A 406,860-nucleotide genomic window follows, 5' to 3' on the forward strand; every position below is an offset into this window, starting at 1 on the left:
ATGGCAGGACGTGATCCGCAAACCGCAGACATGAGGGGCGCTCTGCGATAACCGGCGCGGTGTGCGCCTGATAGCCCCAAGCAGTTGTTAAGTATCAACAAAAGGAAATACTATCATGGCTAGCATCACGACATCCGACGGCACGCAGCTCTTCTACAAGGACTGGGGACCCAAAGACGCCCAGCCTGTCATGTTCCATCATGGCTGGCCTCTGAGCGCCGATGACTGGGACAACCAGATGCTGTTCTTCCTGTCTGAGGGCTACCGGGTCATCGCGCACGACCGGCGCGGACATGGCCGCTCTGACCAGACCGACACGGGTAACGATATGGACACCTATGCCGCCGATGTCGCGGCGATCACCGAGGCGCTGGATCTGCGCGATGCGATCCATATCGGACACTCGACCGGCGGGGGCGAGGTCGCGCGCTATGTGGCCCGCGCCAAGGCCGGACGCGTCGCCAAGGCCATCCTGATCGGCGCGATTCCTCCCGTCATGGTGCAGTCGGCATCGAACCCTGACGGTGTTCCGATGGAGGTGTTTGACGGTATGCGCTCCGCACTGGCGGCAAACCGCGCCCAGTTCTTCCTCGACATACCCAGCGGCCCCTTCTTCGGCTTCAACCGTGAAGGCGCGACGGTCAGCCAGGGCATGATCGACAATTGGTGGCGTCAGGGCATGGCGGGCGGTGCAAAGGCCCACTATGACTGTATCGCCGTCTTCTCCGAGACCGACTTCACCGAAGACCTGAAGGCCATCAATCTTCCCGTCCTGCTGATACATGGCGAGGACGATCAGATCGTGCCGATCGCGAACTCCGCCCACAAGGCGATCAAGCTTCTCAAGCATGGCACGCTGAAGACCTATCCGGGTCTGTCGCACGCCCCGTTCGCCACGCACCCGGACATCATCAACGCAGACATGCTCGCGTTTGCCCGCCCGGCCTGACGAAGCGGACATCCTGGTCACGCCGGAGGGCCGGTCTTTGCCAGCCGAATGACCAGAGGCTTGGGGGATGTTGCATCGTAGCCGGCAATCATCCCCCGCACCCTTCGCCAGCATTACAGCAGGAGAGAAACTCCCATGAAGATCGCTCGGATCAACCCGCCGGAGCTGCCGAACACGGAAGAGATCGGATACTCCCAGATCTCGGTCGTCGAACCTGGCCGCATGGCATACATTTCAGGACAGGTCGCGGTGCCGCCGGACGGTGCGCCGGTTCCGGCCAGCCTTGCAGACCAGATGAAGATCGTTGCCCGGAATGCGCGGGCGGCGCTGGAGGCGCTTGGCGCCAGCGCGAAGGATATCGTCATTGCGCGCTGCCTCGTCGCGGACCTTACGCCCGAACGGCTTGAACAGCTCATGCCTTCGCTGCTGGAACTCTTCGACGGCGCTCGTCCCAGCCTCACCGGATATGGAGTGGCTGCCCTCGCCGCACCAGAGTTTCAGGTCGAGCTGGAAATGACCGTTCGCCTGCCAGACTGACCTGCCCCCCTGAATAGCCTATGCGTCCCAGCGTCGCCCTGGGACATCGCCCAGCACAAAGGACCATGAAATGCCCACGCTCTACTACGCTCCCGGCGCATGCTCGCTGGCACCCCATATCGTTCTGGAATGGATCGGCGCGCCTTATGAGGCCGTCAGGGTCAAGCACGGATCTGAAGAATTGCTGGCGGTGAACCCTGCCGGCGCCGTGCCGACGCTCCGCGAGGATGATGGCTGGCTTCTCACGCAGGCTGGCGCGATCCTTGACTATCTGGCAAACAAGCACCCGGAGGCCGGGCTTTCCGGTGGCGACAGCCTGCGCGCCAGGGCCGAGGCGCATCGCTGGTCGGCTTTTCTGACGTCGGATGTTCATGCCGCCTTCTGGCCGGTCTTCATGCCCTTCCGCTACACGGCCGATGAGGGCAAGGAGGCGCGGCGCGCGGTTGTCGAGGCAGGGCACAAGCTGGTCGCCAAGCAGTTCGACATACTGAACACTCACCTCGACGGGCGCGAGCACATGCTGGATGGCGGCCGCTCGGTGATCGACGCTTACGCGTTTCCGATGATCCGCTGGGCGCAAAAGATGCTGCCCGGTGGGCTTGAGCCCTACGCAAACGTGCAGGCGCTCCATGACGGGCTGGCTGCTGACCCCGCCGTGCAGAGGATTCTCGCCAGAGAGGCGGGCAAGTAGCTTTCATGGCGCCCGTGGCTTCAGCTCAGGCCAATAATCTCAAGCAGGTAGGAATCCAGCTCCGCCTCGGTCATGTCGCAAGCGGCCAGCATCATGCGCTCGGCATCTGTGCCCACCGCCACCCTGCTCGCCGGGGCATCCCCATGCGCGATGTCGATAATGCGCGCCGCTGCGCTGGCCGCATCCATGCCGGCCGCCTGTATGGCCTCAAGCCGTCCGGACGCGGTACGAAAAGCCTTGCCATAGAGCTTGCGATACTGCCGGGGCAGGGCCGCACTATCCGGCGAAATCCTCTCGTCATTTTTCAATGCGCCGAGCCGGACGAGGGTGACGTCAATGCCGAACGGTTTCAGCTCGGTGCGGTACAGGGCTGAAAACGCTTCGATGGCCGCTCCCGACGCGCCTGATGGCCCGTCGAAGGCAAGCGGCACGCGCCCGGCCCAGCCAGTTATCTGCACGATGCGGCCGCGCGCGCTGCGCAGGGCTGGCAGATAGGCGTTAATTACTGCCAGCGCCCCGAAGACATTCATCTCGAAAACCCGACGGAGGGCGTCCTGCGCCAGCGCCTCTACCGGTCCGCGCGCGTACTCGCCCGCAGTGCTTACAAGGAGATCCAGACCTGCCGGGCCGAGCGCGTCGGCCACGCCGCAGGCCCAGGCGTCCACAGCAACGGCGCTGGTCCTGTCGCAGACCATCAGGCTGACGCGCCCGGCGGAAGCTTCCTTGAGCTCCTGCGCCTCTTCCAGGGACGCGGCCGTCCCGAAAATGATATAGCCCCGCGAGGCAAGCCCGAGCGCGATCTCGCGCCCGAGCCCTGCCCCGGCGCCCGTGACGACGCCGGAGCGGCCCGGGCGCGAAGAGGCCGGTTTCATCTGGTGCCTGCTCACTAGCTGGCGGCGTCAGGCACCGGCGTGTTGAGCAGCTGTTGCTCCCACAGAAAGGCGATGCCGCTCCCGGCAAGGTGCTCGATCACCACATCGACGAGCCCACCAGCGGTTTCAGCCCGCGCCCAGTCGCGCTGCCACTCCGAGGCCAGCGCCACCCAGGTCATCATGTTGATGCCCGCTGCGATCATGCGCTGGATGGCCACCTGATGGCCCTCGACCGAAATACCACCGGACGCGTCGGTGATGACCGTCACGTCCCAGCCTTCGCCTGCCGCCTGGATCGCGGGCATCGCAACGCAGATTTCGGTCCACAGCCCTGCGATGACCAGTTGCTTGCGCCCGGTCGCCTTGACCGCATCGACAACCTTGGGGTCCTCCCAGGTGTTGATGAAGGTGCGGTCAATCACTGTCTGGCCGGGAAACACGTCCGTGATCTGGGGAAAGATGCGCCCGCCGCGATCTTCAACGACGCTGGTCAGGATCACCGGTACGCCGAAGACCTTGGCGGCCTTCGCCAGCCCTGCGGCATTGTTCACCACCATGTGCGGATCGTGGCTGTTCAGGTTGGCGAGCTGGTAGGGCTGGTGGTCTATCATCACCAGCACTGAATCTTCCGGGCGGAGAAGTGAAGAAAGTCCGTTTCTGAAAGTCATGACAATATCCTTTGCTGTCACAACGCGTGGGACTGTCCTTCGAAGACACATTGCGGGCCCACATCGTCTGCAGCCAGTATCGTCATGGGTGGAGTTGGCGCGGTAGCGCCTTCCGGCGGCTAGCTGTGTCGCGAAAAGAGGAACACGGCCCCGGCAAAGCGCCTGACCGTGCGCCTCAGCCGGGCGTGCCGGCAACGTCGGGTGCCTTTGCAAAGCACTCGATGAGCATCTCGGTGAGGACCCGGACCTTCCTGGAAGGATGCTGGCCGGGAGGCCGGACGACGAAAATTCCGGCTTCGCGGATGGGATAGCGCGTCATCACAGGCACGAGCGCGCCCGATACCAGGTGTTCCTGGATCAGCGCATCGGGAAGATAGGCAATACCCACAGAGGCCAGCGCCGCAGCGACCAGCGCCGTTCCGTTATCGGCCTTGAACCGCCCCTGGGGGCGAACCGGCACCACCTGGTCGTCATCCATGAACTGCCAGGTTTCCGTGCCCTGCATGACAGCCTCATGGCTGGCAATATCGGCCGGAGTCTCAGGCGCGCCGTAAGTCTCGATATATTCCGGGGTCGCGACCAGCTTGCCGTAGATCGGTCCGACGCGTCTGGCGATCAGGTTTGAATCGGCGAGATGGCCGACCCGGATGGCGCAATCAAACCCTTCTGAAATGATGTCCACGAAGCGGTCACCATAGGAGGTGTGGATATGCAGGCTGGGATGGCGCCGCGCCATGTCTGCCAGCACCGGCGCAAAATGGGTGGGGCCAAAAGAGAGCGGCGCGGCGACACGCAGCCGGCCGCGAAGCTCGCCGGCGGGCAGGATCGTCTCTCTGGCCGCATCCATCTCGGCGCACACGCGCGCTGCATGCTCGCGGAAGGTGGTGCCCGCTTCGGTCAGGGCTGCGCCGCGGGTGGAGCGCGCCAGCAGTAGCACGCCGAGTTCCGCTTCAATCCGGGCCAGCCTGCGGCTGACGATGGACTTGGATACGCCGAGGCGCAGCGCAGCTGCGGAAACGCCTCCCGCATCAGCCACTTCGACAAATGTGCGCAATTCTTCAATGTCCAAATCTGCGTTCCTCGTATGGCAACGCAGTTGCCCGTCTGACCGTACTATCGCAGCAAATCCGGCAACGGCAATAGCGTGTTTGCGAGGCAGGCTGCCGGAGCCTTCAATGCCCGCAACCCGTGTGCCGCTGTCAGGGCTTTTAGGCGCTGTATAGCTGGCCCGTTCACAATAGTGCGTGTTCCAGCAAGCTCCGGAAAGCGGATATGGTCTGCGTGACGGCGCCGGACGATATGCAGCGTTCGTCGTCTGTTTCGACATGATGGAACCGGTGAGTGCCAAAAACGCCCGCAACCGGCGCGTAGCCTGCCTCGATCACGTTCCTCAACTCGCCCGCAGACAGGTTTTCGCTGGAATATGGCGCTTCCAGACCGGCCAGTCCGGTAAAGGCCTCGCGTGCTGCGGGTACAAGATGCGGGCTGACCACCAGATAGCGCTGGGAATCGGTACCCGGCAGCGGCCAGCTCTCGTTGGTGCCCTCATGCCAGTCCCGCGCAGCCAGATTGGCCCCTAGATGCAGCCAGAACGCGGTTTCCTGCGGGGTTGGCGCAACGGCGTGAAGCAGCTCTTCTGCGCCAAGATATTGATATTCATGGCCGCTATTGCAGACAAAGGCGAGGTCATAGTCCGGCGCGCCCTGCACCGTCCAGCGCGCAAAATGCAGCCAGGCGGCAATACCGCCACCGCGCTCCCCTGCACAGGTGAACCAGCCGGAACGCGGCGTCGAGACCACCAGCCATCGCCCACGCCCGCGATCTAGCCTTCCCACAAGATTGAAGGCCCGTCTACGCCCGCCCCGCCCGGTGACGATCAGGGTCACGGCGCGGCCCTCCATGGCGGCAGCGAGAAACGGGGCCGCATCCTGCGGTGCCAGTAGGGCGACGGGCCGGGAATACAGCGGTTCGCGGCCATGCGTGTTCAGCGCGATGATCTTGCCGCTGGGCCCGTTCGTGATGATGACCACGGCAGCTGCCCCGCCCTCGAAGGCAGCCGCGACAGGCTGCGCAACGCCTGGCCAGAACATGGACGACCAGCGGCCAAAGGCCAGATCAACCAGCGCTATCGCGCCGTCCAGGGGACGGTCTGAACGCCCGTGTGCGTCCACCCGGACAACCGGCGCGGTAATCCCGCCGGCGGGTGTGGTCTGGACAATCGGCACCGGCCATACAGTCGTGGACGTGCTGCCGGTTCTCAGTTCAGCCTGCGCGGCTTCGAAAAAGGGCACGTCGAAATATTGCCGGTCCGTCTGGAGACCTGCCGCCCGCAGCTCGCCCTCCAGCCAGACGCCGCACGCATCGTCTCCGGCTCCGCCGGACTGCTTGTTTCCAAGGCTGATATAGCGATCAAGATCGCGCGCGGTCTGATCGTCATGGGGCCGCGCCTGTGCCATCGCACCAGCGCCGAGTGCCAGCGGAGCCGTGGCCGATGCCGCCAGAAATCCGCGCCGGGTCGCGCCGCCGGCCGAATATACCGCATGGGTCATTGATCTCTCTCCTCCCCTGTTTTGGCCAAAATCTAGCAGTGACAAGCGGTCAATAGCAACATTCACACGCGAGTGAGTGAATGTTGACTCAACCCGAAACCCATGGTTCTCTTTTCTCCAGCGTCGGCACCCATGATCGGCGCAGTGGGAGGGAAACCAATGAAGGCTTTACTATTCGCGTCGGCGAGCGTCGGCGCCCTCATCATGGCTGCGCCTGTATCTGCGCAGACCGATTCCAGCCAACCAGCAGAAGAACGCGTGGCCCAAGCCCGCGATATCATCACCGTCACAGCAACACGCCGTGAGGAAAGTCTTCAGGACGTTCCCTTGAGCATCACCACCTTCTCGCAGGACGAGCTCGATGCGCGTGGTATTGTCGGCTACGAAGGTCTGGCGTTTGAAACCCCCGGCGTTGTGCTGAACCGCGCCAGCGCCAACTTCAACAATTTCACCGCGCGCGGCATCGCCACCAACGGCTATAATGCCAATCTGCAAAGCGCCGTGGCGATCTATGTCGATGAACTGCCGATCTCGTCGAACGGCAATTCAACCATCCTCGATCCCAGCCTCTACGATGTGGAGCGCATCGAGTTCCTGCGCGGCCCGCAAGGCACGCTGTTCGGGTCCGGTTCGCTGGCTGGCGCACTGCGCATCATCACCCACGCACCCAACCCTAACGCGTTCGAGTTCTCGGCTCTGGCCGATATCGGTGTGACCGGATCGGACTCGCTGCGCCAACGCTACAACGCCATGGTCAACATTCCGCTTGTGGAGGATCAGTTGGCGCTGCGCATTGTCGGCCATGTGCGTGATGAAGAAGGCTATATCGATAATATCGGCACCGGCATCGACAATGCCAACGCATTGGAATCGTGGGGCGGCGGGCCACACTGCTCTGGCAACCGACTGACCGGATGTCGATCCAGCTGCGGGTGTCGCACGAGGATAGCAATCCCCAGGATTCCTCGATTGTGAACCCGACGCTGGGCCGCGATAAGCGGATATCCGACCGGCCGGACCGGTTCGCTGGTGTGATGACCAACTACAACGCCACAGTGCGCTATCAGTTCGAGGGTGCAGAGCTGGTCAGTTCGTCAACCTGGTCGGAATACGAGGCCCAGTTTTATGTGGACCTGGCCGGCACGTTCGGCGAGCTGACCCGCCCCATCCCGTTTGCTCTGGATGCCGATGGTTGGGACGAGACCTTCGTTCAGGAGATCCGGCTGGTCTCGGACGCGGGCGGGCGTTTCGACTGGGTGATTGGCGGCTTCTATTTTCACCGTCAGCGCGACGTGGACTATAATTACCGCTCGTCACAGCCCTTCCTCGATGCGCTGGGGATGAGCGTCAGCTTGCCCGATGAATACTACCAGCGCTTCCAGAGCTATTTCATCTCCGAGGAACAGGCGCTGTTCGGTGAGCTGACCTATCGCTTTACCGAGGATTTCTGGGTGACGGGTGGTCTGCGCTATGGCAGCACCGAGACCCAGGGCTTCACGCGCGCCGGCGGATACAACTCCAACTACCTGACCAACGCCCTGTTCGGAATTCCTGGGCCGCTGACCATCACGCCCGTTCCAGCCGCAACCGGCGTTCCCGCAACCCAGGAAGGCCCATCCTACCGTTTCAGCGCCTCGTGGCGGCCGGTGCCGAACATTACCACTTACGCGGCCGTGGCGACCGGCTTCCGCACGCCAATCGTCAACGCCAGGGCAGGCGCGGTGAGTGCGCTTGACCCCAACGACATCATCATCCCCGATGGGGCCGATTCCAATGATCTCGTCAGCTATGAGGCAGGCATCAAGGGTAGCTGGTTCAATAACCGCCTGTTTGCCAACCTCGCCGTCTATCACATCAACTGGAACGATATTCAGGTGCAGGCCAACCGGGTGTCGGACTCTGTCCAGTTTGCCACCAATATCGGCGGCGCGCGCAGCCAGGGCATTGAGTTCGAGCTCATGGCCCGCGCTACCGACAACCTCACGATCTCCCTCAACGGGTCGCTGAACGAGGCCAAGGTGACGTCACTGACGCCTGAAGAGGCGGCCATATCGGGGGCCGTGGAAGGCGCGCGCCTCGCGGGCCCGCGCTTCCAGGCATCCATGCTGGTCAACTACAATTTCGATCTGATGGCCAATGCCGAGGGCAATGCCTCGCTTGCAGTCTATCATGTGGGCTCGTTCCCCGGCTCCTTCCCGAACGTGCCAGGCCAGCCCGGTGTCGTCAGCCCGACCTTTGGTTACACGGAGGCTCATACGGTCGCCAACGCCACTATCGCCGCTGCCTTCGAGCGGTTCACGGTCGGGGCCTATGTCGAGAACATTTTCGACGACGACTCCATCAACTATGTCCACCCCGAAGCCTTTATCTCCAACCGCTTCGGCGTCGTACGTCCGCGCACGATCGGCGTCCGCGTCGGGTATAGCTTCTGATGGTGGTGTCCAATCCGGCGGCAGCTCCGGGCGCGCAAGCTGCGCGCCCGGGCGCCTATGCCTGGGCCGTGCTGGCGGCTTTGTGCTTTGTGTACGTGCTGAACTTCCTCGACCGTCAGCTTCTCTCCATACTTGCCAAGCCCATTCAGGACGAGCTGGGTATCTCTGACGGCCAGATTGGTCTCATCAGCGGGCTCTATTTCGCGATGTTCTACTGCATCCTCGCCATTCCGGTGGGGTTGCTGGCGGACCGGACCAACCGGGTGAAGGTGCTCGCCTTTTCATGCGGCCTGTGGAGTGCGGCGACAGCCGCCTGCGGTCTCGCGGCGAACTACCCCCAGCTGGCCGCAGCACGCATGGCGGTAGGGGTTGGCGAGGCAGGCGGCGTGCCGCCTTCCTACGCCATCATTTCGGACTATTTCCCGCCCGGCATGCGCGGCACCGCGCTCAGCCTGTTCAATCTTGGCCCGCCCATCGGCATGGCGCTGGGCATCGCCTTTGGCGCATCCATTGCCGCGGCCTATTCTTGGCGACTGGCGTTCATCTGGATCGGCGTGATTGGCGTTCTCACAGCCGTTTTCATCTGGTTCTGGATGCGCGAACCCAAGCGCGGCGGTCTGGATGCCAAGCCGGCCTCTGCAGACGAGCCCGTCGCAACGCTGGTTGATGCCACCGACACCCCTCCCGCGGCCGATACCGCAGCCGTACCGGCAAAATCTCCCTTCTGGGGGACGGTGCGCCTGTTCTTCACCGACCCGGTGCTCTTGCGGGTATCGATCGCCTGTGCCGCGACCCAGTTCATGACCTATGCCGTACTGAACTTCACCGTGCTGTTCCTGATGCGCGAAAAAGGCATGGAACTCGGCGATGTCGCTATCTGGTACGCCATCGTGATCCTTCTGGGTGTCGGCGGGGGCATGTTCGTCTCCGGCCGGCTGATCGACAGATGGGGGCCGCGCAACAAGACGGCCTATGCCTGGCTGCCCGCTATAGGGCTGGCGCTGGCGGTGCCGTTCTTTGCTGCTTTCGTGTGGGCGCCGAGCTGGGAGCTGGCACTGGTCTTCCTGCTGATCCCGACCGGCCTGAACTATTTCTACCTGTCGCCCTCAGTGGCGCTGGTGCAGGAAGAGGTGCGGCCCGATCAGCGCGTGGTGGCTGGCGCACTCCTGCTGCTGGTGATGAACCTTGTCGGCCTGGGCTTCGGCCCGACCTATCTGGGCTTCATGAGCGATTTCTTCGCCCGGACCAATCCGGAAAACTCGCTCCAGCTCGCCTTCTACACGCTGATCCCGGTCTATTTCGTCGCCATCGCCATGTTCTTCTGGCTGGCGCGCGCGCTCAAGCGTTCCGGCAAGGAGGCCGCAGCATGACGGGCAGAATCCTTCTCGCGCTGGCAGGGGCGGTTTCGCTGTCCCTGCCAGCCATTGCCTGCGCCAGAACGCCTGCGCAGGTGGATACGCCTGCTGGCACCCTGCAGGGTACCAGCGAGGCCGGCATCACCGTGTTCCGGGGCATTCCCTATGCCGAAGCGCCCACCGGCGAGCGCCGCTGGCAAGCGCCAGTGCCTGCCACGGACTGGGAGGGCGTGCGGGACGCCACGGCGTTCGGCCCGGTCTGCCACCAGCCGCCTTCACGGCCCGGCAGCATCTATGCCGAGGAGCGTGCAGAGATGAGCGAGGACTGCCTCTCGCTCAATGTCTGGGCGCCTGAAAATGCCGAAAACGCGCCTGTGTTCGTCTGGATACATGGCGGATCGCTGATTGGCGGTGCGGGCAGCGATAGCATGTATGACGGCGCCCGGCTGGCCGCTGAAGGTCTGGTCGTTGTCACGATCAACTACCGGGTTGGCATTCTCGGCTTCCTCGCTCACCCCGAACTCAGCGCGGAATCGCCGGACAATATCTCGGGCAATTATGGCCTGCTCGACCAGATCGAGGCCTTGCGCTGGGTAAACCGGAATATCGCCGCCTTTGGCGGTGATCCGGCCAACGTAACGATAGCGGGCGAGTCTGCCGGTGCGCTCTCGGTCATGTATCTGATGGGCGCGCCCGCAGCCCATGGCCTGTTTGCCCGCGCCATCGCCCAGAGCGGATACATGGTCTCCGCGCACACGCTGCGCGGCAATCCGCATGGCGTGCCGTCAGCGGAGGAGATGGGCGTGTGGCTTGCCGGTCAGACCGGCCATGAAAACCTCGCCGCCTTGCGCGCTGCCGATCCGCAGGACCTGACCATGGCCTCGGCCATGACCGGGTATTTCCCCTTCCCGGCGATTGATGGCCATGTCCTGCCCGATCAGCTTGTCGATCAGTTCGACCGGGGCGAGCAGGCACAGGTACCGATCCTTGCCGGGTTCAATGAGGGCGAGATCCGCTCTCTGCGTTTCCTGCTGCCTGAAGCGCCGGAAACTGGCGAGACCTACACCGCAGAGATAGAGGCGCGCTATGGCGAGCTGGCACCAGCCTTTCTGGAGCTTTATCCCGCCGGCGATCTGGAAGAGAGCCTGCTGGCGATCACGCGTGACGCCATGTATGGCTGGACGGCGATGCGCCTCGTGCGCAGCCAGAACGCGGCCGGTCACGCCTCCTATCTCTACTATTTCAACCACAGCTACCCGGCAGCCGATGAGATGGACCTGCATGCCTTCCATGCTGCGGAAATTCCGTATGCGTTCGGCACGCTGGACCGCACACCGCCCTACTGGCCTGCGATCCCGGAAACCGCACGGGAGACAGCGCTCTCCGATGCCATGGTTGGATACTGGGTGTCCTTTGCCCGCGATGGCGTACCGGTAGCCGAGGGCTTCCCCGCCTGGTCTGCTTACGGTGACACGCAAGCCTATATGGAGTTTGCCGGAGAGCCGCGCCCGGGCGCCGGTCTGATGCCGGGCATGTTCGAGCTTCACGAGGACGTCGTTTGCCGCAGACGCGCGGCAGGCATCGCCTGGAACTGGAATATCGGGATCATCTCCCCGCCTTTGCCTGCAGGAGCGCCCGAATGCCGGTAATGCATGGAGCGATGCAGGACTTCACCCTCACGCTCGACAAATTCCTTGACCATGCGGCCAGCTGGCACCCCGGCACTGAGCTGGTAACGGCAGGTGATAACGGCATCGAGACCCGTACCGGTTATGCCGCTGTGCGTCAGCGCAGTGTGAAGACCTCGCACGTGCTTGCCGGTCTGGGCGTACAGCCCGCAGAGTGCGTAGCCACGCTGGCCTGGAATACGCAGGCCCATGTCGAGGTCTGGTACGCCATCATGGGCATGGGGGCGGTCTGCCACACCCTGAACCCGCGCCTGACCGCTGCTCAGCTCGCCGATATGGCGGCCCAGTCCCAGGCGCGCGTGCTGATAACCAGCGTGGACCTTCTGCCGCTGGCCCGCGAGCTGGCGGCCAAGGCACCGGCTATCGAGCACCTTCTCGTCATTGATGCAGGCGAAATTCCCGCTGGTCCCGGCCTGAAACCCTCGCCGCTTGAACCCATGCTGGCTTCGGCGTCAGATGAGGAAATCTGGGGCGGGTTTGAGGAAACCGCGCCATGCGGGCTGTGTTTCACCTCTGGCACCACAGGCGCGCCCAAGGGCGTCACCTACACCCACCGCGCCAGCTTCCTGCACACGCTGCGCCAGCTGCAGGCTGATACGATGGGCATATCGAAGACGGACAGCGTTCTGGTGGCCGTGCCCATGTTCCACGCGAACGCATGGGGGCTCACCTTCGCCCTGCCTGCGGTAGGCGCAAAAATGGTGCTGCCGGGTCGGCATCTCGACCGGGCCCGGCTGGCTGCTCTCATCAATGCCGAAAAGGTGACTGTGGCGGTCGGCATCGCGACCGTCTGGCTAGGCGTTGTGGAGCATCTGGAAGCGACCGGCGGACAGACGCCCAGCCTGAAACGGGTAGTGGTTGGCGGTGCGCCGCTGGCCCCTGCCCTGATGGCCCGGTTCGAGCAGGTGCTGGGCGTGACCATCCAGACCAGCTGGGGCATGACCGAGCTGTCGCCGGCGGGCACGTTTGCCCGGCCTGATGACCCGGACAGGTCTGCAGAGAAATCCGGCAGACCCGCTATCGGCGTCGACCTGCTTATCACCGATGCTGATGGCAATCCCCTGCCACAGCAGCGTGGAAGTGAAGGCCATCTCCACGTACGCGGCGCAGCCGTGGTTGCGCGCTATTTCGGGCAGGATAAATCAGCCCTCAACGCGGATGGCTGGTTCTCAACCGGAGACCTCGCCCGCATCGACGAGGGCGGTAATCTCATCATCACGGGGCGCGCCAAGGATCTCATCAAATCCGGCGGCGAGTGGATCAATCCGGCAGAGATCGAGGCGGTGGTCAGCCAGCATCCGGGCGTATCGCTGGCAGCCGTTATCGGGCGGAGTGACCCAAAATGGGGAGAACGCCCTATACTGCTGGTTCAGACGCGTGAGGCAGATTCGCTCAGCGATGAGGCTCTATTGGAGCCTCTACGCAGCCGGGTGGCTCCGTGGTGGATTCCCGATGCGGTTATCCGTATTGAAAACATGCCCTTGGCACCCACGGGCAAAATCGACAAGCAGCGTTTGAGAGCGGATTATGGCAGCAACTAGACCGGACACCGAAACCATGCCCGCAAAGGCCGCCGCCCCTGGCGCAACAAAAAAACCGCGCAAGCCGTCCGTGAAGGAGCAGCAGCGTGCCGAAAAGATGGAGCAGATCCTCGACGCGGCAGAGCGCCTGTTTGCCCTGCACGGCCTCTATAACGTCACGCTGAAAGACATCGCCACCGATATCGGCGTGCACCACACCCTGCTGAACTACTACTTCTCCGACAAGGACAAGCTGTTTGACGCAGTGGTCGCGCGCCGGGCCCGCGAAACCAGCGGGCGGCGTATGCAGGCCATGGACGCCCATGAGACCGAAACAGGCGGAAATCCAACGGTAGAGGGTTCCCTGCGCGCCTTCCTCGATACTGATCTCGATCTCTACAGCCAGGGCGGTGAAAGCTGGAAATATTACGGCATGATCGGTGGTCAGCTGTCCAATACCCCGTATGGCGCCGAGTTGATGGATCAGAACTTCGATCCGGTTGTCCTGCGTCTCATCGCGTTACTGCGCAAGGCCATTCCCGGCAGTACCGACGAGGATCTGTTCTGGGGCTATCACTTTGTTACCGGCGCCCTGATGCTGACCCTGTCGCGTACCGGCCGGATCGACCGGCTTTCGGGCGGGGTCTGCAGCTCCGACGATTTCGAGTCCGTGAAGGACCGGATGGCGCGCTTCATGGCCGCAGGTTTCCGGGAAATCTGCGAGGAGCGTGCACAGGAGCGCGCGCACTCGCCCGCCGACGGAAGCTGACGCGCAAGCGGGCAATAACAGGAGAGTCTCCATGCTCACCCGCCGCAGCCTGATGGCCAGCGCCGCCGCCCTTGCGGCAGGCAGCATTGTCCCGGCTGTCGCCAGCAATACTTTAGCGCCAGTGATAAACCTGCTTGAGGAACTCGTTGGGTCAGGCCAGCTCCCCTTTGCCGGCATCCGTATTGCCCGTCATAGCGAAATACTCGCGCAGGCGCATGTCTCCGGGGTGGAAACAATCGGGCCGGAGAGCCTTTACCGCGTCTATTCGATGACCAAGCCGGTCGTGGCCGCAGGCGCGGCCCTTCTGGTCGAAGATGGCCAGCTGACACTGGAAACGCCTGTCGCCGATATCGTGCCGGAACTGGCAGGGCTCACAGTACTCACCGACACCTCCGGCGGCACCGAACCGGCCCGCCCGATGACGCTCGCCCACCTTCTCACCCACACATGCGGACTGGCCAATAGCTGGGGCAATGCCCGGACGGCGCCACTCTACAGGCAAGCCGGGCTCGTTGCGGGCGCGTGGATGTATGATCCGGACATGGGCGGGCTTGAGGGATTTGCGCAAAGGCTTGGCCGCCTGCCGCTGGAGCATCAGCCGGGCACGCACTGGATCTATGGCTATGGCCTCGACATTGCGGGACTTGTCATCGAACGGGTCAGCGGTGAGCGGCTGGGCGCATTTTTGCGCCGCCGGATATTCTCGCCGCTCGGCATGTCATCTACCGGCTTCTACGTGCCTGCTGAACATTCATCACGGCTCACCGGTCTCTACACTGGCGCTGACGGCGTCGTGGAGCGCGTTGCCGCACAGCAGGAGAGGCTGCCGTTGATCGAGCCTTATGCTGACGGCGGTAGCGCTGGCCTCATCACGTCGCTTGAAGACTATGGCCGCTTTGCCGGCATGCTGGCCAATGGCGGTGTGGCGGCGGGTATCCGGGTGATGAGCGAGGCATCGGCCCAGATGATGATGACGCCTTACGGCCCGCAGGAGGCCATCACACCGGCCCTGCAGCGCTTTGGCCTTGGCGGTGAGCCCCGTCAGGCGCTTGGCGGCGTCACATGGCTGGAAGACCATGCAGGGCCAGGGTCTGCTGGAGAATATGCCTGGGGCGGGGCGGCCGGCACAGCCTTCTGGGCAACGCGCTCCAGCGGCCTCTCGGTCGTGCTGATGACGCAGCTGATGGCGCCGGGCGGTACTGTTGCGCGTGAACGCTTCAAGCCCCTGATTTATCGCGCACTTGCGGAGCTGCCGTAAACCCTGCCGGCCGCGCCTTCCCGCAGGCGGATATAGGGCAATCGAAGTTCTTCGGTAAATCGCGACCGGATAGGCAATGGCGCACGGAGGAGGGAGATGGCGAGACCGTTGGTCCTGCGGCCAGATTACGCAAACACTAAGTTGGCACCATTCCAAGTCAGTAATTGCGATCCTTGGGTTAATATAATGGGTATACAGAAGCATGGGTTTAATATCACGCATAACGCGCATCGCGATGCCTATACCTAAATCCTGTGGTGTAGCCAGCCATCACCGTGATCGAAGCCTGAAAACCCGCCTGGCGGCTGAGCAGAGTTGGGGAGCTGGGCAGATCGAGGCGAGTACTCTCGTCAGGAGTGGACAAAGACGAGGCCACCTTGCCCTCAAAACCCGTGTTGAATGGAGAACAGGCGAGTATTAGCCAGAGGCACCTCACCAGGACCGTGCCTCGCCGCGCATCAGCAAACCCTTGAGGATCTGCGCAAGATCAACCCCCTGCTTTGGAGCAATCATCAGGAATGGTGCCCGTTCGGCGCGCGGCGCGCTGACAAGTGTTTGAATCGTAGCCAGAGCATCGCGCCGCACCCAGATGCCCGCTGAGGCAGCGTTTTCCGGTTCGACCCGCCACACCGCCATGGCCGCTTTAGTGACCAGTGCGATGGGCTGCGTCTCCATCAAGACGGGCAGGTGCGCCGGATCGGCATTCACAATCACGGTGCGGCTGGCAGCCTCTCCAAGGGCTCGCGCTACCGGCAGGGCGTGCAGGATAACGGGACCGGCGGGCAAATTTGCCTCGTGCGCTAGCGGACACAAGACAACCGGAAATCCGGACGTCTGCGACATCTCTGCCGCCAGCCGGTCATAGGCATGGCGCCCGACCAGAAATGGCATGTCTGCAGGGTAGGCCAGCGAGGCTTTCATCCGTTCTGGCTAGAACGTGACCGGAGCGATGTCGATGATTATATCCCAGCCCGATTCGATCATCTCGTCTGGCGCGATGCCATAGCGCCGCAGGAATTCCTCGCCCGAGAGGTTTGAGTGGAAGAACGAGCCGCCCACCGCCTGCCGCGCCGTTTCCCGCGAGATCGGCTTGGTCAGACGGACGTCGGTAACGCGGTATCCGGCCTGGTTCAGCGCACTTTCGGCATAGCGCACCGAATGGGTGTGGCGCAGGAAATCGCTTATATTTTCTTCCCCATACACCCGCCGCATCCAGGCGAGCTCCAGCGCCGTGTTGGCGTTATAGACCTCGCTCATCTTGACGCTGACAAGGGCGGGGTCGCCAAAGCCTATGCCCAGCTCCTGCATCGCACGCACATTCATGTAGGTTGCCATCGGCGTGCGCCCGAGATCGGGCAGGGAATGCACATCCAGCCCCGTCAAATAGCGTGGGGCGGTGCGGGCCATCGCGTATTCCATGATGAGCTGTCTGCCACCGTCCTCCAGCGCCAGGACGGAGCGTTCGAACGTCGCGACATCGCGCCCGTTGACCTGTGCTACCAGCGATACCGACTGCCTGTCCGGGGCATCGGGGAAGAAGTCACCGTAATTGGTCCGGCGCGGTTCAGGGATATGGATGCCGGCCGGGTCAGGCTGGCCGGGTCTCAGCTGATCGAAGAAGCCGGGGACCGGATGGCGGATGCGCCGGGTTTCACGCGCCACTTCGGCTGCCAGTTCCTCGACGCTGTCATAGGGCAGGCGGATCAGGGCCGCCCGCCCGGCCTCGGTAGCCGAAATCTCGGCCATCAGCGCGGGGTGGGACTGGGCGAAGCGGCGCACATCCTCGCGCGCCGACAATCTGCGCAGGAAGGCATAGGTGTTCTCGTCTAGAGCGCGCGCCCATGAAGGCCGGGCACCAGCCGAACCTGCCTCCGCCAGAGCCTCGCGCGCCAGCGACAGGGCCGTGCGCTCGGTCTGGTCAAGTGCCGCCTCGCCAAGCCCTGACGCCGTCCGGCGGGCAGCTGCGACAGTCGCCACCAGATCAACCGCATCGGCGCGGGGGCGTGCCCGTGCATCCGACAATCCTGATACTACCGCAGGCTGGCTGCGGCGGGTATTGGTGATCACCTGCTCGACCTCCCGGCCCACCAGGCCGTGGCGCTGCATCGCGCGGCGCAACGCGTCGATACCGGTGGCATCCGTCAGCGCTTCGAAACCGGCGCCGGGATTGGTGCGGACGGTTGTTTCAACGAAATCGCTGAACGTGCCCATCCGGCCGAGCGCATCGAAGAAGTCGAAGCCGGAGGCGGCATATGTGCCGATCCACTGGCGCAGGCGCACCATGTCCATGCCGCTCAAGGCCACCGCGTCCGGCCCTTCATTGAGCGCGCGGGTGATATAGCCGAGCAGTTCCACAGCATCGGGCTCGGGCACGATGACATAGCCGAGACGCTGCACGGCGGCGTATTCAAGATCACGCACAAGGGCGAGGCGCGCCGTTACCGGATTGAAGATGTCGGTGCGGCCCGCGAGTATCTGTTCGATCTCGGCAAAACTCAGACCTGCGCGCTGGGCTTCGCGCGCAGCCTCGGAAAGCAGCGACTGCGCCATATAGTGGCTGACATCGCTCTCCAGCCGCGCGATCTGGCCGGAGCTAAGCTCACCGCCAGCGGCGAAAACGGTTTCTGCTTCGGCCTGTGCGGCCCGGTAGGCGTCCACCGCCTGCTGGTTGCGCTGGGCAAACTCGGCGACGGTGCGCGGCGGCTCTGGCGTCGGGGCGCTGGCAGCCGATGCTCCGCCTGTCCCTTCCGCGACGGTATCTCCGCCACGACCGCCGAACACGCCAGGGTCGGGGGCCACTTCGGCCGGATCGAGCAGCCGCGAGGGATTGGCCGGATTGCGCAAGGCGGCAGCATCGATATTGACCGGCGCGGCGAGCTGCTGGCCGTCGGGATAGGCGGCATCGAAGGTACGCGCATCAATGGCGGGTGGCTCGGCTAAACCTGACGCGCGAGGAGCTGCTGTGATCCGCGCCTCGGCCGGTACGCTGCCCAGCAATTCGCGCCCGCGATTGACCGCAGCGTTCTGCCCGGCCGTCCGGCGGCCTGATGCGATCAGCTCGCCGGTATGCGTCACATAACGCGATGAGGTTCCAAACCGGCGCAGGACGGTGAAGTTAGCCGCGATATCAAGATTGCCTAGCGCGGCGGTCAGGGTCTCCTGATACAGCTCGGTGAAAATATCGGCGAAGCCCGGCTCGTTCTCGATAGCCTCCTCCAGCCGCATGGTGCCGATGGACAGGGCGGCTGCTCTGGCAAAGCGCACCTCATCAGCGGCTGTCCTGACGTTGGAGGCCTGTGCCACGGCGACCATACCGGCAGAGGCCGCATCGGTGGCAAGTGCTAGTGCCGACCCGGCCTGTCCCAGAACGGCGGCCGAATAGGCGAACGCGCCGATAGCGCCGCCCGCTTCCACACCGCCCAGCAGCCCCAGCCCTGCGCTGGCCAGCCCGCCTGCTGCGCCCGCAATGCCGGTGGCCAGCGACGTCGCTGTAATGATCGCCCGGGTGTCATCAGAGGAATAAGCCTGCTGGGCCTGAAGCGCGCTGGCAAACACCGGCACGCCAAGAAGCCAGGCCCGTGCTGCCCTATCCGGCTTGGCGTAATCGCCAGGTGCCAGCGATGTCGGCTGGAAGGTGACGAGGCGGCCGAGCGCGTATTGATAGACGCCGTCAAACCCGCGGCCGGTCAATTCGATCAGGCGCTGCTCATCGCCGCACGGCCTGACTGCTCGCGCCAGCTGGAGCGCGCGCCGGGTCTCGGCCAGATAAGCGGCGAGCGCCTCGCGCGTGGCCTGCTCCCGCCATGCCGCCAGCCCTGCCGCATCGAGGCCGAAACGGCCCTGCAGGAAAGCATCGTCGGCAAAGGTGAAGCTGAAATCTAGGCGCGAGCCATCCGGTCCGGAAATCTCCAGCTGCCCCAGCGGATGGAGGTTGTCCGCGGCGATGGCCGGGCCTGTCTCTGCACGGAAGCTGGCGATGGCGGCCGGGGTGCGGATGGCCGCCAGAGCCCGCTCCTGCGCGGTCATCATCTCAATGAAGGTGTCGCGCAGGATCAGCATGGCGGCATGATCGCCCACCCGCATCTCCAGCTGCCGCCGTTCACCCTGCAGGATTATCGTGTTGGTGAAGGCCCGCGCCACGCGCCGGGCCGAGGCTTCGAAATCGACTGGCACCTCGAACTCGAGATTGGCGCAAGCCATGGCCTGTGCCACGGCTGGGGTCCAGCCCAGCGCCGAACCCGCATCCGGCCCGAGTGTCCAGGCCGTCACTTCGCCGGGTGAGGCGGCAACGCGCACTTCGGCGAAGGCGGGCGTGACGCGATAATCGTCCGGGGTCGCCAGAACGCCGCGCACGAGATCGCCCGTGCTGACCGGTATCCGGTAGCCCGGCTCCACGCCCGGTATCGTGCCCGCATCCGCTGCACTGGCTCCGGCAGTCACTAGCGCGACAGGCGGGGAGCGATAGGTGCGCACAGGCCGTATCGTGCCCGGATCAATCCCGGCCTCGCGCGCGACTGCCCGGCGCAGCGCCAGATCGTCTTCGTCCTCGTCGGTCAGTGCCAGCCGGACAGCGGTGATATCGCGCCAGCCGTCAAACAGATGGGGCTGGTTGTTCACCCACACCTGAAAGCGCAACGTCTCGACCGGAATATCGACCGTGGTGCGCACTTCCAGATAGAGAAGGTCGGGCGCGAAGGCGAAGCTCACCGGCTCGCTGAGCGCTGTCGCGTCGCCGCCACCGGGCAGCGGCCGCGCAAAGGCAAACTGGCCGGTCATATTGCCATAGCGCAACACCCACGAACCGGCAGCGCCATTGAGAGTAAAGTCATGGGCTCCGGGCAGGGCACCGGGTTCCAGTTCCGCGCGCAGCAGGATGAAATCCATCTGCCGCAGCTCGGTCATCAGCTGCACCATGCGTGCCTGATCTGTAGCGGTCAGCGCGCCCGACGGGCTGCTCGCAAGAAGCTGCTGGCGCAGGCCGGATTCGATCTGGCTCCACGCGGCATCCAGCAGTGGCCGCAGCGCCGGATTGTCGTCAAACCGATAGGGTTTGGCGTGGACATAATAGCTGATCGCTTCGCTGGCGCTCTCCAGCCGGACCGGCTCACCCACCTCTACCGGCAGGTCTTCGCCCAGCACCAGTATGTAACGCGTGGCAGTATCGGGGTGCAAAACGCCGGTGCCATCTCCGGACCAGGGGTAGGGAAAGCGCGGCGCACCGGAGGTCAGCAGCCCATGCTGGTCGGCATTGACCACCGCCATGTGGATGACCGGTTCCGGCCGCGTCCAGATTTCCGGGCCACGCTGGACGGCAAGGCCGGTCCCGTCGTCGAGATAGGAGAACTCGCCCAGCCGGCCGGAGCCGCTGTCATCGCGCCCGGTTTCGGGATGCACGCGCTGCTCCCACTCGCCGGACAGCGCGCCATGCGAAATGGCAAGATCAAGCTCCACCGTATCGCGCGGCGGGGCCTCCGGCTCCAGCAGTTCCACGTCCGCTTCGGCGTCACGAAGCGTCAGCGTCACGCCGCCCGGTCCGGGCCGGTCAAGCGGGTGGCCTTCGCCGACACGCAATACCTCGCCCGACATTGGCTGCATGTAGGCGGATGGGGCGGCTGGCGAGCTGCCTTCCAGCGTGACGCGCAACCGGTTGCCCGAACGGCTGAGCGAAGTCGAACGCAGCGTGTGGCGCTCGCCGGTCACCGGATGGGTCAGCCGGACGGTAACCTGGCTTTCGTCCTCTGACACAATGGCCCGGCCGCTGATGCGGCCTAGCAACCGGTCGGGATATTGCACAATCCAGCTGCCGGAAAGTTCACCGGAGTCGGCAGCTTCGCCGGCAGCGATGACGCTTTCGGGTTGTTCGGGCGGCGTGGCGTCATCCTGGCCGCCCGTGAGCAGGAGGAACGCGGCCGCGGCAGTGACGGCCAGGATGCCCGCTCCGGCGATGCCGGCGGGGACGAGCGGGATGGGCGGGAGGCGCAAGCGGTTGGTCTCGCTCATGGGCTTCGCTCCGCGCTGCGCCCGTCTGCGTGGGCAAAAACGAGCGGCCCGCTGCGATAGAGTAGAGGGTCATCCTCTGTGCGTTCGACAACCACGTCGGTGCGCCCGAACGGTGTCTCCACGGCCACTCGGTAGGTCTCCAGCGGCTGGGCCGTTTCAAATACGGCCTCGATATGGACCGGGTGGCCGTAATGGATGCTGGCAACAGGTTCATACCGGGGTTCTGTCAATTCCGGTCCCAGCCCATCCTCGTCCACCGTCGGACGGACCGGCTCATCGGGGAAAACGGCAATGGCGAGGCGAAGCAGGGGCGTGGGATCTTCGGGCGCGTCGGCTCCGCTGATCTCCAGTCCGCCACTATCCTCTGGCGGCCCGATGATGAGCCCGCATTCGGCCAGTCTGATCCCGCCCCAGGCGGGCATGTTGTGAACGCCGTTGGCAGGCCGGGCGACGGCCAGGCCGTCGGTCTGGCCCCGTTCATGTTGCAGCGGCAACAAAAGCTCGGAGTGAGGCTCCAGCTCCCCGGCAGCCTCGACGATAATGAAGAGCGGATTGTGAAATATCCTCCGGTCCCATTCGATCCGGTTTTCGCGAAAGGGACTGTCGAATGCACGGATGCAATCGCGCAGCCGTTCAATTTCGGCAAGCGCTCGCGTGTTCCTGTTCACGAAGGCGGTGTACCGGGTCTGGCTCTCGCGTTGTGCCTCGCGCAGGAGATCCTGCAAGGCGATGGGCGTGAGCTCGGGAGCAGCATAATGGACGCGCGGTGTGGCGTTCCACACCTCCAGAAGCTGGGCGTAAAGTGGCTCCTGTAACCGCCCCAGGCTCTGGGCATAGGCGTCGCGCCGGGCAAGGGCAGTTGCGTGCAGCACCGGCCATTCGCGGTAGATCGCCGCCTCATAGGTCCGCCAGCTATCGCGCGCTTCGGTCATGTAGTCCTGCATCGCCGTCAGCGCCTCACGCATCGCCGGATGCAGGACATATTCATTGTCGGCGTTCAGTCCGGCCGCGAGAAAGTCAGGGTCATCGTCCGAAAACCTTCGCGGATCGCCGTGCGTGCGCAGGCCGATGGTGAAAATCGAGATCGAACTTTCGCGGCTGCCTATGGAGCGGGACAACGCTTCGAGCATTGAAATGTAAGGCGAATAGACCGCGTTTTGAACCCGCAGACGGTTGGGCAGTTCGCCAGGCTGGACCACTTCGCTGTTATCAACCATGACACGCTGGTCCAGCTTGTCCTCAAACCAGTCGCGCTCGCCGTAACTGGACAGAATCCAGTCGTGCGGCTGGTCCAGCGTATGACAGATGATGTCGTTGCGGTCGTTCCATTGGTTGTTGGGGTGAAACAGGCAGTTTTCAGGGCGCACGCCCGGCTGCCGGTCAGCCCAATATCGCGCACAGGCATCAATGGTATGCGCGGCGACCTGATGAGGAACCATGTTCTCGAAGCAATGAACAACATCCTGTTTGAGATTGAGATAATCGGCGCGTCTTGTTCCGCCGAGGATGGAGGGAATGTGGACGGGCGGGCCACTATCCGATCTGCTGGCGGTCGGCAGATTGTCAAGCGCCACGTAGCGGGACCGGCGCTCTGCGCCCTCGGCATTGAACGCCTCCTCGAGGAGGCGTTCCGGTCGGCGGGCATCAAACAATTCGGTATCAAAGCGCGCCTGCCGGTCCCTGATCTCCGCGGCAAAATCATTGACCAGCTCGACCAGCGCCATCACCTGGTCCCTGTCTTCGGGGGTGAGATTGGCGATGACCGGATCGGGCCGGGCGCGTGCCCGCAAAACAGCATCAAGCTGTTCCTCAGCTTCCCGCCGCATGGCCTCCATTTCAGGGCTGTATATCTGGTCCAGGACGTCTTGCAGGGACGGGGCGTTTGCCGGTGCTGCACCGCCTGGCGGTACATAAAGGTCCGGGATTTCCGGCGGCGTAAATGTGCCGAAATCGGGTTCGGGCGCTGCGGCCGCAGCCGGGACCTCGTCCGGTTGCACAGGCTGATCGACGCGTACCATGCTCTCGTCCAGCTCGCCGGCTTCGATCACATCCAGCAGTATGAGCACGCGGTTCGCGGTAAGCCTGAAATTGTCAAAAGCCTCGATGGCCACGGCTAGCGAGACGTAGACAGCCCCTTCCGGCCGGTCGAGCCGGGCAGACAGAAACCGCACGTCCTGGGGCTGGGTGAAAGCGAACTCGACGGTCCGTCCGAAACGGCGCATATCCTCGCGTGGCAGAAGCGCCGAGCGGATGATGGCAGAGCCTGCCCTGGCCGGGTCTGGTCCCATGCCGCATTCCCGGCCCCGGCAGGTGAACAGCTCCTGGAACCCCAACTCAGTCAGAGAGGCCGCATAATTGCGAACCACATCCAGCGTCGAGCGCCCTTCGGGAGCGACATACAGAAGCCGCGTCCACGCCCCTTCCACCGTCTGATAGTCCGTCAGCGTGGGCTCAAAGCTGGTATGCGGGCCGGTCGCGATGTCAAACTCGTCGAACGCGCTGGCATGGTGGGCTATAATGACAGAGCCGTCATAGCGCGCGATCAGCGGATGATCTGCCCCGCCGGCTGCGTCCTGCCTGGCCAGCGCCAGGGATGCCCCGAAAACGACGGCAAGCGTGGCCAGCAAGCTTCGCAACCAAGGCGAAAGAACATCCCGGACAAGCAAGGCGGCGCGCTCCTGCATGGGCCGCGTACAGCGGCAGGCAACGCCGCAAAGCATGCCCTGTCACCGCATTTCGTCGTCATCCATTTGGATGAGGCATTTCCGAATCTTTCGTCACGGCCCCAAGAAAGACCAACGTGGTACGAACAATGTCGGCCTGGCTGTGAACGCCGAGCTTTTCGCGTAGGCGTGCCGCATGCGTACGCACCGTGTTGATCGTCACGCCGCGCTCAGCGGCTATATCCTGAAGGCTCGCACCGCCCGTCAGCGCCAGTGCCACCGCCAGTTCGGACGGCGTAAGCCCGTAAAGGGCAGCGAACTCCAGCCTGTCGGCTTCCCCGGCTTGACCGGTTCCGGCCAGAGCCAGATCAACTGTCATGGCGACGAACACGGCCGTCATGTCTCCCCGATTGGCCCAGGCATGGGCTGTATGGCGCTGGATGACAGTGTCAAACGGTTTCAGGACCACCTCATCGTCTGACAGGATGAGGGTGAGTTCACCTTGCAGGACGGTGATATAATCAATCGTATCGGTGCGGTGCATGCCAGGATGGCGGTGCGTGTCGACGCGCACCGTGTCCGTGCCGTCAAACACGGTGGCGTAGTAGGCATCAAGCTGTTCCCGGGTTACATGAGGCCGGTCGGGCGGCACGATGATGAACTGGAAGGTGGTCGCGCCCCTGGGCGGTGCCAGCGGCAGTCCCGCGATTTCCTGGTGGGGCGGGTCGCGCAAGGCGTCGGCATTGCGCCTTGTAAACCAGTGCACCGCCCGGAAATCGGACGGCAGGATATGCGAATCCCTCAGGACACGGGACTTGCCGTGCTCATCGGCGGCGGTGACGATCCGCCTGAACTTGCGGTCGGCCATACGCTCCCCCAGGCGATACGTGTCTGGCTGGGGCGCAGGAGGTCTGCCGGAGGAAGAGTCCTGCACGAGGGATACCCATGCACTGATTTTGGGGCCATGTCAGTTGGAAACGGCGCGCCTGCACCTGGCAACCGGTTAATGTGCCAGCAGAGGCGTAAGAGGGGGTAACCGGAGAGGCGATTTGGCGCAAACCGGTTCGAAAGCCGTTTAAGCAACAGGAGAGGAGCCAGCCCGACTGGTATAACTCGTTCAAAAATGGCGCACCCGACAAGATTCGAACTTGTGACCTCTGCCTTCGGAGGGCAGCGCTCTATCCAGCTGAGCTACGGGTGCGTTGCCCCGCTCTCTTACAGGGCCGCGCGGGACTATTCAATGGACTGACGCCGCGCAAAAACCTGTCCGGCGTGCCCGGCTGCAGAGCAGCCATGACGGCCGCAGCGTGACGGGCAGGCTTCGCGCTTCCATGCTCAGGCGCGACCGCTTATATCGACGATATCATGGGTTCAGCAGAGTTCATCTTGCTTGCGGCGGCGGGCCTCGTCCTGCTCGCCATTGCGGGGGCTGCCGCAACGCGGCAGGCCGGGGCTCCGCTATTGCTGATCTTCCTGGTTATCGGCATGCTGGCGGGCGAGGAAGGCCCTGGCGGTATCGCCTTCCATGCCCATGATACAGCCTATCTTTTCGGATCGCTGGCGCTGGCGCTTATCCTGTTTGATGGCGGGCTGGGAACCAAGCTGCGCCGCCTGCGCAGCGTGTTGCGGCCCGCGCTCAGCCTTGCCACGCTGGGGGTCATCATCACTGCGGGCATCACCGCCCTCGCGGCCAGATACCTGTTCGGGCTGGGCTGGGTCGAGGCCGCCCTGATGGGCGCCATCGTGTTGTCCACTGACGCGGCCGCTGTGCTGATGCTGATCGCCGGCAAGGATATCAAGGCCCGCCCGCGCGTGGCGACCACGCTGGAGGCCGAATCCGGTTTCAACGATCCCATGGCGGTGATCCTTGTGGTCGCCTTCGTGGCGTGGCTGACGGGGCAGGGCATTCCCGATCCGCTTATCGCCACCCTCTCCATTGTCTGGGCCATACTGGCGGGCGGCGCGCTGGGCTGGTTTGGCGGGCGCGCAATTGCCTATGTCGAGCGCAAGATCGGCCTGCCCATCGGGCTTTATCCGATCTTTGCGTCCGCAGCGGCGGTGTTTCTGTTTGCGTTTGCCGAAGTGGTTGGCGGCTCTGGCTTCCTGGCTGCCTATCTCGCTGGCGTGGCCATGGCCTCCGCGCCCAAGCGCCGGGCAGCAGAAGCCACGGCGCGCTTTTCCGACGGGCTGGCCTGGATCGCCCAGATCGGCCTGTTCCTGATGCTGGGCCTGCTGGTCACGCCCAGCCACGCAGCTGAAGTGGCCTTGCCCGCGCTGGGACTCGCTTTCGTGCTGATCCTCATTGCCCGTCCGGTGGCTGTGCTTGTCTGCCTGGCGCCGGAGCGCTTCCGCATCAATGAGCGCGCCTTTATCGGCTGGATGGGCCTGCGCGGGGCGGTGCCGATCTTTCTTGGCGCCTTTCCGGTGCTGGCAGGGGTGGAGAACGCGAACCTCTATTTCTCCGCTGCCTTTGCCGTCGTCATTGCCTCGCTGGTTATTCAGGGCTGGACCGCAGGCCCGGTAGCACGCCTGTTCCAGGTCGCGCCGCCCTTGGCGCGGGGCGGCAATCTTGCCAATGCCGGCATGATCGCGGCCGTTGCGGTCGGCTTCACGCTGGCAAGCGCATTGGTGTCGTTTGGCGCCAACGAGCGCGATACCGGGCGCGAGGCGATTGCGCCGCTTAACATGCGTGAGCTTCTGGCCGCGCTGGGGCCTGAGGGTGGTCCGCGCGCGGTGCGCCTTGAAAGCTTCCCCTCAGACTGGGACCAGATGGACCCGGCCCATCGCCGCGACACCTTCGCCCGCGTAGCGGCAGGTCTCGTCGCAGCGCAGAATGAGCGCATCATGGAGGAGCGCGAGCAATTGCTTGTCATGCGCGCGCAGGAGGATGCCGGCATCCCGTTGAGCCTGCCCCAGCAGGCGCGGCGCGACACGCTCGCAAGGCGCTATGGCGGCCGCTATGACGATCTCGATGATCTGCTGGCCCGCGTCGATATCGTGCCGCCCTCGCTGGGGGCTGCCCAGGCGGCGCTGGCGACCGGCTGGGGTTCCAGCAGTCCGGCGCTGGCGCGCAATACGCTATATGGCCGCTCGGCGCGCGATGGCCGCTTCCCCAGCCTGACCGCAGCGGCGACCGACTATGTGGATGTGCTCAACACCCATCGCGACTTTGCCGCTTTCCGCACCGAGCGGGCAGCCCTGCGGGCGAATGGGCAGAGCCCTACAGGACCAGCCCTGGTCGGTTTCGTCGGGCCATATGCTGAAAGCGGGGACGCCTATGCTGCCCAGGTGCGTGCCGTGTTGAACAGTGCCGGCCTGGCACGGTTTGATCCGGGTCAGGACAACCGCTTTACCGAAGAGAGCTAGCTGCCCGCATCGCTGGCACGGCGCTAGGAGATGTCCGCATCGTCCTCGCTGCGGCGTGCGCCCCGGCCCCTGCCAAAGCCCAGCCCGGCCATATAGCGGTCGCCATGCCCGGCTTCGGCGTCTTTTGGATAAAACTCCGCGCCCATCATCCAGCGATAGGCCACGAGTGCGGTCACGAAGGCGGCAAGTGCGAGCACTACCAGAACAACCCATCCCGCCAAAGACACCGGCTGGATCTGGAAGATCACTATAAACGCCAGCCCCAGACCGATAGCGCACAGGCTCGCAGCGCCGACTGACTTGAAAAAACGCATCATCACCGGTTCTCCCGGATGGCTTGGACCCTCATCGCAGCGCAGCGATCAGCGCGCCGCCTTGGCCTCCTGTGCCCCACCTTGCCCGCTATTATACGTCAGGGCGAGGAAAACATCCTCCAGGTCGGGTTCTTCGGTTCTCAGATCACGGATACGCTGGCCGCTTTCATTGAAGCGGGCGATGAGATCGCCCACCGATGTCTGTCCGGCCCGGTAGGTGATGGTCAGCGCGCCATCGCGCAAATCCGCATCTAGATCCTCAAACCCGGCGGGAATGGCCGAAAGTGCCGATTCCGCTTCGATAATCAGGGTCTTGCGGTCCAGACGGCGCAAGAGGCTGTGCTTGGGTTCGCACGCCACGACACGGCCCTGATCGATGATGGCGATCTCGTCGCACAGCTCTTGCGCCTCTTCGAGATAATGCGTGGTCAGCACGATGGTGACGCCCAGCCCGTTCAGCTTGACCACATACTCCCAGAGCTGGCGGCGCAGCTCGATATCCACGCCCGCTGTCGGTTCATCGAGCACCAGAACGGGCGGGTTATGCACCAGCGCCTTGGCGATCAGCAGGCGGCGCTTCATGCCGCCCGATAGCTGGCGCACATAGGCATTGCGCTTTTCGGCAAGGCCCATCACGTCGAGCAATTCATCGGAGCGCCGCTCGCCCTTGGGGACGCCATAAAACCCGGCCATCAGCTCCAGCGTCTCAAAGGGCGTGAAGAACACGTCCATATTGATTTCCTGCGGCACGACGCCGATCGAGGCGCGCGCCTGACGCGCGGCTGTGGTGATGTCGTGGCCCCAGATGCTGGCCGTGCCGCCGGTCTTGTTGGTCAGCCCGGCGAGGATATTGATGAAGGTGGACTTGCCTGCGCCATTAGGCCCCAGCAGCCCGAAGATCGAGCCGCGGCGCACTTTCAGGTCAATGCCGGTGAGCGCCTGCTTGGGCTCGCGCTTTTTCGACCCGGCATAAGTCTTTTCAAGGCCCTCGGCGATGATGGCATAATCGGGCAGGTTGGGCTGGGTCATGTCGCGCGGGCCTTGATGTGTGAGCCATGCACGCTGGCGCCGATTGACGCAGCCAGCGGCTAAAACTAAAGCAGGGTGGAACTTAAGAGGCTTGCACACCGGCGTCCATGGCCGGTCAGCAACCCTTGCACAGCGCGTTTCCTGCGAAGGACTGATACCGATGGCCCGTACCCGCGAAAAGTCTGCCAAGCCGACGGCTCCCAAGGCACCCGTGGCCGCGTTCCCGCCGCCGGAAATGATCGAGGTCTCCACCAGGCGCGTCATGTGCGATGGCGGTGGCGGTGCGCTCGGCCATCCGCGCGTCTGGTACGATATGGGCGACGAGAATTTCGTCGATTGCCTCTATTGCGACCGCCGCTTCGTGCTGAAAGCCGGATCGGACGGCCATTAGTCCAGTCCGGGCGGTTGCCCTGACAACATCAATCCGGCTTAACTGCTCTCCGAAAAGCGCCCGCAAGCGGCGCAGAGGTTTGCGGGAGGCATAGTATGGCGAAGGGCTGGACCGCCCGGCGGATAGGTCTTGTCACCGGGATCACGCTGGCGGTCATCGTTCAGCTCATCCCCGTGCCCGAAGGCGTCTCGCGCGAAGCCTGGGTCTGCCTGTCGCTGGCCCTGATGATGGCCAGCTGGTGGGCCACCGAAGCCATTCCGATTGCGGCAACGGCGCTGGTACCGGTCGCGCTCTTCCCCTTTCTTGGCATTGTCAGCGTACGCGAGGCGGCGGTGCCCTACGCTGACCCCATCGTGCTCCTGCTGCTCGGCGGGTTCATCATCGCGCTGGGCATCGAGAAGTGGAATCTCCATGCCCGCATCGCGCTCAATGTCGTGGCGTGGTTCGGCTCGCGCCCCTCGCTCATGCTGCTGGGCTTCATGATCGCCTCGGGCGTGCTGTCCATGTGGATTTCCAACACGGCGACCACGCTGATGATGATCCCCATCGCGTTGAAAGTGGCCGAGGCCGTCCAGAAAGAAGGCGTGGACACGAAGATGTTCGCGCCTGCCCTTGCGCTCGCCATCGCCTATTCGGCCTCGATTGGCGGGCTGGCAACGCCGGTCGGCACGCCCTCCAACCTCATCGCCATGGGCTATCTGGAACGCACCACGGAGCGCATTATCAGCTTTCCTGAATGGATGATGGTGGGCCTGCCAGCCGCCGCCCTCATCATTCCGGCAGCCTGGATCATCCTCACTCGCTTTGCTTTCAAGGTGCCGTCACGTGCCGGCAGCGGGGAAGGCCATGCCCTTATCCTTGCCGAGCGCGCCGCGCTGGGGCGCATGACCACGCCGGAGAAGCGCGTGGCGCTGGCCTTTGGCACGGTGGCGCTGCTCTGGATGGGCCGGGAGCTGCCGGGCGTGCTGATCGGGCTTCCCGATATCAGCTTTGGCTGGAACCCGCTTCTGTCGTGGATTGCCTCGGCCATCGGCCTGCCCGTGACGCCTACCCTTTCCGACATGCAGATCGCCATGGCGGGGGCGCTGGCCATGTTCCTGATCCCGGCAGGCGGCAAGGAGAATGGCGGCAAGGCGCTGATGGACTGGGAGACCACCCAGCGCCTGCCCTGGGGCGTGCTGATCCTGTTCGGCGGCGGGCTGTCACTTGCCTATGCAATGGATGCGACGGGGCTTTCAGGCTGGATTGGCTCTCATCTCGCCATCGTGGCGGCCCTTCCGCTGCCCATCGTGGTGCTGATCCTCGCCTTCATGGTCGTCTTCCTGACCGAGCTGACCTCCAACGTGGCTACCACCACCGCCTTCCTGCCCGTGCTGGGCGGCGTTGCGGCGGCGGCCAATGTACCGCCTGAGCATCTCATCCTGCCGGTGGCACTGGCCGCGAGCTGTTCCTTCATGCTGCCGGTAGCGACCGCGCCCAATGCCGTGGTCTATGCCAGCGGGGCGGTCACCATGGGCCAGATGATCAAGGCAGGCTTCCGGATCAACATCGTGGCCGCACCGATCATCGCCATGCTCGCCAGCTTCCTGGCACCCATGGTCTTTCCGGCCTGATCACTCGCCGACGAGCTTTTTCAGGTCATCGAGATAGGCCATCCACGCCTTGCGCCCGGCATCGGTCAGGGACGCATCAGTGCGCGGCTTGCGGTCCACAAAACGTTTGGTGATGGCGACATATCCGGCGTCCTCCAGCTTTCTAAGGTGGGTGGACAGATTTCCATCGGTGGCGCCGGTGCGCTCTTTCAGTTCGCCAAAGCTCGCTGCCTCGACCCCGGACAGATAGGCCATCAGGCCCAGCCGCATCCGCCCGTGAATGACATCATCGAGATCGGAGGAGTTGAAGTCCGCCATCGCCCTACACCACGTCCCGCGGCTCTCTTGCCATCAGGAAGAAGCCCGGAATGAACGTGCCCAGCAGCATACCGGCCGAGGCGACCAGATAGACCCAGGGCGTCATCACCAGCGCAGTGCCGAAGAAGGCGGCGGCCAGCGTGATGATGGCAGGCACCAGAAGCAGCCGCTCGCGCGACAGCAGCGCATCCACCATCCAGCCTGTCCCGTAGGCGAGAAACGCTATCGGCAGCATGGTGTTGATAAGCGCACCCGGCACCAGACCCGTCAGCATGCCGGCCACCAGCCCTGCAAAATAAAGGCCGATACATCCGCCCAGCACCGGCCATAATACCTGTTGTACCCGGTTACCCATCGAGCCCGCTCCCGGCTTGTTGCGCACGGACCAGCCAAGTATCGCACTGCCGATGGAGCCCAGCACCATATAGCCCAGCCAGAGCGGCCACAGCGCTTGCGCGCCGAAATCCAGCGTGCCGGTAATGATCAGCCAGTGAGCAAACGCCACCGCGCCCGTCAGCCCGCCCCACCAGACCATGAAGCGACCGCCCAGCAGGGGCGCCTTCGCGCCGGCCTCGGCCATTTCTCGCAGATAGGCGAGGTCTGCGCGGGCGGCGGTCTTGCGGTCGGTATTCATGGGCGCGGCTCCTTCACACGGCGAATGCGCTGATTCGGATCAGCTCGCGCTTTAATGGCACAATTCAAACTACTTTGCAACACAAAGTTTATGAGAGGGAGACGACAGGAAGATCGGAAGGGGGATAAGGGCGGGAAATTGTTTCGCTGCGCGCAGGGCTGGGCTGCCTTCCCCTTCGTCATTCCGGGCGAGCTTGAGGCGAGACCCGGAACCCAGCTTTTTCCAGAAGCTCTGGGTTCCGGATAAGCGCTGGCGCGCTTTCCGGAATGACGAAGGGAGCAGCAGCAAAGCGCTATCCGCCCGCCGCCCGCCTCGCCCGTGGATGCGTAGCCGCATGGACCGACAAAAGGCGCGCAGTATCCACCTCGGCATAGATCTGGGTTGTCGAAAGCGAGGCGTGACCCAGCAATTCCTGTATCGCGCGCAAATCCCCGCCCCCGGCCAGCAGATGCGTGGCAAAAGCGTGGCGCAGGGCGTGGGGCGTAGCGGTGGAGGGCAGGCCCAGAGCGCCGCGCATGCACTCGACACAGCGCTGCACCGCGCGCGCATTCAGCGCCCCGCCGCGTGCGCCCTTAAAGAGCGGCTGGTCTGCAGCCAGCGGATAGGGGCAGAGCGTCACATACGCCTCTACGGCCTGCCGCACAGGCTCCAGCACCGGCACCAGCCGCGTGCGCCCGCCCTTGCCCGTGATACGCAAGGCATCAGCCAGCGGATAATCGCGGCCCATAAGCGAAAGCGCTTCTGATACGCGCAGCCCCGCCCCGTAGAGCAGGGCCAGCACAGCTGTATCGCGTGCGCCGTGCCAGGCTTCGGCGCGGGCAGTTCCAGCATCGTCCAGCATGGCCTTTGCGGCCGCTTCGCTGACCGGCCTTGGCAGGCGGCGCGGCGCGCGCGGCGCCTCGACCAGTGCCAGCGCGGCATTGTCGATCCCGTGCCGGGTGCGGATAAAGGCGTAGAAGCTGCGTACGGCAGAGAGGGCACGTTGCAGGGTGCGCGGGCCTGCCCCGTCCCTGCGCCGGTCAGCCAGCCAGGCGCGCCAGTCCGTGCCTGTCAGGGTGGAAAGGTCTTTTGAGGTGACGGCCCGGCCCTTGTGAGCGGTCAGAAAGGCGAGCCACTGGCCGAGATCACGCTCATAGGCTTTCACCGTATGGGCGCTATAGCGCCGCCCGCCCTCAATATGCGCGAGGAAACCGGCCACAAGGGCCATCGGGGCAGCGCCTTGCGTCATCTCGGCAGAAGGGCCTCCAGCCGGCGTTCGAGAATACGGGCGAGGAAATGGGCCAGATCGGCGGCATCGCTGGGCCGGAAGGCATCGCGCCGGGCGGAGCCAAGGCACACAACGCCAGAAAAGCCGCGGCCCTCCAGCGCGATAACGGCTTCGCTCGCCACCCGGCTGGCCTGTACACCGTAAATCGGCCCGGAAAGGCGCGGATCTGGCGCGCCAAGGCGTTCGGACGCGTCGCCCAGCATGGCCGCTTTCAGGCCCGGCGCGGCGGGCAGTATGGCGATCGCGCGCGGCAGGGCGGTGATGCCTTCAAGGCAGACACGCACAGCCTCAAGACCCAGCGTGGTCGCTGTATGGCCTGCAAGGCGGCGGTCCAGCGCGGCCAGTGTCGGCTCGTCCATCAGGCCCATCACCGCGGCATGCGCGCTCGCCTGAGCAGCGAGATTGCCACGCAGCATATGCTGCAAATCTTCATTGGCCGCCTTCAGCAGGGTGATTTCGCTCTGCAGGCGCGCGCGGGCCGCCGCATTGAGATCGGCGACATTCGCATCACTACGCACCCCCAGCAGCGCATTCATCAGCTCGCCATCAGCCAGCACGCGCGACGGGTCGGCCAGTATCGCGCTGCGCCAGTCCGGCGTGTCCTCTGTGTTGCGGGTTGCGGGCATAGCGTTGCTGCGCATGCGTTTCATGCCGATCATTATCCATCCATCCTGTTGCCGGCCCCTCTTGGCGGGGGCGCTTGTCTATGCAGGCACTTTTGCATGAGACCGGTTCCAGATGCGTTAACTCACCTGCACGAAATGCGCGGCGCCGCTAAGGTGCGTGCATGAACGCGAATCGAGACCCGTCCACCCCTCAGATCGCTACCGTCCTGCTGCCCCTGCCCTTGCCGGAGGCGTTCGACTACGCCGTGCCGGAAGGCATGACGGTCAGCGAAGGCGATCATGTTGTGGTGCCGCTGGGCAAACGGCTCAGCCATGGCGTCGTCTGGGGGGTGCGCGACGGGACAGGCGGCAACCGGCCCTTGAAGCCTGTTGCCGAGCGCCTCGATGCGCCGCCCTTTACCGCCGCCATGCGCGATTTTGTGGACTGGACGGCGCGCTATCTGGCCGAAAACCCCGGCCTCGTCCTGCAGGCCACATTGCGCAGCCGGGGCGGGCTTGGTCCGTCACCCACCGAGACGCTCTACCACCCTACGGGCCAGACGCCGGACCGGATGACACCGGCGCGTCAGGCTGTACTGGATGCGGCTGCCGAAGAACCGGCCAGCGGGGCAGAGCTCGCCCGGCGCGCAGGCGTATCGCCCGGCGTGGTGAAGGGGCTCGCCGATGCTGCCGCGCTGCGCGCTGAAGCACGCGATGTCGACCAGCCTTTTCCTGCGCCTGACCCTTATCGCGATGGCCTTACCCTGAATGACGGGCAGGAAGCGGCCGCCAGCCAGCTGCGCCGTCTCGTCGCGGCTGGCGGCTTTCAAGCGGCGCTTCTTGATGGCGTGACGGGGTCCGGCAAGACCGAAGTCTATCTGGAAGCCATCGCCGAGCTCTTGCGCCGCGAACCAGACGCGCAAGTGCTGGTGCTGCTGCCGGAGATTGCCCTGACACAGGCCGTCACCGCCCGGTTTGAAGAGCGTTTCGGCGTCTCGCCTGCGCTCTGGCATTCGGCCATCGGGCCAACAGAGCGCCGCCGGGCCTGGCGCGAGATCACGGCGGGGCGAGCACGGCTGATTGCAGGGGCGCGCTCGGCCATCTTCCTGCCCTACCGCAATCTGCGCCTGATCGTGGTCGATGAGGAACATGACCCGACCTACAAGCAGGATGAGGGCCTGACCTATCACGCCCGCGATCTCGCCGTGGCGCGCGCCAAGATCGAAGGTGCCGTGGCGATCCTCGCCAGCGCCACGCCCAGCCTTGAAACCCTCGTCAATGCGCGCGCGGGCCGCTACGGCCATATCCGGCTGGCGGCGCGGGCGGGCTCTGCCGTCTTGCCGCAGATCGAGACGATTGATCTGCGCGAGCATCCGCCAGAGCAAGGCCACTGGCTCTCCCCGCCTTTGACCGCCGCCATGGCCGAAACGATCGCGCGCGGCGAGCAGGTACTGCTCTATCTCAACCGGCGTGGCTATGCGCCGCTCGTCCTGTGCCGGGCCTGCGGTCACAAGATGAAAAGCCCGGACACCGACCGCTGGCTGGTCGAGCACCGCTATACCGGGCGGCTCATCTGCCACACGACCGGATTCTCCATGCCCAAGCCGCGCGCCTGCCCGGAATGCGGCGCGATTGATTCGCTCACAAGCGTCGGCCCCGGCGTGGAGCGTGTGGCGGAAGAAGCCGCCTTGCGCTTTCCCGATGCGCGCGTGGAGGTCTTCTCCTCAGACAGTGCCGCCGGGCCCAATGGCGTGCGCGAGCTGATTGCCCGCATGGAGGCTGGCGAGATCGATATTCTGGTCGGCACCCAGATTGCCGCCAAGGGCCATAACTTCCCAAAACTGACGCTGGTGGGTGTGGTCGATGCCGATCTGGGCCTCAAAGGCGGTGATCTGCGCGCGGGCGAGCGCACCTATCAGACTTTGGTGCAGGTAGCGGGCCGGGCCGGGCGCGCCGACCGTCCGGGCCGGGCGCTGCTGCAGACCCATGAACCGCAGCACGAAGCCATTCAGGCGCTGCTGGCCGGAGACCGGGACAGCTTCCTCGATCTGGAAGCCATGATGCGCGAGCAGCTCGGCCTGCCCCCTTTCGGGCGTCTGGCGGCTCTGGTGATGTCCGGCACCGATGAACGCCTGCTGGTGGAGACGGCTAAAATCGCCGCTGCAGCCGCGCCACTGAGCGATGATGTGAAACTGTTCGGGCCAGCCGAACCGCCGCTGGCGGTCGTGCGCGGGCGCTACCGGCGGCGCTTTCTGGTGCAGGCACAGCGCAATGTGGATGTATCCGCCTTTATGGCGACCTGGATGGCGCGCTTCAAACTCCCCTCATCGATCCGCGCCCGTGTCGATATCGAGCCGTACTCGTTTTTGTGAGACGGCATAAGCGCGACATAATCTGACACTTTGTGTATCATTCCTGTCAGATTATGGAGGCAGGCATGCATATCTCGCTCACCGAAACGCTCGAAAAATGGGTCCGCGAGAAGGTGGAAAGCGGGCTTTATTCCAATGCCAGCGAGGTGATCCGCGAGGCCCTGCGCGAACGCATCCGCGCTGAACGCACCGAAGCAGAGGATATCGAAGCCTTGCGCGCCCAGATCGATGTCGGCCTGCAACAGGCCGAGCGCGGGGATCTGCTGGACTGGACCATGGCCGATATCAAGTCCCGCTTGCGCGAAGAGCGTAATGGCTAGGTGGCGCCTCTCTCCCGAAGCGGGGGAAGACCTGCTGGAGATTGGCCGTTATACGACGCAGGAATGGGGAGAGGCGCAAAGCGAGCGCTATCTCGATCGCCTCGATGACGCTTTCAACCGGCTGGCGGGCATGCCCGGCCTTGGCCGTCTGCGCGGCGATGTCCGGCCCGGCGTGTTCAGCTTTCCGGCCGGCCACCATGTCGTCTGGTACCGGCAGGCGGCTTCCGGCATCGAGATATTACGCGTCCTGCACACCCGTCAGAGCAGCCACGCCGCGTTTTCGTGACTTTCCGCCTGCGCCGTTTGCGCGCGGGCAGGTTGCCGCCCTCAAACCCTTGTGCTAGGTGGGCGCCGGACTGAACGGGACTGTCCTTGCACGGCCAAGGCGGTCTTTTGAAAAACCTCAATATCTCAAGTGCTTGGGCCTGATCTGCCGACCAGACCCGATTTGGCGCTAACCACAGAGAAGAGAGCGGGCGAAAAACGGTGACCACCGCCGGTAACGCAATTTCAAACGAAGCCGCGCAGCGCTATGCGCGCGCGCTGTTCGATCTGGCCCTTGAATCCAAGGCGCTGGCCAAGGCTGAAGCCGACATGGCGTCTCTGGCCGAGGCTTTTGCCGAATCGGGCGAGTTCGCCCGCGCGGTGGCCAGCCCAATGCACAGGGCCGAGGACAAGGTGAAGGCGCTGGCCGCGCTGGCCAAGGCGCTCAAACTGTCGCCGCTGGGTACGAAGTTTATCGGCGTCGTGGCGCGCAATGGCCGCGCCGGCGACCTGCCGGCCATGACGGCGGCCTTCGCCGCACTGGCTGCCGCCCATCGCGGCGCCGTTACAGCAGATATTGCCAGCGCTGATGCGCTGACCGCCACGCAGCTCAAAGAGCTGACGACGGCACTGAAAACCGCCCTCGGGCGGGAGGTTGAGGTTCGCGCCGAGATTCGGCCCGAACTCATTGGCGGGCTCACTGTGAAGGTGGGTTCGCGCATGTTCGATTCTTCACTCCGGACCAAGCTGGACGGCGTGAAACAGGCGATGAAAGAGGCTTGAGAACCGCCATGGACATCCGGGCAGCTGAGATTTCTGCGATCCTGAAGGATCAGATCAAGAATTACGGTGCGGAAGCGGACGTCTCAGACGTCGGCCAGGTGCTCTCCGTCGGTGACGGTATTGCGCGCGTATACGGCCTCGACGAGGTGCGCGCCGGTGAGCTGGTGGAATTCCCCGGCGGTATCAAGGGCATGGCCCTGAACCTGGAAAGCGACAATGTCGGCTGCGTGATCTTCGGCGACGACCGGGGCATCAAGGAAGGCGACACCGTCAAGCGTCTGGGTTCCATCGTTGACACGCCGGTCGGCAAGGGCCTTCTGGGCCGCGTCGTCAACGCGCTGGGCGAGCCGATCGATGGCAAGGGGCCGATCAAGGACGTCGCCGAGCGCCGCCGGGTGGACGTGAAAGCGCCGGGCATCCTGCCGCGTAAATCCGTGCACGAGCCGATGGCAACGGGCATCAAGGCCATTGACGCCATGATCCCGGTTGGCCGTGGCCAGCGCGAGCTGATCATTGGCGACCGTCAGACCGGCAAGACCGCAATCGCGCTCGACACCATTTTGAACCAGAAGCAGATCAATGAAGGCGATGACGAGAGCAAGAAGCTCTACTGCGTCTATGTCGCCATCGGCCAGAAGCGCTCCACCGTCGCCCAGATCGTGAAGACGCTCGAAGAGAACGGCGCGATGGAATACTCTATCGTTGTTGCCGCCACGGCCTCCGATCCGGCACCGATGCAGTTCCTCGCGCCCTTCACCGCCTGCGCCATGGGCGAGTATTTCCGCGATAACGGCATGCACGCCCTCATCGTGTATGATGACCTGTCCAAGCAGGCCGTTGCTTACCGCCAGATGTCGCTGCTGCTGCGCCGCCCGCCGGGCCGCGAAGCTTATCCTGGTGACGTGTTCTACCTGCATTCGCGCCTCCTGGAGCGCGCCGCGAAGCTCAATGAGAACCACGGTTCGGGCTCGCTTACCGCGCTGCCGATCATCGAGACGCAGGCCAATGACGTGTCGGCCTACATCCCGACCAATGTGATCTCGATCACGGACGGCCAGATCTTCCTGGAAACGACCCTCTTCTATCAGGGTATCCGCCCGGCGGTGAACGTCGGCCTGTCGGTCAGCCGCGTGGGTTCTGCCGCGCAGACCAAGGCCATGAAGCAGGTTGCCGGCAAGATGAAGGGCGAGCTTGCCCAGTATCGCGAGATGGCCGCCTTCGCCCAGTTCGGCTCCGATCTCGATGCCGCCACCCAGCGCCTGCTGGCCCGTGGTGAGCGCCTGACCGAGCTTCTCAAGCAGCCGCAATTCTCGCCGCTCTCCATGGAAGAGCAGGTCTGCGTGATCTTCGCCGGTACGCGCGGCTATCTCGACAGAATCGCGACCGGTGATATCGGCCGCTTTGAGGCCGAACTGCTTCAGCACCTGCACGCTGACAAGGCCAAGCTGCTCGACGCCATCCGGTCCGATCAGAAGCTGTCTGATGCGTCCGAAGCCGAGCTGGTCAAGACGCTCGAAGCGTTCGTCACCCGGTTCGCGGGCTAGGGTGCAGGGCAAGGGCTGACCGAGGCATAATCGATGGCGAGCTTGAAAGAACTGCGCAGCCGGATTTCCTCCGTGAAATCCACGCAGAAGATCACCAAGGCCATGCAGATGGTGGCCGCAGCCAAGCTGCGCCGCGCGCAGGACAGCGCGCAGGCAGCGCGCCCCTATGCGCAGAAAATGGCGCAGGTCATGGCCAATCTCGCCAATGGCGTTGTGGCCGGGCCGGAAACGCCGCGCCTGCTTACCGGCACGGGCAAATCCGAAACGGTGCTCCTGCTGGTGCTCAGCGCGGATCGCGGCCTGTGCGGCGGTTTCAACACCAATATCGCGCGTCTGGCGCGCGAGCGCGTGGCCACGCTTGTCGGCGAAGGCAAGGACGTGAAGATCGTCACGGTCGGCAAGAAGGGGTTTGACGCCCTCAAGCGCCTGCACCGTGACCGGATCGTCAGCGCAATTGAGCTGAAAGACGCAGCCAGCCCGGCAGCCCTCGCTGCGCGTGTCGGCGACGAGCTGCGCAAGCTTTTCGAGGCTGGCGGGTTTGATGTGTGTGAGCTGGTCTCTTCGGAGTTCATCTCTGTCATCAGCCAGAAGCCCAAGGCACGCACGCTGATCCCGGCACGCGAAGCCATTGATCCTGATGCGCCCGGCCCTGACCTCAAGGGTGCCATCTACGAGTACGAACCTGATGAGGAGGCCATTCTGGCCGCTCTTCTGCCGCGCTATGTCGACACCGTCATTCTTTCGGCCCTGCTGGAGAATGCGGCTGGCGAGATGGGCGCGCGGATGGCCGCAATGGACAACGCCACGCGCAATGCCGGCGAGCTCATCAACAAGCTGAACCTGCAATACAACCGTACCCGCCAGGCCAAGATCACCACCGAGCTTACGGAGATCATCTCCGGGGCCGAGGCGGTCTAGGGCAGCGGACCACACATATTAGAGAACGCCTCCTGCAAAGCGCAGGGGATTGGTAAAAGAGGCTGAGACGATCATGAGCAATCTCAAGGGCCGTATCGCACAGGTGACAGGCGCTGTTGTCGACGTGAAGTTCGAAGGCGGTCTGCCCCCCATCCTGAACGCGCTGGAAACCATGAATGGTGACCAGAAGCTGGTTCTGGAAGTGGCCCAGCACCTCGGCGAGAGCATGGTGCGCACCATCGCGATGGATGCCACGGAAGGTCTGCAGCGCGGCGGTGAAGTGACCGATCTGGGTTCGCCGATCACTGTGCCGGTCGGTCCGGGTACGCTCGGCCGCATCCTCAACGTCACCGGCGAGCCGATCGACGAGGCGGGCGATGTCGTGTTCGAAAAGCGCGCGCCGATCCACCGTCCGGCCCCGGAATTTGACGAGCAGTCCACCGAAGCGGAAATCCTGCCCACCGGCATCAAGGTCATCGACCTGCTCTGCCCCTACGCCAAGGGCGGCAAGATCGGCCTGTTCGGCGGCGCGGGCGTCGGCAAGACCGTGCTCATCCAGGAACTGATCAACAATATCGCCAAGCTGTTCGGCGGCTACTCCGTGTTTGCCGGCGTTGGCGAGCGCACCCGTGAAGGTAACGACCTTTACTGGGAGATGATCGAGTCCGGCGTGAACAAGGATCCGAAGGAAAACAACGGCTCCACCGAAGGTTCGCGCTGCGCCCTCGTGTTCGGCCAGATGAACGAGCCTCCCGGTGCGCGTGCCCGCGTGGCGCTCTCCGGCCTCGCGCAGGCGGAATATTTCCGCGATGAAGAGGGCAAGGACGTGCTCTTCTTCGTCGATAACATTTTCCGCTTTACCCAAGCTGGCGCCGAAGTGTCCGCGCTTCTGGGCCGTATCCCCTCGGCGGTGGGCTACCAGCCGACGCTGGCCACCGACATGGGTGCCCTGCAGGAGCGCATCACCTCGACCAATAAGGGCTCGATCACCTCTGTGCAGGCCGTTTACGTGCCGGCCGACGACCTGACCGACCCGGCCCCGGCCACGACCTTCTCCCACCTTGATGCAACGACGGTGCTCAACCGCGCCATCTCGGAAAAAGGCATCTACCCGGCCGTGGACCCGCTCGATTCCACCTCGCGCATTCTTGAGCCGCGCATTGTGGGTGAAGAGCACTATCAGACCGCCCGCCGCGTGCAGGAAATCCTTCAGCGCTACAAGGCTCTGCAGGACATCATCGCGATCCTGGGCATGGACGAGCTGTCTGAAGAAGACAAGCTGACCGTGGCCCGCGCCCGCAAGATCGAGCGCTTCCTCAGCCAGCCCTTCGACGTCGCCGAAGTGTTCACCGGCTCGCCGGGCATTCAGGTGCCGGTCGAGGAGACGGTCAAAGGCTTCAAGGCGATCTGCGATGGTGAGTATGACCATCTGCCGGAGCCGGCTTTCTACATGGTCGGCACCATTGAGGACGCCGTGAAGAAGGCGCAGAAACTGGCCGCCGAGGCGGCGTAGGCGTAACATGGCCGCAGGTCGCCCCATGCTGCGGATCGAGGACTGCGTCAATGACGTATGTCCCTGGTCGGGCAAGCCGGTGAGCGCAGATTCGCTCACCCTCTATCGCGGGGCGGTCGTCGGCTTCTGCAATCCCGGCTGCCGGGACAAGTTTGAAGCGGCAAGTAGCGCGTTCGACAGCGCGCTGGCTGCAAGGGACGAAGACAATGGCTGACAAGCTGCAATTCGACCTCGTTTCGCCTGAAGCACGCGTGTTCTCTGGCGAGGTGGATATGGTGGTTGTACCCGGCGCCGAAGGCGATTTCGGCGTGCTGGCGGGTCATGCACCCTTCATGGCCACGATCCGCACCGGCACGATCGACGTGCATGCCGAAAGCGGCGTCACCCGCATCTTCATCCATGGCGGATTTGCCGAAGTGACCCCGCAGGGCCTGACCATTCTGGCCGAGGAAACGGCCGAGCTCGCCACGCTCGATGCGGCCGATATCCGTCAGAAGCTGGAGGCCGCCCGCCTGCGCGCCAAGGATGCGGCTGACGATAGCGCGCGCGATCAGGCTGAAGCCGAGATCGCCAAGCTCGAGGCGATGCAGTCGGCTATGGAACTGGCCCACTAGGGCTTTTTTAGCAGCCTCTCAGCTTCTTGTGGCGACAGTATCCTTGCTGCCGGAAATGCTGGTGACTTCGTCAATCGCCTAAAATTCTGATCGCTCGTGACGAAGATATCGCGCTGGTGATACTCGTGAGCCCAGTATGCTTGGGCGTCTAGAATTCTATTGCGCCAATTTCGGTAAGATTTTGAACTGGTGTCATCTATATCAAGCCGTTCGGCATTAGCCCAGTCAGACCAGCTGTAGGTTGATGTTGGAAACAACACACTAAATATCTCTTCCTCCCGGCGGGCATCACCGGCACCCGCCCAAAGGCCATGGTGCCAAAAGCCCATGTCCCATCGAAGCAGGGGAGGCAGAATTTCGATGTGACCGAAGCCCAATCGATCCATCCGCGACCTAAAAGTTTCGAAGTCTGTGAGGTAGGTTCCGCTCTGTTGTCGTTCAGATGCGCTCGACGCGACGATGGCGACGTCAGCAGTTCTCAGCTTCGCTGATCGAACAAGATGTTCGATCGACGGTGCGCACGGTCTACTTTCGTCGACTTCGATGAGGCAATTGGTATCAAGTGTAAACTTAATCATTTGGGTATTGTTGTTGACCCAGTATGTTAGGCAAACGGCGCAAATGCCTTCGCCACTTCCACATACACCGCCCGCTTCCACGGAATGATGAGCTCTGGCACGCGCTCCAGCCTTTCCCAGCGGAAAGCTTCAAATTCCTGTGGCGGCACGGCGGTCAGATCGAAGTCGGCATCCGTGCCCAGAAAGCGGAAGGCAAACCAGCGCTGACGCTGGCCCTTCCAGTTCTTCTTGCGCAGCGCCAGCACTTCGGGCGGGAAGTCATAGGCCAGCCAGTGCTCGATACCGCCCAACAGCTCAACCTGATCGCCGCGGATTCCGGTTTCCTCGTATAGTTCACGATAAGCGGCGGCTTGCGGGTCTTCCCCGGCATCCATGCCCCCTTGCGGCCACTGCCAGATCCATTGCCCTGTTTCGCGGTAACGGCGGCCAACCCAGGTCAGCCCGTCCCGGTTGAACAGGACAATACCGGCATTGGGCCGGTAAGCGGCAAGCGCCGCCGGATCCTGCAGGGTGCTCATGTATCCTGCCCGGCGCGGTCCTCGCGGACATTGGCCACATGGGAGGCCGGTGCAAGCTGATAGCCGCGCCGCTCAAGGCCCTCTGCCCAGCTCTGCAGCGCCGAAACCGTGACCGGGTAGGCAAAGCCGGAGCCTAAGGAATGCCCGTTCTGGATGGCCAGCGCCTCCAGCTCCAGAAGCCTGGCATCTATCGCGCGCGCGCTGGGGTCAGCGTCAATCACCCGCTCGGCCAGCGTCAGCGTGGTGCCCGCCCGCGCGGCAGCGGCCGAGGCTGCGCCGGGGCGTCCGGCACCGTCATGGAAGATGGTCAGTCCGCGCCGGCCCGCCTCGCGGTAGATGCGCGCCAGCGCTGCCTCCGAACCGGAAAGGCGTGCGCCGAGATAGTTGGTAACGCCGAAATAGCCTGAAGAGCGTGAGAGCAGCCAGTGAAGGCGGCGCATATTCTCCGCTTCGCTGGCATCGGCCAGCAGGGTATGCGGGCCGGGATCATTATTGGGATAGTCGAACGGCTCCATGGGCAGTTCGATCATCACTTCGTGGCCGGCCGCGCGCGCCCGGTTCATCCAGCTTTGCAGATCACGCGCATAAGGCACAAAGGACAGGGTTATTTCCGGCGGCAGCGAGTCTATGGCTGCCTGCGTCAGGGATTCGCTTACCCCCAGCCCGCCGACAATCACCGCAATGACGGGCGTGCCAGGTTCTCCCTCAAATGGGCGTGCATAGGCCGTAGAGGGGCGCCGTCCATCGGCTGCGATAATGGGCAATGGCCCGCCCGGACCGTCTTCATAGAGGCCAGCATGGGGAACATTGGACACGCGCTGCAGCGCCAGTGCGCGCGCCGCATTGCTGCCCGGAGGCGGTTCCACCTCGCCGCCCAGCACGTCCTGCGTTTCGCGCACGCCAGGAAGGCTGAAACTCTCGTCCTCTTCGCCTTCGGCGAATATGGCCGGGCTTGCCGCCGGAACCTCGGCTACCTCGATAACCTCGTCTTCACCGGTGGGCCTGTCCAGCACTGCGCGCGCGGCTGTTCCGGTTTCAGGTGCAGGCGCGAAAAAGACGATGGCCGCAAACACCAGCCCGGCGCCCGCAAACAGGCAGGCAGCCGCGATAAGCGGATTGCGCAAAGGCGGCGTGTCGGATGTCTGGCGGGCGGGCATGGTGTCCGGTTTTGCCTGAACAGGTGAAGGCGTACTGACGAGCAGAACTCATCGGCACGCTGACATGCAAGACCATTCAATGCGCCGGGGTAAGGAAAGGTTAATGTCCGCGCAAGCCGGCAAGGCCGGTGCGGGTTTTACCGGCCCCCGCTCCCTGCGCGCGCTTCGCGCCGCTCCATCATGCTCGACAATTGCTCGATGGCGCGGTGAAGCTGGTAATCCTCATCTGCCGGCCAGTCTTCGGGCGGATACTCCATATCCTCGCGTTCGCGCCGTTCGGTCCCGCTCTCATGGGTCAGGGCATTGCGCAGATTGGCTTCGCTGAACCGGTTTGTCTCGCCTTCGCGCGGGCGGCGGAAGGCCACGGCGATATCCGGCTCCAGGCCGGTCGCCTGAATGGAGGTGCCAGAGGGCGTGTAATAGCGCGCCGTGGTCAGGCGCAGCGCCCCGTCGCGTCCGCCCCGCAGCGGAATGACGGTCTGCATGGACCCTTTGCCAAAGCTGTTGGTCCCCATCAGCACGCCGCGTTCCCGGTCGCGTATGGCGCCCGCGACAATCTCCGAGGCGCTGGCAGAGCCGGCATTGATAAGCACCACTATGGGCGCCCCGTCGAGAACATCGCCCGGGCGGGCATTGAAGCGATAGGTGTTGCGCGCATCGCGGCCGCGGGTGGAAACAACTTCCCCGCCACTCAGGAACAGGTCGGACACCGACACGGACTGATCGAGTAGACCGCCCGGATTGGACCGCAGGTCCAGAACCAGACCCGGCAGCGGGCCACCATAGGCTTCGCTCAGATCGTTGAGGGCCCGCATGGTGGCCTCGGTCGTATGTTCGTTGAATGTGGTGATACGCAAATAGGGGGTATTGTTGGCTTCCATGCGGTAGATCACCGAGCGCACTTCAATAATGGCGCGTACGATCGTTACGTCGAACGGCTCCACCCCGTCGCGCGCGATGGTAATCGTGACAGGTTCACCGGCCGGTCCGCGCATCCGCTCCACCGCCACATCAATACCCACGCCGATCATGGACTCGCCATCAACGGCGATGATGCGGTCCTCCGGCTCGATCCCGGCCCTGTCTGCAGGTGTTTCAGCGATGGGCGAGACGACGGTGACAAAGTCGTCACGCAGCGTCACCTCGATGCCCAGCCCGCCATATTCGCCCCGGGTGGACACTTGCATGTCCTGAAACGCATCGGCGTTGAGATAGGCCGAATGGGGATCGAGCGAGCCGAGCATGCCGTTAATGGCCGCCTCGATCAGCTCGACCTGGTCCGGGTCGCTGACATAGTCGGACTCGATCCGGCTCAATATGTCACCGAACAGTTCCAGTTGCCGGAAGGTCGCGTCCCGGCTCCGCTCTTCGCCCTGCGCCGAAACGGCCAAAGCCGCTGCGCCTATGCCAAAGGCGATGGCCGAAGCGATAATGTGCAAGCGCATGAATTCGTCCTGTCTGTCAGCGGACCCGATACTCGGCTCTTAGCCAATTTTCGGGGTTTTCGGCGGCTCCGGTACCCCGTCTTACTTCATAATATAGTCTCGGCGGCGGAATTTCACGCTCCGGCATGAGTCCGATCGGTTCTCCCGCCAGCACACTTTGCCCTTCCTCAGCATAAAGCAGGCCAATTCCGCCAAGAATAAGGGTGTAGCCGTCTGTCGTGTTTATCATCACCACCGCTTCAAAGCTCTGGAAGGGTCCGGCAAAAACCACCATTCCGTCAAACGGCGCTGACACCTGACCGCCGCTGCGTGCTTCCAGCCACAGCCCGTCGCGCCGGATTCCGTCCGGCCCAGGCTCGCCGGCCCGGCTGGCAATGCGTCCTTCTGCAGGCGGGCGCAGGCGTCCGCGCATATCGCCAAATCCCGGTCCGGAGGCCGCCGCCTCGACCGGCAGCGCCGAGAGCAGTGTCTCACCTTCCAGCATCGCGACATCCGCCATCATGGCGGCGCGCCGCTCACGCAAAGGTGATAGCCGGGGCGAGATATCGGCCAGCTGTGTGATCTCCTCCCAGAGCTGGCGCAGGGAGCGGGCCTCGGCGGCGATCCGGGCGGCCTGGCTGGCCAGATCACCCGCTTCGCGCCTTAGCGCCGTTTCAGCCTGACGCCGCTCCGCAATCAGCGCCTCCACCTGCGCCCGCACCGCCGCCAGCGCATCGCGGGCCGCCTCGACCGTCTCGCGCTGCCCGGACAGCTCTTCGCGCAGACGCGCCAGCGCCTCGATATCGCTGCGCAGCGCACTTGCGCGGCGCTCCAGCTCTGGGGCGATGGCGGCAAGAAGGCCGGCTGCGCGCGCTGCCTCGCTGGCATCATCAGGGCTGACGGCCAGCGCAGGCGGCGCGTTCATCTCCAATCTCTGCAAGGCGGCCAGCACGTCAGTCAGGCTTTGCCTCTCGCGGGCCAGCCGGGTGCGCAGCGCGTCCTCCTCCGCCTCCAGCTCGGCCAGCCGCGCCTCGGCGGCGTCCGCATCCGCCTCGCGGGCCTGTACCCGTGAGCCGGCTTCCACAAGGCGTGCCTGCAATTGCGCGATTTCCTGGCGCAGGGCATCGGCCTCTGCCTCGCGCGCTTCGCTGATGGCACGCGTCTCGCGGGCCGTTTCCTCCATCGCCTCGATCTCCTGGGGATCAGGCGGCGTCTGCAACAGGGCGATGGCAAGGAGGAGCGCGCTCATTGTGCCGGCCTTCAGTCCCGGTGATAGGGCGCGCCGGACAATAATGCGCTGGCCCGGTAAATCTGTTCTGCCAGCATGACGCGCACCAGCTTGTGCGGCCAGACCATGTGTCCCAAGGACAAAAGCCGCACACCGCCGGGCAGGAGGCTGTGGTCAAACCCGTCTGCGCCGCCGATGAGAAACTGCATCTCGCGCGCACCCTGATCGCGCTCGCGCCCGATCATCTGTGAAAACTCACGCGAATCCATCTGCTTGCCCCGTTCGTCCAGCGCGATGACCGGGCCGGACGTCAGGCCCTCCACAAGCGCGCGGGTTTCGGCAGCTGCGCCGGCCAAGGTGCGCGTGTCGAACTCGCGTTCATTGACCGGGCCAAGGCCGGTAGCGCGTCCATGATGATTGGCGCGCTCGATATAGCTGTCGACAAGCGTGCGCTCCGGCCCCGGCCGGATGCGGGAAATGGCGCGGATCTCGATGCGCAAGGCTGGCTCAGGCCGCCGTTTCCGGCGCCCCGTCCCACATCTTTTCCAGATCGTAGAAGCTGCGCACTTCCGGGCGGAAGAGGTGGATGATCACATCCCCGGCATCAATCAGTACCCAGTCGGCGGCCTGCAGGCCCTCGACCTTCACATTGCCGTGTCCGCCCTCTTTGAGCGCACGCATCAAATGGTCGGCCAGCGCGCCGACATGACGGTTTGACCGCCCGCTCGCGATGACCACGAAGTCGGTGACGGGCGATTTGCCGGTCAGGTCTATGGATACGATGTCCTCTGCCTTGTCGTCGTCGAGTGTTTTGACGACGAGGGCCTCGAGAGCTTCACTTTGCTCCCGGCCGCCTTTCAGGCTTACCGGGGCGGGCGCAGTATCATTGCGTTGGCGTTCGACGGGCAGTGCCGGAGCTCCTGTTGTTTGGGCGGGACCAGTAAAATCAGTCTAGCACGCTTCGCCCGCTGGTTCGAGCCAGTGGATGGAAAAGGGTTCACGCGCCGAAACCCAGGCCTTGCGCGAGCGCAGACCCGCCTTGGCAGCCAGGTCTTGGAAGGTTTCCAGCGTGAACTTGTGGGAGTTTTCCATGTGGATGGTTTCGTCCTTGCGGATCACGAAGCGCTCCCCGCCGACCGTGAAATGCATGTCACGCCTGGCTACCAGATACATCTCCACACGTGAGCGGTAGGGGTTCCAGAGTGCCCGGTACTGCAGGCCATCAGCATCGATATCGCCGTCCAGCTCGCGATTGATCCGGGCGATGAGATTGAGGTTGAAAGCCGCCGTTACCCCGGCCTCATCATCATAGGCCGCCTCCAGCGCTTCGGAGGCTTTGCGCATGTCCGCCCCGATCAGCAGCGCATCGCCCTCGCGCAGCCAGCCGCGCAGGGTCTTCAAGAGGGCGAGTGCATCAATCAGCTCGAAATTGCCAATCGTCGAGCCGGGAAAGAATACCAGCCGCCGGCCCGCATGGGCCTTGGCCGATAGCGGCAGGGCCGCCACATCAAGGCTCTGGGTGAAATCATGGCACAGCGCGCCAATCTCCAGCGACGGATAATCAGCAGCCAGCGCCTCGCACGCGCTTCGCACATGGTCGCCGGATATATCCATGCCGACATAGGCGCTGGGGCTATCGAGCGCATCGAGCAGCGTACGGATTTTCACGCTGGACCCGGCACCGGGCTCCAGCACCAGCGCGCCTTCGCCCGCCAGTTCACGCAGTTCCGGACCGATAGTGCGCATCAGCTCCAGCTCGGTGCCGGTGACATAGTATTCGGGCTGCTCGGTGATCGCGTCGAACAGGCGCGAGCCTTCCTCGTCATAATAGTATTTGGGTGGAAGCGCCTTTTGCGGCTTTGACAGGCCAGCCAGAATATCGGCGCGGAAATCGGCCGCCGGTGGATGCATGTCCTCAAAGAAGGACAGGCCGCCTGTCTGGCTGGGCATCTTGCGGGGCTCGGTCATGGAAGGTCTGGGGGTCGCTTCGTACGAGGGCTGCTACCGCCCCCGGCGCAGGAGCGAGGACGCCTCAGCATGTAATGGCGCGGTGATATATGTCCACCCCGGCGCGCCCTGTTTCACGAGCGCGCGCGCCGCCACCGGCTGAACACGTGCGCCCGCCAGATGGCGCGCGGCCCGCCCGAGGCGCCATTTGAGCGGTGTGCCGCCCCGCGCGATCACGCAGATCGGCACGCGCGCGGCAATCTCGCGCCAATCACTCCAGCGGTGAAAGCTGCCAAGCCCGTCCGCGCCCATGATCCAGACAAAGCGGACCTGCGGATGCCGCTTTGTCAGATGACGGATGATATCGATCGTGTAGCGGGTGCCCAGCCGGTCCTCGATCGTGCTGACGACATGGCCCGGCTCCGGGATCAGCGCCGAAACGGCGTCTGCCCGCGCTTGCAGTCTGGCAGGCGCATCGGCTTTGAGCGGGTTATGGGGCGCGACCAGCCACCATACCGCATCAAGGCCCAGCCGCTTTCTGGCCGTCAGGGCGACATGGCGGTGACCGGCATGGGGCGGATCGAAACTGCCTCCGTACAGCCCCACCGTCATGCCCGGCGCAAGCATCTCCGCCTTGCCGGCAGCAAAGCGGGCTGTGGCGGGCCGCTGGCTCATGGCGTCCAGCTATCCTCCTCGCCGCCGCGCGCCAGGCGCTCTGCCTCGGCCTTGTCGGCGGCGCGCTGGCCCTCAATGGCTGCCTCGATCCGGTAAAGCAGCGGACGCATGTTCTCGCCCGTGACGGCTGACACGACCGCGATCTCGCCCTCTGCCCGGTCCGCGAGCTGAGCCTTCAGCTCTTCAAGCCGTTCAGGGCTGACGGTTTCCATCTTGGAGAGAACCAGAATCTCCGATTTCTCCGTCAGGCCGCCGCCATAGGCTGCCAGCTCGCCGCGTACCACATCATAGGCCGCCACCGGGTCTTCCCCGCCCGCATCGACCAGATGGACCAGCGTCGCGCAGCGCTCGATATGGCCAAGGAAACGATCGCCAATCCCGGCGCCCTCATGGGCGCCCTCGATCAGGCCGGGAATGTCAGCGAGCACAAAGCGCTTGCCCTCGCCCGTGTCCACGACGCCCAGATTGGGGTGCAGCGTGGTGAAGGGATAGGCGGCAATTTTCGGATTGGCCCGGCTGCAGGCCGAGAGGAAGGTGGACTTGCCCGCATTGGGCAGGCCGATCAGCCCGGCATCGGCGATCAGTTTAAGGCGCAGCCACAGCCAGCGCTCCTCGCCCTCCTCGCCGGGCTGGGCATGGCGCGGGGCCTGCTGGCGCGATGTCTTGAAATGGGCATTGCCCTTGCCGCCGCGCCCGCCGCGCGCCAGCAACACCTTCATGCCCTCCTCGGTGAGGTCGGCCAGCACTTCCTCATTATTCTCGTCGAGAATCTGGGTGCCTACCGGCACTTTCAGGATGATGTCCTCGCCATCAGCGCCGGTGCGGTTCGCGCCCGCGCCATTAATGCCGCGCTGGGCCTTGAAATGCTGCTTGTAGCGGTAGTCGATGAGCGTATTGAGCCCGTCCACGGCCTCGGCCCAGACATCGCCGCCCTTGCCGCCATCCCCGCCATCCGGCCCGCCAAACTCGACATATTTCTCCCGGCGGAACGACACACATCCCGGTCCGCCATAGCCTGACGCGATAAAGACTTTGACCTGATCAAGAAACTTCATGGGGTATGTGCAATCTGCAATGAGGGGGCAAGGGCCCGGTTATAGCGTGGGAAGGGCGGCGCGCACCATGCGCGGGCAGGGGGCCGATGCCATGCGGCCCGATGAGAACGCAATCGGCACCTCGCCGGTATAGACAAAGCCGCATTTCTCCAGAATGCGGCCCGATGCCGGATTGTCGGCATAGTGGCCTGCGACAATGGGGGCAATGCCTGCCAGGTCGGCCGCGTTCAGCAATAGCTGCGCTGCTTCACTGGCATAGCCCTGGCTCCAATAGGGTTCGCCCAGCCAGTAACCGAACTCCCATGCCCCATCTTTACGCGGATGCAGGCCGATCATGCCCATGCCCGCGCGATCGGCCTTGCGGATGATGGCGCGCACCCGGTCTCCCCGATTGGCCTCTGCCGCCTGGCAGGTGAGCACGTAAAGTTCGGCGCCCAGAGGCGGATTGGGATAGGGGATGCGCCCGGTCATGTCGGTAACCTTGCGGTTGGTCGTGCCTTGGGCGATCCAGCCCGCATCCTCGAGCGTCAGCATGCGCAGGCTCAGCCGTTCGCTCTCCAGCGGCCGTGTCCAGTCGGGTCTTGCGTTATCGGCATGCATGGCCGTCTCCGCACGCTGGCCGGGAAAGGGTCCGGCACAACGAAAAAGAGGAGCGGGATGATCCCGCTCCCCTTTCAGAGTTTTGCAGCTTTCGCCGCCCGGGATCACCTTTTCTTTAAAGAAGGGCGATCCGGCATGAAGCTTTCGGAAAAACCCTATTCGGCGGCGTCGCTAAGCGGGGCGACCGATACGTACATGCGGTCGTCCTTCTTGCGGCGGAATTCCACCTTGCCTTCGGTAAGGGCGAAAAGGGTGTGATCCTTGCCCATGCCGACATTGGCGCCGGGATAGTATTTCGTGCCGCGCTGGCGAATGATGATATTGCCCGGAATCACGGCCTGACCGCCGGCCTTCTTGACGCCAAGGCGCCGGCCTTCACTGTCGCGTCCGTTGCGGGATGAACCGCCTGCCTTCTTGTGAGCCATGGTTCGCTCTCCTCAGATATTGTCTGCTATCGAAACGGCGCGGGGGCTTAGCCCTTCGCCAGTTCCTTGGCTTGTTTCACCCACTCGCCGCTTTCCGCTTTCGCCTTTACGCCGGCGATTTCAGCGTCCAGCGCGTCCAGATCAGCAGCCTTCCAGGCGGCGACCTGCGCAAAGCTGGTCACGCCCGCCTCGTTCAGCTTCTTGGCATAGGCCGGGCCCACACCATTGAGCTGGGTCAGATCGTCATGGCTGGCAGCCTTGGCTTTCGGTGCGGCTTTGGCGGCGGCTTTTCAGCCTTCGCGGCAGCTTTGGGCGCAGCAGCCTTCGGAGCGGCCTTGGCAGGCGCGTCCTCAGATTTTGCCGCCGGCTTGGCTTTCGCCTTGGCAGCCGTTTTCGGCTTGGCGCCCGGCAGCACGATCTCGGAGATCGCTACGAACGCTTCCCACTGGCGGTGGCCTTTGGTGCGGCGATAGTTCTGGCGGCGGCGTTTCTTGAAGACGATGACCTTCTCGCCCTTGCGCACGTCCACCAGCTCACCGATCACCTGCGCGCCGTCTATCAGCGGGCTGCCCACGGTCACGCCGTTTTCACCGCCCAGCATGAGGACTTCGCCAAACACGACCTGATCGCCGGCTTCGCCGTCAATTTTTTCAACGACGAGGCGGTCGCCTTCGGCAACCTTGTACTGCTTCCCGCCGGTCTTGATTACCGCATACATCTCTCAATCACCTTTTCTACGGCCAGATCTCCCCAAGCCATTGGGAAGCCTTGCCCTTTTTCTTCGCCAGCTTCTTTGCAAGATGGCGTTGTCACAACAAAGCGCCCGCACTCATGGCCTGAGGCGGGCATCAGAGGCGCGCACTTACACGCAATAGGCGCCTTGAGTCAATCGTGGCGGGGCGTGCACGGGCCTTTGCAGGCAGTGCGAATGACCGCGCCGCACGACGTGGCCACCGCCGGTTTCATCTGCACATTACCCGCTTGCGGGGGGAGAGGCTTGCCGCTAGTTTCCGCCGCTTCGCGGAGAGGTGCCGGAGTGGTCGAACGGGGCGGTCTCGAAAACCGTTGTGCCTTTACGGGTACCGAGGGTTCGAATCCCTCCCTCTCCGCCAGATTTCCGCAAAAACCACACCCGCAAATAATTGATTGTAATCACAATTTATGGAAATTAACTTTTCCACTCGATTTGCATTGCTTCGATGTGCTACACATTTTGCTGCACAATTTGCGGGGCAGAGCGATGAATATCACCCGGCGTGGGAGCACGTTTTATCTCGTCCGGCGGGTACCGAGACGCTATCAGCGGGTCGAAAAGCGCGCCACGATCTGGATAAGCCTGCACACCGATTCTGAAAGCGAGGCGCAGCGCAAGGCTCCGGCCGCTTGGAGCCTGATGGAAGCTGCTTGGGAAGCGCGGCTTGCTGGAGACAGCGATGATGCCGAGCGCCGCTATGAGGCGGCCCGCGATCTCGCGGCCATGCGCGGCTTTCATTATCTGCCAGCGCAGAAGGTGGCAGCCTTGCCCCGTGAGGAACGCCTGCAACGCATGGAAGCTGTCCTGCGCGATGGCGAACCGGACCGGGTTGAAGCATCGGCCCTTCTTGGCGGCGTTGAACAGCCTGCCATCACGGTCAGCCGCGCGCTGGAACTGTTCTGGACGCTCGCGAGGGACCGCACTCTTGGAAAGAGTGAGGATCAGCTGCGCCGCTGGAAGAACCCGCGCATAAAGGCGGTCCGCAATTTTCTTCAGGTGGTGGGCGACAAGGCGATCAGCGAGATCACGCCCGATGATGTGCTCGAATTCCGCCAATGGTGGATCGACCGGATTGAAGCCGAAGGGCTGACCGCCAACAGCGCCAACAAGGATTTCACGCATCTGGCCGATATGCTGAAAACCGTGAACCGGATGAAGCGGCTGGGTCTGGTTCTGCCCTTTACCGATGTCGCCCTGAAAGAGGGCGAGAAACGCACGCGCCCGCCCTTCTCGGTGGGCTGGATCAGGACGCGGCTGATGGCTCCCGGTGCGCTGGATGGGCTGAACACCCAAGCGCGCTGCCTGGTGCTGGGCATGATCAATACCGGCTACCGGCCAAGCGAGGCGGCGGGGCTTTTAGCCGAGCATATCCGGCTCGATACCGATATTCCCCATATCTCGATCGAGCCGGCCGGGCGTCAGCTGAAAAACGCCACCAGCAAACGCGTCATTCCGCTGGCCGGGATTTCGCTGGAGGCGTTCCGGGCCTGTCCTGACGGATTTCCGGCTTATCGCGGCAAGGACAAGATCAGCGCGACCGTGAACAAATATCTGCGCGAGAATGGCCTTCTGGAAACGCCCGCACACAGTCTTTACGGCCTGCGTCACAGCTTCGAGGACCGCATGATCTCTGCGCACGTGGATGAGCGCGTGCGCCGTGATCTTTTCGGGCATGCCTATAACCGCGAACGCTATGGCAAGGGGGCTGATCTGAAGCATCTTCACAAGGTCGTTTCCAGTGTCGCCTTGTAGGCGCGCTCAAGCGCTTCCAGCTCCTCCAGATCCCGCTCAAAGGCGCGGAATATCGGCAGATAGACCGGATCCTCGCGCACCAGCTTTGCTGCCGCGATATGAGCGCGCCGCACACGGGCAAGTTCGCTCAAACCCTGCGCCGGTAAAGCCCCTCGCCCCTTCCCGGTCTGGCCGGAGTGTTGCGGCGCCGAACGGGCAGGCTTGGCCCCTGGCGGGGCGCAAGTGCGGTTCATATCCCGCCCTCCGGCCTGACCCTTTGTCCCGCAGGACGCACGCTAAATCCGGGAGGGATTTGAGGCCCAATGCCGATGCGTTCGGCGGGCATGCGCACATTGCTTCTGTCATGGCGTGCGACGGCAAATTCGCGGTTCGAACCAAGCGCGGTATTCAGCCGCGCCATGTTCACTGACATCCAGTTCTGCTGGTCGACCGGGTTGGCGTGCTGAGTGATCAGATAGAAGGCTGTGCCCATCGTAGTGATGACGCAGAGCACGGCCATAAGGCGCACGATCTGGAGCGACATGCGCGCCGTATGGATGAAGACCTGACCGCCGCGCAGCCATGAGGAATGGGCAGCATTGCTTCCAAGAGAGGTGTCGTGCCTTCTCATTATGCGCCCTCCCCGTCGATCCATTTTTCAGGATTGAGGGCGCTGATCGCGGTACACAATTCGAGCGGCGTGAGGACGTTATCGGCGCCCATTCTCACGGCCGCCTGGACCACATCTTTCTTGTGAGAATCGGGCCAGTTTTCGACCTGGGCGGCGATGAGTGCGAAGCTCAGCCAGCGCAAGGTTTTGAGCATTTCCCGGCGTTCGGATGCGCCCTTGAGATGCTCGCGAATAGCGGTTCGGATCAGCTCTGGCCGGGAATTGGCCAGCCCTGACTGAACGCCATAATCAAGCTGCTGAAGAAGATCCGCATCGATACGGAAGCGCACTCTGGGCGCGCTATCGAGGTCGGGGAGATTAGTCATATTGCCACCCTTACTGGTTATGTAAGGACAGCGGGACTTGAGACAGCTTCATTCAAGCATAGGGATAGCCGGGACGCAACTCGTCGAGCGGCAAGACACAGCCGCTGAGAGGGGGAGGGCCGCGTGCGGCCCTGGGGGAGGCCGGGACCGGCCCATGTGGGGGCCGCCAGCGGCCTAACCTAAGCCATTGAATTTACTGAAGTACAGAAAAACGTCCCATTCGGACCTTAAGGCGTTGTCGCCTTGGCCCTGAAGTCGCGTATCGCATATGTCCATGTAATAACAGTTCCTTTTCGTCTTGCGCAGCAAGACGGCACGGCGTGCATACTGTGTGATAAAAAACCAATGCGCTGATGCGCGGGCGGCGCAGCCGCCCGTACCGGCTAACAGTCGCAAAGGGGAACGGGGCCACATCGTCAGAACTGTTGTCGCGATATTGCCGGTGGCGAAGACTGGATCGGTACGCATGGCGACCAACCTCTCCGTCTGGACGGGAGAGGATCACACCCCTCATAGGGATGTGAACACGTCAGCGTTCTATCGGTGCGGATCGCGGCGGGCCGAAATGGGCGCTCATGTCGCGTGCGCGCGTTCACCCGGTGCCGCGAAAAAACCGCTCCGGGTAAGCGGAAGAAAACCGTCGCGCACCATGCCCAAAAACGAAGCCCAAACGGCCCACGAGCTGGCCCGAAAAACATCCCCGCCAAAGTGGATTTGCCGGAGAGAATGGACGCAAAAAACTAGTCCCCGGCGATCAGCGCACCTCACAGCGCCATACGGCCCTGCGCGTCGATACCGGTGGGCTTACGCCGCCACTTCCCGGGAAGGCGTTGGCAAGGCACAGCGGGTTCACAAAAGGCTGGGGATGGGATAGACTGAGGGAGTGGGGATTGAGCTTTCGCCCGACCCCCGTTTCTCTAGAACGCGATGAGAGAGACCCGGAGTCTAACTTGCCAGCTAGTCCGGGTCTTTTTCATTGGAAAAGACGCCGCCGGATTGGCGTCAATCCGGCCATCAGCGGCAGCGGCATACAAAACCAGTTCGCAGCATATCGCCGCCGTAAGGGACGTACGCTGAGCGCGCATCCCGGTGCGCTGGGGAACAGAATTTGATTGCGCTCTTAACGCCCTCACCTCCCCACATGCTTTGGAAGCAGGCTTAGGGTAGCATCGGCACGGATCCGATGACATGGTCTCGAAATGTGGGCAGATGCTGAAACCGATGTCGATTATCTGAACTACTCCGAAATTGCGGAGCTGGTCACCGAACTTATCACGGACCCCGATCTTCTACCCATCTCGCTGGGCGTTTTCGGCGGATGGGGTACAGGCAAATCCAGCACATTAAATCTAGTGGAGGCGCAGCTCGCAGCTGCCGACTCGCCCCCCATCATCGTCAAGTTCGATGCTTGGCTCTATCAAGATTTCGATGATGCCCGCGCGGCATTGATGTCAGTGATTGCTCGCTCGCTTTATGCGGCAGCACCAGAAACCCTAAAGGACAAGGCCGTAGGCCTCATTAAACGGGTCAACAAGCTCAGACTTCTGGGTTTGGCCGCAGAAGTTGGCGCGCTCGCCTTCGGCGCACCGGCCTTTGGCGTTGCGGCACGAGGCGTCGAGGCTCTGGGAGATGTCGCCAAAGGTAAAGCAGACGCCAAAGATATCGAAGCTATCCGCACCGCGGCCGAAGATGTACGGGAGCGTCTGACGGAGCTCGTCGGACCAAAGTCTGATCGGACACCGCCTGATGAAATTGATGCCTTCCGAAAGGAGTTCGGGGATCTATTGGGTGCCCTGGACCGTCAGCTAGTGGTCTTCATCGATAATCTAGACCGATGTCTACCCACCAACGCCATACATACACTGGAGGCGGTACGGCTATTTCTCTTCATTCCACGCACGGCCTTTGTCGTCGCGGCTGATGAAGATATGATCCGGCACGCGGTGGCCCAGCACTTCAGTAATCCAGCCAAGCGGCATGTCTCCGACTATCTGGACAAACTGATCCAGGTCCCAGTACGCGTTCCTCGGGTAGGGGTGCAGGAGGTCAGAGCCTACCTATTCATGCTCTATGCAAGCCGATCCAAGGTCGAACCAGAGAAACTAGAGAGCCTGCGGCAAGCTCTGATCGGCAACTTGCAACGAACTTGGCAATCCGACGAGCAAATAACAGTCGATTCTGCTCTGAGCAGGCTCAGCCGAAGTGGCGATGAGGAATTGCAGCAGGCATTCAGCATGGCCGACCGAATGGCGCCGTTGCTGGCAAAGGCTGCACGAGTATCAGGCAATCCGCGCATCGTTAAACGGCTCCTAAACGTAGTTCGGATGCGGTCCTCAATCGCGCGGCGGCGATCCATGCCGTTGGACGACGCCGTTATCGCAAAACTCGCTTTGTTCGAGCGATGCACGGACGAGGCCGCATCCCTAGCGCTTCATACGCTGATCAATCAGGCTGAGGGAGGCAAGCCAGATGCGCTACGCCGCATCGAACAAAACCAGCCGGTATCCGCGACCGATACGTTGCCGGAAGCTTGGACTAACCATCTACCGTTTATAAAAGATTGGGCGATCCTTGAGCCGCGCCTGTCGGGCGTCGACTTACGTCCGGCAGTTTACCTCGCGCGTGAGACCGTGCCCGTCCAGATCGCGACTTCTTCGGCATCTGCCGCGCTAATAGCGGCCGTCGACATTCTTTTGAAGGTTGCGACGATAGCATCACCTGCTGCAAAGGAGGCTTTGGACGCGGTCCCAGCCATAGAACATGTAGCTCTCATGGAAGCGGTCATTGCTGAGATGCGCAAGAATTCGGATTGGGCCAAGGCTCGATCCGACTTCCGCGGGGCGACCTTGATTGCATCTCGCTCACCAGAGGCGGGATTCCTTTTGGCGAGATTTATTCGTTCGCTACAATTGTCCCGGTTGCCACCTTGGATGTCGACGATGCTCAAAGATGCCGACTGGTGGAAAAATACCGCGAAGTAGGGAGTGAACATGGGGACATCTTCATCGAGAGGCGGGCGGTCAAGTGATCGACCATTGGTTCCAGCCCATGCCGACGCTAATCCCGATCAGCCATTGCCGCAGCCCGAAGGCCAGCGCTTTCGTGGATTCCGGACAGAGTTTGGTCGCGCAGTAGCAGGAGCGGGCCTGGGCTCGTTCAACTCCGCACTCGGAAAGTACGCACGGAACGCGACAGGCGGTGTCAGCGTTGGGCCCCGGCGCTTTGGACCAGCATATACCGCTGGTGGTACGTTGATCGACGTTCTGGGGCAGCTGGCGACAACCGGCACAGCTGAGATAAACGGGACCGATCTCTCAGCGTTACTGGGCCAGCCTCTCCAGCAATGCGCTGAAACCATTGCCGAGCTCCTCGCACCTGAAAACGCCGATAGAGACCTCATCCGAACGGCGATGCTCGCCGCGATTATCGAGGCTCTCCCTGATGTTGAGTTTTTTGAGCCGACCGCACTTTCGCCTGATCAAATCATTGCACTACTTGTGGAGTTTCACGCCCAAGTTCTCTTCCAAGAAATAACCAATGATGCAGGAGACGCGTGGAATAAGTCCGAAAGCCCGGAACGAACTATCGAAGCCGAGTCCGAGTTCCTTGATCTCATTCGGGCCGCAGTAGATCGTCACCTCGCGCCGGCTCTCGCGGATGGACTGGCACATGCCTCCCGGCTCGAGGTCGAGGCACTACAGCGCCGAGCCATGGACGATATCTGGACCGAGTGGTCTACCCAACAATGACTCGTATTATTTGTCATGTGGACGCAAACGCGATCCCACTGGTCGATGTCCCAGGCACTGTCTATGTCCATCTCTACGGGAGCCAGCCAGTTCGTGCTGGGACCGGCTCGATCGGGAACCAGGCAAGAGATGCTTTGATGCGCTTGGGTGCTGCGCCCCGCACTGCCGCCGTCGATCTGCTCTCTATCGCCTTAGCGGTCACCGCAGCTGACACCTTTATCAGACGCGCAGATGCGGACGATAGCTGGGCCCGAGATATTGAGCTTCATGTTCCATTGATCCGACCGCAGCAATGGAAGCCATTCACAAATGACCTCGAGCGCATGCTGGGGTTTCTTACCGGCGACATGTGGCGGCTCGAGCTGAAAGACGGCGGTCAACGAGCGCCTACTCGGCTTGATATCAAGGATCGGAGGGCCCAAGCGAACATATCAAAAGTCGATTTCGTCTCTCTGTTCTCCGGCGGGCTAGACAGCGGGATCGCAACACTGGCAGCGATGAGCGCCGGAGAGCGGCCCCTTCTCGTCAGTCATGCCTATCGCGGCGATGCGACCTACCAGGATGCAGTGGCAAAGCTTCTTCCCGCAAAGCCCGAGCGGCTTATCGTCAATGTCCACCCTCAGATTGACACGGAACACGAAGACAGCATGCGCGCCCGCAGCTTTATCTTTTTGGCGCTCGGCGTCTTAGCTGCCGATACCGTTAGCGAATTCAAAGGCAAAATGATCGACCTGCGTGTCCCTGAAAACGGGCTTATCGCGTTAAACCCGCCCCTTACGCGTCGCCGAATTGGCAGCCTCAGCACGCGCACGACGCACCCACATTATCTGTCGAAATTCCAGCAAATAATTAACAGAGTCGACCTCCGGGCGAACATCATCAATCCGTTCGAGGCCATGACGAAGGGCGAGATGGCCAAGAACATGGTAGCGGTTCCCGGATTCGAGTCCTTCGCTTCCGCGACCGTGTCCTGTGGAAAGTGGAAACGGAAAAAACAGCAATGTGGTCGATGCGTGCCTTGTCTGATCCGACGCTCATCTTTATACGCGGCGAATGTCGATGACAAAACCGAATACACCTTTCCAGATCTCCATGCCGTTCTGGCGGATGAGGAAAATAGGGATGACCTACTTTCCATGATGACCGCTATAACCCGGGCACAGAACAACAATCTATCGCGCTGGGTGGCGCAGAGCGGACCAATGCCGGAAGATATCGCCCGCCGCAACGTCCTAGAGGACGTGGTCCGACGAGGGTTGGCGGAGGTCGCAGCTTTCTTGCGAGATACAGGACTGAAAGTTTGATCGACTTCCATTGCCATCTCGATCTTTACCCTGACCCGGAACTTGCAGCGGAGGATGCAGGGCGAGCGCGAATTTTTGTGCTCTCGGTAACCACAACTCCAAGGGCATGGCGCAAAACCTCTGAACTTGCTCGCCCTTACCCCCGAATTCGCACTGCGCTAGGACTGCATCCGGAGCTCGCGCACGAGCGTTTCGAGGAGCTTCCATTGTTTGAGGCGCTAGCTCGCGAAACGCGGTATTTCGGTGAGATCGGACTGGACGGAAGCTCAAAGTACCGAAGTATGCAACATCGTCAGGTTCAAGTCTTTGAGACGATTCTGAAAACGGCGACCCAAGCAGGCGGACGCATCATGTCCATTCACAGTCGCAACGCAGCTGCGGAAGTTCTTCAGTCTCTCAAGAAGCACGGTGACGCTGGCATTCCGGTTCTACATTGGTTCAGCGGCACGTCATCCGAGTTGGAGACCGCTATCCGCCGAGGATGCTGGTTCAGCGTTGGTCCAGCAATGCTTCGCTCCAAAAAGGGGCGGGAACTGGCGTTGCGTATGCCCAAGCATCACGTGCTAACCGAAACCGATGGCCCCTTCGCCAGAGACAAGAGTCGCCCATTACAGCCGGTGGACTCCTGGGCTGCAGTTTCTGAACTCACTTCAATATGGCGCGTGACTGATGAGGTGGTGCAGGCTCAATTGGCGTCCAACCTACGCCGTTTGACGGCGCAGATTGCTGAGCCCTAACTTTCCTGTCTATGCTTTCTGTGCTGGTCCGTATGCCTTCTCCGAGATAAGTCCACGCTACTATAAGTTTAAAAACAAAAGCGAAACAATGAGGCCGACGGAGTCCCGTGAACCTGGACCATTGAATGGTAGAGTCCATTGAAAAGAGGGTGGATTATACGTGACCCAGCCCCGTGAATTCCGGCCATTGAATGGTAGAGTCCATCGAAAAGAGGATGGACCATGCGCAAGAGCCGTTATTCGGAGGAGCAGATCATCGGCATGCTCAGGGAGCACGATGCTGGTGTGAGCACGAAGGAGGTCTGCCGCAAGTACGGCATCTCCGACGCGACGTTTTACAAATACAAGGCGAAGTTCGGCGGCATGACAGTATCCGATGCCCAGCGCCTAAAGTCGCTGGAGCTGGAGAACAACCGGCTGAAGCGGCTTCTGGCCGATGCGATGCTGGACAATGCGGCCCTGAAGGACCTCGCCTCAAAAAACTTCTGACGCCCGACGTCAAGCGCCAGGCCGTGCACCACATGGTGACCAGGCACGGGCTGAGCGAGCGTCGGGCGTGTGCCCTTGCAGAACTTGATCGCTCCACGTTCCAGTATCAGAAGCGTTCTGGTGGTGATGACGCCTTGCGAGCTCGCTTGCGCGATCTGGCAGGCGAGCGCCGCCGGTTCGGCTATCGTCGGCTTGGCATCCTGCTGGAACGGGAGGGTCTTTATGCGAACCACAAGAAGGTCTACCGGCTCTACCGGGAAGAAGGGCTGGCGGTCCGTCGGCGGCGTGGCCGCAAGCGGTCGGTTGGAACCCGTCGCCCGATACTGTTGCCTGCGGCGGCGAACCATCGCTGGAGCCTCGACTTCGTCTCCGACGCTCTAATCGACGGGCGGCGCTTCCGGACGCTATGCGTGGTCGACGACTTCACGCGAGAGGCCTTAGCCGTCGTGGTCGATACCTCGCTGTCAGGCGTGCGCGTGGCCCGTGAGCTTGATCGTCTGATCGAGCGGCGAGGAAAGCCGCGCATGATCGTCAGCGACAATGGCACCGAACTGACCAGTCACGCGATCCTGCGATGGCAGAAGGACAGCGGTGTGGAGTGGCATTACATCGCACCCGGAAAGCCCACCCAGAACGCGTTCGTGGAAAGCTTCAATGGCCGGTTCAGGGACGAGTGCCTGAACGAACACCTGTTCTCCTCGCTCGGCGAAGCGCGCGACCTGATCGAGGCATGGAGGATCGACTACAACACCGAGAGACCGCACACCGCACTCGGCGGGCTCGCACCTTGTGTCTACGCCGAGCGAACACGTCACCCCCGGCCCGGTTCGCTTGAGCTACGCGCAAGCGCCGCTCACCGGGCCTTGACCAACCACATCAACCCAGAAAGAAAGGCGAACAGACTCTACTAACTCACGGCCCGGATCACGGGGCTGGGTCAATCTGCATGAGACGTGCAAGTCCCAGGAACTCGATCAGCTCCTGCTCGGCCGAGAGTCCGCGGTGCGACGCAATAAGCTGAACGCTCGCCCCGAAACTGGGCAACGAGAATTTTCTGGTTACCTCTTCGCCCCGTCCGGCCAAAATCCCAACCCGGTCAACTGCCCCGTCAGAATCAATCATGTGTAGCAATTCGTCTCTCACGCAACCCTTGAAGCTTATTTTGCATCTTATGCGAGCATATGACAGGAAAACACGCGACAGGTAAAGGGCTGCACCTTGGCCATCCCGTCATGCAAAGGGGCTTACGGAGTAGCGCTTGAGCGTCCATGCTGGCTGGGCAGGTTTCGCCGCGTCTGGTTTTAGGGGGGCAACCTGTCTTGAGGGGGTGGTGGTTTGCTCATCATTGCTGCCAGCCTGCTGCTGATTGCGGCCCTGCTTGCGCTTTCGATCATAGACGTCCGGCATTTGCGCCTGCCCGATATGTTGACGCTTCCACTGACCGGCGCCGGGCTGATAATGACTGTCCTGCTGGGCTGGCCGTTAACGGATCATCTCATTGGCGCCGTGGCAGGCTTCACGTTCTTTGCAGGGCTGACTTACACCTATCGGCTAGCGACTGGGCGGACGGTTCTGGGTTTAGGTGATGCCAAGTTGCTGGCCGCTGGCGGTGCGTGGTGCGGCTGGTTCATGCTCCCCTTGATTGTTGCTCTTGCGTCCCTGTCTGGCCTTGCCTTTGCCGCAGCCAGCACGGTCCTTACCCGCCGCCCGTTTTCTCGCCGCTCTCTGATTCCGTTTGGTCCGTTTCTGGCGGTGGGCATTTTTCTGACATGGCTGGTCCTGATCGGGGTCGAGGGTGATGTCGCAGGTTTCCGGCGCTTGCTTTTATATGGAGACTTGCAATGATTTCTGCTGCTTGGCGGAAAGTTGGCCCCAGGCATAAATTTTAATTTGACCTGTCCGTCAGGTTGCAAGACGCTTTGATGCATTCAGTTATGGGGGCGTGATTGATGATTTTTCCCTGCCTTTCACCTTTGGTGCTGGCTGTTTCTGTGGCTGTCTCGGCGCAGTCTGGCGGAACCACCACGGAAACCTACACCTATGACGCGCGTGGCCAGCTGGTCGATGTCCAGCGTAGCGGCGGCGTCAATCACGGCATCCGCACCGAATACACGTACGATGCCGCTCTCAACCGGATACGCAAGAAGGTGACCGGAGCCTAGCGGGCTCCGTTTTTTTTGTGCCTGGGCGCGCGGGCGTATGTCCGCTGGTTCAATTTCAGATTGGGTTTGTTTTCAGATTTAAAGCGGGGATTGCGGGAATGGGGCTGCTTGCTGCGGGATTTTTCACACGGACGTTTTCTACGTTTCGAGCGATGCCACGCCTGGCCAGTTTGATGGCTGCCATCGCCTCCTTCCTTTTTGCTGCAGAGGCTGTGCAGGCCCAGATCTTGCCGGAGGAGGGTCATGCCTTTCCGCTGGTCAACCCGGCCTTTGACGATAATGGCGTGGATATGGCCACCGGCCTGTTACAGGCCGCGATTCCGGTCATATCCATTGGCGACCCTGATGCCGGGGGGCTGAGCTATACGCAGATATTCACCGGCAATGACTGGCGTCACAGCCTGATGGGATCGGTCAGGGTGAGCGGCACGCAATACACGATCAGCCTGGGTGGCGGTGCCGAGATTTTCACCAAGTCGGGCAGTACTTTCACCCCGAACAGGCCGAGCGGCACGACGCTGACATATAGCAGCTCGACGGGGATCTATACCTACACGCTGAGTGACGGCACGGTGGTGGAGTACGACGAGGCCAATCTGGGTGATGCCAGCGGTGTCGCTCTCATCCAGGCCAATATCGTCTCGGTGACACGCCCCAATGGCAGCCGGATGGATTATCACTACCGCAGCGTCACGGTATTCGAGCAGATTGCCTCCTGGCCGGAACCGGTCATCATCCCTTACACGTATTTCCGCCTGCAGTCGGTGACGACCAATCGTGGCTATCAGTTGCACGTGCACTACCAGCGCGATTCCCATCCGGGCGGGAACCTCACTCAGACCATGCCGGAATGGTGGAATGCCACCGGGGTCACCCTGTTTAACCTGACGCAGGATTATTGTGAGCCGGCGGCGGCCTTTTCCTCATGCAGCTTTTCACAGACCTGGCCGGAGCTGACCTTCCAGAATGTCAGCTCCACCGAGCGTACCTATACCGATACGCTCGGCCGGGTGACGCGTATCACGCGCGCGGGCAACGGGAATGTCACCCGCATCCGCCACCCTGGCAGTACAAGCGACGATGTGATCATCAGCTATGCATCGGGCCGGGTCTCCTCGGTCAACCAGAACGGTCTCGTCACGAGTTACACCTATGCTGATGCTGGCGGCCAGCGCACCACGACGATGACGAGCCCTCTGGGGCATACGCAGGTGGTGGTGTCGAACCTCTCGACGGGTCTTCCGGTATCGAGCACGAACGGGACGGGCCATACGACGAGCTTTCTTCATGATAGCCATGGCCGGGTGACGCGGGTCACCTACCCGGAAGGCAATCAGGTACGCTACACCTATGACGCGCGCGGCAATGTCACCGAGGTGCGCCGCGTCGCCAAGCCGGGCACGGGCCTTCCCGATCTGGTGACGAGCGCGGGCTATCCGTCCTCCTGCTCCAACCCTGTGATCTGCAACCGGCCCTTATGGACCGAGGATGCGGCCGGCAACCGGACCGATTATACCTACAACACGGCCCATGGCGGGGTGCTGACAGTGACCGCGCCAGCGCCATCAGGTTCGGGCGCGCGTCCACAGACGCGTTATACCTACGCCTCGCTGTATGCGTTTTATAAGAACTCCACAGGCAATATCGCACAAGCGCCATCTCCTGTGTGGCACCTGACGCAGGTCTCCACCTGTTCCAGCGGCACCTCGCCCTCGTGTGTAGGCACGGCAAACGAGACGCGCACCACGATCAGCTATGGCTCGGCCGGGGTCGCCAATAACCGCCTGCCGGTCTCGACCACGGTGGCGGCAGGTAATGGCACGCCCTCATCGACCGTGACGCAGAGCTATAATGTGGTCGGCGATGTGGTCTGGAGCCAGCCAGCCGTGGGCGGGTCTGCGGCGCGGGTGCACTATCATTACGATGCGTTGCGCCGGCCTGTGGGGGTGATCGGGCCGGACCCTGATGGCGGCGGGCCTCTTTTACGCCGGGCTGCGCGTATCGGCTATACGACAGCCGGCCAGGAGGCGTTCGTCGAGCGCGGCACGGTGACGGGTACGGGTCTCTCGCATCTCAATGCTATGAGCGTGCTGGAGCGCCAGGAGACCGAGTATGATGCGCTTTACCGGCCTGTCATCGCCCGCCTGAAATCCGGCTCCACCACGCTGGCTCTCCAACAGGTGAGCTATGATGCTGACGGCCGTCTGCAATGCTCGGCGGTGCGCATGAACCCGGCCCAGTTCGCCTCGCCCCCGTCTGATGCGTGTGTGCCAGGCACGCCCGGCGCCCATGGCCCTGACCGGATCACCCACCGCACCTATACCGCCGCCAATCAGATCAGCATCGTGCGCAATGGCTATGGCACCTCCGAGGCGGGGATCGATGCGCGTTACAACTACCGGGCCAACGGGCATGTCGCCTATGTGCGCGACGGGGCGAGCAACCGCACCACCTATGTCCGCGACGGCCATGACCGGCTCTCCCAGATCCGCTACCCCCAGGAGACCGTGGGCGCCAATGCCAGCAACAACGCTGACCGCGAGCAGTTCACCTATGATGCGGCAGGCCGCCTTGTCACCCACCGGCGCCGCTCGGGCCACAACATCACCTACACCTATGATAATCTGAACCGGATCACGGCGAGGAACACCCCGTCCGGCCAGGCCAATGCCTCCTACACTTACGATCTTCTGGGCCGGGTGACGCAAGTCTCCCAGACCGGGGGGCACACGCTCTCCTATACCCATGATGCGCTGGGCCGGAACCTCACCGCTGTCACCCCGCAGGGGACGATTCTCTATCAATACGATGCGGCCGGACGCCGGACCCGGATGGACTGGCCGGACGGGCTCTATGTCACCTATAGCTATGACACGGTGGGGGCCCTCACCCATATCCGGGAGAACGGGGCCACATCCGGCATCGGGGTGCTGGCGGCCTACGCCTACGATAATCTCGGCCGGGTGACCTCCATCACGCGCGGGAATGGCGTGGTGACCGGGTTCGATTATGATGCAGCCGGGCGTCTGACCGAGCTCACCCAGGATATGGCCGGTACGGCGAACGACCAGACCCTCTCCTTCACCTGGAATGCGGCCGGCCAGATCGCCAGCCGCACCATGGCGAACGATATCTACGCCTTTACCGGCCACACCAACCAGGATGTCACCCTCACCGTCGATGGCCTCAACCGCTTCCTCTCCGGCGGGGGTGTCACCTATGATTACGATGATCGCGGCAACATGACGGCTGATGGCGTGCGCGCCTATGCCTATGACTTCGACAACCGGCTCACATCCGTCACCGGCGGCGGCACCGGAGACGTCTCCCTCACCTACGACCCGGCAGGCCGCCTCTATCAGACAGCCCAGGTGTCAGGCGCGACGACGCGCTTCCTCTATGATGGCGCGAACCTGATCGGGGAGTACAACGCCTCGAACGCCCTCCTCAGGCGCTACGTGCAGGGGCCGGGGCTGGATGCGCCTCTGGTGCGCTATGACGGCACCGGCACCAGTAACCGGCGCTGGCTCATCACAGACGAGCGCGGCTCGGTCGTCGCCGAGACCAACGCCTCGGGCGCGGCCGTCCAGATCAACACCTATGACGAGTACGGCATGCCGGGATCGGGCAACACGTCCCGGTTCGGCTATACAGGCCAGATGTGGATCGCCGAAATCGGCCTCTACCACTACCGCAACCGGGTCTATAACCCTAACCTGGGACGGTTCATGCAGACCGACCCCATCGGACAAGCAGGCGGCATAAACCTCTACGCATACGTCAGCAACGACCCCATAAACTACACAGACCCGTGGGGGCTGCAGAAGAACCCGATAGAGGTTATAAAAGTCACAGGAGAACGGTGGGGCGGCTGGGCCGGCTGGGCTGGCTTCGTGTCCTGGGGCGGCAGAAGTGATGGCGGCAACTTCTTCGGCGGCGCTGAGAATAACTGGGCACTGGGTGGTGGAGGACAAGACGGACAGGAGGGGGAGTGCGCCTCGGGCTCATCGGCATTTGTTGGACCTGTTCCAGCGCCTGCAAGAGCCGCCGCAGCTCGCCCCTCATTGGGTATGAGCTTAACCGGTGTAGCGCGGCTTTTTGCTCCACTTGCAATCTTGGAGATATTACAGCCGGGGGCACGAAATGATCCGCATATCCCTATCTATCGCGCTGTCAGCGGAGCAGAGCTTACAAACATATATTCGACAAATCCTGCGGCTTTCCGATCCACCCCCGGAATGATGGAGGGTAAAGAATTCTTCCTTAGCCTAGGCGGAGCTCAACAGTTCGCGAGCATTCCCGAAATGGGTGTAGAAGCAATCGTAATGACCCGCATTCGTCCCACGACGATGGCCCAGGGAGATCGCTTCGGACTTCCTTCGGGTGAATCTGCGGGAGCAACGGCAATATATTTCTCAGACGCAGCTCTTCCAGCTGTAAATCGGGATGCTGCGCAGAGTGGAATTCAGGTGGTTCAATCATGTCAGAGATAGATCGTGAAGAATGGCTCCAGTTATTTGTAAACGTCACAGTGAGTGTAAAATCCCTTAGTGAGATAGGCTGGGGGGAATGGTCTGGCCTTCAAGAGGGAGCACATATAGCCTTCTATGTAGATGGAATTCATTATGATTTTGCGGTAATCGAATGCAAAGAGCGGATACCACCAGGAGCGAGCGGTCCTGCTGTATTTTTAACACTAAGCGATGCATTGCTCGAGACCGGGGTGCAAATTGGTTCACTTGTTGAACTCCGACGGGGAAGTGTAGTTCTTGGACATGCACATATTGATGGCTTAGCGCGTGTATGGGTCGTAAGAGATCGAATGGCAGAGAAGGGATATCGTTTTTCCCGCGGCCCCATTCCTGTATAGTGCAGCTGCAGGCTGGCGCACGCGCATGGCCTGGCCGGACGGGCTCTATGTGACCTACAGCTATGATACGGCAGGCGCCCTCACCCACATAAGGGAAAACGGGGCCAGTTCGGGCATCGGCGTGCTGGCAAGCTATACTCACGATAATCTTGGCCGGGTGACCTCGCTGACGCGCGGCAATGGCGTGGTGACCGGGTTCGATTATGATGCGGCGAGCCGTCTGACCGAGCTCACCCAGGATCTGGCCGGTACGGCCAACGACCAGACGCTCGCCTTCACCTATAATGCCGCCGGCCAGATCGGGCTTCTTGCTTGATGCCCGTCCTCGGCGCTGACGCGCCTGCGGGCGAGGCCAGCCGCACCATGGCCAATGACATCTATGCCTTTACCGGGCACACCAACCAGGATGTCACCCTCACCGTCGATGGCCTCAACCGCTTCCTCTCCGGCGGGGGCGTCAGTTACGATTACGATGATCGCGGCAATATGACCGCTGATGGCGTGCGCGCCTATGCCTATGACTTCGACAACCGGCTCACATCCGTCACCGGCGGCGGCACCGGAGACGTCTCCCTCACCTACGATCCGGCAGGCCGCCTCTATCAGACAGCCCAGGTGTCAGGCGCGACGACGCGCTTCCTCTATGACGGGGCGAACCTGATCGGGGAGTATGACGCCTCCAACACCCTGCTGCGCCGCTACGTGCAGGGGCCGGGCCTCGATGCGCCGCTGGTGCGCTATGACGGCACCGGCACCAGTAACCGCCGCTGGCTGATCACCGACGAGCGCGGCTCGGTCGTCGCCGAAACGAACGCCTCGGGCGCGGCCGTCCAGATCAACACCTATGACGAGTACGGCATGCCGGGATCGGGCAACACGTCCCGGTTCGGCTATACAGGCCAGATGTGGATCGCCGAAATCGGCCTCTACCACTACCGCAACCGGGTCTATAACCCTAACCTGGGACGGTTCATGCAGACCGACCCCATCGGACAAGCAGGCGGCATAAACCTCTACGCATACGTCTCAAACGATCCGGTGAACTATACCGATCCGTGGGGGCTGAGCCGGGAATGTATCACCAGTTTCTCGGACAAGAATGGAAGCGGCCGCCTTTCCGTGCCTTGCGTGCGGGGAAGCGGCGGGCTGCGTGACGGTCCGAAATCAGGCATGCGTGCAGGCGGCACAGGGTTCTTTAGCGGACATGCAGAGCCACGAGACCCCCTCGTCCTCACACCCATCGCCCTACAAAACGCAGATGGACAGGAGGGGGAGTTGGAGTGCGGGCGCCATGCGCAAACCGGACAGCATTTCTCCCGTTTCGCTGGTGACGTGGTCGGAAGATCAGGGTCCACTGCTGGAGACTGGTTGCGGAGCATGATCCAAAGCGGAGCCGCTCGCACGCTATCAGATTTCAGTCAGAGCATTGGGCGGGAGCTGGTTTGGGCATACTATGTGGACGGTGGGAATGTCCTAATGGGGCCCGCAGTGGTGCAATTTGAGGGACGCGCTTTTATCTCTGCCGCTCGCAATGCATTACCCCCGGGCGCTATGGCAATAGGATACGGGCATACACATGGCTCAAATTTGAGAGCGAGTCCCATGGGTGGTGGCCCTTCCACGCAAGATATCAACTATCCGTTGCCCCATGTTCTCATTGATAATACTTTACAGACTTACTATCGAGACTCTTCCCAAGCGGGGAACCGACACGATTGGCGACCAGGTCCAAGGTTATCAGGCGGATTAAGGTGTAGAGGTGCAAATGAATAACGCTATTTATTGGATCGTATTGGCTCTGATTGCTGATGAACCTGCAATTCAACGGAACCTAGACAATTTTCGAGACATGCACCAATCCATGGCAACATTTGCCTATGAGGCGGGGCGCACGTCCTATATTTTTGGCCCTTTTGCGAATGATATATTTAATTGCGCTGAGCGCGCGCGCGAAATTTCACCGAACATTGGAGAGATTGTTAACTATGGGGTAAAAATAACTCAAAGAGCAAATACTATAACTTACGATTATAATCCACTTTATTATATAGAAGAGCTACATGGGCCATATGAATATGTACGAGCATTTAGTTGCACTAGATACACACATAATGATAGTTTAATTATTTATATGGATAATTGATTTATAAATCGTGACCCAGCCCCGTGAATTCCGGCCATTGAATGGTAGAGTCCATCGAAAAGAGGATGGACCATGCGCAAGAGCCGTTATTCGGAGGAGCAGATCATCGGCATGCTCAGGGAGCACGATGCTGGTGTGAGCACGAAGGAGGTCTGCCGCAAGTACGGCATCTCCGACGCGACGTTTTACAAATACAAGGCGAAGTTCGGCGGCATGACAGTATCCGATGCCCAGCGCCTAAAGTCGCTGGAGCTGGAGAACAACCGGCTGAAGCGGCTTCTGGCCGATGCGATGCTGGACAATGCGGCCCTGAAGGACCTCGCCTCAAAAAACTTCTGACGCCCGACGTCAAGCGCCAGGCCGTGCACCACATGGTGACCAGGCACGGGCTGAGCGAGCGTCGGGCGTGTGCCCTTGCAGAACTTGATCGCTCCACGTTCCAGTATCAGAAGCGTTCTGGTGGTGATGACGCCTTGCGAGCTCGCTTGCGCGATCTGGCAGGCGAGCGCCGCCGGTTCGGCTATCGTCGGCTTGGCATCCTGCTGGAACGGGAGGGTCTTTATGCGAACCACAAGAAGGTCTACCGGCTCTACCGGGAAGAAGGGCTGGCGGTCCGTCGGCGGCGTGGCCGCAAGCGGTCGGTTGGAACCCGTCGCCCGATACTGTTGCCTGCGGCGGCGAACCATCGCTGGAGCCTCGACTTCGTCTCCGACGCTCTAATCGACGGGCGGCGCTTCCGGACGCTATGCGTGGTCGACGACTTCACGCGAGAGGCCTTAGCCGTCGTGGTCGATACCTCGCTGTCAGGCGTGCGCGTGGCCCGTGAGCTTGATCGTCTGATCGAGCGGCGAGGAAAGCCGCGCATGATCGTCAGCGACAATGGCACCGAACTGACCAGTCACGCGATCCTGCGATGGCAGAAGGACAGCGGTGTGGAGTGGCATTACATCGCACCCGGAAAGCCCACCCAGAACGCGTTCGTGGAAAGCTTCAATGGCCGGTTCAGGGACGAGTGCCTGAACGAACACCTGTTCTCCTCGCTCGGCGAAGCGCGCGACCTGATCGAGGCATGGAGGATCGACTACAACACCGAGAGACCGCACACCGCACTCGGCGGGCTCGCACCTTGTGTCTACGCCGAGCGAACACGTCACCCCCGGCCCGGTTCGCTTGAGCTACGCGCAAGCGCCGCTCACCGGGCCTTGACCAACCACATCAACCCAGAAAGAAAGGCGAACAGACTCTACTAACTCACGGCCCGGATCACGGGGCTGGGTCACGGGCTCTCAGCCGACGAGGCAGAATGCCTCGCAGGGCATTTTACCTTGCTGTCCTCAAGCACCTCTGTTGATCCTGCTATTGCCGCTCATCCGGCCTTTCGGGGCCAGGCATCCGCCCCGGACTATCCGTCACACGCCGTACGCTGGACCTTCACCGCGAGCGAGCAACATGCCCCGCACGACGTGCGATCTGACCTGAGACCCTCGGGTCCCTCACTTATTTCGAGAGTCTGATCCTTTCATAGTGCATGGTTTGAGGGCTGGCGAGCGCGCCGGGAGCGATGTCCCCCGCGAGCTCTAGCGACCGGCGCGCTGCGGGCGTGAGCCCGCCCAGCGATGAGTGAGGCCGGTGATGGTTGTAGTCGTGGCGCCAGCGGGCCAGCACCCGGCGGGCATGGGCGAGGCTGTCGAAGACCTCCTCGTTGAGGCATTCGTCACGAAGCCTGCCATTGAAGCTCTCCACGAAGCCGTTCTGCTGGGGCTTGCCCGGCGCGATGTAGTGCCAGGCGATACCGGTCTGGTTCTGCCATTCCAGGACCGCCCGGCTGGTCAGTTCGGTCCCGTTGTCCGACACGATGGTGTCAGGCCTGCCGTATAGCCGGATGCAGCGCTCCAGCTCGCGCACGACCCTTGCGCCAGACAGCGACGTGTCCGCCACAAGGGCGAGACATTCACGCGTATAGTCGTCGATCACGCACAGCATGCGGAACCGGCGTCCGACGCCGAACACATCAGACACGAAGTCGAGGCTCCAGCGCTTTGAAGGCGCGTCCGGTGCCAGCATGGGTTCGCGTGTGCCGGTGGCACGCTTGCGGCCCCTGCGGCGCTTCACCGACAGGCCTTCCTCCTTGTAGAGACGCCGGAGCTTCTTCTGGTTCATCACGATCCCCTCACGCTCAAGCATCAGCCCGATACGCCGATAGCCGAACCGGCGGCGTACGGCCGCGATCTCGCGCATGCGCGAGCGCGCCTCCGGATTATCCGGGACGGCCTCACGCCTGACGGTCTTCGGATCGACGCTGACCAGTCGGCAGGCCCGGCGCTGGGAGATGTCGTAGGTCTCGATCACCCGTCGCGCCGCAGCCCGTTTTGCCTGGGGCGTCGTCAGCTCTTTCCCAGCAGGTCTTTCAGGATCGACACATCCAGCATGCTGTCGGCCAGAAGCTTCTTCAGCCGGGCATTCTCGGCCTCAAGTGTCTTCAGCTTGCGTGCGTCCGACACGTCCAGACCGCCGAACTTCGCCTTCCATTTGTAGAATGTTGCCGTGCTGACGCCGTGGCGTCGGCAGACATCCACCGTTGCCATGCCGCTCTCCTGCTCAGCCAGGATCGCGATGATCTGTTCCTCGGTGAACCTGCTCTTGCGCATAGTCTGCCTCCTTGTGACAGACTCTCCATTCAAATGCGGGACCAAACGGGTCTCAGGTCAGATCCACCATCCTGCTTACATCGGCGCCGGACACCCCAGTGCTGGTGTACGAGTGGCTGGACATTGCGTCTGCGGATAGGGGGCGGTGCTTTGGAGATTAGGCATTCCTCGACCGGCAGGGATCCATCGACCGTCACCATCACATCCTGGTTGGTATGGCCGATAAAGCCACAGATATCGTTGGTCATGGTGCGCATGTTAATCTTGCGGAATCCTGCTAATTCGCACCTGATCATCTCCAAAAAGCGAGAGTCCCTCCACGTTCGGAATTAGAGACACGCCGAGCTTATCCAATTCGGACGAAACCGGATCACGAAACCAAAATAACTTGATCAACTCAAATGCTTCGCGCTCTGTCATCAGCATTAGCTCATTTTTACTTTGTAGCGCAATGTTTCCTTCAACTCTTCGTGCAGAAAGAGCGGAGTTCGCTCCAACCCCAAAATAACTTAGCTCCACTTCATATTGCTGATCAGCAACAAACTTTTGGAATCCGATAAAAACTTCACTTAAAATAAATTCTTCTATATGCAAAATAGATCTTCCTTTGCTCACAATGCTGTCGCCATATATAAATATTTGACTAGAATATATGTGAATCTTGTCGTTCTCGTGCAAATGCACAGAGGCCGAGCTTAATGTTGTTTTCATTTTCATCGGGGTCAATTCCATCGGGGGTAACCAGGGTGCATAGTAACTACACTGAACCGTCCATTTCCCATTTCTCCCAAAACTAATGTCGCAGCATAAGTGCGCTCTCCGTAACTCTGTCCGATCGGGTAGGTAAAATGTGTCACCCAAATAGTTCGACCCCGAGACACCCATGGCCCGTAATATATAAAGCCAGAATTCTGATTATTGACGATCGCCGCCGCAAGCAAAGCAACAACGTGTTCGTCAGAGTTTGTCTGCAGTAGGGCAGGGTGAAATGTACTGATCGCAGTGCCACCATCTCCGTGCCTTTCTGTGATATGGCCCACATTGCCAGAAAACAAAACTATATGCTCAACGCCATGCTCTCTCAACATCGAGTTAATGGGTATTGATACTATAATTTCATTTTGCATCCATCCAATATCCCGCAGGAAGAACGATTGGTTGTGATGTGATGCAAGATTCTGGGAACTTCGCTGCCCGGGAACCGTGCATGTATCGTTGTTGAGCGGTCCGCTGCATTGGAAGGACGCTCCATGATTTTCGCCATTTCCGCCGCCTAACCAGCCTCGCCCTATTGAACCTGTTCCATAGAACTTATCGCATATGCCGATGCATTCGGTTCCAAGCCTTGAGCAGTCGAACCCCGCATCGCGGCTTATGTTCGACCCCGTGCACATTTTCGAGAGCCCCCAGGGATCGGTGTAATTGATCGGATCGTTGCTGACGTATGCGTAGAGGTTTATGCCGCCTGCTTGTCCGATGGGGTCGGTCTGCATGAACCGTCCCAGGTTAGGGTTATAGACCCGGTTGCGGTAGTGGTAGAGGCCGATTTCGGCGATCCACATCTGGCCTGTATAGCCGAACCGGGACGTGTTGCCCGATCCCGGCATGCCGTACTCGTCATAGGTGTTGATCTGGACGGCCGCGCCCGAGGCGTTGGTCTCGGCGACGACCGAGCCGCGCTCGTCTGTGATGAGCCAGCGCCGGTTACTGGTGCCGGTGCCGTCATAGCGCACCAGAGGCGCATCCAGCCCCGGCCCCTGCACGTAGCGCCTGAGGAGGGCGTTCGAGGCGTTGTACTCCCCGATCAGGTTCGCGCCATCGTAGAGGAAGCGCGTCGTCGCGCCCGAAACTTGCGCTGTCTGATAGAGCCGCCCGGCCGGATCGTAGGTGAGGGAGACGTCTCCGGTGCCGCCGCCGGTCACGGATGTGAGCCGGTTGTCGAAGTCATAGGCATAGGCGCGCACGCCATCAGCGGTCATATTGCCGCGATCATCGTAATCGTAGGTGACGCCCCCGCCGGAGAGGAAGCGGTTAAGGCCATCGACGGTGATGGTGACATCCTGGTTGGCATGGCCGGTAAAGGCGTAGATATCGTTCGCCATGGTGCGCGAGGCGATCTGGCCGGCGGCGTTATAGGTGAAGGCGAGGGTCTGGTCGTTCGCCGTGCCCGCGAGGTCCTGCGTCAGCTCGGAGAGGCGCCCGGCCGCATCATAATCGAACCCGGTCACCACGCCATTGCCGCGCGTCAGAGACGTGACCCGGCCAAGATTGTCGTAAGCGTAGGCCGCCAGCACCCCGATGCCGGATGTGGCCCCGTTCTCCCGGATATGGGTGAGGGCCCCCACCGTGTCATAGCTATAGGTGACATAGAGCCCGTCCGGCCAGTCCATCCGGGTCCGGGGGAGGCCGCGTGGTGGCTGCATTATATGGGAACTGGGCCCCGTGAAAAACGATAGCCTTTTTCGGTCGATCGATCACGCACGATCCATACTCGGGCGATGCTATTGATACGTGCATGGCCGAGAACCGCAGCCCCCCCTCTCAGTTCAATAACAGAGCCAATTTTTACACCAGTATCGAGTATTGCATCGCTTAACGTTAAAAAATCAGCTTCTCCTTGCTCGCCAGGCCTTACCGGGGCCACGCATTCATGCACTACAAAATCATAATGGATCCCATCGACATAGAAGGCCATGCGCATGCCTTCTTGAACTCCCAACCATTGAGTCCACCCGATGTCTTTCAACGTTCTCAGTTGCACATGGACATTCATGAGTAGTTTCAGTTGCTCGACCTTATTTATCTCTGACATGATTGAACCACCTGAATCCCGCTCTGTGCGGCATCGCGATTTAGGGCTGGTAGCGCCGCAGCGGGGAAGGATACCGCGGCTGCTCCCGCAGATTCGCCAGACGGCAAACCTAGGGCCTCGCCTTGGGCCATCGTTGTTGGACGAATGCGGGTCATGACGATTGCATCCGCACCGGAATCGACGTTGCTGGCGTATTGCTGGGCTCCGCCGAGGCTGAGAAAGAATTGTTTGGCCTCCAACATCCCAGGCGCGAGCTGGAAAGAGGCAGGCGTGGTTGAGTATATGTTGGTGAGTTCTGCTCCGCTGACAGCGCGATAGATAGGGATATGCGGATCATTTCGTGCCCCCGGCTGCAACATCTCCAAGATTGCAAGTGGAGCAAAAAGCCGCGCTACACCGGTTAAGCTCATACCCAATGAGGGGCGAGCTGCGGCGGCTCTTGCAGGCGCTGGAACAGGTCCAACAAATGCCGATGAGCCCGAGGCGCACTCCCCCTCCTGTCCGTCTTGTCCTCCACCACCCAGTGCCCAGTTATTCTCAGCGCCGCCGAAGAAGTTGCCGCCATCACTTCTGCCGCCCCAGGACACGAAGCCAGCCCAGCCGGCCCAGCCGCCCCACCGTTCTCCTGTGACTTTTATAACCTCTATCGGGTTCTTCTGCAGCCCCCACGGGTCTGTGTAGTTTATGGGGTCGTTGCTGACGTATGCGTAGAGGTTTATGCCGCCTGCTTGTCCGATGGGGTCGGTCTGCATGAACCGTCCCAGGTTAGGGTTATAGACCCGGTTGCGGTAGTGGTAGAGGCCGATTTCGGCGATCCACATCTGGCCTGTATAGCCGAACCGGGACGTGTTGCCCGATCCCGGCATGCCGTACTCGTCATAGGTGTTGATCTGGACGGCCGCGCCCGAGGCGTTCGTTTCGGCGACGACCGAGCCGCGCTCGTCGGTGATCAGCCAGCGGCGGTTACTGGTGCCGGTGCCGTCATAGCGCACCAGCGGCGCATCGAGGCCCGGCCCCTGCACGTAGCGGCGCAGCAGGGTGTTGGAGGCGTCATACTCCCCGATCAGGTTCGCCCCGTCATAGAGGAAGCGCGTCGTCGCGCCTGACACCTGGGCTGTCTGATAGAGGCGGCCTGCCGGATCGTAGGTGAGGGAGACGTCTCCGGTGCCGCCGCCGGTGACGGATGTGAGCCGGTTGTCGAAGTCATAGGCATAGGCGCGCACGCCATCAGCGGTCATATTGCCCCGGTCATCGTAATCGTAACTGACGCCCCCGCCGGAGAGGAAGCGGTTGAGCCCATCGACGGTGAGGGTGACATCCTGGTTGGCATGGCCGGTAAAGGCGTAGATATCGTTCGCCATGGTGCGGCTGGCGATCTGGCCGGCCGCATTCCAGGTGAAGGAGAGGGTCTGGTCGTTCGCCGTACCGGCCATATCCTGGGTGAGCTCGGTCAGACGGCTCGCCGCATCATAATCGAACCCGGTCACCACGCCATTCCCGCGCGTGATGGAGGTCACCCGGCCGAGATTGTCGTAGGCGTAGGCCGCCAGCACCCCGATGCCCGATGAGGCCCCGTTCTCCCGGATATGGGTCAGCGCCCCTGCCGTATCGTAGCTGTAGGTCACATAGAGCCCGTCCGGCCAGTCCATCCGGGTCCGGCGGCCTGCGGCGTCATATTGATAGCTGACCGTGCCTTGCGGGGTGACAGCGGTGAGGTTCCGGCCCAGCGCATCATGGGTATAGGAGAGCGTGTGCCCCCCGGTCTGGGAGATTTGCGTCACCCGGCCCAGAAGATCGTAAGTGTAGGAGGCATTGGCCTGGCCGGACGGGGTGTTCCTCGCCGTGATCCGGTTCAGATTATCATAGGTGTAGGTGATGTTGTGGCCCGAGCGGCGCCGGTGGGTGACAAGGCGGCCTGCCGCATCATAGGTGAACTGCTCGCGGTCAGCGCTGTTGCTGGCATTGGCGCCCACGGTCTCGACCGGATAACGGATCTGGGAGAGCCGGTCATGGCCGTCGCGCACATAGGTGGTGCGGTTGTTGGCTCCGTCGCGCACATAGGCGACATGCCCGTTGGCCCGATAGTTGTAACGCGCATCGATCCCCGCCTCGGAGGTGCCATAGCCATTGCGCACGATGCTGATCTGGTTGGCGGCGGTATAGGTGCGGTGGGTGATCCGGTCAGGGCCGTGGGCGCCGGGCGTGCCTGGCACACACGCATCAGACGGGGGCGAGGCGAACTGGGCCGGGTTCATGCGCAGCGCCGAGCATTGCAGACGGCCGTCAGCATCATAGCTCACCTGTTGGAGAGCCAGCGTGGTGGAGCCGGATTTCAGGCGGGCGATGACAGGCCGGTAAAGCGCATCATACTCGGTCTCCTGGCGCTCCAGCACGCTCATGGCATTGAGATGCGAGAGACCCGTACCCGTCACCGTGCCGCGCTCGACGAACGCCTCCTGGCCCGCTGTCGTATAGCCGATGCGCGCAGCCCGGCGTAAAAGAGGCCCGCCGCCATCAGGGTCCGGCCCGATCACCCCCACAGGCCGGCGCAAGCCATCGTAATGATAATAGGTGCGCGCCGCAGACCCGCCCACGGCTGGCTGGCTCCAGACCACATCGCCGACGGCATCGTGCGCCCATCGCTCGACCGAGGCCAGAGAGCCATCCCCCGCTGCAGTGTGTGTGGAGATAGGCAGGCGGTTATTGGCCACCCCTGTCTGACCGTACCCGATCGTGGTGCGCGTCTCGTTTGCCGTGCCTACACACGAGGGCGAGGTGCCGCTGGAACAGGTGGAGACCTGCGTCAGGTGCCACACAGGAGATGGCGCTTGTGCGATATTGCCTGTGGAGTTCTTATAAAACGCATACAGCGAGGCGTAGGTATAACGCGTCTGTGGACGCGCGCCCGAACCTGATGGCGCTGGCGCGGTCACTGTCAGCACCCCGCCATGACTGGTGTTGTAGGTATAGTCGGTCCGGTTGCCGGCCGCATCCTCGGTCCATAAGGGCCGGTTGCAGATCACAGGGTTGGAACACGAGGACGGATAGCCCGCGCTCGTCACCAGATCGGGAAGGCCCGTGCCCGGCTTGGCGACGCGGCGCACCTCGGTGACATTGCCGCGCGCGTCATAGGTGTAGCGTACCTGATTGCCTTCCGGGTAGGTGACCCGCGTCACCCGGCCATGGCCATCATGAAGAAAGCTCGTCGTATGGCCCGTCCCGTTCGTGCTCGAGACCGGAAGACCCGTCGAGAGGTTCGACACCACCACCTGCGTATGCCCCAGAGGGCTCGTCATCGTCGTGGTGCGCTGGCCGCCAGCATCAGCATAGGTGTAACTCGTGACGAGACCGTTCTGGTTGACCGAGGAGACCCGGCCCGATGCATAGCTGATGATCACATCGTCGCTTGTACTGCCAGGGTGGCGGATGCGGGTGACATTCCCGTTGCCCGCGCGCGTGATGCGCGTCACCCGGCCGAGCGTATCGGTATAGGTACGCTCGGTGGAGCTGACATTCTGGAATGTCAGCTCCGGCCAGGTCTGTGAAAAGCTGCATGAGGAAAAGGCCGCCGTCGGCTCACAATAATCCTGCGTCAGGTTAAACAGGGTGACCCCGGTGGCATTCCACCATTCCGGCATGGTCTGAGTGAGGTTCCCGCCCGGATGGGAATCGCGCTGGTAGTGCACGTGCAACTGATAGCCACGATTGGTCGTCACCGACTGCAGGCGGAAATACGTGTAAGGGATGATGACCGGTTCCGGCCAGGAGGCAATCTGCTCGAATACCGTGACGCTGCGGTAGTGATAATCCATCCGGCTGCCATTGGGGCGTGTCACCGAGACGATATTGGCCTGGATGAGAGCGACACCGCTGGCATCACCCAGATTGGCCTCGTCGTACTCCACCACCGTGCCGTCACTCAGCGTGTAGGTATAGATCCCCGTCGAGCTGCTATATGTCAGCGTCGTGCCGCTCGGCCTGTTCGGGGTGAAAGTACTGCCCGACTTGGTGAAAATCTCGGCACCGCCACCCAGGCTGATCGTGTATTGCGTGCCGCTCACCCTGACCGATCCCATCAGGCTGTGACGCCAGTCATTGCCGGTGAATATCTGCGTATAGCTCAGCCCCCCGGCATCAGGGTCGCCAATGGATATGACCGGAATCGCGGCCTGTAACAGGCCGGTGGCCATATCCACGCCATTATCGTCAAAGGCCGGGTTGACCAGCGGAAAGGCATGACCCTCCTCCGGCAAGATCTGGGCCTGCACAGCCTCTGCAGCAAAAAGGAAGGAGGCGATGGCAGCCATCAAACTGGCCAGGCGTGGCATCGCTCGAAACGTAGAAAACGTCCGTGTGAAAAATCCCGCAGCAAGCAGCCCCATTCCCGCAATCCCCGCTTTAAATCTGAAAACAAACCCAATCTGAAATTGAACCAGCGGACATACGCCCGCGCGCCCAGGCACAAAAAAAACGGAGCCCGCTAGGCTCCGGTCACCTTCTTGCGTATCCGGTTGAGAGCGGCATCGTACGTGTATTCGGTGCGGATGCCGTGATTGACGCCGCCGCTACGCTGGACATCGACCAGCTGGCCACGCGCGTCATAGGTGTAGGTTTCCGTGGTGGTTCCGCCAGACTGCGCCGAGACAGCCACAGAAACAGCCAGCACCAAAGGTGAAAGGCAGGGAAAAATCATCAATCACGCCCCCATAACTGAATGCATCAAAGCGTCTTGCAACCTGACGGACAGGTCAAATTAAAATTTATGCCTGGGGCCAACTTTCCGCCAAGCAGCAGAAATCATTGCAAGTCTCCATATAAAAGCAAGCGCCGGAAACCTGCGACATCACCCTCGACCCCGATCAGGACCAGCCATGTCAGAAAAATGCCCACCGCCAGAAACGGACCAAACGGAATCAGAGAGCGGCGAGAAAACGGGCGGCGGGTAAGGACCGTGCTGGCTGCGGCAAAGGCAAGGCCAGACAGGGACGCAAGAGCAACAATCAAGGGGAGCATGAACCAGCCGCACCACGCACCGCCAGCGGCCAGCAACTTGGCATCACCTAAACCCAGAACCGTCCGCCCAGTCGCTAGCCGATAGGTGTAAGTCAGCCCTGCAAAGAACGTGAAGCCTGCCACGGCGCCAATGAGATGATCCGTTAACGGCCAGCCCAGCAGGACAGTCATTATCAGCCCGGCGCCGGTCAGTGGAAGCGTCAACATATCGGGCAGGCGCAAATGCCGGACGTCTATGATCGAAAGCGCAAGCAGGGCCGCAATCAGCAGCAGGCTGGCAGCAATGATGAGCAAACCACCACCCCCTCAAGACAGGTTGCCCCCCTAAAACCAGACGCGGCGAAACCTGCCCAGCCAGCATGGACGCTCAAGCGCTACTCCGTAAGCCCCTTTGCATGACGGGATGGCCTAAGCTCACTGACGTTCCGATGTGGCGGAGATACGGACTCTGGCGACGACAAGAGCCCGCCTGCAGCGAAGAGTTGGCGCTGCTGGCGAGCTTACCGATGGCTCTGGTCTTGCCGGGGAAGCTAGACCAGATAGAGTGCCATCAGTTCCGGCTGCTGTTTTACCAGCGTGACCAGCTCTTCCTGTTCGGGTGTGAGCGCGTCCTTTGCGGCCATGACATCAGGGCGGCCCGGTTCAGCCATTCGAGCGGGTCGCGCCCTTCCACCCAGCCGACATTGGGTAGGTGGACTGATAGCCGAGCAGGCGCTGCAGCTTCTCCGGCATCTGCGCAGCTACCTCCCAGGGGATGGAGAGGTAGAAGTTTTCCGTCTGGCGCAGCCAGCCAAGATTATAGCTGATTACCGCGCCGGTCCGGTTCTCGCCGGAGGTGTTGGCCCCTCCGCCATGCAGGGTCGATCCCAGGAAGATAAGCACATCACCAGGGTCCATCTCCGCTCGCCGGACGTCATCTGGATCAGGCAGGCGGTCCTTGTCCCATTTATGACTGCCGGGAATGACCCGTGTCGCACCGTTCGCGGCGGTGAAGGGTGACAGCGCCCAGATGGCGTTCATCATCACGCACTTTTTATGTGCCGGTGTAACCGGTCCCGGAGGTCCGCCTAGCAACAATGCATTGAGCACACGCAAGATGCGGTAATTTGGGCAGCAGACCCTGCGTCGCAGGAAAACAGCGATCTCCATATGGAGGCGATTGCCCGTTTACCTCAGCACAGGAAACGGTGAAACGTCTCTGCATGGCCTGCAGCACTGCATCACTTGTTTCCGGTCGTATGGGTAACGCAAATAAGGCCGTGAAATCTGCTGCACAACCTGCTATACATTTTGCTGCACAATACGAAAACTGCGCTTTCTAATATGTTGAATTTTATTGTTTTTTATGGGCTTTCTGACCAATATGGCGCACTCCCTCTCCGCCAGTTCCTTCAATGTACGACCCGGAGACATAGGTAACGGATTGTACCTAAGACATGGGTGACACCCGCGTGCCGAACGGGTTGTCGATAGTCTGCAGGGTTTTCTGTTCCAGGTCGATATATCCCAGATCGTAGGTCATGAAGCTGACGAGCCAGATGCCGTCGTCGACTTCCTTGATTCCGAGTTTCTGGCCGGCGAGCACGGTTGAGATGTTGATCTTCTTGCGGTGCATGCAGATGCGCCCGCATGCGGTGACCAGAATGTCCTTGTCGTGGAGGGGGTAGTCGATCTCCTGCAGTCCCTGCCATGGCCTTGAGGCGGGCGTGTAGAGTTCGCCCGGCGTCTTCATGGCGATGGCTTCGTGCGGGCGTTCTGTATTGAACTCGCTGACGAATGCGTCGAACCGGGCCTGCTGCTGAAGGGCGTTCATGCCCGGCGGGCGGGCAGTTTCCTGCTTCAGGGTCCGGTGCATGCGCTCGTGGCGGCCGTTCTGCTGGGGATGGCCGGGCCTGATGCGCTCGATGGCGATGCCGAGCCTGAGCCAGAGCACGGACAGCCGCGACAGGTTGTAGAGCCCGTTGGGGCTGGCGAAGGGCAGGCCGTTATCGCTTCTGATGGCGGCTGGCAGGCCGCGCTCCCTGAACACGCTCACGAAGGTCTCGATGACGGGCCGCTCCTTGGTACTCTCAAGGGCTTCGCAAACCAGGATCATGCGCGAGGCCTGGTCGGTGACGGTCAGGGGGTAACAATAGCGCCCGTCGCCCAGCTTGAACTCACCCTTGAAGTCGGCGCACCACAGATCGTTGGGCTCAAAGGCCTGCGACAGCGCCGTGCCCACGGCCTTGTTGGCCGTGCGCCGCTTGCGCGACCGGCTGACCAGGCCGTGCCGGTCAAGCACCGCATGGACGGTGCTCCTGGCCGGGATGCGCACATCACCGGCCAGCTTGCGCACCAGCAACTCGCGGATCTTCCTGGCGCCCCAGTGAGGCTTCTCGCGCTTGGCTTCCACGATCAGCCGCTCGATCTGGTCAGGCAGCTGGTTGGCGTAGCGCACCGGGCGGCGCGAGCGGTCGCACAGCGCCTCCAGACCCTCTTGCCTGTAGCGGCCCCATATCTTGTAGCCGGTCTTGCGCGAGATGCCGAACTGGCGGCAGACCTCGCTCATGCTCTCGCCATCCAGAAGACGGCCGACAAACCGAACACGCTCATCCATTACCGAACACTCCTTCCACGGCATCTCCACCTCCAGCCCAAAGCCAAAAGTGTGACCCATGTGTCCGGTACGTTCCGTCACCTATCTCTCAGGTCGCTCACAAAACAAGTCCATGCAGCCCGGCGCGCGATGGCCTCGCTAGCTCACGGACTCGCGCTTCTCGCCGATATGGACGAGGCTCTCCACATCGATGCGTTCATCTCCGCCGCACACGCCGATGATCAGGGCTTCATCGCATCCTTCGCCCACCAGGTAGGCATGGCCCATCGAGCTGTCGAGATAGAAGGATTCCCACTTCTCCAGCACGACCGGGTCGTAAAACTCGGTATGCACCTCCACACGGCCTTCCAGCACGAAGATGAACTCTTCCCCGCCATGGCGGATCAGCTCGCCAAACTCCTCCACCGAGCGTGCCCGCACTTTGGTGAAGATCGGGATCATGCTCTTCTTGCGCAGCTCGGTACACAGATAGAAATAGTCGTAATTGTCCGTTTCGACGCGCATGCCGGTATCCAGCGTGCCCTTGGCACGCCGCCCGGTAACCGCGCCTGCCGGCGCGCCATTGTCCGGGCTGGGGGCGCTGAACAGGTCCGATAGCGGGATATCCAGCCTCTGGCTGAGCTGCAACAGCTTGTCATAGGTCAGCGTCAGCCGGTCGTGCTCGATCTTGGACAGGGTCGAGAGCGGAATGCCCGAGCGCTGGCTCATCTCCTTCAGGGTCCAGCCATTGCGCTGGCGTATGGCGCGCACGACCTGGCCCAGCGTCGTGCTGGCTTCGGTAGCGGTGTTATTCATCGCACATTCCTGACTATGCCCTGACCGAAAATAGCCAAAACCGGCCCGTTCGGAAAACCACTTTCCATTCGGGACTTGGCACAGGCTAGCCGCGTTGCATGGCCGCCGCCAAGCCCACAACGCTTCCAGGCGTCACGAGCCTGCAGAACGCGGTGTTGTCCTGATCAGAAAATTTTGTTGACAATTCTCCTATTGGGATCGACCCTGTTCCGGATAGACCTGATCTGGTGTGCGCTTCATCCGCGATGGGGCGGGCCTGTCAGGCCGGCAACCATGAACGCAAAGTTCAGGAGGGGAGACTAACCATGATCAGGAAATCGCTTCGCGCGGGGCTTCTGGGCACGGCCGCCATGGCCATGTGCGCACCGGCACTCGCATTTGAGGACGCATCCCAGGAAGGCAGCCAGCCGGTTGCCACCTCGCAGGTGCGTGACGTCATCATCATCACCGCGCAGAAGCGCGAGGAAGCCATCACCGACATTCCGGTGTCGATCAGCGTGGTCTCTGGCGAGCGGCTGGTCAATTCCGGTGCGGGCTCGCTGGTCGATTTTGCGGCCTATGTGCCCGGCGTGAATGTCGGCAGCGGGGGCAGCCCGGGCCAGACATCGATCACCCTTCGCGGGATCGCCCCTATCGGGGCCGGGGCGACGGTCAGCACGCACATCGACAACTCGCCGCTGGGCGGCAGTTCGAACTACTCGCGCTCACCGGCCTTTGCGCTCGACCTGTTCCCCAACGATATCGAGCGGGTGGAAATCCTGCGCGGTCCGCAAGGCACGCTCTACGGCGCCAGTGCCATGGGCGGGCTGCTGCGCTATGTCACGCGCACACCCGATCCGTCCGGATTTTCCGTGCAGATGGCTGGCGAGATGTTCTCACTGGCTGATGCCAGCTCGCTGGGCTACGGCGCGCGCGGGCGGGTGAATGTGCCACTCGCTGACAATGCCGCGTTCAGCGCCAGCCTCTTCACGCGTGAAACGCCGGGTTATGTCGATAACACCTTTACCGGTGAGAACGATCAGAACGAGCTGACCCAGACCGGCGGGCGCGTTGCGCTCTTCCTTGAGCCGGCGTCCAATTTCACCATCAATCTCTCGGCGATGTTCCAGGACATCGACTCGGCCAATAACGGTCAGGTCTATCTCGACCCGGTGACGCTGGAGACGATTGATGGTCCGCGTACGACCCGCAACATCATCGCCGAGCCGTTTGCGAAGCGTGAGCGCTACTACGCCGCGCGGCTGAACTGGGATCTCGGCTTTGCAGACTTCGCCTCGATCACCAGCTTCTCGAACACCCAGAACCGTCAGGACACGGACGCTTCACGGATTTTTGGTACCATTTTCCCGCTTCTGACGGGCGGCGCGGTGCCTGAAGGGCTGTCCGAGTTCAACCTGTTCCTCGATCTTGAGAAGTATACGCAGGAATTCCGCCTCACATCGGCTGGCGACGGCCGTTGGCAATGGCTGATCGGCGCGTTCTACACCAACGAGGAAAGCGAAAACCGGCAATTTGTGTCCGCCACCGACATGGCAGGCAACATCATTCCCGGACTGCACCCCGCAGCCGTGGTCAGCCTTCCCTCTTCCTATGAAGAGTATGCGGTGTTCGGAAACGCCAGCTTTGATCTGACCGACCGACTGACGATCGGGTTCGGGGGGCGGCTGGCGCGTAACGAGCAGGATTTTGCGCAGATATCAGACGGTGCCCTGGTGGGCGGTGCCACCAACTTCACCGGTGAATCGTCCGAAGACGTCTTCACCTACATGCTCAATGCAACGTTCGACCTGACCGACCAGACCATGCTCTATGGCCGGATCGCCAGCGGCTACCGGCCGGGTGGTCCCAACGTGGCTCTGCTGGGCATGCCCCCACAGGTCGATGCTGACCGGCTGGTGAACTATGAGGTCGGGGTGAAGTCCGACTTCTGGGACGGGCGTGCGCTCATCGAAGCCACAGCCTACTGGATCGAGTGGGAAGATATTCAGCTGTCCAGCGTTATCGGCGGCGTCGGCGGCCTTATCAATGGCGACACCGCCCGCAGCCGCGGCATCGAGTTCCAGGCAGTGGTCGCACCGACCGACGGGCTTCGCCTTGGTTTCAATGCTGGTCTTACCGATGCCGAGCTGACAGCAGACGCGCCTGACCTGTCCGGCGTTGATGGCGACCGTCTGCCCGGCGTGCCCCGCTACAACTACGCGCTGACGGCGGACTATGACTGGACGTTGCAGAACGGCTGGGATGCGCGCGTTGGCGGCGGCGTCCGCTGGGTCGGAGACCGCAATGTCTCCTACCCCGCGAGCGCGACCTATATGGTGCTCGACAGCTACCACTCCGTGGATGTCAACGCGGAAGTCTCCAACGGCGCCTGGTCGCTGCGCGGTTATGTGCGCAATCTGACCGACGAGGACGTGTATGTCAGCGGCACGCGTATGACCAATGCGCTGGGCGCTCCGGTGTTCGTCATGGCTACATTGCTCCAGCCGCGTACAGTCGGCCTTGTGCTGAGTGTCAGCCGCTAGATCCAGACGGGAAGGAAAAGTGATGATGAAGAACTCGATGCGGGGCGCGCTCGCCGCGTTGCTTGCCAGCTTTGGCCTGGCGGCGGCTTCTGCCCAGGTGCCTGACCTCGACCCGCGCGAAGACGAGCAGGCCGAGCTGCCGGTATTGCCAGAACAGGAAACGGTACCGGTAGCCGCATCGGGTCTCATCGACCGGGCCGATCTGGAAAGCTGGCTGGATGGCTTCATGCCCTACGCGTTGGCCCAAGGCGACATTGCCGGTGCCGTCGTAACGGTGGTGGCAGACGGGGAAATCCTCCTGTCGCGCGGGTTTGGCTATGCGGATGTTGCAACCCGCACGCCGATTGATCCTGAAACCACGCTCTTCCGCCCCGGCTCTGTATCCAAGCTGGTCACCTGGACGGCTGTCATGCAGCTGGTCGAGAGCGGGCAGATCGATCTGGATGCCGACATCAACACCTATCTCGACTTTGAAGTGACCGGCGTTGAGCGCCCGATCACCATGCGCCATCTGCTTACCCATACACCGGGCTGGGGCGAGCAGGTGCGTGCCCTCATCATGGAAGATCCCGAGCGGTTCCAGCCGCTGGACGAATATGTCCGCAATAATATTCCGGCGGCCGTCTACCCGGCCGGCGAAATGCCTGCCTATTCCAACTATGGCACGGCGTTGGCGGGTTATGTCGTCGCGCGGGTGTCCGGGCAGAGCTTTGATGATTATGTCGACGAGCACATTCTTGCGCCGCTGGGCATGGAGTATTCTACGCTCCGCCAGCCTTTGCCCGACCATCTCGAGGGCCTGATGTCCTCGGGTTATATGCGGGCCTCTGACGGCGAGGGGCGTGATTTCGAGATTGTGACGCCTGCCCCGGCCGGCTCCATGTCGGCCAGCGGTAATGACATGGCTCGCTTCATGATCGCCCATCTCAATAATGGCGAAGGGCTGTTCTCGCCGGAAACGGCCGAGCTGATGTACACCAGCGAGGACCGCAAGCTGCCTGGCGTCAACGCGATGCTGCTTGGCTTCTACCAGCAGAACCGCAACGGCCACCGTATTATCGGTCATGGCGGGGATACGACCCTCTTCCACTCCAATCTTCACCTCTATCTCGATCATGGCGTCGGGCTGTACATCTCGATGAACAGCACAGGACGGGGCGGGGCTACGGGGCGTATCCGGCAGGCGCTCTTCGAGCAGTTCACCGACCGTTACTTCCCGGTGGAGCTGGAAGAGCTGCCGACGCTGGAAACGGCCGAGGAACATGGCCGGATGCTGGTCGGCAACTACGTGATTTCGCGCCGCGCCCACCAGAACTTCGTGGCGGCAACGGCTTTGCTCAGCCAGCCCAGCGTGACCATGAATGATGACCATGAAATCAGCCTGTCTATCCTCACCGACGCGTCGGGCACACCACTGCGTTTCCGCGAGGTGGAGCCCTTCGTCTGGCAGCAGGTGAACGGGGTCGAGCGCCTGTCCGCCCGCCTGAACGATAATGGCGAGGTGGAGATGTTCTCCGCCGCCTTCTTCTCGCCCTTCATGATGTTCACGCCGGTGGAGTGGTGGCGCAACGGGACGTTACTGATGCCGCTGGCGGGCATTGCGGCCGGGGCGCTGCTTCTTACCGTGCTCTTCTGGCCGGTACGCGCGATTGTGCGCTGGCGGTTCAAGAAGCCCTTCGCGCTCTCCGGACGTCAGGCGATGGCTTATCGCCTGTCCAATCTCGGTGCGCTGCTGCCTCTGTTACACGCGGGCGGCTGGCTCTGGCTTGTCACGCACATGATGTCGGAACTCAGCCGCCTTGATGGCCGCATGGACGGCATGATCGTTCTCATGCAGTTCCTGTCGGTCCTGCCGGTTGCGGCTCTGCTCATCGCCCTGTGGAACACGTTCATTGTGTGGAGCGGCGGCGCGAGCTGGTTTGCCAAGCTCTGGAGCCTCGTGCTGGTCCTATCCACGCTGGTGATGATCTGGTTCCTGGCCGCCGGCGGATTCTTCAGTTTCGGTCTGACCTACTAGGAAGGGGCGCATCAAGCATGTCTGCAACAACTGCGCTTTCCCTGTCGGTCCGCGTTGAGCCGGTTCGCCTGAAAACACCGTTCCGGATTACCGGACACGTGATGGACAAGGTTGATCTGGTGGTGTGCACCGTGTCCCGCCGCGGCCTAACGGGCCGGGGCGAGGCCACCGGGGTCTATTATCACGCCGAGACGGGAGCCAGCATGCTGGCTCAGATCGAGGCGGTACGCGGACAGATCGAGGCGGGGGTCACGCGTGAGGCGCTGCAGGACCTACTGCCGCCCGGCGGTGCCCGCAACGCTGTGGACTGTGCCTTGTGGGATCTGGAAGCGCGCGAGACGGGAAAGCCGGCCTGGCAACTGGCCGGTCTGGCGAAAACCTCGCCTCTGCTCACCACCTTCACGCTGGGCGCTGACAGCCCGGAGGCGATGGGCATCAAGGCGGCGGGGCTGACATACGCAAAGGCGCTCAAGCTCAAGCTGATCGGGGATGGTCAGGATGCAGAGCGTGTGCGGGCCGTGCGCGCCGCTGCGCCTGAAGTCTGGATCGGGGTGGACGCCAATCAGGCGTTTGACCGGGCCGGTACCGAAGCGCTTCTGCCCTGCCTGATCGACGAGAAGGTGAGCCTTCTGGAGCAGCCCTGTGCCATCGGCGCGGATGAAACGCTGGCAGGGCTGAACTCGCCCATTCCGCTGGCGGCTGACGAGAGCGCGCAGACCAGCGCCGATATCGCCCGGCTCGTGCCCATCTACGACATTATCAATATCAAGCTCGACAAGTCTGGCGGTCTCACCGAAGGGCTGAAAATGGCGTATCTGGCGCGCGAGCATGGCCTTGGCGTGATGGTAGGCAATATGGTCGGGACCTCGCTCTCATGCGGGCCAGCGGCCATAGTCGGCCAGCTATGCGATGTAGTGGACCTTGATGGTCCCTGGCATCTGTCCGCCGACCGCGATCCGCCTGCGCGTTATGAAAACGGCCATCTTGTATGCCCGCCTGAAGGGTGGGGTCTGCCGGAAAGGAAAGCGGCCTGATGAGTGTTCTCTCCCTTCCCCGCCCCTACCTGCTCTTTCTGGGCGATGTCACGGACCTGTCCTACGCCAAGACGGCAGCGGGTCTGCGCGACTGGGTGCCGGATCAGTGTGTGGCCGAATGGTCCTTGCCGGGAAACCCCTTACGGCTTGGTCTTCCGGTCATGGCACCGGCAGAGGCGGCTCGCGCAGGTGCCCGCTCGCTGGTGATCGGCGCGGCGACAATGGGCGGGGCGATCCGCCCGGCCTGGGTGCCAGCGCTGGTCGAAGCCATGGAAGCCGGTCTCGACATTATTTCCGGCATGCACGCCCCGCTGGCCGGCGTTCCGGAGCTGAAGGAAGCGGCCGCGCGCCTGGGCCGTCAGCTGATCGATGTCCGGCGCCCGCCCGCCGGCTTGCCGCTCGGCACGGGCCGCAAGCGCACCGGCAAGCGCCTGCTGACCGTCGGGACAGACTGCGCGCTGGGCAAGAAATACACCGCGCTGGCCCTCACCCAGGCGTTCACGCGCGCCGGAGCCAGGGCAACCTTCCGCGCCACCGGCCAGACCGGTATTCTCATCGCGGGCGGCGGCGTGCCGATGGACGCGGTGGTCAGTGACTTTCTGGCCGGGGCCGCCGAGGCTTTGTCACCCGATGCGCCAGCCGATCACTGGGATATTGTCGAAGGGCAGGGCTCGCTCTTTCATCCCTCCTATGCCGGTGTATCGCTGGGTCTCCTGCATGGCAGCCAGCCCGATGTGCTGGTGATCTGCCACGAGTTCGGCCGTAAACGGATTATCGGTATCGACGCCCACTATCCCATCCCCTCCATTGAGGAGGTGATCGAGCTCAACCTGATGCATGCGCGCCGGGTAAATCCCGATGTGCGCGTCGGCGGGATCAGCCTCAATACCTCGAAACTCTCCGAGGACGAGGCGCGCCGCGCCATCGAGACGGAGGCGCGGCGCACGGGCCTTCCCTGCGCCGATCCGATCCGCGGCGGCGCAGCCTTCGACCGGCTTGTCGAGGCTTGCCTGGAACCCGAAGCAGCCCTCGCCCAATGAGCGTGAGCCCCAGCCTCTTTCAGCGCCTGATCCTGCCCGGCCTTGCCTTCAAGGCGGTGGTGATTGGCGGGGGCTATGCCACGGGGCGTGAGCTGGTGGAGTATTTCATGCCATCCGGCCCGGTGGGCGGATTGCTGGGGCTGGCGCTGGTCACGGCACTGTGGAGCGGTATCTGCGCGCTGACCTTCGTCTTCGCGCACGCTACGCGCAGCGGCAATTATCTCGCCTTCTTCCAGGCGTTGCTCGGGCCCTTCTGGCCGCTTTTCGAGATTGCCTATCTGCTCTTCCTCTTCCTGATCCTCGCCGTGTTCGGCGCGGCAGCAGGCGAGATCGGGGCGGCGCTTTTCGGCCTGCCTAACCTGGTGGGTTCGGCGGCGCTCGCGCTCTCCATCCTCCTCTTTGCCGCTCTTGGCCAGGAGAGCGTGGAGCGGCTTTTCAAATACGCCTCGCTCTTCCTCTATCTGGTCTATCTCGTCTTCGTGGTGATGTGCTTCACGCAATTTGGCGGGGATATCCTCGCAGGGCTTGATGCCGGTATTCCGGCGACGGGCTGGGTGTCGGGCGGTGTCACCTATGCGGGCTATAACGTGGTCGGCGCGGTGGTGATCCTGCCCATGCTGCGACATCTGACTAGCCGCAAGGACGCAATTATTGCCGGCGCGCTTGCCGGACCTTTGGCCGCGCTTCCCGCGCTTCTCTTCTTCGCCTGCATGATCGCTTTCTACCCGGAGATTTCAGGCGCGGCCCTGCCTTCAAACTATATCCTCGAACGCCTCGGCTCGCCGGTCTTCCAGATGGCGTTCCAGTTCATGGTGTTTGTGGCCCTGGTGGAAACCAGCGTCAGTGCAGTCCATGCCGTCAATGAACGGATATCGGCTGTGCGGCCCCGCGCCATCGGGATACGCACCCGTCTTGCGGTCACCTCCGTCATACTGCTCGCGGCCATGGTGGTCGCAGACCGGTTCGGCCTGATCGCCCTGATTGCCAACGGCTACCGCATGTTGGCGTTCGCGATCATCGCCGTCTTCGTCCTGCCGCTCCTGACACTCGGCGTCTGGAAGCTGATGCGTATGCGCAAGGAGGCCGGCGCATGAGACATGTCCTGATAGCTGCCGTGCTGGGCACCGCCCTCTGCACGGGGCCGCAGACCGGTGTCAGCCATGCCGCCTTGCTGGAAGAGAGCGAAACCGCCGCGATAGAGGCGCGCATTGCCGCGCTGGCGCAGATCGCGGGCGGGCGTGTGGGCGTGATGGCGTTCAGCCTCGAGAGCGGACTGGCGGCGGGCCACAACGCCGATGAAGCCTTTCCCATGGCCAGCACGTTCAAGATTGCGGTAGCTGCAGCGGTGCTGGCGCGGGTGGACGCAGGCGAGCTGCCGCTGGACACGATGGTGGATATCCCGCAGGAGCGCTATGTGCTCTCCGATGTGATCGCCAACCGGCTGATCCATCCCGGCGTGGCGCTGTCGGTCGCCAATCTGATCGAGCTCAACATCACCGAGAGTGACAATACCGCCGCCGACATGCTGACCGAGCTGGCTGGCGGGCCGCAGGCGGTGACGCAGTGGCTGCGCGCGCAAGGGATTGAGGACCAGCGCGTGGACCGGGATACGGCAGGGCTGATCCGTGATTTCTTCGCCCTGCCCGATGGCCCGCTCGTCCGTACTGTGCCGGCAGCTCTGGAGGCGGACCCGCAGATATTCCAGCGCGGCCAGCAGCCCAATCCCGATTTTGATGCCGATCCGCGCGACACTTCCAGCCCGCGCGCCATGGCCCGCCTGATCGCGCGTATCGCGCAAGGCGAGGCGCTCAGCGAAGCCAGTACCGAGTTTCTGCTCGCCTCCATGGGGCGCACGCGCACCGGGGCAGGACGGCTGAGAGGCCTGCTTCCCGGCGGTACGCAAATTGCCCACAAGACCGGCACGATCGGGGGCACGGTCAATGATGCCGGGCTCATCACCCTGCCGGACGGACGGCGTATCGTGGTGGTGGTATTCGTCAAGGAAAGTGCTGCGCCGATTGCCGAACGCGAGCGCGCGATTGCAGAAATCACCCGCACCCTGCATGACTGGTTCCTCGTCCGGTAGGATAGAGAAGCCGCTCTCCGATAGCCGCCACGCCTTGGCAACAGGCTTCATATTGCAGGTCTCCACTATTAGGCTGTGCATTATAGAGCCGTCGCGGGAGGGGCGGATTAGTTCCGCGCGTGCCCTTTCAATTGAGGAACTTGCCGGGATTTTAGCGGGGACAGGGGCATGAAATCGGCATCCCTCGCGGCGATCATGGGACTGTTCGTGATTACCGGCTGCACTGCCGAAGAGGAGCGTGCGCCAGACTGGGTGGAGACACCGGAAATGGAGGCGGCGCGGCTCCTTCACGAGGCAGCGTGGGCGAACTGGCGTGACCCTCACGCACTTTACGATGCAGCCTGGCAAGGCAATCTTGACGCTATTGATTGCGAAATAGCCAGCGACGAATGGCGCTTTGCCGCCTCTACCGGCTATGAGCATGTGGATTATTACCGGCTTCAAACAGGCTACCGGCGATGGCAGGTTAGCGGGGAGCGCGATGAGCGCGCGCCTGCGGCTGCCCGGCGCATGCCGCGCTTCGAGGTGGCAGGCGAGGTGGCCTATCACAGCTACCGCCTGCGCAAGGCCAGCAACCCCGATGAGCCGCTATTGCCCCACGATCCGTGCTGGGAGCTGAACGATATCCAGCTTGAACTGGTCCGGGTGGCGATCCCCGATGAGGAGAGCGCCCCCTGCCTCGTAGGCTGGGGAATTGAGGAGTAACCCCTACTCAGCCCCGCTCGCCACGGTTCCCCGGACCGGGCGGCCGGGCAGGACGGAGGTGTCAATCTCGCCCCCATTGACCAGCACCGTGCCGTTCACGATCACATAGTCAAAGCCGACGCTCGCCTGTGCGGGCCGCTCGAACGTCGCCTGGTCGGCAACGGTCTCGGGGTCAAACACCACGATATCGGCGTCCATGCCGGCCTGCAGGCGGCCCTTGCGGCGCATTTGCGGTACGGCGCCAGAAAGGATGCGGGCCGGGTAGAAGCTCGCCTTGGCGACGGCTTCCGGCCAGTCGATTACCCCGCGCTCACGCGCATAGATGCGAAGGAAGCGGCCATAAGTGCCGGCGCTGCGCGGGTGGGAGTGTGCATCCTCCGGGATCGGCCAGATACCGCCTTCCAGGCGCTCGCTGCCGACGGACCACGGTCCGCCATCAGAGGCGATCGCCCCGCCGGGGAAGAGGATGGAGCGGTCCAGATATGCCTGATGCTCCGGGCGCTCATCGGGATTGAGGAAGTGGACGACAATGCCGGTGCCGGGCGCATTTTCCTGCAGGTCGTGGAAGCGCGCCTCGTCCAGCGGCACGCCCTGCACGGTGAAGTCGGAATATTCGATCCCGCCCATGCGCTCGCGCCAGTCCGGCCCGCGGAACATCGCCGCGCCAATACCGGTTGCGCCCGCACCATAGGGGTAGGCTTCCACCGTGATGTTTATCCCGCGCGCCTGGGCTCCCTCGATCATCTCCGCGATGCGGTCAATGTCGGACAGGCTGATCGAGTTGAGATGGCTGATATGCATGTGGGCGCCGGTGGCGGCGGCCACCGCCACCATTTCCTGGAAGCCCTCGAACGAGCTTTGTGGCTCGATGGCGCTCAGGAACCGCGCATGGGTGAAGGTGGGTACATCGCGCGCGGCGGCCAGTGCGTTGACAGCGTGATACTCGCCCCGGCTGATCCCGGGCGCATAGCCCAGCAGGATGCCGATTCCCAGCCCGCCTTCCTCCAGCCCGGTATTGATATGGCGCAGGATTGCCGACAGGCGCTCGTCATCAGCAAGCTCCGTCTGCCAGCGGGGATCGCCGATATAGCGGAAGAACCAGTAGGTGTCGGCGTCGGGATCGACATCCATGACCGCAGCGATGCGCGCATGCGCCCAGCTCGCCGCCGCGCCGTAATTGATCGGACGGCCTTCCTCTTCGGCGCGCGCGTAGAAATCGGCCACGGGCAGGACACCCGATTCCAGTTCCAGCGTGGTTGTAACTCCGTCCAGCGCCTGCATGCGCCCGGACGGCGTGTTCTGGCCATGGCCGTGCAGATCGATAAAGCCCGGCGCAACGATGCGGCCCGTAGCGTCGATCGTGCGCGTGCCTTCAAGCGGGGTTTCGGAGATGATCGCGATCTCGTCGCCCCGGATGCCGACATGGCGGATCGCATCGAGGCCCGTTTCCGGATCAATGACCCGGCCATTATTCACGGCCACGTCATAATCCTGCGCGAACGCGGCCGGGCTGAAGGCCAGAGCGCCCGCCAGCGCAAGCTTTGCGATGATACCGGTCATGCCATTCTCCCCGTTTTCATTTTTTGACGCATTTCTCTTATCAGAGAAAATTGGCTCTGTCAGGTTTGTTTGCGCAGGCGCTGGCGGGAACCCGATCCTGCCGGGCGCGTTTTCGGCGTATGAAACAACCGATTGTGATTATCACCTATGCGCGCAGCCTGATGGCGCTGACGATCGCTGAATCCTGCCGCGATCTGGCAGGGCGCATCGTGGCGGCGGACAGCGTGGACATGACCCCGCTCGGCTTTTCCAGGCACTGCGACGAAGCGATTGTTACCGCTGATTGCCGCAGCGACCCGGAAGGGTTCGTCAACAGCATGGTCGAGGCGTGTGCCCGCTATGCCGGAGAGACCGTGATTATCATGCCGGTGTTTGAGGAAATGGAATTGCTGGCGCGCGAGCGTCACCGCTTCCCGGCGCAGGTCACCATCGCTGCCCCTGACGCTGCTGCGATTGGCAAGGTCACGCCAAAGCACAGGCTGGCTGATACTGTTTCCGGTACGGATATCCCCGCCCCCGCGACCGAGATCATCGGGGATGGAAAGTCCGGGCTTAAGGAGCCGGAAGGTTTCACCTATCCCTTCCTCGTCAAACCGTCTGAAGGCGCCGGCGGCCGCGGTATCAGCAAGGTGGAATCCCGCGAGGAGTTGAAAGACTACGAGGCGGGCCTTCGCGAAAAGGATATCATCCTGGCCCAGTCCCTGGCACCGGGTGAGGACTATTGTATCTCGGCACTCTGCCGGAAGGGCGAACTCGTGATCTGTTCGGCCTACACCAATCTGGAGCAATTCCCCAAGGAGCACGGCGCGGGCGTGGTGCGCGAAACGGTTGATGCCGCCCCCTTTGTGGACGCCGTGCGCCAGATCGCCCGCGAAACCGCCTGGGACGGGATTTTCGAGGCCGACTTCATGTGGACCGGCAACCAGGACGACACGCCCCTTCTCATCGAGATCAATGCCCGCTTCTGGGCGGGTGTGCGTCATTCCAAGCTGTCTGGCGTGGACTATCCCCGCCTGTTGCTGGAACAGACCCTGTTTGGCCGTATCCAGTCAGATCCCGGAGCGCCGGAAATCGGTCACCGCTCGAAAGTGCCGATGATCTGGGTGCCCTCTGCGGTATCGGAGGCGTTCTCGGAAACCGAATATGCCGAAAAGCTGTCCGACGCGTGGGAGCATCTGCAGGCATCAGATGGCAATCTTCTTGAGAGGGTCGGGCGCTTTCTCGGCACGCTGGGCCGCGCGAAGTCGGCTGGCGAAGCGATAGACGATATCATGTTCCGCCTGACCGACCGGTCAGACCTAGATATTGATCTGATGGCTGAAGATGACCCGCGCTCGGCCCTGGGGGTCCTGTTTATCGCCTCCCATCTGGCGCGCTTTGGCAAGCTGCCGCCGGAAATCTCCTACAAGCCCATGGATTAGCGAATTTTGAGACCTGTCATCGGATATATCGGCGCGCCGCGCGGCGACCGGCTGGTCGGCATGCTGACCGCGTTCATCATCCGCATTTCGGGTGGCAGGCCAGCCCGCCTGTGCAAGCCACCCGCTTCGGGGCCAAGCAGGATTGATGGCCTCATCCTTCTGGGCGGGCTCGACATCCACCCCAGCCAGTATAATGCGGAAATGGAGGTTGAAAGCCGGTTTGACCTTGAGCGTGACGAGCTGGAGCTCGCCTGGCTGGACATCGCCTTTGCGCGCGCCATACCCGTTATGGGCATTTGCCGCGGCCTTCAGATGCTCAACGTCAAGGCAGGCGGAGATCTGCACCAGCGGCTCGATCCCGAAGTGACGAAGAACTGGCCGAGCGGCCCGCTCGGCTACGCCCTGTTCCGCAAGCCTGTCGAGGTGTTGCCGGGCTCATTCCTTGCCAGCGTGTTCGGACAGGGCACGCTGCGCGTAAACAGCCTGCACCGCCGCGCCGTGCGCGCCGTCGCGCCCGGCTTTGAGGCAACGGCGTGCGGCGCAGACGGCGGCATACAGGCGATTGAGGCACAGGACGGAGCCTTGCGCCTCGGCGTGCAGTTTCATCCCGAATTGCTGCCTCACCGGCGCGATATGCGCCGCCTGTTCCGGCTTTTTGTGGAGGCTTGCCGGTCAGCTGTCCCAGTTCTTGCTGACCGGGAATGAGACGGTCGCTTCATACCCGCCAAGCGCGCTGACCCGCGTGGTGAACTGGCCGCCCAGCTGCTGGGCAAAGGCATGCATCAGCGATGAGCCAGTCCCTGTTCCTGCTTGCGGGGATGCGCCATTGCCATTGTCGCCGATGGCAATTTCGCACCGATCGTCATCATTGCAGATCAGGCGTACGACGATCCTGCCGGAATCCCGTCCCGCGAAGGCATGCTTGAAGGCGTTTGTAACCGCCTCGGTCACGAACAGGGCCATGGGCGCAGCCTGGTCGGGGCTGAGCGCCAGCTCCTCACATTCGATCTCCACGCTGATATTGCTGTCATGGCCGCCCAATACTTCGGCGAGGTTATGGATCAGATCCTTCAGGAAGGGGGCAATTTCGATAAAGCGCAGATCATCGGTTTCGTAGAGGCTGCGGTGGACGAGGGCGAGCGCGTTGATCCGCCGTCTGGCATCCATCAGCGCCTCTGCCGCTGCCGGATCGCTTATCCGGCCCGACTGCAGGTTTAGAAGGCTTACAATGACCTGAAGATTGTTCTTCACGCGGTGATGGATTTCGCGAAGCAGGCCGGAGCGCTGATCGACGGCTTCGGCCAGCTCGGTGCGCTGCTCATCCAGCGAGGCGGCCATCTGCTCCATGACGGCGGCGAGCCTTGCCACTTCGCGAGGCGCCTTGCGTGCGCGCTGGGGAACAAGGTCGAGGCGTCCGGCGGCGTAAAGCTGCGCAATACGCTGCAGATAGGTCAGCCAGCGCAGAATGAAGTAGTCCACCGCCATCCATACGCACACCAGCACCAGCAATGTCATCAGGGCAGGGATGGCAAACGTGCTGATGACGCTGATCCCGCTCCAGTTTTCAAACACGCGCGCAGGCGCGGCGATTGCGACGCCCAGCCTTTCCGGGAGCAGTGACGCGACGATCACCTCATAGCCTGAGCGTACGCCTGTGCCTTGCGCGCGGATAGCTTCGCCCGGCCGTGCCTGTTCCAGGAGTGTACCCACAGCGACGTCCTCAAACAGGTCGTCATTGACGGCGCTGCCTTCGAGCTTTAGCGCGCCCTGCCGGCTTATCAGGGCGATCTGGGCGTCTGCGCTGAGCCGTTCGCGCCGCACAAGGCGCGCGGCTGCATTCATATCGGTTGCCACCGCAACCACTCCGGCAAAGATGTCGGTTTCCGAGCCGTCAACGCCCGGGGCCGCGCGCAGGCGCCGCACGGTCAGCACAACCTGACGCTGGGACATGGCACCGAAAACCACATCGCTGTGGGTTCGGTCGGCACCGTCGCGCAATGCCTGGAACCAGTCGCGCGAATTGTAATTCCGCTCGTCACTGGCGGGCGGTACGGCGGAGCAGACAAGTTCGCCTTGCGCATCCAGTACCGCGATATTCGAGACCGTTATGTCGGCCTGTGTCATATGCCGGAGTGTCCGCTCGCATGCGGCCGGGTCATCCATCAGGGCGAAAGACCAGGATGCAATGGCACCTGCCTTGCCATCAGCGCGCGAGAAGGCGGCTGTTATGGCTTCCGAGGCGGTAAGCGCAGCGGCGTGCAGGCGGTCTATTTCACGTTCGCGTTGCTGCTCATACTCCATGAGGCCCTGCACACTCGACAGGACGAGCAGGGGCATGAGTGCCAGAACCAGCACGGCCAGCAGCTGGACGCGCAGCCCCCTGCGCGATCCGTTTTCCAGAGCTTCCGATAACCCCGCGAGCAAGTGCGTCAGGCCCCCGAAGTGAGGGATTTCACCTCTGCCATGATGAGCTCTGCCGACTGGGAGGGTTTGACGTCGTCGCCGGCCGAGCGCTGCCTGGGGCCGGACTCCAGAATGGCGGCAAGAGCGGCCCTTGCCCGGCTGACCCGGCTTTTCACCGTGCCTATGGCACAGCCGCATATGCTGGCGGCCTCTTCATAGGAAAACCCGCCAGCGCCGACCAGAATGATCGCTTCGCGCTGATCGTCAGGAAGCTCCAGCAGCGCACGGCGCGTCTCGTCCAGCTCCATGACACCGTTCATGGATGACGGTCCCGTCAGCGTTCTGTCCGCCTGCTCCTGGTCCCACGCCACCTGCCGCCAGCTGCGGCGGCAATCGGAATAGAACTGGTTGCGCATGATGGTGAATATCCAGGCGCGGAAGTTGGACCCGGCGCGGAAGCGCTTGCGCGCGTTCCAGGCTTTCATCAGCGCGTCCTGGGTGAGATCGTCCGCCGCGCTGTCATCGCCGGTCAGTGACCGGGCAAAGGCGCGCATATAGGGGATGGCTTCAGCCATCTCCCGCTTGAACTCTCCAGCCGGCAGGGGCTCGGCAGGCGCGTCCGCAGCCATATCGCATTCCGGGCCAGCCATGTGTCAGCCCTCATTTCTGCGGGAGCCGCTACCCGGCGGAGTGCCGGGCTGCTCCTCCAGCTCATCGAGAGCGGCCAGCATCTGCTCAAAATCGTCCGGAACGCCCTGGCGGACGACATCGTCGTATACCGCCTGCAGGCGCGCACCAATGACACGCTGACGGCTCTTGACCGCCTGCGCATCCGGTTTGTCATCAGACTTGTTCATTGCACTCATACTTGCTCTTTGCGGCTGCGCTACGCGGCGGGTAGCCGCCCCTCCATCGCATATTGACCATCATAGCGTATTGTTTCTTTCGAGGCAGACAACGCGCCGGTGAGGAACCTGTTCCGCCGTTCCGCTGCATTTGTCAGCGCGCACGGAACCGGTTCTGCAGAACACGCGTTATTGTAAGAGTTTCGTCCGGAGGAGACTGATGAGTTTTTCAAATGCTATCCGCCCGCATCTTCCCTATTTGCGGCGTTATGCCCGTATTCTGACCGGGTCGCAGGCGAGCGGGGACGCCTATGTGCGCGCCTGTCTGGAAGCCGTTCTGGCCAACCCGCAGGGTTTTGACCGCGATCAAAGCCCCAAGATTGCACTCTATCAGCTTTTCCACGCCACTTGGGACAGTTCCGGAGGAGCGGATCCGGCATCGAGCCTCGACCGGCGTCTGTCGGAGATTACCCCGCTGCACCGTCAGGTGATGCTGCTGACCTCAGTAGAGGGGTTCAGTGTCGAGGACGCGGCCACAATCATGCGTATCAGCACGGCGCAGGCCGAAAGCGCCCTTCTCAGTGCGCAAAAAGAGCTCGAACAGGGGCTGGCGACATCGGTGCTCATCATTGAGGACGAGCCGATCATTGCGCTTGATCTGGCTACCGTGGTCGAGCGTCTGGGCCACAGGGTCTGTGACACGGCCCGCACACGCGCCGAGGCGGTACAAAAGGCCGCCGAGCACCGCCCGGGCCTTGTGCTTGCCGATATTCAGCTGGCGGACAATTCTTCGGGCATCGACGCGGTGCGCGACATCCTTTCCGGACAGGATGTCCCGGTGATCTTCATTACCGCCTATCCTGAGCGCCTGCTGACCGGGGAGCGTCCCGAGCCGACCTATCTCATCACCAAACCCTTCATGCCGGAAACGGTGGCCGCGACCATCAGTCAGGCCCTGTTCTTCGCTGCGGAGCCGGCTGAGGCATCCTGAGCTGGAAGGAACACGACCATGTTTGGCTGGGCACTGCTTTTCCTCGTCATCGCCATCATATGCGCGGTTCTGGGCTTCATGACGCTCGCCGGCGCGGCCGCGACAATTGCGCAAGTGCTGTTTGTCATTGCGCTGGGCCTGGCCGTTCTGTCTGCCATCATTCAGGCATTCCGGGGACGCCCGCCGGTGTAACTTGGCCTAATTCTGAAGGGAAAGTCATGCCGGGCGGGTCCGCTATGGTTCCCGGCAATAGCTTTCTCAGCGCGCCGCCTATGGCCGCGCCTGCCAGAAAAACGCGCCTTGCAGGTGACAGTTCCGTTGAAAACTGACGCAGGCCATGGATCGATCTGGCAAGTCCGGTGTTAAATACGAAAGAATGAGAGTCCGGACTGATTGCACTTGCGCTGCATACGGTTGATTTTCGCCTGCGCCATCATATCTGCAAATTCTCATCGCCGGCCCCGGTGGCGTGTCCGGATTTTCATGTATTACTGATTTGAGGAGAGATTTTGCATGTGCGGTATAGCCGGTGAATTGCGCTTTGATGGACAGCCTGCGGACATTTCAGCCCTGCAGACGGTAACCGGCAGGATGACGCCGCGCGGGCCGGATGCTGGCGGGCTCTATGTTCAGGGGGCGGCCGCTTTGGGCCACAGGCGGCTCAAGATCATCGACCTTACCGACGCCGCGCAGCAGCCCATGGTGGATTCTCAGCTCGGCCTGTCGGCCGTGTTCAATGGCTGTATCTATAATCACAAGGAGCTGCGCGCCGAGCTCGAGGCAAAAGGCTACCGCTTCTTCTCTGATGGCGACACGGAGGTTTTGCTCAAAGGCTATCATGCCTGGGGCGAGGATTTCGTTCAGCGCCTCAACGGCATGTTCGCCTTCACAATCGTCGAGCGCGATTCCGGCCGTGTACTGATCGGGCGTGACCGGCTGGGCATCAAGCCGCTCTATTACAGCGAGACCAAAGGGGCGTTCCGCTTCGCGTCGAGCCTTCCTGCGCTTCTCGCATTCGGGGATATCGATACATCGATCGATCCGCAGGCAATCAATTTCTACTTCTCCTTCCACGCCGTGGTTCCCGCCCCTTGGACCATATTGAAGGGCGTGCGAAAGCTGCCGCCTGCCACGCTCCTGCGTATCGAGCCGGACGGAACCCGCTCCGAGCGCAGATTCTGGACGCTTCCCTTCGGCCCGCGTGATGACGAGGCAGGACTGTCCCGCGGCGAATGGAAGGAGCGTGTCGCTGATGCGATGCGTCTGGCGGTAAAGCGCCGCCTGGTCGCTGATGTGCCGGTTGGTGTGCTGCTGTCGGGCGGTCTTGATAGCTCACTTATCGTCGGCCTTCTGGCCGAGGCCGGGCAGACCGGGCTGAAAACATTCTCGATAGGCTTTGAAAGCGTCGGCGAGGAAGCGGGCGACGAATTTCAGTATTCGGACATAATCGCGAAACGCTTCGAGACCGATCACCATCAGATCCGTATCGACACCGCGCGCGCCCTGCCGGCGCTTGAGCGTGCCATCGGCGCGATGAGCGAGCCTATGACCAGCCATGACTGCGTGGGCTTCTTCCTGCTGTCCGAAGAGGTTTCCAAACACGTCAAGGTCGTCCAGTCCGGGCAGGGCGCAGACGAGATATTCGCTGGCTATCACTGGTATCCGCCCATGCTGGATGCCAACGACGCGGTGGAAACCTATGCCAAGGCGTTCTTCGACCGCGATAGCGCCGAAATGGGCGAGCTGTTACACGAAGGCTGGGCCGATGGGGATTTCGCCCGCAAATTTGTCGCCCAGCACTTTGCGCAAGCCGGTGCGGAGCGCCCGATCGACAAGGCGCTGCGGATCGATACCGAAATCATGCTGATCGACGATCCGGTCAAGCGGGTGGACAATATGACCATGGCCTTTGGCCTGGAAGCGCGCGTACCCTTCCTTGACTATGAGGTGGTGGAGCTGGCTGCGCGTGTGCCGGCCGAGCTGAAGATCGCCGAAGGCGGCAAGGGTATTCTCAAAGATGTGGGCCGTGATGTGATACCATCGGAAGTTATCGACCGGCCCAAGGGCTATTTCCCTGTTCCGGCGCTGAAATATCTGCGCGGCCCCTATCTGGAGCGTGTCCGCGATGCGGTCACATCGGACAGTTTTCGTGCGCGCGGTATCGTAAAGGACGGCTATGTCGGCCGGCTGCTCGATGATCCCGAGGCACACATCACCCCGTTGCGCGGATCAAAGCTTTACCAGATCGGCCTGCTGGCCATGTGGCTTGAAGCGCATAATGTGTAATCAGGGACAGATCGGAGGCGGCCAATGAGCCAGCCACGCAAGTCCGGCAAGCGAAATCCGATGGGCCACCGGCTCAAGCGCATGCGCGATCAGTCAATGCGTGCCGCTATTCCGGGTGCTGATGATGCCGCGGCTCCCTCTTTGCCCGCCAATGTGGTGGTCGATTGCGGCTGGGGCCGCCTTGCCTTCGCGCAGACGTTCGAAACGGCCGACGATCTGGTCGATGTTCTGCGCAGTGAGGAGAGCACCAAGCGCGATATCGCCTTCTACATCCGCGATCCCCATGTTGTGCTGGCGGCGGCGCCGCAGGAAATTTTCCTCGACCCTTCGCATACCTATCGTCTCGATCTGGCGACCTATCGCGCCCGCAAGACACCTTTGCGCGGATACTTTGTGCGGCGGCTGTGTTCGGAGGCCGATGCCAAGGCCGTCAACCGCATCTACCGCGCACGCGGCATGGTGCCCGTTGATCCGGAATTTTTCTGGCGGCAACGCGACAGCCGCACACTCACCTTTCTCGTGGTCGAGCACGATGAGACAGGCGAGATCCTGGGCGCCGTGACGGGTGTGGATCATGCCCGTGCGTTCGATGATCCGGCGCACGGATCGTCGCTCTGGTGCCTTGCGGTAGACCCCCGCGCCAGCCAGCCGGGGATTGGCGAGGCGCTGGCCCGCCGGCTGGCCGAGCTTTTTCAGGCGCGCGGCGCATCCTATCTGGATCTGTCCGTACTCCACGATAATGAGTCGGCCATCGCGCTTTATGAAAAGCTCGGCTTCAAGCGCATCCCGGTTTTCACCCTGAAGCGCAAGAACACGATCAACGAAAAGCTCTTCATCGGCCCGCCGCCTGAGGAGCAGCTGAACCCCTATGCGCGCATTATCGTCGATGAGGCGCGCAGGCGGGGGATTGGCGTCGAGGTGCTTGATGCCGAAGGCGGCTTTTTCAAGCTGAGCTGGGGTGGGCGTGCAGTGGTCTGCCGGGAATCGCTTTCCGAGTTGACGACCGCCATCGCCATGAGCCGGTGTGACGACAAGGCCGTGACGCGCAGATTGATGGAAGCGGCTGGCGTGCCTGTGCCTCGCCAGCTCAGTGCCAGCGCCAGCAAGGCCGAGCGCGCGGCATTTCTGGAGGCGTGCGGCTCTGTTGTTGTCAAGCCCTCGCGCGGCGAACAGGGCCGCGGTGTGGTCGTCGGCATTGAAACCCTTGAGGATATGGACGCCGCGCTGGAGCAGGCCGCCCGTTTGAACCCCGATGTGCTCATCGAGGAATGTGTGCAGGGCGATGATCTGCGTGTCGTCGTCATCAATGACGAGGTGGTAGCCGCTGCCTTGCGCAAGCCGCCGGAGATTCTGGGGGATGGCGAGCGAACCATCCGTCAACTGATAGAGCGTCTGTCGCGCCGCCGCGCCGCCGCGACGCAAGACGAATCGCGCATCCCCCTCGATGATGAAACGGCGCGCTGCGTCAGGGCTGGCGGCTATGATCTCGATGACGTTCTGCCGCGCGGCGATCATCTGCGCGTGCGCCGCACGGCCAATCTGCATACGGGCGGCACGCTGCACGATGTCACAGCCGAGCTGAGCCCGGCCATTGCCGCCAGCGCTCTCAAAGCAGCCAGAGCCATTGATATTCCGGTTGCCGGGATGGATTTTATCGTGACCGCTCCGTCCGAGGATTATCATGTTTTCATCGAGGCCAATGAAAGACCGGGGCTGGCCAATCACGAACCCCAGCCGACGGCTGAACGCTTTGTCGACCTTCTCTTTCCTCTATCGGCGGCCCGCCCGGACTGACAGAAAGCTGACGCGATGCCCCTGATCGACGACACCTATATTGCAAGCTTTCTCAAGACCTTGCTCGAAACGCCCAGCCCCACAGGCTATACCGACGCCGTGACGCGCGTGTGCTGCGCTGAGCTGGACCGTCTGGGCGTCAGCTATGAGATCACACGGCGCGGCGCGATCCGGGCGAAACTGCAGGGCGGGCGCCGCCAGCCCGCCCGCGCCCTGATCGCCCATGTCGACACGCTGGGCGCACAGGTCAAATTCCTTAAAGATAATGGCCGCATGGAACTGGTCCCTATCGGGCACTGGTCGTCGCGCTTTGCCGAAGGCGCGCGCTGCACGGTCTTTACCGCCGAGCACGGGGCGTTCCGGGGTACGATCCTGCCCCTGAAGGCGTCCGGACACACCTTCAACGATGAGGTGGATACACAGCCTGTCGCCTGGAGCCAGGTCGAGCTGCGCCCCGATATAGTCGCCGAAAGCGCTGGCGATCTGGCCGTGACCGGCTTCAATATCGGAGACTTCGTGGCCATTGATCCGCAGCCGGAGTTTCTCGACAACGGTTTCGTGGTATCGCGTCATCTTGATGACAAGGCCGGTGTCGCGGCCATGTTTGCCGCCATCAAGGCGCTGGTCGAAGGCGAGGTGAAACTCGCTGTCGATACCTATTTTCTGATTTCGGTCACCGAAGAGGTGGGCCATGGCGCCAGCTCGGTTCTGACCCACGATATCGCCTCCATGATCACGATCGATAACGGCACAACCGCGCCCGGTCAGAATAGCCGCGAGTTTGGCGTGACCATCGCCATGGCAGACCAGACCGGGCCGTTCGATTATCACCTGACCCAGAAACTTCTACGGCTGGCGCGCGATGAGGGGATCGAGCATCAGCGCGATATTTTCCGTTATTACCGGTCGGACTCGGCGGCCGCCATCGAGGCGGGCGCGGATGTACGCACCGCACTCGTCACATTCGGGATTGATGCCAGCCACGGCTATGAACGCATTCACATGCACGCGCTGCATTCGGTGGCCCGCCTGATCCACGCCTATGCCGCGTCGCGCGTGGAGATCCGGCGCGATGCCGAACCCCTCACAGACTCGCTCAAAGGCTTTACCGGACTGCCCATGGAACCGGCCGATGAGGAAAGCTGGGACGGGCGTGACGATGCGCCAGAGCGCCCCTCCGACGGCAGTAAAAGCTAGCCGGCCGCTGGCCCAAACATCCGGCCCGCGCTGCTGCGGCGTATCATCTGGTTGAGCGGACTTGCGTTGCGGCAAAAACTGCTAAGACTATTGTCGCACTGCAGCATGAACCGGATACCGCCCCATGAAAGATGATCCCGCCCGCGCCGATGAGCCTGCGCCTGCCGATAGCCAGGACGTTCAGGGTCTGGCTGACGGCCTTGCCCGGCTTTTGCGTGTCGAGGAAATCGATACCGATCTTTATCGCGGCCCGCGCAATCCCGGCGGCAAGGGGCGGGTGTTTGGCGGCCAGGTGGTCGGTCAGGCATTGATGGCTGCGGCCGGCTCGGTTGACGAGGAGCGCTCGATCCACTCGCTTCACGCCTATTTCATGCGCGCGGGCAATGAGGATTATCCCATCATCTTCCGCGTGGAGCGCGATTTTGATGGCGGCAGTTTCTCCACCCGCCGCGTCATCGCCATGCAGAAGGGCCAGCCCATCCTGAACATGGCGGCCTCCTTCCAGCGCGCCGAAGAAGGCTTGTCTCACGCCGATATAATGCCCGATGTGCCGGGTCCCGAAGAGCTCAAAAGCGAAGCTGAACTTGCTGAAGAACAGCGCGGCAGCCTGCCGGACGGCTTCTATCAGATGGTGACGCGGCCCCGCCCGATCGAGCTGCGCCCTGTCGGCCCGTGGTCGCCGGGCAAACCGCCCAGGCTGGAACCGGTGCGCCATATCTGGTTCCGGGTGCGCGGTGATCTGGGCAGCGATCCCCTGCTGCATCGCGCAGCGCTGGCCTATGCCTCCGACATGGCTCTGCTGGGTACGTCGATGCAGCCGCATGGTGTCAGCTGGGTCTCGCCCGGCCTGCAGTCAGCGAGCCTGGATCACGCGGTCTGGTTTCACAGCGATGTACGCATGGATGAGTGGCTGCTTTATTCCACGGACAGCCCGTGGGCGGGTTCAGGCCGGGGCTATAATCGCGGACGGCTCTTTACGCAGGATGGCAGGCTGGTCGCCTCCACGGCGCAGGAAGGTCTGATCCGGATACGGAAGAAATAGAGCGAGGGCTATGCCTTCAACGCCGCAAACCACGGTTCCAGCCGGTAAATCGCCTCTTTTACCTGCGGCGTGGATACCGCAAAGCTGAGGCGCATGAAGCGGTGCCCGTTGACCGGGTCAAAATCCAGGCCCGGGGCGGCCGCTACGAACGTCTCGCGCAGCAGGCGCTCGCAAAACGCCATCGAATTATCTGTCAGATGGCCGATATCGGCCCAGATATAGAAGGCGCCGTCTGGCGGAGCGATGGAGGTCAGGCCCATGCGTGGCAGCGCTTCGAGCAAAGCTTCGCGATTGGTCCGGTAGGTCTCGACATGGGCATTAAGCTCGCTCTCACAGTCCATGGCCGTCAGCGCGGCGTGCTGGCTTAGCGAGGGCGGGGTCAGGAAGAGATTGCCGCGATAGGCGCGCACCAGCTCCGCCTTGTCGGCTGGCGCGATGACCCAGCCCAGCCGCCACCCCACCATGGAGTAGTATTTGGAGAAGCTGTTGACGATGAAGGCCGTGTTGTCGAACCGCGCGATGCTGGCCGCGGGCATGCCATAGGAAAGCCCGTGATAAATCTCGTCGGAGATGATCCGTATGCCGCGTTCCCGGCAGACCTCGGCAATCGCTTCCAGTTCTTCAGGGGGCAGTATCGTGCCGGTAGGATTGGCGGGGCTGGCGATGACGATGCCGGCAGGCGCTGGGTCCAGCGCCTCGATCATCTGCGCGCTCAGCTGGAAACGGGTTTCCGGCCCGCAATCAATCTCGACCGGAACCAGATGCACGGCTCGCGCCGTATTGCGGTAAGCGACATAGCCCGGCCGTGCCATGACGATGCGGTCACCGGGCTCAAAGCCGGCCAGCATGGATAGCAGGAGGGCAGGCGACGCGCCGGCGGTCAGGATGACCCGGTCCGGCGCAATCTCCACGCCATAACGCTCCTGGTAGTGACGGCTGATACGTTCGCGCAAACGTGCGCTTTCCCAGTACCCCATGGCATCGCCATCCAGCACGGCATGCGCGGTCTGGATGGCGGCCTGCGGCGCGCCGGTCGAGGGTTGGCCGAATTCCATGTGGATGACGGGCTTTCCCTCGGCTTTCAGCCGGTGGGCAAGCTCTGAAATGGCGATGGCTTTGAAGGGTTCGATGCGTGTGTTCATGCGACCTGTCTAGCCGCCAAACAGCCCCCGCAAAAGCCCTGTTGCGCGGCTGACCGGATCACGCCGGATGGAGCGCTCTTCCTCGCCGACATAGTGGAATATGCCGTCCAGCGCGCGGGTAACGGCAAAGTCGGTCAGCTGGCCGCGCAAATTGGCGGCGGGCGACCCACCGCCCCCGCCAAACAGCCCGCCCAGCCCTGAGCGCTGATTGAGCAGGCCGGACGCACTGTCGAGCGCGCTATAGGCACCCGACGCGGTCAGCGTCTCCTCCATGGGCGGACGCAAAAGCCCGGTCAGCGGCGTTTCGGTGCGGCCCCTTAAGTACTGCGTGGCGGCTGTATCCGGCCCACGGATAATCGAGGTCGCGTCCTGGATCGTCAGGGAACGGATGGCATCAACAACCAGACGCCGGGCGGGCGGCATGGCCTGTTCCGCCGCGCGGTTCATCCGCATCTCCACATCGTCCAGTGGCCCGGCAAGGCCCACGGGCTGCAGGCGCTGCTGTACGCTGCGCATCGTGCCGGGCAGAGGTATGCGCACCACCGGATCGCCAAAGAAGCCATCGCGCTGGCCCAGCCGCGTCGTGGCCGCCTGCGTAGCAGTTGTCAGCAGTTGCCGGATGGCCGCGTTGCTATCGCCTTGCGCAAAGCCCGCAGGTGTTATGGTGAAAGCCAGCCCTGTGGCCAGAAATGTACGGCGGTCCATCGGCATTCCTCCCTCGCCCTGTAAAGGTCAGGATAGTGACTATACGCCGATGAACAGGAGCTGACAGAAAAACCGGTGCCTACTCGGCTGCGATTTTCTCCGTGGCGGACCCGCCTGTATCGCGGTGGCGCAGCGCCCGGCCAAGCTTGGTTGTGCCGTGGGCCTTGGTGAAGCCGTCTTTCGTCCAGACCAGCCCGCCACCGACCAGCACATGCGTCACTACACCGTCAGAGCGGTTCACCAGCTGCTCGTGCTCGAACACGTCGCGATGGACGAATTTCAGCCCGGCATCGGAATCGTAGGCTTTAAGGGCTTCAGGGTCGATAATGGCGATATCGGCCACATCGCCGGTTTCGATCCGGCCCGCCTCAATGCCGATAAAATCCGCCGGATCGCGCGTCAGGCGCTTCACCTGCGCGGCAACGCGTTCCATGCCATCGGCCTGCGCCAGCTGCAGGCAACGCAGATTGCCGTCATAGAAGGCCATATTGGTCAGGTGCGCACCGGAATCGTTGAAGCCGGGGAATATCTGCGGATCGGTCAGCAGCTTCTTCACCACCTCCATGTCCCGATTGGCCGAGATCGTCCACCAGCGCAGATCGGTATCGTAAAGCTGGAACAGGCCGATGATGAAATACGGCTCGCCCACATCCGGCGAGGTCGCCATCAGCGGCAGGGCATCAAACGCCGCGCGCTCTTCTTCTGAGCGAATAACGTCCGGCATGCCAAAGCTGACCTGATAGCGCTTGAACACATCCTCGAAGGTCTCGCCCACCCAGTCGGCCGGGCAGCCCGAATGGAACACCATCTGGGCAAGGTCGCGGTCAAACGCCATCTGTTCGGCGCGCATCTTGCGCTTGAAACCGGCGAGCCCCCCCTGCTTGCCGTGCATCCACATGGCCGCAAAGCGCGCCTGATAGTCCGGGTCGGCGAGGATGCGCTGGCGCGCCTCGCGGTCTTCAAGATCGGGCTCGTTCAGTTCGCGCAGTTCCGGGATTTCCTCGGCCAGCGGATTGACCGGCCCGTCCCAGTAAAGCCGGAAGGGGGCGGCGAGCGCCTGAAAGCGAAAATGCCCCTTGAAGAGGGTCGAGTTCAAAAGCCGGGTGAGGATTTTGGCGAGCTTTACGAGGTTTCGGTTTGCCGCCACGTCCATGGCGGCGACGGCGGTGACTTTGAGCGGTTTGCCGTGGACGCGCCCGCTGGTCAGCAGGAAATTGCGGAACACTTCTGCCGGATTGTCCTTGGGCGGAGTGGCCTGCCAGAGCCGGTCCCAGCGGCGCAGGATGGCCGTCAGGCGTTTGAGCTCCTTATAGCTGCCGAACTGGGAGGGGATTTTGGTCTTGCGATTGGGGTCTTCGGCCAGGAAGTGGAAGGGCAGCGCGTCGGTGGAAAAGCCGACATAGCCCTCGCCCATCGCGGTCTCCAGCAACGCCTCCATCCGCTGAAGCTCGTCTTCGCGCGGATCTCGGCTGACGCTTTCCCGCAATCCCATCACCTCGGCGCGCAGCATGGAGTGCGGCACCATCGGGATGACATTGATGCCGAGTTCGAGCGTATCGAGATGGTCGAGATACTCCGCCGTCGTCGCCCATGTCGCGAGGTCCGCGGCCTTGCGCAATACAGGTTTGGGCATGTTCTCCACGCGCGCAAAGCAATCGACGATCGGGTCCTCGCCATTGCGGCGCTGATGGCCAAAGCAGATGCCAAGCGAGCAGTTGGACATGAGCACGGTCGTGGTGCCGTGACGCACCGCTTCGGGCAGGCCGGGATCCAGCTCCACCTCAAGGTCGAAATGGGTATGGATGTCGAGCAGCCCCGGCATCACCCACAGCCCCTCCGCCTCGATCACGTCTTTCGCCTTGGCCGGATCAAGCCCGGTGCCGCGCGCGGCGATCCGGCCGTCCTTAATGGCGATATCGCCGGTCATGGGCATGGTGCCGGTCCCGTCAATGACGAGGCCGCCCTGGATCAGTGTGTCCCATTCGCGTCTGGCGGCCATCAGGGCCTCCCTTGTTTCATTGCTCTAAAGAGTATGCGGCATGCGGTGGAAATCCAGGAAGGCGGCCAGCACCGCGTCTGGCGCTTCCACCTGCGGGTAGTGGCCGATGCCCTCAAGGATCACCGTGTCGGGGTTCGGTACCAGCTCGCGATAGCGCGCTACCATGTGTGCGCCCGACACCGGATCAGCCCCGCCATCAATGACGCGCAAGGGGATTTGCGCTGCCTGCAGCGCGCCGACCCAGCGTTCGCGGTTCTCGCGCCGTTCGGCGATATAACGGATCAGCTTGTGGCCGATGGCCGGCATACCGCCATTGGCCGTCACCAGCGCCCAGAACTCCTTCAGCGCCGCATTATCGGGCTGCGTGTCGGGGCCGAACACCTCTGAGAAGCCCTTGCGGAAACGCTTTTCCGTCATCAGGCGCGAGACCAGAAAGCCGATCGGCGAATGCAGGAGCTTCTGGTTGAAAGTGGCATGGTGGGTCTCCGGGAAGAGCCCGCCATTCAGGAACACTACCGATTGAAGCTTAGGCGTTCCGCCTTCGCTTCCATTGTGCCGGGCGAGCAATTCCTGCGCGACCGTATCGCCATAATCATGCGCCAGCACATGGCACTCGGCGATGCCCAGCGCCGCGCACAGGCCGGCATGCAGGTCGGCCTGATCGCGGATGGAATACTCATATTCAGGCGGCTTCGCTGAAAAGCCGAACCCGATCATGTCCGGCGCCAGCAGGCGAAAACGGGCGCTCAAGGGTTCCCACATATCCACCCAGTCCCAGCTGGCGGTGGGAAAGCCGTGAATGAGCATCAGGACCGGCTTTGACGCGTCGGCCCAGTCGCCGCCCTGCCAGAAGGCGATTGTCTGCCCGCGCCAGTCAAAGCGCTGCGCGGCCTTGCGCCAGTCTTCAAGGCTCGGCCTTGCGGCCATGCTGTCTCCTCCCGGCATGCTTTTCCTATGAGACTAGTGTTCACTGACAGCTCACTCAACCGGTTTTGACCGATTGCAGCGCACGGGAAGATTGGGAAAGGTGGAGCGGGACACACAGAAGGATGGACGCCAGTGCGCGCCGACAGGGATGTCATCATTATCGGTGCGGGTCTGGCCGGTCTCATGCTCGCCGAACGCCTCGCACTGTCTTCCCAGCGCCAGCTGCGCGTGGAGGTGTTCGAACAGGCGCCGAGCCTCACAACCGCGCGGCGCAGCTGGAGCTGGTATGAGGCGGGTCGGCCCCGCACGGCGTTTGACAAGACCTGGACCCGCTGGGAGATGAGCGCGGCCAATCTGGCGGTTGCCCGCCCGTTCGCGGATGGCCGCTACGGCCTCTTGCGGGGTGAGGCGCTGGCCGGGCGGGCCTTGCAGGCGATAGAAACGAGCCCGTCTGTCCGCCTGCGCCTGTCGGCAAGCGTTAGCGCCATAAGGTCCGCACCCGGCGGGGCTGTTGTCGAGACAAGTCAGGGGGAACTCAGCGCACGGATGGTGATCGATACCCGTCCGGGCGGGGCCGAGCTGCTCGACCGGGCGCGCTGGGTGCGCACTGGCATCAGGGCCGAAGTGCGTACCGGCTCGGCCTGCTTTGATCAGGACACCGCCACGCTGGTTCACCGCCTGCGCCGGGAGGATGGCGCGCTGACATTCGAGACCGTCCTGCCGCTGGCCGCCGACCATGCCATTATCGAAGCTGTACGCATCGCCCGCTCAGGCGATGAGCGCCGGCCGGCCTTTGACCGGGCGGTGGAGCGGATCACCGGCGGTGTGGCCGCTGACATCGGCATACGCATGCGCAGCGCAAGTCCGCTGGGTCTCTCCGACCGGTGGCCTGTGAGCGCCCGTGCCGTGCGTATCGCGGCTAGCCGCGGGGCCGGGCTTGCCCTTGCCGGGGCAACGGGGCGTGATGCCCAGCGTGGACAGGTATGGGCAGTCCAGGCTTTCGACGCGCTGGAGCGCGGCCGCGCATTGCCCGGCCTGCCCGCGCAGCCCTTGCTTGCCCGGCTTTCCTCCTATCTGCTGTTCAGGCGGCTTGCGGCCCGTCCTTCACGGCTGATCGCCATGGCAGAGCGGTCGCCGGGCGATTCGATCGTGCGCCTGGTGGGCGGAACGGCGTCACTGGCCGATGCCGCGCCCCTGCTCTGGGTGAACCGCTAGGAGCTGACGAACGGGAAGGATGTCACCGCGCCGTCGGACGCTGATGACACCAGCGCTGCGTATTTGGCATAGGCACCGGACGGATAGCGCGGCGCTGGCGGCGTGAAGCCGCTCTTCATGCGCGTATCCAGATCGGCGTCGGTATCAATACGCTGGGCATCGACATCAATCCTGATCCGGTCACCATCCTTTACAAAGGCGATGGGGCCGCCCCGCGCCGCCTCCGGCGCAACATGACCGACCATGAAGCCGTAAGTGGCGCCGGAAAACCGGCCATCCGTAATCAGTGCCACATCATCGCCAAGCCCCGCGCCCTGAATGGCGGCCGTGACCGCCAGCATTTCGCGCATGCCCGGCCCCCCGGCGGGGCCTTCATAGCGGATGACGACCACATCGCCTTTCTGGATTTTCCCGGCCTGGACAGCTTCAAAACAGGCATCCTCGCTGTCGAACACACGCGCCGGCCCTTCAAAGGACAGACGGTCATGGCCTGCCAGCTTGGCAACACAGCCCTGCGGTGCCAGATCACCATAGAGAATGCCGAACCCGCCGCGCGATTTGAGCGGTTTCTCCGCAGACAGAATAACGTCCTGCCCTTTGGCTTCCTCTGCGCCGGCAACCAGCCCGAACAGGGCGTCGCCGGTGATGGTGGGCGCGTCGGCGATGAGCCCGGCCTCCTTCAGCCGCCGGCCCAGCAGGGGCGAGCCGCCAGCCGCCGCCATGTCGGGCGCCATATAGCGCCCGCCCGGCTTCAGATCGGCGATCACCGGTGTTGAGCGGGAAATGGCATCGAAATCATCAATGCCAAACGCGGACGGTTCCAGCCCTGCCTCGCGCGCTATCGCCACCAGATGCAGGACCGCGTTGGTAGACCCTGCGGTGGCGCTGACGGCCGCCGCAGCATTCTTCAGCGATTGCGGGGTGACGAACTGCCTGGCATTGCGCCCTTCGCGGAACGCTTCGACGACCAGCTCCCCGGCGCGCCGCGCGGCATCGGGCTTTCTGGGATCGGTGGCCGGAATATCATTCAGCCCCATGGGCGACAGGCCCAGGAAGGTCAGCGCCAGCGCCATCGTGTTGGCGGTGAACTGTCCGCCGCACGCGCCCGCGCCCGGACAGGCTTGCCGTTCCACCTCGCCCAGCTCCGCCTCGCTGATCTTGCCCGCAGCGCACGCGCCGACGGCCTCGAACACGTCCTGAATGGTAACCGCCTTGCCGTGCAGTTTTCCCGGCATGATCGACCCGCCATAGAGAATGACGCTTGGCAGGTCGAGACGCGCTGCCGCCATGGCTGCAGCCGGAATTGTCTTGTCGCATCCGGCCAGAAACAGCACCGCATCGAGACAATGTCCGCGTACGGCAAGTTCAGCCGAATCTGCCACGCATTCGCGGCTCATCAGGCTGGCACGCATGCCTTCAGTACCCATTGCGATGCCGTCAGTGACCACAATCGTATTGAAGTCCACCGGCGTTCCGCCTGCAGCGATAATGCCCTCGCGCGCGTGGTCGGCCAGCGTATTGAGGTGCATGTTGCACGGCGTGACACTCGTCCAGGTGTTGACGATGGCGATCATCGGCTTTGCCATCGCGGCGTTGTCATAACCGGCTGCGCGCAGCATGGCTCTGGCCGGTGCACGGCTCGGCCCTTCGATGAGGGTGCGCGAGGGAGAAGTCGGGCGTGTGGTCATTTATGCGTATCCTGCAGACACTCTCGAAGAACGAAACGTACCGGCCAGCGCCCGCGACAGGGCGTTCATGTCCGCTGCCAGCTCGTCCATATGTGACGGGCGGTCAAGGACGGCCTTTAGCGGTGCGCTGGGGTCGATGGATTGCCCGATAAGGGGCTCCACCACATCGGCAAACTTGTAAGGGTGAGCTGTAGCCGCCGCTATCCAGACACGCTGCTCGCGCGCGGCCTCCGGCAGGCGGTGCCAAGCTTCCGCGGCAATGGCCGAATGCGGGCACCACACATATCCGGTGCGCTCGAAATCCGCGATTATCCGGGCGCGGATCGCATCATCATCTACCCGTTCCACGCTGATCGCGCGCTGGTCTGATGCCAGATGATCGAGGCGCTCGAAATTGCTCGGCGTGCCGATATCCATCGCATTGGCCAGTGTCGCAACCGATGGCCGAGGCCGGTACACGCCTGTCTGGTTCCATTCGTGCAAGGTGGCATTGGCGTTGGTGGCAATCACCACCGGCCCGATGGGAAGACCCATGGAGCGGGCATAGAGCGCCGCCAGACCATGGCCCAGATTGCCGCTGGGAATGATCAGGCCGGGCAGGGTGCCGCTTGTCCGCCAGACTTTCAGCGCCGCATCAGCCAGATACACCATCTGGGGCAGCAGCCGCACGATATTGATCGAGTTGGCCGAGGTCAGCCGGAAGCGGCGTGTGAGCTCCTCATCGGCGAACGCGTTCTTGACCAGGGCCTGACAGGCATCGAAATCACCGCTCACCCGAAATGCCCGCACGGGCGCATTCCAGCAGGTCAGCTGATGTTCCTGGAAGGGAGATACACGCCCCTTGGGGTACAGTACCGCCAGCTGTACGCCCTTGCGGCCCTCCGCCGCCTGCGCAGCGGCCCCGCCGGTATCGCCCGATGTCGCAACAAGCACCGTAAACGGATCATCTTCGTCGGCGAGGCAGTCCAGAGCGCCCATCAGGAAGCGCGTGCCGAAATCCTTGAAAGCGCCTGTAGGCCCATGAAACAGCTCAAGCGCGCGCAGGCCCGGCCTTGCCGGATCAGGAATGGTCAGCGGCACCGGAAAGTCGAAAGCATTCGCGCACAGGGCTGGCAGATCAGCTTGCAGCGCATCGCCCTCGAAGAACGGGCCAAGAAGCTGCGTAGCAAGCTCAGCGAGTGTGAGGCCGGGCTGGACATCGTCGGAACTGATGCGGGGCAGGGTCTGCGGAATGAAGAGTGCGCCGCCGGGCGCGCTCCCCCGGCAGATGGCCTCGCTCAGGCTGGCTGACTGGCCGCCGCGCGTGGAGACATATCTCACCCCACCACCTCCGGCAGCGGTTCCAGTCTCGCCCCGCGGGAATTTATCGGCGCGTGATAGGCGTGTGCGGACTGGCCCTCTCTGGCGAAGGCGGCGCACATGGCAGCTTCGACGGCGGCGTGGTCTGCCTCGGAGCACCATGCAAATATCGACGGTCCGGACCCGGAGAATGAGCAGCCTAGCGCGCCTGCCTGCAAGGCGGCGGTCTTCACGGCCGGAAGCGCTGGCAGAAGATATCGCCGCTGCGGTTCAACCAGCACATCGTCCAGCCCGGCGCGGATCAGATCATGCTCATTGGCGGCGCAGCCAGCCACAAAGGCCGCCAGCCGCCGCGAGTGCTCGACAACCGTCTCCATAGCGACAGCAGGGCGCAATATCCCGCGTGCGGCGCGTGTCTCAATCTCCGCATCAGGATGAACGACGATCGAGACCAGGCCCGATGGTGCCGGTATGCGGCGCACCTGACTAGCCTCCAGCCGCGCAGCGATCACCAGCCCGCCAAGCAGGCTTGCCATCACATTGTCCCAGGGCGGCGGATCGGAGGATACCCGCTCGCCTTCAAGGGCGAACATCAAGAGCTCGGCTTGCGCGAACGGCGTTTCCAGAAGGGCATTGACGGCCACTGCCGCCGCGACCGCCGATGCGGCTGAGCCGCCCATGCCCGCGCTCAACGGCACGCCCTTCTCAATATCCAGCCGTACCCCGAAACGGGCACCCGCCGCGTCGAGCAGGGCCTTTGCAGCCGCCAATGCGGTATTGCGCTCAGCAGAGCCTGGCAGGCTTTTCACCCGGCCGGAAACCGCGCCGAGGCGCACGCCGGGTTCTGCCTCACGGTGGGCGGTGACCACGTCCTGTAGCGTGTCAAACGCCTGGCCCAGAATATCAAATCCCGGTCCCACATTGCCTATGCTGGCCGGTGCACTCGCTCTGGCGATGTCCTTCATCGCGCGCATCCTCTCCTTGCCGCCCATCGGTCAGGCCCTCAGCAATGCAGGGGCTCTGGACGGTTCCGACGCGGCGAATTCCATCTTCTCAGGCTCCGACAGTCCGCGGTGAATGTCCATGATGTCTGCAAACACGGCTGCAGCCGTCGGCCAGCGCCCCGCGCCCTTGCCACACAGGGTTTGCACGCTGTGATCGGCGCAGGTGAGGATGAAGCGGTTCTCCTCGTTGCGCGCGCCCGCCAGAGGGTGCTGTGCCGGCACTGCACGCACCCGCACTTCGGCTTTCACCTGCCCGTCGGCCGACAACTCGCAAACGCCGATCTGCTTGAAGACCAGCCCGTCTGCGCGTGCCGCCTTCACCGCCGCCGGGTCGGCCTGCGCAAGCGAATCCTTGGGTATACCGGCCGGGTCGACAGCCTTTCCGAACGCGGCCCGGATCAGCAGGGACAGCTTGTCGGCGGCGTCATGCCCGTCCACATCGGCGGCCGGATCGGCTTCGGCAAATCCCAGGCGCTGCGCCTCTTTCACTGCATCGTCGAACGCGTCCCCGGCGGCCAGCCGGTCCAGCAGGAAGTTCGCCGTGCCGTTCATCACGCCCTCGATCCGCACCGGACCATTATGTCCCCCACGCTGTTCCAGCGCTTCGAGAATGGGCGTGCCGCCACCCACCGCCGCGCTGAAAGCGAGCCGGGCCGCTCCCTCGCGCGTTGCGGCGTGAAGCGCGTCATAATGGCGGGCGAGAGCCGCCTTGTTGGCGGTGACAACATGCGCGCCGCCGCTCAGCGCACGGGCCATGATTTCTGCCGGGTGGTCCGCGCCGCCCAGCAGCTCGACCACCAGATCCGGCTTGCCGGAAAGCGCGAGGCCAAGCTCATCGGTAAAGCGCACGCCGTCCTGATGGGCACGGGCTTCCGGGCGGCGTACCAGAACCGGGTTCAGTTCAAACAGGTCCGGGCGGGAGCGCAGATGTGCCAGCACTCCCGCACCCACCGCGCCGCAGCCCAGCAGAGCGACACGCAGGCGCCGCACGGGCCGCGCTGGTGCCTTGCGGGCCGGAGCCGCGCAGATTCGGGTGGCCTCACCGGCGCCCATGGCCGCGATCTCGATGACGAGATTGGCGGCCTTCGCCGCGGCGATGGCCTTGGGCTGTATCAGGCCCGCGCTGACATCGGCGGCAGCGTCATAGTCCAGCTCTGCATAGCGTTCTGCCTGCGGGTTCTCGGCCGGATCTTCTGCGTAGACGCCATCAACATCCTTGATCAGCCGCACGCGCGCCGCGCCGCATCGCGCCGCAAAGAAAACCGCCGTCAGGTCCGTACCGCCCCGCCCCAGCGTGACCGCGCCAAACCGGGCGTGCACCGCAGTAAAGCCCGGCACGGCCAGCACTTCGTGACAAGACAGGGCCTCGGCGACTGCCGCATTGTCCAGACCGCACAGATTGGCGTCCAGCGGATCGCCTTCAGCTTCCAGTCCGATTTCGTGTGGATCAAGAACAGCCGTCCGCACGCCCACCCGTCCCAGCGCCAGACCCATGAGGGCGGCAGAGCGCAGCTCGCCCACCCGTGCAAGGCGCGCCATCATCGCGGCATGGGGCGTGGCGCCGTTTCCGCCGACAAGCTCGCCTTGCGCCAGCAGGGCATCGGTTTCGCCGGCAAGCGCGGAAACCACCGCAATGACTTTTTCGCCCCGGCGGACATGCCGGAACACTTCCTGGGCGGCGGCGTCGTAATCGGCGTCGCACTGCAGGACCGAGCTGCCGAATTTGAGCACGCAAAGCGGCGGCGCGCCGGATTTCATGGATTGGGGTTTCATGGCGGTTTCCTGTCTCGTGCTGGTAGTCGGGCTGGGTTCAAGGCATGAAAAAACCCGCTCGCCGGGTGGGGAGCGGGTCGGTTTGGTGTGGTGAGGTTTATCTGCCTCGTCAGACCATATCCGCTCCGCCCCCGGTACCGCCGGTGGTGGTGATGATGGTCGTGATAATGGTCATGTGCGGGGCAGACAGAACGCCGCCATCACGGGTTTCAAACCCGTGCGAGGCATTCGTGCTGAAGGCGCTCATCGCCTGCATCTGTCTGGCCCTTTATCCGTGGCAACCCGCATTGCTGCGGCTGCTAACTGTCGACGAGCTTCGATGCAAAACGCACATCGCGTCAAACAGAAATTTTGCCTGGCGAGTGATGTTTGCGGCGTTTCGCATGATAACTATCAGAAATTATTGGATAAAAAATTTAACATACCACCGGAGAAATTTTCTCTTGCACTTTTGTTGCGCTTGCCTCACGGTTTTCGCAGATGCGAGACACGTTTGTTTCGCACCGTCGCAGCAGCCTGATCGGGGCTGCAGGGGAAACAGGTATGAGCCGCCGCGCCATTGCCATGGCTGACCGCGCAGAGCGCGAGACCCGGACACGGATGATTGCCGTGACCGGTCTCATTACGCTCGTACTTGTGATTGTACTTACCATTCCCATACCGGGAGCGGTTGTCCCTGCCTGACGGTCCGAAAAAGACCTGAAATGCAAGAACCCCCGCTCCCACCCGGAAGCGGGGGTTTTCTTTTGCGCCAAGCGCACACCAAGGAGACCTCGAGAATGCAAGCCCGGATTTACACAGACAACGATGCCAACCCGTCCGCGATAAAGCCGGGGCCGGTGGCCATTATCGGTTATGGCAGTCAGGGCCGCGCCCATGCGCGAAACTTGCGCGACAGCGGCCATGACGTGATCGTTGGCGCGCGTGCTGGTGGCCGGGCGGCGGCTACGGCGAAGGGTGATGGCTTTACGGTGGTTAGCCCGGCGGAGGCCGCAAATGCCGCCTCGCTGATCGCGCTTTTAACCCCCGACATGTCCCACGCCGAGGTCTACACGCATGATATTGCGCCCAATATGAGCGCTGGCGACGCGCTGCTGGTCGCGCACGGATTTTCCATCCATTACGGCCAGATCCAGCCTGCGAAAGACGTGGATGTCATCCTGGTTGCCCCCAAGGGGCCGGGCGATCTGGTGCGCCGCGAGTTTGAGCGTGGTGCGGGTGTGCCGAGCCTGTTTGCCGTCTGGCAGGATGCGTCCGGCAAGGCGCGTGACAAGGCGCTGGCCTATTGCGCAGGCAATGGCGGCACGGCCGGCGGCGCCATCGAGACCACATTTGCCGAGGAAACCGAAACCGATCTGTTCGGCGAACAGGCCGTCCTGTGCGGCGGAGCGAGCGAGCTGGTCATTGCCGGCTATGAGACGCTGGTGGAAGCCGGATATCAGCCTGAAATCGCCTATTTCGAGTGCCTGCATGAGCTGAAACTGATCGTCGACCTCATGTATGAGGGCGGCCTCGCCAAGATGCACAGCTTCGTGTCGGAGACCGCCAAATATGGCGATCTGGTCTCAGGGCCGCGCGTCATCAATGCCGAGACCAGAGAGCGCATGCGCGAGGTGCTGCGCGATATCCAGACCGGCAGCTTTGCCCGTGACTGGGTGCTGGAAAATCAGGCGGGCAAGCCGCGCTACGCAGCCTTGCTGCGCGAGGATCTCGATCAGCCGATCGAGCATACCGGCGAGCGCCTGCGTGCGCGCATGGGCTGGCTGCAGCCCGGCGCGAATGCCGGTCAGGCGTAAAGGGCAGGAACCGGATCATGACGCCCGCATCGCCCCCCAAACTGGATACAAGGCCGGACACGCGTTCGGGTGCCCAGCTTGTCATTGACGCGCTGGAGCATGAGGGCGTGAGCCATGTCTTTGGCTATCCGGGCGGCGCGATCATGCCGGTCTATGACGCGCTGACGGCCTCCAGCCTGACGCATATACTGGTCCGCCATGAGCAGGCTGCAGCGCTGGCCGCTGATGCCTGGGCGCGGGTGACGGGCAGGCCGGGCGTATGTCTGGCGACTTCCGGTCCCGGAGCCACCAATCTGGTCACCGGGCTGGCCAATGCCTTCATGGATTGCGTGCCGGTTGTGGCTATTACGGGCCAGGTGGCGACGCCTCTGATGGGTACTGACGCCTTCCAGGAAATCGATACGTTCGGCATCACCCTGCCGGTCGTGAAGCATTCCTGGCTGGTGCGCGATGCGGCCGATATCCCTGACATATTTGCCGAGGCTTTCCGCTTTGCCCGTTCAGGCAGGCCCGGCCCGGTGCTCATCGATCTTCCCAAGGACGTAACGCAGGCAAGCGGCATTTCCCCCCGCTCGCATGCCTGCCGGACGGCGGCGCGGGCCGTGTTTCCCCTCGATGCGAAGGCGTTGGCGGCTGCTGACCGTCTTATCGCTTCGGCCCGTCGCCCCGTCCTCTATTTTGGTGGCGGTATCGCGCTGGGCAAAGCAGAAGACGCGCTGCGCGCCTTCTTCCAGCGTTCGCGCATTCCCGCCGTGGCAACCCTGAAAGGGCTGGGCGCGCTGCCCACTGACTGGCCGGGATTCCTCGGCATGCTGGGCATGCACGGCACGCGAGCCGCCAACATGGCGGTCAATGATTGCGATCTGCTGATCTGTGTCGGCGCGCGCTTTGATGACCGGGCCACCGGCCGGCTGGACACGTTCGCCGCCAATGCCCGCGTTGTGCATATCGATGGCGATGCAGCGGAAATCTCCAAGCTGCGTGAAGCGGATGTGGCGCTGGCTGGCGATGTCGCCGGCATATTGTCGGCCCTCTCCGGCCAGACGGGCGGGATTGATGGCTGGCGGCGCACCTGCGAGGAGAATGCCGAGCGCTGGGCTTTCCGCTATGACGCGCCGGGCTCGGGCGTCTATGCGCCTGCCTTGCTCAAACAGATTTCCGAAGCGGCCGGAGAAAAATTCATCGCCACCTGCGATGTCGGCCAGCACCAGATGTGGGTGGCCCAGCATTGCCGCTTCTCGCGCCCGCAGGCCCACCTGACCAGCGCCGGGCTCGGCACGATGGGCTATGGTCTGCCTGCGGGTATCGGCGCGGCGCTGGCCGAGCCGGACGCGACGGTCGTCACGATCAGTGGCGACGGCTCGATCATGATGAATATTCAGGAGCTGGCGACCCTGCGCCGCTACCGCATCCCGCTGAAAATCGTCCTCATCGACAACGCCCAGCTCGGCATGGTCCGGCAGTGGCAGGAGCTGTTCTACGAGGAGAATTTCTCCGAGGTCGATCTCTGGGACAATCCCGACTTTGCCGAGCTCGCACGAGCTTTTGGCATCGAGGCGTTCACGCTGGACCGCCGGGCCGATGTGCCGGGCGCCGTGGAGCGCCTTCTGTCCACGCGCGGGCCGGTCCTGTGCCACGTGCGCATCGACCCGCGTGAGAATGTCTGGCCGCTTGTGCCGCCGGGCAAAGCCAATTCCGACATGATGGAGGCATAAGCCATGACCACACAGATCGATATCGATTTCCTGCCCGCCGAAGGGGCCGTGGTGCGTCTTATCGGCCTTGTAGAACGCCGTGGCTATGAGCTCGATGCGGTAAACTATGCGCCCGCCACCGGGGCACACACGCTCAGCATGACCGTGCGCGCACGCCCCGGCCTGCGCCGGATCGAGACGCTGAAAGCCCAGATCGCGCGCGTTTACGGCGTCGTGTCGGTGAACGAGATAACGGCCGCGCCCAGACTGGAAGCAGCATCATGACCCGGCAGATCATCATATTCGATACCAGCCTGCGCGATGGCGAACAGGCACCCGGCTTTTCGATGAACGAGACCGGCAAGCTGGCCATGGCCAGAGCGCTGGCGGCTTTGAAAGTTGATGTCATCGAGGCTGGATTTGCGGCCGCCTCGCCCGGTGATGCACGTGCTATTGCCCGCATCGCCGCCGAGATTGAGGGCCCGCGCATATGCTCGCTGGCGCGGGCCTCGAAAGCCGATATTGATGCGGCGGCAGAGGCGCTGAAAGCTGCGCCGAAAAAGCGTATCCATGTCTTTCTAGGCACCAGCCAGATCCACCGGGAATTCAAGCTGAAAATGACCCCGGCGGAGATACTCTCTGCCATCTCCGACATGGTCGCCCATGCGCGCACATATTGCGACGATGTGGAGTTTTCCGCCGAAGACGCGATCCGTACAGAGCCGGGCTTCCTCGTTGAGGCCCTGTCCACCGCAGCCGCGGCAGGGGCTAGCACGCTCAACGTACCCGACACGGTCGGCTACGCCACGCCGGACGAGATCTATGATCTCTTCCGTATGCTGGGCAAAAAGGTCAGCCGGAATGACGACGTTATCTTCTCGGCCCATTGTCACAACGATCTGGGTCTGGCGGTTGCCAATTCGCTGGCAGCGATCCGGGGCGGGGCGCGTCAGGTGGAGTGCACCGTCAACGGTATTGGCGAGCGGGCTGGCAACGCTGCGCTGGAAGATATCGTGATGGCCATCCGTACACGGCGCGATGCCATGGGTGTCAGCACAGGCATCAACACGCCGGAAATCATGTCGGCCAGCCGCACCCTGTCGCGCATCACCTCCACCCACCCGCCGCGTAACAAGGCGATTGTGGGAGCCAACGCGTTCGCCCATGAGGCCGGCATTCACCAGCATGGCATGCTGATGAACCGCGAGACCTACGAGATCATGAAGCCCGAAGATGTGGGCTGGCCATCCAGCTCGCTGGTACTGGGCAAGCATTCGGGCAAGCACGCGCTGGCGGCCCGCGCCGCCGAGCTGGGCTTCAAGCTGGATGACGAGGCGTTTGCGCGCGCCTTTGCCGAGTTCAAGCGGGTCGCTGACGAGATCGGTACGGTCGATACAGCCCATCTCGCGGCCATATTGTCGCGCAGCGAAGGCGTGTCCGATGACGAGCTGTGGACGCTGTCGCGCGTGGAAATCCGCGCGCCGCTGGCCTCCAATGCCGAGCCGGTTGCCCGCGTGGAGCTGGATCATCCGCGCCGGGGCCGGGTGACCGATGTCGCCGCAGCGCCCGGCGCCATGGACGCGGCCTTTCTGGCTGTAAGCGATATCATCGGTGTCGCGGCCAGCGTTGAGTCCATCGATATGCGCTACATCGCGGCTGAAGCCGAAGATGCAGGCAACAAGGCCCAGATCGCCGATGTGCTGATCGAAATGTCAGTGTCGAGCAGCGGCGAAAGTTTTACCGGGCGCGCGCGCAATCGCGATATCCTGCCTGCATGCGTGGGCGCGTATATCGACGCGCTGTGCAATGCCAGCGCCGTCGCCCGCCATCGCGCGGGCAATGGCTCCGATCATCCAGCGGCCAATGGTGTCGCAGCAGAATAGGAATACGCCGATGAGCATTCAGGAAGTCGAACACATCTGGCACAACGGCCAGCTTATACGCTGGCAGGATGCCAAGGTGCATGTGCTCACCCACGCCCTGCACTATGGCACCTCGCTGTTTGAGGGTATCCGCGTCTACGACACGCCGGACGGGCCGATGGGTTTCCGCGTGCATGACCACATGCAGCGCCTGGTGGATTCGGCCAAGATCTACGGCATTTCGCTCGACTATGACGCCGAAGCGCTGACCAGAGCCTGTCTGGAAACCGTGGCCGCCAATAATCTGCGTTCGGCCTATATCCGTCCTGTGGCGTTCCTGGGCTATGGTTCGATCGGTGTTGCACCGCTGACCCTGCCGCCGGTCGAGATTTACATGGCCGCCTTCCCCTGGGGGGCCTATCTCGGAGACGAGGGCCGCACAAAAGGTGTGGATGTCTGCGTCTCCTCCTGGAACCGGCTTGCGCCCAACACGGCCCCGACCGGTGCCAAGGCGGGCGGCAATTATCTTTCCAGCTTCCTTATCTCGCGCGAAGCCAAGCTGAACGGCTTTGCCGAGGGCATTGGTCTTGATACGGAAGGACGCCTCTCCGAAGGCGCGGGCGAGAATATTTTCGCGGTAAAGGATGGCCGCATCCTCACCCCGCCGGCGGCCTCGTCCATCCTGCAGGGCATTACCCGCGACAGCATCATCAAGCTGGCAAAGGCCGAAGGCATTGAAGTTGTCGAGCAAGCCTTGCCGCGCGAAATTCTCTACCTCGCCGACGAGATTTTCTTCACCGGCACGGCGGTCGAGCTGACCCCGGTGCGCTCGGTCGACCGCAAGCCCACCCGTGCAGGCGGCCCCGGCGAGATCACCAAATGCCTGCAGGACCGTTTCTTCGGCCTGTTTGAGGGGCGCACGCCCGACCGCTGGAACTGGCTGGAGCCGGTCCCGGCCACCACTACTGACAAGGAAGCCGATAATGGAACGCGCATCGCCGTCTGAACCGCGCACGCTGTTCGACAAGCTGTGGGACAGTCATATCGTTATGCCGGAAAGCCCCGAGGCACCGGCCATGCTCTATGTTGACCTTCACCTTGTGCATGAGGTGACGAGCCCGCAGGCTTTCGCGATGCTGGACGAGCGGGGGCTGAAGGTGCGTGCGCCGCAGCGTACCTTCGCCACGCTCGACCATTCCACACCCACCACGCCGCGCAGGAAAGGCCAGCGCCCGGCCTATATCAGCCCGGCTGCCAAGAACCAGGTGGAGCGTCTGGAGGAAAACTGCGCCCGCCACGGCATTCCGCTGGCGGGCTGGGGCAGTTCAGACCGGGGTATTGTCCATGTGATGGGGCCGGAGCTGGGCCTGACCCAGCCCGGCATGACGATTGTCTGCGGTGACAGCCACACCTCCACCCATGGCGCGTTTGGCGCTCTGGCCTTTGGCATCGGCACGACGGAGGTCGCCCACGTGCTGGCCACCCAGACCGTGCTCCAGCGCAAGCCGAAGACGATGAAAGTCCATGTCGATGGCCGCCTGCCCTATGGGGTGGGTGCCAAGGATCTGATCCTTGCCATCATTGCAAAGCTCGGCGCGGGCGGCGCATCGGGCCACGTCATCGAGTATTGCGGCCCGGCCATCGAGGCGCTCTCCATGGAAGGGCGCATGACGGTCTGCAACATGTCGATCGAAGCGGGCGCGCGCGCCGGTCTGATCGCGCCTGATGAGGTGACGTTCGCCTGGCTGTCAGGCCGCGAGTATGCGCCCAAGGGGGCGGCCTTCGAGGCGGCCCGACTGAAATGGAAGCAATTGCGCAGCGATCCCGGTGCCAGCTTTGACCGCGAGGTGCGTCTCGATGCCAGCCGCCTTGCCCCGATGGTCACCTGGGGCGCATCCCCGCACATGGCTGCGCCCGTGGACGCGATGGTTCCGGCTCCGGGAACGGCCGACGATGTGAAAGCGCTCGCATGGATGGGCTTTACCCCCGGCGAAACCCTGATGGGCGAGGCGGTTCACACCGTCTTTGTCGGCTCGTGCACCAATGCGCGCCTGTCCGATCTGCGCGAGGCCGCCTTCATCATGGCTGGACGCCATGTGAAGCCCGGCGTGCGCATGCTGGTTGTTCCGGGCTCAGAGCGCGTGCGCAAGGCAGCAGAGGCCGAAGGCCTCGACGCCATCTTCCGCACCGCAGGGGCTGAATGGCGCGAACCCGGCTGCTCGATGTGTATCGCCATGAATGGCGATAGCGGCAGGCCGGGGGAGCTGGTCGTCTCGACCTCCAACCGCAACTTTGCCGGCCGTCAAGGGCCCGGCGTGCGCACGGTGCTGGCAAGCCCGGCGACCGCTGCGGCTGCGGCTGTCGCTGGTGCGATTACCGATCCGCGAAAAATGATGGAGATGTGTGGTGCAGCGTGAACCGATAAGTGAAATCCGCTCGCGCAGCTTTGCCTTGCATGAGCACAATATCGATACTGACCAGATCATCCCGGCCCGCTTCCTGACCACCACGGAGCGCGGCGCGCTGGCCGATGCCTGCTTTCGCGACTGGCGTTTCGACGCCGACGGCAATGTGACAGACCATCCGCTCAACGTTGTCGAGACGGCCACCCATTCTGTCCTCATCGCGGGGGATAATTTCGGCTGTGGCTCCTCGCGCGAGCATGCGCCCTGGGCCTTGCGGGACTTTGGTGTGCGCGCCGTCATCACCACGCGTGCGGGCGATATCTTCAAGGCCAATGCGGCCAATAACGGGCTGGTCGTGGCCGAGATTGATGCCGAGGCGCACGCAGCGCTTCTGGAGCGAACCGGCGAGGAAGTAGTTGTCAGCCTTCCCGATATGAGCGTTACCAGCGGCAATGTGCGCGCCGGTTTCACGCTGGAGCCGTTTGCGCGCACCTGCCTGATTGAAGGCCATGATGCGCTCGGCTTCCTCCTTGCGCGCGAGGATGCCATTACCCGCTTCGAGCAGGCCAGCGCGGCCTGAGACAGGCGCTGCCCGTTAGGGCTTTGCCAGAAACGCTGGAGCCTAGTAGAAGCGGCGGTTCATCCGCCGCTTCGCCTGTTTTCAAGGAAGGTTGCCCGCCCGTGTCCGACACCTACGATTTCACCGCGATTGAAACCAAATGGCGCCAGCTCTGGGCTGAGCGGGACACCTATCGCACGCCAGACCCGAAGCCGGGCGACAAGACCTTCTACGTGCTCGACATGTTTCCCTACCCGTCGGGGTCCGGCCTGCATGTCGGCCATCCGGTGGGCTATCTCGCGACCGATATCGTGGCGCGCTACAAGCGCATGGCGGGCTTCAACGTGCTCCACCCGATGGGTTGGGACAGTTTTGGCCTGCCCGCCGAGCAGCACGCGATAAAGACCGGTGAACACCCGGAAGTCTCCACCGCGAAGAATATAAAGACCTTCCGCCGCCAGATGGATCTGCTGGGTCTGGGCTATGACTGGAATCGCGAGATCGCGACGTCAAAGCCGGACTATTACAAATGGACGCAGTTCATCTTTGTGCAGATGTACGAGGCGTGGTTCGACAAGGACCAGAACAAGGCCCGCCCTATTCGCGAACTGCCCATCCCTGATGATGTGAAGGCGGCGGGCAAGCTCGCCATTCAGGAATATCAGGATGCGCACCGTCTGGTCTATTTCGACGATGCGCTAGTCAACTGGTGCGCCGAGCTCGGCACCATCCTCTCCAATGAAGAGGTGTTTGACGGCAAGTCCGAGCAGGGTTTTGACGTGGTGCGCGTGCCGATCCGCCAGGTGAAGATGCGCATTACAGCCTATACGGAGCGTTTGCTGGCGGGCCTTGAAGGGCTGGACTGGCCCGAAGGCATCAAGGACAGCCAGCGCAACTGGATCGGCCGGTCTGAAGGCGTGGAAATCCGCTTTGCGATTGATGGTTCAGGCGAAACCGTCACCACGTTTACAACGCGCGCCGATACGCTCGCGGGCGTCACCTTCCTGGCGCTGGCGCCGGAACATAAGCTGGTGGCAAGTCTGGTGCCTGCCAGCCACCGCGCGGATGTGGATGCCTATTGCGAAGCGGCCGCGCGCAAATCCGATCTCGACCGCACGGTGGATGCAGAGAAAACGGGCGTGCCTTCAGGTCTTTACGCCATCAACCCGGTAACGGGCGCGAAGGTGCAGATCTTCGTCGCGGACTACGTGCTGCCTGATTACGGCACTGGCGCGGTGATGGGCGTGCCAGCCCATGACGAGCGCGACTTTGCCTTCGCGAAGAAGTATGGCCTGCCTGTCGTGCCGGTTATTGATCCGGGTGCGGATGTCCCTGAGCGTCAGGCCGTGCTGAAGGGCGAAGCCTGCTGGACCGAAGACGGTATCATGCTCGACCCGCCAGCCGGGACCGAGGCCGGCCTCTACAGCGCAGGCCAGCGCTGGCGCGACGCGCGCGAGGCGGTTGCCGACTTCCTTGAAAACCGCGATCTCGGCAGGCGCGTTGTCAGCTATAATCTGCGTGACTGGATATTCTCCCGTCAGCGCTATTGGGGCGAGCCGATCCCGATCATCCATTGGGAAGACGGCACGCGCACCAGCCTTGATGTGTCAGAGCTGCCGCTGACCCTGCCCCATGTCGATGACTACAAGCCGACAAGCTATGACGCGCCGGCGCTGGCGCGCGCGCCCGGCTGGGTGGAGGTCACCGACCCGAAAACCGGCATGAAGGGACGGCGCGAGCTGAACACCATGCCGCAATGGGCCGGCTCGTGCTGGTATCCGCTGCGCTTCATGGATCCGAAGAACCAAAATGCGCTGGTTGATCCGTCCAAGGAGAAAGCATGGGGGGCGGTTGATCTCTATGTAGGCGGCGCCGAGCACGCGACGCTGCACCTGCTCTATGCGCGCTTCTGGTATCTGGCCTTGCATGATCTCGGCATCATCTCGACGGCCGAGCCGTTCAGCAAGCTCGTCAATCAGGGCATGCTGACCTCCTTTGCCTACCAGAATGCGCGCGGCGTGATCCTGCCCGTCGACGAGGTGGAGGAGCGCGGCGAAGGCGAGTTTGTCCACGTCCCGACAGGTGATCGCGTTGAGCGCATTGGCGCGAAAATGTCGAAATCCCTGCGCAATGTGGTGACGCCTGACGATGTGGTGGCGCAGTACGGATCGGACGCCTTCCGGGTCTGCCTGATGTTCATGGGACCTGTGGAGGGCGGGCGCGTCTGGGAAACCGAGAAGGCCGCAGCGTCGCTCAAATTCCTGCGCCGGGTCTGGAATTACGCCCTGTCCGGCATCGCCGCTCCGGCTGCAGAAGAAGCATCTGCCGTCACCATCGCCACCGGCAAGCTGGTCGAGGCGGTGACGGAGGATCTGGAGAATCTCCGCCTCAACACCGCCATTGCCGAACTGATGAAATTCCTCAACGCGGCAGAGGGCCAGCCTGTCACCAGGGACGGACTTTTGACCTTCCTGCGTGTGCTGGCGCCTTTCGCGCCACACATGGCCGAGGAGCTATGGGAGCGCGCCGGGCAGACGGGCAGTGTCTTCCATGCTGACTGGCCAAAGGCTGATGCCGACATGCTGCGCGCCGCTGTCGAGACTATCGAGATCGTGGTGCAGGAGGGCGGCAAGAAGCGCGGCTCTGTGCATCTTGCTCCGCAGACGGACGATGCAGCCGTGCGCGCGGCATCCATCGCCATGCTGAAGGAGACGGGCCGCGATGTTGCAGGGCTCGATCCGGCCCGCATCATCGTGGTGCGCGACAAGAAGACCGGCTGGGTGCGGCTGGTGAACATTCCTAAAACCGGATAGCGCCAGAATGCGCTTGCAGGAGCGCGCGCGCACGCTCTACCCTCATTCGCGAACTGAAAATCGGGGAGGGTTTCATGCGGCATATATGGCTGGGTGTGTTGGGCGCATTGGCGGTATCGGCCTGTACAGGCAGCGCAGAGCAGCGCCCGCCCGAACCGCTGGAGGCAACCCTTCGCACGGTGGAGCAGGGCGAGCTGATCGGCTTCCAGCATTCGCCCGGCGCGTGGGCCTGGCGCGGTGTGCCGTTTGCCGCCGCGCCTGAAGGCGATCTGCGCTGGCGCGCGCCGCGTCCTGCCCCTGCCTTCAATGGCCGCTTCGAGGCCCTGGACCATCCTGAGCCCTGCCCGCAATTTACCAGCGCCCTTCAGGCATCATCGGGCGTCACACCCGGCCAGCTCGTTGGCAGCGAGGACTGCCTGCGCCTCGACGTCTATGCGCCCGAAGGCGCAAGCGCGGATAATGCTGACCGTCCGGTCATGGTCTGGATTCATGGCGGGGCCAATGTCTGGGGCTTTGCCGGACAGTATGACGGCGCGCAGCTGGCAAAAGACCAGGATGTGGTCGTGGTGGCGATCCAGTATCGGCTGGGTCCGCTGGGCTTCTTCGCGCATGACGCCATCCGCAATGATGCCGCCGATCCACGCGACGCGGCGGCCAATTTCGCGCTTCTGGACCAGATCGCGGCGCTGGAATGGGTACGGGAGAACGCGGCCCGGTTCGGCGGCGATGCCGGCAATGTAACCATTTTTGGCGAGAGCGCAGGCGGACATAATGTGGCCGGCCTGCTGGCCTCGCCGCTGGCGTCGGGCCTGTTTCACCGGGCCATCATCCAGTCGGGCAGCTTTGACAGTGTCAGCTGGGAAGCGGCCGCCGGGGCCGAACCCGGCCAGTCCAATACATCAGACGAGATCGCGCTTCGCATCGCGGGTGACGGCTATAATGCCGCCGCCTTGCGCAGCGCTGATCTGGAGACCGTCTTCAACGCCTATCGCGGGGAGGATGGCGCGCCCTTCCTCAACCTGCCGCGCATGATCGAGGACGGGGTGACGATCCCGCGCGATGGTCTCGCCAACGCCTTTGCCTCACCCGACACGTTCAACGCGGTTCCGGTCATCACCGGCACCAACCGGGACGAGATGAAGCTGTTCAATCTCTTCAGCGCTGATCTGGTGAAGCGCTATTTCGGCGTCATCCTTATCAGCCGGGACGCAGCCTTCTATGACGCCATCTCGGACTATCAGAGCCGGGTATGGCGCATCCTCGCGGTGGACCAGTCTGCGAGCCTCATGCAGTCCGGCGGACATGGCGATGTCTGGGCTTACCGGTTTGACTGGGACGAGCAGGGCCGGGCGCTTTTCGTGATGGACTTGTCCCATCTTCTGGGCGCAGCCCACGCCATCGAGATACCGTTCGTCTTCAACCATTTCGACTTTTTCGGCCGCCTCGATGGGGCGATGTTCAACAACAATAACGCCAGCGGGCGCGAAGCGCTGGCCGCCGCCATGGGCGCGTACTGGGCCGAGTTTGCCCGCACGGGCGAGCCGGGCACGGGCGGACCCACTAACCTGCCCTATTGGGAGCGCTGGGATGAGGGCGGTGTCCTGATGCGCTTTGACAGCCCGGACGACAACGGACAGGAGCGCATCGCGGGTACGGACAGTTTTGAACGGCTCGAAGCCGATCTCGCTGCCGACACCCGCTTCGATGACGCCCAGCGCTGCATGATTTTCGAGGCGATGGCGGCCTGGCGGCCGCGTGGCAGTCTTGATGCGATGGGCCAGCGCCTGGGGTGCGGCTGACCTTTGAGCCTCTTGCCAGAATGAAGTGAACAGTGTTCACTTTTCTTCAGGCCGAGGGTTCGGAGACAATGCGTCATGGCGGATAATCAAGCGCAGAGCGTGGACGTGCTGATCGTCGGGGCCGGGATTTCCGGCATTGGCGCGGCCTGGCATCTCCAGCACCGCGCACCCGGCCAGAGCTATGCCATTATAGAGGCCCGCGCGCAGATTGGCGGCACCTGGGATCTCTTCCGCTATCCCGGCATACGCTCCGACTCTGACATGTACACGTTCGGCTATAATTTCCGCCCCTGGGTGGACGGCAAGGTGTTTGCCGACGGGCCGAGCATTCGCCGCTATGTGACCGATACCGCGCGTGAGGCCGGGATTGACTGGCATATCCGCTTTGACACGCGCGTCATATCGGCGAGCTGGGATAGCGGGACAGCCCGCTGGACGGTGGCGATGGAAGGGCCGGAAGGCCGCCAGGCGCTCACCGCCCGTTTCCTGATGATCTGTTCGGGCTATTACCGCTACGAGCAGGGCCATATGCCCGAATTTGAGGGGCTGGCGGACTTTGCTGGCGAAATCATCCACCCGCAGAAATGGCCTGAAGGCCATGACTATGCGGGCAAGCGCGTGGTGATTATCGGCTCTGGCGCAACGGCGGTGACGCTGGTGCCAGCCATGGCGGAGAAAGCCGCACATGTGACCATGCTGCAGCGCTCGCCGAGCTATATCGCAGCCCGTCCCTCACGCGACGCTGTGGCCGACGCCTTGCGAAAGGTGTTGCCCGGACGGCTCGCCTACACGCTCTCGCGGGTGAAGAATATTGCGCTATCCATGTTCTTCTTCCAGCTGTCGCGCGTTTGGCCGGACTTTGTGAAGCGCGGCGTCATCAAGGCGATACGCGCAGAGCTGGGCGAGGATTTCGATGTCGAGCGCCACTTCTCGCCCCGCTATAATCCGTGGGACCAGCGCTTCTGCCTCGCCCCCGATGGCGATTTCTTCGCGGCCCTTAAGGGCGGCAAGGCCAGCATCGTCACCGATCATATCGAACGCTTCGAAAAGGGCGGCATCCGCCTGAAATCCGGCGAGCTGATCGAGGCTGATCTCATCGTCCCGGCGACGGGGCTGGAAATGCAGGTCGGTGGCGGCATGGATATCAGCGTGGATGGCGAGAGCGTGGTACCTGCCAACAAGATCACCTATCGCGGCATGATGCTCTCCGGTGTTCCCAACGCCGCTCTGGCGTTCGGCTATACCAATGCTTCATGGACGCTGAAGATCGATCTCACGGCTGAGCGGGTCTGCCGCCTGCTGAACCACATGGAGCGGCAGGGCCATGATTACTGCGTGCCGGTACCGCCAACGGATATCGAGCTGGCGCCGCTGCTCGATTTCTCGTCCGGCTATGTCCAGCGCGCCCTGCCACACCTGCCCCGGCAGGGGACCAAAGCGCCCTGGCGCACCTATCAGAACTATGTGCAGGACATGCTGACCATCCGCTATGGCCGCCTCGAAGACGGGCATTTGCGCTTCCGCAAGGCAAAAGGCACCGCCAGCGCAGCAGAGCCGGTTGCCCGCGCTGCCGAATGATCAGTCCAGCCGCTCCACGGGCGGCATCGTCCACTCACCGTCCAGCACGGCCTCCTGCGGCCAGTAGAGGCGGGCGAGCAGGGTGAAATTGCCACTCTGCGGTGCGGGGAGCCAGTTCGCCTCACGGCCCTCTTCTGGCGGTCCGGAATGAATGTCTAGCGTGATGCTGCCATCCTCATCGGCCACCAGCGCGTCCCGGCTCGTCAGTGCGTAGCGGTTCGCCTCATTGGCGATGAAATATCCGTCGGCGTCATAGAGCGTGACCGACCAGAATCCGTTGACCGGGGGCATGGTCTCGGCTTCAAACCGGATCTGATAGCGCTGCCCGCCCTGCAAGGGCTCGCCAGATGAATCGGTGCTGGCAGAGGGATAAACAGCGTCTTCAGGCAGGTTCGCGCCAAGGCCATAGAGCGCTACCCCGGCCCGGTAGGCATGATCGCTCCCATAGCGGCCAATATGGTCATCGGGAACAACCCACCCTGCGGCCCGCGACGGCCCTTCCGCCAGACGTTCGCGCGCTGCCGCTACGCCGCGCAGCACCACCTGCATGGCCAGTATGCCGTATTCGGACCAGTCGGCACTTTCGCCGGGGCCAGCGCCGAGCGCGCGCATCCGGGCCAGCGCCTCGCGATCGGTTTCGGCAGGGGGATTGTCCACCATTAGCTGGCCGAGCCGGTCGAAGAAGTCCGGCGCATCCATTTCGGCCACCCTGGCTGGCGGCGCAGGTAGCGCTGATGCGGACGCTGGCCGCTCCAGCGTCACACCATGGCCTCCCGGCATGGCGCGATACGGGTAGAGCCGTAATCCGTCCTGCAGCCGGTGCACGGCTGGCAGATCATCCGGTCCGCTGATCTCGATCCGGCCCAGAAGCCAGACCATACGGGTTGGCGAGCGGTAAAGCGTCATGCCTTCCGGCGCGCTGCCCTCAAAGTCTGGCCCGGCAATCAGTATGCTGACACTGCCATCGCCCAGCGTGCGCACACCCGGATCGGCAAAGACATTGGTCCACGCATCCATGCCCTGAAACAGCCAGTAGCGGCCGTCCATGGCCGGGATGTCCAGCTGCATGGGAGTGCTGCCCAGCTCCAGCCAGGCCAGCGAATACAGCGTATCGACATTGGGGCGCACCACGGCCGTAAACCCCGCCTCCGGCAGGCTGCGTATATGCGCCAGCCGGTTGGGCGGCAGCCCGCCCCGCTCGATCACATCGCGCCGGGTCTCATCCATCAGCACCAGCGGATAGCCGTAAATATAGGAATGTCCGGCGGCCTGCCCCAGCTCCTGCAGGGTCAGCTCAAACGGGTTGCGGGTCGACCATACCCAGCCCATCGCCAGCCCGCCGACAAGGGCGCTGACGATAATGGTGGCCATCAATATCCGGCGGCGTCTGCGGTAAAAGGCCAAACGCATTCCTCCAGCCTGCCCAAGGGCAAGCATCGCGCGCTACGGCAGGGCAGCGCAAGGGCGCTGACAGGCCAACCGCTTTGCGTTATCGCACACACCATCATGGCGCCACCGCTTCTCACTTTGCAGGATATAAGCCTGAGCTTCGGGGTCACGCCCCTGCTCACGGGCGCGGAGCTGATCGTCGCGCCCGGTGAGCGCATCTGCCTTGTCGGGCGGAACGGCTCTGGCAAATCCTCCCTGATGAAGATCGCAGCCGGGCTGATCGAGGCAGATGCAGGCGAGCGCTTCCTCCATCCGGGCGCGACGGTGCGCTACCTGCCGCAGGAGCCGGATCTGTCCGGATTCGAGACCGCACTGGCCTATGTCGAGGCCGGGCTGACGCCGGGCGATGATCCCTGGCGCGCGCGTATGCTGCTCGAAGCGCTGGGGCTGACCGGCGAGGAAAGCCCGGCCCGCCTGTCAGGCGGTGAGGCGCGCCGGGCGGCGCTGGCCCGTACGCTGGCACCTGAACCCGACATTCTCTTTCTCGACGAGCCGACCAACCATCTCGATCTGCCGGCTATCGAGTGGCTGGAGGAGGAGCTCTCGCGCACGAAAAGCGCGCTTGTACTCATCAGCCACGACCGGCGCTTTCTGGAAAACCTCTCCCGCGCCACCGTCTGGCTGGACCGGGGCATCGCCCGGCGGCTCGACAAGGGCTTTGCCCATTTCGAGGACTGGCGCGACGAGGTGCTGGCCGCAGAAGAGCTCGAACAGCACAAGCTCGCCCGCCAGATCGCGCGCGAGGAAGACTGGATGCGCTATGGCGTTACCGCCCGGCGCAAGCGCAATGTCCGCCGCGTGGACGAGCTCAAGGCCCTGAAAGCCCGCTATCGCAGCCATTCCGGCCCGCAAGGTGTAGCCAATCTGGAAGCCTCTGATGCCGAGCAATCCGGCAAGCGCGTTGTCGAGGCAAAGAACATCTCCAAGCGTTTCGGTGACCGTGTGGTGGTGCACGATGCCTCCATCCGTATCCAGCGCGGCGAGCGCATCGGCTTTGTCGGCCCCAATGGCGCGGGCAAGACCACGCTTCTCAACATGCTGGTGGGCAATCTCGAACCCGATACCGGCACTGTGCAGCTGGGTGTGGGCCTGCAGATCGCCCAGCTGGACCAGAAGCGCGCGCAGCTCAAACCCCACTGGACACTCGCCGAGGCGCTGACCGGCGGGGGCGGCGACCATGTCGAGATCAACGGCCAGACGCGCCATATCGCCAGCTGGATGAAGGATTTCCTGTTCCGCCCCGAACAGGCGCGCACGCCGGTCCATGTCTTGTCCGGAGGCGAGCGCGCCCGCATCATGCTGGCCCGCGCGCTGGCCCTGCCCGGCAATGTCATGGTGCTCGACGAGCCGACCAATGATCTTGATCTGGAAACGCTCGATTTGTTGCAGGACCTGATTGCCGATTATGCCGGCACCGTGCTGCTGGTCAGCCATGACCGCGATTTCCTTGATCGCACGGTGAACCGCGTTATCGCCTATGAAGGCGATGGGAACTGGCAGGTCTATGCGGGCGGCTATTCCGACATGGTGGTCCAGCGCGGTGAGGGCGTGCGCGCGCGCAGCCAGCAGGAAACTGTGCAAAAGCAGACGGCCGCACCAGCCTCTGCGAAATCACCGGCCTCAGCGCCGCCACAGCAGCGCGCCAAGCTCTCCTTCAAGGACAAGCATGCGCTTGAAACCCTGCCCGGCGAGATCGAGGCTCTGGGGAGTAAAATCGCCAAGCTGGAAGCCGAGCTGGCCGATCCGGCGCTGTTCTCACGCAATCCGGAGCGCTTTCATGCCGCCAGCGGCGAACTGGCGAAGGCCAGCGAAGAGCGCGAAGCCAAGGAAGAGCGCTGGCTGGAGCTGGAAATGCTGCGCGAGGAGCTGGAGGCCGGGCGCTAGCCCTCCTCATTGCGCAATGCTGCGCCTGCGATATGGTGTCCCGGATTATCGGGTCTGAAGGATAATGTGCCGTGGCTGCGTCCGCATCCGAGCTGATTTCCGGTGCGCGCCGCGCCGTCGTGAAAATCGGTTCCTCCCTTCTCATTGATGCGCATACGGGCGGCCCGGACACGGCCCGTTTCGAGGCGATTGGCGGAGCGCTGGCGCGCTGGCGTGCGCGCGGCATCGAAACCGTGCTGGTATCCTCCGGCGCTGTGGCGCTGGGCCGCAAGCGGCTGAACCTGCCCGCCGGCAAGCTGGCGCTCGACCAGAAACAGGCGGCCGCAGCCGCAGGCCAGACCGCCCTGATGATGGCGTGGAATGCCGCGCTGGAACCCCATGGCATGCCCGCCGCGCAGGCGCTTCTTACCTTTGATGACATGGAAAGCCGACGCCGCTGGCTCAATGCCCGCGCCACGCTGGATGCGCTGCTCGCCGCCGGCGCACTGCCCGTCATCAACGAGAATGATACGGTCGCCACCGCCGAGCTGCGCTATGGCGATAATGACCGGCTGGCCGCGCGCGTGGCGCAGATGTGCGATGGCGACCTGCTGGTCTTGTTGTCGGACGTGGACGGGCTTTACAGCGCTGATCCGTCCCGTGTTCCCGGCGCGCAGCTGATTGCCCATGTGGCCGCCATCACGCCGGAGATCGAGGCGCTGGGCGGGGAGCCGGGCAGGGCCGGTACCGGTACCGGCGGCATGGCCTCCAAGATTGCGGCTGCGCGCATCGCAGCGCGGGCCGGCATTGCCACCATCATCGCAGCCGGCGCCGAAGATGATCCGCTGGACAGGCTGAGCAGAGGCGCGCCGCACACGGTCTTTGCGCCGGAGACCTCGCGCACCAATGCCCGGCGCAACTGGATTTCCGGTGCGATAGCTCCGCGCGGAAAACTGCATCTCGATGACGGCGCAGCGCGCGCCGTGCGGTCCGGCAAGAGCCTGCTGCCTGCCGGGATTGCGCGGGTAGAAGGCGAGTTCTCGCGCGGCGAAACAGTGGCGCTGGCGGGCGGTGATGGCGCGGTGCTCGCCAAGGGAATTTCCGCCTACGGAGCAGAGGAATTGCGCCGGATTGCCGGCCTGCGATCCGCCGATATCGAAGCGGTGCTGGGCTATCGCCGGGGCGTGGCGGCCATCCATGTCAACGATCTGGTGCTGGAGGATCAGGGATGAGCAAATATCAGCCTGATTGGGCAAGCCGCGCGGGCGCAGAGCTTCGTGCCGCCGCACGCGCGCTGGCAGACACAAGCGCGGACAGGCGCACCGCCGCGCTTGCCGCCATGGCCGATGCGCTGCAGGCAGCTTCGAAAAGTGTGCTGGCTGCCAATGCGGATGATGTGGCCCGCGCTCAAAGCAATGACACCAGCGGTGCCATGCTGGACCGGCTGCGCCTCGATCCACAGCGGCTTGATGGCATTGTGGAGGGTATCCGCGCCGTCGCCCGTCACCCCGACCCGATAGGGCGCGAGATCACGCGCTGGACACGGCCCAACGGCCTTGTGATGTCGCAAGTGCGTGTCCCCATCGGCGCGATTGGCGTCATCTTTGAAAGCCGCCCCAACGTGGCGGCGGATGCGGCGGCCCTGTGCGTGCGCTCGGGCAATGCGGTGGTGCTGCGCGGCGGATCGGACGCGGCCTCCAGCGTGGCGGCGATTTTGGATGCTCTGCGAGGCGGCTTGCGCGAAGCGGGCCTGCCGCAAGCCATCATCATCGCGCCGCCGTCCACCGACCGCGCCTATGTCGGTGACATGCTGGCCGGGATGGATGGCGCGCTGGATCTCGTCATTCCGCGCGGCGGCAAGGCGCTGGTCAAACGTGTGCAGGAAGAGGCGAGGGTGCCGGTGCTCGGCCATCTCGATGGGCTCTGCCACGTCTATGTGGACGGCGCAGCGGACGCGGACATGGCCGAACGCCTGGTAGTGAACTCCAAGATGCGCCGCACCGGCGTGTGCAATGCGGCTGAATGCGTGCTGATCGACCGGCAGGCTGGCGAAGCGATGGTGACGCGCCTCGTATCGGCACTACAGGCAGCCGGGTGCGAAGTGCGTGGTGACGCAGCGGTGCAGGCGCTCGCCCCGTCTGTCACGCCCGCGAGCCCGGAAGATTTCGACACCGAATATCTCGATGCCATCGTCTCCATGGCGGTGGTGGACGGGGTAGAGGGCGCGCTGGCTCATATCGCCCGCCATGGCTCTGGCCATACCGAGGCGATCATCACCGGCGACGAGACGTCAGCGCACACCTTCCTCGCCCGCGTGGATGCCGGCGTTGTCATGCACAATGCCTCGACCGGATTTTCAGACGGCGGCGAGTTCGGCTTCGGCGCAGAGATAGGCATTGCCACGGGCCGCATCCATGCACGCGGACCAGTGGGCGCCGATCAGCTCACCAGCTGGAAATACCAGGTGTTTGGCACGGGGCAGACAAGACCCTAGAGCGCAATCCGAAAAGTGGGCACCGGTTTTCGGAAAAATTGCGCTCAAGATAAAAAGTTAGAGCGTGCGGCCTGACACAAGTCAGGTCAGACAAGACCCTAACGCGCCTCCAGCCCCAGCGTCTCGAACATCTGCGCATCGCGCGTCAAAGACGGGTTGGGCGTGGTCAGCAACTCCTCGCCGACGAAAATCGATCCGGCACCGGCCAGGATGCACAGCGCCTGCAGCTCCCGGCTCATCCCTTCGCGGCCCGCAGACAGGCGCACAACCGAGAGCGGCATGATGATCCGGGCGGTGGCGATGGCGCGCACGAAATCAAGCCCGTCCAGCGGAGCCGACCCGGATAGCGGCGTGCCGGACACTGGCACCAGATGATTGATCGGCACGCTTTCGGGGTGCGGGTCCAGCCGGGCCAGCTCGGTCAGAAGGCCAATACGGTCCTCCGCCCCTTCGCCCATGCCGATAATGCCGCCGCAGCACACCTTGATGCCCGCGCCGCGCACCCGGTCCAGCGTCTCTATCCGGTCCTCCCAGGTGCGGGTGGTGATGATCTTTTCGTAGTATTCCGGCGAGGTATCGAGATTGTGGTTGTAATAGTCGAGCCCGGCCTCTTTCAGCCGTTCGGCCTGCCCCTTTCCGAGCATGCCAAGCGTCATGCAGGTCTCAAGGCCGAGCGCTTTTACCCCCTCGATCATCTCGCAGATTTTCGGCTCGTCGCGTGTCTTTAGTGAGCGCCAGGCCGCGCCCATGCAAAAGCGTGTCGCGCCGCCTGCCTTGGCCGCGCGCGCCTTTTCCAGCACGGTATCCGTGTCCATCAGCCTGGAGGCTTTAAGCCCTGTGTCGAACTTGGCAGACTGGTTGCAATACCCGCAATCTTCGGGGCAGCCGCCCGTCTTGATGGAGAGAAGCTGGCTCTTCTGCACCTCGCCTGCCCGGTGGTGGAGGCGGTGGATCTCGCCCGCCGCATGCATCAGATCGGCAAACGGCGCATCATGGATCGCCTTGACCTCTTCGCGGGACCAGTCAGAACGGGGCGTGCCGGAAGCGCGAATCGTGTCGGGCAGTGAAAGCGTCATGATGTTAAACAAGTCCTCAGCTGATAAGGCCGGTACCCTAGGCGAGGGGCACCGTAGCCCTCAAGTGCGCTGGGCGGCAGAACTCGCCGGATTCTTCCGCCCCTTCTGGCACTGGCTCTTTATTGCGGCGTTTCTCGTCACCTGCGTTTTTGCATTATGGCCCGGATACGCCAACCCGCCTGCGGCGCTTGGATGGCATGTCGTCAACCATCTCATGGCCTTTGTGGTGCTGACCATGCTGGCCCGTGCGGCCTGGCCACAGCTACGCCGGATATGGCTGTTTCTCATTCTTCTGGCCTATGGCGGGCTGATTGAGCTGCTGCAATCCCTGCCTTTCATCAACCGCTCAATGTCGCTCTATGACTGGGCGGTAGATGCGGTGGGCATCGTGCTGGGGCTGGTTCTGGTCTGGATCGCAGGCTGGATTGCCGGCGAGCCCTGGTGAGCAGCCCGCGCCCGCCCCACACGCCCTGGCGCGATGGCCCGCCACGCTTTGCTGTCGGCCTCAAGCCCATTGCTCCTGACACCTGGCTGGTCCCGGATACAGAAGCAGACAGCCTGCCAGAGCGCCGGGCGCTGCTGGCAGACTTCGCCCTGACGAGTTTCGAAGCGTCCGGCGCTGGCCCCGCTGCGCGTGAAGCGGCACTGCTGGCCACCGGCCATCTGCATGACGCCGGCATGGACGCGCCCGAGCCGGAGGAGGGGCCGCCCGCCCTATGGCAGCTCGCCCATCATGTCAGCGATGATCTGGTGGTGATGATGCCGGGCAGGGCTGGCTGGTATGTGGGCGCGGCCGTGCTTACCTCGCCCACCTTCTTCTCCCTGCCTCATGCGGCGGGAAAGACGCTGCACGCACTCCACCAGCCCGTCCCCGGCGGGGACCAGCTGGCCACCCGCATTGCCCGCGTGTTCGACCATGTCCGGCCCGGACAGGTGCTCGAACGCTTCAACTGGACCCTGCAGGCGGGTGATGACCGTTTCACGCCGGACGGCGCCCCCTTGCGCGCACGCGCGCTGGCGGCCAAGCCGGGCGAGGCCGAAGCCCTGCTGCATGTGCGGGTGGAACGCCAGACGATCACGAAACTCGAAGACAGCGGCGCGGTCCTTTTCACCATCCGCATCTGCCTTGATCCGGTGGCGGCGCTGGACGCAAAAGAAAAGGCCGCCCTGGGAGCGGCCTGGCACGGTGCGGATGACGCCGCACGCGGCTACAAGAAATGGGCAGTGCTGGACCATCTGGTGGCCGCAGCACTGCCCGCTCCCTGAATTACCCGGCGGGTTCTTCGCTTTTCCCGCTCTCCGGCTTGGCAGAAGCCACCGGCTTGCCGTCCGGCCCTTTGGCCGTATCGCCAAACCAGGCCGGAGGCACGACGCCGTTCTTGTCGAAGTCGCGCGTGTACTTGACCACCATCCCCGACAGCAACAGCAGTGCCAGCAGGTTGGGCAGCGCCATGGCCGAGTTGGCGATATCGCCCAGGCGCCAGACGAAGTCATTGGCCTGGATCGCGCCGGTGAACACCATGGCCACCCACACGAAGCGGAACGGCTTGGCGGCCCAGTCGCCCACCAGATAGGTGGCCGATTGTTCGGCATAGTACGACCAGCCGATCAGCGTGGTGAAAGCAAACAGCGCGAGCGCCAGTCCGATCACCCAGCCGCCGACCACCGGCAGGCCCTGCCCGAATGCCGCTGACGTGATGCCGACATCCTGAAGTTCGCCGATCGACATCCAGGCGTATTCGACGAAGCCGCCGCCCTCGGTCGGGTACTGGCCGGCGACCACCAGGATCACCAGCGCCGTCATGGTGCAGATGATGATGGTGTCGATGAAGGTGCCCAGCATCGCCATCTCGCCCTGACGGATCGGGTTCTTGGTCTGGGCTGCGGCGTGGGCGATAGGCAGGGAGCCCTGACCAGCCTCGTTGGAGAACAGGCCGCGCGCGACGCCAAAACGCACCGCCTCCATCACCGCATAGCCTGCCAGCCCGCCTACGGCCGGTCCAAATCCGAAGGCGTACTCGAATATCTGCATGAAGGCGCCCGGCACATGTTCAATGTGCAGGACAAGGACAAAGGCCGCGACCAGCACATAGGCCGCCGCCATGAACGGCACCATGATCCCGGCGACGCGTCCGATGGACTTGATGCCGCCAATAATCACCAGGAAGACAAAAAACGCGATCAGCGCGCCCGGTATCCAGGCCGCCACCACCAGGCGCAGCGTGTCGGCGGTGAGTGCGCCGGGCGCTGCCTCGGCGGCCATGGCCGCATCAGGGTCAATCACCTGGCCGGTTTCGGCGGTTGCCGCCGCTGCAGCGGCCTCTGCTGCGTCTGCGGCTGCGGCGGCGCGTGCACCGCGGGCCCGCCCGCTTGCGTCCAGCTCGATAATGCCCCCGGCGTCCACGATGCGCCGCGCCTCGCAGGCCGACATGCCGATATTGGCCGTGGGCTGCAAAAGCTGGCAGGGCAGGATGCGCGCGATATTGTTTTCGGTGCCCGTCTGAACGCCGTTGGTGATGGAGTTGGACTGGATCATGTTGCCAGTGGCGAGCGCGGAGAACAGCGCGCCGATGCAGAACACCACCGCCAGCCAGCCCCAGCCTTTGCCCAAGCCGTTCTTGATGTAGTACATCGGCCCGCCATGGAAGTGTCCGTCGGCGTGCTTTTCACGGAAACGCACGGCCAGCGAGCCTTCCGCGTAGGACAGCGCCATGCCGAACAGGGCGGTGATCCACATCCAGAAGATCGCGCCGGGACCACCCAGCGAGATGGCCGTGGCCACCCCGGCCAGATTGCCGGTGCCGACCTGACCGGAAAGCGCGGTGGACAGTGCCTGCCATGGTGTGATGTCACCAGCGCTGTCATCGCCCTTGCGTCCGCCCCACAGCCGGGAGAACGCGCCGCCCAGGGTCAGGACCGGGCGGAAGCCCAGACGGATCATCAGGAAAAGGCCAATCCCGAGCAGGACCACCACCATGGGACCCATGGGGACAATCTGCTCGTCACCCCAGTATCCGCCCCACAGGAAATCAGCCGCCATGAACACAAGATCGACGAGATTTGTCCCGCCCGCTGGCGCTTGCTCAACTGCCATAATGTCGCTCCCCACAAATTTGGTGGGTGCAGCTTAGGCACCTGCCGGGCAAACGCAAACGCCTTTGTGACATTGACAATCAGCCAGGCCGCATGCGGGCTGGAGCAGGCCCGGTTCAGCCCGGTTCAGCCCGGTTCATGGCCATGGCTTGCGGCGCCGCGCGGTGGCTACGGCGTGCCGCCCGGCTGATAGGGCGTGATGGCAAACACGCCCCAGGGCCACAGATCATCATTCATGTCGGCCAGATCGCTCTGGTTGAGGCGCGGCCAGACCAGCATGACAGGGCCAAGCCCGCCCGTGGCCAGCGGGTCGCCATCCGCACGCAGGGCAAGGATGGGCTCATGGCGGGCGATAAGCGCGGCAGGCACCTCGGCCTCATACCCGTCAAAGGCGGTAAGGCGCACACTCGCCCCCTCCAGCCCTGCATGGCGCAACACTTCGGACAGGCGCGGGCCATCGAAGACGCGCGGCGCACTGCCGACGGGGAAATCGGCCCGTATCTGGCGCCAGCTCATCGCCGTCAGTTCCGGCCGGGTAAATCCGCGCGCGCCCTGCACCTCGATGCCGTAAATGGCATAGAGGCCCTCATAGGTGACAGGACGGCTGCCACGATGGGCGCTGTCGACCCCGGTGATGACCAGCACAACCGGGCCGGTGCGCGATATCGCGTCCGGGTCAACCGGGTTCTGGCCGCAGCCTGGAAGCGTCAGCCCTGTTATCAGAAGCATGAGGCCAGCCAGCCCTGTCAGTCCGGCACGCCAGCATTGCGCAACAGTAAAACCTGACATCGCGTCTCCCCTTTTTGGTGCGTATGGCGCGGCGCTGACCACTACCATGCGCGAGTATGTTGCTGATGACCAGCCAGCCCTAACGCTGACCGGCCAGAAAGCCGGACGCCAGACGCTCAGCAAACCAGTCATGTGCATGGGCCGCGCCTTGCGCGTCGTGGCGCACGCGCGGATCAAATGGCTCGTCGGGCGCATCGAAGGCGTGGGTCAGTCCCGCCAGAACCTGCCAGTCGATCTGCGCGCCCGTTTCCAGCTGCGCCTCGAACAGATCACCGCAGGCGCGCGGATCGGCAATCACATCATTGCCCGCCAGCAGGGCATGGACGGGCGGATAGGCCGGCACATCATGGCCGCGCGCCCGGTTGAGAAAGCCGCACCACGGATAGACCAGCATGACCGAGCGCACGCCTTCCAGCGCATTGCCGGGCAGGGCCTCCATCCCGGCAGGCGGCGCACCCTCATGGGCAAGCGTCAGCGTATCCAGCAAGGTCCAGCCGCCATGGCTCCAGCCGATCAGGGCAAGCCGGGACGCATCAATCTGCGGCAGGCTGCGCGCATATGCGAGAGCTGCCATGACATCGCCCGCGCGCGCATCACCGCGAAGGCGCGCCGCGCTGCACACCGTCAGGCGCGCACCCATGCGGCCAATCCCGCGTGCGCCATGGGAATCCACGATCAGCGCCGCAATACCGGCTTGATTGGCAATCGCCGCATAGTCCTGCTGGACGGAGATCACCCCGCCACAGCCTGAAAACATCAGCACGGCGGGGACAGGCTCCGAGGCGCCCTGAGGCATCTGAACGCTGATATGCGGCTCCAGCATGGCGATACGCTGTTCGAGCGTATCAGGCGCATTGCTGCACGCCGTCAGCCCACTGGCGGTGAGCGCCAGAATGGCGGCCCGCCAGAGCATCAGTGCCGGAAATGGCGCATGCCGGTGAAGACCATGGCAAGGCCCGCCTCATTGGCCGCCTTTATCACCTCGTCATCGCGGATCGAGCCGCCCGGCTGGATGATGGCCGTGGCACCTGCCTCGATGGCCGCATTCAGCCCGTCGGCAAACGGGAAGAAGGCATCCGAGGCGCACACAGAGCCGCGTGTGCGCGGTTCATCCCAGCCATTTTCCTGTGCGGCCAGCTCTGCCTTGCGCGCCGCCAGCACCGCCGCATCCAGCCGGCTCGTCTGGCCCATGCCGATGCCGGACGTGGTGCCGCCCTTGGCATAGACGATGGCGTTGGACTTCACATGCTTGACCACCCGCCAGGCGAACAGCAAATCGGCCAGCTCGGCTTCGCTCGGCGCCCGCTCGGTGACGGTTTTGAGATCCCTGGCCAGCACATGGCCGGTATCGCGCGCCTGGACCAGCAGGCCCCCCGCCACCGATTTGACCATCCATGCGGCCTGTGCCGGGTTCGCCATGCCGCCCGTGACCAGCACGCGGACATTCTTCTTCGCGGCGAGGATTTCCATCGCTGCATCATCGGCTTCCGGCGCGATCACCACTTCGGTGAAGTGTGAGGCGATGAGATCAGCCGTATCGGCGTCCAGCTTGCGGTTAAGCGCGACAATACCGCCAAACGCGCTCACCGGATCGGCAGCAAACGCGCGGTCATAGGCGGTGGCGAGCTTGTCGGCGGCGCTGACCCCGCACGGATTGGCGTGCTTGACGATGACGCAGGCTGCCTGCTCTTCGGCATCAAACTCGCTGACCAGCTCAAACGCGGCGTCTGCGTCTGCGAGATTGTTGTAGGACAGCTCCTTGCCCTGCAGCTGCTTTGCCGAAACGATGCCGGGGCGGGGCGCAGGGCTGGCATAGAGGGCTGCGCTCTGGTGCGGGTTCTCGCCATAGCGCAGTCCTTGCGACAGCGTGCCGCCAATGGCGAAAAAGCGGTTGTCCGGCTCGTTTGTTTCCTCGGCCAGCCGCTCGGCAATCGCACTGTCATAGGCGGCGGTACGGGCAAAGGCTTTTGCGGCCAGATGGCGGCGCAGGGCGAGCGTTGTCTGCCCCTCATGCTTTTCCATTTCGCCAATGACTTTTTCCAGATCGTCGCCTTCCACGCACACCGTGACATGGACGTGGTTCTTGGCGGCAGCGCGGATCATGGCCGGGCCGCCGACATCGATCTTGGCGATGCAGCCCTCAATGTCCGCGCCGGAGGCGACCGCATCCTCGAACGGGTAGAGATTGACCATGAGAAGGTCGATGGCCGGGATGCCATGCTCGTCCATCGAGGCCAGATCATCCTCCCGGTCACGCCTTGCCAGCAACCCGCCATGAATGCGCGGATGCAGGGTTTTCACCCGGCCATCCATCATTTCAGGGTACCCGGTCACTTCGGCGGCGTCGCGCGCCTCCAGCCCGGATTCGCGCAATGTTGCCAGCGTGCCGCCAGTGGAGATCAGCTCGACGCCCATCTCTGACAGCTTGCGGGCGCGGGCCACCAGGCCGGTCTTGTCCGATACCGAGATCAGCGCGCGGCGTACCGGCGCAAGGAATTCATCCGACATGAGGGGAATGCTCCATACAAATCTGGCGTCTGGCTATCACGCCCCGCCGACGCGACCAAGGCGCTGGAACGCCCATCTTACACGGTTTGGCGGCCGCTCGCCTCCCCCATACGATTCTGCCTCGCCGGAGATGACCAGCTGGGTCGAGCGCACAGGGCTGGGGCCACTGGCGAGATAAACCGAGCGTTCCAGCCGGACAGGGCCGCCATCGGTGCGGAAACGCCAGCCATCGCCATTGGGCAGGACCAGAAGCGCGCTTAAGGAATCGCGCGAAAGAGACGCCTTCACGCCGGGATGCAGCTGGAAGCGGATGGCAAAGCTCAGAAGCTTTTCCGGATCATCGGGCGGGCCGTCCTCAACGGGGCGGTAAATGCCGTCCTCGCCGCGCAGATCGCCGCCATCCACGGCCAGGAAGAGCCGCCGGCGTATGCCGACCCCGAACTTGGCCCGGTAGCCATCATGGCTGGATTCCAGCCAGACGCCGACATCTTCCTCATTGCGGCGCGCACGCACCGGATCAGGCCCGGTCTCGAACCGGTCGCCCAGCAGATTGCGCTTCCAGCCCGGACGGATAAGGCGCGCCAAGGAGGTTTCCTCCAGCGTCAGCGCAGAGTGAGCCGCTGTGGCCCGCACCGCCTCGCGCCAGGCCGGCGGCTGGTCATCATTCCAGCCGCAATTGACGATCAGGCGGCCACCGGGCGGCGCAAATTCGAACGATAGCGCGCTGGCATGGGCGTTCACCCCGTGCACGCCTTTTGCCGGCCCTGCCGCATCCAGAATGACGACAGAGCCGCCCGCCTCGGCGCGGTGATAGCCCGAATGGGGCGCGACGTTGAAAGGTTTCACCTTTTCGCGCCCGCGCATCGCGGTTTCAATCAGCCGGGTCGATCCCTCGCCCCCGCCATGGAAGCTGGCAAGCCCTTTGGGGCCCATGCGGAAGAAGCGCACCGCGCCCGCCAGCCGGTCCATCGCCCGGCTGATTTCGGTATCGAGCGTCAGCCCCTGCGCGTTGGCCAGCGCATCCAGCTGCACCAGGGCGGCCAGGATGCGCGCGCTGGTCAGTGGCGTGCGGCTGACATGCCCGCCATCAGGCAGGACTTGCGATTTGAGATCGGCCGCCAGCTGGCGTTCGCCGGCCTGGCGTGTGCGCTGGCCCAGCTCCAGGCTGATGGAAGCTGCCGTCAGGGCGATGGCAGCGTCTATCCGCTCGGCGCTGGCCGGCAGCAGGGGCAGGGCGCGCCGCAGCCGGGCGGATTGCCGGACAAGGCTTTTCAGCCGGGTATCGCGGGCGCTGCGGTCATCACCGCCATCCAGCAGCGGCAGGACCTGCAGCCAGATACGCACCCGGCGCGCCAGTATGGCCGGGCTCCACGCAAAACTGTTCCAGCGGCCAAACCATGAAAGCCAGTCATCAATCAGGGTGAGGGCCGTATCTGTGGGATCGTCCTCGCGCACCGCCAACAGGTCGGGCAGCCACTCAAAGCTGTGCAGGCGTGCGGCAAAGGCCCGCGACGGCGCGGGCAGCGCCCACACGCTCTCGCCAGCCGGTACGCTGAGCGTCTCGCCGCCCAGCGTGAACCGGCCTGCCAGCAGCGCTGCGCCGCGCGTGGCATCTCCGCCGGCAACCGGTTCGAGAGGATGGATGGTGCGCTTGCCCGACCCCCCTCCCAGAGACAGCATGCGGTAGGGCGGCAGGAAATTGGCAAAATCGGAAAGTTCGCGGCGCATCGCGCCAAGGGCGGCCTGCCCGATATCGCGGCTGGTGACGAGAGAGCCCATGGGCGCTGTGTCAGCCTCCGCGCAAGGCGTGGATATTGGCCGCGTAGCGGTCCGGCCCGCCGGTGAACACGGCAGAACCGGCCACCAGCGCATCCGCGCCCGCCTCGACGCATTGCCGGGCGGTCTGCGGGTTCACCCCGCCATCGACCTCTATCAGGGTGGACGAACCGGCTGCGTCTATCATCGCGCGCAGCGCCTCGATCTTCTTCAGCTGGCTGGTGATGAAGCTCTGCCCGCCAAAGCCCGGATTGACGCTCATCACCAGCACCAGATCCAGCTCCTCGATCACGGGGGCGAGCACATCAGCGGGCGTTGCCGGATTGAGCGCCGCACCGGCCTTCACGCCGTGCGACTTGATGGTCTGGATGGTGCGGTGGAAATGCGGCCCGGCTTCCGGGTGCGCGGTTATCATGTCCGCGCCTGCATCGGCAAACTGGGCGATGTAAGGATCAACCGGCGAGATCATCAGATGCACGTCGAACGGCTTTTTCGACCAGCTGCGCAGCGCCTTTACCACGGCCGGGCCAATGGTGAGATTCGGCACGAAATGCCCGTCCATCACATCGACATGGATCCAGTCGGCCCCGGCCTCGTCGACAGCCTTCACCTCCTCGCCCAGCCGGGCGAAGTCCGCAGAGAGGATGGAGGGTGAAATCTTGACTGTGCGCGCCATGGTAACGGGCATATCAGCGCCCCCCGGCAAGGGCAAGCTGGCGCGGCCAGTAAGGGTTAGGGCTGCCCCACCAGCCGCGCGATGAAGAAGCCGTCCAGCCTGCCTGTCTCCGCCCACATATCGGGCCGCGTGCGCACATCGCCGTCGGGCGTGAGAGCATCGCCAAGACCGGGCAATTCATCGGCGCTTACGGGTTCGCGGCGGGCTTCGGGCGTGCGGGCCAGGAAGGCAGCGATCTGGTCTTCGCCCTCTTCCGGCTCCAGCGAGCAGGTGCAGTAGATCAGCCGCCCGCCGGGCCTCAGCATGGCAAACGCATTGTCGAGCAGCTGGGCCTGCAGGGCGGCAAGGCTGGCGATGTCGGCTTCGCTCTTGCTCCATGCCACATCCGGGCGGCGGCGCAGCGTGCCGGTCGCGCTGCATGGCGCGTCCAGCAATACGGCGTCGAGTTTCTCATCGGGCTGCCAGCTGGTGGCGTCGGCGGTGATGATCTGCGCCTTCAGCCCGGTGCGGGCAAGGTTCTGGCTGACGCGCTTCAGGCGCGCTTCTGACCGGTCAACCGCGATGACATCCGCCCCGGCTGCGGCCAGTTGCAGCGTCTTGCCGCCCGGCGCCGCGCAGATATCGGCGATGCGCTCACCCGCCTTCGGGGCCAGCAGCTTTACCGGCAGCGCGGCGGCTGCGTCCTGCGCCCACCAGTTTCCGGCCTCGAAACCCGGCAGGGCGGTGACATCGCCAATCCCCTCTTTGCGTATCGTGCCGGTGGGGAGCAACTCGCCGCCGATTTCGCTCGCAAAGCTGGCAGCATCGAAACCGGGCTTCACGGAGAGGTCCAGCGGCGGGGCACCGGCTCTGGCCAGCGCCATCGCGCGGGCCGTGTCCTCGCCGTAAATCTCGCACCATCGCGCGCGCAGCCAGTCCGGCAGATCGATGAGCGGATCAGCGGCAATAAACGCCTCCGCACCCCGTTCTGACACCCGGCGCAGCACGGCGTTCACCAGCCCTTTCAGGCGGCGGCCCTCTTCGGCGGCACCTGTAATCCTCACCCAGCCATCCACCACCGCGTGCGGCGGCGTCATCAGCACCAATAGCTCGGCGGATGCCAGCGTGAGCACGGCCCGGCCAAACACCTCGCGTGGACGCAAGGGCTTGTCGAGGAAGCTGTTGTAGGCCGCTTCCAGCGTGCCCCGGCGGCGGATGGCGGCAGAGAGGATGGCTCTGGCAAAGGCGCGGTCGCGCGCCTCCATGGCCTTGTAACCGGGTTGAGCGGAGAGCGCGCTATCGAGCGCCGCGCCATCGGCCTCCATACTCAGAAAGGCTTTCAGCGCCGCCTCACGGGCGGTCAGGGGGCGGGGTCTGGGGCGAGCGGCGGCGTTCGGCCGGCGTTTGGCTGTCATGCGCCCGGCGGCACTTCGGTGCCCTGTCTCAGCCAGCCTGTCAGGGCGTAGCGATAACCAGGCGCGAACGGTGCCACGACGCTAACCGCATGCTGGGCAGGTACGCTGAAGAGGGCCAGCGTGTTAAATCCCGGAACAAAGGCTTCGTCGACATGGCCCTGGGCGTTCAGGAATTGAAGCTGCCCGCCGAAATCAGCGCGCCAGCCGGGTGTCAGGTTGATGACATAGGCGGCCAGCCGGTTCTTGCCGTCCACATCATCATCATGGGTTGTGAGATAGTGGCCCGGCCCGAACGCGGTCGCCTGGCTGTCAGTGTAGCTGATAGCGCTATGCCCGGTGATCGCGCGCGCCAGCTCCAGAAAGTCCGGGCTGCGCACGATGCCCAGCGCTTGGCGCAGCACCGGATCATCCAGCCTGTCCTGCATGCCCAGATCATAAAGCGGATAATTGCGGAACAGGTACTGGAAGCCCTGCCGCGCCTGCAGCCCTGCCGTCTCGACGAACTGGGCATATTTCGCCTTGTCGAGTGCTTCCATGGCGCTGGCTTCGAACGCCCGGTGCTGGCCGCCAATACAGCTTACCAGGTGCCAGCCGGTCCAGCTGTGCAGGCGCTGATAAAGGGCGTTCGCGGTCTCGGCGGGCAGCAGATCAGGCACGAGCACCCTGCCATCCTTCGCAAATTTCTCCGCGAGCTGAGCAATATCATCACGTGGTGTCAGACGAGGCTCGGCCGCGCCGGCACCAGGTCCCGCGCTGGTCATGGCCGCCCCTGCCTTGATTGGCTGTTCACGCTTCAAGCCCCCGCCTCTCTCTCCAGACGGCGCTTTTCGCTGGCGCGCTGTTTCACGCTTTCAGAGCGCAGCTGCCCGCAAGCGGCCAGGATGTCGCGACCGCGCGGCGTGCGGATCGGGCTGGCATAACCGGCCTTGTTCACGATGTCGGCAAAGCGCTCGATCGTCGCCCAGTCAGAGCACTCGTAAGGCGAACCCGGCCACGGGTTGAACGGGATGAGGTTGATCTTGGAGGGTATGCCCTGCAGCAGGCGTACCAGCGCCTTGGCTTCGCCGGGCGAGTCGTTCACGCCCTTGAGCATCACATATTCGAACGTCACCCGCTTGGAGTTGGAAAGCTCCGGATAGGCGCGGATCGCGTCCATCAGCTCGGCAATCGGGTATTTCCTGTTCAGCGGCACCAGCTCGTCGCGAAGCGCGTCATTGGTGGCGTGCAGGGAGATTGCGAGCATGGTGTTGGTGCGCGCGCCCAGCTCCTCGATTTTCGGCACCACGCCGGACGTGGAGACCGTGATGCGCCGGCGGCCAATGCCGATGCCCTCGCCATCTGAAATCACATCAATCGCATCAGCGACATGATCGAGATTATAGAGCGGTTCGCCCATGCCCATGAACACCACATTGGTGATCTGGCGGTCTTCCAGCCGGCTCGGCCATTCGGCCAGATCATCCTTGGCGATCAGCACCTGCTGGACGATCTCGGCAGCGGTGAGATTGCGCACCAGCGCCTGTGTGCCGGTATGGCAGAACGTACAGTTGAGCGTGCAGCCGACCTGGCTGGACACACACAGCGCGCCCGACCGGCCAACGCCCGGAATGAACACGGTCTCGCATTCCACGCCCGGTGACAGCTCGATCAGGTATTTGCGCGTGCCATCGACGCTCACCCGGCGATCGGTTATGCGCGGCCGGGCAAGGGTGAAATGCTCTGGCAGGCGCTCTCGCAGCTCCTTGGAGATGTCCGTCATCGCGGCAAAATCGGTGATGCCGTACTGATAGACCCAGCGCCAGATCTGGCCTGAGCGCATCTTCGCCTTTGTCTCCTCGACCAGCCCGGTGGCGATGAGACAATCGCGAATCTGGCCCCGCGTCATCCCGGCCAGGGATGGCGTGACGGCGGGCCGCTTTGCGGCGGAAAGATCAAGGCTCGTGCTCATGGCCGCGCGATATACGTCAATCGCGGCCAAATTGCGAGGGCGCGCCTGATTGACACGGTTCTCGAAGGGCTTCGCCCGCGCTAGGCTTTTCTAGACGCCATCATCAGCACCCGGTTGATTCATGAAACTTCTCTGCCATCCCCTCGCCGCGCAGGCCCCCACCATCCGTGCCGCTTCCGGCCGCCGCCAGTGGATGGATGACACGCCCGAAAGCTTTGCCTATCGCTGCCTGCCGCTGGCGGTGGCCAACCAGCATGGCTGGGAGGTGTTCACGCCCTCTGGTCTCACCGCGCGCTGGAATGGCGGGCAGCGCGTGGAGGATGTCGAGGTGATCCTCGATGATCCGCTGACCATGCACCAGCCGGGCAGCGCGATGACAAATTTCGGCTCCGGCATACTCACCTTCGAGATGAGTTTCCTGCTGCGCACACCGCCGGGCTGGAACATCTGGGTCACCGGCCCGGTCAATGGTGTGAAGGACGGCATCGCGCCGCTGTCGGGTGTGATCGAGACCGACTGGAGCCCCTATTCCTTCACCATGAACTGGCGCTTTACACGGCCCGGTGAAGTGCGCTTCGAGGCCGGCGAGGCGGTCGCCCATTTCTTCCCCGTGCGCCGGGATCTATTTGACCGGATCACGCCGGAATTGCGCGCCATTCAGTCCGATCCGAAAACACTGCAGCAGCTCAATACCTGGCGCGAAAGCCGCGAGGATTTCGCCGGCGGCTGAAAACCGGCGACAAGGCGGCGGCGGAAGAAAAATGGCAGAAGGGCTATTATCGCGGCCTGATGCCGGATGGCAAAAAAGGCCCCAGCGATCACAAGACGAAAGTGCGCGTCGAGGAGTTCAAACCGGCCGCGCCAAAGCCGGGGAAGGGGCGGTAGGGCGGGTCATTGCCAGAGCAGCGCAAGCGGCGCTATTTTAGCGCTAAAACCGCAGTTGCTTATCGGCTCAAGGAGAATAAGTTGATTTTCAAATTTTTCTTGATGTTTATATTTGTAGCGCTCTCGGCGACCGCTATGGAAGATGCGAGTGCTTATAAGTTTCAGGGCAATAATTGCAATTTTGTTGTTATACTTAATGAGGAGTCTGAGCGGGTTCGTTTTGCTTCATTTCTTCGGTTGGCATTTGGCGATGAGATTTGGATCGTCAATGATTTTGATGCTTCCGACTTCCGGGCAGTCAGTTTGACGCCAACTTCTGGCTGCTCAAACAGCACAGGGTCAATAATTTCAGACCGGGTTAACGACATTCTTTGGAGGTATAGTGATGTTGAAATATTGTCTGACTCTGAATCGGAGTATTTTTTTCCAAGTAGAAGCTGCACGAGCAGCCTGCACGCTCGATATCATTTGAATGAATTGCAAATTTCAACCGTAATATCAAGCTTCGAAAGGATAGGCGTAGATATTGCAGTCAGCCATTCAAGTGATTCGGATATAGTATTTAATGTTCAAGATGTATGCGGACACAGCGGTATAGGATTAGCGGAAATTCTTGATGATATCGTGTGGACGCTCCAACACGAAATCGGACCGAAATCACGCCGGTAATGTCAGCGATAGTCGATAGTGAACAACGAAAACTGTTTATTGAGGCAGATGTACGCCTTCGGACACTTCAGGAGATGGGCTGGACCCAGTGGCTCGGCGTTCAGCCGGGCGGGCGCTTGGCCATCTATGTGGATGGCATTCACTATGACTTTGTGGTGGACGAGTGCGAGCCGCGAATACCGCCGGGAGAGCAAGGCAAAGCAGAGCTTATCACGCTAAGCGAGGCGCTGCTAGAAACGGACACTCGTGTCGGCTCTGTTGTCGAACTGAAAGGTGGAGCAACGCTTCTCGGTCACGCTCGAATTGACAGCATGGCAAGGGTCTGGATTGAGCGGGACCGGAACAACGAAAAAGGCTACCGCATTTCCAGAGGTCCAGTGCCGTTGTAATCGGTTCACGCGGTTCTGGGCATGAACAGCCATGGCCGGAATCGCTCGACTAACGCAGCCGCGTTTTCTTTTTCTTCTTGCTTGCGCCGCGCGCGGTCAGGACCAGCACGGCGGTGAAACCGGCTGCAAAGAGCAGGCCGACCACACCGCCGGCTATCCAGCTGCCCATCAGCACGCCGAACAGGAAGGCAAGGATGAGGCCCGTGCCCACGGGCAATACCATCACCCTTAAAGGCGGCAGTCTGGGCTTATTGCGTGAGGCCGGTGATGTCACGATAGAAGGTCCATGTCATGCGTTCTGTGGTGATGAAACCCCAGTTCCACGCATCATGGAAGTCGCTTAGCGGATTTTGTTCCTGAATGGCGGCGAGGTCATGGCCTTGCTCCACCAGCGCGGCCACGCGCGCGCGGCCCTCGATCAGCATGTCACGGCTGGCGATCAGGTCATCGCGGGATGAAAGCGGCCCGTGGCCTGCGATGAAGCGGGTCTCGTCATCGCTAAAGCCGATAATCTCGTCCAGCGCCGCGACGAAGCCTTCCACCGAGCCGCCGGCATCCAGATCAATGAAGGGATAGCGCCCGGAAAACAATAGATCGCCCATATGGATGATATTGGCGTCAGCGATATTGACGATGATGTCGCCATCGGTGTGCGCATTGGCAAAGTGCAGAACCTCGCCCGTCACGCCAAAGCGGCTCAGCATCATCGCCTCGCTGACGAGGATATCGGGCAGGAAGGCCTCATCCAGCGCCGCGGGCGTATTGCCGGTCAGCTGATTCAGCACCGGGTTGGCGAGGCGCTCGGCCACATTGCGGTGGGCGAGGATACCGGCCCCCAGCGCCGCGAAATGCGCATTGCCCAGCACGTGGTCGCCATGGAAATGCGTATTGATGACAAGGGTCGGTGCCCGCCCGCCGCTGGCTTCGAGTACCGCAGCCTCCAGATCATTGAGGAAAGGCGGCATCTGGGTGTCGATCATGATCAGATGATCGCCCGCATCAATAAGGCCGACATTGCCCGCCCGGTCATTGGCGATCATGTAGATGCCGTCTTCCAGCTCGGTCGTCTCAAAGCCGTTCTGGGCCATGGCTCCGGCAGCGAGCGCCAGGCTCGTGGCAATGGCGGTGGTTAAGGTGCGCAGCATGAGGTGTCTCCCTTTTCCTGTGTCAGCCAGCATACATGGTGCGGCAAAAACCGGTGCCAAGCTTAACCTCGAATTCACCACCGCGCGCCAGTTTCTTCTCCCTGATGACCCGCTCCGCTTTTGCCCCCTTTCTGCTTGCTATGACCGCCGCTCTGGCGGCGGGTGCGCCTGCCTGGGCGCAGACATGTGATACGCCGTCGGGCCAGCCCGTGCCGCGCTTCGTGACGCTGAAATTCAGTGAGGTGCGCGGGCGCATCGGCCCCTCGACCAGCCATGCGGTGCGCTGGGAATATCGCCGTCAGGGCCTGCCTGTAGAGATCGTGGCGGAAACCTCCGACTGGCGGCGTGTGCGCGATCCGCTGGGCGAGGAAAGCTGGATGCACCGGCGCACCCTGTCTGGCCGCCGCGCGGTCCATGTGGTCCAGGAGACCGGGCTGCACACGCGTCCGGATGTCGAATCGCCCGAAACGGCGCGGGCCGAACCCGGCGCGATTTTGTGGCTGGAGCGCTGCCGTTCAGGCTGGTGCCGCCTTGAATCCGACGGTGTGCGCGGCTGGGTGATTGCGGCCTATCTGTGGGGTGCCTACGCCCATGAACAGGCCGCCACGCCAGACCCGGACGCCCCGGCCGGCCCGCCCTGCAATGGCGCGCGCAGCGCGGCACAGGAGATTGCGGAGGCGCAGGACGTTTCCGGTCTCTAGATATTGTCCGGCTGCATCGGGGGGAGACAGGGGGCGCTGCCCCGGTCTAGATTGCCTCCAATCCAAAAAAGGGCAGGGTCCGTGCAGGACCGCCCTTCAAGTCCCCTGGCCGTGCCGGCGCGCTAGCGTGCGCCTTGCAAGGCGCGGCCCATCAGGCAGAGACACGCATGTCACAATACCCTTCAAGCTTTAATTATGATGGTCTGATCGAGTGCGGTAAGGGCCAGCTTTTCGGCCCCGGTAACGCCCAGCTTCCCCTGCCGCCCATGTTGATGGCTGACCGCATCACGCATATTTCCGGTGAGGGCGGCCAGTTCGGCAAGGGTCAGGTCGTCGCCGAGCTCGATATCAACCCCGATCTCTGGTTCTTCGCCTGCCATTTCGAAGGTGATCCGGTGATGCCGGGCTGCCTTGGCCTTGATGCGATGTGGCAGCTTGTGGGCTTTTTCCTCGGCTGGTCGGGCGCGCCGGGCAAGGGCCGGGCACTGGGTGTCGGCGAGGTGAAATTCACCGGCCAGGTCACCCCGGACGTGAAGAATGTGCGTTACGTGATTGATCTCAAGCGCGTCATTATGCGCAAGCTTGTGCTGGGGCTTGCCGATGGCGTGGTCGAGGCCGACGGGAAGGTGATCTACACCGCAACCGATCTGCGCGTGGGTCTGTTCAAGCCCGAAGACATGAGCAAACCAGGAGTGCCTGCATGAGACGGGTCGTCGTCACCGGAATAGGCATTGTCTCGTCCATTGGCGAGGACAAGGACAAGGTTTCAAAGGCGTTGCAGGCCGGTAAATCCGGCGTGATTGCTGCGCCTGAATATACCGAGCTGAACTTCAAGTGTCAGGTCCATGCCCGCCCGCCCGTTGCTGCCGCAGACCATGTCGACAAGCGCGCCATGCGCTTCATGGGCGAAGGTGCAGGCTGGGCCTATATGTCGATGGAGCAGGCCATCGCCGATGCGGGTCTTGAGCCGGGCGATGTCTCCAATCCGCGCACCGGCCTGATCGTCGGCACGGGTGGCCCCTCCACCGAAGCCATCGTCACCGCCGCTGACATCACGCGTGAGAAGGGTCCGCGCCGGATCGGCCCGTTTGCTGTGCCCAAGGCCATGGCCTCCACCGGCTCCGCAACGCTGGCCACCCCCTTCCAGATCAAGGGCCTCAATTATTCCATCAGCTCGGCCTGCACCACCTCGCTGCACTGCATCGGCGCAGCGGCCGAACAGATCCAGTGGGGCAAGCAGGATGTGATGTTTGCCGGTGGCGGCGAGGAATTGCACTGGTCGCTGTCGAACCTGTTTGATGCCATGGGCGCGATGAGCTCGGGCTATAATGACACGCCTGAACGCGCGAGCCGCGCCTTTGACAAGGACCGCGACGGCTTCGTCATCGCGGGTGGTGCCGGCATTCTGGTGCTGGAAGAATATGAGCGGGCGAAAGCGCGCGGCGCGACAATCTATGCCGAGATTGTCGGCTATGGCGCCACCTCTGACGGCCATGACATGGTCCAGCCCTCCGGCGAGGGTGCGATCCGCTGCATGCAGAACGCCATTGCCGAGGCCGGTGGCCGCACTATCGACTATATCAACCCGCATGCCACCTCCACGCCCGTCGGCGATATCAAGGAGATGGGCGCGCTGCGCGAGCTGTTCGGCGATCACGTGCCGGCCCTGTCGGCCACCAAATCGATGACCGGCCACTCTCTCGGCGCAGCCGGTGTGCAGGAGGCGATCTACTGCCTCTTGATGATGCGCGACGGCTTCATCGCCCCGTCCATCAATATCGACAATCTCGATCCCGAGTTTGACGGCCTGCCCATCGTGACCAAAACCACCAAGGCCGAGATCACCACCGCCCTGTCGAACTCGTTCGGCTTTGGCGGCACCAATGGCACGGTGATCTTCTCGAAGTTGTAGGGGATCTTTTGCTGCCGCAGCCCATCCGGGCTGCGATGTTCCGCGAAAAGTCGCGGGCGCGCATTCGCGCTTGCGGCGCTGCGCGCCGGGCAGTCCACCCCATTTCGTCATTCCAGAAAGCGCTTTAGCGCTTATCTGGAACCCAGTGATTGAAAAATACTGGGTTCCGGCGTGCGCCGGAATGACGAGGTGTGTGGGTTGCGACCCGGCAAAAATCCCACTTTTCCACCGCCAAGCTCATCACATTGTCACGCCAGCCGCACACTAGGGGTGGACGTTAGGGATGGCTTAACCACAATATCTAGATGTTGAGGGAGAGGCGCGATCTGATTCACGCATGTGGCGCGGCAAACACGCGCCTTGCCTGAATCAGCATCTCGCCCAACCATCGCCCCGGCACGCGCCAGACAAGAGGATTTGCATTCGCCATGAGCACCGGCCCCATCATCTCCAGCGACCGCCCCGGCCTGCTGACGCCCAGCTTTGCCTACAAGCCGTTCCGCTATCCGTGGGCCTATGAGTACTGGAAGCGCCAGCAGCAGGTGCACTGGCTGCCCGAAGAAGTGCCGCTGGGCGAGGACTGCAAGGACTGGGCGACCAAGCTCACCGATGGCGAGCGCAGCCTGCTCACCCAGATTTTCCGCTTCTTCACCCAGTCTGATGTGGAGGTGGGCGCCAACTACATGGAAAACTACATGCCGCTCTTCAAGCCGGTTGAAGTGCGCATGATGCTGGCCTCCTTCTCCAACATGGAGACGGTCCACATTGCGGCCTATGCGCTGCTGCTTGAGACCATCGGCATGCCCGACACTGAATTCTCCGCCTTCATGGAGTATCAGGAGATGTCGGCCAAGCACGATTATCTCGGCAAGTTCGGCGTGGAGACCGACCGCGACATCCTCACCTCCATGGCGGTGTTTGGCGGCTTCACCGAGGGGCTGCAGCTGTTTGCCAGCTTTGCCATGCTGATGAACTTCCCGCGCTTCAACAAGATGAAGGGGATGGGCCAGATCGTGTCCTGGTCGGTGCGCGATGAGTTGCTGCACTGCGAGGGCATGATGAAAATGTTCCACACCTTCGCCGAGGAAACCGGCGCCTATACCCAGTCCGTCAAGGACGACATTATCGATTGCTGCAAGACGGTCATCGGCCTGGAAGACAAGTTCATTGAGCTGGCCTTCGAGGCCGGCGAGGTGGAGGGCATGACGCCGGACGATATCAAGAAATATATCCGCTATATCGCCGACTGGCGCCTGCAGCAGCTCAAGCTCCCGCCCGTCTATGGCGCGAAGGAACATCCGCTGCCCTGGCTCACCGAGATCCTCAACGGGGTGGAGCACGCCAACTTCTTCGAGGCCCGCGCCACCGAATACTCCAAGGGCGCGACCAAGGGCGACTGGCACGGCGATGAAGGCGTGTGGTCGAACTTCGACCAGTGGGTCTCGAAAAAGCGCACCCTGCCGACACAGGCCGAACTGGCCGAGTAGGGGCTTATGGCTCATCCGCACATGCGGGGGATGAAAAGGGGCAGGGCAACCTGCCCCTTTTTGCTGGCCGGGCTTATCGCCGGGTTATGGTCCCGCCTCGTCGTTCCCGCGCAGGCGGGAACCCAGAGCCGCTTGTCACTGCCTTCGCCCCATGATCTCTGGATTCCCGCCTGCGGGGGAATGACGAGGTAGAGAGGCAAAGGGATCAATAGGTGAGTGTCTCGAACAAATCATTCCAGCGGGGATTGGTTTCCTCGATGAGGCGCAGCTTCCACGCGCGGTTCCATTTCTTGATCTGCTTTTCACGCAATATGGCCGCGTCCATGGTCGCGTGATGTTCAAACCAGACGAGGCGAAGAACGCCATACTTTTCCGCAAAACGTGACCCATGGCCCTCACGGTGCTCCCAGATACGCCGCACCAGATCGCTGGTTACGCCGCAATAGAGTGTTCCGTTGCGGTCACTCGTCATCAGATAGACACAAGGCTGAAAGGGCCGGTCGCGCATACAGGCAGAGTGTAGACTTCACTACCCGCCCGCAACCCGCAACTCGTCACCCCCACGCAGGTGGGGGTCCAGAAATCGAAGGGCGAAGGCAGTGCCAAATGGCTCTGGGCCCCCGTCTTCACGGGGGCGACGCGGTGGAGACGCAAGAGATACTGTGATCAGCGCAGGCTTGCCCGGAATGCCGAAGAGACGGAGGATAAATCCCCACTTATCCCCCTCCTGTGAACTTGCCGCATAATAGCCAGCGTTCATCTCCGGCAAGACGGCGGTCCGGAATGCGTCCCGGCCGGGAGATGAAGCGGTGACCTGAGACGGGGTGCGCCCTGATGTCTGGCCAATGCCGGGCATCGACGCGGGGTTCATCCTCAGGTTCAGGCGGCCGGCAGAGCGGAAAACCGTAGCGGGCACGGTCTGTCTCACCCTTGTGGAACGGCTTGATGGTCCTTCGCTGGACAGGCTGACCCTCGGGAGGGCTTATCCGGGGTCACGGAGGCTACGGCTATAGAGCAGCGTAAGGTATCCGCCCCGGCTGAAGAAACACCTGCGTGCGGGCGGCCTTGAGAGGGCCCGTTTGAACGTTCGCGATTGGCTTTCCCAAAGCCGCCCGCGCCATCCGTCCCTTACCCTCGCCCGAGAAAGGGTGGGGATGAAGGTGCTGGGAGAGGCATTGTACCGGCGATGGGCACTAAATGGCCCCTCTCGTCATGCCCGCGCAGGCGGGCATCCAGAGATCATGGGGCTCAGACGGTTGCCAGTGGCTCTGGGTTCCCGTCTTCACGGGAACGACGAATAGATTTTGACCGGGAGGGAAAGGGTCACTCCTTCTCCAGATATATCTCCCCACCCTTCCTTTTAAATTCCTCGGCCTTCTCCGCCATGCCCTGTTCGGCCTCGTCCTTCGAGACGGGGGCTGATGCCCCCTCCTCAGGATGAGGGGCGTTGGGGCTGCGCGCCGTGCCGAACTGGTCGCGAATATCCTGCGTGATCTTCATCGAACAGAATTTCGGCCCGCACATGGAGCAGAAATGGGCCACCTTATGGGCCTCTTTGGGCAGGGTCTGGTCGTGGAAATCGCGCGCGGTGTCAGGATCGAGGGAGAGGTTGAACTGGTCCTCCCAGCGGAACTCGAAGCGGGCGCGGCTTAGCGCATCATCGCGCAGCTTCGCCGCCGGGTGGCCCTTGGCGAGATCCGCCGCGTGGGCGGCGATCTTGTAAGTGATGACGCCGGTCTTCACGTCATCGCGGTCTGGCAGGCCGAGATGCTCCTTCGGCGTGACATAGCAGAGCATGGCGGTGCCGAACCAGCCGATCATGGCCGCGCCAATGCCGCTCGTGATGTGGTCATAGCCCGGCGCAATATCGGTGGTGAGCGGCCCCAGCGTGTAGAAGGGCGCCTCGCCGCACACCTCCAGCTGCTTTTCCATATTCACCTTGATCTTGTGCATGGGCACATGGCCCGGCCCCTCGATCATCACCTGGCAGCCGCGCTCCCAGGCGATCTTGGTCAGCTCGCCCAGCGTTTCCAGTTCGGCAAACTGCGCGCGGTCATTGGCGTCCGCGATGGACCCCGGTCGCAGGCCATCACCCAGCGAGAATGACACGTCATAGGCGCGCATGATCTCGCAGATTTCCTCAAAGCGCTCATAGAGGAAGCTCTCCTTGTGGTGGGAGAGGCACCACTTGGCCATGATCGAGCCGCCGCGGCTGACGATGCCCGTCACCCGGTTGGCCGTGAGCGGCACAAAGGGAAGCCGCACCCCGGCATGGATGGTGAAATAGTCCACGCCCTGCTCTGCCTGCTCGATGAGGGTGTCGGCGAAGATGTCGAAATTGAGATCCTCCGCGATGCCGCCCACCTTCTCCAGCGCCTGATAGATCGGCACCGTGCCGATGGGGACGGGCGAATTGCGCAATATCCATTCGCGCGTGTTGTGGATGTTTTTCCCTGTGGAGAGGTCCATCACCGTGTCCCCGCCCCAGCGGATCGCCCAGACCATCTTGTCCACCTCTTCCTCCACGGAAGAGGCGACGGCCGAATTGCCGATATTGGCGTTGATCTTCACCAGGAAATTGCGCCCGATCACCATGGGCTCCAGCTCGCCATGGTTGATGTTCGCGGGGATGATCGCCCGGCCGCGCGCAATCTCGCTGCGCACAAATTCCGGCGTCACGAACTGGGGCACCTCCGCGCCAAAGCCCTCCCCGTCGGCATGGCGTTCGGCAGCGCCCGAAAGTGCCCGCGCCCGGCCGATATTTTCGCGCTCGGCGGCGTAGATCATCTCCTCGGTGATGATGCCGGCCTTGGCAAACTCCATCTGCGTGACCGGGCCAGTGCCGGTACCGCGAAGGGGTTTGTGGCGCACAGGGAAGGCTCTAGCGAGATACTTGCCCGTCGCTCCGCCATTATCGAGCGGGGAGAGCGGGCGGCCCTCATATTCCTCCACATGTCCCCTGGCCTTCACCCACTCGATGCGGGTGCGCGGCAGGCCCTTTTCCACATCGATGCTGGCGGCAGGATCGGTATAGGGGCCGGAGCAGTCATAAACGCGCACGGGCGGCTCCATCGCGGTGGGGTGCAGCTCGATCTCGCGATGCGGCACGGCCAGATGCGGCGCAGCCTCGGGATGGGAATACACCCTGCGCGAACCGGCCAGCGGGCCGGTGGTGACTTTCGGGGTCGGGAATTCGGACTGGCTGACGGGCTTGTTCATGAGGGGCGTCCTAAGGCTTGGGTGATTGTGCGTTCGGCGGTGTCGATATCGGCGAGGTCGTAGAGGATCAGCGGGTCATCATCCTCATCGTGGCCATGGAGATAGAGCTGCAGACTGCCGCGTTCGCGCACAACCGCTTTCAGCGCGCCGGGCAGAACGTGGGCACGCCAGTCGGAGGCTGCATCCCAAGCAATAAGGCGCTGATTGGTCAGGACGTAGTGGTACTCTGACCGGGCGCGTTCGCGGTGCGCCCTCACCGCACCAATGGCGATCCAGACCGCCATCGCCACAAAGGCAATGGTGAATGCGCCAACTGCAAGGCGGGGAAGCAGATCAGTCACGATCAGCAGCCAGAGGCAAAGGGCGAGGCTGGTAAAGACGAGGATGATGGTGGGCAGCAAATAGTCTGCAACCCGCTTCGCAACACTGGCGTGACGCCGCGTTCCCGGCCCGGCAGGGCGGTCCTGCCAGATCACGGTCTCGCCTTCGAGAAGGATATCGTTCAGATCACTCATCGCCTGCTCCATCCCGACGCCGGCATGACCCGGATCCGGTCCTGAGGGTGCTGTCTCAGCCCCGTGACCATCACGGGGCGCCCCTTGGAACTTATGTTTCCCACCATGGTGGAAACGAAACTGCGGCGCAAGGGGAGGGGCGTGGGATGTTGTGATCGAAGCGCCTCTAACCTGAAACGCGTGTCATGGCCCGGCTTGCCTGCGCCCGCGCAGGCGTGGGTCCCGGACCGCTACGCGGCCGGAGGATGACAACGGTGAAACCTCACCCCACCAGAAAGGGCCGTCCGCAGCGTACATCGCGCAGGTAAAGCTCTGACTCGGCTATGGTCAGGCCCAGATCAACGAGCAAGCCATCCACGATCGCCAGAGAGCCATTGAGCGCGCCGGACAGCGGCAGGCCGAGGCCCAGAAGGTTCACCTGAGCGCCCAGGCCCGAACGGATGATTTCGGGCCGTCCGCTCTCTACATGTTCGCGCGTCAGCACCGCCTCCACCTCGCGCCCGGAGGAGAGATCAACCCTTAGAAGCGATCCCAGGAGGCCCAGCGCGCCGCTGATCCTCGCTTTGGCGGGCGAGGTGGTGACGGCAAAGCGCGCCTCGGCCCGCCCGTCGGGATGGCAGGTGAGCGAGACAAGGCGCGCGCTGGCGGTGGCATCTTCTATCTGGACGGTGAGGCGGCCCAGCCCTGCGCCCACACTGACATCCAGGCCGAGCTGGCGGGTATGGGCCTCAGCCCCCTCCAGCCCTGCGCCATGGACGGAGGCAGTTTGCGGCGGCTGGCCAATGTCAAGCTCGATACTGGCGAGCGGAGCGTTTACCGTCAGGCCCACCTGCCGTCCACCCTGCGCTGCGAGCGCGCTGGCCATCACCAGATCAGCCAGGCCGATATCGGCTCCGCTAGCGAGGCCGGCATGGGTCATGCCGGGATCAAGGCTGAGGATATCGCCAATGCGCACTTGCCGGGCCGCATGGGAGGACTGGCGGGCAAGCACATCGAGAATGGCGGGCGCGTCGCTGCCCATGGCCTGCACCGCGGCGTTCAGCGCGTCGCCCAGCCTGACCCGGCTATCGAGCAGGGTTTCATAGCTTGCCGCCATCAGCCCGGTCTCCAGCCGGAGCGCGTCCAGAAAGCCCGGGACCGAGATGCGCGCATCGGCCAGCGCCCGGTAATCCATCACCGTGATGGCACCTGAATAGCCCGTCAGCGCGGCCAGCACGGCGCCGGAATACCCGCCCTCCAGCCGCACAAGGCGCGAGGCTATCGCAAAGCTGACCGTGTCCTGCCGGGCGGCTGTGGCCTCAGCGCGGGCACGCCATGAGCGGTCATTGACGCGCAGGTTCGAAGTGTTGGCCGAGCGCAGTTCCACATGGGCGGCGTTATAGGGCGCGATACCGGCCCGGAAGCGGTCAGCGGGCGCGCGCTCCGGATCGCTCTGGTAAAGGCCCGGCTCCACCAGAATGTCGAAATTGCCAGGGTCGAAACCCTGATCGGACAGGACCGCGCGGGCGCGGGTAAGTGAATAGTCCTGATCCCTCACCGCGATCAGGGCAATGAGGTCTGCCGTCGCCTGCAGCTCGCGCTTGTGCAGATGGTCAAGAATTTGAATGAGGGTCAGCACCAGCAGCAGCGCGCCTGCGGCAATGCCGCTGGCCATGAGCGGGGCCGCCGCACCGGATGTGTCTTTCAGGAAGCGCATCATCATGCCAGTCCCCCGTCACGGATGACCTGGCGATAAATGACCTGGTCGGTGGGCAGGGGCAGCAGGCCCCGGAAAACATAGGCCGGGTGCGCGCTGGCATCATAGCGCACCACGATCTCGGTGAAGCCTGCGCGCGGTATTTCCACCGCCACGCTGGCGCGGTCGGGATCAAGCAGGAAATAGCGCGGCAGCGTGTCGGCGACATGGCGCTCGACGATTGATACGCGTTCGTCCGCTGACAGGCCCGCGATGGATGAGCGCGCGGCTTCAGCGGTCAGCTGCTGCAGGCTGATATGGGTGGAAAACAGAAGCCCGTAGGCGATGGTGCCTGCCAGCAGCAGGATCATCAGCGGGGCCAGAAGCGCGAACTCCACCGCCGAGACGGCGCGGGCATCGCGCAGGAAAGTGCTGCCCTTCGAGGCAGCCACGAGCAGGATTCGCATCACGCACCTCCTTATTGCAGGAGCATTGCAATGCAACCTGCAGGCGTAGAGATATGCGAAACGGATTAATACAACTTATACGAGAGTAGTTAATTTGCCCGGGCGGGGTTCAGGCGCGTGGCCAGCGCTCCCAGCCGCCAGACGATCCAGGCGGCGGCCCAGACATTGCCCAGCACTGGCAGGGGCAGGATGAAGGCCAGGGCGACCAGCTTGTTGCGCTCAAACAGCCAGATGATGACGGCCAGAAAGACAAAGCCGAGATACAGATCGATAAGGGCGACGACGCCCCACGGATCGGCGATCATCTCGGAAAAGCTGGCGCCGATACTGGCGCTCTGCGAGGCCCATATAATGCTGGCCAGAAGCGCGATGCCGCCCAAGGCCAGAAAAACGCGAAGCAGGGTCATGGCGGGCTCCGTTACCGGTGAGGATGTCCCTCACCGATACGAAGCCCGGCCCCTGCCGGTTCAGCTGCCTGCGTTGTCCGGCGTAGTTTGCACCGGCATGGGCTTGTCGGCAGGCGCGCGGAAACGCTCCTCGTCCAGCTCGCCCTCCCACTTGGCCACCGCGACCGAGACGGCGGCATCGCCGGTGACGTTCAGCGCGGTGCGCGCCATGTCCATGACCCGGTCCACCGGCAGGATGAAGCCGACAATGATGGCAATCTGCTCTGGCGGCACGTTGAACGTGCTCAGCACGATCGCCAGCAGGAACAGGCCCGCGCTGGGGATACCGGCCGCCCCGATGGAGGCGATGGCGGCGGTAAAGGCGATCATGAAGTAATGGGTCAGTGTCAGCTCATAGCCAAATGCCTGCGCCGTGAAGAGGGCGAGAATACCGAGATAAAGCGATGTGCCGTCCATATTGATCGTTGCGCCGAGCGGCAGGACGGAACCGGCTACAGAGCGCTTCACGCCGAGATTGTCGACCACATTGGTGATGGTGACGGGCAGGGTCGCTGAAGAGGAGGCAGTGGAGTAGGCGACGGCCTGTGCATCGACAATGCCGCGCAGGAAGTTCAGGAGCGGCAGGCGCAGCACGAATTTTATCAGCCCGCCATAGACCAGAATGGCATGGGTGAAGAGTCCCAGATAGACGGTAAGGATGAGCAGCCCGATAGAGGCAAACGCTTCCAGACCCTGGCTGACCGTGGTGTAGGCGACGAGCGCGAACACGCCGAACGGAGCCACTTCCATCACCATATGGGTGACTTTCAGTACGACATCGGAGGCCGAGTTGAACAGCTCGCCCACTGGCTTGCCCGCCTTTCCGGCCATCAGAATGCCGATACCCAGCAGGACGGCAAAGAAGATCACGGCCAGCACATCGCCGTCGGCCAGCGCGGCAACGGGGTTATCCGGCACGATGGACAGAAGGCGGCTGGCGAGCCCTTCGGCTTCGGTGGAGACCGGTACAGCGTCCGCCCCGCCCAGATCCGCGCCCGCGCCGGGGCGGAAGAGAAGGCCGAAGATGATGCCGATAATGTTGGCAAAGAAGGTGGTGGCAAAATAGAGCGCGAGCGTCTTGCCGCCAATAGGGCCGAGGCGCTTGGGATCACCCAGCGCATAGACACCTGCCACCAGCGTGGTCAGGATCAGCGGCACGATGAGCATGCGGATGAGGCGGATGAAGAGATCGCCGACCGGGCGGATATAGCTCTCGATCAGGCTGGTGGCCGCTTCCGCGCCCATCATCTGGGACATCAGCGCGCCAAAACCGATGCCAAGCACCAGAGCGCCCAGCACGCGCTTCCACAATGCCGTTCCAAACCACCAGCTCATAGACGCCTGCCCCGCTTCTGCCGAATTGCACGCAGCCTAAGCGCCGTTCGCGCAGCGTCAATCAGGCGATGCGGCGGGAAATGCGGGAAAAACCGGCTTACTGGGGGGATTCGCGGCGGCGCGTCAGGGTGTCAAAGCCCTTGATGAACGCGATGCGCGCCATCAGGAAGGCCCAGATGCTGCCGATGATGAGCAATAGCGGCCCATGCGGCTCTCCTGCCCAGATGCGCGAGATCAGCACAATGGCGAGCGCGAAAATCATATGCCGGCCGACATGGCGCCAGGTCAGGTCGCGATAGCGCGAGGCACGGCGCATGGTGCGCGCTGAAAACCAGCGCCATGCACTGCCCGCACGCCCGGCATCGTGCCGGTCGCGCTCTGGGGCGGTCTGCCCGATATGGTGGATCGTATCAGCCATAAGATCAGGATACGGAACTTAATCGCGTTCGTCAACCGGAATCAAATTGCTGATTTTTCGTTGTTAAAATCCTTTGCGACGGTTCTGTGACTGTCATGGTTTTTAACAAAGTATGAGCGGGTAAGGTGAGCGCAAGCGAAAACCCCGCCACGGACGCTCCGCAGCGGGGTTTCAAAAGCGCCGTGTGAAGGGCGCGCTGACGGTGCGAGAACTAGGCTGCAGCGGCGGCTTCGGCTTGAATCACGCTGGCGGCGGCATTGACTACCGAGGCGATGCGCACGGCGGTCTGGATCTGGTCGGCACTGATGCCATGCTTTTTCAGCTCGGCCTCATGCGCGTCGATGCACATGCCGCAGCCATTAATGGCGGAGACGGCCAGCGACCACAGCTCGAAATCGGCTTTGTCGACGCCCGGATTGGCGATGACATTCATGCGCAGGCGCGCGGGCAGGGTCTTGTAGTCCTTGGCGGAAGCGAGATGCACGAAGCGGTAATAGACATTGTTCATGCCCATCACGGCGGCGGCGGCCTTGGCGGCGTTCACCGCTTCTGTTGAAAGCTTGCCGTCGACTTCGCCGCCGATGGCACGGATCAGCGCCGCATTGCCCGTGACCCAGGCCGAGGCCAGGAAGCAGCCATATTTCTTCTGGTCGTCCAGCGCGGTCTCGCGCGCCAGTGAGGACAGGTTCAGCCGGATATCCTTGGCGTAGTCGGGAATATGCTCTTTGAGGCTCTCAAGGCTCATGGGGAAGGCTCCGAGTTGGTATGTCGCAGATATGAAAACGGGCCGCGCCGGGAGGAGTGACGCGGCCCGCTTTGCAGGGCTCTAAAGGGGTAAAACCCTTTAGGCCGCTTTGAGTGTCTCGCCGCCGACCGCGCGGTTGCACGGGCACAGCTCGTCGGTCTGCAGCGCGTCGAGCACGCGCAGCGTGTCTTCCGGATTGCGGCCTACATTGAGATTGGTCGCATAGACGTGCTGGATCGTGTTCTCATCGTCCACGATGAAGGTGTAGCGGTAGGCCACGCCTTCGGGCGAACGGATGCCGAGCTGATCCACGAGCGAGCCGGTCGTGTCGGCAAACTGCCACTGGTTCAGCTTGTTGAGGTCGGCATGCTCGCGGCGCCAGGCCAGCTTGCAGAACTCATTGTCGGTGGAGCCGGTCAGGACCACGGCGTCACGGTCGGCAAATTCGTCATTCAGCTTGGCGAAGGCGACAATCTCGGTCGGGCACACGAAGGTGAAATCCTTCGGGTAGAAGACGATCACCTTCCACTTGCCGGGGAAGCTGGCCTGGGTCAGCGTTTCGAACGCGGACTCGCCATTTTCCTCGTGATGGTTGAAGCCCGGCTTTACGCCCGTGATTTCAAATTCGGGAAGTTTCTGGCCGATACCCAGCATGATCGTCTCCTGTCTGACTTGATAAGAATGGCAACGCCGCGTGGGCGGCGTTTGCTGCTGCAGCAAGTGCTATGCTGCGCGCGCGAAGGCAAATCGATTGTCTCTGGATCAGCGATAGGCTATCTCGATAGCCATGAGTGCAAATCTTCCCACACTGCGGCAGCTGCAATTTCTTATCGTGCTGGCCGAGCACGGCAATTTCAGCCGCGCCGCCGAGGCGGCCCACGTTACCCAGCCCACCCTGTCAGCCGGCATCAAGGAGCTGGAGCTGAGCCTTGGCACCACTCTGGTGGAGCGCGGCGCAAGGGGGGCAAGCCTGACGCCTGCAGGAGAAGCGGCTGCGGCACGCGCGCGCACCATCCTCACCGAGGCGGAAGATCTGGTTCACGCCGCCCGCGCGGCTGGCGAGCCGCTGGCCGGGCAGTTCCGCCTCGGCGTGATCCCGACCATTGCGCCCTTCCTCCTGCCGCGCGTACTGCCAGCCCTGCGTGAGGAGTTTGGCCAGCTGGAGCTGTTCCTGCGCGAGGATCTGACACCGCGCCTCGTCGATGCCCTCAAAGAGCGCCGGCTTGATGCGGCTCTGATCGCGCTGCCTTACGAGGCAGCGGGGATCGAGACGCGCTCCATCGCCATGGACGAGTTCCTGTTTGCCTGTGCGCCGGACCACAAGCTGGCGGATGCCAGTCCGCTCAGTCCGGCCATGCTGGCCGATGAATCCCTGCTCCTGCTGGAAGATGGCCATTGCCTGCGCGACCATGCGCTCAGCGTATGTTCGGCCAGCCATTCTGCTGCCGGTCCCGGTTCAGGCCGCGCGGATGCGGCGCGGTCGGACTTTGCTGCCACCAGCCTGCATACGCTGGTGCAGATGGTCAGGAGCGGGCTTGGCGCGACCCTCCTGCCGCGCCTGGCGGTCGATGGCGGGGTGGCAGACGGGCTCGGCCTTGTCATCAAGCCGTTTGATCCCCCCGTAGCGGGGCGCGAGATCGGCATGGCCTGGCGGCGCGGGTCGGCACGCGCGGACGAGGCTGCGAAACTGTCAGAGGCGGTCAAGGCGGCGCTGGCTCCTCGCTAGTCTTCATCACCTCGCAACAAAGCTGTGCGTAGCTGACGGCGGCATGCCGTCCGGGGAGATTTAACGCCATGAGCCTGATGTTGCTGGTCCTGATCGCGATTGTGCAGGGCCTGACCGAGTTTCTGCCCGTCTCGTCCTCTGCGCATCTGATCCTTGCCCCTCTGGCCTTCGGGGTAGAGCCGCAAAGCGTGCTCATCGATGTGATGGCGCATATCGGCTCGCTGCTGGCGGTCTTTGTCTATTTCAGGAAGGAGATCTGGGAGGTCATCACGGGCGTCTTCGCCTGGTTTGCCGGCCGGATGACGCCGGGCGGGCGGCTGGCGCTGCTGGTGGTGATCGCCACCCCGCCGGTGATGCTAGCAGGCGCGGTGCTCTATTTTACCGGCTGGATGGATCTGGTGCGCTCGCCTGCCGTGATCGCGGCTGCCACGCTGGTCTTCGCCCTGCCGCTCTGGCTGGCTGACAGATATGGCCCGCGCGTGAAAACCGTGGAGACGCTCACCTACAAGGATGCTGCCGTGATCGGCCTTGCCCAGGCGGTAGCGATGATCCCCGGCTCCAGCCGCTCCGGCCTGATGATGACGGCGGCGCGCATGCTGGGGGCGGAGCGCTCTGCCGCCGCGCGCTTTGCCATGCTCTCCAGCATTCCCGTCATTGCCGCTTTCGGCCTGCAATCGGGCATTGATCTGGCGCGCGGTGAAGATCCCGGTGCCAGCCTCTCTGACGGGCTGATCGCGGCCGGGCTGTCATTCGCGGCGAGCCTCATCGCCATCCACCTGCTTTTGAAGCTGGTCGACCGGTTCGGCTTTCTGCCCTTCGTGATCTACCGCATCGCGCTGGCATGCGTGATTCTGGCGGTAATCATCTGGGTGGTGTGAAGGGAAAAAACCCTACTCCGCAGCCGCGAACTGTCCGCCGCGGCGGAAGCGGTAGAGATAGCCCGGTACGACCGATTCCACCGAGGCCGGGCTGATGCCCAGATCAGACAGGCCCGGCGCGCCTTCGGCTGCGACATTGTCGGTTTTCAGCAGCGTCACCTGATCGCGCGTCAGCACGATGGGCACGAAGGGCAGCGCGCCTGCGATCTCTCCGGCAAACCCGACACCGTAAGCGGCAAGCCAGGGCAGCGGCACCAGCAAGCGCGGGCGCTGGATGGTCGCCAGCATGTATTCCATCAATTGCTTGAAGCTGTAACTGGCAGGGCCGCCAAGCTCGTAGGTCTTGCCTTGAGCCTGCGGGTTTTCCAGTGCGGCCAGCACCGCCGCGCCGACATCCCCGGCCCAGACCGGCTGGAGCAGCGTCTTGCCGCCGCCGATCAGCGGCAGGGCAGGCGTATAAAGCGCCATCTGGGCGAAGCGGTTGAAGAAGCTGTCCTCGGCCCCGAACACGATGGAAGGACGCAGGATCGTGGCGGTGGGAATAGCGTCCATCACCGCTTTTTCGCCGGCGGCCTTGGTCTGTGCATAGGCTGACTTGCTGTCTGCGTCCGCGCCGATGGCCGAAATCTGCACAAAGCGGGTAATGCCCGCTGCTTTTGCGGCCTCGGCAATGTTCTGCGCGCCCTGTGCCTGCACCGAGCGGAAGGTCTGGCGGCCGGACTGCGCCAGAATACCGGTCAGGTTGATGACCGCGCTCGCGCCTTCAACCGCGCGCTCGATCGAGACTTTGTTGCGAACATTGGCCTGGACGAGCTGTATCTGGCCGACCGAGCCCATGGGTTTGAGGTCAATGGCGGTATGGGGCAGGCGCGTGGCGACGCGCACCCGGTAACCGGCCCTGACCAGCGCGCGCACCGCATAGCGCCCGATAAAGCCCGATCCGCCAAACACCGTGATCATTTCGTCGCGCAGCATGTTGGTCTCTCCCGGCGAGCCTTGAAAATGTGTCTGCGGGCGCCTGTTCCCGCGAACGCATGCGTGTTGGTAGCGGATAGACCAAATTTGTGGCCCGTTGGCAACGCCGCACAAGGCGCGTTGACAGCGCCCGCGCCCGCATTTATCACCGCGCCTCCGACGCCCCAGAAACATGCCCAGGTGGCGGAATTGGTAGACGCGCTGGCTTCAGGTGCCAGTTCCCGCAAGGGAGTGGAAGTTCGAGTCTTCTCCTGGGCACCATCTGGTTTCATGGATGGCGACACACAAAAACGGCCCCTCGCGAGGGGGCCGTTTTGCGTTTCGGGGGTGTGACGCTGCGCGCCTAGCGCTGCAGGAGCCAGGCGCGGGCTTGCGTCTCGCAGGCAAAGGGCTGCAGCTTGACAGCGAAGGCGCGCGCCGTGCTTTCCATGATCATGTAGGGGCGTGTGCGCTCACCGTGGGAGACATGGGCGCAGCGGCGCGGCGAAAGCTCTTCCATGATATGTTCGATGGCCGCCACCAGATCGGCGATCTCGTAGGCGACTGAGCTGTCCTTGCTCTCGATCAGCACGCCATCGACGCGCTTGTCCTGCCCGGCGGCAGCGAGCCGATCTGCGGCGCGGCGCAACACGTCACCGGTCAGTTCGCCGCGCAGGCGAAGCGTGAGAATGCCGTGGATGTCCGTTTCGATGCGGACCTGGTCCACATCGGGTGTGTTGTTGTCGAGAGGCATGGGGAGGCGGCCTTATGGCTCTTGCTGGCAGGTCAGTGACGTCGGGATAAGCATGACTAGCCGCAGAATGTTGCCAAATCATGGCACATCTTGCGCATGGCGCCCTTGCAGATATGCAAGGCTTGGGAAGGCTGGAAGCAGGCCCTAGAACCGGTAGCGCAGATTGAGCGCGACCAGGGGGAAGGAATCGTACTTGTCCAGATCGCGCCGTGCGCGCTCCACCTGCAAGTCCAGATCAGCCAGGAAGGCCGGATCATCGGCCAGCAGCCCCGTCACCTCATAGCTGATGCTGGGAGTGCCCTGCCTGTAGACGCCAGCCTCCAGCGATACCTCGACCGGCCCGTTCCAGGGCCGGCCGGCCAGGCCCGCGCCGGCAAACCAGGCATTGGGCGCAAACTGGGCCTCGCCGGTCAGCCGTCCGACTTCGGCAGCGGGATAGATATTGTCGCCGATCTGGTAGTCGCTGGCGGGCTGGGCGTTGTAAACGGCCTTGTTGAAATTGTACCGGGCACCGGCAGTGAGAAAGAAAACCCGCCGGAAGGGGAAAAAGTCGATCCCCGCGCCAACGCTCGCCAGACGCAGCGAGAAATCGCTGGCAATATCGGCGACTGTCTGGTCGTTGGAATAGACGAGCCCTGCTGCGTGAGCGCGCACCTGCAGATAGTCATTGATCCGGTAGCCGCCCTCCAGCCCGACGCCGAGCGTGCCGGCGCGGACACCGGCAAAGGCGCGCCGGTCAGCATCTGTGGATGCGGTGAAAGCCCCTGAACCGGCGAACGCAGGATCGCCCTGCATGCTTGCCGCGCCAAGCGCGGCAGCGAGTGTGACGGATATGGACATGATGATCTCAGGCTAGCGGCGGCGTGCTGGTGTTTCAACCTGCCGGTGTCCAGAATGGTTCCCCGGGCGCAGGCCGTTGATTGACGCCGGGTGTGTGCGCGGCCCATAGGAAAGGTTACACGCGCCGAGCCAAGAAGGGGTTTCACGTCCATGACCATCCATTTCCACAAGGTCGACCTTCCCGCCGGGCTGGATCTGGGCAAGCGTGTCGCCATCGACACCGAAACGCTTGGCCTGTCGCTGGTACGCGACCCGCTATGTCTGGTGCAGCTGTCTGCTGGCGACGGGGATGCGCATATCGTCCAGCTTGACCGTACTTCCTATGATTGCCCGAACCTGAAAGCACTGCTGGCCGATGAAGGCGTAGAGAAAATCCTGCACTTTGCCCGCTTCGACGTGGCGATGATCGCGCGTGATCTCGGGGTCACGCTGCGGCCGGTGTTCTGCACCAAGATCGCTTCCAAGCTGGCACGCACCTATACCGACCGCCACGGGCTGAAGGATGTGGCGCGCGAGATTGCGGGCGTGGAGCTGTCCAAACAGCAGCAAAGCTCCGACTGGGGTGCGGGCGATATCAGCGAGGCGCAGCTGAAATATGCCGCTGACGATGTGCTCTACCTGCACCAGATCCGCGACGGACTTGAGGCCATGCTGATCCGTGAGGGGCGCCTGGAGATGGCGAGGGCCTGTTTCAGCTTCCTGCCGACGCGCGCGGCGCTGGATCTGGCCGGATGGGCCGACGCTGATATTTTCGCTCACAGCTAGGGCGCAGTTGCCCGCAGACGGTGCACCCTGCCTTGAAAAGGACGTGGCAAGGGTCCACAAAGCCTTGCGGGGACAGATTTTCAGGCGTTCAGGATGCATTCGCTGACATTTGCTGCAGCAGAGCCATCGGCAAGCCGGGCCGTCGCGGCCGCGCGGATGCGCGCGCGTGTCGTGCGTAATGTGCGCATTGTCCTGATTGTGCTCATCGGCGCGCTGGCCGCCAATCTGGTGGCGCAATCGGTATTGACGGGCAATCGTGAACCGGCCAGCCGGCCCGCAATGACCGGAGATGGCGAGCGTATCATCAATCCGCGCTTTACCGGACGCGATGCTCACGGGCGCCCCTATGTGCTGACGGCGGATTCGGCGGTGCGCCGCATGGTCGGGCTGGGCAATCTGACCGATCTGGAGAATCCGCGCATCGACTACATGCTGCTGATTGGCGGGTCGCGCCGTCCTGATGCGTCGGAAGTGTTGTCGCGCCTGGGTGTCTATGATGATGCCACGCGCACCTTGCGCATGACCGATACGGTGCGCTTTTCCACCCGTTCAGGCTATGAATTCCGCACTGAAGGCGCATCGATAGATCTGGACGAAGGCGTGGTATACGGCGAGGAACCGGTACAGGGGCGCGCGCCCTGGGGCGGTGTGCAGGCTTACGGGTTTGAGCTGTATGAGGATGGCCGGCGTTTGCGCTTTACCGGAGGCGTGGTGACGCGCTTTTATGTCGGTGACGGCGCGCCTGCGCCCGAGGAGGAAGAATGAGGCTCTTGATTGCCGTTACCGCGCTGGCCTCGGCCATGGCTGCTGCCAGCGTGCTGTCCGCTGCGGCTCTCGCCCGCCAGGAGGTTCCAGATTTTCTGGATATCAGTTCTGATGATCAGGAAATCCTCGATCAGCAGGACCGTGTCCGCTTTATCGGCAATGTAAACGCGGTGCGCGGCGATACGCGCCTGCGCGCCGACGAGGCCGAGGCCACACTGGCCCGTAACCCCGAGACCGGGCAGCGCCGCATTGAGCGTATTACCGCGCGCGGCGATGTCTTCTATGTCACGCCAACCGAGACCGCACGTGGTGACACTGGCGTCTACACGGTGTCCGACGAAATTGTCGTACTGACCGGCGCGGTGGTGCTGACACAAGGGTGCAATGTCTCGACCGGTCAGGAATTGCGCATAAACCTGCAGACGGGCGTGTCGCGCCTGACGGGGGGCAATGGCCGGGTGCGCAGCCTGTTCTTCTCCCAGGATGGAGACCGTCCGGCCAATAGCGAAAACTGCCCGGCTCCGCCCGTTCCCGGCCCTGCGCCGCGCGGCTATAGCAGCGAATTTCCGGCGGAAGAGCCGGCTGCGCCTTCGGCGAACTAAGCCTTCTGTCCACGCAGGTCTGCGGGCCGGTTGTGCGCGCGGCTGCGCTTTGGCAGCCATCCGGTCTTGTCAGGAGGGTGCAAGCCCTTGCAAGGATGGGGCCAGTTGCGTGCGCTTCACCAAATATTAGGTCTGTGCCCGTAACCCTGACTATCGGGATTTTGAGGGTGGTGCCGGGAATGACCATGCCAGACAGCAGCGCTGAGGGCCTCCATGTCGATTCGATCGGCAAGGCGTTCGGCAGGCGTGTCGTGGTCAAATCGGTGTCGCTCAATGTTCATCGCGGCGAGGTCGTCGGGCTTCTCGGTCCGAACGGCGCGGGCAAGACCACCTGCTTTTACATGATTACCGGGCTTATCCCGGCCGATCATGGGCGGATCGTGCTGGACGGAGAGGACATAACAGCCTTTCCCATGTTCCAGCGCGCCCGGCTCGGCATCGGGTATCTGCCGCAGGAAGCCTCCATCTTCCGCGGCATGAGCGTGTATGAAAACGTGACCGCGACCGCCGAGATAGCCGAGAAGGACAGGTCTGCCTGCAAGAAGCTGGTCGATGATCTGCTTGAGGAGCTGGGCGTCGATCATTTGCGTGATAGCCCCGCCATGGCGCTGTCAGGCGGCGAACGGCGCCGGGTGGAAATTGCGCGCGCACTGGCAACGCGTCCCGGTTTCATCCTGCTTGATGAGCCGTTCGCGGGTATTGATCCGCTGGCCATTGCCGATATCCGCGATCTGATCCTGTTTCTCAAACAACGCGGTATCGGCATTCTCATCACCGATCACAATGTGCGCGAGACGCTGCAGATCACGGACCGCGCCGCGATCATCCATGACGGGGAAGTACTGTTCGAAGGCAAGCCGGACGCCGTCCGGGCCGACCCTTCCGTGCGCCGCGTCTATCTCGGCGACAGCTTCCAGTAGGGCGGGGACAGATGGCGAAGCTTGGACAAAGGCTGGAGGCGCGGCAGGGGCAGGGTCTGGTGATGACCCCGCAGCTCCAGCAGGCCATCAAGCTGCTGCAGCTGAACAATATCGAGCTGGCCGAGTTCGTGGAAGAAGAGCTGGAGCGCAATCCGCTTCTGGAGCGTGATGAGCGCCCGGAACCGGGCGGTGAGGATGAACGCGCGCCCGCCGAGGCCACCGCTGATCCGCATGGCGAGCTTAGCTTTGATGCGCCGTCCTCTGCCGCCGATGAGGCGCTCGATGCCGACCGGGAGGCGATGTATGCCGACAGCGCGCCGGACATGGCAGGCGCGCGCGATACGGGCGGCGCAGTGGACTGGTCGCGCGCCGGAAAGGGCGGCGGCGGGTTTGACGGCGAGGATTTTGACGCGGCCGCCCATGCCAGCCGGGACAAGACCCTGCGCGAGCATCTGCATGACCAGCTGGCCGATCTGGCGCTGACCAGCGCTGACCGCATGATCGCGGCCCATCTGATCGATCTGGCCGATGATGATGGCTATGTGCGCGCCGATCTGGCCGAAACGGCCGAGCGGCTGGGTGTCACCCAGTCCGAGGTGGAGGCCATTCTGGCGCGCCTGCAGGAGTTTGAGCCGGCTGGCGTGATGGCGCGCGGGCTGCAGGAATGCCTGGCGATACAGCTGGCCGAACGCGACCGTCTGGACCCGGCCATGGCAGCGCTCGTCGATAATCTGCCGCTGCTGGCCAAGCATGATTATGCGGGCCTGCGCGGGCTTTGTGAGGTCGATCAGGAAGACCTTGAAGACATGATTGCCGAGCTGAAGCGTCTGACGCCCAAGCCCGGCCTCGCCTTTGGCTCTGACAGCACGCGCGCGGTGGAACCCGATGTCTATGTGCGTGAGCGCCCCGATGGCAGCTGGGCGGTGGAGCTCAATACCGACACGCTGCCGCGCGTGCTGATGAATAACCGCTATGCGGCCCAGATTGCCGGCAGCGCCCGCTCGGCAGAGGAAAAGACTTTCATCACCGAATGCACGCAGAATGCGTCCTGGCTGGTCAAAAGCCTTGATCAGCGTGCACGCACCATCCTGAAAGTGGCCAGCGAGATTGTCCGCCAGCAGGACGCTTTCCTGGCCAAGGGCGTGGCCTGGCTGCGGCCCTTGAACCTGAAGACGGTGGCCGATGCGGTCGGCATGCACGAAAGCACGGTCAGCCGCGTGACCTCGAACAAGTATGTGGCCACGCCGCGCGGCCTGTTCGAGCTGAAATATTTCTTCACCTCATCCATAGCCTCTGCCGATGGCGGGGAGGCGTATTCGGCCGAGGCGGTGCGCTACCGGATCAAGGCCATAATCCAGGCCGAAACCGTCAACGAGATCATGAGCGATGATGCCATTGTCGACCGGCTTCTGGCCGATGGTATCGAGATTGCCCGGCGCACCGTGGCCAAATACCGCGAGGCGATGAATATCCCGTCCTCGGTGCAGCGCCGCCGGATGATGAAGCGCTAGGGTCCCAATCCTGATCGCGCACGCACCCTAGGATATTGGTAACCGCAAACCTGTCCGTTGCGTCATTAACCAGTTATCTGCATTGACGCCCCCGCCCGGCTTGCTACCGTCACTGTGTCCGGTAGGAAACCGGGCATTCGGCCACGCGTTGCATCAAGCGCCAGGGGCCTTTTTGAAAAAAGGCTCCTGCAGCCAGCGCAACGCGCCAGCAGCAGATGGAGCTGACATGCACATCCAGTTTGTTTCCAAAGGTATCGACGTTTCTCCCGCCCTTCGCGAACGCATCGAGGGCAAGGTTGAGGAAGGCACGGCGAAGTATTTCAGCCGTCCGGGCGAGGCGTTTGTCACCGCCGCCAAGGAAGGGTTCGGGTTTCGCGTGGAGTGCGCCCTGCACCTGCCGTCTGGTGCTTTCCTGCAGGCCACAGGCGAAGGGGCCGATGCCTATGCCGCTGCGGAAGTTGCGGTCGAACATCTGGAAAAACGTCTGCGCCGCTACAAGCGCCGCCTGAAGGACCACCACGCCGAAAACAAGATGGAGCTGCCCGCCGAGGAAACACCCATTGTCGTCTTCAGGGGCAATGGGCGTGCCGTGACGCTCGACGAGGATGACGCCGATCTTGATGATGGCGGCGCTACGGGCGGCAGCGAGCCGGTCATCGTGGCAGAGACAGTCGGCGAGCTGCGTACACTTACCGTCTCCATGGCTGTGCACGAGATGGATGTGCTCGATACGCCCTTCATGCTGTTCCGGAATGCGGCAAGCGGATCGCTCAATGTGGTCTACAGGCGCCCTGATGGTCATGTGGGGTGGATTGATCCGGCCCGAGAGGCTAAAGACGGCGCCGTTCGCTGAACGGGGGCTTTTCGCCCCGCCGACAAGCAAAGGCGTGACATGGCATTGTCAGACCTGATTCCGCCCGGAGGGGCGGTGGCAGACCTGCCCGGTACCAGCCGCAAGCAGGTGCTCCAGTCATTGTGTGATCTGGCGCAGCGCACGCTGCATGTGCCGGCGCGCAAGGTGCTGGACGCTGTGATGGAACGCGAGAAGCTCGGCTCGACAGGCGTGGGCGATGGTGTCGCCATTCCCCATGCCCGGACCGGTGATGTGGACCGGGTGTGCGGTGTGTTTGCGCGCCTTAAAACCCCGGTAGATTTCGACGCCATGGATGGCCGTCACGCCGATCTGGTCTTTCTGCTGCTGGCACCGGAGGATTCCGGGGCGGAGCATCTTAAAGCCCTGGCCCGTGTGGCGCGCATGTTCCGGCGCGAGGATGTGCGCACCGCGCTGCGCGCTGCGCCGGATTCAGCTGCCGTGAACGCCATTCTGTCGGGCATGGCCCATACCGACGCGGCGTAGGCGCGCTAGCGCGTCATGCCCGCTTCGATCCGGCCATCGGCGTGAAGAATCGCGTGCTTCATGCCTTGCGAGTTGTACTGCGCGCTGACATGGCCTTTTGAATCGACCGCGATGATCCCGCCATCGCCGCCCAGCTCCGCAATATCGTCCAGCACGCCCTTGACCGCCTCATCGAGATTTGAGCCGAGATAACGCATGCGCGCCGAGACATCGGCGGCGGCGTTGGCGCGCATGAAGAACTCGCCCTGCCCGGTGCAGGAGACGGCCACGCGCGCATCAGCCCAGGTGCCGGACCCGATAATGGGCGTGTCACCGACCCGGCCCCAGCGCTTGCGAAGCGTGCCGCCGGTGGAGGTGGCCCCGCACAGAGCCCCGTGCGCGTCCAGCACCACACAGCCCACCGTTCCGGTTGCGATCTCACGGCCATCGGGCACGGCGGCGGGCTGATAATAGTTTTCCGGATCGGTGATCTCTTCAATGGCGTGCGCACGCGCGATTTCGGCGGCGCCAGCGCCCGCGATCAGCACATGGGGCGTTGCCTCCATGACCACGCGTGCGGCTGTAATGGGCGAAATGAAGCCCTCCAGCGCCGCGACAGCGCCTGCCTTGCGTGTGGGGCCTTCCATGATGGAGGCGTCCAGCTCGTAGCGCCCGGCCGTGTTCGGCGATGCGCCGCGCCCGGCCACATAGAGGGCGCTTTCCTCCATGGCGCGTACCAGCTTCACGGCGATATCCACCGCCTGCTCGCCCGCGCCCAGCAGCGCCTTGCCCTCTTCGGCCAGGTCGCGCAGATGGGCGACTTCGCGTTCATAGGAACGCTCGGCGAGCACACCGGCTCCGCCATGCAGGACGAGGGCGGTCGGGCGGTTCATGGGCGTAGCTCCATCTGGCGGGAAATGACGAGGTGAGGCTCATAGCATCCCCGCGCTTCCCTCAGAAGCGCCAAGGCGCTATTTCGTCTGGGAAAGCGTGGTGCATCTGCACATCGCTCATGCAGCGGCAAAAACCATTTCAAGCGGGAGAGAGTTCATGCAGTTCAAGGGCGCAAGCGCGGTTATCACGGGCGGGGCATCGGGTCTGGGCGAGGGCACGGCCCGGCGTCTGGCCGCCGAAGGGTGCAAGGTCGCGATCTTCGATCTCAATGCCGAGCGCGGCGAAGCACTGGCCAAGGAGCTGGGCGGCGTGTTCGCGCAAGTCAATGTCGCCGATGTGGACAGCGTGAAGGCCGGCTTTGAAAAGGCGCGCGCGGCCAATGGCCAGGAGCGCATCCTGGTGAACTGCGCCGGGATTGGCTGGGCTGAGAAGACCGCCCGCCGCTCCTCCTCCGGCGATATTGTCGGCCACCAGCTCGACAAGTTCGCGCTCGTTATCAACATCAACCTCATCGGCTCGTTCAATTGCGCCGTGCTGGCCGCTGAAGGCATGCTCACCCTTGATCCTGATGCGTCGGGCCGCGGCGTGATCGTCAATACGGCCTCGGTGGCTGCGCAGGACGGCCAGATCGGCCAGGTGGCCTATTCCGCCTCCAAGGGCGGCATTTACGGCATGACGCTGCCCATGGCGCGTGACCTGGCCCGCGAAGGCATCCGGGTGAACACCATCCTGCCGGGCTTCTTCGAGACCCCGATCTACCAGCAGATGCCGCCGGAAGTGAAAGTGAACCTCGCCAGCCATCTCCAGTTCCCGCAGCGCTTCGGCACGCCGGCCGAATATGCCGATCTCGTCGCCTTCATGGTCGGCAATGATTACATCAATGCCGAATGCGTGCGTCTTGATGCCGGCGCGCGCATGCCCCCGAAATAGGGTTCGCTGTTTCTGGCGCTGGGCCTTCAACGTTTCGTCGTTCCCGCGCAGGCGGGAACCCAGAGCAGTCTGCGAAGCTTTCGCGCTTCAGCTCTGGACCCCCACCTCCGTGGGGGTGACGAGTGTTGAGTGGAGCGCCGCCGCCCGCTTTTTTCTGCAATTCATTCTCAAAAGCTATTGGCAGCGCCCCGCGCGTCCTGTAGGTGAGACTTATTCTCAGTTTCACCAGACGTCAGGGACGACGCCAACCATGCGCACGCTTCTTCTCGCCAGCACTGCCGTGCTGGCTCTTGCCGCCAATGCCGCCGCTGAAAACTCCAGCGATGCCGATCTCAATGTCGAGACCATCACCATTATCGGGCTGAAGGGCGATGCCCGCGACGTCGCCGGTTCGGCCACCTTGCTGTCCAGCGAAGTGCTGCAGGTACAGGACTACACCGATATCAATCGCGTACTGCGCCAGGTGCCGGGGGTGAACATCCAGGAAGAGGACGGGTATGGCCTGCGGCCCAATATCGGTCTGCGTGGCACGGGGATCGACCGGTCGGCCAATATCGTCCTGATGGAGGATGGCATTCTGGCGGCGCCCGCGCCCTATTCGGCGGCTGCGGCGTATTACTCTCCCTATGTCGGCCGGATGGCCGGGGTCGAGATCGTCAAGGGTGCAGCCGGGGTCCGCTATGGTCCGCGCACACAAGGTGGCTCGATCAATTTCCTCTCCACGCCGGTGCCGGAAAGCTGGTCGGGGCGTCTCGCCATCACGGCCGGTGAAGAAGAGGCACGCCGCATCCACGCCTATGCCGGTGGCATGACCGAAGTCGCTCAAGGCGTGCGTCTGGGCGGTCTGGCCGAGGCTTATACGGACAGCGCGGATGGCTTCAAGACCATCGATTTCAATGAAGACCGCTCCACGGGCTTCGATCTGACAGACTTTGGCGCCCGCCTGCGCGCCGAGTTCGATGGCACGGGGGTGACCCATGCTGTGGAGCTGCGCTACCAGACCTCTGATGAGACATCCGACGAGACCTATATGGGTCTCACGGATGCCGATTTCGCGGCTGACCCCTACCGCCGCTATGCCGCCAGCGCCAATGACCAGATCAATGTTGATCAGTCGCGCTGGGTGCTGCGCTATGACGCGGCCTTCGACAATGGCCTTGCCTTCACGGCGCTGGGCTATCGCAACGAGGTGGCGCGCAACTGGTTCAAGGTGGAAGGCGTCAATGCCGGAGCCGGGCGCCGCTCGCTGGGCGCAGTGCTCTCCGATCCGGTCACCTATTCGGCGGAATACGCCATCCTGACCGGTCAGCCGGGCCTGGTCTCCATCGATGGCGCGGTCATCAGCCGCAATAATAACCGTGCCTACGTGGCCGAAGGCGTACAGGCCGAGCTGGCGGGCGATGCGGCCCTGCTGGGTGCGAACCATCGCTGGCGGGTAGGCGTGCGCGCGCACCGCGATAGCGAAGACCGGTTCCAGAACGAGGTCTTCTACCGCATGGACAATTCGCAGCTGGTGCAAACCGGCGCGCAAGCGCCCGGCGAGCATGATAACCGCGTCAGTGAAGCCGAAGCGCTGGCCATCTTCGTGCAGGACGAGATCAGCTTCGGCGCACTTACCCTGGTGCCGGGTCTGCGCTATGAGCGCATTGAAGGCACGCAGACCCGCTGGGCCGCCACCGACCAGGCCCGCACCGGTGCCACAACGGTTACCGGCAGCACGACCGATGTGTTCATTCCAGGTCTTGGTGTCCGCTATCAGCTCAATGACGCCGTGACGCTTTTTGGCGGCGTGCATCGCGGCTTCTCACCATCTTCACCGTCCTCCAGCAGTGATCCGGAAGATGCGGTGAACTGGGAGGCGGGCGTGCGCTGGACGGGCGGATCTGCCTTTGTGGAGGCGATTGGCTTCTTCAACGACTATTCCAACCTGATCGGCACGTGCACGGCCTCCACCGGCGGCGGCTGCACAATCGGCGCGCAGTTTGATGGCGGCGATGTGGACGTGCGGGGCGTGGAGCTGTCGGGCGGGTTCGATCTGGCGGCACTTGGTGGCTGGAGCGGCGTGTCGGTGCCGCTGCGCGGCGCCTACACCTGGACCGATGCCGAGTTCCAGACCGCATTCGCCTCCGGCTATAGCCCATGGGGCAATGTGCAGGCAGGCGACAAGCTGCCCTATTTGCCAGAGCATCAATGGTTTGCCTCTGTCGGGCTGGAGCATGGCCGGTTCGGCAGCCAGCTGGCCGTGACCTGGAATGGCGAGCGGCGCACTCGCGCCGGGCAGGGCAGTATTCCTGCTGCCGAGTTCCTGGACTCCTATGCAGTGGCCGATCTGGCCGTCTGGTATGATCTGAGCGACGCGCTGCGCGCGCGCGTGCAGGTAAGAAACCTCACCGACGAGGTTTATGCCGCCTCGCGCAGCCCGGCGGGTCTGCGCCCCGGTGCGCCGCGTGCCGTGTTGTTCGGACTGTCGGCGAATTTCTAGGCAGGGTTACCATCCGGACGAAGAAAAGCCCCGGACGTTTCCGTCCGGGGCTTTTTGCTTTGCAGATCGGTTATTACTGCGCGGGCGGGCGCACCAGCGGACCCAGATTGCGGATCACGTCGGCGGCATCAAACGCATCCGGGCTGTCGGGCGTCTCGCCGCGGCCCAGCTGGATCTCGGCCATCGCCTCATAGCGGGTGACCTCGCGCAGATTGATGTCGTCCCAGAACGGATCGCGCCAGCCATACCAGCCATGACGGGGGTGGTAATAGCGGTAGAAGACGTCAAACCGGCTGCGATAGGCCGGGCCGGGCGAACCGGTTATGCGCCGCTCTGCCTCGGTATCGCGGCGGATCAGGCGGAAATAGTCATAGCCCTGTTCGCGGGTCAGCTCTGCTGCCCGGTAGAGCAGGAAGGTTTCCACCGACTGCCGGTCGGTCAGCGAGTTGCCGGAAAACCCGACCATGAACCGGTTCTGCTCGATCTGCTGTTCAGAATAGCCAAACCCGCCTTGTGTCGCGGCGCGCTGGTAGGGGGTGGATTCAGCGCAAGCGGCCAGTATGGCGGCGCTGGCAACAAATCCGGCGAAAAGGCGCCTCATGGCACATACCTCCCAATAGGATTTCGTCCCTGCCTGATAACCCAGTATGGGGCGCAATCGTTCCGCGGCAAATCAAATCTGCATGACAAGGTGAGTGTTTAGCCGGTGAGCGGCAACAGTCCCAGCCGGTCCAGCTCTGCCCGGAGGGCAGGCGCGCCGGCGAAATGGTGGACAGCAAAGCCGGCTTTCGCGCCGGCCTCGATATTGTCCAGCCGGTCATCAATGAAGAGTGTTTCGTGCGGCGGTGTGCCTATGCGCGATATGGCAAGGGCGTAGATGGCCGGATCGGGCTTTACCAGCCCCTCCTGACCGGAAATCAGGGCGGTCTCGAACAGGGTGAAGGCCGGGTAGAGCGCCAGCACTTCGGGCCATTTTTCTGCTGGCATGTTGGAGAGGGCATATTGCGGCACGCCGCGCGTATGGAGCGCCTCGACGAGCCCCTCCATGCCTTCCACATAGCCGTTGAACATGGCGTTCCAGCCCGTGTCCCAGGCTTTGATGAGCGCAGCCTTGCCGGGGTGCCGTGCGATCAGTGCTTCACGGTTATCGGCCATGGAGACACCGCGATCGTGTGCCTCATGCCAGTCCATGGTGCATATGCGCGAAAGAAAATCCCGGCGCGCGTCTGCGTCCGGGATTAATCGGCGATAAAGATAGTCGGGATCCCAGTCGGCCAGCGTACGCCCCAGATCCCACAGGATGGCGCGCACAGCCATGAGTCCGGCGCAGCAATGCTAGCCGGCGCGGGCCTTGAAGCGCGGGTCGGTCTTGTTGATCACGTAGACGCGGCCACGGCGGCGCACCACCTGGCAATCGCGGTGCCGGGCTTTCAGGGAGCGGATGGAGCTGCGCACTTTCATGGTCTTGTCTCGTACCTGGAGCGGGGTCTGAGCGCCCGCATATTCAAGGGAGCGCAGGTGTTACAGTCCGCCCCGGCTCAAGTCAACCGGGGTGCCGCGCCACTTGCACAGAAACGATGGAGCCTACTCGATCAGCCGCACATAGCGTTCGCGGGTCGTGTCCAGTTGCGGGCACTCCATGATGATGCGGATATCGTCATAATCGCGGTCGGTCCAGCCCATCTGGGTCCAGTTGGCCGTGCCGCCGGGCAGGCCGGGCGGACGGTCTTCCCAGCCGTAATACATGTAGCGGCCGGGGCTGCAGCCCTGCTCGGCGCGCTGCGGCGTGCGGTTGGTGCCCGTCGGGATGACGCCGCCCTCGCTGACCGGTTTGCACTCATCCAGGCTGCCGCACAGCACGGTCTCGAGGATGTTGTATTGCAGCCCGTTATGGACCTCCTGCCCGTTCACATGCGCCGTGTCGGTGAAATAGCGGTGGCGGCACGGATTGGGGAAGTCGGCCGTCGGCGTGTGCTGGCACCAGTGGTGGTCATTGTCCGGGTTATGGTCGATCCGGTCCGGATTGGTGCGCGAGAAGCGCAGATTGTACAGCTCGAAGCTGATCGTCTCGCCTTCCTCGCAACGCGGCCACTGATACTGGTTGGGCCAGCGCGTGATAAAGTTGATCCCGTTATTGTCCTGCACAGGGGTGCGCTGTGTCCGCCGCTGCGCGGGAGTCTTGCTGGCGTTCGGATCGGGGTCGTAGCAATAGACATAGATGCGGTTGTAATCGCCTGCTTCCGGGTCGAGCCAGCTGACTTCCGGCGGCTCGTACTGCAGCATGGGCTGGTGCAGGCGCGCGGTGGAATGCACCGAGACACGCACGCTGTCGCCGATACCGGGCAGGGCGTGGATCAGAACGGTGGACACGAGCGCACTGGCGTCGACGCGGAAATCCAGCCCGTTCCATGCGCCATCAACCTCCAGGGCCGTCATGCCCGCTCCGCCAAAGGCTGCCATCAGGCGGTCGTTCATGCCATTGATCTGGATGGCGAAATTCTGCTCAGGCCCGCCCACGGCAGCATTGAGCGCGGTCGCGTCGGCCTCGGCTTGCAAAGAGGTGCGCACATTGATGAGGCGCGCGGTGTCGACCGACACCCCGGCAACCCCTATGACGGGAACCAGTGACAGTGCAAAGATCACCGCGATATTGCCGGCGCGGTCTTTGAAGAAGCCTGACAGCCGTTTCATGTCCATTCGCCCTTGCCCGAACCGGCACCACTGCCGGTCCACCCCGGTAAGGCATGCAGATTTCATGCCTGAATCTGGCCTGGAATCTAGCAGGCAAGGCTTAATGAGGCGTAAGAAAAGATAATTAATTTAGTGTGTTAGCGTAAATGTCCTGCTAACCATATCCGCCTGGCGCGTTCATCGCGCATTGATCTTCTGCGTGTTAACAGGAAGACTTGCGATCTCGCGGGATTGGCCAGGTGCGCGGTGAGGACCCTTACATGCTGACTAACCATCGTTATTTCCGTCACGCAGCCGCTATTGGCGCAGTGTGGCTGGCGGGGCTTGTGCTTGCGGCCAGCCCTGCAGGCGCGGCTCTTGCGCAGGATGTTCCCTTTACCGCGTGGCGCGACGGGTTTGCGTCCGATTTGCGCAGTGAGGGCGTCCGCCCTGAGATCGTGTCCTCGATGCTGGACGGGCTGGAGCCTGACCCGACCGTGATCGAGCGCGACCAGACCCAACCCGAATTTGTCCGCCCGATCTGGCAGTATCTGGAAGGGGCGGTGTCTGAAACGCGCGTGGCCAATGGCCGCCGCGCCTCAGCGCGTATCGCCGAGACGCTGCAGGCGGTGGAAGAGCGTTTCGAGGTCGACCAGCACATCCTCACCGGCATATGGGGGCTGGAAAGTGCCTATGGCGAGATCCAGGGCAATTTCGATATTGTCCGCTCGCTGGCCACGCTCGCCTGGGAGGGCCGCAGGCGCGGGTTTGCCGAGGCCCAGCTGCGTGCCATCGCGCAGATGATAGAGCGCGGTTATGCCACGCGGGCCGAGCTTGTCGGCTCGTGGGCGGGCGGTATGGGCCAGACCCAGTTCATCCCGGCGACCTATATGGAGCGCGCAGTCGACTTCAATGGCGACGGGCGGCGCGATATCTGGCGCAATGAAGGCGATGCGCTGGGCAGTGCGGCAAACCTGCTGGCACGTGCGGGCTGGGAATACCGCCAGCCGGTGTTTACCGAGGTACGCCTGCCGGAAGGTTTCAGTTTTGCGGACTGGAATGAGCGCCAGCGCCGTACGGTTGCCGAGTGGGCAGCGCTCGATATTGATCCGGCGTCCGGCGATTGGGCAGCCGACGATCTCTATCGCTCGGCGCGCCTGGTGATTCCGGCCGGGGCAGGTGCGCCTGCCTTCCTGGTTTATCGCAATTTCGAGGCGCTCTTACGCTATAACAACTCTACCGCCTACGCTCTGGGCGTGGCTTATCTCGCCCGCGCGTTCGAGCATGGCGATGCGGGCATGGCAACGGGCTGGCCGACAGACAATCCGCCGATCAACCGCACCCAGTCACGCGAGCTGCAGGAAGCTCTGGCCCGGCTCGGCCATGATCCGGGCGGGCTGGACGGGGTGGTCGGCCCCAATACGCGCCGCGCCATCCGCGCCTTCCAGAGCGCCAACGGGTTTGAACCGGACGGCTATGCGGGACTGGCGCTCTATAATGCGGTGATGGCGGCGGACAGGGCGCGGTAGACGCTCCCTCGTGCTTCGAGACGCTTCGCTTCGCTCGCCCTCAGCATAAGGGAGCGCTGCTCCTTTCCCCTCATCCTGAGGAGGCCGCAAGGCCGTCTCGAAGGAGAGGGGAAACCTGTTTCACACCATCCCGCCGTCATCCCCGTCTTGCTCAAACGGCTGGACGGCCACCCGCACGCGCGGGTGGAAGAAGGCGACGCCCAGCGCCACGACAGACAGCACGATATTGAGCATGAAGGGCGCAGTGGGCCCTACCGCCTGATAGAGCCAGAGGCCCGACAGGGGCGCGACGAGGAAGCCGAGACCGGCGGTCGCCGCCGTCACACCTGCCGCCCGGCCCTGCTCCCCCGGTGACACCGCCAGGCTGGCTCCGCCGGTAAAGCCGGAGCGGGCAAAGCCAAAGCCCAGTGAGTTCAGCAAAAAGCCGAGCACGATGGAGGCATAGCCGCCGGAAAAGATCAGCTCGATCTGCCCGGCGAGCGTCAGACCCGCCCCGATCAGCATCAGCATGCGCGGAGAGACTTTCAGCGCGGGTATCGCCACCAGCTGGGCAAAAATCAAAGCCGCTGCGCCTGCGGTCAGGGCAACACCGGCGAGCTGAAGGCCGGCGGTCGTGTCCAGCTCCAGCCGGTCGATGATGAAAAAGCCGATGGCCTGCAGGCTGGCGGCCTGCACCAGCCAGCTGGCGCAGCCGTAGAGCACGAAGGCGCGTACCCGCCCGTCGGCGGCAAACGCAAACTGGGCCAGCGGGTTGAGCGGGCGGTGGCCACGTTCCCTTGGCGGTGTGTTCTCCGGCAGGGTCAGGCGGACAATCACCGCGCACGCGCCGACCAGCAGCGCGATCAGCACCATGAAGGGCACCATGCCGATGCGTTCTGAGAAGGCGGCCGCCAGAGCCGGGCCGATCATGCCGCCAAGGGCAAAGGCCGCCGTCATGCTGGCCAGCGCCTCAGTGCGTTCAGACGGGGCGGTGCGGTCTGCGACATAGGCTTGTGCCGCCGGGCCGGTGGCCGAACCGAATGCCCCGAAAAGCGCGCGCGCCAGCGCCATGGCCAGTACAGCGATGAGGGGCGGCAGGAAGCCGCTCTGGCCCGCCCAGGCGCCAGCAGCAAGGATCAGGGTGGAGGCGGCATAGGTCGCCAGCCCGAAAATGACCAGCGGGCGGCGGCCATACTGGTCGGACAATCCACCCCAGACCGGGCTCATCGTCAGATACATCAGGGCAGAGAGGGTGTAGATCGCGCCGACATAGATCTCGGCAATGCCGATATCGCGCGCCAGCGGCGGCAGGATGGCAAACAGCATGGAGTTGCCGACCCCCACCGCCACCAGGCAGATGAAGAGCAGGCGGAAGGCACCGCGCCGGTCCGCCCGTGTCTGCTGGTTCGCGTTCAGGGGCATGGAGGGAGGGATAGTCCGCCCCGCGCGCGTCGTAAACGCTCCGCTAACAGCGTGAAAACCGGGTTTTAAGCATCTTCGCGTAGAAACGTCCCGAAACCGGACATGGGCCGGGGGGAAGAGAAGCGGAAAAATCCGCCCTTTCACCCGGTCCGGCCAGAACGGCTCCGGAAGACTGCGGGATGGTGGGTATATGTTTCAGATAATCGGCATTGTCTGCGTGTTCGCGATGGTGTTTGGCGGCTTTGTGCTCGCTGGCGGCCATTTCGACGTTATTCTCAAGGCGCTGCCCTTCGAGATGATGATGATCATGGGCGCGGCCATGGGCGCGTTCTTCATCGGTAATTCGGGCAAGACGGTCAGCAAGACTGCCGGCGACATGTCCAAGCTCTTCGCCGGGCCGAAATGGAAGCCGCAGGATTATCAGGATCTGCTGGCGCTTCTGTTTGCGCTGACCAAGACGATGAAGACCAAGGGTGTCATCGCTCTGGAGGCCCATATCGAGAAGCCGCATGAAAGCGCGCTCTTCTCCAAATATCCGCGCATTATGAAGGATCATTTCGCGGTCGATTTCATCTGCGACACGCTGCGCATGATGACGATGAATCTGGAAGACCCGCACCAGGTCGAAGACGCGATGGAAAAGCAGCTGGAAAAGCACCATCACGAGGCGTCCGGCCCGGCCCATGCCCTGCAGAACATGGCTGATGCCCTGCCTGCGCTGGGGATTGTGGCGGCCGTGCTGGGCATTATCAAGACGATGAGCGCCATCACCCAGCCGCCTGAATATCTGGGCGCGATGATCGGTTCGGCGCTGGTCGGCACCTTCCTTGGCGTGTTCCTGTCTTACGGCTTTGTCGGCCCGTTCGCGGTGCGGATGAAGGAAGTCTATGACGAGGAAGCGATCTTCTACAAAATCATCCAGAGCGTGCTGGTGGCGCACCTTCACGGCAATGCCGCCCAGATTTCGGTGGAGATTGGCCGGGGCAATGTGCCCTCCAAGATGCAGCCAAGCTTCCTGGAGCTGGAAGAAGCGCTGTCCAACATTGGCGCCGAATAGACCCATAAAAAGAATAATCGGGGGAAGCACCTTGAACGGGCCGGGGCATGATGCTCCGGCCCTTTTTGCGTGTGCGGCCCCCGGCCATTGCCCGCCTGCCTCATCGCGTGTAGCGAAAAGCCATGAGTGACAGCCTTGTCAGACCTTTTGCCAGTCTTGACTGGAGCGATCCGGGCACGCCGCGCGCGGCTGGCGGTGATGTCTATTTTTCTGCCCAGGACGGGTTGGCCGAGACGCGGGCCGTGTTTCTGGGCGGCTGCCGTCTTCAGGAGCGTTTTGCCGCTGGCGGAACCATTATCATTGGTGAACTGGGCTTTGGCACGGGGCTGAATTTTCTCGCCGCGTGGCAGTTGTTCGATGAGGTGGCGCCCGCCGGTGCCCGGCTGCATTTCGTCTCGCTGGAAGGCTTTCCCTTAAGCGCTGCCGATGCGCGGCGCGCGCTATCAGCTTTTGGTGAGTTGCAGGGCAAGGCGGGCGAGTTGGCAGATCAGTGGCCCTCACCCTTGAAAGGCCCGCACATGCGGGTGTTTGCAGGCGGGCGGGTGGTGTTGAGCGTATTTCACGACACGGTCGAGGCGGCGCTGGCACAGATGGATTTTGCCGCCGATGCCTGGTTCCTTGACGGATTTGCGCCGTCCCTGAATGGCGAGATGTGGTCGCCGGAGGTGTTTGCTCACATTGCCCGCCTGTCCAAGTCCGGTACGCGTCTTGGCACGTTTACGGTGGCCGGTGCGGTCCGGCGGGGCCTGCAGGCGGTGGGCTTCCAGATAGAAAAAGTGCCGGGCTTTGGCCGTAAGCGCGAGCGGCTTGAAGGCGTTTTTGCGGGCGAAGCCCATGTCTCCCCGCAAGCATTGCCTGGCAGAGTGGCCATCATTGGCGGCGGCATAGCGGCGGCAAGCCTTGCACGCGCCCTGACGGCTCGCGGCGTCACGCCTGTCGTCATTGCACAGGGCGGTTGGGGGACAGGCGCGTCGGGCGGCCCGGCGGCCCTGTTCACGCCTCGCCTTGAGGCTGCAGACCGGCCCCATGTCCGCGCGACCTTAAGCGCATTCGATTATGCCCGCGCGCTCTATGAGGGGATGGACGGGTTTCATGCATCCGGAGTCTTTCGCGCGCCCTCTGGCAATGACGGCGCGGGGCGGCTGGCGCGCATCGCCACGATGATGGAAGGCGCGGGCGTCGCTGTTCAGGGCGATGGGCTGGCGCTGGAGCGGACAGGCTGGGTAGAGCCGTTGCGGCTTTTGACCGCGCTTGCCGGTAATGTGCCGGTTCTCGATGCGTATGCAGCGCAGGCCGCGCCGCTGCCGGGCGGTGGCTGGCAGGTGCTGGACGCACAGCGGTGCGTACTGACCGAGGCAGAAACGCTTATCCTCGCACCCGGCGCAGATGCCCTGCCGGACGGGCTGGAGGTTCACCTGCCAGTCGAGGCCCTGCCGGGCCAGATCGCGCGCTTTGCCTATGATGGTCCGGCAATTCCTCAGCCCATGGCCTGGGGGCATTATCTGGCGCCGCTAGAAGATGGATCCGTGCTGGCGGGCGCGACCCATGAGCGTGGCCAGAGCCTCCCACCAGAGCAGGCGGCTGAGGACATACGCGCAGCGGTGAGCGCGTTTGATCCGGGTGTTGGGGCAGGGCTGGGAGAGGTTCTGGAGCACTGGGGCGCGGTGCGCTGCGTGCTGCCGGATCGGCTGCCGGCGGCGGGTCAGGCGGTGCGCGCCGATGCCAGCGCAGTGGATCGGCTTTACGTGCTCACAGGATTTGGCGCGCGCGGCTTTGCCCATGCGCCGCTGCTGGCCGAGCATGTGGCGAGCCTGATATGCGGTGAACCCTCCCCGCTGGAGCGCTCTGGCGCGGCCAGTCTCGACCCGGCCCGCTTCGCCTTAAGAGCGTTGCGCAGACAGGGAAAATCACCGCTCCAGGAAAGCTGATCCGGTCTGAAGCTTGCACATCACGTCCCTGAGGCCAGGCAGTCTGGCCCGTAACGGGACGTTTCATGACACTGCCGCTGGACACATCAACGCTTCCGGCCCGCCCCGCAAGGGCTGCGGACCGGCGCGTGCGTGCGCGGCATATCTGGTTTTTGAACTCCGCCTTTGACCGGATCGGGTTTGACACCGCGCTGGAGCGTATTGTCCGGCGCGATCCTGAACGGCCCTTCGCTTTTGTGGTTACGCCCAATGTCGACCACCTTGTGCGCCTGTCGCGCGGGGGCGAGCTTGCTCCGCTTTATGCGCAGGCCTGGCTGACCGTGTGTGATAGCCGCGTGCTGGAACTGATCGCGGCCTTTTCAGGCGAAGAGGTGGAGGTCACGCCGGGCTCTGACCTGACGGCGGCCCTGTTTGAGCACGCCATCGATCCGGCCGAGCCGGTGGTGGTGATTGGCGGGGACGGCGATGTCATCGAGGGCGTTACCGCGCGCTTCGGCCTGAAAGACGTGCGCTGGCACCAGCCGCCCATGGGGCTGCGTACCAATCCTGAGGCCGTTGCCGAGTGCGCGGCCTTTGTGGCGGCCAACCCGGCGCGTTTCGTCTTCCTGTGTGTCGGTTCGCCCCAGCAGGAAATGATCGCGGCAGCGTGTATCGAGCGCGGTGACTGCACCGGCGTCGGCCTGTGCGTGGGCGCATCGCTCGATTTTCTGTCGGGCAAGACGCAGCGCGCGCCGCAATGGATGCAGAGTGCGCGGCTGGAATGGCTGCACCGCCTGTTGGAGGAGCCAAAACGCATGTGGCGGCGCTATCTGGTCGATGGCCCGCAAGTCCTGCTCATCTGGTGGGAGTGGCGCCGGGCGCGGGCCAAGTTGCGCGCGTTTGAAAAATCCTTCTCTGCCCGGCTGGGTGCCTGACCGGCGCACTTGATCCATGGCGCAATAGCCGCTTGTCTTGTGAAACCCGCTATGCGGGAGAGCACTAGCAGGCGGGGGCCTAACTCATGTCGATCAAGCCTGAGCGGCCATCGCGCCGTGATTTTTCATGGTTTCATACCTTGCGGGTGCGCTGGGCCGAGACCGACCCGCAAGGCATTGTCTTCAACGGCAATTATTTTCTCTATTTCGATGTCGCGCTGACCGAGTACTGGCGCGCGGCGGGCATCAACCTGCCCGATGACCTGACGGCGGAGGGAAGCGAATCCTTCGCCGTCAGTGCTCATGCCGATTTCTACGCGCCTGCCGTGTTTGACGAGCTGATCGAGATCGGGGTGACGCTGGAGCGTGTGGGTAACAGCTCGGCGACGTTCCGCCTTGGCATATTCAGAGGCGATGAGGCGCTCACCGGCGGGCGGATGATCTATGCCTGGGCGACGACCACGCTGCCGCGCACGCCCTGCCCGCCGCCAGCTTCGCTGATCGGGAAGCTGCAGGCGATGCAGCGTTAGGGGTCCAGGCCCTAGCGCCCGCTCTGCCGGGCTGCGTGGAGCACCCGGCGCAGGCGCAAGACCAGCAGGATCAGGCCGGACAGCGTGAACAGAAGCGCAAATCCGGCAGCGCTGATGAGAAGCGGATTGTTGATATTGCTGCCATCACGGTAATCCATGATGTGCAGGCGCCAGAACACGTCGAACAGGCGCCAGGTGTCGGATCGGCGCGAGACGATTTGGCCTGTGTCGGGCGCGATGAAGATCATCCGTCCGTCATCACCGTCGATAGCGACCCGCCATACCGGCACCGGCCCGGCATAGTACCAGGGCGCTTCCTCAAGCCATTCTGCTGTTCCGGCTGTTCCAGGCCCCGCGTAATCGCCGTGTGCGACAGCCTGCGCGCCTGCCGCATCGAGAGGGGTCAGGAGGCGTGTTGTGCCGGCATCAATGAGGGCCGTCCGGTCACCGGACTGCAGCAGCCAGGCCGGGCTGGAAAGGTGGGAAACGAGGCGCGCGCTGTCGAGCGTGCGGAAACCAGCTGCCCGGGCAGCGGCAGCCAGCTCCGTCACAGTGCCGGGTTCTACCGCCAGCGGCGCCGCTGGCGCCATGCGGTGTTCGCCGCGCACCTCGCCTATCGGCATAAGGGCCATGCCGAAACCACCGCCAATCCAGAGCAATACCTGAAGCCCGACGACAAGCGCCGACCATTTATGGACCCGCACCACCCATCTCTGGAATTTCACTATGCCATCCCGCCTTTTGCCGTCAGCTTTCATGTGCACGGGCTGAGGGGTTCATGCAAGCTGCGAAGCTGCCGGTGCCGTGCGCAGGCGGAAACTGTGGATGTCACTGGAAATGGTGGGCGCGACAAGAGTTCGAACTTGTGACCTCTACGATGTCAACGTAGCGCTCTAACCAACTGAGCTACGCGCCCGGTCCGCAATACTGCCTGCGAAGCGAGCGGGCGATATAGCCCGCCCCTACGCCTCGCGCAAGCGTTCGTGCTGAAGGTTTACGCCGCTTCCATGGCGCGGGCGACTTCGTCGACCAGATCGCGCAGGTGGAAAGGCTTGGAGAGCACTTTGGCCTCGCGTCTGGCCGACAGCCCCGCATTGAGGGCGACGGCGGCAAAGCCGGTAATGAACATGATTTTCAGGCCCGGATCGATCTCGGCGGCACGGCGTGCCAGCTCGATTCCGTCAACGCCGGGCATCACGATATCGGTGAGCAGAAGCTCGAACGCACCGGCTTCACTGCCCAGCGCATCAAGGCCCTCTTCACCGTCGGCCACGCTTTCCACCTCATGCCCGGCGCGGGTCAGCGCCTTGGCGAGGAAGTCACGCATGGAATCGTCGTCTTCTGCGAGCAGTATCTTGGCCATGGCCATCCCCTCTGGAGTATTTTTATCCACCGCAAAGCCACTCTAGGGCAAGGAGGTAAAATTCCGTTGAACGCCGCGACCCTTACTGCAGAGATTTTTCGTTCTGCAGTGATGCTTGGTGATTGACGCTGCAGACATGCGCGCGATGATGGCTCCATGAACGTTTCTTCCTCCCGTTGTACACCTGCCGCCAGGCCGGAAGCTGTCGAGGTGCTGCGTCCGGCAGAGCGCCTGTCGCCTGTCGTGTTTGCCTCGCCCCATTCGGGTGCCTGCTATAGCGAGCGGTTTCTTCAGCAGGCTGCGTTGCCGCTGAAAGTGCTGCGCAGATCGGAAGATGCGCATATCGATGTGCTGTTCGGGCCGGTTACCGGCCTTGGCGCGCCGCTGGTGCGTGCGCTGTTCCCGCGATCCTATGTCGATCCCAACCGCGCCGAGCATGAGCTGGACCCGGTCCTGTTCGGACCGCAGGCGCATGCGCTGTGTGGCCAGACCAGCCAGAGGGCGTCGGCCGGGCTGGGCGTTATTCCCCGCCTCGCCGGGGAGGGTAATGCGATTTATGAGGCGATGCTGCCACTGGAGGAGGCGTTTGAGCGCCTGGCATCGTGCTACCGCCCTTATCATGCCGCGCTGGCGGGTGAGCTGACTGCGGCCCGCGAGGCGTTTGGACAGTCAATCCTGATCGATTGCCATTCCATGCCAGCGGCGAGCGCAAGGGGGGCCGATATCGTTCTGGGGGACCGGTTTGGCTCTTCCTGTGTGCCGGACCTGACGGGAAATGCCGAGCGGATATTGCGCTCCCTGGGCTTCAAGGTGGTACGTAACCGGCCCTATGCGGGCGGGTTTGCTGCCGAGCACTATGGCCTGCCTGCTGAAGGCCGCCACGCCTTGCAGATCGAGATCAGCCGTGCGCTCTACATGGACGAGCGGTCACTCGAACCCCATCAGGGCTTCGACCCCCTCAAGGCGCGGCTGGAAGCCTTTGCCGCTGCCCTTGTAGACGCCTGCCGGCCGCAATCACTCGCTGCAGAATAAACCATAAGTTGTTATTAACCTCAAAGCACGCTAATGATAAGCGTGCGGCGCGAATCGCGCCCGTCAGGCGGAGGCGATGAGGGAAGATGCAGCCACAATTGAGAGACGATGCAGTCCAGCCTGCCCAGCGTCCGGATATCGACCGCCATGTCGGCGAGCGTCTGCGGCGGCGCAGACGGCTTCTGGGCCTGACCCAGAAAGAGCTGGCCGAGCGTGTCGGCATACGCTTTCAGCAGATCCACAAATACGAGACCGGGATCAACCGGATGTCGGCCAGCCGGTTGTTCGAGATCGCCGAAGCGCTGGGCGCGCCGGTTGAACATTTCTATGACGGCCTGAAGAGCGATGGCGCGAGCCGCGACATGCAGGGCGATCTACTCTCCCGGCGCGAGACAATGGAGCTGGTCAGGGCCTATTACCGGCTGGGGCGTGCGCCGCGCCAGCGCCTGCTTGAGCTGGCCAAAACGCTCCAGAGCGCGCTTGACCCGTCCTTGCGCAATAGCGATACCGGACGGGCCTGACGCCGCGCCGCCAGCTTTCAGGCAGGAGATACCCGTGCGGCGCACCAGCCTGAAGCGGGGGACCAGCCTTGAACCGATACGAGAGCGATACCGCCCTGCTGGGCGTTCTGGCGGACGCTGCGCGCGCAGCCAGCCTTCCCCATTTCCGCAACGGTGTTGCCGCTGACAACAAGGCGGTCAGCGGTTTTGATCCCGTAACGGCCGCCGACAAGGCCGCCGAGGCGGCCATACGCGCCCTTTTGGCCGAACACCGGCCCGAAGACGGTGTTCTCGGCGAGGAGGAAGCGGCCAAGCCGTCACGCTCTGGCCGGACATGGATCGTCGATCCCATTGATGGTACGCGCGCCTTTCTCGCCGGATTGCCAAGCTGGTGCGTACTGATTGCACTGGTGGAGGAGGATGGCCCGGTCCTGTCGGTGATTGATCAGCCCCATATCGGCGAGCGGTTTTTTGGCTCCACCGGGCGGGCGGGGCGGAGCGCCCATGTCGAACGTGGCGGTGAGCGCCTGGCCTTGAAGGTGCGTGCAGGGCGCGCTCTTGGCAAAGCGATAGGGGAAACGACCGACCCTTACCTGTTCGAGGGTGATGAGGCCGGAGTGTTCGAGACGGTACGCAGCCGCGCGCGCCTGATGCGCTACGGGCTGGATGCCTATGGCTATGCGATGGTGGCGCAAGGGGGGGTGGATTTCGTCATCGAGTCCGGGCTGATGAGCTGGGACGTTGCAGCCCTTGTGCCGGTAGTTGAGGGTGCGGGCGGTATTCTCACCGACTGGCAAGGGCGTCCGGCCCATGAGGGCGGACAGGTCGTGGCGGCCGCCAATGCGGACCTGCATGGCGAGCTGCTGGCCCTGCTGGCCCCGGCCGCGCTCTAGCGGGTTTCCACCACGATGCGTTCAGGCGGTGCTTCGAGCACTATTTCGCCGCCTAAGCGGGCAATCCGCCCCGTCATGCGCAGATAGAGCGTATCGTGCAGCGCGCCCAGCGCGCGGCGCTCCCCGCGCGCTGTCACATGCCAGCCATCGGGCGCCGGGCCGTCAAACCGGAATACGATGACGTCAAAGCGTGGTGCCATCAGGGCGGCGAGCCCCATGCTGGCGCGTTGAAGCTGGTCCAGCTCGCGCACCAGCGCTGCCATATCCGAAATGCTGTAGCGCGTGCCGCTGGCTGGCGTATGAAACTCCAGGCGGATGGCCGGTAGCGGGTTGTCACCATCGTGCAGCAGGCGCGTGGCGCGGGTGACAGAACCGGCAGTGTGCGCTTCGGGCGGCAGGACCAGATAACCGCCCGCATCGACGCCGACCGCCAGAAGGCGGGCATCGGGCGCTTCCAGCCAGAATCCTGACCTGTCCGCGGCCTCAGCCGGGGCCGGGTCCAGCCGGTAGACGGGTGTGAACGCGGCTTCGCCATCCTCATAACGCGCCGTGTATTGGCGCCAGAACGGTAATAGCCGGTCTGCCGGATAGGGATTGAGGGCGGATGCCGGAGGCGGCCCGGCCATGGCTGGTGCGCACCAGCCGAGCAGGGCGCTCGCCAGTAGCAGGCTAAGCGCAGACCGGATCACTCAGCCCCCGCATTCCCCGGCTTGCGGAACAGCAGCGTCATCCGGTCGGACTCGCCAATGGACTCATAGGGCGCGCGGTCAAAATCCGGGTCGGGCTCTTCCCCGCGCGGCGCGGACAGGAGGACGGGCGGCAGTGTCCAGACGCCGAACGGATGGTCGGCCGTGTCAGCCGGGTTGGCGTTGACTTCAGAGGAACCCACCAGTTCGAACCCGGCCTCTGTGGCCAGCGCGATGACATAGTCTTCCTGCACATAGCCGGTGGCGGCACGCGGGTCCTGCGGCTGACTGGCGGGCAGGCGGTGCTCCACCACACCCAGAACGCCGCCGGGGCGCAGGGCCGCGTAGAAATCGGCAAACGCCTTCTCCTCAAAGCCGCGCGCCATCCAGTTGTGCACATTGCGGAAGGTCAGGACCGCGTCGGCGCTCCCTTCTGGCACGATCGGGCCTGTGTCGGGGCCGAAGGCAGCAATCTCGATCTCGCCAAAAAGCGGCGCGGAAAAGCGCTCGGCATAGCCATCGATAAAGGCTTGTGTCTGTTCGCTGCCTGCGGGGTCGAAATGCGCCGCCACGTATGAGCCGCCATTGGCGGCAATCCACGGGGCGAGCACTTGCGTGTACCAGCCGCCCGCCGGCCAGATTTCGACCAATGTGCCAGACGGATCAACGCCAAAGAATTCAAGCGTTTCAAGCGGGTTGCGCCAGACATCGCGCGCCACGGCATCGGCCCGCCATTCGCCCGCCACGGCCCAGGCGAGCGAGCCAGTCTCCGGTTCGGTGGACAGGCTGGCAGTGTCGTCCGGTGTATCGCTGGCCGGGATATCGGCTTCAGGTGCGTCCGGCTCGGCGTCTTCGATATCCGCCTCGTCATCGATATCGGGTGAGAGCGATGCCCCGACCGCATCATCGGTGTCGATGGCGGCGGGCGCCGGTGCTTCGGTGTCCGAACTGTCCCCGCACGCCATCAGGGGCAGGCACAGGGCAAGAGCAGAGACGGTGACGAGAAGGCGCATGCGGCAAATCCCCTTGGCATGATGTCGTGTTCTTTGCGCCAGACTAGCGCTGCAATCGCTGACGGCAAAATCGCAAAACACCAAAACGGCCCTCTTGCGCACCCCGAAAGCTGCACCCATGTCAGTATCACCGGGGTGCCTTTCGGGCTCCGGCGAGTAATGGAAACCTTGATGTCCGCCTTTGGTCCCGTGCGCTCAGTCGAGGCGCGGACATGTCACCGGAGGGCATCGAACTGATCGCTTCTGAAGGAGGATCTTCATGCGTACCATCGACTACACGCCGCTTTACCGCACGATTGTCGGCTTTGACCGTCTGGCCAATATGATCAACTCGGCGGCCAAGCAGGAAACGGGTAATGGCTACCCGCCCTACAATATCGAACAACTCAGCGAGCACGAGTATGTCATCGAATTGGCCGTGGCCGGGTTTGGTGACAATGATCTCGACGTTCAGGTGCAGGAAAACGTGCTGACGGTGTCTGGCAAGCGCGAAAGCGATGACAGCGAACCGCGCCAGTTCATCCATCGCGGCATTGCCGAGCGCTCCTTCGAGCGCCGCTTCCATCTGGCCGACCATATCCAGGTGCGCGATGCGCGCCTTGAAAACGGCCTTCTGGTGCTGCGCCTCGAGCGCGAGATACCTGAAGCGAAAAAACCGCGCCAGATCGCCATTAATGGCAAGTCCGGCGCCAAGCTGATCAGCGGTTCCAAGACCAAGGCCGCGTAAGCTGCGCATACCGCCCCGCAGGAACGGAGCGAAGGCTGGCCAACTCACTGGGGCGATGCGGTTTTCCCCTGCCGCAGACCCGCCCTTGAGCAACCCGCCAGCAGACTGACATGAGAACGCCCGCGTGCTTTTCCCCTGGCACGCGGGCGTTTTTTATTTTTCCCCAAGCTCGTCTTTCAGCCGGCCAATCGCCTCGCGCCAGAGCTTTGCGCTCATGTCGGAGGGCATGCGCCAGTCCCCGCGCGGGGAGAGCGCGCCAGCGGAGGTGAGTTTCGGCCCGTTGGGCACGGCCGAGCGCTTGAACTGGCTCTGGCCGAAAAAGCGGGTGTGGAACACGTCCAGCCATTTGAGGATATCGGCCATCGTGTAGTGATGACGGTCGGCCTCTGCCACGTGATCGGGCCAGTCGCTGCGCGAGCTTTCGCCCCAGGCGGTCTTCTGCAGGAAGGCGATCTTCTCCGGCCCGAAGCCATAGCGCACCACATAATGCAGGGTGAAATCCTGCAAGGGGTAGGGGCCGATCACGCTCTGCGTGCTCTGGATTTGCCCGTTCTCTCCGGCTGGCACCAGCTCAGGGGAGATTTCGGTTGCCAGGATGCGCTCCAGTACCGGGCCAGCCGCCTCCCCTGCCCGGCCGGTGCGCGCGGCCCAGGCGATGAGATGCTGGATCAGGGTTTTGGGCAGGCCCGCATTGACGTTGTAGTGCGACATGTGATCGCCAACGCCATAGGTGCACCAGCCGAGCGCAGCCTCGGAGAGATCGCCGGTGCCGATCACCAGCGCGCCCTCATGATTGGCGGCGCGGAAGAGATAGTCGGTACGCAGGCCCGCCTGCACATTCTCGAATGTCACATCGTATTCGGCCCGGCCATCAGTAAAGGGGTGACCAAGATCGGCCAGCATGCGCTCGGCCGCCGGGCGGATATCGATCTCGCGATGGGTGACGCCCATGGCGTCTGCCAGCGCGATGGCCTGTTCGCGCGTTGCCTCGCTGGTGGCAAAGCCGGGCAGGGTGTAGGCGAGAATATCGGCACGCGGCAGGTCCAACCGGTCGAAGGCGCGCGCGGTGACGATGAGGGCCTGTGTGGAATCCAGTCCGCCCGATATGCCGATAACGGCGCGGCTGATACCGCTGGAGCGCAAGCGCTGGACCAGTGCCTCTACCTGTATTGACCAGGCTTCAAAACAGTCCTCGTCCAGACGTTCGCGGTCTGATGGCACGAAGGGGAAGCGTCGGATTGTACGTTCCAATGGCAGCGTTTCATCCAGGGGTGGGGCAGCTGTGAAGCTCACTTTCCGCCAGCCGGTCAGGCGCTCGCGTGCATTGCGGGCACCGTCCCGGAAGGTGGAAAAGCGCAGCCGGTCCTGCACGATCCGCTCCACGTCGATCTCGGTGACGAGGCCGGTGTTGTCCTCAAAGCGCGGGCCTTGCGCGATGGTCTCGCCCAGCTCGCAGGCAATCGTCTGCCCGTCCCAGGTGAGGTCTGTCGTGCTCTCGCCTGTGCCGGAGGCGGCGAAGATGTAGGCCGATAGTGTGCGCTGGGACTGCACGCGCACCAGTGCTTCACGCTCGCGTGCCTTGCCGATCAGGGCGTTGGAGGCCGACAGGTTGACGATGATATTCGCGCCCGCCAGCGCGCCATCAAGGCTTGGCGGATGGACCGCCCACAGATCCTCGCAGATTTCGGCCATGAAGCTGAAGCCGGGCACATCGCTGGCGGTGAAGACGAGTTTGGTGCCAAAGGCAGCGTCCTGCCCCGCATAGCGCACAGTATCTGCCATTGCCGCGCCGCCTTCGGCAAACCAGCGCTTTTCGTGGAATTCACGGTAATTGGGCAGATAGCTCTTTGGCACCACGCCCAGAAGCCGCCCGCGACGGATGATGAGGGCGCAGTTATAAAGCTGGCCATCGACCGCTACCGGCGCACCGGCGACAAGTAGCGGCATGAGGTCGATCGAGGCGTCAATGAGGGCCGCTGCCGCCTGCTCTGCGGCCTGCAGCATCAAAGCCTGATGGTGGAGATCATCCAGCGCATAGCCGGTCAGGGACAGCTCAGGGAAGAGGACCAGCGCAGCGCGGCTCTTATCAGCCTCTTTGGCCAGTTTGATCTGGCGGGCCGCATTCTCCATCGGGTCGCCGGGCGCAACATGGGGCGCAAAGGCGGCTACGCGCACAAAGCCGTGGCGATAAAGATTGTGAAAGGCCGGCATGACGCCCCTTTTGCTCATAATGAGTATTTCGTGAGCCTCAGAGACGCCTTTCCGGCCAAAAAATCAAGGGGGGACGGGGAAAACCTACACCGCTGGTTCCATCAGCGAGCGGCCAATGGCGAGGAAGCGCTCGCGGCGCTTCCTGCGCAAGGTGGCCGGGTCCAGCCCTTCAAGACTGGAGAGGTTTTCTTCCATCGCATCGCCCACCGCCTTGATGGTGGCGTCACGGTCGCGATGCGCGCCGCCGACCGGTTCGGGGATGATCTTGTCGATGATTTTCAGCCCGATCAGGTCCTGTGCGGTGATCTTCATGGCAATGGCCGCATCGCGCGCCTTGGCCCCGTCGCGCCAGAGAATGGAGGCGCAGCCCTCCGGCGAGATCACCGAATAGATGGAGTGCTCCAGCATCATCACCGTGTTGGCAGAGGCCAGCGCGACCGCGCCGCCCGACCCGCCTTCGCCGGTAATGACCGATATCAGCGGCGTGCCGAGCGTCAGGCAGCGCTCGGTGGAGCGGGCAATGGCTTCAGACTGGCCGCGCTCTTCCGCGCCGACGCCCGGATAGGCGCCCGCCGTGTCCACGAAAGTGAGAACCGGCAGGGAAAACTTGTCAGCCAGATCCATCAGGCGCGCCGCCTTGCGATAGCCTTCAGGGCGCGCCATGCCGAAATTGTGCTTCAGGCGGGTCTGCGTGTCGTGACCCTTCTCATGGCCCATGACGACCACGGCGCGGCCGCGGAACCGGCCCAGCCCGCCGACAATGGCGTGATCCTCGGAGAAGCGGCGGTCGCCGGAGAGTTCCTCGAAATCGGTGATGAGACCGGCCAGAAAATCCTTCAGGTGCGGGCGCTCAGGATGGCGCGCCACCATGGTTTTCTGCCAGGGGTCCAGCTTGGCGTAGAGATTTTTCAGCTGGGTGGCCGATTTCTGGCGCAGCTTGGCGACTTCCTCGGCCACATCCGGCGCATCCTCGCCATTGCGTTCGGAGACCGATTGCAATTCCTCGATCTTCGCATCGAGCTCGGCAATCGGGCGTTCGAAATCAAGATAGGTGCGCGTCGGGTTGGACATGGATCCCCTGAGATAAGGCTACCCGGCCAAGGGTCGCTGGCCGAACGGGCAAACTAGCCGCGACATCCCGCTGTCACAAGCTGGCTGTCAGCAGGTTATTTACGGCTGAGCGGGTGCGCGTCTTCCATCAGCGAGCGTAGGCGCGCTTCAAGCACATGGGTGTAAATCTCGGTGGTGGAGACATCGGCATGGCCGAGCAAGGTCTGCAGGCTGCGCAGGTCTGCGCCATTGGCCAGAAGATGCGTGGCAAAGGCGTGGCGCAGCACGTGCGGCGAGACGCGCGCCGGGTCGAGGCCCGCTTGCACGGCAAGTCCTGAGAGCATCTGGGCGAAGCGTTCGCGGGTGAGATGGCCGGCTTTGGCGCTTGATGAGCAGAAGAGATAGCGCTCGGCGCGGGCGCGCAAGGGCGATGCCTTGCCGGGCAGAAACTCCTCCCGGACGCTCCTGTAGGCGTCGACCGCCTCCAGGGCAGAGGGCGTGAGGGGCACGATACGGTCCTTGTTGCCCTTGCCGGTGACGACCAGATAGCGCTCGGCGCGCGAGAAGGCGGCAAGCGGCAGGGTGACCAGCTCGCTGACGCGAAGCCCGCCTGCATAAAGCAGCTCCAGCGCCGCGCGCAGGCGCAGACCGGCAGGGCCTTCTATCGTATCGGCGGCGTCGAACAGGCGTCCCACTTCGGCTTCGGAGAGGATTTTGGGCAGGGCGCGGGCCTGTTTGGGGCCTTTGTGACCGGCTGTCGGATCATCGCCGCGCACGCCTTCTTTCAGGAGGAAACGGTAATAGCGTTTCAGCGCCGAGAGACGCCGCGCAGCCGTGGCAGGGCTTAGCCCGTCAGCGGCCAGTGCCTGCATCAGCTGTTCGAGATCGGCGCTCGTGGCGTCATTGAGAGCCACGCCGAAGCGCGCGAGGCGCGTTCCGGCATCATCCAGATCGTGGCGGTAGGCGGCGAGCGTGTTGGCGGCAGCGCCGCGTTCGGCGCTCAGCATGTCGAGGAAAAGCGCTATGTGCGATGCGCTCACGCGCTCTCCTCGGCCAGTGCTTCGAGTATCAGCTGCAGCGCCTCGGCGCGATGACCTGCACGCTCCAGAAGATAGCTGGCCAGCGTATAGGCTTGCGCGCTGCCATTGCTGGTCTCGATCAGGCCGGCGGCCAGCAGCAGGGTTTCAGCGCGCGAGTTGTTGACCAGAGAGAGGGCGGCCATGGATGCAAAATCCGCCTCCCGCCCTGCTGCCCCGTCGTCCGCGCCCGCAGAGAGAAGCTGCACGCGCACCGTTTCGGGGACAGACGCGCCAAGCGCTGCCAGACCGGCAAGCTGGGCGAGACGTTCAGGGCGTGCACCCTCCGCCCGCGCAGCCAGAATTGCGCCAAACGGGCCGGACCCGATATCGTCCGCGGCTATGCCTATCGCCATGTCGAGAGCGACCATGATGGCGGGCGCAGGCGGCTCCCAGGGGTCTTCCTCGGGCAGGCTGGCAAAACCTGGCGGCGGTGTCAGCATGCCGGGCGCGCCGGGTGTCTGTGCGTTCTGGTTGCCATTCATTTCCTGCAAGGGCCGGTCGCGCTCCGGGCCGGACAGCAGGGCCTCGCGCCAGCGCCAGGCCCGCTCCAGCTCACCTTCAAGGGCGAGTGCCAGTATGAAGCGCGGGCCGTGGACGAGCGTCTGCTCATTGATCGGGATTGTCTCGATCTCCATCGCATAAGCTCTGGCGACTTCGGCAAACCGGCCTTCGCTTACCGCATCGTCAAACCGGGCAGCCAGCGCTTCGGCGGCGATCAGACGGTCAATGTCCTGCTGGGCGATGGCGGCGAGGGCAGCGGCTCTGTCTGCGCCCTCCATGGCCATGGCCGCTTCCAGAGCCTCATCGAGAAATTCGGGCAGGGTAATGGCCGGGCCGGTGCGGGCAGCGGCCCGCTTCAGCCAGGCAGGCGCGCCCTCAGCCACGCTGATGCGTTCTTCGGGTGCCAGTGTCATGGCGATGGCCAGCTCCAGCCCCGTTGATACCGGGTTGGCTGATGGCAGGCCACGATCAAGCACAAGCGCGTCAAAATACGCGCCGAAATTGCCGCCCCCTTCCGAGGACCGGGCAAGATCGGCGGTCAGCTCGGCGGCAGGCATATTGCCCGCCAGCGCCAGGCACACGGCGCGTGCGCGCAGCCAGTAGGGTTCGTCACGCCCGCGCAGCAGGCTTTCGGCAGTATTGCAGGCCGGCCCTGTCTCGCCGAGGGCAAAGGCAGTTTCGGCATGCAGGCGCGAGAGCGCGCTGGACTGGTTCAGGCGCGGTGTGCGTTCGAGAAGCTGGTAGACCTGTTCCACCCTGCCAGCGGCAAGGGCCCGGTCGGCGCGCAATGCCGCGAGCGCAAAATCATCGCGTCCGCCGCGCGGCGGCTCGCCGGAGGCAAGCAGCACGCGTTCGGCCAGACGCGCTGCGCCTGCGTGCCGCCAGCCCTGACCGCTGCTGCCGGGCAAGGTGCCCAGGATGACGCGCAGGGCGTCCGCATCGCTGGAGGACCAGATGTTCGAGGGCAGGATATTGCGCGAGCCGATCTGGAAAGGATCAACCGCGCCCAGCTCCTGCACCTGAATGGCGCCGGACGGCTGCTGGGCGTTTGCAGGCGCAGCCAGCAGGGCTGCACATACGGTCAGGGTGCTAATCGCCCAGCGCATCGGTGACCTCGACCCGGATTTCTGTCTGCTCAGGTGCCATGGTGTCGGCCATGACAAGCAGAATGGCAAAAATGGCACCGACGCAAATGACGCCGATGCCCACTCCAATCAGCAGTCCGCGCATGATAAGCGCCCCTCGTGGCTGGTATGCGGTTCGCGATATTCTACACTAGCGCGGACAATGCGGCGTTTTCCAGACATAGCACGCGGCAATTGCTCATTATCTCTCACACGCTTATAGCGTGGATCATCATGGATCGTGCGCATATCGCAAGAAGGCTTGGCTGTCCGGTGGTGCTGGTCGGCCTGATGGGGGCGGGCAAGACCACTATCGGGCGCCGCCTGGCGCTCCGTCTGGGCTGGGATTTTCGCGATTCCGACCACGAGGTGGAGGCGGCCGCCGGGCGCAGCGTATCCGACATATTTGCCGATTTTGGTGAAGCGTCCTTCCGGGACGGGGAAAGGCGTGTGATCGGCCGCCTCATGGAGGAGTCCGGTTCCAGCGTTATCGCGCTGGGCGGGGGGGCTTTCATCAATGAGGAAACCCGCGCGCTCATCAGGCAGAAGGCCCTGTCGGTCTGGCTGAAAGCGGATATCGATACGCTGATGGAGCGGGTCTCGCGCCGCGATACGCGCCCGCTATTGCAGACGGAGGACCCGCGCGCGGTGATGGAAAAGCTTCTGGCGGAGCGTTCACCGATCTATGCGCAGGCCGATATTCATGTGACATCGCCTGGAACGCCCCATGATGCGGGCGTAGCCGCGATCATCGAGGCGATGGCAGCACGCGTGGAGGCGCAAGGGCGTTGAGCGAGTTTTTCCGCATTCCTGTTGAGGCCACGTCCCGAGCCTATGAAGTGCTGGTTGGCGCAGGTGCGCTGGAGGCGGCCAGTACCCAGCTGGCGCAGCTATGTCCGGCGGGCCGAGCGGTCATTGTGGCTGACAGGGCCGCTCTTGAGGCACATCGCGCCCGGCTGGAAAATGTGCTGGCCGGGGCCGGGCTGAAACCCGATTTCATCCTTCTGGACGGCGGTGAGGGCGTCAAAAGCTGGGACGCATTGCGCGGACTGGTCGAGGCGCTGCTGGACCGCCAGATGGCGCGCAATGAAAGCCTGATCGCCTTTGGCGGCGGAACGGTGGGCGATCTGGCAGGCTTTGCAGCCTCCATAATGAAGCGCGGATGCGGCTTCATCCAGATGCCGACGACCCTGCTGGCGCAGGTGGATTCCTCGGTTGGCGGCAAGACGGGCATCAATACCGGCCATGGCAAGAATCTTGTCGGCAGTTTCTATCAGCCAGATCTGGTGGTGGCCGATAGCGGCTTTCTGGAAAGCCTGCCCCGGCGCGAGCTGGCGGCTGGCTATGCCGAGATCGTCAAGGCCGGGCTGATTGCGGATCGCGCGTTGTTTGAACGCCTTGAAGCGGTGGAGGGTGATGCGCTGGCGCTGGACAGGCTCGTGCCTCTCATTGCCGATGCGGTGCGTTTCAAGGCTCGGATCGTGGCCGAGGATGAGCGCGAAGGCGGCGTGCGGGCCCTGCTCAATCTGGGCCATACCTTCGCCCATGCCTTCGAGGCAGAAGCGAAAAAGGGCGCGCTCGTTCACGGCGAGGCGGTCTCCTGCGGTATCCTCATGGCGCTGAAGTTTTCTGCGTCGCTGGGCCTGTGCGGGGCGGATGATGCCAGGCGGGCGGCGGCTGTACTGAGCGGGGCCGGTTTGCCGGTCTCGATTCATGATCTTCCCGGCGGCCCGTATGGTGCGTCCGCCCTGATGGCGCGCATGGGGCAGGACAAGAAGAATGCCGGTTCGGGCGTCACCCTCATTCTCGCGCACGGCATTGGCGAGGCTTTCATTTCGACCGGCCATGAACCGGCACAGATCGAAGCGTTCCTCACAGGAGAGGTCTAGATGGATATCGTGTTCGAGGCGTGGATGGGCTGGGCGTTTGCCGCCATCGTGCTCCTTCTCCTGTTGTCGGCCTTCTTCTCCGGTTCGGAGACCGCGCTGACGGCCACGTCCAAGGCGCGCATGCTGGCGCTGGAGAAGGAAAAGAACGGGGCTGCGGCGCGCGTCAGCCTGCTGATCGAGGATCGCGAGAGCCTGATCGGGGCGATCCTGCTGGGCAATAATCTCGTCAACATTCTCGCCTCGTCCATCGCGGCAGCGGTGTTTCTGGCCATGTTCGGCGAGGCCGGTGTGCCCATCGCCACGCTGGTGATGACGGCGCTGGTGCTGGTGTTTTCCGAGGTGATGCCCAAGACCTACGCATTGTCGAACCCGGACCGGCTGGCCATGCTTGTCTCCTTGCCCATCCGCATCGTGACGGCGGTGTTCGGTCCGGTTGTGGCGGGTGTGCAGGTGGTGGTGCGCGGCACGCTGCGCCTGATCGGGGCCGATGTGACCGGGCCGGTATTGTCGGCGCACGAGGAGATACGCGGGCAGATCGACATGCACCTGCAGGAAGGCGGCGTGGTCAAGCATGACCGCGACATGCTGGGCGGCGTGCTGGATCTGCGTGAACTGACCGTCGATGACGTGATGGTTCACCGCAAAAGCCTGGTGATGCTCGATATCGACCAGCCGGTGGGGCAACTGGTCGACACCGCGCTGACCAGCCCGCATACCCGCCTGCCCCTCTGGCAGGGCGAGCCGGAGAACATTGTCGGCATTCTCCATGTGCGTGATCTGGCGCGTGCCCTGCACGGCGCAGGCGGCGACAGCTCCAAGATCGACATCGCCAGCCTCAAGCGGGAACCCTGGTTTGTGCCGGAAACGACCGAGCTTTTCGATCAGCTCAATGCGTTCCGCGCTAAGCGCGAGCACTTCGCCCTGGTCGTGGACGAGTATGGCGCGCTGCAGGGCGTGGTGACGCTGGAGGATATTCTCGAAGAGATCGTCGGCGAGATCGAGGACGAGCACGATCTGGCACCACCGGGTGAATTCAAGCGCGAGGCCGATGGCTCGGTCATCGTCGACGGCGCCACGGGCATTCGTGAGATCAACCGCGCGCTGGACTGGGAATTGCCCGATGACGAGGCGGTGACGATCGCGGGCCTGGTGATCCATGAAGCCCAGACCATTCCCGAGCCGGGCCAGCGCTTCCGCTTCCATGACGTGCAGTTCGACATTCTCGAACGCCGGCGCAACCAGATCACCAAGGTGAAACTGACCCCGCTGGGCGAGGAGGAGTAGGGCTACTCCTCCTTGCCGCCCTTGATGACGGTGAAGCGGGGGCGGGGCTTTTGTGGTGACGGTGCTTTTGCAGGTGCCGGTGCTGGTGAAGGACCGGGTACGTGTTCGGCGTCAGACAGCCGGGGTGCCGCCGGCCCGGCCTCTGGCATATCTGCCGGTACATCCTCATTGATATCGCGGATATTGGCTCGGCGTTCCGGGCGTTTGGCCGAAAAGCTGGAGCGCTGGGCCTTGTCCTTCGGCTTGAAGCTCGAGCGCTTCCAGGGCCGGGTTTCCTTGCCCTTGGCTTTGGCTTCCAGCTCTTTCAGCTTGGCGGCCTGCAGCTGGGATAGCGGCTCGTCCAGCGAGCCCTTCTCAGGGTCGGTAAAGGCCGAGCCAAACGTGTTGAGCCGCTCTTCCACGCTGCCGAGAAACTCATCCTCCCATTCGGTGAGGAGGGCACGTGCCTCGCGGGCGGCTTCGGCATCGCCATCGGCTTCCGCCTCGGCGAGCGCCCGGCGCACGCGGTCGAGGCGGCGCAGGGCCTTTTTCTTCTTGCGGTCGTCAATCTCGCGGGCCATGGCCTCGCAAAGTATCAGAGATCGCCGAGCGCGCCGAGATAGGTTTCAAGTACCGCTTCCATTTCCATGCGTTCCTGGCGGTCCTGCTTGCGGATGCGGATGACCTGGCGGAGCACTTTGACGTCAAAGCCATTGCCCTTGGCCTCGTCATAGACCTCCTTGATGTCGGCCATGAGGGCCTTTTTCTCTTCTTCCAGCCGCTCAATGCGCGCGACAATGGCGCGAAGCTGTTCATCGGCCTTGGGCGTGCCGCCCTGAACGGGGGCGCTGGCGGCATCGGCGGGGGCTTGGGTGAAGGGTTCGGCCATCGGGCGTCCTCATCTGGCAAGGGGTGATCTTGACCGATGGCTTAGGACGCCAGCGCCAGCCGGGCAATGCCAGCGTGCGCCTAATCCACACCTGCGGCGCGGCCGCGCACTGACGCGATGGCCTCTGCCACCCGGCCTGCATGGGCGAAATGCGGGTTGTGGCCAGCTCCTTCGATCAGGATCAGCTCGGCATTGGGCATGGTCTCGGCCACCGGCACGGAATGGCGGCGGGTGGAGACGACGCTGTCCTCAGTGCCCGCCAGAATGATCGTGGGCTGGGTGACCCCGGCATAGCGCTCCTCCTGCGCTTCCAGATGCGCGTTGACGTTTGCCATATCAGCCGCGTTGGCCTTCCAGACAGAGGCGTTGAGAAGCATGGTGAGCGCGGTCTGTTCCACATAACCTTCGGGCACCGGTTCGGGCGCAAATGCGCTGGCGGCACCTGATTCCAGCTGGGCACGGCCATAGGTCGGCACGATCAGCCGCGTGATGACCGGGCCGATGAGAGGCCAGTGCGTGGCGCGGTTATAGAGGGCCGCATCGCCGACATTGGCCCGGATGGCAGGCGCGATCAGCACGATGCCGGACACCGCTTGCGGGTGGTCCATGGCAAGGCGCAAGGATATGGCCCCGCCCCAGGAATGTCCGGTGACAATGACGGGTCCGGCGTCTATCGCATCCAGAAACTGTGCGATGAGGGCGGCCTCGGCTTGCGGGCTCCAGCGGCCGGAGGGACGCTGCGAGTGGCCAAGGCCGGGCCGGTCCAGCCAGATCACGCGCTCGCCCGTGAGCGCATCGCCTAGCCCCATCAACGGCTCGCGCAGATTTGCCGATGCGCCGTGCAGGACCAGCACGGGCGGCGTGTCTGCCGGGCCGGTCACGTGATAGTGCAGGCGTGTGCCATCAATCTCGATGAACTGGCCGATGGGCTCCAGCGGATCATCGCCAACGGGCATGGCACGGCCTCCGGCACAGGCGGTGAGAACGAGAAGAAACGCGGTGAGAACAGTCAGATTAAAGCGCACGGCCTGCCAGCTGGTTTTCAAGGCGCGCGCGAGCCTGACGGGCTTGCGGGTGCCAGGGATGGACACGCAATGCCTCTTCATACGCAATAAGGGCCGCTGCCGGTTCACTCGCCCGTTCCAGCGTGCGCCCCAGCAGCGCGTAGGCGTCAAACCGGCGCGGCTCCAGATTGACGGCCTGGGTCAGCGCATCCAGCGCAAAGCTCCAGTCCCCGCGCGCCATGGCCAGTTGTCCGGCGGCCATCCAGCCTTCGGCAAAATCGGGCTCCAGAATACGCAGATGCGCGTAGGCGCGCTCGGCCGTCTCCAGATCACGCTCGGCTATCGCCTGTTCCGCCCGGTCCAGCAGGAGCGAGGCGGTCGCCCCGCCTGATTGCCGCCAGATGGAGCGCACCTCGTCGGCGATGGCTTCGCCTTGGGATTCCGATGCGGCTTCAGCCAGCGCTGCCAGCCGCTCATCCAGACGCTGTTCGAGCGTGAGGACGGCGCGTTCCTCGTCCGGCCTCTCCGGTGTCACGGAGATGCCGGGCGGCACGGCGAGCGCCAGCAGCAGGCATGTCAGGCAGGCTATCATGCGCGCAAGGATAGCGGCGCGCCACGGCGCGGCAAGCGCTTCACTTCACAAGGGCGCTAGTGGATTTTCTCCATCAAGGCCGCACCGCGCCACTCGGCGGGCTTTATCAGCCCTGCATGGGCGATGTGCACCGAATGGATCACCGCCTCAATTTCGCGCCGCCAGTGATCGAGAAACTGTTTCAGGCGCGGAAAATCTGGAGCGATGTCCTGTGTCTGCCAGCAGAAGCTCTGCAGCAGGGACGGATAGTCCGGGCGGTAATAGAGCACTTCGGCGGTGGTCAGGCGCGCGCCCCCCAATTGCGCCGCAAAGTCGTGTCCGGTCATGGCCCTCTCCATAATCGACAGGGGAAAGCTTGACGGAATGCACCCTGTCAGGCAAGAGCCTGCACGCAAATTCGTGAATGATTTCTGTATGCTGTTAGCAGCCGGATCGTCCGTGTGCTAACAGCTAGCCGCCCGTGCGCCGCGCTTCGGCAATACGCCCGCGCAGGACCAGAGCGTCGATATTCTCGTCATTGCCAGCCAGCGCTTCGGCGATATCGGCGGCGGCACCATCAAGATTGCCCAGCTCAAGACGCGCCTGTGCGCGTATCTGCCAGCCGCGCACCAACGTGGGGTCAAGGTCCAGCGCCTCGCTTGCGGCGTTCTCGGCGGCGCTCCAGTTTTCCTGCAGGGCCGCAGCCTCGGCTACACCCAGCGCGAGCCCAGCGTCCGCGCTGGCAAAGTCGCGCCCGCGGCGAAAAGCACGCTGGGCATTGGCGGGTTCATTGGCGGCGAGCCAGGCATCGCCAGCCTGACCGAACATGATGGCGCGGGTTTCGTCAGTGGCGACGACCGCGCCTTCCGCGTTGCTTTCGAGGCGGCGCGCGGCAATGCCGTACTGGCCGAGCGCGACCTGTGACAGGGCAATGCAGTGCATGGCCGGCCAGCTGCCGCCTTGCGCCCGCCAGGCGAGGCCCTCTTCATAGGCCATTTCGGGGTCCTGATTGATAAGGCTCAGGCACGCCTCGTACTGGGCCTGCTCGAAACTGGCGCCAGCCTCTTGCGCCAATACCGGCGCGGCCAGCGCCGATGCCAGCGCAGTAGCACTCAAAATCCCGCAAAACCTGCGCATCGGCCTATATCCTGTCCCATCTGAACTGGCAGGCACGCTAACGCGCGAAAGCCGGTATGGTCTATGGGTGTCACCATGAATGTGCTCTTCCTCGGCTTTGGCTATGTCGCGCGTGCAACAGCGCGCCAGCTCGCCCAATCCGCTCAAATGGCGGCCACCACGCGCGATGCGGCCAAGGCGGAGACCCTGCGCGCACAAGGGATCACGCCTGTTCTTACCGGCGCTGGCGGCCATGGGCTGAACGATGCCGTGCGCGATGCCAGCCATATTCTGGTGAGCGCGCCGCCGGGCGAGGCGGGCGATCCTTTCATGGCGTCCATCGATCCTGATCTGCTCAAAGAGCGCTGGGTGGGCTATCTCTCCACCACGGGCGTTTATGGCGACCGGCGTGGCGGCTGGGCGTTTGAATGGGACAGGCTCAACCCGGTCGAGCCCCGCTCGGTGCGGCGGGCGGAGGCAGAGGCGGGCTGGCACGCGGCGGGTGCGCGCCTCTTCCGGCTGGCGGGCATTTACGGCCCCGGATACAGCACGTTCGACAAGCTGCGTGAGGGCCGCGCGCGCCGCATCGTCAAGCCGGGCCAGGTGTTCAGCCGCATCCACGTGGACGATATCGTGTCGGCGCTGCTGCTGGCCATGGCGCGGCCAGAGGTGACAGGGGTGTTCAACCTTGCCGATGACTGTCCTTGCCCGCAGCCGATTGTCGTGGAAGAGGCGGCACGCCTGCTGGGCGTGGAGCCGCCTATTGAGGAAGCCTTTGACAAGGGCGCGATGAGCCCGATGCAGGCCAGCTTCTATACGGCAAACCGCCGGGTATCCAATGCGCGCGCCAAGCAGGTTCTGGGTTGGCGGCCCGCCTATCCGTCATACCGGGAGGGGCTGGCCGCGATTTATGCCGCCGAGAAGGCGTCTACCGCGCCTGCGCCGTAAAACCCGCGCACCTGTAACGCTGCCAGATCGCTCAGGGCCACACCGCCGAGTGCCAGAACGGGCGTGGCTACCTGTCTTGCCATGCTGGAGGCCCTGATGATGCCCAGCGGCGCGCCCGCGCTAGCACTGTTTGAGGCAAAGACCGGCGAGAGGAACACGCCGTCGGCCAATGCACTCGCGCGGCGAAGGGCTGCAGGCGTGTGCGCCGAGGCCGTGACCAGAAGATGCGGGGCTTTGAGCCGCCAGCGGCGCACCCCTCCCAGATGCCGCTCCGGCCAGTGCACGCCATCGGCTTCCACCTGGAGGGCTAGCTGCGGATCGGCGGCAATGAAAAGGGCCAGGTCCTGCCGCCTTGCCAGCTTTGCCAGCGGGGCGGCGAGGGCTTTGAGATCATCGCCGCCAAAATGGCGATAGATCAGGCCGGTACCAGCGGGCAGGCGCGCCGCGAAGGCCAGAGGATCGGCTGTGCGCTGCGGGTCGGTGAAAGCAAACAGGCGCGGCAGGACGCTTGCCCTGCGGCTTGCCAGCGTTCCCGTTCGCGCATAGGTGAGGCCCGGCATGACACACACTCCAACAGATACACGCACGATTTCGATGCGCCGCGCCGCCATCCTTGAGGAATTGGCCGGGGCTGCCAAGGCTGGCGGACGCGGACGCGCAGAGGTGACGCTGGTTGCCGTCTCCAAAATGCAGCCAGAGGCGCGCATTGAGGAAGCGCTTGCCAGCGGCCAGCTTGTGTTTGGTGAGAACCGGGTTCAGGAGGCGGCGCAGCGCTGGCAGCACCGGCGCGCAAGCTATCCGGATCTGGAACTGCGCCTTGTCGGCCCGCTGCAGACCAACAAGGCCGAGGATGCGGTGGCGCTTTTTGACGTCATCGAGACGCTGGACCGCGAAAAGCTCGCCCGCGCCATCCTCAAAGCCATGGAGAAGACGGGCCGGTCCCCGCGCCTTTATGTGCAGGTCAATACCGGCGAGGAGCCGCAAAAGGCCGGCATTGCACCCAAGGATGTCCCCGCCTTCGTGGCGGAGATGCGTGCCCTGATGCCACAAGGCATTGAGGGGCTGATGTGCATTCCTCCGATAGAAGAACCGGCGGGCCTTCATTTTGCGCTGCTGGCCAAGCTCGCGCGCGAGGCGGGCGTTGAAAAACTCTCCATGGGCATGAGCGCGGATTACGCCCTTGCCGCCCGCCTTGGCGCGACATCGGTGCGGGTGGGCTCTGGCCTGTTCGGTGAACGCGAGGGGGGCTGACCGGTCCCCTTCCCTGTGGCCACTGCCGGGTGCTAATCCATCCGTATCAGGATATCCGGCGGAGGCGTTCGGCCAGACATGATCAGCATTATCGCGCCATTGCTGGGTGGTCTGGGCCTGTTCCTGCTGGGCATGGCGCTGATGACCGACGGGCTGAAGACGGCCGCCGGCGATGCGCTTCGCTCCATTCTGGGAACATGGACGCGCACGCGCGCAAGGGGGCTGGTGGCGGGTGCGTTCATCACCGCCGCCGTGCAGTCCTCCAGCGCTGTTACGGTGGCTACAATTGGCTTCGTGAATGCGGGCCTGTTAACGCTCTCTCAGGCGATCTGGGTAGTGTTCGGAGCCAATGTCGGCACCACGATGACGGGCTGGCTGGTTTCCCAGGTGGGGCTGAAGCTCGATTGGGGCGCGCTCGCCCTGCCCCTGATCGGTATTGGCATGATCGCGGGCCTTGCCCTGAAAGCCCGCCCGCGGCTGGGCGGTGCGGCGCAGGCGGCTGCGGGCTTTGGCCTGTTCTTTCTGGGCGTGGGCCTGCTGCAGGAAGCGTTTTCCGGCCTGGCGCCACAGATTGCCGGTCTCAATCTTGAGGATGCGGGCATATTTGCCATACCGCTCTTCATTCTGGTTGGCGCGCTGCTGACCACGCTCACCCAGTCCTCCAGCGCCGCAATGGCGATCACTCTCACGGCCAGTGCGGGCGGGGCGGTGCCCTTGCCGCTGGCGGCAGCAGCGGTGATAGGCGCCAATATCGGCACCACCTCGACCGCGCTTTTCGCCGCTATCGGCGCTACGCCCGCTGCGCAGCGCGTGGCGATGGCTCATGTCGCCTTCAATGCCGTTACCGCCATCGGGGCGCTGGCCTTGCTGCCGCTCCTGCTGTGGGCGTCTGAAGGCGTGCTGGACGGTGCTCATCTGGTGGACGATACACCGGGGCGGCTAGCGGCGTTTCACACGCTGTTCAATATTCTGGGCATCCTCCTGATACTGCCGCTCGCCCCGCGCCTGACGCGCTGGCTGGCGGGCCTGTTCCTGACGCCGGACGAGGCTGTGTCCCGCCCGGAATTTCTCGACTCCAACCTGTTGCAGACGCCCGCCCTGGCGGTGCGGTCCCTCGCGCTTGAGTGCTGGCGGCTGCACGTGCTGGCGCTGGAACTGGCGGGGGAGAGGCTGGGCGCAGCGCCCGGTGCACGCGTGCGCCTGTCTCATCGCCATGAGGCGCTGCTGGAACTGACATCGGCCATTCGCGCCTTCCTCGATGAGCTGACCGGGACAAGCCTTCCGGCCGAGGCGGGCAAGGCGATCTCTGATCTGGTCCGGGCCGTGCATCATGCCGAAGAAGCGTTGGCGGTGAGCGCAGCGCTGCATGCCCTGCCTGCCAGCCGGACCGGTCCGGCGCTGAAACCGTTCTGGGACAGAATGTCCGCTCAGGTGAGAGACAGCCTGGCTGCGGCGGCAGACCGGGAGGTGTTCACCGATACCGATCCGGATGCCGAAGCGGCGTTTCAGGCGCTGAAAACCGCATTGCTGGAAGCGCTCGCCGAAGGATCGGCCACTCTTGCGCCGGTCGATAACGGGCTGGCGCGTGCGCAGCTGATGCGCCGCCTTGCGAAGGCTGCGCGCGATGGCCGCGAGCGCCTTGCCCGCTGGCATGATGGCGAGGCGCCGTTACAGGCGGAGGAGGCGCAGTAACACTGCACCCTGCGTTGAGGGCTGCTAGGGTGGCCGGGGTCTCGCCAGAGCGCGGAAGCGTGTCTAGGTGTAGGGCGATGCAAGCGAGGATTGGCTCATGCGCCCTGCGACCATAATCATTAGCCTGGTTTCGGCGTTCAGCCTTCTGGCCTGTGCGCCAGAGCCGGAGGAGATTGCGTTGTCCGATCTTGAGATCACTGCCGTGGACGAGCCCTATAGCGCAGAGGCGGACGCCCATGGCGCGCTGGACGCGGCCTATGAGCGCGCAGCGGAACGCGGCACGCGCGTGCTGGTGAAGTTTGGCGGAAACTGGTGCCCGGATTGCCGGATCTTTGCCGGCATGCTGGAGCTGGCGCCGGTTCGTGCCTATGCGGACGCGCACTACGAGATCGTCGCGGTCGATGTGGGCCGGTATGAGCGCAATATGGACGTTGTAGCGCGCTTTGGCCTGGAAGAGCTTGAAGGCGTGCCGACCGTCATCATCACCACGGCAGAGGGCGAGATCATCAATACCGGCACGTCGGCTGAATGGCGTACCGCGCGCGAGCGCAGCGCGCAGGACGTGCTCGATTACCTCACCCTCTATGCCGAGGCCGAGGTGCCCGAAGGCGCTGCCCGCGCGGAGATTTCACGGCCATGACCAGTCTTCCCTTCGCGGAACTGCACGCCTTTGCCGACGGCGATGCGCCCCACACAGGCAACCCGGCGGCTGTGGTGCTGCTGGAAACGCCTCTTGATGACCTCATGCTGGCGGGGATCGCGCGGTCCAACAATCTGTCTGAAACCGCCTATCTTGTGCCTGTGGGCGGCGAGCGTGATCTGTGGTCCTTGCGCTGGTTCACGCCGGGCCATGAGGTGGATTTGTGCGGCCATGCGACGCTGGCCAGTGCGGTCTGGCTGTTTGAAGAGCGCCGTGTACAGGGCGATACGGCCCGCTTTGACACGCTGTCGGGCCGGCTTGAGGTGTCGCGTGCAGGCGATGGGCTGTTCGTGATGGATTTTCCCGCCGTGGCCTGGCAGCCAGCCGGCCCGGCACCCGGCATTGCCGAAGCGATGGGTGCGGGCGCCCCGCTGGAGGCCCATGATCTCAGCCGCATTCACGGCAATCGTTATATGATGCTGGTCTATGAGAGCGAGGCGGTCATTGCCGGTCTGAAGCCCGATCTGCGCGTGCTCGAAGAGTCCGGTATCAATGTGCTGGCTACGGCACCGGGGCAAAGTGCCGATTTTGTCTCGCGCTTCTTCTGCCCGGCGGCGGGCATCAGCGAGGACCCGGTCACCGGCTCGGCGCACTGCACGCTGGCGCCCTACTGGGCAGGCAAACTTGACAAGACACGCATGACCGCCCGCCAGATTGGTCCTCGCCCCGGGGCGCTGGAGGTCGAGACACGCGAGGGCGGCCGGGTCGCGCTTTACGGCACGGCCCGGCCCTTCATCCAGGGTCAGATACGCCTTTGAGCTGGCAGGGGCTCTAGCGCCGGCCGATAATGATCGGCGCGTGGATAAGCTCCACCGGCACGCGGCCCCAGCGCGTTTCAGCAAAGAATCGCTGGCGGCGCGGGTCCCAGCGCGCTTCACTCACCGTAACATGGCGGTTCGTGACACCCATGCGCATTTCTGTGCGTGTGGGGATGTAGTTGAACGCGCCGGGCTGGCAGCGCAGCACGTAATTGCGCTGACGGTTCCATTGTGCGTGGTGCCGGCCGCGTTGGTGCTGGTAGTGACGCAGCGGCGTGCATGCGTTGGCGTTCACAACAAAATGGCCCTGCGGCGCGCTCCACCCGCGAGGCTGGTGCCAGCGCTGGGCTTCGGCCGGGGCGGCGCTGGCGGCCACTCCAGCAAGGCCAAGACCGGCGGCAAGGATGAGTGCAACGGGTTTGAACATGGTGCTTGTCCTCCAAGGCAGCTAATCCGGCCCGACGGCGGATATGTCTCCCTCGCTTGGGGCCAAGCATCGCTGAAGCCTCCTGAACGGTAACTGGACCGGACACTCATCTGGCATTCAGCAAGCTGAACACGCCGTGCTTGCTTCTATACTGTCAGTCATGGTCAGGTGACGCGGTCGCACAGGCATGTGATGTGAGTCCCGCGCGCGATGAATTGAAGCGGCTCAGGGCATTCGAGGGGAAACAGGGTATGCGGGCTTTTCTGGGCGCACTGGCGCTGGCGGCGGGAATCGCCATTGCGGGCGCTGCCGCCTATTTCGACCGTACAGACGCCGGGGCGCAGGAGGCCGATACCTCCTTGTCCGCCATGTCGGACCCCACCATCCTGACCTCGCGCGACTATGCGCGCATCATCCAGCAATTCCAGAAACCCGTCCCTGAGCGGCCCGGCGATGCCCGCCCTGCTGGCTTCACCGGTGATGATAGCTGCCGCCATGCCAATGACGGGGAATGCGACGAGCCGGGCATAGGTACCGGCGCATGTCCGGCCGGCACGGACTATTCAGACTGCTGGCGTATTGCCACGGGCCAGGAAGACGATAGCTGCCGCTGGGCCAATGATGGCGAATGCGACGAGCCGGGCTTTGGTACTGGCGCCTGCACCCAAGGCACGGACGTTTCCGATTGCGGCGATGTCACCCATCTGCGTTTTCGCGATGATAGCTGCGAATTTGCCTTTGACGGCGTTTGCGATGAACCCGGCATCGGTACGGGCCGTTGCCCGGCGCGTACAGACCGCTCTGATTGTGGCGGCCGCCACCGTCCGCTCACCATCAACGATCATTTCTTCGGCCATGATGACCGGGTGCTGATGGATACGGCGCAATTTCCCTGGAGCGTGATCGGGACGATACAGACCGACCGGGGCGGTACCTGCACCGCGACGCTGGTCGCGCCCAATGTTATCGCTACGGCTGCGCACTGCATTCACCGCGAAGGGCAGCTTCATGCCGGCGGGGTGTTCACCACGGGCTTTGCGCTGCCTGGCGGGCCGCGCACGGCGCGCACGGTCGATCATCTGATTGACGAGGAGTGGGACAGTCAGCGCTTCAGCCAGACCGACGAGATTGATGGCACGGACTGGGCCTTGCTGCGCCTCGACCAGCCGCTTGGCGACGAGCTGGGTTTTGTCGGTGTGCTGGACATTGTCGCCGACCGGAGTGAGCGAGAGACACGCAATGCCCGCATCTGGCAGGCGGGGTATTCGTGGGATACCGGTGCTAACCTCTCCGGCAATGAAGATTGCCGTATCCTGACTGCCTATCCGGACGACACAATTTCCCATGATTGTGACACGACGCGGGGCGATTCCGGCTCGCCCTTCATGGTGCATGAGAATGGCGAGTGGCAGGTGATCGCTACGGACTCAAACTTCCGGCGCAATCCGGATGGTCCGTTCATTTACATTTCCTCGCGGTCGAGCCGCTGGGTGCATCTGATTGATGATTTTGCAGCCGGGCGTATCGGTGCGGGCGGCGTGCGTCCGCAAGGCCCCGGAAAGCCCGGCGCGTCCCGTCCTGTAAAGGTGGAAAACGGCAGCCTGGAGCACTAGCTCCTAGAACTCGCGCACGATGGATATGTCGGTGCGGCTATCACCGCGCACGAAACCCGGATTGGGTTCGAATTCATAGCGATAGCGATATTGCACGCGCAGCGACCACAGATCGTTCAGGGATGAGTTCAGGCCGAATAGCTGGTCAAACCGGCTGGTGTCGGCGACCAGCAGCCCGGTCTCCGAGGTAAAGCTGATCGACTCTGTGAGGCGCCAGGCCAGATCCGAGCCCAGATCCAGCGCGCCTACTGTCTGCGTGTCGTTACCGGGTTCTGACAGGAAACGCACACCCGGACCGGCCCGCAAAATCCAGGTGCGGCCGGGACGCGTGAGGACGCGGTAACCGGCACCGATGCCGGTGAAGACCGTCCAGTCATAGCTGGCGATGCGGTCACGTTCGTAATCCGCTGCAGCAAAATAGGTAAAACGCTCGCCCGCCTCGCGCTCGCCGCGCAGCCGGGTGCGCAAATTGTCCCGGCCGATCGTGCCGTTCACCTCTGAATAGGCGTAGTCTATGTCGCCCTGAAAGCCCCAACCGGACAGCTCGCGGCGCACCTGAAGGCCGAACGTGTAGTCCTCGCGGGAGGTGTTGCCGCTGTCAAAGCGTATGCCAAGGCTTGCCCGGCCCTGCCAGAGCTCCAGCTGCCCGGAGGCAAAGGTGCGGGCAAAGCCGACCGGTACGGCAGCGACCGTGCCGACAATTCCGTTGGGCGTGTAAACTTCCGACGGGTCGTCTTCGGCGATTTCCTCGACCGCAGCGATGGCCGCATCTTCGGGAAGCTGAGGTGGCTCAACGCCCAGCGCCTGGCGCGCTACATCACCGCGTCCCAGCTCTTCTGCCGCGCGTACGATCTCGTCTGCCGGGCGGGTGAGCGCGATCAGCTGAACGGCGCGCGTAAAGTCTGCGCGCCCTTGCGCATTGGCCGCTTCCAGCAGCTCGGTCAATATGCCGGGAAGCTGTGCTTCCTGCGCGGCTGCCGTGCCTGACAGCGCAATGGCAATTGCGAGGGCATGAAGGGCGGGACGCGTGCGGGCGCGAGGCGACATGGGGGTGTCTTCCTTCGAGGGCTTGCAGAGCCAAGATTAGAATCATGCGCCGATGAGGGGTTCTGGCACACGCAAACCTGTTCTAGCGTGATCGCAAGGCCGAGGCCAAACACCGGATGGAGTCGATCTGCATGTCAGAACAGGATAACGAGTTTTCGTCAGCAAACCGTTACAAGGAAACCGGTCCGCTAATCCCGGAGTGGACCGGACCGGCCTATCTGGGCGTCGCCGTCTTTGCCGCCCTGGTGTTTCTGGTGCTCGATCAGGTGACGGCGGGCGGTGCCCAGATCGCGCTGGTAAAAGTCAGCGGCATCATCCTGCTGGCGATGTATGCGGCCTTCCGCAAGGCGTTTGTGCTTGCGCTGGCGCTGGTCCTGTCATCGGGCGGGGATTTCGCGCTGGCCATGAACCCGCCCGAGATGGAGGCCGGGATCGGCTTTTTCGGCGCGGCCCATCTGGTCTATCTGCTGATTTTCGCCGGGTTCATTGTGAAAGATGGCTGGCGCAAGGATGGTCTGGTGCTGGGGGCAGCCCTCCTGGCCTTTGGTGCTGCGATGTTCGTCTGGCTGCGGCCAGGGCATGGGCGAGCTTCTGGTGCCTGCCAGCGCGTATCTGGGCATTATCCTCGCCATGGTCATCGCCGCCGGACTGGTGCGCGGGCCGCGCCTGATTGTGGCTGGTGCGCTGCTCTTCCTCATTTCCGACAGCCTGATCGCCGCGCGCCTGTTCCGCGAGACGCTGGTCTTTGACGGTCTGGACTGGGGCGGTGTCGCTGTATGGATCACCTATTTCGGCGCGCAGCTCTGCCTTGCGGTGGGAATCGTCAGGCGCAAGCAGGAGGGGGTGACGGCCTAAGCCGCCACCAGTCCGCGTTCTTCGGCGAGGCGCTTCATCTCGGTCTGCAGCTTTTCAAACGCGCGCACCTCGATCTGGCGGATACGCTCACGGCTGACATTGTAGACCTCTGCCAGCTCTTCGAGCGTGCGTGGTTCCTCGGCGAGGCGGCGTTCCTCAATGATGTGGCGCTCGCGCTCATTGAGCCCGCCCATCGCCTCTTGCAAAAGCGTCATGCGGGTGGAGAACTCGTCGCTCTCCACCAGGCTTTCCTCGGCGTCCTCGGCATTGTCGTCAGAAAGCCAGTCCTGCCATTCGGCTTCACCATCCACGCGCATCGGCGCGTTGAGGGAGGCGTCCGGACCGGACAGGCGCCGGTTCATCGAGATCACGTCGTCATTCGTGACGCCAAGCTTGGTGGCGATAGTATCCACCTGATCGGGGTGCAGATCGCCCTCTTCGAGCGCCTGCATCTGGCTTTTCATCCGGCGCAGATTGAAGAACAGCTTTTTCTGCGCAGCCGTCGTGCCCATTTTCACCAGGCTCCACGAACGCAGGATATATTCCTGAATGCTCGCGCGGATCCACCACATGGCATAGGTGGCCAGGCGGAAGCCCTTGTCAGGGTCAAATTTCTTCACCGCCTGCATCAGGCCGACATTGCCTTCGGAGATTACCTCCGCAATCGGCAAGCCATAGCCGCGATAGCCCATGGCGATCTTGGCCACGAGGCGCAAATGGGAGGTAACGAGTTTGTGGGCGGCCTCGGAATCTTCGTGCTCCAGCCAGCGCTTGGCGAGCATGAATTCCTCGTCCTTTTCCAGCATCGGAAACTTGCGTATCTCGGTGAGATAGCGCGACAGTCCGCCTTCGGGCGACAGTGATGCCAGACGCATGGCGTTCATGTTCGTAATCCTCCCTTGGCGGGCAGTTCGTACCGGGTCTCAAGACCAACGCACTGACTGCCGCCCCCGTTTCGCTACTCCGCTTTTGGCGATGCAGCAAAAGTCCATTTAGGGTGGCGGCAAGCCCGATGCGAGGGGCCGCGTGTGAAGAAATCCTCACCTCTAACGTCAAGAATATAAAACCACCCCGGATTTGTCCCGTGACGTTTCAGAAAGGCTGGCTTGCCAGAGCGGCGATTCTGCCGGTATCGCTGAGCCATGGATACGCAATCTGTCACCATCCGGCGCGCCGGCCCCGGCGATGAAGCTGCTCTCGCGCTGGTGGGCGCGGCGAGTTTTCTGGAATCCTATGCCGGTATCGTCGACGGGCAGGGCATTATCCGCCACTGTGAAGAGCGCCATACGCCTGAGGTCTATGCCCGCGCTCTGGCAGATGCGTCGCAGGCGCTTTGGCTTGCCGAGATGGCACCGGGCGGTGCGCCTGTCGGCTATCTCCATCTTGCCACTCCCGACCTGCCGGTGCCTACAGGGCCAAGAGACATCGAGATCAAGCGCATCTATGTGCTGTCACGCCTGCAGGGTTCGGGCCTCGGCCGCGAGCTGATCGGGACCGCTCTCGACCATGCCCGCGCCAATGGCCATTCCAGCGTCGTCCTGGGGGTCTACAAGGGCAATGAGCGGGCGCTGGCCTTCTATGGCCGGGCCGGATTCGAGGCGCTGGGCGAGCGGCAGTTCGATGTCGGCGGCCGCGTCTATTGCGACTGGGTGATGGGCAGGGCGGTCTAGGTCGCTGGCCGGTTTTCCGGAACCTGCCGGCAATCTGCGCGTTTTCCTTACACCATGCCGCCAGAAGGATCACCAGATCCGTCTGGCGCTGCCTGCAGAGGAGACGCGCCATGATTGAGAAGAAGAAAACCGAAGCACGCCAGGGTGAACCTGCTCCCAATCACATGACGCGCCACGCCCTTGTCGGCGGTGTCGTGCTTGCCGTGATCGGCATCGTGATCGCCTATATCGTGATCTTCTAGGCGTGTCCGGGCAGGCAGCCCTAGGCTGCCTTGATGCCCGATACGAAGCGCGTCATCTGATCTTTCAGCTCGTCAGAGCGTGAGTTGAGCGTCTTGCACGCTTCCAGCAGCTCGCCCGATGCCGTCGCATTGCCGTCGGAAATCTGGTTCAGCGCCTCAATGGTCGATGCGATCTGGCTGGCCCCTGCCGCGGCTTCCTGAATGGCGCGGGCAATATCGCCGGTCGCAGCGCCCTGCTGTTCGGCCGATGCCGCCACACCGCCCGCCAGCGTATTGAGATCGCCGATGCGCTTGACGATATCGGCGATGCGCTCAACCGCATGGCCCGTGGCCGCCTCGATGGCCGTCATCTGTGCCTCGATATCGCCGGTTGCCTTGGCGGTCTGGGTGGCCAGCGCCTTCACCTCGTTTGCGACAACCGCAAAGCCCTTGCCGGCCTCGCCTGCGCGCGCTGCCTCGATGGTGGCGTTGAGCGCCAGCAGATTGGTCTGCTCGGCGATCCCCTGGATCAGGGTCACGACTTCTCCGACCTTGCCGGCATTATCGGCCAGTGTGCGTACATCGGTATCGGTGGCACGCGCCTGCTCTACCGCCTCGCCGATAAGGGCAGAGGCTTCGGAGATTTGCCGGGAGATTTCCTGGATGGACGCGGAGAGTTCTTCCGACGCGGAGGCGACAGATTGTACGTTGGCGGAGGTTTCCTCTGACGCGGCTGCCGCCGAACTGGACTCCTCGGTTGTGCGGGTCGCGTTGGTATCCACGATTCCGGCTGCCGAGTACACTTGGGATGCTGCCTGGATGACGTCCGTCAGCAGGGTGCCGACTTCCGCCTCGAACCGGTCAGCCGTTTCGATCATGGCCTGGCGCTGCATCTCGCGCTGACGGGCCTCGGACTCCTCCTGCTTGGCTTTCAGGGCTTCGGCGTCGGCGAGCGCGGTGCGCAGCACCCCGACCGTCGACCAGAGCTGGCCAATCTCGTCGCGTGAGCGAACGGAGGGCACCTCAATCGTGAGATCGCCGCCGGCAACCTGTTCAAGAACGTCTGTTACCTTGGTGAGCGGGCGGCTGACCTGGAAAATGGCCACATAAAGCGCAAAGCCGATGCCGCCCAGAACGCCCAGAATGGCAATGCCGGTCAGCATGATGAAGCGGGTGCGGTAGAAGCTGGCGAGATCGGCTTCGATCGCGTCGAGTTGCGCGCGGTCGCGTTCAACCACGGCGTCGATTTCTTCCTGATAGGCGCGCCGGTTGGAGCGATTATCCATATTATTGCCCTGCTCATTGGCAAGGGCGGGATCAATGCCGCCAAGACGCACTGTCTCGGCGCGGAAGGCCCGGAACTCCGCCGTGCGTGAGCGTACCGCTTCAAAGAGGGCGCGTTCCTCGCCCGAAGCCGGTACCAGAGCACTCCATTGATCCAGCAGGGCGTCGATCTGGTCCAGCCGGCGCATCAGTCCTTCGCCGAAGGGGGCGGCCTGTTCGGTGGTCTGCGACGCGTAAATTCCGCGCGCCTCCATGACCACGCCGGTCACCAGCCGGTTGAGGTGAGCGCCGTGATAGGCCCGCGTTGCGGCATTTTCGTAGGCGGCCACGCGGGTGTTGTAGGCTTGCATGCTCTGTATGCCGAGCCCGGCCAGAAGGATGGATACGACACCCAGAGCGCCGACAGCGGCCATGATCTTGACGCGAATGCTCATGTGAAACTCTCCTGCTTTGCATAGAGCTATGCGCAGGTTCGGGTGAACCACCGGTAAACCATATTGTTCCCCTGTGCGGATATCTGCCCGGAACGGAGATTGGCAGATGACGGCGGCGCACAGACAGGGCTAGCCTCGCGCCCATGGACAGTTTTATCGGACAGATTCTCCTCCCCCTCGCCCTTGCCTTCATCATGCTGGCACTGGGGGTTGGCCTGACGCCGGCTGATTTCCGGCGCATATTCACCAAGCCGAAAGCGCTGCTGGTGGGCGTTGTGCTGCAGTATTTCTCGCTGCCCCTGCTGGCGATTGCCATTGTTGCCTTCCTGCCCGCTCCGCCCGTGCTGAAAGTGGGGATTGTGCTGCTGGCGGCGTGTCCGGGCGGGACGACCTCGAACCTCCTCACCCATATGGCGCGCGGCGATGTTGCCCTGTCGATCTCGCTGACCGCGCTGACCAGCCTCACCTCCATGTTTACTGTACCGGTGGTGCTGATGATCGCGCTGGCGCTTTTCATGGGGCCCGAAGCGCCATCGGTCGGCCTTGTCACCACCGGGCTTGTCATTTTCCTTCTGACAGTTGTGCCGGTGGGTATCGGCATGACGATCCGTCAGTTCGCGCCGAAAATCGCCGATGTGCTTGACCGGCACTCGCGCCTCTTGTCGGGTGTCGTGTTCACCGCCGTCGTGCTGGCCACGCTGATTGCCGACCGGGACGAGCTGGCTGCCCGCTTTGCCGAAGCAGGATTTATCGCGCTCAGCCTGAATGTGCTGGCCATGGGGGTCGCGTTCGCGGTGGCAAGCCTTGTCATGCTGAAGATGAAGCAGCGCATCGCCCTGACGCTCGAATGCGGGCTGCAGAACGCGACGCTCGCCATCGTCGTTTCGGTCTCGATGCTGGGCAGCGTGTCCTATGCCGTGCCGGCGGCGATCTACGGCCTTCTCATGTTCGTAACCGCAGGGGCCTTCATCCTGTGGGCGCGCCGCTGGTCAAGTGTGGCGTCGCGGGCCAGGCGGCGGGTGGTGGTTTGATTTCGCCTCTCCTTCGAGCCGGCCTTCGGCCTCCTCAGGATGAGGGCGAAATGTGATTTACCTTATCCTGAGGGCGAGCGGAGCGAAGCGTCTCGAAGGACGAGGTAAATCATCCCTAAACCCGCTTCAGGGCCGCGTGCAGGTTTTGCAAGTCAGCTGGCAATTCTGTCTCGAACACCATCTCTTCGCGCGTTGAGGGATGGACAAAGCCCAGCACCGAGGCGTGGAGAGCCTGACGGCCCAGCGCCTTGATCTCGGGCAGGTCGGGAATGCCTTTGAGCTGGCTGGTGCGCTGCGGGCCGTAGATGCGGTCGCCGATCAGGGCGTGGCCCAGATGTTCCATGTGCACGCGGATCTGGTGAGTGCGCCCGGTTTCCAGCCGGCATTCGACAAGGGCGGCCAGCGGTGTGCCGATAGGGGCCTTGGCTTCCTGCCCGTAAGTCTCCAGCACCTGATAATGGGTGATGGCTTCCTTGCCGGCTGCGCTCTCCCATTTGAGAACCGCCATTTTCAGCCGGTCGCGCGTGGAGCGGGCGATGCGGGTTGCTATCTCGCCTTCGCGCGGACGCGGTGCACCGCGCGTGAAGGCCAGATAGGCACGCTCGACGGTGTGTTTGGCGAACTGCTTGGAGAGGTAACGGTGCGCAACATCGTTCTTGGCAACGACGAGAACGCCCGACGTGTCCTTGTCGATACGGTGGACAATACCGGGCCGTTCCACGCCGCCAATCCCAGATAGCGATCCCTTGCAGTGATAGAGAAGGGCATGGACCAGCGTGCCGGTCCATGCGCCAGCGCCGGGGTGTACCGTCAGGCCCGCCGGCTTGTTGATGACGATCAGGTCGTCATCCTCGTGCAATATGTCGAGCGGAATGTTTTCCGGCTTGGGCACAGCCGGTTCCAGCGCGGGCATGGTGAGCGTGTAGATATGCCCCTCGCGCACCTTCGCAGACGGGTCGGCCAGTGTTTCGCCGTTCACGGCCAGCGCGCCACCCTCGATCAGCGCCTTGCAGCGAGAGCGTGAGAGTTCGGGCCATTGCGCAGCCATCCAGCGGTCCAGCCGTTCGCCGGCATCGGCTTCGCCGGCCGTTATGCTGCGGCTATCTTCTTGTGAAGCTGTCATTATTCATCCTGACCGACCGCTCAGCGAGCGTGCTTTTTGTGCAACGCAATCTGACGTGCTGCAGCGCGTCAAATTTCTGTAACGCGACTGATAGGCCCCCGTCACATTGGCGGCGTAGCAGCACGGGGAAAGCCCGGCAAGCGTGCCGGGCCGGAGCTATTTCAGGAGCACCATGCCATGATCCGCAAATCTGTCCTCATGTCGGCTGTCGCGCTGGGCGCGGTATCCGCCCCGGCCTTCGCCGAGCTGAACGAGACGGCTCAGCCGGTTGAAGTCATCCGTGTGACGACCCAGTTCCGCGAGCAGTCGCTGGCTGAGGTGCCGGTCAATGTCACCGCATTCAATGCCGAGCTGATCGACCGGCTCGATATCCGCAATCTGGAAGACATGGCCGCGTTCACGCCGGGTCTGGTGATCCAGGAGCAGAGCCCGAACAATACCGGCTACTCCTTGCGCGGTATCACCACTGATAGCGGCGACACCTATGCGGAATCGCGCGTGGCGATCTTCCAGGACGGCATCTCCATCACCCGCTCGCGCGGCTCCTATGTCGAGCTTTTCGACATGGAGCGCATCGAGGTGGCCAAAGGCCCGCAGCCGACCCTGTTCGGACGTGGCGCGCTGATCGGTGGCATCAACCTGATCCAGAACAAGGCCGAGGACGATTTCTCTGCCTCGCTCTTTGGCGGTATCGGCAATTACGAGCAGCGCGAGATTGGCGGCCACGTCAATTATGGTCTGGGTAATGGGCTTGGCCTGCGCCTGGCCGGTGTGCACCGCAGCCGTGACGGCCATATCGACAATCTGCTTGGCGGCACGCTGCAGGGCCGCGATGTCAGCGCCATCCGGGGTGTATTCTCTGCCCGCCTCGATAATGGGTTCAGCTTTGACCTGATCGGCAATTATCAGGAAGACAATGGCCCCGGCACCTCGTTCAAGTCCGGTGTGCTGCCAACCCCGGGCGGCGATACCAGCCCGTATACGGCTGCAGCGCTCTTCACCTTCCCCGGCTTTGAGGACAATCAGGGTCTCGGCCTTGACCGTACGGTCTGGGGCGTGACGGCGCTCGCCGAATACCCGCTCAATGACGCCTGGACGCTGAGCTCCATTACTGGCTACCGCCAGTTTGACTCCCGCGAAGTGTTCGATCCGATCGGGGCAGGGCTTGATCTTATCAACCTTGCTGAAGATGCGCGCGGGCGTCAGGCCAGCCAGGAATTCCGCCTGACCTATGATGCCGGGGACCGCGTGTCGGCCGTCATCGGGGCCACCTGGTTCTACGAATCCGGTACCCAGCGCATTCCGCTCATCGTCAATGAGGCGCGCGCGCAGGCCCTGCTCCTGCAGACCCCCGCCGTGCAGGCCCAGTTTGCCCAGCAGCTGGGTGTGCCTACAGCGGCGCTCTTCCCCACGCTGAGCTTCCTGCTGGGCGTTCCGGCCAGTGACTTCACCAATATCGTCAACCCGTTCCCGTTGTCGGTTGGCGGTACGCTGGCCGCTGGTGTTCCGGTGCCGCTTGGCACCTATCAGGAAGAAGCTGCCAATTCGGGCCGCACCGAGGCGTTTGACCTGTTTGGCGAGGTCACGCTGCGCGCCACCGATCGGCTGAGCTTCACGGCCGGTCTGCGGTATACTGACGAAAGCAAGCGCACGTCGGGCTATGGCGGTTTCGTCAACGCGCCGAACCTGATCGTGGGCGGGCGCGCCCTGCTCCTGCCGGGTACGCCCGATGGCGCGGTGGTGTCCCAGAGCGCCAGCTTTGATGATGTGACCTGGCGCGTTGTGGCGGCCTATGAGGTCAATGACCGGCTGAACACCTGGATCTCCTATGCGCGTGGCCGCCGTCCTGACGTTCTGGCGCTGGACACGACCGCTCCGGGCTTCTTCTCGGTCGCACCAGCCGAGATCGTGGACTCGCTTGAGGCCGGTGCCTTCCTGACGCTGGACCGTGGCACCATTTCCGGCTCCATCTTCCGGTCGGAATACGAGAACTTCCAGTCCAGCCAGTTTGACCCGTTTGACGGTTCGCTGGTGCCGACCAATGCCGGTGAAGCCACGCAATATGGCCTGGAAATCCAGAGCAATTACGCCATCACCGATGCAATCGAGGTCTATGCCACCTACGCCTATAACCTCGCCAAGATCAACGATACGCTGGGCGGTGTGCCGCAGGAGTTCGGCGGTAACCGTTTCCGCTACGCGCCTGAACACGCAGCCTCCATCGGCCTGCGCGCAGAACTGTTCTCCAATGAAATGGGAACGCTCAGCCTGCTTCCGGCCTATAGCTGGCAGTCGCACATCTTCTTCGATGAAGACAATCAGCGCTTTGCCGGTGTGCGTCAGGACTCCTACGGCCTGCTGCGCGCCCGCCTGCGCTTTGAAAGCGCTGACATGCGCTGGTATGGCGAGGTGTTCGGCAACAATCTCACCGATGAGCAATACCTCATCGATGCGGGCAATACCGGGGCGACATTCGGCCTGCCGACCTTCATCGCCGGCTCGCCGCGTACCTATGGCGTCCGTCTGGGCGTGAACTTCTAGAGCAGCATACGCCGGGGGCGATGCGAAGAGGGCCGGGCCACTGCTTGAGGGAGCAAAGGGTCCGGCCCTTCTTCTTGTGCCTGTCACATCGGCCATGCACACTCACTTACAGAACAATCAAGGGGAGGCATAACCAGTGTTCAAGCCATACGCACTGACGCGCCGTGGCGCGCTTCTGGCCGCAGCCGGCGTGGGGGCCGGTCTGGCGGCGTGCTCGCCTGAAGAGATGCGCTTTGATCCGCTGCCCGCGCCTGAGGGTCCGTTCAAGCATGGCGTGGCGTCCGGTGATCCTGACCAGACCAGCTTTGTGGTTTGGACAGCCGTTACCGCTGATGGCGATGCCCGCACCACGCTGGAGATTGCCACCGACGCGACATTCAACACCATCGTGGAGACCCGCGAGGTAACTGCGCGCGAGGGCGTGATACCGGTCAATGGCGCGCGGCCGATGAAAGCGCTGATCGAGGGGCTGGAGCCGGGGGGTGTGTATTTCTACCGCTTCCGTCACGGCGATGAGGTGTCGCCGGTGGGCCGCACCCGCACCCTGCCTGAGGCGGGTGTCGACCGGTTCCGTATCGCGGCCTTTTCCTGCTCGAACTATCCGTTCGGCTTTTTCAATGCCTACCGCGATGCCGCCGATCAGGGTGATTTCGACCTCGTGGTGCATCTGGGCGACTATATCTACGAGTATGGTTATGGCGGATACGGAACATCCGATGCCGAGCGGCTCTCGCGCATGCCCGACCCGATGCATGAGATCCTATCGGAAGAGGATTATGCCCGCCGCCATGCGCTCTATTGCTCGGATCCTGATCTGCAGGCGCTCAAAGCCAGCGCGCCGTGGATACTGATCTGGGACGATCACGAAACGGCGAACGATTCCTGGCGCTATGGCGCAGAGAATCACGATCCCGAAACCGAAGGCGACTGGTTCACCCGGCGCGACAACGCGCTGCGCGCCTACCATGACTGGCTGCCGGTTCGCGAGGCCGAACCCTTGAAAGCGCGCTATGGCGCGGTGGAAATCGGTGATCTGGCCACGCTAATCTTTGTCGAGACCCGCCTGACGGCACGCTCTGAGGAACTGACCCTCGACACCTTCCCGATCCCTGTCGAATCCGATCCGGAAGACCCTGAAAACCAAGCTGCCGTGCAGCGCTGGCGCGACGAGGTGATAGGCGATCCCGAACGCCGGCTGATTGATGACGAACAGCGCGCCATGATCGGCGAGGCGCTGGCCGCCTCGGTGCAGGCGGGCAAGCCGTGGCGCATCATCGCCAACCAGGTGCTGATGGGACGCCTCGAAGCGCCCAACTACCTCACCCAGACACCGTTCTGGCTGCGCACCTATATGCGCCTGCAGGGCGGGTTCAACTGGCATTTTGCCCAGCGTACCGCGCACGGCGTGCCACTCAATCTGGATAGCTGGGACGGATTTCCGGTGGATCGCGAACGTCTCTATCAGACGGTGCGTGATGCCGGTGCCGACATCGTGGTGCTGACCGGGGACACCCATAATACATGGGTCAATGATCTGCACGACGCGCAAGGAAACCGGGTCGGCACCGAGTTTGGCGTCACCTCCGTGACCAGCCCGTCACCCTTTGAAACGGTAAATGCGCCGGGCGTGGATTTCGGCCGCATGGCTGAGGACCGCAATCCGGAGATCCTGCGCAATAATGCCTGGGACAAGGGCTATACCCGGCTGACCCTGACGCGCGGCGAGCTGATTGCCGAGCAGATGATCCTGTCGACCGTCAAGGATCGTGAATTCTCCATCCGCCCTGACAGCGTCTGGCGCGTCCGCCCGGCCAATGGCGGGCCGGTGCAACAGGTCGAACGGCTGGGCTGAAACGAAAACGGGCGGCCCCTCAGGGGCCGCCCGCCGGTTGTCTTATGCCAGCCTGCTTATTGGGGCTGACCCGTCTGGGCAGCGGCCTGCGCATTGATGCGCTCGGCCAGTTCAGGGTCAGTCTGCGAGCCTGCCGCGATGGCAGTATATTCCTCAACGCTGAGCCCGCTCTGCTCAACTGCGGACTGCATTTCACCCTGGGCTTCCTGTTGGACGGCCATGGCGGCTTCCTCGCTCTGGGCGGCATCCAGCTGGGGCTGATAGGTCTGGATAATCATGTTCACGCTCTGCACCGCGGTGATATAGGCGCTGATCTGCTCATCGGTCACGCTGGCGGACTCTGCCGGGGCGGGCTGCTGCATCTGCGCGCCATCCTGCTGGGCAAAAGCGGCCGGCACGGAGGCACCAGCGGCGAACATGGTCGATGCCAGTACGGCTGTCAGGAACGATTTCTTCATGGACATGTCCTTTCCCGGTTGCGGAAAATTAAGCGCCTGATCGCGCGGTGAGGAACGGGAACGTTTCAAGTAATAACATCGTTCCATATAATTCGCACCATATACACTGCATCTTATAAATTTTTGTCCGGACTAAGCTTTATTACAGAATTGTAATGAGTGAGTATCAAATTGAATTTTCCGCATTTATGATGTCTCTTAATCGAACGTGAGTTCATTCCCGTCGGGATTAGCCGGGTGTGCAGCCAGCGTCTGGAGGGTGTTGGCCAGACATGAAAAAGCCCGCCGCAGAACGGCGGGCTTTTCACTGTTAGCAGGACCTGTGAGCCTATCTCTTCGACTGTTCGCACAGGCGCATGAAGCGCTCGCGCAGTTCCGGATTGGCCTTGAACTCGCCAGTGAAGGTGGTGGTGATGGTGGAGACGTGCGGGTGATGGACGCCGCGCGTCGTCATGCACTGGTGCTTGGCATCCACAAACACGGCCACGCCGCGCGGTGCCATCGCATCATTGATGGCATCGGCGATCTGCGCGGTCATCGTCTCTTGCGTCTGCAGTCGCTTGGAGAAGGCTTCGACCACTTTGGCGATCTTGGAGATGCCGACCACCGCACGGTCCGGCAGATAGGCGACGCACGCCGTGCCGAGGATCGGGGCCATGTGGTGCTCGCAATGGCTCTCCACATCGATATGGGTGAGCATGACCATGTCGTCATAGCCTTGCACATCCTCAAAGCGCTTGCCGAGGATTTTGCCCGGGTCTTCGTGATAGCCACGGAACCATTCTTCATAGGCTTTGACCACGCGCTTGGGCGTTTCGATCAGGCCCTCGCGGCGGGGGTCATCACCGGCCCAGCGCAGCAGGGTCCGCACGGCCTCTTCGGCCTCCTCGCGGCTGGGGCGCTGAACAGGTTCAAGTATGTCGGCGGCGGCGCCGAGGTCGGTTTTTTTCACAATCGCGTCCATGAAGGGCGGATCCTTTCGTTGTCGGGTCCCGGCCAGCGCCTTGCGGCGTGGCCGGTATAGTGCCGGTTTCCGGATCCAGCGGCGGGGCGGGCTTTTGGAAGGCCCTTGTCACGTGCTCCAGCGCCGGGTCTTGCAGTCCGGTGGAAAAGGCCATCGTTCCCCGTGGGCTGCACTGCATATATGGCGTCATTTTGCGGTTTCCACTGCGCCATGACGACTTTTCCCTTCTATCGCGCCTGCCGCGTTGTCACAAGCATGTGAGACCAGTGTGCGCCGGACGCTGCTTTGGGGCTGCGCAATCCGCGTGCTTAAGCTACATAGCCGCCTATGAGCGATATAATCCTTTACGACACCGCCAGCCGGAGCCGCCGCCGCTTCGTTCCCGAGAATCCTGAGCGGGTAACGATGTATGTGTGCGGACCCACGGTGTATGGACCGGCCCATATCGGCAATTTCCGCCCTGCCGTGGTGTTTGATGTGCTCTTTCGCCTGCTGCGCGAGGTCTATGGCGCAGATCATGTGCTCTATGCGCGCAATTTCACCGATGTCGATGACAAGATAAACGCGGCGGCCGCCAGCGAAGGCGTTGATATTTCGGTGATTACCGAGCGCTTCACCAAGATCTACCATTCCGACAGCGATGCGCTGGGCATTATGCGCCCGACCTTCGAGCCGACCGCGACCGGGCATATGGCCGAGATCATCGAGACGATTGATACGCTGATAAAGGCCGGTCACGCCTATGCGGCGGAGGGCCATGTCCTGTTCGCGGTGGACAAGTGCGATGACTATGGCGCGCTCTCGCGGCGCAGCCAGGACGACATGATTGCCGGCGCGCGCGTTGAAGTGGCGCCTTACAAGAAAAACCCGGCCGATTTTGTGCTGTGGAAGCCTTCGAAAGAGGACGAGCCGGTCTGGCAGAGCCCGTTCGGGCCGGGCCGTCCGGGCTGGCATACCGAATGCGTGGCGATGATCGGCGCGGCGCTGGGGCCGTCCATCGATATTCATGGCGGGGGTATGGATCTGGTCTTTCCTCACCATGAGAATGAGGTGGCGCAGGCCAAATGCCTGCATCATGACGGCCCGCTGGCGCGCTACTGGGTGCATAACGGCTTTGTCTCGATGGACGCTGAGAAGATGTCCAAGTCGCTCGGCAATATCATCCGGCCGAGCGAGCTGCTCGCGCGCGGAGTGAAGGGCGAGGTGATCCGCTATGGCCTCCTTTCCGGCCATTACCGCGCCCCGCTGGACTGGACCGACAGGCTGATCGAGCAGAGCCGCAAGTCTCTCGACCGGCTCTATGGCGTGCTGCGCCGCTTGAGCGACGTCGAGGCTGCGGATGTGCCTGTACCGGCATCCGTGCTCGAAGCGCTGGGCGATGACATCAACACGCCCAAAGCCTTTGCGGCCCTGTTTGAAATTCTTGCCCGCGCCAACAAGGCCGAGGCGCGCGAGGAGCAGGCCGCCGCCAAAGGCGAATTGCTGGCAGCTGGCCGGGTGCTGGGCCTGTTGCAGGCTGATCCCGATAGCTGGTTTGGGCTCGACAGCATCGATGCGGACCGGCGTGCTGAAATCGATGCCTTGCTAAACGAGCGGCAGGCCGCCCGTGTGGCGAAAGACTTTGCCAAAGCCGACGCCCTGCGGACGCAGATCGATGCTCTGGGCGTGCTGGTGGATGATACGCCCGAAGGCCCGGTATGGCGGATGAAGGCGGTAGAGGAGGCGTAGGCGCCGCCATGACGACCGATCCCTATTCGCGCGACGTGATCGCCCTGGCGGCGTCGATCCCGCATCTCAGACGCCTTGAGGCGCCGCAGGCGAGTGTGCGCAAGGTTTCGCGCCTTTGCGGCTCGGAAGTAACGCTGGATATGAACGCCGCCGATGGCCGGGTCCGCGAGATTGGCTGGGATATATCGGCCTGTGCGCTGGGGCAGGCATCGGCCAGCATTCTGGGTCAGCTCATTATCGGTGCGGACCGTGCCTTGCTCGCTGAAGGCGCCGATACGCTCAACGCTCTGCTGAAAGGTATTCCGGTTCCGGACAATAGCCCGTTCATTGCCTTGCGCGCACTCGAACCGGCATCGGCCTATCCGGCCCGCCATGGCTCGATAAGACTGGCGTTTGACGCGGCGCTGGCGGCGTTCGACCAAGCCGGCCCCGGCGCGCAATAGAGCCAGACTGTCATGTGTTGTCAGAAAAAAACCGTCCGGACGCCCACAAAGTGGATTGGAATCGCGGCCGTCACGGCCTACAGGTGGACTCTCTCGCCGGTGTTTTACGCTTTTGGTGTGCGATGCCGGCACGAACCGAGTTGTTCGCTTTACGCCATGGACGCCATCACGGCGCAGGGTCTGTGGCGGGGGGGATGGCTGGCGCTGGGCCGTATCGGCCGGTGCAGGCCGGGAGGGACGCACGGGTATGATCCGGCACCGCTGGAGCCTGTCGGCGTGCCATGGTGGAAAATCTGGGCATTCCGGGGAACGCCCGGAGTGCCGCCGGAGTAGATGAGCTGCAACAAGCAGCCAGCGTGGGGTCGTGATGAGTTCGGGGGGACGCATAAGCGCGGTGATGGTCAGCTACCGGACCGGTCCGGTCCTGTTTGACTCGATCCGCTCGGTCCTCAGTGACCCGGACATTCATGAGCTAGTGCTCGTCAATCATGACAATCCCACCAATGTCACCGTGCGTCTGGATACGATGGCGGCGGCAGAGCCGCGTCTGACTGTCATTCATACCGGGGCCAATCTGGGCTTTGGCAAGGGGTGCAATATCGGCGCGCGCGCGGCGGCAGGTGATTACATATTGCTGCTGAACCCCGACACGCTGATCGCGCGCGGCGCGGCGAGGATCATGGTCACCACCGCGCAAGGTCTGCCGCCGGTGTCCATTGTGGGTGCCCGCATTCTGAATACGGATGGTAGCGAGCAACGCGGCGGACGCCGGGGCGGCCTTACCTTGATGTCAGCCCTGCTCAGCTTTACCGGCCTTGCCCGCATCCTGCCCGGCGTGCGCGATTTTCACCGGGAGGAAGAACCCTTGCCGGCCGGGCCCGTGGAGGCCCCGTCCGTATCCGGCGCGGCCATGCTGATGACCCGTGAGACTTATCGCGCGCTGAATGGCTTTGATGAGCGCTATTTCCTCCATGTGGAGGATATCGATATCTGCGAGCGTGCTCGCCGGATGGGGGGCAAAATCGTGTTCGAGCCACGCGCGGCCTTTGTCCATGTCGGTTCCACCAGCTCGGCCAATATCCTGCTTGTGGAGTGGTACAAGGCCAAGGGGCTGAACCTGTTTTTCCGTACCTATTCAGGCCCGGTCGGCCAGCTGGTCCTTGTTGTTGCCGGACCGCTGATGACGATGGCGCTTCTCGGCCGTGCGGTGCTCATCCGCGCGAGTGCGCGTGCCTTGCAGGCCCGCAGCCGGCTGCGGGCGCGTGTGCGTCTCGCCCAGCGCCGGCGCAATTCCGGGAACTAGGTTTTCGCCGGAAATCCGCCAGCTTTCGCGAGTGCCGACGCAACCGGGTGCCTGAGCGCCTCGTTTTCCAGCCAGCGTGCGACCGAGATCATCCGGTCAAGGTCAATGCCGGTATCAAACCCGGCGCGTTCGAGCATGTAGACGACATCTTCGGTGGCCACATTGCCCGTGGCACGCGGGGCAAACGGACAGCCGCCAATTCCGCCTGCTGAAGCATCGATAATGGTGACACCGTTCTGCACGGCGGCGTGGATGTTCGCCAGCGCCGTATTGCGGGTATTGTGGAAGTGCAGGCGCAGTTTCAGCGATGGCGCGGCATCGCGCACAATCCTTATGGCGCGCTCCACATCCCACGGCGTGGCCACTCCGATCGTATCGCCGAGCGCAAACTCTGTCGCGCCAGCGGCCGCTGCGCGCGCGGCCAGCAGCCCCAGAATGGCCGGGTCCACCTCGCCATCGAACGGATCGCCAAATGCTACCGAAACGGTGGCCGATAGCGGGATCTGCGCGTCGTGGGCGAGCGGCGCAATGCGGTCCAGAAGGTCCGCGGTTTCTTCCGGCGTCGCGTTCTGGTTGGCCTTGCCGAAGCCCTCAGAGGCTACCAGCACATAGTTGATCTCGTCGCAGCGTGCTTCAATAGCCCGGCGCATGCCGCGCTCATTCAGGGCCAGACCGATATAGGAGACGCCGCGCCCGCGGGGTACAGCCTCCATGATCTCGGCAGAATCGGCCATGGCCGGGACAAGCTTGGGATTGACGAAGCTGGCCGCTTCCATGCGCTTCACGCCCGCCGCGATGAGCCGGTCGATGAAGTCCAGCTTTACCGGTGTGGTCAGCAGCGTCTTGTCATTTTGCAGGCCGTCGCGCGGGCCGACCTCAACGATCTCAATAATTCGGCTCATGGCTGGCCTGGCTCCTGAAATGGCGTGCAATCGCCTGTGCGGGCGATCAGCAGGGATGTGGCGCGTCCGCGAGAATAGTTAAAGCCCGCAACCTCGCCGATGGCGCAAGCCTCGCTGCGCAATCCCTCGACAAAGTTGTCTGCGCGTTCGCGCTCCGGGCTGTCTGCGGCAGGCAGGCGCGAGAGATCGACAATGACGAGCTGCTCGGCGGAAAAATCGCTGGCCGTTGCGGCAAGCCCTTCAGCATCCATCAGGGCGATATCGCTGCGCAGCGCGAAAGCAAGGCTCGGCTCAGTATAGCTGGACACAAGCGCCGTATCGGGCGCCAGCCAGCCCTGCGCATGGATCAGGGCGGCTGCGTCGCGTGATGGGGATAGCGAGGTGGCAGGCGCGATAATCCCGCGCCCTGCCGCCTGCCAGACCAGCCCGGCCACCACCGCGCACGCCACAGCTGCGCCGGCTTTTGAGCGCGCAGCCAGCACGACAGCGCCAATTGCCGCGGCAATCAGAATTGCTGCCAGCAGCGATGCTAGCAGAACGGGTCCGTCATACTGGTGGCTGAGAAAGAAAAGGATCGCGCCTAGAACAAGGCCCGCCACGATCATCAGGCCAGCGCCCAGCCAGCGCCAGAGCGCCGGTGTTTCGCCCCAGGCCATGACGCCCCACGCCGCAAACACCGCCAGCGCCGGATAGGCCGGGAGCACATAATGCGGCAGCTTGGTGGGCAGTAGTTCAAAGACGATCCAGAAGGGTATGCTCATCATGATGAGCATCCGCGCGGCGGTCGCGTGCTCTCCGCCGGACCGTATGGCAGAAATGCCAGCGCGAAGCCCTGAGGGCAGGAAGAGGATGGCCGGGAAGAAGAGGAAGCTCAGCAGAAGAATATGATAGCCCGGCAATCCGCCATGGCTTTCATGGCCGGTGACGAGCTTGGGTCCGAGATCATCGCCCAGCGCTTCGCGCAGGAAATCGCCGTCGGTCGCGATCTGCACCGAGATCAGCCAGGGCATGAGGATCAGCGCCGCCAGCACAGGGCCGGGCCAGAAGGCGAGTGGCCGCAACCAGTTCCAGCGCTGTTCCCACAGCGCCAGACCGATAGCCGCCAGCGCCACAGCCATCGGCGTCACTGGCCCTTTGACCAGCGCGCCGAGCGCCATCAGCACCCAGAGCGCGATAGCCCAGCGTTTTGCTGTTTCCGGCGGGCCTGTGCGCAGCCGGGCCAGCGCGTAAAGCGCCCAGACAGTGAGCCCGGCCAGCATGGCGTCGGTCTTGGCGATGCCGCTTTCCACGCCCAGAAGCACGCTGGCACCCAGCAGCACGCCGGCATAAAGGCCCGCCGGATGACCCAGCAGCCGATTGCCCAGGGCCAGCGTGCCAAGCGCGGCAAGCACGGCGCCCAGCGTTGATGCGAGCCGCCAGGCCCAGATCTGGCGGTTCTCCAGCGCGCCGCTAATGGCTTCGCCTGCCGAGACCGTGGCCAGCTGCATCCAGTGTATGCCGACCGGCTTCTTGTTGCGGTCTTCATCGAGAAAGCTGATGCGGACAAAATCGCGCGTCTCCAGCATCTGGGCGGTGGCTTGCGCAAAGCGCGCCTCATCGCGGTCCATCACTGGCAGGGTGAAAATTCCTGCCAGAGAGGCTATCAGCATGGCGGCCAGTACCCCAATCCAGGCACGGCCCGGCTGGCGCAGTGATGAGATTAATCGGACCATGGCCGTTTACGCCTCCTGGCGCCCGCTCTTGCCTCTTGCATATTCAAGCTGGTGCGGGCCTCACTATTGGGTATGTATCGGGCTGCGTGCCCCTGCAAGCAGGGCGGCTGAAAGAAGGTAGGATTTTATGGCGTCTCGTGCACCGGCCATTTCGGTGGTCGTTCCGATGCATAATGAAGCGGGCAATGCGGGGGCGCTGGTTGGCGAGATCGCGCAGGCGCTCGCCGGGCATGATTTCGAAATCATCGCCGTCAATGATGCCAGCAGCGATGAGACGCTGGCTGAATTGCAGGGCGCCAAGGCCGGCGTGCCGCAGTTGCGGGTCATCAATCACCGCAGCAATGCCGGACAGTCCCGGGCGGTGCGTACAGGTTTTCTGGCGGCGCGCGGGTCCATTGTCTGTACGCTTGACGGCGATGGTCAGAACCCGCCCGGTGACCTGCCAGCGCTTGTGGCACAATTGACCCGGCCGGACGCGCCCGGCCAGCTGGCCATGGTCGGGGGTGAACGCGTCGGCCGTCAGGACAGCGCCTGGAAAAAGTTTGCGTCCCGGATTGGCAATGGCATACGCAAGCGCCTGCTCAATGATGATGCGAAGGATACTGGCTGCGGGATCAAGGTGATGCGCCGCGAAGCGTATCTGTCCCTGCCCTATTTCGATCACCAGCACCGCTTCCTGCCGGCTCTGATGAAGCGCGAGGGCTACGCTGTCGAGTTTCATCCTGTAAGCCACAGGCCGCGGATCGCGGGAAAATCCAAATATACGAATATCGGACGTCTTTTTGCCTCTATCAGTGACATTATGGGGGTGATGTGGCTCAATAGCCGTTCAAGGCAGACAGGCGGATGGGACGAAGTCTGATACCTTCCTGCGCTGCCGGGTGAGGAGTGATACAATGCCAGGTTCTGCAGGTAGCGGCATTTTCATGGGGGCGCGGGCAGCCGAAAGGCACCGGCGTGGTGGCAATCAGCCAATAAGGAGGGGACTCTCCGTGTTCAGCATTTTTCCGAAACTGAGCATTTCGATGATCATTTACGCCATAGTGGCGTTTACATTCGGCACCGACGCGATGGGGTCTCGGCTGTTCGAGATACCGATGATGTCCGGGGCCAATTGGGGCCTGACACCGGGCGATCTCATACTGATGCTTGCCCTGTTCTTCCTGTTCATCGAGATGGTGAAATCGTCCGACACCGGTACGGCGTCGATCATCAATCACGGCATGTCCATGCTGGTGTTTGTTGCGGGGCTGGTGCTCTTCCTGCTCATCCCGCAGTTTGCATCATCCACCTTCTTCCTGCTGGTGCTGATGGCGCTGCTGGATACGGTGGCCGGCTTTATCGTCACCATCGTCGCGGCGCGCCGTGACCTGGCGGTAGGCGGCGACGCCTGACACCTGACGGAACTACAAGCATGAAGGGCCGCTCCGGGCATGCCGGGGCGGCCTTTCCTTTTGACGGCCAGCTAGAGAAAAAGAAAAAAGACGCCCAGTGCCAGAACGCCGTCAGCGACACGCAAGGCGACGGGCTGTGCGCGGCTCATGCGCGCTGCTCCATGCGCGGAGCAGGCCGTGCTGGCGCGTCTGCCGCGCTGGCATAGCTCGCACGGTAGCGGCGGCGTTCGGTTTCGTCGGCGCGCAGCCCCCGGCGCTGCGATGTGTGCAGCACGGATACCCAGCCGCTACCCGCCAGAGCCACGGCCTGACCTGAAACCATGCGCGCGGAAGCCACCGCCGGGGCCGCCACCGGCGAGACCGCTTCCTGACGCGGCTGCGCCGCCCGTCCATCATTGCGGACAATGATGGCCGGAGGCGGATAGGCGCCGGATATGGGTGTGACGGGCTCGCTCATGCGCAATGTCCGCGCAAGAACGGGGCCAGTTTTTACCCTTCATAAACCTTTGTAAACCGGGCCTTAACCCTCAAGGACAAGCCGGTTTGGCGCAGTTTGCGCGCGATGGCGGCGCGGGCATGTTCCTTAATGAAACACTAAGGCCCGCCGCGCCTTACCCGCCTGCCAGCTTGTCGAGCTTGGCGCGCATCGCCTCTAGTTCGTCGCGCAGGGCCTTGACGTTGTCATTCTTGTCTTTTGCTGCGGGCGTCGGCGCGCTGCTTCCGCTTTCCTGCTGCCCGGCGGCATTGAAGGGGCTGAACACTTTCATGGCCTGCTCGAACATGGCCATGTTGCGCCGCGTCTGCTCTTCGAGAAGGGCCATTGATCCGGCAGGCGAGCTCATCGCGCCGGTCATCTTTTCGCGCAGCTCGTCCTGCTGGCGCATCAGCCCTTCCATCGACATTTTCAGATAGCCGGGCACGAAAGCCTGCATGGAGTCGCCATAAAAGCCGATCAGCTGGCGCAGAAATTCAACGGGGAGGAGGTTGGCTCCCTTGGCCTCCTCCTCGAAGATGATCTGGGCCAGAACGCCGCGCGTCAGATCCTCTCCGGTCTTGGCATCGACGACCTCGAACTCGGCGTTTTCCTTTACCAGTTCGCGCAGATGGTCGAGCGTCACGTACCGGCTGGCGGACGTGTCATAGAGACGCCGGTTGGCGTATTTCTTGATAGTAATCTTGCCGGTCTTTGTGTTTGCACTCACGCTTTGTCTCCCCCTGGGTTTGTTGCACCGCATCGTTTCCCGTGCGGTGTCAGATTTCTCGCGTGCACGCCCTCGACAACAGGCGGATTCGCGTTATGAAAGACCATTGCGCGGTCTGCTTCATGCTGCAAGTGTGCTGCGCTTTTGCTGCGCACAATAAACGGCTCCGATCAAGAGGGCTACAGGGAGGGATTTCATGGCACGCACCGCTCTGGTGACGGGAGGAACGCGGGGTATAGGCAAGGCCATCTGCCTGGCACTCAAGCAGGCCGGGTACACGGTGGCGGCCAATTATGCAGGCAATGACGCTGCCGCCGAGGCGTTCAGCAAGGAAACCGGCATTCCCGCGTATAAATGGTCGGTAGCCGACTATGAGGCGTGTGTAGCCGGTATTGGCCGGGTGGAGCTGGCTCATGGCCCGGTCGACATTCTGGTCAATAATGCGGGCATTACGCGCGATGCGCCCTTCCACAAGATGACGCCCCAGCAATGGCGCGAGGTTATCGAGACCAATCTCTCCGGCGTGTTCAACATGACCCATCCGGTCTGGAACGGGATGCGTGAGCGCGGCTTTGGCCGCATCATCACCATCTCGTCCATCAACGGCCAGAAAGGCCAGTTCGCGCAGGCCAATTACTCTGCGGCAAAAGCGGGCGATATCGGCTTTACAAAGGCGCTGGCCCAGGAGGGCGCGCGCAAGGGCATCACGGTGAACGCGATCTGCCCTGGCTATATCGCCACCGACATGGTCATGGCCGTGCCGGAAAAAGTGCGCGAGCAGATCATCGAAACAATCCCGGTCGGCCGGCTGGGCGAACCGGAGGAAATTGCCCGGTGTGTGGCCTTTCTGGCGTCTGACGAGGCCGGCTTCATCACCGGCGCCACGCTGACGGCAAATGGCGGCCAGTATCTGGTCTGATCTGTTCGAATGCGCGGAAAAGTGCCTGTAAATTCCGAAAGGGGCCGTTTCGCCGCGAAACTGCCCCTTTTTGCGGCGAGATTGTCGCCATGAGCAGGGGATATATCGCCCTTATGCTTGCTGCCGCCGGGGCTTGGGTGGTTTTGGCAAGCGACGGGCTTGGTCAGCAAAATCCGTTCTCGCGCCTTACGGGCCGGGATCAGCCGGTTGAAGCATCCGCAGTCTGGTACGAGCGGGCCGACCGGCGTGGCCGGCTTGTGCTTGACCGCTCTACGGTGCCCGCCCTGCTCTGGCAGGAAGGGACGCAGGAGGTTTATGCCGTCTACACCAATCGCGCTTCTGGTGGCGGCGAGGTGATGCTGACCGACACAGATCGGGCTTTGCTCCGCCTGTCCAATCTTGGCGGCGCGACCTTCTTTCCGCCCGATGCGCCTGACGGCGTGATCGTCGAACTGATCGGTCCGGCGCACACTCTGGTCGCGCCGCCCGTAAGCGCTACCGAACTGCAACGTGCCGCGCGTGATCTGGCCGATTTCGTCACGCGGCTAAACCGCCATCAAGTGACAGTGGCCGTGCCTTCGCTTAGCCCGTCCGACAACGCGTATCTGGTGGATACGCTACGCCTGGCACAGCTGGGCGTGGAACGAGCCAACCGGCGCGCCTTGCGAGATCTGCAATCGGTCCGGGTCGTCACCGGGTCGCGCGCCCACGCCGTGTACGCGGACGGAACGCTGGAGATTACCATTGCAACAGGGCGCGGCTATGCCGGGCGCCCCTCTTCGGAATTCATCCGCCGCGCGCTTGACCGGGGACGGTAGAGCCCAGCGGTCACGGCGCGGCGTTGTGTTTGCCGGGCCGCCAGCCTTCTGCAGCCAGCTCAAAGCCTGAAAACTCAAATCCCGGTGCCACAACACAGCTGACAAGCGTCCACGCGCCGAGGCTTTCTGCGGCCTGCCAGTGACCGGCAGGCACAACCGCTTGCGGGCGTTCACCGGCGCGTAAGTCAGCCCCCAGCCGCAGGCTGCTGGCGTTTACACCGTCGCCCGACATGGTCAGCACCAGCGGCGCTCCGGCATGCCAGAGCCAGACCTCGCTGGCATCCACCCGGTGCCAGGCGGAAACCTCGTCGGCTGCGAGAAGGAAATAGATCGCCGTGGCGTGCGCACGCCCCTGGGGGTTGGTGCCGTCGCGAAACGTTTCCGCGTACCAGCCGCCTTCGGGATGCTTCTGCATGGAGAGCATGCGAATGATTTCATTCGCGCCCAGATCGCCACTGATCGACTTCATCAGAACCGGTCCTTTGCGCTGCGCACGGCCGCATAGATGTCCGCGTCACTGGCACTTTCGAGATCCAGATGGCGGCGCAGAACCGGATCACCCCAGCGCAGGAACGGGTTTGTCTCTTTCTCGCGGCCCAGCGGGAACGGGACGGTGGCCTTGCCTGCCTTGCGTGTGGCCTGCACCTCCGCGGCGTAGGACTGAAGCGCTGCATTGTCTGGATCGATGCTCAGGGCAAAGCGGGCATTGGCGGCTGTGTATTCATGGGCGCAATAGACAATTGTGTCGTCCGGCAGCGCGCGCAGCCGCGCCAGACCGGCCTGCGCCTGCTGCGGCGTGCCTTCAAACAGGCGCCCGCAGCCCAGCGCAAAAAGCGCATCCCCGCTAAACAGTACGCGCTCGCTTTCAAACCAGTAGGCGATATGACCCAGCGTATGCCCGCCTGTATCGATCACTTCGGCCTGCAGCGCGCCAAGACGGACAAGATCGCCCGGTGAAACGGGCGTATCGACATGACCGATCTTGTCTACCTCTGCGGCCGGCGCGGTGATGCGGGCACCGAAATGCTGCGCAATATCGGCATTGCCGCCGGCATGGTCCCAGTGGTGGTGAGTGTTCCAGATTTCATGGATCTGCCAGCCTGCGCGCCCTGCCTCTTCAGTCAGCGCCTTGGCGTCTGGCGTGTCGATACTGGCGGTCTGCCCGGTTTTGCTGCACCGGATCAGGAAGCCGTAATTGTCCTCAAGGCAGGCAATCTGGCGGATTTCGAGCATGATATGGCTTCCCTGGCTGCGCAGCGCTTACGCCCTGTCTTACACAATTGCGCTGCCCAACCTATCATCCTGAAACTCCGGGGCGAGCCCGTACCGGCATCAGGAGCGTCATGCGTACCGAAGCGATCGAGATTGACAGGTTTTACCGGTCCCAGAGAGGCGAAGCGGCCCGCACCATGGTGCACCGGCGCCTGCAGGCGCTGTGGCCAGAGGTCAAGGGCCTCGACATGCTCGGCTACGGCTTTGCCGGGCCGTATCTGGAACCGTTCCGCGAGAAGGCTCGCCGCGCCGTCGCCTTCATGCCGTCCGCACAGGGCGCTATTGCCTGGCCAGACCGTCATGGCGAGCGGTGCGCCTCGGTACTGGGCGAAGAAACGCGCCTGCCCTTTGCCGAAGCCATGTTCGACCGGATCGTGGCCGTTCACACGCTGGAAGAGGCTGATGATCTCCAGCGCCTGCTGCGCGAGCTCTGGCGTGTGCTGGCACCTGAAGGACGCCTCGTCATCGTGGCGGCCCACCGCGCGGGCGCATGGGCGCGTGTGGATGCGACGCCTTTCGGTCATGGCCGGCCTTTTTCGCGCGGCCAGCTCACCCGGCTTCTGACTGGCGCGCTGTTTGAACCCATAGCCTGGGCCAGAGCGCTCTACGCACCGCCCTGGAACATGTTCTGCGGCCCGCGCCTGTCTGGCCTGTTTGAGTCAGCTGGTGAGCGCTTCTGGCCGGGATTTGGCGGGTTGATACTGGTTGAGGCGGTCAAGCATGTCGGCGCGATCCGTCCCACCGGGGCGGCCGTGCCGGTGCGGCGCAAGGCCCTTGATGCTGCGCCCGGTGCTGCGCTATCCCCGCCCGAACCCAGCCGCACCCTTACCGCGAAGGACAAGAGCCAATGATCCCTGATCCCCGTCCGGGCATTCTCGACATCAAGCCCTACAAGCCCGGTCTTCCTGCACCGGCCGGGGCGGTGAAGCTGTCCTCGAACGAGAACCCGCTCGGGTGCAGCGAGAAAGCGGCGAAGGCATTTGCCGGTTCAGCCGCGAAGCTGCATGTCTACCCGGATGGCAGCGTCGCGCGCCTGCGCGAAGCTATCGGCAAGGCCGAAGGCATTGATCCGGCGCGGATCGTATGCGGTGCGGGCTCAGACGAGATATTGCAGCTGATCGGACGGGCCTGGCTTGGCGCCGATGATATAGTCCTGCAAAGCCAGTACGGCTTTCTGGTCTATCGTCTGGTGGCCATGCAGAGCGGCGCCAGCATTGTCAGCGCCCCGGAGCGTGGCCACCGCACCGATATCGATGCCATGCTGGCGGCCGCCAGAGAGCACTCGCCGCGCGTGGTGTTTCTGGCCAATCCCAACAATCCGACGGGCACCTGGGTGCCACGTGACGACATTATCCGGCTACGCGAAGGGCTGGCGGCTGACTGCCTTCTGGTGCTGGACGCGGCGTATGGCGAATTTGTCGATGATCCGGCCTTTGAGTCCGGCATGGATCTGGTGGACCAGTATGACAACATCGTCGTCACGCGCACCTTCTCCAAGATTCACGGGCTGGCGGGGCTGCGTCTCGGCTGGGCCTATGCCCGCGAGGAGATAATCGGTATCCTCAATCGGGTGCGTGGCCCGTTCAATGTCAGCGTGCCAGCGGTCGAGGCGGGTATCGAAGCCATTGCCGACACTGCTTTCATCACGCGCTCGAAAGAACACAATGCGCGCTGGGTGGATTATCTGACGCAGCATTTGCGCGGCGCGGGCCTTGAGGTCACGCCGTCGGTCTGCAATTTCGTGCTGGTGCACTTCCCGCAGGCACTGGGCAAGACCGCCGATGATGCGGACCGCTTCCTGACCTCAAAGGGTCTGATTGTGCGCGATGTGAAGCCCTACGGCCTACCCGATGCCTTGCGCATCTCCATTGGCCTTGATGATGACAATCGGCGCGTCGCAGAGGCGCTGGCCGAGTTCATGGGTCAGCCTATTCGCTAGCGTCTTCCGCGTCTGGCAGTTCGGGCATGATCGGCAGCTGGCCGGTCAGCGGGCCTGCCTCGCCTATGCGCACAGGGCCGAGGAATATACCGCCCTGCTGGAACCGGAATGGCAGGGCCACGCCTTCATCCCGGCGCGGCGCCATCATCAGGGCCAGACGCAGTGCCTCGCCATCGCTGGGGCTTGCCACGCCGCCTGCCACAAGCGCGGCAACAAGGCTTTCCGGCTCTGCTACGAGGACTGACAGGCGGCCCTCAGGGCGCAGCAGGGCGTCAACGCCCATAGTGCCTTCACCGCTCAGGCGCGCATGACCCCAGTGCAGCGCCGCCATCGCAATCTCGGCCCGGCCGCCGCTATCGCTCCAGCTGGCCAGATTGGCGTCGGCGGCCAGCGCGCTCCAGTGTGAAAGCGTGGTGTCGGTACGCATCAGTTCAATGCGGCGGCCAAACGCGCTGACCGTGCGTTCGTCAAGCTGGTCCGGACCCAGTTCCAGACCGCGCACCTCAAGACGGATGCGCATCTGGTCGTCTTCCACCAGCTCGCTGGACAGGACCAGCTGGTCCAGCGCCTCGACCAGAACCTCTCCGCTCTCGCGGGCGATCAGGCGAAACTCCTCCAGCTCTGCGCCCGCGCGCACAGTACCCGCCCGGCCCGAGGCCAGGCTGATGCGCGCGCGTGACGCGGTTGCCAGAAGCGCGCTGGTGTCCTCATCGCCTTGAAGATCCAGCTCTGCGGGGCTGGCGAACGCGACAATCCAGTGGGAGATATTATAAGGCAGGGCGCTCGCCGAGAGTTGCGGCATGGCCATGCGCCAGCCACCATCCTCTGGCGGTGCGATGATTTCCGGAGCTCGCGCCGTTACCGTGAATCGGAACGGAAACCCGCTTACCGATAGCTGGTCGAGCGAAATGACATAGCCCTCGCTCTCACGCTCCTCCACCCAGCTGTCTGCCGTCTTGCGGATCTCGCCCGACATCCAAAGCCAGTAACCGCCATAAGCGGCCAGAAGAATGCCGAACGCCGCAAAGGGCAGGATCAGGCTGAGGCGGGAGCGGCGCGCAGGCTCAGGGGTGCTGAAATCACGGATCATGCAGAAGCGTTTCCTTGCGGGGATTCTAGCAAAGCGGCCGAGGCGGTCTCGATGCGCGTCTCAAGCTCTTCCATGAACCGGGCGCGCGGCAAGCCCGCCGGTATGGGTGGCAGAAACTCGATAATGATGGTGCCGGGCCTGCGTACAAAGCCTGATGGGGGCCAGTAAAGCCCCGAATTGAGCGCAACCGGCACGCAAGGCACCTCCATCGCGCCATAAAGCCCGGCCACGCCTGGCTTATAGCTCTCCGGCGCGCCCGGCTGGACGCGCGTGCCTTGCGGAAAGATCACGATCTGGCGGCCTTCATGCGCGCGTTCGCGCGCGGCGCGCAGCATGGCTTTTAGCGCGCTGGCACCGGCCGAGCGGTCTACCGCCACGTTTTTCAGCTTCATCGCGTACCAGCCAAAGAAGGGCAGGTATTTGAGCTCTTTTTTCAGGATGATAGCCGGGTCAGGCAGTATGTGCCAGAAGGCCAGCGTCTCGAACATGGACTGGTGTTTGGAGGCAATCAGAGCCGGGCCGGACGGGATGTGCTCAGCTCCACGCACCTCGAAACGAATGCCGCACAGCACCCGCAAACCGCCAAAGACCAGCCAGCGATAGACGGCAAAACACCCGCGCGCCCAGCTGCGCGGCCCCAGAAGCAGGGGCGAGCACACAAGGCCCATCACCGCCATCAGGCCGTACATCCAGACCGTGAAAATTGCTGAACCGATGACGTGCACGCCGGACCTGTCCTGAGTGTTTGCCGCTGGGCGGGTTTTACGGGCTGCTATGCCGTCCCGCCAAGGGGCGCGCGCACCGTCTCGCGCGCATAGACAGCAGAAAATTTCAGATATTCCTGCAGCCAGCGGCGCGCGGCGCGCGTATTGGCCCAGGGCGGCGGTGTGGCAACACCATAGGGTATCAGATCGCGCTCGGGCATGGCCGCTTTCAGCTCCAGAAGGGCGCGCGGCATGTGAAAGTCGGACGTGATGATGACCAGGCGCTGATAGCCGTGCGTGCTCGCCCAGCGCGCTGTCTCCTCGGCATTACCCACCGTGTTGGCCGCCTCGACACCGATATCGACGCAGCAATCGAACAGTTCGGGCGGCGCACCGGCTGCAGCACGGATGGCATCCATGGTCACTTCCGGATTACCGCCTGAAATCAGCAGGCGCGCGCCATGGCCCTGTGCGAGTATCGAAACGCCTGTTGCCACGCGGCCTTCACCGCCTGTCAGCGCCACAATGGCGTCGCCGCTGGCAGGCGCATCGTGAACATGAGACAGCCCCGCACGGACAAACAGCGCAAAGCCGACAACGGCCGCAATCACCAGGGCGAAGGCGGCAAAGCGGATGACGGAGAAGGCGGCTTTCATGTCTTGCGTCTCTCCTCTGGGCGCCGGTGTGACCAGACTATGGCCCTGTCCGGCCTGCCTGCCAATCGCGCGCGGTCATGGCCAGCGTGCTTTCAGTCCGGCGCTGACCGTCAGGCGGGCGGCGATGGCGGATATAAGACCGGAGACCAGCGCGGCCACCGGCACGATGATGACAATCCACCAGCCCGGCGCAAGGCTGGGCAGGAAGAAGAGCGACGCGGCGCTGCCGCCGGCCAGGTTGAGACACAAGGCGGCCAGCAGGGCCAGCAGTGATCCGGCTGCGCCCGCTTTCAGGCCCAGCATGAAGAAGCGCTGCTGGAACAGCGCAATGATGAAGCTGTCAGGCGCGCCGACCAGATGCAGCGCCTCTGCCACGTCACGGCGCATGGACAGCGCGGCGCGCGCCGCAAACACGATCACGGCTGCTGCTGCCCCGCATACGAGCAGCACCAGCCCAGCGGCGAAATAGCGTACCGTGGCCGAAGCGCGGGCAATCGCACCAGCCCATAGCCGGTTATCGTCCACGATCACGCGGTAGGGGGCATCGGCGAACAGGGCTTCAACCGCCCCGGACGCAGGCCGGTTCTCCGGATCTATCCGCAGCGTCACCAGACGGGGCAGCGGAAAATCGTCGGGCAGGGTTGTGCTGCCCAGCCAGGGCCGCAACAGCGCCGTGGACGCAGCGCGCGAGCGCACCTCGACATCGATGACGCCGGGAAGGCCGGAGGCCAGCGCGCCGGCATCACGCGCCGCCGCGTCGCCGTCTCCTTCATCTGCTGGCAGCACCTGCAGGGTCATTTCCGAAACCAGCTGGTCAGACCATCCGCCCGCCGCCCGCCAGGCACCGGCCGCGCCGATCACTGACAGGCAGGCGAGGAATACGAGGATAGCGCAGACGGCCAGCAGTGGCAGGTCGCGCCCGGCCTCACCGGGCAGTAGCGGGGCTGATCGGCGCGGTTTTGTCATGCGCTCCTTGCCCGGCGATTGAGCCGTCCTTCAGCCAGTTCGAGAACCGGCGCGTTCACCGAGCGGATAAGGGCGATATCGTGGCTGGCGATCAGTACCGTGGTGCCCAGCCGGTTCAGCTCGACAAACAGGCGCAGGAGCCGCCTTGCCATATCCGGGTCGACATTGCCGGTGGGCTCGTCAGCGATCAGGATTTCCGGGCGGCTGACAACGGCTCTGGCAATGGCGGCGCGCTGCTGCTCACCACCGGAAAGCGTTGGGGGCAGCGCATCGATGCGGTGGCCGAGCCCCACCCAGTTGAGCAATTCCACAATGTCCTCGCCATACTGGCGCACATTCTGTCCGGCGACGCGCAAGGGCAGGGCCACATTGTCGAAAACACTCAAATGCTGCAGCAGGCGGAAATCCTGAAAAATCACCCCGATGCGCCGCCGGAAAGCGGGCAGGGCGCCGCGCTCCATGACGCTGGTATCCTCGCCAAACAGGGAGACCAGCCCGCGCGAGGGGCGTTCAGCCAGATAAATCAGCCTGAGGAGCGATGTTTTACCCGCTCCGGACGGTCCGGTCAGAAACTGGAAACTTCCACGCGGTAAATCAAAGGAAATGTCGCTTAACACTTCCGGTCCGCGCCCGTAGCGCATGCCGACATTGTCAAAGTGGACAGCCGGACCCGGTCCGGCTTCGTCTGTCGGGTTGCTGGCGTTTGACGGCTGATCCATGAGACGGGCGGGTTCCCGGAAGGCGCGTGTGGGAAGACAAGAGCGAACAGGTGTTACTCCCGCATACGGGAGCCACGCGAATCTGACTATGCAGGAGATGAGAGGTCGGCGTCCATGATCGTTACCTGCCCAAGCTGTGACACACGCTACCGGGTTGACCCTGAGGCCATCGCCCTGCGCAAGGGGCGTGTGCGCTGTGCTGCGTGCGGCCATGGCTGGAAGGCGGATGAGGAGGCGCTCACGCTTGAGGAGCCGGCCAAGCCGAGCCTGCGCAAGGAACCTCTGCCCGCTGACCCGGCCCCCAGGCCTGCCGGCGGTATCGAGGCGGTCAAACCCCATGAAGTGGTGCGCAAGCGCGCCGAGACCCGCCGCCAGCGCAGCCGGCAGACGGTGGAAGGCGCAGGCTGGGCCGTTGTTGCCGCGTCTTGCGTCCTGCTTCTCGGCGCGGCCTGGCTGTTCCGGGTCGATATCGTGGACACCTTCCCGCGCACGGCCAGCGCCTATGCGGCTATCGGTGTGCCGGTAAACCCGCTCGGCCTTGAGGTGCGCGATCTGCGTGCCAGCCCCTCAGAGGACGAGGAGGGCGCGCTGGTCATTGAAGGCGTCGTGGCCAATACGACGGGCCGCGACCGGCCAACCCTGCCCTTGCGCGCCGTCATCACCGGTGAGGACGGCAGTGTGCTTGTCGAGTGGGTGGTGATGCTCGATTCGCTCAGCCTGCCTGCACGCGGCGAGGAAAGCTTCCGCTCGGTGCTCAGCGATCCGCCTGAGGGCGCGGCGGAGCTTGAAGTGCTGTTCGCGCCCGAAGGGTAAGGCGCTAGAACCTGTCCAGCAGGCGTTCGATATAGGCGCGTTCTTCGGGGGTGAGTGACCCGTCACCGGCCCGGCGGCGCAGCTCTTCGAGTATGTCGCGCGCGCGCTGGCGCTCCATCTCGGATGGCACTTCGGTGTCCCCGCCAACGCCGCCGCCATCCGTATCGCGGCCCAGCGGATCGCGGTCGGCCTGACCGCGCCCATTGGCCTCGTTTTCCGCCTGCAATCTCTCGGCTGTTTCGGCAGCGCCTTCGCGCAGGGCGCTCAGGGCCTCATCCTGCGCGGCCAGCGCCCCTTCGCCGTCGCCGCGCTGCAGGGCGCGGCTGGCTTCGTCCATCTGGCGGGCGGCTTCATCAAAGGCGCGCTCGCCCTCTTCGCTCATCCCGTCAGGCATGTTCTCCAGCAGCTCGGCCAGGCGCCCGCGCAGGCCCTCCTGCCGCTCGGCCAGAGCGCGGCCCTCCTCGCCCTCGCGCCCTTCAGCCAGATCACCAGAGCGGGACTGTTCGTAGGTCTCATCGGTCAGGCCGCGCTGCTCGCCAATGACCTCGCCCAGCTCTTCGAGCGCTTCACGCAAGGCGCGTCCCAGCGCGCTTTCGCTCTGGCCCTGACCGCTCCCGCCCGCCATGATCTGCATATTGCGCAGAAGCTCGGCGAGCTGGGCCAGTGCGCGGCGCGCGCCTTCAGTATCGCCCAGCTCCGTCGCCTCGCGCAGCGCATCGAGCAATTCCTGCAGCATGTCCGCGTTCAGATCCATGCCCTGACCGCCGCCACTGGCGAGCTGGTCAGATTGCATCGCTTCGCGCATGAGCGCTGCGATATAATTGCGTGTGGCTTCCTCGAACTGCTCGAACAGGGCCGCCAGTTCCATCTCGTCGGCCCCGCGCGCCAGGGCATCGGAGAGTGCGCGTTCGGCCGCTCTGAGAGCCGCTTCGGCGTCTGCCAGCGTGCCGAGCTCGGCGCGCAGGGCGATCTGCCAGAGATCTTCCTCGATATGGCCGAGCTCATCGATTTCGCGGGCCCGGCGCACCTGATGCATGGCGGTGCGAAGCCCCAGAAACACGATCCGGTCGTCAAAATGGCTGGCCGGTGCATCGCCCAGCGCGTCGAGGGCGCGTGCGAGGCGCTGCACGCTCTCCGGCGCGCGTTCCAGGCGCAGGTCCGGCTCGTCATCCAGCCAGGGCCAGTACGGGTCTGCGCTCCGGCGGGGATGGGTATCGGGATAGGGTGCGTAATCGCCCAGACCATCCAGAAACAGCCGGCGTTCATAGGCGACCGCGCGGGCCATGGCGTCGAGGAAGAGGCGCTGCGGCAGGCGTAAGCCTATCGGTCCGGTCACGCCGGACTGACCCGCCCCGTCAATGCCCTCCATCCGCACCAGAACGCGTTCACCGGCAAGGACATGGCGCGCGGTTTCCACCGTGGCGCGATAGCGGTTTTCCCCGCGTGTTGGCATGACCGCGCCGGGGGGAATGTCGATGGTGTCCCAGCTATCGTCCGGCGGATTGGTCTCGCCGCCGGGATCGCGCGCGAGCTGCAGCCGGTAGTGCTCGATGCCGTAATCATCGACCGCGCTGAATTCCAGAATCAGCCGGCCCTGACCGTCGCTTTCCGGTTCGGCCACCAGCGCCAGCCGTGGCGGCGTGTCCTCTATCACCTCGAGGTCAAGACGCTCCCTGAACGCGCCGCTGCGCACCATGATGGCGCTGTCCTCATCGACGGTGATGTGCAGCTGGTGAACGCCGGGGCCGATTTCCTCAATCAGCGCTTCGCCGCCCGATATACGCGGCTGGCGGGCAAGGCCGGTAATGCGTGCGGCCAGTACCGATCCTTGCGGCACGCGTGCCTCGCGCCGTTCGCGCAAAAACTGCACGGGCCTGCCGGTATAGTCCGGCGGTTCTATCCAGAATTCGGCCACGGCCCGCTCACCGCCGCCCGCCAGAGGCGTTGGCGAAAAGGCGTCAGACAGCCGTACCCCCGCCATATCGCCTGCGTAGGCAAAAGCGGTGAGCAATACGATGGCGGCGCTGATGCGGGCGCCATACGTATCAAGCGTGGCCCAGGCAGCGCGTGGACGCCGGGTGCGCGCCTGGCGCAGGGCCTCGCGCATCCGGCCTCTATGGGCCAGCCAGAGCATACTCTCGCCGGTTGCCGGTTCGTCCTCCATGGCTTCGAACGGGCGGCCCGAAAGCCCGCTATCGGCTTCGACACGCCGGTGGGCGTCGCTCCGCTCCGGCCAGCGAAAGGTCCGCACGGCAGGTGTGGCGAAAGCCGCGCCCAGTGCCAGCAGGCCCAGCGCCAGGACGGCCCGCCACGGATCGCCCATGCGCTCGACCAGTCCGCCCAGCGCCAGCACGCCATAAAGCGCCAGCATGGCCGCCGGCCAGGCAAGGACCGGCGCGGCGCGCTCCCACAACAGGGTGAGGCGGGCAAGATGTACGGCCAAGGGTGTCATCGCGCTGGCGAGCCTAACGCGCCAGCAGGCACGGCGCATCCGCGACATGCACCAGAGCCAGGTTCAGCAAACGGCGCTGGCTATTCGTCGTCGAACGGATCGTCGCCGGGTATCCGGGGCAGGCGCTGCTCGGGGCGTTCGCCGTCCAGCACGCTGTCATCCTCGCCGGGTACACCGTCCTGTACCGGCACGTCCTGCGGGTCGCCCCATATCGGGCCGGGGCGCTCGAGCGCACCGCGATTGCCGCAGGCGGCAAGGCTTGTTGCCGCCACGCACACTGCAAGGGTCACGATTGTGGCTTTCATGGCTTACTCCTGTGCCAGCCGCTCGGCCCACAGCGCGCATTGTTCGCGAACGCGTACCGGCGCTGTGCCGCCATAGCTGGTCCGGCTTTCCATAGATGCCCGGGCAGTGAGCACGTTGAAAACCGCCTCGTCAACGCGCGGCTCGATGGCCTGGAAGACCTCAAGCGGCAGCTCAGACAGTGAAACACCGCGTGCCTCGGCTTCTTTCACCACACTGCCTGCAATGTGGTGGGCATCGCGGAAGGGCAGGCCCAGCTCGCGCACCACATAGTCGGCCAGATCGGTGGCATCGGAATAGGCTTCACCGGCCGCCTCTTCCATGGCTTCGCGGTTGAAGGACAAATCAGCGGTCATGCCCGCCATCGCCGCTATCGCCAGTTCCAGATCATCAAAGGCGGTGAAGACCAGCGCCTTGTCCTCCTGCATATCCTTTGAGTAGGCGAGCGGCAGGCCCTTGCATACGATGATGAGGCCCTGCAGCGCGCCGGCAATGCGTCCCGGCTTGGCCCGCACCAGCTCGGCGGCATCGGGATTGCGCTTTTGCGGCATGATGGACGAGCCGGTCGAGAAGGCGTCGGTAAGCTTTGCAAAGCCGAAACGGCGCGAGGTCCACAGGACAATCTCTTCGGCAAAACGGGAGAGATTGACGGCTGCAATCGTGGCCGCGCTCAAAGCTTCCAGCGCGAAATCACGCGAGGATACGGCGTCGAGCGAGTTGGCCATGGGCCGGTCAAAGCCGAGCGTCTTTGCCGTCATCTCCCGATCAATCGGAAAGGCGGTGCCAGCCAGCGCGGCGGCGCCCAGCGGGCTTTCATTGAGACGCGCGCGGGCATCGGCAAACCGGCCGATATCGCGTTCTGCGGCCTCCACCCAGCACAGCAGATGGTGGCCGAGGCTGACCGGCTGGGCGGTCTGCAGATGGGTGAAGCCGGGCATCACCCAGTCTGCATGGGCCTGCGCCTGCGTCACAAGCGCGCGCTGATAGGCGCGAAGCCCGTCTTCCATGCGCGCGCAGGTCTCACGCAGCCAGAGCCGGAAATCGGTGGCCACCTGATCGTTGCGCGAGCGGGCGGTGTGCAGCCTGCCTGCCGGTGCGCCAATGCGCTCCTTCAGGGCTGCCTCGATATTCATGTGCACGTCTTCGAGCGCCGGCGACCAGGTGAAGTTTCCGGCGCGGATATCGGCGCGGATCGTCTCCAGCCCGGCAGAAATGCCGCGGGCATCCTCACTTGAAATTATGCCGCATGCGGCCAACATCGCTGCGTGGGCCAGGCTGCCGTCAATATCCTGCTCTGCGAGGCGCTGATCGATATCCACCGAGGCGTTGATGGCTTGCAAGATTGCAGACGGGCCGCCAGAGAAGCGTCCACCCCACATATCGGTGCCAGAGCCGGGCCGGGATTTCGGGGTATCAGACGTGCTCATGGGCTAATCGGACCTTCTGGAAGGAAAGACATGTTTGAACGTTTCGGGGCCTTTCTCAAAGCCCGTGGCCTCACTAGCGCGATTATCGCGGCAGCGATACTCGGCCTTGCCGGGTTTCTATACGTGATTTCCACCGCGCTTGTCAGTTCTCCGCCCGGCCCGCTCGACAGCTATGCGCGCGGTGAGATGAGCCAGTTTGTCACGCTGAACGAGGCGCCGCCCCAGCCGCTGGGCCGCATCATTACCGGCGAGGGTGAGGAGATGACGCTGGCGGACCGGCGCGGCGGGCTGGTGCTGGTCAATTTCTGGGCCACCTGGTGCGCGCCCTGCGTGGTGGAAATGCCAGAGCTGGACGCGCTGCAGGCAAGGCTCGGCTCGGAGGATTTCGAGGTGATGGCGATTTCCATGGACCGGACCATGGACGAGGCCCGCCGCTTCTATGAGGAAAACGCTCTGGAGCATCTGGCGCTCTATCACGATCCCGCGCTTCGCCTGGCCATGGCAGCAGGCTCGCGCGGCCTGCCCACCACCATTCTATATGACCGCCATGGCGGAGAGATTGGCCGTCTGACGGGCGAAGCGGCCTGGGCCAGCGATGACGCCATCGCCCTCATAGAGGCCGCGCTGGAGCGGTATTAGGGGGCAACCTCCATCTCTCACCTCGTCACCCCCACGCAGGTGGGGGTCCAGAGATCGAAGGGCGAAGGCAGTCGCCTACCAGCTCTGGGTTCCCGCCTGCGCGGGAACGACAAGAGAGAAGCAGCAATGATGGAGGGGTAGCGCCCCTACTTGTCCTTCTTGGCCTGAGCCTTCTTGATCTGCTGGCTGACCCGGCCAACCTCGCGCGGATCGGTGATCTGCTGGTTCTTCTTGCTGGGTTTGGCCTTCATGCCCTTGTCAGCGGTCTTGCTGGCGGGGCGTTTGGGCGCGGAGGCAGCTGCTTTCATTTCCATGGCGCGCTTCATGCCCGAAGCGGTGGCGTTGCGGGCTGAGAGCTGCTGGCGGCGCGTCTGCTCGGAATTGAGGCGTTTGAGCGCCTGGGCGAGCACCGCCATTTTCTGCTTGGTACCGGCATTGTCGCCAGCGGGTTTTGCGCCTTGCGGCTTGGCCTTGCCGCGCATTTCCCGGCGCTGGCGCTGGCCGATTTCGCGCGCCCGGTCGCGGCGCTCACGGATCAGCTTGATCGTGCTGGACAGCTCCTTGTCATCCACGCTGGCAATATCGGGGTGGTGGGACTTTTCGACCAGAGCGGCTTCGTCCTTGTCGAGAAAACGGGCTTCGTCCTTGCGGCTGATCGCCATGAGGGCACTCCTTTGATGTTTCAGATATTCAGTATGGAACCGATAACGCCCAAAAGGCAAAGGAAGCTGCAAAGAGCGCTGCAATTTGAACCGTCTGGCTAGCGCGGCAGAAAAAAGCCCCGGAGCACGCGCTCCGGGGCTTTTTCATGTGAGAGGCGTTGAAAGCCTAGTAGCCGATCTTGGCCAGCTCTTCTTCAAACTCCGGCACGGCCTTGAACAGGTCGGCAACGAGGCCGTAATCGGCGACCGAGAAGATCGGGGCTTCCTCATCCTTGTTGATCGCGACGATCACCTTGGAGTCCTTCATGCCCGCCAGGTGCTGGATCGCGCCGGAAATGCCGACAGCGATATAAAGCTGCGGGGCGACGACCTTGCCGGTCTGGCCGACCTGATAGTCGTTCGGTACGAAGCCTGCATCCACCGCGGCCCGCGAAGCACCAACGGCGGCGCCCAGCTTGTCGGCGACTTTTTCCAGAATGGCGAAATTCTCGCCATTGCCCATGCCGCGCCCGCCGGAAATGACGATCTTGGCGGCGCCCAGCTCCGGGCGGTCGGACTTGGAGAGTTCTTCGGATACAAAGGCGGATTTTGCAGCCGCGTCGGGAGCGGAAACCGTCTCGACACTGGCAGAGCCGCCATCACCGGCCTTTTCAAACGTGGTCGGGCGCACGGTGATGACTTTCACCTTGTCGCTCGACTTCACGGTGGTCAGGGCGTTGCCCGCATAGATCGGACGCACGAAGGTGTCCGCGCTTTCAACAGCCGTGATGTCGGAGATCAGCATAACATCAAGCTTGGCTGCGACGCGGGGCATGAAGTTCTTGCCGACGGTGGAGGCCGGGGCGAGGATTGCGTCATAGCCATCAGCCACCGACAGGACGAGGCTTTCCAGCGCTTCGGCCAGCTTGTGGCCCAGCGCGTCGGATTCCGCCAGCATCACCTTGGCAACGCCGTCCACCTTGGCGGCTTCATCAGCGACGCTTTTCGCGCCCTGACCGGCCACCAGAATGTGGATGTCCCCGCCGATTTTCTTCGCAGCCGTCACGGCTGCGCGCGTGGCCTCGTTGAGCGATTTGTTGTCGTGTTCAGCAATAACGAGCGTGGCCATGATTACAGCACTCCTGCTTCGTTCTTCAGCTTGGAAACCAGCTCGGCAACCGTCTCTACCTTCACGCCGCCCTGGCGCTTGGGCGGTTCGGCCACTTTGAGCACTTCAAGGCGTGGGGTGAGGTCAACGCCATAGTCTTCCGGCGTCTTCGCATCGATGGGCTTGCGCTTGGCCTTCATGATGTTGGGCAGCGAAGCATAGCGCGGCTCATTCAGGCGCAGATCGGTGGTCACGATCGCGGGAAGGCCGAAGGACACGGTCTGCAGGCCGCCATCGATCTCGCGGGTGACTTTGAGCGTATCGCCGTCCTTTTCCACCTTGGAGGCGAAGGTGCCTTGCGGCCAGCCGAGCAGCGCGGCCAGCATCTGGCCTGTGGCATTGGCGTCATCATCAATGGCCTGCTTGCCGAGGATGACGATGTCCGGGTTTTCCTCGCCAGCAATCTTGGCCAGGATTTTCGCGACCGCCAGCGGCTCGACGGTCGCGTCCGTTGTCACGTGAATGCCCCGGTCGGCGCCCATGGCAAGCGCGGTGCGGATGGTTTCCTGCGCGCCTGCCGGGCCGATGGAGACCACAACGATCTCTTCAGCCAGCCCCTTTTCCTTCATGCGGATCGCCTCTTCGACGGCAATCTCGCAGAACGGGTTCATGGACATTTTCACGTTGGCAAGGTCGACGCCGGTCTGGTCGGGCTTGACCCGGACCTTCACGTTATAGTCGACCACCCGCTTGACGGGGACGAGGATTTTCATCGGCCGCTCCGGTTTGTCTCTGGTTGCGATTGATATGAACGGTAAAGCCAGCGCCGCGCTGATCCTTGCCGCTCATGGTGCAGGGCAAAATAGGCGCGGAAACTGCCTTCGCCCACGCGTCGTGTCAACGCAGGTGCAAAACAAATCCCCCGGACGGCTGTGCGTCCGGGGGATGATGGTCGACGGGTTGGTCTAGTCGCTGGCGACGCTCAGCTCGGTTTCGATGGAGAGCGCAATCTCGTCGGAAACAAACGGCGCGGCATATCCAAGGCCCCACTCGGAGCGGATGATGGTGCCAGATGCCGAGAAGCCGGCTGTCTGGCGCTGGTTCATCGGGTGCGGGCCGGAAAAGTTCAGCGTGACGTCCAGCGATACCGGACGGGTTTCACCCAGAAGGGTCAGATCGCCCGTCATTACGCCGGTTTCCCCATCCTCGGTCTCGAACGCGGTCGCAACGAAGCGGGCGGTCGGGAACTCTTCGACGTGGAACAGGTCACTGTGCTCCAGATGGTCTTCAAAATCGCCCTGATTGGCACCGACCCAGAAACCACCGGCCAGATTGAATGTCACGTCGACGGTGGAGTTTTCCGGCTCTTCGAGGTCGAGCAGCAGCACGCCTTCATAGTCGGTGAAGTAGATCGACTGGCGCGACATGCCCAGATGGTCCCAGCTGGCGCGGATCGCGGTGTGGGAGCGGTCAAACTCATAGGCGACCGGCTCGGCAAAAGCGGTAGCGCCCAACATCGGCGCGGTCAGGAAAGCCGCAAGCGAGGCGGCAGCAAAAACGGTCTTCATAGGGTCTGTCCCTCCATCTGGACGTGTATGGCTGCGGCCACACGCCGCAGGACCAGACATAGGGAGCGGGCAGGGGCGATTTCCAGTGCGGGGAGTGAAATACCGCGTTGCCGGAACGGAAATAGCGCGGCTACCGCGTCTTGCCGGGCACCCAGAGCACGTCGGCGCGGCCTTCATCATTGGCGACGCGCGCGGCGACGAAGAGGAAGTCGGACAGGCGGTTGAGATAGATGATGACGGCCTCGCTGACCGGCTCGCCAAGGTCTTTCAGCTCCACGGCCCTGCGTTCCGCGCGCCGGGCTATGGTGCGGGCGAGATGCAGGCGGGCAGCGGCTTGCGAGCCGCCGGGCAGGATGAAGCTTTCCAGCGGTGAGAGCTTTGCGTTGAACGCGTCAATGTCTGCTTCGAGGCGCGTGGCCTGCTGCGGCGTGACGCGCAAGGGCTCCCATTCGAGCTTTTGCCCCCTGTCCGGCACACATAAATCCGCGCCAAGGTCAAAGAGCTCGTTCTGAATGCGCAATAGCGTGTCTTTCAGCGCGCCATCTTCCAGCGCCGCTATGGCAAGTCCTATCGACGCATTGGCCTCATCGACCGTGCCATAGGCTTCCACGCGCGGATCATGCTTTGACGCGACGCTCATATCGCCGAGCCGCGTCGTGCCCTTGTCGCCGGTGCGGGTGTAGATTTTCGTCAGGCGGACCATGTGCGCGCTCCGGTCTTGCGGACCTAGCCGCCAAAAGCGCCCTTGGCCCAGAACCCGGCCACTATGACCAGAACCGCGAGAAACTGGAACAGCACGCGTGCGCGCATCAGCTTGTTTGACCAGGACCGGCCAAACTCGCCGCCCCGCATAAGTGCGTATATCCCCACACACAGGGTCACGAAGACCACCGCCATGAGGACGTACAGGAGAATATCAAGAAAACCTGCCATGCCGACTGAGATAATGCGGCGCGGATATTTTCACAATCGCGCACTGTCAGCGCCCGGTGAGGCAATTGCGCGCGGGCCAATTACACGGCCCGCGTGCGAATTGCTTGCAGTTGCAGCACAAAGCTGCTCATTTAGCGAAACTTACCACGCGCTCAGTGAACCCTGCCGGTGAACTGACGCGCTTGTCTTATTTGTAACCAAGCAGTTTCAGGCTGGCGCAATGCGTGATGATTCCGGACGGCGGCTTACCCGCCGCGATGCCCGCAAGCAGGAAACCCATAATCACGTTATCGAAGCGGCCCGTCAGGTGTTTCTTGATGACGGCTATGAGCGTGCCACGATCAAGGCCATCGCGGATGTAGCCAAGGTATCTGCCGGCACGGTTCTCAATGTTGCTCCGACCAAAAGCGCGCTTCTGATCCTGATCCTGCGCGACGAATATGAGGCGATCCGCGATTCGGTGGACCGGCTGGAGGCCGCGCTGTCGGGCAATCTGCTCGACCGGCTCAGCGCTCTGGTTCAGGTCATCATGGAGGCCCAGCTGCGCCATGAGGAGCTGTTTGCCGCTGCCATTGCGCACACCTGGCTGTGGACGGGCGACAGCTATGAGGAAGCGGCGGCCCAGATGTCTCTTGCCTGGGGAGCGGTTGAACGCCTGCTGGCCAAGGGCATCGAGAAGGGTGAGCTGCGCAACGATATAAAGCCTGCCGCAGCGGCCCGCTTCATCGAGGATTGCTATGCGGGCATTGTCAGGCGCGCGCGCGGCGAAGGGCTGGACCGGTCGACGGCTTCAGTGCTCATGCGCGCCCGGCTGGAGCTGGTTATTGAGGGTCTCGCGGCACGTTAGTTTGCCGCGCAGCACCTTTGAGCTGGGCGGCGTACAGACCGGCCAGGATGATGGCCGCGCCAATGAGCTGGATCACGCTCAGCGCCTCGTCAAAGAGGATCCAGCCTGCCGCAGCGGCCACTACCGGCTGTATCAGCAATAGCAGGGCGGCGACCGGTGCCGGGATACGCCCCAGCCCGAATATGATTGCGCCCTGTCCGCCGGCATGAACCACGACGCCCAGCAGGATCAGTGGCACCCAGCCCTGCCAGCTTTCGGGCAGTAACGGCTCGCCAAACGCGAGTGCAAGCCCCAGCGGTATGGGTGCCGCGATCAGTGTAGACAGAAAGATCACACGCGGCGCGCTGGCGCCGTCGCGCGCCTTGCGCACGGCCAGCAGATAGGCGGCATACCAGAATGCGGTCAGCACGCTGAACACATCGCCGGTCAGACGGGCGGGGTCTATGGTCAGATTGCCGCCCGCCAGCAGCGCTGCGCCGCTGAGCATGACCGCGCAGACCATGATGAAGCCGCGCGTGACCGTTTCGCGGAAGATCAGCCATGAGAACAGGGCCACCAGTATGGGTGTCAGATTGGCCAGCAGCGTGGCATTGGCCGCGGTCGTGATGTTGATGCCGACATGCCAGAAGGCCAGATCCATCGCGAAGAACACGCCTGCCAGCGCGATCAGGCGCATGCGGGGCTGTGCGGGCGGGGTGTCCTTGCCATGCCGGTGCAGTGCCAGCCAGAGCGCCAGTGCGGGCAGGGCCAGCGTCAGGCGCCAGAAGGCGGTGGCCTGCGGCCCAAGGTCGGATGCCTTGACGAGGATGGCGGCGAACCCGATCACGCATGCGCCGGCCAGTACGGCCAGCGTTCCTGCCAGTATGGCGGTACGGGAGGGCTCGGCTTTGGCGGCAGGCGCAACGGGCGGGCTGGCGGGATCAGGCATGGACAGGTGGACTTTCAATCATGTCGCCGCGCGCGGCATGTGCGCCGATAAGGCGGCGAATATCGCCCGGTTCATGGCCAGTTTCACGCAAGAGGCGCAGCGTCACGGACCGGTCGCGCTTGGCATAGCGTTTGCCATCGGGGCCGGCCAGCAAAGGGTGATGGCGATAGACGGGTTCCGGATAGCTGAGCAGGGTTTGTAACAGCCGGTGGAGGCCCGCTGCCGGGCGCAGGTCAATCCCGCGTACGATATGGGTAATGTCCTGCAGGGCGTCGTCATGGACGGCAGCGAGGTGGTAGCTGGTGCCTGCATCCTTGCGGGCAATCACCACATCGCCAAACAGGTCCGGCCGGGCGGTCTGACGGCGCTGTGTGTGTGGCGCACCGAGCGTCTCCTCGCGCCAGCCCAGCGTGTCGAACATGCTCCCCAAATGGCCCTGGCAGGCAGCCATGGACAGCCGCCAGGCATAGGGCCGTCCGTCCTCGAGCAGCCGTCTTTCCCGCGAGGGCGCCAGAGGGGTGCTGGTAAAGGCCGGGCCTTCGGGGCCTTGGGGTGCAAGATGCGGCGCGCTGGCGATCTCCGCCAGCACCTCCTTGCGGGTACGGAAGCAGCGATAGACGAGGCCGTTATCCTGAAGCTGACTGAGCGCGCGCGTGTAATCGTCCAGGTGCTCGCTCTGGCGGCGGACCGGCTCTTCCCACTCAAGGCCCAGCCATTCAAGGTCTTGAAAAATTGCCGCCTCGTATTCCGGCTTGCAGCGTTCGGTGTCGATATCCTCGATGCGCAGCAAAAATCTCCCGCCAGCGGCCTTTGCGGCATCAGATGCGCACAGCGCCGCAAAGGCATGGCCCAGATGCAGGCCGCCCGTGGGTGAAGGGGCAAAGCGGGTGACAAAGCTGGTCATGGGCGCACACCATAAGCAGATGCACGCAAACTCCGCGAGGGGGTTGTCAGCGGAGCTTGCCTGCGCATGATCGCCAGCCTTTCCCGCTCCTTGTTGCCTGGAGACCAGCCCCGATGATCCTGCTTGATGGCCCGCGTATCCCTGCGCGTTCAGGACAGGCAAAAAAGCTTGTCATCCTGTTTCATGGCTATGGCTCCAACGGCGCTGATCTGGCAGGGCTTGCGCAGCACTGGGCGGCCGACTTTCCTGATACGGCCTGGGTGGCGCCCAATGCGCCAGAGCCGGTGCCGGGCGCGCCTGGCGGGTATCAATGGTTCCCGATATCGCGTCTTGATCCGGCCGCGATGGAGGCAGGCTGCCGCATGGCCGGGCCGGTCGCCGACCAGTTCATTGCTTCCGAGCTGCGCCGCCATAATCTCACCCACGCAGACCTGGCGCTGGTCGGTTTCAGCCAGGGCACGATGCTCGCGCTCCATCTGGGCCTGCGCCAGCCATCGGCCATTGGCGGGATACTGGGCTATTCCGGCGCTCTCGCGGGCGGGGAGACGCTGAGAGAGGAAATGGTCTCCAAACCGCCCGTCATGCTGATCCATGGGGACCGCGATGATGTGCTTCCTGTCGGCTTCTCGCTACTGGCGGCGCAGCAACTGGCGGCCGCGGGGCATGGCGCGGAATTTCATATCAGCCAGGGCCTGCCCCACTCCATCGGCCCGGACGGGCTGGAGCTGGGTGCGCGCTTCCTGAAAGCAGCGCTTGCGGGGCGCTACCGCTCCGCGCTTGCCGCCTGAGCCTCCCCGCCTTCTCCAAGCAGTGGTACACTGGCCAACACAAACCTGTGGCGCGAGCGTCATAGGTCTGTTGCACGAGTTGGAGTAAAGTCCGCTCAACGTGCCGGATTTGCTGATTCGTTTGATGAATCAGGGATTGAGCGAGGGAGGTGCGTCTTCAGGACGCTTCAGCGCCATAGGCTTTGGGGTGGAAAACGCCAGACATGTGCCGGTGATGCCGGTGCGGGGCGTTGGTCAGGCCCTGCGCCGCGCTCTCATCGGGAGGCGCAGGGATGATGCGCGTGTCCAAAGTTGCGCCTGAAGATCTTCGCTGCCTGGTCCTGAATGCGGACTATCAGCCGCTCTCCTACTACCCGCTATCGACCTGGCCCTGGCAGGAAGCCATCAAGGCGGTGTTCCTTGAGCGGGTCGATGTGGTCTCGGAGTATGAGACCGCCATCCGTTCGCCTTCCTTTGCCATGCGCGCGCCCTCCGTGGTGGCCTTGCGCGATTTCGTTACCCAGGACCGGCCGCCCGCCTTCACGCGGTTCAACGTGTTTCTGCGCGATGGTTTCCAGTGCCAGTATTGCGGGTCGAAACAGCTGGACATGCTGACCTTTGACCATGTGGTCCCGCGCTCACGCGGTGGCCGTACGACATGGGAAAACATCGTGGCGGCCTGCGCGCCGTGCAATCTGAAAAAGGGCGGGCGTACACCGGAGCAGGCCCGCATGCCGATGCGCAGGGCGGCCCTGCGCCCGACCGTTCACCAGCTGCAGGGGCAGGGCCGGCGCTTCCCGCCCAAATACCTGCATGAAAGCTGGCTGGATTATCTCTACTGGGATGTCGAGCTGGAGCCGTAGGGGCAGACCTACTCCCCGCCCTTCTCGATGTGCACGCGCACCGGCCCGCGCGAATCCAGATGCACATCGCGCTGCGGGAAGGGGAACTGGATGCCTTCGGCCTCGAACGCCTTCCAGATCGCCAGCAGCACTTCGGACGAGACATTGTTCACGCCCTGCTGCGGGTCCGCGATCCAGAAGCGTACTTCCAGATCAATCGAATTATCACCGAACCCGCGCAGGAGGCAGCGTGTCTCCGGCTTGTCCAGCACACGCTCGACCGAGTTGGCGGCCTCCACGATCACCTGCATGGCATGAGGCACATCGGTGCCGTAAGCGACGCCGACCGGCTTCTTGATGCGTACCGCTTCGTCGGAGAACGACCAGTTGATCACCTTGGTGGTGATGAATTCTTCGTTCGGGATCAGGTGTTCCAGCCCGTCGCGCGTGACCACGCTGGCAAAGCGCATGCCGAGCGCGTTCACCCGGCCATAGGTCTCATCCAGCGTGATGACATCGCCCGGCTTCACCGAGCGGTCCATCAGTAGGATCAGGCCGGAAATGAGATTGGAGAATATCTTCTGCAGGCCAAACCCGATGCCAAGGCCCACCGCGCCGGAGAAGATCGCCAGCGCTGACAGATCCACGCCGGCAATCGACAGGGCGGCCGCCACTACCACGACCAGCAGCGATATCTGCACGCTCTTGGTGATGAGCAGGCGCGCGGACGGGGTCAGGGTCGGCACCTGCTCCACTCGTGCGGCGAGCAGTTTCGACAGGCGGCTGGCGACCCAGTAGAGGACGGCGAGCAATATCGCGGCCCGTACGACGGTCAGGAGCGAGATGCGGCTGTCGCCGGCATCAAAGCCCACCGAGGCGAGCAGCCCGGTCAGCGGGTCCAGCAGGCCGACAATGTTCAGCGCTGCAACGATCCAGATCAGGGTGGCTGCGGTACGCGACCAGAAGGGTTCGGCGATGAAGGCGGTCAGAATGCGGATCAGCACCCATGCGCCGGTAAGGCTGGCCGCCATGTTGATGGCGAAACTGCCAAGTCCGGCCTGATCGAACCCGATCCGGGCAAGGGTCAGGATGAGGAAGGCAATGACCGGCAGGATGAGGGAGACGATCAGTTCACGCACGCCGGAATTGATCCGCGCCATGAACTGCCAGCCAAAGGCGCGCTCGATCATGGTGCGCACCGGCGCGCGCGCGATCCAGCTGACCGCGAACACGGCGAGTATGGTGGCTGCCTGCAGGCCGATTTCCGGCGTGAGGAAGGCGTCGCGCGCCTCTACCAGCACGCCCTGCGCCCGCTCGATCAGGGCAGTCGTCCATTCAGTGGAGAAAGGAGCAGGTTCAGTTGCAGCCATATCAGGACGTTAGGCGGGGGTTCGGACGGGGGCAAGCCCGCGCGGGCGGCCTACTTGCCTTCGCGCCACCAGCCTGCGCCCAGCAGTGCCAGAATGAGGGCAGCAAGCAGCAGGCCGGGTGCCAGCGGCGTGCGCTGCGACTCCGCCACCGTATAGGCGCCATTGCGTTGGAGCCCGGCCCAGCCGGGTCCGGCCTGCAGGCCATCGGGCCGGGTACGCCGCAGGGATGGCATTTGCGGGTCTTCGCCGCCGCCCAGCATGAAGCTGCCGCCGCGTGTCGCCCGCACCAGCGGGGCCAGCGCCTCGCGCGTGACGCGCAGATCGAGATATTCGCGCGGGTTCAGCGGGCCGGCGGAGATGACGGTTGTCGCATCGCCCGAGCGCAGCCGTATTAGCCCCGCCTCATTGCCCGTCTCCGCGCTGGCGGTGAAGCGTCCGGGGCCTGCCTCGCTCATGGCGATGCTTTCCTCCCGTCCGGACGGCCAGGTGATGTCCAGATCGGCAGCTTCGTCGTCGAGTGTCGTTCGGATAGCGGTCAGCATGCCATCGGAGAGGGTGGCGGTCAGGCGCTCCTCGTCCAGCTCCGGCTCGTTCATCAGCCAGTGCGCGACGCGGCGGAACAGCTCGTCATGGGGTCCGCCGCCATCATGCCCGCGTGCCCACAGCCAGGACTGGTCGGAGAGCAGGATCGCCGCGCGCCCCTCGCCCTGCCTTGAGAGCACCAGAAGCGGGTCTCCTGACGGCGTATCCAGCACGGTTTCACCGGCCAGCGCCTGCCCGCCCACATAGCGGTACCAGTGACCCCACTCTCCCTCCTGACCGGCCAGAGGCGCGGTCACCGGATGGCGCTCGCCTGCCGTGGAGATGCGCGGACGGAAAGCACCTTCGCGCACGGCTCCCGTAGGACGGGCGGGCAGCACGCTTGCCAGCAGCGATCGTGCGATGGAATCCGGCCCGGCATAGTCCGGCCCCGCCGTAATCAGCAGCGCGCCGCCCTGATCAACATAGCGCGCGATGTTCTGGAAATAATTGGCGGGCAGTATGCCGCGCCGCCGGTAGCGGTCGAAAATGACCAGATCAAACTCATGCAGACGCAGCTCGAACAGCTCGAACACCGGGAAGGCGATCAGCGCCAGCTCATCGGGGCGTGCGCCATCGCCCCGGTCAAGCGGGCGCAAAATGGTGAAGTGCACAAGGTCCACTGACGGGTCGGATTTCAGCAGGTTGCGCCAGGCGCGCGCGCCATTATGTGGCTCGCCCGTCACCAGCAGCACGCGCAGACGGTCGCGCACGCCGGTAACGCTTACCGCAGCGCGGTTATTGATGAGCGAGAGTTCGTTCGGGCCGGGCTCCACCTCGATCTCGATCACGTTCGCGCCGCGATTTTGCACGATCGCCTCGACATTGACCGTCTCGCCAATCGTGGCGCGCGCCCGGATCGGATCACCGCCATCCAGGCGAAGGGTCAGCATCGCGGTTCCTGCCGGTGCGCCCTCATCCTCCACGCGCAGGCGGAAACGCACCGGCTCGCCGACAATGCCAAAGCGCGGTGCCTCCTCCACGATAAGGCGCCGGTCCGTGGCGCGCGGATCGCCGATGGCGAAATGGTGCAGCGGCGCATCAAGGCCGAGCGAGGCCGGGTCAGAGGGCACATCATGGACCTGCCCCTCCGACAGCATGACAATGCCCGCCAGCCGGTTTCGGGGAATATCGCCCAGCCCGCTGCGAAGCGTATCGATGAGGCGCGTGCCATCGGGCGTCGCCCCGCCTTCCACTTCGACGATGTCCAGGCTGTTATCGGCGCCGGCAAAGCGCTGCAGGGCGGCGCTGGCATTGGCGGCGTTCGCCGCGCGGTTGCCGATCTCCATCGAGGCCGAGTTATCGCGCACCACAAGGAGAATATCGCTCAAAGGATCGCGGATTTCGCGCACCAGCGCCGGATTGGCGAGCGCAGCCAGAACGGCGAGCCCGGCCAGCACCCGCCAGATCCATCCTTTAAGGCCCCGCCAGGCGGCAAAGGCAGAGGCCGCCAGCAGCGCGATGCACAGGGCGGCGAGTATCCATTGCGATACCAGCGGGGCGAGGACGAGGCTGGATGCGCTCATGGTTCCAGCGGCCGGGGCGCGCTGCGCCGGCCTCCCTGTCCGAGGCGCTCAAGGATGGCGGGCACATGCACCTGATCAGTCTTGTAATTGCCGGTGAGCGCGTACATGGCGATGTTCACGCCAACCCGGTAGGCCATCTCGCGCTGACGCTCGCCGCCCTCTACGGGCCGAAGCGGTATGCCGTTCTCGCCGCGCGCCCAGGCCCCGGCCCAGTCGGCCGATCCGATGATGATGCCCGATACCCCGTCGCGGGCCGTGCCGTCCGGATTGGACTCCACCCAGACATCGCCGCCCGCCATGCGTCCGGGCAGATCGCGCAGGAGGTAGAAGGTGCGGCCCAGCACATGGTCCTCGCCGGCGCGTTCCAGTGAAGGGATTTCCAGCCCCTGCATGACCTGTTCAAGACCGGGATGCGCGCCGCCGCGCGTGCCCGCGCCGCCATCACGCGTATCGAAAATGATCATTCCGCCGGAGCGCAGATAGGTGTTGATGCTGGCCGCTGCCGCCTCGGAGACCGGGCGGGCATCGGCGCTGACGGGCCAGTAGATCAGCGGGAAGAAGATCAGCTCGTCCTCGTCGGGGTCGATGCCGCGCGGGGCTTCCGGCTCGATGGAGCTGCGACGGGTCACTTCCGATGACAGCGCGGCCAGCCCCGCCTCGCTGATCCGGTCTGTTTCCGCGTTACCTGTGCGGATATAGCCAAAGCGTACAACCAGCGCGCGGTCGAGCGCCTCGGCGGTGTCCGCCTGGGTGTCCTGCGCCTCAAGCGCTGGCGGAGAGGCAAGCGATACGGCCAGCATGACGCCAAGCCCTGCCATGGTCCTCGATGCGCGTATCGCTGGCAGGCGTCCGGCAAAGGCCAGCGCGATGATGATATCGGCCAGCAGCATTAAGAGGGCGATGGCGAGGAGCGGGCCGGCAAGGCGCTGTTCGCGCAGCCCGTCGCGGATCTCATAGAGCGCGCCGGGCAGGTTGCGGGCAATCGGATCAAGGCGGGTGCCGGGGCCGGTGGCGTTGAGCGCCGCGTTGGCTGCGCCGAGCTGCCAGATGCCCGGCGGCGTGTCCGGCGACGGGGCGGTTGCCCCAAAATCGCTGGCGGGAATGGCACGCGGCTGGCCGGTGGGGGCGCCAAGGCGTCCAAACCCGTCCAGCGCGCGTTCAATCTGCCAGCTGCCATCACTGCCCGCGCCGCCCGCGCCAGCCCCTTCGGCCAGCGCGATCACCCGGCGCAGCATGGCCGGGAAGGTGCCGGTCAGCGGCAGGTCAGACCAGTCCGGCCCGGCGGTGACGTGAAACAGGACGATCCAGCCCTCTCCGCGCCTGTCAGCCGTGACAAGCGGGGTGCCGTCTTCCAGACGCGCCCAGACGCGGCGGTCGAGATCGGCTTCGGGCTGGGCCAGTACCTGACTGCGCACGCTGGCATCCTCGCTGACAGAGAGGCCCGCAAACGGGCTGTCATCGGCGAAGGGGGCGATGCGTTGGGGCTCTTCCCAGTTCAGTGCCCCGCCCAGCAGGCGCCCGCCTGCACGCAGCTGGACGGGCAGCAGATCATCACTGCGCGCAGCCAGACGCGGACCGGCAAAGCGGATCAACACGCCGCCGCCTTCCACAAATTCGGCCAGAGCCGGGTCTTCACTGCGGGCCGGATCGACCATGACAAGGCCGGAGGGTTCGTCTTCGAGTACCTGCTCCAGCGGCCCGCGCACCAGCTCTGCATGGGGGGCGAGGGCCTGGCTGGCATAGTGCAGATCGGACAATAGCGGCTGACGGTTATCGCCGCCTTCCGGTTCGATCAGGGCGATGCGCGGGCGCTGCCAGCTATCGTCGAGCAAATGGACCGCGCCTGCCGAGCTTACCCCTTCCAGCCGGACCGAGCGCACCCGGTTGCGCAAATCCAGCGGCAGGCGCGCCGATGCGGAGGCGGTGCTGACTGCGTCATCGAAGCGGGCTTGCGCGCGGGCAATGACCTGCCCGTCCTGGCCGATGGCGCTGACGTCAATCTGGCGTGTTGCGCCGCTGCCAGATCTCAACAGGTGCGCTTCAAACCCGTCGGCTGCCGCATTGACGCCGACCAGCGCCACAATCTCATCCTGCGCGCCGGGCAGGCTGAGTGTCAGCCGTCCACGTTCCGAGAGAGCGCGCGCAAAGGCCGCGTCACCCTCGCCGGCAATACCGTCGCCAAGCCAGCGTGTTTCGAAGCGGGAGGGCGCTGCACCGCTCTCCAGTGCGGCCAGAAGCGCGTCACGCGCTGCTGCGCGGTCAGGTACCCAGCCGTGCGGGCTTGCAGCCTCCAGCCGGGACTGGATCGTGCTGGCGGCGGTAAATTCGGGTGGTTCTGCGCTGGCGGTCAGAAGGATCGCCGCCTGCCGCCCGTCTGCCGCGGCGGCCTGTGCATAGGCGCGTGCCTGCACCAGCGTGCGCGGCCAGCTGGCCGCGCTCTGCCAGCCATTATCGACGACCAGAAGCAGCGGGGCATCAATGCTGCGCGTGTCGGCAGGGCGCCAGACCGGCTGGGCCAGCGCCAGAATAATGATGGTGGCGGCCATGAGGCGGAACAGAATAAGCCACCAGGGCGCGCTCTGCGGTGTCTGGGGCGTCTGCGCCAGACGCTGCAACAGGCGCAAGGGCGCGAAGACCACGTGGCGCGGAGCAGGCGGTGTCGCGCGCAGGAGCAACCATAAAAGCGGCAGGGCAATAAGCGCGATCAGCGCGAAAGGAGCTGCAAAACCTAACGGCCCGACGCTGAACATCAGGCGCGCTCCATCGCACGCGGCGCGAGTGCCTGATGAAGGGCCAGAACGGCTGTGCCTGCGGGCCGGTCGGTCCGGTGGGTGAGAAGCGTCCAGCCTGCCTTGCGGGCCATGGCTGTAATCGCGCCACCGTGTTCGGCCCAGACGCGCCGGTAATTCTCGCGGGCATCTTCGGCGCGGCCCAGCACAAGCGGCGCTGAATGCCCGGATGGCTCGGCAAAGCGTGTGCGGCCGGCAAAGGGGAAGTCTTCCTCTGCCGGGTCGACGATACGCAGCAATATCCCGCTTGCCCCGCTGGCATTCAGCCGGGCAAGGCGTGCGCCCCAGGTTTCGGGAGGGTCCAGAAAATCGCTGGCCAGCACGATGCGCGCATGGCGTACAATGTCAGCCTGCTCGACAGACTTGGCCGCTCCCGGCCCTTCGGCCAGCGCGCGCGCGGTGATGTCCAGCCCGGTGCGCCCGGCGCGGGCGCGCCCGGTCTCACCCAGCGCCGCGATGCGCTCTCCACCCCGGCTCAGCAAGGACGCCAGCGCCATCAGGCAGACGGCAGCGCGGTCTTTTTTCAGGGGCAGGTTTTTCGAGCCCAGCGCCATGCCGGGTGATCCATCGCGCCACAGATAGACCGCGTTGGCCGCTTCCCATTCGGTTTCACGCACAAACAGGTGCTGACCGCGTGCCGAGCGCCGCCAGTCCACAGCCTGCGCGCCGTCTTCGGTGCGGTGGCGGCGATATTCCCAGAAAGTCTCGCCATGGCCCGGCGTGCGGCGGCCATGGGTGCCAAGCGCCACGCTGGCCGCAATGCGTTCGGCCTCGGCCAGCAGGGCCGGGAAGGGCGCTGCGGCCTGTTCGGCGGCCCGGCGCAGGGCTTTCGTATGCCGGATGGTCATTCCCGCGCCCGTCAGGCCGCCTCGGCGGCAAGGCGGGCGATAAGCCGGTCGACATTCAGCCCGTCAGCGCGCGCAGCAAATGTCAGCGCCATGCGGTGTTTGAGGACTGGTCCGGCCAGCGCCGCGACGTCTTCGGTCGAGGGCGCGAGGCGGCCCTGAACCAGCGCCCTTGCGCGCACGGCCAGCATCAGCGCCTGACCGGCGCGCGGCCCCGGCCCCCAGGCAACCGCGTCGGCTACTTCGGCGTCGGCAGACCCGTCCGGGCGGGCGCGGGCCAGAAGGTCCAGAATGGCGCTCAGCGTCTGCTCGCCCACCGGCATGGCGCGCACCAGCGCCTGCAGCTCTGTCAGCTCCTGCGCGTTGAGAACCGGCAGCGCGCTATCTTCGGCTGTGCCGGTAGTGGCGATCAGGATGGCGCGCTCGGCCTCGCGGTCGGGATAGGGCACGTCGATCTGCATGGCAAAGCGGTCAAGCTGGGCTTCGGGCAGCGGATAGGTGCCTTCCTGCTCGATCGGGTTTTGCGTGGCCAGCACGTGGAAGGGTTTGGGCAGATCGTGGCGCACGCCAGCGACGGTCACGAAGCCTTCCTGCATGGCCTGCAGCAGGGCGGCCTGCGTGCGCGGGCTTGCCCGGTTGATCTCGTCTGCCATCAGCAGGCGGGTAAAGACAGGCCCCGGTATGAAGCGGAAGGAGCGTTTGCCGCCGGCATCTTCTTCGAGAACTTCAGAGCCCAGAATGTCGGCCGGCATCAGGTCGGGCGTGAACTGCACGCGCTTGTCATCAAGGCCGGTAACAATGGCCAGCGTGTGCACGAGGCGCGTCTTGGCAAGGCCCGGCGCGCCGACCAGAAGCCCGTGTCCGCCCGACAGCAGCACACACAAGGCTTGCTCCACCACGTCTTCAAGGCCGAATATGGAGCGGGCGATGGAGGCGCGGACCTCGGTCAGGCGTGCGGTGGCGGCGTCAGCGCGGGCGGCCAGCTGGGTGACATCTTCCTTTGGCGTGGTCATCGGCCTATGTCCTTGGTTCGTATTGCTGTAGCCCCTGACGGTGCAGCATGCCCCGCTGAAGCTTGAGGTGTCCATGGGTTCACAGCGCTCGGATACGGATGGAATGCAGTCCCTGCTCAAGGCGGCACGTGACGCCGGCACGGGGCTGCCGCCGGTTGACCGCTGGCATCCCGAATATTGCGGCGAGATGGATATGGTCATCCGCCGCGATGGCAGCTGGTGGCATGAAGGCACGCGCATTGGCCGCGAGGCTCTGGTGCGCCTGTTTGCGCGTATCTTGCGCAAGGACGAGGATGGCGAGACCTATCTTGTCACGCCGGGGGAGAAAATCCGCATCACGGTGGAGGCCGGTCATTTTCTGGCCGTGCGTATGGATGTGCTGGGCGAGGGCAGGGAACAGAAGCTGGTCTTTACCACCGACCATGACGAGACAATCATTGCCGGGCCGGACCATCCCTTGCGCATTGCCTTTGGCGAAGACGGAGAGCCGGAACCCTATGTGCATGTGCGCGGGCGGCTGGAAGCCCTGCTGACGCGGCCTGTCTTCTACGAGATGGCCAATCTGGCTGTTGAGGGGCAGGCGCCCGATGGCCGCAAGGCCACAGGAGTCTGGAGTGACGGTGTGTTCGTGCCGCTGGACCGGGGCTGATGCTGGACGATCCATACCATGTGAACAGCCTTGTGGAGCGTCTCAGCCGGGCGCTTGACCCGGTTGAGGGTTCGCCGCCTGTGCCTGCGCGCGGGGATGGCGATCTGAACGGTGCGCCGTCGCCCACTGGCCGGGCCTTGCGTCCGGCGGCGGTGCTGGCCCCGCTGGTCATGCGCGAGACGGGGCTGAGTGTCGTGCTGACCCGGCGTGCCGATCATCTGTCGTCTCATGCCGGCCAGATCAGCTTTCCGGGCGGGCGGCTGAATATGGGGGAGGAAGCGGCTGATGCGGCCTTGCGCGAGACAGAAGAGGAAATCGGCCTGCCACGCTCCAACGTAAGGCTGATTGGCCGGTTTGACCCTTATGAGACCGTAACCGGGTTCCAGATCACGCCTTTTGTGGGTCTGGTTGATGCACGCGCACGGTTTCGCGCCGATCCGGGCGAGGTTGCAGAAATCTTCGAAACGCCGTTCGACTTTCTGATGAATCCTGCCAACCATGTGCTCGAAGAGCGCATGTTTGCCGGACAGCTGCGCCGATACTACGCCATGCCCCATGAAGGGCGCTATATCTGGGGGGCTACGGCCGGGCTGCTGAAGGCGCTGGCCGACCGGTTCAATACGTTCCGCTAAAGGGTTTTACTTCAGATGCGCTTTCTTCTGACCGTTGCCGTGCTCTTCCTTCTGCCCTTCGCCGGGTACTACACCTGGCGCGGCATCCGGGCGGCGATTGCCGTGCGCCGTTCGGAGGGTGATGAGACAGGCACGGCGGCTGATGGCCTGCCGCCCGCGCCCTTGCAGGTTCTGGCACTCGTCGGCGCGGGGCTTGCCATTACGGGCATACTGGCGCTGGCGCTGGGCGGTGCATTTGGCGGTTCCGGGCAGACCGGCCAGTTCCATCCGCCTACGCTGGAAGACGGGCGGGTGGTTCCCGGACGCATCGATCCGGCAGAGCAGCGCCGCGAAGCGCCGCCGGAGGAGGAACAGGAGCCAGCCGGGGATGGGGCGCATGGCTGACCGGCTAAGGCCGGAAGATCACCCTTGGCTGACCGATCCGGCCGGGCTGGCGGTCATGGATGCCCTGCTGGCGGCCGCTCCGGACGGCGCGCGCTATGTCGGCGGGTGTGTGCGCAACGCGCTGATCGGCGCGCCGGTGAGCGATACCGATATCGCGACAGTGTTGACGCCGGGCGAAACCATGGCCGCGCTGGAGGCTGCAGGTATCCGGGCTGTTCCGACGGGTTTCGAGCACGGGACGGTTACCGCGGTGTCCGGCGGGCGGGGCTTTGAGGTCACCAGCCTGCGCAAGGATGTCGCCACTGATGGCCGCCGCGCGGTCGTTGCTTTCTCGACCGACTGGAACGAGGATGCGAGCCGGCGCGATTTCCGTCTGAATGCCATCTATGCCGGCCGTGACGGCGCGCTTTTCGATCCTGCTGGCGGGATTGACGATGCGCTTGCGGGGCGTGTCCGCTTTATCGGTGAACCCGCGGCACGTATCGAAGAAGACTATCTGCGGATATTGCGCTTTTACCGCTTCCACGCCTGGTATGCGCGCACGCCTCTCGATGCGGAAGGTCATGCGGCGTGCACTGCCTTGCGGGCCGGATTGCGCCAGCTGTCTGCCGAACGGGTGTGGATGGAGCTGAAGAAATTGCTGGCTGCGCCCGACCCGCGCGCGGCTCTCGAAGCGATGCAGGAAGGCAACGTTCTTAACGAAGTGTTACCGGATTCTATCGACTTCAACCTTTTCTTAAGCATACACTCCCTTGAGACGCAGGAATCCCGTCCGGTCGATCCGTTACTGAGGGTGGCGGCGTTCCTGGCGGGGGGAGACGCTATGAGGGTAGACGCGCTCTGCGACACCATGAAGGTGTCAAACGCTGAACGGACGCGGCTCGTCGCTGCCGCCCGGCGCGTGGGCGTGCACCCTGGCATGGACCGTATGGCGCTGCGTGCTGCCCTCTATGAGCAGGGACGCCGGGCGGTGGAGGATCAGCTCATGCTGGCGGCTGCGCGCGGTGAGGGCCGCCGTGATGCGCTCTCACGCGATCTCGATGCCGTGAGCCGCTGGCAGCGCCCGGCCTTTCCGCTCAAAGCCGCCGATCTTCTTGCGGCAGGGTTTGAGCCCGGCCCTGCGCTTGGCCGGCTGATGAAACAGCTGGAAGCGCGCTGGGTCGAAGCCGATTTCGTGCTCAACCGGGCAGACCTGCTGGCCATAGCGCGCAAGGAGGGGGGTGTCTGATGGACGTATTCTCCCGGCGCTTCCAGTACCGCATCGGTTCGGGTCTCTATGACGATCAGCTCCAGCTGCACGATTATGATGCGGTGGAGCGCTTCCTGAATCAGCGCCGCGGCGAGATAAGCAGCGTTAAGGCTAATGAACACGTCACGCGCGAACTGGTGCTGCGTCATCAGGTCCGGGTAGCTGTCACCCAGAGCCTTGGCGGGCGGGGAGCCGGGACACTGCCCGACGGGCCGCGTCTCGTGCTGGCAGATCTGTATGAACAGGTCGCCAATCCGCTGGCTGGTGTAATCCGCCGGCCCAGTCTCGACTGGCTGATGCCGCCGACAACGCCTGATGCGTCCCAGTCCATCCAGCCGCCCGACGGGGAACCGATCGGTGCCGACCGGTTCGCCATGTGGTCGTGCGTACTGCTGATGGACTATGTCGAGACGCACTATGCGGCGCTGGCCGACAGTGTGAAGACTGAGTTTGCGCGCGATCTCAATTCGCGCCTCGCCAATGGCCGCTCGCCCTGGATGCTGGTCATGGGCCGCTGGCGCCGCGAGACCTGGCCTGCCGACCGGGACAATCCTTTCGATGCCGTGCTGCATTCGCTGTGGTCGGAAACGGACGAAGCCCTGCGCCGTCAGCTCAATGCGCGTCTGGGCGAAAACTATGTGGTTGGCGAGGAAAGCACGGCGCTGGCGCCCTTGCCGCCGGGGGCGGAGGCCCGCCGGGAGGAAATTCGCGAGAAGCTTAAAAAGGCGGCGGCCAAACTTGCCACTGCCGACCGTCTGCTGGTCACCGATCCTGCGCTGACAGAAGCTGGCTACCGCAAGGCTGTGGATGTTGCGCGGGCCGCTTTCGACATATGCGCCGAGGCGTTTCGCGGCTCCATTCTGGGTCCGTTCGTCAAGTACAGGTCTGGCCGGCGCCCTGTGGCGGGCCGGGCGCGGACTGCAGAAGGGACCGCACCATCCCACAGCGTCACCCATACCCGCGAGCTCTCGCCCGAGGCAGCGGCGTGGCGGCTGCGCAAGCTGAGCGAATATATGATCTCCGGCCATGACCTGCCGCGTGCCCTGCCGGGGGCGGCCGACCGCAAGGCCATGCTGGAGCGGGCGCCGCTGGCGGAGTTTCTGGCCCGGCTTGTCCTGATGGGACCGTCGGAGAGCGAGGCGGAGGAATATGCGCGCATCGTCGGTGCGCCGCGCGGCGCCAAGTACGAGCTGCTGGTAGAAGACGAGGTGGTCGCCCGCATGGTCGTCGACCTGATGGCGCGCCTTGGCGTTTACGCAGCGGGTGCCGACAAGCCGGACCTGCGCACCGAAAGCAGCGGCGGGCGGTTTGCCGGCTTTGTGGACTTCAGGGTGCGCGAGGCGCAGCGCGCGGAGATGATGCGCCGTATCAGCCAGTGGGCCGTGCGCATCCTCATCCTTGGCGGTGCGATGGCGTTGTCTTTCTATGCCGGCATCATGGCGGCCCAGCGCGGCCTTCTGGGCTGACGCCTGGCGTGGCCTACGGCCATTTGGCCTCCGGCGGCATGGATGACAGGATCGAGGTTACATTGCCTCCGGTCTCCAGCCCGAATTTCGTACCCCGGTCGTAAAGCAGGTTGAACTCCGCATAGCGCCCGCGCCGGATCAGCTGTTCTTCACGATCAGCTTCGGTCCACGGCGTATCCATGCGCCGGGCCACGATTTCGGGATAAATCTCCAGAAATGCCTCGCCGACATCGCGGGTGAAGGCGAAATCAGCATCGTGGTTCCCGCTGTCGAGATGGTCGTAGAAAATCCCGCCCACGCCGCGCGGCTCAGAACGGTGCTTCAGCCAGAAATACTCGTCGCACCATTTCTTGAACTTAGCGAAATAGGCCGGGTCGTGGGCGTCGCAGGCTTCCTTCGCGGCGGCGTGGAAGTCTTTCGCATCCTCAAAGGCTTCGCTGCGCTGATAGTCCTGTGTCGGGTTGAGGTCCATGCCGCCGCCAAACCAGCTCAATGTCGTGGTGATGAAGCGCGTATTCATGTGAACTGCCGGGACGTGCGGATTGCGCATATGGGCAATCAGCGAGATGCCGGTGGCGAAAAAGCGCGGGTCTTCGCTTGCGCCCCTTACATGCTTGGCGAAGTCCGGCGAAAAACTGCCATAGACGGTGGAGCAATGGACCCCGACTTTCTCAAACAACCGCCCGCGCATCATGCCCATGACGCCGCCGCCCAGATCCTCAGCCCCGTCGCCGCGTTTCCAGGGCGTCAGTTCGAAACGACCGGGCTCGCCGGGATAGAGATCGGCAGGCGCTTCATCCTCCAGGGCTTCGAACGCCGCGCAGATCCGGTCGCGCAATCCCTCAAACCAGATGCGGGCTTCCTCGCGCCGGATCTCCAGCGTGGCGGCGGCAATCGGGGAGGGGGCGGTCTGGGAGGACATGAATAACCCTTCTTGGATCATGGCTTTTCGGGCGACACAAAAGACACTTAACACCACAAGCGCAAGTGACGCAGTGCCGCAGGCTGGCCTCGGCGGTCAAGCTTGGCTAGTTTCACAAGGGCCGCAGCAGGGGGCTTGCGGCAGCCAATTGCCAGCCTGGCACCAGCCGAACGGAGCTGACATGCTTCAGCCGCGACAGGATGACCCGCTTGCGGGCCTGTATAATGCTGTCTCGCGCGAGGACCTGCTCGCCATGTCTGTCGAGGCGCGCGCGCTCGTCAATGCGGGTCCTGATCTGGGTTCGCGCTGGAGCGAGGTCGCCGGTATAATGAACGAGGCGGGCGATATCGCCAGCCTGCTCGGTGCTTGCCACAAGCTGGTCGAGCAGGTGCCCGATGATGTGCAGTCCCATATCTGGCTGGCGAGCGCCTATGCCTTTGGCGGTGACCACCGTTCAGCATTGCAGACCCTGCAGCCCTTGTTGGCGGCCAATCCGCGTGATGCCGGACTGAACCGGCGTGTCGGGCGCATATTGCTGGATCTGGGCCTGACAAGCGAAGCGCAGACCCTGTTCCGGACGGCGCTTGCCTCCAACGGCATGGACGCGCTGGCCTGGGAGGGGCTGGTGAAAGCCAAGACCTTCGTGCCGGGCGAAGACGATCTGGCCCAGCTTGAGCAGGCGCGTGTGTCCGTCGGCGAGGGTGTCAGCGCGCGTGACAGGGGCATCTTGTCCTATGCGCTGGCGAAAGCTTACGAGGATATTGGCGAGTACGATATCGCCTCGCGCCGCGTCGCAGAGGCGGCCGCCTTCTACCGTGCCTCGGCTCCATTTGACGTGGACCAGCATGAGGAGGGGGTAAGGCGGATACTGGATGTGTATGATTCCAGTTTCACGGGCGCCAATGAAGAGGCGGGGCTGATCGACAGCCGGCCCGTCTTCATCATCGCACCGCCATCATGCGGGGCGAGCTGGCTGGCCTCAGTGCTTTCCGCGCCATCCGATGTGGCGGCCCTGCCGCGGACCAACTCGCTGTTCTGGATGAGCGCTGCACCGCTGGGCGATCAGACGCGCGAACACCTTATGGCAGCCCTGTCAGCGCCGGGAGAGGGCAATGTGCTGACCGGGGTGGGCGCGGCATATTTGGAATACGCGCAGGAGCTTCTGGGCGATGTGCGCCGCTGGATTGATCCGACATCGCTGAGCGAACTGGCCGGCGGCGCCATCGGACTTTGCCTGCCTGCTGCGCGGTTCGTGCGCATAAGCCGCGACCCGCTCGATCAGGCATGGTCGATCCTGAAAACGCGCTATCAGCGCGCCCGGCACTGGACCTATCATGCAGATGATATTGCCCGCGTACTGGCCGCCCACAACCGGCTGGTGGCGCACTGGGAAACCCTGTTTCCGGGCCGCTTCCTGACGGTGCGCTATGAAGATCTGGCTGCCGATACCGAAAACGAGGTGCGCCGGATCGCGTTCTTTACCGGCGTCGATGCCGACATTGCCGCTGATGCCGCCGTGCAAATGCGCGGCGTGCTGGAAGCCGACCCTGCAGGTGTGCACCAGCGTGCCGGCGCACGGATCGATCCGGTTCGCGAGGCTTTGCTGCGGGCCGGGTTTACGCTGGGCTAGCACCCGCCTCGCTGGCGAAGATGCCGGCGAGTGTTTCAGCGGTCTGGGTCAGCGGCGCAATGCTGCGCTGCGCGCGCGCCAGGATCAGCGAGCCTTCGATGGCGCTGAGCGCCAGTTGCGCCAGCTCCTGAGAGCGGGCCGCGCCGATACCATCGGACTGCAGCCTTTGCGCCAGCGCATCCTGCCAGCTTGAAAAGACGGCCGAGAATGTGGTGGCGAGGTTTTGCGATACGGCCGCCTGTTCCAGCGTCAGGGTGGCGACTGGGCAGCCCAGCCGGAAGCCGGACTGCTCCAGCCATCCGGCAAGCCGGCCGGCAAAGCGGATGAGCATGTCCGCGCTGTCCGCACTATCGCCAGCATCCTTGTGAATCGTTGCCAGAAAACGCTCCCCCGCCATCAGGGCGGCCGCTACGGCGAGCCCTTCCTTGCCGTCGGGAAAGTGGTGGTAGAGCGATCCTTTGGGTGCGCCCGCCTGGGCGAGCACGTCATTCAGGCCGGTTGCCGCATAGCCGCGCTCCTGAAACAGGCGCGCGGCGGTAGCGATCAGGCGTTCGCGTGTGGATGGCGTCCCGCTCACTGTCTTGATGTCCCCCGGTGATTCGCGCTGCAGGCTGGCAGCACTCTTTACAGATGATTTCAGATCGTCAATATGTAGACCGGTCGGTCTAATTGGAGAACTGAAATGCAGGACGGTCAGGACAGGGCGGAATTGCAGGCGCTTCGCGCAGATGAGGCGCGCCCGGCACCGCTGGTGGACGCAGCGCTGTTTCGCGAAATCGTGAAAATGCAGCCCTTTACCAGCTGGACCGGGCTGGAAATCGTCCGGGTGGAATATGGCTATGTTGAAACCCGCATGACATTGCGCCATGACGACATGGTCCAGCATCATGGCTTCCTGCATGGCGGGTTGATCGCCTTTCTGGCTGACAATGTCAGCGCCTATGCCGCCGCCACGACAATTGGCGATGTGCTGACGGCCCAGTTCTCGGTGAACTATCTCTCGCCCGGCATAGGCGAGGCGTTTGTGGCGCGCGGGCACGTCGTGAAGGCGGGCAAACGCCAGGTGGTCACGCGCGCCGACATCTTCGCCGCAAACGCCGGGGAGGAGAAGCTGATCGCCGTTGCCAGCGCGGTCATTTTGCCGGCCGGGGCCGCGGCACTGGACCGCCCGCCTGCCAAATCGGCAGGCTGAGACGCTTTCACGCAGATAATCTGGTTGAAAAATTGCGGTTCTCATTCTAATCCCGCCGCACCAGAAAGCGTTGACGGGGCGGACGCTGCGGCGTTGAGACGCAAGGGCGGGGCCGGCCTGTCGCGCTAGATCAATGGGAACGACGTGTCTGCGCGGGCCTTGCGGCTGCGTGCAGACTTACGCCATACAGATGGCGTAGGCGACGTTGCCAGCCGCCGTGAGAGAGGTCTGCGCGTGACAGAAGCTGTTGAAAACACCGGCGCCCATGGCCAGGAGCCAAGCCGCCGCGATTTCATTTACATTGCAACGGGCGGCGCGCTTGCCGTTGGCGGCGCATTTACGATCTGGCCCTTCATCGACCAGATGAACCCTGCGGCCGACACGCTCGCGCTGGCCTCCACCGAGGTGAATATCGCCGAGCTGGAAGAGGGCCAGGAGATCACGGTCATCTACCGCGAGCGCCCGCACTTCGTGCGCCGGCGCACGGCGGCCGAAGTGGAAGCAGCGCGCGACGTCAACATCGCGGCCCTGCCCGACCGGGATGCCCGCAATTTCAATCTGGGTGACGGCGCGCCCGCGACCGACGAGAATCGCTCGGCCATGACGGCTGAAATCGCTGAAGGCGTCGAGATCGAGGATGCGCTGCGCGCCTCCCTGCTGGTCACCAGCGCGAACTGCACCCACCTTGGCTGCGTGCCGACCGAAGGTGCTGGCGATTACGGTGCGTGGTTCTGCCCGTGCCACGGCTCTCACTACGACACCTCGGGGCGTATCCGCCGCGGGCCGGCGCCGGAGAATCTCTCCGTGCCTGTCATGACCTTCACCTCAGCCTCAGTGCTGCGTCTCGGCTAGGGGAACAATTAAGCGATGAGCGGACCTTCGACCTACGAACCGAAAACCGGCTTTACCAAATGGCTGGACGCGCGCCTGCCGATCGTGCGGCTGGGCTGGGACTCCTTCGTGGATTTCCCCACACCGCGTAACCTCAATTACTGGTACACGTTTGGCGGCATTCTGACCGTCTGCCTGATGATCCAGATCATCACCGGCATCGTGCTGGCCATGCACTACGTGCCCCATATCGACCATGCCTTTGCCAGCGTTCAGCGCATCGACCGCGATGTGAATTATGGCTGGCTGATCCGCTCAATCCACGCTGTGGGCGCGTCCATGTTCTTCCTGGCCGTCTACATGCACATCTTCCGCGGCCTCTATTACGGATCGTACAAGGCACCGCGCGAATTGCTGTGGATTCTCGGCGTCGTCATCTACCTGCTGATGATGGCGGCTGCCTTCCTCGGCTATGTACTGCCCTGGGGCCAGATGTCCTATTGGGGCGCGATGGTGATCACCAACCTCTTGGGCGCCTTCCCGCTTGTTGGCGGCCCGATCACCGAATGGCTGTGGGGCGGGTTCTCGGTTGGCAATGCCACGCTGAACCGCTTCTTCTCGCTGCACTATCTCATTCCGTTCCTGATTGCGGGCGTTGTCGGCCTGCACATCTGGGCGCTGCACGTGCCGGGCAATAACAACCCGACCGGCATCGAGGTGAAGTCCAACCGCGACACGCTGCCCTTCCATCCCTACTACACGTCCAAGGACGGGTTCGCGATTGTCCTCTTTATGGTGATCTTCGCCTTCTTCGTCTTCTACTGGCCGGATGCGCTGGGCCACTCGGACAATTTCATCCCGGCTGACCCGCTGGTCACGCCTGCGCTGATCGTGCCGGAATGGTATCTCTTGCCCTTCTACGCCATCCTGCGGGCCGTGCCGGACAAGCTGGGCGGTGTGCTTTTGATGTTCGGTGCCATCGGCATTCTCTTCGTGCTGCCATGGCTCGACACCTCGAAAGTGCGCTCCATGCGCTATCGCCCGCTGGCGCGCTGGTTCTTCGGCTTCTTCATCGTGGCTTGCCTGGGGCTGGGCTGGGCCGGTGCGGAACTGCCCGATACGCCGGTGCCGGGCCTTGGCGCCATTGGCGTTGACTTCCTGCTGCTGGGCCGCGTGCTGACCATCTACTACTTCGCCTATTTCCTCGTCATCCTGCCCATATTGGGTTTCGTGGAGAAGCCATCAGAGCGGCCAGCCTCGATTGAGGAATCGGTCCTGGGCAGTAAATCCAAACCCGCGCCTGCCGCGGTTCCGGCTGAATAGGAGTGAATGGAACAATGCGTCTGATCCGCACCCTTTTCGTTGCCGCTACCGGCGCTCTGGCTGCTGTTGGCCTGGCTTCGGCTGCCGGTGAGTACCGCAAGCCGGAAGATCACCGCTTCTCGTTCGACGGGCCTTTCAGCACGTTTGACCGCGGCGCAGTCCAGCGGGGCTTCTACGTGTTCAACCAGGTCTGTGCGGCCTGCCACAGCCTGGAGCATCTGGCGATCCGCCATCTGGGGCAGCCCGGCGGCCCGTTCCATGATCCCGCCTATCCCAACCCGAACGATAACCCGGTCGTGCGCGCGATTGCCGCCGAGTACATCGTTGAGGACGGGCCGGACGAGTATGGCGACATGTTCGAGCGTCCCGGCCGCCCGGCCGACCGCTTCCCCTCGCCTTATGCCAATGAGGCGCAGGGCCGTGCTGCCAATAACGGCGCCTATCCGCCAGACCTGTCGATCATCACGCGTGCCCGGCACTATGGCGCGCCCTATATCCGCTCGCTGATGATGGGATACGGAGAAGAGCCGCCTGAAGGTGTCACCGTAGGTGCTGGCCTCTACTACAACCCGTACTTCCCCGGCGGGCTGATTGCCATGCCGCCGCAGTTCGAAGACGGCCTGCTCACCTATAACGATGGCACGGAAGCTACTGTCGAGCAGATGGCCAATGACGTGACCGAGTTCCTGGCGTGGGCCTCTGACCCGCATATGGAGCAGCGCAAGCGCCTCGGCCTGATGGTGCTGGCCTATCTCGTTATCCTGTGTGGCCTTCTGTTCTTCACCTACCGCCAGATCTGGTCGAAGGTGAAGCACTAATCGGCCTGAAGGCTTGCCTCTGAAGGCCTCTGCAATAAGCTGGAACGGGCCGTCCTGATACCGGGACGGCCCGTTTTTACGCCCGGCAGCGCTGGCAGGACGGCATGAAGAAAGATCCGATCGACGTCATCGCCTACGAGCCCCGCTGGGTGGAGGAAGGTCTCAGCCACGCCGAGGCCGTGGCGGCCGCGCTGGGACCGCTCGCGCTGCGCGTGGATCATGTCGGATCCACAGCCGTGCCGGGCCTGGCGGCGAAGGATGTCATAGACATTCAGGCCCTGGTGATGCGCCTTGAGGACGAGGGCATCATCGCGGCGATGATCGGGGCCGGCTACCGCTTCCGCGACAGCAATACCTATGACCCGCCGCACCCGGAAAGCCCGCCCGCGCTGGGCGAGGATGACTGGCGCAAGCTCTATTTTCGCGAGGCGAAGGGCGCGCGCCGCGTCCATATCCATATTCGCCGCAATGGCGCCGCGGCTGCCCGCAACGCCCTCCTGCTGCGCGATTTTCTGCGCGATGACGTGCCGTCCCGGCGCGATTATGGCGAGTTCAAGATGGCGCTTGCGGTCAAAACCCGCAAAGATCGCGACGCGTATCAGGCGATCAAGCGCCCGTTCATTTCCATTGCGCTGCGCAGCGCGGAAAGCTGGGCGGAGCTGACCCGCTGGGTGCCCGGCGCGCCTGATGCCTATTGGAGGAGTGCCGAGTAATGACGGGCTGGGTGTTGGGGATTATCGGCGGGTCGGGCCTCTATCAGCTGTCCGGGCTGGAGGATGTGCGCCGCCAGACGGTGGAAACGCCCTGGGGTTCGCCGTCGGGCCAGCTGGTGCGCGCACGGCTCAATGGTGTGGAGCTCGTGTTTCTCGCCCGTCACGGCAAGGGCCATAGCCTGTCGCCAAGTGCGATCAATTACCGGGCCAATATCCATGCCCTGAAGCGGGCGGGGGTGACCGATATATTGTCGCTTTCGGCCTGCGGCTCCATGAAGGAGGAGCTGGCGCCGGGCACTTTCGTTGTCGTGGACCAGTATGTGGACCGCACCTATGCCCGCGAGAAAAGCTTTTTCGGGCCGGGCTGCGTGGCGCACGTGCCGATGGCTGACCCGGTCTGCAAGCGCCTGTCTGCCATGGCGGCCGACGCTGCGCGCAAGGCGGGGGTGGAGAATGTCGTTGAGGGCGGCACCTATATCGCCATGGAGGGTCCGCAGTTTTCGACCCGCGCGGAAAGCCGCCTTTACCGCAGCTGGGGCGTGGATGTGATCGGTATGACCAACATGCCCGAAGCCAAGCTCGCCCGCGAAGCCGAGCTTCCCTATGCCAGCGTCTGCATGGTTACCGATTACGATTGCTGGCGTGAGGCTGATTCCGATGTGGATATCAACGACATCCTCAAAGTGATGGGTGAAAACAGCGGCCGCGCCCATGACCTGATTTCAGCCCTCACCTCGGCGATGGCAAAGCAGGAGCGTACGCCCGACCCGGCGGGGATAGGCAGCGTGCTCGACCACGCCATCATCACCGCGCCCGAACATCGCGATCCTGATCTGGTGGCCCGGCTGTCCACCATTGCGGGCCGGGTATTGTCGCGCGCTTGACCGGGCCGAATCCGGCCGGGACGGCAAAGTTATCCACAGGCTTGTGTCCGAGCAGGTGCGAAACGGTACCTGAAAGTCGTGCAATTTTCACCCACGAGCGCGCGACCCATCCTGCATTGTGGGAATAAAGCTCTTTTAAACCAATGTATTAATGGCGTATCGGCCGTCGCCGCGCGCCCTCTTTTCATCCGTATTCAGATATATTACAATTATGTGACTGATCCGGGACGACTAACTATAGGTCACGGATCGCGTGGGGACGGCAGTTTCCGTCCATTGCCAGCCGCCTCCGGCGTCACCGGCCCAGCGTCTGGCCAAGCCTCCCGGGAGGAAAGAATGAAATTTGAACAATTTGCTCTCGCCGCCGCCGCATCTCTCGCCATGGGAGCCGCGGCATCCGCGCAGCAGGTACATAACGTGCCGGTCTTCGAGTTCGACGTGGAACGCGCCGCGCTGCATGACGAGGCCAACACGGCCGGCATCTATGCGCGCCTGGTCAGCGAGGCGGGCGAGTATTGTGGTGGCATCGTTGCGCCTGAATCCGTGGAATATCCGGTGTGTGTCGGGACCATGGTGAGCCATGTCATCAACGAGCTGGACCATGCGCCCCTTGCCCGGTTCCACGATGGTGCGGAGTACGCGCCGCGTCAGCAGGCTGTGGCATATAACGCAGGCTAGCTGCACCCCTTCGCCTTGACGTCTCCCGTGCTGGACCGGATGGTCTCGCCGTCTGTTCAGCGCGGGGGAGTTTCATGGACCATATCAAGGCAGCGATACGGACGATCCCGGACTATCCCAAGCCCGGCATCATGTTCCGCGACATCACCACCCTGCTGGGCGATGCGCGGGCTTTCCGGGCCGCCGTTGACGCGATGATCGCGCCCCATGCAGGCACCAAGATCGACAAGGTGGCGGGCATCGAGGCGCGCGGCTTTATCCTCGGCGGGGCCATCGCCCACCAGCTTTCCATCGGCTTTGTGCCCATCCGCAAGAAGGGCAAGCTGCCCTTCGACACGATCGGCCAGTCCTACGAGCTGGAATACGGCACGGACGAGGTGGAGATGCACACCGATGCGGTAAAACCTGGCGAGCGTGTCCTGCTGGTTGATGATCTCATCGCCACCGGAGGCACGGCAGAGGCGGCGGTAAAGCTGCTGCGCCGGGCCGGCGCGCATGTTGAAGGCGCGTCCTTCGTTGTCGATCTGCCGGAGCTGCGCGGCGTGGAGCGTCTCCGCGCGCTGGACGTGCCGGTTGCGGCACTGGTGGCCTTCGAGGGGCATTAGGGATTAGTCTCTCCCGGTCTTGCGATCAGGGGAGGGCTTATCCATGTTCATCGGACATTACGGACCCGCGCTCGCTGCGCCAGCGCTGGTGAAGACCGTGCCGCTCTGGGCGCTGTTCTTCGCTGTTCAGTTTCTCGATATTGTCTGGGCGCCGTTGATACTGGCCGGCATCGAGCAGGTGCGCATCGTGCCGGGCTTTACCGCGATGAGCCCGCTGGACCTGCATCATATGCCCTACACGCACTCTCTGCCCGGCGCGCTCGCGCTGTCGGCCCTGCTGGGTCTGGCCTATGGGCTTATCGCGCGCAAGGCGCGGCTGGCTGGCGGCCTGCTGGTGGCGGCGGCGAGCTTCTCGCACTGGCTTCTGGACCTGATCGTCCATGCGCCGGACCTGCTGCTCTGGCCTGGCGGGCCAATGGCGGGCTTTGGCCTGTGGAACAATCTTCCGCTGGCGCTGGGGCTGGAGGTGGCGCTGGTTCTGGCCGGGCTGATCTTCTACCTGCGCGTGACACAGGCGAAGGGCCTGATCGGGCGCATCTGGCCGTTCGTGCTGGTGGCCGTGCTCTTCGCACTGGAGGCGATCCACCTCTTGGGTGAACCGCCTGCCAGCGCAGAAGAACTGGCCATGACAAGCATGGCCGTCTTTCTGGTCCTGACCGGCCTTGCGGCGGTCGCGGACCTTACGCGGAAGCCGCGCCGCTAACGCGCGCCCGCTGCCACGAACTCGCGCACATCGCGGGCGAGCTGTTCGATGGACGGGTGGTGCAGATACATCATGTGCCCGGCCTCGTAATAGGTCAGCGTCACACGGTCCTGGTCATAGGAGCGCCGGTTGAAGGTCATCTCGGTACCGAAGAAGGGCGTGGCGAGATCGTAAATGCCATTGGTGGCCAGCACACGCAGGTCGGAGTTCTGCCGCATGGCGCGCTCCAGCCAGATCGAGGTGTTGAGGTAGGAATTGTTGCCGCCGGCCTCGCCCGCATTCCAGTTCCAGTCACGCACGCCGCCGAGCGTCACATAGGTGTCCGGGATATTGACGCCGAGATTGCGGGTATAGTGCTCGCGCATCGCGGCCGTGTAGCCCGCCGATATGCCATAGCCGGAGGGATCGCCTTCCGGGTTCTCCCGCAGTGAGTCCGGCTCCAGCCCGGCAAAGCGGGAATCAAACCGGCCCACGCTGCGGCCCTCGTCGCGCAATATCTCGGTGCGGAAGCGGTTCAAAGGCACGCGCAGGCTGGCTGAACGCAGATAGTCGGTGGACAGGCCGGTCAGCTCCGCCATGCGGATGGTTGTGGCGTTGAAGCGGGCTTCGTCCACATCATGTCCGCGCAGGAGGACGGGCAGGAACTCGTCGGTGGCAAAGTCGCGCGCATCGCGCAGGAAGGCGTTGAAATCATTGCTCCAGGCGGAGCGGTCCACGCGGTTGTGATACCAGGCAGTGGCGGCATAGCCCGGCAGCAGCCCGGTCAGGCCCAGCGGATTGTCGGGCCGCGCATTGGCCATCTCCATGACGACCGAGATCAGCACCACGCCGTTGAAGGCGACATTGTTCCAGCCGAGCTCCATCTCGTTCATCAGCGCGCCGATGCGCGTCGTGCCATAGCTTTCACCCATCAGGTATTTGGGCGAATTCCAGCGCCGGTTCTCGGTCAGCCAGATGCGGATGAACTGTCCCAGAGAACGCGCATCCTCATTGACGCCCCAGAACTGGGCCGGATCGGCCTCGCCCAGCGTGCGGCTATAGCCGGTGCCAACCGGGTCGATGAAAACAAGGTCGGCTGAATCCAGCAGTGAGTGCGGATTGGCGCGGATATCATAGGGCGCTGCGCCATCGTCCTCGGCCTCGGAGGGCAGGACCAGATGGACCGGGCCGAACACGCCCATATGCAGCCAGAGTGAAGCCGAGCCCGGCCCGCCATTGAAGATGAAGGCTACGGGCCGGGTGCGCGGATCAGACACGCCCTCGCGGATATAGCTGGTGGAGAAGATGGCCGCCGTTGCCGCGCCGCTCTCGTCGCGCAGGAAGGTCTCGCCGGCTATGGCCCGGTAGCGCACGCGCTGGCCATTGGCGGTTACCTCGCCCCGGCTTTCAAACACGCGCGGCTCGCGTGGATCGCTGGCCGTGTCGGGCGCCTGCGCGGCAGCTCCGGAAACGCCAAGGACAAGGGCTGCAAGCCCTGCTGCAAACTGTTTAATCATGTGTGTGGTCTCCCCGAACCGGCTTCGTGCCGTGTGTTCCGCCGGGAAGGCTAGCGGCGATGCCCGGTGCGTCAATGGACCTGTGCGTTCACAATTGCGTGGCCTCGCCTGCCCGCCTAGAAGCTCATCCCATGAACTATCGTCACGCCTTTCATGCCGGAAACTTTGCCGATGTGCTCAAGCATGGCGTGCTGGCGCTGTGCCTTGAGCATTTGAAACGCAAGGACAAGCCGTTTGCCGTCATCGATACCCATGCCGGGATCGGCGCCTATGATCTGACCAGCGATGCCGCCCGGCGCAGCCCGGAATGGCAGCAGGGCATCGGACGGATCATGGCGGCGGAGCGGCCCGCAGATGTCGAGCGCGTGCTGGCGCCCTTGCTGCGTATCATCAAAGCCATGAATGCGGGCGCGGACCTCACCGCCTATCCCGGCTCGCCGGAAATGTCGGCGCGGCTAATCCGGCCGCAGGACCGTATTCATCTATGTGAGTTGCACGAGGCGGACTCAAAGACGCTCGACAAGCGCTATGCGCTCAATGCGCGGGTGAAGGTGGAACAGCGTGACGGCTACAAGGCGCTCAAGGCCCTTTTGCCGCCACGCGAGAAGCGCGGGCTGGTCCTGATCGATCCGCCCTTTGAAAGCCGCGATGAATTTGTGCGCCTTGCCGAAGCCGCGATGAAGGGGCTGGAGCGCTGGCCGACAGGCACCTTCATCTTCTGGCGGCCAATGAAGGATCTCTGGTCGCTCGACCGGTTTGACGAGGGGCTGGCCGAATGGCTGGTCACCGAGCGCGATGTGGAGCCGTCTGCCATTTTGCGCGCGGATATGTGGGTGCGTGATCTTCAAAGCGAGGGCAAGCTGGCCGGTGCGGGGCTGGTTATCATCAACCCGCCGCACATGCTGGAAGCCGATATGCTGGTCCTGATGCCGTGGCTGTGCAACGTGCTCAGACAGGGCGAGGGCGCAGGCTGGCGGCTGGACGGTATCGTGACCGAGGAGATGGCAGCCAGCTGGGCGGAGTAGGGTTTTTCCCCTCGTGCTTCGAGACGCTACTTCGTGGCTCCTCAGCATGAGGGGAAAAGCGCAAAGAAAGCCCTCATCCTGAGGAGGCCGTCAGGCCGTCTCGAAGGGCGAGGGCTTGGGCAATCTAGCCGCTCGCGCGCACCGTGAACACGCTTTCATCGGGCTGTCTTGGCACGATCACCTCGATGAAATGGGTGGCATAGCGTTTCAGGAATTGTTCCCCGCCGCCGGTCAGGCTGCGCAGCGGGATAAGGCCCGATCCCATCGCATCGCCGCGCTCAAAATAGCTGATGAGCCTGCCCGGTGCCGGCGCAGAGAGGCCAGCAGCCAGCAAAGGCAGGCGGGCTGGCGTCATCGCCGACTTCAGCCCGCCATGCTTCATCAGCTCGCGCCGGTCGATATGGAAGACGCGCCGCGAGGCATCGCGCCGGTTCACATGCACTTTTTTGAGCACGTGGCGCAGGGCGTATTCCTCGGGCCGTGAAACGGATGCGCCCAGGCCGTAGGCCAGCTCGTTCTGCGTGGGCGTGGTCAGCCAGACAAAATAGTCATTGACCGGCAGGCCGGTATCATCGCGCACCGAGAAGACGATCTGGTAGTGCTCGTTGAACGCGTCCGGCTCCATATCCTCTTCTGAATCGAGGTTGGCGCGGCGGGCTTCGGCATCGGGCTGGACCAGCGTGCGGGTCGCGGCGTTGACCGCTTTCCAGTCATCGCGCACTTGGCGGTAGCCGGTTGCATCATCAGTGCGCAAAGCCTGCAGGATCATCCGTCCCAGCCGTCCTGCGCCGGTATCGCCATCCCCCGACGGCTCGGTGATGTTGAGATGGTGGCGGTCGGGCAGGACGGCAAAGGCGGTGCTGTCCGGCCCGCGCCGCGTCCACAAGCGCCGCGAGGGCAGGCCGTCATCGCCGCGCTGGCTGAAATCGACCGTCACGCCCTGCGGGTCGATATGGGCGCTGGCGGCGCGCACCGTGCCGTCCCAGGCGCTTTCGCCCAGAATGCCCATGGGCCGGAAGACATCGAGGCCGGTGATGACATAGGCGCGCGTGCCTGCCTCGCTGAACACGCTCTTCCGGTCGCCATTGCGCGAAAGCCGGTCGGAGAGGGCGAGGCGCTCCTGCAGCTCGGACCCATGTTCCAGCGCGTGCAGGAATTCTGTGCCGGTCTGGAAGCTGTTCTTCCAGCCCTTGATCAGCCGCCCCAGCGCCGAGCGGCCCATCACCGCCAGCGGAGAGCCGAAATTGGCAGGCGCCAGCATGACGAGATTATCAACCGGCGCGCCGCCGCTGGCATGTTCGAAGGCGAGCCATTGGCGCACGACCAGCGCGCCGGTGGAATGGGTGATGACATGGAAGCGCGGGCCCAGCCGCCCGTCGGCCTGCATCTCCCTGACAAGCTGACCCAGCCGCCGAGCGCTGTCGGCCAGATGCACCTCGTCGGCCATGGAGGGGTAGCCGCCCAGCCATACATGCTCCACGGCAAAGCCCTGCCCGCCAAGGAATCCGGCAAGCTTGCCCATCGATGTGTCGCGGGCACTCCAGCCGTGAACAGTGAGCACGTGACGGGTCGTCATGGCGGGTCTCCGATAAGGTGAACCCGCCCATATTATGCCTGAAAACACCCCCTGCGGACAGATTGCCGCTAGCCGGGGGCGTCGATTTCGGTCTCGCCGACGCCAAACATCTGGCCCCGTTCGGTAATGGCCACGATCACGAGGGCGGCGACCCCAAGCCCTGCCATGCCCGCGAGGAGGGGAAAGACCGAGTCGTTGAAAGACTGGCCAATGAGGGATCCAAGTATCGCCCCGCCAATCGCCGTCACCGATCCGTAGAGCGCCGACGCCGTGCCCGCCCGTTTGCCTGCGGGCTCCATGACAAGGGCGGAGAAGTTGGCCCCCATCATCCCGAACAGCATCATGCCCAGCGTCAGGAGCGGGTAGAACAGCCAGAAGGGCGGCTCGGATATCAGCGCGTAGAGCGCGTGCCCGCCATTGATGATGATGAAGCCGATAATGGCTGAGTGGGAAATCCGGCGCATGCCATAGCGCTGCACGATGCGCGCATTGACGATGTTGGCAATCGCCAGTCCGGCAGCGATGCCGGCAAAGGCCAGCGCGAACCACACTTCCAGCCCGTAAAGCTCGCCCATCACCTGCTCGGCGGTCGCAATGAAGGCAAACAGCCCGCCGAAGATGAAGGCGGCGGCCATCATGTATCCCAGCGTGATGCGGTTTCTGGCCGCCAGCCAGTAATTCTTCGCGGCCGATCCGATCCGCACCGGGATGCGGTTTTCGGGGCTGAGCGTTTCGGGCAGACGCACCAGCATCCAGCCCCAGAGCAGCGCGCCGCCCGCCAGCAGGGCGGCAAAGATCCATTCCCAGCTGGCGATGAGCAGGATGGCCTGGCCCAGACCCGGCGCGAGGATGGGCGCGGCCATGAAGAAGGTCATGGCGATGGAGATGATCTGCGCCATCTTGCGCCCGGAAACGAGGTCACGCACGACGGCGGTAGCAATCACGCGCGTACCGGCAGCCGCTGCGCCCTGCAGCGCGCGTGCGGCCAGCATCCAGCCAAAGTCAGGCGCGGCCAGACACAGCAGCGTCGCCAGCGAGTACGCGCCCAGCGAGATCAGCAAAACCGTGCGCCGGCCGAGCGCATCGGCCAGCGGCCCGTAGAATATCTGCGCCAGGCCAAAGCCGAGCACATAGGAGGTGATGACCAGCTGGCGCTCATTGCCCATCGCATCAAAGGCCCGGCCAATATCGGGCAGGGCAGGCAGCATGATGTCGATGGAGAGCGCATTGAGCGCCATCAGCGCGCTCGTCATCGCGATCAGCTCGGCCATGCCAAGCGTCGGGCGCTTCGGATCGGGGGAGGAGAGGGCCACGGTATTCGTCCACAAGGTGAGGGACGCAAGACCAGCCACGCCCGAACCCTCTAGTTAGGCAGTGCGGAGGGTTCCGTCGAGCCGCTAGCTGCCAAGCGCGCCGAACACGTCACGCGTCAGGCGCGGGTCGAAATGCTGGCCGCCATCGACACACACGATCTGCCCCGACACCGAGGGCGTGGCGAGGAACCAGCGCAGCGTGCGCACCAGATCGTCCGGCGTCGGTCCGCATTGAAGCGGATTGTCATTGTGCAGGCGCTCGAATGTGGCCTCGTCGTGATAGGGGCTCGGCAGGGTCAGGCCCGGTGCCACCCCATTGACGCGGATACGCGGGGCAAGTGCGCGCGCCAGCATCTCCGTCACGGCTTTCAGCGCCGCCTTGGAGATTGTGTAGGAGTAGAAATCGGCGTTGATGTTGAAGAGCTTGTAATCGAGCAGGTTGAAGATCATCGCGCCTTCGGGGGCTTGCGCGGCGAAGGCTTTCGACAGGAGTACCGGCGCGAGCGTGTTCGCCTCCATATGCGCCCGGAAGCTCTGCGCGCTCACGCTCTCCACGCTGTCATCTTCAAAGATCGAGGCGGAATTCACCAGCAGGCTGACCGGGCCCATGGCGGCATTTACCGCAGGGAGCAGGGTCTCGATCGCGTCTGCATCGAAGAAGTCGGCGCCAAAGGCACGCGCAGTAACGCCCTTTGCCGACAGGGCATCAATCAGGCTCTGCGCGTCGCGCTCAGACGTATAATAGTGCACGGCGATGTCATAGCCGTCCTCGGCCAGCGCCTCGCAGAAGGCGCGTCCCAGCCGCTTTGCTCCGCCGGTAACCAGCGCTGTCCCTTTGCTCTTTGCCATGTCATGCTCCTGCATCTGGCGCGAAACTATACCTTGCGGGCGCGGTTGAAAGCCCCGACCTGCTGGCAGGGCTTACCTTGCACCGCCCTTCGCAGTATAGAGCGCGCGCCATGATGCTGATTTCTGCCCAGGTGAATATCGAAGCTGCGCACTTCACCCCGTTCGGGGCGGACGATGATGCGCGCCGCCAGATCCACGGCCATTCCTATCTGGTGCGTGCCTGGGTGCAGGCCGAGCCGGGCGTGGAAGACCTTGACCGGCTGCGTGATGATCTGTCCACGGCGGCTGCGCCGCTGGACCACGCCCTTCTCAACGAGGTGGAGGGACTGGCCGGTCCGTCCATGGAGGCGATTGCCGATTTTGTGGCGCAGCGCCTCACCCCGCTCTGGCCCGGACTGAGAAAAGTTTCGGTTGCCCGGCCCACTCTCGGCTATGAAGTGGTACGAGAGCTCGTCTGAGCCGTATTCACCTGCCGACGCCGACACGGAAACCTTACATGAAACCGACGCTTGCTCCTGCCGACGCAGCGGCCCGGCCACGCTCCGAACACGCCCTTGCCGGTGAGCGGCTGAGCGTGCGCGTGGAAGGCTTGCGCCTTGAGGCGGAAGTGGGCGTCTATGCCAGCGAACGTGGCCGCAAGCAGCCGATTGCCGTCAGCCTGGAAGCGGAAGTTGCCAGCGAGGCGGCTCATCCGGAGGCTGATCTCGGCCATGCCGTGAATTATGCCGCGCTGGCAGAAACCGTGCGCCAGGTGGTGGGCCGCCAGCATCACGAATTGCTCGAAGACCTCGCGCAGGCGCTGGCCGACACGATGTTTGCCGATCCGCGCATTGTGCGTATCGCGCTCAAAGTCGACAAGCTGACCGCGCTCGATGATGCTACGTCCGTGGGTGTCAGCTATGAGCGCTGGCGCTGACGCCGGGAACGTGACAGCCTATCTTGCCCCTCATGGCCCGCGCAAACCGACCTGATACACCGCCGACCGACACGCATGACGCGCCCGGCCGCGTCAGCGAGGCGAACGTGCGTTCCGGGCCGGAAGTGATTGCCGACTACGTCAAGCGCCTGCCGATGAAGCCCGGCGTCTACCGCATGTATGGGGCGGATGGCGAGGTGCTCTATGTGGGCAAGGCCCGCCAATTGAAATCGCGCGTGTCGAACTATGCCAAGTCCGGCGGGCATAATAACCGCATCGCGCTGATGATCGCGCTGACCGCCAGCATGGAGTTTGTCGTCACGGCGACCGAGACCGAGGCGCTGCTGCTGGAAGCCAATCTGATCAAGCGGTTAAAGCCCCGTTTCAACATCATATTGCGCGATGACAAATCCTTCCCCTACATCCTCATCCGCACCGATCATGCATCGGCCCAGCTGACCAAGCATCGCGGTGCACGCAAGATGAAGGGCGATTATTTCGGCCCCTTCGCCTCTGCCGGGGCGGTCAATCACACGCTGAATACGCTGCAGAAGGCGTTTCTCCTGCGCACTTGCACAGACAGCGTGTTCGAGGCGCGTACCCGCCCGTGCATGCTCTACCAGATCAAGCGCTGTGCGGGCCCGTGCGTCGATCTCATTGCGCCGGAGCGCTATGACGAGCTGGTGGGGGAAGCGCGCGAGTTTCTGCGCGGGCGTTCGGGCGCTTTGCGTGAGCGCCTGCAGGCCGACATGGAGGCGGCCGCGGACGCGCTGGACTTTGAGCGTGCTGCGCGCCTGCGTGACCGATTGCGCGCGATTGCTTCGGTTACCACCAGCCAGGGCATCAATCCTGAAGGCATCGAGGAAGCCGATGTCATCGCGGTCCATCAGGAGGGCGGGAAAAGCTGTGTGCAGGTCTTCTTCTTCCGGGCAGGCCAGAACTGGGGCAATAGGGCCTTCTATCCGCGCCACGATGCCGAGGCGGGCCCTGAAGACGTGCTCGGCGCCTTCATCGCGCAGTTTTACGAGGACAAGCCTGCGCCAGCCTTGCTGCTGGTGTCCCATGAACCCGGACAGGGCGAGCTGCTAGCCGAGGCATTGTCCTTAAGGGCGGGTCACGCGGTGGAAATCCGCAAACCACAGCGCGGCGGCAAGACCCAGCTGGTCGATCAGGCGATGACGAATGCGCGCGAGGCGCTGGGGCGTACGCTGGCGGAATCGAAAAGCCAGGCCCAGCTTCTGGACGGCGTGGCGCGGGTGTTCGCGCTGGAGGCCCGCCCTGAGCGGATCGAGGTCTATGACAATTCCCACATTCAGGGCTCCAATGCGCTGGGCGCGATGATTGTCGCTGGCCCGGAAGGGCTGGAGAAATCCCAGTACCGGCGCTTCAACATGAAAGGCGGGGATGCGGCCACGAATGATGATTTTGCCATGATGGCCGCCATGCTGCGCCGCCGCTTCTCCCGGCTGGCCAAAGAGCGCGAAGAGGGCGCGCCTGTGCCGGGTCTCGTTCTGATCGATGGCGGCAAGGGCCAGCTGTCGGCGGCGATGGCCGTGATGGAAGAACTGGGCATGGCCGATATCCCGCTTGCCGCCGTTGCCAAGGGGCCGGACAGGAATGCAGGCCGCGAAGATTTCTACATGCCGGGCAAGGCCCCGTTCCGCCTGCCCGCCAATGATCCGGTGCTCTACTATCTGCAACGCCTGCGCGATGAGGCGCACCGGTTTGCGATTACCGGCCACCGGGCCGCGCGCAGCCGGGCGATCAAGGACAACCCGCTCAATGACATTGCCGGGATCGGTGCCTCGCGCCGTGCGGCGCTTCTGAAACATTTCGGGTCCGCGCGGGCTGTCTCGCGCGCGAACCTTGCCGATCTTGAGGCTGTCGAAGGCGTTTCAAAGGCCCTGGCCCGCAAGATTTACGACCATTTCCACGAGCAGGGTTAGGAGACAGGCCATGCTGCGCCACATTCCCAATCTGGTCACGGTGTTGCGCGGTGTTGGCGGCATTGCCGGGGCGTGGCTGCTCTTGCAGAGCGCAGGCGCGGCGCTGGAGGAGACGGCGGTTTTCTATGCGGTGCTCTCCGGGCTGATTTTCGTGGCGGCAGCGCTCACCGACTGGCTTGATGGCTGGCTGGCGCGGCGTTTCAGCGCAGCCAGTGCCCTTGGCGCCCTGCTTGATCCCATCGCTGACAAGATGCTGACCGGCTCTTATCTCATTGCCTACACGCTTATTGCGGGCGGCAATCCGGCGCTGGCCGTTCCGGTCGGTATCATCCTGCTGCGTGATATCATCGTCACGGGCGTGCGTCTGTCAGGGCCGCCGCGCAGCGAAGGCGCCTATGCCGTCACCAATGATGCCAAGGCCAAGACGGCCCTGACCATGATTGTGGTGGCGCTCCCGTTTGTCCTGATAGCGATGGGTTTCGTGGACGTGGCGGACTGGTTCTACATCTGGGTTGGCGGGGTGTGGCTGTGTGCGGCGCTGACGGTGTGGAGCGCGATACCCTATCTGCGGGCGGCGCTAAAAAACAACCTGAGATAGGCATATTTTATGTTACACGGTTTAGTAGTTGTTAACCACGTTTATGGTTTCTTCACCATGGCGGTCGAGTGTGCGGCTCAGCCGCCTGAAAAGGCGGAGTGTTTCCATGAGCATGGCGATTGTCGACTTGACCGAACGTTTCGAATTTCTCAGCTTTTCGGATGCTGACCGTGAGCGGTTGCGCGCTGCGAAGCCGCTGGTTGAAGCAGAGCTGCCCGCGATCCTGGACCAGTTCTATCTGGATATCTCCAAGCACCCTGAAGTGGACGTGATGTTCAAGAGTGCGGAGATGCGAGCGCATGCCCGCCAGAAGCAGCTTGAGCACTGGCTGCGCATCTGTGCGGCCGATTACGGACAGGACTATCTGGACTCAGTAAGGCGTATTGGCGAGACGCATGCGCGGCTCGGCCTGAAACCTGCCTGGTATTTTGGCGGGTATGCAAAGATTCTTGGCGGGTTGGTGCGCGCCATCACCCGCCGGTCATTGTCCGGCAAAAATCCCATCCGCAATCGTGGCAAGGAAGAGCAGCTTGAGGCTGTTCTGGATACGCTGGTCAAAGCCACCATGCTGGATATGGATTTGTGCATGTCCACCATCGAGGCGTGCGCCGCGAAGGCCAAGGCGGCTGAGCGTGACGCACTCGCGGACGAGTTTGAAAAGACGGTTTCGGCCATTGTTTCCTCCGTGGCGGCAGCCTCCGAAGAGCTGTCAACGACAGCCAAGGCGATGGCGCAAACAGCTGAAGGCACATCAGAGCGCTCCTCCAGCGTGGCCGCCGCCTCCGAGCAGGCGAGCACTGCGGCCAAAACCGTGGCGCAGGCCGCAGGCGAGCTTACCCGCGCCATTAGCGAGATATCCCAGCGGGCGGGCGAGGCGGCTGGCGCGTCCTCCCAGGCGCGCGACGAGGCCCGGCGTACAGCCGAAACCATGGCAGAGCTTTCTGCCGCGGCCGAACGCATTGGCACGATTGTCAGCCTGATCGAGACGGTTGCCGAGCAGACCAATCTTCTGGCCCTCAACGCGACCATCGAGGCGGCGCGCGCAGGCGAAGCCGGCAAGGGGTTTGCCGTTGTTGCCTCGGAAGTGAAGTCCCTGGCTGCGCAGACCGCCAAGGCCACCGAGGAAATCTCCGGCCAGATCACCAGCGTGCAGGAGGTGGTCAATGCAGCGGTGAAGGCTATCGAGGCGGTGTCCGGCTCCATCGAACAGGTGACCGGCGTGTCGGCCTCCATCTCGGCTGCGGTCGAGGAGCAAAGCGCGGCAACAGCCGAGATCGAACGCAATACCAACCAGTCAGCGGAAAGCTCCGGCATGGTCTCCCAGACCATTACCGAAGTGCTGTCCGGCGCGCGTGAGACCAGCCAGTCGGCAGACGCGGTGGTCAATGCATCAGGTGAGCTGGGCCGTCAGGCCGAGCAATTGCGCGGTGATGTAACCCGTTTCCTGGAGCGCATCCGGGCCGCATGACGCCGGGCTGAAATGCTGCGTAACATCCTGCCACTTTGTGGCGTGGCCAAACCGGTCCATCCTTGGCTTTAGACTTTGCTGGCAAAGCGGAGCGAGGATGACCGGCCTGCCATCTGAACCCCATATCCTTGTCGTCGATGATGATGACCGTATCCGCACGCTTCTGAGCCGCTTCCTGCGCGAGCGCGGGTTTCGCGTGTCCTCTGCCCCGAATGCGGGCAAGGCGTTGTCGATGCTGCGCTCGCTTGCCTTCGACCTGCTCATCCTTGACGTGATGATGCCCGGCATGGACGGGTTTGAGCTGACCCGCGCCGTGCGTGAGGCACATGACTGCCCGATCCTCTTGCTTACCGCTCGCGGCGAGCCTGAAGACCGCATCAAGGGTTTGTCGCTGGGCGCCGATGATTATCTGGCCAAGCCGTTTGAACCTGAAGAGCTGATCTTGCGCGTGCAGGCGATATTGCGGCGCATGATCCCCAAGAAGCAGGGGGCAAAGCGTGTGCGGTTCGGCGGCTGGATTTTCGAGCTGGAAACCGGCCAGCTGATGCAGGGCGAGGCCCGTGTGCGCCTGACGGGCGGGGAGGCGGCCCTGCTGAGCGCGCTGGCCCAGTCGCCCGGAGAGCCTGTTGACCGCTATCTCCTGTCTGAACGTGCTGCCGGCGGCGCGGGCGAGCGGGCCATTGACGTGCAGATGACGCGGCTGCGCCGCAAGATCGAGGATGATCCGAAAAATCCTGTTTTCCTCCAGACGGTGCGCGGTGAAGGCTATAAGCTGGTCGCCGAGCCGGTCTTTGAGGCACCGGCAGGAAAGTGAGCGCGGGTTCATGCGGTTCGGGTTAAAGCGCTATCTGCCGACGAGCCTGTTTGGCCGTTCACTGCTCATCATCGTGCTGCCGGTGGCGATCATGCAGGTGGCGGTGACCTGGTCCTTTTTCGAAGAACACTGGCAGACCGTGACGGCGCGCCTGTCGGAAAGCGTTGCAGGCGATGTTGCGATGATTACCGCGCTGGTTGAACGCGCCGGGCCGGAAGGGATTGATCCGGTTGCCAATCTCGCGTTTGAAACCGTTGGCCTGTCAGTTGATCTGCGAGAGGGCGATGTTTTGCCATCCAGCAGGCGTACGGCTTTTTTCCGGGCGCTGGACCGGTCCTTGCGCCGCGCGCTGACCGCCCGGCTGGATAACGAGTTCTGGTTCGACACCACGCGCTATCCTGAATATGTCGACATACGCGTGCAGGTGGATGCAGGCGTATTGCGCTTCATTGCGTCGCGCGAGCGCGCCTTTGCCACGACGGGCCATATCTTCATCTTGTGGATTGTCGGCGCATCGACGCTTCTCAGTGCCGTATCGATCATCTTTATCCGCAATCAGGCCAAACCTATCCAGCGGCTTGCCGCAGCCGCGGAAGCCTTCGGGCGCGGGCAGGATACGGCGGGCTTCCGCCCTGCCGGCGCGCGCGAGGTGCGTCAGGCTGCAACCGCCTTCATCGACATGCGTGAGCGGCTTGTGCGCTATGTCGAGCAGAGGACGGCGCTTCTGGCAGGCGTCAGCCATGATCTCAGAACGCCGCTGACGCGCCTGCGCCTGCAGCTCGCCATGATGCCGGCCGGCCCGGATCGTGAGGCGGCCATCCAGGACATTGCCGAGATGGAAATGGCGCTGGACGAGTATCTGGCCTTTGCCCGCGGCCAGAGCGGCGAGGAAAGTGAACATACCGATCTGGCGGAGCTGTGCCGGTCCTTGGCGGAAAAGGCTGGCCGTGCAGGCCACGAGATTGCGCTGGACGCTCCGCAGGTTCTGACGCGCGAAGTGAGGCCCGGCACTCTGACACGGGCGGTCTCCAACCTCATCAATAATGCCGTCGCGCACGGGCAGACGGTGGCCCTTTCGCTGGTTGATACGGGCGGGCGGATCGAGTTCCGGGTCGAGGATGACGGGCCGGGCGTTCCGCCAGAGCTTTACGAGGAGGCTTTCCGGCCTTTCAGCCGTCTTGATCCGTCGCGCAACAGCAACAAGACCGGGGTGGGGCTTGGACTTGCCATCGCCCGTGATGCAGCGCGCGCCCATGGCGGCGATGTGTTTCTGGAGCGCAGCGAGCTGGGCGGGCTGAAGGCGGTTTTGTGGATACCGGCCTAGAACGTGCTGCCCAGCTTGCGTGACTGGCGCTCTGCGGCGGATACGGCGTTGCGCACCAGCATGGGCAGGCCGCCACCGGCCATCATCACATCTAGGGCGGCCTGTGTGGTGCCACCCGGCGAGGTGACAGCGCGGCGCAAAGCGGCGGCGTCAGCCGTCTTGCGCTTGTGGCCGTCTTCCAGCAGGGCGCCAGCCCCGGCCACGGTGGCCACGGCGAGCTTCTCTGCGAGGTCTGCGGGAAGGCCCTCGGCCTCGCCAGCGCGCGCCAGTGCCTCACACATCAGGAACACATAGGCCGGGCCGGAGCCTGAGACAGCCGTCACGGCGTCCATCATGCGCTCGTCTTCAACCCATTCCACGCTGCCGAGCACTTTCAGCAGGGCATCTGTAGCCGCACGGAAATGGGCCGGATCGGCTTCGATATTGGAGATCGCGACGGAAATGCCCTTGCCAATGGAGCCTGGCGTGTTGGGCATGGCGCGCACAATGGGATGGCCGGGAAACAGGCGGCCAAGACCGATAAGGCCCGCTCCGGCGAGGATGGAGATAATCAGCGCATCGCGCGGTAACTTCCCGGCCAGATCTTCACCCAGGGCAGGCAGGGCTTGCGGCTTTACGGCCAGCACCACGCGGTCGAGACCTGTGGCGGCGGCCTTGGTCAGCGTGGGCATGACCTTGATGGCGTATTTGCCGGCAAGCTCTTCAAGCTCATCTGACGGGTTGGGCTCGACGATAACAAGCGTGCCCGAATCCAGCCCGCCCCGGCGCGCCCGCAGCCAGCCAGCGGCCAAAGCCAGTCCCATCCGGCCAGCACCGATAAGCGCGACCTTGCCTGTAGGTTCATCAGTAACGGGCATGTTTGTGCTCTTCAGGCTTCTCCGGCCGTGTCAAACATCGCGGCGGCCACAGCCTCCTCGACGCTCTTGCCGCCCCAGACAAGGTAGTGGAACGCCGGATAGAGCCGCTCACCGGCCTCCCGCGCTGCCACGATCAGCGCCGCAGCCTGCGCCGGGCTTACCGTCTCGCCGCCCGCCAGTGACAGGGCGTGACGGAACACGACCGAGCCGTCCTCAGCCCAGACATCGAAATGGCCAAGCCAGAGGCGCTCATTGAGGCGGGTGACAAGCTCGCAAACCTCGCGGAAGCGCGCTGGCGGCGTTTTCAGCTCGAGGCTCGCGCACACGTGCAGAACGTCCAGCTCGGGCCGCCAGGCAAACCATACCTGGTGATCGCGCCATTCGCCGGGTACGGCCATGTGCAGCTCGGTATCATCGCGCTCATAGGCGTATTGCTCGGCGATCACCGCCTGCTCCACGCTTTCCAGCGGATCGATCGTCTGAATGTAGGTTTCGGTATGCAGATCCATCATTGCGCCTCCCTCAGAGCACATGCCGGCATCGTCCCGTTGAACGACCGTAAGCCGCTCCGGGGACACTGCGCAACGGTGTGCAAGGGTTTGAAATTAAGCCGTTCAGCTGGAAGCCTTTTTCGAAGCGGGTTTACGCTTCGGCGCCGCAGCCGCGCGCGAGGTAGCAGGCTTTTTGCCCTCCAGCGCGGCCAGACGGGCTTTGAGTGATTCGATTTCCTCGCCCTGCCGGGCGATGATTGCCTGCAAGGCGCGCATTTCGTCACCGGATGCCAGATCCATGTCAGCGGCCACGCGCTCGGCCTGCGCCCGGAAAACCGAGCGCGCCTCATCGCCCGCAGCGCGCGCCGCGCCGAAGGCATCGGTCATCAGATCGGCCAGATCAGTGAAAACGGGGTTGCGCGTCTGCATGACAAGACGGTCCTTGCTGGTATAGAGGTCAGGATATAGGCCCTTCGGCCCGTCCAACGCAATGTCCGCCCCGCAGATTTCACCGTTAATGCCGCTCTGGAGACGATACGCCACATGGCCCTGTGCCCCGCGAGTTTCGACCTGATTGATCCCGTTATCTTCGAGATCGGCCCGTTTGCGCTGCGCTGGTATGCGCTGGCCTATATCGCCGGATTTTTCCTTGGCCTGTTCTATGTGCTCAAGCTCGTCGCCCGGCCGCGCCTGTGGACCACACATGCCAACCCGAAGGCCGCGCCGATGGACCGCGCCTATGTCGAGGAGCTGATGCTGTGGGTGATGGTCGGCGTCATTGTGGGCGGCCGTATCGGCTATGTCCTCTTCTACCAGACGAGCGCCCTGTGGGAGCGCCCCTTGTGGGTCATCACTGGCATCACCGAAGGGGGGATGAGCTTCCATGGCGGTCTGATCGGCGTCATGCTGGCCATGATCGTTACTGCCCGGCTGTGGAAAATCCCGCTGCTGAACGTGTCGGACGCGGTCGCAGCGGCGACGCCCATTGGTCTCCTGCTGGGGCGTCTGGCCAACTTCATCAATGGCGAGCTGTGGGGCCGTCCCGCGCCTGACCTGCCCTGGGCGATGCGCTTTGCCGATGATCCGCTGTGCGCGCTGCGCCATCCCAGCCAGCTTTACGAGGCGTTCCTGGAAGGGGCGGTGCTGCTGGCGCTCATCGCCTTCCTGATCTGGCGCTTCCGCGCGCTGTCGCGGCCCGGCCTTGTCACCGGCGTGTTCCTCGCGGGCTATGGCGTGTTCCGCGCGTTCGTGGAGATTTTCCGCGAGCCCGACCGGCATATGCCCGACGCGCTGCAGGGCTATGTCACCATGGGCATGCTCTTGTGCGTGCCGATGATCGCTGCCGGAGCGTATCTCATCTGGCGTTCGCTCAAGACACCGCCTGTTTCCGCGCCGGGCGAGATGCGCCCTGAGCGCAAGAAGTCCCGGTCCAGAGCAGGCTAGCCGTGACTGAAGCGGACGAGTTCAACCCGGCGGCGCGCATAGCATCGAATTTGCGCGCGCGCATCGCCTCGCAAGGCCCGCTGCCGGTCTCTGTCTTCATGATGGAGGCGCTCTTTGATCCGATGGCGGGCTATTACGCCACGCGCGATCCTATCGGGGCTGGCAGTGATTTCATTACCGCCCCTGAGATCAGCCAGATGTTTGGCGAGCTTCTGGGCCTGTGGGCTGCGCAGTGCTGGCAGGATATGGGTGCCCCTGAAAGCCTTGTTCTGGCCGAGCTGGGCCCAGGCAAGGCCACGATGATGGCCGATATGCTGCGCGCAGGCCGCGCCGTGCCGGGCTTTGCCGATGCCCTGAAAATCAGCCTGGTCGAGGCGAGCGCCGCGCTTAAAATGGTGCAGGGTCAGACGCTGGCGAGGGTGGGTGTGCCGGTGGGCTGGGCCAAGAGCCTCGAAACCATCCCGGCAGGCCCGGGAATCATTTTCGGCAATGAGTTTCTTGATTGCCTGCCTGTGCGTCAGGCCGTGCGGGTGGAGGGTCAGTGGCGTGAACGCTGCGTGACGCTGCATCCTGATGATGAGAGCCGCTTTGCCTTCGTCACCGGGCCGGTCATTGCCGAGGATGATCCCTTCATTCCTGATGCTTTGCGCGCAAGCCCTGACGGCGCGCTGGTGGAGCTGCGCCCCGGTGATGCGCAAGTGGTGGACGCGCTGGCTGCGCGTTTTTCAGAGCATCCCGGCCATGCCCTGTTCATCGATTACGGGCCGGCCGTGTCGGAGCCCGGCGATACGCTGCAGGCGATACGCGCCCATCAGAAGGTGGACCCGCTGGACGCGCCAGGTACGGCAGACCTGACCGCACGGGTGGATTTTGACACGCTGGCGCGGCGCGCGCGTTCCGCCGGGCTGGATGTGTATGGTCCGGTGGAGCAGGGGGCTTTTCTCAAAGGTCTGGGCATGGAGCAGCGCGCCGCCGCGCTCGCCGCCTCCCGGCCAGACCAGCGCGGCACAATCGCGCGCCAGCTTCACCGGCTGACGGCGGATGACGAGATGGGCGTTCTGTTCAAGGTGATAGCCCTTAGTGCGCCGGGCATGCCCGCCCCGCCCGGCCTCACCTTCTTCACCGGATAATCCGTGTACGGGGCATGGCGCACGGTGTACAAACACGCTGGCAGCCGCTTTCGATACAGCCTGGGGTCTGCTATGAGCGCGCCCATCACGGCCAGCGTCCGAGGGGATTCTTCGCAATGAAACTGATGAGCGGCAACGCAAACCGGCCCCTGGCCCGTGCCATCGCCAATTATCTTGATGCGCCGCTCTCCAATGTCGAGATCGAGACCTTCGCCGATGGCGAGCTCTTTGTGCGCATCGAAGAGAACATGCGCGGGGAGGACGTGTTCCTCATCCAGTCGACGTCCAAGCCCGCCAACGACCATCTGATGGAGCTGCTGATCTGTATGGACGCGCTCTCGCGCGCCAGCGCGCGGCGGATCACGGCCGTCATCCCCTATTTTGGCTATGCCAGGCAGGACCGCAAAACCGGCGGGCGCACGCCGATCACCGCCAAGCTGGTGGCCAATCTGATCGCCAAGGCGGGCGCTGACCGCGTGCTGACGCTGGACCTGCATGCCGGGCAGATACAGGGCTTTTTCGATATCCCGACCGATAACCTCTTCACCACGCCGGTATTCGAGCAGGATATCCGCAAGCATTACGACACATCAGACCTGATGATCGTCTCGCCGGACGTTGGCGGCGTGGTTCGCGCGCGCGCTCTGGCCCAGCGCCTCGGCGCGGACATTGCCATTGTCGACAAGCGCCGCCCGAAGGCTGGCGAGAGCGAGGTGATGAATATTATCGGTGATGTGGCGGGGCGCCGCTGCATCATCTTTGATGATATCATCGATAGCGGCGGCACGCTGTGCAACGCGGCGGCGGCCCTGAAGGACCATGGCGCGGCAGAGGTTTCCGCCTACATCACGCACGGCGTGCTTTCAGGCAAGGCCACCAGCCGGATCAAGGACTCGGTGCTGAAGGAACTGGTGGTGACCGATTCCATCGACGTTACCGACAAGGCAGCCGCCTGCGCCAAGGTGCGCGCCGTCTCCATTGCGCCGCTTCTGGCCGAGGCGATCCGGCGCATCGCCAACGAGGAAAGCGTCTCCAAGCTGTTTGACTAGGTGTTGCCCGCAAGAGGGCAAGGCCAACAAGACTCACTGCGCCCTGTTGCGCGGCGTGCAAAAACCGGCTAATAGCCCGCGCTCGCTTGAGCGCCGCCCGCCTGCAGGCGGCGAACGCGTTTGAAACCAGAATTTACCACAGGGACCGGACCCCATGAGTGATATTGTTGTTTCCGTTGAGGTGCGTGAGCGCACCGGCACTGGTAGCGCCCGCGAAGCGCGCCGCTCCGGCCTGGTTCCCGGTGTCCTTTACGGTGGTCCGCGCGGCGCTGTGTCGATCAGTGTGAAGCGCAACGAGCTGGTGAAAGCCATCGGCACGGGCAAGCTGATCGCCAATATGGTCGATATCGAGCACAAGGGCGAGCGCCAGCCCGTCATCGCGCGCGACATCCAGTTCCACCCGGTCACGGACGAGCCGGTTCATATCGATTTCTACCGTGTGGAAGAAAACTCGGTCATCACGCTGAACGTGCCGGTGCACTTCATCAATGACGAGAAGGCTCCGGGCATCAAGCGCGGCGGCGTTCTGAACATTGTGCGCCACGATATCGAAGTGCGCTGCAAGGCTGGCAACATCCCCAGCGAGATCGTGGTCGATCTTTCCGGCTACGACATTGGCGATTCCATCCACATTTCCAGCGTCACGCTTCCCGAAGGCGTGAAGCCGGTTATCACCAGCCGGGACTTCACCATCGCCACGGTACAGGGCTCGCGCGCTGTCATCGAGGATGAGGTCGAAGGCGAAGATACCGAAACGGAAGTCGAAGCCGACGAGGACGAGGGCGACGAGGAATAGCCGCCTTCGTGCTGGCGGCTCCATGCCGCCGGGCGTCTGATACCTTAAAAAGGCGGCGCGGGATGACCTGCAGCCGCCTTTTTCATGGCCGGCCAGCGCCGGGCAGGCTCGCAAGGGGCATGACATGCTGATCGTTGCCGGTCTGGGCAATCCGGAAAACAAATATCTGAAGAACCGCCATAATGCGGGCTTCATGGTGCTCGATGGAATTGCCGCCATGCATGGCTTTGGCCCGTGGCGGGAGAAGTTCCAGGCCGCGATCAGCGAAGGGCTGGTGCAGACGATTGCCGGGCCGAAAAAGACCCTGCTGATGAAGCCTTTGACTTATTACAATAATTCCGGGCTTGCGGTGCGCGCGGCGGCAGATTTCTACCGGGTCGGCCCGGAGGCCGTGACAGTCTTCCATGACGAGCTGGATCTGGCGCCCGGCAAGTTCCGCCTCAAGGCTGGCGGCGGGCATGGCGGCAATAACGGCATCCGCTCGATTGCCGCCCATATCGGCCCGGATTTCCGGCGCGGGCGCATCGGCATTGGCCATCCCGGTGACAAGAACATGGTCACGAACTACGTGCTCTCCGATTTTCCCAAGGCTGATGCCGTCTGGTTCGAAACTCTGACCGATGCGATAGCGCGCAGCTTCCCCCTGCTCGCGGGCGGTGAGTTTGACGCCTTCCAGACCCGCGTCACGCATCTGGCGCCCGCGCCGGGCGGTCAGGAAGAGTAAGCGCTCAATAGCGGTGCGTTGACCGTCCTTGCAGATTGACGCTGTCGCCTTGCACGTCTAACCCCACGCCAGCTTTGTGAAACCTTATATCTGACAGGGGCCATCCATGGGCTTCAAATGCGGTATTGTCGGCCTGCCGAATGTAGGCAAATCGACGCTTTTCAACGCGCTCACCCAGACGGCGGCTGCACAGGCCGCGAACTATCCGTTCTGCACGATCGAGCCGAATGTGGGCGATGTGGCGGTGCCTGAGCCGCGCCTTGAAAAGCTCGCCTCCATTGCCGGTTCGGCCAGTATCATCCCGGCGCGCATGAGCTTTGTGGACATTGCGGGCCTCGTGAAGGGTGCCAGCCAGGGCGAAGGTCTCGGCAATCAGTTTCTGGCCAATATCCGCGAGGTGGACGCCGTCGTTTACGTGCTGCGTTGCTTTGTCGACGACGATGTCACCCACGTCGCGGGCAAGGTCGATCCGCTGGCTGATTTCGAGACGGTCGAGACCGAGCTGATGCTCGCCGACATGGAGAGCCTCGAAAAGCGCCGCGCCAATGTGGAGAAGAAGGCCAAGTCCGGCGACAAGGACGCCAAAGCGCAAGTGGCGCTCATCGATCTGGCACTGGACAAGCTGCGCGAGGGCCAGCCTGCCCGCTTTGCCGAGGTGCCAGACGACCAGCGCCGCGAATGGCGCATGCTCCAGCTGCTGACCTCCAAGCCGGTCCTCTTCATTGCCAATGTGGACGAGGAAAGCGCGGCGACCGGCAATGAGATGAGCCGGGCGGTGGAAAAGCGCGCTGCCGAAGAGGGCGCGATCTGCGTGACCATCTCTGCCAAGATCGAGGCCGAGCTCGCGCTTCTGGACGCGGATGAGCGCGCCGAATATCTGGAATCGCTGGGGCTTTCCGAGCCGGGCCTCAACCGGCTGATCCATGCCGGTTATACCCTGCTGGACCTGCAGACCTATTTCACCGCCGGGCCGAAAGAGGCGCGCGCCTGGACCATCCGTAAGGGCTGGAAAGCTCCGCGCGCCGCGGGCGTGATCCATGGCGATTTTGAAAAGGGCTTCATCCGCGCTGAAACCATCGCCTTTGATGATTACGTGGCGCTGGGCGGCGAGTCCGGTGCCCGCGAGGCGGGCAAGCTGCGCCAGGAAGGCAAGGAATACGTTGTGCAGGATGGCGATGTGCTGCTGTTCAAGTTCAACGTCTAGACCGGCTCCACCGCTTTACACCTCCCTCTCCCCCGCCCATCCTTGCGGCCAGTTTTAACAGGCGGGAGGAAGACATGATCCGGTACCTGACGGGCCTGATGGCGGCGCTGACACTTTTTGCTCCCGCCGCTCTCGCAGAGGACACGGCCATGACCACCCACACCGCTACCGGCAGTTTCACCGTCCAGCTGGAGCCGCAAGGCGAGGCGGAGCCCGGCGCGCACACGCGCTATCTGATTACCAAGACGTTCACCGGCGGGTTCGAGGGCAGCGCCTCAGGCGAGATGCTGGGCCTGTTCGATGGGCAGGCAGGTTCGGGCGCCTATGTGCTCATCGAGCGGCTGGAAGGGCGCCTTGAGGGCCGGGAAGGGGCCTTCTCGCTTGTCCATCGCGGGGTGATGGATGCGGGCGCGCAATCCCTTTCCATCACCATCGTGCCGGGTTCCGGCGCAGGTGGGCTAACCGGCATTGCAGGCGAGTTTCTGCTCGATATCGTTGAGGGCGCACATAATTACACGCTGGAATACACACTGCCGTCCGGGGAGGGACAATGAGCTATTCCACCATCACCTATTCGGTGTCTGACCATATCGCGCTCATCACGCTGAACCGGCCGGAGGCGATGAACGCCTTCACCCACGAGATGGGCCGCGAACTCATCGCCGCGTTTGATGAGAGCGATGCGGACCCGGATGTGCGCTGCGTGATCGTGACGGGCGCGGGCAAGGCGTTCTGCGCCGGCGCGGATCTCTCCACCGGCGCGGAGACGTTCAACGCTGTTGCCCAGGCCGCCACCAGCGGCGCGTTCGACGAGACCGATCCCAAATGGCGCGATTCCGGCGGTATGCTGAATTTGCGCATCTTCAACAGCGCCAAGCCGGTGATCGGGGCCATTAATGGCGCAGCGGTCGGCATTGGCGCGACCATGATCCTGCCCATGGATATCCGCATCGCCGCTCAAGGCGCCAAGATGGCCTATCCCTTCACCAAACGCGGCATAGCCTGGGATGGCTGCGCCAGCTGGTTCCTGCCGCGCGTGGTTGGTATCGAGACGGCGCTGGACTGGGGGCTGACCGGGCGCACCTTTATGAGCGAGGAAGCGCTGGAGAAGGGTCTGGTGAGCGAGCTCGCACCAGCAGACAAGGTGCTGGAGCGCGCCTATGAGCGCGCGCGCCTGATCGTTGAGACAGCCTCGCCGGTATCGGTCTCCATGAACCGCTATCTGGCGTGGCAGATGCTGGGCGCATCTCACCCGATGGAGGCTCATCGCCTCGAAAGCCGGGCGATATTGCGCCGGGGCATGAGCGAGGACGCGAAAGAGGGCGTGATGAGCTTTCTGGAAAAGCGTTCCCCCGCCTTCCCCGGCCAGATGCCTGCAGACCTGCCGCCGGGCTGGCCTTACCGTTCAGACCCGGAGTATTAAGCCGCCATGCCTGAAGACAATAACACATCTGAACGCGAGTGGGTCCGGCGTATCCTGATCTGGACACTGCCGCTCGATCTGGGCCTTCTGGGTCTTGTGGCCGTGATACTGATGGGCTGGGAGCTGTGGACCGGGATCGGGCTGCTGATCGCCGGGGCGCTCGGCACGCTCATGGTGATAGGCCAGCACTACCGGATCGGCCCGGACCGGTAGGGCGGCTAGCCGAGCGTGAAATATAGCAGGGCAGCGATATAGGCCGCGTAAATGAGCAGCAGGGCTGCGCCGGTTGTGCGGCCCATCGGCCTGCGCGAAAACACCAGCACCGTCACGAAGACCGCGCTGGCCAGGAACACCCACAAATCCAGCTGGAAGAAGCCGGGATCAATGGATACGCCGCCGGCAAATCCGCCTGCGGCCAGGCCAGTAATGCCGCCCACGGCGAAGATGTTGAAGATGTTCGAGCCGATGACATTGCCGATCGCCATGTCGGCCTGACGGCGCACCGCAGCAACTACAGATGTGGCAAGCTCTGGCAGCGAAGTGCCGATAGCCAGAAGCGTCAGTCCGATGACGGCTTCGGACACGCCCAGCGTCAGGGCCAGGCTCGCGCCGCCTTCCACGATCAGATTGGCCCCGATGGGCAGGGCGACAAGGCCGACAATCAGGCTGAACCCGATACCGAGCGCGGATTTAGGCAGGCCCTCCATGGAGTCCACGCCGGTCAGCTCGGCCACCATGGGATCGTCACGTGACCCCATGGCCACAAAGCCGAGATAGACGATATAGGCGATAATCAGGCCGGTCAGCAGCGCGCCTTCCAGAAGGCTTAGCGTGCCCGGCGCATTTGCCTCCCAGTCCCAGCACAGGGCGATGAAGAGCAGGGACGCGGCCAGCGCGATCAGCGCATTGGTGCGCACGCCCTTGGCAGTGGTGCCCATCACCGCGATCAGCGCAGGCAGGCCCAGCACGAGGAAGATATTGGCGATGTTGGAGCCGACAATATTGCCCACGGCAAGGCCCGGCGAACCGGCAATCGCGGCAAATACGCTGACCACCATTTCCGGCGCGCTGGTGCCAAAGGCGACAATTGTCAGGCCGATCAGCAGCGATGGCACACCGGTACGCTTGGCGACGGCGGTCGCGCCGCGCACCAGATAGTCGCCACCGAACAGGATGATGATGATGCCGACAATCAGTAGCAGCACATCAAGAAGCGTGGCGGACATGATCGCTCCGGAGCCGGGGGCTGTCCTTCAGGACCTAGTCGAGGCGCTTGAACTCGATCAGGTTGAAAAGCGCGAAAAGGCCAAAGCAAAGGCCAAGGGCGATAAGGGCGGCCATGATGTCTGCTCCAATTGTCTGTTCGCCAGCCTGCTATCGGGCAAGCCGGACTGTTTCAAGCCGTCTATAGCGTGCGTTGCATACTCACACCAGTACGCCGTACCGCAATTTCCTGTTTCCGGTTGACTCACCCGTCAGTGTGTTAACCATAAGCGCACGCCGTCCAGGTGGAACGGTAAAAAGAAACCAGTCGGGGAGGAGAAGCATGAAAACGTTTGCAGCAGGTGTCGTGGCCACATTGGGCCTTGCCGGATTGTCGTTCGCTGACGGGCCTGGTGGCCATGTCTACGACATCAGCATTCCGTCAGCGGATGTCAGCTACTCGACGACGTTTCACGCCGATGGATCGATGACCAACACGCTCGGTCAGGAAGGCAGCTGGACTTTCGAGGACGGCACGCTGTGCATTGCCACGGACGCTGAGCCGGTCTGCAATCCGTTCGAGCCGGGCGAAGTGGGTGAGAGTGTGACGACCGACGAATGGAGCGCCGACGGTTCGGAAATGATTATTACCCGTACCGAATAGGTTCAGGCGGTCAGCCGCGTATTGAAGGGCCCGTCGTCTTTACAGGCGACGGGTCCTTTCATGTTTGTTAAGCTGCGGGCAAGGAAGGGATGAGCGGCATGAGGGGATGATTGCCGCCAGCCCGGACAGTCTGAGGGAGTTATCTGACATGAACCGCCTGCTTCTGCGCCCGTTTTCCGCATCCATGACGCTGGCCCTGTCGGCGATTCTGGCACCGATCCTGCTGGTCATGTTCGCGCTGTTTCAGCCATCATGGCTGCTGGTGGTTCAGGATGCGTCGGGCGTCGTCTACCGCTTCATCACCAGCACCGATCTGCCGCCGACCTACCGCGCGGCCCTGCGCCAGTGGACCAGCGAACCGCAATTTACACTGGTGTTTTTCACGATTATCGCCCGGGTCATCATTGCCCTGTTTGCGACCTCGTTCACGATTGCGGTGCGCCCGCTTCTGCGCCGCGACTAGTCGCGGGATCCGGCCAGAAAAAAGGGCGGCTCGCCTGGTGGAGCCGCCCTCTTTCGTGGGTTTCGGAAAGCGCTTTCAGCCTAGTCGGCAGCGTCCTCAATGGCTTCACCGCCACGCTGGATGTCGCGGCCAGCGCCCTGGATGGTGTTGCAGGCGGCCAGGACAAAAATCATGATGGCCACGCTCATAATCTGAAGGGTCTCACGCATCGAATGTCTCCTGTCAACAACCGGCCTTGTGATGCCGCGTATAGAGCGTTAACGCCCGATGCGCGATTTGGCTCCCTTCGCGGGTTGAGGATGTTTCCAGATCAGCTCGTGACGTCCTCAAGCACCTCGCCGGTGCGGGTTATGTCACGGCCGACACCTTGAATGGTGTTGCAGGCTGAAAGGCCCAGCGTCAGCATGGACAGGGCAGCTGCCATAAGCATCCGTTTCATCGTGTGATCTCCATAATGAAGGCCATGAGCGGCCAGGCACGCTGGAAGTATACGCACAGCGGCCGGATTTGGCCCCGCCATTTTACTGGGTCACATCGTCAAGGAACTCGCCGACGCGGGTGATGTCGCGGCCTACGCCCTGAATCGTATTGCACGCGGTCAGGGCGAGCAGCAGCGCTCCGGCAAGCAGGGCAGATGCAAGCGCTCTCGTCATGGCTTTGATTCCCGGAAAAAAACACGTCCCTTGCGCCGTTTTGCCTGCCGATGATGGACAAAAGCCTAACGCGCAACCTGCCGGGCCATAGCAAAACGCCCGGCCGCAGCGGGCCGGGCGTTTGCCATATCGGGCGGGTCTGCCCGTTTTACCAGATGCGTACGCGCTCTTCTGGCGGCAGGTAGAGCTCATGCTCTTCGGTCACGCCAAACGCCTCGTACCAGGCGTCCAGATTACGCACGACGCCGTTGACGCGGTACATGCCCGGAGAGTGCGGGCCGGTGGCCAGCTGGGCGCGTAGCGCGTCGTCGCGGAACAGGGTGCGCCAGACCTGCGCCCAGGCCAGGAAGAAGCGCTGGTCGCCGGTATAGCCGTCAATGACCGGCGCTTCGCCGTCCGGATAATTCTCCGCGACATAGTTGCGATACGCCTCATAGGCCATCTGCATGCCGCCCAGATCGCCGATATTCTCGCCGAGCGCCACGCGGCCGTTCACGCACTCATCGGGGAAGGGGCAGAAGCCGTTATACTGCTCCACAAGGCGATCAGAGCGCTCCACGAAGCGGTCATTGGTCTCTTGCGTCCACCAGTCGCGAATGCGCCCCTCGGCGTCGAAGCGGCGGCCATTATCGTCAAACCCGTGGCCGATCTCGTGGCCGATGACGGCGCCAATCGCCCCGTAATTCATCGCCGGGTCGGCGTTCATGTCAAAGAAGGGCGCCTGCAAAATGCCCGCCGGGAAGGTGATCTGGTTCATCAGCGGGTTGTAGCTTGCGTTCACGATCTGCGGCGGCCAGCTCCACAGGCGCCGGTCGACCGGATCGGGGAAGCGGCGAAGCTGTTCTGCCCAGGCAAAGTCGGACAGGCGCTGGCGGTTGCCGAAATGGTCCTCGGACCGGATTTCCACCCCGTCATACTCATTCCAGATTTCCGGATAGCCGATGCGCGGCTCGAAGGTGGACAGCTTGGTCAGAGCCTGCTCGCGGGTCTCCTCATCCATCCACTCGAGACGTTCCAGGCGGCCCCGGAAGCCGTCCACCAGGTTCTGGATCAGCTCATCCATCTGGCGGCTGGCCTCTGGCGGGAAGTGCCGCTCGACATAGACCTGCCCGACCGGATGGCCGAGCGCGCCATTGACCAGCTGCACCCCGCGCAGTTCACGCGTGCGCTGTTCCTCGGTGCCGCTGAGCGTGCGGCCGAAGAACTCGAAGTGCGCCTGATCGAAGGCGGACGGCAGCCACGATGCCCGCGCGGAGATGAAGTGGAAGCTCAGCCAGGCTTGCAGAAGCTCTGTATCGGCCTGCGCCATAAGCGTCCCGGCATCGGTAATCGCGCTCGGCTGGGAAACGACAATCTCGCCCTCGGCCGGCAGGCCACGCGCCTCCAGCGCTGCCTGCAGGTTCAGTTCCGGTGCCAGCGCGAAGAAATCCTCCACGCTCATGCGGTTATTGGTCAGCGTGACATCGCGCGAATCCTCGCGGGTCCAGTGCGCCTCAGCCAGCGCGGTTTCCAGATCGAGGATCTGCTGCGCGCGTGCTTCGCCGTCCGGCATGCCGGCCAGCTGGAAAATCTGCGCGATATAGGCGCGGTAGGCATCGCGGTATTCAGGGAAGCGTCCGGTGTCGAGCAGGTAGTAGTCGCGGCTCGGCAGGCCCAGCCCTGACTGGCCGGTACGCATCACATAGACTTCCGGGTTTTCCGGATCGGGGCTGATCGCTACCCAGTAAGGCGCGTGATAGTCGCGCTGCGCCATGAGAGCGGCAATTTCCTCGAAGCTCTCTGCTGCTGTGATGGTGTCGAGCCAGGGCCGGGCCGGTTCGAGACCGCGCGCCTCGATGGCGTCCGCGTTCATCCAGCTGGCGTAGAGGTCGCCGATCAGCTGCTCGTTGGAGCCGGCCGGGCCACCGGCCTCAGCGGCTTCCAGAACAACGTCCTGGACCTGTTGCTCAACCTCCAGGGCGAGCATGTCAAACACGCCATAGCGCGCGCGGTCGGACGGTATTTCGGTCGTTTCTGCCCAGACGCCGTTGGCGTAGGCGAAGAAGTTGTCACCGGGCGCGACGTTGCTGTTCATGCCGGCCGTGTCAAAGCCGAATGTGCCAAAACGCGGTTCGCCAGCTGCTTCGGTGGTTTCAGCCACGACAGCATCGTCTGCGCCGTCGCTGCCAGCTGTTCCTTGCGTGTCGCACGCCATCAGTGCGGCAATGCAACACCCTGCCAGAAGGAGGTGTCTCATCTCGGTTTCCCCTTTTCGGACCGGTCACAGGACGGCCGGTCCGTCTTTGATTACTAGCGAAAAGCTAGGCTGCACTAACCCTGATGGCCATGGCGGGACGCAGTTTGTGCGCGCCGCCATGGCCGGTTGCAGTTTTATTCAGCGGGTTGCTGGACCTGGCCGATATCGACGTCGGTCCCACTGGTATCGCCTTCATAGCCTGACCCGATGCCGGCTTGCTTCTCGCCCGTCCAGAGCGAGAGCACGGTACGTTTGATGTCCACGCCGATCGCGTAGAGCGCAGGCACCATGAAGAGGGTCAGGAACAGGGCGAAGATCACGGCAAACCCGAGTGATACGACCATGGGCTTGAGGAATTGCGCCGCAGTGGAGCGTTCCGCAATCATCGGCAGCACGCCAATGAAGGTGGTCACGGTCGTCAGAAGGATCGGCCGGAACCGCTGGACGCCCGCGTCCACAAGAGCCTGGAAGGCGCCCACACCGCGTTCGCGCAGCCGGTTCACGAAGTCCACCAGCACCAGATTGTCGTTGATGACGATACCGGCTGCTGCCCCGACACCGAACATCGAGAACAACGCGAAGGGCACGCCCAGCAACATATGGCCAAACACCGCGCCGGCGAAGGCGAAGGGTATGGCTGTCATAATCAGCAAGGGCTGGGCGTAGGAGCGGAAGGCAACCGCCAGCAGCACGTACATCATGCCGATCATGATGATCTGCAGGACGACGATCTCGCCGAGGAACTCCGCCTCACCCTCAGCCTGGCCGATGGCACCGACCGACACGCCCGGATAGCGTTCCTGCCACTCGGGGAAGAACTCCTCGGTAATCTGACGGCGGATGGCGCGCGCAGCATCGGGATCGCTGACCTCGGCGCTGACCCGCACCGTACGCTGGCGTTCACGGCGCTGGATGCGGTTGATGCCGGGGGCAAACTCTGCGTCCGCGACGGCCGCCAGCGGTATCTCGCGGCCATCGGGCGTGCGGATACGCACCTGATTTATCGCATCGAGGCTCTCGCGCGCCTCGCGGGGATAGCGCACCATCACCCTGACATCCTCGCCGCCACGTGGCAGGCGCTGGACTTCCTGACCATAGAATGCCTGGCGGACCTGCTGGGTGACATCGGTCAGTGTCAGGCCAAGTGCCTGAGCATCGGGACGCAGGACCAGGCGCAGCTCGTCCGCGGCCGTCTGGAGATTGTCGACCACATCATAGGTGGCCGGGAAGCCGCGTAGTGCCTCTTTCAGCTCATTGGCAGCAGCGCGTAAGATGTCGATATCAGGATGGTTGATGGCAAAGTCGATGGCTGGCCCGACCTCGTTGAGCGTCGCGTCAAAGCGGATTTCCTCTGCATCGGGAACTGCACCCAGTTCGTCACGCAGGCGTTGGGCAATGTCGGCGGAGGGCAGCCGTCCGGGACGCGCTTCAGGCGGAGCAAGACTGATCCACGCCCGGATCTGGCCTTGCGTGGCCAGTGTGGAGCGGTTGCGGATAACGTCAATCTCGCCTGGAAACTCTTCCCGGTACGCGTTCTGGACCACAGTCTGCGCTGCCTCCAGCCGTTCGCGGATCTCGTCGGTGCGCTGCCAGGGTGTACCCTCGGCAAGCTGGATGTTCACCTGGATGAGGTCGCTTTCAATTTCCGGCATGAAGCGGAACGGGACCCGGCCCGTGTTCATCAGCACGATTGCCAGCGCGAACAGGCCGATAAAGACGGTGAACGTCGCATAGCGATGGCGCAGGGTCACCGCCAGGAACGGTCCGTAGGCGTGGCGGGAGAACCAGACGAGGCTGTCAGCAATCTTCGCCTGGAAGCGGATGAAATGACCTGAAATGCCCTTGGGCTCCTGCGGCCGGATATGCGCCAGGTGAGCGGGCAGGATCAGGAAGGCTTCGATCAGCGAGAAGGTCAGCGCCGCGATCACCACAAGCGAGATCTGCCGGGTGAACTGCACCTCGGGGCCCGACAGCATCATCCAGGGCGCGAACGCCATCATCGAGGTGATGACCGCGAACACGACCGGCTTGGCCACCATCTGGACGCCAACCACGGCTGCGGTCAGGCCCTCTTCGCCGCGCTCCACCCTGTTGTGGATGTTCTCCCCGACAATGATCGCGTCATCGACGACGACCCCGATCACGATGAGGAAGGCAAACAGTGACAGGAAGTTGAGTGTCACGCCGATGAGCGGCAGCAGCATGAAGGCGCCGGCAAAGGCCGTCGCGATGCCGATAGTCACCCAGAAGGCCACGATCGGACGCAGGAACAGGATCAGAATGACCAGCACGAGCGCGAGGCCGAGCAGGGCCGAGCTGCCGATGACGGTCAGCTGCGAGTTGAACTGATCGGCCCCGTCCCACCATTCCGAAATGGTAACGGTTTCGGGCACCTCACGCCGCTTGCGCTCGATATAGGCGGAGAGCTGGTTTGATACGTCGATAACGTCAGAATTGCCGGTCGACATCAGCGTCAGGAGCACCATCGGCTCGCCGTCGAAGGTCGCCTGGAAGGGGCGGTCCTCAAGTCCGTCAATCACCGTGGCGATGTCGCGCACGCGGATGACGCCGCCGCCGGGGGTCTGGCGCACGACAATATTGCCGAACTCATCGGCGGTATCTGCCAGCTGGCGCGCAGCAAAGCGTACATCGCCCAGATCGGTGCGTACCGAACCTGCAGACAGGTTGAGCGAGCTGGTGGAGACGGCCCGTGACAGCTCGGCAATCGTGATGCCATAGCGGCGCATATTCTCCTCGGAAATCTCAATCGAGACTTCTTCGGGCAGGCGCGCCTGGATGTTCACAGCGGCGGCATCGGGTATGGAGGCTGACAGTTCGTTGCGGATTTCGCGGGCAATGCGCTGCAGTTCGCGCCGGTCAATATTGCCGTGAATGGCGATACCGGCGATCTGGCTTTGTGCCTGCCATTGCGTCACGCGTGGCTGGAAGGCGTCGACGGGCAGGTTGTTGATGGAATCCACCTGCAGCTTGACCGCGTCGAGGAACACTTTGGGGTCAACCGTGCTGTTGCCCTCGATATTGACCCAGCCACTGCCTTCCACCGCTGTCGCGGTAATGCGGCGCACGCCGTCAACAGCTGTCATTGCCTCTTCGATACGCAGGATGATCTGTTCCTCGATCTCCTGCGGCGAGGCTCCAGGCCAGGCCACCGAGACAGTGGCACCGGCGAATGAGGCAGCGGGATTATCGTCCCGCTGGATCTGCGAGTAGCCAATGATGCCGCCCACCAGGGCGATGACCATCAAAAGGTTGGCAGCAATGGAATTGCCGGCCCACCAGGCCAGCAGGCCGCGATGGGGCTTTTCGTCGGGACGTTCGACCATGATTTTCAGATCCTTCGCAGCGGCGTTCTAGTCAGCGCTGGCTACAGACGCGGCGGTGTCAGTGCCGGTGGTTTGCGGGTCGCCGTTTGCGCCGGGCGTTTCAGCACCTTCGCTATCGGGGAATATCGGCTCGCCATTGCCGTCGAGTGCGCGCACGCGCATCCCGTCGGAGGCACCGCGCAGCGGCGAGGTGACGACATATTCACCGGCCTCGACCCCGCTTGAGACGACCAGCCTCTCAGGACGGCTCTCGACGATCTGCACCGTCCTCACCGACAAGGTTCCGTCCGGTGTGGCGACCAGTACCTGGTCGGCGCCGCGCAACGCGCTGCGTGGCAGGGTGATCGCGCTATCCAGCGCACGTCCGGGCACCTGGGCCTCGACAAACAGACCCATGGCGAGAGGCGCGCCGGCAGCTTCGGCCGCTGCACCGAAAGGATCGGCCACTTCGGCAATGGCGTAGAGCGTGCGGGTCTGCGGATCGATACTGCTGTCAGTGCGCACGATACGGCCCTCCCATTCGCGCCAGGCACCGCCGAGACTGGCGCCCAGCGTGATGGCAGGGGCGGTCTCGAAGCTGTCTGCGCGGAAGGCAACAGGGATACCGGCCCGGCCAAGCTCGCTATCGGTAAAGGGCAGGCGCACCTGGGCGGTGTCGGTGGAGAATATCTCGCCAATCCGCGCGCCGGGACCAACATACTGGCCGAGGTCTGCCAGCTTTTCGCGGACACGGCCGTTGAACGGAGCGGTAATGCGGGTGCGCGCCAGTGCCAGCCGGGCTTCGCGCAGCGATGCCTCCGCACCGGCCAGCTGGGCGCGGGCGTCTGCCAGTTGCGGTTCACGCAATGTCAGGGCAGACGCGTCACCGTCACCGATGGCGCGCCATTCCTCGGCCGCGAGCCGGGCTTCGGCTTCCTCGCGGATCAGGGCCTGGCGGCGCTGTGTCACCAGTGCTTCGGCGCGGATCACGGCGAGGCGGTAATCCTCGTCCTCCAGGCGCACCAGCACCTCGCCTTCCTCAAAGAACCCGCCCTGCGTGAAGCTGGGGTTCACATAGGCGATGCGCCCGGAAACCTGCGCGACCAGGCCGATCTGCGTGACAGGGGAGACCTCGCCTTGCGTGCTGACCATGAGACGGACCGGGCTCTGAACAGCCTCGGCCACGAAGACGGCGGCGGGCCGGGGTACCGGCGTTTCACGCTCGGGCCGCGGCTGGGTGGCGCCCAGTATGACGAACAGGGCAACAAATCCCGCGATAATGAGTATCGGCAAGCCGATGAGCAGGAAGCGTCCGGTAGTTTTTGACATGACCAACCTCTTGAAGACGTATTCTTATTATTGTTCTGACGGGATGAGCCCGGCCGGCGCGCTGAACGGTCCGGCTATGGCAAGATGCAAGGCGATGCGATTGTCGATGCGTTCGCGCCGGGCCGTTATCAGCTGGGCTTCGGCCTGGATGAGGCGGGTCTGCGCATCGATGAGTTCGAAAATGGTGCCGACCCCGCTCGCATACTGACGCTCGACCAGTTGAAGGGCGGCCTGCGCCTCTTCCCTTGCTGTTTCCAGCGCCGATACCCGGTCGGCCAGCAGGCCGTCGGCGGTCAGCGCATTTTCAACCTCACGCAGGGCGGTGAGGCTGGTATTGACGTAAGACGCGGCCTGAGCGCGTGCCAAGGCAGCGGTCCGGTCGCGTTCAGCACGCAGCGCGCCTGCCCGGAATATCGGGGCGGTAAGCGAGGCTGTCAGGCTTTCCACCAGGGTGGAGGCGGAGAACAGGTCTGAAAATTCGCTCGTCTGCCCCGAATAGGAAGCGGTCAGCGACAGTGACGGGTAGAGCGCCTTGCGGGCTGCTTCGGCGGAAAAGCCCGCCGCAGCCAGCCGGAATTCAGCGGCCACGATGTCGGGACGGCGGCTGATAAGCGCGCCCGGTGTACCCGGAGAGGCCAGCGGGGCGAGCATTGGCAGCGCGGTACCCGGTGCAACATCTCCATCGGGGTAGGCGCCCAGCAGGGTCTGAAGGCTGCGGGCGGCCTCGCGTTCTGCGCGCTGGCGAAGGGCAAGCGTGGCGCGCGAACTGGCAAGCGCGGATCGCGCCGTACGTACATCAGAAGACCGCACAACACCGCGGACAAAGCGCCGCTCGACAATGTCCAGCTGGCGCTGGCGGGTATCGACATCGCGTTCTGACAGCTCGCGCTGCAGCCGGGCTTCGGTCAGAGCGAACCAGCCTCTGGCGACACTGGCGGCAATGGACAGCTCTGCGCCGGCATAATCGGCCTCGGCAGCTTCAGCGCTGAGCGCGCTGGCGCGGGCCTGATTGGAGATACGCCCCCAGACATCGGCCTGCCAGCTGACATCCAGCCCGGCGGTGTAAACTTCACCGGCGGGGCGTGTGGTAGCGGTTGTGCCGATATCGACGGAGGGAAGGCGCGGGGCCTGACCAGCGCGCGCCGAAGCTCTTGCGGCTTCTGTATTGGCGCGTGCGGCTGCCAGATCCGGGTTGTTTGCCAGCGCGGTTGCGATCAGGCCCGCCAGAGCCTCATCGCCAAGGGCGCCAACCCAGTCAGTTTCCTGCGGACCGGCAGCGTCAGGCGCGCTGACATAGGTGTCCGGGAGGGCCAGATCGGGCGCGACGGAGAGCTGCGGCGTGCCAGCGCACGCCACAACGATCAGGGAGGAGGAGAGTATGAGGCTATACCGGAGCACCCGGGATTCCTTCTTTTGATGATGGTTCAAGATGGCGGCACCCTAGCGGCGACTATGCGAATGTCAACAAAAGTTTATCGAAAAACGCTAAAAATATCTCGAATTACAGAAAATTCATCTTGTCGCCCCTATCCGGAATTTCGTGCGCGGCTCACATTGAGCCGTCAAAAACCCGTGCTAAGACCGGAAGATGGCAAACGAAAAACCAGCGGTCAGAACGCCTGCCACCCCGGACCGGCCCCGGCGGCGCGATATTGTCATAACGGCGCTGCTGGGTCTGCTGGTTTTGCTTGTTCTGCTGGTTGGCGGCGTGCTTGCGCCAGGGGCCTGGCTGGCCGCATCACTCGCCTTTTCCGCGCTTGCCTTTGTCTATTTTCTCACAGCCGTGACCCGGGTTTCGCCCCGGTCTGCGGTGCAGATGTCGCGTCCGGTCCATGCCAGCGAGCTGGAGTCCGCCGATGTCATGCTGGAGAAGATTGCCGTCCCGGTCCTTCTGATCGGTCCCGGCGGACGCATAGAGCGCGCCAATCCGGCCGCGCGCGCCTTTCTGGCCCTGGGGGCTGAGGGCGGGCTTCTGTCGAATTCGCTGCGTCAGCCGCGCGTGCTTGAAGCGGTCAGTGCGGCCTTGCGCGGGGAGCGCGGCGCGGTTGTGGAGTATGCCAGCCTTGCGCCGATTGAAAGCCATGTGCGCGCCTTTGTGGAGCCGCTGCGCATGCCGGTCGCCGGTCCGATGCCGTGGCGTGCCATGCTGGTGCTGGCCGACGAGACCTCGTCAAAACGGGCCGAGCGCATGCGCGCCGACTTCCTGGCCAATGCCAGTCACGAATTGCGCACGCCTCTGGCCTCTCTGTCCGGCTTTATCGACACATTGCGCGGGCCCGCCCGCGATGATGAGGCGGCGAGGGACCGGTTTTTGTCCATCATGCGAGAGCAGACAGACCGGATGCGCCGCCTGATCGATGATCTGCTCTCGCTCAGCCGGGTGGAGATGAACGAGCACTTGCCGCCATCAGGCGAAGCAGATCTCGGAGCCATCGCACGCGACGTGGTCGACAGTTTGCGGCCCATGGCCGATGCGCGTGCCATCACGCTGGAGCTGTCACTTCCCGATGAACCGGCCCGGATCACGGGTGATCGCGACCAGGTTTACGAGGTGGTGGAGAATCTCGTCGAGAACGCCATCAAGTATTCGCCCGAAGGGGCCGTGGTCGCCATCGAGGCGCTGGACAACTGTGCACGGGATGTTGCCGAGCACGCGCCTGAGCGGCTCGCACCGCAGAGTGCGCGCCTGTTGCTGGCCGGCCCGCCTTTTGACCCGCGCCAGCGCTATGGCGTGCTGCGCGTGCGCGATCATGGGGCAGGCATTGACCGGCGCTACCTGCCCCGCCTGTCAGAGCGCTTCTACAGGGTCGACGGGCAGAAAAGCGGCCCGACGGCGGGAACCGGGCTGGGCCTGGCAATCGTCAAGCACATCATTACCCGTCACCGGGGCGGCTTCAGTGTCGAAAGCGCGCCAGATACCGGTTCGACCTTCTCGGTATTCCTGCCCAAACCTGCAGAAGGCAGCAAGGCTGCCAGCCCGGCCCAGCCCGTTGCGGCGGCCAGTGCGCCGGAGGCGGAAGCGGAGTAATCCCCCGGTTGCGCCCGGCGCTGTCGCAAAACTGTAATCCAACCGTCATATTTGGGTGATCGATCCGCGCCAGTTTGCGCCGCTAACCGGCAGGCGGGGCAGCAATGCGTCTGCCGGACGAGGTCATAGATGCAATTGTCCCTTATTACGGCACTCGCGCTGCTTGTGCTCACGGCCACCGGCTTTCTTGCCGGGCGCAGCCGTGCGTTTGCGCTTGCCGAAAAGGACGATAAGCGCCTCCACTCGCTGCCCAGCTATCACGGCTATTACGTGGCGCTGTGGGCGGGTCTGCCGGGCTTTACCTTCCTCGCTGCCTACGCTCTGGCCGGCACGATGCTCGTCAACACGATTGTGCTTGGCCAGATGGAGCGGGCTGCCGAGCCGCTGCAGGCGCGCTACGAGCTGGCTCTGGCCAGCGATGAAGTCTGGTCTGACGCGGTTGCTGAGATTGCCCGGCTTGACGGCGAAATGGCAGTGCTTCGCGATGAGGCCGAGGCGGTGATTGCCGCTGAAGGCGTGCAGTCCGGCGCCGTGGCGGCCTTGCGCGCGCGTCAGGATGAGCTTCAGTTCGCACAGGACGATGCGCGCTTTACCCGTAATGCCCGCGAGGATTTGATCGCCGGTGACATCCTGCAGGCTGTGCCGGAAGCAGATGACCACGCGCTGGCCCGCGCCGGGTTCGAGTTCTCGCGTCTGCCTGTTCAGGAGCGCGAGGTCTTTCTCGCCGATGCGCGCGCGCTGGCCTTTGGTGATGGCTTGGCGAGCCGTGACACGCCGGAGCTGCGCGCCGTTGCCGATGCGCTGCGCCCGGTTCATTCAGGTATTTTGTGGGGTGCAAGCCTTGGCGCGCTGGCGCTGGCTCTGGCGGGTCTGGTCTTTGCCCGCACCCATCTGGCGCCGCGGTTCCGGGCGCGTAACCGCGTTGAATGGGTCATCTCAGCGGCGCTGGCGCTCGCCTCTCTGATCGCAATCCTGACGACGCTGGGCATCGTCTTTTCGCTGCTGTTTGAAAGCCTGCGCTTCTTTGCCTCCATCGACTGGCGGGTGTTCGACTTCCTGTTCGGTACGCAATGGAGCCCGCAGACCGCCATCCGGCCCGGCCAGATCGGCCAGTCCGGCTCGTTCGGCGCGGTGCCGCTGTTTGCCGGTACGGCCCTCATCACCCTGATTGCCATGATGGTCGCAGCGCCGGTCGGCCTGTTTGCCGCGATATACCTGTCGGAATACGCCGATAGCGGGGTGCGGGCATGGGCCAAGCCCGTGCTGGAGGTCCTCGCAGGCGTTCCCACCGTGGTCTACGGCTTCTTTGCCTTGCTGACCGTGGGGCCGCTCCTGCGCGATTTTGCGCTGTTCCTCGGCTATGAGGATGCGGTGACGCAGAGCGCCCTGTCGGCGGGTCTGGTGATGGGCGTGATGATTATCCCGTTCGTGTCCTCGCTGTCCGATGACGTCATCAACGCCGTGCCGCAGTCCTTGCGCGACGGTGCCTATGCGATGGGCGCGACCAAGTCTGAAACCATCCGTCACGTCGTTTTTCCAGCAGCGCTACCAGGTATTGTCGGCGCACTGCTGCTGGCGGTATCGCGCGCGGTGGGCGAGACCATGATCGTGGTGATGGCCGCAGGTCAGGCGGCCAATCTGACGGCCAACCCGCTGGAATCGGTGACGACCATCACCGTCCAGATCGTCACGCTTCTGACCGGTGACCAGGAGTTCAACAGTCCCAAGACGCTCTCCGCCTTTGCGCTGGGTCTGGTCCTGTTCGTGCTCACCTTGATCCTCAACATCATCGCGCTGCGCGTGGTGCAGAGCTATCGGGAAAAGTATGACTGACGCCCCCCGCCCAGCGATAGCCGAAGCGGTCCGCCAACGGCTCGCGCGCCGGCACCGTGCCGAAGGCCGGTTCCGCGCCTTTGGCGTGGGCGCAATCGCGCTTGCCATCATTTTTCTGGGTGTGCTTCTGGGTACCATCACGCTGCAGGCAAGCGGCGCTTTCACCAATTATGTCATCACCCTGCCGGTAACGCTTGAGCGGACGATTGCCGACCCGCGCGGCGATATGAGCGAAGCCTCGCTGCGCCGGGGCAGCTATAACCAGCTCATCCAGCGCGCCGTGCAGTCGGAGTTTCCGGCCGCCTCTTCGCGCAGCGATCTGCGCGAGCTGTTCGGGCTCTATAGCGGGCTGAATGCCGCGTCGGTCATGCGCCGTGTGATTGCCGATCCGTCACTGGTCGACACCACGATCAATGTCACCATGCCCGCCAATCACGAAGTCGACCTCTATCTGAAGGGCATTACGGTCGATGAGCATATTTCGGCGGGTAGCGGCACGATCGAAGCTGACAGTGTGTCCGGCAGTGTCGCCCTGTCATCGGATACGCCTGCCTTTGCCAACGCCATTGCGCGCATCCGTCAGCAGGCCGTCTCCGAGCGTGAGGTGTTGCTGACCCGCGCTGCGCGTCTGGAAGCCGAAGCGGCAAACGCGGCCAGCCGCGATGCGCGTGAAGCGGGGCTCGCGGCCGCCCGGCGTGCGCGCGATGAAGCGGCGCGGTTTGACGCCGTGATCGATCCTGAATCGCGGATCGTGCTCGGCCCGCGCACGGCGAGCCTCCTGATCCGCGTCAATGGCGGAGTGGTTGCCGTTTCCGCCCTGACACCCGATGGCCGCGAGGCCGAGGGCCGGGTTCTCCTGCCGCTGGAAAGCGCAGAGGCGTCCGGCAGCTGGAGCGAGTGGGTCATCGAGACACCGGCGGCGGGCCGGCGCATTACCGATCAGCAGGCGGTCTACGCCCGCACGCTTGAAGAGCGCGGCATGGTGGAGCGCCGCTTCAACACCAATCTGTTCCTCAATGCCGACAGCCGCGAGCCTGAGCTGGCCGGCGTGATGGGCGCCTTTATCGGCTCGGTGCTGACCATGCTGGTCACCATGCTGCTGGCAGTGCCGATTGGTGTTGGCACGGCCATCTATCTGGAAGAGTTCGCGCCGAAGAACCGGCTGACGGGCTTTATCGAGGTCAATATCAATAATCTGGCTGCCGTGCCGTCCATCGTGTTCGGCCTGCTGGGTCTGGCGGTGTTCATCAACACGTTCGGCATGCCGCGCTCCGCGCCTCTGGTCGGGGGCTTCGTGCTGGCGCTGATGACATTGCCTACCGTAATCATTTCCTCGCGCGCAGCGCTGCGGGCTGTGCCGCCCTCCATCCGGGAAGCGGCGCTGGGCGTTGGCGCATCGCGCACCCAGGCGGTGTTCCAGCACGTTCTGCCGCTCGCCATGCCGGGCATACTGACAGGCTCGATCATCGGGCTGGCGCAGGCGCTGGGCGAGACCGCGCCCCTCCTGATGATCGGCATGGTAGCCTTTGTGGCCGATGCGCCTTCGCTTGGCCTGTCAGGGCTTACCCAGCCTTCGACGGTGATGCCGGTTCAGGTCTTCCTGTGGTCGGGCGCATCCGAGCGCGCTTTCGAGATGCGTACAGCCGCCGCCATTCTGGTGCTGCTGACGCTGATGATCATTTTCAATGCGGTTGCAATCATTCTGCGCCGCCGTTTCGAACGGAGATGGTGAGATGGCAGATTCTGCTGCCCCCACGCACACCGGCAAGACAGTCTACCACCCCGCCGAGAGCAGCCATCCCGTGAAGGTGGCCGCTTCGGGCGTAGAGGTGTTCTATGCCGAGAAACAGGCGCTTCACGGCATCAATCTGGACATTCGCGACCGCTCGGTAACGGCGTTTATCGGCCCGTCGGGCTGTGGCAAGTCGACTTTCCTGCGTTGCATCAACCGGATGAATGACACGATCGACACGGCGCGGGTTCACGGCTCGATCCGGATCGACGGCGAAGAGATAAATGATCGCGGCGTTGATCCTGTCCTGCTGCGTGCGCGGGTGGGCATGGTGTTCCAGAAGCCAAACCCCTTCCCGAAAAGCATTTATGACAATGTCGCCTATGGGCCGCGTATTCACGGGCTTGCTTCGGGCAAGGATGAGCTGGACGCGATTGTCGAAACCTCGCTCAAAAAGGCAGGTCTGTGGGATGAGGTGGCAGACCGGCTGGACCAGCCCGGAAACTCGCTCTCCGGCGGCCAGCAGCAGCGTCTGGTCATTGCCCGCGCCATCGCGGTCAACCCGGAAGTGATCCTGATGGACGAGCCCTGCTCGGCGCTCGATCCCATCGCGACCGCGCGCATTGAAGAGCTGATTGACGAGCTGCGGGAGAATTACTGCCTCATCATCGTCACCCACTCCATGGCGCAGGCCGCGCGGGTGTCACAGATGACGGCCTTCTTCCATCTCGGTCATCTGGTGGAATACGGACCGACCGAGGAGATCTTTACCAACCCGCGTGACCGCCGCACGCAGGACTATATTACCGGCCGCTTCGGATAAGCAGCCGGCCGCCTGACCATGGAGCGCTTTTGCTCCGCAAAAAGGTAATCGCCATGAATAGCCCGGCACAGCAGGGTCATCACATCGTCAAAGCCTTCTCCGAGGAGCTCGAACAGCTTTCCGCCGCCGTTGCGACCATGGGCGGGCTCGCAGAAAGCATGATCTCCGATGCGATTGACGCCATCATCACCCGCGACAGCGATCTCGCCCTTGAAGTCGCAGAACGTGACAAGCGCATCGATGTGCTGCAGCGCGATGTGGAGCGGCAGATCATTCGCCTTCTGGCCTTGCGCCAGCCTCTGGCGTGGGATTTGCGCGTCTGCATCGCGGCGCTGAAGATATCGGCAGACTTGGAACGCGTCGGTGATCTGGCCAAGAACATCGCCCGGCGCACGCGTGCGCTCAACGAGGCGGAGCCGCTGGCGCTCACCAAGTCTGTCGAACGCATGGGCCGTCTCGTCCAGCGCCATCTGCATGAAGTGCTCGACGCCTATGTGAGCGGCGAGATTGCCGGCGCGGTCGGTGTCTGGGAACGCGATGATGATGTCGATGAGCATTATAATGCGCTCTTCCGCGAGCTTCTGACCTGCATGGCAGAAGACCCCCAGCTGATCGGCCCGGGTACGCACCTTCTCTTCATTGCCAAAAATCTCGAGCGGGTGGGCGATCACGCCACCAATATCGCCGAGCTGGTTCACTATGCCGTTACGGGCAGCGAGCTTACGGCCGAACGGCCCAAGGGCACGCCGCTTGAAAGCGGCGCAAGCTAGGGAACACTGCCATGCAACCGCATGTTCTGGTCGTTGAGGATGAAGATGCGCTGGCCGAACTGCTTCAGTACAATCTGAAGAAGGAAGGTTTCCGCGTCACTGTGGCAGCCGATGGCGAGGAGGCGATGATCCTCGTCGACGAACGCCAGCCCGACATCATCCTTCTGGACTGGATGCTGCCGAAAGTATCGGGCATCGAGGTGTGCCGCCGCCTGCGCGGGCGACAGGAGACGCGCAATATCCCGATCATCATGCTGACAGCGCGCGGCGAGGAAGCCGACCGTATCCGCGGCCTTGATACCGGCGCGGACGATTACATCATCAAGCCGTTCCTGATGAATGAGCTGTTTGCCCGCGTTCGCGCAATCCTTCGCCGTATCCGTCCGGGCCTTGCCGATGACAAGGTGGTGGTCGGCGAGATCTCGATTGACCGGGTGGCGCACCGCGTCTCACGCGCCGGGCGCGATATCCATCTGGGTCCGACCGAGTTCCGCCTGCTCGACTATTTCATGCAGCATCCGGGGCGCGTTTTCTCGCGCGAGCAATTGCTTGATGCGGTGTGGGGTTCGGATGTCTATGTGGAGGCGCGCACGGTCGATGTGCATGTGGGCCGTCTGCGCAAGGCGCTCAATAACGGGCATGAAACCGATCCGATCCGCACCGTCCGCTCCGCAGGCTATGCACTGAACGCGGAATAGGTCCGGCCGCCAGGCCGTGACGAAAAAGCCCGGCTCGTCGAGCCGGGCTTTTTTATCGTCAGAAGGATCGGGCCCTAGAAATTCGCCCGCCGCCCGGATGCCAGGCTGTCGAGCACCGCGCGGGCATCTTCGGCCGGCTTGCGCTTGCGTTTGGCCTGCGGCTGGTAGGCCATTTGCGAATGGGCTTCGCAATACGCCTGACCCGGTGTGGTCTTGTGGCCGCAGAAGCGGAAAGACGCATCGGCCGGGTCGCCGACCGGCCATTTGCACATGCCTTCGCGCAAGGTAAGCACGGTGGCGTAATCGCCAGATGGCAGGACATGCGGCTCCACTGGGACGGGCGTGGGCGCCGGAGCGCGCACAATGGCTGGCTCGCTGCCATTGGCCGTCTTGGCTTTCGCATTTGCCTGCGATGGAGTGGAGGCCGTACGTGGCCTTGGTGCCAGCTTGGGCGCAGCCACACGCCGGGTCGGGCGCGAGGGTGCAGCCCGGCCGGACAGGCCAAGGCGGTGCACCTTGCCGATCACGGCGTTGCGGGTTACCCCGCCAAGCTGTTTGGCGATCTGGCTGGCGCTCAGACCGTCTGCCCACAGTTTTTTCAGGGTTTCCACCCGTTCGTCTGTCCATGCCATGGCGGTGCGCTCCTCGCCTTATACGCTACAGTATTGGACCCCAAGGGATTGATGGCGGCCAGGCCGCAACACCCTATATCTTGGGGTCTGACACGAAATACAGTATCGGCGGGTTCTCATAGCACAAGATGCGGCGCTGATTCGGACGTGGAAAACTTCCGTGTTGTGCACTCGCATCGCGCTGCCAGACCGTGCTAGAGGGTTTCGGGCAATCAGCCAGAACGAGGCGAAAAGGGTCCGGTCATGCCAGACACGTCCAGCCAGAGCGATGCGGTGAAGACCAGCCTTGCCGGGCCGGTACCGCCGCAGCCACGCCCGATTGGCGCCATCAACTGGCTGGGCCTGTGGACGCTCTACAAGAAGGAAGTGCGCCGCTTCCTGAAGGTCAGCTTCCAGACGGTCGCCGCCCCGGTCGCCACGACCCTGCTCTACATGATGGTGTTTTCGCTGGCCATCGGGGTCACGCGCGAGGCGCCGGGCGGGCTGCCCTTTGTGGTCTTTCTGGCCCCCGGCCTGGTGATGATGGGGCTTTTGAACAACGCGTTTGCAAACTCATCCTCCTCGCTGATCGTGGCCAAGGTGCAGGGCAATACGGTCGATTTCCTGATGCCGCCTCTATCTGCGGGCGAGCTGGCGGCGGCCTTCATTGGCGGTGCCATAACGCGCGGCGTGATGGTCGCGGCTGCCTCTGCGCTGGTCATCATGCCGTTTGCGTCCGTGCCGGTGTCCCATGTGTGGGCGATCGTGTTCTTTGGCGTCGGCGCGGCGGCCATGCTGGGGATGGCGGGCGTGATTGCCGGGGTGTGGGCGGAGAAGTTCGATCACCTCGCGGTCATCACCAATTTCATCATCATGCCGCTGACCTTCCTGTCGGGCACGTTCTATTCGATCTCGATCCTGCCCGAGCCCTTCCAGACGATCAGTCACGCCAACCCGTTCTTCTATCTGATTGACGGGTTCCGCTACGGCTTCATCGGGTATGCCGACGGCAATATCGCCATTGGCGTTGTGGTGACGCTGGTCATCAATGCCGCGCTTCTTGTCGCCTGCTATGGCGTATTGCGGTCCGGCTGGCGGCTGAGAACCTAGGTATCCTTCACTATTTTTGCCGGAGACACGTATATGCCCACCCCGCTTTTTGACACCTATGCCCCGCCCTCGCAGATATTCGAGCGCGGTGAAGGCGTCTTCCTGATCGAGCGCAGTGGCGAGAAGTATCTCGACTTCATCTCCGGTATTGCGGTGAACGCGCTGGGCCATGCCCATCCCAAGGCCGTGGCTGCCCTTAAAAGCCAGGCTGAAAAGCTCTGGCACACCTCCAACATGTTCACCGTGCCGGGACAGCATGAGCTGGCGGCGAAATACTGCCAGAACAGCTTTGCCGACCGCGTCTTCTTCACCAATTCAGGCACCGAGGCGATCGAGTGCGCGATCAAGACCGCGCGCCACTATCACTTCGTCAACGGACGCCCCGACCGCTACCGCATCATCACCTTCACCGGCGCCTTCCATGGCCGCACCTATGGCGGCATCAATGCGGGCGGCAATCCGGCCTATCTGGAAGGCTTCGGGCCGCGCATGGAGGGGTTTGACCCAATTGCCTTTGGCGATCACGACGCCGTAAAGGCCGCCATCACCGAAGAAACAGCCGCCATCCTTGTCGAGCCCGTTCAGGGCGAAGGCGGCGTGCGCGCTTTGCCGGATGTGTGCCTGCGCGGACTTCGCGAGCTGTGCGACGAGCATGGCCTGTTGCTGATCTATGACGAGGTGCAGTGCGGGGCAGGGCGCACCGGCAAGCTGTGGGCCCATGAATGGGCGGGCAGCGCCGCGCCCGACATCATGGCCGTTGCCAAGGGGGTTGGTGGCGGTTTTCCGATGGGGGCCTGCCTGACGACAGAGGCGGCTGGCGCCCACATGGTGGTCGGCACGCATGGCTCCACTTTTGGCGGCAACCCGCTGGCGATGGCCGTCGGCAATGTCGTCTATGATGAGCTGACTGCGCCGGGCTTCATGGAGCACGTCGTGGACGTGTCCAATTTCCTGCACCAGCAGCTGCATGGCCTGGCCGATACCCATTCGGCCAAGGTTGAAGAGGTGCGTGGCAAGGGTCTTCTGGTCGGTCTGAAGCTGAAAACGGGCTATGTGAACAAGACACTGGCAAAGCACGCGCGCGATCACCATCTGCTGATCGGTGCGGCGGGTGATAATGTGGCCCGGATGGCTCCGCCGCTTATCATTGAGGAAGCTCACGCCCGTCAGGCGGTAGAGGCGCTGGACAAGGCCCTCGCCGCGCTGGAACAGGGCTAGGCGAAAACACGCAAGGCGCAGCATGGACGAGAACACGCTTGGCTCCGGCCCGGATGCTCTGGGCCGGACGGATGACATTGTAGCCGCTTTCCAGCTGGAGAAACGGCCCGTATCGGGCCGTGTGGTCCGGCTCGGCCCGGTCGTGGACGAAATCCTCTCCGCGCATGATCTGCCCGTGGCCGTCGCAGCCCTGCTGGGCGAGGCGGTATTGCTGGCGGTGCTGATCGGGGACTCCCTGAAATTTGAAGGCCGCCTGATCGTGCAGGCCAGCGGCGCCAACTCCAATCCCGGCGGGCTGGGCGGCGAGGGCGCCGTCAGCTTTGTTGTGGCCGACTATGCCGTAGGCGAGGGCGTGCGCGGCTTCGCCCGCTATGACGCAGACCGTGTGGCCGCGCTGGAGGCCGAGCATGGCCCGCGCCCCGGAGCCGAACGCCTGCTGGGTTCGGGTGCCTTCGCCATGACCATCGATCAGGGCTCCGATATGGAGCGCTATCAGGGCGTTGTGGCGCTGGACGGCCCGACGCTTGCCGCGTGTGCGGAGCATTATTTCGCTCAGTCCGAACAGGTGCCGACCCGCATCCGCCTGGCGGTTGGACAGGAAATGATCGCTGGCGGCAAGACGCGCTGGCGGGCGGGCGGCGCGATATTGCAGCGCATTGCCGGTGATGATGCGCGCGGCCATGATGCGCATGCCTTCGCCGACGCGCAGGTGCTGTTCGATACGGTTGAAGACGATGAGCTGCTGGATCCCGGCGTGTCATCCGGCCGCCTGCTCTACCGGCTCTTCCATGAGGACGGCGTTCGGCTACAGCCCTCAAAGCCTGTGTTGAAGCGCTGTACGTGCGAGCGTGAGCGGCTGGCGCGCATCCTTGCGGGTTTCCCGGCAGAGGATCGTGACGAGATGGTCAAGGACGGCGCCGTTGTGATGACGTGCGAGTATTGCAATCGCGACTGGCGTTTCAGCGAGGCTGAGATCGACGCAGCGGGCTAGCTGCGCCAGAAGGCGGGTGTGAACAGGGCCAGCATGGTCAGCACCTCCAGCCGGCCGACCAGCATGGTGAAGCTCATCACCCATTTGGCGGCATCGGGCAAAGGCTGGAAATTGCCCGCCGGGCCTATGATGTCGCCAAGGCCGGGGCCGACATTGGCAATCGTTGTGGCCGCGCCTGACAGCGCCGTCACCGGGTCCAGCCCGATCAGGGACAACAGGATCGCCGATACCGCAAACGCGCCGAAAAACAGGAACACAAAGCCGAGCACCGAGCGCACGGTCGCTTCGGGCACCGGCTTGCCATCGTAATGCACCGAGCGCACTGCACGCGGGCGGGCATAGCGGTGCAGATAGGTCAGCATGGCGGAAGCCGCGATCTGGTGACGGAACACCTTGATCGAGCAGGTGCTGGAACCTGCGCATCCGCCTGCGAACATCAGGATGAAGAAGACCATGACGGGCATGGTGCCCCAGCTGGCGAAATCCGCGCTGCCATAGCCGGTGCCGGTCATCACCGAGACGGCGTTGACGGCGGCCGCCCGCCAGGCGGGCAACTCGCCAGTGTCCACATCATTGACCAGCAGGAGCAGTGTCAGGCTCGCGCAGGCGACAAACACCAGGATCAGGAAGGCACGCACCTGTGGATCGTTGAGCACCCGGTCCGGGCGGCCCTGAACGGCGCGCAGGAAGACCAGGAAGGGCAGGGCCGACAATATCATGAAGACCAGTGCCACGAGATCTGCGCCCTCATGGGCCCACGCGCCGATCGAGGCGTCGCTGGTTGAAAATCCGCCCGTCGCCACCGTCGTCATGGCGTGGGCCGCTGCGTCAAACGCGTTCATCCCGGCAAAGCCATAGGCGATAAAACAGGCAAAGGTCAGCACCAGATAGATCAGACCGACAGCGCCCGCGATCTCGCCCGCGCGCGGCAGCGCCTTGTCCACCTTGTCAGAGCTTTCCAGCCGGAAAAGCTGCATGCCGCCAATGCCCAGAACCGGCCAGATAGCCATCGCCGTGACGATGATGCCTATGCCGCCAATCCATTGCAGGATGGCGCGCCAGATCAATACGCCTGCGGGCAGGTCCTGCAGGCCGGTCAGCACGGTTGCGCCTGTGGTGGTGATACCGGAGACGGACTCAAAAATGGCGTCGGTCCAGCTCATGCCGATACCGGCCAGATGCAGCGGGATAGATGCGGCCAGACCCAGCACAATCCATGAGCCGGATGTCACCAGGATCGCGCCTCTGGCATCAAGGTCGAACCCGTCCCCGCGGCCCATCAGCGCCATGATGCCGCCGACAAATCCGCACAGCACCGCCGAGCCGAAAAAGGCATGCGCCGACTCTGCATCCACATTGAGATCGATAATGGCCGGCACCAGCATGGCCGCGCCGAGCGCCGCCAGCAGCACGCCCAGAATGAAGATGACAGTGCGGGTATAGATGCTCACGCGGCAGCCTTTCGGCGCGTCAGCCTAATGCAGCGTGGCCGGCATGAAGGGGCTGTCCAGCGCAAAGGAGGGAATGGCGGCATTGAACATGGCTCCGTCCGCCCGGCGCATCTCGTACTGGCCGCTCATAAAGCCCGACGGCGTGGGCAGGGGCGCGCCCGATGTATAGCGGAAGCATTCTCCCGGGGCGATAACCGGCTTTTCCCCGATGACCCCCTCGCCCTTGACCACGCGGGTGCGGCCCTTGGCATCGGTTATCCGCCATTCGCGCGTCATCAGCTGCACCGGAGCAGCGCCCGAATTTTCAATCTCGACGGTATAGGACCAGATATAGCGGTTCTCGTCCGGCTCGGATTCTGTTTCCAGATAATCCGGCTCGACACGGATGATAACGCCTTCGGTCTCCAGCATGTACATGGCGGTATGAAACTCCTCTGGACAGGATGAGACACCTCTTGGTGCTGACGCTCAAGGGGTTTCGCGCAGGTATGCCTGCCAGCGCCATTGCAAACCCTGCCGCCATGCGGAACGGTGCGCCCTCTATCCCTCTTGGTGAGTCGCGCCTTTCCCATGTCCAAGCCCGGTATCCTGACCGATCTCGACCTTGCCGCTCTGGTCTCCTCCGGAGCCATTGCCGCGCCGGGCATAGAGGATGGCCAGATACAGCCTGCAAGCCTTGATCTGCGTCTTGGAACAAAGGCTTACCGTCTCCGGGCGAGCTTCCTGCCCGGCCCGGCGCGCAGTGTGGATGACTGTCTGGCCTCCGGTATTGTCATACACGAGATCGCGCTGACCGGCGGGGCCGTGCTGGAGACGGGCTGCGTCTATCTTGTCCCGCTGATGGAAAGCCTCTCCTTGCCGGGCGATTTGAGCGCGGCGATGAACCCGAAAAGCTCCACCGGCCGGCTGGATGTCTTTACCCGTGTCATCGGGAATAATGCAGCGGCGTTCGATCAGCTGCCAGCGGGCTATTCCGGCCCGCTCTGGGTGGAAATATCCCCGCGCACCTTTTCCATCCTTGCCCGCCCCGGCGACCGTCTGGTGCAGGTGCGGCTGCGCCGGGGGGCGCTCAAAGCCGGGCTTTCCCAGGTGCTTAGCGTCGATCTGCAGGCGGCGGGCAACGCGCCTGTCGGCTGGCGCGCCAAGCGCCACAGCCCGCTGGTGGATTTGAGCCGGATTGGCGCGCATGCCGCGCTCGATTTCTGGGAACCGCTATATGCCCCTAAGGGACAGATCGTGCTCGATCCGGGGGAGTTCTACATACTGGCTTCACGCGAGGCGGTGGAGATCCCCTTGGAGGACGCCGCCGAGATGGCGCCCATTGCGCCGGAAATAGGGGAGTTCCGCGCCCACTATGCCGGGTTTTTCGACCCCGGTTTCGGCCTTGGCGCACCGGCAAAGGCGGTGCTGGAGGTGAGGGGGCGCGACGTGCCCTTCATCCTGGAACACGGTCAGGCCGTGGCCCGTCTGGTCCATGAGCCGATGGCGGGAAAAATCGGTTCGGCCTATGGCGCAAACGGCTCCAACTATCAGGGTCAGGGTCTGAAACTCGGCAAGCATTTCAAGGCTTAAGTGGCCCTAGGCCGAACAGCGGGCCCCGCCGAGCACGCAGAACTGCGCGCAGAATTTATGGTTCAGCTTCACCGGCTTCAGGCTCTCTGTGAGGGTCTGCGCCAGTTCAAATTGCGGGTCATAGGGCAGGAGGGTGCAGGCGACCACGGCAGGCTTTTCCGCCCCCCGGCGCTTGATGATCATGCGGCTGGACGCGCACATGATCTCGGCCGGATTTTTATTGAGGATACCCCAGCAATCGACGGTGATTTCCGGCGGTGAACCCGCCGGATCCATCTCCGGGAAGATCACCATCTCAGCCGGATTGGCCGCATCAATATCCCACCTGTGCGCCGCGATCAGGGCGGCGTAGCCCGCGCGTGCCTGTGCCATGGTTTCATCGGTCATCTGACGGCCTGCCAGCGCAAGCAAAAATTTGTTTTTGCTCAGCCAGTTAATGCCCTCAAGCGTCGCGGCAAAACCACCCGCTCCGCGCTCAGTATCGTGTACCTCAGGCGTGTAGTGATCGAGGCTGATGCGAAGGGTTATCTGCCCCGGATAGCGGGCCTGTAAATCCAGCAATTGTTCCTGCACGCGCGGGCGCATCATGGGCCGCATGGCGTTGGTAAGGATGAGGACGCGGTGGCCGCGTTTCAGCGCCGCTTCGGCAAGCCCCGCCATATGGGGATTGAGGAAGGGTTCTCCCCCGGTAAAGCCGATCTCTATAGGCCCCGGGACCAGCGCGTCCACCTCGTCCAGATAGGGCTCCAGCTCGTCGGGGGTGATGTAGACAAGCCGGTCATTATCCGGCGAGCTTTCGATATAGCAGTTGGCACAGGCGATGTTGCACAGCGTGCCGGTCAGCACCCAGAGCGTCTGCAATCTGTCAAACGTAACGCTCGCGCGCATTTCGCCCTTCGCGGTGATGTCCGGGTGGGTAAAGGGCGCAGGGCTGGAAGCGGCAAGCGTCTGGGTCATAAGGCTTTCTACGCAGCTTGGCGGGTCGGTGGATCAGCGCTGGACGCTAGCAGGGCGGCCGGGCCAAGGCAAAGCGCTTGCGGTTCGCCAAGCTTTCACTCCCCATTCAGCTACGATCCGGCTAGGGTGGATAGATACACAGGGGGAGGTCCTTATGGGCGGTCTGTTCAAATTTATCGGGGATATTCTCAAACCAATCCTGACCATTGTGGTCACGATTTTTCTTGGCGCCTTCCTGCTATCGGTGTTCTGGCCGGCGGCCGATGCGTGGATAATTAGCCATGTCCCGGCATGGGAAAGGCTGTCGCCCGCCATTTTGCAGGTGCGCGACTGGCTGGGCATTCACCAGCCCGAACCCGATCCGTGGTGGATGTTCTGGCGCAATGATTAGCGCCTAAAGCCGCTTTGCAAACAGGCGGTTGAAGGCTCCGTCTTCAGTCGTCAGCGCGTCCACGCTGCCGGTCTGGACGATGCGGGCATGCTCCATCACCAGCCCCTCGCGCGCCCGCGCCAGCAAGGCCGGGCGGTGCGTGACGATGAGGACAGAGCGGCGCTTGTCGGCATCCAGCCAGGCATCGAGCGCATCAAGGAATTCCGCCTCTGTCCGGCTGTCCAGCCCTTCGGTCGGCTCATCAAGCAGCATGACGGGCGCATCACGCAGGAAGGCGCGGGCAAGCGCAATGCGCCTTGCCTGTCCGCCGGACACGAGGCGCCCCTCCTCGCCAATCCAGGTCAGCAATCCATCGGGCAGAGCGCGCACGAAATCGGCGGCTCTGGCCTGCTCAAGTGCTTGCCAGAGCTGGCTTTCTGTCGCGTCGGGCCGGGCCAGCAGAAGGTTTGCCCGCACCGTGGTCGAGAGCAGGTCGGCACGCTGATCGACGAGGGACAGACGCTCTCTTGTTCGCGCCGGGCCAAGGGCGGCCAAGTCTGTCCCGCCGAGCCGAATATCCCCGCTATCCGGAGCATAAAAGCCCATCAGCAAACGGATAATACTCGACTTTCCAGACCCCGAAGCCCCCACAAGCGCTACCCGCCCGCCTTCGGGCAGGGTGAAGCTGACATCTTGCAGGGCGGGGCGGGACTGGCCGCCGGGATAGGTAAATCCGACCGAGCTGAACACCACATCATGGCCGTCGGGCAGGGGGAGAGGCGCTTGCGGCTCTTCCATTGCAGGGCGCAGATCATCCAGCGCTTTCAGGCGCTTGGCGGCAGAGAGCGTGCGTCCATACTGCTCCCCGGCGAGGACAAGCGGGGCCGCAGCCTCGAACAAACCAAAGGCAATAAATCCCGCCAATGCAGCCAAAGACGGCGATGCGCCCGATGCCGCCGCGCTGAGGAAACCGGCGACGAAGCTGGCCGGACCGGCAAAGGCGAGTACGGCCGTATTCATCAGCGCCAGTCCGGCAAGCTGGCGCTGGCCGGAGATCCAACTATCGCTCGCCGCATCGAGACGCGAAAGCACGGCGGTTTCAGCGCCATAGGCTTTGAGCTCGGCCATACCGGCGATCAGGTCAGCGGCCTCCGAGCGCGTATCGGAGGCAGAGTGTGTGACGCTTTCTCCGGCGGACTGGCCCAGTTTTGCCGCGAGGAGAGGCAGGCCGAGACCTGAGAGGATAAAAAGCCCGATCACGGGCAATATCGCCGCCGGGGCCGTGAATGCGAGGATAAGCACCACCGCCAGCGCGCCAAAAAGCGCGGACAGGGCGGGCGTTACCAGCCGAAGATAGAGTCCGTCGAGCGCATCGACATCGCCGGTCACGCGCGACAGCAGATCGCCCGCCCGCATGCCGCCCAGCCCTGCAGGGACTAGCGGTGCGGCCCGGTCAAACACCCACAGGCGCAGGCGCGCCAGGATACGGAAAGTGGCTTCGTGCGTGGCCAGCCGCTCGGCATATCTCCCGAGGGTACGCGCCATGGCAAATCCGCGCACACCGCCCGATGCAAAAAGATAGTTGAAACTGCGCCCCAGCCCCGCCGCACCGGCGATAGCGGCGGCGGTTATGAACCAGCCCGACAGGGATAAAAGCCCGATTCCGGCGAGCAGAGTGAGGATGGCGAGCACCGCGCCTGCACGCAGCCACCAGCGGTCAGGCCGGGCAGGAGCGAGGAAAAAGGCGAGCGTTTTCATGGCGCTCCGCCCTCCTGCAGATCGGCGATCTCGAACACCTCGTCGGCAATCGCGCGCACGGCGGGGCTGTGGGTAGCGATGAGGATTGTCCGCCCATTTTTGTTGGAGAGAAGTGCTTCCAGGAAGCGGGCCTCCGCCTCGCCATCAAGATGGGCGGTCGGCTCGTCCATGAGGACAAGTTTCATGTCACGGGCAAGGGCGCGTGCGAGAGCTACCCTTTGTATCTGCCCGCCAGACAAGCCAAATCCGCGTTCGCCAAGGGGGGTGTCGAGACCGTCAGACAGGTGGATAAGGAAGTCCGCGACGCCGGCCTGCGCCACCGCACGCTCGATCATCTCTGCCGGGATAGAGGCGTCATGCAGGGTGATATTATCCCGCAAGCTGCCGTGAAATAGGCGCGGGTTCTGGCCGATCCAGCCTGCGCGCCCGGCGAGCGGGGCATCCATCATTTCGCCGTCTATCCGCATCTCGCCGGAGGACAGAGGCGCAAAACCCATCAGGATTTTGAGCAAGGTGGACTTGCCGGAACCCGACGGTCCCCACAAAACGCTCAATCTTCCCGCCGGAATGGAAAGCGTGATGGGATTCAACCCCTTGCGGCCAATTTCGTACACGCACGAGACGCGAGAGAGGTCCAGAGAGGGTGAGGTATGAAAGGGGGTGGATGGTACTATGGAAACACCCGATTTCGGGTATTCCAGCAGGGGTTTTATAGTACCTGCGGCGGCTTCGGCGTCGGCGCGGTCGTGATAGGCGGCGGATAAACGCCGCAGCGGCATGTAAAATTCCGGTGCCAGGATAAGGACGAACAGCCCCTCGCGCAGGGTGACAGTTTCGCCAGTATCGAAGGGCATCTCTCCCAGCAGGGAGAAGCCGACATAGACCGCGATGGCCGCGACCGAGAGGGCCGCGAAAAATTCCAGAATGGCCGAGGAGAGGAAGGCAAGCCGGAGCACTTTCATCGTGCGCTGGCGGAAATCTTCTGACGCAGCGGCGAGGCCCTCGCGCTCGCGCGGCGCGGCGTTGAACGCGTTCAGAAGCGCGAGCGATTGCAGCCGGTCATTGAAGCGCCCGGCGAGGCGGGCGAGCACCGCGATCTGGTCCTTGCTCGCCGCTGCCGCCGCGCCGCCGACAATCGCCATGAAAAGCGGCAGCAGGGGCGCGGTGATGATGAACAGCATCCCCACCACCCAGCTCTGGGTGAAGGCGGCGGCGACCATCAATATGGGCGCGCCCGCGATGACGGGCATGAGCGGGCGGTAGCGCCCGAAATAGCCTTCCAGCTTCTCCACCGCGTCGGTGAGGGCAGAGCCGGCTGCGCCGGTTTCCAGCCGCTCGGTGAAGGCGGGGCCTTTGGCGGCGAGCGCGCGGGCGGCCTCGCCCCGCACATGGGCCTTCACCCGCGCTGCCGCCTCAAAGCCTGCGCGCGTCTCGAAGGCTTGGGCGCCTGCGCGGGCAAACGCAAACAGGGCAGCGAAAAGCGCAGGGATAAGAAAATCCTCGCCATTGACGAGGTTTGCTATCGCGCTGGCGGCAAACCCGGCAAAGCCGATGAAGAGCGCGTATTGCGCAATGCCTGCCGCGCTCGCGGCCAGTGACGGTCCGCGCCCGGCCTTCCCCCATGCGGAGAGAAGGCCGCCCAGCGCACGCCGGTCTTCTGAAGTGAGTGCAGGATTGCTCATCGGCCTCGTTAATCACGCATATCGCTCGCCCGCGCCCTGCGGCGCAGCGTCTCAGGGGGCTTTGTCTAGCGAAGCCGCCCAGAATTGCCAGAGGGGGCGGCTACCCCTCCATCCCGGCCTCTGAGATCACCGTGCGGAAATAGCTGACCATGCCGGGCAGGGCGTCGATGCGGATGCGCTCATTATCGCCGTGAATGCGCGAGAGATCGTCCATCTCCATGCGCATGGGAGCATAGCGGTAGATATGGTCGGCGACATCCTTGAAGGCGCGCGAGTCCGTGGCGGCGGTGAGAAGGTTTGGCACGACCGGCGCGCCCTCGGGCAGATGGCTGAGCGCAGCGCCCGCAATGATCTCCCAGGCCCGGCCCGATGTGGCGCTGATCGGCGGCGCGTCGGAGATACGGCCCACCGGCTCTATCGTTACACCGTCGAGATGGCTCACCGCGCCGCGCATATGGGCCAGCGCACTTTGCGCACTGTCGCGCGGGTGCAGGCGCAGATTGATGGTCGCGCGCGCCTCCTGCGGCAGCACATTGGCGACCGTGCCGCCGGTGATGATGGTCGGCGCGATGGTGGTGCCGATCGTGGCTCTGGTCGCGTCATCGCCCATCATCTGACCACGCAGGACCGAGCCGAAAAGGACGGGGCGCGCCATCACGAAGCCCGCCATCCCGTCCATTTCCGGGGCGAGCGCGCGCATCATGTCCGGCACGGGATGCTCGATGCGGTGTTCGAACGGATTGTCGACAATGGCGTTGACCGCGCGCGACAGCAAGCCAATGGCGGTTTCCGGGGGCGGGGCGGAGGAATGCCCGCCGCGCGCCCGCGCGGTGATCTCGACGGAGAGAAAGCCCTTCTCGCCAACGCCGATCAGGCCCACCGGCCCGCCCGTCATCGGGAAGTGCTCAAGCGAGGTGCCGCCTTCATCGAGGACGAACCAGGCGCGGCGCCCTTCCGCCTCCAGCCGCTCTGCCATGGCAATCGCGCCGGTGCCGCCCACCTCCTCATCATGGCCAAGCCCGATATGGATGGTGCGCTCCGGGGTGAAGCCCTCTTCCAGCAGGGTCTCCATCGCGGCGATCAGCATCACAAGGAAACCCTTCATGTCGAGCGTGCCGCGCCCCCAGACATAGCCGTCGGCAATCGTGCCGGAGAAGGGCGGGTGGTCCCACTGGTCTTCGGTGCCCGGCTCCACCGGCACCACGTCCTGGTGGGCGAGAATGACAATCGGGTCTAGCGCGGGATTGCTCCCTTCCAGCGTGTACCAGAGCGAGCCGTGGAGAATGTCTTCGGGGGCCATGCGCTCATGGACCAGCGGGAAGCTAGCCGCCAGCCAGTCGCGAAAAGCGTCGAACTCGGCGCGGCTGGATTGCGGGTTACCCATCTCGGAGATGGTCTCGAACCGGATGGCCTCGCCCAGCGTCAGGGCCAGCGCCTCTGCAGACAGGGTGGAGGGGTTCGGCTCAATGGCGTCCGGCGTGGCGGGCGGCTGCGCACAGGCGCTTAAGAGCAGCAGTCCCGCGCCCATAATCCCTGCGAGATGGTGTTTCATAGGCCCAGCCCTCCCCGGCGGTTCTGATTGTCTCGATCAAAGGCTAGAACGCGCCGGAGCCAGCGCCAAGCCGGGATAGTTCCCGGTCAATTCCTGTCTGTGGGCGGCCCTGGTTCACAATGGCCAAGCCCGATCACCCGCTCGCGGTCGAACACGACCAGGCCATGAGCCGTCGCCACCGCGAAGCGCTCCTCATCCAGCCGGGCGAGCCAGCGCGGGGTGCTGGGCAGGGTGGAAATGCGCGTGACCGTCCAGTCTTCTGCAGTTCGCCAGTCGACGCGGTAGAGGGTGCCGGTGACGAGGCCCAAATGAGACAGGCCGGTTGCGACGATCAATGTGCGTTCATCTGCGGTGATCACACCGACGACGTTGTCGTCGATCACAGTGCGCCCCTCAGCAGAGCCTTCTGCCAGCCATTTGAGCGCTCCGCCCCATTCGCCTTGATTGGTGGCTTCCAGACTGCCGCCCATAAAGGGGATATGCAGTACATCTTCGTCTCTCCAGCCGGGTCTGGGAGCGCTGTCTTGCGTTGATAACACGGCGTCCCGGTAGCGATATCCGTCCGCTCTGCAGGACTCAGTGAAGTCGTCAATGCGGGTGCCGGAGAACCATCTGCCTTGCGGGGACCACAGCCGTGGTGCTTCATGCCAGATCGACATCATAGACGGAGCCCTTGCTGCATTTGCTGAGCCCCGTGTGGAGGCGCCGAGATTGGTTACAGGCCCTCCTCGGCCAGCCTGGTCAACAAGAACCTGGAAACTTGTCAGAGAATGGGCTGCTTCCCGGACAAACGGCAGCCAGTGGCTCTCCGCCACCATCCCTATGCGTTCAGCCTCACTGCCATCTCCAATAAATACAAAGGCATGAATTACCGCGTATACCTCGCTCCAGTCGTTCGATTGCAGCGCTTCGCGCAAAACAGGCAGAACCGCGTCGTCGCCGAGATGGGCAAGCGTCTGCATAACGTAGAGCCGAAGATCGAGGCGCTGACTGTGAAGGAAAGGCCGGAGCGGTGCCACATAGGCAAGCGCGTCACGCCCGAAATTGGCCAAGTCTCCGAGACAATGCCGGAGTGGAAAATATGCGCTACCGTGATCATATCGGCCAATACGCGGATCGGTGTAGGCTTCAGGTATAGCATCCAAGGCCTCGGCGTTTGCCACGCACTCGGCCGCAAGTTCCGCTGCAAATGATGGGTCCAGTGCGGCCTGCCGCGCCTCGCGAGCAAGCGTGTGCAATTCGCCGCCCGGTTCACCGAAGTCAGAGCCGGCGAGACGGTGGATGTAGGGATGTCCGACATGCCCGAGTGCTTTCAGGCCTCTTAATGCAACTGTGCGGCGCTCGACAGGTTGGGCGATATCGGCGGCCAGCCGCGACCAGTCATCGGCAAGCAGGTGCCGGTCACCCGGGGGCAGCGCACTCTCCTCATGCGGGATGTAGCTGCGTTCGCCATCTATCCCAGCGAGAATCGCCGGGCCAGCGAAGTAACCAAGCGCGACAATCATCCAGTAGTTGGCGGGCTGCGAAATTACCGCATCTATCTCTGGTGCGGGTCTGAGCACTGAACTGCGGACGAATAACCTCCACCCGCTACCTCGGACGAAGTCCTGTGCCCGCTCGATATCGCTCTGCGATGTAAAGGGCCAATGCGCTACAATGCGCTCAGCGACAGATGTCCTCCCGGTTGAACGTTCGCCCCATCCAATCATAGCCTCAAGACCCGCACGCCCCTGATGGCGGAAGCTGGCCCGCGCCACATGCATGTATAGCTCATGCCAGCTTTCTTCCGGTTCCGTTCTCGTATCACTTTGCGCGTAGGCCCGTTCGAGAAGCTCCACGCATATTTCAATCGTGGGGCAATCCGCCAGTTCTGACAGGAGGCGGTAATGATCGCTTACGTCCTCCCCCGCCTGCATGAGTGACAAGGCCGCGATAATGGCCAGCATGGCTGCCTCCCCTCGTTCGTGGTGTGCAGTCTGCCACAATCGAAAGCTGTTGCGAGGGAAAGGTGACGGGGCGCCTTCGTTTTTCTAGAACGGAGCGCCAAGCCTTCAGGAGACCGCCATGAGCACCACCGAGACCGACCTGCCGCCAGAGCCTAAGGGCCGCGTGCTGATCATTGCCGGATCGGATAGTTCGGGCGGGGCGGGGATACAGGCCGATATCAAGGCGGTGACGGCGCTTGGCGGTTATGCGGCGACCGCCATCACGGCGCTGACCGTGCAGAACACGAAGGGCGTGAGCGCCGTGCATGGCGCGCCGCTGGAGATCATTTCAGGCCAGATCGCGGCGGTGCTCGATGATATCGGCGCGGACGCGATCAAGACCGGCATGCTGGCCAGCAAAGAGGTGATCGACACGGTGGCGGGGGCGCTGGATGAGGCGGGGGCCGAACTGATCCCGCTCATCGTCGATCCGGTGATGGTGGCAAGCTCCGGCGCGCGCCTGATCGAGGACAGCGCGGTGGAGGCACTTAAAAACACGCTTCTGCGCCGGGCCACGCTTATCACGCCCAACGTGCCGGAAGCCGAGGCGCTTACCGGCATCAAGGTTGAAGATGTGGACGGCCAGCGCGAGGCAGGCGAGGCGCTACTGAAGCTTGGCGCGCGCGCCGCCCTCATCAAGGGCGGGCATCTGGATGGGCCGCAGGTGATCGACGTGCTGGTGACACGCAATGGCATGCGCATCTTTTCGCGCCCGCGCATCAAGACCCGTCACACGCACGGCACGGGCTGTACCCTCGCCAGCGGCATCGCTGCCTTGGTTGCGCAGGGCGTGCCGCTGGACAAGGCGGTGGAGGAGGCAGGTGATTATCTGCACGAGGCGATCCGGCGCGCGCCGGGCTTCGGCTCAGGGGCCGGGCCTGTCCATCATGGCTGGACGCTTAGCCCGGAGCCGGTGTCAGAGACGCCCTCCGGCCCGCTGGCGGCCGCGCTGGCCGGACTGGCAGGACCGGACAAGGGGGCGTAAGCCTCCGCCTGCATCAGCAGGAGCGTGGTGAGTAGAATATCGGTGTCTGACGGACGCCGCTGGCGGGGCGGGCGGTTATCCGGCCCGCGCCCGGCGAGCTGGTCAATCGCGTCAAAGCCAAGGGTGAAGCTGAGAAGGTCCGGGCCCTGCAGGGCGCGCGCCATAAAGGCGGGTAGGGACTGGCTGCTGGCGATATGGCGGGCGAGCGCAAGCGCCATGAATTGCTGCAGCGTGATGTCGGATGCTGACACGGCAAAATCCCGCGCGACAAACAGGCTATCGCCTGCGATCCAGACGCTCTGGCGGCGTCCGCCCGCAATGTTCACCGCCACAAGACGGACATGGGCCGCGCAGGCAGGCTGGGGCGTCAATACCAGATCGAAGCTTTCGCCGCTGCGCTCCACGCGCAGGCGGGCCGGCCCGCGCCGCAGGGCTGCGGGCAGGGTGCGCGTGCGGAAATCATCATGCCAGCGCGCATTGGACTGGCTCCAGCGCCCATTGAGGCCAAGCAGGATATCGCCGGGTTGCAGCCCCGCGCGCGTGGCCGGACTGTCCGGGGCGGTGATCCAGATGCGCGGGCGCGCATCTGCGCCCATGGCCGCCTGCAGCGCGCCGCGTTCGCTCTCCGGCCAGTCGGCGATATGGGTGGTGACCAGTCCGGTGAAAGGGTAGGTGTGGGCGCAGGCGGCCGCATTGGCGGTCAGCACAGGCGTTGCCAGGGCCAGCACGCGCGCCTGCAGCCGGGTTTCGCCGGCCAATGCCAGGCGCGGCTCGATACCCGGTGTCAGCGCGGTGCCAAGCGTGTTGCAGGCCGTCAGGCAAAGGGCGGCCCCGGCGGCCAGAATGCGGCCCGCCATTCGCTTGCAGGTTGAAACCAGCCCACCCATTAACCATAGCGTGGAATCGCCGCGCGGCGGTTTCAACCGGAATCTGATCCTGTCCGCAAACTGAGCATTTGACGTAAGCGGGTGTGCGGCCTACGCCAGCGATCATTGATACACGCCGTCAGCACGGATTTGCCCCATGCCCAGCCAGCCCTCCATCCGCCCCGCCGATCCACGCTTTTCCTGCGGTCCGACCCGCAAGCGCCCGGGCTGGGAGATTTCGGCGGTGGGCACCGGCTCGCTGGGTCGAAGCCACCGCGCCACACTCCCCAAGCAGAGGCTGGGCGAGGCGATAGAGCGCGCAGGCGCGATACTGGAGATCCCCGCCGGCTACCGCATCCTCATCGCGCCGGCCTCTGACACGGGTGCGTTCGAAGCGGCGATGTGGAGCATGCTGGGCGCGCGCGGCGTCGATGTGTTCAGCTGGGATGCGTTTGGCGATCGCTGGCTGAAAGACGCGCAGAACGAGCTGAAACTGCCCGATTTGCGGGTGTTTCATGCGCCCTATGGCACGCTGCCAGACCTCTCACAGGCTGATCCGGCGCGCGACATATTGTTTACGTGGAATGCCACGGCGGCGGGCCTGAAAGTGCCGCACGCAGACTGGATTTCGGATGATCGCGAGGGCCTGACATTCTGCGATGCCACGTCGGCCGCTTTCGCGATGGATCTGCCGTGGGACAAGCTCGATGTCACCACCTTCTCCTGGCAGAAATGCCTGGGCGGGGAGGCGCAGCACGGCATGGTGGTATTGTCGCCGCGCGCCCGCGCGCGTCTGGCAAGCTGGCGGCCGGAATGGCCGGTGCCGTCTGTCCTGTCGCTCTTTGGTGCCAGTGACGAGCAATCGGCGATGTTTGAGGGCTCCACCATCAACACGCCCTCCCTGCTGGCGACCGAAGACTTTCTCGATGCCCTACGCTGGGCGGCCAAGGAGGGCGGGCTTTCCGGCCTGATGGCGCGTTCACAGGCCAATCTCGCGGTTCTGGAAAGCTGGGTGGAGCGGACACCCTGGATCGAGCTGATGGCCGAAGACCCGGCGGTGCGCTCGCATACCTCGGTGACGCTTAAATTTGCCGGGCCGGACACGGCCGGCATGGACGAGGAGGCGCTGCGCGGTCTGGTCCGGCGCATGACGCAGCTTCTCGAACGCGAGGGCGCGGCGCTCGACATACTGCCCTATCCCAAGGCCCCGCCGGGCCTGCGCATCTGGTGCGGCCCGACCATTGATGCCGACGACATCGCCGCGCTCTGCCCCTGGCTCGACTGGGCGTATGAAGAGGCGAAGGGGTAGGGGTCTCTCCTGCACGAGGTCCCGGCTCTGCGCTGCGCGGCCGGAGGATGACAACTCCCCCCCTGCGGCACCGCGCCCCTGCGTCAGAATGCGCGCTATCCACAAAAAACCGGAACGTGCATAGGGATAAAAGTCCGCAAATCAGCTATGGGTATTGCCCATAGGGGTTTGCACCTATCGCTGCGGGGAGTTTTTCCATGATCGACATGGAAGTTGCCGACCTATCACGCTGGCAGTTCGCGCTGACAGCCATGTACCATTTCCTGTTCGTGCCGCTGACGCTGGGTCTCGCCTTCATGCTCGCCATCATGGAGAGCGTGTATGTGATGACCGGCCGTCAGGTCTGGAAGGACATGACGAAATTCTGGGGCGCGCTGTTCGGGATCAATTTCGCGCTCGGCGTCTCCACCGGCATCACGATGGAGTTCCAGTTCGGCATGAACTGGTCCTACTACTCCCACTATGTGGGCGATGTGTTTGGCGCGCCGCTGGCGATCGAGGGCCTGATGGCCTTCTTCCTCGAAGCGACGCTTGTCGGCCTGTTCTTCTTCGGCTGGGACCGGATGAGCAAGCAGGCCCACCTCGCCGTCACCTGGTTCATGGCCATCGGTACCAATCTTTCCGCGCTGTGGATTCTCATCGCCAATGGCTGGATGCAGAACCCGGTGGGCTCCGAGTTCAACCCCGAGACCATGCGCATGGAAGTCGTCGACTTCATGGCTGTGCTCTTCAATCCGGTGGCGCAGGCCAAATTCGTCCACACGGTTGCGGCGGGTTATGTGACCGGCGCGCTCTTCGTGCTGGCGATCTCGGCCTGGTTCCTCCTGCAGCGCCGCCATCGCGGCTTTGCCAAGCGCTCGATGACGGTGGCGGCCGCCTTCGGCCTGATGGGTTCGCTCTCGGTCGTGGTGCTGGGCGATGAGAGCGGCTATGCGCTCACCCATAACCAGCGTATGAAGCTCGCCGCGCTGGAAGCGATGTGGGAGACGCACGAGGCACCTGCCCCGCTTACCCTGGTCGGCTTCCCCGATGTGGAAAACCAGACCACGCATTTTGCCGTGGATGTGCCCTGGGTGCTGGGCCTTATCGCCACGCGTTCGCTCGATCAGGAGGTGCAGGGCATTCTGCCCCTCGTCGCCATCGCCGAGACGCGCGTGGAGAACGGCATACGCGCCTATGACGCGCTGCAAAGACTGCGCGCCGACGAGAATGATATCGAAGCGCGCACGCAGTTTGAGGAGACCAAGTTCGACCTTGGCTATGGCCTGCTCCTGCAGCGCTATATGGCAGATCCGCGGGACGCGACGCCCGACCAGATAAGGCAGGCCGCGTTCGACACGATACCCGACGTGCCGGTCATGTTCTGGTCCTTCCGCTTCATGGCGGGGATCGGCCTCTACATGATTCTGCTCTTCGGCACGGCGTTTGTGCTGTGCACGCTGCGAAAACACGAGACGCGCTGGTTCCTGTGGGTGGCGCTGTTCTCCCTGCCTCTGCCATGGGTGGCGGCGGAGCTGGGATGGTTGCTGGCCGAATATGGCCGCCAGCCCTGGATCATCGAGGGCATGCTGCCGACTTTCCTTGGTGTCTCCAGCCTCAATGCCACGCAGATATGGATGACGATTGCCGGCTTCACCGCCCTCTATGGCGCGCTGGCGGTGGTCGAGGTCATGCTGATGCTGCACTTCATCCGCAAGGGCCCGTATGCGGGCAAGGGCGGCGAAAGCGGCAAATCCACCAAGACGCGCCCGGCTGCCACTGAAGGCGGCATGGCCCCCATTCCGGCCGAATAGGAGAACCGCAAGATGGAAATCCCGATTTCATATGAAACCTTGCGCGTCCTGTGGTGGGGCTTGCTGGGTGTCCTCCTGATCGGCTTTGCCGCCACGGACGGGTTTGACTTTGGCGTGGCGGGCCTGTTGCCCTTCGTGGCCAAGACCGATGCTGAACGCCGGGTTGCGATCAACACGGTCGGGCCGACCTGGGAAGGCAACCAGGTCTGGTTCATTCTGGGTGGCGGGGCGATCTTTGCCGCCTGGCCGCTGGTCTATGCGGTCTCGTTCTCCGGGCTTTACCTGGCGATGTTCGTGCTGCTGGCCGCGCTGATATTGCGCCCCGTCGGCTTCAAATACCGCTCCAAGCGGGAAGACAAGCGCTGGCGGGCGATGTGGGACTGGGCGCTGTTTACCGGCGGCTTTGTGCCCGCGCTCCTCTTCGGCGTGGCGGTCGGCAATGTGCTGGTGGGTCTGCCCTTCCGGCTGGATGAGGATTTGCGCGCCTTCTGGGACGGCTCCTTCTTCGACCTTCTCAATCCGTTCGCGATCCTGTGCGGGCTGCTCTCGGTGACGATGATGGGCCTGCATGGCGCGGCCTGGCTGTCGATGAAGGCCGAATATGGCCCGGTGCGGGACCGCGCGCGGACCTTCGCGCCCATCTTCGCCATTGCCTCGATCGTGCTCTTTGCCGGGGGCGGGCTGGTCATGGCTTATGGCCCCTATGGCTTTACCCAAGTGGGCGATGTGGACCCGGCAGGCCCGTCCAATCCCTTGCGCACCGAAACGGTGGCGGCGGCGGGCGCGTGGCTGTCCAATTACGCGGCTCATCCCTGGATGATACTGGCGCCGGTACTGGGCTTTGGCGGGGCGTTTGCGGCGCTGGCGGGCCTGAAGATGAATTCGGAAGCGGTGACCTTTATCGGCTCGAAGCTTTCCACCTTCGGGATCATCTCGACGGCGGGGCTGTCCATGTTCCCCTTCATCCTGCCATCAAGCATTCAGCCCAATGCCAGCCTGACAGTGTGGAACAGCTCATCAAGCCATCTCACCCTGTTCATCATGCTGATCACGACCGCGATCTTCCTGCCCATCATCCTCGCCTACACCTCGTGGGCCTTCAAGGTGATGTGGGGACGGGTGACGACCGAGGACGTGACCAGCGGCGGCGATTATTACTAGAGCTTTTTCAGCAAAAGTGGGCACCGGTTTTGCGGTTCGAAAAAGCGACAAACAACAATGCCGGAACCAACCCTGCCGTTTGCAACCGGCACGTTGGTTCCCGCCATCAAAGGAGTTTGAACCATGTGGTATTTTGCCTGGGTATTGGGTCTCGGCCTCGCCTGCTCCTTCGCCATCCTGAACGCCATGTGGCACGAGATGTCGCTGGGCGATGAAGGTGATAGCGGCTCCAGCGCGGAAGCGGCCCGCTGGTAGAGCGGCAGGCCAGCATTGCCGGGTGCCTGATTGATTTCTCCTCGGATGCCTGCGAGGGTTCGCGCCAGCCTAATGGCTGACCGATCCCTCGAACCGGGCGCTGGCGGCGCGGGATTTAGGCCGGGATGGCGCAGGATCGGGTTTCCGGCAGAAAAATTATTGCGCCGGTTCGCCCTCTTCGGCGTCTCCCGCTTCGGGACGCGCGCGGAAATCCACGTCGCTATCGGCCAGGAACCAGGTGAACATCGCCCAGGCGGCGACATTCTGGGCCATTTCCTCGGGCACGATCTTGTCGAACGTGTCATTGGGCGTGTGGTGGAACTCGAAATAATCCGTCCCGTCCTGGTCCAGTCGCGCCATGGGCACGCCCATCGCCGCCAGCGGGATCATGTCCGGCCCGCCGCCTGAAGAATTGCCGCCGCGCTCTATGCCGAGGAACTCCAACTCCTCGTGCATGGCGTCAAAGAAGCCCACCGCATGCTCGCCGACGCCCGAGGACAGGCGCCAGACATTGCGGGCGCCGAAATCGGATTCCGAGCCGATGACATGCTGGTCCACCGTGCCGTCCTCCATTCGGGCGCGGGCGTAGGCGCGCGCGCCGACCAGCCCGACTTCCTCGGCCCCGAACAGCACCACGCGGATGGTCCGGCGCGGGCGCACGCCCGCATCCATGATCAGCCTGGCCGCGGCGGTGACGATGCCCACGCCGGCCCCGTCGTCCAGTGCGCCGGTGCCGTTATCCCAGCTGTCGAGATGGGCGCCGATGATGACGATCTCCTCAGGTGCCTCGGCGCCCACTATTTCGGCGATGACATTGCCGCTGGTCACCTCGCCGCGCCAGCCGGCATGGGTGCGCAGCGCCACGCGCATCGTCTCGCCCATGGCGTGGATGCGCTCGATCTGGTCAGCGTCCGGCGCCGAGACCGCGAGCGCAGGAATGCCGGGAAGACGCTCGGCGGGAAAGCTCATCATGCCTGTATGGGCGAAGCGGTGCGAGGACGTGCCCACCGACCGGATCAGCAGACCCGCCGCGCCACGGTTTTCCGCCTCGATCCAACCCAGAGTCCGCTTGCGGTTGGCCCAGCCATAACCCTCGCCGGTGCGGGCAGCCGTCATGCGGTCATTGACGAAGACCAGCTTGCCCTCCAGCGCATCGTTCGCGCCGTCGAATTCCAGCAGGTCATCAAAGCTGTCAAAGAACACGATCTCGGCCTCGATACCGCCTTCCGGCGTGGCCGCCGCGCCGCCCAGCGAGGTGGCGTAGAGCTCCTGCGGGAAGGGATGGGTGATCGCCACTTCCTCGAAGATGGAATAGCCGCGCGTCCATAAATCCATCGGGAAGTCCTCGACCCGGACATTTTCAAAGCCCAGCTCATTGAACATCTCCACAGCCCAGTCGCGCGCACGCGCCTCCTGTGGTGTGCCCGCCAGGCGCGGCCCGATTTCAGTGGTCAGCGATTCGGTCAGCCGGTAGGCCAGATCACTTTCCAGCCCCGCCTCGGCCAAGGCGCGAGCATGGACGCGGGCCTCTTCAGGCAATTCGGCCGCCTGGACAGGGCCGGTCTGCACAGGGATCGACAGGAACGCGGCCGCAGCCGCCGCTAGCGCCAGGCGCATGACAGGATCTCCCACATTTTTCGCCCGGCATTCCCCAAATGGCCTGCCGTCTGACGCCATGCTCGCCCAATCTTGCCAGTCGAACAAGCTTTGTTCGCCCTGAGCGGTGTCTGTGGCCGCTCAAACGCCCGAACCGGGCGGACGGGGCCCGTGAACCCGCAGTCCTGGCGCGACAGCGACGTTTTCAGCGCGGCGGACGGACCTGTCCTGCCGCTTTCGTTCGGTTTGCGTCATGCTCAATCGGCGTTGAGGGTTTCGCGCCGCGCGATCAGCCCCGTCTCGCGTATCCGCCTTGCGCGTTCGACGAGGCCGTCGGCGGTGATGTGGTCATAGTCCACCGCCCGGCCCTCTGCGGCCGGCAGGGTCTCTTCGCGCAGCACCGCAACGGACCAGTCGGCAAAACAGCGCTGGTCCACCTCCCCGCAGAACACGATCTCCAGCGCGCGATGGGCGCCGTCGGCGGCGATGCGCCGGAAGGTCGAGGAGACCGCGCTGCGCGAGCCCTCCATCACCTGCAGGAAGCGGTCGCCATCCACCGCCAGCACGCCCGTCAGCCCGTGGGGCGGGTTGTTCCTTAGCCCCGCCGATAGTATGCGCCCCATCTCGTCGGATGCGCTTCCCGAACTGTCAGCAAAATCGGCCACGCTGTGATAGACGAGACGGGTAAGGAACATGAGATGGGGTCCTTGTGGATGGGCGGCTATCCGGCCCTTATCTTCTGCAGGAAACTTGCGATCTGATCGTTGATTGCGCCGGAATGACCGCGGATGGCTGCCGAGCCTTGCGATACCGATTGCGCGGCCTCGGCCGCTGACCCGATCTGGGTCTCCACCGACGCGATGGAGATGGCCACGGCCTGATTGCCCGAAGCGGCCTGATCGGCATTGCGGGTGATCTCGCCGGTCGCAGCGGACTGTTCTTCTACGGCCGCGCCGATGGCTGCGGCCGCTTCGCTCACCTCATCGATCACCTTGCGGATATCGCTGACGACCGCGACGGCGGCGCCGGTAGCGCTTTGTATGGTTTCGATGCGCCCACTGATCTCTGCCGTTGCCTTGGCGGTCTGTTCGGCGAGCGATTTCACCTCCGAGGCAACGACCGCAAACCCCTTGCCGGCCTCGCCCGCGCGGGCTGCCTCTATCGTGGCGTTAAGCGCCAGCAGATTGGTCTGCTCGGCGACATCGCGGATCAGGCCGACGACGCTGCCTATCTGGCGGGCGGCCTCATCCAGCTCGGTGATCTGGGTGGCTGCCTCGGCGGCCTTCTCAACCGCATCGGTCGCTATGCGAACCTGGCCACCCGCCTGCTTGGCGATCTCGCCGGATGCTGCGCCGATCTGGCTGGAGGCTGCGGCCACCGATTTGACGTTTGCAACCGCCTGTTCTGCGCCCGATGCTGCGCTGGTCGCTTCGCCGCGGGTGGCTTCAACGGCCTCAAGAACGGTCGAGGCTGCGTGATCGAGCTCCGCGCTGGCCCCGGCCAGCCTGTCGGCCATGGCCGCGACACCAGTTTCCAGTTCGGATGCCAGCGCCTCGCGCGTGCGCCGCGCCTCTGCCTCGGTCTCTTCCAGATAGATCGATATGACCAGTTCGAGATCCAGAAAGATGGCGCGAACCAGCGCGTCGATCTGGTCGTCGGCGCGGCCTCTGGCAAAGGGCAGCTTGCCCATTGCGCTGTTGACGGCCGCCTTTATCAGGTCGGCGGCGAGATGGGCGTAGCCGCCGATATAGTAGCGCGGAGACAGGCCGAGCCGGCTGTGGGCCAGGCCGATCCGGCGCACGGCCTGCGCGTAATGATCGTCAAAGCGGGCCTCCAGAATGCCCTTCCAGTGCGCCATCTGGCGGTCGCGGGCGCTGGCCTGGTGTGATGTGTCGCGGAAATGCTGCGCGGTTTCGCGATTGTCCGAAATGACTTCGTAGAACCGGTCCAATGCGCCCGGCAGAGCCGCTGTGATCTGCGGCGCCATTGCGCGCAAAGTGGCCCGGCGTGCGTCGTCCAGCGCCAGGAACCCGGTCCTGCTGTCAATAAATCCTGCGTCCATGATTGCCTCCCCGGCGTGCGCGATTTTTCGCGTCACAGGCGAGGTTTGGGCCGCATGGTTAACCGGTGATAAATTATCGGGCCGGCCCCCATGCATAAATAAATTCATGCGGTTGCCCTGTGTTTCACGGGGGTGGATGGGCCGGTCCGGTCAGAAATGGTGCACAAGCGCCGGTCCGCCATTCCGGGTCAGGAAGGCTTCATACCCGGCGGCGCTCATGGCGGCGGTCGCTGAATGCACCAGCCATTCGAAGCCGGTAAAGACCGGGGTCTGCACCGAGTGAAAATAGCGCATTTCGTTCTTGACCGGCGCGTGCCAGACCCGCTCCATGCAGGCGACTTCACCCTCGAATGCGCCGCATGCGAGGACTTCGCCGACAATGTCCGACACGGCCTTGCCCAGCAGATCGGATATCTCCATGCTCGGCGAATAGGCGGCAAAAGGCGGTCCGGCATTGTGAAAGCGGGCGCTCGCCTCGACCACGCTCACCCGGTCATTCTCGCACGCCAGCAGCGCCACCGCATGCGGCGAATGGCGTACAATGGCGCGCAGCTGGTCCACCAGGGGGCGGTGAACCGGATTATGCAGCAATTCGCGCAGGCGCGAGACGATATCCGGTGACGGCTCGATCACCCCGTTCTCCAGCCGTGAGATATAGGACTGGCTGACCCGTAACCGGCTCGCCGCATCCTCCTGCTTCATATTGCTGCGCAGCCTCAAAGCCCGCAGCGCTGGCCCCCACCTGCCTGGCGTCCCCTCACGCCGGGCCCCATATTCCTCCGACAATCATATACTCCCCGTCTAATTCCCCACCGAATTTACGGATTAACCTGCTGGCACAGGGATGCATGCATGTTTTTATTTTATGACAGTAGGGGCGATTACAGTTTCTGCTGCATTTGCTGCGCTGCGCAGCACGGCGCACACGCCTTCGCCTTGACCCGCATCCCGCGCCAATTACTGTCGTCGTTTCGCCCGGCAAGAGGCGGCTAGCGGGAGATCAGACGAGATGGGTTTTTTCAGCGCGATCCGGCGTGAAGTTTTCTATACCAAGGAGCTGATCCGGCTCCTGAAGACGCTCAAGTCCATTACCCCGGATTCGACCGATCTCACGCCTGATCTGATCGAGCGCAATGTCGACGCGCACAAGACCCGCCCCGCCTTCATCCTGGAAGACGGTTCCACGATCAGCTATGGCGCGTTTGATGCGTTTGCGAACAGGGTCGCCAACTGGGCGCTGGCCAGCGGCATCAAGCCCGGCGACACGGTTGCGCTCTATATGGGCAATCGCTGGGAATACATCGCCTTCTGGTATGGCCTGTCGAAAGTGGGCGTGATCGCTGCCCTCCTGAACAATCAGGTGACGGGCAAGGCGCTCGCCCACGGGGTGAATATCGCCGAGGCCGCCCACGCCATTATCGAGGGTGAACTGAGCGCCGCCTATGCCGCCTCCGCCGAGGCCATCGGGGCCATCACGCCCTGGGTTTTCGACGGCGATGCCACATCGGTACCCGGCGGGCAGGATCTGTCCGGTGCGCTTGCCGCCGTCTCGGATGTGCGCCCGGGCCGCGAGCACCGCGAGCACCTGCTGGCCAAAGACCCGTGCCTGAAAATGTACACCTCCGGCACGACCGGCCTGCCCAAGGCGGCGATCGTCGCCCATACGCGCTCGCTCTACTATCTGCAGGGCTTTGCCGTGGCGTCCAACGCCTCGCCGAAAGACCGCATGATGATGGTGCTGCCGCTCTATCACGCCACTGGCGGGCTTTGCGGTGTGGGCTGCGCGCTCTCCAAGGGCGGGGCGCTGATCGTGCGCCGCAAGTTTTCCGCCAGCGCCTTCTGGAAGGACGCTGCCGAGCATGGCGCGACCATGTTCATGTATGTCGGCGAGCTGTGCCGCTTTCTGGTGGCCGCAGAACCGGTGCCGGAGGAGAAGAAGCACAAGATACGCATCGCCATCGGCAACGGGCTGCGCCCCGATGTCTGGCCGCGCTTTGTGGAGCGCTCCGGCATCAAGCGCATCATGGAGTTCTATGGCGCGACGGAAGGCAATGTCAGCTTCCTCAATCTCGATTCCAAGCCAGGCTCCATTGGCCGCGTGCCGCCCTATCTGAAAAGCCGGTTCAACTCGGCTCTGGTGAAGTTCGATCTCGATTCAGAAGCGCCGGTGCGTAACGCCAAGGGGCGCTGCATTCCGTGCGGGCCGGACGAGGTGGGCGAGGCCATTGGCGAGATACGCCCCGATGATGCGCGCTACCGCTTTGACGGCTATGGCGACAAGGAAGCGACCGAGAAGAAGCTTCTGCGCGACGTGTTCAAGAAGGGCGATCTGTATTTCCGCACCGGCGATCTGATGAAGCGCGACGCGCAAGGCTATTTCTACTTCATCGACCGGGTGGGCGACACTTTCCGCTGGAAATCTGAGAATGTCGCGACCTCCGAGGTGGCCGAGATCATGGGCATGGCACCGGGCATCGTGCAGGCCAATATCTATGGCGTGCCGGTGGCTGATTATCCCGGCAAGGCCGGCATGGCCGCTCTGGTGGTGAACAAGGATTTCGATCTTGCCACCGTCCATGCGCATGTGACGAAAGAGCTGCCCGCCTATGCGCGTCCGCTCTTCCTGCGCCTGCACCAGGAAGACCCGTCAGAGCACACCACCGGCACGTTCAAGCTGAAAAAGACCGATCTGGTCGCGGAAGGGTGGGATCCGGCGAAAATCTCCGAACCGCTCTATATCGATCACCCTGAACAGAAAGCCTATGTGCCGCTGACCGCCGAGATCCGCGCCGCCATCGAAAGCGGGGAGCTGCGGGTTTAGGGAGCTGGCTTTCCTCGGGTGCGGAATTTCCGTATGCTCCGGGGAAGGCAGGAGCAATTCCGGTGAAGAAAGAGCCTATCATTCTGCCGGCTGATCCCATGGATGACGAGGATTTTGCCGTCTCTGCCGAGGGCATGAAGCGGGGGCAGCGCGCCCGGCTCATCCGCCAGACGCGCAATAGTCTCGGCCTGTCGCAGGCCGAGTTCGCCCAGCGCTTTCGCGTGCCGGTTGGTACCTTGCGTGACTGGGAGCAGACGCGCGTTACCGCGCCCGATTTCGCGATTGCCTATGTGCAGGTGATTGCCCGCCATCCAGACATGGTGGCTGAGGCCCTGAACTGATCAGCCCTTGCTGCGCTCCTTGCGGGCGCTGGCAAGGTCCAGCTCCGGCGCGGCATGGTCCAGCGGCGCGTTGACCGGCAGATGGCAGGTCACTTTCGTGCCGCGTCCGGGCGTGGAGTCCAGCTCCACCCAGCCGCCATGCAGGCGCACGATTTCCTTCACCAGCGCGAGGCCGAGGCCGGCACCGGCGCGGTTGGACTGGCCGCGTTCAAAGCGTTCGAACACGCTTGCCTGCTTGTCCTTGTCGATACCGGCGCCATTATCGGAGACCCACAGGCGCGCATCGCCGCCCTTGATCTCGGCCCCGATCTCGATCTTGCCGCCCTGGTCAACATGGTCGAGCGCGTTGGTGAGCAGGTTGTAGAGCACCTGTTTGAGGCGTCCGCCATCGGCGCGCACCGGCTCTTCGGCCTTGCCGGTCTTGATGCTCAGCTTGATCCCGGCGTGTTCGGCGCGCGGCATGACCAGCTCGGCCGCGTCGCTGGCCAGCGCATCGAGGCGCGTATCGCCCAGATCCAGCTCCAGCTGCCCGGCATCGATGGCAGCAATATCGAGAATATCGTCGATCAGCTTGGCCAGCTGGGCCGAGGCGGTCTGGATGGCGGCGACGGGGTCTTTCTGCCGCGGCCCAAGCTCACCGGCGAATCCGCCTGCGAGCAGGTCAGCATAGCCGCCAATCGTGGTCAGCGGCGTACGCAGCTGATAGCTGACATGGCCGACAAAGCCGGTCTTGATCTTTTCAGAGGCTTCCAGCGCCTCGGCGCGATCGCGCAGCGCGTCTTCCACGCGGCGGGTATCGGTGATGTTGTCCCACGCGATCAGGGTTGCGCCATCGGGCAGCGGACGGCTGAGCCAGGTGAGCACCGAGCCATCGGCGCGGCGTATCTCGCCGGTCTTGGCGGTGCGCGAATCTGGCGAGGTATCGGTGATGCGCGCTTTCAGCGTCGCCCACGATTCCTTGTCGGGGTGGAGGGCGTGGCATGTCTCGGCAATCGCCGTGAAATCAGCCCCTTCCAGCGCAGCGGAATCCAGCTTCCACAGCGTCTCGAACGCCAGATTATGCAGCTGCAGCTCGCCTTCCGGGCCGAACACCGCGACCGCCTCGTGCAGCCGGTCCAGCGTGGCGCGCTGCACCTTGATAAGGGTGTTGTAGCGCGCCTGCAGGGCGAGCTGGTCGGTCATGTCTTCGAAAATCAGCAGCACGCCGCCGAGCGGATGGCGCTGGCGGGCGACACGCAAGGTGCGGCCATCGGGCAGGGGCCATAGCTCGTCTGGTGTCTCGGTGCCGGGCGGACGCTCATAATAGGCCAGTTCGCCCGCCTTCCAGCCCTTGTAATCGGCATTGGCGGGGTTGGGCAGAAGCTGGTCCTCGCGCAACCGGTCCAGCAGTGCGCCGTGGGAGGGCCGCTCATTGAGCACCGCCTCTTCCAGCGAGAACAGGCGGGCAAAGGCGCGGTTATAGAAGATGAGCTGCTTGGTGCGGTCAAAGATCGCCACCGCCTCGGCCATGTGGTTGAGCGTCTCGTCATGGGCCTCGCGGAAGCGTTTGAGCGCCGCGCGCGCCTCTTCGCCGCGCGTAATGTCAAAGGCTGCGCCCGCCACGCCGCCAGAGATGGGAAACACCACCACGTCCAGCGCCCGGCGTTCGCCCTTGATGACCGCGCCGCGTATATGGGCGACGGGTGCGCTGGCTTTGAGCGCCTCTCCGGCCTGGGCAGGCAGGCCCGGCTCCAGCAATAGCTGGCGGTCGATAACGTCGGCTGCGCTCTTGCCCTCAACGGCCTCCACATAGGCCGGATTGACCCAGTGCAGCCGCCCGGATGCGCTGATGCGCCAGGAGGGGAAGGGCGCCTTGCCCAGCATGTCGAGGAAGGCCAGCGGATCGTCAGCCACGACCGAGCGGGCCTCTTCCAGCCGTCCGCGCGCACCGGACTCTTCCAGTCCGCGAATGGTGGCGTCGGCGATCCACAGGACGAGCTGGGACCCCGCCGGGCGGCCATCGGCCTCGATAAAGCGGCCTGACGGGCCGGACACGGTGAGCGAGAAGGGTTTGCCCTCGCGCATCAGATCGCCCATGCGCTGGCGCAGCGTGGTTTCCATGCCGCCCGCCGAGCGCGCCTCATAGTCGGCAATACCGTCCAGAAGGGCGGTGGCGGGATCAGGCTCGTTCATCACGCCCGAACCCAGATCGGCAAACTGGACCAGAGAGGCAAGGGCGGTGGGCGAACCATAAACACGCGGAGAGGACCAGCCAGTGGCGTCAGGGTCGGGCGGCGTTTCCCAGACCAGAACAAGGCCGGGATGGGCGCCGAACACGCTGTCTGCCCGCGATAGCCGGTCTTCCAGCCAGGCGACGCGCTTTTGCCAGTGAGACCTTGCGGCGCGCACCCCCTCGGTCAGCCGCCACGCCCACAGGGCGGTCGCCACGGCGAAACCCACCGCGCCGCCGGTAACGATCAACGTTGCCAGCTGAGCCGGCTCGGTGGCCATCATGGCATGCCCCCTTCACTGCGCGGCCACGGCAAACAGACACGTGGCCATTGCGTGTCAGTGCGGCCGGTCGAATCACCACTTTAACGGAAGGTGAATCCGCAGGCGAGGAGACGTTATCAGCGTATGCGCACCTGTCCGAGTACAAACTCGAACATCACCGTGCAGCCGGTCAGGTGCGCGCCTTCGGAGAGGGGCGCGAACTGCCATTGTTCCACCGCGCGGTGTGCCTCGCGGTCAAAGAATCGGCCCGGCACGCCTTGCGCAATGCGTACATTCTCCACCGCGCCGGACCCGTCCACGTCGAACTGGACGATGGACCAGCCCTGCTCGCCTCTGGCCCAGCCGCGCGCGGGGTATTCGGGCAAAGGAGCATGGACGGCGCTCAAGGGCTCGCCCTGACATCCCTCGCTGGGCGCCATGCGGGCGATATTGGGCATGAGCGGCATTTGCGATTGCGGCATGAACGGCCCGCGCTCACGCGGGTCGCTCATCGGCGTTGGCACGGACATGCAGCCCGAAAGAAGGGTGGCAAGGCCCGCAAGGGCAAGAAGACGGGTGGTGCGCATGGCGGCCAGACTAGCGGCTAAAGCCTGCCACGCCAGCTAGTCTGCGCAGTGCGCACATGCCCGCTTGACAGGATATAAGGATATCTTTATGTCCTGATCTTGCGCCGATTTGAGCTTCAGCTTGCGGGCGCGGAACAAATGCAGCTAAAGCGAGGCAGGACAAGATGACGCCGCCCGGACGGGCGTGACCGCAATAGTCCTGCATCTCTTTGCCATCGGCGCTCTTGCATTTGCCTTTCCGCACACCCCGCGCGACAGGAAAGTGATACTGCCATGGCCCCGCTGGATTACGCACCGAGCTTTGTGTCTCCCGTAACCGTACGCAGCCGGCCCATGCGCGCGGTATTGCTGGGCTGCGGCACGGTCGGCAGCGCGCTTCGCGCCCGCCTGCCGCAAGGCGTGGCGATTGAAGCCATCGCGGTGAGCCGCTGGCGTGATCTGGGCAAAGGTCCGGTGCGCGTGCTCGATAGTCTGGACGCGGCGCTGGACCTTGCACCCGATCTGGTGATTGATGCCCTGCCGGGCTGCGCGGCGGCCGAGACGGCGCTGGAGCGCGCGGTTGAAGCGGGCGCACATGTGGTGTCGGCCAACAAGGCCGTCATCGCGCGCCGCCCCGATCTGGAGCACGAGGCGGCCAGAAAGCGCCGTGGTTTTCTCTATAGTGCCGCTGTAGGCGGCGGGGTGCCCGTGCTTGAAACCATCAACGCGCTGGGTGCCCGCGGCCGCGAGATCACCACCATGAAGGGCGTGTTCAACGGCACCTCGAATTTCGTGCTCGACCGGCTGTCCAAAGGCGAGGCGCTGGACGATGCCGTGCGCGCCGCGCAGGAGGCCGGCTTTGCCGAAGCTGATCCCAGCGCCGATCTCGATGGTGACGATGCGGCGGCGAAGCTCGTGCTGGCGGCCCGTACAGCCTGGGGGGTCGATCTTGATCTTCAGACAGTCGCCCGCCAGTCCATCAGCGATCTGGCACCCGGTCTTGCCGCCAAGGCGGCGCGTGAGGGTTTGCGTATCCGTCAGGTCGGGCGTCTGGCGCGTTCAGGGGGCGGTGTGCACGCGGCCGTGCGTCTTGAGACGGTCAGCGCCGACAGCGTGTTCTACCGCGTGGAGCGCGAGGGCAATGGCGTGGTCATCGCGCTGAAAGATGCGCCGGGCGTCATCCTCACCGGCAAGGGGGCTGGCGGCGCGCCGACGGCGGCCAGCATGGCCGGGGATATTGCGCGTCTGGTCGCGGAACACGGCTGATGCCGGAGGCCGTGCTTGCCGCAGAGGCGGGGGAGGGGGCAACTGAGCCAGCCTGTCCCTTTCCCATAAACGACCATATCACCGCTCTGGAACTGTCCTCCGGCGCCTTCGTGAATGCGCGCGCGCGTGTCTACGGACCCGCCCGGGCGCCGGGCATCATCGTGCTCGGCGGGATTTCCGCCCACCGCCACCTATTGGGCGATCATGCCGAAAGGCAAAGCTGGTGGCCGGGCATTGCCGGGCCGGGCCTGGCGCTCGACCCGCTGCGTCATCAGCTTCTGGCCTTCGATTTTCTGGCAGATGAGGTGGGTCCGTTTCCGCGCGTGGAAGATCAGGCAGAGGCATTGCTGGCGCTGGCGGACGCAGCCGGGTTTGAGACCTTCCAGATTGTCGGGGCTTCCTATGGCGGCGGAATCGCGCTGGCGCTGGCGGCGCTGGCACCGGAGCGTGTGACGGGCCTGCATGTGCTGTGTGCGGCGGACCGCCCCCACCCGATGACGACGGCGCTGCGCGCCATACAGCGCGATATTGTCGAATTTGGCCTCGCGCGCGGGGACGGGGCGGGCGGGGTCGATCTGGCGCGCCGCCTTGCCATGACGACCTATCGCACGGCAGACGAGTTCAAGGCGCGCTTTGACGACCCTGAGGCCGGTTCCCCGGATGCGGCCGGGGTGGAGGCTTATCTGGCTGCGCGCGGAGCCGACTATGCCGCCCATACCAGTCCGCAGCGCTTTCTGGCGCTATCGCGCTCCATGGATGCTGTGCGGATCGATCCGGCTTCGATCCGTGCGCCGTTGCGGCTGTTCGCGGTGGAGGAGGACCGTCTGGTGCCGCTGACGGATATTGAGGCGCTGGCCAGCACCCTTCGCGGCGCCCAGCTGGTGCGCATATCCAGCGTCTATGGCCATGATGCATTTTTAAAGGAGGTGGAGGCCGTGACACGCTTTCTGGACGCGATATGAGCCGGGACCGCACGCGCGAGGGCCTTGCCACCCGCGCCGCGCGCGCCGGGATCAACGCCGATCCGGGCCATGGCGGCATCGTCGCGCCGATCAATGTCGCCGCGACCTATGTGCGCGAGGATCCGGGCGTTCCCGGCCGGTTCGACTATGCGCGCACCGACGCGCCGACGCGCGCCCTGCTGGCCGAGGCGGTGGCCGGTCTTGAAGGCGGCGCGGGGGCCTGTCTCACCGCCTCCGGCATGGCGGCGATTGATCTTGTCCTGAACCTCTTACCCCCCGGTGCACGCGTTGTGGCGGCGCATGATTGCTATGGCGGCACGCAGCGCCTGTTCAATGCGCGCGGCCCCCAGCGCGGGTTCGAGATCGTCTATGCCGATGCGACAGACCTCGCCGCGCTGGAAACCGCGCTTGCGCCGGGTGCCGCGCTGCTCTTTCTGGAAACCCCGTCCAATCCGCGCCTGCGCATCACCGATATCGAGGCGGCAAGCGCGCTGGGACATGCGGCGGGCGCGCTCGTCGCTGTCGACAATACCGTGCTCTCTCCGGCCATCCAGCGCCCGCTGGAGCTGGGGGCGGATATCTCGGTGAGTTCGCTGACCAAGATCATCAATGGCCATTCCGACATGGTGGGCGGGGTGGTGTGCGTGCGTGAAGCGGCGCTGCAGGAAAATCTCGCCTGGTGGCTGAATGCGTCTGGCACCGGGCTTGGGCCGTTTGATGCGTTTCTGGCCACCCGCGGACTTCGCACCCTGCCGCTGCGAGCAAAGGCGCAGTCCGAGGCCGCGCTGGAGCTGGCGGGGCGGCTGGCCCGGCATGCGGGCGTAATCCGTATCGATTATCCGGGCCTTGCTGACCATCCCGGCCATGGGCTGGCCGCGCGCCAGCAGGCCGGGCTTTTCGGACCACTTCTGAGCCTGGAGGTGAAGGGTGATCCGCGTGCCTTCCTTGAGGGGCTGGAACTGTTCACGCTGGCACAATCGCTTGGCGGGGCGGAGAGCCTCGTCTCGGTTCCTGCCCTGATGACCCATGCCGCGATGACGCCGGAGGCGCGCGCCCATGCCGGTATCAGCGACTCGCTGGTGCGCCTGTCCGTGGGGCTGGAGGATGTGGACGATCTCTGGCGCGATCTGGAGACGGCGCTGACGCGTCTCTAACCCCTACTCTATCTGCGCCAGGTCAGCGAGAAGGCGGCAAAGTCCTCTGACGTGTCCCAGGACTGGGTGGGCATGGACCAGCTGGTCTCGCGCCGCACATAGGCCAGCGAGAGGTCTACACCCTGCACATTCATGGCCAGGCCCGCCTGCTGATCGCCGACCATGGCATAGGGCTGGAGCGCGAAGGTCTCACGCAAGGAGCGTGTGTCGCCCGGACGATAGATCAGCGCCTGCCGGTCGGCGCCGGCGAAGAACCACCAGCCGCCATTGGCCTGATGCTCGGCCCCGACATACTGGCCGACCCGTACGGTGGCGCCGAACTCGGTCGCCGAGCCGGCATCGCCAAAGCTGAACCCGGCGCGCGGGCGCAGGCCCATATCCAGCTCGCCATCGCCGCCCTGGCTGTCAAAACGGCCCTCATAGCGCAGCGCCATGGCGCGTCCGCGCGGGCGGTTGGCGGAAAACCGCCAGGCCGGCATGTCGATGGCGGACGGCGCCAGTGCCGCCCTAACCCAGCCGGACTGTTCGGCATCATACATGGCGACCCGCAGCTCGCTGCCCGTGGCCGTGCGCGCAATCACGGTCTGCGGCGCGTGGAAAGCGCCAAAGCTCTGCTGGAACGGGTGGGTATGGCGGACAGACAGGCCTGCCGCCGCAATCGATGATGCGTCGCGCGTGCCATAATGGGCTTCGGGGATGGTTTCCTCGCGCTCCATGGACAGGCGCATGGAGGGCAGCGGGCCGGCGGACCATTCCTCAAGCAGTGGGGCGATTATGATGGTACGCATGTCAGCGGAGCGGGCGTCCTGCGCGCTGGCAGCAGGCGATATCAGTCCCATGGCGAACCCTGCACACGCCAGAATGCCGGCGAGGCGGCTAGCCCCGGCAGCATACTGTCCTGCAGTGTTCGTCCTATTGGTCACGTTGGCGCTCCCCAGTGCCGGTTACGTCACCTGTTTATACGCCCGATAATCTAACATGTTCCCTGCTGGCGCGCTGCCAGAATCGCTCAGGCGCGATTAACTGTGTATGAACACGCCCACAACCTTGCAATGAAAAAAGGAGAGGCTGCACGCCTCTCCTTTCCCAACCCTTATGCAATACAGGTGCTTACTGGCAGGCGAGGCATTCCTCGTATTCGGTCCTGGCAGCGGCCTGCATGGAGCTTTCCATGTCGTCCTTGCCTTCGGTACCGGCAAAGGCGGTGCGCTGGACGGATTTGGAGCGGCAGTAATAGAGCGATTTGATGCCCCGCTCCCACGCCGTCCAGTGCAGCATGTGAAGGTCCCATTTATCGACATTGCCCGGCAGGAAGATGTTCAGCGACTGGGCCTGACAGATAAAGGGCGTGCGGTCGGCGGCGTGCTCGATCACCCAGCGCTGGTCCAGTTCGAACGCGGTCTTGAACACGTCCTTCTCGTCCTGGCTGAGGGCGTCGAGATGCTGGACGGAGCCTTCATGCTCCAGGATCGAATTCCAGGTCGCGGGCGTGTTGATGCCCTTGTCTTCCAGCAGCTTTTCCAGATACGGGTTCTTCACCGTGAACGAGCCTGACAGCGTCTTGTGCGTGTAGACATTGGCCGGGATCGGCTCGATGCCGGCGCTCGTCCCGCCGCAAATGATCGAGATCGAGGCGGTCGGCGCGATGGCCAGCTTGTGGGAGAAGCGCGCCTTCACGCCGCTTTCTGCCGCATCCGGGCAGGCCCCGCGCTCTTCGGCGAGCTTCACCGAAGCCCGGTCAGCGCCCTGACGCAAATGCTTGAACAGCTTGCGGTTCCAGCTGGCCGCCATGGCGGACTCAAAGGGAATGTTGAGCGATTGCAGGAAGGAGTGGAAGCCCATCAGGCCAAGGCCGACAGACCGCTCGCGCCAGGCCGAATAGGTGGCGCGGTCCATCTCGTCGGGCGCACGGTCGATAAAGTCCTGCAGCACATTGTCGAGGAAGCGGAACAGATCCTCGATGAAGAGCGGATCGTCCTTCCATTCGAGGAATTTCTCTGCGTTGACCGAGGACAGGCAGCACACGGCGGTGCGGTCGCGGCCCAGATGGTCGACGCCCGTCGGCAGCATGATTTCCGAGCACAGATTGGACTGGCGCACTTTCAGGCCCAGCTTCTTCTGGAACATGGGCAGGGCGTTGTTCACCGTGTCGGAATAGATGATGTAGGGCTCGCCGGTCTGCAGGCGCAGTTCCAGGATTTTCTGCCACAGCTTGCGCGCGGAGATGGATTTCACCACTTCGCCGGATTTCGGCGAGATGAGCGGGAAATCGGCATCCTCGCGCACGGCCACCATGAACTCGTCAGTGATGTTCAGGCCGTGATGCAGGTTCAGGCTCTTGCGGTTGAAATCGCCGCTAGGCTTGCGAATTTCCAGAAACTCTTCGATTTCCGGGTGGTGGACGTCGAGATAGACGGCGGCCGAACCGCGGCGCAGCGAGCCTTGCGAAATCGCAAGGGTCAGCGAATCCATCACGCGCACGAAGGGAATAATGCCGGAGGTCTGCCCGTTCTGGCCGACCTTCTCGCCGATGGAGCGCACATGGCCCCAATAGGTGCCGATGCCGCCGCCATTGGAGGCCAGCCACACATTTTCCGTCCAGGTGGCGACGATATCGTCCAGCGAATCGCCAACCGAGTTGAGGAAGCACGAAATCGGCAGGCCGCGCTCGGCCCCGCCATTGGAGAGGACCGGCGTGGCGGGCATGAACCAGAGGCGCGACATGTAGTCGTAAAGGCGCTGCGCGTGGGCCGTATCGTCGGCATAGGCGCTGGCCGCGCGCGCAAACATGTCCTGATAGCTTTCGCCGGGCAGGAGATAGCGGTCGACCAGCGTTTTCTTGCCGAAATCGGTGAGCAATGCGTCGCGCGACGGATCGGTCTTCACGCTCTCCACGAGGCGCAGCGTGACGGCCTTGGGCTTGCCGCGCCGCGAGCGCACGGGGCCCTGTGTTGCGGTGCCGGACAGTGGGCTAGAGTCAAACGGCGTCATGGTCCAAACCGCTCCTTCGTGCAGGGCGCAAAAATCCTTGGCGCTGGGCAGGGAAACGCGCGCCGCCTTAACAAAAACCTATACATGCTGTGTGGCTTCCCCCGGAAACCGCAACATATAGTGCTAAGGGTCTCAGCCAGCGTCAACGGCCCAAACACGCTTCGGCCCAACTTTTTGGTAAACAAACTCCTAACACATCGGTGTCCGTATCCGGACTCTTTAACGCTTTCGGGGCGATAGCCCTGCTGAGATTAAATGTGGAAATCACAGCTGGCCGCTGCCAGCCGCTTATCCCAGATTCAGCAGTTCGGGATCGCCCCCCTGCGCCGCGATGTTGATCGTCACCACACGTTCTGCCGCGAAGCGGTAGAGATAGTGCGGTCCCCCGGCTTTCGGCCCGGTGCCGGAGAGGCCCTCACCGCCGAAAGGCTGCACGCCGACGACCGCGCCGGTCATGTTGCGATTCACGTAGGTATTGCCCGCCGGAACCGCCTCGCGAACCGAATCAAGGAATCGCTGGAGACGCGAATGCACCCCCAGCGTCAGCCCGTAGCCCTTGCCTGCGAGCTGGGCGGCGAGCTTTGGCAGATCGGCGCGCTTGTAACGGACCACATGCAGGATCGGCCCGAATACTTCGCGGTCGGCCACGTCCAGCGAGGGCAGTTCGACCAGCAAGGGCGCGAAATAATGCCCTTGCGCTTTCAGCGCATCGCTCAGCGGCGCGCGGTGCAGGATGGTGGCTTCGCGCTCCATGCGGCTCTCATGGGCGGTGAGCATGCCGAGCGCCTCGTCATCAATGACCGGGCCGACATCGGTCGCCGGATCGGCCGGATCGCCCAGGGTCAGCGCATCCATCGCGCCTTTAAGCGCCTCGATCAGCCCGTCGGAGGTCTCGCGTGGCAGGAAGATGATGCGAAGCGCGGAGCAGCGCTGTCCGGCTGAACCGAAGGCGGAGAGAATCACATCATCCACCACCTGCTCTTTCAGGGCGGACGTGTCGACGAACATGGCGTTGAGCCCGCCCGTTTCGGCTATCAGCGGCAGGATGGCCCCGTCGCGCGATGCCAGCGTGCGGTTGATGATGCGCGCGACTTCCGTCGAGCCGGTGAAGGCAACCCCGGCCAGAAGCGGATGGCCCGTCATCAGCGCGCCCACCTTGCCATCGCCGGGTACCAGCTGGACCACGTCTTTGGGCAGGCCCGCCTTCTGGAAGAGTTTGATGGTTTCGAACGCTACCAAAGGCGTCTGCTCGGCGGGCTTCGCGACGACCGTATTTCCGGCGGCCAGCGCAGCGGCAATCTGGCCGGTGAAGATCGCCAGCGGGAAGTTCCACGGGCTGATGCAGGCAAAGACACCCTTGCCCGCCAGCTCCATATGGTTGGTTTCGCCTGCCGGTCCGGGCAGGCGGTCGGCATGGCTGAACTTGGTTTCGGCCTCGGCTGCGTAATAGCGCAAGAAATCGACCGCCTCGCGCACTTCTGCCACGCCGTCATTAAGCGTCTTGCCACCTTCACGCGTCAGGATCGCCATGAAGCGGCCGGTATCGGCCTCCAGCACATCGGCGATTTTGCGCAAGATCATGGCCCGCGCGGCGCCGCCCTGACGGTCCCAGGCATCGAACGCCTTGTGGGCCGCCGTGAAGGCGGCATCCACCATGGCTTCGTCGGCCTCCACGACTTTGCTCACAATCACGGAGGAATTGACCGGGCTTGCCTGCTCGCGCGCCTTTCCTGTTTTCACCTTGCCGGAGATGATCGGGCCACATGCATAGGGCATCGCCTTGTCGAAATGGTTTTGCGCGTCTGCCAGCATGGTGCGTACCCCTTTCTGTGAAAGGTCGACCCCTGCCGAATTGTCCCGGTGGGGACCGTAAAGCCGGGGCGGGGCCGGAATGAAGGGATGGCGGTCCATGCTGTCGGCGCCCTCAAAGGGGCCGCGCGCCACATCGGCAGCCGGAACATCCGGATCGAGGAAGGAGTGCACGAAGGAGGTGTTGGCCCCGTTCTCCAGCAGACGGCGCACCAGATAGGGCAGCAAGTCTTCATGGCTGCCCACAGGCGCGTAGACGCGCACAGGGCGCAGCGCGAAGGCGCTGGCGGCGGCCAGATAAAGCGGCTCGCCCATGCCGTGCAGGCGCTGGAACTCGTATGATTCATTGCCAAGCTCGGCGGCGATCTCGCGCACCGCGCATAAGGAATGCGCGTTATGGGTCGCAAACTGCGGGTAGATCGTGTCCGGCTCACCCAGCATGGCGCGCGCGCAGGCCAGATAGTTGAGGTCAGTCGCCGATTTGGTGGTCCAGACCGGAAAGTCCGGCCAGCCATTCATCTGCGAGAATTTCACTTCGGTGTCCCAGTAGGCGCCCTTTACGAGGCGCACCATGAGACGCCGCCCGCTGGACCGGCCCAGCTCGGCCAGTTTGGCGATCACGGCGCGTGCGCGCTTCTGGTAGGCTTGCAGGGCCAGGCCCAGACCATTCCAGCCCGCAAGAGAGGGTTCGTGGGCGAGACGCTCCAGCATCATCAGCTGCAGGACGAGACGGTCTGATTCCTCGGCGTCCAGGCAGAAGCCGATATCGGCCGCCTTGGCCGCTTCAGCCTGCTCCAGCACTTTGGGATAAAGCTCGCGCCAGAGCGTTTCGAGCTTGAAGATATTATAGCGCGGATGCAGGGCGGAGAGCTTGACCGACACGCCATCGACCGCTTCCACCGGCCCGTCCTGGCGGGACTTGGCGACGGCGGCGATCGCGTCGAGATAGCGGGTGTGATAGCGCGCGGCGTCCGTGTGTGTGCGCGCGCCCTCGCCCAGCATGTCGAAAGAGAAGAGCGGGTGGTGGCCCTCTGGCACTTTCCAGGCATGGCCGCGCCTTATCGCGCCGCCAATCGTGCGGCCCAGCACGAACTGCTCGCCCAGAATGCGCATGGCCTGGCGGGTGGCGGTGCGGATGACCGGCTCACCGACCCGGCCTGCGATATTGCGGAAATAGGCGCCGGGATCCTTTCGCGCAGCCGGGTCCACATCCATCAGCGAGCCAGAGAGCATCAGGCCCAGCGTCGAGGCATTGACCAGCCAGTTTTCCGACTTCCACGCGTGCTCGGCCCATGCGCCCGAACCGATCTTTTCGGCGATCAGCGCATCGGCGGTTTTCGCGTCCGGCACGCGCAAGAGCGCTTCGGCCAGACACATCAGGGCGAGCCCTTCCTTGTTGGACAGGCCAAACTCCTGCAGGAAGGATTCCATCAGCCCGGTGCGGGTCTTGGCGTTGCGCGCCCGCTCGACCAGATCGATGGCGGCTGCCGAGACGCGTGCGCGTGCCGCCGCGTCCAGCCCGGCCTGTGCATTGAGCGCGCGCACGGCCTCGCTCTCGGACGCAAATTTCAGGGCATCAATGCTATCCCAGTCGATGCCGGCGGCAGAGGCAGTGTCGGTGTTCATCGTCAATCCGTCTTTCGGGCCAAAGCTCGCGGTGACATGGCCACAACGGGAACGGGCAGGCAAGACCACAACACTGTTACCCTTCGCTTGGCCGCAAAAACGCGTTATGAGCACCGGCCCGGCACCCGGACCTGTCTTTGAGGCATGGTCCGGGTCAGTTGAAAAGAGGCCCGTAAATGGACAATACGCCCTTGCGCATTCTGCTGGTGACAGACGCCTGGGAGCCGCAGGTCAATGGTGTGGTGCGCACGCTGTCGCGCACGGTCGATGAATGCCGCGCCATGGGCCATGAGGTGGAGGTCATCCATCCGGGGCTTGGCTTCAAGACGATTCCCTTGCCGACCTATCCCGATATCAAGCTGGCGCTGGGCGCGCGTGATGATCTTGAAGCGCGTTTCCGCGCCTTCGAGCCGGAAGCCATTCACATCTCCACCGAAGGCACGCTGGGTCATGTCGCCCGGCGCATCTGCCTGTCATGGAAGCTGCCCTTCACGACCAGCTATCACACCCAGTTTCCCGAATATGTGCATGCGCGCTTCCCCTTCATTCCGCTGGCGGCGGGCTATGCCTTCATGCGCCGCTTTCACAATGCGGGTAACGGCATCATGGTCGCCACCGAGACCATGCGGCAGGGACTTGTAAAGCGCGGCTTCAACAATCTTGTCCCGTGGTCGCGCGGGGTGGACACAGACCAGTTCCGCCCGGACCTGCGGGGCATTGATGGCGGTGTCTATAAAGACCTCCCAAAGCCGGTCTTTGCCTATGTCGGCCGGGTGGCGGTGGAGAAGAATATCGAGGCATTCCTCAAGCTCGACCTGCCCGGCTCCAAGGTCGTCGTCGGTCCGGGTCCGCAGCTGGAAGAGCTCAAACGCAAGTACAGGAACGTGCACTTTACCGGCGGCAAGTCCGGCGAGGAGCTGGCGCGCCATTTTGCCGACGCCGATGTGTTCGTCTTCCCCAGCTTCACCGACACGTTCGGGCTGGTGATCCTGGAAGCGATGGCCTGCGGCACGCCGGTGGCGGCGTTCATCGCGCCGGGGCCGCGCGATATCATCCCCGGCTCCAAGGCCGGTGTGGTGTCAAACGATCTCAAGCAAGCCTGCCTGCAGGCGCTGGAGCTCAGCCGCGAGGACGCGCGCGCCTTCGCCGAACAGAACTCCTGGCGCGCCTGCACCGAGCAGTTTGTCGCCAATCTCAAACCCCAGCCCCGCCCGGAGCGCAAACGCTTCTGGAAGCGCTTGAGAAGGCTGAGGCGCAACAAGGGTTAGAGGGCAGGTCAGCCTTGCCGCTTGGCCGATTTCAGCGTGCGCTGGCGAAGCCGCTCCATCATGGCCGAACGGATCGCTTCGAACAGGCTTTTGGGAAGACGGCCATATGTCCAAGCCTCGCCGGGGCGTGCCGGAACTATCCCCGCGTCATCCCAGGAGACGGCGTTCGCCTCTGCGGTCACAATATAGCTGTGCCCGTCATCCAGGCCGAGATGCTTGCTGACGGCCGCGGGTATGGGAATTGCGCCTGTTTGCGCCGCTGGAGGGCTGTGCGTCACAGGCACCAGCAAAACTTCGGTCTTGCCGTCGGCGCTCCGGATAATTGCGGCGACCACTACGCAGGGCCGGTCCTTGCTGCCTTCGTTCCTCCCTTTCTCGCGTTCGTGTGACCAGAGAAAGTCATAGCGGATGACGAGGCCGGGTACCGGCTCAGGCTTCTTCACCGGAACCCGTCTTCAACAGTGCTTCTAACGCGGGATCTGCATCACCGTACTCCGCGTCCGCCAGAGCCTCGACCCATGCCTTCGGCAGACTTTCTGTAAGATGGTTCTGGCGGGTGTCGCGCGCTTTCAGGCGTTCATACTCATCGATATCGATAAGTACGCGTGCTGTTCGTCTGTGTTTGGTTATAAAGACCGGGCTCTTCGCTGCCTGCTCAATATAAAGCCCGGCCCGGGTCTGGAACTCGGTAGCCGTCACGGAAATCTTGCTCACGTCACCAATGCCTCCATTTTGATGTGCCGATATTAGCTATTTTATCGAAAATTCGCAATATCGCTAACCTGCCACCCTCACCCGCGTCATCCCTTCACGGCCGAGGCGCTGGATGGCCTGATCGACGCTTTCGTCTGGCCCCGGCACCAGATCGGCATCGAAGATATTGGGGCGGCGGTCCTGCAGCACCAGCGGCAGGCCGGTGCGCACGCGGGTGAAGAAGCCCGCATTGAGCGCGTCGCCTGCTTCCTGCCGGACGCCTTCGATCACACTGACGCCAGCCTCGCGCAGCATGGCGACGCCCCGGCCCGATACGCGCGGATCAGGATCACCCGACGCGATGAAAACGCGCGCCACGCCTGCCCGGATGAGCGCGTCTGCGCAGGGCGGTGTATGGCCGTAATGGGAGCAGGGCTCCAGCGTGACATAGACATCGGCGCCGCGCGCTGCCGCCCCGGCTTTCTCCAGCGCCTGCGCCTCGGCATGCGGGCGTCCGCCCGGCGCGGTGACGGCCGTGGCGATCACATGGCCATTTTTTGCGATGACGCAGCCCACCGACGGGTTGGGCGCGGTCTTGCCCAACCCGGAAAAGGCCAGCGCCAGCGCCGCGTCCATGAAGCGCAGATCGGAAGGGGTCAGCCCTTCGGGCATGGGGGCAGGGCCTCGGCGCGGTCCTCATCGAGATAGCGCGCCTCGACGGGGCGGAGGCCATCCAGCTCGATCAGCAGCGGATTGCCGGTCGGCACTTCCACTTTGAGGATATCGTCATTGCTGACCTTGAAGAGGATTTTCACCAGCGCCCGCAGCGAATTGCCGTGCGCGGAAATGAGCACGCTCTCTCCGGCGGCCAGGCGCGGCGCAACAAGCGCGCGGAAGCACTCATCGACGCGGGAAAGCGTGTCTTTCAGGCTTTCGGTGCCGGGCAGGGCGGCCGGGTCCAGATGGGCATAGCGCTCATCGTGCGAGGGATGGCGCGGATCAACGCGGTCGAGCGCGGGCGGAGGGATGTCGAAGGAGCGCCGCCAGACAAGCACCTGATCCTCACCGTGGGCGGCGATGGTCTCGGCCTTGTCGAGGCCTGTCAGCGCGCCGTAATGGCGTTCATTGAGCCGCCAGTCCGGCATCACCGGAATCCACAGCCGGTCGAGCGTATCAAGGCCCAGATGCGCGGTGCGGATGGCGCGGCGCAGATAGCTGGTAAAGGCGATATCGGGGGCGAAGCCTGCCTCTTTCATCAGCGTGCCGCCCCGGCGCGCTTCGGCCTCGCCGCGTTCCGTCAGGTCCACATCCACCCAGCCGGTAAAGCGGTTTTCCAGATTCCACTGGCTCTGGCCGTGGCGGGTGAGAACAAGGCGGGGCATCATGATCTCCAAAAGGCAGGCTGATCCGTGTCGGGACCGGGCAATAGCGCGCAGGCGCCCGCTTGACCACTCCTCATACCGCCCCTTTGGCAAAAAAGACACACATCGTGCTCAAACCGGGCTGGCCTTTCCGGCGCGCTCTTTGCATGGCCGGGACCCAGGCGCACAGTGTCCGGCTACAAGCGGCTGACCATTGAACCATGGTGGCTTCATGAGGCGCAGGCAAACCGCGCCCGGCAGAGTGCAAGGGGTGTTGGGATGATCCGGCAGGTTGTTACTCCCGCGAACGGGGATGAGGCCGCGCTGCTCGACCGGCTGGTGGCCAGCTTCACCGAGGAGCTGGCGGCGCGAACCTCCGAGTGCATGTTCTACATGACCGAACCGGGCGGCCAGGCCAGCGCGCGCATCATCGAGACAGAAACCCAGGAAACGCTGGACCGTTTCCTGACGTTCGTGGCGTCCCATATTGGCAATCACGCCTTCTGATACTGGCCAGCGCGGGACAGCGCTGCTAAAGCCTCAAGCGATAGTGAAACGCCAGACCGTATGCCCCGGAAACCGGCGGTGGTCTGCGCACCACGATTGAGGTTGATCCCTTTTCCATGTCCGAACCTGAAAGCCTGAACCGTCCCTCTGCCCGGATTGATACCGCGCGCATCCTCGAGGCCATGCGCCGCACCGCGCGGATCGAGCGCGAGGGACTTGCCGCGCTGGAAGAGGCGTTTGATGCGCGCGCTGTCGGTGTGGTCAGCCTGCTGGCCACGCTGAAGGGCCGCCTCATCTGTGCAGGCGTCGGCAAGTCAGGCCATGTCGCGCGCAAGATCGCCGCCACGCTCGCCTCTACCGGAACGCCGGCGCAGTATGTCCACCCGGCCGAGGCCAGTCATGGCGATCTGGGCATGATTACTGCCAGCGACGCGGTGCTGGCCCTGTCCAAATCCGGCGAGACGCGCGAGCTGGGCGATCTGACCACCTATTGCCGCCGCTTCGGCGTGCCGCTGATCGCGCTGACGGCGGGCAAGGACAGCACGCTTGCCAAGGCGAGCGATCATCTCCTGCTGGTGCCTGACGCGCCGGAAGCGGCAGGGGAGACGCGCGCGCCGACCACCTCCACCACGCTGATGATGGCCTATGGCGATGCGCTGGCTGTCGCCCTGATCGAGGCGCGTGGCTTTACCGCGGCCGATTTTGCCACCTTCCATCCCGGCGGAACGCTGGGCGCAGCCTTCCTCAAGGCGGGCGATCTCATGCACACCGACATGCCGCTGGCCGAAGAAGGCACGCTGATGGCCGATGCGCTGATCGTGATGAGTTCCAAAGGGTTTGGCTGTGTCGGCATTACGCGCGGCGGCAAGCTGACCGGCATCATCACGGACGGTGATCTGCGCCGCCATATGAGCCCGGACCTGACCGCCTCGGCGGTCGAGACGATCATGACGGCCAATCCCAAAAGCGTGGCGCCGGGCGATCTTGCTGCCGATGCGCTGCGCCTGATGACGGCAGGTTCGCAGAAAATCCTGTCGGTGTTTGTCTGCGATGAAACCGGCAGGCCGCTCGGCCTGTTGCATATCCATGATCTATTGCGTGCAGGTCTCAGCTAGGCTGGTCCGGCATCCATCCACACACCCTGTCAGATGAGGTACCCATGACCGCCAGCCAGCGCCCGAGCGCAGACCTGAAACCCAATAGCTGGGATTTCGAGACGCGTCCGCTCATCAAGCCCACAGGCTTTCGCGAATATGATGCGCGCTGGTGGTTCGGCCATCCGGGGTCGGACAAGGCACCCGAACTCAATCTCTACGGCGTGCAGGCGCTGGGGCTGGGCCTTGGCACGCTGATGCATGAGCTGGGTATCGCGCCGCATATCGTGACGGGCCATGATTTCCGCAGCTATTCGCTGTCGGTGAAGCAGGCGCTGGAAGTCGGCCTGATGCAGGCTGGTGTGACGGTGCACGATATCGGCCTTGCCCTCTCGCCCATGGCCTATTTCGCCCAGTTCGATCTGGATATTCCCGCCGTCGCCATGGTCACGGCCAGCCACAACTCCAATGGCTGGACGGGTGTGAAAATGGGCGTTGAGCGCCCGCTTACCTTTGGACCTGACGAGATGAGCCGGCTCAAAACCATCGTTCTGGAGGGCCTCGGCAAGGCCCGCGCCGGGGGCGGCTATGTGCGCGAAGACGGTGTACGCGAGCGCTATATCGCCGATCTGGTGGGCGGGTTCAAAGCCAGGCGCAAGCTGAAAGTCGTCGCCGCCTGCGGCAATGGCACGGCAGGTGCGTTCGCCCCGCAGGCGCTCGAAGCGATGGGCGTGGAAGTCGTCGCGCTCGATTGCGAGCTGGACCACACTTTCCCGCGCTATAACCCGAACCCGGAAGACATGAAGATGCTGCACGCGCTGGCCGATGCGGTGCGCGAGCACAAGGCCGATGTCGGCCTCGCCTTCGATGGTGACGGGGACCGGTGCGGCGTGGTTGATAATGAGGGTGAGGAGATTTTCGCCGACAAGGTGGGCCTCATGCTGGCGCGTGATCTCTCCGCTGAGCACGAAGGCGCGACTTTCGTGGTCGATGTGAAATCGACCGGGCTTTACGCCACCGATCCGGTGCTCAAAGCCAATGGCGCGAAGACCGACTACTTCAAGACCGGCCATTCCTATATCAAGCGCCGCTCCCACAAGCTTGGCGCCTTGGCGGGCTTTGAAAAGTCCGGGCATTTCTTCCTGCAGCCGCCCGTAGGCAAGGGGTATGATTGCGGGCTGACGGCGGCGCGCTGCGTTATCGCCATGCTGGACAATAATCCCGACAGCTCGATGGCTGACCTGAAACGCGCGCTTCCCGTGAGCTATGGCTCACCCACCATGTCGCCTGCCTGCGCGGACGAGGTGAAGTATGATGTGGTGGAGCGGATCATCGCCAGCTTTGAAGACAAGAAGGCGAAGGGTGAGAAAGTCGCCGGGCGCGAGATTGTGGATGTGAACACGGTCAATGGCGTGCGCTTTACCTTCGCTGACGGGGCGTGGGGGCTGATCCGCGCCTCCTCCAACACGCCCAACCTGGTCGTGGTGGTGGAAAGCCTGACCTCCAAAGAGGATGTCAGCGCGATCTTCGCCGCCATCAAGCAGGAGCTGGCGAAATATCCTGAAGTCGGCGCATTCGATCAGGAAATCTAAACGCGGGGGAGCCGGGCAGGGCGATGACAATACTGGTCACAGGCGGGGCGGGATTTATCGGCTCGGCGGTTATCCGCCTGGCGGTGTCGCGCGGCCTGTCCGTGGTCAATCTGGACGCGCTGACCTATGCGGCCTCGCTGGAGAATGTGGCGTCTGTGGCCAGTTCCCCGCTTTACGCTTTCGAGCACGCAGATATACGCGATCGGGCTGCGCTGGAGCGGATTTTTGCCGCCCACCAGCCCGATGCCGTGATGCATCTGGCGGCTGAAAGCCATGTCGACCGCTCCATTGATGGGCCGTCCGACTTTATCGAGACCAATATCAACGGCACGTTCAACCTGCTCGAAGCGGCACGCAAATACTGGGTGGGCAAGGGCAAGCCGGACGATTTCCGCTTCCACCATATCTCCACTGACGAGGTGTATGGCTCCCTGCCGGCCGACCCGTCAGTGAAGTTCACCGAAGAGACGCGCTACGATCCGCGCTCGCCCTATTCGGCCTCCAAGGCGGCGGCCGATCATCTGGTGCGCGCCTGGCATGAGACCTATGGCCTGCCGGTTGTGCTGACCAACTGCTCGAACAATTACGGGCCGTATCATTTCCCGGAAAAACTGATCCCGCTGATGATTATCAAGGCGCTCGCGGGCGAGCCTTTGCCGGTCTATGGCGATGGTTCGAATGTGCGCGACTGGCTCTATGTGGATGACCATGCCGACGCGCTGCTGACTGTCCTGCGACGGGGTGAGACAGGCCGTTCCTACAATATCGGCGGCAATAGCGAGCGGACCAATCTGGAGCTGGTGACGGTCCTGTGCGCGGTGCTCGATGAGCTGCGCCCTTCAGGCCAGTCCCACGCCAGCCTCATCCGCTTTGTCGAGGACCGGCCCGGCCATGATGCGCGCTACGCCATTGATGTCAGCCGGATAGCCGGCGAGCTGGGCTGGCGCCCTTCGGTGACGCTGGACGAGGGCTTGCGCCGCACTGTTGAGTGGTATCTGGATAATGAGAGCTGGTGGCGGCCTCTGCTGGCGCGCAAGGGTGCAGGCGAGCGGCTTGGCACGAAGGTCTGACATTGCCGCACGCGCGCATTGACGCGAAGGCGCGCTGGCCGGATACAAAGGGCCGGTAGGAAGCCGCGCCGGGACGAGAGTGGTGACAGAACGCAAGGGTATCATTCTGGCTGGCGGATCAGGCTCGCGGCTTTATCCGGTCACGGCTGTGGTCTCCAAGCAGCTGCTGCCGATCTATGACAAGCCGATGATCTACTACCCGCTGTCGGTGCTGATGATGACAGGCGTGCGCGAGATCGCCATTATCACCACCCCGCAGGACCAGACGCTGTTTCAGGCGCTTCTGGGTGATGGCAGCCAGTGGGGGCTTTCGCTCAGCTATATCGCCCAGCCTTCACCGGACGGGCTGGCGCAAGCCTATCTGCTGGCGGAGGATTTTCTGGCCGGTGCGCCGTCGGTAATGGTGCTGGGGGATAATATCTTCTTCGGTCAGGGCCTGCGCGAGATGCTGCGTTCGGCGGATGCGCGTCCGTCAGGCGGAACGGTGTTCGGCTATGAGGTTGCCGACCCGCAGCGCTATGGCGTTCTGGCTTTCGATGATGAGGGCCGCGCCACCGGGATTGTCGAGAAGCCGGAGACGCCGCCTTCCGAGTTTGCGGTGACGGGTCTCTACTTTCTCGACGGGAAGGCACCAGAGCGCGCGCGCAAGGTGAAGCCGTCCGGGCGCGGCGAGCTGGAGATTACCTGCCTGTTGCAGATGTATCTCGATGCCGGCGAGCTGGAGGTGGAGACCATGGGCGCGGGCTATGCCTGGCTGGATACCGGCACGCCGGACAGCCTTCTCGAAGCGGCCGATTTCGTCTCCACGCTGGAACGCCGTCAGGGCTCCAAGATTGCCTGCCCGGAGGAGATTGCGTTCCGTCAGGGCTTTATCGCCCGTGAGGATCTGCGCGCTCTTGCCGATGCGATGGGTGGCGGCGCCTATGCGCTATACCTTAAAAGGCTCATCGACCGGGTGAAGTGAGACTTGCGGCCCGGAGCGGGCTTGCCCGCAGACATCGAAACAGATCGTGATTACCTGATCTGGCGGGCCTGCATCATGGTCGCGCAAAATCCTCAAGGGCCGCCCGGCGCGGCAACCGATCCACAGGACCCAGTCATGCAATTTATTGACCTTCAAGCCCAGTACGCCCGTATCGCGGAGAAGGTAGACGCGCGGATCATGTCCGCCGTGCGCAGCGGCCGGTTTATTCTCGGGCCGGAGGTTCAGGCGCTGGAGGCCGCGCTGGCGCAGTTTAGCGGTTCATCGCGGGCGCTGGGCTGTGCCAACGGCACCGATGCGCTCGTGCTGCCCCTGATGGCGTGGGGACTGCGCCCCGGTGACGCCGTGTTCTGCCCGTCCTTCACCTTTACCGCGACGGCTGAAGTGGTGCCCTGGCTCGGGGCCTCGCCGGTCTTTGTCGATATCGACCCTGATACCTACAATATGGACCCGGCCCATCTTGAAGCCTCCATCGAGATGGTGAAGGCAAAAGGCGAGCTGACCGCGCGTGCCATCATTGCGGTCGACCTGTTCGGGCAGCCGGCCAATTATCCGCAGATTGCAGAGATTGCGAAGCGCCATGGCCTGAAACTGATCGCTGACAGCGCCCAGGGCTTTGGCTGCACGCTGGACGGCAAGCACCCCTCCCACTGGAGCGATGTGACCACCACCTCGTTTTTCCCGGCCAAGCCGCTGGGCTGCTATGGCGATGGCGGCGCGGTGCTGACCGATGATGCGGATCTCGCCGAGATCATGGAATCGCTCGCCGTGCACGGCAAAGCCATGCCGCGCGATATCGAGAAGCGCGCCTTCGAGCATGATCCCAAATATTTCAATGTCCGCATCGGCATGAACTCGCGCCTTGATACCATTCAGGCAGCAGTGCTGCTGGAAAAGCTCGCCATATTCCCTGACGAGATCGCGGCGCGTAACCGCATTGCCGAGCGCTACAACACGCATCTGGAAAAGCATGTGGAGGCTGTGCCGCAGGTCATTGCCGGCGGGGTGTCCGTCTGGGCGCAATACACGATCGAGCACAGCCGCCGTGAGGCGCTGGCCGTCCATCTCAAATCACGCGGGATTCCGACCGCCGTGTATTATCCGATCCCGATCCACCAGCAGGAACCGTATGCGAAATACCCTGCCGGGCCGGGCGGGCTGCCTGTCACGGAAGAGAAGGCGGGGCGGGTCATTTCGCTGCCCATGCACCCCTATCTGGATGAAGCCACGCAAGACACGATCATCCGGGCCATTCGCGAGTTCTAGCCGGGTTCTGGCCTTTGCGTGGGCACGCTACCTGTTCCCGATGGAGAACAGCGTGACCTGCAGCATAACCGAGCGGCTGGGGCCCAGATTGCCGATATCGTAATTGGTCTGGTCGTAGATGATGCGCACATCGGTGCATTCATCGCGATAGACCAGGCTGACATCCTGTTTGCGTGTGACGCCGCGCTCCAGATCACGCACGCCCGAATAGGCGACAAACCAGTTATCGGTGACGCGGAAATTGGCGCCGAAATTGACCGATTCGCGTACTCGCGTATTGACCGCCGCATCGTCGACCAGCGAGTAGGTTACATTGCCCCTGACGCGCCAGATCGAGACCTGCGAGAAGGCGTCAACCCGGTTGGCCTGGCCGGTATCGCCATCATAGCGGCCGCGCACGCCCGCCTCGAAAAAATTGCCGAAATTGACATCCAGCTGCGCCACCCAGTCGGACTGCTGCTCGTCCAGCCCTGAGCCAGGACCGAAGCTGGCATCGCCATCCAGCCGGAAGCTGCGGCCGACAAACAGCTCGGTGTCGGGCAGGTAGGAGGTTTTGGAGCGGAAGCTGGTGGTCAGGCCCGCATTCAGGCGGGTTCCTTCTTCCCACGCATCATAGCCATTGGCCCGGTTGCGGGCGAACAGGTTGGAGACATCAAGCTCCAGATTGAGGCTGTCCTCGCCCGGAGCGATCTCATCGTCGCCCAGCGCAGTCGAGCTGGCCAGCTGGATACGCGGGGCCAGTATCGTGTCGCCCAGACCGCCCGGCCGCATGAAGGGCCAGGACACGTCCACACCCGCATTGGCCATGGCGCGCGTGAACTCACGCGTCTCCAGGGTGTCACCCCGGCGGTTGGTGCGTGTGAAATGATACGCGTCGCCGCGTGCTGCGGCGTAGGGTGACACGCGAATGCCGCCCGGCAGGGTGAAATTGCGCGACCAGTCTATTTCGCCTGTGGCCCGCGCATAATCATCGCCGATATTGCGTGTCAGATAGATGCCGGAGGCCCTGGCATTGGCAAATCCCGCCCAGCCGGGAAGGGGCAGGCGGTATTCGGCTTCAACCATGGGCGCGATGACCGGCAAGGTGTTGTCATCAACATTTTCCCGGAGCGACTGGAAGCCCATCGCCGTGACATTGACGAAATATTGCCGGGTCCGTCCGCGCACATTGATATCACTTGGCAGGAGGCGGGCATTCAGCCTCGCAAAGTCCGTCTCCTGGTCAACATCGCCCCTGAGCCCGTAGCGCTCCATGTAGAGCGGATCGGATGTCAGTTGCACATTGAAGCGCCAGACCCAGCCGGGGGCTATGCGGAACGAACCGCTGCCGGCTACATGGCCGCGAAGCTGCGAATCGCCAAACGGGCCATCCCGGTCGAACTCCTGCTCATAGGTAGCGCTGCCGCGGATATTGATGGCACCTGACCAGAAGCGCTGACGATACTCATAGCGCATGACCGGATTGTATTCGGTCATCACCATGGGGGTCACAACGATGTCCCGGTGCGGTGACATGACGTGGTAGTAGGGCTGCTGGTAGACAAAGCCGAGCCGGTTGGAGAGGTCCACCGTGGGAATGAGGAAGCCGGAACGGCGCGGCGCTGACGGATCGGCGTGGGCAAATACGGGCGAATAGAAAATCGGCACCCCGAACGCTTCCAGACGGGCGTCGCGGTAATAGATCATTTCCGATTCAGGGTCCTGCACGACCTCGCGGGCGCGGAACCGCCAGGTGGGCGTGCGGCTTCCATCTTCGCAAAGGTCACAGGCGGTATAGTAGGCGCGGTGCAGCGTAATTCCGCCATCAGACCGGCGCACGGCATAGGCCGATGCAGCCCGGCCATTATTGTCCATCAGCATGGCAAAGCCGGTGGCCATCGCCTCCGACCATTCATTGGTCAGCTCGATTTCCTCGGCTGTCTGGGCAGGCAGGTTGCCATCGTGGAGCCGGACATTGCCGCGCGCGATCACGCGGTCTTCGTCAGTGCGGTATTCCACCTCGTCAGCGAACAGCAACCGATCACCCGATTGCACGCTGACTTCGCCGCGCGCGGTGATGATATTGCCGTCGCGGGTCTGCTCGATCTCGATAGCGTCAAGATAGGCCGGGCGCTCGCTGTCCTGCGCGAAGGCAGAGCCAAGGGCCATCAGTCCGGTCAGCAGGGCGGCTGCCGCGCACATTGTCCTGAACGGCAATACCATGCCCTCAACGCTCCACAAGTGTCCCCTCGCGTGACCTTGAACTCCTAACCCATCGGGTCGGAGGCGTCCATGGCCTGTGGCCTGCCGGAAAACCGGACGAAGGCGCTGCTTTCACAAAACGTCATCAAGCGTGATTGCGCGCTGCCTTGCCTAACGCATTGCGGCCTGCCACTAAGCAGGCTCGAAATCAGGGACCAAGGTCTCAAGCGAATCCGGGAGTTGCTGAATGTGCGGCATTGTAGGTGTAGTCGGTCATAACGGGGCGGAGGGCTTCATTCTCGAAGGTCTGCGCAGGCTGGAATACCGTGGCTACGACTCCGCCGGGATCGCTGTCACCGACAGGGGCGGTGCGCTCCACCGGCTGCGCGCGACGGGCAAGGTGCAGGCGCTGGCGGACAAGGTTCCCGCCGGGCTGGGCGGCAGCACGGCCATTGGCCATACGCGCTGGGCAACCCATGGCGCGGCCAGTGATGATAATGCCCACCCGCACAAGGCCGGGCGCGTGCTGGTCGTGCACAACGGCATTATCGAGAACTTCAAGACCCTGCGCGAGGAGCTGTCGGCTGAAGGGCGCAGCTTCACCAGCCAGACCGATACCGAGGTTGTGGCCCATATGATCGACCGCGAAATGCAGGCGGGCAGCGATCCTGTTGCCGCCCTCAAGGCGGTATTGCCCCGCCTTGAAGGCGCGTTTGCGCTGGGCGTAATGATCGAAGACGAGACCGGCTTTATCATGGGCGCGCGCAAGGGCGCGCCGCTCATCGCCGGACTTGGAAGCTCGCAGGGTTATCTGGGTTCTGATCCGCTGGCGCTGTCAGGCCACGCCGAACAGATCATGTTCCTGGATGATGGTGACATGGTGGTGATCCGCCCCGGCAGTATCGACGTGTTCGATGCACACGGGGCCGCTGCAAGCCGCAAGCTGGTGCCTGCCGAGACCAGCCATGTGCTGGCGGAAAAGGGCAATCACCGCCATTTCATGGAAAAGGAAATCCACGAGCAACCCGAAGTCATCGGCCGCACCGTCTCGCACTATGTCGACGCGTTCGAGAACGGCGTGCACGAGATTGCGGGGCTGGATTTCCGCTCCGCCAGCCGCCTCATAATCGTGGGCTGCGGCACGGCGGCCTATGCCGGCGAGATATCCCGCTACTGGTTCGGTTCGCTGGCGCGCCTGGCGGTCGAGGTCGATATCGCGTCGGAGTTCCGCTATCGCGACCCGGTCTTCCTGCCCGGCGATATCGCGCTGTTCATCTCGCAGTCGGGTGAAACGGCCGACACGCTGGAGGCCATGCGCCTTGCCGCTTCTGCGGGCGTGCAGACGCTGGCGCTGGTCAATACCGCCCATTCGACGATAGCGCGCGAGGCGTCCCTCGTCGTGCCGACGCTGGCTGGCCCTGAAATCGGGGTGGCCTCGACCAAGGCATTTACCTGCCAGCTTTCCGCGCTGGCCTGTCTTGCGGTGCTGGCGGGGCGTCATCGCGGGCATCTGGACCGCGCGCAGGAGGCCGGTCATGTGGCCAGCCTTCTGGCCTCGCCCGGCCTGATGGTGAAGGCGCTGGAGCGCGAAGATGAGATCGAGCAGCTCGCTCACGAGATAGCCGGCCATGAGACCGTGCTCTATCTGGGGCGCAACCAGAATTTCCCGCTGGCTCTGGAAGCGGCGCTGAAGCTGAAGGAAATCAGCTATATCCATGCAGAGGGCTATGCGGCGGGAGAGCTCAAACACGGTCCCATCGCCCTGATCGAAGAAGGGCTGCCGGTTATCGTCATCGCGCCGCACGATGCGCTGTTCGACAAGACGCGCTCATCCATCCAGCAGGTAGCCAGCCGCGGCGCGCATGTCATTGCGATCACGGACCCGGAAGGCGCACACGCGCTGGAAGGCGAGGCGGCGCGCATCATCACGCTTCCCAAGGGCGGCCAGCTGACCGATCCGCTCTTGTTCGCCAGTGCGGTGCAGTTGCTTGCCTATCATGTCGCCGTCTACAAGGGGACCGATGTGGACCAGCCGCGAAATCTCGCCAAGTCCGTCACCGTCGAATAGGTCTCCCCACGGAGTATCGAGCATGTCGAAAAAGCCGGTCCGCAAGGCCGTCCTTCCCGTTGCCGGTCTCGGCACGCGCGTTCTGCCCGCCACCAAGGTGATGCCCAAGGAGATGCTGCCCGTCTTTGACCGGCAGGCCATTCACTATGTCGTCGACGAGGCGCGCGCCGCAGGCATCGAGCACTTCGTCTTCGTCACCGGGCGCAACAAGGCCTCGATCGAGGACTATTTCGACACCGCCTATGAGCTGGAAATGACGCTGGAGGCCAAGGGCAAGACGAAGCTGCTCGAAGAGCTGCGCGCCGACCTGCCCGCGCCCGGCGCGTGCAGCTTTGTGCGCCAGCAGGCCCCGCTGGGTCTTGGCCATGCGGTGTGGTGCGCGCGCGACATTATTGGTGATGAACCGTTTGCCGTTCTCCTGCCGGACATGATCATGCGCGCCGAGACGCCCTGCCTTGCCGCGATGGCGCAGGCCCACAAGGTGACGGGCGGCAATATCATCGCGGTGGAAGAAGTGCCGATGGAGGAGGTCAGCTCCTATGGCATTATCGAGCCGGGCCAGCGCAAGGGCGATCTGATCGAGATGCGCGGCATGGTGGAAAAGCCGGCCGTCGCCGATGCCCCCTCCAATCTGATGATTTCAGGGCGCTATATCCTGCAGCCGGAGATTTTCGACGCGCTGGAAGAGCAAAAGCCCGGTGCGGGCGGCGAGATCCAGCTGACCGATGCCATGCTGAAACTCATGGAAACCAGCCCCTTCCACGCCCTGCCCTTTACCGGCGAGACCTTCGATACCGGCTCCAAGACCGGATATTTGCGTGCCGCCGCCGCCTTCGGCCTAGGCGATCCCGAACATGGCGCGGAAGTGCGCCGCATCCTCGAAGCGCTGCTGAAAGGGTAGGACGCGCGCGGACTCTGCAGGGTTCGCAAGCGCGGCCGCGCGACCGCGCGCCCGCAGCGTGAGCGAGGACCGACCGAGCGGATGCGAGGGAGGACAGGAAAATGGTGGGCCCGGAGGGACTCGAACCCCCAACCAAGCGGTTATGAGCCGCCGGCTCTGACCAGTTGAGCTACAGGCCCACCGTGCGGACCTGATAGCGCAGGCTGGCGGGAGGGGGAAGCGCGCGCTTCACGCCATTTTCCCTATCCGCCCCGCTGGCCCGGCCATCGCCGCGCCACCCGCCTGCCTTGCTTTCGCCTTGCGTGCGTGGGGAGATGGAAAGTCGTGATGCAACCCCGGACGACGCCGGATCGTTATCCGGTCCGGGGCGCGGGAGAACCACCCCTGCGCGCGATACGGATTGGAAGCGGAGATTGAAAATGAACCATAGTTCAAATGTTACACAGGCCCGTGTGGCCTTGCGGCGGCGCCTGACGGGCGCGGCTCTGGCCGCCGGCCTGCTGCTGGGCGCGGCGGCGATGATGCCGGTGCCTGCCTTCGCGCAGGCGCAGACAGAAACGCAAGAGGGCCGCCTGTCCCTGTCGGCGCGTGGCGAGGTGCGTATTGCACCGGACATGGCCACGGTTAGCGCAGGCGCGCAGACCCGCGCCGACACGGCAGCCGAGGCGCTGGCCGCCAATGCGCGGGCCATGTCGGGCGTGTTTCAGGCGCTGGAGCGCGCAGGCATTGCCCGGCGTGATATCCAGACCTCCGGCCTGTCGCTCAATGCCGTCTACGCGCCCTATGATTCTTCCGAGCGCGGGCGCGAGCAGCGCATTGTCGGCTATGAGGCCAGCAATACGGTGCGCGTGATCGTGCGCGACATGGACCGGGTCGGCCGTACAATCGATGCGCTGGTGTCCTCCGGGGCCAACCAGTTGCAGGGCGTGAACTTCACCCATTCTGAGCCGGCAGAGGCCCGCGATGAGGCTCGCCGCCGCGCGGTGAACGAGCTCAATCGCCTGCGCGCGCTTTATGCCGACGCTGCCGGTATCTCTACCGGGCGGCTGATCTCGCTGAGCGAGAGCAGCTCCGCTCAGCCTTCGCCGATGATGTATGCCCGCGCGGAGGCCGTCGCGATGGATGCCGGTACCGAAGTGGCACCGGGCGAGATCACGATCTCGGTCAATGTGGATGCGGTCTGGGCCATCCAGCCCTGATAGAAGTGCCTACCAGACAAGGTCCGGGGCCTGCCAGCGCGGGCTCCGGCCGTCCGGCCAGCTGATTTCGCCTGAATTGATGCCGCCGGTGATGAAGAGGCAGTCCAGCCCCTCGCGGTTTGCGCCCGCCAGATCGGTGGCAGGGCCGTCGCCTATTGCCAGGATGCGCGCCTTGGGCGGGGTCTTGCCGGACAGCCCGGCCAGCGCCGCATAGGCCAGCTCATAGATCGGCGCATGGGGCTTGCCGGCATAGAGCGCGGTTCCGCCAAGCGCCTCATAGGCCTCGGCCAGCGCCCCGGCACAATAGAGCAGCCGCCCGCCCGGCCCCTGCACTACTATGTCGGGATTGGCGCAGACCATGGGCAGTCCAAGTGCCGCCGTCTCTTTCAGAAGCCCGGCATAATCCTCCGGCGTCTCGGTGAGATAATCGACCAGACCCGTGCAGGAGATGAGTTTTGCATCCTGCAGGCCGGAAAACCTGAGGCCCGTGCCGGCATAGATCGGATCATCAAAATCAGGCCCCAGCTTGTAGGCCGGTCCGGTGCCAAAGCGCGTCAGCAGGGCGTGCGTGGCGTCGCCGGAGGTCACGGCCGCGTCCCACACGCCATCAGGCGCGCCCATGCCTTTCAGGAAGCGCTCCAGCGAGGGCGCGCGGCGCGGCGAGTTGGAGACCAGGCAGACCTGCCCCCCTTGCTGACGGAAGCGGATAAGCGCCTCCAGCGCGGGGCCGATCAGGCTCTCTCCGTCCCGGATCACGCCCCAGACATCGCACAAAATGGCGTCATACTGACCGGCCAGCGCGCCAAGCCGGGCCGGTGCCGGAGCCTCAGATACCGCCATTACCGCGTCCGCTGGCGCAGGGCGCGGGTCGCAGCGCTGATATCGCCGCGGGCGTTGCCGATAATGCTGGTGATCTCCTCACGCTGGGTCTGGGCGAGCCATACGCCCATCACCTCGGCATCGACAACCTTCATGGCGTCGTCCGTGCTCATCACGCGCCAGTTCACCGGCACATCCTCGCCATTCCCGTTACCGCGCACGATGGAGCGCACGATGAAGTCGCCCGGCGAACGCGTAACCGAGCCGGTCACCTCCAGCGTCTGGCCGGCATAATTGCCCAGCTCGCGCTCATACACATTGATGGCGAACTCGCGGAACACGGCCCGGAATTCCTCCAGCACTGCCTCGTCCGCGCCGCGGCGGTAACGCCCCAGGACGAAATGGGTGATACGTGGCACATCGGCCAGCACGTCAATCCGGTCGCGGAAATTGCGTTTGAGTGTTTCCTCGTCCAGCTCGCCGTCGTTGAAGGCTTGCAGGGCGTTGATGACTTCCTGCGCTTCACGCTGAACGAAGGCTTCTGCCTCATCGGCGCTTTGCGCATGCGAAGGCTGGGCGAGGATGAGCAGCGCGAAGGCCGCAGCAAGGCTGACGGCGGCAAGTTTGAATATCTGGAGCATGTTTCCTGTCCTGGTGGCTGACATGGCTCCCATCACGTCAGTCGAAGTCCGGCAGATCGTCGAAATCCTCTCCGCGTCCCAGAGCGGCGCCCCGGTTCTGCCGGTAAACCGAGCGCAGCTGAACATAGGGATCAATCGCACTACGTTCCAGACTCCGGAACGTTTCATCCAGCTGCAGGCGCACATCCAGGGCGTAAATGCCCCGATACACCCAGATGGCGTCGGTTTCGCGAATATCTTCAATCCAGTAGGCCGGGTGCGGATAGCGGTCCACGAAGCGACCTGCCGTGTCGCGCACGCTCGACGGGCCGAGCAGGGGCAGAACCATATACGGTCCGCTGTCCACGCCCCAATGGCCGAGCGTCAGGCCGAAATCGGTCTCGCGGCGGGGAATGTTTGCCTCGCTGGCGACATCAAACAGGCCGCCAACGCCGACGATCGTGTTCAGGCCAAAGCGGCTGGCGGTCGCGAAGGCATCACCCGGACAACCCTGCAGCAGCAGGTTTGCGAGAACGACAGGTTCATTGAGGTTACGAAGAACATTGCGCACGCCGCGCCGTCCGGTGCGCGGTACCGCGCCGCGATAGGCATAGGTCACCGGCGCAATGACGGCCCGGTCAGCGGCAATGTTGAAGTCGAATACAGCCCTGTTCAGAGGCTCGAACGGATCGTTGGCCTCCAGAGATTGCGGCCGCGTCGTACACGCAGCCAGCGCCAGGCCAGCCAGAACAACAAGTCCGGTCATGCATGCAGCACGCATGGTGCAATATCCCCAATACCGCTCAGTCCGGCCCCGCAGCCGTCCTCTCATCATGGTCAAGTAGGTGATACGCGGCAATTCCCAAGATGGACTTGTGTCTTTGGCATTGAAGCCATCCGGATAATCGCATAAAGATATCTTTATGTAGTTGTTTGCGATGCGAGGCGGCACCATGCCCGATGGGCGCACCCTGCCGGTCCGGCCCGGCCCGGCCATATCCTTTGAGTTCTTCCCGCCCAAGAGTGAGGCGATGGAGGAGCGGCTGTGGGACTCCATCTCACGGCTGGCACCGCTCGACCCGCTCTATGTGTCGGTGACATACGGGGCGGGCGGCTCGACGCGTGACCGCACGCACCGCACGGTGCGCCGTATCGTGGAGGAGACGGCTCTCAAACCCGCAGCCCATCTGACCTGTGTGGATGCGCGCTGCGAGGAGGTTGATGATGTCATCCGCGATTACTGGGCGGCGGGTGTGCGCCATATCGTGGCGCTGCGCGGTGATCCGCCCAGCGGCGTAGGTGATCGCTATGAGCCTTGCGAGGGCGGCTATGCCAATGCGGCCGAGCTGACGGCGGGCATACGAAAGCTCGGTGACTTCGAAGTCTCGGTCGGCTGCTATCCGGAAAAGCACCCCGAAAGCGCGAGCTTTGACCACGATATCGATCTGTTGAAAGCCAAGATCGACAATGGGGCGACGCGGGCCATCACCCAGTTCTTCTTCGATGCGGATGTGTATTTCCGCTATGTCGACAGGGTGCGCAAGGCGGGCATCGATATCCCCATCGTGCCGGGCATTATGATGCAAGCCAATTTCGAAGGTCTGGTCCGTATGGCGGGCCTGTGCGGGGCGACCATCCCGGCGCGCCTGTTTGACCTGTTCGACGGGCTGGAAAGCGATCCGGGGACGCGTGAGTTGCTGACCGCCAATGTGGTGGCCGATCTGTGCCACGACCTGTCGGACAATGGCGTGGACCAGTTCCACTTCTACACCCTGAACCGGGCCGAGCTGGCGCTGGCGACCTGCCGGCTGCTGGGTGTGCGCCCGGTGGAAATGGCGGCCTGATCATGAGTTTTGACCGGAAATCGCGCCTTGAGGCGCTCGAGGCTGAATCGCAAAAGCGCATCCTGGTGCTGGACGGTGCGATGGGTACGATGATCCAGCGCCTGAAACCATCGGAAGAAGATTACCGGGGCGAGCGCTTTGCCGATTGGGACAAGGCGCTCAAGGGCAATAACGACCTTCTGAACCTCACAAAGCCCGATGCGATCCGCGATATCCACGTGGCTTATTTCGAGGCCGGTGCGGACCTGATCGAGACCAATACCTTCTCGGCCACGACCATCGCGCAGGCCGATTACGAGATGGAGGAGCTTGCCGCCGAGATCGCCCGCGAAGGTGCACGTTTGGCCCGCGAAGCTGCCGATCACGTGGAGGCCGAAACCGGGACGCCGCGCGCGGTGGCGGGCGCTATCGGCCCGACCAACAAGACGCTCTCCATCTCGCCTTCGGTGGAGGATCCGGGTTTCCGTGATGTCACCTTCGACGCGGTGCGGGAGGCTTATGCCGAGCAGACGCTGGCCATGGCCGAGTTTGTCGACTTCATCCTGATCGAGACCATTTTCGACACGCTGAACGCCAAGGCGGCGATCAAGGCCGTGCTGGATCTGCGCAATGAAGGAAAGCTGGACCCTGCCATCCCGCTCATGCTGTCGGGCACCATCACCGATGCATCGGGCCGCACCCTGTCAGGCCAGACGACCGAAGCTTTCTGGAACTCGGTGCGCCATGCCCGGCCCTGGGCGGTGGGGCTGAACTGCGCGCTGGGCGCCAAGCAGCTGCGCCCCTATGTGGCCGAGATGAGCCGCGTCGCAAACACGCGCGTGCTCGCCTATCCCAATGCGGGGCTTCCCAACGCCTTTGGCGAGTATGACGAGACGCCGGACGAAACGGCCGCCTATATCGCCGACTGGTCGAAAACCGGCCTTGTGAACATTGTCGGCGGATGCTGCGGCACGACGCCCGACCATATCGCCGCCATCGCGAAGGCGGCGTTTGCGGGCAAGCCGCGCGCTCTGCCGGAGCGCCCACGCGCCATGCGCCTGTCCGGTCTCGAGCCGTTTGAGTTGGCATCGTGACTGATGCCCGGACACCCCCAACCGCCGCTCGGTGGCGGCTGATCTCATCGAGGTCGGTGACCTGCAGGAGCGTGACGCCGCCTGGGCGGCATTTCTTGCACTTCGCGGTTCAGGCTGGCGTTTTGACAAGGAAGGTCAGTTTGACCGGGAAGCGTTGCACTCCCGGGAGGCTCCGAAGTGGTAATCCACCCCTTTGCTGACGGCGCGATGTCCGAACGAGCAGAAGCGGCTCTTGCCCGCATGGAGACTCACTAACTTATGACCGATATGCCTGCCCAATCCCGTGCCGTCTTTGTAAACGTTGGTGAGCGCACCAACGTCACCGGCTCTGCGCGCTTCCGCAAGCTGATCAAGGAGGGCGATTACGCGGCCGCCCTTGATGTCGCGCGCCAGCAGGTCGAGGCCGGGGCGCAGGTGATCGACATCAACATGGATGAGGGTCTGCTCGATTCAAAGCAGGCCATGATCACCTTCCTCAATCTGATCGCCACCGAGCCGGATATTGCCCGCGTGCCGATCATGATCGACAGCTCCAAATGGGAGGTGATCGAGGCGGGCCTGAAATGCGTGCAGGGCAAGGCCATCGTCAATTCCATCTCGCTGAAAGAGGGCGAGGAGAGCTTCCGGCAGCAAGCACAAGCCTGCCTGGCCTATGGCGCCGCCGTGGTCGTGATGGCGTTTGACGAGGACGGTCAGGCCGACACCAAGGAGCGCAAGGTCGAGATCTGCGAGCGCGCCTATCACATCCTTGTTGATGAGCTGGGCTTCCCGCCTGAGGACATCATTTTCGATCCCAATATCTTCGCCGTGGCGACGGGGATTGAGGAGCATAATGACTATGCCGTCGCCTTCATCGAAGCGACGCGCGAGATCAGGAAACGCCTGCCGGGCGTGCACGTCTCCGGCGGTGTGTCCAACATCTCGTTTTCCTTCCGTGGCAATGAGCCGGTGCGTCAGGCCATGCACTCGGTGTTTCTCTATCACGCCATCAAGGCGGGCATGGATATGGGCATCGTCAATGCCGGCCAGCTGGAGATTTATGACGAGATCGAACCCAAGCTGCGCGAGCTGGTCGAGGACGTGATTCTCAATCGCCGCGACGATGCCACAGAGCGCCTTCTGGAGGCCGCTGAAGCCTATCGCGATACCGGAGAGGCCGAAGAGAAGGCCGCCGCCGAATGGCGCTCCTTGCCCGTTGCAGAGCGTTTAAAGCACGCTCTCGTAAAGGGGCTTGATGAGTTCGTGGTGGAAGACACCGAAGAGGCCCGTCAGGCCGCCGAGCGCCCGCTCCACGTCATTGAAGGCCCGCTCATGGACGGGATGAATGTGGTGGGGGACCTGTTTGGCGAGGGCAAGATGTTCCTGCCGCAGGTGGTGAAATCGGCACGCGTGATGAAGAAGGCCGTCGCCCACCTCTTTCCCTATATGGAGGCCGAGCGCGAGGCGGCAGGGCTGGACAAGCAGTCCAACGGCCTTGTCATCATGGCGACGGTGAAGGGCGATGTGCACGATATTGGCAAGAATATCGTCGGCGTCGTGCTGCAGTGTAACGGCTATGACGTGGTTGATCTGGGCGTCATGGTGGCGCCGGAGAAAATCCTTGAGGCCGCGCGCGAGCACAAGGCCGACATTATCGGCCTGTCAGGGCTGATTACCCCATCGCTCGACGAGATGGTGTTTCTGGCGAGCGAGATGGAGCGCGAGGGCTTTGACATCCCGCTCCTGATTGGCGGGGCGACGACCAGCCCGGCCCATACGGCCGTGAAGATCGAGCCGGCCTACCACAAGGCGCCGGTCATCCATGTGCATGATGCCAGCCGGGCGGTGGGCGTCGTTTCCAAACTGCTCTCTGATACCCAGCGCCAACCCTATTGGGAAGAGATACAGGCCAATTACGCCCGTATCCGCGAGACCCGCGCGCGCACAGCTGGTAATCGCCGCCGCGTGACGCTGGCCGATGCGCGCGAACGCGCCTTTGACGCCGATGCCACTGGCCACCAGCCCGTCAAACCGCTGCAGCCGGGCCTGACCACGATTGATGATGTGCGTCTGGCCGATCTGGTGCCGTACATAGACTGGACGCCCTTCTTCTTCAGCTGGGAGATGAAGGGGACGTATCCGGCCATCTTTGATGATCCCAACAGGGGCGAGGCCGCGCGCGCTCTCTTTGATGATGCGCAATTAATGCTGAAACAGATGGTCGAAGGCGACTGGCTCAAGCCCAAGGGCGTTGTCGGCCTGTGGCCTGCCCGGCGTGAGGGCGACGATATTGCCGTCTTCGCGGATGAGGCTTGCAGCGCCCGCCTTGGCAAATTCTACGGCCTGCGCCAGCAGGCAGAGAAGGATGGCGACAAGCCGTATCTCTCCATCTTCGATTTTGTTCGCAGCGATGTGACCGACTGGGTAGGCGGATTTGCCGTTACCTCTGGTGATGCCGAGGACGAGATCGCCGAGCGCTTCAAGAAGGCCAATGACGATTATTCAGCGATCATGTTCCAGTCGCTGGCCGACCGCTTTGCCGAAGCCTTCGCCGAATACCTCCATGAGCGGGTGCGCAAGGAAATCTGGGGTTATGCGGCGGACGAGCAGCTTTCTACCGTTGATCTCATCAAGGAAGCCTATGCCGGCATCCGCCCGGCGCCGGGTTATCCCGCCCAACCTGACCACACCGAGAAAGACCTGCTCTTCAAACTGCTCGAAGCGCCCGAACGCACCGGTATCAGGCTGACAGAGAGCCGGGCCATGTACCCGGCAGCCTCCGTCTCAGGGCTTTATCTGGCACATCCTGACAGCGTCTATTTCGCCGTCGGGCGCATCATGCGCGATCAGGTCGAAGACTATGCGCAGCGCAAGGGCTGGAGCGTGGAGGAGGCTGAAAAGGCCCTCGCTCCTGTTCTTGGCTATGAGCCGGACGCATCTCGGCTGGAGGAAGCCGACGCTGCGGCTTGAGAGCCACAAGCCCTGCACGCCGGATCGCGGGCCAGCTTAACTGTGCGCAATGCCCCTGAGAGGCCGTCCACGATCTGCACCCGGCCAATCAGCGGCTCGCCAGCTCCGGTGATGAGCTTGATCGTTTCGAGCGCCATTAGCGTGCCGGCAATGCCGGTGATCGCCCCGACAATGCCGGTGACCGCGCAGCTTTCCGCGTCGGGGGGAATATCCGGCACCAGACAGCGATAGCAGGGCGCGTGCGGCCCCAGATGCGGGGCGAAGGTGGAGACCTGCCCGTCCCAGCGCCCGACCGCACCCGATATCAGCGGAGTACGCGCGGCGATGGCCGCGTCATTGACCGCAAAGCGCGTCGCAAAATCATCGCAGCCATCCAGCACCAGATCGGCACCTTCAACGAGGGCGGGCAGATTGCTGGCATCGGCCAGCAGGCGGTGGGTTTCAATGCTGACCGCCGGGTCCAACGCGTGCAGCGCATCCTTCGCGGCGTCCACCTTCGGGCGGTCAATATCGCTCGTGCGGAAGAGCACCTGCCGCTGGAGATTGTCGAGGCTCACCGTGTCGGGATCGACAAGTGTGATCTGGCCAATCCCGGCGGCGGCCAGATAGAGCGCCGCCGGTGCGCCCAGCCCGCCAGCCCCGATCATCACCACTTTCGCGGCGCCGAGGCGTGCCTGACCGGGGCCGCCGATTTCCTTTAGGAGGATGTGGCGGGCATGACGGTCGATATCGGTCTTGCGCACCTTCACGCATCCTTTCAGGCAGGGTTCATCACGGCCATAGCACGCTTGGCTCGAAACGGTCCAAGGGAGGTGTCTCATGGCACAGGGGAATGTACGGCGGAATTCACGGCCACGCCTGATGGTGGCGGCGGCACTGGGTCTGATACTGACGGCGTGTGCGACGCAGGAAGGCTATCGCCAGCAGGCGGCGCTGCATCTGGGCCAGTCAGCCGACATGCTGATCGTGGAGCGTGGCTCTCCGGTGGCGCGCGATTATCTCAGCGATGGCTCGGAGGTGTGGACCTATTTCGTGGCCGAGCAGCGCCATGATCCGGGCGGCTACACCACCATTCCGCGCGAGCGCCGGATTATCTGGACAGACCGGCATGGCAATGAACACGTCCGCATCGAGCAGTATGACGAAACGGTCTACACCCCGCCGCGCAGCTGGATGGTAGAGTGCGAGACCCGGTTCGTGGTCAGCCCGGAGGGGATTGTGCGTGATTTCCGCTTTGAAGGGGATGCCTGCCGCGCGCCAGAGCTCAGCTGATACCCGCAAGGGCCGCAGCAAGGTGTGAATAGGCCGGTATTGGCCACTGGCGGCAGGGGGCAAACCGCGTCAGCCTGCCAGGATGACCGACACCCCCGCCAAATCCCCCGCCTCGGCCGATCTTGACGGCCCGGTACTCGACTATCTGGTCAATGGCGGCTCCCATGTCTTCCTGACCGGGCGGGCCGGGACCGGCAAGACCACGCTGACGCGCGCCGTGCTGGAGCGTCTGGGGCCGACGGCAGCTGTGCTGGCACCCACTGGCGTTGCCGCCATGCAGGCGGGCGGGCAGACCCTGCACGCTTTTTTCCGCCTGCCGCCGCGCCTTGTGGAGCCCTCCGATATTCGCCGCCTGCGCAATGCGCGCGCGGTGAAGGCGCTCAAAACCCTAGTCATTGACGAGATTTCCATGGTGCGCGCCGACATGATGTGGGCGATTGATGCCAGCCTGCGCCTCAACCGGGAAAGCTCGGAGCCCTTTGGCGGGGTGCGCATGATCGTGGTGGGCGATCTCTCCCAGCTCCCTCCTGTCGTGCGCGATGAAGAGGCCGGTTATCTGGAGATGGCCTATGGCGGGCCGTTCTTCTTTCACCCGCCCGCGTTTCGTGACGCCGGATTTTCCATGCTGGAACTGACCAAGGTTCACCGTCAGGCAGACCCGGATTTCGTGCAGATACTCAATGCCGTGCGCACCGGCGAGCTGACGCGCGAGGAGGGCGCTGTCCTCAATACCCGTGTCACCGGCCGGTCAGGGCTGGAAGCCAGCGCGACCCATGTCGTGCTGACGCCCACGAACGAAGCGGCCTTCCGCATCAATGCGCAGCGCCTTGATGCCCTGCCGGGCAAGCCGGAGCTGATCGAGGGCAAGACGAGCGGCCAGTTCGATCAGCGCATCATGCCGACCGATGATCCGCTGATCCTGAAACGCGGTGCGCGCGTCATGCTCTTGCGGAATGATCCGGGCGGGCGCTGGGTCAACGGATCACTTGGAGAAGTCGTCGGCTTTGCCGAAGCTGGCGTGATGGTGAAAATCGGCGATGAGGTCCACCGCATCGAACCGGTGCAGTGGGACCGCCACGCCTATAGCTATGATGCGGCGGCAAAGGCGCTGAAGAAGGAAACCGTTGGCAGCTTCACCCAGATGCCGCTGCGGCTCGCCTGGGCGATGACCATTCACAAGGCGCAAGGATTGACGCTGGACCGGGTCTATCTCGATCTGCCGGGCCGCCTTTTTGCGCATGGCCAAGCCTATGTCGCCCTGTCGCGTGCGCGTACGCTGGATGGGATGGAGCTGTCACGCCCCTTGCGCCCGTCCGACATCATTGTCGACCAGCGCATATTCGATGTGAAAAGCTATTGCGATCCTGCGCCAGCCGCGCTGTCAGCCTAAACGCCTGTCGAGCCAAAGCCGCCTGCGCCGCGCTGTGTTTCGTCCAGCGTGTCAGCCGGTACCAGCTCGGCCTGAACCACGGGCGCGACAATCATCTGGGCGATGCGCTCGCCCCGGCGCACCACGAACGGTTCGCGGCCATGATTGATGAGGTTCACGCGGATCTCGCCGCGATAATCGGCATCGATTGTGCCGGGCGTGTTCACGCAGGAAATGGCGAACTTTGCGGCCAGGCCGGAGCGGGGCCGCACCTGCGCCTCATAGCCTTCGGGCAGGGCAATCGCGAGACCCGTCGGGATAAGCTGCCACTCACCCGGCTGCAGGGTGACCGGCGCGTCTTCGGGCAGCGCGGCGGGCAAATCCATGCCTGCCGATCCCGGTGTCTGGTAGCGGGGAAGGTCCAGGCCCGCAAAATGCTCCAGCGCCTTGATGCGCACCTGAACCATGAAAGAATCCCCCGCCGGAAGCTGCTATTGCGGGTTTTCTTCCATCCAGCGTTCCATTTCGTCAATGCCGTCGTCAAAGCCTTCGACAGCAGAGATGATCGCCGAGCGCTCCGCGTCATCAATCGATCCCATCATGATGCTGATGGAGTAATTGCCTTCTTCGATGCCCATGCTGAGAACGGTCGGGTCATCGGCCGTGCCGGCACGGATCATCAGCGGCAGGCCCGTCAACAGGACCTTGAAGTCGTTGCGGGCCGGCACAACACTGTCCCGGTCGCACAGGATGGCGCCCGTTCCTTCAGGCAAAGGCGGCAATTGCAGCGGGCCGGGCCGGGCGGTGGCCTCCTGCACGGAGAAACCTTCGATAACTGTTGGCTGGGCGCCGGCCTCCCCCGGAATGGCGAAGCAATTGGCGAGCGCAGGCGCGCCCAGCGCAAAGCTCGCAATAAGGGCGGCACCGCTGGCGAACAAAGTCTTCATGGAGAAACTCCTGATAGCAGCCGCGGACGGAGACATCCAATCCATCGGCCAGAACGCCCCGGAGCCTAGCGCTGCATAGGCATGCGTAACAAGGCCATCACTGAATTGCCCAGTTTTGCCGCAATATCTGCCTTGGATGCGCGCGGTAGAACTTCCGTTCCGTTGCGCGAAACAATCAGCGCCGCATTCTCGGCCCCGCCCATCGCATCGCCCGACACGTCATTGGCGATGATGAGATCGCAGCCCTTGCGCTCCAACTTGGCGCGCGCGAGTGCTTCGAGCGCATCCGGATCGGTTGCCGTTTCTGCAGCAAACCCGACGACCACGCGTGGGCGGCGATCCCCGTCCAGGCTTGCGACACTTTTCAATATGTCAGGGTTTTCAAAGAGCTGCAGGCTCGCAAAGCCCGCCTTGTCGGTTTTCATCTTGCTGGCATGGCGGCTGGCCGGGCGCCAGTCGGCCACGGCGGCAACGCCGATATAGGCGTCCGCCGGAAGGGCGGCCATCACGGCGTCGTGCATCTCCAGCGCGGTCTGAACCCTGACCAGATCGATGCCCTCAGGTGGCGCGATACTGACCGGCCCTGAGACCAGCGTCACGCGTGCGCCGCGCGCCGCCAAGGCTGCGGCCAGCGCATAGCCCTGCCGCCCTGAAGAATGGTTGGAAAGGAAGCGTACCGGATCAATCGGCTCGATTGTCGGCCCGGCCGTGACGATGATGTGCGGTGTAATCATGCGTTCAGGAGGCTGAGTGCCGCCTCCGCGATGCGCATCGGCTCGGCCATACGGCCCGGCCCGAACTCTCCACACGCCATCTCGCCTTCGTCCGGCCCGACAAAGGTTATCCCACGGCTTTTCAGCGTGGCGAGATTGGCCTGTGTCGCGGCATGCTCCCACATGCGCACGTTCATGGCAGGGGCCATCAGGACGGGCTTGTCGGTGGCCAGCAGCGCGGTGGAGGCCAGATCATCGCACAACCCGTGTGCGGCCTTGGCCATGATGTTGGCGGTGGCGGGCGCAACGACGATCAGCTCTGCCGAGCGTGACAGCTCGATATGGCCCATCTCGGTCTCGTCCGTGAGGGAAAAGAGATTGTCATAGGCTTTCTCGCCCGACAGCGCGGCGACACTCATCGGCGTCACGAACTGCTTGGCGGCATCGGTGAGGATGCAGCTGACGCCCACCTCGCGCCGCTTCAGCTCGCGGATCAGCTCCAGCGATTTGTAGGCGGCGATACCGCCGGAAATGATGAGAAGGATGCGCCGGGTCATGTCGTCTCCGCGAGCTGTGCGACACGCAATTGGATCAATGCCGCCCTACCGGACAAAGCGGGGGTCTTCAACGCCCAGGCGCCTGCCCCAGTCGGCGAGAGTGTGCTCGTCGAGTGTGCCGGCGGCAAGGGACCGAAAGGTTTCAGCCAGGTCTGCCTGCGTTGTATCCATCCTTACGCCGTTCAGAAACAAGGTAATCAGGAAGGCGGTAGCTGCGGCCCGCTTGTTGCCATCAACAAAGGGATGGTTGCGCGCTATGCCGTTTGCAAGGCTGGCGGCCACGGCGAATACATCCTCGGACCCGTCGGCATAGGCCATCAGGTTCTCCGGCCGGGCAAAGGCGGACTGCAGCAGGCCCTCATCGCGCAGCTGCAGGGGGGTGCCGCCGCTTTCGGCGAGCACTTCCCCCATAACCGCGAGATAGCCTGCATAATCGGGCAGGCGCACGCTCATCGCGCCAGCGCCTCAAGCGCAAAACGGTATTGGGCCATTGCTTCACGGCCTGCTTCCACCGTGTCGTCATAAGCGCCGCCTGCGGCGCGGATGATGACACGTCCCGGTTCGGCGATGACCGCCACCGGGTGGTCAGGCGAAAAGCCCGCTGCATCCAGCGCGGCCCGCGACAGCGTTACGCCATAGCTATTGCCGGTCTTGCGCAGCTTGCGTGTCTCGTTCACCGGCGCATCCGCTGACTGAGCCGTTTCGTGATCAAAGGGATGTCCGGGCCGTTCGCGCATCATGCACCTCCACCCCTATATAAGCACATGCGTGCTTACATTGCAAGGCGACCTGTCAGGGCAAGGGTGAGCAGCACGGCGAGGCTGGCGGCTGCCACGGCGATGGCCGCACCGGTCACCCAGGCATGCCGGGCGGGCTGGGCCAGATCATCAGGCGCGTTCATGCGCTCGGCGGCTTCGGTCAGGCGCTCCAGTGTGACGGGCAGGGCAACCAGGCTGGTATGCAGGCGTTCCAGATCGCGGAAGATATCACGCACGCGCCCTTCCGGCCCCAGCTCGCGGCGCATGAAGCGCTCTACGGCAGGCGCGGATGCCTCCCACATGTCATGGGCGGGGGTGAGGGTGCGGCACACGCCCTCCACCTGCACCATGGTCTTCTGCAGGAGGATGAGCTGGGGCTGAAGGTGCATGTCGAACAGCTCGGTCACTTCAAAGAGCTGCAGGAGCACGCGTGACATCGGCACCTCGTCGGCGCGCTTGCCGAAGATCGGCTCGGCAACCGAACGCAGCGCAGCGGAGAAGTCCGCGCGCGCATGATGAGACGGCACATAACCGGCATCGAAATGGGCATCGGCGGCGCGGTCATAATCGCGGGTGAGGAAGCCATGGAGGATGCGCGCCAGATAGCGCCGCTCCGGGCCTTCCAGCCGTCCCACGATGCCAAAATCGACCGCCCACAGCTTGCCATCACGGCCCACGAACAGATTGCCGGCATGCATGTCGGCGTGAAACGCGCCGCGCTCCAGCGCGCAGGTCAGGAAGGCATCGGTGATGTCGGAGGCGAGCTTGATCCGGTCGATACCGGCGGCGTCAACGGCGTCGATATCGGTCAGCGGGATGGCGTCGATCCATTCGGTGGTCAGCACGCGCTTGGCGGTCAGCGGCCAGATCACTTCGGGGATGTGGAGGTTCTGCGCGGCGACAGCGGCTTCCATCAGCTCGCTTGCACCAGCGGCCTCCATGCGCAGATCCAGCTCCAGCACCAGCGAACGGGCGACCGTCTCCACAAAGGCGCGCGGTTCCAGCCTGCGCGAGGCCGGGAAGAAGCGCACGGCGAGCCCTGCGCCCATGCGCAGCACGGCAATATCCTTGTGGATGCGCTGATCGATACCGGGACGCAGCACTTTTACCGCGACGGTTTGGCCATCATGTGTGACCGCCTTGTGGACCTGAGCGATGGAGGCGGCTGCTGCGGGCGGGCCAAATTCGGCAAACAGCGTCTCTACCGGCGCTTCCAGCTCGGCTTCAACCACCTTGCGGGCCTCGGCATCGGGGAAGGGGTCCATCCGGTCCTGCAGGCGCGACAGGCCGCGCGCGAAATGCACGCCGACCACATCCGCTCTGGTGGCCAGTACCTGACCCAGCTTCACATAGGATGGACCGAGTTCTTCCAGCGCGCGTGCCAGCCGCTCGCCGGGATTGTCCGCCCGTCCGCGAATGGCCACGAGGCGCGCCACCCGCCCCGCCAGACGCGCAGGCGCCGGGAAGACGGCCTGATATTCCACCGGGAACATGGCGTCGTGACGCGCCAGCGTCCACGCCGCGCGGATAAGCCGGAAGAAGGTGAAGACAGGTCCAAACATCACGCCGCGAGGTTTAGGGGGCAAAGCCCGGTTTGGCGAGGGGGCGCATGTGCGGCGCTTTTACCGTCAACCTACCCGCCAGCCGGTGTGCAGGGCTGCGATGCCGCCGGACAGGTTCGTCACCTTCACTTCTCCAAAGCCTGCCTCGCGCAGCTCGGCGGCGAAGGCTTCCTGATGGGGAAAGCGGCGGATGGATTCGACGAGATACTGATAGCTGTCGCGATCCTTGGCGATGAGGGCGCCCAGTTCGGGGATCGCCTTGAATGACCACAGATCATAGATGTTCGCGATTGAACGCGTGACCGGCCGGGAGAACTCCAGGCACAGGAAACGCCCGCCGGGCTTCAATACCCGGTGCATCTCGCGCAGCGCCTGCATGCGGTCGGTCACATTGCGGATGCCAAAACCGATCATCACGCAGTCGGCGCTTTTATCGTCAAAGGGCAGGCATTCGGCGTTGGCGACGGCCCATTCGATGCCATCTGCCTGGCCGCGCCTGATGCCTGCACGCAGCATTTCCTCATTGATATCGGCGACGATGGCGGTGGCGGGTGTCTCGCCGGGACGTTTCGAGCGCTCGATGAAGGCGCGGGCCAGATCGCCCGTTCCGCCCGCCACATCGATCAGGCGCTCGCCGGGCTTTGGCCTTGCGCGGGTGATGGTGATGTCCTTCCAGACCCGGTGAATGCCAAGGCTCATCACATCGTTCATCAGGTCATAGCGGCGCGCGGAGCGGTCGAACACGCCGCGCACAAGGCCCTGCTTTTCCTCGCGCGGCACTTCGCGGAAGCCGAAGGATGTGGTGTTGGTATCGTTCATGGGTCTAAGCCTAGCCTTGGCCACTGAAAGCCGCCAGTGCGGCGAAACGCGCCGCTCAGTAGAGCCGCACGCAGTCCGGCCCGGCCTCGCCGTCTATGGCGTAGCGTGCGGTGGCACCGCCATCGTCAAACCATGTCTGCCCGTCCGCGCTTTCATGGCGCAGCACGCCTTCGGCTTCGCCCGCCATGGCCGGGCCAAGCGGGTATTCGGTGTCTTCCACCGAGAGCGTGGCGCCCTCTGGCGTGCGGTCAAGGATCACCAGACCGTCTACGCACAGGAATATCGCTTCCTCGGCCTCCACCACGGGTGTTTCGTCCGCCGCAGCAGGCAGGCTGGTATCGAATGGGTCCAGAGGTATCTCGCCCGCATTGATCCGGGCACGGCGGACATCCACCGGAATGGCGGCGCTCAGCCAGCGCAGCTCACCATCCCAGGCCAGTGCCGCACGCACCGCATAGCTCGAAGCGTCGTCAAGCCGGGCCGGATCGATTGTCAGGCTCACTTCCAGCGGCAGGTCGGCACCGTCCAGCACAGCGCTAGCTTCTGCCACCGCCCCACCATCTCCGCTTGCCGGTATCAGCTCCACCAGCACGGCCGTCCCGTCGGGCAGGCGCACGGGCTCGCCGATGCTCAAGGTGGCGGTCAGCGTGCGCGGCGCGGTCTCGTCAAACGGCGAGCAGGCAGCGGCCAGAAGCAGGCCAAGCGTGATAATGGCGGCATATACTCGGATCATGGCGGGCCTTCATGTGATACTGGCCCTCGCCTTAGCACAGCGTGTGGCCACATTCTAAGCTGCAAGACGCATCACTTTAGAGAACGAGGCCATACCATGCCCGAACTGCCAGAGGTGGAGACCGTGCGCCGGGGACTCATTCCGGCCATGGAAGGGCGGCGCATCCTGTCCGCGCAGGTGAACCGGGCCGATCTGCGCTTTGCCTTCCCGGAGCGTATGGCAGAGCGCCTTACGGCGGTGCAGGTGGAACGGCTCGACCGGCGGGCGAAATATCTGCTCGCGCGGCTGGGATCAGGTGAAACCCTGCTCATGCATCTGGGCATGTCGGGCCGGTTCTCGATTACCGCAGATGACATGGCGCGCCAGCCGGGCGATTTTGTCTATGCGGCGCCCGCCAATCCCGCCCACGATCATGTCGTGCTGGAGATGGAGGGCGGGGTGAGGGTCACCTATAATGATCCGCGCCGTTTCGGCTTCATGGCGCTGTTTGATACCGCGCAGGAGGCGCAGAACCCCTATCTGGCCCAGCTGGGGCCGGAGCCGGACTCAAATCAGTTTTCCGGCCCTCATCTGGCAGCAGCGCTCAAAGGGCGGCGCTCGCCCATCAAGACCGCATTGCTGGACCAGCGCGTCGTGGCGGGGCTGGGCAATATCTATGTGTGCGAGGCACTCTGGCGCGCGCGCATCAGCCCCAGGCGGCTGGCCCATACCATTGTCGGCAAGCGCGCTGACGCGCTGGCGGTAGCCGTGCGTAATGTCATCGCTGAAGCCATCGATGCAGGCGGGTCTACACTACGCGATTATGCGGGCGCAGACGGCGCGCTGGGTTATTTTCAGCACCGCTTTGATGCCTATGGCCGGGAGGGCGAGCCATGCCGTGGCAGTTCGGCCAGCGGTGTGTGTGCAAAGCTGATATCGCGCATCGTGCAGCAGGGCCGCTCGACTTTTTTCTGTCCCGATTGCCAGCGATGATCGCGAACGTCACTCGCGGTCTGGTGGTGGCACCCCGGCGCGGTCCATGATGGTCACGCCAACATGAAGCTGGAAGGTCTTATCTATGCTGAAGAATGTTATCAGGAATGCGGGCTTTGCGGTGCTGGGCCTGCTCGCCGGGACAGGTCTTTTATCTCCTGAGCACAGCCACGCCACCGACTATGCCACCATTGAGGCGTCTCCGGCCCTGTGGACCATCGAGGCTGATGGCGCGACGGTTCATCTGCTGGGTACCTTCCACCTGCTGCCTGATGCCCTGAACTGGCGGTCTGATGCCGTGAACGCGGCCTTTGACGAGGCCGATACGCTCTGGCTTGAAGCCGATGTGCTCAGCGCGGAGGCGCAGGCGCAGATGCAGGCGCTGATCCCGCAGCTTGGCCTGAACCCGCAAGGTGTCACTCTCTCCTCGCTTCTCGGTCCCGATACATATGCCGCGTTCGAGGCGCAAACGGCCGAGCTTGGTGTTCCGGCGGGCAATTTCGAGCCGGTGCAGCCCTGGCTCGCCGGGATCACGCTGGGTGCCATGCAGCTTCAGTCCTTCGGGTTCAACCCGGCGATGGGCGTGGAGGCTGTCCTGAGCGCGCAGGCAAACGCGCAAGGCAAATCCATCGGCTATCTGGAAACGGCTGAAGGCCAGCTGCGTATTCTCGCCGATCTGCCGATGGACATCCAGATCGAGTGGTTGCGGGTGAGCCTGGACGAGATGGGGGATCTGCGCGGTGAGCTGGACCGGATGGTGACGGCCTGGGCCACCGGGGACATGGACATGCTCGACTCCCAGGTGAACGGCTCGATCCGTGATGCCAGCCCGGAGCTGTATGAAGCCCTGATGGTGAACCGCAATCACGACTGGGTGCCTCATATCGAGGCGATGCTTGCCGCGGGCGGCACGCATTTTGTCGCCGTGGGTGCAGGCCATATGCCCGGTGATGACGGGGTCGTCGCATTACTGCAGGCACAAGGTCATACGGTCACCCGGCGCTAACCCCGTCCCATCAATATGCAGATATCGCCCGCCCCAGGGTGTCGACCCCGGGGCGCGCTTCCTGTATGGAGGCCGCCGCATCGGACTTCGCGCACGCTGCAGACAGCGCGTCATCCTCAAGGAGTGCTCAAGATGGCCTACAAGACGATCCAGACCAAAACCGAAGGCCGGGTAGGCGTCATCACGTTTGACCGCCCCGCCGCGCTCAATGCGCTTTGCGACGAGCTGACCACGGAGCTGGCGGCGGCGCTGGAAGCTTTCGAGGCGGACGAGGATATTGGCTGTGTGGTTCTGACGGGCTCTGCCAAGGCGTTTGCAGCCGGCGCTGATATCAAGGAATTGCAGGATCGCGATTTCGTCTCGCTCTACATGCACGACCCCTTCGCCAAGAGCTGGGAGTCGGTGGCGCGTTTCCGCAAGCCGATTATCGCCGCCGTGGCAGGCTATGCGCTGGGTGGCGGCTGCGAGATCGCCATGATGTGCGATTTCATCATCGCTGCAGAGAACGCCAAGTTTGGCCAGCCGGAAATCAATCTGGGCGTGATGCCTGGCGCAGGCGGTACGCAGCGCCTGCCGCGAGCCGTCGGCAAGTCCAAGGCCATGGATCTGTGCCTTACGGGGCGCATGATGAATGCCGAGGAAGCAGAGCGCGCCGGGCTCGTCTCGCGCATCGTGCCGGCTGAAGACCTTCTCGATACGGTGATGGAAGCGGCCGAGACCATTGGTGCCAAATCCCTGCCGATCGCCATGATGACGAAAGAGGCGGTCAACATGGCCTATGAGATGGGCCTGACCGAGGGCATCCGCTTTGAGCGGCGCGTCTTCCAGTCCCAGTTTGCCACCGAAGACCAGAAGGAAGGCATGGCCGCCTTTGCCAGCAAGCGCGCCGCGCACTTCCGTCACCGCTGATTTAGCGCGCTGCGCGGTTGACGCGGGCGGGGCGCACAGGTATACGCCGCGCCTCACTTCGCTGATCGCTTGCCTTTGACGAGGCGCGGCGCGAAAGTGAGAGCAATAGGTTTCAACGACTGTTTCAGGCCCCTGGAGTATCCATGGCGAATACGAGTTCGGCGAAGAAAATGGTGCGCAAGATTGCGCGCCGTACCGCCATCAACAAAACCCGCCGTTCACGCATGCGCACCTTCGTGAAGAAGGTGGAGCTGGCCATCGCGGCCGGCAACCAGGCCGAGGCCCGCGACGCACTGCGCGCGGCCGAGTCTGAAGTGATGAGCGCGGTTTCCAAGGGCGTCATCCACAAGAATACCGGCTCGCGGAAGGTTTCGCGCCTTTCGGCCCGCGTCAAATCGATGACAGCTTAATAAAAACTCGTCCTTAGCCGGACAAGTTCAAGGCGTGCCTGCAGGGGTTCTGCAGGCACGCTTTTTTATTATTTCTCTGTTCAGAGAACCGCCGGAATCGCCTGTTCTGCAAGGCGTTCGCACAAGCCTTCCAGCTGTAATTTTCTCCGGTCCTGATGGCGGCAAACCCGTCCCGGCAGGAACGCCTGCGGAACGTAAACCGCAGCTGAATTTTTTTTCACTGCGCAACGTCCAGCGCAATCAGGGAAATCTCCTTGTCAAGCGCCGAATCGCTCCGGAATCACGGTTAATGATGTTGATTCCCGGCGCGCTCTGGCTAACCTGTGTGAACCGACGCGACTGATCTCCATACGGACCAAGAGCGGGCTTCGGGGGTGAGCACATGGCTTGCCACCGGCTGGAGAAGTCTTGTCTGAAATCAAAGATTTAGCTGCGGCGTTTGATCCGCAGTTCACCGGTTTGAGGTTGGGGACTA

388 protein-coding genes, 5 tRNA genes, 3 pseudogenes and 1 riboswitch (1 of these 397 only partly in view) are annotated in these 406,860 nt (G+C 63.6%); of the genes and pseudogenes, 205 read left to right on the plus strand and 191 right to left on the minus strand.

The window, feature by feature from the left end:
• The 4 genes from AB6B38_RS12005 to AB6B38_RS12020 form a co-directional block, all read left to right on the plus strand.
• On the plus strand, positions 1–34 hold the final stretch of the coding sequence (locus tag AB6B38_RS12005; protein ID WP_371393091.1) for a DUF5996 family protein. It extends 1,226 nt beyond the left edge of the window; the window shows 34 of its 1,260 coding nt (coding positions 1,227–1,260); its start codon lies off the left edge, out of view; it ends in the stop codon at positions 32–34.
• A gap of 81 nt (positions 35–115) precedes the next feature.
• Entirely contained in the window at positions 116–949 is an 834-nt protein-coding gene (locus AB6B38_RS12010; protein WP_371393092.1) for an alpha/beta fold hydrolase, read from the plus strand.
• A 135-nt stretch (positions 950–1,084) separates the two neighbouring features.
• A complete protein-coding gene (locus tag AB6B38_RS12015) occupies positions 1,085–1,486 on the plus strand; it encodes a RidA family protein (RefSeq protein WP_371393093.1) in 402 nt (133 codons plus the stop codon).
• A 70-nt stretch (positions 1,487–1,556) separates the two neighbouring features.
• A complete protein-coding gene (locus AB6B38_RS12020) occupies positions 1,557–2,177 on the plus strand; it encodes a glutathione S-transferase family protein (RefSeq protein ID WP_371393094.1) in 621 nt (206 codons plus the stop codon).
• Between the two features lie 20 nt (positions 2,178–2,197).
• Here AB6B38_RS12020 and AB6B38_RS12025 read toward each other — a convergent pair whose 3' ends face one another.
• The 4 genes from AB6B38_RS12025 to AB6B38_RS12040 all read right to left on the minus strand — a co-directional run bounded on the left by AB6B38_RS12025 (position 2,198) and on the right by AB6B38_RS12040 (position 6,266).
• Positions 2,198–3,049 (minus strand): SDR family NAD(P)-dependent oxidoreductase, encoded by an 852-nt coding sequence (locus tag AB6B38_RS12025; RefSeq protein ID WP_371393095.1) that lies wholly within the window; start codon positions 3,047–3,049, stop codon positions 2,198–2,200.
• A 14-nt stretch (positions 3,050–3,063) separates the two neighbouring features.
• Positions 3,064–3,717, minus strand: coding sequence for a hydrolase (locus AB6B38_RS12030; protein ID WP_371393096.1), 654 nt, complete (start codon positions 3,715–3,717; stop codon positions 3,064–3,066).
• 175 nt (positions 3,718–3,892) lie between these two features.
• Positions 3,893–4,786 carry a LysR family transcriptional regulator gene (locus AB6B38_RS12035; RefSeq protein WP_371393097.1) on the minus strand — a complete coding sequence of 298 codons (894 nt, stop codon included), beginning with the start codon at positions 4,784–4,786 and terminating at the stop codon, positions 3,893–3,895.
• A 163-nt stretch (positions 4,787–4,949) separates the two neighbouring features.
• On the minus strand, positions 4,950–6,266 hold the full coding sequence (locus AB6B38_RS12040; protein WP_371393098.1) for a twin-arginine translocation signal domain-containing protein: 1,317 nt from the start codon (positions 6,264–6,266) through the stop codon (positions 4,950–4,952).
• Between the two features lie 159 nt (positions 6,267–6,425).
• Between AB6B38_RS12040 and AB6B38_RS12045 the strand changes: the two genes are divergently transcribed.
• Genes AB6B38_RS12045 through AB6B38_RS12075 form a run of 7 tightly spaced genes read left to right on the plus strand, consistent with a single transcriptional unit; the run spans position 6,426 to position 15,288 of the window.
• Positions 6,426–7,241: a TonB-dependent receptor plug domain-containing protein gene (locus AB6B38_RS12045; RefSeq protein ID WP_371393099.1), complete on the plus strand. Its 816-nt coding sequence runs from the start codon at positions 6,426–6,428 to the stop codon at positions 7,239–7,241.
• Positions 7,181–8,698: a TonB-dependent receptor domain-containing protein gene (locus AB6B38_RS12050; RefSeq protein ID WP_371393100.1), complete on the plus strand. Its 1,518-nt coding sequence runs from the start codon at positions 7,181–7,183 to the stop codon at positions 8,696–8,698. Before AB6B38_RS12045 ends, AB6B38_RS12050 begins: the two co-directional genes overlap by 61 nt.
• Positions 8,698–10,068 carry a spinster family MFS transporter gene (locus tag AB6B38_RS12055; protein ID WP_371393101.1) on the plus strand — a complete coding sequence of 457 codons (1,371 nt, stop codon included), beginning with the start codon at positions 8,698–8,700 and terminating at the stop codon, positions 10,066–10,068. Before AB6B38_RS12050 ends, AB6B38_RS12055 begins: the two co-directional genes overlap by 1 nt.
• The gene (locus tag AB6B38_RS12060) at positions 10,065–11,702 is read left to right on the plus strand and encodes a carboxylesterase/lipase family protein (RefSeq protein ID WP_371393102.1); all 1,638 of its coding nucleotides are present in this window, start codon (positions 10,065–10,067) and stop codon (positions 11,700–11,702) included. The genes AB6B38_RS12055 and AB6B38_RS12060 overlap by 4 nt, the downstream gene beginning before the upstream one ends.
• Positions 11,693–13,282, plus strand: a complete 1,590-nt coding sequence (locus AB6B38_RS12065) for an AMP-binding protein (RefSeq protein WP_371393103.1) — start codon at positions 11,693–11,695, stop codon at positions 13,280–13,282. The genes AB6B38_RS12060 and AB6B38_RS12065 overlap by 10 nt, the downstream gene beginning before the upstream one ends.
• A gap of 16 nt (positions 13,283–13,298) precedes the next feature.
• Positions 13,299–14,030 (plus strand): TetR/AcrR family transcriptional regulator, encoded by a 732-nt coding sequence (locus tag AB6B38_RS12070; protein WP_371395103.1) that lies wholly within the window; start codon positions 13,299–13,301, stop codon positions 14,028–14,030.
• Positions 14,031–14,061: 31 nt separating this feature from the next.
• Positions 14,062–15,288, plus strand: coding sequence for a serine hydrolase domain-containing protein (locus AB6B38_RS12075; protein WP_371393104.1), 1,227 nt, complete (start codon positions 14,062–14,064; stop codon positions 15,286–15,288).
• A 432-nt stretch (positions 15,289–15,720) separates the two neighbouring features.
• Here the strand turns inward: AB6B38_RS12075 and AB6B38_RS12080 are convergent, their stop codons facing one another.
• The 5 genes from AB6B38_RS12080 to AB6B38_RS12100 all read right to left on the minus strand — a co-directional run bounded on the left by AB6B38_RS12080 (position 15,721) and on the right by AB6B38_RS12100 (position 25,152).
• Positions 15,721–16,209, minus strand: a complete 489-nt coding sequence (locus AB6B38_RS12080; RefSeq protein ID WP_371393105.1) for a hypothetical protein — start codon at positions 16,207–16,209, stop codon at positions 15,721–15,723.
• Positions 16,210–16,218: 9 nt separating this feature from the next.
• Entirely contained in the window at positions 16,219–21,288 is a 5,070-nt protein-coding gene (locus AB6B38_RS12085) for a hypothetical protein (RefSeq protein ID WP_371393106.1), read from the minus strand.
• Entirely contained in the window at positions 21,285–23,915 is a 2,631-nt protein-coding gene (locus AB6B38_RS12090) for a hypothetical protein (RefSeq protein WP_371393107.1), read from the minus strand. The genes AB6B38_RS12085 and AB6B38_RS12090 overlap by 4 nt, the downstream gene beginning before the upstream one ends.
• A 115-nt stretch (positions 23,916–24,030) precedes the next feature.
• A complete protein-coding gene (locus AB6B38_RS12095; RefSeq protein ID WP_371393108.1) occupies positions 24,031–24,819 on the minus strand; it encodes a LuxR C-terminal-related transcriptional regulator in 789 nt (262 codons plus the stop codon).
• A gap of 256 nt (positions 24,820–25,075) precedes the next feature.
• Positions 25,076–25,152 (minus strand) — tRNA-Arg (locus tag AB6B38_RS12100).
• A 164-nt stretch (positions 25,153–25,316) separates the two neighbouring features.
• Here AB6B38_RS12100 and AB6B38_RS12105 point away from each other — a divergent pair.
• On the plus strand, positions 25,317–27,317 hold the full coding sequence (locus AB6B38_RS12105; RefSeq protein ID WP_371393109.1) for a potassium/proton antiporter: 2,001 nt from the start codon (positions 25,317–25,319) through the stop codon (positions 27,315–27,317).
• A 23-nt stretch (positions 27,318–27,340) separates the two neighbouring features.
• On the opposite strand, the gene AB6B38_RS12110 is transcribed toward AB6B38_RS12105, so the two are convergent.
• Both AB6B38_RS12110 and AB6B38_RS12115 read right to left on the minus strand, forming a co-directional pair.
• Positions 27,341–27,634 carry a hypothetical protein gene (locus AB6B38_RS12110; protein ID WP_371393110.1) on the minus strand — a complete coding sequence of 98 codons (294 nt, stop codon included), beginning with the start codon at positions 27,632–27,634 and terminating at the stop codon, positions 27,341–27,343.
• A 45-nt stretch (positions 27,635–27,679) separates the two neighbouring features.
• Positions 27,680–28,660 (minus strand): ABC transporter ATP-binding protein, encoded by a 981-nt coding sequence (locus AB6B38_RS12115; protein WP_371393111.1) that lies wholly within the window; start codon positions 28,658–28,660, stop codon positions 27,680–27,682.
• 160 nt (positions 28,661–28,820) lie between these two features.
• On the opposite strand from AB6B38_RS12115, the gene AB6B38_RS12120 reads away from it, so the two are divergent.
• Positions 28,821–29,051 (plus strand): zinc-finger domain-containing protein, encoded by a 231-nt coding sequence (locus tag AB6B38_RS12120; protein WP_371393112.1) that lies wholly within the window; start codon positions 28,821–28,823, stop codon positions 29,049–29,051.
• A 95-nt stretch (positions 29,052–29,146) separates the two neighbouring features.
• On the plus strand, positions 29,147–30,664 hold the full coding sequence (locus AB6B38_RS12125; protein WP_371393113.1) for an SLC13 family permease: 1,518 nt from the start codon (positions 29,147–29,149) through the stop codon (positions 30,662–30,664).
• Here AB6B38_RS12125 and AB6B38_RS12130 read toward each other — a convergent pair whose 3' ends face one another.
• The 4 genes from AB6B38_RS12130 to AB6B38_RS12145 all read right to left on the minus strand — a co-directional run bounded on the left by AB6B38_RS12130 (position 30,665) and on the right by AB6B38_RS12145 (position 33,512).
• Positions 30,665–30,961, minus strand: a complete 297-nt coding sequence (locus AB6B38_RS12130; RefSeq protein ID WP_371393114.1) for a winged helix-turn-helix domain-containing protein — start codon at positions 30,959–30,961, stop codon at positions 30,665–30,667.
• A 4-nt stretch (positions 30,962–30,965) separates the two neighbouring features.
• Positions 30,966–31,595: a hypothetical protein gene (locus AB6B38_RS12135; protein WP_371393115.1), complete on the minus strand. Its 630-nt coding sequence runs from the start codon at positions 31,593–31,595 to the stop codon at positions 30,966–30,968.
• 292 nt (positions 31,596–31,887) lie between these two features.
• A complete protein-coding gene (locus tag AB6B38_RS12140) occupies positions 31,888–32,802 on the minus strand; it encodes a tyrosine recombinase XerC (protein ID WP_371393116.1) in 915 nt (304 codons plus the stop codon).
• Positions 32,803–32,819: 17 nt separating this feature from the next.
• Positions 32,820–33,512: a DUF484 family protein gene (locus tag AB6B38_RS12145; protein ID WP_371393117.1), complete on the minus strand. Its 693-nt coding sequence runs from the start codon at positions 33,510–33,512 to the stop codon at positions 32,820–32,822.
• 137 nt (positions 33,513–33,649) lie between these two features.
• On the opposite strand from AB6B38_RS12145, the gene AB6B38_RS12150 reads away from it, so the two are divergent.
• The 9 genes from AB6B38_RS12150 to AB6B38_RS12190 all read left to right on the plus strand — a co-directional run bounded on the left by AB6B38_RS12150 (position 33,650) and on the right by AB6B38_RS12190 (position 41,795).
• Complete coding sequence (locus tag AB6B38_RS12150) at positions 33,650–35,839, plus strand: primosomal protein N' (RefSeq protein ID WP_371393118.1); 2,190 nt, start codon at positions 33,650–33,652, stop codon at positions 35,837–35,839.
• 65 nt (positions 35,840–35,904) lie between these two features.
• Positions 35,905–36,159 carry a type II toxin-antitoxin system ParD family antitoxin gene (locus AB6B38_RS12155; RefSeq protein WP_371393119.1) on the plus strand — a complete coding sequence of 85 codons (255 nt, stop codon included), beginning with the start codon at positions 35,905–35,907 and terminating at the stop codon, positions 36,157–36,159.
• Positions 36,152–36,445, plus strand: a complete 294-nt coding sequence (locus tag AB6B38_RS12160) for a type II toxin-antitoxin system RelE/ParE family toxin (protein WP_371393120.1) — start codon at positions 36,152–36,154, stop codon at positions 36,443–36,445. Before AB6B38_RS12155 ends, AB6B38_RS12160 begins: the two co-directional genes overlap by 8 nt.
• Before the next feature lie 200 nt (positions 36,446–36,645).
• Positions 36,646–37,206, plus strand: a complete 561-nt coding sequence (locus tag AB6B38_RS12165) for a F0F1 ATP synthase subunit delta (RefSeq protein WP_371393121.1) — start codon at positions 36,646–36,648, stop codon at positions 37,204–37,206.
• 8 nt (positions 37,207–37,214) lie between these two features.
• Positions 37,215–38,750: a F0F1 ATP synthase subunit alpha gene (gene atpA / locus AB6B38_RS12170; RefSeq protein ID WP_371393122.1), complete on the plus strand. Its 1,536-nt coding sequence runs from the start codon at positions 37,215–37,217 to the stop codon at positions 38,748–38,750.
• Between the two features lie 33 nt (positions 38,751–38,783).
• Positions 38,784–39,668 (plus strand): F0F1 ATP synthase subunit gamma, encoded by an 885-nt coding sequence (locus AB6B38_RS12175; protein ID WP_371393123.1) that lies wholly within the window; start codon positions 38,784–38,786, stop codon positions 39,666–39,668.
• Between the two features lie 73 nt (positions 39,669–39,741).
• A complete protein-coding gene (gene atpD / locus AB6B38_RS12180) occupies positions 39,742–41,181 on the plus strand; it encodes a F0F1 ATP synthase subunit beta (RefSeq protein WP_371393124.1) in 1,440 nt (479 codons plus the stop codon).
• A 7-nt stretch (positions 41,182–41,188) separates the two neighbouring features.
• On the plus strand, positions 41,189–41,395 hold the full coding sequence (locus AB6B38_RS12185) for a glutathione S-transferase (RefSeq protein ID WP_371393125.1): 207 nt from the start codon (positions 41,189–41,191) through the stop codon (positions 41,393–41,395).
• Positions 41,388–41,795, plus strand: a complete 408-nt coding sequence (locus AB6B38_RS12190; RefSeq protein ID WP_371393126.1) for a F0F1 ATP synthase subunit epsilon — start codon at positions 41,388–41,390, stop codon at positions 41,793–41,795. The genes AB6B38_RS12185 and AB6B38_RS12190 overlap by 8 nt, the downstream gene beginning before the upstream one ends.
• Before the next feature lie 604 nt (positions 41,796–42,399).
• Here AB6B38_RS12190 and AB6B38_RS12195 read toward each other — a convergent pair.
• The 13 genes from AB6B38_RS12195 to AB6B38_RS12255 form a co-directional block, all read right to left on the minus strand.
• A complete protein-coding gene (locus AB6B38_RS12195) occupies positions 42,400–42,891 on the minus strand; it encodes an RNA pyrophosphohydrolase (protein ID WP_371393127.1) in 492 nt (163 codons plus the stop codon).
• Positions 42,888–44,048 carry a divergent polysaccharide deacetylase family protein gene (locus AB6B38_RS12200; RefSeq protein WP_371393128.1) on the minus strand — a complete coding sequence of 387 codons (1,161 nt, stop codon included), beginning with the start codon at positions 44,046–44,048 and terminating at the stop codon, positions 42,888–42,890. Before AB6B38_RS12200 ends, AB6B38_RS12195 begins: the two co-directional genes overlap by 4 nt.
• A gap of 137 nt (positions 44,049–44,185) precedes the next feature.
• Positions 44,186–45,493, minus strand: a complete 1,308-nt coding sequence (locus AB6B38_RS12205; RefSeq protein WP_371393129.1) for a S41 family peptidase — start codon at positions 45,491–45,493, stop codon at positions 44,186–44,188.
• A gap of 16 nt (positions 45,494–45,509) precedes the next feature.
• Positions 45,510–46,721 (minus strand): murein hydrolase activator EnvC, encoded by a 1,212-nt coding sequence (locus AB6B38_RS12210; protein WP_371393130.1) that lies wholly within the window; start codon positions 46,719–46,721, stop codon positions 45,510–45,512.
• Positions 46,722–46,732: 11 nt separating this feature from the next.
• Positions 46,733–47,200, minus strand: coding sequence for a 23S rRNA (pseudouridine(1915)-N(3))-methyltransferase RlmH (locus AB6B38_RS12215; protein WP_371393131.1), 468 nt, complete (start codon positions 47,198–47,200; stop codon positions 46,733–46,735).
• A 7-nt stretch (positions 47,201–47,207) separates the two neighbouring features.
• The gene (rsfS, locus tag AB6B38_RS12220; RefSeq protein WP_371395104.1) at positions 47,208–47,561 is read right to left on the minus strand and encodes a ribosome silencing factor; all 354 of its coding nucleotides are present in this window, start codon (positions 47,559–47,561) and stop codon (positions 47,208–47,210) included.
• Positions 47,562–47,651: 90 nt separating this feature from the next.
• Positions 47,652–48,668 (minus strand): L-histidine N(alpha)-methyltransferase, encoded by a 1,017-nt coding sequence (egtD, locus tag AB6B38_RS12225; RefSeq protein WP_371393132.1) that lies wholly within the window; start codon positions 48,666–48,668, stop codon positions 47,652–47,654.
• Between the two features lie 33 nt (positions 48,669–48,701).
• Entirely contained in the window at positions 48,702–49,322 is a 621-nt protein-coding gene (locus tag AB6B38_RS12230) for a nicotinate-nucleotide adenylyltransferase (RefSeq protein ID WP_371393133.1), read from the minus strand.
• Positions 49,319–50,377, minus strand: coding sequence for a GTPase ObgE (gene obgE / locus AB6B38_RS12235; RefSeq protein ID WP_371393134.1), 1,059 nt, complete (start codon positions 50,375–50,377; stop codon positions 49,319–49,321). Before obgE ends, AB6B38_RS12230 begins: the two co-directional genes overlap by 4 nt.
• 39 nt (positions 50,378–50,416) lie before the next feature.
• On the minus strand, positions 50,417–50,977 hold the full coding sequence (locus tag AB6B38_RS12240) for a GNAT family N-acetyltransferase (protein ID WP_371393135.1): 561 nt from the start codon (positions 50,975–50,977) through the stop codon (positions 50,417–50,419).
• 155 nt (positions 50,978–51,132) lie between these two features.
• Positions 51,133–51,402 (minus strand): 50S ribosomal protein L27, encoded by a 270-nt coding sequence (gene rpmA, locus AB6B38_RS12245; RefSeq protein ID WP_371393136.1) that lies wholly within the window; start codon positions 51,400–51,402, stop codon positions 51,133–51,135.
• A 47-nt stretch (positions 51,403–51,449) separates the two neighbouring features.
• Positions 51,450–51,623: a hypothetical protein gene (locus tag AB6B38_RS12250; RefSeq protein ID WP_371393137.1), complete on the minus strand. Its 174-nt coding sequence runs from the start codon at positions 51,621–51,623 to the stop codon at positions 51,450–51,452.
• A 14-nt stretch (positions 51,624–51,637) separates the two neighbouring features.
• Entirely contained in the window at positions 51,638–52,120 is a 483-nt protein-coding gene (locus AB6B38_RS12255) for a 50S ribosomal protein L21 (RefSeq protein WP_371393138.1), read from the minus strand.
• Positions 52,121–52,424: 304 nt separating this feature from the next.
• On the opposite strand from AB6B38_RS12255, the gene AB6B38_RS12260 reads away from it, so the two are divergent.
• Both AB6B38_RS12260 and AB6B38_RS12265 read left to right on the plus strand, forming a co-directional pair.
• Positions 52,425–52,514: transfer RNA gene (locus AB6B38_RS12260), tRNA-Ser, on the plus strand.
• A gap of 128 nt (positions 52,515–52,642) precedes the next feature.
• Positions 52,643–53,908, plus strand: a complete 1,266-nt coding sequence (locus tag AB6B38_RS12265; protein WP_371393140.1) for a DUF6538 domain-containing protein — start codon at positions 52,643–52,645, stop codon at positions 53,906–53,908.
• Here AB6B38_RS12265 and AB6B38_RS12270 read toward each other — a convergent pair.
• The 3 genes from AB6B38_RS12270 to AB6B38_RS12280 all read right to left on the minus strand — a co-directional run bounded on the left by AB6B38_RS12270 (position 53,878) and on the right by AB6B38_RS12280 (position 54,883).
• Entirely contained in the window at positions 53,878–54,039 is a 162-nt protein-coding gene (locus AB6B38_RS12270; RefSeq protein ID WP_371393141.1) for a hypothetical protein, read from the minus strand. The two genes, AB6B38_RS12265 and AB6B38_RS12270, sit on opposite strands and share 31 nt — an antisense overlap.
• Before the next feature lie 98 nt (positions 54,040–54,137).
• A complete protein-coding gene (locus tag AB6B38_RS12275; protein ID WP_371393142.1) occupies positions 54,138–54,518 on the minus strand; it encodes a hypothetical protein in 381 nt (126 codons plus the stop codon).
• A complete protein-coding gene (locus AB6B38_RS12280) occupies positions 54,518–54,883 on the minus strand; it encodes a ribbon-helix-helix domain-containing protein (RefSeq protein WP_371393144.1) in 366 nt (121 codons plus the stop codon). Before AB6B38_RS12280 ends, AB6B38_RS12275 begins: the two co-directional genes overlap by 1 nt.
• Before the next feature lie 1,199 nt (positions 54,884–56,082).
• Between AB6B38_RS12280 and AB6B38_RS12285 the strand changes: the two genes are divergently transcribed.
• From AB6B38_RS12285 to AB6B38_RS12345, 13 genes are all read left to right on the plus strand, one after another.
• Entirely contained in the window at positions 56,083–57,864 is a 1,782-nt protein-coding gene (locus AB6B38_RS12285) for a P-loop NTPase fold protein (RefSeq protein ID WP_371393145.1), read from the plus strand.
• Between the two features lie 270 nt (positions 57,865–58,134).
• Positions 58,135–58,632, plus strand: coding sequence for a hypothetical protein (locus AB6B38_RS12290; RefSeq protein WP_371393146.1), 498 nt, complete (start codon positions 58,135–58,137; stop codon positions 58,630–58,632).
• 137 nt (positions 58,633–58,769) lie between these two features.
• Positions 58,770–59,936 carry a Qat anti-phage system QueC-like protein QatC gene (gene qatC / locus AB6B38_RS12295; protein WP_371393148.1) on the plus strand — a complete coding sequence of 389 codons (1,167 nt, stop codon included), beginning with the start codon at positions 58,770–58,772 and terminating at the stop codon, positions 59,934–59,936.
• Entirely contained in the window at positions 59,933–60,673 is a 741-nt protein-coding gene (qatD, locus tag AB6B38_RS12300) for a Qat anti-phage system TatD family nuclease QatD (RefSeq protein WP_371393150.1), read from the plus strand. Before qatC ends, qatD begins: the two co-directional genes overlap by 4 nt.
• Before the next feature lie 222 nt (positions 60,674–60,895).
• A protein-coding gene (locus AB6B38_RS12305; RefSeq protein WP_371392216.1) for an IS3 family transposase occupies positions 60,896–62,073 on the plus strand; the annotation gives its coding sequence in 2 pieces (ribosomal slippage) (positions 60,896–61,148 and positions 61,148–62,073; 1,179 coding nt in all).
• Between the two features lie 424 nt (positions 62,074–62,497).
• Positions 62,498–63,007, plus strand: coding sequence for an A24 family peptidase (locus AB6B38_RS12310; protein WP_371393152.1), 510 nt, complete (start codon positions 62,498–62,500; stop codon positions 63,005–63,007).
• A 104-nt stretch (positions 63,008–63,111) separates the two neighbouring features.
• Positions 63,112–63,324 (plus strand): hypothetical protein, encoded by a 213-nt coding sequence (locus tag AB6B38_RS12315; protein WP_371393154.1) that lies wholly within the window; start codon positions 63,112–63,114, stop codon positions 63,322–63,324.
• A gap of 173 nt (positions 63,325–63,497) precedes the next feature.
• Positions 63,498–67,817, plus strand: coding sequence for an RHS repeat domain-containing protein (locus tag AB6B38_RS12320; RefSeq protein WP_371393155.1), 4,320 nt, complete (start codon positions 63,498–63,500; stop codon positions 67,815–67,817).
• Positions 67,805–68,194, plus strand: a complete 390-nt coding sequence (locus AB6B38_RS12325; RefSeq protein ID WP_371393157.1) for a hypothetical protein — start codon at positions 67,805–67,807, stop codon at positions 68,192–68,194. Before AB6B38_RS12320 ends, AB6B38_RS12325 begins: the two co-directional genes overlap by 13 nt.
• Positions 68,195–68,219: 25 nt before the next feature.
• Positions 68,220–68,510 carry a hypothetical protein gene (locus AB6B38_RS12330; RefSeq protein ID WP_371393158.1) on the plus strand — a complete coding sequence of 97 codons (291 nt, stop codon included), beginning with the start codon at positions 68,220–68,222 and terminating at the stop codon, positions 68,508–68,510.
• Positions 68,511–68,557: 47 nt separating this feature from the next.
• On the plus strand, positions 68,558–69,967 hold the full coding sequence (locus AB6B38_RS12335) for an RHS repeat-associated core domain-containing protein (protein ID WP_371393160.1): 1,410 nt from the start codon (positions 68,558–68,560) through the stop codon (positions 69,965–69,967).
• A complete protein-coding gene (locus AB6B38_RS12340; protein WP_371393161.1) occupies positions 69,960–70,337 on the plus strand; it encodes a hypothetical protein in 378 nt (125 codons plus the stop codon). The genes AB6B38_RS12335 and AB6B38_RS12340 overlap by 8 nt, the downstream gene beginning before the upstream one ends.
• A 72-nt stretch (positions 70,338–70,409) precedes the next feature.
• Positions 70,410–71,587, plus strand: a protein-coding gene (locus tag AB6B38_RS12345; RefSeq protein ID WP_371392216.1) for an IS3 family transposase whose coding sequence is annotated in 2 segments (ribosomal slippage) — positions 70,410–70,662 and positions 70,662–71,587 — 1,179 coding nt in all. Because the reading frame shifts where the segments join, the coding sequence is not laid out codon by codon here.
• Positions 71,588–71,834: 247 nt separating this feature from the next.
• Here AB6B38_RS12345 and AB6B38_RS12350 read toward each other — a convergent pair.
• The 10 genes from AB6B38_RS12350 to AB6B38_RS12395 all read right to left on the minus strand — a co-directional run bounded on the left by AB6B38_RS12350 (position 71,835) and on the right by AB6B38_RS12395 (position 84,201).
• Positions 71,835–72,985 (minus strand): IS3 family transposase gene (locus tag AB6B38_RS12350; RefSeq protein WP_371393162.1). Its coding sequence is split into 2 segments (ribosomal slippage): positions 71,835–72,733 and positions 72,733–72,985, totalling 1,152 coding nucleotides; the frame shifts between segments, so codons are not numbered across the junction.
• A 258-nt stretch (positions 72,986–73,243) separates the two neighbouring features.
• On the minus strand, positions 73,244–73,702 hold the full coding sequence (locus AB6B38_RS12355) for a hypothetical protein (protein WP_371393163.1): 459 nt from the start codon (positions 73,700–73,702) through the stop codon (positions 73,244–73,246).
• A 5-nt stretch (positions 73,703–73,707) separates the two neighbouring features.
• Complete coding sequence (locus AB6B38_RS12360) at positions 73,708–75,375, minus strand: RHS repeat domain-containing protein (protein WP_371393164.1); 1,668 nt, start codon at positions 75,373–75,375, stop codon at positions 73,708–73,710.
• A 32-nt stretch (positions 75,376–75,407) separates the two neighbouring features.
• On the minus strand, positions 75,408–75,797 hold the full coding sequence (locus AB6B38_RS12365) for a hypothetical protein (RefSeq protein WP_371393165.1): 390 nt from the start codon (positions 75,795–75,797) through the stop codon (positions 75,408–75,410).
• Positions 75,785–80,104: an RHS repeat domain-containing protein gene (locus AB6B38_RS12370; RefSeq protein ID WP_371393166.1), complete on the minus strand. Its 4,320-nt coding sequence runs from the start codon at positions 80,102–80,104 to the stop codon at positions 75,785–75,787. Before AB6B38_RS12370 ends, AB6B38_RS12365 begins: the two co-directional genes overlap by 13 nt.
• Before the next feature lie 173 nt (positions 80,105–80,277).
• Entirely contained in the window at positions 80,278–80,490 is a 213-nt protein-coding gene (locus AB6B38_RS12375) for a hypothetical protein (RefSeq protein WP_371393154.1), read from the minus strand.
• 104 nt (positions 80,491–80,594) lie between these two features.
• On the minus strand, positions 80,595–81,104 hold the full coding sequence (locus AB6B38_RS12380; RefSeq protein WP_371393152.1) for an A24 family peptidase: 510 nt from the start codon (positions 81,102–81,104) through the stop codon (positions 80,595–80,597).
• Between the two features lie 348 nt (positions 81,105–81,452).
• Positions 81,453–81,833, minus strand: a complete 381-nt coding sequence (locus AB6B38_RS12385; protein ID WP_371393167.1) for a phytanoyl-CoA dioxygenase family protein — start codon at positions 81,831–81,833, stop codon at positions 81,453–81,455.
• Positions 81,834–82,239: 406 nt separating this feature from the next.
• Positions 82,240–83,430 (minus strand): IS481 family transposase, encoded by a 1,191-nt coding sequence (locus tag AB6B38_RS12390; RefSeq protein ID WP_371395064.1) that lies wholly within the window; start codon positions 83,428–83,430, stop codon positions 82,240–82,242.
• A gap of 114 nt (positions 83,431–83,544) precedes the next feature.
• Positions 83,545–84,201 carry a helix-turn-helix domain-containing protein gene (locus AB6B38_RS12395; protein ID WP_371393168.1) on the minus strand — a complete coding sequence of 219 codons (657 nt, stop codon included), beginning with the start codon at positions 84,199–84,201 and terminating at the stop codon, positions 83,545–83,547.
• 305 nt (positions 84,202–84,506) lie between these two features.
• Here AB6B38_RS12395 and AB6B38_RS12400 point away from each other — a divergent pair, with 305 nt between their 5' ends.
• The 7 genes from AB6B38_RS12400 to AB6B38_RS12430 all read left to right on the plus strand — a co-directional run bounded on the left by AB6B38_RS12400 (position 84,507) and on the right by AB6B38_RS12430 (position 93,605).
• On the plus strand, positions 84,507–86,723 hold the full coding sequence (locus AB6B38_RS12400) for a TonB-dependent receptor (protein WP_371393170.1): 2,217 nt from the start codon (positions 84,507–84,509) through the stop codon (positions 86,721–86,723).
• A 22-nt stretch (positions 86,724–86,745) separates the two neighbouring features.
• Positions 86,746–88,740: a serine hydrolase domain-containing protein gene (locus AB6B38_RS12405; RefSeq protein WP_371393171.1), complete on the plus strand. Its 1,995-nt coding sequence runs from the start codon at positions 86,746–86,748 to the stop codon at positions 88,738–88,740.
• 17 nt (positions 88,741–88,757) lie between these two features.
• Entirely contained in the window at positions 88,758–89,774 is a 1,017-nt protein-coding gene (locus AB6B38_RS12410; RefSeq protein ID WP_371393173.1) for a dipeptide epimerase, read from the plus strand.
• On the plus strand, positions 89,774–90,814 hold the full coding sequence (locus AB6B38_RS12415) for a DUF1611 domain-containing protein (RefSeq protein ID WP_371393174.1): 1,041 nt from the start codon (positions 89,774–89,776) through the stop codon (positions 90,812–90,814). The genes AB6B38_RS12410 and AB6B38_RS12415 overlap by 1 nt, the downstream gene beginning before the upstream one ends.
• Positions 90,811–91,908: a hypothetical protein gene (locus AB6B38_RS12420; RefSeq protein WP_371393176.1), complete on the plus strand. Its 1,098-nt coding sequence runs from the start codon at positions 90,811–90,813 to the stop codon at positions 91,906–91,908. Before AB6B38_RS12415 ends, AB6B38_RS12420 begins: the two co-directional genes overlap by 4 nt.
• Positions 91,905–92,900 carry a class A beta-lactamase gene (gene bla / locus AB6B38_RS12425; RefSeq protein ID WP_371393177.1) on the plus strand — a complete coding sequence of 332 codons (996 nt, stop codon included), beginning with the start codon at positions 91,905–91,907 and terminating at the stop codon, positions 92,898–92,900. The genes AB6B38_RS12420 and bla overlap by 4 nt, the downstream gene beginning before the upstream one ends.
• 168 nt (positions 92,901–93,068) lie before the next feature.
• Entirely contained in the window at positions 93,069–93,605 is a 537-nt protein-coding gene (locus AB6B38_RS12430; protein ID WP_371393178.1) for a hypothetical protein, read from the plus strand.
• 3 nt (positions 93,606–93,608) lie between these two features.
• Here the strand turns inward: AB6B38_RS12430 and AB6B38_RS12435 are convergent, their stop codons facing one another.
• Complete coding sequence (locus tag AB6B38_RS12435; protein WP_371393179.1) at positions 93,609–95,165, minus strand: amidohydrolase family protein; 1,557 nt, start codon at positions 95,163–95,165, stop codon at positions 93,609–93,611.
• Between the two features lie 119 nt (positions 95,166–95,284).
• Between AB6B38_RS12435 and AB6B38_RS12440 the strand changes: the two genes are divergently transcribed.
• Positions 95,285–96,586, plus strand: a complete 1,302-nt coding sequence (locus AB6B38_RS12440; protein ID WP_371393180.1) for an ATP-grasp domain-containing protein — start codon at positions 95,285–95,287, stop codon at positions 96,584–96,586.
• A gap of 6 nt (positions 96,587–96,592) precedes the next feature.
• Complete coding sequence (locus AB6B38_RS12445) at positions 96,593–97,291, plus strand: gamma-glutamyl-gamma-aminobutyrate hydrolase family protein (protein ID WP_371393181.1); 699 nt, start codon at positions 96,593–96,595, stop codon at positions 97,289–97,291.
• Here AB6B38_RS12445 and AB6B38_RS12450 read toward each other — a convergent pair.
• The 3 genes from AB6B38_RS12450 to AB6B38_RS12460 are packed head-to-tail and all read right to left on the minus strand — an operon-like array spanning position 97,259 to position 99,855.
• Positions 97,259–99,010 carry a sensor histidine kinase gene (locus AB6B38_RS12450; RefSeq protein WP_371393182.1) on the minus strand — a complete coding sequence of 584 codons (1,752 nt, stop codon included), beginning with the start codon at positions 99,008–99,010 and terminating at the stop codon, positions 97,259–97,261. The two genes, AB6B38_RS12445 and AB6B38_RS12450, sit on opposite strands and share 33 nt — an antisense overlap.
• Positions 99,011–99,015: 5 nt before the next feature.
• Positions 99,016–99,639, minus strand: coding sequence for a sigma-70 family RNA polymerase sigma factor (locus tag AB6B38_RS12455; RefSeq protein WP_371393183.1), 624 nt, complete (start codon positions 99,637–99,639; stop codon positions 99,016–99,018).
• Between the two features lie 3 nt (positions 99,640–99,642).
• A complete protein-coding gene (locus AB6B38_RS12460) occupies positions 99,643–99,855 on the minus strand; it encodes a NepR family anti-sigma factor (RefSeq protein ID WP_371393185.1) in 213 nt (70 codons plus the stop codon).
• A gap of 199 nt (positions 99,856–100,054) precedes the next feature.
• Here AB6B38_RS12460 and AB6B38_RS12465 point away from each other — a divergent pair, with 199 nt between their 5' ends.
• The 6 genes from AB6B38_RS12465 to AB6B38_RS12490 all read left to right on the plus strand — a co-directional run bounded on the left by AB6B38_RS12465 (position 100,055) and on the right by AB6B38_RS12490 (position 107,144).
• A complete protein-coding gene (locus AB6B38_RS12465) occupies positions 100,055–100,825 on the plus strand; it encodes a response regulator (protein ID WP_371393186.1) in 771 nt (256 codons plus the stop codon).
• A gap of 18 nt (positions 100,826–100,843) precedes the next feature.
• Complete coding sequence (locus AB6B38_RS12470; RefSeq protein WP_371393187.1) at positions 100,844–101,017, plus strand: DUF1328 domain-containing protein; 174 nt, start codon at positions 100,844–100,846, stop codon at positions 101,015–101,017.
• A gap of 321 nt (positions 101,018–101,338) precedes the next feature.
• A complete protein-coding gene (locus tag AB6B38_RS12475; RefSeq protein ID WP_371393188.1) occupies positions 101,339–103,111 on the plus strand; it encodes an N-acetylglutaminylglutamine amidotransferase in 1,773 nt (590 codons plus the stop codon).
• A 24-nt stretch (positions 103,112–103,135) separates the two neighbouring features.
• Complete coding sequence (ngg, locus tag AB6B38_RS12480) at positions 103,136–104,905, plus strand: N-acetylglutaminylglutamine synthetase (RefSeq protein WP_371393190.1); 1,770 nt, start codon at positions 103,136–103,138, stop codon at positions 104,903–104,905.
• Between the two features lie 15 nt (positions 104,906–104,920).
• Entirely contained in the window at positions 104,921–106,102 is a 1,182-nt protein-coding gene (locus tag AB6B38_RS12485) for an osmoprotectant NAGGN system M42 family peptidase (RefSeq protein ID WP_371393191.1), read from the plus strand.
• Positions 106,103–106,226: 124 nt separating this feature from the next.
• The gene (locus tag AB6B38_RS12490; protein WP_371393192.1) at positions 106,227–107,144 is read left to right on the plus strand and encodes an acyl-CoA thioesterase; all 918 of its coding nucleotides are present in this window, start codon (positions 106,227–106,229) and stop codon (positions 107,142–107,144) included.
• Positions 107,145–107,152: 8 nt separating this feature from the next.
• Here the strand turns inward: AB6B38_RS12490 and AB6B38_RS12495 are convergent, their stop codons facing one another.
• The 4 genes from AB6B38_RS12495 to AB6B38_RS12510 form a co-directional block, all read right to left on the minus strand.
• Positions 107,153–108,286 (minus strand): pyridoxal phosphate-dependent aminotransferase, encoded by a 1,134-nt coding sequence (locus AB6B38_RS12495; protein ID WP_371393193.1) that lies wholly within the window; start codon positions 108,284–108,286, stop codon positions 107,153–107,155.
• A gap of 9 nt (positions 108,287–108,295) precedes the next feature.
• On the minus strand, positions 108,296–108,991 hold the full coding sequence (locus AB6B38_RS12500) for a DUF4197 domain-containing protein (RefSeq protein WP_371393194.1): 696 nt from the start codon (positions 108,989–108,991) through the stop codon (positions 108,296–108,298).
• Positions 108,992–109,070: 79 nt separating this feature from the next.
• Positions 109,071–110,990: an amidohydrolase family protein gene (locus tag AB6B38_RS12505; RefSeq protein ID WP_371393195.1), complete on the minus strand. Its 1,920-nt coding sequence runs from the start codon at positions 110,988–110,990 to the stop codon at positions 109,071–109,073.
• Between the two features lie 24 nt (positions 110,991–111,014).
• Complete coding sequence (locus AB6B38_RS12510; RefSeq protein WP_371393196.1) at positions 111,015–111,917, minus strand: alpha/beta fold hydrolase; 903 nt, start codon at positions 111,915–111,917, stop codon at positions 111,015–111,017.
• Positions 111,918–112,049: 132 nt separating this feature from the next.
• Here AB6B38_RS12510 and AB6B38_RS12515 point away from each other — a divergent pair, with 132 nt between their 5' ends.
• Positions 112,050–113,132, plus strand: coding sequence for a lycopene cyclase family protein (locus AB6B38_RS12515; protein ID WP_371393198.1), 1,083 nt, complete (start codon positions 112,050–112,052; stop codon positions 113,130–113,132).
• On the opposite strand, the gene ilvD is transcribed toward AB6B38_RS12515, so the two are convergent.
• From ilvD to AB6B38_RS12540, 5 genes are all read right to left on the minus strand, one after another.
• Entirely contained in the window at positions 113,129–114,820 is a 1,692-nt protein-coding gene (gene ilvD / locus AB6B38_RS12520; RefSeq protein WP_371393199.1) for a dihydroxy-acid dehydratase, read from the minus strand. The two genes, AB6B38_RS12515 and ilvD, sit on opposite strands and share 4 nt — an antisense overlap.
• The gene (thrC, locus tag AB6B38_RS12525; RefSeq protein ID WP_371393200.1) at positions 114,821–116,140 is read right to left on the minus strand and encodes a threonine synthase; all 1,320 of its coding nucleotides are present in this window, start codon (positions 116,138–116,140) and stop codon (positions 114,821–114,823) included. It lies immediately after the preceding gene.
• Positions 116,137–117,093: a homoserine kinase gene (locus AB6B38_RS12530; protein WP_371393201.1), complete on the minus strand. Its 957-nt coding sequence runs from the start codon at positions 117,091–117,093 to the stop codon at positions 116,137–116,139. Before AB6B38_RS12530 ends, thrC begins: the two co-directional genes overlap by 4 nt.
• A 21-nt stretch (positions 117,094–117,114) precedes the next feature.
• A complete protein-coding gene (locus AB6B38_RS12535) occupies positions 117,115–118,896 on the minus strand; it encodes a homoserine dehydrogenase (RefSeq protein ID WP_371393202.1) in 1,782 nt (593 codons plus the stop codon).
• A gap of 109 nt (positions 118,897–119,005) precedes the next feature.
• Positions 119,006–119,143, minus strand: coding sequence for a hypothetical protein (locus AB6B38_RS12540; protein ID WP_371393204.1), 138 nt, complete (start codon positions 119,141–119,143; stop codon positions 119,006–119,008).
• A 296-nt stretch (positions 119,144–119,439) separates the two neighbouring features.
• Here AB6B38_RS12540 and AB6B38_RS12545 point away from each other — a divergent pair, with 296 nt between their 5' ends.
• The 11 genes from AB6B38_RS12545 to AB6B38_RS12595 all read left to right on the plus strand — a co-directional run bounded on the left by AB6B38_RS12545 (position 119,440) and on the right by AB6B38_RS12595 (position 133,402).
• Entirely contained in the window at positions 119,440–119,580 is a 141-nt protein-coding gene (locus AB6B38_RS12545; RefSeq protein ID WP_371393206.1) for a hypothetical protein, read from the plus strand.
• 95 nt (positions 119,581–119,675) lie between these two features.
• Entirely contained in the window at positions 119,676–120,692 is a 1,017-nt protein-coding gene (gene ilvC / locus AB6B38_RS12550) for a ketol-acid reductoisomerase (protein WP_371393208.1), read from the plus strand.
• A 17-nt stretch (positions 120,693–120,709) separates the two neighbouring features.
• Positions 120,710–122,407 carry an acetolactate synthase 2 catalytic subunit gene (ilvG, locus tag AB6B38_RS12555; protein WP_371393209.1) on the plus strand — a complete coding sequence of 566 codons (1,698 nt, stop codon included), beginning with the start codon at positions 120,710–120,712 and terminating at the stop codon, positions 122,405–122,407.
• A gap of 3 nt (positions 122,408–122,410) precedes the next feature.
• The gene (locus AB6B38_RS12560) at positions 122,411–122,671 is read left to right on the plus strand and encodes an ACT domain-containing protein (protein WP_371393210.1); all 261 of its coding nucleotides are present in this window, start codon (positions 122,411–122,413) and stop codon (positions 122,669–122,671) included.
• Positions 122,668–124,269: a 2-isopropylmalate synthase gene (locus AB6B38_RS12565; RefSeq protein ID WP_371393212.1), complete on the plus strand. Its 1,602-nt coding sequence runs from the start codon at positions 122,668–122,670 to the stop codon at positions 124,267–124,269. The genes AB6B38_RS12560 and AB6B38_RS12565 overlap by 4 nt, the downstream gene beginning before the upstream one ends.
• Positions 124,270–124,279: 10 nt before the next feature.
• Positions 124,280–125,254 (plus strand): branched-chain amino acid transaminase, encoded by a 975-nt coding sequence (locus AB6B38_RS12570; protein ID WP_371393213.1) that lies wholly within the window; start codon positions 124,280–124,282, stop codon positions 125,252–125,254.
• Positions 125,232–126,665 (plus strand): 3-isopropylmalate dehydratase large subunit, encoded by a 1,434-nt coding sequence (leuC, locus tag AB6B38_RS12575; RefSeq protein WP_371393214.1) that lies wholly within the window; start codon positions 125,232–125,234, stop codon positions 126,663–126,665. The genes AB6B38_RS12570 and leuC overlap by 23 nt, the downstream gene beginning before the upstream one ends.
• A complete protein-coding gene (gene leuD / locus AB6B38_RS12580) occupies positions 126,655–127,233 on the plus strand; it encodes a 3-isopropylmalate dehydratase small subunit (RefSeq protein WP_371393215.1) in 579 nt (192 codons plus the stop codon). Before leuC ends, leuD begins: the two co-directional genes overlap by 11 nt.
• Positions 127,234–127,334: 101 nt before the next feature.
• Positions 127,335–130,025: a leucine--tRNA ligase gene (gene leuS, locus AB6B38_RS12585; protein WP_371393217.1), complete on the plus strand. Its 2,691-nt coding sequence runs from the start codon at positions 127,335–127,337 to the stop codon at positions 130,023–130,025.
• 74 nt (positions 130,026–130,099) lie between these two features.
• Positions 130,100–131,824 carry a carboxylesterase/lipase family protein gene (locus tag AB6B38_RS12590; protein ID WP_371393218.1) on the plus strand — a complete coding sequence of 575 codons (1,725 nt, stop codon included), beginning with the start codon at positions 130,100–130,102 and terminating at the stop codon, positions 131,822–131,824.
• Positions 131,825–131,899: 75 nt separating this feature from the next.
• Entirely contained in the window at positions 131,900–133,402 is a 1,503-nt protein-coding gene (locus AB6B38_RS12595; protein WP_371393219.1) for a flavin-containing monooxygenase, read from the plus strand.
• Here the strand turns inward: AB6B38_RS12595 and AB6B38_RS12600 are convergent, their stop codons facing one another.
• Positions 133,403–134,773, minus strand: a complete 1,371-nt coding sequence (locus AB6B38_RS12600; protein WP_371393220.1) for a DUF1254 domain-containing protein — start codon at positions 134,771–134,773, stop codon at positions 133,403–133,405. It abuts the gene before it with no gap.
• 135 nt (positions 134,774–134,908) lie between these two features.
• On the opposite strand from AB6B38_RS12600, the gene AB6B38_RS12605 reads away from it, so the two are divergent.
• The 3 genes from AB6B38_RS12605 (at position 134,909) to AB6B38_RS12615 (ending at position 139,208) form a co-directional block, all read left to right on the plus strand.
• Entirely contained in the window at positions 134,909–136,735 is a 1,827-nt protein-coding gene (locus tag AB6B38_RS12605) for an ABC-F family ATP-binding cassette domain-containing protein (protein WP_371393221.1), read from the plus strand.
• Positions 136,736–136,806: 71 nt separating this feature from the next.
• Positions 136,807–137,946, plus strand: a complete 1,140-nt coding sequence (gene proB / locus AB6B38_RS12610) for a glutamate 5-kinase (RefSeq protein WP_371393222.1) — start codon at positions 136,807–136,809, stop codon at positions 137,944–137,946.
• The gene (locus AB6B38_RS12615) at positions 137,943–139,208 is read left to right on the plus strand and encodes a glutamate-5-semialdehyde dehydrogenase (protein ID WP_371393223.1); all 1,266 of its coding nucleotides are present in this window, start codon (positions 137,943–137,945) and stop codon (positions 139,206–139,208) included. The genes proB and AB6B38_RS12615 overlap by 4 nt, the downstream gene beginning before the upstream one ends.
• Positions 139,209–139,306: 98 nt before the next feature.
• On the opposite strand, the gene bioB is transcribed toward AB6B38_RS12615, so the two are convergent.
• The gene (gene bioB / locus AB6B38_RS12620; protein WP_371393224.1) at positions 139,307–140,284 is read right to left on the minus strand and encodes a biotin synthase BioB; all 978 of its coding nucleotides are present in this window, start codon (positions 140,282–140,284) and stop codon (positions 139,307–139,309) included.
• Between the two features lie 64 nt (positions 140,285–140,348).
• On the opposite strand from bioB, the gene AB6B38_RS12625 reads away from it, so the two are divergent.
• Positions 140,349–140,729: a VanZ family protein gene (locus AB6B38_RS12625; protein WP_371393225.1), complete on the plus strand. Its 381-nt coding sequence runs from the start codon at positions 140,349–140,351 to the stop codon at positions 140,727–140,729.
• A complete protein-coding gene (locus AB6B38_RS12630; protein WP_371393227.1) occupies positions 140,726–141,550 on the plus strand; it encodes a heme-dependent oxidative N-demethylase subunit alpha family protein in 825 nt (274 codons plus the stop codon). The genes AB6B38_RS12625 and AB6B38_RS12630 overlap by 4 nt, the downstream gene beginning before the upstream one ends.
• 1 nt (position 141,551) lies before the next feature.
• Here AB6B38_RS12630 and AB6B38_RS12635 read toward each other — a convergent pair whose 3' ends face one another.
• The 9 genes from AB6B38_RS12635 to rlmN all read right to left on the minus strand — a co-directional run bounded on the left by AB6B38_RS12635 (position 141,552) and on the right by rlmN (position 152,468).
• Positions 141,552–143,378 carry an alanine/glycine:cation symporter family protein gene (locus tag AB6B38_RS12635; RefSeq protein WP_371393228.1) on the minus strand — a complete coding sequence of 609 codons (1,827 nt, stop codon included), beginning with the start codon at positions 143,376–143,378 and terminating at the stop codon, positions 141,552–141,554.
• 167 nt (positions 143,379–143,545) lie between these two features.
• On the minus strand, positions 143,546–144,166 hold the full coding sequence (locus AB6B38_RS12640) for a hypothetical protein (RefSeq protein WP_371393229.1): 621 nt from the start codon (positions 144,164–144,166) through the stop codon (positions 143,546–143,548).
• Positions 144,167–144,245: 79 nt separating this feature from the next.
• Complete coding sequence (locus AB6B38_RS12645; RefSeq protein WP_371393230.1) at positions 144,246–145,079, minus strand: dienelactone hydrolase family protein; 834 nt, start codon at positions 145,077–145,079, stop codon at positions 144,246–144,248.
• The gene (purH, locus tag AB6B38_RS12650) at positions 145,079–146,674 is read right to left on the minus strand and encodes a bifunctional phosphoribosylaminoimidazolecarboxamide formyltransferase/IMP cyclohydrolase (RefSeq protein WP_371393232.1); all 1,596 of its coding nucleotides are present in this window, start codon (positions 146,672–146,674) and stop codon (positions 145,079–145,081) included. The genes AB6B38_RS12645 and purH overlap by 1 nt, the downstream gene beginning before the upstream one ends.
• 36 nt (positions 146,675–146,710) lie before the next feature.
• Positions 146,711–148,453, minus strand: a complete 1,743-nt coding sequence (locus tag AB6B38_RS12655) for a heparinase II/III family protein (protein ID WP_371393233.1) — start codon at positions 148,451–148,453, stop codon at positions 146,711–146,713.
• 10 nt (positions 148,454–148,463) lie between these two features.
• Positions 148,464–149,126, minus strand: a complete 663-nt coding sequence (rpe, locus tag AB6B38_RS12660) for a ribulose-phosphate 3-epimerase (protein ID WP_371395105.1) — start codon at positions 149,124–149,126, stop codon at positions 148,464–148,466.
• Between the two features lie 56 nt (positions 149,127–149,182).
• Entirely contained in the window at positions 149,183–150,520 is a 1,338-nt protein-coding gene (locus AB6B38_RS12665) for an RsmB/NOP family class I SAM-dependent RNA methyltransferase (RefSeq protein ID WP_371393234.1), read from the minus strand.
• On the minus strand, positions 150,517–151,281 hold the full coding sequence (locus tag AB6B38_RS12670) for a 2OG-Fe(II) oxygenase family protein (RefSeq protein WP_371393235.1): 765 nt from the start codon (positions 151,279–151,281) through the stop codon (positions 150,517–150,519). Before AB6B38_RS12670 ends, AB6B38_RS12665 begins: the two co-directional genes overlap by 4 nt.
• A gap of 32 nt (positions 151,282–151,313) precedes the next feature.
• A complete protein-coding gene (rlmN, locus tag AB6B38_RS12675; RefSeq protein WP_371395106.1) occupies positions 151,314–152,468 on the minus strand; it encodes a 23S rRNA (adenine(2503)-C(2))-methyltransferase RlmN in 1,155 nt (384 codons plus the stop codon).
• A gap of 121 nt (positions 152,469–152,589) precedes the next feature.
• Here rlmN and AB6B38_RS12680 point away from each other — a divergent pair, with 121 nt between their 5' ends.
• From AB6B38_RS12680 to AB6B38_RS12695, 4 genes are all read left to right on the plus strand, one after another.
• On the plus strand, positions 152,590–153,198 hold the full coding sequence (locus AB6B38_RS12680) for a DUF6065 family protein (RefSeq protein ID WP_371393236.1): 609 nt from the start codon (positions 152,590–152,592) through the stop codon (positions 153,196–153,198).
• Positions 153,195–153,353: a DUF6065 family protein gene (locus AB6B38_RS12685; RefSeq protein WP_371395107.1), complete on the plus strand. Its 159-nt coding sequence runs from the start codon at positions 153,195–153,197 to the stop codon at positions 153,351–153,353. The genes AB6B38_RS12680 and AB6B38_RS12685 overlap by 4 nt, the downstream gene beginning before the upstream one ends.
• Positions 153,354–153,434: 81 nt before the next feature.
• On the plus strand, positions 153,435–154,022 hold the full coding sequence (locus tag AB6B38_RS12690; RefSeq protein ID WP_371393237.1) for a hypothetical protein: 588 nt from the start codon (positions 153,435–153,437) through the stop codon (positions 154,020–154,022).
• Positions 154,022–154,411 (plus strand): hypothetical protein, encoded by a 390-nt coding sequence (locus tag AB6B38_RS12695; protein ID WP_371393238.1) that lies wholly within the window; start codon positions 154,022–154,024, stop codon positions 154,409–154,411. The genes AB6B38_RS12690 and AB6B38_RS12695 overlap by 1 nt, the downstream gene beginning before the upstream one ends.
• A gap of 49 nt (positions 154,412–154,460) precedes the next feature.
• Here AB6B38_RS12695 and AB6B38_RS12700 read toward each other — a convergent pair whose 3' ends face one another.
• Together AB6B38_RS12700 and AB6B38_RS12705 are read right to left on the minus strand one after the other, a co-directional pair.
• Positions 154,461–154,634 carry a hypothetical protein gene (locus tag AB6B38_RS12700; RefSeq protein WP_371393239.1) on the minus strand — a complete coding sequence of 58 codons (174 nt, stop codon included), beginning with the start codon at positions 154,632–154,634 and terminating at the stop codon, positions 154,461–154,463.
• Between the two features lie 25 nt (positions 154,635–154,659).
• The gene (locus AB6B38_RS12705; RefSeq protein WP_371393240.1) at positions 154,660–155,556 is read right to left on the minus strand and encodes an MBL fold metallo-hydrolase; all 897 of its coding nucleotides are present in this window, start codon (positions 155,554–155,556) and stop codon (positions 154,660–154,662) included.
• 104 nt (positions 155,557–155,660) lie between these two features.
• Here AB6B38_RS12705 and AB6B38_RS12710 point away from each other — a divergent pair, with 104 nt between their 5' ends.
• The 4 genes from AB6B38_RS12710 to AB6B38_RS12725 all read left to right on the plus strand — a co-directional run bounded on the left by AB6B38_RS12710 (position 155,661) and on the right by AB6B38_RS12725 (position 159,656).
• Positions 155,661–156,257, plus strand: a complete 597-nt coding sequence (locus tag AB6B38_RS12710) for an SH3 domain-containing protein (RefSeq protein ID WP_371393242.1) — start codon at positions 155,661–155,663, stop codon at positions 156,255–156,257.
• Between the two features lie 167 nt (positions 156,258–156,424).
• Complete coding sequence (fabA, locus tag AB6B38_RS12715; RefSeq protein ID WP_371393243.1) at positions 156,425–156,961, plus strand: 3-hydroxyacyl-[acyl-carrier-protein] dehydratase FabA; 537 nt, start codon at positions 156,425–156,427, stop codon at positions 156,959–156,961.
• On the plus strand, positions 156,958–158,169 hold the full coding sequence (gene fabB / locus AB6B38_RS12720; protein ID WP_371393244.1) for a beta-ketoacyl-ACP synthase I: 1,212 nt from the start codon (positions 156,958–156,960) through the stop codon (positions 158,167–158,169). The genes fabA and fabB overlap by 4 nt, the downstream gene beginning before the upstream one ends.
• Positions 158,170–158,597: 428 nt before the next feature.
• On the plus strand, positions 158,598–159,656 hold the full coding sequence (locus AB6B38_RS12725; RefSeq protein WP_371393246.1) for a ribonucleotide-diphosphate reductase subunit beta: 1,059 nt from the start codon (positions 158,598–158,600) through the stop codon (positions 159,654–159,656).
• A 205-nt stretch (positions 159,657–159,861) separates the two neighbouring features.
• Here the strand turns inward: AB6B38_RS12725 and AB6B38_RS12730 are convergent, their stop codons facing one another.
• The 10 genes from AB6B38_RS12730 to AB6B38_RS12775 form a co-directional block, all read right to left on the minus strand.
• Complete coding sequence (locus AB6B38_RS12730; RefSeq protein WP_371393247.1) at positions 159,862–160,164, minus strand: GIY-YIG nuclease family protein; 303 nt, start codon at positions 160,162–160,164, stop codon at positions 159,862–159,864.
• Between the two features lie 815 nt (positions 160,165–160,979).
• A complete protein-coding gene (gene thiC, locus AB6B38_RS12735) occupies positions 160,980–162,875 on the minus strand; it encodes a phosphomethylpyrimidine synthase ThiC (protein WP_371393248.1) in 1,896 nt (631 codons plus the stop codon).
• Entirely contained in the window at positions 162,872–163,390 is a 519-nt protein-coding gene (locus AB6B38_RS12740; protein WP_371393249.1) for a hypothetical protein, read from the minus strand. Before AB6B38_RS12740 ends, thiC begins: the two co-directional genes overlap by 4 nt.
• Positions 163,385–163,485, minus strand: a riboswitch (TPP riboswitch). It overlaps the preceding gene by 6 nt.
• Before the next feature lie 167 nt (positions 163,486–163,652).
• Positions 163,653–165,092, minus strand: a complete 1,440-nt coding sequence (locus tag AB6B38_RS12745; protein WP_371393250.1) for a hypothetical protein — start codon at positions 165,090–165,092, stop codon at positions 163,653–163,655.
• A complete protein-coding gene (locus tag AB6B38_RS12750) occupies positions 165,089–165,532 on the minus strand; it encodes a TadE/TadG family type IV pilus assembly protein (RefSeq protein WP_371393251.1) in 444 nt (147 codons plus the stop codon). Before AB6B38_RS12750 ends, AB6B38_RS12745 begins: the two co-directional genes overlap by 4 nt.
• An 89-nt stretch (positions 165,533–165,621) precedes the next feature.
• Complete coding sequence (locus AB6B38_RS12755) at positions 165,622–165,939, minus strand: hypothetical protein (protein WP_371393252.1); 318 nt, start codon at positions 165,937–165,939, stop codon at positions 165,622–165,624.
• 60 nt (positions 165,940–165,999) lie between these two features.
• Positions 166,000–167,313: a dicarboxylate/amino acid:cation symporter gene (locus tag AB6B38_RS12760; protein WP_371393253.1), complete on the minus strand. Its 1,314-nt coding sequence runs from the start codon at positions 167,311–167,313 to the stop codon at positions 166,000–166,002.
• A 97-nt stretch (positions 167,314–167,410) separates the two neighbouring features.
• Positions 167,411–167,731, minus strand: coding sequence for a hypothetical protein (locus tag AB6B38_RS12765; RefSeq protein ID WP_371393254.1), 321 nt, complete (start codon positions 167,729–167,731; stop codon positions 167,411–167,413).
• Between the two features lie 211 nt (positions 167,732–167,942).
• On the minus strand, positions 167,943–168,476 hold the full coding sequence (locus AB6B38_RS12770) for a carboxymuconolactone decarboxylase family protein (RefSeq protein WP_371393255.1): 534 nt from the start codon (positions 168,474–168,476) through the stop codon (positions 167,943–167,945).
• A 99-nt stretch (positions 168,477–168,575) separates the two neighbouring features.
• Positions 168,576–169,130 (minus strand): peroxiredoxin, encoded by a 555-nt coding sequence (locus AB6B38_RS12775; protein WP_371393256.1) that lies wholly within the window; start codon positions 169,128–169,130, stop codon positions 168,576–168,578.
• Between the two features lie 133 nt (positions 169,131–169,263).
• Between AB6B38_RS12775 and AB6B38_RS12780 the strand changes: the two genes are divergently transcribed.
• Complete coding sequence (locus AB6B38_RS12780) at positions 169,264–170,202, plus strand: hydrogen peroxide-inducible genes activator (protein ID WP_371393257.1); 939 nt, start codon at positions 169,264–169,266, stop codon at positions 170,200–170,202.
• Positions 170,203–170,270: 68 nt separating this feature from the next.
• Positions 170,271–171,080, plus strand: a complete 810-nt coding sequence (locus tag AB6B38_RS12785; protein WP_371393258.1) for an undecaprenyl-diphosphate phosphatase — start codon at positions 170,271–170,273, stop codon at positions 171,078–171,080.
• A 12-nt stretch (positions 171,081–171,092) separates the two neighbouring features.
• Here AB6B38_RS12785 and AB6B38_RS12790 read toward each other — a convergent pair whose 3' ends face one another.
• Positions 171,093–172,055 (minus strand): complex I NDUFA9 subunit family protein, encoded by a 963-nt coding sequence (locus tag AB6B38_RS12790; RefSeq protein ID WP_371393259.1) that lies wholly within the window; start codon positions 172,053–172,055, stop codon positions 171,093–171,095.
• Positions 172,056–172,229: 174 nt separating this feature from the next.
• On the opposite strand from AB6B38_RS12790, the gene AB6B38_RS12795 reads away from it, so the two are divergent.
• A tRNA-Leu gene (locus AB6B38_RS12795) sits at positions 172,230–172,316 on the plus strand.
• Positions 172,317–172,398: 82 nt separating this feature from the next.
• On the opposite strand, the gene AB6B38_RS12800 is transcribed toward AB6B38_RS12795, so the two are convergent.
• Together AB6B38_RS12800 and AB6B38_RS12805 are read right to left on the minus strand one after the other, a co-directional pair.
• Entirely contained in the window at positions 172,399–172,788 is a 390-nt protein-coding gene (locus AB6B38_RS12800) for a hypothetical protein (protein WP_371393261.1), read from the minus strand.
• Positions 172,789–172,932: 144 nt separating this feature from the next.
• Positions 172,933–173,628 (minus strand): hypothetical protein, encoded by a 696-nt coding sequence (locus tag AB6B38_RS12805; RefSeq protein ID WP_371393263.1) that lies wholly within the window; start codon positions 173,626–173,628, stop codon positions 172,933–172,935.
• 150 nt (positions 173,629–173,778) lie between these two features.
• Between AB6B38_RS12805 and AB6B38_RS12810 the strand changes: the two genes are divergently transcribed.
• From AB6B38_RS12810 to ptsN, 7 genes are all read left to right on the plus strand, one after another.
• Positions 173,779–174,393 (plus strand): ribonuclease D, encoded by a 615-nt coding sequence (locus AB6B38_RS12810; RefSeq protein WP_371393265.1) that lies wholly within the window; start codon positions 173,779–173,781, stop codon positions 174,391–174,393.
• A 93-nt stretch (positions 174,394–174,486) separates the two neighbouring features.
• A complete protein-coding gene (gene lptC, locus AB6B38_RS12815) occupies positions 174,487–175,158 on the plus strand; it encodes an LPS export ABC transporter periplasmic protein LptC (protein ID WP_371393266.1) in 672 nt (223 codons plus the stop codon).
• A complete protein-coding gene (locus tag AB6B38_RS12820; RefSeq protein ID WP_371393268.1) occupies positions 175,155–175,760 on the plus strand; it encodes an LptA/OstA family protein in 606 nt (201 codons plus the stop codon). Before lptC ends, AB6B38_RS12820 begins: the two co-directional genes overlap by 4 nt.
• A gap of 179 nt (positions 175,761–175,939) precedes the next feature.
• Complete coding sequence (gene lptB, locus AB6B38_RS12825) at positions 175,940–176,680, plus strand: LPS export ABC transporter ATP-binding protein (protein WP_371393269.1); 741 nt, start codon at positions 175,940–175,942, stop codon at positions 176,678–176,680.
• Positions 176,681–176,691: 11 nt separating this feature from the next.
• Positions 176,692–178,191 (plus strand): RNA polymerase factor sigma-54, encoded by a 1,500-nt coding sequence (rpoN, locus tag AB6B38_RS12830; RefSeq protein WP_371393271.1) that lies wholly within the window; start codon positions 176,692–176,694, stop codon positions 178,189–178,191.
• A gap of 226 nt (positions 178,192–178,417) precedes the next feature.
• A complete protein-coding gene (hpf, locus tag AB6B38_RS12835) occupies positions 178,418–179,044 on the plus strand; it encodes a ribosome hibernation-promoting factor, HPF/YfiA family (protein WP_371393272.1) in 627 nt (208 codons plus the stop codon).
• A gap of 39 nt (positions 179,045–179,083) precedes the next feature.
• The gene (gene ptsN, locus AB6B38_RS12840) at positions 179,084–179,548 is read left to right on the plus strand and encodes a PTS IIA-like nitrogen regulatory protein PtsN (protein WP_127568832.1); all 465 of its coding nucleotides are present in this window, start codon (positions 179,084–179,086) and stop codon (positions 179,546–179,548) included.
• Positions 179,549–179,553: 5 nt separating this feature from the next.
• On the opposite strand, the gene AB6B38_RS12845 is transcribed toward ptsN, so the two are convergent.
• The gene (locus AB6B38_RS12845) at positions 179,554–180,420 is read right to left on the minus strand and encodes an isoaspartyl peptidase/L-asparaginase family protein (RefSeq protein WP_371393273.1); all 867 of its coding nucleotides are present in this window, start codon (positions 180,418–180,420) and stop codon (positions 179,554–179,556) included.
• Positions 180,421–180,577: 157 nt separating this feature from the next.
• On the opposite strand from AB6B38_RS12845, the gene AB6B38_RS12850 reads away from it, so the two are divergent.
• Both AB6B38_RS12850 and AB6B38_RS12855 read left to right on the plus strand, forming a co-directional pair.
• Positions 180,578–181,351 carry an SDR family NAD(P)-dependent oxidoreductase gene (locus AB6B38_RS12850; protein WP_371393275.1) on the plus strand — a complete coding sequence of 258 codons (774 nt, stop codon included), beginning with the start codon at positions 180,578–180,580 and terminating at the stop codon, positions 181,349–181,351.
• Positions 181,352–181,601: 250 nt separating this feature from the next.
• Positions 181,602–183,833, plus strand: a complete 2,232-nt coding sequence (locus tag AB6B38_RS12855; RefSeq protein WP_371393276.1) for a TonB-dependent receptor family protein — start codon at positions 181,602–181,604, stop codon at positions 183,831–183,833.
• A gap of 73 nt (positions 183,834–183,906) precedes the next feature.
• Here the strand turns inward: AB6B38_RS12855 and AB6B38_RS12860 are convergent, their stop codons facing one another.
• From AB6B38_RS12860 to AB6B38_RS12875, 4 genes are all read right to left on the minus strand, one after another.
• Positions 183,907–184,434 carry a hypothetical protein gene (locus AB6B38_RS12860; protein ID WP_371393277.1) on the minus strand — a complete coding sequence of 176 codons (528 nt, stop codon included), beginning with the start codon at positions 184,432–184,434 and terminating at the stop codon, positions 183,907–183,909.
• Between the two features lie 98 nt (positions 184,435–184,532).
• Positions 184,533–185,150 (minus strand): HAD family hydrolase, encoded by a 618-nt coding sequence (locus tag AB6B38_RS12865; RefSeq protein WP_371393279.1) that lies wholly within the window; start codon positions 185,148–185,150, stop codon positions 184,533–184,535.
• 18 nt (positions 185,151–185,168) lie between these two features.
• Entirely contained in the window at positions 185,169–185,294 is a 126-nt protein-coding gene (ykgO, locus tag AB6B38_RS12870) for a type B 50S ribosomal protein L36 (RefSeq protein ID WP_036511313.1), read from the minus strand.
• Positions 185,295–185,417: 123 nt separating this feature from the next.
• The gene (locus tag AB6B38_RS12875) at positions 185,418–186,590 is read right to left on the minus strand and encodes a TadE/TadG family type IV pilus assembly protein (RefSeq protein WP_371393280.1); all 1,173 of its coding nucleotides are present in this window, start codon (positions 186,588–186,590) and stop codon (positions 185,418–185,420) included.
• Between the two features lie 194 nt (positions 186,591–186,784).
• Between AB6B38_RS12875 and AB6B38_RS12880 the strand changes: the two genes are divergently transcribed.
• Complete coding sequence (locus AB6B38_RS12880) at positions 186,785–188,032, plus strand: lytic murein transglycosylase (RefSeq protein WP_371393281.1); 1,248 nt, start codon at positions 186,785–186,787, stop codon at positions 188,030–188,032.
• 120 nt (positions 188,033–188,152) lie between these two features.
• Here the strand turns inward: AB6B38_RS12880 and AB6B38_RS12885 are convergent, their stop codons facing one another.
• On the minus strand, positions 188,153–189,433 hold the full coding sequence (locus tag AB6B38_RS12885; RefSeq protein ID WP_371393282.1) for an MFS transporter: 1,281 nt from the start codon (positions 189,431–189,433) through the stop codon (positions 188,153–188,155).
• A gap of 190 nt (positions 189,434–189,623) precedes the next feature.
• On the opposite strand from AB6B38_RS12885, the gene motA reads away from it, so the two are divergent.
• The 4 genes from motA (at position 189,624) to AB6B38_RS12905 (ending at position 193,862) form a co-directional block, all read left to right on the plus strand.
• Positions 189,624–190,490 carry a flagellar motor stator protein MotA gene (gene motA, locus AB6B38_RS12890; protein WP_371393283.1) on the plus strand — a complete coding sequence of 289 codons (867 nt, stop codon included), beginning with the start codon at positions 189,624–189,626 and terminating at the stop codon, positions 190,488–190,490.
• A gap of 122 nt (positions 190,491–190,612) precedes the next feature.
• Positions 190,613–192,418, plus strand: coding sequence for a tRNA (5-methylaminomethyl-2-thiouridine)(34)-methyltransferase MnmD (gene mnmD, locus AB6B38_RS12895; protein WP_371393284.1), 1,806 nt, complete (start codon positions 190,613–190,615; stop codon positions 192,416–192,418).
• A 65-nt stretch (positions 192,419–192,483) separates the two neighbouring features.
• Positions 192,484–193,332: a WecB/TagA/CpsF family glycosyltransferase gene (locus AB6B38_RS12900; protein ID WP_371393285.1), complete on the plus strand. Its 849-nt coding sequence runs from the start codon at positions 192,484–192,486 to the stop codon at positions 193,330–193,332.
• 86 nt (positions 193,333–193,418) lie between these two features.
• A complete protein-coding gene (locus tag AB6B38_RS12905; RefSeq protein ID WP_371393287.1) occupies positions 193,419–193,862 on the plus strand; it encodes an acyl-CoA thioesterase in 444 nt (147 codons plus the stop codon).
• A gap of 11 nt (positions 193,863–193,873) precedes the next feature.
• Here the strand turns inward: AB6B38_RS12905 and AB6B38_RS12910 are convergent, their stop codons facing one another.
• The 3 genes from AB6B38_RS12910 to cpdR all read right to left on the minus strand — a co-directional run bounded on the left by AB6B38_RS12910 (position 193,874) and on the right by cpdR (position 195,225).
• Positions 193,874–194,587 (minus strand): PepSY domain-containing protein, encoded by a 714-nt coding sequence (locus AB6B38_RS12910; protein ID WP_371393289.1) that lies wholly within the window; start codon positions 194,585–194,587, stop codon positions 193,874–193,876.
• Between the two features lie 113 nt (positions 194,588–194,700).
• A tRNA-Val gene (locus AB6B38_RS12915) sits at positions 194,701–194,778 on the minus strand.
• A gap of 78 nt (positions 194,779–194,856) precedes the next feature.
• The gene (gene cpdR, locus AB6B38_RS12920) at positions 194,857–195,225 is read right to left on the minus strand and encodes a cell cycle two-component system response regulator CpdR (RefSeq protein WP_371393291.1); all 369 of its coding nucleotides are present in this window, start codon (positions 195,223–195,225) and stop codon (positions 194,857–194,859) included.
• Between the two features lie 156 nt (positions 195,226–195,381).
• Here cpdR and AB6B38_RS12925 point away from each other — a divergent pair, with 156 nt between their 5' ends.
• The 3 genes from AB6B38_RS12925 (at position 195,382) to AB6B38_RS12935 (ending at position 197,650) form a co-directional block, all read left to right on the plus strand.
• The gene (locus AB6B38_RS12925; protein WP_371393292.1) at positions 195,382–196,257 is read left to right on the plus strand and encodes an N-formylglutamate amidohydrolase; all 876 of its coding nucleotides are present in this window, start codon (positions 195,382–195,384) and stop codon (positions 196,255–196,257) included.
• Positions 196,258–196,355: 98 nt separating this feature from the next.
• Positions 196,356–196,778: a helix-turn-helix domain-containing protein gene (locus tag AB6B38_RS12930; protein ID WP_371393293.1), complete on the plus strand. Its 423-nt coding sequence runs from the start codon at positions 196,356–196,358 to the stop codon at positions 196,776–196,778.
• Positions 196,779–196,846: 68 nt separating this feature from the next.
• Positions 196,847–197,650, plus strand: coding sequence for an inositol monophosphatase family protein (locus AB6B38_RS12935; RefSeq protein ID WP_371393294.1), 804 nt, complete (start codon positions 196,847–196,849; stop codon positions 197,648–197,650).
• Here AB6B38_RS12935 and AB6B38_RS12940 read toward each other — a convergent pair.
• Both AB6B38_RS12940 and AB6B38_RS12945 read right to left on the minus strand, forming a co-directional pair.
• Positions 197,647–198,339: a hypothetical protein gene (locus AB6B38_RS12940; protein WP_371393296.1), complete on the minus strand. Its 693-nt coding sequence runs from the start codon at positions 198,337–198,339 to the stop codon at positions 197,647–197,649. The two genes, AB6B38_RS12935 and AB6B38_RS12940, sit on opposite strands and share 4 nt — an antisense overlap.
• Positions 198,336–199,349 carry a class I SAM-dependent methyltransferase gene (locus tag AB6B38_RS12945; RefSeq protein WP_371393297.1) on the minus strand — a complete coding sequence of 338 codons (1,014 nt, stop codon included), beginning with the start codon at positions 199,347–199,349 and terminating at the stop codon, positions 198,336–198,338. Before AB6B38_RS12945 ends, AB6B38_RS12940 begins: the two co-directional genes overlap by 4 nt.
• A gap of 259 nt (positions 199,350–199,608) precedes the next feature.
• Here AB6B38_RS12945 and AB6B38_RS12950 point away from each other — a divergent pair, with 259 nt between their 5' ends.
• Positions 199,609–200,076, plus strand: a complete 468-nt coding sequence (locus AB6B38_RS12950) for an Hsp20 family protein (protein ID WP_371393298.1) — start codon at positions 199,609–199,611, stop codon at positions 200,074–200,076.
• 153 nt (positions 200,077–200,229) lie between these two features.
• On the opposite strand, the gene AB6B38_RS12955 is transcribed toward AB6B38_RS12950, so the two are convergent.
• The 5 genes from AB6B38_RS12955 to AB6B38_RS12975 all read right to left on the minus strand — a co-directional run bounded on the left by AB6B38_RS12955 (position 200,230) and on the right by AB6B38_RS12975 (position 206,147).
• On the minus strand, positions 200,230–202,305 hold the full coding sequence (locus AB6B38_RS12955; protein WP_371393299.1) for an NAD(+) synthase: 2,076 nt from the start codon (positions 202,303–202,305) through the stop codon (positions 200,230–200,232).
• A 66-nt stretch (positions 202,306–202,371) separates the two neighbouring features.
• The gene (locus tag AB6B38_RS12960; protein WP_371393300.1) at positions 202,372–203,358 is read right to left on the minus strand and encodes an acetyl-CoA carboxylase carboxyltransferase subunit alpha; all 987 of its coding nucleotides are present in this window, start codon (positions 203,356–203,358) and stop codon (positions 202,372–202,374) included.
• Between the two features lie 95 nt (positions 203,359–203,453).
• Positions 203,454–204,377: a site-specific tyrosine recombinase XerD gene (locus AB6B38_RS12965; RefSeq protein WP_371393301.1), complete on the minus strand. Its 924-nt coding sequence runs from the start codon at positions 204,375–204,377 to the stop codon at positions 203,454–203,456.
• Positions 204,374–206,023: a hypothetical protein gene (locus AB6B38_RS12970; protein WP_371393302.1), complete on the minus strand. Its 1,650-nt coding sequence runs from the start codon at positions 206,021–206,023 to the stop codon at positions 204,374–204,376. The genes AB6B38_RS12965 and AB6B38_RS12970 overlap by 4 nt, the downstream gene beginning before the upstream one ends.
• Positions 206,007–206,147: a hypothetical protein gene (locus AB6B38_RS12975; RefSeq protein ID WP_371393304.1), complete on the minus strand. Its 141-nt coding sequence runs from the start codon at positions 206,145–206,147 to the stop codon at positions 206,007–206,009. The genes AB6B38_RS12970 and AB6B38_RS12975 overlap by 17 nt, the downstream gene beginning before the upstream one ends.
• 128 nt (positions 206,148–206,275) lie before the next feature.
• Between AB6B38_RS12975 and AB6B38_RS12980 the strand changes: the two genes are divergently transcribed.
• Genes AB6B38_RS12980 through AB6B38_RS12990 form a run of 3 tightly spaced genes read left to right on the plus strand, consistent with a single transcriptional unit; the run spans position 206,276 to position 209,214 of the window.
• Positions 206,276–206,833: a shikimate kinase gene (locus AB6B38_RS12980; protein WP_371393305.1), complete on the plus strand. Its 558-nt coding sequence runs from the start codon at positions 206,276–206,278 to the stop codon at positions 206,831–206,833.
• Complete coding sequence (gene aroB / locus AB6B38_RS12985) at positions 206,830–207,930, plus strand: 3-dehydroquinate synthase (protein ID WP_371393306.1); 1,101 nt, start codon at positions 206,830–206,832, stop codon at positions 207,928–207,930. Before AB6B38_RS12980 ends, aroB begins: the two co-directional genes overlap by 4 nt.
• Entirely contained in the window at positions 207,931–209,214 is a 1,284-nt protein-coding gene (locus tag AB6B38_RS12990; protein WP_371393307.1) for an HlyC/CorC family transporter, read from the plus strand.
• A gap of 2 nt (positions 209,215–209,216) precedes the next feature.
• Here the strand turns inward: AB6B38_RS12990 and AB6B38_RS12995 are convergent, their stop codons facing one another.
• The 6 genes from AB6B38_RS12995 to AB6B38_RS13020 form a co-directional block, all read right to left on the minus strand.
• Positions 209,217–209,774, minus strand: a complete 558-nt coding sequence (locus AB6B38_RS12995) for a hypothetical protein (protein ID WP_371393308.1) — start codon at positions 209,772–209,774, stop codon at positions 209,217–209,219.
• A gap of 14 nt (positions 209,775–209,788) precedes the next feature.
• Positions 209,789–210,082, minus strand: coding sequence for a DUF2312 domain-containing protein (locus AB6B38_RS13000; protein ID WP_371393309.1), 294 nt, complete (start codon positions 210,080–210,082; stop codon positions 209,789–209,791).
• Positions 210,083–210,162: 80 nt separating this feature from the next.
• Positions 210,163–211,173: an alpha/beta fold hydrolase gene (locus AB6B38_RS13005; RefSeq protein ID WP_371393311.1), complete on the minus strand. Its 1,011-nt coding sequence runs from the start codon at positions 211,171–211,173 to the stop codon at positions 210,163–210,165.
• Complete coding sequence (locus AB6B38_RS13010) at positions 211,097–211,678, minus strand: tetratricopeptide repeat protein (RefSeq protein WP_371393312.1); 582 nt, start codon at positions 211,676–211,678, stop codon at positions 211,097–211,099. Before AB6B38_RS13010 ends, AB6B38_RS13005 begins: the two co-directional genes overlap by 77 nt.
• 56 nt (positions 211,679–211,734) lie before the next feature.
• Complete coding sequence (locus tag AB6B38_RS13015; protein ID WP_371393314.1) at positions 211,735–212,004, minus strand: usg protein; 270 nt, start codon at positions 212,002–212,004, stop codon at positions 211,735–211,737.
• Positions 212,005–212,128: 124 nt separating this feature from the next.
• Positions 212,129–212,794, minus strand: a complete 666-nt coding sequence (locus tag AB6B38_RS13020) for a hypothetical protein (protein WP_371393315.1) — start codon at positions 212,792–212,794, stop codon at positions 212,129–212,131.
• 75 nt (positions 212,795–212,869) lie between these two features.
• On the opposite strand from AB6B38_RS13020, the gene AB6B38_RS13025 reads away from it, so the two are divergent.
• Positions 212,870–213,721 carry an SDR family NAD(P)-dependent oxidoreductase gene (locus AB6B38_RS13025; RefSeq protein WP_371393317.1) on the plus strand — a complete coding sequence of 284 codons (852 nt, stop codon included), beginning with the start codon at positions 212,870–212,872 and terminating at the stop codon, positions 213,719–213,721.
• Here the strand turns inward: AB6B38_RS13025 and AB6B38_RS13030 are convergent.
• Positions 213,682–214,281, minus strand: coding sequence for a thiamine phosphate synthase (locus tag AB6B38_RS13030; protein ID WP_371393318.1), 600 nt, complete (start codon positions 214,279–214,281; stop codon positions 213,682–213,684). The genes AB6B38_RS13025 and AB6B38_RS13030 overlap by 40 nt on opposite strands.
• On the opposite strand from AB6B38_RS13030, the gene AB6B38_RS13035 reads away from it, so the two are divergent.
• The 4 genes from AB6B38_RS13035 (at position 214,280) to AB6B38_RS13050 (ending at position 218,122) form a co-directional block, all read left to right on the plus strand.
• The gene (locus AB6B38_RS13035; protein ID WP_371393319.1) at positions 214,280–214,972 is read left to right on the plus strand and encodes a YggS family pyridoxal phosphate-dependent enzyme; all 693 of its coding nucleotides are present in this window, start codon (positions 214,280–214,282) and stop codon (positions 214,970–214,972) included. The two genes, AB6B38_RS13030 and AB6B38_RS13035, sit on opposite strands and share 2 nt — an antisense overlap.
• Before the next feature lie 78 nt (positions 214,973–215,050).
• Positions 215,051–216,664, plus strand: a complete 1,614-nt coding sequence (locus AB6B38_RS13040) for a Na/Pi cotransporter family protein (RefSeq protein WP_371393320.1) — start codon at positions 215,051–215,053, stop codon at positions 216,662–216,664.
• A gap of 97 nt (positions 216,665–216,761) precedes the next feature.
• Entirely contained in the window at positions 216,762–217,304 is a 543-nt protein-coding gene (locus AB6B38_RS13045; protein WP_371393322.1) for a thioredoxin family protein, read from the plus strand.
• Positions 217,301–218,122: a PhzF family phenazine biosynthesis protein gene (locus AB6B38_RS13050; RefSeq protein ID WP_371393323.1), complete on the plus strand. Its 822-nt coding sequence runs from the start codon at positions 217,301–217,303 to the stop codon at positions 218,120–218,122. The genes AB6B38_RS13045 and AB6B38_RS13050 overlap by 4 nt, the downstream gene beginning before the upstream one ends.
• Before the next feature lie 13 nt (positions 218,123–218,135).
• Here AB6B38_RS13050 and AB6B38_RS13055 read toward each other — a convergent pair whose 3' ends face one another.
• Complete coding sequence (locus AB6B38_RS13055; RefSeq protein WP_371393324.1) at positions 218,136–218,549, minus strand: hypothetical protein; 414 nt, start codon at positions 218,547–218,549, stop codon at positions 218,136–218,138.
• Positions 218,550–218,800: 251 nt separating this feature from the next.
• Between AB6B38_RS13055 and AB6B38_RS13060 the strand changes: the two genes are divergently transcribed.
• Positions 218,801–220,162, plus strand: coding sequence for a serine protease (locus AB6B38_RS13060; RefSeq protein ID WP_371393325.1), 1,362 nt, complete (start codon positions 218,801–218,803; stop codon positions 220,160–220,162).
• A 3-nt stretch (positions 220,163–220,165) separates the two neighbouring features.
• Here the strand turns inward: AB6B38_RS13060 and AB6B38_RS13065 are convergent, their stop codons facing one another.
• On the minus strand, positions 220,166–221,209 hold the full coding sequence (locus AB6B38_RS13065) for a YdiY family protein (RefSeq protein WP_371393326.1): 1,044 nt from the start codon (positions 221,207–221,209) through the stop codon (positions 220,166–220,168).
• Between the two features lie 131 nt (positions 221,210–221,340).
• Here AB6B38_RS13065 and AB6B38_RS13070 point away from each other — a divergent pair.
• Together AB6B38_RS13070 and AB6B38_RS13075 are read left to right on the plus strand one after the other, a co-directional pair.
• Positions 221,341–221,769, plus strand: a pseudogene (locus AB6B38_RS13070) (lysoplasmalogenase family protein); the annotation flags it as partial.
• 70 nt (positions 221,770–221,839) lie between these two features.
• On the plus strand, positions 221,840–222,064 hold the full coding sequence (locus tag AB6B38_RS13075) for a lysoplasmalogenase family protein (protein WP_371393328.1): 225 nt from the start codon (positions 221,840–221,842) through the stop codon (positions 222,062–222,064).
• Here the strand turns inward: AB6B38_RS13075 and rpoH are convergent.
• Positions 222,061–222,948, minus strand: a complete 888-nt coding sequence (gene rpoH / locus AB6B38_RS13080; RefSeq protein ID WP_371393329.1) for an RNA polymerase sigma factor RpoH — start codon at positions 222,946–222,948, stop codon at positions 222,061–222,063. The genes AB6B38_RS13075 and rpoH overlap by 4 nt on opposite strands.
• Positions 222,949–223,206: 258 nt before the next feature.
• Between rpoH and AB6B38_RS13085 the strand changes: the two genes are divergently transcribed.
• Positions 223,207–223,734 (plus strand): N-acetyltransferase family protein, encoded by a 528-nt coding sequence (locus AB6B38_RS13085; RefSeq protein WP_371393330.1) that lies wholly within the window; start codon positions 223,207–223,209, stop codon positions 223,732–223,734.
• 110 nt (positions 223,735–223,844) lie between these two features.
• Positions 223,845–223,976 (plus strand): hypothetical protein, encoded by a 132-nt coding sequence (locus AB6B38_RS13090; RefSeq protein WP_267905781.1) that lies wholly within the window; start codon positions 223,845–223,847, stop codon positions 223,974–223,976.
• A gap of 20 nt (positions 223,977–223,996) precedes the next feature.
• Here AB6B38_RS13090 and AB6B38_RS13095 read toward each other — a convergent pair whose 3' ends face one another.
• Positions 223,997–225,673: a methyl-accepting chemotaxis protein gene (locus AB6B38_RS13095; protein WP_371393331.1), complete on the minus strand. Its 1,677-nt coding sequence runs from the start codon at positions 225,671–225,673 to the stop codon at positions 223,997–223,999.
• 143 nt (positions 225,674–225,816) lie between these two features.
• On the opposite strand from AB6B38_RS13095, the gene AB6B38_RS13100 reads away from it, so the two are divergent.
• Positions 225,817–226,704 carry a bile acid:sodium symporter family protein gene (locus AB6B38_RS13100; RefSeq protein WP_371393332.1) on the plus strand — a complete coding sequence of 296 codons (888 nt, stop codon included), beginning with the start codon at positions 225,817–225,819 and terminating at the stop codon, positions 226,702–226,704.
• 115 nt (positions 226,705–226,819) lie between these two features.
• Here the strand turns inward: AB6B38_RS13100 and AB6B38_RS13105 are convergent, their stop codons facing one another.
• A complete protein-coding gene (locus AB6B38_RS13105; RefSeq protein WP_371393333.1) occupies positions 226,820–227,827 on the minus strand; it encodes an RluA family pseudouridine synthase in 1,008 nt (335 codons plus the stop codon).
• A 177-nt stretch (positions 227,828–228,004) separates the two neighbouring features.
• Here AB6B38_RS13105 and AB6B38_RS13110 point away from each other — a divergent pair, with 177 nt between their 5' ends.
• Entirely contained in the window at positions 228,005–230,368 is a 2,364-nt protein-coding gene (locus tag AB6B38_RS13110; protein WP_371393334.1) for a TonB-dependent receptor, read from the plus strand.
• A gap of 136 nt (positions 230,369–230,504) precedes the next feature.
• On the plus strand, positions 230,505–232,220 hold the full coding sequence (locus tag AB6B38_RS13115) for an alkaline phosphatase (protein WP_371393335.1): 1,716 nt from the start codon (positions 230,505–230,507) through the stop codon (positions 232,218–232,220).
• Between the two features lie 56 nt (positions 232,221–232,276).
• Here AB6B38_RS13115 and AB6B38_RS13120 read toward each other — a convergent pair whose 3' ends face one another.
• Together AB6B38_RS13120 and folE are read right to left on the minus strand one after the other, a co-directional pair.
• Entirely contained in the window at positions 232,277–232,678 is a 402-nt protein-coding gene (locus tag AB6B38_RS13120; RefSeq protein ID WP_371393336.1) for a DUF4168 domain-containing protein, read from the minus strand.
• Positions 232,679–233,006: 328 nt separating this feature from the next.
• Entirely contained in the window at positions 233,007–233,642 is a 636-nt protein-coding gene (gene folE / locus AB6B38_RS13125; RefSeq protein ID WP_371393338.1) for a GTP cyclohydrolase I FolE, read from the minus strand.
• Positions 233,643–233,969: 327 nt separating this feature from the next.
• Between folE and cysS the strand changes: the two genes are divergently transcribed.
• The 4 genes from cysS to AB6B38_RS13145 are packed head-to-tail and all read left to right on the plus strand — an operon-like array spanning position 233,970 to position 237,116.
• Complete coding sequence (cysS, locus tag AB6B38_RS13130) at positions 233,970–235,370, plus strand: cysteine--tRNA ligase (RefSeq protein WP_371393340.1); 1,401 nt, start codon at positions 233,970–233,972, stop codon at positions 235,368–235,370.
• An 8-nt stretch (positions 235,371–235,378) separates the two neighbouring features.
• Complete coding sequence (locus AB6B38_RS13135) at positions 235,379–235,813, plus strand: iron-sulfur cluster assembly scaffold protein (protein ID WP_371393342.1); 435 nt, start codon at positions 235,379–235,381, stop codon at positions 235,811–235,813.
• 12 nt (positions 235,814–235,825) lie between these two features.
• Entirely contained in the window at positions 235,826–236,146 is a 321-nt protein-coding gene (yidD, locus tag AB6B38_RS13140) for a membrane protein insertion efficiency factor YidD (protein ID WP_371393343.1), read from the plus strand.
• A 34-nt stretch (positions 236,147–236,180) separates the two neighbouring features.
• Positions 236,181–237,116, plus strand: a complete 936-nt coding sequence (locus AB6B38_RS13145) for a glycosyltransferase family 2 protein (protein WP_371393344.1) — start codon at positions 236,181–236,183, stop codon at positions 237,114–237,116.
• Here AB6B38_RS13145 and AB6B38_RS13150 read toward each other — a convergent pair.
• Together AB6B38_RS13150 and AB6B38_RS13155 are read right to left on the minus strand one after the other, a co-directional pair.
• The gene (locus AB6B38_RS13150) at positions 237,113–238,018 is read right to left on the minus strand and encodes a hydroxymethylglutaryl-CoA lyase (protein WP_371393345.1); all 906 of its coding nucleotides are present in this window, start codon (positions 238,016–238,018) and stop codon (positions 237,113–237,115) included. The two genes, AB6B38_RS13145 and AB6B38_RS13150, sit on opposite strands and share 4 nt — an antisense overlap.
• Entirely contained in the window at positions 238,015–239,730 is a 1,716-nt protein-coding gene (locus AB6B38_RS13155; RefSeq protein WP_371393346.1) for an ArnT family glycosyltransferase, read from the minus strand. The genes AB6B38_RS13150 and AB6B38_RS13155 overlap by 4 nt, the downstream gene beginning before the upstream one ends.
• A 127-nt stretch (positions 239,731–239,857) precedes the next feature.
• Here AB6B38_RS13155 and AB6B38_RS13160 point away from each other — a divergent pair, with 127 nt between their 5' ends.
• Together AB6B38_RS13160 and AB6B38_RS13165 are read left to right on the plus strand one after the other, a co-directional pair.
• Complete coding sequence (locus AB6B38_RS13160; protein ID WP_371393347.1) at positions 239,858–240,592, plus strand: glycosyltransferase family 2 protein; 735 nt, start codon at positions 239,858–239,860, stop codon at positions 240,590–240,592.
• 130 nt (positions 240,593–240,722) lie between these two features.
• Positions 240,723–241,124, plus strand: a complete 402-nt coding sequence (locus AB6B38_RS13165) for a hypothetical protein (protein ID WP_371393349.1) — start codon at positions 240,723–240,725, stop codon at positions 241,122–241,124.
• Positions 241,125–241,269: 145 nt separating this feature from the next.
• Here the strand turns inward: AB6B38_RS13165 and AB6B38_RS13170 are convergent, their stop codons facing one another.
• Complete coding sequence (locus AB6B38_RS13170) at positions 241,270–241,581, minus strand: hypothetical protein (protein WP_371393350.1); 312 nt, start codon at positions 241,579–241,581, stop codon at positions 241,270–241,272.
• 154 nt (positions 241,582–241,735) lie between these two features.
• Positions 241,736–242,359: a polyhydroxyalkanoate synthesis repressor PhaR gene (phaR, locus tag AB6B38_RS13175; RefSeq protein ID WP_371393351.1), complete on the minus strand. Its 624-nt coding sequence runs from the start codon at positions 242,357–242,359 to the stop codon at positions 241,736–241,738.
• A 163-nt stretch (positions 242,360–242,522) separates the two neighbouring features.
• Between phaR and AB6B38_RS13180 the strand changes: the two genes are divergently transcribed.
• Both AB6B38_RS13180 and AB6B38_RS13185 read left to right on the plus strand, forming a co-directional pair.
• Positions 242,523–243,245 carry a beta-ketoacyl-ACP reductase gene (locus AB6B38_RS13180; RefSeq protein ID WP_371393352.1) on the plus strand — a complete coding sequence of 241 codons (723 nt, stop codon included), beginning with the start codon at positions 242,523–242,525 and terminating at the stop codon, positions 243,243–243,245.
• A gap of 137 nt (positions 243,246–243,382) precedes the next feature.
• The gene (locus AB6B38_RS13185) at positions 243,383–244,063 is read left to right on the plus strand and encodes a DUF4908 domain-containing protein (RefSeq protein ID WP_371393353.1); all 681 of its coding nucleotides are present in this window, start codon (positions 243,383–243,385) and stop codon (positions 244,061–244,063) included.
• 10 nt (positions 244,064–244,073) lie between these two features.
• On the opposite strand, the gene AB6B38_RS13190 is transcribed toward AB6B38_RS13185, so the two are convergent.
• The gene (locus tag AB6B38_RS13190; RefSeq protein ID WP_371393354.1) at positions 244,074–244,532 is read right to left on the minus strand and encodes a cupin domain-containing protein; all 459 of its coding nucleotides are present in this window, start codon (positions 244,530–244,532) and stop codon (positions 244,074–244,076) included.
• On the minus strand, positions 244,532–245,296 hold the full coding sequence (gene gloB, locus AB6B38_RS13195) for a hydroxyacylglutathione hydrolase (protein WP_371393355.1): 765 nt from the start codon (positions 245,294–245,296) through the stop codon (positions 244,532–244,534). The genes AB6B38_RS13190 and gloB overlap by 1 nt, the downstream gene beginning before the upstream one ends.
• 110 nt (positions 245,297–245,406) lie before the next feature.
• Between gloB and AB6B38_RS13200 the strand changes: the two genes are divergently transcribed.
• Together AB6B38_RS13200 and hisC are read left to right on the plus strand one after the other, a co-directional pair.
• Positions 245,407–246,186 (plus strand): class I SAM-dependent methyltransferase, encoded by a 780-nt coding sequence (locus tag AB6B38_RS13200; RefSeq protein WP_371393356.1) that lies wholly within the window; start codon positions 245,407–245,409, stop codon positions 246,184–246,186.
• Positions 246,183–247,274 (plus strand): histidinol-phosphate transaminase, encoded by a 1,092-nt coding sequence (hisC, locus tag AB6B38_RS13205; protein WP_371393357.1) that lies wholly within the window; start codon positions 246,183–246,185, stop codon positions 247,272–247,274. The genes AB6B38_RS13200 and hisC overlap by 4 nt, the downstream gene beginning before the upstream one ends.
• On the opposite strand, the gene AB6B38_RS13210 is transcribed toward hisC, so the two are convergent.
• The 5 genes from AB6B38_RS13210 to ftsE all read right to left on the minus strand — a co-directional run bounded on the left by AB6B38_RS13210 (position 247,264) and on the right by ftsE (position 251,409).
• Entirely contained in the window at positions 247,264–248,364 is a 1,101-nt protein-coding gene (locus AB6B38_RS13210; protein ID WP_371393358.1) for a DUF2125 domain-containing protein, read from the minus strand. The two genes, hisC and AB6B38_RS13210, sit on opposite strands and share 11 nt — an antisense overlap.
• Positions 248,361–249,089: a lysophospholipid acyltransferase family protein gene (locus tag AB6B38_RS13215; protein WP_371393359.1), complete on the minus strand. Its 729-nt coding sequence runs from the start codon at positions 249,087–249,089 to the stop codon at positions 248,361–248,363. The genes AB6B38_RS13210 and AB6B38_RS13215 overlap by 4 nt, the downstream gene beginning before the upstream one ends.
• Before the next feature lie 47 nt (positions 249,090–249,136).
• Positions 249,137–249,724, minus strand: a complete 588-nt coding sequence (locus AB6B38_RS13220) for a YdcF family protein (RefSeq protein ID WP_371393360.1) — start codon at positions 249,722–249,724, stop codon at positions 249,137–249,139.
• 75 nt (positions 249,725–249,799) lie between these two features.
• Complete coding sequence (locus tag AB6B38_RS13225; RefSeq protein WP_371393361.1) at positions 249,800–250,690, minus strand: cell division protein FtsX; 891 nt, start codon at positions 250,688–250,690, stop codon at positions 249,800–249,802.
• Positions 250,687–251,409 (minus strand): cell division ATP-binding protein FtsE, encoded by a 723-nt coding sequence (gene ftsE, locus AB6B38_RS13230; protein ID WP_371393362.1) that lies wholly within the window; start codon positions 251,407–251,409, stop codon positions 250,687–250,689. Before ftsE ends, AB6B38_RS13225 begins: the two co-directional genes overlap by 4 nt.
• A 114-nt stretch (positions 251,410–251,523) precedes the next feature.
• Here ftsE and AB6B38_RS13235 point away from each other — a divergent pair, with 114 nt between their 5' ends.
• Complete coding sequence (locus AB6B38_RS13235) at positions 251,524–252,222, plus strand: DUF3426 domain-containing protein (RefSeq protein WP_371393363.1); 699 nt, start codon at positions 251,524–251,526, stop codon at positions 252,220–252,222.
• A 4-nt stretch (positions 252,223–252,226) separates the two neighbouring features.
• Here the strand turns inward: AB6B38_RS13235 and AB6B38_RS13240 are convergent, their stop codons facing one another.
• The 3 genes from AB6B38_RS13240 to argH all read right to left on the minus strand — a co-directional run bounded on the left by AB6B38_RS13240 (position 252,227) and on the right by argH (position 256,404).
• Entirely contained in the window at positions 252,227–254,665 is a 2,439-nt protein-coding gene (locus AB6B38_RS13240; protein WP_371393364.1) for a DUF4175 domain-containing protein, read from the minus strand.
• Positions 254,666–254,754: 89 nt separating this feature from the next.
• Positions 254,755–254,979: a lipoprotein gene (locus AB6B38_RS13245; RefSeq protein ID WP_371393365.1), complete on the minus strand. Its 225-nt coding sequence runs from the start codon at positions 254,977–254,979 to the stop codon at positions 254,755–254,757.
• 3 nt (positions 254,980–254,982) lie between these two features.
• A complete protein-coding gene (argH, locus tag AB6B38_RS13250) occupies positions 254,983–256,404 on the minus strand; it encodes an argininosuccinate lyase (protein ID WP_371393366.1) in 1,422 nt (473 codons plus the stop codon).
• A 30-nt stretch (positions 256,405–256,434) separates the two neighbouring features.
• On the opposite strand from argH, the gene AB6B38_RS13255 reads away from it, so the two are divergent.
• Positions 256,435–257,043: a TlpA family protein disulfide reductase gene (locus tag AB6B38_RS13255; protein WP_371393367.1), complete on the plus strand. Its 609-nt coding sequence runs from the start codon at positions 256,435–256,437 to the stop codon at positions 257,041–257,043.
• 146 nt (positions 257,044–257,189) lie between these two features.
• Here AB6B38_RS13255 and AB6B38_RS13260 read toward each other — a convergent pair whose 3' ends face one another.
• The 6 genes from AB6B38_RS13260 to AB6B38_RS13285 form a co-directional block, all read right to left on the minus strand.
• Entirely contained in the window at positions 257,190–257,705 is a 516-nt protein-coding gene (locus AB6B38_RS13260) for a hypothetical protein (protein WP_371393368.1), read from the minus strand.
• 166 nt (positions 257,706–257,871) lie between these two features.
• Positions 257,872–258,813, minus strand: a complete 942-nt coding sequence (locus AB6B38_RS13265) for an electron transfer flavoprotein subunit alpha/FixB family protein (RefSeq protein ID WP_371393369.1) — start codon at positions 258,811–258,813, stop codon at positions 257,872–257,874.
• A 2-nt stretch (positions 258,814–258,815) separates the two neighbouring features.
• The gene (locus AB6B38_RS13270) at positions 258,816–259,565 is read right to left on the minus strand and encodes an electron transfer flavoprotein subunit beta/FixA family protein (protein WP_371393370.1); all 750 of its coding nucleotides are present in this window, start codon (positions 259,563–259,565) and stop codon (positions 258,816–258,818) included.
• A 192-nt stretch (positions 259,566–259,757) separates the two neighbouring features.
• Positions 259,758–260,360, minus strand: a complete 603-nt coding sequence (locus AB6B38_RS13275; protein WP_371393371.1) for a YceI family protein — start codon at positions 260,358–260,360, stop codon at positions 259,758–259,760.
• A gap of 130 nt (positions 260,361–260,490) precedes the next feature.
• Positions 260,491–261,063, minus strand: coding sequence for a cob(I)yrinic acid a,c-diamide adenosyltransferase (locus AB6B38_RS13280; protein WP_371393373.1), 573 nt, complete (start codon positions 261,061–261,063; stop codon positions 260,491–260,493).
• A 23-nt stretch (positions 261,064–261,086) separates the two neighbouring features.
• A complete protein-coding gene (locus AB6B38_RS13285; RefSeq protein WP_371393374.1) occupies positions 261,087–261,293 on the minus strand; it encodes a twin transmembrane helix small protein in 207 nt (68 codons plus the stop codon).
• Between the two features lie 220 nt (positions 261,294–261,513).
• On the opposite strand from AB6B38_RS13285, the gene AB6B38_RS13290 reads away from it, so the two are divergent.
• Positions 261,514–262,140 (plus strand): TetR/AcrR family transcriptional regulator, encoded by a 627-nt coding sequence (locus AB6B38_RS13290; RefSeq protein WP_371393375.1) that lies wholly within the window; start codon positions 261,514–261,516, stop codon positions 262,138–262,140.
• On the opposite strand, the gene AB6B38_RS13295 is transcribed toward AB6B38_RS13290, so the two are convergent.
• Positions 262,115–263,086 (minus strand): DMT family transporter, encoded by a 972-nt coding sequence (locus AB6B38_RS13295; RefSeq protein ID WP_371393377.1) that lies wholly within the window; start codon positions 263,084–263,086, stop codon positions 262,115–262,117. The two genes, AB6B38_RS13290 and AB6B38_RS13295, sit on opposite strands and share 26 nt — an antisense overlap.
• Positions 263,061–263,972 carry a tRNA glutamyl-Q(34) synthetase GluQRS gene (gene gluQRS / locus AB6B38_RS13300; RefSeq protein WP_371393378.1) on the minus strand — a complete coding sequence of 304 codons (912 nt, stop codon included), beginning with the start codon at positions 263,970–263,972 and terminating at the stop codon, positions 263,061–263,063. The genes AB6B38_RS13295 and gluQRS overlap by 26 nt, the downstream gene beginning before the upstream one ends.
• Before the next feature lie 113 nt (positions 263,973–264,085).
• Between gluQRS and AB6B38_RS13305 the strand changes: the two genes are divergently transcribed.
• The gene (locus tag AB6B38_RS13305; protein WP_371393379.1) at positions 264,086–264,760 is read left to right on the plus strand and encodes an alpha/beta hydrolase; all 675 of its coding nucleotides are present in this window, start codon (positions 264,086–264,088) and stop codon (positions 264,758–264,760) included.
• A 157-nt stretch (positions 264,761–264,917) separates the two neighbouring features.
• On the opposite strand, the gene AB6B38_RS13310 is transcribed toward AB6B38_RS13305, so the two are convergent.
• Complete coding sequence (locus AB6B38_RS13310) at positions 264,918–265,049, minus strand: hypothetical protein (RefSeq protein WP_371395114.1); 132 nt, start codon at positions 265,047–265,049, stop codon at positions 264,918–264,920.
• Between AB6B38_RS13310 and AB6B38_RS13315 the strand changes: the two genes are divergently transcribed.
• Positions 265,036–265,602 carry an HNH endonuclease gene (locus AB6B38_RS13315; RefSeq protein WP_371395108.1) on the plus strand — a complete coding sequence of 189 codons (567 nt, stop codon included), beginning with the start codon at positions 265,036–265,038 and terminating at the stop codon, positions 265,600–265,602. The two genes, AB6B38_RS13310 and AB6B38_RS13315, sit on opposite strands and share 14 nt — an antisense overlap.
• Positions 265,603–265,610: 8 nt before the next feature.
• Here the strand turns inward: AB6B38_RS13315 and AB6B38_RS13320 are convergent, their stop codons facing one another.
• From AB6B38_RS13320 to AB6B38_RS13340, 5 genes are read right to left on the minus strand one after another with little or no spacing between them, the layout of a single operon-like run.
• Positions 265,611–266,951: a mechanosensitive ion channel family protein gene (locus AB6B38_RS13320; RefSeq protein WP_371393381.1), complete on the minus strand. Its 1,341-nt coding sequence runs from the start codon at positions 266,949–266,951 to the stop codon at positions 265,611–265,613.
• A gap of 50 nt (positions 266,952–267,001) precedes the next feature.
• The gene (locus AB6B38_RS13325) at positions 267,002–269,056 is read right to left on the minus strand and encodes a hypothetical protein (protein WP_371393382.1); all 2,055 of its coding nucleotides are present in this window, start codon (positions 269,054–269,056) and stop codon (positions 267,002–267,004) included.
• Positions 269,053–271,806 (minus strand): DUF4159 domain-containing protein, encoded by a 2,754-nt coding sequence (locus AB6B38_RS13330; protein WP_371393384.1) that lies wholly within the window; start codon positions 271,804–271,806, stop codon positions 269,053–269,055. Before AB6B38_RS13330 ends, AB6B38_RS13325 begins: the two co-directional genes overlap by 4 nt.
• Positions 271,806–272,693 carry a DUF58 domain-containing protein gene (locus AB6B38_RS13335; protein WP_371393385.1) on the minus strand — a complete coding sequence of 296 codons (888 nt, stop codon included), beginning with the start codon at positions 272,691–272,693 and terminating at the stop codon, positions 271,806–271,808. Before AB6B38_RS13335 ends, AB6B38_RS13330 begins: the two co-directional genes overlap by 1 nt.
• A gap of 11 nt (positions 272,694–272,704) precedes the next feature.
• Positions 272,705–273,703 carry an AAA family ATPase gene (locus tag AB6B38_RS13340; protein WP_371393386.1) on the minus strand — a complete coding sequence of 333 codons (999 nt, stop codon included), beginning with the start codon at positions 273,701–273,703 and terminating at the stop codon, positions 272,705–272,707.
• 103 nt (positions 273,704–273,806) lie between these two features.
• On the opposite strand from AB6B38_RS13340, the gene AB6B38_RS13345 reads away from it, so the two are divergent.
• From AB6B38_RS13345 to AB6B38_RS13365, 5 genes are read left to right on the plus strand one after another with little or no spacing between them, the layout of a single operon-like run.
• Positions 273,807–274,352, plus strand: coding sequence for a DUF1285 domain-containing protein (locus tag AB6B38_RS13345; RefSeq protein ID WP_371393387.1), 546 nt, complete (start codon positions 273,807–273,809; stop codon positions 274,350–274,352).
• Complete coding sequence (locus tag AB6B38_RS13350; protein WP_371393388.1) at positions 274,352–274,984, plus strand: CoA pyrophosphatase; 633 nt, start codon at positions 274,352–274,354, stop codon at positions 274,982–274,984. Before AB6B38_RS13345 ends, AB6B38_RS13350 begins: the two co-directional genes overlap by 1 nt.
• 15 nt (positions 274,985–274,999) lie before the next feature.
• Positions 275,000–275,368, plus strand: coding sequence for a hypothetical protein (locus AB6B38_RS13355; RefSeq protein WP_371393390.1), 369 nt, complete (start codon positions 275,000–275,002; stop codon positions 275,366–275,368).
• Positions 275,352–276,596 (plus strand): CCA tRNA nucleotidyltransferase, encoded by a 1,245-nt coding sequence (locus AB6B38_RS13360; protein WP_371393392.1) that lies wholly within the window; start codon positions 275,352–275,354, stop codon positions 276,594–276,596. The genes AB6B38_RS13355 and AB6B38_RS13360 overlap by 17 nt, the downstream gene beginning before the upstream one ends.
• Positions 276,596–278,083 (plus strand): hypothetical protein, encoded by a 1,488-nt coding sequence (locus AB6B38_RS13365; RefSeq protein ID WP_371393393.1) that lies wholly within the window; start codon positions 276,596–276,598, stop codon positions 278,081–278,083. The genes AB6B38_RS13360 and AB6B38_RS13365 overlap by 1 nt, the downstream gene beginning before the upstream one ends.
• A 13-nt stretch (positions 278,084–278,096) precedes the next feature.
• Here the strand turns inward: AB6B38_RS13365 and hemF are convergent, their stop codons facing one another.
• Positions 278,097–279,005: an oxygen-dependent coproporphyrinogen oxidase gene (hemF, locus tag AB6B38_RS13370; RefSeq protein WP_371393395.1), complete on the minus strand. Its 909-nt coding sequence runs from the start codon at positions 279,003–279,005 to the stop codon at positions 278,097–278,099.
• A 181-nt stretch (positions 279,006–279,186) separates the two neighbouring features.
• Here hemF and AB6B38_RS13375 point away from each other — a divergent pair, with 181 nt between their 5' ends.
• Complete coding sequence (locus tag AB6B38_RS13375) at positions 279,187–280,635, plus strand: sulfotransferase (protein ID WP_371393396.1); 1,449 nt, start codon at positions 279,187–279,189, stop codon at positions 280,633–280,635.
• On the opposite strand, the gene AB6B38_RS13380 is transcribed toward AB6B38_RS13375, so the two are convergent.
• On the minus strand, positions 280,622–281,212 hold the full coding sequence (locus tag AB6B38_RS13380) for a TetR/AcrR family transcriptional regulator (RefSeq protein WP_371393397.1): 591 nt from the start codon (positions 281,210–281,212) through the stop codon (positions 280,622–280,624). The genes AB6B38_RS13375 and AB6B38_RS13380 overlap by 14 nt on opposite strands.
• Positions 281,213–281,317: 105 nt before the next feature.
• Here AB6B38_RS13380 and AB6B38_RS13385 point away from each other — a divergent pair, with 105 nt between their 5' ends.
• The 9 genes from AB6B38_RS13385 (at position 281,318) to AB6B38_RS13425 (ending at position 288,382) form a co-directional block, all read left to right on the plus strand.
• Positions 281,318–281,827: a PaaI family thioesterase gene (locus AB6B38_RS13385; RefSeq protein WP_371393399.1), complete on the plus strand. Its 510-nt coding sequence runs from the start codon at positions 281,318–281,320 to the stop codon at positions 281,825–281,827.
• A 234-nt stretch (positions 281,828–282,061) separates the two neighbouring features.
• Positions 282,062–282,679 carry a ubiquinol-cytochrome c reductase iron-sulfur subunit gene (petA, locus tag AB6B38_RS13390; RefSeq protein WP_371393401.1) on the plus strand — a complete coding sequence of 206 codons (618 nt, stop codon included), beginning with the start codon at positions 282,062–282,064 and terminating at the stop codon, positions 282,677–282,679.
• A 15-nt stretch (positions 282,680–282,694) separates the two neighbouring features.
• Complete coding sequence (locus tag AB6B38_RS13395) at positions 282,695–283,981, plus strand: cytochrome bc complex cytochrome b subunit (protein WP_371393403.1); 1,287 nt, start codon at positions 282,695–282,697, stop codon at positions 283,979–283,981.
• 14 nt (positions 283,982–283,995) lie between these two features.
• The gene (locus AB6B38_RS13400; protein WP_371393405.1) at positions 283,996–284,799 is read left to right on the plus strand and encodes a cytochrome c1; all 804 of its coding nucleotides are present in this window, start codon (positions 283,996–283,998) and stop codon (positions 284,797–284,799) included.
• A 104-nt stretch (positions 284,800–284,903) separates the two neighbouring features.
• Positions 284,904–285,512, plus strand: coding sequence for a GrpB family protein (locus tag AB6B38_RS13405; RefSeq protein WP_371393406.1), 609 nt, complete (start codon positions 284,904–284,906; stop codon positions 285,510–285,512).
• Positions 285,512–286,396, plus strand: a complete 885-nt coding sequence (locus AB6B38_RS13410) for an S-methyl-5'-thioadenosine phosphorylase (protein WP_371393407.1) — start codon at positions 285,512–285,514, stop codon at positions 286,394–286,396. Before AB6B38_RS13405 ends, AB6B38_RS13410 begins: the two co-directional genes overlap by 1 nt.
• A gap of 336 nt (positions 286,397–286,732) precedes the next feature.
• On the plus strand, positions 286,733–287,074 hold the full coding sequence (locus AB6B38_RS13415) for a UrcA family protein (protein WP_371393408.1): 342 nt from the start codon (positions 286,733–286,735) through the stop codon (positions 287,072–287,074).
• Between the two features lie 74 nt (positions 287,075–287,148).
• Positions 287,149–287,679 (plus strand): adenine phosphoribosyltransferase, encoded by a 531-nt coding sequence (locus AB6B38_RS13420; RefSeq protein ID WP_371393409.1) that lies wholly within the window; start codon positions 287,149–287,151, stop codon positions 287,677–287,679.
• Positions 287,680–287,722: 43 nt separating this feature from the next.
• The gene (locus AB6B38_RS13425; protein WP_371393410.1) at positions 287,723–288,382 is read left to right on the plus strand and encodes a hypothetical protein; all 660 of its coding nucleotides are present in this window, start codon (positions 287,723–287,725) and stop codon (positions 288,380–288,382) included.
• On the opposite strand, the gene AB6B38_RS13430 is transcribed toward AB6B38_RS13425, so the two are convergent.
• On the minus strand, positions 288,379–289,878 hold the full coding sequence (locus AB6B38_RS13430; RefSeq protein ID WP_371393411.1) for a S10 family peptidase: 1,500 nt from the start codon (positions 289,876–289,878) through the stop codon (positions 288,379–288,381). The two genes, AB6B38_RS13425 and AB6B38_RS13430, sit on opposite strands and share 4 nt — an antisense overlap.
• Positions 289,879–290,009: 131 nt before the next feature.
• Between AB6B38_RS13430 and AB6B38_RS13435 the strand changes: the two genes are divergently transcribed.
• Positions 290,010–290,903 (plus strand): 23S rRNA (adenine(2030)-N(6))-methyltransferase RlmJ, encoded by an 894-nt coding sequence (locus AB6B38_RS13435; RefSeq protein ID WP_371393412.1) that lies wholly within the window; start codon positions 290,010–290,012, stop codon positions 290,901–290,903.
• Between the two features lie 124 nt (positions 290,904–291,027).
• Here the strand turns inward: AB6B38_RS13435 and AB6B38_RS13440 are convergent, their stop codons facing one another.
• The 3 genes from AB6B38_RS13440 to AB6B38_RS13450 form a co-directional block, all read right to left on the minus strand.
• A complete protein-coding gene (locus AB6B38_RS13440; RefSeq protein ID WP_371393413.1) occupies positions 291,028–292,479 on the minus strand; it encodes an esterase/lipase family protein in 1,452 nt (483 codons plus the stop codon).
• Positions 292,480–292,547: 68 nt separating this feature from the next.
• On the minus strand, positions 292,548–293,831 hold the full coding sequence (locus AB6B38_RS13445; protein ID WP_371393415.1) for a multidrug effflux MFS transporter: 1,284 nt from the start codon (positions 293,829–293,831) through the stop codon (positions 292,548–292,550).
• Positions 293,832–293,876: 45 nt separating this feature from the next.
• Positions 293,877–294,641, minus strand: a complete 765-nt coding sequence (locus AB6B38_RS13450) for an SDR family oxidoreductase (RefSeq protein WP_371393417.1) — start codon at positions 294,639–294,641, stop codon at positions 293,877–293,879.
• A 110-nt stretch (positions 294,642–294,751) separates the two neighbouring features.
• Between AB6B38_RS13450 and AB6B38_RS13455 the strand changes: the two genes are divergently transcribed.
• From AB6B38_RS13455 to AB6B38_RS13485, 7 genes are all read left to right on the plus strand, one after another.
• Positions 294,752–295,099: a 6-pyruvoyl tetrahydropterin synthase family protein gene (locus tag AB6B38_RS13455; protein ID WP_371393419.1), complete on the plus strand. Its 348-nt coding sequence runs from the start codon at positions 294,752–294,754 to the stop codon at positions 295,097–295,099.
• Between the two features lie 38 nt (positions 295,100–295,137).
• Positions 295,138–295,557 carry a dihydroneopterin aldolase gene (gene folB / locus AB6B38_RS13460; RefSeq protein WP_371393421.1) on the plus strand — a complete coding sequence of 140 codons (420 nt, stop codon included), beginning with the start codon at positions 295,138–295,140 and terminating at the stop codon, positions 295,555–295,557.
• A 32-nt stretch (positions 295,558–295,589) separates the two neighbouring features.
• Positions 295,590–297,503: an excinuclease ABC subunit UvrC gene (gene uvrC / locus AB6B38_RS13465; RefSeq protein WP_371393422.1), complete on the plus strand. Its 1,914-nt coding sequence runs from the start codon at positions 295,590–295,592 to the stop codon at positions 297,501–297,503.
• Between the two features lie 10 nt (positions 297,504–297,513).
• Complete coding sequence (locus AB6B38_RS13470; RefSeq protein WP_371393423.1) at positions 297,514–298,101, plus strand: CDP-alcohol phosphatidyltransferase family protein; 588 nt, start codon at positions 297,514–297,516, stop codon at positions 298,099–298,101.
• Between the two features lie 106 nt (positions 298,102–298,207).
• Positions 298,208–299,569: a protoglobin domain-containing protein gene (locus AB6B38_RS13475; protein WP_371393424.1), complete on the plus strand. Its 1,362-nt coding sequence runs from the start codon at positions 298,208–298,210 to the stop codon at positions 299,567–299,569.
• Between the two features lie 97 nt (positions 299,570–299,666).
• Entirely contained in the window at positions 299,667–300,383 is a 717-nt protein-coding gene (locus AB6B38_RS13480; protein WP_371393425.1) for a response regulator, read from the plus strand.
• Between the two features lie 10 nt (positions 300,384–300,393).
• Entirely contained in the window at positions 300,394–301,707 is a 1,314-nt protein-coding gene (locus AB6B38_RS13485; protein ID WP_371393426.1) for an ATP-binding protein, read from the plus strand.
• On the opposite strand, the gene proC is transcribed toward AB6B38_RS13485, so the two are convergent.
• The 3 genes from proC to AB6B38_RS13500 form a co-directional block, all read right to left on the minus strand.
• Positions 301,704–302,564 carry a pyrroline-5-carboxylate reductase gene (gene proC, locus AB6B38_RS13490; RefSeq protein ID WP_371393427.1) on the minus strand — a complete coding sequence of 287 codons (861 nt, stop codon included), beginning with the start codon at positions 302,562–302,564 and terminating at the stop codon, positions 301,704–301,706. The two genes, AB6B38_RS13485 and proC, sit on opposite strands and share 4 nt — an antisense overlap.
• A gap of 11 nt (positions 302,565–302,575) precedes the next feature.
• Positions 302,576–303,076 carry a YbjN domain-containing protein gene (locus AB6B38_RS13495; RefSeq protein WP_371393428.1) on the minus strand — a complete coding sequence of 167 codons (501 nt, stop codon included), beginning with the start codon at positions 303,074–303,076 and terminating at the stop codon, positions 302,576–302,578.
• Between the two features lie 102 nt (positions 303,077–303,178).
• Positions 303,179–303,484 carry an accessory factor UbiK family protein gene (locus AB6B38_RS13500; RefSeq protein ID WP_371393429.1) on the minus strand — a complete coding sequence of 102 codons (306 nt, stop codon included), beginning with the start codon at positions 303,482–303,484 and terminating at the stop codon, positions 303,179–303,181.
• A gap of 114 nt (positions 303,485–303,598) precedes the next feature.
• Between AB6B38_RS13500 and lgt the strand changes: the two genes are divergently transcribed.
• The 9 genes from lgt (at position 303,599) to AB6B38_RS13545 (ending at position 311,037) form a co-directional block, all read left to right on the plus strand.
• Positions 303,599–304,498, plus strand: a complete 900-nt coding sequence (gene lgt, locus AB6B38_RS13505; RefSeq protein ID WP_371393430.1) for a prolipoprotein diacylglyceryl transferase — start codon at positions 303,599–303,601, stop codon at positions 304,496–304,498.
• Positions 304,499–304,500: 2 nt separating this feature from the next.
• On the plus strand, positions 304,501–305,628 hold the full coding sequence (locus tag AB6B38_RS13510; RefSeq protein WP_371393431.1) for a class I SAM-dependent methyltransferase: 1,128 nt from the start codon (positions 304,501–304,503) through the stop codon (positions 305,626–305,628).
• Positions 305,629–305,744: 116 nt separating this feature from the next.
• The gene (locus AB6B38_RS13515) at positions 305,745–306,677 is read left to right on the plus strand and encodes a ribose-phosphate pyrophosphokinase (RefSeq protein ID WP_371393432.1); all 933 of its coding nucleotides are present in this window, start codon (positions 305,745–305,747) and stop codon (positions 306,675–306,677) included.
• 154 nt (positions 306,678–306,831) lie between these two features.
• Positions 306,832–307,473: a 50S ribosomal protein L25/general stress protein Ctc gene (locus tag AB6B38_RS13520; protein ID WP_371393433.1), complete on the plus strand. Its 642-nt coding sequence runs from the start codon at positions 306,832–306,834 to the stop codon at positions 307,471–307,473.
• A gap of 124 nt (positions 307,474–307,597) precedes the next feature.
• Positions 307,598–308,197, plus strand: a complete 600-nt coding sequence (gene pth, locus AB6B38_RS13525) for an aminoacyl-tRNA hydrolase (protein WP_371393434.1) — start codon at positions 307,598–307,600, stop codon at positions 308,195–308,197.
• Between the two features lie 106 nt (positions 308,198–308,303).
• A complete protein-coding gene (ychF, locus tag AB6B38_RS13530) occupies positions 308,304–309,401 on the plus strand; it encodes a redox-regulated ATPase YchF (protein WP_371393436.1) in 1,098 nt (365 codons plus the stop codon).
• 74 nt (positions 309,402–309,475) lie between these two features.
• Positions 309,476–309,955 (plus strand): DUF3224 domain-containing protein, encoded by a 480-nt coding sequence (locus AB6B38_RS13535; RefSeq protein ID WP_371393437.1) that lies wholly within the window; start codon positions 309,476–309,478, stop codon positions 309,953–309,955.
• On the plus strand, positions 309,952–310,824 hold the full coding sequence (locus AB6B38_RS13540) for an enoyl-CoA hydratase-related protein (RefSeq protein ID WP_371393439.1): 873 nt from the start codon (positions 309,952–309,954) through the stop codon (positions 310,822–310,824). Before AB6B38_RS13535 ends, AB6B38_RS13540 begins: the two co-directional genes overlap by 4 nt.
• Positions 310,825–310,830: 6 nt before the next feature.
• On the plus strand, positions 310,831–311,037 hold the full coding sequence (locus AB6B38_RS13545) for a hypothetical protein (protein ID WP_371393440.1): 207 nt from the start codon (positions 310,831–310,833) through the stop codon (positions 311,035–311,037).
• A 5-nt stretch (positions 311,038–311,042) separates the two neighbouring features.
• Here the strand turns inward: AB6B38_RS13545 and AB6B38_RS13550 are convergent, their stop codons facing one another.
• Positions 311,043–312,050, minus strand: coding sequence for a calcium/sodium antiporter (locus AB6B38_RS13550; protein ID WP_371393441.1), 1,008 nt, complete (start codon positions 312,048–312,050; stop codon positions 311,043–311,045).
• On the opposite strand from AB6B38_RS13550, the gene AB6B38_RS13555 reads away from it, so the two are divergent.
• From AB6B38_RS13555 to AB6B38_RS13565, 3 genes are all read left to right on the plus strand, one after another.
• Entirely contained in the window at positions 312,049–312,291 is a 243-nt protein-coding gene (locus AB6B38_RS13555) for a hypothetical protein (protein WP_371393442.1), read from the plus strand. The genes AB6B38_RS13550 and AB6B38_RS13555 overlap by 2 nt on opposite strands.
• A 79-nt stretch (positions 312,292–312,370) precedes the next feature.
• Positions 312,371–312,691 (plus strand): hypothetical protein, encoded by a 321-nt coding sequence (locus AB6B38_RS13560; RefSeq protein WP_371393443.1) that lies wholly within the window; start codon positions 312,371–312,373, stop codon positions 312,689–312,691.
• A 148-nt stretch (positions 312,692–312,839) separates the two neighbouring features.
• Positions 312,840–313,154 (plus strand): hypothetical protein, encoded by a 315-nt coding sequence (locus tag AB6B38_RS13565; RefSeq protein WP_371393444.1) that lies wholly within the window; start codon positions 312,840–312,842, stop codon positions 313,152–313,154.
• Positions 313,155–313,234: 80 nt separating this feature from the next.
• On the opposite strand, the gene AB6B38_RS13570 is transcribed toward AB6B38_RS13565, so the two are convergent.
• From AB6B38_RS13570 to AB6B38_RS13600, 7 genes are all read right to left on the minus strand, one after another.
• Entirely contained in the window at positions 313,235–313,363 is a 129-nt protein-coding gene (locus AB6B38_RS13570; protein ID WP_371393445.1) for an entericidin A/B family lipoprotein, read from the minus strand.
• A gap of 101 nt (positions 313,364–313,464) precedes the next feature.
• Positions 313,465–313,593: an entericidin gene (locus AB6B38_RS13575; RefSeq protein WP_371393447.1), complete on the minus strand. Its 129-nt coding sequence runs from the start codon at positions 313,591–313,593 to the stop codon at positions 313,465–313,467.
• 82 nt (positions 313,594–313,675) lie between these two features.
• Positions 313,676–313,807 (minus strand): entericidin EcnAB, encoded by a 132-nt coding sequence (locus AB6B38_RS13580; RefSeq protein WP_371393448.1) that lies wholly within the window; start codon positions 313,805–313,807, stop codon positions 313,676–313,678.
• Positions 313,808–313,955: 148 nt separating this feature from the next.
• A complete protein-coding gene (locus AB6B38_RS13585) occupies positions 313,956–316,043 on the minus strand; it encodes a M13 family metallopeptidase (protein WP_371393449.1) in 2,088 nt (695 codons plus the stop codon).
• A gap of 134 nt (positions 316,044–316,177) precedes the next feature.
• Entirely contained in the window at positions 316,178–319,387 is a 3,210-nt protein-coding gene (locus tag AB6B38_RS13590) for an efflux RND transporter permease subunit (protein WP_371393450.1), read from the minus strand.
• Between the two features lie 27 nt (positions 319,388–319,414).
• Positions 319,415–320,695 (minus strand): efflux RND transporter periplasmic adaptor subunit, encoded by a 1,281-nt coding sequence (locus AB6B38_RS13595; RefSeq protein ID WP_371393452.1) that lies wholly within the window; start codon positions 320,693–320,695, stop codon positions 319,415–319,417.
• 27 nt (positions 320,696–320,722) lie between these two features.
• Positions 320,723–322,093: an efflux transporter outer membrane subunit gene (locus AB6B38_RS13600; RefSeq protein WP_371393454.1), complete on the minus strand. Its 1,371-nt coding sequence runs from the start codon at positions 322,091–322,093 to the stop codon at positions 320,723–320,725.
• A gap of 190 nt (positions 322,094–322,283) precedes the next feature.
• Between AB6B38_RS13600 and AB6B38_RS13605 the strand changes: the two genes are divergently transcribed.
• The 6 genes and pseudogenes from AB6B38_RS13605 (at position 322,284) to phoB (ending at position 329,579) form a co-directional block, all read left to right on the plus strand.
• Positions 322,284–323,723 (plus strand): sensor histidine kinase, encoded by a 1,440-nt coding sequence (locus AB6B38_RS13605; RefSeq protein ID WP_371393456.1) that lies wholly within the window; start codon positions 322,284–322,286, stop codon positions 323,721–323,723.
• A gap of 129 nt (positions 323,724–323,852) precedes the next feature.
• On the plus strand, positions 323,853–325,556 hold the full coding sequence (gene pstC, locus AB6B38_RS13610; RefSeq protein ID WP_371393458.1) for a phosphate ABC transporter permease subunit PstC: 1,704 nt from the start codon (positions 323,853–323,855) through the stop codon (positions 325,554–325,556).
• Positions 325,549–327,288 carry a phosphate ABC transporter permease PstA gene (gene pstA, locus AB6B38_RS13615; protein WP_371393459.1) on the plus strand — a complete coding sequence of 580 codons (1,740 nt, stop codon included), beginning with the start codon at positions 325,549–325,551 and terminating at the stop codon, positions 327,286–327,288. The genes pstC and pstA overlap by 8 nt, the downstream gene beginning before the upstream one ends.
• Positions 327,282–328,111: pseudogene (gene pstB / locus AB6B38_RS13620) on the plus strand (phosphate ABC transporter ATP-binding protein PstB). The gene pstA and the pseudogene pstB overlap by 7 nt, the downstream one beginning before the upstream one ends.
• A gap of 53 nt (positions 328,112–328,164) precedes the next feature.
• Positions 328,165–328,881: a phosphate signaling complex protein PhoU gene (phoU, locus tag AB6B38_RS13625; RefSeq protein WP_371393461.1), complete on the plus strand. Its 717-nt coding sequence runs from the start codon at positions 328,165–328,167 to the stop codon at positions 328,879–328,881.
• A gap of 11 nt (positions 328,882–328,892) precedes the next feature.
• Positions 328,893–329,579, plus strand: coding sequence for a phosphate regulon transcriptional regulator PhoB (gene phoB, locus AB6B38_RS13630; protein WP_371393463.1), 687 nt, complete (start codon positions 328,893–328,895; stop codon positions 329,577–329,579).
• Between the two features lie 74 nt (positions 329,580–329,653).
• Here phoB and AB6B38_RS13635 read toward each other — a convergent pair whose 3' ends face one another.
• Entirely contained in the window at positions 329,654–330,211 is a 558-nt protein-coding gene (locus AB6B38_RS13635) for a GcrA family cell cycle regulator (RefSeq protein ID WP_371393465.1), read from the minus strand.
• A gap of 243 nt (positions 330,212–330,454) precedes the next feature.
• Here AB6B38_RS13635 and AB6B38_RS13640 point away from each other — a divergent pair, with 243 nt between their 5' ends.
• From AB6B38_RS13640 to AB6B38_RS13650, 3 genes are read left to right on the plus strand one after another with little or no spacing between them, the layout of a single operon-like run.
• Positions 330,455–331,300: an ABC transporter permease gene (locus AB6B38_RS13640; protein WP_371393467.1), complete on the plus strand. Its 846-nt coding sequence runs from the start codon at positions 330,455–330,457 to the stop codon at positions 331,298–331,300.
• A gap of 33 nt (positions 331,301–331,333) precedes the next feature.
• Positions 331,334–332,518 carry an aspartate aminotransferase family protein gene (locus AB6B38_RS13645; protein WP_371393469.1) on the plus strand — a complete coding sequence of 395 codons (1,185 nt, stop codon included), beginning with the start codon at positions 331,334–331,336 and terminating at the stop codon, positions 332,516–332,518.
• Between the two features lie 22 nt (positions 332,519–332,540).
• Positions 332,541–333,509, plus strand: coding sequence for an Hsp33 family molecular chaperone (locus AB6B38_RS13650; protein WP_371393470.1), 969 nt, complete (start codon positions 332,541–332,543; stop codon positions 333,507–333,509).
• On the opposite strand, the gene AB6B38_RS13655 is transcribed toward AB6B38_RS13650, so the two are convergent.
• Complete coding sequence (locus AB6B38_RS13655; protein WP_371393471.1) at positions 333,506–334,960, minus strand: TrkH family potassium uptake protein; 1,455 nt, start codon at positions 334,958–334,960, stop codon at positions 333,506–333,508. The two genes, AB6B38_RS13650 and AB6B38_RS13655, sit on opposite strands and share 4 nt — an antisense overlap.
• A gap of 24 nt (positions 334,961–334,984) precedes the next feature.
• Positions 334,985–335,377, minus strand: coding sequence for a Co2+/Mg2+ efflux protein ApaG (apaG, locus tag AB6B38_RS13660; protein ID WP_371393473.1), 393 nt, complete (start codon positions 335,375–335,377; stop codon positions 334,985–334,987).
• Positions 335,378–335,530: 153 nt separating this feature from the next.
• On the opposite strand from apaG, the gene AB6B38_RS13665 reads away from it, so the two are divergent.
• Positions 335,531–336,532: a 2'-deoxycytidine 5'-triphosphate deaminase domain-containing protein gene (locus AB6B38_RS13665; protein ID WP_371393475.1), complete on the plus strand. Its 1,002-nt coding sequence runs from the start codon at positions 335,531–335,533 to the stop codon at positions 336,530–336,532.
• A gap of 6 nt (positions 336,533–336,538) precedes the next feature.
• On the opposite strand, the gene AB6B38_RS13670 is transcribed toward AB6B38_RS13665, so the two are convergent.
• Entirely contained in the window at positions 336,539–337,489 is a 951-nt protein-coding gene (locus tag AB6B38_RS13670; protein ID WP_371393477.1) for a radical SAM protein, read from the minus strand.
• 154 nt (positions 337,490–337,643) lie between these two features.
• Between AB6B38_RS13670 and AB6B38_RS13675 the strand changes: the two genes are divergently transcribed.
• The gene (locus AB6B38_RS13675) at positions 337,644–337,880 is read left to right on the plus strand and encodes a hypothetical protein (RefSeq protein WP_371393479.1); all 237 of its coding nucleotides are present in this window, start codon (positions 337,644–337,646) and stop codon (positions 337,878–337,880) included.
• A 3-nt stretch (positions 337,881–337,883) separates the two neighbouring features.
• On the opposite strand, the gene cydC is transcribed toward AB6B38_RS13675, so the two are convergent.
• From cydC to AB6B38_RS13695, 4 genes are all read right to left on the minus strand, one after another.
• The gene (cydC, locus tag AB6B38_RS13680; protein ID WP_371393480.1) at positions 337,884–339,617 is read right to left on the minus strand and encodes a thiol reductant ABC exporter subunit CydC; all 1,734 of its coding nucleotides are present in this window, start codon (positions 339,615–339,617) and stop codon (positions 337,884–337,886) included.
• Positions 339,614–341,299 (minus strand): thiol reductant ABC exporter subunit CydD, encoded by a 1,686-nt coding sequence (cydD, locus tag AB6B38_RS13685; RefSeq protein WP_371393481.1) that lies wholly within the window; start codon positions 341,297–341,299, stop codon positions 339,614–339,616. Before cydD ends, cydC begins: the two co-directional genes overlap by 4 nt.
• A 100-nt stretch (positions 341,300–341,399) precedes the next feature.
• Entirely contained in the window at positions 341,400–342,851 is a 1,452-nt protein-coding gene (locus AB6B38_RS13690; protein ID WP_371393483.1) for a M20/M25/M40 family metallo-hydrolase, read from the minus strand.
• A gap of 86 nt (positions 342,852–342,937) precedes the next feature.
• Entirely contained in the window at positions 342,938–344,797 is a 1,860-nt protein-coding gene (locus AB6B38_RS13695) for a HEAT repeat domain-containing protein (RefSeq protein WP_371393484.1), read from the minus strand.
• Between the two features lie 118 nt (positions 344,798–344,915).
• Between AB6B38_RS13695 and thiD the strand changes: the two genes are divergently transcribed.
• Positions 344,916–345,821, plus strand: coding sequence for a bifunctional hydroxymethylpyrimidine kinase/phosphomethylpyrimidine kinase (gene thiD / locus AB6B38_RS13700; RefSeq protein WP_371393485.1), 906 nt, complete (start codon positions 344,916–344,918; stop codon positions 345,819–345,821).
• Here the strand turns inward: thiD and AB6B38_RS13705 are convergent.
• Positions 345,722–346,678, minus strand: a complete 957-nt coding sequence (locus AB6B38_RS13705; protein ID WP_371393486.1) for a PDZ domain-containing protein — start codon at positions 346,676–346,678, stop codon at positions 345,722–345,724. The genes thiD and AB6B38_RS13705 overlap by 100 nt on opposite strands.
• A 166-nt stretch (positions 346,679–346,844) precedes the next feature.
• Here AB6B38_RS13705 and AB6B38_RS13710 point away from each other — a divergent pair, with 166 nt between their 5' ends.
• The 4 genes from AB6B38_RS13710 (at position 346,845) to cydX (ending at position 351,205) form a co-directional block, all read left to right on the plus strand.
• A complete protein-coding gene (locus AB6B38_RS13710; protein WP_371393487.1) occupies positions 346,845–347,996 on the plus strand; it encodes a phosphoserine transaminase in 1,152 nt (383 codons plus the stop codon).
• Between the two features lie 197 nt (positions 347,997–348,193).
• Positions 348,194–349,789: a cytochrome ubiquinol oxidase subunit I gene (locus AB6B38_RS13715; RefSeq protein ID WP_371393488.1), complete on the plus strand. Its 1,596-nt coding sequence runs from the start codon at positions 348,194–348,196 to the stop codon at positions 349,787–349,789.
• Between the two features lie 12 nt (positions 349,790–349,801).
• Positions 349,802–350,950: a cytochrome d ubiquinol oxidase subunit II gene (gene cydB, locus AB6B38_RS13720; protein ID WP_371393489.1), complete on the plus strand. Its 1,149-nt coding sequence runs from the start codon at positions 349,802–349,804 to the stop codon at positions 350,948–350,950.
• Positions 350,951–351,073: 123 nt separating this feature from the next.
• Positions 351,074–351,205 (plus strand): cytochrome bd-I oxidase subunit CydX, encoded by a 132-nt coding sequence (gene cydX / locus AB6B38_RS13725; protein ID WP_371393491.1) that lies wholly within the window; start codon positions 351,074–351,076, stop codon positions 351,203–351,205.
• Positions 351,206–351,361: 156 nt separating this feature from the next.
• Here cydX and AB6B38_RS13730 read toward each other — a convergent pair whose 3' ends face one another.
• The 4 genes from AB6B38_RS13730 to AB6B38_RS13745 form a co-directional block, all read right to left on the minus strand.
• Entirely contained in the window at positions 351,362–352,822 is a 1,461-nt protein-coding gene (locus AB6B38_RS13730; RefSeq protein ID WP_371393493.1) for a M20/M25/M40 family metallo-hydrolase, read from the minus strand.
• Between the two features lie 236 nt (positions 352,823–353,058).
• The gene (locus AB6B38_RS13735; RefSeq protein WP_371393494.1) at positions 353,059–353,496 is read right to left on the minus strand and encodes a BLUF domain-containing protein; all 438 of its coding nucleotides are present in this window, start codon (positions 353,494–353,496) and stop codon (positions 353,059–353,061) included.
• Positions 353,497–353,522: 26 nt separating this feature from the next.
• The gene (locus AB6B38_RS13740) at positions 353,523–354,863 is read right to left on the minus strand and encodes a protoglobin domain-containing protein (RefSeq protein ID WP_371393495.1); all 1,341 of its coding nucleotides are present in this window, start codon (positions 354,861–354,863) and stop codon (positions 353,523–353,525) included.
• Positions 354,864–355,013: 150 nt separating this feature from the next.
• A complete protein-coding gene (locus tag AB6B38_RS13745; RefSeq protein WP_371393496.1) occupies positions 355,014–355,649 on the minus strand; it encodes a helix-turn-helix domain-containing protein in 636 nt (211 codons plus the stop codon).
• A gap of 223 nt (positions 355,650–355,872) precedes the next feature.
• On the opposite strand from AB6B38_RS13745, the gene AB6B38_RS13750 reads away from it, so the two are divergent.
• Together AB6B38_RS13750 and AB6B38_RS13755 are read left to right on the plus strand one after the other, a co-directional pair.
• The gene (locus AB6B38_RS13750) at positions 355,873–357,684 is read left to right on the plus strand and encodes a long-chain-acyl-CoA synthetase (RefSeq protein ID WP_371393497.1); all 1,812 of its coding nucleotides are present in this window, start codon (positions 355,873–355,875) and stop codon (positions 357,682–357,684) included.
• A 62-nt stretch (positions 357,685–357,746) separates the two neighbouring features.
• Complete coding sequence (locus AB6B38_RS13755) at positions 357,747–358,025, plus strand: helix-turn-helix domain-containing protein (protein ID WP_371393499.1); 279 nt, start codon at positions 357,747–357,749, stop codon at positions 358,023–358,025.
• Here the strand turns inward: AB6B38_RS13755 and AB6B38_RS13760 are convergent, their stop codons facing one another.
• Both AB6B38_RS13760 and AB6B38_RS13765 read right to left on the minus strand, forming a co-directional pair.
• On the minus strand, positions 358,026–360,518 hold the full coding sequence (locus AB6B38_RS13760; protein WP_371393500.1) for an ATP-binding protein: 2,493 nt from the start codon (positions 360,516–360,518) through the stop codon (positions 358,026–358,028).
• A 116-nt stretch (positions 360,519–360,634) separates the two neighbouring features.
• Entirely contained in the window at positions 360,635–361,084 is a 450-nt protein-coding gene (locus tag AB6B38_RS13765) for an energy transducer TonB (protein ID WP_371393501.1), read from the minus strand.
• 273 nt (positions 361,085–361,357) lie between these two features.
• On the opposite strand from AB6B38_RS13765, the gene AB6B38_RS13770 reads away from it, so the two are divergent.
• Genes AB6B38_RS13770 through AB6B38_RS13780 form a run of 3 tightly spaced genes read left to right on the plus strand, consistent with a single transcriptional unit; the run spans position 361,358 to position 364,445 of the window.
• Positions 361,358–362,329 carry a homoserine dehydrogenase gene (locus tag AB6B38_RS13770; protein WP_371393502.1) on the plus strand — a complete coding sequence of 324 codons (972 nt, stop codon included), beginning with the start codon at positions 361,358–361,360 and terminating at the stop codon, positions 362,327–362,329.
• Complete coding sequence (locus tag AB6B38_RS13775) at positions 362,329–363,291, plus strand: homoserine O-succinyltransferase (RefSeq protein WP_371393503.1); 963 nt, start codon at positions 362,329–362,331, stop codon at positions 363,289–363,291. Before AB6B38_RS13770 ends, AB6B38_RS13775 begins: the two co-directional genes overlap by 1 nt.
• Positions 363,288–364,445 (plus strand): PLP-dependent aspartate aminotransferase family protein, encoded by a 1,158-nt coding sequence (locus AB6B38_RS13780; RefSeq protein ID WP_371393504.1) that lies wholly within the window; start codon positions 363,288–363,290, stop codon positions 364,443–364,445. The genes AB6B38_RS13775 and AB6B38_RS13780 overlap by 4 nt, the downstream gene beginning before the upstream one ends.
• A gap of 8 nt (positions 364,446–364,453) precedes the next feature.
• Here the strand turns inward: AB6B38_RS13780 and AB6B38_RS13785 are convergent, their stop codons facing one another.
• The 3 genes from AB6B38_RS13785 to putA form a co-directional block, all read right to left on the minus strand.
• A complete protein-coding gene (locus tag AB6B38_RS13785; protein ID WP_371393506.1) occupies positions 364,454–365,368 on the minus strand; it encodes a lipid A-modifier LpxR family protein in 915 nt (304 codons plus the stop codon).
• A 187-nt stretch (positions 365,369–365,555) separates the two neighbouring features.
• A complete protein-coding gene (locus AB6B38_RS13790) occupies positions 365,556–367,436 on the minus strand; it encodes a ribonucleoside-diphosphate reductase subunit alpha (protein ID WP_371393507.1) in 1,881 nt (626 codons plus the stop codon).
• 288 nt (positions 367,437–367,724) lie between these two features.
• On the minus strand, positions 367,725–370,871 hold the full coding sequence (gene putA, locus AB6B38_RS13795) for a bifunctional proline dehydrogenase/L-glutamate gamma-semialdehyde dehydrogenase PutA (RefSeq protein ID WP_371393509.1): 3,147 nt from the start codon (positions 370,869–370,871) through the stop codon (positions 367,725–367,727).
• Positions 370,872–371,062: 191 nt separating this feature from the next.
• Between putA and AB6B38_RS13800 the strand changes: the two genes are divergently transcribed.
• Positions 371,063–372,139 (plus strand): glycosyltransferase family 4 protein, encoded by a 1,077-nt coding sequence (locus AB6B38_RS13800; protein WP_371395109.1) that lies wholly within the window; start codon positions 371,063–371,065, stop codon positions 372,137–372,139.
• A gap of 8 nt (positions 372,140–372,147) precedes the next feature.
• Here AB6B38_RS13800 and AB6B38_RS13805 read toward each other — a convergent pair whose 3' ends face one another.
• The 4 genes from AB6B38_RS13805 to gpmA form a co-directional block, all read right to left on the minus strand.
• Entirely contained in the window at positions 372,148–372,582 is a 435-nt protein-coding gene (locus AB6B38_RS13805; protein WP_371393510.1) for a hypothetical protein, read from the minus strand.
• Complete coding sequence (locus AB6B38_RS13810; protein WP_371393512.1) at positions 372,569–372,853, minus strand: type II toxin-antitoxin system prevent-host-death family antitoxin; 285 nt, start codon at positions 372,851–372,853, stop codon at positions 372,569–372,571. Before AB6B38_RS13810 ends, AB6B38_RS13805 begins: the two co-directional genes overlap by 14 nt.
• Positions 372,854–372,916: 63 nt before the next feature.
• Complete coding sequence (ribD, locus tag AB6B38_RS13815) at positions 372,917–373,504, minus strand: bifunctional diaminohydroxyphosphoribosylaminopyrimidine deaminase/5-amino-6-(5-phosphoribosylamino)uracil reductase RibD (protein WP_371393513.1); 588 nt, start codon at positions 373,502–373,504, stop codon at positions 372,917–372,919.
• Positions 373,489–374,214 (minus strand): 2,3-diphosphoglycerate-dependent phosphoglycerate mutase, encoded by a 726-nt coding sequence (gene gpmA, locus AB6B38_RS13820; protein ID WP_371393514.1) that lies wholly within the window; start codon positions 374,212–374,214, stop codon positions 373,489–373,491. The genes ribD and gpmA overlap by 16 nt, the downstream gene beginning before the upstream one ends.
• A 258-nt stretch (positions 374,215–374,472) precedes the next feature.
• On the opposite strand from gpmA, the gene AB6B38_RS13825 reads away from it, so the two are divergent.
• The 6 genes from AB6B38_RS13825 to AB6B38_RS13850 all read left to right on the plus strand — a co-directional run bounded on the left by AB6B38_RS13825 (position 374,473) and on the right by AB6B38_RS13850 (position 380,704).
• The gene (locus AB6B38_RS13825; protein ID WP_371393515.1) at positions 374,473–374,700 is read left to right on the plus strand and encodes a hypothetical protein; all 228 of its coding nucleotides are present in this window, start codon (positions 374,473–374,475) and stop codon (positions 374,698–374,700) included.
• Positions 374,701–374,816: 116 nt separating this feature from the next.
• Positions 374,817–375,815, plus strand: coding sequence for an SIS domain-containing protein (locus AB6B38_RS13830; protein ID WP_371393516.1), 999 nt, complete (start codon positions 374,817–374,819; stop codon positions 375,813–375,815).
• Between the two features lie 44 nt (positions 375,816–375,859).
• The gene (locus AB6B38_RS13835; RefSeq protein WP_371393517.1) at positions 375,860–377,386 is read left to right on the plus strand and encodes a phosphomannomutase/phosphoglucomutase; all 1,527 of its coding nucleotides are present in this window, start codon (positions 375,860–375,862) and stop codon (positions 377,384–377,386) included.
• 23 nt (positions 377,387–377,409) lie between these two features.
• The gene (gene rfbB / locus AB6B38_RS13840; protein WP_371393518.1) at positions 377,410–378,456 is read left to right on the plus strand and encodes a dTDP-glucose 4,6-dehydratase; all 1,047 of its coding nucleotides are present in this window, start codon (positions 377,410–377,412) and stop codon (positions 378,454–378,456) included.
• A gap of 82 nt (positions 378,457–378,538) precedes the next feature.
• Positions 378,539–379,420 (plus strand): glucose-1-phosphate thymidylyltransferase RfbA, encoded by an 882-nt coding sequence (gene rfbA, locus AB6B38_RS13845; RefSeq protein ID WP_371393520.1) that lies wholly within the window; start codon positions 378,539–378,541, stop codon positions 379,418–379,420.
• Between the two features lie 135 nt (positions 379,421–379,555).
• Entirely contained in the window at positions 379,556–380,704 is a 1,149-nt protein-coding gene (locus AB6B38_RS13850) for a DegT/DnrJ/EryC1/StrS family aminotransferase (RefSeq protein WP_371393521.1), read from the plus strand.
• Between the two features lie 27 nt (positions 380,705–380,731).
• On the opposite strand, the gene AB6B38_RS13855 is transcribed toward AB6B38_RS13850, so the two are convergent.
• On the minus strand, positions 380,732–382,906 hold the full coding sequence (locus tag AB6B38_RS13855; protein WP_371393522.1) for an LPS-assembly protein LptD: 2,175 nt from the start codon (positions 382,904–382,906) through the stop codon (positions 380,732–380,734).
• Between the two features lie 226 nt (positions 382,907–383,132).
• Here AB6B38_RS13855 and glmS point away from each other — a divergent pair, with 226 nt between their 5' ends.
• Complete coding sequence (gene glmS, locus AB6B38_RS13860; RefSeq protein ID WP_371393523.1) at positions 383,133–384,953, plus strand: glutamine--fructose-6-phosphate transaminase (isomerizing); 1,821 nt, start codon at positions 383,133–383,135, stop codon at positions 384,951–384,953.
• A gap of 22 nt (positions 384,954–384,975) precedes the next feature.
• Positions 384,976–385,854 carry a UTP--glucose-1-phosphate uridylyltransferase GalU gene (gene galU, locus AB6B38_RS13865; RefSeq protein WP_371393524.1) on the plus strand — a complete coding sequence of 293 codons (879 nt, stop codon included), beginning with the start codon at positions 384,976–384,978 and terminating at the stop codon, positions 385,852–385,854.
• Between the two features lie 102 nt (positions 385,855–385,956).
• Here the strand turns inward: galU and AB6B38_RS13870 are convergent.
• Positions 385,957–386,033 (minus strand) — tRNA-Ile (locus AB6B38_RS13870).
• A 240-nt stretch (positions 386,034–386,273) separates the two neighbouring features.
• Here AB6B38_RS13870 and AB6B38_RS13875 point away from each other — a divergent pair.
• Positions 386,274–387,053, plus strand: a complete 780-nt coding sequence (locus AB6B38_RS13875) for an SIMPL domain-containing protein (protein WP_371393525.1) — start codon at positions 386,274–386,276, stop codon at positions 387,051–387,053.
• A 9-nt stretch (positions 387,054–387,062) separates the two neighbouring features.
• Here the strand turns inward: AB6B38_RS13875 and AB6B38_RS13880 are convergent, their stop codons facing one another.
• Genes AB6B38_RS13880 through AB6B38_RS13890 form a run of 3 tightly spaced genes read right to left on the minus strand, consistent with a single transcriptional unit; the run spans position 387,063 to position 389,273 of the window.
• Positions 387,063–387,893 carry a TIGR01459 family HAD-type hydrolase gene (locus AB6B38_RS13880; RefSeq protein ID WP_371393526.1) on the minus strand — a complete coding sequence of 277 codons (831 nt, stop codon included), beginning with the start codon at positions 387,891–387,893 and terminating at the stop codon, positions 387,063–387,065.
• On the minus strand, positions 387,893–388,513 hold the full coding sequence (locus tag AB6B38_RS13885; protein WP_371393527.1) for a phospholipid-binding protein MlaC: 621 nt from the start codon (positions 388,511–388,513) through the stop codon (positions 387,893–387,895). The genes AB6B38_RS13880 and AB6B38_RS13885 overlap by 1 nt, the downstream gene beginning before the upstream one ends.
• Before the next feature lie 37 nt (positions 388,514–388,550).
• Positions 388,551–389,273, minus strand: a complete 723-nt coding sequence (locus AB6B38_RS13890; protein WP_371393528.1) for a VacJ family lipoprotein — start codon at positions 389,271–389,273, stop codon at positions 388,551–388,553.
• Between the two features lie 172 nt (positions 389,274–389,445).
• On the opposite strand from AB6B38_RS13890, the gene metF reads away from it, so the two are divergent.
• The 3 genes from metF to metH all read left to right on the plus strand — a co-directional run bounded on the left by metF (position 389,446) and on the right by metH (position 394,358).
• Positions 389,446–390,336 carry a methylenetetrahydrofolate reductase [NAD(P)H] gene (metF, locus tag AB6B38_RS13895; RefSeq protein WP_371393529.1) on the plus strand — a complete coding sequence of 297 codons (891 nt, stop codon included), beginning with the start codon at positions 389,446–389,448 and terminating at the stop codon, positions 390,334–390,336.
• Positions 390,337–390,338: 2 nt separating this feature from the next.
• On the plus strand, positions 390,339–391,409 hold the full coding sequence (locus tag AB6B38_RS13900) for a homocysteine S-methyltransferase family protein (protein ID WP_371393530.1): 1,071 nt from the start codon (positions 390,339–390,341) through the stop codon (positions 391,407–391,409).
• Positions 391,410–391,667: 258 nt separating this feature from the next.
• Positions 391,668–394,358, plus strand: coding sequence for a methionine synthase (gene metH, locus AB6B38_RS13905; protein WP_371393531.1), 2,691 nt, complete (start codon positions 391,668–391,670; stop codon positions 394,356–394,358).
• Here metH and AB6B38_RS13910 read toward each other — a convergent pair.
• Positions 394,310–395,107 carry a ThiF family adenylyltransferase gene (locus AB6B38_RS13910; protein ID WP_371393532.1) on the minus strand — a complete coding sequence of 266 codons (798 nt, stop codon included), beginning with the start codon at positions 395,105–395,107 and terminating at the stop codon, positions 394,310–394,312. The genes metH and AB6B38_RS13910 overlap by 49 nt on opposite strands.
• A gap of 70 nt (positions 395,108–395,177) precedes the next feature.
• On the opposite strand from AB6B38_RS13910, the gene AB6B38_RS13915 reads away from it, so the two are divergent.
• Positions 395,178–395,630, plus strand: coding sequence for a hypothetical protein (locus AB6B38_RS13915; RefSeq protein WP_371393533.1), 453 nt, complete (start codon positions 395,178–395,180; stop codon positions 395,628–395,630).
• Between the two features lie 82 nt (positions 395,631–395,712).
• On the plus strand, positions 395,713–397,020 hold the full coding sequence (locus tag AB6B38_RS13920) for an ATP-dependent RecD-like DNA helicase (RefSeq protein ID WP_371393534.1): 1,308 nt from the start codon (positions 395,713–395,715) through the stop codon (positions 397,018–397,020).
• Here the strand turns inward: AB6B38_RS13920 and dut are convergent.
• The 8 genes and pseudogenes from dut to AB6B38_RS13960 form a co-directional block, all read right to left on the minus strand.
• On the minus strand, positions 397,017–397,466 hold the full coding sequence (dut, locus tag AB6B38_RS13925; protein ID WP_371393535.1) for a dUTP diphosphatase: 450 nt from the start codon (positions 397,464–397,466) through the stop codon (positions 397,017–397,019). The two genes, AB6B38_RS13920 and dut, sit on opposite strands and share 4 nt — an antisense overlap.
• 24 nt (positions 397,467–397,490) lie before the next feature.
• Positions 397,491–397,946: a hypothetical protein gene (locus AB6B38_RS13930; protein WP_371393537.1), complete on the minus strand. Its 456-nt coding sequence runs from the start codon at positions 397,944–397,946 to the stop codon at positions 397,491–397,493.
• Positions 397,947–398,011: 65 nt separating this feature from the next.
• A pseudogene (gene coaBC / locus AB6B38_RS13935) lies at positions 398,012–399,216 on the minus strand (bifunctional phosphopantothenoylcysteine decarboxylase/phosphopantothenate--cysteine ligase CoaBC).
• 45 nt (positions 399,217–399,261) lie between these two features.
• On the minus strand, positions 399,262–399,669 hold the full coding sequence (locus AB6B38_RS13940; protein ID WP_371393538.1) for a type II toxin-antitoxin system death-on-curing family toxin: 408 nt from the start codon (positions 399,667–399,669) through the stop codon (positions 399,262–399,264).
• Positions 399,666–399,956, minus strand: a complete 291-nt coding sequence (locus AB6B38_RS13945; protein WP_371393539.1) for a hypothetical protein — start codon at positions 399,954–399,956, stop codon at positions 399,666–399,668. The genes AB6B38_RS13940 and AB6B38_RS13945 overlap by 4 nt, the downstream gene beginning before the upstream one ends.
• Before the next feature lie 32 nt (positions 399,957–399,988).
• Positions 399,989–401,536: a 2-polyprenylphenol 6-hydroxylase gene (gene ubiB, locus AB6B38_RS13950; RefSeq protein ID WP_371393540.1), complete on the minus strand. Its 1,548-nt coding sequence runs from the start codon at positions 401,534–401,536 to the stop codon at positions 399,989–399,991.
• A gap of 66 nt (positions 401,537–401,602) precedes the next feature.
• Complete coding sequence (locus AB6B38_RS13955; RefSeq protein WP_371393541.1) at positions 401,603–402,355, minus strand: class I SAM-dependent methyltransferase; 753 nt, start codon at positions 402,353–402,355, stop codon at positions 401,603–401,605.
• Positions 402,356–402,410: 55 nt separating this feature from the next.
• Positions 402,411–403,088: a YbaY family lipoprotein gene (locus AB6B38_RS13960; protein ID WP_371393543.1), complete on the minus strand. Its 678-nt coding sequence runs from the start codon at positions 403,086–403,088 to the stop codon at positions 402,411–402,413.
• A gap of 96 nt (positions 403,089–403,184) precedes the next feature.
• Between AB6B38_RS13960 and mutM the strand changes: the two genes are divergently transcribed.
• The 4 genes from mutM (at position 403,185) to rpsT (ending at position 406,385) form a co-directional block, all read left to right on the plus strand.
• A complete protein-coding gene (mutM, locus tag AB6B38_RS13965; protein ID WP_371393544.1) occupies positions 403,185–404,060 on the plus strand; it encodes a bifunctional DNA-formamidopyrimidine glycosylase/DNA-(apurinic or apyrimidinic site) lyase in 876 nt (291 codons plus the stop codon).
• A gap of 85 nt (positions 404,061–404,145) precedes the next feature.
• Positions 404,146–405,066, plus strand: a complete 921-nt coding sequence (locus tag AB6B38_RS13970; RefSeq protein ID WP_371393545.1) for a TraB/GumN family protein — start codon at positions 404,146–404,148, stop codon at positions 405,064–405,066.
• A gap of 132 nt (positions 405,067–405,198) precedes the next feature.
• Positions 405,199–405,975 carry an enoyl-CoA hydratase gene (locus AB6B38_RS13975; RefSeq protein WP_371393547.1) on the plus strand — a complete coding sequence of 259 codons (777 nt, stop codon included), beginning with the start codon at positions 405,199–405,201 and terminating at the stop codon, positions 405,973–405,975.
• A gap of 143 nt (positions 405,976–406,118) precedes the next feature.
• Positions 406,119–406,385 (plus strand): 30S ribosomal protein S20, encoded by a 267-nt coding sequence (rpsT, locus tag AB6B38_RS13980; protein WP_371393549.1) that lies wholly within the window; start codon positions 406,119–406,121, stop codon positions 406,383–406,385.
• The last annotated feature ends 475 nt before the right edge of the window (positions 406,386–406,860 follow it).

The sequence above is a fragment of the Glycocaulis abyssi genome (genome assembly GCF_041429775.1).
In the GTDB taxonomy this organism is placed as follows: domain Bacteria; phylum Pseudomonadota; class Alphaproteobacteria; order Caulobacterales; family Maricaulaceae; genus Glycocaulis; species Glycocaulis abyssi.

Coding starts and splice junctions, on each gene's coding strand:
- AB6B38_RS12010 (WP_371393092.1), top strand. CDS start 116: ATGGCTAGCATCACGACATCCGACGGCACGCAGCTCTTCTACAAGGAC.
- AB6B38_RS12015 (WP_371393093.1), top strand. CDS start 1,085: ATGAAGATCGCTCGGATCAACCCGCCGGAGCTGCCGAACACGGAAGAG.
- AB6B38_RS12020 (WP_371393094.1), top strand. CDS start 1,557: ATGCCCACGCTCTACTACGCTCCCGGCGCATGCTCGCTGGCACCCCAT.
- AB6B38_RS12025 (WP_371393095.1), bottom strand. CDS start 3,049: ATGAAACCGGCCTCTTCGCGCCCGGGCCGCTCCGGCGTCGTCACGGGC.
- AB6B38_RS12030 (WP_371393096.1), bottom strand. CDS start 3,717: ATGACTTTCAGAAACGGACTTTCTTCACTTCTCCGCCCGGAAGATTCA.
- AB6B38_RS12040 (WP_371393098.1), bottom strand. CDS start 6,266: ATGACCCATGCGGTATATTCGGCCGGCGGCGCGACCCGGCGCGGATTT.
- AB6B38_RS12045 (WP_371393099.1), top strand. CDS start 6,426: ATGAAGGCTTTACTATTCGCGTCGGCGAGCGTCGGCGCCCTCATCATG.
- AB6B38_RS12050 (WP_371393100.1), top strand. CDS start 7,181: ATGTCGATCCAGCTGCGGGTGTCGCACGAGGATAGCAATCCCCAGGAT.
- AB6B38_RS12055 (WP_371393101.1), top strand. CDS start 8,698: ATGGTGGTGTCCAATCCGGCGGCAGCTCCGGGCGCGCAAGCTGCGCGC.
- AB6B38_RS12060 (WP_371393102.1), top strand. CDS start 10,065: ATGACGGGCAGAATCCTTCTCGCGCTGGCAGGGGCGGTTTCGCTGTCC.
- AB6B38_RS12065 (WP_371393103.1), top strand. CDS start 11,693: ATGCCGGTAATGCATGGAGCGATGCAGGACTTCACCCTCACGCTCGAC.
- AB6B38_RS12070 (WP_371395103.1), top strand. CDS start 13,299: ATGCCCGCAAAGGCCGCCGCCCCTGGCGCAACAAAAAAACCGCGCAAG.
- AB6B38_RS12075 (WP_371393104.1), top strand. CDS start 14,062: ATGCTCACCCGCCGCAGCCTGATGGCCAGCGCCGCCGCCCTTGCGGCA.
- AB6B38_RS12080 (WP_371393105.1), bottom strand. CDS start 16,209: ATGAAAGCCTCGCTGGCCTACCCTGCAGACATGCCATTTCTGGTCGGG.
- AB6B38_RS12085 (WP_371393106.1), bottom strand. CDS start 21,288: ATGAGCGAGACCAACCGCTTGCGCCTCCCGCCCATCCCGCTCGTCCCC.
- AB6B38_RS12095 (WP_371393108.1), bottom strand. CDS start 24,819: ATGGCCGACCGCAAGTTCAGGCGGATCGTCACCGCCGCCGATGAGCAC.
- AB6B38_RS12105 (WP_371393109.1), top strand. CDS start 25,317: ATGGGTTCAGCAGAGTTCATCTTGCTTGCGGCGGCGGGCCTCGTCCTG.
- AB6B38_RS12110 (WP_371393110.1), bottom strand. CDS start 27,634: ATGATGCGTTTTTTCAAGTCAGTCGGCGCTGCGAGCCTGTGCGCTATC.
- AB6B38_RS12115 (WP_371393111.1), bottom strand. CDS start 28,660: ATGACCCAGCCCAACCTGCCCGATTATGCCATCATCGCCGAGGGCCTT.
- AB6B38_RS12120 (WP_371393112.1), top strand. CDS start 28,821: ATGGCCCGTACCCGCGAAAAGTCTGCCAAGCCGACGGCTCCCAAGGCA.
- AB6B38_RS12125 (WP_371393113.1), top strand. CDS start 29,147: ATGGCGAAGGGCTGGACCGCCCGGCGGATAGGTCTTGTCACCGGGATC.
- AB6B38_RS12130 (WP_371393114.1), bottom strand. CDS start 30,961: ATGGCGGACTTCAACTCCTCCGATCTCGATGATGTCATTCACGGGCGG.
- AB6B38_RS12135 (WP_371393115.1), bottom strand. CDS start 31,595: ATGAATACCGACCGCAAGACCGCCGCCCGCGCAGACCTCGCCTATCTG.
- AB6B38_RS12140 (WP_371393116.1), bottom strand. CDS start 32,802: ATGGCCCTTGTGGCCGGTTTCCTCGCGCATATTGAGGGCGGGCGGCGC.
- AB6B38_RS12145 (WP_371393117.1), bottom strand. CDS start 33,512: ATGAAACGCATGCGCAGCAACGCTATGCCCGCAACCCGCAACACAGAG.
- AB6B38_RS12150 (WP_371393118.1), top strand. CDS start 33,650: ATGAACGCGAATCGAGACCCGTCCACCCCTCAGATCGCTACCGTCCTG.
- AB6B38_RS12155 (WP_371393119.1), top strand. CDS start 35,905: ATGCATATCTCGCTCACCGAAACGCTCGAAAAATGGGTCCGCGAGAAG.
- AB6B38_RS12160 (WP_371393120.1), top strand. CDS start 36,152: ATGGCTAGGTGGCGCCTCTCTCCCGAAGCGGGGGAAGACCTGCTGGAG.
- atpA (WP_371393122.1), top strand. CDS start 37,215: ATGGACATCCGGGCAGCTGAGATTTCTGCGATCCTGAAGGATCAGATC.
- AB6B38_RS12175 (WP_371393123.1), top strand. CDS start 38,784: ATGGCGAGCTTGAAAGAACTGCGCAGCCGGATTTCCTCCGTGAAATCC.
- atpD (WP_371393124.1), top strand. CDS start 39,742: ATGAGCAATCTCAAGGGCCGTATCGCACAGGTGACAGGCGCTGTTGTC.
- AB6B38_RS12185 (WP_371393125.1), top strand. CDS start 41,189: ATGGCCGCAGGTCGCCCCATGCTGCGGATCGAGGACTGCGTCAATGAC.
- AB6B38_RS12190 (WP_371393126.1), top strand. CDS start 41,388: ATGGCTGACAAGCTGCAATTCGACCTCGTTTCGCCTGAAGCACGCGTG.
- AB6B38_RS12195 (WP_371393127.1), bottom strand. CDS start 42,891: ATGAGCACCCTGCAGGATCCGGCGGCGCTTGCCGCTTACCGGCCCAAT.
- AB6B38_RS12200 (WP_371393128.1), bottom strand. CDS start 44,048: ATGCCCGCCCGCCAGACATCCGACACGCCGCCTTTGCGCAATCCGCTT.
- AB6B38_RS12205 (WP_371393129.1), bottom strand. CDS start 45,493: ATGCGCTTGCACATTATCGCTTCGGCCATCGCCTTTGGCATAGGCGCA.
- AB6B38_RS12210 (WP_371393130.1), bottom strand. CDS start 46,721: ATGAGCGCGCTCCTCCTTGCCATCGCCCTGTTGCAGACGCCGCCTGAT.
- egtD (WP_371393132.1), bottom strand. CDS start 48,668: ATGACCGAGCCCCGCAAGATGCCCAGCCAGACAGGCGGCCTGTCCTTC.
- AB6B38_RS12230 (WP_371393133.1), bottom strand. CDS start 49,322: ATGAGCCAGCGGCCCGCCACAGCCCGCTTTGCTGCCGGCAAGGCGGAG.
- obgE (WP_371393134.1), bottom strand. CDS start 50,377: ATGAAGTTTCTTGATCAGGTCAAAGTCTTTATCGCGTCAGGCTATGGC.
- AB6B38_RS12240 (WP_371393135.1), bottom strand. CDS start 50,977: ATGCATGCCGATAACGCAAGACCCGACTGGACACGGCCGCTGGAGAGC.
- rpmA (WP_371393136.1), bottom strand. CDS start 51,402: ATGGCTCACAAGAAGGCAGGCGGTTCATCCCGCAACGGACGCGACAGT.
- AB6B38_RS12255 (WP_371393138.1), bottom strand. CDS start 52,120: ATGTATGCGGTAATCAAGACCGGCGGGAAGCAGTACAAGGTTGCCGAA.
- AB6B38_RS12265 (WP_371393140.1), top strand. CDS start 52,643: ATGAATATCACCCGGCGTGGGAGCACGTTTTATCTCGTCCGGCGGGTA.
- AB6B38_RS12275 (WP_371393142.1), bottom strand. CDS start 54,518: ATGAGAAGGCACGACACCTCTCTTGGAAGCAATGCTGCCCATTCCTCA.
- AB6B38_RS12280 (WP_371393144.1), bottom strand. CDS start 54,883: ATGACTAATCTCCCCGACCTCGATAGCGCGCCCAGAGTGCGCTTCCGT.
- AB6B38_RS12285 (WP_371393145.1), top strand. CDS start 56,083: ATGTGGGCAGATGCTGAAACCGATGTCGATTATCTGAACTACTCCGAA.
- qatC (WP_371393148.1), top strand. CDS start 58,770: ATGCGCTTGGGTGCTGCGCCCCGCACTGCCGCCGTCGATCTGCTCTCT.
- AB6B38_RS12315 (WP_371393154.1), top strand. CDS start 63,112: ATGATTTTTCCCTGCCTTTCACCTTTGGTGCTGGCTGTTTCTGTGGCT.
- AB6B38_RS12320 (WP_371393155.1), top strand. CDS start 63,498: ATGGCTGCCATCGCCTCCTTCCTTTTTGCTGCAGAGGCTGTGCAGGCC.
- AB6B38_RS12325 (WP_371393157.1), top strand. CDS start 67,805: ATGTCAGAGATAGATCGTGAAGAATGGCTCCAGTTATTTGTAAACGTC.
- AB6B38_RS12330 (WP_371393158.1), top strand. CDS start 68,220: ATGGCCTGGCCGGACGGGCTCTATGTGACCTACAGCTATGATACGGCA.
- AB6B38_RS12335 (WP_371393160.1), top strand. CDS start 68,558: ATGGCCAATGACATCTATGCCTTTACCGGGCACACCAACCAGGATGTC.
- AB6B38_RS12340 (WP_371393161.1), top strand. CDS start 69,960: ATGAATAACGCTATTTATTGGATCGTATTGGCTCTGATTGCTGATGAA.
- AB6B38_RS12355 (WP_371393163.1), bottom strand. CDS start 73,702: ATGAAAATGAAAACAACATTAAGCTCGGCCTCTGTGCATTTGCACGAG.
- AB6B38_RS12360 (WP_371393164.1), bottom strand. CDS start 75,375: ATGGACTGGCCGGACGGGCTCTATGTCACCTATAGCTATGACACGGTG.
- AB6B38_RS12365 (WP_371393165.1), bottom strand. CDS start 75,797: ATGTCAGAGATAAATAAGGTCGAGCAACTGAAACTACTCATGAATGTC.
- AB6B38_RS12370 (WP_371393166.1), bottom strand. CDS start 80,104: ATGGCTGCCATCGCCTCCTTCCTTTTTGCTGCAGAGGCTGTGCAGGCC.
- AB6B38_RS12375 (WP_371393154.1), bottom strand. CDS start 80,490: ATGATTTTTCCCTGCCTTTCACCTTTGGTGCTGGCTGTTTCTGTGGCT.
- AB6B38_RS12385 (WP_371393167.1), bottom strand. CDS start 81,833: ATGATGAACGCCATCTGGGCGCTGTCACCCTTCACCGCCGCGAACGGT.
- AB6B38_RS12390 (WP_371395064.1), bottom strand. CDS start 83,430: ATGCCGTGGAAGGAGTGTTCGGTAATGGATGAGCGTGTTCGGTTTGTC.
- AB6B38_RS12395 (WP_371393168.1), bottom strand. CDS start 84,201: ATGAATAACACCGCTACCGAAGCCAGCACGACGCTGGGCCAGGTCGTG.
- AB6B38_RS12400 (WP_371393170.1), top strand. CDS start 84,507: ATGATCAGGAAATCGCTTCGCGCGGGGCTTCTGGGCACGGCCGCCATG.
- AB6B38_RS12405 (WP_371393171.1), top strand. CDS start 86,746: ATGATGAAGAACTCGATGCGGGGCGCGCTCGCCGCGTTGCTTGCCAGC.
- AB6B38_RS12410 (WP_371393173.1), top strand. CDS start 88,758: ATGTCTGCAACAACTGCGCTTTCCCTGTCGGTCCGCGTTGAGCCGGTT.
- AB6B38_RS12415 (WP_371393174.1), top strand. CDS start 89,774: ATGAGTGTTCTCTCCCTTCCCCGCCCCTACCTGCTCTTTCTGGGCGAT.
- AB6B38_RS12420 (WP_371393176.1), top strand. CDS start 90,811: ATGAGCGTGAGCCCCAGCCTCTTTCAGCGCCTGATCCTGCCCGGCCTT.
- bla (WP_371393177.1), top strand. CDS start 91,905: ATGAGACATGTCCTGATAGCTGCCGTGCTGGGCACCGCCCTCTGCACG.
- AB6B38_RS12430 (WP_371393178.1), top strand. CDS start 93,069: ATGAAATCGGCATCCCTCGCGGCGATCATGGGACTGTTCGTGATTACC.
- AB6B38_RS12435 (WP_371393179.1), bottom strand. CDS start 95,165: ATGACCGGTATCATCGCAAAGCTTGCGCTGGCGGGCGCTCTGGCCTTC.
- AB6B38_RS12440 (WP_371393180.1), top strand. CDS start 95,285: ATGAAACAACCGATTGTGATTATCACCTATGCGCGCAGCCTGATGGCG.
- AB6B38_RS12455 (WP_371393183.1), bottom strand. CDS start 99,639: ATGGCTGGCCCGGAATGCGATATGGCTGCGGACGCGCCTGCCGAGCCC.
- AB6B38_RS12460 (WP_371393185.1), bottom strand. CDS start 99,855: ATGAGTGCAATGAACAAGTCTGATGACAAACCGGATGCGCAGGCGGTC.
- AB6B38_RS12465 (WP_371393186.1), top strand. CDS start 100,055: ATGAGTTTTTCAAATGCTATCCGCCCGCATCTTCCCTATTTGCGGCGT.
- AB6B38_RS12470 (WP_371393187.1), top strand. CDS start 100,844: ATGTTTGGCTGGGCACTGCTTTTCCTCGTCATCGCCATCATATGCGCG.
- AB6B38_RS12475 (WP_371393188.1), top strand. CDS start 101,339: ATGTGCGGTATAGCCGGTGAATTGCGCTTTGATGGACAGCCTGCGGAC.
- ngg (WP_371393190.1), top strand. CDS start 103,136: ATGAGCCAGCCACGCAAGTCCGGCAAGCGAAATCCGATGGGCCACCGG.
- AB6B38_RS12485 (WP_371393191.1), top strand. CDS start 104,921: ATGCCCCTGATCGACGACACCTATATTGCAAGCTTTCTCAAGACCTTG.
- AB6B38_RS12490 (WP_371393192.1), top strand. CDS start 106,227: ATGAAAGATGATCCCGCCCGCGCCGATGAGCCTGCGCCTGCCGATAGC.
- AB6B38_RS12495 (WP_371393193.1), bottom strand. CDS start 108,286: ATGAACACACGCATCGAACCCTTCAAAGCCATCGCCATTTCAGAGCTT.
- AB6B38_RS12500 (WP_371393194.1), bottom strand. CDS start 108,991: ATGGACCGCCGTACATTTCTGGCCACAGGGCTGGCTTTCACCATAACA.
- AB6B38_RS12505 (WP_371393195.1), bottom strand. CDS start 110,990: ATGGCCGCCAGACGCGAATGGGACACACTGATCCAGGGCGGCCTCGTC.
- AB6B38_RS12510 (WP_371393196.1), bottom strand. CDS start 111,917: ATGGCCGCAAGGCCGAGCCTTGAAGACTGGCGCAAGGCCGCGCAGCGC.
- ilvD (WP_371393199.1), bottom strand. CDS start 114,820: ATGACCACACGCCCGACTTCTCCCTCGCGCACCCTCATCGAAGGGCCG.
- AB6B38_RS12530 (WP_371393201.1), bottom strand. CDS start 117,093: ATGCGCGCGATGAAGGACATCGCCAGAGCGAGTGCACCGGCCAGCATA.
- AB6B38_RS12535 (WP_371393202.1), bottom strand. CDS start 118,896: ATGAAACCCCAATCCATGAAATCCGGCGCGCCGCCGCTTTGCGTGCTC.
- AB6B38_RS12540 (WP_371393204.1), bottom strand. CDS start 119,143: ATGAGCGCCTTCAGCACGAATGCCTCGCACGGGTTTGAAACCCGTGAT.
- AB6B38_RS12545 (WP_371393206.1), top strand. CDS start 119,440: ATGAGCCGCCGCGCCATTGCCATGGCTGACCGCGCAGAGCGCGAGACC.
- ilvC (WP_371393208.1), top strand. CDS start 119,676: ATGCAAGCCCGGATTTACACAGACAACGATGCCAACCCGTCCGCGATA.
- ilvG (WP_371393209.1), top strand. CDS start 120,710: ATGACGCCCGCATCGCCCCCCAAACTGGATACAAGGCCGGACACGCGT.
- AB6B38_RS12560 (WP_371393210.1), top strand. CDS start 122,411: ATGACCACACAGATCGATATCGATTTCCTGCCCGCCGAAGGGGCCGTG.
- AB6B38_RS12565 (WP_371393212.1), top strand. CDS start 122,668: ATGACCCGGCAGATCATCATATTCGATACCAGCCTGCGCGATGGCGAA.
- AB6B38_RS12570 (WP_371393213.1), top strand. CDS start 124,280: ATGAGCATTCAGGAAGTCGAACACATCTGGCACAACGGCCAGCTTATA.
- leuC (WP_371393214.1), top strand. CDS start 125,232: ATGGAACGCGCATCGCCGTCTGAACCGCGCACGCTGTTCGACAAGCTG.
- AB6B38_RS12590 (WP_371393218.1), top strand. CDS start 130,100: ATGCGGCATATATGGCTGGGTGTGTTGGGCGCATTGGCGGTATCGGCC.
- AB6B38_RS12595 (WP_371393219.1), top strand. CDS start 131,900: ATGGCGGATAATCAAGCGCAGAGCGTGGACGTGCTGATCGTCGGGGCC.
- AB6B38_RS12600 (WP_371393220.1), bottom strand. CDS start 134,773: ATGGCCACCATTATCGTCAGCGCCCTTGTCGGCGGGCTGGCGATGGGC.
- AB6B38_RS12605 (WP_371393221.1), top strand. CDS start 134,909: ATGGCGCCACCGCTTCTCACTTTGCAGGATATAAGCCTGAGCTTCGGG.
- AB6B38_RS12615 (WP_371393223.1), top strand. CDS start 137,943: ATGAGCAAATATCAGCCTGATTGGGCAAGCCGCGCGGGCGCAGAGCTT.
- bioB (WP_371393224.1), bottom strand. CDS start 140,284: ATGACGCTTTCACTGCCCGACACGATTCGCGCTTCCGGCACGCCCCGT.
- AB6B38_RS12635 (WP_371393228.1), bottom strand. CDS start 143,378: ATGGCAGTTGAGCAAGCGCCAGCGGGCGGGACAAATCTCGTCGATCTT.
- AB6B38_RS12640 (WP_371393229.1), bottom strand. CDS start 144,166: ATGTCAGGTTTTACTGTTGCGCAATGCTGGCGTGCCGGACTGACAGGG.
- AB6B38_RS12645 (WP_371393230.1), bottom strand. CDS start 145,079: ATGCTCTGGCGGGCCGCCATTCTGGCGCTCACCGCCAGTGGGCTGACG.
- purH (WP_371393232.1), bottom strand. CDS start 146,674: ATGTCGGATGAATTCCTTGCGCCGGTACGCCGCGCGCTGATCTCGGTA.
- AB6B38_RS12655 (WP_371393233.1), bottom strand. CDS start 148,453: ATGGGCTCTCTCGTCACCAGCCGCGATATCGGGCAGGCCGCCCTTGGC.
- rpe (WP_371395105.1), bottom strand. CDS start 149,126: ATGGCGCGCACAGTCAAGATTTCACCCTCCATCCTCTCTGCGGACTTC.
- AB6B38_RS12665 (WP_371393234.1), bottom strand. CDS start 150,520: ATGACAGCCAAACGCCGGCCGAACGCCGCCGCTCGCCCCAGACCCCGC.
- AB6B38_RS12670 (WP_371393235.1), bottom strand. CDS start 151,281: ATGACCAGCGCGGGACCTGGTGCCGGCGCGGCCGAGCCTCGTCTGACA.
- rlmN (WP_371395106.1), bottom strand. CDS start 152,468: ATGAGCACGAGCCTTGATCTTTCCGCCGCAAAGCGGCCCGCCGTCACG.
- AB6B38_RS12680 (WP_371393236.1), top strand. CDS start 152,590: ATGAAACTTCTCTGCCATCCCCTCGCCGCGCAGGCCCCCACCATCCGT.
- AB6B38_RS12695 (WP_371393238.1), top strand. CDS start 154,022: ATGTCAGCGATAGTCGATAGTGAACAACGAAAACTGTTTATTGAGGCA.
- AB6B38_RS12700 (WP_371393239.1), bottom strand. CDS start 154,634: ATGGTATTGCCCGTGGGCACGGGCCTCATCCTTGCCTTCCTGTTCGGC.
- AB6B38_RS12705 (WP_371393240.1), bottom strand. CDS start 155,556: ATGCTGCGCACCTTAACCACCGCCATTGCCACGAGCCTGGCGCTCGCT.
- AB6B38_RS12710 (WP_371393242.1), top strand. CDS start 155,661: ATGACCCGCTCCGCTTTTGCCCCCTTTCTGCTTGCTATGACCGCCGCT.
- fabA (WP_371393243.1), top strand. CDS start 156,425: ATGTCACAATACCCTTCAAGCTTTAATTATGATGGTCTGATCGAGTGC.
- fabB (WP_371393244.1), top strand. CDS start 156,958: ATGAGACGGGTCGTCGTCACCGGAATAGGCATTGTCTCGTCCATTGGC.
- AB6B38_RS12725 (WP_371393246.1), top strand. CDS start 158,598: ATGAGCACCGGCCCCATCATCTCCAGCGACCGCCCCGGCCTGCTGACG.
- AB6B38_RS12730 (WP_371393247.1), bottom strand. CDS start 160,164: ATGCGCGACCGGCCCTTTCAGCCTTGTGTCTATCTGATGACGAGTGAC.
- thiC (WP_371393248.1), bottom strand. CDS start 162,875: ATGAACAAGCCCGTCAGCCAGTCCGAATTCCCGACCCCGAAAGTCACC.
- AB6B38_RS12740 (WP_371393249.1), bottom strand. CDS start 163,390: ATGAGTGATCTGAACGATATCCTTCTCGAAGGCGAGACCGTGATCTGG.
- AB6B38_RS12745 (WP_371393250.1), bottom strand. CDS start 165,092: ATGATGATGCGCTTCCTGAAAGACACATCCGGTGCGGCGGCCCCGCTC.
- AB6B38_RS12750 (WP_371393251.1), bottom strand. CDS start 165,532: ATGCGAATCCTGCTCGTGGCTGCCTCGAAGGGCAGCACTTTCCTGCGC.
- AB6B38_RS12755 (WP_371393252.1), bottom strand. CDS start 165,939: ATGACCCTGCTTCGCGTTTTTCTGGCCTTGGGCGGCATCGCGCTTCTG.
- AB6B38_RS12760 (WP_371393253.1), bottom strand. CDS start 167,313: ATGAGCTGGTGGTTTGGAACGGCATTGTGGAAGCGCGTGCTGGGCGCT.
- AB6B38_RS12765 (WP_371393254.1), bottom strand. CDS start 167,731: ATGGCTGATACGATCCACCATATCGGGCAGACCGCCCCAGAGCGCGAC.
- AB6B38_RS12770 (WP_371393255.1), bottom strand. CDS start 168,476: ATGAGCCTTGAGAGCCTCAAAGAGCATATTCCCGACTACGCCAAGGAT.
- AB6B38_RS12775 (WP_371393256.1), bottom strand. CDS start 169,130: ATGCTGGGTATCGGCCAGAAACTTCCCGAATTTGAAATCACGGGCGTA.
- AB6B38_RS12780 (WP_371393257.1), top strand. CDS start 169,264: ATGAGTGCAAATCTTCCCACACTGCGGCAGCTGCAATTTCTTATCGTG.
- AB6B38_RS12785 (WP_371393258.1), top strand. CDS start 170,271: ATGAGCCTGATGTTGCTGGTCCTGATCGCGATTGTGCAGGGCCTGACC.
- AB6B38_RS12790 (WP_371393259.1), bottom strand. CDS start 172,055: ATGCTGCGCGACGAAATGATCACGGTGTTTGGCGGATCGGGCTTTATC.
- AB6B38_RS12800 (WP_371393261.1), bottom strand. CDS start 172,788: ATGCCTCTCGACAACAACACACCCGATGTGGACCAGGTCCGCATCGAA.
- AB6B38_RS12805 (WP_371393263.1), bottom strand. CDS start 173,628: ATGTCCATATCCGTCACACTCGCTGCCGCGCTTGGCGCGGCAAGCATG.
- AB6B38_RS12810 (WP_371393265.1), top strand. CDS start 173,779: ATGACCATCCATTTCCACAAGGTCGACCTTCCCGCCGGGCTGGATCTG.
- lptC (WP_371393266.1), top strand. CDS start 174,487: ATGCATTCGCTGACATTTGCTGCAGCAGAGCCATCGGCAAGCCGGGCC.
- AB6B38_RS12820 (WP_371393268.1), top strand. CDS start 175,155: ATGAGGCTCTTGATTGCCGTTACCGCGCTGGCCTCGGCCATGGCTGCT.
- lptB (WP_371393269.1), top strand. CDS start 175,940: ATGACCATGCCAGACAGCAGCGCTGAGGGCCTCCATGTCGATTCGATC.
- rpoN (WP_371393271.1), top strand. CDS start 176,692: ATGGCGAAGCTTGGACAAAGGCTGGAGGCGCGGCAGGGGCAGGGTCTG.
- hpf (WP_371393272.1), top strand. CDS start 178,418: ATGCACATCCAGTTTGTTTCCAAAGGTATCGACGTTTCTCCCGCCCTT.
- ptsN (WP_127568832.1), top strand. CDS start 179,084: ATGGCATTGTCAGACCTGATTCCGCCCGGAGGGGCGGTGGCAGACCTG.
- AB6B38_RS12845 (WP_371393273.1), bottom strand. CDS start 180,420: ATGAACCGCCCGACCGCCCTCGTCCTGCATGGCGGAGCCGGTGTGCTC.
- AB6B38_RS12850 (WP_371393275.1), top strand. CDS start 180,578: ATGCAGTTCAAGGGCGCAAGCGCGGTTATCACGGGCGGGGCATCGGGT.
- AB6B38_RS12855 (WP_371393276.1), top strand. CDS start 181,602: ATGCGCACGCTTCTTCTCGCCAGCACTGCCGTGCTGGCTCTTGCCGCC.
- AB6B38_RS12860 (WP_371393277.1), bottom strand. CDS start 184,434: ATGAGGCGCCTTTTCGCCGGATTTGTTGCCAGCGCCGCCATACTGGCC.
- AB6B38_RS12865 (WP_371393279.1), bottom strand. CDS start 185,150: ATGGCTGTGCGCGCCATCCTGTGGGATCTGGGGCGTACGCTGGCCGAC.
- ykgO (WP_036511313.1), bottom strand. CDS start 185,294: ATGAAAGTGCGCAGCTCCATCCGCTCCCTGAAAGCCCGGCACCGCGAT.
- AB6B38_RS12875 (WP_371393280.1), bottom strand. CDS start 186,590: ATGAAATCTGCATGCCTTACCGGGGTGGACCGGCAGTGGTGCCGGTTC.
- AB6B38_RS12880 (WP_371393281.1), top strand. CDS start 186,785: ATGCTGACTAACCATCGTTATTTCCGTCACGCAGCCGCTATTGGCGCA.
- AB6B38_RS12885 (WP_371393282.1), bottom strand. CDS start 189,433: ATGCCCCTGAACGCGAACCAGCAGACACGGGCGGACCGGCGCGGTGCC.
- motA (WP_371393283.1), top strand. CDS start 189,624: ATGTTTCAGATAATCGGCATTGTCTGCGTGTTCGCGATGGTGTTTGGC.
- mnmD (WP_371393284.1), top strand. CDS start 190,613: ATGAGTGACAGCCTTGTCAGACCTTTTGCCAGTCTTGACTGGAGCGAT.
- AB6B38_RS12900 (WP_371393285.1), top strand. CDS start 192,484: ATGACACTGCCGCTGGACACATCAACGCTTCCGGCCCGCCCCGCAAGG.
- AB6B38_RS12905 (WP_371393287.1), top strand. CDS start 193,419: ATGTCGATCAAGCCTGAGCGGCCATCGCGCCGTGATTTTTCATGGTTT.
- cpdR (WP_371393291.1), bottom strand. CDS start 195,225: ATGGCCAAGATACTGCTCGCAGAAGACGACGATTCCATGCGTGACTTC.
- AB6B38_RS12925 (WP_371393292.1), top strand. CDS start 195,382: ATGAACGTTTCTTCCTCCCGTTGTACACCTGCCGCCAGGCCGGAAGCT.
- AB6B38_RS12945 (WP_371393297.1), bottom strand. CDS start 199,349: ATGCGCCTTCTCGTCACCGTCTCTGCTCTTGCCCTGTGCCTGCCCCTG.
- AB6B38_RS12950 (WP_371393298.1), top strand. CDS start 199,609: ATGCGTACCATCGACTACACGCCGCTTTACCGCACGATTGTCGGCTTT.
- AB6B38_RS12955 (WP_371393299.1), bottom strand. CDS start 202,305: ATGAGCAAAAGGGGCGTCATGCCGGCCTTTCACAATCTTTATCGCCAC.
- AB6B38_RS12960 (WP_371393300.1), bottom strand. CDS start 203,358: ATGTCCAACCCGACGCGCACCTATCTTGATTTCGAACGCCCGATTGCC.
- AB6B38_RS12970 (WP_371393302.1), bottom strand. CDS start 206,023: ATGCGCTGGGCGATTAGCACCCTGACCGTATGTGCAGCCCTGCTGGCT.
- AB6B38_RS12975 (WP_371393304.1), bottom strand. CDS start 206,147: ATGCGCGGACTGCTGATTGGAGTGGGCATCGGCGTCATTTGCGTCGGT.
- AB6B38_RS12980 (WP_371393305.1), top strand. CDS start 206,276: ATGGATCGTGCGCATATCGCAAGAAGGCTTGGCTGTCCGGTGGTGCTG.
- AB6B38_RS12990 (WP_371393307.1), top strand. CDS start 207,931: ATGGATATCGTGTTCGAGGCGTGGATGGGCTGGGCGTTTGCCGCCATC.
- AB6B38_RS12995 (WP_371393308.1), bottom strand. CDS start 209,774: ATGGCCCGCGAGATTGACGACCGCAAGAAGAAAAAGGCCCTGCGCCGC.
- AB6B38_RS13000 (WP_371393309.1), bottom strand. CDS start 210,082: ATGGCCGAACCCTTCACCCAAGCCCCCGCCGATGCCGCCAGCGCCCCC.
- AB6B38_RS13010 (WP_371393312.1), bottom strand. CDS start 211,678: ATGATAGCCTGCCTGACATGCCTGCTGCTGGCGCTCGCCGTGCCGCCC.
- AB6B38_RS13015 (WP_371393314.1), bottom strand. CDS start 212,004: ATGACCGGACACGACTTTGCGGCGCAATTGGGGGGCGCGCGCCTGACC.
- AB6B38_RS13020 (WP_371393315.1), bottom strand. CDS start 212,794: ATGCGCAGGTTTTGCGGGATTTTGAGTGCTACTGCGCTGGCATCGGCG.
- AB6B38_RS13025 (WP_371393317.1), top strand. CDS start 212,870: ATGAATGTGCTCTTCCTCGGCTTTGGCTATGTCGCGCGTGCAACAGCG.
- AB6B38_RS13035 (WP_371393319.1), top strand. CDS start 214,280: ATGACACACACTCCAACAGATACACGCACGATTTCGATGCGCCGCGCC.
- AB6B38_RS13030 (WP_371393318.1), bottom strand. CDS start 214,281: ATGCCGGGCCTCACCTATGCGCGAACGGGAACGCTGGCAAGCCGCAGG.
- AB6B38_RS13040 (WP_371393320.1), top strand. CDS start 215,051: ATGATCAGCATTATCGCGCCATTGCTGGGTGGTCTGGGCCTGTTCCTG.
- AB6B38_RS13045 (WP_371393322.1), top strand. CDS start 216,762: ATGCGCCCTGCGACCATAATCATTAGCCTGGTTTCGGCGTTCAGCCTT.
- AB6B38_RS13050 (WP_371393323.1), top strand. CDS start 217,301: ATGACCAGTCTTCCCTTCGCGGAACTGCACGCCTTTGCCGACGGCGAT.
- AB6B38_RS13055 (WP_371393324.1), bottom strand. CDS start 218,549: ATGTTCAAACCCGTTGCACTCATCCTTGCCGCCGGTCTTGGCCTTGCT.
- AB6B38_RS13060 (WP_371393325.1), top strand. CDS start 218,801: ATGCGGGCTTTTCTGGGCGCACTGGCGCTGGCGGCGGGAATCGCCATT.
- AB6B38_RS13065 (WP_371393326.1), bottom strand. CDS start 221,209: ATGTCGCCTCGCGCCCGCACGCGTCCCGCCCTTCATGCCCTCGCAATT.
- AB6B38_RS13075 (WP_371393328.1), top strand. CDS start 221,840: ATGGTCATCGCCGCCGGACTGGTGCGCGGGCCGCGCCTGATTGTGGCT.
- rpoH (WP_371393329.1), bottom strand. CDS start 222,948: ATGAACGCCATGCGTCTGGCATCACTGTCGCCCGAAGGCGGACTGTCG.
- AB6B38_RS13085 (WP_371393330.1), top strand. CDS start 223,207: ATGGATACGCAATCTGTCACCATCCGGCGCGCCGGCCCCGGCGATGAA.
- AB6B38_RS13090 (WP_267905781.1), top strand. CDS start 223,845: ATGATTGAGAAGAAGAAAACCGAAGCACGCCAGGGTGAACCTGCTCCC.
- AB6B38_RS13095 (WP_371393331.1), bottom strand. CDS start 225,673: ATGAGCATTCGCGTCAAGATCATGGCCGCTGTCGGCGCTCTGGGTGTC.
- AB6B38_RS13100 (WP_371393332.1), top strand. CDS start 225,817: ATGGACAGTTTTATCGGACAGATTCTCCTCCCCCTCGCCCTTGCCTTC.
- AB6B38_RS13105 (WP_371393333.1), bottom strand. CDS start 227,827: ATGACAGCTTCACAAGAAGATAGCCGCAGCATAACGGCCGGCGAAGCC.
- AB6B38_RS13110 (WP_371393334.1), top strand. CDS start 228,005: ATGATCCGCAAATCTGTCCTCATGTCGGCTGTCGCGCTGGGCGCGGTA.
- AB6B38_RS13120 (WP_371393336.1), bottom strand. CDS start 232,678: ATGAAGAAATCGTTCCTGACAGCCGTACTGGCATCGACCATGTTCGCC.
- folE (WP_371393338.1), bottom strand. CDS start 233,642: ATGGACGCGATTGTGAAAAAAACCGACCTCGGCGCCGCCGCCGACATA.
- cysS (WP_371393340.1), top strand. CDS start 233,970: ATGAGCGATATAATCCTTTACGACACCGCCAGCCGGAGCCGCCGCCGC.
- AB6B38_RS13135 (WP_371393342.1), top strand. CDS start 235,379: ATGACGACCGATCCCTATTCGCGCGACGTGATCGCCCTGGCGGCGTCG.
- yidD (WP_371393343.1), top strand. CDS start 235,826: ATGTGTTGTCAGAAAAAAACCGTCCGGACGCCCACAAAGTGGATTGGA.
- AB6B38_RS13145 (WP_371393344.1), top strand. CDS start 236,181: ATGAGTTCGGGGGGACGCATAAGCGCGGTGATGGTCAGCTACCGGACC.
- AB6B38_RS13150 (WP_371393345.1), bottom strand. CDS start 238,018: ATGAGCCGAATTATTGAGATCGTTGAGGTCGGCCCGCGCGACGGCCTG.
- AB6B38_RS13155 (WP_371393346.1), bottom strand. CDS start 239,730: ATGGTCCGATTAATCTCATCACTGCGCCAGCCGGGCCGTGCCTGGATT.
- AB6B38_RS13160 (WP_371393347.1), top strand. CDS start 239,858: ATGGCGTCTCGTGCACCGGCCATTTCGGTGGTCGTTCCGATGCATAAT.
- AB6B38_RS13170 (WP_371393350.1), bottom strand. CDS start 241,581: ATGAGCGAGCCCGTCACACCCATATCCGGCGCCTATCCGCCTCCGGCC.
- phaR (WP_371393351.1), bottom strand. CDS start 242,359: ATGCGGTGCAACAAACCCAGGGGGAGACAAAGCGTGAGTGCAAACACA.
- AB6B38_RS13180 (WP_371393352.1), top strand. CDS start 242,523: ATGGCACGCACCGCTCTGGTGACGGGAGGAACGCGGGGTATAGGCAAG.
- AB6B38_RS13190 (WP_371393354.1), bottom strand. CDS start 244,532: ATGAAGTCGATCAGTGGCGATCTGGGCGCGAATGAAATCATTCGCATG.
- gloB (WP_371393355.1), bottom strand. CDS start 245,296: ATGCTCGAAATCCGCCAGATTGCCTGCCTTGAGGACAATTACGGCTTC.
- AB6B38_RS13200 (WP_371393356.1), top strand. CDS start 245,407: ATGCGTACCGAAGCGATCGAGATTGACAGGTTTTACCGGTCCCAGAGA.
- hisC (WP_371393357.1), top strand. CDS start 246,183: ATGATCCCTGATCCCCGTCCGGGCATTCTCGACATCAAGCCCTACAAG.
- AB6B38_RS13210 (WP_371393358.1), bottom strand. CDS start 248,364: ATGATCCGTGATTTCAGCACCCCTGAGCCTGCGCGCCGCTCCCGCCTC.
- AB6B38_RS13220 (WP_371393360.1), bottom strand. CDS start 249,724: ATGAAAGCCGCCTTCTCCGTCATCCGCTTTGCCGCCTTCGCCCTGGTG.
- AB6B38_RS13225 (WP_371393361.1), bottom strand. CDS start 250,690: ATGACAAAACCGCGCCGATCAGCCCCGCTACTGCCCGGTGAGGCCGGG.
- ftsE (WP_371393362.1), bottom strand. CDS start 251,409: ATGGATCAGCCGTCAAACGCCAGCAACCCGACAGACGAAGCCGGACCG.
- AB6B38_RS13235 (WP_371393363.1), top strand. CDS start 251,524: ATGATCGTTACCTGCCCAAGCTGTGACACACGCTACCGGGTTGACCCT.
- AB6B38_RS13245 (WP_371393365.1), bottom strand. CDS start 254,979: ATGAAAGCCACAATCGTGACCCTTGCAGTGTGCGTGGCGGCAACAAGC.
- argH (WP_371393366.1), bottom strand. CDS start 256,404: ATGAGCACGTCTGATACCCCGAAATCCCGGCCCGGCTCTGGCACCGAT.
- AB6B38_RS13255 (WP_371393367.1), top strand. CDS start 256,435: ATGTTTGAACGTTTCGGGGCCTTTCTCAAAGCCCGTGGCCTCACTAGC.
- AB6B38_RS13260 (WP_371393368.1), bottom strand. CDS start 257,705: ATGGCGATCAGCCGCAAGGACGAAGCCCGTTTTCTCGACAAGGACGAA.
- AB6B38_RS13265 (WP_371393369.1), bottom strand. CDS start 258,813: ATGGCCACGCTCGTTATTGCTGAACACGACAACAAATCGCTCAACGAG.
- AB6B38_RS13270 (WP_371393370.1), bottom strand. CDS start 259,565: ATGAAAATCCTCGTCCCCGTCAAGCGGGTGGTCGACTATAACGTGAAG.
- AB6B38_RS13275 (WP_371393371.1), bottom strand. CDS start 260,360: ATGAAGACCGTTTTTGCTGCCGCCTCGCTTGCGGCTTTCCTGACCGCG.
- AB6B38_RS13280 (WP_371393373.1), bottom strand. CDS start 261,063: ATGGTCCGCCTGACGAAAATCTACACCCGCACCGGCGACAAGGGCACG.
- AB6B38_RS13285 (WP_371393374.1), bottom strand. CDS start 261,293: ATGGCAGGTTTTCTTGATATTCTCCTGTACGTCCTCATGGCGGTGGTC.
- AB6B38_RS13290 (WP_371393375.1), top strand. CDS start 261,514: ATGCGTGATGATTCCGGACGGCGGCTTACCCGCCGCGATGCCCGCAAG.
- gluQRS (WP_371393378.1), bottom strand. CDS start 263,972: ATGACCAGCTTTGTCACCCGCTTTGCCCCTTCACCCACGGGCGGCCTG.
- AB6B38_RS13305 (WP_371393379.1), top strand. CDS start 264,086: ATGATCCTGCTTGATGGCCCGCGTATCCCTGCGCGTTCAGGACAGGCA.
- AB6B38_RS13315 (WP_371395108.1), top strand. CDS start 265,036: ATGCGCGTGTCCAAAGTTGCGCCTGAAGATCTTCGCTGCCTGGTCCTG.
- AB6B38_RS13320 (WP_371393381.1), bottom strand. CDS start 266,951: ATGGCTGCAACTGAACCTGCTCCTTTCTCCACTGAATGGACGACTGCC.
- AB6B38_RS13325 (WP_371393382.1), bottom strand. CDS start 269,056: ATGAGCGCATCCAGCCTCGTCCTCGCCCCGCTGGTATCGCAATGGATA.
- AB6B38_RS13330 (WP_371393384.1), bottom strand. CDS start 271,806: ATGTTCAGCGTCGGGCCGTTAGGTTTTGCAGCTCCTTTCGCGCTGATC.
- AB6B38_RS13335 (WP_371393385.1), bottom strand. CDS start 272,693: ATGACCATCCGGCATACGAAAGCCCTGCGCCGGGCCGCCGAACAGGCC.
- AB6B38_RS13340 (WP_371393386.1), bottom strand. CDS start 273,703: ATGACCACGCCAAAGGAAGATGTCACCCAGCTGGCCGCCCGCGCTGAC.
- AB6B38_RS13345 (WP_371393387.1), top strand. CDS start 273,807: ATGCAGTCCCTGCTCAAGGCGGCACGTGACGCCGGCACGGGGCTGCCG.
- AB6B38_RS13350 (WP_371393388.1), top strand. CDS start 274,352: ATGCTGGACGATCCATACCATGTGAACAGCCTTGTGGAGCGTCTCAGC.
- AB6B38_RS13355 (WP_371393390.1), top strand. CDS start 275,000: ATGCGCTTTCTTCTGACCGTTGCCGTGCTCTTCCTTCTGCCCTTCGCC.
- AB6B38_RS13360 (WP_371393392.1), top strand. CDS start 275,352: ATGGGGCGCATGGCTGACCGGCTAAGGCCGGAAGATCACCCTTGGCTG.
- AB6B38_RS13365 (WP_371393393.1), top strand. CDS start 276,596: ATGGACGTATTCTCCCGGCGCTTCCAGTACCGCATCGGTTCGGGTCTC.
- hemF (WP_371393395.1), bottom strand. CDS start 279,005: ATGTCCTCCCAGACCGCCCCCTCCCCGATTGCCGCCGCCACGCTGGAG.
- AB6B38_RS13375 (WP_371393396.1), top strand. CDS start 279,187: ATGCTTCAGCCGCGACAGGATGACCCGCTTGCGGGCCTGTATAATGCT.
- AB6B38_RS13385 (WP_371393399.1), top strand. CDS start 281,318: ATGCAGGACGGTCAGGACAGGGCGGAATTGCAGGCGCTTCGCGCAGAT.
- AB6B38_RS13395 (WP_371393403.1), top strand. CDS start 282,695: ATGAGCGGACCTTCGACCTACGAACCGAAAACCGGCTTTACCAAATGG.
- AB6B38_RS13400 (WP_371393405.1), top strand. CDS start 283,996: ATGCGTCTGATCCGCACCCTTTTCGTTGCCGCTACCGGCGCTCTGGCT.
- AB6B38_RS13405 (WP_371393406.1), top strand. CDS start 284,904: ATGAAGAAAGATCCGATCGACGTCATCGCCTACGAGCCCCGCTGGGTG.
- AB6B38_RS13410 (WP_371393407.1), top strand. CDS start 285,512: ATGACGGGCTGGGTGTTGGGGATTATCGGCGGGTCGGGCCTCTATCAG.
- AB6B38_RS13415 (WP_371393408.1), top strand. CDS start 286,733: ATGAAATTTGAACAATTTGCTCTCGCCGCCGCCGCATCTCTCGCCATG.
- AB6B38_RS13420 (WP_371393409.1), top strand. CDS start 287,149: ATGGACCATATCAAGGCAGCGATACGGACGATCCCGGACTATCCCAAG.
- AB6B38_RS13425 (WP_371393410.1), top strand. CDS start 287,723: ATGTTCATCGGACATTACGGACCCGCGCTCGCTGCGCCAGCGCTGGTG.
- AB6B38_RS13430 (WP_371393411.1), bottom strand. CDS start 289,878: ATGATTAAACAGTTTGCAGCAGGGCTTGCAGCCCTTGTCCTTGGCGTT.
- AB6B38_RS13435 (WP_371393412.1), top strand. CDS start 290,010: ATGAACTATCGTCACGCCTTTCATGCCGGAAACTTTGCCGATGTGCTC.
- AB6B38_RS13440 (WP_371393413.1), bottom strand. CDS start 292,479: ATGACGACCCGTCACGTGCTCACTGTTCACGGCTGGAGTGCCCGCGAC.
- AB6B38_RS13450 (WP_371393417.1), bottom strand. CDS start 294,641: ATGGCAAAGAGCAAAGGGACAGCGCTGGTTACCGGCGGAGCAAAGCGG.
- AB6B38_RS13455 (WP_371393419.1), top strand. CDS start 294,752: ATGATGCTGATTTCTGCCCAGGTGAATATCGAAGCTGCGCACTTCACC.
- folB (WP_371393421.1), top strand. CDS start 295,138: ATGAAACCGACGCTTGCTCCTGCCGACGCAGCGGCCCGGCCACGCTCC.
- uvrC (WP_371393422.1), top strand. CDS start 295,590: ATGGCCCGCGCAAACCGACCTGATACACCGCCGACCGACACGCATGAC.
- AB6B38_RS13470 (WP_371393423.1), top strand. CDS start 297,514: ATGCTGCGCCACATTCCCAATCTGGTCACGGTGTTGCGCGGTGTTGGC.
- AB6B38_RS13475 (WP_371393424.1), top strand. CDS start 298,208: ATGAGCATGGCGATTGTCGACTTGACCGAACGTTTCGAATTTCTCAGC.
- AB6B38_RS13480 (WP_371393425.1), top strand. CDS start 299,667: ATGACCGGCCTGCCATCTGAACCCCATATCCTTGTCGTCGATGATGAT.
- AB6B38_RS13485 (WP_371393426.1), top strand. CDS start 300,394: ATGCGGTTCGGGTTAAAGCGCTATCTGCCGACGAGCCTGTTTGGCCGT.
- proC (WP_371393427.1), bottom strand. CDS start 302,564: ATGCCCGTTACTGATGAACCTACAGGCAAGGTCGCGCTTATCGGTGCT.
- AB6B38_RS13495 (WP_371393428.1), bottom strand. CDS start 303,076: ATGATGGATCTGCATACCGAAACCTACATTCAGACGATCGATCCGCTG.
- AB6B38_RS13500 (WP_371393429.1), bottom strand. CDS start 303,484: ATGCAGACGCGCAACCCCGTTTTCACTGATCTGGCCGATCTGATGACC.
- lgt (WP_371393430.1), top strand. CDS start 303,599: ATGGCCCTGTGCCCCGCGAGTTTCGACCTGATTGATCCCGTTATCTTC.
- AB6B38_RS13515 (WP_371393432.1), top strand. CDS start 305,745: ATGAAACTGATGAGCGGCAACGCAAACCGGCCCCTGGCCCGTGCCATC.
- AB6B38_RS13520 (WP_371393433.1), top strand. CDS start 306,832: ATGAGTGATATTGTTGTTTCCGTTGAGGTGCGTGAGCGCACCGGCACT.
- pth (WP_371393434.1), top strand. CDS start 307,598: ATGCTGATCGTTGCCGGTCTGGGCAATCCGGAAAACAAATATCTGAAG.
- ychF (WP_371393436.1), top strand. CDS start 308,304: ATGGGCTTCAAATGCGGTATTGTCGGCCTGCCGAATGTAGGCAAATCG.
- AB6B38_RS13535 (WP_371393437.1), top strand. CDS start 309,476: ATGATCCGGTACCTGACGGGCCTGATGGCGGCGCTGACACTTTTTGCT.
- AB6B38_RS13540 (WP_371393439.1), top strand. CDS start 309,952: ATGAGCTATTCCACCATCACCTATTCGGTGTCTGACCATATCGCGCTC.
- AB6B38_RS13545 (WP_371393440.1), top strand. CDS start 310,831: ATGCCTGAAGACAATAACACATCTGAACGCGAGTGGGTCCGGCGTATC.
- AB6B38_RS13555 (WP_371393442.1), top strand. CDS start 312,049: ATGATCGCTCCGGAGCCGGGGGCTGTCCTTCAGGACCTAGTCGAGGCG.
- AB6B38_RS13550 (WP_371393441.1), bottom strand. CDS start 312,050: ATGTCCGCCACGCTTCTTGATGTGCTGCTACTGATTGTCGGCATCATC.
- AB6B38_RS13560 (WP_371393443.1), top strand. CDS start 312,371: ATGAAAACGTTTGCAGCAGGTGTCGTGGCCACATTGGGCCTTGCCGGA.
- AB6B38_RS13565 (WP_371393444.1), top strand. CDS start 312,840: ATGAACCGCCTGCTTCTGCGCCCGTTTTCCGCATCCATGACGCTGGCC.
- AB6B38_RS13570 (WP_371393445.1), bottom strand. CDS start 313,363: ATGCGTGAGACCCTTCAGATTATGAGCGTGGCCATCATGATTTTTGTC.
- AB6B38_RS13575 (WP_371393447.1), bottom strand. CDS start 313,593: ATGAAACGGATGCTTATGGCAGCTGCCCTGTCCATGCTGACGCTGGGC.
- AB6B38_RS13580 (WP_371393448.1), bottom strand. CDS start 313,807: ATGACGAGAGCGCTTGCATCTGCCCTGCTTGCCGGAGCGCTGCTGCTC.
- AB6B38_RS13585 (WP_371393449.1), bottom strand. CDS start 316,043: ATGAGACACCTCCTTCTGGCAGGGTGTTGCATTGCCGCACTGATGGCG.
- AB6B38_RS13590 (WP_371393450.1), bottom strand. CDS start 319,387: ATGGTCGAACGTCCCGACGAAAAGCCCCATCGCGGCCTGCTGGCCTGG.
- AB6B38_RS13595 (WP_371393452.1), bottom strand. CDS start 320,695: ATGTCAAAAACTACCGGACGCTTCCTGCTCATCGGCTTGCCGATACTC.
- AB6B38_RS13605 (WP_371393456.1), top strand. CDS start 322,284: ATGGCAAACGAAAAACCAGCGGTCAGAACGCCTGCCACCCCGGACCGG.
- pstC (WP_371393458.1), top strand. CDS start 323,853: ATGCAATTGTCCCTTATTACGGCACTCGCGCTGCTTGTGCTCACGGCC.
- pstA (WP_371393459.1), top strand. CDS start 325,549: ATGACTGACGCCCCCCGCCCAGCGATAGCCGAAGCGGTCCGCCAACGG.
- phoU (WP_371393461.1), top strand. CDS start 328,165: ATGAATAGCCCGGCACAGCAGGGTCATCACATCGTCAAAGCCTTCTCC.
- phoB (WP_371393463.1), top strand. CDS start 328,893: ATGCAACCGCATGTTCTGGTCGTTGAGGATGAAGATGCGCTGGCCGAA.
- AB6B38_RS13635 (WP_371393465.1), bottom strand. CDS start 330,211: ATGGCATGGACAGACGAACGGGTGGAAACCCTGAAAAAACTGTGGGCA.
- AB6B38_RS13640 (WP_371393467.1), top strand. CDS start 330,455: ATGCCAGACACGTCCAGCCAGAGCGATGCGGTGAAGACCAGCCTTGCC.
- AB6B38_RS13645 (WP_371393469.1), top strand. CDS start 331,334: ATGCCCACCCCGCTTTTTGACACCTATGCCCCGCCCTCGCAGATATTC.
- AB6B38_RS13650 (WP_371393470.1), top strand. CDS start 332,541: ATGGACGAGAACACGCTTGGCTCCGGCCCGGATGCTCTGGGCCGGACG.
- apaG (WP_371393473.1), bottom strand. CDS start 335,377: ATGTACATGCTGGAGACCGAAGGCGTTATCATCCGTGTCGAGCCGGAT.
- AB6B38_RS13665 (WP_371393475.1), top strand. CDS start 335,531: ATGTCCAAGCCCGGTATCCTGACCGATCTCGACCTTGCCGCTCTGGTC.
- AB6B38_RS13670 (WP_371393477.1), bottom strand. CDS start 337,489: ATGACCCAGACGCTTGCCGCTTCCAGCCCTGCGCCCTTTACCCACCCG.
- AB6B38_RS13675 (WP_371393479.1), top strand. CDS start 337,644: ATGGGCGGTCTGTTCAAATTTATCGGGGATATTCTCAAACCAATCCTG.
- cydC (WP_371393480.1), bottom strand. CDS start 339,617: ATGAAAACGCTCGCCTTTTTCCTCGCTCCTGCCCGGCCTGACCGCTGG.
- cydD (WP_371393481.1), bottom strand. CDS start 341,299: ATGAGCAATCCTGCACTCACTTCAGAAGACCGGCGTGCGCTGGGCGGC.
- AB6B38_RS13690 (WP_371393483.1), bottom strand. CDS start 342,851: ATGAAACACCATCTCGCAGGGATTATGGGCGCGGGACTGCTGCTCTTA.
- AB6B38_RS13695 (WP_371393484.1), bottom strand. CDS start 344,797: ATGCTGGCCATTATCGCGGCCTTGTCACTCATGCAGGCGGGGGAGGAC.
- thiD (WP_371393485.1), top strand. CDS start 344,916: ATGAGCACCACCGAGACCGACCTGCCGCCAGAGCCTAAGGGCCGCGTG.
- AB6B38_RS13705 (WP_371393486.1), bottom strand. CDS start 346,678: ATGGCGGGCCGCATTCTGGCCGCCGGGGCCGCCCTTTGCCTGACGGCC.
- AB6B38_RS13710 (WP_371393487.1), top strand. CDS start 346,845: ATGCCCAGCCAGCCCTCCATCCGCCCCGCCGATCCACGCTTTTCCTGC.
- AB6B38_RS13715 (WP_371393488.1), top strand. CDS start 348,194: ATGATCGACATGGAAGTTGCCGACCTATCACGCTGGCAGTTCGCGCTG.
- cydB (WP_371393489.1), top strand. CDS start 349,802: ATGGAAATCCCGATTTCATATGAAACCTTGCGCGTCCTGTGGTGGGGC.
- cydX (WP_371393491.1), top strand. CDS start 351,074: ATGTGGTATTTTGCCTGGGTATTGGGTCTCGGCCTCGCCTGCTCCTTC.
- AB6B38_RS13730 (WP_371393493.1), bottom strand. CDS start 352,822: ATGCGCCTGGCGCTAGCGGCGGCTGCGGCCGCGTTCCTGTCGATCCCT.
- AB6B38_RS13735 (WP_371393494.1), bottom strand. CDS start 353,496: ATGTTCCTTACCCGTCTCGTCTATCACAGCGTGGCCGATTTTGCTGAC.
- AB6B38_RS13740 (WP_371393495.1), bottom strand. CDS start 354,863: ATGGACGCAGGATTTATTGACAGCAGGACCGGGTTCCTGGCGCTGGAC.
- AB6B38_RS13750 (WP_371393497.1), top strand. CDS start 355,873: ATGGGTTTTTTCAGCGCGATCCGGCGTGAAGTTTTCTATACCAAGGAG.
- AB6B38_RS13760 (WP_371393500.1), bottom strand. CDS start 360,518: ATGATGGCCACCGAGCCGGCTCAGCTGGCAACGTTGATCGTTACCGGC.
- AB6B38_RS13765 (WP_371393501.1), bottom strand. CDS start 361,084: ATGCGCACCACCCGTCTTCTTGCCCTTGCGGGCCTTGCCACCCTTCTT.
- AB6B38_RS13770 (WP_371393502.1), top strand. CDS start 361,358: ATGGCCCCGCTGGATTACGCACCGAGCTTTGTGTCTCCCGTAACCGTA.
- AB6B38_RS13775 (WP_371393503.1), top strand. CDS start 362,329: ATGCCGGAGGCCGTGCTTGCCGCAGAGGCGGGGGAGGGGGCAACTGAG.
- AB6B38_RS13780 (WP_371393504.1), top strand. CDS start 363,288: ATGAGCCGGGACCGCACGCGCGAGGGCCTTGCCACCCGCGCCGCGCGC.
- AB6B38_RS13790 (WP_371393507.1), bottom strand. CDS start 367,436: ATGACGCCGTTTGACTCTAGCCCACTGTCCGGCACCGCAACACAGGGC.
- putA (WP_371393509.1), bottom strand. CDS start 370,871: ATGAACACCGACACTGCCTCTGCCGCCGGCATCGACTGGGATAGCATT.
- ribD (WP_371393513.1), bottom strand. CDS start 373,504: ATGCCCGAAGGGCTGACCCCTTCCGATCTGCGCTTCATGGACGCGGCG.
- gpmA (WP_371393514.1), bottom strand. CDS start 374,214: ATGCCCCGCCTTGTTCTCACCCGCCACGGCCAGAGCCAGTGGAATCTG.
- AB6B38_RS13825 (WP_371393515.1), top strand. CDS start 374,473: ATGATCCGGCAGGTTGTTACTCCCGCGAACGGGGATGAGGCCGCGCTG.
- AB6B38_RS13830 (WP_371393516.1), top strand. CDS start 374,817: ATGTCCGAACCTGAAAGCCTGAACCGTCCCTCTGCCCGGATTGATACC.
- AB6B38_RS13835 (WP_371393517.1), top strand. CDS start 375,860: ATGACCGCCAGCCAGCGCCCGAGCGCAGACCTGAAACCCAATAGCTGG.
- rfbB (WP_371393518.1), top strand. CDS start 377,410: ATGACAATACTGGTCACAGGCGGGGCGGGATTTATCGGCTCGGCGGTT.
- AB6B38_RS13850 (WP_371393521.1), top strand. CDS start 379,556: ATGCAATTTATTGACCTTCAAGCCCAGTACGCCCGTATCGCGGAGAAG.
- AB6B38_RS13855 (WP_371393522.1), bottom strand. CDS start 382,906: ATGGTATTGCCGTTCAGGACAATGTGCGCGGCAGCCGCCCTGCTGACC.
- glmS (WP_371393523.1), top strand. CDS start 383,133: ATGTGCGGCATTGTAGGTGTAGTCGGTCATAACGGGGCGGAGGGCTTC.
- galU (WP_371393524.1), top strand. CDS start 384,976: ATGTCGAAAAAGCCGGTCCGCAAGGCCGTCCTTCCCGTTGCCGGTCTC.
- AB6B38_RS13875 (WP_371393525.1), top strand. CDS start 386,274: ATGAACCATAGTTCAAATGTTACACAGGCCCGTGTGGCCTTGCGGCGG.
- AB6B38_RS13880 (WP_371393526.1), bottom strand. CDS start 387,893: ATGGCGGTATCTGAGGCTCCGGCACCGGCCCGGCTTGGCGCGCTGGCC.
- AB6B38_RS13885 (WP_371393527.1), bottom strand. CDS start 388,513: ATGCTCCAGATATTCAAACTTGCCGCCGTCAGCCTTGCTGCGGCCTTC.
- AB6B38_RS13890 (WP_371393528.1), bottom strand. CDS start 389,273: ATGCGTGCTGCATGCATGACCGGACTTGTTGTTCTGGCTGGCCTGGCG.
- metF (WP_371393529.1), top strand. CDS start 389,446: ATGCCCGATGGGCGCACCCTGCCGGTCCGGCCCGGCCCGGCCATATCC.
- AB6B38_RS13900 (WP_371393530.1), top strand. CDS start 390,339: ATGAGTTTTGACCGGAAATCGCGCCTTGAGGCGCTCGAGGCTGAATCG.
- metH (WP_371393531.1), top strand. CDS start 391,668: ATGACCGATATGCCTGCCCAATCCCGTGCCGTCTTTGTAAACGTTGGT.
- AB6B38_RS13915 (WP_371393533.1), top strand. CDS start 395,178: ATGGCACAGGGGAATGTACGGCGGAATTCACGGCCACGCCTGATGGTG.
- AB6B38_RS13920 (WP_371393534.1), top strand. CDS start 395,713: ATGACCGACACCCCCGCCAAATCCCCCGCCTCGGCCGATCTTGACGGC.
- dut (WP_371393535.1), bottom strand. CDS start 397,466: ATGGTTCAGGTGCGCATCAAGGCGCTGGAGCATTTTGCGGGCCTGGAC.
- AB6B38_RS13930 (WP_371393537.1), bottom strand. CDS start 397,946: ATGAAGACTTTGTTCGCCAGCGGTGCCGCCCTTATTGCGAGCTTTGCG.
- AB6B38_RS13940 (WP_371393538.1), bottom strand. CDS start 399,669: ATGAGCGTGCGCCTGCCCGATTATGCAGGCTATCTCGCGGTTATGGGG.
- AB6B38_RS13945 (WP_371393539.1), bottom strand. CDS start 399,956: ATGATGCGCGAACGGCCCGGACATCCCTTTGATCACGAAACGGCTCAG.
- ubiB (WP_371393540.1), bottom strand. CDS start 401,536: ATGTTTGGACCTGTCTTCACCTTCTTCCGGCTTATCCGCGCGGCGTGG.
- AB6B38_RS13955 (WP_371393541.1), bottom strand. CDS start 402,355: ATGAACGATACCAACACCACATCCTTCGGCTTCCGCGAAGTGCCGCGC.
- AB6B38_RS13960 (WP_371393543.1), bottom strand. CDS start 403,088: ATGATCCGAGTATATGCCGCCATTATCACGCTTGGCCTGCTTCTGGCC.
- mutM (WP_371393544.1), top strand. CDS start 403,185: ATGCCCGAACTGCCAGAGGTGGAGACCGTGCGCCGGGGACTCATTCCG.
- AB6B38_RS13970 (WP_371393545.1), top strand. CDS start 404,146: ATGCTGAAGAATGTTATCAGGAATGCGGGCTTTGCGGTGCTGGGCCTG.
- AB6B38_RS13975 (WP_371393547.1), top strand. CDS start 405,199: ATGGCCTACAAGACGATCCAGACCAAAACCGAAGGCCGGGTAGGCGTC.
- rpsT (WP_371393549.1), top strand. CDS start 406,119: ATGGCGAATACGAGTTCGGCGAAGAAAATGGTGCGCAAGATTGCGCGC.